At 38.2% G+C, this 461373-nt stretch carries 445 protein-coding genes, 2 tRNA genes, 1 other RNA gene, 7 riboswitches and 3 other annotated features (2 of these 458 cut by a window edge); of the genes, 76 read left to right on the top strand and 372 right to left on the bottom strand.

All coding sequences use genetic code 11. The features are described from left to right. Both ACFQ4X_RS08250 and ACFQ4X_RS08245 read right to left on the bottom strand, forming a co-directional pair. A protein-coding gene (locus ACFQ4X_RS08250) for a homocysteine synthase (RefSeq protein ID WP_379834346.1) crosses the window boundary here: on the bottom strand, window positions 1-151 show its beginning. The gene continues 1157 nt to the left of window position 1, outside the view; only the first 151 of its 1308 coding nucleotides appear in the window; it begins with the start codon at window positions 149-151; its stop codon lies beyond the left edge, outside the window. 120 nt (window positions 152-271) lie between these two features. After that, window positions 272-376: riboswitch (SAM riboswitch) on the bottom strand. Window positions 377-417: 41 nt separating this feature from the next. Next, window positions 418-1329: a sulfite exporter TauE/SafE family protein gene (locus tag ACFQ4X_RS08245; protein ID WP_379834344.1), complete on the bottom strand. Its 912-nt coding sequence runs from the start codon at window positions 1327-1329 to the stop codon at window positions 418-420. Between the two features lie 214 nt (window positions 1330-1543). After that, window positions 1544-1649, top strand: a riboswitch (SAM riboswitch). Between the two features lie 86 nt (window positions 1650-1735). Here ACFQ4X_RS08245 and ACFQ4X_RS08240 point away from each other — a divergent pair. From ACFQ4X_RS08240 to metH, 11 genes are all read left to right on the top strand, one after another. After that, on the top strand, window positions 1736-1879 hold the full coding sequence (locus ACFQ4X_RS08240; RefSeq protein ID WP_226534934.1) for a YezD family protein: 144 nt from the start codon (window positions 1736-1738) through the stop codon (window positions 1877-1879). 107 nt (window positions 1880-1986) lie between these two features. Continuing rightward, on the top strand, window positions 1987-2691 hold the full coding sequence (locus ACFQ4X_RS08235; protein WP_379834342.1) for a phosphoadenylyl-sulfate reductase: 705 nt from the start codon (window positions 1987-1989) through the stop codon (window positions 2689-2691). 24 nt (window positions 2692-2715) lie between these two features. Continuing rightward, window positions 2716-3912: a sulfate adenylyltransferase gene (sat, locus tag ACFQ4X_RS08230; RefSeq protein ID WP_379834340.1), complete on the top strand. Its 1197-nt coding sequence runs from the start codon at window positions 2716-2718 to the stop codon at window positions 3910-3912. Then, a complete protein-coding gene (gene cysC / locus ACFQ4X_RS08225; RefSeq protein ID WP_379834338.1) occupies window positions 3878-4477 on the top strand; it encodes an adenylyl-sulfate kinase in 600 nt (199 codons plus the stop codon). Before sat ends, cysC begins: the two co-directional genes overlap by 35 nt. A 14-nt stretch (window positions 4478-4491) precedes the next feature. Next, window positions 4492-6120 (top strand): nitrite/sulfite reductase, encoded by a 1629-nt coding sequence (locus ACFQ4X_RS08220; RefSeq protein WP_379834336.1) that lies wholly within the window; start codon window positions 4492-4494, stop codon window positions 6118-6120. Window positions 6121-6134: 14 nt separating this feature from the next. Further along, entirely contained in the window at window positions 6135-6356 is a 222-nt protein-coding gene (locus ACFQ4X_RS08215; RefSeq protein ID WP_379834334.1) for a DUF3906 family protein, read from the top strand. Window positions 6357-6368: 12 nt separating this feature from the next. Next, the gene (cobA, locus tag ACFQ4X_RS08210) at window positions 6369-7154 is read left to right on the top strand and encodes a uroporphyrinogen-III C-methyltransferase (protein WP_379834332.1); all 786 of its coding nucleotides are present in this window, start codon (window positions 6369-6371) and stop codon (window positions 7152-7154) included. Beyond that, window positions 7155-7907 carry a sirohydrochlorin chelatase gene (locus tag ACFQ4X_RS08205; RefSeq protein ID WP_379834330.1) on the top strand — a complete coding sequence of 251 codons (753 nt, stop codon included), beginning with the start codon at window positions 7155-7157 and terminating at the stop codon, window positions 7905-7907. Window positions 7908-7922: 15 nt separating this feature from the next. Then, complete coding sequence (locus ACFQ4X_RS08200; RefSeq protein ID WP_379834328.1) at window positions 7923-8546, top strand: precorrin-2 dehydrogenase/sirohydrochlorin ferrochelatase family protein; 624 nt, start codon at window positions 7923-7925, stop codon at window positions 8544-8546. Window positions 8547-8562: 16 nt separating this feature from the next. Further along, window positions 8563-8676: riboswitch (SAM riboswitch) on the top strand. Between the two features lie 61 nt (window positions 8677-8737). Next, window positions 8738-10588, top strand: a complete 1851-nt coding sequence (locus ACFQ4X_RS08195) for a bifunctional homocysteine S-methyltransferase/methylenetetrahydrofolate reductase (protein ID WP_379834326.1) — start codon at window positions 8738-8740, stop codon at window positions 10586-10588. After that, the gene (metH, locus tag ACFQ4X_RS08190; protein ID WP_379834324.1) at window positions 10581-14033 is read left to right on the top strand and encodes a methionine synthase; all 3453 of its coding nucleotides are present in this window, start codon (window positions 10581-10583) and stop codon (window positions 14031-14033) included. The genes ACFQ4X_RS08195 and metH overlap by 8 nt, the downstream gene beginning before the upstream one ends. A gap of 360 nt (window positions 14034-14393) precedes the next feature. Here the strand turns inward: metH and lsrB are convergent, their stop codons facing one another. The 4 genes from lsrB to ACFQ4X_RS08170 are packed head-to-tail and all read right to left on the bottom strand — an operon-like array spanning window position 14394 to window position 18979. Further along, window positions 14394-15440, bottom strand: a complete 1047-nt coding sequence (lsrB, locus tag ACFQ4X_RS08185; protein WP_379834322.1) for an autoinducer 2 ABC transporter substrate-binding protein LsrB — start codon at window positions 15438-15440, stop codon at window positions 14394-14396. A 1-nt stretch (window position 15441) separates the two neighbouring features. Continuing rightward, entirely contained in the window at window positions 15442-16440 is a 999-nt protein-coding gene (locus ACFQ4X_RS08180; RefSeq protein WP_379837088.1) for an ABC transporter permease, read from the bottom strand. Window position 16441: 1 nt separating this feature from the next. After that, complete coding sequence (locus ACFQ4X_RS08175) at window positions 16442-17452, bottom strand: ABC transporter permease subunit (RefSeq protein WP_379837086.1); 1011 nt, start codon at window positions 17450-17452, stop codon at window positions 16442-16444. Window positions 17453-17464: 12 nt separating this feature from the next. Then, window positions 17465-18979, bottom strand: a complete 1515-nt coding sequence (locus ACFQ4X_RS08170) for a sugar ABC transporter ATP-binding protein (protein ID WP_379834320.1) — start codon at window positions 18977-18979, stop codon at window positions 17465-17467. A 254-nt stretch (window positions 18980-19233) separates the two neighbouring features. Between ACFQ4X_RS08170 and ACFQ4X_RS08165 the strand changes: the two genes are divergently transcribed. Genes ACFQ4X_RS08165 through lsrF form a run of 4 tightly spaced genes read left to right on the top strand, consistent with a single transcriptional unit; the run spans window position 19234 to window position 22921 of the window. Continuing rightward, window positions 19234-20202: a sugar-binding transcriptional regulator gene (locus ACFQ4X_RS08165; RefSeq protein ID WP_379834318.1), complete on the top strand. Its 969-nt coding sequence runs from the start codon at window positions 19234-19236 to the stop codon at window positions 20200-20202. After that, a complete protein-coding gene (lsrK, locus tag ACFQ4X_RS08160) occupies window positions 20180-21742 on the top strand; it encodes an autoinducer-2 kinase (RefSeq protein ID WP_379834317.1) in 1563 nt (520 codons plus the stop codon). The genes ACFQ4X_RS08165 and lsrK overlap by 23 nt, the downstream gene beginning before the upstream one ends. Before the next feature lie 19 nt (window positions 21743-21761). After that, window positions 21762-22118, top strand: a complete 357-nt coding sequence (locus tag ACFQ4X_RS08155) for a cupin domain-containing protein (RefSeq protein WP_379834315.1) — start codon at window positions 21762-21764, stop codon at window positions 22116-22118. A 14-nt stretch (window positions 22119-22132) separates the two neighbouring features. Then, window positions 22133-22921 (top strand): 3-hydroxy-5-phosphonooxypentane-2,4-dione thiolase, encoded by a 789-nt coding sequence (gene lsrF, locus ACFQ4X_RS08150; protein ID WP_379834314.1) that lies wholly within the window; start codon window positions 22133-22135, stop codon window positions 22919-22921. Between the two features lie 120 nt (window positions 22922-23041). On the opposite strand, the gene ACFQ4X_RS08145 is transcribed toward lsrF, so the two are convergent. The 13 genes from ACFQ4X_RS08145 to ACFQ4X_RS08085 form a co-directional block, all read right to left on the bottom strand. After that, the gene (locus tag ACFQ4X_RS08145; protein WP_379834312.1) at window positions 23042-24301 is read right to left on the bottom strand and encodes a YeeE/YedE family protein; all 1260 of its coding nucleotides are present in this window, start codon (window positions 24299-24301) and stop codon (window positions 23042-23044) included. A gap of 552 nt (window positions 24302-24853) precedes the next feature. After that, window positions 24854-25603, bottom strand: a complete 750-nt coding sequence (locus ACFQ4X_RS08140) for an ABC transporter permease (RefSeq protein ID WP_379834311.1) — start codon at window positions 25601-25603, stop codon at window positions 24854-24856. Beyond that, window positions 25604-26365 (bottom strand): ABC transporter ATP-binding protein, encoded by a 762-nt coding sequence (locus ACFQ4X_RS08135; RefSeq protein WP_379834309.1) that lies wholly within the window; start codon window positions 26363-26365, stop codon window positions 25604-25606. Between the two features lie 136 nt (window positions 26366-26501). Continuing rightward, entirely contained in the window at window positions 26502-26843 is a 342-nt protein-coding gene (locus ACFQ4X_RS08130; protein WP_379834308.1) for a DUF1048 domain-containing protein, read from the bottom strand. Window positions 26844-26902: 59 nt separating this feature from the next. After that, window positions 26903-27223, bottom strand: a complete 321-nt coding sequence (locus ACFQ4X_RS08125) for a PadR family transcriptional regulator (RefSeq protein WP_379837084.1) — start codon at window positions 27221-27223, stop codon at window positions 26903-26905. 544 nt (window positions 27224-27767) lie between these two features. Next, window positions 27768-29942, bottom strand: coding sequence for a type IA DNA topoisomerase (locus ACFQ4X_RS08120; RefSeq protein ID WP_379834306.1), 2175 nt, complete (start codon window positions 29940-29942; stop codon window positions 27768-27770). 521 nt (window positions 29943-30463) lie between these two features. Then, window positions 30464-30631: a nucleotidyltransferase domain-containing protein gene (locus tag ACFQ4X_RS08115; RefSeq protein ID WP_379834305.1), complete on the bottom strand. Its 168-nt coding sequence runs from the start codon at window positions 30629-30631 to the stop codon at window positions 30464-30466. Between the two features lie 86 nt (window positions 30632-30717). After that, the gene (locus tag ACFQ4X_RS08110) at window positions 30718-31155 is read right to left on the bottom strand and encodes a VOC family protein (protein WP_379834303.1); all 438 of its coding nucleotides are present in this window, start codon (window positions 31153-31155) and stop codon (window positions 30718-30720) included. A gap of 228 nt (window positions 31156-31383) precedes the next feature. After that, complete coding sequence (locus ACFQ4X_RS08105) at window positions 31384-32070, bottom strand: ABC transporter ATP-binding protein (protein ID WP_379834301.1); 687 nt, start codon at window positions 32068-32070, stop codon at window positions 31384-31386. 1 nt (window position 32071) lies between these two features. Continuing rightward, window positions 32072-33106 (bottom strand): ABC transporter permease, encoded by a 1035-nt coding sequence (locus ACFQ4X_RS08100; protein ID WP_379834300.1) that lies wholly within the window; start codon window positions 33104-33106, stop codon window positions 32072-32074. Between the two features lie 143 nt (window positions 33107-33249). Next, on the bottom strand, window positions 33250-34629 hold the full coding sequence (locus tag ACFQ4X_RS08095) for a sensor histidine kinase (protein WP_379834298.1): 1380 nt from the start codon (window positions 34627-34629) through the stop codon (window positions 33250-33252). Further along, window positions 34626-35306, bottom strand: coding sequence for a response regulator transcription factor (locus ACFQ4X_RS08090; RefSeq protein ID WP_379834297.1), 681 nt, complete (start codon window positions 35304-35306; stop codon window positions 34626-34628). Before ACFQ4X_RS08090 ends, ACFQ4X_RS08095 begins: the two co-directional genes overlap by 4 nt. A 277-nt stretch (window positions 35307-35583) precedes the next feature. After that, window positions 35584-35931 carry a winged helix-turn-helix transcriptional regulator gene (locus tag ACFQ4X_RS08085; protein WP_379834295.1) on the bottom strand — a complete coding sequence of 116 codons (348 nt, stop codon included), beginning with the start codon at window positions 35929-35931 and terminating at the stop codon, window positions 35584-35586. Between the two features lie 130 nt (window positions 35932-36061). On the opposite strand from ACFQ4X_RS08085, the gene ACFQ4X_RS08080 reads away from it, so the two are divergent. Beyond that, window positions 36062-36604: a GNAT family N-acetyltransferase gene (locus ACFQ4X_RS08080; RefSeq protein WP_379834294.1), complete on the top strand. Its 543-nt coding sequence runs from the start codon at window positions 36062-36064 to the stop codon at window positions 36602-36604. Window positions 36605-36666: 62 nt separating this feature from the next. Here ACFQ4X_RS08080 and ACFQ4X_RS08075 read toward each other — a convergent pair whose 3' ends face one another. Continuing rightward, the gene (locus tag ACFQ4X_RS08075; RefSeq protein WP_379834292.1) at window positions 36667-37155 is read right to left on the bottom strand and encodes a DinB family protein; all 489 of its coding nucleotides are present in this window, start codon (window positions 37153-37155) and stop codon (window positions 36667-36669) included. Window positions 37156-37252: 97 nt separating this feature from the next. Here ACFQ4X_RS08075 and ACFQ4X_RS08070 point away from each other — a divergent pair, with 97 nt between their 5' ends. Together ACFQ4X_RS08070 and ACFQ4X_RS08065 are read left to right on the top strand one after the other, a co-directional pair. Beyond that, a complete protein-coding gene (locus ACFQ4X_RS08070) occupies window positions 37253-37477 on the top strand; it encodes a hypothetical protein (RefSeq protein ID WP_379834290.1) in 225 nt (74 codons plus the stop codon). Between the two features lie 154 nt (window positions 37478-37631). After that, entirely contained in the window at window positions 37632-38819 is a 1188-nt protein-coding gene (locus ACFQ4X_RS08065) for a glycosyltransferase family protein (RefSeq protein WP_379837082.1), read from the top strand. A 33-nt stretch (window positions 38820-38852) separates the two neighbouring features. On the opposite strand, the gene ACFQ4X_RS08060 is transcribed toward ACFQ4X_RS08065, so the two are convergent. The 8 genes from ACFQ4X_RS08060 to ACFQ4X_RS08025 all read right to left on the bottom strand — a co-directional run bounded on the left by ACFQ4X_RS08060 (window position 38853) and on the right by ACFQ4X_RS08025 (window position 47394). Then, window positions 38853-39929 (bottom strand): tetratricopeptide repeat-containing glycosyltransferase family 2 protein, encoded by a 1077-nt coding sequence (locus ACFQ4X_RS08060; protein ID WP_379834289.1) that lies wholly within the window; start codon window positions 39927-39929, stop codon window positions 38853-38855. A gap of 51 nt (window positions 39930-39980) precedes the next feature. Beyond that, window positions 39981-40448 (bottom strand): hypothetical protein, encoded by a 468-nt coding sequence (locus ACFQ4X_RS08055; protein ID WP_379834287.1) that lies wholly within the window; start codon window positions 40446-40448, stop codon window positions 39981-39983. Window positions 40449-40607: 159 nt separating this feature from the next. Further along, window positions 40608-41930 carry a nucleobase:cation symporter-2 family protein gene (locus tag ACFQ4X_RS08050; protein ID WP_379834286.1) on the bottom strand — a complete coding sequence of 441 codons (1323 nt, stop codon included), beginning with the start codon at window positions 41928-41930 and terminating at the stop codon, window positions 40608-40610. Beyond that, window positions 41927-42517: a xanthine phosphoribosyltransferase gene (locus ACFQ4X_RS08045; protein ID WP_379834284.1), complete on the bottom strand. Its 591-nt coding sequence runs from the start codon at window positions 42515-42517 to the stop codon at window positions 41927-41929. Before ACFQ4X_RS08045 ends, ACFQ4X_RS08050 begins: the two co-directional genes overlap by 4 nt. Window positions 42518-42650: 133 nt before the next feature. Next, window positions 42651-42753, bottom strand: a riboswitch (purine riboswitch). A gap of 30 nt (window positions 42754-42783) precedes the next feature. Beyond that, window positions 42784-44199, bottom strand: coding sequence for an amino acid permease (locus ACFQ4X_RS08040; RefSeq protein ID WP_379837080.1), 1416 nt, complete (start codon window positions 44197-44199; stop codon window positions 42784-42786). Window positions 44200-44281: 82 nt separating this feature from the next. Then, a riboswitch (Lysine riboswitch) is annotated at window positions 44282-44465 on the bottom strand. 105 nt (window positions 44466-44570) lie between these two features. Continuing rightward, window positions 44571-45287 carry a GDSL-type esterase/lipase family protein gene (locus ACFQ4X_RS08035; RefSeq protein WP_379834283.1) on the bottom strand — a complete coding sequence of 239 codons (717 nt, stop codon included), beginning with the start codon at window positions 45285-45287 and terminating at the stop codon, window positions 44571-44573. Window positions 45288-45579: 292 nt separating this feature from the next. Next, on the bottom strand, window positions 45580-46218 hold the full coding sequence (locus tag ACFQ4X_RS08030; RefSeq protein WP_379834281.1) for a class D sortase: 639 nt from the start codon (window positions 46216-46218) through the stop codon (window positions 45580-45582). Window positions 46219-46221: 3 nt separating this feature from the next. Then, window positions 46222-47394 (bottom strand): processed acidic surface protein, encoded by a 1173-nt coding sequence (locus tag ACFQ4X_RS08025; RefSeq protein ID WP_379834280.1) that lies wholly within the window; start codon window positions 47392-47394, stop codon window positions 46222-46224. A gap of 236 nt (window positions 47395-47630) precedes the next feature. Between ACFQ4X_RS08025 and ACFQ4X_RS08020 the strand changes: the two genes are divergently transcribed. Together ACFQ4X_RS08020 and ACFQ4X_RS08015 are read left to right on the top strand one after the other, a co-directional pair. Further along, on the top strand, window positions 47631-48341 hold the full coding sequence (locus ACFQ4X_RS08020; protein ID WP_379834278.1) for a DsbA family protein: 711 nt from the start codon (window positions 47631-47633) through the stop codon (window positions 48339-48341). Window positions 48342-48343: 2 nt separating this feature from the next. After that, complete coding sequence (locus ACFQ4X_RS08015) at window positions 48344-48757, top strand: disulfide oxidoreductase (RefSeq protein WP_379834277.1); 414 nt, start codon at window positions 48344-48346, stop codon at window positions 48755-48757. A gap of 308 nt (window positions 48758-49065) precedes the next feature. Here the strand turns inward: ACFQ4X_RS08015 and ACFQ4X_RS08010 are convergent, their stop codons facing one another. The 10 genes from ACFQ4X_RS08010 to ACFQ4X_RS07965 form a co-directional block, all read right to left on the bottom strand. Continuing rightward, a complete protein-coding gene (locus ACFQ4X_RS08010) occupies window positions 49066-49785 on the bottom strand; it encodes a YebC/PmpR family DNA-binding transcriptional regulator (RefSeq protein WP_379834275.1) in 720 nt (239 codons plus the stop codon). Window positions 49786-49919: 134 nt separating this feature from the next. Then, window positions 49920-50609: a response regulator gene (locus ACFQ4X_RS08005; RefSeq protein WP_379834274.1), complete on the bottom strand. Its 690-nt coding sequence runs from the start codon at window positions 50607-50609 to the stop codon at window positions 49920-49922. A gap of 15 nt (window positions 50610-50624) precedes the next feature. Continuing rightward, window positions 50625-52196 carry an ATP-binding protein gene (locus tag ACFQ4X_RS08000; protein WP_379834272.1) on the bottom strand — a complete coding sequence of 524 codons (1572 nt, stop codon included), beginning with the start codon at window positions 52194-52196 and terminating at the stop codon, window positions 50625-50627. Window positions 52197-52260: 64 nt separating this feature from the next. Then, a complete protein-coding gene (locus ACFQ4X_RS07995) occupies window positions 52261-53787 on the bottom strand; it encodes a tripartite tricarboxylate transporter permease (protein WP_379834271.1) in 1527 nt (508 codons plus the stop codon). 11 nt (window positions 53788-53798) lie between these two features. Continuing rightward, complete coding sequence (locus ACFQ4X_RS07990; RefSeq protein ID WP_379834269.1) at window positions 53799-54269, bottom strand: tripartite tricarboxylate transporter TctB family protein; 471 nt, start codon at window positions 54267-54269, stop codon at window positions 53799-53801. Between the two features lie 68 nt (window positions 54270-54337). Next, window positions 54338-55357, bottom strand: a complete 1020-nt coding sequence (locus ACFQ4X_RS07985) for a Bug family tripartite tricarboxylate transporter substrate binding protein (RefSeq protein ID WP_379834268.1) — start codon at window positions 55355-55357, stop codon at window positions 54338-54340. 164 nt (window positions 55358-55521) lie between these two features. Further along, entirely contained in the window at window positions 55522-56331 is an 810-nt protein-coding gene (gene speD / locus ACFQ4X_RS07980) for an adenosylmethionine decarboxylase (protein ID WP_379834266.1), read from the bottom strand. 378 nt (window positions 56332-56709) lie between these two features. Further along, window positions 56710-57546 carry an aminoglycoside 6-adenylyltransferase gene (locus tag ACFQ4X_RS07975; protein WP_379834265.1) on the bottom strand — a complete coding sequence of 279 codons (837 nt, stop codon included), beginning with the start codon at window positions 57544-57546 and terminating at the stop codon, window positions 56710-56712. Window positions 57547-57654: 108 nt separating this feature from the next. Then, the gene (locus tag ACFQ4X_RS07970; protein WP_379837078.1) at window positions 57655-58872 is read right to left on the bottom strand and encodes an MFS transporter; all 1218 of its coding nucleotides are present in this window, start codon (window positions 58870-58872) and stop codon (window positions 57655-57657) included. Window positions 58873-58939: 67 nt separating this feature from the next. After that, window positions 58940-62242: a hypothetical protein gene (locus tag ACFQ4X_RS07965; protein ID WP_379834263.1), complete on the bottom strand. Its 3303-nt coding sequence runs from the start codon at window positions 62240-62242 to the stop codon at window positions 58940-58942. Window positions 62243-62462: 220 nt separating this feature from the next. Between ACFQ4X_RS07965 and ACFQ4X_RS07960 the strand changes: the two genes are divergently transcribed. Both ACFQ4X_RS07960 and ACFQ4X_RS07955 read left to right on the top strand, forming a co-directional pair. Continuing rightward, window positions 62463-63485, top strand: coding sequence for an acyltransferase (locus ACFQ4X_RS07960; protein WP_379834262.1), 1023 nt, complete (start codon window positions 62463-62465; stop codon window positions 63483-63485). 99 nt (window positions 63486-63584) lie between these two features. Continuing rightward, complete coding sequence (locus ACFQ4X_RS07955) at window positions 63585-64988, top strand: hypothetical protein (protein WP_379834260.1); 1404 nt, start codon at window positions 63585-63587, stop codon at window positions 64986-64988. A 182-nt stretch (window positions 64989-65170) separates the two neighbouring features. Here the strand turns inward: ACFQ4X_RS07955 and ACFQ4X_RS07950 are convergent, their stop codons facing one another. The 10 genes from ACFQ4X_RS07950 to galT all read right to left on the bottom strand — a co-directional run bounded on the left by ACFQ4X_RS07950 (window position 65171) and on the right by galT (window position 75864). Next, window positions 65171-65698 carry an AAA family ATPase gene (locus ACFQ4X_RS07950; RefSeq protein WP_379834259.1) on the bottom strand — a complete coding sequence of 176 codons (528 nt, stop codon included), beginning with the start codon at window positions 65696-65698 and terminating at the stop codon, window positions 65171-65173. A gap of 35 nt (window positions 65699-65733) precedes the next feature. Beyond that, window positions 65734-66921, bottom strand: coding sequence for an alanyl-tRNA editing protein (locus ACFQ4X_RS07945; protein ID WP_379834257.1), 1188 nt, complete (start codon window positions 66919-66921; stop codon window positions 65734-65736). A 298-nt stretch (window positions 66922-67219) separates the two neighbouring features. Then, entirely contained in the window at window positions 67220-67984 is a 765-nt protein-coding gene (locus tag ACFQ4X_RS07940) for a MerR family transcriptional regulator (protein WP_379834256.1), read from the bottom strand. A gap of 129 nt (window positions 67985-68113) precedes the next feature. Next, window positions 68114-69049, bottom strand: coding sequence for a DUF6454 family protein (locus tag ACFQ4X_RS07935; protein WP_379834254.1), 936 nt, complete (start codon window positions 69047-69049; stop codon window positions 68114-68116). Between the two features lie 259 nt (window positions 69050-69308). After that, window positions 69309-70871, bottom strand: coding sequence for a phosphodiester glycosidase family protein (locus tag ACFQ4X_RS07930; RefSeq protein WP_379834252.1), 1563 nt, complete (start codon window positions 70869-70871; stop codon window positions 69309-69311). A gap of 166 nt (window positions 70872-71037) precedes the next feature. Continuing rightward, window positions 71038-71613: a hypothetical protein gene (locus ACFQ4X_RS07925; RefSeq protein WP_379834250.1), complete on the bottom strand. Its 576-nt coding sequence runs from the start codon at window positions 71611-71613 to the stop codon at window positions 71038-71040. Between the two features lie 12 nt (window positions 71614-71625). Continuing rightward, window positions 71626-72060, bottom strand: coding sequence for a GtrA family protein (locus ACFQ4X_RS07920; RefSeq protein ID WP_379834249.1), 435 nt, complete (start codon window positions 72058-72060; stop codon window positions 71626-71628). Then, window positions 72014-73051, bottom strand: a complete 1038-nt coding sequence (locus ACFQ4X_RS07915) for a glycosyltransferase family 2 protein (RefSeq protein WP_379834247.1) — start codon at window positions 73049-73051, stop codon at window positions 72014-72016. The genes ACFQ4X_RS07920 and ACFQ4X_RS07915 overlap by 47 nt, the downstream gene beginning before the upstream one ends. A 19-nt stretch (window positions 73052-73070) precedes the next feature. After that, window positions 73071-74750 (bottom strand): DUF6044 family protein, encoded by a 1680-nt coding sequence (locus tag ACFQ4X_RS07910; protein WP_379834246.1) that lies wholly within the window; start codon window positions 74748-74750, stop codon window positions 73071-73073. A gap of 127 nt (window positions 74751-74877) precedes the next feature. Beyond that, window positions 74878-75864: a galactose-1-phosphate uridylyltransferase gene (gene galT, locus ACFQ4X_RS07905; RefSeq protein WP_379834244.1), complete on the bottom strand. Its 987-nt coding sequence runs from the start codon at window positions 75862-75864 to the stop codon at window positions 74878-74880. 279 nt (window positions 75865-76143) lie between these two features. On the opposite strand from galT, the gene ACFQ4X_RS07900 reads away from it, so the two are divergent. Further along, window positions 76144-76416: a hypothetical protein gene (locus tag ACFQ4X_RS07900; protein WP_379834243.1), complete on the top strand. Its 273-nt coding sequence runs from the start codon at window positions 76144-76146 to the stop codon at window positions 76414-76416. Between the two features lie 223 nt (window positions 76417-76639). Here the strand turns inward: ACFQ4X_RS07900 and aac(6') are convergent, their stop codons facing one another. Then, complete coding sequence (aac(6'), locus tag ACFQ4X_RS07895) at window positions 76640-77083, bottom strand: aminoglycoside 6'-N-acetyltransferase (RefSeq protein WP_379834241.1); 444 nt, start codon at window positions 77081-77083, stop codon at window positions 76640-76642. Window positions 77084-77239: 156 nt separating this feature from the next. Here aac(6') and ACFQ4X_RS07890 point away from each other — a divergent pair, with 156 nt between their 5' ends. Together ACFQ4X_RS07890 and ACFQ4X_RS07885 are read left to right on the top strand one after the other, a co-directional pair. Beyond that, the gene (locus tag ACFQ4X_RS07890; protein ID WP_379834239.1) at window positions 77240-77878 is read left to right on the top strand and encodes a YczE/YyaS/YitT family protein; all 639 of its coding nucleotides are present in this window, start codon (window positions 77240-77242) and stop codon (window positions 77876-77878) included. Between the two features lie 85 nt (window positions 77879-77963). After that, window positions 77964-79067: an AbrB family transcriptional regulator gene (locus ACFQ4X_RS07885; protein WP_379834238.1), complete on the top strand. Its 1104-nt coding sequence runs from the start codon at window positions 77964-77966 to the stop codon at window positions 79065-79067. Window positions 79068-79129: 62 nt separating this feature from the next. Here the strand turns inward: ACFQ4X_RS07885 and ACFQ4X_RS07880 are convergent, their stop codons facing one another. Then, the gene (locus tag ACFQ4X_RS07880) at window positions 79130-79594 is read right to left on the bottom strand and encodes an aminoacyl-tRNA deacylase (protein WP_379834236.1); all 465 of its coding nucleotides are present in this window, start codon (window positions 79592-79594) and stop codon (window positions 79130-79132) included. Between the two features lie 237 nt (window positions 79595-79831). Further along, entirely contained in the window at window positions 79832-80701 is an 870-nt protein-coding gene (locus tag ACFQ4X_RS07875; protein WP_379834234.1) for a chemotaxis protein, read from the bottom strand. Between the two features lie 105 nt (window positions 80702-80806). Between ACFQ4X_RS07875 and ACFQ4X_RS07870 the strand changes: the two genes are divergently transcribed. Together ACFQ4X_RS07870 and ACFQ4X_RS07865 are read left to right on the top strand one after the other, a co-directional pair. Further along, window positions 80807-81427: a DUF2238 domain-containing protein gene (locus ACFQ4X_RS07870; RefSeq protein ID WP_379834233.1), complete on the top strand. Its 621-nt coding sequence runs from the start codon at window positions 80807-80809 to the stop codon at window positions 81425-81427. Window positions 81428-81538: 111 nt separating this feature from the next. Further along, on the top strand, window positions 81539-81835 hold the full coding sequence (locus tag ACFQ4X_RS07865) for a hypothetical protein (RefSeq protein WP_379834231.1): 297 nt from the start codon (window positions 81539-81541) through the stop codon (window positions 81833-81835). 32 nt (window positions 81836-81867) lie between these two features. Here ACFQ4X_RS07865 and ACFQ4X_RS07860 read toward each other — a convergent pair whose 3' ends face one another. From ACFQ4X_RS07860 to gltB, 7 genes are all read right to left on the bottom strand, one after another. Further along, window positions 81868-82659, bottom strand: a complete 792-nt coding sequence (locus ACFQ4X_RS07860) for an energy-coupling factor transporter transmembrane component T family protein (protein ID WP_379834230.1) — start codon at window positions 82657-82659, stop codon at window positions 81868-81870. After that, a complete protein-coding gene (locus ACFQ4X_RS07855) occupies window positions 82643-84112 on the bottom strand; it encodes an ABC transporter ATP-binding protein (RefSeq protein ID WP_379834228.1) in 1470 nt (489 codons plus the stop codon). Before ACFQ4X_RS07855 ends, ACFQ4X_RS07860 begins: the two co-directional genes overlap by 17 nt. A 15-nt stretch (window positions 84113-84127) precedes the next feature. Then, the gene (locus ACFQ4X_RS07850) at window positions 84128-84709 is read right to left on the bottom strand and encodes an ECF transporter S component (protein ID WP_379834226.1); all 582 of its coding nucleotides are present in this window, start codon (window positions 84707-84709) and stop codon (window positions 84128-84130) included. Then, a complete protein-coding gene (gene tenA / locus ACFQ4X_RS07845) occupies window positions 84702-85412 on the bottom strand; it encodes a thiaminase II (protein ID WP_379834225.1) in 711 nt (236 codons plus the stop codon). Before tenA ends, ACFQ4X_RS07850 begins: the two co-directional genes overlap by 8 nt. Before the next feature lie 91 nt (window positions 85413-85503). Beyond that, a riboswitch (TPP riboswitch) is annotated at window positions 85504-85610 on the bottom strand. A gap of 339 nt (window positions 85611-85949) precedes the next feature. Further along, entirely contained in the window at window positions 85950-86879 is a 930-nt protein-coding gene (locus ACFQ4X_RS07840; RefSeq protein ID WP_379834223.1) for a manganese-dependent inorganic pyrophosphatase, read from the bottom strand. Between the two features lie 105 nt (window positions 86880-86984). Then, the gene (locus ACFQ4X_RS07835; protein ID WP_379834221.1) at window positions 86985-88463 is read right to left on the bottom strand and encodes a glutamate synthase subunit beta; all 1479 of its coding nucleotides are present in this window, start codon (window positions 88461-88463) and stop codon (window positions 86985-86987) included. Between the two features lie 25 nt (window positions 88464-88488). Continuing rightward, a complete protein-coding gene (gene gltB / locus ACFQ4X_RS07830; protein ID WP_379834220.1) occupies window positions 88489-93045 on the bottom strand; it encodes a glutamate synthase large subunit in 4557 nt (1518 codons plus the stop codon). A gap of 138 nt (window positions 93046-93183) precedes the next feature. Here gltB and ACFQ4X_RS07825 point away from each other — a divergent pair, with 138 nt between their 5' ends. Then, window positions 93184-94086 carry a LysR family transcriptional regulator gene (locus ACFQ4X_RS07825; protein WP_379834218.1) on the top strand — a complete coding sequence of 301 codons (903 nt, stop codon included), beginning with the start codon at window positions 93184-93186 and terminating at the stop codon, window positions 94084-94086. Window positions 94087-94649: 563 nt separating this feature from the next. Here ACFQ4X_RS07825 and ACFQ4X_RS07820 read toward each other — a convergent pair. From ACFQ4X_RS07820 to ACFQ4X_RS07795, 6 genes are all read right to left on the bottom strand, one after another. Continuing rightward, window positions 94650-95909 (bottom strand): L-lactate MFS transporter, encoded by a 1260-nt coding sequence (locus tag ACFQ4X_RS07820; RefSeq protein WP_379834217.1) that lies wholly within the window; start codon window positions 95907-95909, stop codon window positions 94650-94652. Window positions 95910-95921: 12 nt separating this feature from the next. Further along, the gene (locus ACFQ4X_RS07815) at window positions 95922-96476 is read right to left on the bottom strand and encodes a DUF1641 domain-containing protein (RefSeq protein WP_379834215.1); all 555 of its coding nucleotides are present in this window, start codon (window positions 96474-96476) and stop codon (window positions 95922-95924) included. Next, the gene (gene fdhF / locus ACFQ4X_RS07810) at window positions 96469-99426 is read right to left on the bottom strand and encodes a formate dehydrogenase subunit alpha (RefSeq protein ID WP_379834213.1); all 2958 of its coding nucleotides are present in this window, start codon (window positions 99424-99426) and stop codon (window positions 96469-96471) included. Before fdhF ends, ACFQ4X_RS07815 begins: the two co-directional genes overlap by 8 nt. Window positions 99427-99583: 157 nt before the next feature. After that, window positions 99584-100324 (bottom strand): CBS domain-containing protein, encoded by a 741-nt coding sequence (locus ACFQ4X_RS07805; protein ID WP_379834211.1) that lies wholly within the window; start codon window positions 100322-100324, stop codon window positions 99584-99586. Window positions 100325-100425: 101 nt separating this feature from the next. Beyond that, window positions 100426-100923: a hypothetical protein gene (locus ACFQ4X_RS07800; protein WP_379834210.1), complete on the bottom strand. Its 498-nt coding sequence runs from the start codon at window positions 100921-100923 to the stop codon at window positions 100426-100428. A gap of 329 nt (window positions 100924-101252) precedes the next feature. After that, the gene (locus ACFQ4X_RS07795) at window positions 101253-102524 is read right to left on the bottom strand and encodes a M24 family metallopeptidase (RefSeq protein WP_379834208.1); all 1272 of its coding nucleotides are present in this window, start codon (window positions 102522-102524) and stop codon (window positions 101253-101255) included. A 133-nt stretch (window positions 102525-102657) separates the two neighbouring features. Between ACFQ4X_RS07795 and ACFQ4X_RS07790 the strand changes: the two genes are divergently transcribed. Continuing rightward, complete coding sequence (locus ACFQ4X_RS07790) at window positions 102658-103986, top strand: polysaccharide biosynthesis protein (protein WP_379834206.1); 1329 nt, start codon at window positions 102658-102660, stop codon at window positions 103984-103986. Window positions 103987-104031: 45 nt separating this feature from the next. Here ACFQ4X_RS07790 and ACFQ4X_RS07785 read toward each other — a convergent pair whose 3' ends face one another. The 6 genes from ACFQ4X_RS07785 to abc-f all read right to left on the bottom strand — a co-directional run bounded on the left by ACFQ4X_RS07785 (window position 104032) and on the right by abc-f (window position 112626). After that, window positions 104032-104469 carry a hypothetical protein gene (locus ACFQ4X_RS07785; RefSeq protein WP_379834204.1) on the bottom strand — a complete coding sequence of 146 codons (438 nt, stop codon included), beginning with the start codon at window positions 104467-104469 and terminating at the stop codon, window positions 104032-104034. A 25-nt stretch (window positions 104470-104494) separates the two neighbouring features. Then, on the bottom strand, window positions 104495-105253 hold the full coding sequence (locus tag ACFQ4X_RS07780) for a TspO/MBR family protein (protein ID WP_379834203.1): 759 nt from the start codon (window positions 105251-105253) through the stop codon (window positions 104495-104497). A gap of 101 nt (window positions 105254-105354) precedes the next feature. Beyond that, window positions 105355-107133: an ABC transporter ATP-binding protein gene (locus ACFQ4X_RS07775; protein WP_379834201.1), complete on the bottom strand. Its 1779-nt coding sequence runs from the start codon at window positions 107131-107133 to the stop codon at window positions 105355-105357. Beyond that, window positions 107130-108869: an ABC transporter ATP-binding protein gene (locus ACFQ4X_RS07770; protein WP_379834199.1), complete on the bottom strand. Its 1740-nt coding sequence runs from the start codon at window positions 108867-108869 to the stop codon at window positions 107130-107132. Before ACFQ4X_RS07770 ends, ACFQ4X_RS07775 begins: the two co-directional genes overlap by 4 nt. 489 nt (window positions 108870-109358) lie before the next feature. Further along, the gene (locus tag ACFQ4X_RS07765; protein WP_379834197.1) at window positions 109359-110900 is read right to left on the bottom strand and encodes an FAD-dependent oxidoreductase; all 1542 of its coding nucleotides are present in this window, start codon (window positions 110898-110900) and stop codon (window positions 109359-109361) included. Window positions 110901-111006: 106 nt separating this feature from the next. Then, a complete protein-coding gene (abc-f, locus tag ACFQ4X_RS07760) occupies window positions 111007-112626 on the bottom strand; it encodes a ribosomal protection-like ABC-F family protein (protein ID WP_379834195.1) in 1620 nt (539 codons plus the stop codon). A 622-nt stretch (window positions 112627-113248) separates the two neighbouring features. On the opposite strand from abc-f, the gene cbpA reads away from it, so the two are divergent. Next, entirely contained in the window at window positions 113249-113896 is a 648-nt protein-coding gene (gene cbpA, locus ACFQ4X_RS07755) for a cyclic di-AMP binding protein CbpA (RefSeq protein WP_379834194.1), read from the top strand. 59 nt (window positions 113897-113955) lie between these two features. Here cbpA and katA read toward each other — a convergent pair whose 3' ends face one another. The 5 genes from katA to aroC all read right to left on the bottom strand — a co-directional run bounded on the left by katA (window position 113956) and on the right by aroC (window position 120661). Further along, window positions 113956-115416, bottom strand: a complete 1461-nt coding sequence (gene katA / locus ACFQ4X_RS07750) for a catalase KatA (RefSeq protein ID WP_379834192.1) — start codon at window positions 115414-115416, stop codon at window positions 113956-113958. 584 nt (window positions 115417-116000) lie between these two features. Continuing rightward, entirely contained in the window at window positions 116001-117287 is a 1287-nt protein-coding gene (aroA, locus tag ACFQ4X_RS07745; RefSeq protein ID WP_379834190.1) for a 3-phosphoshikimate 1-carboxyvinyltransferase, read from the bottom strand. A gap of 14 nt (window positions 117288-117301) precedes the next feature. Then, the gene (locus ACFQ4X_RS07740) at window positions 117302-118399 is read right to left on the bottom strand and encodes a prephenate dehydrogenase (RefSeq protein ID WP_379834188.1); all 1098 of its coding nucleotides are present in this window, start codon (window positions 118397-118399) and stop codon (window positions 117302-117304) included. Between the two features lie 18 nt (window positions 118400-118417). After that, a complete protein-coding gene (gene aroB, locus ACFQ4X_RS07735; protein WP_379834187.1) occupies window positions 118418-119491 on the bottom strand; it encodes a 3-dehydroquinate synthase in 1074 nt (357 codons plus the stop codon). After that, a complete protein-coding gene (aroC, locus tag ACFQ4X_RS07730) occupies window positions 119492-120661 on the bottom strand; it encodes a chorismate synthase (protein WP_379834185.1) in 1170 nt (389 codons plus the stop codon). Window positions 120662-120720: 59 nt separating this feature from the next. Beyond that, window positions 120721-120927, bottom strand: a binding site (T-box leader). A 315-nt stretch (window positions 120928-121242) separates the two neighbouring features. On the opposite strand from aroC, the gene ACFQ4X_RS07725 reads away from it, so the two are divergent. Continuing rightward, entirely contained in the window at window positions 121243-122322 is a 1080-nt protein-coding gene (locus tag ACFQ4X_RS07725) for a bifunctional 3-deoxy-7-phosphoheptulonate synthase/chorismate mutase (protein WP_379834183.1), read from the top strand. Window positions 122323-122381: 59 nt separating this feature from the next. On the opposite strand, the gene ACFQ4X_RS07720 is transcribed toward ACFQ4X_RS07725, so the two are convergent. After that, window positions 122382-122582, bottom strand: coding sequence for a DUF6501 family protein (locus ACFQ4X_RS07720; RefSeq protein WP_066290020.1), 201 nt, complete (start codon window positions 122580-122582; stop codon window positions 122382-122384). A 175-nt stretch (window positions 122583-122757) separates the two neighbouring features. Here ACFQ4X_RS07720 and ACFQ4X_RS07715 point away from each other — a divergent pair, with 175 nt between their 5' ends. Continuing rightward, window positions 122758-123720, top strand: coding sequence for a quinone oxidoreductase family protein (locus ACFQ4X_RS07715; protein WP_379834181.1), 963 nt, complete (start codon window positions 122758-122760; stop codon window positions 123718-123720). A gap of 721 nt (window positions 123721-124441) precedes the next feature. Here the strand turns inward: ACFQ4X_RS07715 and ACFQ4X_RS07710 are convergent. From ACFQ4X_RS07710 to ACFQ4X_RS07685, 6 genes are all read right to left on the bottom strand, one after another. Then, complete coding sequence (locus ACFQ4X_RS07710; RefSeq protein ID WP_379834179.1) at window positions 124442-124876, bottom strand: nuclease-related domain-containing protein; 435 nt, start codon at window positions 124874-124876, stop codon at window positions 124442-124444. A 384-nt stretch (window positions 124877-125260) separates the two neighbouring features. Then, window positions 125261-126544, bottom strand: a complete 1284-nt coding sequence (gene odhB / locus ACFQ4X_RS07705) for a 2-oxoglutarate dehydrogenase complex dihydrolipoyllysine-residue succinyltransferase (RefSeq protein ID WP_379834177.1) — start codon at window positions 126542-126544, stop codon at window positions 125261-125263. Then, entirely contained in the window at window positions 126537-129395 is a 2859-nt protein-coding gene (locus ACFQ4X_RS07700) for a 2-oxoglutarate dehydrogenase E1 component (RefSeq protein ID WP_379834175.1), read from the bottom strand. Before ACFQ4X_RS07700 ends, odhB begins: the two co-directional genes overlap by 8 nt. Window positions 129396-129566: 171 nt before the next feature. Then, entirely contained in the window at window positions 129567-130505 is a 939-nt protein-coding gene (gene rarD / locus ACFQ4X_RS07695) for an EamA family transporter RarD (protein ID WP_379834174.1), read from the bottom strand. A 146-nt stretch (window positions 130506-130651) separates the two neighbouring features. Further along, complete coding sequence (gene argS, locus ACFQ4X_RS07690) at window positions 130652-132334, bottom strand: arginine--tRNA ligase (RefSeq protein ID WP_379834172.1); 1683 nt, start codon at window positions 132332-132334, stop codon at window positions 130652-130654. Between the two features lie 41 nt (window positions 132335-132375). Beyond that, window positions 132376-132580 (bottom strand) — a binding site (T-box leader). 56 nt (window positions 132581-132636) lie between these two features. Continuing rightward, complete coding sequence (locus tag ACFQ4X_RS07685; protein WP_379834171.1) at window positions 132637-132909, bottom strand: hypothetical protein; 273 nt, start codon at window positions 132907-132909, stop codon at window positions 132637-132639. Between the two features lie 87 nt (window positions 132910-132996). Here ACFQ4X_RS07685 and ACFQ4X_RS07680 point away from each other — a divergent pair, with 87 nt between their 5' ends. After that, a complete protein-coding gene (locus ACFQ4X_RS07680; protein WP_379834169.1) occupies window positions 132997-134358 on the top strand; it encodes an MATE family efflux transporter in 1362 nt (453 codons plus the stop codon). Between the two features lie 19 nt (window positions 134359-134377). Here ACFQ4X_RS07680 and msrA read toward each other — a convergent pair whose 3' ends face one another. Continuing rightward, complete coding sequence (gene msrA, locus ACFQ4X_RS07675; protein WP_379834167.1) at window positions 134378-135340, bottom strand: peptide-methionine (S)-S-oxide reductase MsrA; 963 nt, start codon at window positions 135338-135340, stop codon at window positions 134378-134380. A gap of 77 nt (window positions 135341-135417) precedes the next feature. Next, a complete protein-coding gene (locus tag ACFQ4X_RS07670) occupies window positions 135418-136371 on the bottom strand; it encodes a DMT family transporter (protein WP_379834166.1) in 954 nt (317 codons plus the stop codon). A gap of 77 nt (window positions 136372-136448) precedes the next feature. Between ACFQ4X_RS07670 and ACFQ4X_RS07665 the strand changes: the two genes are divergently transcribed. Then, window positions 136449-137273, top strand: a complete 825-nt coding sequence (locus ACFQ4X_RS07665) for a GDSL-type esterase/lipase family protein (protein ID WP_379834164.1) — start codon at window positions 136449-136451, stop codon at window positions 137271-137273. Here the strand turns inward: ACFQ4X_RS07665 and ACFQ4X_RS07660 are convergent. Continuing rightward, entirely contained in the window at window positions 137267-137659 is a 393-nt protein-coding gene (locus tag ACFQ4X_RS07660) for a group-specific protein (RefSeq protein ID WP_379834162.1), read from the bottom strand. The two genes, ACFQ4X_RS07665 and ACFQ4X_RS07660, sit on opposite strands and share 7 nt — an antisense overlap. 143 nt (window positions 137660-137802) lie before the next feature. Here ACFQ4X_RS07660 and proC point away from each other — a divergent pair, with 143 nt between their 5' ends. Next, a complete protein-coding gene (proC, locus tag ACFQ4X_RS07655; RefSeq protein WP_379834161.1) occupies window positions 137803-138663 on the top strand; it encodes a pyrroline-5-carboxylate reductase in 861 nt (286 codons plus the stop codon). Window positions 138664-139120: 457 nt separating this feature from the next. After that, window positions 139121-139510 (top strand): hypothetical protein, encoded by a 390-nt coding sequence (locus ACFQ4X_RS07650; protein WP_379834159.1) that lies wholly within the window; start codon window positions 139121-139123, stop codon window positions 139508-139510. 7 nt (window positions 139511-139517) lie between these two features. Here ACFQ4X_RS07650 and ACFQ4X_RS07645 read toward each other — a convergent pair whose 3' ends face one another. The 12 genes from ACFQ4X_RS07645 to ACFQ4X_RS07590 form a co-directional block, all read right to left on the bottom strand. Then, window positions 139518-140729: a DUF2515 family protein gene (locus tag ACFQ4X_RS07645; RefSeq protein WP_379834158.1), complete on the bottom strand. Its 1212-nt coding sequence runs from the start codon at window positions 140727-140729 to the stop codon at window positions 139518-139520. A gap of 90 nt (window positions 140730-140819) precedes the next feature. After that, complete coding sequence (locus tag ACFQ4X_RS07640; protein WP_379834156.1) at window positions 140820-141392, bottom strand: DUF502 domain-containing protein; 573 nt, start codon at window positions 141390-141392, stop codon at window positions 140820-140822. 18 nt (window positions 141393-141410) lie between these two features. Continuing rightward, the gene (dat, locus tag ACFQ4X_RS07635) at window positions 141411-142280 is read right to left on the bottom strand and encodes a D-amino-acid transaminase (protein ID WP_379834154.1); all 870 of its coding nucleotides are present in this window, start codon (window positions 142278-142280) and stop codon (window positions 141411-141413) included. Window positions 142281-142384: 104 nt separating this feature from the next. Continuing rightward, window positions 142385-144334 carry a phospholipase D-like domain-containing protein gene (locus tag ACFQ4X_RS07630; RefSeq protein WP_379834153.1) on the bottom strand — a complete coding sequence of 650 codons (1950 nt, stop codon included), beginning with the start codon at window positions 144332-144334 and terminating at the stop codon, window positions 142385-142387. A gap of 436 nt (window positions 144335-144770) precedes the next feature. After that, the gene (locus ACFQ4X_RS07625; protein ID WP_379834151.1) at window positions 144771-145022 is read right to left on the bottom strand and encodes a hypothetical protein; all 252 of its coding nucleotides are present in this window, start codon (window positions 145020-145022) and stop codon (window positions 144771-144773) included. A 91-nt stretch (window positions 145023-145113) separates the two neighbouring features. Then, the gene (gene nadE / locus ACFQ4X_RS07620) at window positions 145114-145929 is read right to left on the bottom strand and encodes an ammonia-dependent NAD(+) synthetase (protein WP_379837076.1); all 816 of its coding nucleotides are present in this window, start codon (window positions 145927-145929) and stop codon (window positions 145114-145116) included. Window positions 145930-145997: 68 nt separating this feature from the next. Continuing rightward, complete coding sequence (locus tag ACFQ4X_RS07615; protein WP_379834150.1) at window positions 145998-146372, bottom strand: kinase-associated lipoprotein B; 375 nt, start codon at window positions 146370-146372, stop codon at window positions 145998-146000. Beyond that, window positions 146359-146679: a hypothetical protein gene (locus ACFQ4X_RS07610; RefSeq protein ID WP_379834148.1), complete on the bottom strand. Its 321-nt coding sequence runs from the start codon at window positions 146677-146679 to the stop codon at window positions 146359-146361. The genes ACFQ4X_RS07615 and ACFQ4X_RS07610 overlap by 14 nt, the downstream gene beginning before the upstream one ends. An 82-nt stretch (window positions 146680-146761) precedes the next feature. After that, on the bottom strand, window positions 146762-147682 hold the full coding sequence (locus ACFQ4X_RS07605) for a rhodanese-related sulfurtransferase (protein WP_379834147.1): 921 nt from the start codon (window positions 147680-147682) through the stop codon (window positions 146762-146764). A gap of 122 nt (window positions 147683-147804) precedes the next feature. After that, window positions 147805-147879 (bottom strand) — tRNA-Arg (locus ACFQ4X_RS07600). 80 nt (window positions 147880-147959) lie between these two features. Then, entirely contained in the window at window positions 147960-148334 is a 375-nt protein-coding gene (locus ACFQ4X_RS07595; protein WP_379834145.1) for a DUF2203 domain-containing protein, read from the bottom strand. A 99-nt stretch (window positions 148335-148433) separates the two neighbouring features. After that, complete coding sequence (locus ACFQ4X_RS07590; RefSeq protein ID WP_066289963.1) at window positions 148434-148718, bottom strand: hypothetical protein; 285 nt, start codon at window positions 148716-148718, stop codon at window positions 148434-148436. Window positions 148719-148908: 190 nt separating this feature from the next. Between ACFQ4X_RS07590 and ACFQ4X_RS07585 the strand changes: the two genes are divergently transcribed. Both ACFQ4X_RS07585 and ACFQ4X_RS07580 read left to right on the top strand, forming a co-directional pair. Further along, on the top strand, window positions 148909-149649 hold the full coding sequence (locus ACFQ4X_RS07585; protein WP_379834143.1) for a DUF6081 family protein: 741 nt from the start codon (window positions 148909-148911) through the stop codon (window positions 149647-149649). A gap of 140 nt (window positions 149650-149789) precedes the next feature. Continuing rightward, window positions 149790-151247: an amidase family protein gene (locus ACFQ4X_RS07580; protein WP_379834142.1), complete on the top strand. Its 1458-nt coding sequence runs from the start codon at window positions 149790-149792 to the stop codon at window positions 151245-151247. A gap of 286 nt (window positions 151248-151533) precedes the next feature. Here ACFQ4X_RS07580 and ltaE read toward each other — a convergent pair whose 3' ends face one another. Both ltaE and ACFQ4X_RS07570 read right to left on the bottom strand, forming a co-directional pair. Beyond that, a complete protein-coding gene (ltaE, locus tag ACFQ4X_RS07575) occupies window positions 151534-152553 on the bottom strand; it encodes a low-specificity L-threonine aldolase (RefSeq protein ID WP_379834140.1) in 1020 nt (339 codons plus the stop codon). A gap of 15 nt (window positions 152554-152568) precedes the next feature. Continuing rightward, complete coding sequence (locus ACFQ4X_RS07570; RefSeq protein WP_379834138.1) at window positions 152569-153342, bottom strand: class I SAM-dependent methyltransferase; 774 nt, start codon at window positions 153340-153342, stop codon at window positions 152569-152571. 108 nt (window positions 153343-153450) lie between these two features. Here ACFQ4X_RS07570 and ACFQ4X_RS07565 point away from each other — a divergent pair, with 108 nt between their 5' ends. From ACFQ4X_RS07565 to ACFQ4X_RS07555, 3 genes are all read left to right on the top strand, one after another. Beyond that, complete coding sequence (locus ACFQ4X_RS07565; RefSeq protein ID WP_379834136.1) at window positions 153451-155628, top strand: MMPL family transporter; 2178 nt, start codon at window positions 153451-153453, stop codon at window positions 155626-155628. A gap of 91 nt (window positions 155629-155719) precedes the next feature. Continuing rightward, window positions 155720-156304 carry a glycerol-3-phosphate 1-O-acyltransferase PlsY gene (gene plsY, locus ACFQ4X_RS07560; RefSeq protein ID WP_379834135.1) on the top strand — a complete coding sequence of 195 codons (585 nt, stop codon included), beginning with the start codon at window positions 155720-155722 and terminating at the stop codon, window positions 156302-156304. Window positions 156305-156533: 229 nt separating this feature from the next. Beyond that, window positions 156534-156710: a YjcZ family sporulation protein gene (locus ACFQ4X_RS07555; RefSeq protein WP_379837074.1), complete on the top strand. Its 177-nt coding sequence runs from the start codon at window positions 156534-156536 to the stop codon at window positions 156708-156710. A 104-nt stretch (window positions 156711-156814) separates the two neighbouring features. Here the strand turns inward: ACFQ4X_RS07555 and ACFQ4X_RS07550 are convergent, their stop codons facing one another. Continuing rightward, window positions 156815-157243: a BrxA/BrxB family bacilliredoxin gene (locus ACFQ4X_RS07550; protein WP_379834133.1), complete on the bottom strand. Its 429-nt coding sequence runs from the start codon at window positions 157241-157243 to the stop codon at window positions 156815-156817. 66 nt (window positions 157244-157309) lie between these two features. Continuing rightward, the gene (locus ACFQ4X_RS07545; RefSeq protein ID WP_379834131.1) at window positions 157310-157972 is read right to left on the bottom strand and encodes an oxidoreductase; all 663 of its coding nucleotides are present in this window, start codon (window positions 157970-157972) and stop codon (window positions 157310-157312) included. Window positions 157973-158035: 63 nt separating this feature from the next. Between ACFQ4X_RS07545 and ACFQ4X_RS07540 the strand changes: the two genes are divergently transcribed. Beyond that, window positions 158036-159100 carry an SDR family oxidoreductase gene (locus tag ACFQ4X_RS07540; protein WP_379834129.1) on the top strand — a complete coding sequence of 355 codons (1065 nt, stop codon included), beginning with the start codon at window positions 158036-158038 and terminating at the stop codon, window positions 159098-159100. Window positions 159101-159468: 368 nt separating this feature from the next. Here the strand turns inward: ACFQ4X_RS07540 and ACFQ4X_RS07535 are convergent, their stop codons facing one another. Both ACFQ4X_RS07535 and ACFQ4X_RS07530 read right to left on the bottom strand, forming a co-directional pair. Further along, window positions 159469-160041 (bottom strand): cysteine hydrolase family protein, encoded by a 573-nt coding sequence (locus ACFQ4X_RS07535; RefSeq protein ID WP_379834127.1) that lies wholly within the window; start codon window positions 160039-160041, stop codon window positions 159469-159471. A gap of 13 nt (window positions 160042-160054) precedes the next feature. Further along, on the bottom strand, window positions 160055-160735 hold the full coding sequence (locus tag ACFQ4X_RS07530; protein WP_379834126.1) for an MgtC/SapB family protein: 681 nt from the start codon (window positions 160733-160735) through the stop codon (window positions 160055-160057). A 208-nt stretch (window positions 160736-160943) separates the two neighbouring features. Between ACFQ4X_RS07530 and ACFQ4X_RS07525 the strand changes: the two genes are divergently transcribed. Then, window positions 160944-161279, top strand: coding sequence for a DUF485 domain-containing protein (locus ACFQ4X_RS07525; RefSeq protein WP_379834124.1), 336 nt, complete (start codon window positions 160944-160946; stop codon window positions 161277-161279). Then, the gene (locus ACFQ4X_RS07520) at window positions 161276-162817 is read left to right on the top strand and encodes a solute symporter family protein (RefSeq protein ID WP_379834123.1); all 1542 of its coding nucleotides are present in this window, start codon (window positions 161276-161278) and stop codon (window positions 162815-162817) included. The genes ACFQ4X_RS07525 and ACFQ4X_RS07520 overlap by 4 nt, the downstream gene beginning before the upstream one ends. 15 nt (window positions 162818-162832) lie before the next feature. On the opposite strand, the gene ACFQ4X_RS07515 is transcribed toward ACFQ4X_RS07520, so the two are convergent. The 4 genes from ACFQ4X_RS07515 to ACFQ4X_RS07500 form a co-directional block, all read right to left on the bottom strand. After that, complete coding sequence (locus ACFQ4X_RS07515) at window positions 162833-164251, bottom strand: amino acid permease (RefSeq protein WP_379834121.1); 1419 nt, start codon at window positions 164249-164251, stop codon at window positions 162833-162835. 131 nt (window positions 164252-164382) lie between these two features. Then, window positions 164383-165243, bottom strand: a complete 861-nt coding sequence (locus tag ACFQ4X_RS07510) for a CvfB family protein (protein WP_379834119.1) — start codon at window positions 165241-165243, stop codon at window positions 164383-164385. 308 nt (window positions 165244-165551) lie between these two features. Then, the gene (locus ACFQ4X_RS07505; RefSeq protein ID WP_066289923.1) at window positions 165552-165701 is read right to left on the bottom strand and encodes a YycC family protein; all 150 of its coding nucleotides are present in this window, start codon (window positions 165699-165701) and stop codon (window positions 165552-165554) included. A 61-nt stretch (window positions 165702-165762) separates the two neighbouring features. Further along, window positions 165763-167451 carry a formate--tetrahydrofolate ligase gene (locus ACFQ4X_RS07500; protein WP_379834116.1) on the bottom strand — a complete coding sequence of 563 codons (1689 nt, stop codon included), beginning with the start codon at window positions 167449-167451 and terminating at the stop codon, window positions 165763-165765. 165 nt (window positions 167452-167616) lie between these two features. Between ACFQ4X_RS07500 and ACFQ4X_RS07495 the strand changes: the two genes are divergently transcribed. Beyond that, a complete protein-coding gene (locus ACFQ4X_RS07495; protein WP_379834114.1) occupies window positions 167617-167946 on the top strand; it encodes a 2Fe-2S iron-sulfur cluster-binding protein in 330 nt (109 codons plus the stop codon). A 175-nt stretch (window positions 167947-168121) separates the two neighbouring features. Here ACFQ4X_RS07495 and ACFQ4X_RS07490 read toward each other — a convergent pair whose 3' ends face one another. The 3 genes from ACFQ4X_RS07490 to ACFQ4X_RS07480 are packed head-to-tail and all read right to left on the bottom strand — an operon-like array spanning window position 168122 to window position 169789. After that, window positions 168122-168766 carry an HD domain-containing protein gene (locus tag ACFQ4X_RS07490; RefSeq protein ID WP_379834112.1) on the bottom strand — a complete coding sequence of 215 codons (645 nt, stop codon included), beginning with the start codon at window positions 168764-168766 and terminating at the stop codon, window positions 168122-168124. A 2-nt stretch (window positions 168767-168768) separates the two neighbouring features. Further along, window positions 168769-169068, bottom strand: coding sequence for a DUF6123 family protein (locus ACFQ4X_RS07485; protein ID WP_379834110.1), 300 nt, complete (start codon window positions 169066-169068; stop codon window positions 168769-168771). A 52-nt stretch (window positions 169069-169120) separates the two neighbouring features. Continuing rightward, window positions 169121-169789: a reverse transcriptase-like protein gene (locus ACFQ4X_RS07480; RefSeq protein ID WP_379834108.1), complete on the bottom strand. Its 669-nt coding sequence runs from the start codon at window positions 169787-169789 to the stop codon at window positions 169121-169123. 73 nt (window positions 169790-169862) lie between these two features. Between ACFQ4X_RS07480 and ACFQ4X_RS07475 the strand changes: the two genes are divergently transcribed. Next, entirely contained in the window at window positions 169863-170264 is a 402-nt protein-coding gene (locus ACFQ4X_RS07475; protein ID WP_379834106.1) for a reverse transcriptase-like protein, read from the top strand. After that, a complete protein-coding gene (locus ACFQ4X_RS07470; RefSeq protein WP_379834104.1) occupies window positions 170261-171187 on the top strand; it encodes a DMT family transporter in 927 nt (308 codons plus the stop codon). Before ACFQ4X_RS07475 ends, ACFQ4X_RS07470 begins: the two co-directional genes overlap by 4 nt. Here the strand turns inward: ACFQ4X_RS07470 and ACFQ4X_RS07465 are convergent. The 3 genes from ACFQ4X_RS07465 to ACFQ4X_RS07455 form a co-directional block, all read right to left on the bottom strand. Continuing rightward, window positions 171184-172071, bottom strand: coding sequence for a 5'-3' exonuclease (locus ACFQ4X_RS07465; RefSeq protein WP_379834102.1), 888 nt, complete (start codon window positions 172069-172071; stop codon window positions 171184-171186). The two genes, ACFQ4X_RS07470 and ACFQ4X_RS07465, sit on opposite strands and share 4 nt — an antisense overlap. Before the next feature lie 73 nt (window positions 172072-172144). Further along, window positions 172145-172329, bottom strand: a non-coding RNA gene (gene ssrS, locus ACFQ4X_RS07460) — 6S RNA. Between the two features lie 30 nt (window positions 172330-172359). After that, the gene (locus ACFQ4X_RS07455; protein ID WP_165389407.1) at window positions 172360-172500 is read right to left on the bottom strand and encodes a hypothetical protein; all 141 of its coding nucleotides are present in this window, start codon (window positions 172498-172500) and stop codon (window positions 172360-172362) included. Window positions 172501-172604: 104 nt separating this feature from the next. On the opposite strand from ACFQ4X_RS07455, the gene ACFQ4X_RS07450 reads away from it, so the two are divergent. Next, window positions 172605-172853: a DNA alkylation repair protein gene (locus ACFQ4X_RS07450; RefSeq protein WP_379834100.1), complete on the top strand. Its 249-nt coding sequence runs from the start codon at window positions 172605-172607 to the stop codon at window positions 172851-172853. 49 nt (window positions 172854-172902) lie between these two features. Here the strand turns inward: ACFQ4X_RS07450 and ACFQ4X_RS07445 are convergent, their stop codons facing one another. From ACFQ4X_RS07445 to ACFQ4X_RS07375, 15 genes are all read right to left on the bottom strand, one after another. Then, window positions 172903-174339, bottom strand: a complete 1437-nt coding sequence (locus ACFQ4X_RS07445; protein WP_379834098.1) for a hypothetical protein — start codon at window positions 174337-174339, stop codon at window positions 172903-172905. A 33-nt stretch (window positions 174340-174372) separates the two neighbouring features. Further along, window positions 174373-174777, bottom strand: a complete 405-nt coding sequence (locus tag ACFQ4X_RS07440; RefSeq protein ID WP_379834097.1) for a hypothetical protein — start codon at window positions 174775-174777, stop codon at window positions 174373-174375. A gap of 12 nt (window positions 174778-174789) precedes the next feature. Further along, complete coding sequence (locus ACFQ4X_RS07435) at window positions 174790-175812, bottom strand: hypothetical protein (RefSeq protein ID WP_379834095.1); 1023 nt, start codon at window positions 175810-175812, stop codon at window positions 174790-174792. Between the two features lie 123 nt (window positions 175813-175935). Next, a complete protein-coding gene (gene gabT / locus ACFQ4X_RS07430) occupies window positions 175936-177243 on the bottom strand; it encodes a 4-aminobutyrate--2-oxoglutarate transaminase (protein ID WP_379834093.1) in 1308 nt (435 codons plus the stop codon). Continuing rightward, window positions 177243-178502: a peptidase gene (locus ACFQ4X_RS07425; RefSeq protein ID WP_379834091.1), complete on the bottom strand. Its 1260-nt coding sequence runs from the start codon at window positions 178500-178502 to the stop codon at window positions 177243-177245. The genes gabT and ACFQ4X_RS07425 overlap by 1 nt, the downstream gene beginning before the upstream one ends. Window positions 178503-178523: 21 nt before the next feature. Beyond that, window positions 178524-179186, bottom strand: coding sequence for a 3-oxoacid CoA-transferase subunit B (locus ACFQ4X_RS07420; RefSeq protein WP_379834089.1), 663 nt, complete (start codon window positions 179184-179186; stop codon window positions 178524-178526). Continuing rightward, complete coding sequence (locus ACFQ4X_RS07415) at window positions 179129-179857, bottom strand: CoA transferase subunit A (RefSeq protein WP_379834087.1); 729 nt, start codon at window positions 179855-179857, stop codon at window positions 179129-179131. The genes ACFQ4X_RS07420 and ACFQ4X_RS07415 overlap by 58 nt, the downstream gene beginning before the upstream one ends. A gap of 14 nt (window positions 179858-179871) precedes the next feature. Beyond that, complete coding sequence (locus ACFQ4X_RS07410) at window positions 179872-181239, bottom strand: aspartate aminotransferase family protein (RefSeq protein ID WP_379834085.1); 1368 nt, start codon at window positions 181237-181239, stop codon at window positions 179872-179874. 72 nt (window positions 181240-181311) lie between these two features. Further along, a complete protein-coding gene (locus tag ACFQ4X_RS07405) occupies window positions 181312-181584 on the bottom strand; it encodes a YokU family protein (protein ID WP_379834083.1) in 273 nt (90 codons plus the stop codon). 14 nt (window positions 181585-181598) lie between these two features. After that, entirely contained in the window at window positions 181599-183026 is a 1428-nt protein-coding gene (ablA, locus tag ACFQ4X_RS07400; RefSeq protein WP_379834081.1) for a lysine 2,3-aminomutase, read from the bottom strand. Between the two features lie 171 nt (window positions 183027-183197). Next, on the bottom strand, window positions 183198-184598 hold the full coding sequence (locus ACFQ4X_RS07395) for a sigma-54 interaction domain-containing protein (RefSeq protein ID WP_379834079.1): 1401 nt from the start codon (window positions 184596-184598) through the stop codon (window positions 183198-183200). A 58-nt stretch (window positions 184599-184656) separates the two neighbouring features. Further along, entirely contained in the window at window positions 184657-185517 is an 861-nt protein-coding gene (gene ablB, locus ACFQ4X_RS07390; protein ID WP_379834077.1) for a putative beta-lysine N-acetyltransferase, read from the bottom strand. 101 nt (window positions 185518-185618) lie between these two features. Next, the gene (locus ACFQ4X_RS07385; RefSeq protein WP_379834075.1) at window positions 185619-186215 is read right to left on the bottom strand and encodes a trimeric intracellular cation channel family protein; all 597 of its coding nucleotides are present in this window, start codon (window positions 186213-186215) and stop codon (window positions 185619-185621) included. Window positions 186216-186288: 73 nt separating this feature from the next. Continuing rightward, a complete protein-coding gene (locus ACFQ4X_RS07380) occupies window positions 186289-187119 on the bottom strand; it encodes a PHP domain-containing protein (protein WP_379834073.1) in 831 nt (276 codons plus the stop codon). 48 nt (window positions 187120-187167) lie between these two features. Then, window positions 187168-188001: a sulfurtransferase gene (locus tag ACFQ4X_RS07375; RefSeq protein WP_379834071.1), complete on the bottom strand. Its 834-nt coding sequence runs from the start codon at window positions 187999-188001 to the stop codon at window positions 187168-187170. 95 nt (window positions 188002-188096) lie between these two features. Here ACFQ4X_RS07375 and zwf point away from each other — a divergent pair, with 95 nt between their 5' ends. Continuing rightward, window positions 188097-189596, top strand: coding sequence for a glucose-6-phosphate dehydrogenase (gene zwf, locus ACFQ4X_RS07370; protein WP_379834069.1), 1500 nt, complete (start codon window positions 188097-188099; stop codon window positions 189594-189596). Between the two features lie 4 nt (window positions 189597-189600). Next, window positions 189601-190212 carry a cyclase family protein gene (locus ACFQ4X_RS07365; protein ID WP_379834067.1) on the top strand — a complete coding sequence of 204 codons (612 nt, stop codon included), beginning with the start codon at window positions 189601-189603 and terminating at the stop codon, window positions 190210-190212. A 242-nt stretch (window positions 190213-190454) separates the two neighbouring features. Here ACFQ4X_RS07365 and ACFQ4X_RS07360 read toward each other — a convergent pair whose 3' ends face one another. Beyond that, window positions 190455-191714 (bottom strand): MFS transporter, encoded by a 1260-nt coding sequence (locus tag ACFQ4X_RS07360; protein WP_379834065.1) that lies wholly within the window; start codon window positions 191712-191714, stop codon window positions 190455-190457. A 175-nt stretch (window positions 191715-191889) separates the two neighbouring features. Here ACFQ4X_RS07360 and ACFQ4X_RS07355 point away from each other — a divergent pair, with 175 nt between their 5' ends. Together ACFQ4X_RS07355 and ACFQ4X_RS07350 are read left to right on the top strand one after the other, a co-directional pair. Further along, entirely contained in the window at window positions 191890-193047 is a 1158-nt protein-coding gene (locus ACFQ4X_RS07355; protein WP_379834063.1) for an aminotransferase A, read from the top strand. Window positions 193048-193174: 127 nt separating this feature from the next. Then, window positions 193175-194626, top strand: coding sequence for a UDP-N-acetylmuramoyl-L-alanyl-D-glutamate--2,6-diaminopimelate ligase (locus tag ACFQ4X_RS07350; RefSeq protein WP_379834061.1), 1452 nt, complete (start codon window positions 193175-193177; stop codon window positions 194624-194626). A gap of 274 nt (window positions 194627-194900) precedes the next feature. Here ACFQ4X_RS07350 and ACFQ4X_RS07345 read toward each other — a convergent pair whose 3' ends face one another. The 4 genes from ACFQ4X_RS07345 to ACFQ4X_RS07330 form a co-directional block, all read right to left on the bottom strand. After that, the gene (locus ACFQ4X_RS07345; RefSeq protein ID WP_379834059.1) at window positions 194901-198437 is read right to left on the bottom strand and encodes a dynamin family protein; all 3537 of its coding nucleotides are present in this window, start codon (window positions 198435-198437) and stop codon (window positions 194901-194903) included. A gap of 117 nt (window positions 198438-198554) precedes the next feature. Beyond that, window positions 198555-199097, bottom strand: a complete 543-nt coding sequence (locus ACFQ4X_RS07340) for a GNAT family N-acetyltransferase (protein ID WP_379834057.1) — start codon at window positions 199095-199097, stop codon at window positions 198555-198557. A gap of 60 nt (window positions 199098-199157) precedes the next feature. Beyond that, complete coding sequence (locus ACFQ4X_RS07335) at window positions 199158-199658, bottom strand: metallophosphoesterase family protein (protein ID WP_379834055.1); 501 nt, start codon at window positions 199656-199658, stop codon at window positions 199158-199160. 300 nt (window positions 199659-199958) lie between these two features. After that, complete coding sequence (locus ACFQ4X_RS07330; protein ID WP_379834053.1) at window positions 199959-201491, bottom strand: DEAD/DEAH box helicase; 1533 nt, start codon at window positions 201489-201491, stop codon at window positions 199959-199961. A gap of 488 nt (window positions 201492-201979) precedes the next feature. Between ACFQ4X_RS07330 and ACFQ4X_RS07325 the strand changes: the two genes are divergently transcribed. Beyond that, window positions 201980-203389: a Na+/H+ antiporter NhaC family protein gene (locus tag ACFQ4X_RS07325; RefSeq protein ID WP_379834051.1), complete on the top strand. Its 1410-nt coding sequence runs from the start codon at window positions 201980-201982 to the stop codon at window positions 203387-203389. A 10-nt stretch (window positions 203390-203399) separates the two neighbouring features. Here ACFQ4X_RS07325 and ACFQ4X_RS07320 read toward each other — a convergent pair whose 3' ends face one another. After that, complete coding sequence (locus ACFQ4X_RS07320) at window positions 203400-204026, bottom strand: uracil-DNA glycosylase family protein (protein ID WP_379834049.1); 627 nt, start codon at window positions 204024-204026, stop codon at window positions 203400-203402. A 137-nt stretch (window positions 204027-204163) separates the two neighbouring features. Beyond that, the gene (gene asd, locus ACFQ4X_RS07315; RefSeq protein ID WP_379834047.1) at window positions 204164-205015 is read right to left on the bottom strand and encodes an archaetidylserine decarboxylase; all 852 of its coding nucleotides are present in this window, start codon (window positions 205013-205015) and stop codon (window positions 204164-204166) included. Between the two features lie 157 nt (window positions 205016-205172). Between asd (ACFQ4X_RS07315) and ACFQ4X_RS07310 the strand changes: the two genes are divergently transcribed. Continuing rightward, window positions 205173-205466: a HesB/YadR/YfhF family protein gene (locus tag ACFQ4X_RS07310; RefSeq protein ID WP_379834045.1), complete on the top strand. Its 294-nt coding sequence runs from the start codon at window positions 205173-205175 to the stop codon at window positions 205464-205466. Between the two features lie 4 nt (window positions 205467-205470). Here the strand turns inward: ACFQ4X_RS07310 and ACFQ4X_RS07305 are convergent, their stop codons facing one another. From ACFQ4X_RS07305 to ACFQ4X_RS07285, 5 genes are all read right to left on the bottom strand, one after another. Then, window positions 205471-205767 carry a hypothetical protein gene (locus tag ACFQ4X_RS07305; RefSeq protein WP_379834043.1) on the bottom strand — a complete coding sequence of 99 codons (297 nt, stop codon included), beginning with the start codon at window positions 205765-205767 and terminating at the stop codon, window positions 205471-205473. Beyond that, a complete protein-coding gene (locus tag ACFQ4X_RS07300) occupies window positions 205767-206189 on the bottom strand; it encodes an acyl-CoA thioesterase (protein WP_379834041.1) in 423 nt (140 codons plus the stop codon). The genes ACFQ4X_RS07305 and ACFQ4X_RS07300 overlap by 1 nt, the downstream gene beginning before the upstream one ends. Window positions 206190-206275: 86 nt before the next feature. After that, window positions 206276-206512, bottom strand: coding sequence for a small acid-soluble spore protein Tlp (gene tlp, locus ACFQ4X_RS07295; RefSeq protein WP_066289823.1), 237 nt, complete (start codon window positions 206510-206512; stop codon window positions 206276-206278). Window positions 206513-206580: 68 nt separating this feature from the next. Next, window positions 206581-207090: a hypothetical protein gene (locus ACFQ4X_RS07290; protein WP_066289822.1), complete on the bottom strand. Its 510-nt coding sequence runs from the start codon at window positions 207088-207090 to the stop codon at window positions 206581-206583. Window positions 207091-207195: 105 nt separating this feature from the next. After that, on the bottom strand, window positions 207196-207339 hold the full coding sequence (locus ACFQ4X_RS07285; RefSeq protein ID WP_066241162.1) for an acid-soluble spore protein N: 144 nt from the start codon (window positions 207337-207339) through the stop codon (window positions 207196-207198). A 401-nt stretch (window positions 207340-207740) separates the two neighbouring features. Here ACFQ4X_RS07285 and ACFQ4X_RS07280 point away from each other — a divergent pair, with 401 nt between their 5' ends. Beyond that, the gene (locus ACFQ4X_RS07280) at window positions 207741-207869 is read left to right on the top strand and encodes an FbpB family small basic protein (protein WP_077364491.1); all 129 of its coding nucleotides are present in this window, start codon (window positions 207741-207743) and stop codon (window positions 207867-207869) included. Window positions 207870-207911: 42 nt separating this feature from the next. Here the strand turns inward: ACFQ4X_RS07280 and acnA are convergent, their stop codons facing one another. Then, window positions 207912-210638, bottom strand: a complete 2727-nt coding sequence (acnA, locus tag ACFQ4X_RS07275) for an aconitate hydratase AcnA (RefSeq protein ID WP_379834038.1) — start codon at window positions 210636-210638, stop codon at window positions 207912-207914. A 285-nt stretch (window positions 210639-210923) separates the two neighbouring features. Here acnA and ACFQ4X_RS07270 point away from each other — a divergent pair, with 285 nt between their 5' ends. Beyond that, window positions 210924-211112: a DUF378 domain-containing protein gene (locus ACFQ4X_RS07270; protein ID WP_379834036.1), complete on the top strand. Its 189-nt coding sequence runs from the start codon at window positions 210924-210926 to the stop codon at window positions 211110-211112. 81 nt (window positions 211113-211193) lie between these two features. Further along, window positions 211194-211364: a small acid-soluble spore protein O gene (gene sspO, locus ACFQ4X_RS07265; RefSeq protein WP_077364495.1), complete on the top strand. Its 171-nt coding sequence runs from the start codon at window positions 211194-211196 to the stop codon at window positions 211362-211364. Here sspO and ACFQ4X_RS07260 read toward each other — a convergent pair. Next, entirely contained in the window at window positions 211361-211618 is a 258-nt protein-coding gene (locus ACFQ4X_RS07260) for a hypothetical protein (RefSeq protein ID WP_379834034.1), read from the bottom strand. The genes sspO and ACFQ4X_RS07260 overlap by 4 nt on opposite strands. 78 nt (window positions 211619-211696) lie before the next feature. Here ACFQ4X_RS07260 and ACFQ4X_RS07255 point away from each other — a divergent pair, with 78 nt between their 5' ends. Then, entirely contained in the window at window positions 211697-211837 is a 141-nt protein-coding gene (locus ACFQ4X_RS07255; protein ID WP_066289807.1) for a small acid-soluble spore protein P, read from the top strand. Window positions 211838-212032: 195 nt separating this feature from the next. On the opposite strand, the gene selA is transcribed toward ACFQ4X_RS07255, so the two are convergent. After that, a complete protein-coding gene (selA, locus tag ACFQ4X_RS07250) occupies window positions 212033-213415 on the bottom strand; it encodes an L-seryl-tRNA(Sec) selenium transferase (protein ID WP_379834032.1) in 1383 nt (460 codons plus the stop codon). Window positions 213416-213471: 56 nt separating this feature from the next. Continuing rightward, a complete protein-coding gene (locus ACFQ4X_RS07245) occupies window positions 213472-213708 on the bottom strand; it encodes an Rdx family protein (RefSeq protein ID WP_379837072.1) in 237 nt (78 codons plus the stop codon). Window positions 213709-213801: 93 nt separating this feature from the next. Between ACFQ4X_RS07245 and selD the strand changes: the two genes are divergently transcribed. Beyond that, window positions 213802-214857, top strand: coding sequence for a selenide, water dikinase SelD (gene selD, locus ACFQ4X_RS07240; protein WP_379834030.1), 1056 nt, complete (start codon window positions 213802-213804; stop codon window positions 214855-214857). A gap of 26 nt (window positions 214858-214883) precedes the next feature. On the opposite strand, the gene phnC is transcribed toward selD, so the two are convergent. The 5 genes from phnC to selB are packed head-to-tail and all read right to left on the bottom strand — an operon-like array spanning window position 214884 to window position 220209. Further along, a complete protein-coding gene (gene phnC / locus ACFQ4X_RS07235; RefSeq protein ID WP_379834028.1) occupies window positions 214884-215621 on the bottom strand; it encodes a phosphonate ABC transporter ATP-binding protein in 738 nt (245 codons plus the stop codon). A gap of 8 nt (window positions 215622-215629) precedes the next feature. Continuing rightward, window positions 215630-216388, bottom strand: coding sequence for a phosphonate ABC transporter, permease protein PhnE (phnE, locus tag ACFQ4X_RS07230; protein ID WP_379834026.1), 759 nt, complete (start codon window positions 216386-216388; stop codon window positions 215630-215632). 9 nt (window positions 216389-216397) lie between these two features. Continuing rightward, window positions 216398-217291, bottom strand: coding sequence for a phosphate/phosphite/phosphonate ABC transporter substrate-binding protein (gene phnD, locus ACFQ4X_RS07225; protein ID WP_379834024.1), 894 nt, complete (start codon window positions 217289-217291; stop codon window positions 216398-216400). Further along, window positions 217288-218316, bottom strand: a complete 1029-nt coding sequence (locus ACFQ4X_RS07220) for a glycosyltransferase family 4 protein (protein WP_379834022.1) — start codon at window positions 218314-218316, stop codon at window positions 217288-217290. Before ACFQ4X_RS07220 ends, phnD begins: the two co-directional genes overlap by 4 nt. Before the next feature lie 3 nt (window positions 218317-218319). After that, window positions 218320-220209, bottom strand: a complete 1890-nt coding sequence (gene selB, locus ACFQ4X_RS07215; protein WP_379834020.1) for a selenocysteine-specific translation elongation factor — start codon at window positions 220207-220209, stop codon at window positions 218320-218322. 500 nt (window positions 220210-220709) lie between these two features. Between selB and ACFQ4X_RS07210 the strand changes: the two genes are divergently transcribed. Together ACFQ4X_RS07210 and ACFQ4X_RS07205 are read left to right on the top strand one after the other, a co-directional pair. After that, window positions 220710-220806: transfer RNA gene (locus ACFQ4X_RS07210), tRNA-Sec, on the top strand. Between the two features lie 26 nt (window positions 220807-220832). Next, window positions 220833-221258 (top strand): DUF2621 domain-containing protein, encoded by a 426-nt coding sequence (locus ACFQ4X_RS07205; RefSeq protein ID WP_379834018.1) that lies wholly within the window; start codon window positions 220833-220835, stop codon window positions 221256-221258. A 36-nt stretch (window positions 221259-221294) separates the two neighbouring features. Here the strand turns inward: ACFQ4X_RS07205 and ACFQ4X_RS07200 are convergent, their stop codons facing one another. From ACFQ4X_RS07200 to yneA, 14 genes are all read right to left on the bottom strand, one after another. Then, window positions 221295-221759 carry a CcdC family protein gene (locus tag ACFQ4X_RS07200; protein WP_379834017.1) on the bottom strand — a complete coding sequence of 155 codons (465 nt, stop codon included), beginning with the start codon at window positions 221757-221759 and terminating at the stop codon, window positions 221295-221297. Between the two features lie 2 nt (window positions 221760-221761). After that, window positions 221762-222217, bottom strand: coding sequence for a Na(+)/H(+) antiporter subunit B (locus ACFQ4X_RS07195; protein ID WP_379834015.1), 456 nt, complete (start codon window positions 222215-222217; stop codon window positions 221762-221764). 27 nt (window positions 222218-222244) lie between these two features. Beyond that, window positions 222245-222955 (bottom strand): cytochrome c biogenesis CcdA family protein, encoded by a 711-nt coding sequence (locus ACFQ4X_RS07190; RefSeq protein WP_379834013.1) that lies wholly within the window; start codon window positions 222953-222955, stop codon window positions 222245-222247. Between the two features lie 104 nt (window positions 222956-223059). Next, complete coding sequence (locus ACFQ4X_RS07185) at window positions 223060-223911, bottom strand: M15 family metallopeptidase (RefSeq protein WP_379834012.1); 852 nt, start codon at window positions 223909-223911, stop codon at window positions 223060-223062. A 298-nt stretch (window positions 223912-224209) separates the two neighbouring features. Beyond that, window positions 224210-226021 (bottom strand): ABC transporter ATP-binding protein, encoded by a 1812-nt coding sequence (locus ACFQ4X_RS07180; RefSeq protein ID WP_379834010.1) that lies wholly within the window; start codon window positions 226019-226021, stop codon window positions 224210-224212. After that, window positions 226018-227769: an ABC transporter transmembrane domain-containing protein gene (locus tag ACFQ4X_RS07175; RefSeq protein ID WP_379834009.1), complete on the bottom strand. Its 1752-nt coding sequence runs from the start codon at window positions 227767-227769 to the stop codon at window positions 226018-226020. The genes ACFQ4X_RS07180 and ACFQ4X_RS07175 overlap by 4 nt, the downstream gene beginning before the upstream one ends. A gap of 115 nt (window positions 227770-227884) precedes the next feature. Continuing rightward, complete coding sequence (gene mnmH / locus ACFQ4X_RS07170; protein WP_379834007.1) at window positions 227885-228928, bottom strand: tRNA 2-selenouridine(34) synthase MnmH; 1044 nt, start codon at window positions 228926-228928, stop codon at window positions 227885-227887. Between the two features lie 77 nt (window positions 228929-229005). Next, window positions 229006-229224, bottom strand: a complete 219-nt coding sequence (locus ACFQ4X_RS07165; RefSeq protein WP_066241071.1) for a YneF family protein — start codon at window positions 229222-229224, stop codon at window positions 229006-229008. Window positions 229225-229302: 78 nt separating this feature from the next. Beyond that, the gene (gene sirA / locus ACFQ4X_RS07160) at window positions 229303-229743 is read right to left on the bottom strand and encodes a sporulation inhibitor of replication protein SirA (RefSeq protein WP_379834006.1); all 441 of its coding nucleotides are present in this window, start codon (window positions 229741-229743) and stop codon (window positions 229303-229305) included. A 151-nt stretch (window positions 229744-229894) separates the two neighbouring features. After that, a complete protein-coding gene (gene tkt, locus ACFQ4X_RS07155; RefSeq protein ID WP_379834004.1) occupies window positions 229895-231898 on the bottom strand; it encodes a transketolase in 2004 nt (667 codons plus the stop codon). 176 nt (window positions 231899-232074) lie between these two features. Further along, window positions 232075-232359, bottom strand: coding sequence for a HesB/YadR/YfhF family protein (locus ACFQ4X_RS07150; RefSeq protein WP_379834002.1), 285 nt, complete (start codon window positions 232357-232359; stop codon window positions 232075-232077). A 105-nt stretch (window positions 232360-232464) separates the two neighbouring features. Next, window positions 232465-232704 carry a DUF896 domain-containing protein gene (locus ACFQ4X_RS07145; RefSeq protein ID WP_379834001.1) on the bottom strand — a complete coding sequence of 80 codons (240 nt, stop codon included), beginning with the start codon at window positions 232702-232704 and terminating at the stop codon, window positions 232465-232467. Window positions 232705-232764: 60 nt separating this feature from the next. Further along, on the bottom strand, window positions 232765-233409 hold the full coding sequence (locus ACFQ4X_RS07140) for a YneB family resolvase-like protein (RefSeq protein ID WP_379833999.1): 645 nt from the start codon (window positions 233407-233409) through the stop codon (window positions 232765-232767). A 17-nt stretch (window positions 233410-233426) separates the two neighbouring features. Further along, window positions 233427-233693 (bottom strand): cell division suppressor protein YneA, encoded by a 267-nt coding sequence (gene yneA, locus ACFQ4X_RS07135; protein ID WP_066289773.1) that lies wholly within the window; start codon window positions 233691-233693, stop codon window positions 233427-233429. A 159-nt stretch (window positions 233694-233852) separates the two neighbouring features. On the opposite strand from yneA, the gene lexA reads away from it, so the two are divergent. Continuing rightward, window positions 233853-234467 carry a transcriptional repressor LexA gene (lexA, locus tag ACFQ4X_RS07130; RefSeq protein ID WP_066289770.1) on the top strand — a complete coding sequence of 205 codons (615 nt, stop codon included), beginning with the start codon at window positions 233853-233855 and terminating at the stop codon, window positions 234465-234467. An 86-nt stretch (window positions 234468-234553) separates the two neighbouring features. On the opposite strand, the gene ACFQ4X_RS07125 is transcribed toward lexA, so the two are convergent. Together ACFQ4X_RS07125 and ACFQ4X_RS07120 are read right to left on the bottom strand one after the other, a co-directional pair. Then, the gene (locus tag ACFQ4X_RS07125) at window positions 234554-235018 is read right to left on the bottom strand and encodes a hypothetical protein (RefSeq protein WP_379833997.1); all 465 of its coding nucleotides are present in this window, start codon (window positions 235016-235018) and stop codon (window positions 234554-234556) included. A 1541-nt stretch (window positions 235019-236559) separates the two neighbouring features. Beyond that, on the bottom strand, window positions 236560-236829 hold the full coding sequence (locus tag ACFQ4X_RS07120) for a group-specific protein (RefSeq protein WP_379833996.1): 270 nt from the start codon (window positions 236827-236829) through the stop codon (window positions 236560-236562). Between the two features lie 198 nt (window positions 236830-237027). Between ACFQ4X_RS07120 and ACFQ4X_RS07115 the strand changes: the two genes are divergently transcribed. Both ACFQ4X_RS07115 and ACFQ4X_RS07110 read left to right on the top strand, forming a co-directional pair. After that, on the top strand, window positions 237028-237492 hold the full coding sequence (locus ACFQ4X_RS07115) for a helix-turn-helix domain-containing protein (RefSeq protein WP_379833994.1): 465 nt from the start codon (window positions 237028-237030) through the stop codon (window positions 237490-237492). A gap of 90 nt (window positions 237493-237582) precedes the next feature. Then, on the top strand, window positions 237583-237816 hold the full coding sequence (locus tag ACFQ4X_RS07110) for a hypothetical protein (RefSeq protein ID WP_379833993.1): 234 nt from the start codon (window positions 237583-237585) through the stop codon (window positions 237814-237816). Window positions 237817-238669: 853 nt separating this feature from the next. Here the strand turns inward: ACFQ4X_RS07110 and ACFQ4X_RS07105 are convergent. From ACFQ4X_RS07105 to ACFQ4X_RS07095, 3 genes are all read right to left on the bottom strand, one after another. Beyond that, a complete protein-coding gene (locus ACFQ4X_RS07105; RefSeq protein WP_379833991.1) occupies window positions 238670-238966 on the bottom strand; it encodes a hypothetical protein in 297 nt (98 codons plus the stop codon). Between the two features lie 176 nt (window positions 238967-239142). After that, window positions 239143-239634: a hypothetical protein gene (locus ACFQ4X_RS07100; RefSeq protein WP_379833990.1), complete on the bottom strand. Its 492-nt coding sequence runs from the start codon at window positions 239632-239634 to the stop codon at window positions 239143-239145. A gap of 293 nt (window positions 239635-239927) precedes the next feature. Further along, window positions 239928-240233, bottom strand: coding sequence for a hypothetical protein (locus tag ACFQ4X_RS07095; RefSeq protein WP_379833988.1), 306 nt, complete (start codon window positions 240231-240233; stop codon window positions 239928-239930). A 211-nt stretch (window positions 240234-240444) separates the two neighbouring features. Here ACFQ4X_RS07095 and ACFQ4X_RS07090 point away from each other — a divergent pair, with 211 nt between their 5' ends. Together ACFQ4X_RS07090 and ACFQ4X_RS07085 are read left to right on the top strand one after the other, a co-directional pair. After that, complete coding sequence (locus tag ACFQ4X_RS07090) at window positions 240445-240903, top strand: hypothetical protein (protein ID WP_379833986.1); 459 nt, start codon at window positions 240445-240447, stop codon at window positions 240901-240903. Window positions 240904-241011: 108 nt separating this feature from the next. Next, window positions 241012-241401 (top strand): hypothetical protein, encoded by a 390-nt coding sequence (locus ACFQ4X_RS07085; protein ID WP_379833985.1) that lies wholly within the window; start codon window positions 241012-241014, stop codon window positions 241399-241401. 179 nt (window positions 241402-241580) lie between these two features. Here the strand turns inward: ACFQ4X_RS07085 and ACFQ4X_RS07080 are convergent, their stop codons facing one another. Beyond that, the gene (locus ACFQ4X_RS07080; RefSeq protein WP_379833983.1) at window positions 241581-242327 is read right to left on the bottom strand and encodes a hypothetical protein; all 747 of its coding nucleotides are present in this window, start codon (window positions 242325-242327) and stop codon (window positions 241581-241583) included. Window positions 242328-242621: 294 nt separating this feature from the next. Further along, the gene (locus ACFQ4X_RS07075; RefSeq protein ID WP_379833982.1) at window positions 242622-246974 is read right to left on the bottom strand and encodes an NACHT domain-containing protein; all 4353 of its coding nucleotides are present in this window, start codon (window positions 246972-246974) and stop codon (window positions 242622-242624) included. A 483-nt stretch (window positions 246975-247457) separates the two neighbouring features. Between ACFQ4X_RS07075 and ACFQ4X_RS07070 the strand changes: the two genes are divergently transcribed. Further along, window positions 247458-248021 (top strand): recombinase family protein, encoded by a 564-nt coding sequence (locus tag ACFQ4X_RS07070; RefSeq protein WP_379833980.1) that lies wholly within the window; start codon window positions 247458-247460, stop codon window positions 248019-248021. A 405-nt stretch (window positions 248022-248426) separates the two neighbouring features. Here the strand turns inward: ACFQ4X_RS07070 and ACFQ4X_RS07065 are convergent, their stop codons facing one another. Together ACFQ4X_RS07065 and ACFQ4X_RS07060 are read right to left on the bottom strand one after the other, a co-directional pair. Continuing rightward, window positions 248427-249440 carry a DNA/RNA non-specific endonuclease gene (locus tag ACFQ4X_RS07065; RefSeq protein ID WP_379833978.1) on the bottom strand — a complete coding sequence of 338 codons (1014 nt, stop codon included), beginning with the start codon at window positions 249438-249440 and terminating at the stop codon, window positions 248427-248429. A 422-nt stretch (window positions 249441-249862) separates the two neighbouring features. Further along, complete coding sequence (locus ACFQ4X_RS07060; RefSeq protein ID WP_379833977.1) at window positions 249863-250342, bottom strand: excalibur calcium-binding domain-containing protein; 480 nt, start codon at window positions 250340-250342, stop codon at window positions 249863-249865. A gap of 711 nt (window positions 250343-251053) precedes the next feature. Between ACFQ4X_RS07060 and ACFQ4X_RS07055 the strand changes: the two genes are divergently transcribed. Further along, window positions 251054-251536, top strand: coding sequence for a hypothetical protein (locus ACFQ4X_RS07055; RefSeq protein ID WP_379833975.1), 483 nt, complete (start codon window positions 251054-251056; stop codon window positions 251534-251536). A 92-nt stretch (window positions 251537-251628) separates the two neighbouring features. Further along, window positions 251629-251853: a hypothetical protein gene (locus tag ACFQ4X_RS07050; protein ID WP_379833973.1), complete on the top strand. Its 225-nt coding sequence runs from the start codon at window positions 251629-251631 to the stop codon at window positions 251851-251853. A 170-nt stretch (window positions 251854-252023) separates the two neighbouring features. On the opposite strand, the gene ACFQ4X_RS07045 is transcribed toward ACFQ4X_RS07050, so the two are convergent. The 6 genes from ACFQ4X_RS07045 to ACFQ4X_RS07020 all read right to left on the bottom strand — a co-directional run bounded on the left by ACFQ4X_RS07045 (window position 252024) and on the right by ACFQ4X_RS07020 (window position 256222). Then, window positions 252024-252626 (bottom strand): hypothetical protein, encoded by a 603-nt coding sequence (locus ACFQ4X_RS07045; protein ID WP_379833971.1) that lies wholly within the window; start codon window positions 252624-252626, stop codon window positions 252024-252026. Window positions 252627-252643: 17 nt separating this feature from the next. After that, window positions 252644-253237, bottom strand: a complete 594-nt coding sequence (locus ACFQ4X_RS07040) for a hypothetical protein (RefSeq protein WP_379833969.1) — start codon at window positions 253235-253237, stop codon at window positions 252644-252646. A 96-nt stretch (window positions 253238-253333) separates the two neighbouring features. Beyond that, window positions 253334-253636: a hypothetical protein gene (locus ACFQ4X_RS07035; RefSeq protein WP_379833968.1), complete on the bottom strand. Its 303-nt coding sequence runs from the start codon at window positions 253634-253636 to the stop codon at window positions 253334-253336. A 167-nt stretch (window positions 253637-253803) separates the two neighbouring features. Then, window positions 253804-254628 (bottom strand): hypothetical protein, encoded by an 825-nt coding sequence (locus tag ACFQ4X_RS07030; protein WP_379833966.1) that lies wholly within the window; start codon window positions 254626-254628, stop codon window positions 253804-253806. A gap of 377 nt (window positions 254629-255005) precedes the next feature. Then, window positions 255006-255344 carry a hypothetical protein gene (locus ACFQ4X_RS07025; RefSeq protein WP_379833965.1) on the bottom strand — a complete coding sequence of 113 codons (339 nt, stop codon included), beginning with the start codon at window positions 255342-255344 and terminating at the stop codon, window positions 255006-255008. Between the two features lie 155 nt (window positions 255345-255499). Further along, a complete protein-coding gene (locus tag ACFQ4X_RS07020) occupies window positions 255500-256222 on the bottom strand; it encodes a hypothetical protein (RefSeq protein WP_379833963.1) in 723 nt (240 codons plus the stop codon). Window positions 256223-256392: 170 nt separating this feature from the next. Here ACFQ4X_RS07020 and ACFQ4X_RS07015 point away from each other — a divergent pair, with 170 nt between their 5' ends. Further along, entirely contained in the window at window positions 256393-257163 is a 771-nt protein-coding gene (locus ACFQ4X_RS07015) for a PH domain-containing protein (protein ID WP_379833962.1), read from the top strand. Between the two features lie 399 nt (window positions 257164-257562). Here the strand turns inward: ACFQ4X_RS07015 and ACFQ4X_RS07010 are convergent, their stop codons facing one another. The 17 genes from ACFQ4X_RS07010 to ACFQ4X_RS06930 form a co-directional block, all read right to left on the bottom strand. Beyond that, window positions 257563-257886, bottom strand: coding sequence for a hypothetical protein (locus ACFQ4X_RS07010; RefSeq protein ID WP_379833960.1), 324 nt, complete (start codon window positions 257884-257886; stop codon window positions 257563-257565). A gap of 39 nt (window positions 257887-257925) precedes the next feature. Further along, window positions 257926-258129 carry a hypothetical protein gene (locus ACFQ4X_RS07005; protein ID WP_379837206.1) on the bottom strand — a complete coding sequence of 68 codons (204 nt, stop codon included), beginning with the start codon at window positions 258127-258129 and terminating at the stop codon, window positions 257926-257928. A 47-nt stretch (window positions 258130-258176) separates the two neighbouring features. Then, the gene (locus ACFQ4X_RS07000) at window positions 258177-259748 is read right to left on the bottom strand and encodes a hypothetical protein (protein WP_379833958.1); all 1572 of its coding nucleotides are present in this window, start codon (window positions 259746-259748) and stop codon (window positions 258177-258179) included. Between the two features lie 26 nt (window positions 259749-259774). After that, the gene (locus ACFQ4X_RS06995) at window positions 259775-260494 is read right to left on the bottom strand and encodes a hypothetical protein (RefSeq protein ID WP_379833957.1); all 720 of its coding nucleotides are present in this window, start codon (window positions 260492-260494) and stop codon (window positions 259775-259777) included. Then, on the bottom strand, window positions 260494-261324 hold the full coding sequence (locus ACFQ4X_RS06990) for a VWA domain-containing protein (RefSeq protein WP_379833955.1): 831 nt from the start codon (window positions 261322-261324) through the stop codon (window positions 260494-260496). Before ACFQ4X_RS06990 ends, ACFQ4X_RS06995 begins: the two co-directional genes overlap by 1 nt. Window positions 261325-261573: 249 nt before the next feature. Then, on the bottom strand, window positions 261574-261882 hold the full coding sequence (locus ACFQ4X_RS06985) for a hypothetical protein (protein WP_379833953.1): 309 nt from the start codon (window positions 261880-261882) through the stop codon (window positions 261574-261576). 354 nt (window positions 261883-262236) lie between these two features. Then, window positions 262237-262653, bottom strand: a complete 417-nt coding sequence (locus ACFQ4X_RS06980; RefSeq protein ID WP_379833952.1) for a hypothetical protein — start codon at window positions 262651-262653, stop codon at window positions 262237-262239. Window positions 262654-263034: 381 nt separating this feature from the next. After that, window positions 263035-263799 carry a restriction endonuclease gene (locus ACFQ4X_RS06975; RefSeq protein WP_379833950.1) on the bottom strand — a complete coding sequence of 255 codons (765 nt, stop codon included), beginning with the start codon at window positions 263797-263799 and terminating at the stop codon, window positions 263035-263037. 25 nt (window positions 263800-263824) lie between these two features. Then, window positions 263825-264496, bottom strand: coding sequence for a DUF4145 domain-containing protein (locus ACFQ4X_RS06970; protein WP_379833949.1), 672 nt, complete (start codon window positions 264494-264496; stop codon window positions 263825-263827). 108 nt (window positions 264497-264604) lie between these two features. After that, window positions 264605-265315, bottom strand: coding sequence for an HNH endonuclease (locus ACFQ4X_RS06965; protein WP_379833947.1), 711 nt, complete (start codon window positions 265313-265315; stop codon window positions 264605-264607). Between the two features lie 2 nt (window positions 265316-265317). Then, entirely contained in the window at window positions 265318-266205 is an 888-nt protein-coding gene (locus tag ACFQ4X_RS06960) for a Dam family site-specific DNA-(adenine-N6)-methyltransferase (RefSeq protein WP_379833946.1), read from the bottom strand. A 92-nt stretch (window positions 266206-266297) separates the two neighbouring features. Then, a complete protein-coding gene (locus ACFQ4X_RS06955; RefSeq protein WP_379833944.1) occupies window positions 266298-266531 on the bottom strand; it encodes a hypothetical protein in 234 nt (77 codons plus the stop codon). Between the two features lie 551 nt (window positions 266532-267082). Continuing rightward, complete coding sequence (locus tag ACFQ4X_RS06950; protein ID WP_379833943.1) at window positions 267083-267913, bottom strand: hypothetical protein; 831 nt, start codon at window positions 267911-267913, stop codon at window positions 267083-267085. Between the two features lie 280 nt (window positions 267914-268193). Then, the gene (locus ACFQ4X_RS06945) at window positions 268194-268454 is read right to left on the bottom strand and encodes a hypothetical protein (protein ID WP_379833941.1); all 261 of its coding nucleotides are present in this window, start codon (window positions 268452-268454) and stop codon (window positions 268194-268196) included. A gap of 66 nt (window positions 268455-268520) precedes the next feature. Next, window positions 268521-268790, bottom strand: coding sequence for a hypothetical protein (locus ACFQ4X_RS06940; protein ID WP_379833940.1), 270 nt, complete (start codon window positions 268788-268790; stop codon window positions 268521-268523). A gap of 109 nt (window positions 268791-268899) precedes the next feature. Continuing rightward, on the bottom strand, window positions 268900-269538 hold the full coding sequence (locus tag ACFQ4X_RS06935; protein ID WP_379833938.1) for an ERF family protein: 639 nt from the start codon (window positions 269536-269538) through the stop codon (window positions 268900-268902). A 171-nt stretch (window positions 269539-269709) separates the two neighbouring features. Then, entirely contained in the window at window positions 269710-270072 is a 363-nt protein-coding gene (locus ACFQ4X_RS06930) for a hypothetical protein (protein WP_379833936.1), read from the bottom strand. A gap of 322 nt (window positions 270073-270394) precedes the next feature. Here ACFQ4X_RS06930 and ACFQ4X_RS06925 point away from each other — a divergent pair, with 322 nt between their 5' ends. Further along, window positions 270395-271561: a tyrosine-type recombinase/integrase gene (locus tag ACFQ4X_RS06925; RefSeq protein ID WP_379833934.1), complete on the top strand. Its 1167-nt coding sequence runs from the start codon at window positions 270395-270397 to the stop codon at window positions 271559-271561. 106 nt (window positions 271562-271667) lie between these two features. Here the strand turns inward: ACFQ4X_RS06925 and glnA are convergent, their stop codons facing one another. The 5 genes from glnA to spoVK all read right to left on the bottom strand — a co-directional run bounded on the left by glnA (window position 271668) and on the right by spoVK (window position 277119). Beyond that, window positions 271668-273002: a type I glutamate--ammonia ligase gene (gene glnA / locus ACFQ4X_RS06920; protein WP_379833933.1), complete on the bottom strand. Its 1335-nt coding sequence runs from the start codon at window positions 273000-273002 to the stop codon at window positions 271668-271670. 76 nt (window positions 273003-273078) lie between these two features. Continuing rightward, a complete protein-coding gene (locus ACFQ4X_RS06915) occupies window positions 273079-273480 on the bottom strand; it encodes a MerR family transcriptional regulator (protein WP_066289651.1) in 402 nt (133 codons plus the stop codon). A gap of 122 nt (window positions 273481-273602) precedes the next feature. Beyond that, window positions 273603-274871, bottom strand: a complete 1269-nt coding sequence (locus tag ACFQ4X_RS06910) for an aminotransferase class I/II-fold pyridoxal phosphate-dependent enzyme (RefSeq protein ID WP_379833931.1) — start codon at window positions 274869-274871, stop codon at window positions 273603-273605. A 1-nt stretch (window position 274872) separates the two neighbouring features. Next, window positions 274873-276129, bottom strand: coding sequence for a GTPase HflX (gene hflX / locus ACFQ4X_RS06905; RefSeq protein ID WP_379833929.1), 1257 nt, complete (start codon window positions 276127-276129; stop codon window positions 274873-274875). Window positions 276130-276168: 39 nt separating this feature from the next. Continuing rightward, the gene (gene spoVK / locus ACFQ4X_RS06900; protein WP_379833928.1) at window positions 276169-277119 is read right to left on the bottom strand and encodes a stage V sporulation protein K; all 951 of its coding nucleotides are present in this window, start codon (window positions 277117-277119) and stop codon (window positions 276169-276171) included. A gap of 278 nt (window positions 277120-277397) precedes the next feature. Between spoVK and ACFQ4X_RS06895 the strand changes: the two genes are divergently transcribed. Then, window positions 277398-278024, top strand: coding sequence for a YitT family protein (locus tag ACFQ4X_RS06895; protein WP_379833926.1), 627 nt, complete (start codon window positions 277398-277400; stop codon window positions 278022-278024). Between the two features lie 121 nt (window positions 278025-278145). On the opposite strand, the gene ACFQ4X_RS06890 is transcribed toward ACFQ4X_RS06895, so the two are convergent. Beyond that, window positions 278146-278724, bottom strand: coding sequence for a YhcN/YlaJ family sporulation lipoprotein (locus tag ACFQ4X_RS06890; RefSeq protein WP_379833924.1), 579 nt, complete (start codon window positions 278722-278724; stop codon window positions 278146-278148). A 101-nt stretch (window positions 278725-278825) separates the two neighbouring features. On the opposite strand from ACFQ4X_RS06890, the gene ACFQ4X_RS06885 reads away from it, so the two are divergent. Beyond that, on the top strand, window positions 278826-279800 hold the full coding sequence (locus ACFQ4X_RS06885; protein ID WP_379833923.1) for a tyrosine-type recombinase/integrase: 975 nt from the start codon (window positions 278826-278828) through the stop codon (window positions 279798-279800). A gap of 28 nt (window positions 279801-279828) precedes the next feature. On the opposite strand, the gene hfq is transcribed toward ACFQ4X_RS06885, so the two are convergent. The 118 genes from hfq to smc form a co-directional block, all read right to left on the bottom strand. Next, on the bottom strand, window positions 279829-280065 hold the full coding sequence (hfq, locus tag ACFQ4X_RS06880; RefSeq protein WP_066289634.1) for an RNA chaperone Hfq: 237 nt from the start codon (window positions 280063-280065) through the stop codon (window positions 279829-279831). Window positions 280066-280096: 31 nt separating this feature from the next. Next, window positions 280097-281047: a tRNA (adenosine(37)-N6)-dimethylallyltransferase MiaA gene (gene miaA / locus ACFQ4X_RS06875; RefSeq protein WP_379833921.1), complete on the bottom strand. Its 951-nt coding sequence runs from the start codon at window positions 281045-281047 to the stop codon at window positions 280097-280099. Window positions 281048-281056: 9 nt separating this feature from the next. Then, window positions 281057-282916, bottom strand: coding sequence for a DNA mismatch repair endonuclease MutL (gene mutL, locus ACFQ4X_RS06870; protein ID WP_379833919.1), 1860 nt, complete (start codon window positions 282914-282916; stop codon window positions 281057-281059). Between the two features lie 17 nt (window positions 282917-282933). Then, the gene (gene mutS / locus ACFQ4X_RS06865; protein WP_379833918.1) at window positions 282934-285525 is read right to left on the bottom strand and encodes a DNA mismatch repair protein MutS; all 2592 of its coding nucleotides are present in this window, start codon (window positions 285523-285525) and stop codon (window positions 282934-282936) included. A gap of 109 nt (window positions 285526-285634) precedes the next feature. Continuing rightward, window positions 285635-286207 (bottom strand): outer spore coat protein CotE, encoded by a 573-nt coding sequence (gene cotE / locus ACFQ4X_RS06860; RefSeq protein ID WP_379833916.1) that lies wholly within the window; start codon window positions 286205-286207, stop codon window positions 285635-285637. A 680-nt stretch (window positions 286208-286887) separates the two neighbouring features. Further along, entirely contained in the window at window positions 286888-287322 is a 435-nt protein-coding gene (locus ACFQ4X_RS06855; RefSeq protein ID WP_379833915.1) for a RicAFT regulatory complex protein RicA family protein, read from the bottom strand. Further along, on the bottom strand, window positions 287322-288836 hold the full coding sequence (miaB, locus tag ACFQ4X_RS06850; RefSeq protein ID WP_379833913.1) for a tRNA (N6-isopentenyl adenosine(37)-C2)-methylthiotransferase MiaB: 1515 nt from the start codon (window positions 288834-288836) through the stop codon (window positions 287322-287324). Before miaB ends, ACFQ4X_RS06855 begins: the two co-directional genes overlap by 1 nt. A 508-nt stretch (window positions 288837-289344) precedes the next feature. After that, window positions 289345-290520 (bottom strand): glycine C-acetyltransferase, encoded by a 1176-nt coding sequence (locus ACFQ4X_RS06845; protein WP_379837070.1) that lies wholly within the window; start codon window positions 290518-290520, stop codon window positions 289345-289347. Window positions 290521-290537: 17 nt separating this feature from the next. Then, window positions 290538-291578, bottom strand: coding sequence for an L-threonine 3-dehydrogenase (gene tdh, locus ACFQ4X_RS06840; protein ID WP_379833912.1), 1041 nt, complete (start codon window positions 291576-291578; stop codon window positions 290538-290540). Window positions 291579-291925: 347 nt separating this feature from the next. Next, window positions 291926-292792 carry a 2-oxoacid:ferredoxin oxidoreductase subunit beta gene (locus ACFQ4X_RS06835; RefSeq protein ID WP_066289611.1) on the bottom strand — a complete coding sequence of 289 codons (867 nt, stop codon included), beginning with the start codon at window positions 292790-292792 and terminating at the stop codon, window positions 291926-291928. Between the two features lies 1 nt (window position 292793). Then, window positions 292794-294536, bottom strand: coding sequence for a 2-oxoacid:acceptor oxidoreductase subunit alpha (locus tag ACFQ4X_RS06830; RefSeq protein WP_379833910.1), 1743 nt, complete (start codon window positions 294534-294536; stop codon window positions 292794-292796). A 356-nt stretch (window positions 294537-294892) separates the two neighbouring features. Further along, a complete protein-coding gene (gene spoVS, locus ACFQ4X_RS06825) occupies window positions 294893-295153 on the bottom strand; it encodes a stage V sporulation protein SpoVS (protein ID WP_010193268.1) in 261 nt (86 codons plus the stop codon). A 272-nt stretch (window positions 295154-295425) separates the two neighbouring features. After that, complete coding sequence (gene rny / locus ACFQ4X_RS06820) at window positions 295426-296991, bottom strand: ribonuclease Y (protein WP_379833908.1); 1566 nt, start codon at window positions 296989-296991, stop codon at window positions 295426-295428. A 515-nt stretch (window positions 296992-297506) separates the two neighbouring features. Further along, complete coding sequence (gene recA, locus ACFQ4X_RS06815; RefSeq protein ID WP_379833907.1) at window positions 297507-298550, bottom strand: recombinase RecA; 1044 nt, start codon at window positions 298548-298550, stop codon at window positions 297507-297509. 128 nt (window positions 298551-298678) lie between these two features. Further along, window positions 298679-299920 carry a competence/damage-inducible protein A gene (locus ACFQ4X_RS06810; RefSeq protein ID WP_379833905.1) on the bottom strand — a complete coding sequence of 414 codons (1242 nt, stop codon included), beginning with the start codon at window positions 299918-299920 and terminating at the stop codon, window positions 298679-298681. Window positions 299921-300068: 148 nt separating this feature from the next. Further along, window positions 300069-300647 (bottom strand): CDP-diacylglycerol--glycerol-3-phosphate 3-phosphatidyltransferase, encoded by a 579-nt coding sequence (gene pgsA, locus ACFQ4X_RS06805; RefSeq protein ID WP_379833904.1) that lies wholly within the window; start codon window positions 300645-300647, stop codon window positions 300069-300071. 38 nt (window positions 300648-300685) lie between these two features. After that, a complete protein-coding gene (locus ACFQ4X_RS06800; RefSeq protein ID WP_379833902.1) occupies window positions 300686-301552 on the bottom strand; it encodes a helix-turn-helix domain-containing protein in 867 nt (288 codons plus the stop codon). Window positions 301553-301570: 18 nt separating this feature from the next. Then, complete coding sequence (locus tag ACFQ4X_RS06795; protein WP_379833901.1) at window positions 301571-302347, bottom strand: YmfK family protein; 777 nt, start codon at window positions 302345-302347, stop codon at window positions 301571-301573. A 135-nt stretch (window positions 302348-302482) separates the two neighbouring features. After that, window positions 302483-302740: a DUF3243 domain-containing protein gene (locus ACFQ4X_RS06790; RefSeq protein WP_379833899.1), complete on the bottom strand. Its 258-nt coding sequence runs from the start codon at window positions 302738-302740 to the stop codon at window positions 302483-302485. 68 nt (window positions 302741-302808) lie between these two features. Next, window positions 302809-303534: an elongation factor P 5-aminopentanone reductase gene (gene ymfI / locus ACFQ4X_RS06785; RefSeq protein WP_379833898.1), complete on the bottom strand. Its 726-nt coding sequence runs from the start codon at window positions 303532-303534 to the stop codon at window positions 302809-302811. Window positions 303535-303593: 59 nt separating this feature from the next. Then, window positions 303594-304883, bottom strand: coding sequence for an EF-P 5-aminopentanol modification-associated protein YfmH (gene yfmH, locus ACFQ4X_RS06780; RefSeq protein WP_379833896.1), 1290 nt, complete (start codon window positions 304881-304883; stop codon window positions 303594-303596). Next, window positions 304864-306162 (bottom strand): EF-P 5-aminopentanol modification-associated protein YfmF, encoded by a 1299-nt coding sequence (gene yfmF, locus ACFQ4X_RS06775; RefSeq protein ID WP_379837068.1) that lies wholly within the window; start codon window positions 306160-306162, stop codon window positions 304864-304866. The genes yfmH and yfmF overlap by 20 nt, the downstream gene beginning before the upstream one ends. A 359-nt stretch (window positions 306163-306521) precedes the next feature. Then, on the bottom strand, window positions 306522-307484 hold the full coding sequence (locus ACFQ4X_RS06770; RefSeq protein ID WP_379833895.1) for an ABC transporter permease: 963 nt from the start codon (window positions 307482-307484) through the stop codon (window positions 306522-306524). Then, a complete protein-coding gene (locus tag ACFQ4X_RS06765) occupies window positions 307484-308536 on the bottom strand; it encodes an ABC transporter permease (protein ID WP_379833893.1) in 1053 nt (350 codons plus the stop codon). The genes ACFQ4X_RS06770 and ACFQ4X_RS06765 overlap by 1 nt, the downstream gene beginning before the upstream one ends. Then, the gene (locus tag ACFQ4X_RS06760) at window positions 308526-310052 is read right to left on the bottom strand and encodes an ABC transporter ATP-binding protein (RefSeq protein WP_379833892.1); all 1527 of its coding nucleotides are present in this window, start codon (window positions 310050-310052) and stop codon (window positions 308526-308528) included. Before ACFQ4X_RS06760 ends, ACFQ4X_RS06765 begins: the two co-directional genes overlap by 11 nt. Before the next feature lie 87 nt (window positions 310053-310139). After that, window positions 310140-311204: a BMP family lipoprotein gene (locus ACFQ4X_RS06755; RefSeq protein ID WP_379833890.1), complete on the bottom strand. Its 1065-nt coding sequence runs from the start codon at window positions 311202-311204 to the stop codon at window positions 310140-310142. Between the two features lie 90 nt (window positions 311205-311294). Continuing rightward, complete coding sequence (locus tag ACFQ4X_RS06750) at window positions 311295-312020, bottom strand: GntR family transcriptional regulator (protein ID WP_379833889.1); 726 nt, start codon at window positions 312018-312020, stop codon at window positions 311295-311297. A gap of 502 nt (window positions 312021-312522) precedes the next feature. Continuing rightward, window positions 312523-314889 carry a DNA translocase FtsK gene (locus ACFQ4X_RS06745; protein ID WP_379833887.1) on the bottom strand — a complete coding sequence of 789 codons (2367 nt, stop codon included), beginning with the start codon at window positions 314887-314889 and terminating at the stop codon, window positions 312523-312525. A gap of 120 nt (window positions 314890-315009) precedes the next feature. Further along, window positions 315010-315219, bottom strand: a complete 210-nt coding sequence (locus ACFQ4X_RS06740; protein WP_066289568.1) for a YlzJ-like family protein — start codon at window positions 315217-315219, stop codon at window positions 315010-315012. Next, complete coding sequence (locus ACFQ4X_RS06735) at window positions 315216-315959, bottom strand: ClpP family protease (protein ID WP_379833886.1); 744 nt, start codon at window positions 315957-315959, stop codon at window positions 315216-315218. Before ACFQ4X_RS06735 ends, ACFQ4X_RS06740 begins: the two co-directional genes overlap by 4 nt. A 95-nt stretch (window positions 315960-316054) precedes the next feature. Beyond that, window positions 316055-317722, bottom strand: a complete 1668-nt coding sequence (locus ACFQ4X_RS06730; protein WP_379833884.1) for a ribonuclease J — start codon at window positions 317720-317722, stop codon at window positions 316055-316057. A gap of 385 nt (window positions 317723-318107) precedes the next feature. Next, on the bottom strand, window positions 318108-318977 hold the full coding sequence (dapA, locus tag ACFQ4X_RS06725; RefSeq protein ID WP_379833883.1) for a 4-hydroxy-tetrahydrodipicolinate synthase: 870 nt from the start codon (window positions 318975-318977) through the stop codon (window positions 318108-318110). A gap of 12 nt (window positions 318978-318989) precedes the next feature. Then, entirely contained in the window at window positions 318990-320255 is a 1266-nt protein-coding gene (dapG, locus tag ACFQ4X_RS06720) for an aspartate kinase (protein WP_379833881.1), read from the bottom strand. A 21-nt stretch (window positions 320256-320276) separates the two neighbouring features. Beyond that, on the bottom strand, window positions 320277-321320 hold the full coding sequence (gene asd / locus ACFQ4X_RS06715) for an aspartate-semialdehyde dehydrogenase (protein ID WP_379833880.1): 1044 nt from the start codon (window positions 321318-321320) through the stop codon (window positions 320277-320279). 145 nt (window positions 321321-321465) lie between these two features. After that, window positions 321466-322053 carry a dipicolinate synthase subunit B gene (dpaB, locus tag ACFQ4X_RS06710; RefSeq protein WP_379833878.1) on the bottom strand — a complete coding sequence of 196 codons (588 nt, stop codon included), beginning with the start codon at window positions 322051-322053 and terminating at the stop codon, window positions 321466-321468. A gap of 5 nt (window positions 322054-322058) precedes the next feature. After that, window positions 322059-322952, bottom strand: a complete 894-nt coding sequence (gene dpaA, locus ACFQ4X_RS06705; protein ID WP_379833877.1) for a dipicolinic acid synthetase subunit A — start codon at window positions 322950-322952, stop codon at window positions 322059-322061. A gap of 609 nt (window positions 322953-323561) precedes the next feature. Further along, on the bottom strand, window positions 323562-324803 hold the full coding sequence (locus ACFQ4X_RS06700) for a M16 family metallopeptidase (RefSeq protein ID WP_379833875.1): 1242 nt from the start codon (window positions 324801-324803) through the stop codon (window positions 323562-323564). A 79-nt stretch (window positions 324804-324882) separates the two neighbouring features. Continuing rightward, window positions 324883-325857: a polysaccharide deacetylase family protein gene (locus ACFQ4X_RS06695; RefSeq protein WP_379833873.1), complete on the bottom strand. Its 975-nt coding sequence runs from the start codon at window positions 325855-325857 to the stop codon at window positions 324883-324885. 121 nt (window positions 325858-325978) lie between these two features. After that, window positions 325979-328093: a polyribonucleotide nucleotidyltransferase gene (gene pnp / locus ACFQ4X_RS06690; protein WP_379833872.1), complete on the bottom strand. Its 2115-nt coding sequence runs from the start codon at window positions 328091-328093 to the stop codon at window positions 325979-325981. A gap of 187 nt (window positions 328094-328280) precedes the next feature. Beyond that, window positions 328281-328550, bottom strand: a complete 270-nt coding sequence (gene rpsO / locus ACFQ4X_RS06685; protein ID WP_379833870.1) for a 30S ribosomal protein S15 — start codon at window positions 328548-328550, stop codon at window positions 328281-328283. A gap of 139 nt (window positions 328551-328689) precedes the next feature. Further along, the gene (ribF, locus tag ACFQ4X_RS06680) at window positions 328690-329631 is read right to left on the bottom strand and encodes a bifunctional riboflavin kinase/FAD synthetase (RefSeq protein ID WP_379833869.1); all 942 of its coding nucleotides are present in this window, start codon (window positions 329629-329631) and stop codon (window positions 328690-328692) included. A gap of 24 nt (window positions 329632-329655) precedes the next feature. Then, window positions 329656-330567: a tRNA pseudouridine(55) synthase TruB gene (gene truB, locus ACFQ4X_RS06675; RefSeq protein WP_379833867.1), complete on the bottom strand. Its 912-nt coding sequence runs from the start codon at window positions 330565-330567 to the stop codon at window positions 329656-329658. Window positions 330568-330662: 95 nt separating this feature from the next. Beyond that, a complete protein-coding gene (rbfA, locus tag ACFQ4X_RS06670; protein ID WP_379833865.1) occupies window positions 330663-331046 on the bottom strand; it encodes a 30S ribosome-binding factor RbfA in 384 nt (127 codons plus the stop codon). A 31-nt stretch (window positions 331047-331077) separates the two neighbouring features. Beyond that, entirely contained in the window at window positions 331078-331356 is a 279-nt protein-coding gene (locus ACFQ4X_RS06665) for a DUF503 domain-containing protein (RefSeq protein ID WP_077361220.1), read from the bottom strand. Further along, window positions 331353-333656, bottom strand: coding sequence for a translation initiation factor IF-2 (gene infB, locus ACFQ4X_RS06660; protein ID WP_379833863.1), 2304 nt, complete (start codon window positions 333654-333656; stop codon window positions 331353-331355). The genes ACFQ4X_RS06665 and infB overlap by 4 nt, the downstream gene beginning before the upstream one ends. Before the next feature lie 15 nt (window positions 333657-333671). Next, on the bottom strand, window positions 333672-333977 hold the full coding sequence (locus ACFQ4X_RS06655; protein ID WP_066289530.1) for a YlxQ family RNA-binding protein: 306 nt from the start codon (window positions 333975-333977) through the stop codon (window positions 333672-333674). After that, entirely contained in the window at window positions 333974-334240 is a 267-nt protein-coding gene (gene rnpM, locus ACFQ4X_RS06650; RefSeq protein ID WP_379833861.1) for an RNase P modulator RnpM, read from the bottom strand. The genes ACFQ4X_RS06655 and rnpM overlap by 4 nt, the downstream gene beginning before the upstream one ends. Before the next feature lie 20 nt (window positions 334241-334260). Next, entirely contained in the window at window positions 334261-335367 is a 1107-nt protein-coding gene (nusA, locus tag ACFQ4X_RS06645; RefSeq protein WP_379833860.1) for a transcription termination factor NusA, read from the bottom strand. A gap of 19 nt (window positions 335368-335386) precedes the next feature. After that, entirely contained in the window at window positions 335387-335857 is a 471-nt protein-coding gene (gene rimP, locus ACFQ4X_RS06640) for a ribosome maturation factor RimP (RefSeq protein WP_066289524.1), read from the bottom strand. A 155-nt stretch (window positions 335858-336012) separates the two neighbouring features. Beyond that, entirely contained in the window at window positions 336013-340314 is a 4302-nt protein-coding gene (locus ACFQ4X_RS06635) for a PolC-type DNA polymerase III (RefSeq protein ID WP_379833858.1), read from the bottom strand. Between the two features lie 301 nt (window positions 340315-340615). Beyond that, window positions 340616-342322: a proline--tRNA ligase gene (locus ACFQ4X_RS06630; RefSeq protein WP_379833857.1), complete on the bottom strand. Its 1707-nt coding sequence runs from the start codon at window positions 342320-342322 to the stop codon at window positions 340616-340618. Between the two features lie 27 nt (window positions 342323-342349). After that, on the bottom strand, window positions 342350-343612 hold the full coding sequence (gene rseP / locus ACFQ4X_RS06625) for an RIP metalloprotease RseP (RefSeq protein WP_379833855.1): 1263 nt from the start codon (window positions 343610-343612) through the stop codon (window positions 342350-342352). 5 nt (window positions 343613-343617) lie between these two features. Then, a complete protein-coding gene (gene dxr, locus ACFQ4X_RS06620; RefSeq protein WP_379833854.1) occupies window positions 343618-344775 on the bottom strand; it encodes a 1-deoxy-D-xylulose-5-phosphate reductoisomerase in 1158 nt (385 codons plus the stop codon). 16 nt (window positions 344776-344791) lie between these two features. After that, window positions 344792-345580, bottom strand: coding sequence for a phosphatidate cytidylyltransferase (locus tag ACFQ4X_RS06615; protein WP_379833852.1), 789 nt, complete (start codon window positions 345578-345580; stop codon window positions 344792-344794). 13 nt (window positions 345581-345593) lie between these two features. Then, window positions 345594-346349, bottom strand: a complete 756-nt coding sequence (locus ACFQ4X_RS06610; protein WP_379833851.1) for an isoprenyl transferase — start codon at window positions 346347-346349, stop codon at window positions 345594-345596. 188 nt (window positions 346350-346537) lie between these two features. Continuing rightward, window positions 346538-347095, bottom strand: coding sequence for a ribosome recycling factor (frr, locus tag ACFQ4X_RS06605; protein ID WP_077361240.1), 558 nt, complete (start codon window positions 347093-347095; stop codon window positions 346538-346540). Then, window positions 347096-347821 (bottom strand): UMP kinase, encoded by a 726-nt coding sequence (pyrH, locus tag ACFQ4X_RS06600; protein WP_379833849.1) that lies wholly within the window; start codon window positions 347819-347821, stop codon window positions 347096-347098. A gap of 335 nt (window positions 347822-348156) precedes the next feature. Next, a complete protein-coding gene (gene tsf, locus ACFQ4X_RS06595) occupies window positions 348157-349035 on the bottom strand; it encodes a translation elongation factor Ts (RefSeq protein ID WP_379833847.1) in 879 nt (292 codons plus the stop codon). A gap of 96 nt (window positions 349036-349131) precedes the next feature. Continuing rightward, complete coding sequence (rpsB, locus tag ACFQ4X_RS06590; protein ID WP_379833846.1) at window positions 349132-349857, bottom strand: 30S ribosomal protein S2; 726 nt, start codon at window positions 349855-349857, stop codon at window positions 349132-349134. 159 nt (window positions 349858-350016) lie between these two features. After that, window positions 350017-350451, bottom strand: coding sequence for a DUF6115 domain-containing protein (locus ACFQ4X_RS06585; protein WP_379833844.1), 435 nt, complete (start codon window positions 350449-350451; stop codon window positions 350017-350019). 10 nt (window positions 350452-350461) lie between these two features. Beyond that, window positions 350462-350734, bottom strand: coding sequence for a hypothetical protein (locus ACFQ4X_RS06580; RefSeq protein ID WP_379833843.1), 273 nt, complete (start codon window positions 350732-350734; stop codon window positions 350462-350464). 16 nt (window positions 350735-350750) lie between these two features. Continuing rightward, window positions 350751-352118: a DUF342 domain-containing protein gene (locus ACFQ4X_RS06575; RefSeq protein ID WP_379833841.1), complete on the bottom strand. Its 1368-nt coding sequence runs from the start codon at window positions 352116-352118 to the stop codon at window positions 350751-350753. A 12-nt stretch (window positions 352119-352130) separates the two neighbouring features. Continuing rightward, entirely contained in the window at window positions 352131-352895 is a 765-nt protein-coding gene (locus tag ACFQ4X_RS06570; RefSeq protein WP_379833840.1) for a FliA/WhiG family RNA polymerase sigma factor, read from the bottom strand. A gap of 35 nt (window positions 352896-352930) precedes the next feature. Beyond that, window positions 352931-353419, bottom strand: a complete 489-nt coding sequence (locus ACFQ4X_RS06565; protein WP_379833838.1) for a chemotaxis protein CheD — start codon at window positions 353417-353419, stop codon at window positions 352931-352933. Beyond that, on the bottom strand, window positions 353412-354044 hold the full coding sequence (locus ACFQ4X_RS06560; protein ID WP_379833837.1) for a chemotaxis protein CheC: 633 nt from the start codon (window positions 354042-354044) through the stop codon (window positions 353412-353414). Before ACFQ4X_RS06560 ends, ACFQ4X_RS06565 begins: the two co-directional genes overlap by 8 nt. Before the next feature lies 1 nt (window position 354045). Continuing rightward, entirely contained in the window at window positions 354046-354510 is a 465-nt protein-coding gene (locus tag ACFQ4X_RS06555) for a chemotaxis protein CheW (protein WP_066289473.1), read from the bottom strand. A 16-nt stretch (window positions 354511-354526) separates the two neighbouring features. After that, window positions 354527-356530 carry a chemotaxis protein CheW gene (locus ACFQ4X_RS06550; protein WP_379833835.1) on the bottom strand — a complete coding sequence of 668 codons (2004 nt, stop codon included), beginning with the start codon at window positions 356528-356530 and terminating at the stop codon, window positions 354527-354529. Window positions 356531-356548: 18 nt separating this feature from the next. Next, window positions 356549-357598, bottom strand: a complete 1050-nt coding sequence (locus ACFQ4X_RS06545; protein ID WP_379833834.1) for a protein-glutamate methylesterase/protein-glutamine glutaminase — start codon at window positions 357596-357598, stop codon at window positions 356549-356551. Between the two features lie 8 nt (window positions 357599-357606). Continuing rightward, window positions 357607-358464 carry a MinD/ParA family protein gene (locus ACFQ4X_RS06540; RefSeq protein WP_379833832.1) on the bottom strand — a complete coding sequence of 286 codons (858 nt, stop codon included), beginning with the start codon at window positions 358462-358464 and terminating at the stop codon, window positions 357607-357609. Further along, window positions 358457-359581, bottom strand: a complete 1125-nt coding sequence (gene flhF, locus ACFQ4X_RS06535) for a flagellar biosynthesis protein FlhF (RefSeq protein WP_379833831.1) — start codon at window positions 359579-359581, stop codon at window positions 358457-358459. The genes ACFQ4X_RS06540 and flhF overlap by 8 nt, the downstream gene beginning before the upstream one ends. After that, complete coding sequence (gene flhA / locus ACFQ4X_RS06530; protein ID WP_379833829.1) at window positions 359581-361614, bottom strand: flagellar biosynthesis protein FlhA; 2034 nt, start codon at window positions 361612-361614, stop codon at window positions 359581-359583. Before flhA ends, flhF begins: the two co-directional genes overlap by 1 nt. A gap of 23 nt (window positions 361615-361637) precedes the next feature. Next, window positions 361638-362717, bottom strand: a complete 1080-nt coding sequence (gene flhB, locus ACFQ4X_RS06525; RefSeq protein ID WP_379833828.1) for a flagellar biosynthesis protein FlhB — start codon at window positions 362715-362717, stop codon at window positions 361638-361640. Then, window positions 362718-363494, bottom strand: coding sequence for a flagellar biosynthetic protein FliR (gene fliR, locus ACFQ4X_RS06520; RefSeq protein WP_379833826.1), 777 nt, complete (start codon window positions 363492-363494; stop codon window positions 362718-362720). Window position 363495: 1 nt separating this feature from the next. Then, window positions 363496-363768 (bottom strand): flagellar biosynthesis protein FliQ, encoded by a 273-nt coding sequence (gene fliQ / locus ACFQ4X_RS06515; RefSeq protein ID WP_066289449.1) that lies wholly within the window; start codon window positions 363766-363768, stop codon window positions 363496-363498. A gap of 17 nt (window positions 363769-363785) precedes the next feature. After that, complete coding sequence (gene fliP / locus ACFQ4X_RS06510) at window positions 363786-364466, bottom strand: flagellar type III secretion system pore protein FliP (RefSeq protein WP_379833824.1); 681 nt, start codon at window positions 364464-364466, stop codon at window positions 363786-363788. Further along, window positions 364459-365112 (bottom strand): flagellar biosynthetic protein FliO, encoded by a 654-nt coding sequence (locus tag ACFQ4X_RS06505; protein WP_379833822.1) that lies wholly within the window; start codon window positions 365110-365112, stop codon window positions 364459-364461. Before ACFQ4X_RS06505 ends, fliP begins: the two co-directional genes overlap by 8 nt. A gap of 15 nt (window positions 365113-365127) precedes the next feature. Then, entirely contained in the window at window positions 365128-365490 is a 363-nt protein-coding gene (locus ACFQ4X_RS06500; RefSeq protein WP_066289440.1) for a response regulator, read from the bottom strand. Window positions 365491-365508: 18 nt separating this feature from the next. Then, entirely contained in the window at window positions 365509-366651 is a 1143-nt protein-coding gene (gene fliY, locus ACFQ4X_RS06495) for a flagellar motor switch phosphatase FliY (protein ID WP_379833820.1), read from the bottom strand. Next, window positions 366645-367637, bottom strand: coding sequence for a flagellar motor switch protein FliM (gene fliM / locus ACFQ4X_RS06490; protein WP_379833818.1), 993 nt, complete (start codon window positions 367635-367637; stop codon window positions 366645-366647). Before fliM ends, fliY begins: the two co-directional genes overlap by 7 nt. Before the next feature lie 35 nt (window positions 367638-367672). Next, the gene (gene fliL / locus ACFQ4X_RS06485; RefSeq protein WP_379833816.1) at window positions 367673-368101 is read right to left on the bottom strand and encodes a flagellar basal body-associated protein FliL; all 429 of its coding nucleotides are present in this window, start codon (window positions 368099-368101) and stop codon (window positions 367673-367675) included. After that, window positions 368102-368317, bottom strand: a complete 216-nt coding sequence (locus ACFQ4X_RS06480; protein WP_379833814.1) for a flagellar FlbD family protein — start codon at window positions 368315-368317, stop codon at window positions 368102-368104. 47 nt (window positions 368318-368364) lie between these two features. Further along, on the bottom strand, window positions 368365-369225 hold the full coding sequence (flgG, locus tag ACFQ4X_RS06475) for a flagellar basal body rod protein FlgG (protein WP_379833812.1): 861 nt from the start codon (window positions 369223-369225) through the stop codon (window positions 368365-368367). Between the two features lie 85 nt (window positions 369226-369310). After that, window positions 369311-369688 (bottom strand): TIGR02530 family flagellar biosynthesis protein, encoded by a 378-nt coding sequence (locus ACFQ4X_RS06470; protein WP_379833811.1) that lies wholly within the window; start codon window positions 369686-369688, stop codon window positions 369311-369313. A 14-nt stretch (window positions 369689-369702) separates the two neighbouring features. Then, complete coding sequence (gene flgD, locus ACFQ4X_RS06465) at window positions 369703-370155, bottom strand: flagellar hook assembly protein FlgD (RefSeq protein ID WP_379833809.1); 453 nt, start codon at window positions 370153-370155, stop codon at window positions 369703-369705. 6 nt (window positions 370156-370161) lie between these two features. After that, on the bottom strand, window positions 370162-371325 hold the full coding sequence (locus ACFQ4X_RS06460) for a flagellar hook-length control protein FliK (protein WP_379833808.1): 1164 nt from the start codon (window positions 371323-371325) through the stop codon (window positions 370162-370164). Window positions 371326-371338: 13 nt separating this feature from the next. After that, window positions 371339-371905, bottom strand: a complete 567-nt coding sequence (locus ACFQ4X_RS06455; RefSeq protein WP_379833806.1) for a MotE family protein — start codon at window positions 371903-371905, stop codon at window positions 371339-371341. Window positions 371906-371919: 14 nt separating this feature from the next. Continuing rightward, window positions 371920-372357 (bottom strand): flagellar export protein FliJ, encoded by a 438-nt coding sequence (gene fliJ, locus ACFQ4X_RS06450; protein ID WP_379833805.1) that lies wholly within the window; start codon window positions 372355-372357, stop codon window positions 371920-371922. Continuing rightward, on the bottom strand, window positions 372357-373676 hold the full coding sequence (fliI, locus tag ACFQ4X_RS06445; RefSeq protein WP_379833803.1) for a flagellar protein export ATPase FliI: 1320 nt from the start codon (window positions 373674-373676) through the stop codon (window positions 372357-372359). The genes fliJ and fliI overlap by 1 nt, the downstream gene beginning before the upstream one ends. Beyond that, a complete protein-coding gene (gene fliH / locus ACFQ4X_RS06440) occupies window positions 373666-374472 on the bottom strand; it encodes a flagellar assembly protein FliH (RefSeq protein WP_379833801.1) in 807 nt (268 codons plus the stop codon). The genes fliI and fliH overlap by 11 nt, the downstream gene beginning before the upstream one ends. Next, window positions 374465-375478, bottom strand: a complete 1014-nt coding sequence (gene fliG / locus ACFQ4X_RS06435; protein WP_066289406.1) for a flagellar motor switch protein FliG — start codon at window positions 375476-375478, stop codon at window positions 374465-374467. Before fliG ends, fliH begins: the two co-directional genes overlap by 8 nt. Window positions 375479-375491: 13 nt before the next feature. Beyond that, complete coding sequence (gene fliF / locus ACFQ4X_RS06430) at window positions 375492-377084, bottom strand: flagellar basal-body MS-ring/collar protein FliF (protein WP_379833800.1); 1593 nt, start codon at window positions 377082-377084, stop codon at window positions 375492-375494. A gap of 81 nt (window positions 377085-377165) precedes the next feature. Then, on the bottom strand, window positions 377166-377465 hold the full coding sequence (fliE, locus tag ACFQ4X_RS06425; protein WP_379833798.1) for a flagellar hook-basal body complex protein FliE: 300 nt from the start codon (window positions 377463-377465) through the stop codon (window positions 377166-377168). Between the two features lie 12 nt (window positions 377466-377477). Further along, window positions 377478-377930, bottom strand: coding sequence for a flagellar basal body rod protein FlgC (gene flgC / locus ACFQ4X_RS06420; RefSeq protein ID WP_379833797.1), 453 nt, complete (start codon window positions 377928-377930; stop codon window positions 377478-377480). Between the two features lie 2 nt (window positions 377931-377932). Then, window positions 377933-378319: a flagellar basal body rod protein FlgB gene (flgB, locus tag ACFQ4X_RS06415; RefSeq protein ID WP_379837066.1), complete on the bottom strand. Its 387-nt coding sequence runs from the start codon at window positions 378317-378319 to the stop codon at window positions 377933-377935. 711 nt (window positions 378320-379030) lie between these two features. After that, window positions 379031-379810, bottom strand: a complete 780-nt coding sequence (gene codY, locus ACFQ4X_RS06410) for a GTP-sensing pleiotropic transcriptional regulator CodY (protein ID WP_379833795.1) — start codon at window positions 379808-379810, stop codon at window positions 379031-379033. A 24-nt stretch (window positions 379811-379834) separates the two neighbouring features. Beyond that, window positions 379835-381229, bottom strand: a complete 1395-nt coding sequence (gene hslU, locus ACFQ4X_RS06405; RefSeq protein WP_379833793.1) for an HslU--HslV peptidase ATPase subunit — start codon at window positions 381227-381229, stop codon at window positions 379835-379837. A 25-nt stretch (window positions 381230-381254) separates the two neighbouring features. Then, window positions 381255-381794, bottom strand: coding sequence for an ATP-dependent protease subunit HslV (gene hslV, locus ACFQ4X_RS06400; protein WP_066289386.1), 540 nt, complete (start codon window positions 381792-381794; stop codon window positions 381255-381257). A gap of 24 nt (window positions 381795-381818) precedes the next feature. Beyond that, window positions 381819-382721 (bottom strand): tyrosine recombinase XerC, encoded by a 903-nt coding sequence (xerC, locus tag ACFQ4X_RS06395; protein WP_379833792.1) that lies wholly within the window; start codon window positions 382719-382721, stop codon window positions 381819-381821. Between the two features lie 61 nt (window positions 382722-382782). Further along, entirely contained in the window at window positions 382783-384090 is a 1308-nt protein-coding gene (trmFO, locus tag ACFQ4X_RS06390; RefSeq protein WP_379833790.1) for an FADH(2)-oxidizing methylenetetrahydrofolate--tRNA-(uracil(54)-C(5))-methyltransferase TrmFO, read from the bottom strand. 11 nt (window positions 384091-384101) lie between these two features. Continuing rightward, complete coding sequence (gene topA / locus ACFQ4X_RS06385; RefSeq protein ID WP_379833788.1) at window positions 384102-386177, bottom strand: type I DNA topoisomerase; 2076 nt, start codon at window positions 386175-386177, stop codon at window positions 384102-384104. A gap of 99 nt (window positions 386178-386276) precedes the next feature. Beyond that, the gene (dprA, locus tag ACFQ4X_RS06380; RefSeq protein WP_379833787.1) at window positions 386277-387143 is read right to left on the bottom strand and encodes a DNA-processing protein DprA; all 867 of its coding nucleotides are present in this window, start codon (window positions 387141-387143) and stop codon (window positions 386277-386279) included. A gap of 104 nt (window positions 387144-387247) precedes the next feature. Continuing rightward, window positions 387248-388171: a succinate--CoA ligase subunit alpha gene (sucD, locus tag ACFQ4X_RS06375; protein WP_066289375.1), complete on the bottom strand. Its 924-nt coding sequence runs from the start codon at window positions 388169-388171 to the stop codon at window positions 387248-387250. 37 nt (window positions 388172-388208) lie between these two features. Continuing rightward, the gene (gene sucC, locus ACFQ4X_RS06370; protein ID WP_379833785.1) at window positions 388209-389369 is read right to left on the bottom strand and encodes an ADP-forming succinate--CoA ligase subunit beta; all 1161 of its coding nucleotides are present in this window, start codon (window positions 389367-389369) and stop codon (window positions 388209-388211) included. Between the two features lie 201 nt (window positions 389370-389570). Then, entirely contained in the window at window positions 389571-389729 is a 159-nt protein-coding gene (locus ACFQ4X_RS06365) for a small, acid-soluble spore protein, alpha/beta type (RefSeq protein ID WP_139343058.1), read from the bottom strand. Between the two features lie 52 nt (window positions 389730-389781). Then, window positions 389782-390048, bottom strand: coding sequence for an EscU/YscU/HrcU family type III secretion system export apparatus switch protein (locus tag ACFQ4X_RS06360; RefSeq protein ID WP_379833783.1), 267 nt, complete (start codon window positions 390046-390048; stop codon window positions 389782-389784). Beyond that, a complete protein-coding gene (locus ACFQ4X_RS06355) occupies window positions 390045-391502 on the bottom strand; it encodes a DUF6240 domain-containing protein (protein WP_379833782.1) in 1458 nt (485 codons plus the stop codon). The genes ACFQ4X_RS06360 and ACFQ4X_RS06355 overlap by 4 nt, the downstream gene beginning before the upstream one ends. Window position 391503: 1 nt before the next feature. Further along, complete coding sequence (locus tag ACFQ4X_RS06350) at window positions 391504-392289, bottom strand: ribonuclease HII (RefSeq protein WP_379833780.1); 786 nt, start codon at window positions 392287-392289, stop codon at window positions 391504-391506. Window positions 392290-392399: 110 nt separating this feature from the next. After that, the gene (gene ylqF / locus ACFQ4X_RS06345; protein WP_379833779.1) at window positions 392400-393260 is read right to left on the bottom strand and encodes a ribosome biogenesis GTPase YlqF; all 861 of its coding nucleotides are present in this window, start codon (window positions 393258-393260) and stop codon (window positions 392400-392402) included. 11 nt (window positions 393261-393271) lie between these two features. Further along, window positions 393272-393823, bottom strand: coding sequence for a signal peptidase I (gene lepB / locus ACFQ4X_RS06340; RefSeq protein WP_379833777.1), 552 nt, complete (start codon window positions 393821-393823; stop codon window positions 393272-393274). Window positions 393824-393907: 84 nt separating this feature from the next. Further along, entirely contained in the window at window positions 393908-394252 is a 345-nt protein-coding gene (gene rplS / locus ACFQ4X_RS06335) for a 50S ribosomal protein L19 (protein WP_066289359.1), read from the bottom strand. A 113-nt stretch (window positions 394253-394365) separates the two neighbouring features. Continuing rightward, entirely contained in the window at window positions 394366-395106 is a 741-nt protein-coding gene (gene trmD, locus ACFQ4X_RS06330; RefSeq protein ID WP_379833776.1) for a tRNA (guanosine(37)-N1)-methyltransferase TrmD, read from the bottom strand. Further along, the gene (gene rimM, locus ACFQ4X_RS06325) at window positions 395107-395622 is read right to left on the bottom strand and encodes a ribosome maturation factor RimM (RefSeq protein WP_379833774.1); all 516 of its coding nucleotides are present in this window, start codon (window positions 395620-395622) and stop codon (window positions 395107-395109) included. It lies immediately after the preceding gene. 329 nt (window positions 395623-395951) lie between these two features. Then, entirely contained in the window at window positions 395952-396179 is a 228-nt protein-coding gene (locus ACFQ4X_RS06320; protein ID WP_077361335.1) for a KH domain-containing protein, read from the bottom strand. Between the two features lie 21 nt (window positions 396180-396200). After that, a complete protein-coding gene (gene rpsP, locus ACFQ4X_RS06315) occupies window positions 396201-396473 on the bottom strand; it encodes a 30S ribosomal protein S16 (RefSeq protein ID WP_066393596.1) in 273 nt (90 codons plus the stop codon). Between the two features lie 82 nt (window positions 396474-396555). Further along, the gene (gene ffh, locus ACFQ4X_RS06310) at window positions 396556-397902 is read right to left on the bottom strand and encodes a signal recognition particle protein (protein ID WP_379833772.1); all 1347 of its coding nucleotides are present in this window, start codon (window positions 397900-397902) and stop codon (window positions 396556-396558) included. Window positions 397903-397917: 15 nt separating this feature from the next. Then, window positions 397918-398241, bottom strand: a complete 324-nt coding sequence (locus tag ACFQ4X_RS06305; protein ID WP_130295710.1) for a putative DNA-binding protein — start codon at window positions 398239-398241, stop codon at window positions 397918-397920. Window positions 398242-398651: 410 nt separating this feature from the next. Further along, a complete protein-coding gene (gene ftsY, locus ACFQ4X_RS06300) occupies window positions 398652-399635 on the bottom strand; it encodes a signal recognition particle-docking protein FtsY (RefSeq protein WP_379833770.1) in 984 nt (327 codons plus the stop codon). Between the two features lie 12 nt (window positions 399636-399647). After that, complete coding sequence (gene smc, locus ACFQ4X_RS06295) at window positions 399648-403214, bottom strand: chromosome segregation protein SMC (protein ID WP_379833769.1); 3567 nt, start codon at window positions 403212-403214, stop codon at window positions 399648-399650. Window positions 403215-403815: 601 nt separating this feature from the next. On the opposite strand from smc, the gene ACFQ4X_RS06290 reads away from it, so the two are divergent. Next, window positions 403816-404040 carry a DUF1128 domain-containing protein gene (locus ACFQ4X_RS06290; protein ID WP_379833767.1) on the top strand — a complete coding sequence of 75 codons (225 nt, stop codon included), beginning with the start codon at window positions 403816-403818 and terminating at the stop codon, window positions 404038-404040. 50 nt (window positions 404041-404090) lie between these two features. On the opposite strand, the gene rnc is transcribed toward ACFQ4X_RS06290, so the two are convergent. From rnc to ACFQ4X_RS06235, 11 genes are all read right to left on the bottom strand, one after another. Beyond that, window positions 404091-404807, bottom strand: a complete 717-nt coding sequence (rnc, locus tag ACFQ4X_RS06285; protein WP_379837064.1) for a ribonuclease III — start codon at window positions 404805-404807, stop codon at window positions 404091-404093. A 175-nt stretch (window positions 404808-404982) separates the two neighbouring features. Beyond that, window positions 404983-405216, bottom strand: a complete 234-nt coding sequence (gene acpP / locus ACFQ4X_RS06280) for an acyl carrier protein (protein ID WP_066289334.1) — start codon at window positions 405214-405216, stop codon at window positions 404983-404985. A 340-nt stretch (window positions 405217-405556) separates the two neighbouring features. Then, window positions 405557-406297, bottom strand: a complete 741-nt coding sequence (fabG, locus tag ACFQ4X_RS06275; RefSeq protein WP_379833766.1) for a 3-oxoacyl-[acyl-carrier-protein] reductase — start codon at window positions 406295-406297, stop codon at window positions 405557-405559. After that, complete coding sequence (gene fabD / locus ACFQ4X_RS06270; RefSeq protein WP_379833764.1) at window positions 406290-407240, bottom strand: ACP S-malonyltransferase; 951 nt, start codon at window positions 407238-407240, stop codon at window positions 406290-406292. Before fabD ends, fabG begins: the two co-directional genes overlap by 8 nt. 3 nt (window positions 407241-407243) lie before the next feature. Beyond that, a complete protein-coding gene (plsX, locus tag ACFQ4X_RS06265) occupies window positions 407244-408242 on the bottom strand; it encodes a phosphate acyltransferase PlsX (protein ID WP_379833762.1) in 999 nt (332 codons plus the stop codon). Between the two features lie 6 nt (window positions 408243-408248). Continuing rightward, window positions 408249-408821: a transcription factor FapR gene (gene fapR / locus ACFQ4X_RS06260; protein WP_379833761.1), complete on the bottom strand. Its 573-nt coding sequence runs from the start codon at window positions 408819-408821 to the stop codon at window positions 408249-408251. A 178-nt stretch (window positions 408822-408999) separates the two neighbouring features. Continuing rightward, window positions 409000-411036, bottom strand: coding sequence for an ATP-dependent DNA helicase RecG (recG, locus tag ACFQ4X_RS06255; protein WP_379833759.1), 2037 nt, complete (start codon window positions 411034-411036; stop codon window positions 409000-409002). Window positions 411037-411038: 2 nt separating this feature from the next. Further along, window positions 411039-411926: an L-serine ammonia-lyase, iron-sulfur-dependent, subunit alpha gene (gene sdaAA, locus ACFQ4X_RS06250; RefSeq protein WP_379833758.1), complete on the bottom strand. Its 888-nt coding sequence runs from the start codon at window positions 411924-411926 to the stop codon at window positions 411039-411041. Between the two features lie 14 nt (window positions 411927-411940). Further along, on the bottom strand, window positions 411941-412603 hold the full coding sequence (gene sdaAB / locus ACFQ4X_RS06245; protein ID WP_379833756.1) for an L-serine ammonia-lyase, iron-sulfur-dependent subunit beta: 663 nt from the start codon (window positions 412601-412603) through the stop codon (window positions 411941-411943). A gap of 319 nt (window positions 412604-412922) precedes the next feature. After that, entirely contained in the window at window positions 412923-414596 is a 1674-nt protein-coding gene (locus tag ACFQ4X_RS06240) for a DAK2 domain-containing protein (RefSeq protein ID WP_379833755.1), read from the bottom strand. A 15-nt stretch (window positions 414597-414611) separates the two neighbouring features. Further along, window positions 414612-414974 carry an Asp23/Gls24 family envelope stress response protein gene (locus tag ACFQ4X_RS06235; RefSeq protein ID WP_066289314.1) on the bottom strand — a complete coding sequence of 121 codons (363 nt, stop codon included), beginning with the start codon at window positions 414972-414974 and terminating at the stop codon, window positions 414612-414614. A 234-nt stretch (window positions 414975-415208) separates the two neighbouring features. Between ACFQ4X_RS06235 and rpmB the strand changes: the two genes are divergently transcribed. Next, window positions 415209-415397 carry a 50S ribosomal protein L28 gene (gene rpmB / locus ACFQ4X_RS06230; RefSeq protein WP_066240673.1) on the top strand — a complete coding sequence of 63 codons (189 nt, stop codon included), beginning with the start codon at window positions 415209-415211 and terminating at the stop codon, window positions 415395-415397. Between the two features lie 294 nt (window positions 415398-415691). On the opposite strand, the gene spoVM is transcribed toward rpmB, so the two are convergent. From spoVM to ACFQ4X_RS06145, 17 genes are all read right to left on the bottom strand, one after another. Beyond that, entirely contained in the window at window positions 415692-415772 is an 81-nt protein-coding gene (spoVM, locus tag ACFQ4X_RS06225) for a stage V sporulation protein SpoVM (RefSeq protein ID WP_066240671.1), read from the bottom strand. Between the two features lie 107 nt (window positions 415773-415879). Then, window positions 415880-416524 (bottom strand): thiamine diphosphokinase, encoded by a 645-nt coding sequence (locus tag ACFQ4X_RS06220; RefSeq protein ID WP_379833753.1) that lies wholly within the window; start codon window positions 416522-416524, stop codon window positions 415880-415882. Continuing rightward, window positions 416521-417090: an energy-coupled thiamine transporter ThiT gene (gene thiT, locus ACFQ4X_RS06215; RefSeq protein WP_379833752.1), complete on the bottom strand. Its 570-nt coding sequence runs from the start codon at window positions 417088-417090 to the stop codon at window positions 416521-416523. Before thiT ends, ACFQ4X_RS06220 begins: the two co-directional genes overlap by 4 nt. 322 nt (window positions 417091-417412) lie before the next feature. Then, window positions 417413-417520, bottom strand: a riboswitch (TPP riboswitch). Between the two features lie 19 nt (window positions 417521-417539). Further along, the gene (rpe, locus tag ACFQ4X_RS06210) at window positions 417540-418187 is read right to left on the bottom strand and encodes a ribulose-phosphate 3-epimerase (protein WP_379833750.1); all 648 of its coding nucleotides are present in this window, start codon (window positions 418185-418187) and stop codon (window positions 417540-417542) included. Beyond that, on the bottom strand, window positions 418188-419078 hold the full coding sequence (rsgA, locus tag ACFQ4X_RS06205) for a ribosome small subunit-dependent GTPase A (protein WP_379833749.1): 891 nt from the start codon (window positions 419076-419078) through the stop codon (window positions 418188-418190). It lies immediately after the preceding gene. Window positions 419079-419080: 2 nt separating this feature from the next. After that, window positions 419081-421048 (bottom strand): Stk1 family PASTA domain-containing Ser/Thr kinase, encoded by a 1968-nt coding sequence (gene pknB / locus ACFQ4X_RS06200; RefSeq protein ID WP_379833747.1) that lies wholly within the window; start codon window positions 421046-421048, stop codon window positions 419081-419083. Next, window positions 421045-421803 carry a Stp1/IreP family PP2C-type Ser/Thr phosphatase gene (locus ACFQ4X_RS06195; RefSeq protein ID WP_379833745.1) on the bottom strand — a complete coding sequence of 253 codons (759 nt, stop codon included), beginning with the start codon at window positions 421801-421803 and terminating at the stop codon, window positions 421045-421047. Before ACFQ4X_RS06195 ends, pknB begins: the two co-directional genes overlap by 4 nt. 7 nt (window positions 421804-421810) lie before the next feature. After that, a complete protein-coding gene (gene rlmN, locus ACFQ4X_RS06190; protein ID WP_130295728.1) occupies window positions 421811-422896 on the bottom strand; it encodes a 23S rRNA (adenine(2503)-C(2))-methyltransferase RlmN in 1086 nt (361 codons plus the stop codon). Next, window positions 422889-424262 carry a 16S rRNA (cytosine(967)-C(5))-methyltransferase RsmB gene (gene rsmB, locus ACFQ4X_RS06185; RefSeq protein ID WP_379833743.1) on the bottom strand — a complete coding sequence of 458 codons (1374 nt, stop codon included), beginning with the start codon at window positions 424260-424262 and terminating at the stop codon, window positions 422889-422891. The genes rlmN and rsmB overlap by 8 nt, the downstream gene beginning before the upstream one ends. Window positions 424263-424264: 2 nt before the next feature. Beyond that, window positions 424265-425194 carry a methionyl-tRNA formyltransferase gene (fmt, locus tag ACFQ4X_RS06180; protein ID WP_379833741.1) on the bottom strand — a complete coding sequence of 310 codons (930 nt, stop codon included), beginning with the start codon at window positions 425192-425194 and terminating at the stop codon, window positions 424265-424267. Between the two features lie 6 nt (window positions 425195-425200). Next, window positions 425201-425674: a peptide deformylase gene (gene def / locus ACFQ4X_RS06175; protein WP_379833740.1), complete on the bottom strand. Its 474-nt coding sequence runs from the start codon at window positions 425672-425674 to the stop codon at window positions 425201-425203. Window positions 425675-425690: 16 nt separating this feature from the next. Beyond that, complete coding sequence (gene priA, locus ACFQ4X_RS06170) at window positions 425691-428099, bottom strand: primosomal protein N' (protein WP_379833738.1); 2409 nt, start codon at window positions 428097-428099, stop codon at window positions 425691-425693. Next, window positions 428096-429304 carry a bifunctional phosphopantothenoylcysteine decarboxylase/phosphopantothenate--cysteine ligase CoaBC gene (gene coaBC / locus ACFQ4X_RS06165; RefSeq protein WP_379837062.1) on the bottom strand — a complete coding sequence of 403 codons (1209 nt, stop codon included), beginning with the start codon at window positions 429302-429304 and terminating at the stop codon, window positions 428096-428098. Before coaBC ends, priA begins: the two co-directional genes overlap by 4 nt. Before the next feature lie 264 nt (window positions 429305-429568). Beyond that, window positions 429569-429775, bottom strand: a complete 207-nt coding sequence (rpoZ, locus tag ACFQ4X_RS06160; RefSeq protein WP_379833737.1) for a DNA-directed RNA polymerase subunit omega — start codon at window positions 429773-429775, stop codon at window positions 429569-429571. Next, window positions 429775-430392, bottom strand: coding sequence for a guanylate kinase (gmk, locus tag ACFQ4X_RS06155; RefSeq protein ID WP_066289264.1), 618 nt, complete (start codon window positions 430390-430392; stop codon window positions 429775-429777). Before gmk ends, rpoZ begins: the two co-directional genes overlap by 1 nt. 15 nt (window positions 430393-430407) lie before the next feature. Next, a complete protein-coding gene (gene remA / locus ACFQ4X_RS06150) occupies window positions 430408-430665 on the bottom strand; it encodes an extracellular matrix/biofilm regulator RemA (RefSeq protein WP_066240628.1) in 258 nt (85 codons plus the stop codon). 599 nt (window positions 430666-431264) lie between these two features. Beyond that, window positions 431265-433937, bottom strand: a complete 2673-nt coding sequence (locus ACFQ4X_RS06145) for a calcium-translocating P-type ATPase, SERCA-type (RefSeq protein WP_379833735.1) — start codon at window positions 433935-433937, stop codon at window positions 431265-431267. Between the two features lie 97 nt (window positions 433938-434034). On the opposite strand from ACFQ4X_RS06145, the gene ACFQ4X_RS06140 reads away from it, so the two are divergent. Next, window positions 434035-435744: an Rqc2 family fibronectin-binding protein gene (locus tag ACFQ4X_RS06140; protein ID WP_379833734.1), complete on the top strand. Its 1710-nt coding sequence runs from the start codon at window positions 434035-434037 to the stop codon at window positions 435742-435744. Window positions 435745-436021: 277 nt separating this feature from the next. Here the strand turns inward: ACFQ4X_RS06140 and ACFQ4X_RS06135 are convergent, their stop codons facing one another. From ACFQ4X_RS06135 to ftsZ, 25 genes are all read right to left on the bottom strand, one after another. Then, the gene (locus tag ACFQ4X_RS06135) at window positions 436022-436681 is read right to left on the bottom strand and encodes a class I SAM-dependent methyltransferase (protein WP_379837060.1); all 660 of its coding nucleotides are present in this window, start codon (window positions 436679-436681) and stop codon (window positions 436022-436024) included. A 30-nt stretch (window positions 436682-436711) separates the two neighbouring features. Then, window positions 436712-437350 carry an orotate phosphoribosyltransferase gene (gene pyrE / locus ACFQ4X_RS06130; protein ID WP_379833732.1) on the bottom strand — a complete coding sequence of 213 codons (639 nt, stop codon included), beginning with the start codon at window positions 437348-437350 and terminating at the stop codon, window positions 436712-436714. Next, window positions 437319-438053 carry an orotidine-5'-phosphate decarboxylase gene (gene pyrF, locus ACFQ4X_RS06125; protein WP_379833731.1) on the bottom strand — a complete coding sequence of 245 codons (735 nt, stop codon included), beginning with the start codon at window positions 438051-438053 and terminating at the stop codon, window positions 437319-437321. The genes pyrE and pyrF overlap by 32 nt, the downstream gene beginning before the upstream one ends. Next, a complete protein-coding gene (locus ACFQ4X_RS06120) occupies window positions 438026-438964 on the bottom strand; it encodes a dihydroorotate dehydrogenase (RefSeq protein ID WP_379833729.1) in 939 nt (312 codons plus the stop codon). The genes pyrF and ACFQ4X_RS06120 overlap by 28 nt, the downstream gene beginning before the upstream one ends. Beyond that, window positions 438961-439731: a dihydroorotate dehydrogenase electron transfer subunit gene (locus ACFQ4X_RS06115; RefSeq protein WP_379833728.1), complete on the bottom strand. Its 771-nt coding sequence runs from the start codon at window positions 439729-439731 to the stop codon at window positions 438961-438963. The genes ACFQ4X_RS06120 and ACFQ4X_RS06115 overlap by 4 nt, the downstream gene beginning before the upstream one ends. Next, a complete protein-coding gene (gene carB, locus ACFQ4X_RS06110; protein ID WP_379833726.1) occupies window positions 439728-442934 on the bottom strand; it encodes a carbamoyl-phosphate synthase large subunit in 3207 nt (1068 codons plus the stop codon). Before carB ends, ACFQ4X_RS06115 begins: the two co-directional genes overlap by 4 nt. Next, complete coding sequence (locus tag ACFQ4X_RS06105) at window positions 442927-444024, bottom strand: carbamoyl phosphate synthase small subunit (protein WP_379833724.1); 1098 nt, start codon at window positions 444022-444024, stop codon at window positions 442927-442929. Before ACFQ4X_RS06105 ends, carB begins: the two co-directional genes overlap by 8 nt. Next, window positions 444021-445313 carry a dihydroorotase gene (locus tag ACFQ4X_RS06100; protein WP_379833723.1) on the bottom strand — a complete coding sequence of 431 codons (1293 nt, stop codon included), beginning with the start codon at window positions 445311-445313 and terminating at the stop codon, window positions 444021-444023. The genes ACFQ4X_RS06105 and ACFQ4X_RS06100 overlap by 4 nt, the downstream gene beginning before the upstream one ends. Then, complete coding sequence (locus ACFQ4X_RS06095; RefSeq protein WP_379833721.1) at window positions 445288-446208, bottom strand: aspartate carbamoyltransferase catalytic subunit; 921 nt, start codon at window positions 446206-446208, stop codon at window positions 445288-445290. The genes ACFQ4X_RS06100 and ACFQ4X_RS06095 overlap by 26 nt, the downstream gene beginning before the upstream one ends. Window positions 446209-446335: 127 nt before the next feature. Continuing rightward, a complete protein-coding gene (locus tag ACFQ4X_RS06090; protein WP_379833720.1) occupies window positions 446336-447655 on the bottom strand; it encodes a solute carrier family 23 protein in 1320 nt (439 codons plus the stop codon). A gap of 163 nt (window positions 447656-447818) precedes the next feature. Next, complete coding sequence (gene pyrR / locus ACFQ4X_RS06085) at window positions 447819-448361, bottom strand: bifunctional pyr operon transcriptional regulator/uracil phosphoribosyltransferase PyrR (protein WP_066289231.1); 543 nt, start codon at window positions 448359-448361, stop codon at window positions 447819-447821. Between the two features lie 191 nt (window positions 448362-448552). After that, a complete protein-coding gene (locus ACFQ4X_RS06080) occupies window positions 448553-449467 on the bottom strand; it encodes an RluA family pseudouridine synthase (protein ID WP_379833718.1) in 915 nt (304 codons plus the stop codon). Next, entirely contained in the window at window positions 449460-449924 is a 465-nt protein-coding gene (gene lspA, locus ACFQ4X_RS06075) for a signal peptidase II (protein ID WP_379833717.1), read from the bottom strand. The genes ACFQ4X_RS06080 and lspA overlap by 8 nt, the downstream gene beginning before the upstream one ends. A 147-nt stretch (window positions 449925-450071) precedes the next feature. Then, window positions 450072-452834 (bottom strand): isoleucine--tRNA ligase, encoded by a 2763-nt coding sequence (gene ileS / locus ACFQ4X_RS06070; RefSeq protein WP_379833715.1) that lies wholly within the window; start codon window positions 452832-452834, stop codon window positions 450072-450074. Between the two features lie 300 nt (window positions 452835-453134). Then, window positions 453135-453361: a binding site (T-box leader), on the bottom strand. A gap of 39 nt (window positions 453362-453400) precedes the next feature. After that, complete coding sequence (locus tag ACFQ4X_RS06065) at window positions 453401-453910, bottom strand: DivIVA domain-containing protein (protein WP_066289220.1); 510 nt, start codon at window positions 453908-453910, stop codon at window positions 453401-453403. A gap of 76 nt (window positions 453911-453986) precedes the next feature. Then, the gene (locus tag ACFQ4X_RS06060; RefSeq protein WP_379833714.1) at window positions 453987-454760 is read right to left on the bottom strand and encodes an RNA-binding protein; all 774 of its coding nucleotides are present in this window, start codon (window positions 454758-454760) and stop codon (window positions 453987-453989) included. A gap of 9 nt (window positions 454761-454769) precedes the next feature. Then, window positions 454770-455045, bottom strand: coding sequence for a YggT family protein (locus ACFQ4X_RS06055; RefSeq protein ID WP_379833712.1), 276 nt, complete (start codon window positions 455043-455045; stop codon window positions 454770-454772). Window positions 455046-455065: 20 nt separating this feature from the next. After that, window positions 455066-455488 carry a cell division protein SepF gene (locus ACFQ4X_RS06050; protein WP_379833711.1) on the bottom strand — a complete coding sequence of 141 codons (423 nt, stop codon included), beginning with the start codon at window positions 455486-455488 and terminating at the stop codon, window positions 455066-455068. A 12-nt stretch (window positions 455489-455500) separates the two neighbouring features. Continuing rightward, a complete protein-coding gene (locus ACFQ4X_RS06045) occupies window positions 455501-456181 on the bottom strand; it encodes a YggS family pyridoxal phosphate-dependent enzyme (protein ID WP_379833709.1) in 681 nt (226 codons plus the stop codon). Window positions 456182-456185: 4 nt separating this feature from the next. Beyond that, window positions 456186-457013 carry a peptidoglycan editing factor PgeF gene (pgeF, locus tag ACFQ4X_RS06040; protein WP_379833707.1) on the bottom strand — a complete coding sequence of 276 codons (828 nt, stop codon included), beginning with the start codon at window positions 457011-457013 and terminating at the stop codon, window positions 456186-456188. A gap of 74 nt (window positions 457014-457087) precedes the next feature. Further along, the gene (locus ACFQ4X_RS06035; RefSeq protein ID WP_066289211.1) at window positions 457088-457372 is read right to left on the bottom strand and encodes a YlmC/YmxH family sporulation protein; all 285 of its coding nucleotides are present in this window, start codon (window positions 457370-457372) and stop codon (window positions 457088-457090) included. 89 nt (window positions 457373-457461) lie between these two features. Continuing rightward, window positions 457462-458244, bottom strand: coding sequence for an RNA polymerase sporulation sigma factor SigG (sigG, locus tag ACFQ4X_RS06030; protein WP_066240567.1), 783 nt, complete (start codon window positions 458242-458244; stop codon window positions 457462-457464). A gap of 121 nt (window positions 458245-458365) precedes the next feature. Continuing rightward, window positions 458366-459085, bottom strand: coding sequence for an RNA polymerase sporulation sigma factor SigE (sigE, locus tag ACFQ4X_RS06025; protein WP_077363663.1), 720 nt, complete (start codon window positions 459083-459085; stop codon window positions 458366-458368). A gap of 32 nt (window positions 459086-459117) precedes the next feature. After that, entirely contained in the window at window positions 459118-460029 is a 912-nt protein-coding gene (gene spoIIGA / locus ACFQ4X_RS06020; protein ID WP_379833706.1) for a sigma-E processing peptidase SpoIIGA, read from the bottom strand. Window positions 460030-461153: 1124 nt separating this feature from the next. Beyond that, window positions 461154-461373: the 3' end of a cell division protein FtsZ gene (gene ftsZ, locus ACFQ4X_RS06015; protein WP_379833704.1), read on the bottom strand. Its footprint extends 974 nt past the window's final position; only the last 220 of its 1194 coding nucleotides appear in the window; its start codon lies off the right edge, out of view — the gene reads right to left on this strand; the stop codon is at window positions 461154-461156.

Genomic DNA, 461373 nt, shown 5'->3' with positions numbered 1-461373 from the left:
CAAATAGATTTGCTGCATGTTCAGTGCTGTTAAACTGATACGATGTTGTCTGATAAATCGGTACCGCTCGCGCACCTGTAGCAGGATCTACTTTCTGTCCTTCATGCAATGAAATTGTTTCAAACCCGTACTCTCTTTTTTGTTCGCTCATTTTCAAATCTCTCCTCATTGTTTAGAATTTTTGTCATCCAATATGAATTTCAGATTCAACTTATCCATTAAAAAAGACCTCTTCCAAAAGAAGAGGTCCCGATGATTTCACTCGATCGAAGTCTCATCTTTCAGAACGTTAGCTGTTCTGCTGAAATTAGCACCATGCATTTCTGCTGGTTGCCGGGCTTCATAGGGTCAGTCCCTCCGCCTCTCTGGATAAGAAGATTGAATATTGAATTAAGGATTATAATACATAGCTAGCAATCAATAGTCAACTGAATTTTTTAAATATTTCGGATTTTTATTTTCGTCATTACTTTTTTTCGGAAAGCTTTTTACTGTATAGATAATGCCTACTGCCCAAAATGCCGCAAGTACAAAATAAATGGCAATCATATCATGAGATGACAAACCAATGGTTAAAAACAGTGTCCTAACATTAGTTATGATGATCAGTCCTCCAACTAAAACCCCTAAAATTTGTGAGGGAATTATTCGGACTAGCCATGCTGCAATAGGAGCTGCAACGATACCGCCTGCCATGAGGGCACCAACCCATAGCCATTCAACTTGCTCCCAGCCAAGAGAAATAAAGAAACCAGCAGATGCTGAAACAGCTACAGCAAATTCACTCGTATCAACGGAACCTATAACTTTTCTAGTTTTCAAATCTTTTGCCATAAGGACAGGTGTTGTTACAGGACCCCATCCACCTCCACCTGTTGCATCTAGAAATCCAGCAAGTAAGCCAAGGGGCATAAGCTGTTTTTTTGAAAAAGAGTTTTCAGAGGGTGTCGTCTTTGTTTCTCCAAGTTTATAGAGAAAACGAAACAAAATGTAGATTCCAAGAATAATAAGAAATAGAGAAACATATGGTTTCACAATATCTCCTGGAAGGCTGCTTAAAAAACAAGCTCCTAAAAATGCACCGATCGAACCCGGCAGAATTAAGCGGAGAACCACCTGCTTATCAACGTTTCCAAACTTAATATGGGAAACTCCGGATGCAGCTGTTGTCACAACTTCAGCAAGGTGGACAGAGGCGGATGCGGCTGCGGGCGCAATCCCCGCTACCAAGAGCAGAGAAGTCGAAGTAACCCCATATGCCATTCCAAGTGAGCCGTCGATCAGCTGTGCCATAAGTCCAATAAGCGCTAGAACTATTAACTTTTTCATCAAAATCCTCCTCAAAATAAAAAGGCCCTTAACAAGTCATGTTAAGAGCCTTCGGTTTTTCCGATCAGCGATGCGGATGAAATTTTAGTTATTACTATATGTTCCAGGAAGACAAATTGTCAACTGCAGGTTTAATTTTTTCAGAAAAAATAAAAAATAAAAAAATTAGGGCTTGATATCCGTTTTAGATGTGATATGATTTTTAAAAATTAAACTCTTATCCAGAGTGGTGAAGGGAACTGGCCCGATGAAACCCGGCAACCTGCGATTCGTAAGGTGCTAACTCCAGCAGAATGTTTTTACATTTTGGAAGATAAGGTAATACGTTTACCTCCACTATCTTTCCGAAATGGGAAGGTTTTTTTATTTTATTAGAGATATTTTGAAAAAAAGGGAGGCCAGTGGAGTGGCGAACGAAAAGAGTGAAAACGATTTTCTTCCTCAGCTTCAAAAAATGCTGAGCAACATCAAATTTGGATCCATAACTTTAATTGTGCAAGATGGAAAAGTGATTCAACTCGAAAAAAACGAGAAGGTACGAATTAAATAGCGCTGACTAGAAAACTAGAGGCGGTTTTAACGTAAAGGGCATGTCCCTTAAAACGTTAAAGCCGCTTTTTTGTTGGCCTATTTGTTTTTCATGAAGGAGGTAAAAAATTGCTCACTTATGAAACATGGGATAACAACATCCAAGAGTTTAAAAGTAACAACCTTGAGAAAGGTGCATTAGATGTCCTGAAATGGGCGTATGAAATGTATGGCGACGATCTCGTATATGCGTGCAGCTTTGGAGTCGAAGGAAGTGTATTAGTGGATCTTGTTTCTCAAATCAAACCAGATGCTCAAGTAGTCTTTTTAGATACACAGCTGCATTTTCCGGAAACATATGAGGTAATTGATGCTGCAAAGAAAAGGTATCCGTTGCTGAGAATAAAGCTTAAAACCCCTGCCTTAACACTTGAGCAACAGGCAATTAAGCATGGTGAAGAGCTTTGGAAGGTAAATTCAAATCAGTGCTGCAGCATTAGAAAAATAATTCCTTTAGAAGAAGAGCTCAACGGTGTAAAAGCCTGGCTTTCAGGATTGCGCCGTGAACAGTCGCCTACGAGGAAAAACACGCAGTTTATTAACAAAGATGAGCGTTTCCGCAGTATTAAGATTTGCCCCCTAATTCACTGGACATGGAAAGACATATGGCGATACGCCCATAAACATAATCTGCCGTATAATACACTGCACGATAATGGGTATCCAAGTATCGGCTGTAAACCTTGCACTAAAGCCACTATTGACCCAGAAGATATCCGTTCCGGCCGCTGGTCAGGAACTGGGAAACTAGAATGCGGTCTTCATGAAGGTTAAGAAAAATAGGAGGAGAGAAACAATATGGCAACTTTACATGCACACGGAGGAACATTAATTAATCGGTTTAGACCGGATACACCGTATGAGCACATACAAAAAGAAATTGAGCTTGATGCAACAGCACTTAGTGACCTTGAATTAATAGCCATCGGAGCATACAGCCCATTAACCGGGTTTTTAAATCAAGCAGACTATCAATCTGTCGTAGATCGTATCAGGCTGAGTGATGGAACGGTTTGGAGTCTCCCGATTACATTGCCAGTGACTCATGAAACCGCACAATCTCTTAGTACAGGAGAAGATGTTCGGCTCGTGTGTGATGGCGAGACATACGGAATCTTGCAAGTTGGGGATATCTATTTCCCAGATAAGCATATGGAAGCAGAGAAAGTCTATAAAACTTCTGACATAGAACATCCAGGCGTAAAGAAGCTGCTGGAGCGACCGACGGTTTATGTGGGCGGGGAAATCACGCTCGTTAAACGGCCTGAAAAAAAATCTTTTAAGAACTATCACCTGGACCCAAGTGAAACTAGAAAGAAGTTTAGCAGTTTGGGATGGAAAACAGTTGTTGGTTTTCAAACAAGAAATCCTGTGCATCGTGCACACGAATACATTCAAAAAACTGCACTTGAAAATGTTGACGGTCTATTTCTAAACCCGCTTGTCGGCGAAACAAAGTCAGATGATATTCCAGCAGATGTGCGGATGGAAAGCTATCACGTACTTCTTGAAAACTATTATCCGAGTGACCGTGTATTCCTTGCTGTATTTCCTGCAGCGATGCGCTATGCAGGACCGCGCGAAGCCATTTTTCACGCACTTGTGAGAAAGAACTATGGCTGCACACATTTTATTGTTGGCCGTGATCATGCTGGTGTAGGCAGTTATTACGGGACTTATGAAGCTCAGGAGATCTTTTCACAGTTTACCGCCGATGAGATCGGTATCACCACACTCTTCTTTGAACACAGCTTCTATTGCACAAAATGTGAGGCCATGGCTTCTTCTAAAACGTGTCCGCATTCGAGTGAACATCATGTGATTTTATCTGGAACGAAAGTAAGAGAACTTCTAAGAAATGGGGAATTGCCTCCAAGTACATTCAGCCGGAAGGAAGTCGTTGAAGTGTTGATCAATGGATTAAGACGACATGAAGAAAACCTACTTAAAGGAGATACAAATGAGCACACAGCACAATACCGTCTGGCACGATAGTTCCATTACAAAAGAAGATCGAAGAAAGCAAAACAACCATTCGAGCTTTGTCCTTTGGTTTACAGGATTGTCCGGATCAGGAAAGTCCACCATTGCTAATGCACTAGCAAAAAAGCTTTATGAACAAAACATCCGAAACTATGTGCTTGATGGTGACAACATCAGAAATGGATTGAACGGTGATCTATCGTTTTCAGATGAAGACAGGACAGAAAACATCCGCAGGATTTCTGAAGTTTCTAAGCTGTTTGTAGATAATGGAACAGTTGTGCTGACAGCATTCATCTCACCATTTATACAAGACCGTGAAAGAGCAAAAGAGATTGTTTCAGAAGAAGAATTTATCGAGATCTTTGTTTCATGCCCGATCGAAGAATGTGAAAAACGGGACCCGAAAGGACTGTATAGCAAAGCTCGCAAAGGAGAGATTTCTGATTTCACTGGAATCGATTCCCCCTACGAGGAACCAGTGTCTCCTGTTCTTACGATTCAAACAAATGAAAAGAATGTATCTGAGAGTGTAGATGCTATTTTGACTTATTTGCAAGAGAAAAAACTCATATAAAAAGGACTGATAATATGGCATATGAAAAAGCGTGGGCTGATAATCCTAAGCTCAATAAAACAGAACAAAAGAAGCTAGTAAAAGACGGATTAAAAATATTTGAAGATATCCCTCATTACTCAAAAAACGGCTTCGCCTCTATACCGAAAGAAGAGTGGGACAATTTTAAGTGGGCAGGTCTGTACTTACAGCGACCGAAAGAAGATGGATACTTCATGATGAGGGTCAATGTACCATCTGGCATTTTAAGCTACGAACAAGTAAAAGCTCTTGCTCACATATGCAAAGATTATGGAAGAGGCGTGTTTGATATCACGACACGACAGGCTATTCAGTTTCATTGGCTGACCATTGAACAAATCCCGGATATATTTAAACGTTTAGAAGAGGTTGGGCTTTCAAGTGCAGGGGCATGCGGTGATATTACGAGAAATATTATGGGGAATCCGATTGCCGGGATAGATCCTCATGAACTATTTGATACATCAGAGATTGTAAAAGAAGTGTATGAATTCTTTCAGCACAATGAAGATTTTTCTAATCTGCCGAGAAAATATAAGATGTCCATCAGTTCTAATGTGAATAACAGTGCGCATGCAGAGATTAATTGTGTAGCCTTTACTCCGGCTTATAAAGAAGTTGATGATCAAGAGATTCCTGGTTTTCATATTAAGATTGGCGGTGGTTTATCGTCGCGGCCGTTCTTAGCGCAGCCGCTTGATGTCTTTATAGAACCGCATCAGGTAAAAGAAGTAGCAATTGCGATTACAACCATTTTCCGTGATTACGGCTATAGGGAAAAACGCCACCTCGCGCGACTTAAATTTTTGATGGCAGACTGGGGACCAGAAAAATTCAAAGAGAAACTCTTAGAATATACAGGACAGCTTCCTTCAAAAGGCAGAGATGCACTCCAAGTCTGGAACGGCGGATATTTCTATGGTGTTCATCTTCAAAAGCAAGAAGGATTAAGCTATATTGGCTTTAATGTGCCAGTCGGACGATTAGATGCGGATGAAGTACTGAAGCTTGCAGAAATAGCAAAGTTATATGGAAACGGTGAGATCCGAACTGTAAATTCTCAAAACTTAATTATTCCTAACGTGAAACACGAAAACGTTGAATCGCTGCTGCAAGAAGATATCTTTAAACGAATCACGACACAGCCTCTTTCTTTTATCGGGCATTCTGTTTCCTGCACGGGTATTGAATATTGCAATTTAGCACTGGTTGAAACGAAAGAAAGAATGCGCCGAATCGCTGAAACCCTGGATCAGAGAATCACACTTGATGTACCCGTAAGGATTCATATGGTCGGCTGTCCTAACTCTTGCGGACAGCGTCAAATCGCAGATATCGGTCTGCAAGGCGTACTGTTAAAAACAAAAGAGAAAAAGATGGTGCAAGCCTTTGAGATTTACGTTGGCGGAACACTTGATGATGGTGGAAAGTTTAATGAAAAGCTGAAAGGAAAGTTTCATGCTGATCTTCTTGATGAAGTTCTAGTTCGTTTTCTGGACCACTTTAAAGAAACGAAGCTTCCTCTAGAAACTTTTTTCGATTATATCAACAGGGTGGGTCTTGAACCTCTTCAAATAAAGCTAGATCAAATCTCAGAGCAATTAGAAGAAAGAGTTTCGTAAAAGGAGGTTTTCCTATGTATTTATATCGGTTTGAAGTGAGCTTAAAATCAGAAGTTATTCCTGTTGTAATTGCCGCTTCAACAGATGAACAAGCATTTCAGCTAGTAGATGTTGAACTTGAAAAGTATTTTTTAAAACAGCCAGATATTGAAGAGATTTCACTCTACGAAAAGAAAAAAGTCCGAAGCGGCAATGGGTTTGTACTATATGAAAGGGACACCATACTAAATCCTTAAGGAGTGATGATGATGGGAAAAGTTTATCTTGTCGGAGCCGGCCCTGGTGATCCAGGGTTAATTACTGTAAAAGGCTTGCGCTGCATACAGAAAGCAGACGTGATTTTGTATGACCGATTGGTGAATAAGGAGCTTTTAGCTCATGCAAAACCAGAGTGCGATCTTATCTATTGCGGCAAACTGCCAAACTACCATTCAATGAAACAAGAAACAATCAACAGCTTTTTAGTAAAGCACGCTCAAAAAGGCAAAACAGTAACCCGTCTTAAAGGCGGCGACCCATTCGTCTTCGGTAGAGGTGGAGAGGAAGCAGAAACACTTTCAAAAAGCCGTATAGAATTTGAAGTAGTACCAGGTATCACATCAGGAATTGCAGCTCCTGCTTACGCAGGTATACCGGTTACACATCGGAACATCGCTTCAAGTTACGCGATTGTTACTGGTCACAGGAAAAAGGGTGAAGAAGAAGAGTTGAAATGGGACAGTTTAGCAAAAGGGATTGATACGTTAGCAATCTACATGGGCGTCGGCAACCTTCCTTATATATGTGAACAGCTGACAAAACACGGAAAAAACAAAGGCACTCCTGTGGCTCTTATCCAATGGGGATCCTTAGAAAACCAGCGTACCGTAACGGGTACATTAGAAACCATTGAAGATATTGTATTGCGGGAAAGAATTGAAAATCCAAGTATGATCGTTGTTGGAGAAGTGGTGCGACTCCGAGAAGAACTTAAGTGGTTTGAACAGCTTAATGAAGAACCAGTTGAGATGACTGCTATTAGCGGAGCAATTTAGATGAAAGCGTTACTTTTTATCTGTCATGGCACAAGGCTGCAAAAAGGCCGTAATGAAGCAGAAGAATTTGTAAAGCAATGCATGGCTTCAGTTGATGTTCCAATAAAAGAAATTTGCTTTTTAGAGCTAGCTGAACCTTCCATTTCACAAGGATTTAATGCATGTATACAAAAAGGAGCGACGAGTATCTCTGTTGTTCCTGTGTTTTTATTGTCAGCTAACCATGTAAAGATAGACATTCCAAAAGCACTTAAATTTTTACAGAGTCAGTATCCAGAAACTGAAGTCATATTTGGCCGCGAATTCGGCGTACATGATGCCATTTCCCACCTGTTGTGGGAAATGATTACGAAACGAGTTGCTAGTTTAAGTAAGAACTCACACATTTTATTGGTTGGAAGAGGAAGTACTGATCCAGATGTAAAGCGGGATTTAGAGGAGATCGCATCTAATCTTCAGCAACATTATGGCATACCAAGTATTCAAGCTTGTTTTCTAACCGGTTCAGCTCCAAACTTTGAAGAAGTACTATGGAACAGCCAAGAATTATACGATCAACTAATTGTTGTTCCTTATCTATTGTTTTCAGGTCTATTAATAAATGGAATGAAGCTTACCACAAAACGATTTCTGGAACTTTCACAACAAGAAGTGATCCTGTGCGAGACGCTAGGCTTTCATCCCATTTTAAAAGAGGTATTACTTACTCGGATAAAAGAGACTCTTCAAACAAAAGAATTTGCAATATTTTAAAAAGTGAGGTATATTATGTACCCTATACACGTAGACCTATCCGGTAAAAAAGTTGTTGTAGCAGGAGGCGGTCCTGTTGCTTACCGAAAAATAAGAGATTTGCTGAAAGAAAAAGCCATAATAACTGTCATTAGTATTGAGGCAGTTAGAGAGATTCAGGAATTACATGAACAAAAAAGTCTCACTTGGATTTCTAGAGAGGTTAAGAGTAAAGATTTCGAGAAAGCCTTTCTTATCGTCGCAGCGACTAATTCAAACGAAGTGAATGCTGAGATTGCTATTAATGTGAATGAGGACCAGCTGATAAATGTAGCTGACCAGCCGCAATTAGGCAATTTTATTATTCCAAGCGTTGTGAAAAGAGGCAAGCTTGTACTCTCAGTTTCAACCTCTGGGGCTAGTCCGAGCTTGTCCATCTCAATTAAAAAAGAACTTCAGCAAAAGTACAGTAAAGACTATGAATCTTACTTGGAGTTTTTATTTGAATGTAGAAACATCATTAAGAATGAATTTCCAAAAGTAAAAAGGAAAGATTTATTGGCGGAACTCACAGATCCCGTTTTTTTACATGATGTGAACAAACGTTACGGATATAAAAAGACATTAACGAACGAAAAAGTTCGTAACCTAGTAAAGTAACCATAATCGAATAAAACCCTTATCAAGAGAGGTTGAGGGAGCGGCCCTATGAAACCTCAGCAACCAGCAGCGTAAAGCTGAAAAGGTGCTAATTCCTGCGAGTCCACATATGGACTTGTAAAGATAAGAAGACCAAACGCTGAAAAAGTCTTCTTTCTAGAAGGCTTTTTATTTTATTTAAGGAGGCTTACATGAGCTTAGTAACTGATTTAAAACAAAACAAGATACTAATCGGCGATGGTGCTATGGGTACTCTTCTGTATTCGTACGGCTCGGACTTTTGTTACGAAGAATTAAATCTTTCGCAATCGGAACAAATCTATAATATTCACCGGGCTTATCTAAATGCCGGCGCTGACATCATTCAAACAAATACGTATGCAGCCAACTATTCAAAGCTAGAACGGTATGGCCTCCAAGATCAAGTAAAAGAAATCAACAAGGCAGCTGTTCAAATTGCGAGAAGAGCTGCCAAAAACGAATATGTCGTAGGAACCATTGGCGGAATCCGCGGCATTAAACCAAACAGTATTTCGCTTGATGAAATTAAACGCAGTTTTCGTGAACAGCTCTATTGTTTACTCATGGAAAACGTAGACGGTATACAGCTGGAAACGTATTACGATCTGCAAGAACTCGAAACCGTATTAGAGATTGTTAGAAAAGAAACGTCTCTTCCAATCATTGCTCAAGTTTCCCTTCAGGAAATAGGCTTTCTGCAAGACCGAACTCCAATTTCAGAAGCTCTGTTGCGTCTTGAGGAAATCGGTGCGGATGTAGTGGGATTAAATTGCCGGTTAGGTCCTTATCACATGCTGAAGACACTTGAGGAAGTACCGATTCCTAAACAAGCATTTTTATCTGCGTTTCCGAATGCCTCACTGCCTTCATATTCAGATGGGAAGTTCCAATATGAGAGTGATGCTGAGTATTTTAAAGAATGTGCTCATTTGTTCAGAAAGCAAGGCGTCAGTGTTCTAGGTGGCTGCTGCGGTACAACACCTGAACACATACGTGCTTTCTCGACCGAGCTTAAGAACCTGCAGCCTGTAAAAGAGAAAGAAGTAAAACAAAGAAAAAGGGATATTGTAATTAAGTCAGCTTCAAAGTCTAAATATGTTCCGCTTTGTGAAGAAGTAAAGAAGAAACAATCCATCATTGTTGAACTGGACCCGCCTCGCAAACTTGATACGTCTCGATTTATGGAGGGTGCGAAGGCTTTAAAAGAAGCGGGAATCGATGCTCTTACAATGGCTGATAATTCTCTTGCGTCCCCACGAATATGCAATTCTGCATTAGGGTCGGTTGTTCAGTCAGAATTAAACATTCGGCCGCTCGTTCATATTACGTGCCGTGACCGGAACTTAATCGGACTTCAATCACACTTAATGGGGCTTCATACACACGGAATCCGTGAAGTATTAGCTGTAACTGGAGATCCAGCAAGTGTCGGTGATTTTCCTGGTGCATCATCTGTATATGATGTTACTTCATTCGAACTGATCAAACTCATTAAGCAGTTTAATCAAGGATTATCATTATCAGGAAAAGAACTTGGAGAAAAAACTTCCTTTAGTGTAGGAGCAGCTTTTAATCCAAACATCAGGTTAATTGATAAAGCTGTTGAACGTTTAGAAAAGAAGATTGAATATGGTGCGGACTATTTTATAAGTCAGCCTGTGTTTTCAGAGGAAAAGCTAATTGAAACCTATGAAGCCACCAAACACATTGATAAACCAATCTATATAGGAATAATGCCATTAACGAGTTCACAAAATGCTGAATTTCTTCATCATGAAGTGCCGGGGATAAAATTATCTGACTCTGTACGTGAACAAATGGGGAAATTTAAAGAAAATCCTAAACAAGCAAGTGTTGAAGGTTTAAATATAGCAAAGTCTCTTTTGGATACAGCTATGGATCTTTTTAATGGTATTTATCTCATCACTCCATTTATGCGTTATGAACTAACTGTTGAATTAGCCAAATATGCACGAACGAATCATCCATCCCTGTTAGCTAGGAGGTCGCAGAATGCCTAAGACATCAATAGAAGATCAGCTGAAAAAGAGAATATTAATTATGGATGGCGCAATGGGGACGATGCTTCAAGAAGCAAAGCTCACAGCAGAGGATTTTGGCGGCGAGGAATATGACGGGTGTAATGAATATTTAAATGTTACAGCACCAGATGTTATTGAATCCATACACATAACGTATCTGCAAGCTGGCGCAGATATCATTGAAACGAATACCTTTGGGGGAACTAATCTTGTTTTAGACGAGTATGATCTTGGCGTACGAGCTTATGAGATTAATAAGTTAGGTGCGGAAATTGCGAGAAGAGCAGCTGATGCAGTATCTTCCGAAAAATGGCCGCGTTTTGTTGCCGGTTCAATGGGGCCAACTACTAAAACATTAAGCGTTACTGGCGGTACGACATTTGATGCGTTAAGGGAAGCTTATGCCGAGCAAGCAAGAGGACTGATCGACGGCGGTGCAGATCTGCTGCTTTTGGAAACAAGCCAGGATATGCTGAATGTAAAAGCAGGTTTTTTAGGAATCGAACAAGCGATTGAGCAAACAGGAAAACGAATTCCTCTTATGGTATCAGGAACCATTGAACCGATGGGAACAACATTAGCTGGTCAATCGATTGAAGCGTTCTATATTTCATTAAAACACATGAATCCGTTAGCAGTTGGCTTAAACTGTGCGACTGGACCTGAATTCATGCAAGACCATATCCGCTCGCTTTCTAATTTATCAACAACTGCAGTCAGCTGCTACCCGAATGCAGGACTGCCGGATGAAGAAGGAAATTATCATGAGACTCCTGAAACATTAGCAGCAAAATTATCAGGATTCGCAGAAAAAGGCTGGCTTAATATTGTTGGAGGCTGCTGCGGAACAACGCCTAAACATATAGAAGCATTGTCACAAGTAATGAAGAAATATTCACCACGATCGATTCAAACGAATGAAACGCATATGGTCTCAGGAATTGAACCTTTCATTTATGATGACCCAACTTTACGGCCGATCATGGTCGGTGAGCGCACGAATGTAATTGGCTCAAGAAAGTTTAAGAGGCTTATTGCAGAGAAAAAGTTTGAGGAAGCTGCTGAAATCGCAAGAGCTCAAGTAAAAGGCGGCGCACATGTACTGGATGTCTGCTTAGCAGATCCAGACAGAGATGAAAAAAGTGACATGGAAGAATTCATGAAGGAGGCAGTTAAGAAGGTAAAAATTCCTTTTGTAATCGACTCAACTGATGAAAACGTTTTAGAGCTTGCTTTAAAATATTCACAGGGTAAAGCGATCATCAATTCTATTAACCTTGAAGACGGAGAAGAACGTTTTGAAAAAGTGATTCCGCTTCTGCATAAATATGGAGCGGCAGTAGTAGTCGGAACCATTGATGAAAAAGGAATGGGTGTTTCGGCAGAACGAAAGCTTGAAATTGCAAAAGAATCGTATGAGCTTTTAGTAGAGAAGTATAAAGTCTCACCTTCAGATATCATCTTTGACCCGCTCGTTTTTCCTGTAGGTACTGGTGACGAACAGTATATCGGTTCAGCAAATGCAACGGTTGAAGGAATCCGGCTGATTAAAGAGAGTTTTCCTCAATGTCTCACGATTCTCGGAGTGAGCAACGTGTCATTTGGACTTCCGCCTGTAGGACGTGAAGTACTAAATGCCGTATATCTGTACCACTGCACACAAGCAGGACTGGATTATGCGATCGTGAACACAGAGAAACTAGAACGTTTCGCTTCTATTTCTAAAGACGAAATCGATATGGCGGAAAATCTGTTATTTAAAACAACCGATGAGGCATTGGCAATCTTTACTGAATTTTATCGAGGGAAAAAGAAAGAAACGAAATCCAATCTTCCTGACATGACGTTAGAAGAGCGGCTGCAATACTACATTTTAGAAGGTACTAAGGAAGGGTTAATTCCTGATTTAGAATTGGCATTAAAGCAATACTCTGCACCATTAAAAATTATAAACGGACCGCTCATGGATGGCATGAAAGAAGTCGGAAGATTATTTAACGAAAACCAGCTTATCGTTGCTGAAGTTCTTCAAAGTGCAGAAGTAATGAAAGCATCCGTAGCATTTTTAGAACCATACATGGAGAGTAATGATACTTCATCATCTAAAGGAAAAGTATTGCTAGCAACCGTTAAAGGCGATGTTCATGATATCGGGAAAAACCTTGTAGACATAATATTAAGCAACAACGGATTCCAAGTTATAGATTTAGGTATTAAAGTCACACCGCTTGAATTGATTGAGGCTGTAAAGAAGAACAAACCTGATATTATCGGGTTGTCAGGATTGTTGGTAAAATCAGCTCAACAAATGGTTTTAACTGCAAATGACATGCGTGAAGCGAGTATTTCCACACCGATTTTAGTTGGAGGCGCCGCTTTATCCAGAAAATTTACCGATACGAAAATCTCTAAGGAATATAATGGGATGGTTCTGTACGCGAAAGATGCGATGGAAGGCTTATCACTTGCAAATCAACTTCAAACTCCTGAGGATCATGAAAAGCTCGCCGCTGATTTCAGTGAAAGAAAGAGAACGGTTGTATTAGACTCTGGACGATCCGATGGAGGTACAGCAACTGCAACAGCTGTTAAAGTAAGATCAAACGTATCACAAAAAGCACCGGTTTTTATACCAAGTGATACAAAAAGGCATATTTTAAGAAACTATTCCTTGTCTCACATACAGCCATATATTAATTTACAGATGCTTTTAGGTCATCACCTTGGCGTAAAAGGAAAGATATCAAGATTGCTTGAGGAAAAAGACGAGAAGACTCTTCATATCAAGTCAATCGTTGATACGTTGTTAACTGAGGCAAAAGAAAAAGACTTAATAAATCCTTCTGCAATGTATCAGTTCTTTCCGGCACAATCAGATGGAGACAGTGTTTTGATTTACGATCCTGTAGATCATCAAACAATTATTGAGAAATTTGATTTTCCGAGACAGACAAAAGAGCCATATCTCTGTATAGCAGATTACCTTAAGTCAAAAGATAGCGGGGAAATGGATTATGTTGGCTTCTTTTCTGTAACTGCGGGTACAGGTGTAAGAGAGCTTGCAGCTGACATGAAAGAGCAAGGACGTTTCTTAGAGAGTCACGCACTTCAAGCATTGGCACTTGAAACTGCTGAAGGTTTCGCAGAGCTTGTTCATCAGCAAATGCGTGACCGCTGGGGATTTCCTGATTCTGTTGATTTTACAATGAGAGAGCGGTTTTCAGCACGATATCAGGGGCAGCGGTTTTCATTTGGCTATCCTGCATGCCCAGAACTTGAAGATCAGCAAAAGTTATTCAAGCTGATTCAACCGGAAGATATCGGCATACAGTTAACAGATGGCTGTATGATGGAACCCGAAGCCTCCGTGTCTGCGATTGTATTTGCACACCCTGAAGCCAGATATTTCAATGTGTTAAGTTAAGTCTGACCATAGCAAAATGCACCTTCACAGGGTGCTTTTTTGTTTTATTACTTTATGCTCATAATTAGGATTTTTCAAGCAGTAACTATAACTGAACGAAGCTCATTGCTCATTGGGGTTCGAATAGAAGGTGTATAAATTTATAATAGAGGGATTGCATGCGGCAGACACTGCATAAGTGCTCTCTTTTAGGAAACAGGACTGGGCAAGGAAATAAAGAAAATTGCAAAACATAACAGTAAAATTGTTATCTAGTATGGTGAAACCAAAGAATAAATAGTAAGAAGAAATGTTCGGATGAAGTAAAAAGGTTTAATAGATTCTGCCAGAAGGCAACCTATTAAACCTTAAGCCTTTTAATTAAAAATCATATTCATCAATATTTTCCTTCGTAAATACTACACGTTCTGGCAGCAGTATAATGCCGCTTCCCTCAGCCTCATAATCATATCCTTGAATGCTATTCGGTTCAATTTTCACTTTACCGATATTTGGTACATCAAACTCATCGCCAACTTTAAGTTCCTTGCCTTCAACAGTCATGAGGTAGGCTACATAGGCTGCTAATGCCCCTTGTTTCTTAACATCCCATAAACCGAATTGTTTAACCGTATCACGTTTTACATAGTCGCGCATAACGTTTGGAGTAGAGAAGCCCGTGATGACGACGTCTCCTGCTTTATTCAGGTTTTCTGCAGCCTGGGCCATTGCTGGGAGGGCAGTTGCATCCGGACAAATGACAGCATCAATATCAGAATACGTCTTTAGGATACTCTCTCCGACAGTCAGAGATTTTTGAGCGTCGTTTTCACCATATTGAGTTGTTACGATTTCCCAATTAGGATATTTTTCTGCGATAATCTCTTTTGCTTTTGTTACCCATTGGTTCTGGTCGGTAACAGTCGGGCTTGAATAAAAGAAGGCTACTTTGCCAGAATCACCGATTTGGTCAGATGTCATTTTAATGAGCAGTTCTGCCAGTTGTTCAGGAGTTCCTTGATTAATATAGAAAGAGCGATCTTCAGGTTTAACATCCGAATCCCATGTTAAGATCTTAACTCCTTTCTTTTTTGCACGATTAAGTGCCTGGCTTAATCCATCTACTGAGACAGAGGAGATCATCAATGCATCATAACCCTGGTTCACAAAGTTGTTGATGTATTTGACCTGGCCAGATACCGATGCTTCAGAAGGACCGTCATATTTTAACTCTACCCCTAAAGTATCGGCCATTTCTTTTGCACCATTCCCGCCGGAAGTGAAGAAGCCGACTCCGGTCAGTTTAGGGATAAAAGCGAGTTTGGCATCTTTTTTACCGTCTTTTTCTTCAGAGTTACTGCATCCAAATAATGTCCCGGTAATTAAAATCAAACATAGTAAAAATGCAATTGGTTTTAAACGATTCATTTTAAATTCCTCCCTTTTTATCTCTTAGACTAGTGACATAGTGAATCATTTCTTTTAAGCGTTGCCATCTAGTGTTTCTAAGTAAAACAGAGAAAATTAACATTAATCCAATAACGACACTGGTTTGCTGGCTGGTCATACTCGCCATTTGTAACCCGTATTGCATGATGCCAATAATTAGGCTTGCTATTGCCGTTCCTATAATGCTTCCCTTTCCACCGTATATACTGGTGCCTCCTAATACGACTGCCGTGATGATAGGTAGAACGGCATCAGCGCCTAAGTCCGATCTTGCTGAACTAAAGTAAGAAGTAAGGATGATACCGCTTATACCACCTCCAAGACCTGAGAGCATATAGGTGCTCAAAAGGGTCCATTTTGTAGAAATACCGCTGAATCGTGCTGCTTTTATATTAATTCCAACTAAGTAGACGTTACGGCCGTAACGAGTTAGATGGAGAACGGCACCAAAGAGGAGTATACTTGCTAACAAAATCCATATTGAATTTGGGATTCCAAGCAGCTGACCGTTCGCCAATTCAACAAAGGAAGAAGGAAAACCGCTTATTCCTTCGTAACCTGAAGCACTGGAACCGCCGGATAAAACGAGGGCGATACCTGAGAATAAGAACATTCCCCCTAAAGTGACAACTAGTGGCTGAACGGTCGTATTAGCGACAATAAAACCATTAATGAAACCCGCTGCTATTGATATAAGCAATGTTATGATTAGAGCGATCCAAATGTTTATTCCATTCATCCACAATACTCCAAGCGTTATAGATGATAGACCCATAATTGATCCAACAGATACATCAATGCCGCCTGTGATGATCACAAAGGTCATCGGAATTGCTGCCAGCGCGATATATGCAAAATCGTTCATACTGTAGAGCAGGTTATTTACATCCAGAAACCCGGGTGTGATGAGACCGAATATGAGTACGATGAAGAGCAGGAAAAATGTTAGAAATGTTTCCCATACTAGAAAGAGCTTGATATTATGGAGCACTTTCAACACCTCCTCGTGGAGACTGAAGCCTCATCAATTCTATCTCCCGCTGTTTAAACGTTTTTTCTTTCAAGTATTTTTGAAGTTTAGAATCACCGACTACTATTATCAGCAAGAGCATCCCAGAGATAGCCGAATTATAATAAGATGGGATTTTTAAGAAAATCAATGAGCTATTGATGATCGTGAAGAAGAGTGCACCAATACCTGCGCCTAAAATACTTCCAAGGCCACCAGACAGACTGACTCCTCCAAGTACAGCTGCAGCAATGACTTGCAATTCCATACCGCTCCCTGTTTGATTCGGAACAAACCCGATATTCATAACGAAGAACATTCCCGCAATTGCTGCGGATGCCCCAGAGAGAATAAAGGATAACACTGTTAATTTCTGAACAGGAATTCCTACAAGCTTTGCTCCTTCTACATTGTCACCTACTGCATAGAAATAGTGGCCAATCCTTGTTTTCTTTAACAAAATGTGGGTCAGGATCAAAAGAAACAGGGTGATCCAAACCGGTAAAGTGATTCCAATAAACTTAAGGGAAGAGAGCTTTTTATAGTAATTGGGTATGTCTTCGATCCACATTCCTTTTGTATAAAGCAGCATACAGCCTCTTACCACTCCGAGCATTCCAAGCGTCATGATGATAGAAGGGATGCGGAAAAAAGAGACGCCAATTCCATTGATTAATCCGATGCCAGTACCAATTAGAATCACAACCGGAACAACAACCCAAAGGGAGTTGCCATTCGTTAAGAAACCCCCGCATACTGCTGCAGAAAGCCCCATTATGGATCCCACGGAAACATCAATATTTGATGTTAAGAGAACAAACGACTGACCAATTGCCATCACAATTAATATGACACTGGCTTTCACTAGCAAAGAGATTGAGTCCCCTGAAATGAAATCAGGATTAATAGCTCCCACCAATAAAATATAGGCAATCATTAAAATAACAATTGACAACTCTCGTGCTTTAAGGAGTCGAACCATAAAGTCCACCATCTATCCGACCACCCCATTCTTCGCACCAAATGCAAACGACGTAATGGCGTCTTTCGTTATTTCTTCCTTAGATAAAATATTCACTGTTTTTCCCTGATGCATAATAAGAACTCGGTCACTCAGTTTTTCAATTTCTTCTATGTCAGAGGTAATCAAGATGACAGCTAGACCGGCTGCTTTTAAATCTTTAATGATGCGATAGATATCATTTCTGGCATTTACATCAATTCCTCTGGTTGGTTCATCGAGAATTATTACCATTGGTTCAGAGGCTAAATATTTTGAAAGGACTACTTTCTGTTGATTTCCACCTGATAAATTACTCAGTTTTTGTTTTACAGTCGTTGCAATTATTTTTAAGTTTTTCATATAGAGACTTGCGGTAGTCTTTTCCTTCTGAAAGGGAATGAAGGTGCCATTCCAACGATGTAGCAAAGTAGAAGAGATATTGCTTTGAATTGAGGTAATAGAAAAAACCCCATGCTGCTGACGGTCTTCCGGTACATAGACCAATCCTTTATGAATTCGGCGCCGCACTGATAGTTGATCAATCACTTCATCGCATAATGAAATTGTGCCGTTTGTTACTTTAGTTAACCCGAAGATTGCCTCCGCTAATTCTGTTCTGCCTGCTCCGACGACTCCTGCTATCCCTAATATTTCGCCTTTTGTTAATTCAAAAGAAATGTCATGAAAGCGGCTCCCGCAGAGATTCTTAACTGAAAGAACAGGAGATGAGTCAGCAGCTGTTTTAGTGAATTCATTTTCTTTATACATTTCCTCCGAATAGAGTCTATGTGAATTAACAGGAGCCAATCCTTGAAGTAACGTTTCATAGGTAAATTCGGTAGTAGGTCCTTGGGAAGAAACAAATCCATCCCGCAGAATAGATACAGTATGCGAAAGTGTGAAAATCTCAGGAAAGCGATGAGTAATATAGAAAACCCCAAGCCCGTCTTCCATTAGACGCTTAATTGTTTTAAACAACGAATCGATCTCACTGAAGGTCAAGGTAGAAGTAGGCTCATCCAATATTAATATTTTTGCCTCACGTGTTAAACCCCGCAAGATTTCTACTAACTGTTGTTCTGCAATAGAAAGGGTTGACGCACTTCTCTGCAGATCCACCTTCCAATCCAATTGTTCAAGAATTAAATTAATTCTTGGTATTAGCTTTTGTTTTTTGCCGGGCAGGCCAATTAATATGTTTTCCTGTACATTCATGTTTGGAAAAATAAGCGGCTCCTGTGGAACCAGATATATACCCTTTGAGTGGGCATCTGCAGGTGAGGAAAAGGTAACTACTTCTCCTGAAACTTCTAAGTCTCCAGAATCCGCCTTGTATAATCCAGTAATGATCTTCATCAGTGTAGATTTGCCTGCCCCGTTACCACCTACAATAGCATGGACTTCACCTTTGTTCAGTTCGAGCGATACACCTTTTAATACTGAATTTCCCGAAAATGACTTATGGATATTAACGGCACGGAAGAGAGGAGTGGATGTATCTTTCATGTACTAACACCACCTAAGTCTTTTAGAAAGCGCTTCCAAAATGAACAAAATGAAATGACTTGAAATTATGTTCAATTCATTTATGGAGCTTTTTACTTATTTACACAGCAGATCCCAAAATTATTACAAGTAGTTTTATCTATTTCACACTTTTTGTTTTTTATGTTCTAAATAACTGTGCGTTCTCCATATACTCTGCGTAAGACTGAACAAAAAAACTGAGATTGAACAAATGTACAGAAGGTGATGAGTCAATGAATCAGGATACTTATATAGAAAACATGATGATCAGAGTTGCTTGGTATTACTATAAGGACAATTTGACTCAGAATGACATTGCTAAACTATTAGGAATTTCCAGAGCAAGGGTTGTTCGTCTCCTTGAAAAAGCAAGAGGGGAAGGAATCGTACAGTTTCATATAAAAGGTCATGACAGAAATTGCCTTGGAATAGAAGAGGAATTTAAGCGGTTTTTTTCCGTTAAGGATGCTTTTGTCATACCTGCCCCTTATAAAGAGACGGAATTGAGTGACTCCCTTTCTCGGGCAGCTTCACAATATTTGCAAAATAAACTGCAAGAGAACGACATAATTGGGCTCGGATGGGGGAGAGCGATTAGTAAAACAGTTGATTTTCTTTCTATGGAACCAAGTAGAAATATTTCTGTCGTCACCCTTACCGGCGGAGTGAATTATTATTTGCAAAGTCGCAGGTCACAAGATGGAGGGATGGAAAACTTTCAGGAAATCCACGTCATTCCTGCTCCATTCCTTGCCTCTTCAGAAGAAATGGCTGACAGCTTCCTGCATGAACCTTCCATAAAAGAGATTCTTGAACTTGCGAATCTTTCCAAATACAACGTAGTGGGAATTGGCGGTATTTATCCGGATGCGACGATTATTCAGGAAGAGAAAATGACAGTAAATGAGCTAGCTTATATCAAGCAACAGCAGGCAGTAGGGGATATTCTTGGCCAATATTATGACAAGGATGGAAGAGTATTAGATTTACCTCACCATAAGAGATTGATAGGCACCTCTTTATCTAAGTTAAAGCAATTAAAAAATGTCATTGCTGTGGCCGGTGGTAAGAAAAAGATAGAAGCCATATATGGTGCGTTAAAAGGAGATTATATCCACACAATGATTACCGATGAAGAGACAGCAAAATCATTATTAGAAATGGAGGTGAAGTTAAAAAATGGATTACATTCTGGCATTTGATGCAGGTACAGGGAGTATCCGTTCTGTTTTATTTGATCTAGATGGGAATCAAATCGGATGCTCACAGGAAGAATGGATTCACCTGTCGGATGAGCGTTATCCGGGTTCGATGGGATTTGATTATGAAGCGAATTGGCAATTACTTATAAGCTGTATCAAGGATGTTTTAAGCCGAACAGGAGTTGAACCTCATAATATCAAAGCAATTAGTGCTACGAGTATGAGAGAAGGAATCGTACTTTATAACTCCAGCGGGAAAGAAATTTGGGCTTGTGCGAACGTGGATTCGAGGGCATCAGAGGAAGTTTCTCAACTAAAGAAGACCTGCAAGGAACTAGAACAAAAGCTTTATCAATTATCTGGCCAAACATTTGCCTTAGGTGCCGTACCACGATTACTTTGGTTGAAAAACAATTTGCCAGATCTATATGAAAAAACAGCAGCGATGACCATGATTAACGATTGGATTCTCTACAAATTGTCCGGTACGCTGCAAGTGGATCCTTCAAATGGCTGTACTACTGGCATATTTGATTTGACAAAAAGGGATTGGGCATCCGGCTATTTGCAGGAATGTGGACTTAAAGATTCTATTTTAACACCGGTAAACGAAGCGGGAACGTTAATCGGTGAGATAAGCAGAGAGGCAGCGTCAAGTACCGGACTCGCCCATGGAACTAAAGTCGTTTCCGGCGGAGGAGATGCCCAAATGGGAACTGTTGGGGCCGGAGCAATTGAAGACCAGCAAACTGTTGTGTCAGGGGGATCTTTTTGGCAACAGGAAGTGAATACGAAACAGCCGTTCTCAGATGAAAATGGTAGAGTCCGTATTAATTGCCACGCAGTTCCAGATTTGTGGCAAATTGAAACGATTGCCTTCTTTCCAGGTCTTGTCATGAGATGGTTCAGGGATGCTTTTTGCCAAGAAGAAGTTGTTGCAGCAAAAGCAAACGGCTGTGATCCTTATTATCTGTTAGAGGAACTGGCAAAGGATGTGCCTGTTGGTTCGAACGGAATCATTCCGGTTTTTTCAGATATTATGAACTATTACTCTTGGAGACATGCAGCTCCTTCTTTCATAAATCTCACTCTCGATCCCAACAAAACAGGAAAAAAAGAGATGTTTAAATCTCTTCAGGAAAATGCAGCTCTTATCACTTTAGGAAACTTGAAACTCATTGAAGATGTTACATCATTTTACCCAGAAGAGGTCATTTTTATAGGCGGAGCTTCAAAGGGGCGTCTATGGAGCCAGACGCTTGCAGACGTGTTAGGTGTAAGAGTGAAGGTGCCAGTGGTTAAGGAATCAGCTGCGCTCGGCACAGCTTTATATGCCGGAGTGGGGGCAGGCTTGTACAGTTGCATTCAAGAAGCGGTTGAGAAAGTCGTAACGTGGGACCGAGTACATGAACCAGTTGAGGCGAATCATCAAAAGTACCTTGAAATCTATGAAAAGTGGAGAGTTGTTTATGAGAGGCAGCTTCAGCTCGCAGATGAAGGTGTGACCGCGCATATGTGGAAGGCGCCAGGATTCCAATAATATGAAAGGAGGTGAAACGATGAAGAAAGTAAATGAGTCAGACTTTGAATATCGATTTGGGGACAATGGTCCAAAGTATTTAACCAAAGGTCCCAACGTAGATATTGGCGTTGTTGTACTTAAACCAGGTCAAGACTTTCCTAATCACTACCATACTATTTGTGAGGAGATTTTTTACATCTTAGAAGGTGAGATTGATTTTTATATAAATAACGACCGTGTCCCTGCAAAACCGGGTGACATGATTCAATGCAGACCTCACGATTCTCACTATCTTATTAATTCATCCAATCAAACCTTCAAGGCCGTCTTCGTCAAATCACCCCATATCGGGGAGAACGATTCTATTGTGATTGACAAACCAAAGGTTAATTAAAGGAGTGTTTACGAATGAGTTGGGGATTTCAAAACCGATTAAATAAAATCTTACCGAATAAAAGAGCAGTTATGCTTGCCATCGATCATGGTTATTTTCTTGGACCTGTACATGGTCTTGAAAAGCCGGGAGAAACTGTAAAAGATCTGCTGCCATATACAGATTCATTATACTTAACCAGAGGAACACTTTCTGCCTGCATACCTGAAGATACTGAAAAACCAATGGTGTTAAGGGTATCGGGAGGAGCAACAGTCCTTAATGACCTTGCCAATGAAACAATCGTCACTTCCATTAAGGAAGCTGTCCGCCATAATGTCATCGGGGTAGGAGTGTCTGTATTTATCGGTTCAGATTATGAAACTCAAACTGTTACGAATCTTGCTCACACAGTAACCGCCGCACATGATTACGGCCTGCCTGTGCTTGGAATTACAGCAGTAGGGAAAGAACTCGAAAAAAGAGATGGCAGATACCTAGCCTTGGCCTCAAGGGTAGTAGCTGAAATGGGTGCAGATATTGTTAAAACCTATTATTGCGAAAACTTCGAGCAAGTTACTAGCAAGTGTCCGGTACCAATTGTCATTGCCGGCGGACCGAAGTTTGATACTATTAAAGAAGCTCTGGATATCACTTATAATGCCATGGATCAGGGAGCAGCTGGCGTAGACATGGGAAGGAACATCTGGCAATCTGAATATCCTTTAGCTATGATGAAAGCAATCCATTCTATTGTGCATGAGAAATATTCAGTCAAGGAAGCTTTAGAGCTTTACGAGAATTTTACTAAGATTAAATCTTAAGAATTAACTACAAGAAATGAACCCGAATTCGTAAGCAGGTAAAACGAGCGACAGAAAACAAATATAAATTATAAAGCTAGTGGCATGGACTATGTATCCCAACCACTAGCTTTTTCTTTTCTAACAAACAGAATCATTTGATTTTGGGTTTTTCAACCCGAATATCGGACGGATGAATAAAGCTAAGAATGTTCCTGCCATCGCCATAATTGCCCAAACCCAGCCGTGAAGGCTGAAGGATGCAATTCCGCTGAAGTAAGCACCGATGTTGCAGCCAAATGCTAAACGCGCACCGTAGCCCATCAATAAACCACCAATAATAGAAGCTCCTGCAATTCCTGGTTTGATTTTTCCAGGTTTAAATGTTCCTTGAAAAGCAGCAGATATAAAAGCTCCTAATATAATTCCAAAGTTCATTACGCTCGTTGCATCTGTAAGAACACTTTTTGATAAAGCATCACCTTTGCTTCCAGTGAAATAACCCCAGCTTGATACATCAACTCCAGTTGCCATCAACGCTTTTGAACCCCATAGTGCAAATGCTGAAGTGATACCCCAAGGACTTCCTTTAACCGCTAAAGTTACTGCATTCAATACTGCTAAAACAATTGCTGCCGTAAACAGCGGCCAAGATCCGCGCAATACCTTTTTCCATCCAACTGTTGTCGGCAGTGGTTTCATCATAGGAGGATTCTTCTTTTTAGCAATTTGAACAGTGATCCAATAGATTAGGCCAAACAATGCTAACTGAAATACCAATGCACCAAGATAGCCAAATCCAGGTATCTGGTTGAATGCGATTGGAGGGAGGGAAGGTAATCCCATCCAGAACGTGAAATGATATGCGCCTATAACAGAACCTGCAATAAAAGAAATCAGGGTTAGAATCATTGAAGAAGATCCGCCACCTAACGAATAAAGTGTACCTGAAGCACAGCCATTTCCTAGCTGCATGCCGATTCCAAACAGGAAAGCACCAAATAGTATGCTGATTCCCACTGGTGATACATTTCCTTCAGGTGCTGATCCCGTAAAGCTAAATCCTGTACTTAAAATTACAGCAAATAATATAGATGCAACTGCCAGCATCACCATATGTGCTTGCAGTCCTTGAACATTACCAACGGATACTAGTCGTCTAAATGCAGAAGTAAAGCCAAATCGAGCATATAGCAATGCATTTCCTAGCAAAATACCTATAATGAACAGAATTCCCTGAGTCCAATTAGCTGTATTAACAATAAAGTATAACAATATTAGCGCTGAGAGAATTCCTAGTGCAGCCCATGGTTTTTGTAAAGGACTTAATTCTGTTACAACCGTAGTATAATGCCGTTTACTTGATTGAGATATCTGTGTGTTAACTGATGAATGTGCCAAAATAACCCTCCTAATCCTATTAAACTTATCGGAATTAAAGTATTATACAACGAATCCTATTCAGAATAAAGGTCTTTGGTGCATGTTTTTATGAGATTAGGTCTAATGAACGTGTTGAAAGATATTAATCAAAGAAATGTGGTTAAAATCAACTGGAGAGTTACGAGATCATTGAAAGGAATTAAAGAAAAATTTTTTCAAAAAAAAATAAGATAAAAAAACTCTAATCAATTAAATAAAAGACAAAACTGGATAAAAAAATGCACTTTTGTAGAATTTTGAATAATACTTGAATTTTTTCATTTTGTCTCACTATCTTAAGTAATCTTAAGTTTTGAGATGAACTTCTGTACATAATATATAGCTACCTATAATAAATATTATGTTAACTAATTTTTAAATAATGTACTGACTAATAGTAATCATTATTCCTCTCCTCCTTGTCTGTCCATTGAAGAATCAATGTTCAGATGATCTCCCCTTTAAAAACTGATCACAAAAAGAGACAAAGCGCTTCTGGCTTTGTCTCCTTTTATAGTTGTCTGCAGATTCTTAATCCAACTGGCTTTTGAACTGTTTACTTGCAAAGAAGTAAGCAACCACCATGATTCCTATGCACCAGGCAAGCGAAATCCAGATATCGTTTCCAACTGACCCATCATACAATAAGGCACGAATCGCATTCACAATGGAAGTCACAGGTTGGTTTTCAGCAAAGACACGAACCATTTTAGGCATGGTTTCGGTTGGGACAAAAGCTGAGCTAATAAAGGGTAAGAATACTAGTGGATACGAGTAAGCTGTTGCCCCTTCCATAGACACCGCAGTTAAACCAGGTATGACCGCGAGCCAGGTCAGAGCGAGAGTAAACAGTGCAAGTATACCTATAACAGAAAGCCAATCCATAATATCTGCGTTGGAACGAAAGCCCATCAACAGTGCGACAAGGATAACTATTAAGATTGTAAGGGCATTAGAAACAAGAGAGGTTAACACGTGAGCCCACAATACAGACGATCGCTTGATTGGCATAGTTATAAAACGTGCCATTAACCCACTCTTCACATCTGTAAAAAGCCGAACGGAGGTATATGCGACACCCGTTGCAATTGCCATAAGCAATATACCCGGTAATAAATAATTGACATAGTTGTCTGTTCCTGCTTCAATCGCACCACCGAACACATAGACAAACAGGAGCATCATCATAATTGGTGTAATAGCCACCGTGATAATCGTATCTGGACTTCGCATGATGTTACGCATTAAGCGTCCTAGTAAAATTCCTGTTATGCTTCTCATTTAAATACCCTCCTTTTTACCGATGATGGCGAGGAAAATATCCTCTAGTGATGGTTGCTTCTCAACGTACTCCACTTTCGCTGGCGGGAACATCTCTTTAAGTTCTAAAAGTGTTCCGGTCTTGATGATTTTTCCACCATGCAGAATAGCGATTCGGTCTGCGAGTTGCTCGGCTTCCTCCAAGTATTGAGTGGTAAGCAAAATAGTCGTGCCACCATTAGCAAGTTCCTTAATAGTATTCCAAACCTCAATACGTGCTTCAGGATCAAGTCCTGTTGTTGGTTCATCAAGAAATATGATTTCCGGTGTTCCGATTAGACTCATCGCAATATCAAGCCTTCGTTTCATCCCACCAGAATATTGATCTGCGCGTTTGTTCGCTGCTTCGGTCAGGCTGAATCTTGCAAGTAATTGATCGGCGACTTGAGCTGGTCTGGAAACACCCCTTAACTTGGCAATCATCGTCAGGTTTTCCCGCCCGGTAAGCATTCCGTCCAAAGCAGCAAACTGCCCTGTCAAACTAATACTCTTTCGAACTTGATCTGGTTGACGTTGAACATCAAACCCTGCGATAAAGGCTTCTCCATCATCCGCTTTCATCAGTGTGGAGAGAATGTTGACTGTCGTCGTCTTTCCCGCTCCATTTGATCCTAACAACGCGAAGATCTCTCCCCGTCGCACCTCAAGATCTACTCCTTTTAAAATTTCCTTGTCTTTAAAGGACTTCTTTAACCTATTTATAGAAATCGCTGTTTGATTCATGCTTTTCCTCCTAATAAAATTCTTAATGTAAAAAATTAAATCATCACTATTAAGTCTTACTGATAATAAGTGTTACTTAGTACCGTTCAAAAATATAACTGAATAGTCCCCATTACAAGCTATTCAGCCATTTATCTTATTCTTTTCCTAACTCCTTCTTAATACTTTGGTTCAAATCTTCACGATATTTAGCAAAATAGGTTTTAGCATTTGCCACGAGTTCGTCTGCGAAGGACGCCACGTCTTCCCCAGTAATTTCTAGCACTGATCTGCCTTCAGCTGCACCTGCTTCAAACAAATCAATTAACTCATACTGAATGTGCAGCATATCCATCCCGTTGCCTGATGAAAAGTTCCACATATAGGTTTGAATCTTTTTAAATACAAATTGATATTCCTCCGGAAGTGCTTCAACACGTGCCATCATCATTTTGTATTCTTTCTTATCACCTATCATTTTTTTAATCCATTCCAACATATTATTTTCCTCCTTGTTCTCGCTACAATTAAAAATTACGGACGAAATATCTTATGAGCCTATTGTGACTTCAAGACGTTAATCTTTGATGATACAAAATCCCATTTTCTCCAAAATAATTCAAGTTCCTGTCTACCAGCCTCATTAAGTGTATAAAACTTTCGAGGTGGTCCCATATCTGACGGCTTTTTGACTATGTCTACCAATTTCTTTTTTTCCAATCTCACGAGGATTGTGTATACCGTACCTTCCACAACTTCTGTAAACCCTAGATCGTTTAAGCGGCGTGTAATCTCATAGCCGTAGGTTTCATGACGGCTGATAATTTCCAACACGCAGCCTTCAAGCGAACCCTTCAGCATCTCTGTTAAATTTTCGATGTCAAAAGCCTCCTTTATTTCATCTGACTTATAATAAGTATGACTTAGTACTGTAATAAAAAAATATACTTAATAGCTTATGTGAGTTCACGCTATTAAGTATTACTCATTACCTCTACATTGTATGACCGAGTAGCTATAATGTCAACTGTTTTCCAAATAAATATTTTGCTTTTTATAAAAACATGAAAGACTCGTCTATGACGAGCCTTCTAATCAGGATTAACATCATTATTTTCGGCGAAGTCTAAAGGATTTAATGAAGGCGACCAAAAATACAACTAATGTAATCCCCAAAGTAAGAAAAAAAGCAAGGCAGAGTCTTATGTTTGCGTTAACATAGTTGTTTTTGAAATCATCATTAAGAGCATAGGTAATAAAATAAGCAAGCCGATAAAGAGAAACACATTCTTTTTTGTATACTTCCAAAAGAGACGACAAGTAAAACATAAGTCAAAATGATTGTCATTGTGACCATCGTTCGCTTCCATTTCACCTAAAACTACATTATGAAATTTTGAAACAAAATCAATCATATCTTTTTTCATTTCTTTGCAAATTGCTTTTTAGGAAATTCAAATCCTATCGAAAAATCATCTTTTAATATGAGCATAGCATCGAACTTCCTCTTTTCTTTGGCTTTTGGCTTGAATCCTTTAATGACACTTGTTTTGCCTTTCGTACACAAATCCTTCACTTGTTTCTCAGTAATATTTTTACTAAGCAATTTCCCTGGGAAGGTTTGCTTACAACCATTCGAATATTCTGAGCAACCATAGAAAGAACGATTCATGCTGATGCTTCCTTTTTTGCACCGAGGACATACAGCGATTGGGTTTTGATTCACTTTCTTAACAACATCAATACTCTGCTGAATAGATTCTGCATTCAATTGTCCAGGCACTTCTTCAATCAATTTATTTAAGAACTTTGCGATACTTCCCAAAAAAGCTTGAGGTGTACCGTTTCCGTTTCCTATTTTCTTTAGATATGTTTCCCATTTGGCCGTCATGGAAGGACTAGAAAGCAGGTTGCCTTCTATTGATTGGCATAAAACCTTCCCCTTCTCAGTAATGTGAACAATGTTCTTTTTCACTTCGATGTATTGGTGTTTTTTAATGGTTTCGATGATTCCGCTCCGAGTCGCTTCAGTACCTAAGCCTTCCACTTCTTTTAATATTTCCATTTCTTCTTCGTTCTCGACCGACTTCCCACATGTTTTCATCATCGAAATGAGTTGACCTTCCGTGTAGGGTTTAGGAGGGGTTGTCATACCTTCTTTCATTTTGACGTTACTCTCTACTTTCTCCCCTTTTTCAAGTTTAGGAAGAGCTTGAGTAGAGTTTTCATCTTTCATAGCTGTGTTGTCTTTAGAACTGTAGTTAAACAGTTCCTTCCATCCTTTGCTGATTTCTGTTTTTCCTACTGTCTCAAAATCTAAACCATTTACATTCGTTGTTACTTTTGTTTCTTCGTACACGTAATCATGATGAAACATGGCAAGGGTCGTGTTCAACACTTCAAAGTAAATATTTCTCTCTTCTATCGATAACCCTTGAATTCTTGCGCGCGTTGGAACCTTTTTTGTAGGAATAATCGCATAGTGTTCTTGAACCTTTGATCCATCTACATATCTTTTACTAGGTCTTTTAGAAGCTACAGAAAAACGATTCTCTATGAGATCTTGATAGGACTCAAGATTAGCAGTTAGATAGGCAAACTCATTCTCCGTAATGTATTGTGTATCTGTTCTTGGGTAGGATAGGATTTTCTTATCGTACAATTTCTGAACCGTATCCAGAACCTTCTTCGGACTGTATTTCCATCGTTTATTTGCTGTTGATTGTAGGGTGGAGAGAGCGTGCAATTTAGGTGATTTGATACGCATTTCCTTTTTTGAGACGGATTTTATGATGCCGGTATCGTTTCCTGTTATGTTGTGCTGATTTAACAGCTGTTGAACTTCTTCTTGTTTTTCACTTTTTATTTTTGCTTTTCCTTTGTATTTTCCGTTTGCTGCTGTAAAGTTCCCTTCAATTTCATAAAAAAGTTTTGGAACAAAATTCTCGATCTCGAGGTGCCTTTGATAGATCAAGTACGTTGTTGGCGACTGCACTCTACCAATGCTCAAGCTATCTTTTAGACCTTTTTGTTGTAAAAGTAACGTATAAAGGCGACTTCCGTTCATTCCAACAAGCCAATCAGAGATCTGACGTGTTTTGGCTTCTGAATAAAGTAATAGATCTTTCTCGTTATCGTGAAGATTAGAAAACCCTTTTCGAACCTCGTCCACTTCTAAAGAGTTAATCCAAAGTCGTTTAATGGGCTTGCCTCTCACACCTGTCATATGGTAGATCGAATAAAAGATGTTCGAACCCTCACGATCAACATCACAACCGTTAATGATGATGTCTGCTTCTTTAAATAACCGTTTTACCGCATTAAATTGTTCATATTTCCCTGATGCGACCTTAAATTCATAACGTTCAGGCAAAATAGGCAAGGAAGATAAACGCCACGTTCCCCACTCAGACTTATATTCTTTTGGTTGCTTCAGCTCGACCAAATGACCGATTCCCCATGTTATCACGGCGCCATTCGGAAAGATGCTGCATGGGTTTAACTCAATAAACGTTTTATCTTTCTTTTTTATCGAAAAGGCGTCGGAATAAGCCTTAGCTTGCGATGGTTTTTCTGCTAAAATGACAATATTACTCATAGGACTTCACCTTTTAACTTGAATTATTTACACTAAAAGAAAAAATAAGGGAAGCGATACACCACCCTTACTCCAGTTTTCTATTTGACGAGTTATATGCGTTCATTTGGAATAGGAATTTATTCGTTCGATCCATTGATGTCCATTAGGGTACTGGATGGTTAAAGATTCTCTTAACCATTCTCGGTTTGTATGATCTAACGTTGGCAGTCGTTCTCTAAATCAACAACATCTTTCTCTCTAATTAACGCCTTCCACCCTTATATAGAAGCTGAATTTCTGGTCTTAAGGAAGGAACTCCCGCAGAAGTTTTCAATCCGATATCAGTTAGTTTCCTTCTTATTGTACCATTTCGTTTGTAAATCCAATAATCTTCCTCTGAATCTATGATCATAACCTGGAAGGTCCAGGTTATCTCGTCTTTTTTCTTTACCCATATATTATCAAATTGAGAACCTAGCTTTTCTTCTATTTCCCAAGGTATCAATTTCCCTTTGAATGCTTTATACCCTTCCCAATCATCATACAAATACTTTTGAAAGTAGAAGGTGTTCGGATCTCAGGATGACAATATCGATGTCTTCATGTTCTCTGGTAATTCTATCTAAATGCAAATCTAATGCCCATCCTACAGCAATCCACCAATATACAGGAATATCGCTAAATATATTATTACACTGAATATACATCTCCTTATTCCACAATCCTGCTACGATAGTTTAAGAAGAAATCTTTAAAGTTGGAGTTTTAAATCATTTAAAGTCCCATTCAATATTTATCTGATTTTTTCCGCCAATTCTAAAATAATTCCCTCTGGACCACGAACGTAGCATAACTTATAACTTTCTTCATATTGCTGTATCTCACTAAAGATTTCCGTGCCCTTCTTTTTCAATTTTGCAACAATAGCTTCAATATCTTCAACAGTAAAGCAAATATGTCGGATACCCAGCGTATTTGCAAAAGGTTGCTGAAAATCTATTTCATCTGACGGTGTATAAAATTTGACTAGCTCTATCCATGCTTGACCATCTGGCATCCCCAATCCTACACATGCCGTTTTAACATCATTAAGCCCAACTATTCTGTCCAACTGTTCTCCTTCCAATTCCCATTCCGCTTGCACTTCAAGTCCTAAATCAAGAAAAAACGCTTTAGCCACTGAAAGATCGTTTACGTTTATACTCACATGATCTATTCTATTAATCTTCATATCTCATACCTCCTCGTTCCTGTTATTTTCAATACCTGTATTCCTGTAAGGTTTGTTTGAAATTCGCTTAAAACAGGAAAATATCCTTCTTCAACAATCCTGCCCTTTTATTCCATAAAAAGAAAAACAATACAATTCTGTAGTAAATTAAATAAATAACAAAAATGTATTGTCTTTAGGTTCAGATTAGGTTTTTTTCTAGAAAAAATCAGTGGTGATTAATAATAATTACTCTTTGCTATCCATAATTTTTCCATCGCTAATTTTAATAATATGATCAGCAAAAGGAAGCATTTCTTCGTCATGCGTAACCATTAGAGTAGTAATATTAATCGTTTTAGTTAAATCCTGGATTAACCCCATTACATCTTTAGACCTTTTCGAATCTAAACTTGCAGTTGGTTCATCTGCGAAGAGTACTTTAGGTCTATGGATGATTGCACGTGCAATTGCAACCCGTTGTTTTTCCCCACCTGATAATGAAGACGGATAAGCATTTTCCCGATGTTTCATACCAACTAAGTTTAGAATTTTGTCAATTTCTTTTTGTTGTTCAGATTTCGTTAACTTCGATTCAGAAACATCCAGCATTAGCTTCAGTTGTTCTTCTACAGTTAGAAAAGGAACAAGATGTGCAAATTGAAAGATGAATCCAAATTTACTTCCACGGATCCTCCGAACTTCCTCTGAACCCATGCTATTCATATTTTTACCTTCAAATATCACTTGTCCATCAGATGCAGGTTGAAGTCCTGCCGCTATTGTAAGCAGTGTACTTTTACCAGATCCGGATGCACCTACTAATGCTGTTATCTCTCCTTCTTTAAGTGAAAGGTTAATCCCTTTTAGAATTTCTTCCTTCACATCACCATTCATAAATGTTTTTTTAACTTCACCAATTGTAAAAATCGCCATATTAAACCTCTCCTTGTTGAATCGCTTGTAATGGTTCTACTTTTTTAATTTGCAAACCTGATAGCGTAGCACCCATAAATCCAATGGTTAGGAAAACGAACGACAATTGCACTGTTGTTTCAGAGGTTAAACTATATGGCATTCCTTTAGGAGCAACTATATTAAATAATTGGCTTAATGTAGCAGATAGGACGAGTGCAATTATAGTAATAAAAAACATTTGGGTCCAAATCAATTTAAACAACGCACTTGTCTTTACACCGATTGCCTTTAAAATACCGTATAAACCGATTTTTTGAACATTCATCATGTAGAAAAAAATAGAAAACAACATTCCGCTAATTACAACTAAAAACAAGACAATCATATTTAAAGACGTCTGTTCTGCGCTATAACTCGGAATCGTGTTAAGAAAATCTTTCTTTGTGAAAGACTGTAATCCAGCGAATTCTTGTGATGAATCTCCCCCTGGTATGAAAACTAACTGCATTTCTTCCACTCGGTAAATTTCTTTATAATCCTCCATACTGATATAAGCTACAGGAGCGTGGCTGTATTTCTTTTGGTCCACAAACCCTTTTACAACAAATTCGTCACTATATTGGGTATTTGTTAAGGTATCTCCAACCTTTATGCCTTCTTCCTCCAAAGAACGATCAAGTACGATTTCTCCAGTTTTAACATTCCTAAAGAGATCTGATTCAGTGGATGTAACAAAGGCTACGCTTCTTTGCTTACCATTCTTATCATTTAAAAAGCCCATTTGCAGTGATAGAGCCATAGCATCGTTTTTTTTATTCAATATTTTTTCTTGAATGTTACTGTCTATTCGCGATAGATTATAGGTTTTTTCTGCATCTTTACTCATATAAAATTGTCCGTTTGGTAAATCTTTAATTAATGCAGCATTGTCTTGAGATAATCCATTAGCCAAACCAGAAATAGTAAAAGTTAATAAACTAATTAGAAAAACAATTAAACCTAATATCAAAAACCTCACTTTATTTTTCTTAATTTCTTTCCATGCAATGTTCATATAATCTCCTCCCATCTCTTTTGACACCCTTAGTCTATAAACCTTATATGAACGGAGGATGAATAAACGTTTACAAAAAAAGTGTCAGACATTGTAATGGATTATTTTCCGTGACAATGTCTGACACAAATAAAGAAATAATGTTACATAACAGGCAATTCAACAACAAAAGCAGTTCCTTCTTTTTCCTTGCTATTCACTCTAATTGTACCGCCATGGAGTTTAACAATGGTTGAAGCTATTGATAGACCAAGTCCTGTCCCCTCAACAGTACGAGAACGTGCAATGTCAGCCCGATAAAAGCGATCGAATATCCTTTCCATTTCCTCATTATTCATTCCTATTCCTGTATCTTCAAAGGTTACCAAAATCGATTCAGCACTTTCTTTAATCGATATATCAATACTACCCTTTGGTTTATTATACTTAATGGCATTCGTTAACAAATTATCCCATACCGTAAACAGTAAAGATGGATCACCGATAATTTCTTTATCCGCTAAAGTGTAACTAATCATGATACCTTTTTCATTTACTGCCCACTGATAATTTCGAACCAAATCCTTAATTTGCTTTGCAACATTGAATGTTTTTTTCTTTAGAATATCATCGTTGCGATCTAATGAGGCAAGAAGCAATAATTGTTTTGTTAAAGTAGAAAGCCTTTCAATTTCTCCATTTATTACAGAAATATACTGTGTTTTTTCTATATCGCCTAATGGTTCTTTTTCCAATAGATTTGTATACCCTTTTATATTAGATAGGGGAGATTGTATATCATGAGATATATTTGATATGAATTCCTTTCTCATCTCATCTAATTGTTCTAATTTACGCGACATTTGTAAAAAACTATGAGATAGTTCTCCTAATTCATCACCGCGATCAATATCAATTTCAACATTAAAGTTTCCTTTTGCTAATGATGTTGTGGCAGCTGTTAATTTGGATATCGGCTTTACTAAATATTTTGTACTGACAATAACCATTGTGATGCTTAAAACAATCATTAAAGCAAGTAGCCAGCCAAACAAATAATGCATCTCATTAAAAAGAAGTTTTATATCAGGTCTGATAAAAAGAGCATAATTTATTCCATTATGAGTCAATGGAACACCAATTGTATTTTTTAATTCATTTGCAAAAAAGCCTGTTACAAATGTTTCTTGAGGAAAATGAAGGATACCATGATAAATTTGTCCTTGAAATACTTGCTTTTTAGTGGAAGCAGAGAGAGTCCTATCCCTGAAAGGTGCACCAAAAAAAGAATCCTTTCCAGAATTCCCTACTAAGTATATTTGATAGCCTATTGTAGAAATGTTTCCTAAGTATTCGTTCAGATTGATATTAGGATGTACTTCAGCAAACCTAACAATATCTAGTGCGATTTTTGTATTTTTTTGATCATTAATCGGCTTTAATTTTTGCTGATAATAAGTATTGGAGATTAAAAAAGCTAAGACTCCACTTAATACCATGATTCCAATCGTAATCACAACAAATTTCACATAAAGAGACTTCATCTGCGTTTTTCCTCCAATAAATAACCAACCCCACGTACTGTCTTAATTTGAAAATCGTCCGTTAATATTGAAAAACGTTCCCTTAATCTTTTTATATGAACATCAACAGTTCGTTCATCCCTTTCATATTCCAATCCCCAAATATGTTCTATCAGGTGATCTCGGGAAAACACTTTCATAGGATTTGAAACTAAAAAATACAATAGTTCAAATTCTTTCAATGGTAATAATATTGTTCGGTCCCCAACTTGAACTTCGTAACTTTTTTTGTTTACCGACATATTTCCTATACGAACAATTGATTCATCTAGCTGTTTATTATATCGGCGCAATAAAGCTTTAATTCGGAAGAGTAATTCCTTAGGTTCAAAAGGTTTAACAAGATAATCATCTGTTCCAGATTGGTAACCTTGTTCCTTATCCTCAATTTGATGTTTAGCTGTTAAAAGAATAACTGGAATATCATATTTATTTCGAATCTCTTTCGTCAAGGCATAACCATCCAGATAAGGCATCATTATATCTACAACCGCTAAGTCACACTTTTTATTACTTAAAATGCTTAAAGCCTTTATACCATCCCGAGCTTGGAATACGTTGTATCCTGCTTCAGATAGATGAACATCTACAAGCTCTAAAATATTGATATCATCATCGACAATTATAATGTTCGTCATTTTATATTGCTCCCATATCATAATTAAAAATCATAATATCTTTATATTACATCTTCAACTTTTTAAATCAAACAGTTCAACAATATGGCCCGTTTGTTTCTGCTTCCACTTTCGTACATTTTAATGATTTCAGGAATACTCATGGTGCATTTCTTTATACGCATCCCAATCAACTCCTTTGTTCTTATAATCACAATATGCCAAACGTATGTTCGCAACACGAATTTTAAGCATAATAAAAACAAAAAAGTCCCCGGTTCAGGGACTTTATTAAATTCTAACCTTCTATTCTTTTATTTTGCATAGCCTTACCCCATTTTGCCAGGGATTCTAAGGATGGAATCAAGTCCTCTCCCGCTTTCGTTAATGAATACTCAACTCGTGGCGGAATCTCCATATACTGCTTGCGAACAACAAGTCCCTGATTCTCCATTTCTTTTAATGACTGAGATAGTACCATGTTTGTAATTCCATCTACTCTACGCTTTAGTTCGTTGTAACGAAGAGTTTTGCCTTGGTATAATGCCCAAATAATCGGAAGCCGCCACTTGCTGCCTATTAAGGTCAGAGCAAAGGTTAATGGGCAATCTTCTTTTCTTCCGTATTTTGTTGCTTCACTGTTCATGGATCTTCCCCCTTTACTCAGTTTTTACTGACTTACTCACAATTTACTGCATACTTGTTTTCAATTTATATTGTAATAAAATTATATCGTAACCAGTTAAAGTGCAAGAGAATTTTTAACAATAGAAGGAGTGAAAGCTTTGAATCTGAAATATGAATTTTTAACTGATGAAAAAATAGAATACTGCAGAGATCTTTGCAATGAACTCATGGTTTTTCAAAAATCGAAAGCATACATAAAACCGGAATTATTCGATAACATGAACTTTGAAACACGGCTTGTTCCTTCAGTAAATAAAGCTATTCATAACTATACTGTAGTAGTTAAAGATGATGAAAAGATAGTAGCTTATGTATATTCCAATATCTCTCCCAAAGAAACGTATGACAATGAGTTTGCCACTTTCTTTGATATGTCTACAGTAGGTAGGGATAATGTAGGATGCCTATCCCAATTTTATATTAAAGAAAATTACAGACAATATGGCATTGGTTCTAAGCTTTTTAATATGTCTATGGAATGGATCAAGCAATTTGACGATGTGGAAGATTACTTCATCTATGTATCCAATGGCAACTATGATGCGTTGGAATTCTATAAACGTAAAGGATTTTCTGTCAGTCATGATATTTTAGATGGATTTATAACGGTTATGCGGAACAAGAAACAATAAATCAAAAAAATACAAAAGGCGTACCCTGGTATAAGTGGAGTACGCCTTTGAAATACCTTGCTTCAATTTTTAGTACTTAAAACATCAGTATTTGGAGGTTCATATCCCATTTGCTTTATCATTGCCATAATCTGACCTTTGTGATGATACTCATGTGTGATTGTATGCATCAATAGTTTTTCAGGTGTTAGTGTAATAGGATCTGATCCATTCCTCCATGGTATAGGTCTATGAATTCCTTTATCCATTTTGTTTCCGAAATCATGCAGTACATCATGAACGTAAGAGTCAGCGATCTTAAATCGTTTTTTAATATCATCAATATTCATGTGTGATACGTTTTCTTTTGGTGTAATAGGAGTTTTTGTTTGCAGTAAAACAAATGAGCCCAGCCAACCAATATAACAATCTGCAATATGCACGAGTGTATATTGCACACTTTGCCAGCCATAACCTATTTCACGAGTAAAGTCTTCTCTGCTAACCTTACAGCAGAAATTAAGCAGAACATTTCTATTCTCTTTCACCCATTCGTATTCTTTTAGATTCATATGAAACACCCCTTCGATCATCACATATCATAATGTGGTATATTATTCCTTAAAGCGTCATGAATTTTTTAAGTCAATTAAATTAGGAGGATTTTCGATGGCAAAGTCAAAAGCAAAGAAAATGAGAGAAAAGATGATCCGTGAAGGTAAACGTAATCCACATGCGGATCGAAGTTCTTTCGCTCATTTGGAAATGTACAAAATGATGGCTACAAAGAAAACCAAAACAAAGCAAGATAAATTGAATCGAATCAAACATAAAGAGCGGATATCAGCAGCTGGATACAGCGATGATAGTAACCGTTCTTTTTTATTTGTCTAAATTACTCCTTTCGTTTTTCTCCTTCTGCCCCCCTATTTCCTTGTTAACCCAAAACGATAAACTCTTTAAATCTTTTATTTATAGGTTTTTGCCGCGACAAGCCTTCCTTTTTATACATATGGATAACTACTTGATAAAACAGAAAGGCGATTCTATGAAAATTCTTTTCCTCGAAAGTCATCCTATGTGGATTTACGGTTTACCTAATGGTTTAAAGGAGCTTGGTCACACGGTTATTGTTTCAGGACCAGTCAGCAGAGAGAATATTTTAGATATGATATCTAAATATGAACCTCATTTGATTCTCTCTATGGGTTGGACACCAGAGCATTCAAAAGAGAAACAACCTTGGATACGTGATGCTGCTAGATCAGCTCATATACCGTTAGTGTATTGGTCAACGGAGGACCCGCTTCACACAAAAAATTTCACTTTACCTTTAATATGTACGATGCAGCCGGATTTTGTTTTTACGGTCACTCCAACTTTGTGTGAAACGTATGAGAAATTAGGGATAAAAGCGTCACACCTCGATTTTGGTTACCATCCAATTGTTCATTACCATACTGAACCGTACAGCAAATACAGTGCAAATATTGCAGTGGTTGCAAATGCTTACCCTGATTTTTTAGAACAAAATCCTGATGTTTTTCGTTCTGAGTCATTTGAAAATCTAATATTGCCGTTATTAAAAAATAATATTCGTGTTGATTTTTGGGGAAATCATTGGGAAAGGCTAGGAGATCAATTAGGTGTTCCTATTCCTTCTGATTGGATTCATGGATATCTGAACTATAAAAAAGCTCGTAAAGTATATAGTTCATCCAAAATTGTGATTGGACTGCAAAATTGTACAGACCAATTATCCCAGAGAACATATGAAGTGCTTGGTTCAGGAGGCTGTCTGCTGACTTCGGACACAGAAGCCGTACGAGAAAAGTTTGTACCTGGCAGGGATTTAATCGTATCTTCCTCACCTGAAGAAACAATTGAAAAAATAAAATATTATTTAAAAAATACTAAACAAAGAGAAATTATCAAAAAAAATGGAATGGATGCTATAAAACCACACTCCTATTATTATAGAGCGAAAGAAATGATTAAAGTGTTAGTGAAAAGAGGAATCATTAGCTCTGAAATAGCCACCGGGGACAAAGGAAAGCTGATTAATTACAAAGAAGTACTTGAGAAGAAATACAACCTTCACCATGTGAATTTAGGAGATACTCTAGGACAGATTTCTGTGCGTTATGAAATTCCTTTGAAAAAAATAATGAAGATCAACAAGTTTACATCAGATAAAATTTATGCCGGACAAATTATTAAAATTAGTAAAAAGTAAAAACAGACTGTTTATACGGTCTGTTTTTTTACGTTAAGTTCTTATTTTGTTTTTGATCAACTTTTGATTATTAATTAATCCTGGATCATAAGGTAAATAATCTAAAGCAATTGTATTATGTTTATAAGCTTTTTTAAAATCGCCTTTTTTGTAATAACAAATAGAGAGTTTTAGATGTGGGAGCCAAGTCCATGAAGGAACATGATAAAATCCCATACAATTTTTATCCCAAGTAAGCTTAGACGCATATTCGTACCAATAGATTGCTTCATTCACCTGATTTTTTTCTAAGAATAGATTTCCCAGTCTGCAGCAAAAGTCTGCACGAGGACAATCATACTCAAAAGATTTATAGAGAATTTCTCTCTCTTTTTCTTGGTCATCTAAAAAGTGATAACAATCAGCCAGTCTTCCACAAGAGGCAATTTTATCTTCTTTCCATGCTTCTTTGTGATTTAAAAATAAGGTATAGTATGTGATTGCCTTATGAAGTTCATTATGACGCATGAGTTCATTTGCGTAATAAAAGAGATCTCTCGGTGAAAATGCTGCTCCTTTATCTAACTGTTTCTCATAAATCCGTAAATTACGTTTGGAGTTGTCAGTTTTGTTTTTTAAATGATGAATACTTATATCACTGTGGAATATTGGACCGCTTACTTCTAAATATTCATGAACAGCACCATTCCATTTAAATTGACAACTAGATTTAACTAATCTATTTCTCTTAATTATGAATGAAGGATTACCAAACTTGTCTCTATTAACAAGGTACTTCATTGTAACCGAATTAACTGCTGGATTTAAATGATCTTTCAGTTGTTTTAGTAACTTCCTGTTTGGTTTATTTATAACATCATCAGCATCCAGCCACATTATATATTGTTTTGTAGCTAATTTAAAAGAATAATTGCGGGCAGAACTAAAGTTATCCACCCATTTAAAATCATAAATTTTATCTGTATATTGCCTTGCTATGTTCTTAGTTTGATCAATAGAACCTGTATCAACTATTATTATTTCATCCACTAAATCGTGAATTGAATCTAGGCATCTAGCAATGGAATTCTCTTCATCTTTTACAATCATACACAAACTAATGGTAATCAAGGATTATAGTCCTTTCAATGGGATATATAATCAATTCTTGTAAGAGCAATTTTAAACTAGAATTATTGGAGGAATAATATAACCTTTTGGTGAGCTCAGTTTATTAGGGTTATTCTTTAAAAGGAATATAGGATTTATATGACTTTCGTCAAATAAGTTTTCTGCTGAAAACCTTTTAGGAATATCAGAAGATTCTTCTCCTTCATCCAGCATAAAATCTCCAGAAGACACATAAGAGTCAAATTGATAATCTCCAGTTGGTACATATATGCCATATAGTTCATTGTCACCGGTAGGTACATATCCGCTAGTTGGAATATAATCTCCTGTAGGCACATATAAGCCGTATTGCTCATAATCTCCGGTAGGCATATACCCGCCAGTTGGAATATAATCTCCCGTAGGCACATAAAAACCTCCAGTTAGCTCGTTCACGGCAGAAGGAACATAATCACCAGCTGGATCAATAAATCTTTTGTTTGCTGCTTTCTTCTCTCTTTTATTTTTCTTGCTAACCACTTTTCCACTTCCTATATTAATAGCTTGTTTTACTTTATTAACATATGTATTCAATGTAAAAAATGTGCCGTACAATATCTCGTCTGTATAGAGTCATCTTTTAACAATAAAAAACGTTCCCGGTAAATAGGAACGTTTAATAGTCTGTAAAATTATTCATTATATAGTTTGTTGTGAATTCACTGTGTCTCTATGGCTTTTATTATACTTTGGCACTGTAATTTTTTTCGTTCTTGCGTTGAACAACAGATTTAACACAATCGCCATTAAGCTTCCTGATACAATGCCGTTCGCTGTTAAGATTTGAATGCTTTCTGGAAGCTTGCTGAATAGTTCTGGTTCAACTGTTACTCCTAAGCCCATTCCTACTGAACATGCGATAATTAGAAGATTTTCTTGTTTAGCCAGGTTCACTTCACTCAGCATTTTGATCCCTGAAGCAAAAACCATTCCAAACATAGCTACCATTGCACCGCCCATTACGGGAGTTGGAATAAGGGTTGTTAGTGCAGCAACTTTTGGTATGAATCCTAAAAATACTAACATGCCTCCAGCAACATAAATGACTTGTTTTGTTTTAACACCTGATAACTGAACAAGACCTACATTTTGGGAATACGTTGTATAAGGGAAAGCGTTGAATATTCCGCCAAGGATAATAGCAAGTCCCTCACCGCGATATCCTTTTGTTAAATCTTTTGGAGTCAGATTTCGATTGCAAATTTTACCGAGTGCCATAAATACACCTGTAGATTCTATTAGACTTACAATGGCAACAAGGATCATCGTGATAATTGCACTGATTTCAAAGGTTGGCACTCCGAAAAAGAAAGGTTTTGGCATATGAACCCATGAAGCTTCCATTACTGGAGCAAAATTTACTAAACTCATAGCAGCCGCTGCAATCGTTCCTGCAATTAAGCCGACTAGAATGGAAATAGAACGAACAAATCCTTTTGAGAAACGGTAAAGCAGCAGAATGAACCCTAGCACACCAAATGAAAGAAGAAGATTTTGCGGCGAGCCAAAGTTCTCGCTGCCCGCACCGCCTGCCATATCTTTAATTGCTACAGGAATGAGTGTGATTCCGATAATGGTAACAACTGAACCTGTTACGATTGGAGGAAAAAGCTTAAGTATTTTACCGAATGCACCAGCAAATAGTACAACAAAAAGTCCAGCTGCAATAATAGCTCCATAGATCGCGCTCATCCCATATTGTCCGCCAATTGCGATCATTGGTCCGACAGCTGTAAACGTACAACCTAATACAACAGGCAACCCAACACCAAAGAAGCGGTTATTCCAAACTTGCAGCAGGGTTGCCAAACCACAAGTTAAGAGATCGATGGCTACTAAATATGCGAGCTGCTCTGGTGATAGCTTTAGAGCCCCGCCTACAATGAGTGGAACTATAATCGCTCCAGCATACATGGCAAGAACATGCTGTATTCCAAGTGAAAACACTTTACCTTTTTTCATGTTGACAATACCTCACTTTTTAAGAATGTGATACCATCTGCACTCATTTCACTGATTCTTGCAATGGATTCAACACGGTACCCTTTGTCGAGAAGCTTTTGCCGGCCGTTTTGAAATGATTTTTCGATCACAATACCGAACCCGCAAATGTGTGCATCGGCTTTTTTTACAAGCTCAGCTAGTCCGAGAGCCGCTTCACCATGAGCTAAGAAATCATCGATGATTAATACTCGTTCACCTGCATTAAGGAACTTGCTAGCAACTGAAATCTCATTTTCTTCTTGTTTCGTAAAAGAGTAGACTCTTGAAGTAAGCAGTCCATCTGTTAAAGTTAATGATTTCTTTTTTCGGGCAAATACAACAGGAACATCCAATTCCAATCCTGCAAAAACAGCTGGAGCTATACCAGAAGATTCTATTGTTAAAATTTTATTTATTTTCTCATCCTTATATCGTTTAACAATTTCACATCCAATTTGTTTCATGAATAATGGATCTATCTGGTGGTTTAAGAAAGAATCTACCTTCAAAACAGTTGGTGATAAAACAACTCCCTCTTCACATATTTTCTTTTCTAAAAAATTCATGGTTTCACCTCGTTATTTATTTTGAGTAACAAAAAACCGGAGAATCGCTTCTCTCAAAATGAGTGAAGCAATCCTCCGGTATAATAAACGGAACAAAAATAATCCAATACACCCTTATATGAAAAGGATGTTTGGTGATGTTTGCGTCACTCGTAGTCAAACCCATTTATGGGGGTTTGGTAGAAACTTGCAGGCCATATCCCTGCGATTATACGAGCTTATTAAGTTAATTCACATTATACGTTAAAGTTTTAAAAAAGAAAACATCAATCAGAGGTTTTACTTTTCTTAACAGTATACTTGTTAAATAGAGGGTATACAAGAAATCCTATAAGGAAAAGACCTATTCCCAAAGTAAATGTTTTCGCGTCTGCTGTTCCAGAAATGATCACCCAGCTGGAATAAATCAATGCAAATAAAGCAATTGCTCCATCTTTTACTCGAGATCCCTTGATTTGATCATACGTCTCGCCCTTATAAACGAGTTTTAAGAAGTATAGTGCTGATACCAAATAAGGAATCAAATAAGCTAATGTTGCAGAAGTTGTTAAGAACAAGTAAGCTTCACCAATAGTGCCTGAAATTGTAGAAAAGATAAAAATCTGAGACATTATATTCGTTACAGATAAAGCTTTGACAGGGCTTCCGTTCTTATTTACCTTTCCGAAGTAAGCTGGGAATACACCAGATTTTGCAGCTTGATAGGGAACTTCTGAACTTAGCAGTATCCACCCAATGGTAGATCCAAAAAGTGAGATAACCGCTAGAAGACCCATTAGTGATGCTCCAGTATCACCGATCAGAACAGATAAGACATCTACAAATGGCTTATCAGAAGTCATAAGAACTTCTCTTGGAAGTACATTCATTGTTAATATCGTAGTAATCATATAAATACTTAAGGCTATTAATAAACCGATTATGGTAGCTTTTTTTACGTCTCTTTGGGAAGTAGCTCTGCCAGATAAAACAACTGCAGATTCAATTCCGACAAAAGCCCAAAGCGTTGCAATAGCTGCCATATTGATTTGACTGCCGAGTCCATGTGAAACTCCAGATTCATCAACCACAGGGAAATATGCGTCAGCAAATATAGAAGATTCAACGGCGAATAATGCAGCAACAATAAATAACATAAAACCGATTACTTTAGAAGCAGTAGCAACAAAGTTAAGCTTTCCTGCCCCATTGATGCTTGTAACTAAAATAAAGTGTGTAAACCAAAGTAATACCGTACAAACTATAAATGTAATCATCTTACCAAGTTCAATGTTTTGATTAAGTACGGTACCTACAACCTTTGAGCTTTGCATCATAGGGAAAAAGGTTGATAAATATCCTGCAAAACTGGTGATGATTGCAACGTTGCTTATCCAGTTCGCAACCCAGTATCCCCACACCATACTGAATCCAGCTACGTTTCCTTTTTTCGGATTTGAGAACATTGCTTTTGCATAACTTTGAGGACCTGCTGTTAATTCCGGTTTTCTAATAGACAATGAACCGAATACTAAGGCAATCATTAGTACCCCAAAGCCTGTAACTGCCCATGCTGCTGTAACTCCTAAAGGACTGGCTGTTTGAGCTAACGTATTCGGGAGCATGAAAATTCCCGACCCTACCATATTTCCAACGACAAATGCTGTCAAAAGCCAAACGCTCCAATTGCTGTTTTTCATGATGAAATAAACCTCCTAAGGATTTAGCCAATAAAAAAACACGTATGGAACAGCCCATACGTGTCATAACCAGCTTCCCCAAATAATCCCTGATAGCTCAACGCAAGAAATAACTCCTGCGACAGTTCTGCACCTATTAAATGCAGCCCCAATGCGCCATTGAAGTGGACAATGGAACATTTCGGCACTAATTCCTTTCAAACTATCTTCAATGGCACCACTTGCCTCTGATAGTTTTACTAATAATTAATGCGACCTCTACCTCACTGAGATTAATGTGAGGAATTTATATTTAATTTAACCACGAATAGTAGGTTAACAAATTCCTGCAACTACGTCAAATGGATTTTTTTGGACCATTGTTTGGTGCTGGTTTACCTGTAATCAGAATTTTGTTTTACAGAATCAAATACTCTTTTTCCAATAAGCGCATAGCCTTTTTCATTCGGGTGGAGATTATCTGCGAAATAGTCTTTCTTATTTTTATTAATAAAGAGGTCATCAGTCCTTATAAAAGCAGCATTTTTATGATCTTTCGTAACTTGGATAGTTGACCGGTTCCAATTTAATATAGCTTCATTTACTGTTGACATATCTGCATATTTTACTTTTGGATTATATATGCCTAAAATATAAATGGTTTTGGATGAATCCTTTTCTTGCACCTTCTTAATAATTTGGTTTAAATTATTTTTATAAATTTCTTGATTGGTTTGAAGTTCTTTCTTATCAAACTTAGTAAATCGATCTGTACTTTTTATAAAATCATTTGTACCTATATTAATAAAAATAAAGTCTGAGTTCTTTGCCGTCTCAGCGATTTCTTTATTTTTTAATCTTTTAAGCAAGTCGGTGCTTGTATCGTTCGGAACACCATAATCGTTTACTACTAGCCTTTTATTAGTTTCTTCCTCATACCTCTCTTGTACATCCCCTATATAGCCATTATCCTCAGTATCACCTAACCCATAGGCTAAGGAGTCACCAAGAGCAGTTGCTTCCATTTCATCTTTACTAAAAGATTTAACTAGCAATGCACCTGCTAATAAAACTACTAAACAAATTACAATAATTACGGAGCTTTTTTTCATTGCTCAACCACCGGCTTTCATGTTGATATTCTAAGTATGTAACAGACGGGTATACTTTTAGACCATTCATACATTATTTTGTAAACATTCCTTTTTTATTGGGATGTTAAACAACAATTTGAAGAATTGCATAAAGAAAACTTGGCTGACACCAAGCCTTTTGCGTCAGCTTTAGTTGCGCTTATACTATCGACCTAAACTTGTTGCCACGTCGAAAATCACAGTGCTAACAAGTTATACATTCTGATAGTGCAAAAAAACAGCTGAATGTAATCTTCAGCTGTTTAAAATTTTACTTATTCAATTGCTTTGAAATTAAATTAGCGACCAATATATACCGCTCAGGTGAATCTCCAATATAGTCAAACGGATAACATGTTGAAACTGTTAATGTTGCTCGTGGTTTAGGAACGATTACGGTACGGTCGTCTTTGTCGACGATTCTTACGTTCTTCACTTTGTAAGTAAATTTTCCCGCTTCCGTTTCGACTACTAATATGTCACCATTTCCAACTTCACCAAGTTTTCGAAACACTGTATCCCTGTGACCAGATAATACAGAATTGTCGTTTTCGCCAGGCAAAACGCTTTTTGAAAAGTGTCCTACCCCTTTTTCTAGTTCTTCTTCGTCTGTTCCGTGAACAATAGGAAGTGATGCTCCTAACTTAGGTATGATCAGTTCTCCTATATTTTCACCCTTTTTTGGACGTACAGGATACAACACATCATTTGTTTCCTGTCTCATTTCTTTATGAGCAGGATTCGATTGATAATCATCTGCTGTTTCCTGATCTGTTTTAAAAATCATATAGCCTTTCACGAACTTAAAAGCATTCGTGGTGCTGAACCATAGTCCGAACAAGATAAATGCAACAGAGAATGTAAGAAGAATGAACCGAAGTTTGCTTCTTTTCAGTTCTGTATCTTTCATTGATTAGATTCCTTTAACACGAAAACGTCTGAAGAAAAGAATACCAGCGGCAGCAATTGCTATTCCAGCAAGGGTGTTCCCACCATGATTTGTAGCAGTTTTCGGCAGTTCTCCGCCCTTTATCGTTTTAACTGGTGGTTTAGCAGCCATTGGAGCTTCAGTAACAATTTTCTCAGCTTCCTGGATGTCTTTTCCTGTTTCCTGGATAAGTTCAGAGCCAAACATATCAGCTGTTAATACTAGATCTAGAAGTAACTCGCCGTTCGTGTTATAGATCTCCATAACTAGGTCATTACCATTTGTTGAATCCATTGTCATTAATGTATCTATAGATACTGGCTGCTTTTCACCATCTACAACAAGATAATATTTTGTCTCAATCTGCAAAAGCTGCTTCATTTCTGTAAAGATGGCGAACATCTCCGCAATCTGTTCAGCTGAGAGTTCATCCGCTGTTTCAAACTCTTCAAAAGCCATCATTCTTTCCCCAAGTAGCATCATGCTGTCAAGAAAAGCTGGGTCTTCCCAGTTTAATGTTTCAAGGTGAGCGAATAACTTTTCCATCTCTTCATCTGTTAAATCAATTTCAGTAAAAAGATCCGCAAATTCATCTTCCATATATTCATCACCATTGATGTAAAAATCAACAGCCCACTGAAGATCTTCAATGTATTCATAGTTTTCAAGAGAGTCATCATTTTCTTTTAATAGTTCTTCAAGTGCTTCTACTGATTCAAGATTGTACTCTTCAAGAAGCTGCTGAAGATTTTCATCTTCAATTGGTGTTCCTTCCCATCCGTTTAAATAAAAATCTACAGATGTTTCAAGATCTTCATTGAATAAAAAGTAAGGACTGTCTAGAACATCTTGTCCTTCTTCAATGTCACCCCATTCAACGAGTAAATCATTTAGCTCTTCCCGGCTTAAATCAAAATCCTTTAAAACCGATTGTACTCCGTCTTCAGTTAGAGGCATTCCTAGCTCATCAACGGATTCAAAATCTTCTAAGTACCATTCTTTGCTTTCAATGAAATCGATAAAGTCTTGTTTTTCCCAGCCGATCTCGTTTAAGTACGCTTCAAATTCTTGATCATTTTGCTCAATAGCAAAAGCTGATACCGGTAAAATTCCAAAGCTCAAACTAAGTGCTAAAAGCAGTGTTACTAAGTGTTTCATCCCTGTTCCCCCAAAGGTATAATAGTATAATTTCTAGAAAATTATACTGCCGAATTTTCTCTTTGGATACAGGTTTTATTTACCAATATTTTTATGTGATAGAATAAAGTTCCTTTCCGATATTAATGGGGCAAAAACTATATATATTTACGTTTTAATTGTATAAATGTGCTATATTGTTTACGATAAAAGTAACTTCTTTTAATTTAGTGAAACTACATACTTTGAGGTGAACAATGGGTAAACAAAAAAAGAAAAATACAAATGTTAAAGTATCAAAGAAGAGTAATTCTCATGTCTGGCTTTTTATAATTATAGGAATTGTTACAGTCGGGCTAGCTGTTTTTATGTTAACAGGCAGCTTCAACAAAAATACTGAGGAATCCGCTATCACTTATGAAAACCAGCCTTACTTAGGAGAAGAAAATGCACCAGTTAATATCATAGAGTTTGGAGACTACAAATGTCCGATTTGCAAAAACTTCAATGAATCCTTCTTCCCTTTAATTGATAAAGAACTTATACAGACGGGGAAAGTTAAATTCTTTTTCTTAAACTATCCCTTTATTAATGTTGATTCAGAAAGATCAGCCCTTTTTGGTGAAACGGTTTATAAAGAGTTAGGAAACGAGACTTTTTGGAAGTTTCATAAACTGCTTTATGAAAAGCAGCCTGATGATCAAAGTCTTGAGCGGAAAGACGTATTCACAGAGAAGTTCTTAAATGATACTTTGAGTGAAGTTACGGCAGATGAGAATGTAAAAAAGGTCAGTGGAAATTTCGAAAATGATGCGAGTGAAAATGCAGTGGAAACCGATGAGGCTCTTGTAAATGACCTTGGAGTAACAGGTACACCTACCCTTTTCGTAAATGGTAAAAAATTCGAAGGAAATTCATTTGGGGATCTTCAGAAAATGGTTGAAGAAGCGGCGAAGGAGAGTAAATAAAGGTGACGAATAAACCCTTGTTGATCGCCTGGCTGGCATCTGTAATTGCATCTCTGGGAAGTTTGTATTTTAGCGAGGTACTCCAATTTATACCATGCACTTTTTGCTGGTATCAGCGTATTCTTATGTACCCGATGGTAATTCTGTTAGGAATCGCATTTTATCATCAAGATCTTAGAATAACCCTATACATCTTGCCATTATCAATCCTTGGGGTATTTGTTTCTGGCTATCATTATGCACTTCAAAAAATACCTGCACTAAAAGCTTTTGAGACGTGTTCTTCAGGGGTGCCTTGTTCGGGACAATATATTAACTGGCTTGGTTTTATTACAATCCCGCTGCTAGCATTAATAGGTTTTGTTATCATTACAATTTGTATGATAATGATAAAACAGGGGCTGTCCCAAAAGTAAGGTTAACTTACTTTTGGCAGCCCCGAATTTTTTATTTTTTACAAATAAAAAATATCCTTTATTTACGGTACGTGTTCTTTTATTTGTTACACGTTCGCTAAAAAAATTTTATCTACGCTCAGAACACATGCCTCTACGCTCAGAATACATCCCTCACCGCTCAACATTCATTAGATACGCTCAATATTCAATTTCTCCGCTCAGAACAGCGTATTTATACAGGATCATCCGTTTGCATTAAACCACAAAAAAGAAAAACTGACTCTGAAAGGACATAACTCTTTCCTTTCAAGTCAGTTTCAGTCTTATTATTCTCCTAAATCAACGTTGTGATAAACTTGCTGAACATCTTCAAGATCTTCTAAAGCGTCAATCAGCTTTTCAAACTGGACTTGTGCGTCTTCAGGAAGTGTCAGATCGTTCTGTGCAAGCATTGTAAGCTCTGCAACTGAAAATTCAGTTATGCCAGCATTCTTAAATACCTCTTGGACAGCATGAAATTGATCAGGTTCTGCATAAACGATAACAGCTTCATCTTCTTCAATGACATCACGTACATCTAAATCAGCTTCCATCAATAATTCAAGCACTTCATCAGCTGTTTTACCTTCAAGTCCGATTACAGCTGTTGCATCAAACATATAAGCCACGGCACCGGAAACTCCCATGTTTCCGCCGTTTTTATTGAAAGCTGAACGTACTTCTGCTACCGTGCGATTAACATTATTAGTGAGTGTATCCACAATCACCATTGAACCATTCGGACCGAAGCCTTCATAACGGAGCTCATCATAGTTTTCATCTGAGCCGCCTTTTGCTTTTTCAATAGCACGGTCAATAATTGTTTTAGGAACACTGTATGTTTTTGCTCGTTCAAGGACGACTTTTAATGACTGATTCGATTCAGGATCAGGCTCACCTTGTCTTGCTGCAACGTAAATTTCACGGCCAAATTTAGCATAAATTCTACTCGTATTTGCGTCTTTTGATGCTTTTTTCTCTTTAATGTTATTCCACTTACGACCCATTCTTTTCACTCTCTTTCAACTTTGAATCTATAACAGTTATTATACATGAAATGCACAAGTTGTTACGAGTTTTATAACATAATGAAAACAATCCCTCTAATGAGAAATTGCCAATGTAAGTACATATCACTTGGCTATTTACTATATTTATAGATTCTTTCTGGCCTGCCTATGCCACCATAGGAAATGTCAGCAGATACTTTTTGTTCTGAAACTAAGTATTCTAAATATCTTCTAGCAGTTGTACGGCTTGCTCCAATCAGCTGACCGAGGTCCTCTGCTGTGTAGCCAATTTTATTGCACGTAAGTATAGATATGACCTTATCTAATGTAATTCGGTCAATCCCTTTAGGTAAGTAAGAAGTCTCACTCTCAGTCTTTTCTCTTTTTAAGATAGAATCTATTATACTTTGGTTTAATTCATTTAATGCCGTTATTTGCTGAATGGACAATTTATATTCATTAAAATTTAATAAGGTTTCTTTGAATCTTTGGAAAATAACAGGTTTAACAATATAGTCAAAGATACCATCTTCTAGTGCATTTTTTAATGTTTCAGCCTCTGTAGCTGCAGTTATCATCATTACTTCAATTCCGCGGAATTCGCTCCGAATCCAGCGTAATAAGTCTAATCCATTCATATCTGGAAAATAGATGTCTAAAATAACGAGATCAGGTTTAAGGATTGATATTTGTTCTTTAGCTTCTTCTTCATTAAGTGCAATGCCGCATACGGAAAAACCATCAATCTTTTCTACAAATCTGCGGTTAATCTCAGCGATTCGGATGTCGTCTTCTACAATAAATACTTCCCATGAACGCATGTTAATTGTTAACCTCTATTCTTTCGGGATAATAACAGTAAAAAGGGTTGTGTTCACTTTTGTTCTTTCATAAAAAAGCTCACCATTTAATTGTTCTACAGATTGATTTACCAAATATAAACCATAACCTCGGTCTGTCCCTTTTGTCGAAAATCCCTTTTGGTATAACTTATTAGCGATAGAAGGCGGAATTCCTTCTCCATCATCTTCAACCTCAATTAATAATTGATTTCCCATATCCGAAAGACATATCTTAACTTCACTTTCATATTCTCTGTTTTTAACAGCAGCATCCATTGCATTATCCACCAAATTTCCAATAATCGTAACAAGCAATTGTCTATCTAATGTTTCAGGAATATCTTTAAACGTACTAGATGGGTCGATTGAAAAAGGAACTTTAAGTTCGATTGAGCGATTAAACTTTCCAATCAGCAAACCTCCTATGTAAGGATCAGAAATTCGTTTCATGATGAACTTAGCAAAGCTCTGATGTACATCTGATTCCTTTGATATTACATCGAGAGCCTCCTGGTAGGACTCCAATTGTATTAATCCAGAGATTAAATACAATTTATTTGAAAATTCGTGTGTTTGTGCTCGCAAGCCCTCGCTATACCCTTTAACTTGTGCCAGTTCTTCATTAAGTCTATAAAGTTCGTTTTTGTTCCGAAAAGTAGCTACTGCACCTATTACATCTCCTTTATCATCCGTAATAGGAACCCGATTTGCTACAACATTGCTGTTACCAAGTTTCATTTGTTCATCAAACTCACTGCTGCCATTTGAAATGACATCCAAAAGTCTAGAGTTTGGAATGGTTTTTAATATATTGCTGCCTATCAAATCGTCCGTATCTCTTTCAAGCATTTGTAATGCAGTTTGATTAACCATCGTAATATCACCATCACGGTTGATTGCGATTACTCCTTCTCTGATGGCTTCGAGAATAGCACTTTTTTCTTTGTACAATAAACCTATTTCTTTTGGTTCCAAACCGTGCGTCGCTTTTTTAACTCCTTTTGCTATCAATATGGACCCTAAAATTCCTAAAGAAAGAGTGAACACCCCGATAAGTAAAATTTTTAATTTATAAGGCCAGATAATTTCATTTATACTAGTAGTCAAAAAACCGACTGAAACGAGTCCAATGATTTTACCCTCATCATTTATTATTGGAGATTTGCCTCTCACTGCTGGTCCAAGAGATCCGGTTGCTTCTGTAATACTTGGTTCTCCTGACAAGGCGAATTCATTATCGCCTCCAACCATCTTTTTCCCAATGCGTTCTGGAAGCGGATGAGAATACCGGATTCCTTCCTTATTTCCAACAACGATATACTGTGCGCCTGTTTTCTTCCTTATTTCTTCAGCATAAGGCTGTATTCTTTGAGAAGGATCTTCTTCTTCAAATGCTTCTATAACTAATGGATTGCTGCTTACCGTATTTGATACACTTAGTGCTCTTTGACCGATCTGATCTTTTATCGTATTTACAAACATCACCTGAAAAAGAACAGCTAAGATAACGACCACTATAAAGATGAGGGAGCAGCTGATGATCATTAACTTTGTTTGCAGTTTCATTTGTTTCCCCCTGAAAATAGAAAAGACTTTCCTGATTTAGAAAGTCTTCTCTTTCACTCTTGTTTTATCCTTCTACATTAACAACTACATTTTTTCCTTTTAACCTAAGAAAGAAAGGTACTATAATCCATAATACAGCACAGACAAGAAAAATAGCTGAGATAGGATTCTCGATAAAAACATTAAAGTCTCCGTTTGATGTAGTTAATGCACGTCTCATATTATTCTCAATCATCGGCCCTAAAACAAGGCCAAGTACAAGAGGTGCGAGCGGGTAATCGTTCTTCGCTAATAAATAACCCGCTAATCCAAATCCAATAAGTAAATAAAGATCAAAGGTTGTTACTTGAACCGCATAAACTCCGAAAACAGATATAGCAATAATAATTGGCAGCAGATATTTTGGAGGTGTCTCAATAATTTTTGCAAATACCTTTACGAGAGGCATGTTTAAAATTAAAAGCATCAAATTTCCTATAAACATACTTGCAATGAGTCCCCAAGCTACATCAGGATGGTCACTGAATAATAACGGACCTGGCTGCACATTGTACATGATAAGGGCACCCATTAAGATAGCAGTTGTTCCGGAACCTGGAATACCAAGTGTCAATAGCGGTATCATTGCTCCGCCTGAAGCTGCGTTGTTCGCGGACTCTGGCGCTGCAACTCCAGCAATTGCACCTTTCCCAAATTTTTCGGGAGTTTTACTTAATTTTTTTTCAGCAATGTAAGAAAAGAAGGAAGCTAATGTTGCACCTGCACCAGGAAGGACACCAATAAAAAAACCAAGAATAGATCCGCGTGCAATAGGTCCTGCACTCTCTTTAAGATCTGTTTTAGAGGGAATAACTCTCCCGACTTTCGCAACTCTTTCTTGGTCATCTTCTTTATGAAGAATGGTTTTGAAGACTTCGCCTAGAGCAAACAATCCCACAGCTACTGTTAAAAATTCAAGTCCGCCAAAAAGTACCGGAATTTCATAGGTGAAGCGTGCTACACCCGAAACAGCATCAATACCAATTGTAGCGAGAAGCAGTCCAGTTAAAGTCATCATCCACGCTTTTGTGATTGACCCCCCTGCTAGACCGCTTACAGCTGCCAGTCCTAACAGCATAAGTGAAAAATACTCTGCAGGTCCGAATTTTAATGCCATTTCAGAAAGTGGATTTGCAAGTAATGCTAACCCAATGATTGAGACAATACCTGCTGCGAAGGAGCCGATGGCTGCAATCGACAATGCTGATCCTGCGCGTCCTTGTTTTGCCATTTGATACCCGTCCAGCGTAGTTACAACCGAAGATGACTCACCAGGTGTATTAAGTAAGATGGATGTAGTTGAACCGCCATACATCGCTCCATAATAAACCCCTGCCAATAGAATAATAGAACTTGTAGCGGCAGCTGATGGTTCCATCCCGCCAGTTAGAGTTGCAGTTACAGGTATGAGCAGAGCAACTCCGCTCATTGGACCGATACCCGGAAGTACTCCCACTGCTGTTCCAATCAAAACACCTATAAAGGCAAAGAATAAGTTTTCAGGTTGTGTTGCTGTATGAAACCCTTGCATTAGAAAATCCATTACGCCCATACTTTTTCCTCCTAACTAAACCATACCGGCAGTCCTGGCAAAGAGCCTTTTAAAACAACCACATATAAATAATAGACACAGAATGAAAAAGCACCTGCAATTAGCGCATTTTTAATCCATCCGCCTTTTTCCACTTTTTCCATCGTCTGAAAAGAAACAAAAAGAAAAATGAATGTACTGATCAAATAACCGATTGTTTCAAGTAAAGAAGCATATAAAATACTTGCTATCAGTATGATTAGAAATCTTTTTATCATTAATTTTTCACGATCATTATTTTTATTCTGAACCGATTTAAATGACTCCAGAAACAGCTTTACACTTAATAAAATTAGGATGAGTCCAAGCAAAAATGGAAAGACATTTGGTCCTACTTCACTTCCATAGGCACTCTTTGCTATATTCCTGCTTTCAAATAGAAAAGCAGCGCCAATTAAAGCAAAAACCACACTTGCATAACGGTCAAAACTCCCTTTCCTCATGTACATAACTCCTTTAGCACACTAATATTAATAAAAATGGAGAAGTATCTTACTCCTCCATTTGTAGTCTATTTGTTCATCCCTAATGACTTTAATAGATCTTCAACTTGTTTTTCCTGTTCTTCTAAAAATGAAGCAAATTCTTCAGCATCTTTAAATTCAGCTTCCCAGCCGTTACGTTCAAGCTCTGCTTGCCACTCTTTGCTATCATTTAAGTCTTTAAGAGTTTTAGCCCAGTAATCTTTTGCACTGTCCGACATTTCTTTCGGACCGAAGATACCTCTCCATATCGTAAAATCTGCGTCAATGCCTTCTTCTTTAAAAGTTGGAACTTCTGCCAATTCTCCTTTTAATCTCTCAGTAGAAGATACACCAAGAACTTTAACTTTTCCCGCCTTTAAAAACTCACCTACTGCTGAAGCATCTGTAGCTATGTAGTCTGCATTTCCGCCTAATAAAGCCGCAATAGCTTCTCCGCCTCCATCATAGGAAACGTATTTTACTGTTTTAGGATCAACTCCTGATTTATAAGCTGGCAGTACAGCTACTAAGTGATCCATTGATCCAGGTGCTGATCCGCCTGCTGCAGTAACTGATTTAGGATCTTTTTTTACTGCATCCATAAGCTCTTTTAAACTGTTATATTTTGAGTCTTCTTTTACTACAATTGCTCCAAAATCTTTAGTTAATTGAGCTAGTGGAGTAGTGTTTTTATAGCCATATGGGCTGTTTCCTTCTTTCTTAAGATTATTAATCAAGATAGGAGGAGAATTTACGTAAAGTTTATAATCATCTTTTTTATGCTGAGTGGCGTATTCGGCTAAATAAACCGCTCCACCACCACCTGGCTTGTTTTCAACTGTCATGGTTTGGTCAACTAATTTAGTTTCCCCAAGTACCTTAGTAAGGGAGCGTGCAGTTAAATCCCAGCCGCCTCCTGCACCAGATGGAGCAACAACTGTAATAGATTTTTTAGGATAATCTGAATTTCCGGCACTATTGCCGCTGGAACCCGATGTACTGCATGCTGCTAGTGAAGGAATAAGGAATCCTGCTAAGAGCCAATTTTTCCAATTTACTTTTTTCATAGGTATCCTCCTTTTTGGTAGCGCTTTCATTTATTCTTTTTATAATCCTAACACGCTATATTGAAAAAAGAAGTTTAACTGCATAATGAGCTTTTTGTTCATAAAGTTCATAGATACAAAAAAGACCCCTGAATAAAATCAGGAGCCTTACCTATACAATCAGATTATTTTTTTATATTTCTTCCGTAAAAAATTTCATCCATTTCTGATTTAATGCGATCTGTTATTTCATCGACACTTCTTGAATCCAATGTGTCTTTGGTGTAGCCAAACAGATAATTGTTTAAATCAAATTCCTTTAACCGGCATTTTGTATGAAAGATGTTCTCTTGATAGATATTGGTGTCTATCATGTCGTACATGTTTTTTATATCTTCAGAAAGATAATTTTGTATAGAGTTAATGTCGTGGTCAATAAATAATTTGTGACCCTTTATGTCTCTCGTAAAGCCACGTACCCGGTAATCCATCGTAACAATATCGGTATCAAAAGAATTGATAAGATGATTTAATGCTTTCAAAGGTGATATTTCACCACAAGTTGATACATCAATATCTGCACGGAATGTACTAATCCCTTCTTCTGGATGGAATTCAGGATACGTATGGACAGTAAGGTGGCTTTTGTCCAGCTGCATAACTACTGATTCGGGCATCGCAGTTGCAGAATCATCAAATGAATCTGTAGGTACCTCAACGACCGGACCTTCAGAGACAAGGAGAGTAACACTTGCCCCTTGAGGAACATAATCTTGCTTTGCCACGTTCAGCACGTGAGCACCTATGGTGTCAGAAACAGTCTGAAGTATATTTGTTAGTCTTTCCGCGTTATATTGTTCATCAATATATTCTATATAAGCTTCCCGCTCTTCCCGTGTTTTTGTAAAACAAACATCGTACATATTAAAACTTAATGACTTTGTCAGGTTGTTAAATCCGTGTAAAGTGATACGTTGATCTGGTGAAATTGTCATATGATCGATTCCCCTTATGTATTAAGAATTTGAGAAGTAAATATTTTTATAATACCCATAACCTTCACTTGAAAAACGGTTGATGCTAATACTCTTAATAAAAAGGCTGTTTTCGTAAGCTCTGTTGCTATTAGAAGAGGTTGATATCCGCGCCAGGATGCTCGCTTTCCGCGTGGTGTGCGGTGAGCCCCCTAGGCTAATCAAGCCTGTCGGGGTCTCACCTGTCACGCTGCCCCCGCAGGATCTCGCACCTTGCGTTCCAATCAACTTGTCCACGAAGTGGCTAAACAATAAATGAATCAAAAGCAACATTCTTTTAGAAAAGAGCCAATAAAAGAGGATAACGCTGTTCGTTATCCTCTTTTGATACGTATATTGTCAGATGACCTTTTGGATAATTTCATCCACCCATGCGGCATCTTCTTCTATAGTTAGTTTGTTACAAAGACATGAATGCAACCTCTTAAATTCTGGAATGATTGATGTTATTACAGCCATTATTTGAGCGGGATTCCGGTCACTATGCCAGCTTTCCAAAAGGGATAATTGTGGGCTGTCAAAATCGCTTCTTTTCCCTTCATAATTAGACCAGACTCCCATTTGGTTAGGATTTCTGTCTGCTTCCATATCCCATCCTGCAGCAATCGACCACCGCAGCATATCAAGAGAGCTCAAGGCGTAATATAATTCTTCTCTCTTTACTCTTCTGTACACTTCATGCATATGGGCAAAGAATTTACCCCGCCATATTTCAAAATCCTCTTCTGTTAATTGATAAGATAATGTTTGGGACTCGTATACGGCTTTTTCCACAATTTTATGAGGATCATAAATAATTTTGGTTTCCTGCTTTAAATACAGAGACGGCTTCAAGTCATCTTTCTTATAATAAAAGGAATCTACTTTAACAAAATCAATGTAATGAGCAACTGAATGGGCAGCCCAAGGGAAATCTTCGTAAAAAAGAACCTCTCCCCACCTTTTTGCTCTTTCCTTTTTGTTTCGTCTATACTCTTCGAAGTGTTCATTTTTCACTACAATACGGAGATCTAAATCGGAATATAGATCCGCATTCCCTTTTGCAACAGACCCTCCATAAAAGAAGGCTAGTACATTTGGATCTTCCGTCAGGTCACATGAGATCGCTTGATTAATTTTCTCTAATACCATTGGAAGCTTTAAGTCTCTTTCATTAAATTTAGCACCAAATCCCACACATGAAAAAACATCTCCTTTGTTTTGCTAATCTATGTGTATTTCTTGTTTTGATATGAATTTCCTTCAAAAAAAAAAAGAAAGCTGGAATTCACTCCAGCTTTCTTTTTATGAATTTTGTACCTCATTTTGAACAATAGGACTTCTTTTCATAAGAGGAACCATTGTTAAGATTCCGAACGCAAACAAAATAGCTGCTCCTTCAAACATCACTATTAATGAGAAGGTTTCTTTCAGCCAACCCGTGATTGACATTGTCAGTACCATTGCACCCATGAATAATGGATTTAAGATGCCATTTACTCTTCCGATAAACTTTTGTTCAGTACCCTGTAAAATAAGTGTATTTATCCCTATATGGATACAAGGCATGAATAGACCGCTTAAAAACTCGGCAGTTAGAGTCAGCCAGAATTCTGTAGAGATCCCCATAATGAAAAATCCTAAAGCACTTGCCCCTAATCCAAATGACAACAAAACTTGAGGCTTTATTTTACTTGCTATTCCAATTGTTAAGCCTCCGCCAAGAATCATTCCAGTTCCGAATGCTGCCATCAGCCATTGAAGCTGTTCTTTAGGGAGTCCTAACTGCTCGGTAACTAAAAATACTGTTAACGGCTGTGTTAATCCTAATGCCAGACCTGCTAAAGCAAAACAGGCTCCAAGGAGGGTTAAGGTACGCTTGCTTAATACATAACTAAAGCCCTCCTTCATTTCATGCCAGATGGACGATTTCTCTTCTTGCTCTTCCACCTCTTGATCAGGAGGCAATAAAGTTAGGATTACAGCAGATAAAACAAAAGCTATTCCCATAATACCTATTGCTGCATTAATACCGAACTGCTGATATACATACGTTCCAAGGATTGGTCCAAGAATCATAAATACCGCAAATAGAGTCTGATACATGGACATACCAATTTGAACCATCTCTTCTGGTACATGTATCTTAAACAATTTCATTCCTGATGGCTGTGAGAACTGTGACAATATAGATGAAACAAGAGTCGCAAAAAAGATGATCTTCCAGCTTCCAAATAACAGAGTAAGCAACACGGCGAAAATGGAAACTGCACTTAGCAGGTCACACCATATCATTGTCTTTTTCGGTTTCCATCGATCTGCAAATGTTCCGCCTATAAAAGAGAATAAAAAGATCGGTGCGAATTCTGCAACAGAAATTAATGACACCGCGATTGGATTCTCATTTGTTTTTTCAATGACATACAAAAGAATAGAGTAGTTACGAACCCAAATGCCGATTTGAAGAAAAAACACTGAAAATAATATTGTACGTATAACTTTGTTCCTAAAAAGCATACCCATTGTAATTTTGGGAATTGACTGATCCCCGCTCAAAATAATACCCCCCTAATATCAGATGAACTATCCATTATTTCCATTCTCCAAACCATTGATTCCATTTCTTTATGAGAACTTCTTTTAACGGAGGTGACTCGATTCCTTTCTGCTTTTTGAACTCATTGAAACTAGCAAAACCTATAAGTAATATTCCGGTTAACAGCAAATACACCCACCATGGCATAGTGCCCCAATATGGACGCGTCTGAATTAATACATTCAATAGCAGAACAATCATCCCTGTAAAGAAATAGCTTTTTTGTCTGGATATAAAACCATAAATAATACTCACAAATGACAGTGTACCAAGAATGATTGCATCCATTACTTTATAGCTTTGCATGGCATCAATCATTAGTAATGCAGCAATTATGCCGAGCAAAGAGTATTGAACTGAAGTTGCCATTTTATCAGACACGTTCCAAGTCTTTCTCGTTATCACATAACTTAAGAGAATCCAAGGCAATACATTTAGCTCAGTGTTTACAAGTGCAGGAACTTCGAATTGGTTGATGAAAGAATAATAAGCAAACATTACGAACAAACTTGAAATGGTTTGCAGTATATTTTTACCTGTTTCGAATTCTCCTAATCGCCTTGCGTGAAGATAAAATAGAATCGCGAGCAATGAAAGTCCTGTCGTTGACAGGAATCCTTGTGAATAAGTAAATCCAGCAGATACATAAATGACTCCAAATACCGCGAAAACATCAATAGAAAAATTAGGCGTTTTTGAAAAAAACTTTTTATTGTAATACAGTCCAGCCAAGGAAGTAAGGAATCCTGCTGTAAACCAAATCAATGCTTTGTAATCTGGTTGAACCGCATAAACGATAAACAGTTCCTCGATGTCGATCATTAAATAAACGAGAATGATAGTAGTGGCATATTTCCAATAGCCTTTTAAAGATTGATAGAAAAGAATAAATGCAATAAGCAATCCTGCATGTATAAATAAGTATGTTGGGTTTAATCCCCGGCTTATAATATATTCGCCAAGAAAAAAAAGAGAAAACGGGACTGTATAAATAATAATTCTGTCTTTCCAAAGCGGTTTCAAAATGAAATATAATCCTGCAAGCAGCACGCTAAAGATAACTGGTCCCTCCTGCGGAAGCCATTCGGATATAAAATGATGAAAAGCTACAGCAAGCATTGTTAAACCTGAGTAAAAGTAAAATCTAAGTTCATATTCTTTTAACGTACGGATCATATACATCCCATAAAGAATGGCTAAAAGAGTAAACGGCAATGCATCTTGTGATACCAATATGGTAAATCCAATTGTTAACACTAAGAAAAAGTGAGAAACAGTTTTAATGGGATATTCACTGCTTGCATCTACGCGTTTAAAGTACTCCCCGCTTACAAATAGCAGATAAGCTATTCCTATATACAAATAAGCTGAGTTTCTATCTGTTAACGAGAATCCGGCTAATTCTGCCGTATAAAACAATGCAAAGAATAAACCAAACTGTATACCTGCATAACCGGCTTTTACTTTAAAGTGCTGTGTAGCAAACCATAATGCTGCCATTAATAGCAGTGAAGAGGAAAGTTTAACCCAAGTAAAGCTTCCATCAAAAGATGCCACAATGAAATTAACAATTGCTGTAATAGTTGCAATTGAAATAAAAACTGAAGAAAGCATCGCATGATTTTTTTTCCAAATATACAAACCAAGCAAAACAATGCTACCTAATCCTATCGATAAAGAAAGCTTAGGGTCCTGCAAAAATTTCATCCCTGTATAAAACACTGAACTAAAAAGAAACACGGAAGTTAGCCAAGCTGAGACTCTTTTCTTCTCTCCATTTTCCATAAAATAATGGCGCAGTGCCAAACTTGTCAAAAGCAAGGATATAATAGCTGTCTGTAAATAAAGTCCGGTTAATGAAGTTAATAAAAAACTTAAAAGTAAACATCCGCCTCCAACGATCAGACTGGATCTGTGCAGCGGTTTGATGAATTGCCCGACTCCATATGCTAAAGCGGCAGATATACCGATTGCTAATGCCCAGTATTCTCTATAAGGGCTTCCCATCAAATGATACAATTCCATAAATGTGCATATTACATAAATCGGTGCCAAATATTTAAAGAATAAAAATGAAGTTTGATAGCTTAAATAAATAAAATTCCCAGCAAGAACTAAATACCCTAATAAGAGCCAGATGCTTCCCTCTCCTGCTGATAACAAGACTCCGTTAACTGTAATAAAACAGAATGCCAGTACCGAAATTGCACCATTTGCCAGTTGATAATAAGTTGCTAGCTGTTTATCTGAAACCTTGCCAATCATTAATAAAACTAAAGGGATCAGGACGACCAGCAATAAACTGTAATCAATTAAGAATGAATTCTGTATGAGCTGAAACAGTCCATACGTAATGAATCCAATAAATAAAAGTTCGTACTCTTTTCTCTGATTAACCATTCTCATTGCTAAATAAAGCACGGCAGTCAAGATAATATTAAAGCTTTGATAAAGCTGATTATCAAATAAAATAAGGATCAAAACAGTTGATAGAATTAAATTTGCCTGAATAAAGACTGGTAAAGTTTTAACAAATACATCTTGTCTTTTTGATCGATTCACATGGTGTAAAGCGATATATCCGATATTCCCTAGTGCGTAAGCAAAATAAAAGACATGCTTTGTGAATCCTAGAGCTAATAACAAATAAGCATACCCTACCGAACTAGCAATAAAAGTAATCCAGCTAAACAGTTTTGACTGAAAATAGCGGCCAAACCCAAAATAGACCGGAAAACATAATACGGTTGTGAGTACTCCTAGAACATATCTTCCTTCTCCATAAAAACTAAGCCAGCTGCCGAATAACTCAAAATATCCAGCAGACAAAATTGTAATCGGAATAAATAACGCAAACAAAACAAAAAATGTAAAAGCTGTTTTTCTGATCTTCAGCACTTTTTCAGACAGTGCTCCCAATCCTCCAAACAAAACAGCAATTCCGCCGACAAGCATCGTTTTTGTAAGTGAACTGAATACTTCCCAATTGCTTGTTGCAAGTGTTAATCCGCCTAATAAAAGGAGAATAACACCAGCTGCCATCAATGAAGTGATATTCTTTTCCCTCTTCTGTTCAGGTGTTAATTCAATTTTAGGCTTTGGCTGAACGATTGGTTTTACTGGTTTTGACTGAACCGTTTCTTGTTTTATTGGTTCAGCTTTTATCAATGTTTCCTTTATTTTAAGATCATCTGCGTATCTATGATATCCGTCCACTACTGTCAGGTAGTCTTTTTCTTTAATATATCCCCCTTTTTTCAGCTCGTTTAAATCCCTGATAAATCTGAGCTCATCCATTATGTATCCCCCTTGATTACTCCTTTGTTGAATGTATGTGTGAAAAAGAAAAGAGATAACAGTGGTTATCTCTTCTGAATTATAAATTTATGATAGTCATAATTTTACAGTAACTGCTAATTTGTGTCACTACTTACTATTTTATTTTACTGTAAGGATTTTGAATATATGATATTTGGTGAATAATGGTAAAGTTCAGCGTGAGTAATGGAGGTACAAAATGGAGCGGATTTATTCAATAGACTTTATTAAGTTTTTTGCCATATTTGCAGTGGTAGTAATACATATTTTCCCGTTAGATGGTTTTACAGGATATTTCATTATTGATAATATCGCCAGGTTCGCTGTACCCTTTTTCTTTGCTGCTTCAGGTTATTTCTTTGCACAGAAAATGATACAAAAGGATACATCATTTTTCCATTTGAAAAGCTATGTAATCAAGCTGATGAAGATTTATTTCGTCTGGTTGATCTTTTATGCCATATATGATGTTCTGCTCATACTTCTTAAGGGCAATGATATAGAGGAAAAACTTAATAAATACTTTGATAAATTTACGCTATTAAACTTATTTTATTATGGTAAAGGAACAAGCGGGTATCAGCTGTGGTTCCTAACGGCGTTAATTTGGAGCACCGTCATTGTTTATATTTTTATTAGAATTAAAAAAATAAATGTTTTGTTTGTCATAAGTTTGATTTTAAACCTAATCGGTCTTTTAGGACAGGCATATACGATGTTCTTAGACCTTCCTGTAAGTACGACAAGAGATGCCCTCTTCTTTGGTTTGTTTTATACGGCGTTAGGAGTGGTTTTCGCAGTTAACATACATTTAAAAAAACTAAGGAAAATAAGCGGAATAACCTATCTCGGTTTAGCGATGATCTGTTCATTAATTCAAGTGATGGAAGGATATTTGTTAGACAAAGTATTGGATGGCAGCCATGGTGAATACTTTTTCTCAACGATTCTTGTTACAGCTTTTCTATTCTTCTTTGCTCTGAATAATAAAAAAATTGGCAAAGGATTGTGGATTACAAAAGTTGGCGGTAACGCGCTTGGTATCTATATTATCCATGTGTTTTTCTTGGACCTGATTAATAACGTTTTAAAATATTTAGGCGTTAACCAGCTGCTATCAGAGAATTTAATCTGGAACGTATTTTATACCCTTTTTATTTTTATTATTTCGTATTACACCTATCATTCTCTTCAGCTAGTTAAATCGGAATTAAAAGAATAAATTATAAGCTTTTTTAACGCTTCACCACTTCCCCTTCCTTACATATTCTGTATTACATTACGAAAGGGCTAATTAGCCGTTCACAGGGGAGGTATTTAAATGGGCGTTGAACTAACAGCGCTTCATTGGATTTATGTTGTGTTTATAGGCTTAATCATTGGTTTTATGGTAAAAAGACGTGATACGACTCTAATTTGTATCGTCGGTATTTTCTTAATTGCGATAGCAGCAACTGGTTCATTAAGCGGTTCGATCAGCAGTATATTTAATAGTTTCATTTATGCTATTACGGAGCTTCTTCCAACAATACTTGTTATATCTATTATTGTTGCAATGAGCAGAACATTAACTACGACGGGTATTAACGATGTTATGATCTCGCCATTTTCCAAGCTGATCCGTACACCCGCACTTGCGTATTGGACAATTGGAATATTAATGATGGTGATCTCATGGTTTTTCTGGCCGTCACCAGCGGTTGCACTAATGGGTGCAGTCCTTCTTCCTGTAGCCATTCGAGTAGGTTTGCCTGCACTTGGAGTAGCGATGGCTATGAACCTATTTGGGCATGGTATAGCTTTATCGGGTGATTTCATTATTCAAGCTGCTCCTAAATTAACAGCTGATGCAGCGGGGCTTCCAGTAAACGAGGTAATCAGTGCCAGCATTCCGCTTGTTTTTGTAATGGGGTTAGTAACAACACTCGCTGCCTTTTATTTTTTAAGACGGGACATGAAAACGGGAAAACTAACCGCTTCGACTGGAGTGACAGATGAATCAGTAAAAGAACTGCCGAGTGAACAAAAAATAAATCTTTTATCAAATGGACAAAAGAAGTTCTTCGCTCTATTTATCCCGATCATGTTCGCACTTGATGTTGCAGCAATGTCCATCCTAAAGCTTCAGGGCGGTGATGCGACCGCATTAATTGGCGGTACATCTGTTTTTATCCTTTTACTGATCACAATGGTCAGCCATAAAAATAAGGGACTTGAGAAAACGACTTCCTACATGATTGACGGTTTTCAATTTGGTTTCAAAGTCTTCGGCCCGGTAATACCCATCGCTGCTTTCTTTTATTTAGGTGACTCTGGTTTCACAAAAATTATAGGTGAATTCTTACCGAAAACTTCACAAGGAATTGTTAACGATCTTGGCTTAGCGCTTGCTTCAGTCGTTCCATTAAGTAAAGAGATTGGAGCTGTTACGTTAACGGCAGTCGGTGCAATTACTGGACTTGATGGTTCAGGGTTCTCTGGTATTTCTTTAGCTGGCTCTGTTGCCAATATCTTTGGGACGGCAATCGGAGCTGGTGCTGCAACTTTAACAGCCTTAGGTCAGATAGCAGCGATATGGGTAGGCGGAGGTACTTTGGTGCCATGGGCATTAATTCCGGCCGCTGCAATTTGCGGTGTAGATCCATTTGAGCTTGCAAGAAGAAATCTGAAGCCTGTTACAATCGGGTTAGCAGTTACAACAATTGTTGCGATATTTTTAATTTGATAAATAAAGGGGTACGGCAATCAACTTAACGGGTTCTCTTGTGGAAGAGAAAATCGTAATTCGCTAAATAACGACCAGATTTTGTCTGGTCGTTTTCTCATCCTCGTATTCCTTTAAAGCATTCATTTTGTTGAATTATTAAAATACTTGAAGTAAGTCTTAATGGTTTTTATTTGATAGGCCTAATTTTCAATTACAATTTCTCCTTCACCTTTTGGTATTTCGAAACCATTTAGGTAGGAAGTTAAAAGTTCTTCTGTAATAGGGAACGCATTTGCATCAAAACGTTTGTTTCGTATCTTCAGCCGTTCTCGCAAATCATCAGGATGAACTTTTAAATAAATAAGTTTCCATTTACCGCCTGACTTTTCAATAAGTTGTTTATATTGCTCCCTTCTTACGCGATCCCAAAAACTGAAATCAATTACCACCTGTTGTTTATCGTGAATTAACTTTACTAAATGATTGCACAATTTTCTTTCTGCATCTTTCTTATATTCCTCAATCTTTTCTATTGGGAAATCAATCCCATAACGACCATTAGTAGCCCATATTTCTTCATCAATAGAAAGACGTACAAAACCTTCTTTTTCTAATTTTTGTGCGAATGTAGTTTTCCCTGAACCAGCCACACCACACATCATTACCACTAAAGGGGTGAAATCATCTCGTTCACGATAAATTAAGTCAAAATTAAACTTTTCAAACATCTGAATACCACCCTCCAACTGTACTCCTTCTTTGTTTAATCCTTTATATTTTTTAATAATTCCCGGCGGCTAAAATCAATAAAATTCAATGTATCTTCTAGAGTTGGAAAACCGGCTTGCGCAGTTTTATCGTTTCCTCCTCCTTTTCCGTTAAAAGATCCCATGTGTTCTCTTAGAAACTTTCCGCATGAAACATTTTTAGTTCCGTTATGAACTACAACTGCCTTATTTTCCAATGTTGAAGCAAATAGTATAAACAAATTATGGTCATGTGCCATCATTATGGCGAGGTCTTTTACTTCATCAAACGGCTTGTCATCAAAAACATGAAAAAGAAAATCTTCTTCTTTCTTTAATAGGAGTTCTTTTGCAACGCAAGCATTATTTTCTTCCTTTACTTTTGCAAGTTCTGATTCCAATCTCTTCTTTTCTTCTTCCCACTTTTCAATCCGGCCAATTATTTCATTCCGTCCTGTATTAAATTTTGCCGCTATCTTCGCTAATATTTGCTGGCCGTCATTGAGATCTTGAAGTGCCCGTAAACCACACTTAAAAGAGAGTCTTATGAGCCCTTTTTGTTTTTCTGCTTTAAATAACTTGATAATTCCGATCTCGCCAGTACTTAAAACGTGAGTTCCGCCACATGCATTGTACTCTATGCCTTCAATCTCTGCTATTCGAATATTCTCTGTTACTTTTGGCATTTTTAGGAGAGGCAGTTTAGCTAATTCCTCACTCGTTACATAATAAGTATGTATAGATCTATTCCGATAAATTTCCTCATTCGCGGTTTGTTCTATCTTCTCCATTTGTGATTGGTTAAGTTCAGATACATCAAGATCAATCGTTACATAATCTTGACCAAGGTGAAAACTCACAGTCATCGCGTTATAAAGTGTGTAGCATACTGCTGACAATAGATGTTGTCCGCTGTGATGCTGCATGTGTTCGAACCTTCTTCTCCAGTTCAATGAACAGAAAGCTTGTGGTGTTTCTGGCAGCCTCTTTGTCACATGAACGATTTCACCAGTTTCATCAGTGAAAACATCTAAAACCTCAATGCCGTTTATCGTTCCCGTGTCGTGAGGCTGTCCGCCACCTGTTGGATAAAAAGCTGTTTCTTCTAAGACCACAAAACATTGATCCTCTTTTGTGAATGATTTCTTTATGATTGTTTCCCATTCTGTTGTATATGGTGAAGAATAGTATATTTTTTTCGTCATGATTAGGTCATCCCCTTCTAAGTCTCTATAATTAGTGTAAACGATCTCGATAATAAAATAAAAAATAGAGATGACTTAAAATCATAAAAAATTTTGAGATCATGATATTCTGATTAACACCTTTTTCGATAATGTCATTATTCTAAGATGGTAAGTTATCTAAAAATCCTGATATGTTAGCTGAAGTTCAAGATCTATTTATTTTTTATTTTGTAAAAATAAAAAATTGGGGCTGCCAAAAGTAAGTTTACCTTACTTTTGGAACAGCCCCTTTTAACTAATAACTTCCCAATTACAATTACTGCTTCATGCCCGTGTAAATGTAGATAGCATCTCTTAGAAATTCTGCTGTTCCTGGCTGTTCTTTATCATAAAAGGCAGTAAATCTTTCGTCATCCACGTACATTTGTGCAAGCCCTGCATGTGCTTCCTTGCTGTATTCATTCCAATAATAGATCAGCCATTGCTTGTGCAGATCAGCAGCTTTTTGAGCCAGCTCACCAGCAGGGTCTCCGGTTTTAAATGCTTCCGCTAATGTAGTATGCAGATCTTCACTAAGTTTAGTTACTTCATCATGCTCACTTTGAGTCATATTTAAAACTTTTTGGTTAGATTTGTTTACTGCATCGTCTCCATATTTCTCACGGATTTCTTTACCGTATTTGTTTTCATTATCTTCTACCATTTTTTGTTTGAAACCTTCGAACTTTTCTTTATCTGTCATCATAATTCTCCCTTCGTTAAAATTAATCGTTTTTTCTACATTGGCGATTAATTTATCTAACTGGACTCTTTTGTCGAGGAGCTGTTCACGGTGTTCGCTTAGAGCTTTTGCAGCATTAAAAGAAGGAGAGATTACTATTTCTTTTATTTTGTCTAAATGCAGCCCTAGTTCCTTGTAAAATAAGATTTGCTGAAGCTTATCGACCTCTGTCTGCCCATAGATGCGATATCCAGAAGAGTTGATTCTTGCCGGCTTAAGAATTCCAATCTCATCATAATATCGCAATGTACGGGTGCTGACTCCAGCCAGCAAGCCCAGCTTTTGTACGGTATATTCCATGTGCTCACCTCCCGACAATCTTACTTTAAACCTTTACGCTGCGTAAAGGTCAATGGGTTTTTGTTTACTTATTATAAAAAACACTTTGAAGGTCTCAAAGTGTTTTTGTTCTAATACTTTAACGTGTATTTATTTTGCTTCATAAACAAGCATTGAAGACTTGTCATCATCCGGTACAGCATATAATTGAGATGCTTGATCACTGTTTTCTACATAAACAGGATTACGTGTAGCGGTGTGCCCTTGAGCTGAAAATAGCGAAATTGGAAGTTCGTGTTCAATTTTCATTGTTTTCTTATTTAATAAAGCTAATCCGCCTAATTCATATTTTGCAGAATTAGTTCCACTCTGCGGAAGTTCTGTGATTCCGCTGCAAATCATATTTTCTTTCCCGGCATCCTCACAATCCTGATAATCAATAAAGTGACTTGGATTCTTGGATTTGCTTACTACTTTTCCATTTTGTTCAAACTCGTAAAAAGTTCTTGAACCCCAGCTTACAGCCTTGAGGTTTCCTTTCTTTCCGTCGCGTAAGATTCCCCCGATGTGATCATTCGTTCTAAACATTTCCTTTGATTTCATCGTTTTAGGATCCACTTTATAAATAATGGACTCACTGTCTGGTCGATATTCGGCAACAGATACCCAAATTGACTCTCCATCGAAAGCAATGCCTCCAGGATGGTACATATTCCCTTCACCCAGCTCAATATCTTTTAAAAGCTTCCCTTCATTATTGAAAACAAAAAGGTGGCCGATTCCTTTCCCTGGAGTGCGGTCATAACCATTACGAGGCTGCTCGTATTTCACAGGTTTTTCAATGATTTCAACAGAAGACATGTAGAATAAGTTCCCAATCTTGGTCATTCCTTGTGGATGATAGGTGTTAAACTGCAAATCAACCTTACCTTTCTGTTCCCAAGTCGTATCACGAGAAAGTTGCTTAAAGTTTTCTTCAAATTGTGCTCCGTTTGAAATTGGTTTAAGAACATCAGGATTTGCATATGCCGTGGTAACTGAGCCAATCGTGGCAGCAGCTGCTAGTGTAAGCATGATTTTTTTCATATTCTTTCCTCTCCTTCTTTCATTAACGCTCTTTTCTAAAAGATTGTTGCTTTTTGGATGTTTTCTTTTTTTCTTCCTATGCAAGTTGATTGAAGCGTAAGGTGCGAGACTCTATGGGACGAGCGGTCAGGTGGAGACTCCTAATGGCGCAAAGCGGCAGGAGGCTCACCGCACGCCTCATGGAAAGCGAGCAACCTGAAGCGGAAATCAACTACAGTCAAGAGCAACAATGTATACGAAAACAGCCTTCATTAAACATTTATCGTGGTAATAACAATATACCGTCACCGATAGGACGTTCACCCGTTGGATCAGACGGAGAGCTTACCATTTTTTGATTCACTGTCATTGTTGTAGAACCGCCCCCGTCAAGATTTACTGCATCAACTGCACCTAAAGATTTAAGAAGCTGGGCACTTTCTTTAAAGTTTGCTCCTACGCTATAACCTGGTTTTCTGCCATCAATCGTTACCAAAAGAATTGTGCCATCACCTTTTATTCCAGCAACTGTTCGAGGATGACGTCTTTGACCGAACTGATAAAAGAATTCTGGATTGTCAGGCTGGTGAAATCCTTCTGCAGTTGAAGGAATATCAATTTGGCCGTTTTGTAATAGCCGTGGTCCGCCATTTATAATTCCTGTTCCTTCATCAATTGAAAATTTGGAATCTTTTGCAATTGTCTTTTTCTTAACTTTGACTTTTTCATCAGTTTTCAAATGCTCTTTTATCCAGTCAGCGGCTTCTCCTGTACCAGCTACAACTGTACTGCCAAAAGGGATTGTTCCTCCTCTGGTCTCTCTTATATCAGTGACCATTCCTTTGTTATTAATTACAGCTTCAGCACCGTCTCCTGAAGGAGTTTTTATTCCAAAACGTGAGGAATACTCAATCAGTTCACTTGGATCTGTACAAGTGAAATCATGTTTTGGCTGATTTGTTTCATTATCTCCGATCCCACCGCATCCTCTAATCAATCCGGGTGTTCGGTTTAGTCCGTCAATTTCTTTTTTGTCGCCATCAGATGATGCTAAATGAATCTTTGTATTAACAGTGGATATGGATGCGTTGTTTTCCTCATTAATAATAAGGCTTGAACGTTCATTCACAGCTTCACTAGCAAGCTGGCCTTCCACCATTGATACGCCTGCAAGATCACCTTCTGTTCCATCTTTAGACCCCATTACAAAATATCCGCCATTAATACCGCCAATTGCATTTATTCTCTTAGACATACTAGTCAGTGTTTCTTTTTCAGGGATTCTATTATTTGCAATTACGGGAGAGATTTGTCCTTTAAACGTATTAGGATCAATTTCGAGCACATTAACTGTCCAAGGGCCCGTGGTAGGTTCTCCGTCTTCATCAGTAAAAATAACCTTAGAGTCGTTATAGCCTTTAGATACGAGTTCTTCCTTTATGACTTTAGCTTCTGACTCTTCTTGGTAAGGACCGATTCTTACTAAATATCCGAGTGGCATTTGTTCTGGATCATCTTGGGCTCTTTCGTTAATGGTTTTTATGAACGAAGAATAGCCTAAAGATGCTAGTTCTTCTCTCAATTTGTTGGCTTCTTCTTTTTCAGTGAGAAAATCTATGTTTACCATGTAGTCCGCTTCCTGACTTGCTTTTCCGTAAACAATACGAGAATATTTTATACCTTTTTGTAATTTTTGAGTGTTTTGATATTCAATCTCTTCAAATGGTGATTGTGTATCAGCTTCTACAGTTTTTATTATTGAGGCGTTTTCTGCAAAAGATGTGAAAGTAAGCATCATTAGTGCTGCGAGAGTTATATTTGAAGCGTTTTTTAACTTCTTCATTGAATCCTCCTTAGTAAAGTGTCTTCTTCACCTTACTAGATCGTTATTAAGATTAAGTAAATGGAACGTTTTTTGTTTGTTAAAAAACAATGACATAGCAAGCATTTAAATTTAAACACAAAAAAACCACTGTTTCCCAACAGTGGTTTGGATACTGATTTGGTTTTTAAGTCATTTTAAACCTTCTTTTTGTTCTTACAGAAGCAATTATGGCGATTAGCAAGCCTCCTGCGGTATCGGCAAGAAGATCAATCATCGTATCAAAATTTCCTCCGCCCTGTAAGGTCATCGAAAAGAACTGATCCATACTGAACTCATAGATTTCCCATACTACTCCGCCAAAAACTGAAAAGGACAGTACAAAAAGAAATACAAGCCAATATGAAATATTACTTCTTGCATGCTGGTGTGTCATACGCTCATAAAGTGCTATTCCGACAAATGCCAATAGTGCTCCGCTTAAAAGATGTAAAAATGTATCCCACCAGCCAAGATGATAAAAGCCTAAGATGGATCCTAAATATTGTGAGGCGAAAAGAAAAGCAAAATAAGAAAGCATGATTGGCATATTAAATTTTATCTTTGTAAAAAGAATTAAACTTAATGGCACAAGTCCACAGAAGATACCGCCAAACGCTACCTGATAGCTATGGGTTTCACCTTTTGTGAAATAGTAAAAACAAAGGTAAGCCATAAAAACGGTATATGCAATACTTAAAATTAAAAGGAATTTTCGTTTCATAGTATGGTCACCTCAACGGGTAAAAACAAAATATTTTTGCCCCAAATAATTAGCGAAAGTATATAAACAAGAACCCAATAAAACAGATGCTTCTTTATTAGTAAGAATTTGAAGATCTGCATACTGAAATGCAGTGTTTATAATTTGATCACTCAGGCTATATGCCCCAAAATAAGAAATCAGAATGACTGCCAAAAACCTGAGACTGCTGCCGCCTACCGATGTTTTACTTTGAAATGTGAATTTCCGATTCAACATATAACTTATAGCAGCACCTGCCGCATTGCCTATAAAAGTTGCTGGCCAATAACCAATATGAAATACGTTCATTAATATAAAAATAACGGAAAGCCCAATACACGTATTTATGACTCCAACAATGATGAACTTAAAAAAAGAATTAGTTGGTTTCAGGAAGTTTTCGAAGGTTGATATTATATGATTCATCTTTAGCTCTCTGTGTATTTTTTAGTTGAAGCGGCTTTGAAAGGTGATTTGAGTCAGTTTCAACTATATATTTGGGTCGCCTCTTTGATTCTTTGTAGATTTTTCCGATATATTCGCCAATTATTCCGATGCCAATAAGCTGAAGCCCTCCGATCAGCCAAATGGATGTAATAAGGGATGTCCACCCGGTTTCGGTATTTCCGATGAACTTTAAGCCTAAGAAATAAACACCAAACAACAAGCTTACAAAAAAAGAAATCATTCCTGTCAGGAGGACAAAACGAATAGGAGTTACAGAAAATGAAGTAATGCCGTCAAAGGCAAAATAAAGCATCTTTTTAAGCGGGTACTTTGTTTCTCCAGCCAGTCTTTCCTTACGATCATAATAAACGGAAGAAGACTTATATCCGATAAGTGGTACAATACCTCTTAAGAACATATTCACTTCCTCGAACTTTTCCAATTCAATTAAAGCTCTTTTACTCATCAATCGAAAATCCGCATGATTATAAACGAGATTTACACCCATTTTGTTCATGAACTTATAAAAGAATTCAGCTGTATTACGTTTAAAAAATGTATCGCAGTCTCGCTTTTTTCTAACGCCATAGACAATATCACAGCCTTTATTAAATTGCTCAATAAATTGAGGAATTACCGTAATATCATCTTGGAGATCAGCATCAATCGATAAAACACAGTCTGAAGTTTCTTTTGCTGAAAAAAGTCCAGCAAGTAAGGCGTTTTGATGACCTACATTTCCTGCTAGCTTTAAACCCCTGACATTTTCATTTCTTAAACTTTCTTTATGAATAATGGCCCATGTTTGATCCTTGCTGCCATCATCTACAAATAATAGCTTGCTTTCATCAGAAATAAGTTCCTCAGATATCATTCTTTTAAGCAGAACATGAAGGATATCTATCGTAATAGGTAATACTTCTTCTTCGTTGTAGCAAGGAACAACAATTGTTAAAGCGGGCTGTTTCATGAAAGTACCTCCTGGCTGTTTACATTGCTTTATATAAATAGATTTTCCATGCGGCCGTATCGGATTCAAAGACGTTTTCTAACTCCAGTTTTATTTCAGCGGCATTTTCTATAGGAAGCGCCGAAAAAATATATTCTCCGCCAAGCTGTTTAAAAGGTTCCATATTTAGCTGTACGTTCTTTAACGTTTCACTGGAGTCCTTTTTGAACATATAATGCTTACCTAACTGGTCTGTAAATATGTAACAGCGTCCTCCCCACTCATCATAGTAGGTGCGCAGCCGTTTATTTTTTGCTAATTCTTTATCCATTATTTCCCGAAAGGCGTATTTGTATGTTAATGGATAGAAATTGTTATAGGTATCCAGGGTGTAAAATCCGTTGTATTGTGCGATGGATGGATGTATTCCTATACTTGCGATCCTGTAGCTATTCAAAGGACGGTCAATATATTTTTCTATGTCCTGAAAGAGTTCTTCAGCAAAAAATTCTTTTACTGTAGGCTTTTTTCTGTAGATAATCTCGTCGTTAAACAAACATAGCAATACAATCTGCCCTAAAATAAAATATGGAATCGTATTTTTAAGTGTTTTATTATAAACCCAAATGATTTTCAAACCGAAAGCAAAGCCCATATAAATCACTAAGGGACGTAAAAAGTGAAACCTCGCAAAATTAAAAGTATCCATAAAATGAAATCTTTCGGTTAATGGAAGCCAGCCTTTATAAAACCAAAATGCATACCATGCTGATAGAACAAAATTTAGTGCTAATAGGAATACAAAAACTTTTTCCTCCTGCCAAAGCCTTTTCCAAATGACTACAATCAAAGCGAGTATGGTAACCAGCAAAATAAACAAACCATGAACAGTCATGACATGAGTATGACCAAGTACAAAGTTCTTAAATGTAAGCCTGGTCACCCACCAAAATGGCAATCTTGCATGAAAATACTCGTCTCTTGTATTCGGTTCATCGTCATAAATAAACGAGTACACTAATCGATATTCAACTAACATAAATACGGAAGTCATAAACAAGATTGAAAAAAAGAACGGCCAATTCCAGCTCTTTTTACGTAGTACATCTGTAAGCCAAAAAATACCCATTGCAAATAAAAAGAAGAAAAAGCCCAAAACAAAACTCGAATAAAGGGGCAAAAGAGCAAGAACCAAATAGTTCTTCCACCCTTTTTCACCATTACGAATATTTAAGAATGCCCATAATGCTAATGGCATACCAAGTGTGCTGAGCATCCCGGATGGCCAGAATGGAGTGAGAGCAAAAGCCAGGGCAGTACCAATCGTGATCACTGCATACTTTTTCTCGTGTAAGAAATGTTTTTTTAATAATAAATACATGCCTACAAAAGCAAAAAACCTTGTTATGCTTTGACTTATCGCATAAGCAATCATTGTCGGGAAAATTGCGTGAAGCCAGACAATACCGCTAAATTCTGTTCCAAGTGCATTCCGGGGAAGGCCGTTAATAATCTGAGGAATTGTTGAATTTACCCCGCCAAACATCTGTCCGCTTTCCTTTAATACTTTATACCAGGCGAGATTTGAATCAAGGTTATCATGAACACGAATATGTGCATTTTCTCCTAAAATAAATAAAGGTGATAAATAGAGAAGAATAATTGATAGTGCAATGTACAGCAATTTCTGTTCATTTGAAGCAATCTTTTTAAATGACATAAGAACACCCCATCACTAAAATAGAGTCGTATTCAGGTTTAACATAAAAAAAATATTGTATACCCTATATTGGCCAATAAAAAAAGACACTTAAATAAGTGCCCGGAATTGAATGATTGCTGTACATTTATTTATTTTTTATTCCGCCATTATCCCAAAATACCTGAATGGCTTTCCTTAGTAAAACAGCATTGTCTTCTGCTCTTGTCGGAATAGCTACTGCCCAGCCCGCAGTCTCAGAAGCTGCATTTAGTTTTAATTTTTCCTTTGTTTGCATGGGTGAATAAAACTCTATGTGAAAACGATAATAGCTTTCAACATTTTCTGAATTGCTAGGTCTTCCATGGATACCCATCATAAATGGAAACGTACGGTTAAATAAGCGGTCCATGCCGCCAATCACTTCTTGAAGAATATCGCCCAAAGCGTTCTTTTCCTCTTCAGAAAAATCCGTCAATGCCGTTTTATTTTCTTTACTTACAATAAAAAGACCAAAAGGAGTGTCAGTAAAAAAAGGAATAAATGCAATAAAATAATCATTCTCTAAAACTACTCTTTGACCAAACCTTTTCTCCTCTTTAATCATGTCATCAAACATATTTCGTCCAGTTTTTTGTAAGTACTTTTTACAATTATCTAATTCAACCTTCACTTTTTGAGGAATAAAAGGATAGGCATAAACTTGACCGTGAGGATGAGTAATCGTTACACCTACTTCTTCTCCTCTGTTCTCAAAAATCATTACATATTGGTGCTTTTCATCCTTATCTAATTCGTCAAAAGTTTTTGTCCAAAGATCGATTACCCGCTTCATTTGTGATCTTGTAAGATCGGGGAGCGTAGCATGATGATCAGAAGAATAAAGAATAACCTCGCATCTGCCTGCAGCTTCTCTCGTTTGATACAAGCCTCCTCCTACATCTTCAGGTTCTGGAGGTTCAGCTCTAAGTACAGGAAAATCATTGTGAAATACATGAACATCATAATCTTCAGGTACTTTACCTGACCCTGGGCAAAAAGGGCAATGATCTTTTGGTAAATAAGGTCTGAATTGTCTTTTTGCGGATACCATTACCCAGCTGTCCAAAAGCGGATTGTAACGAAGTTCAGCCATTCAACTCACCCCCAGAAGTAATACTTATGATGTAATACACGAATGGTATCCATTATCAAATTAATGGGTTTTTAAATATTAGTCTTTAATTGATTTTATTAAAGATGGTTAAAGAACATGAATAATTTAAATAATTGAAGAGTTTAGCCTCTATCCAGATTCAATAGGTACTTGTACACTTCTTTTCCGAATATTACGGAAGTAGAATGGTAGTGAAAAATTCTTTAGGTATAAAAAAACATGAGAGCTATGGTCTCATGTCTTTTTGGAGGAACTAATATGAAGGTGAAAAGTAAAGTTAATCCAAAGATAATCATTCTGATATTTGTTGCGGCTGCGATAGTAGTCGGTAACCAAATATTAAAAGCAAGCGGGATTATTTCTTTATTTATCTTTCTAACCGGAATCATGCTTATCTTTCTGGGAACCTGGAAACTGCTTTATTCACATAAAACGAATAAGTTTTGGCTGAACGGTTTACTTTTTATTCTTGCGGGGCTGTTTATTGTGTTCCTTTCCATGTGGCTGCCCTCTCTATTATTCGTTCTTTAATTAAGGCTCTTCTTTAAAAAATTATTGATTTTTGGTTCTTATTTTTTATTCTCTTCATTGGTAAGTTAATTGGAGTGCAAGGTGCGAGACTCCTGCGGGATTAGCGGGACAGGTGAGACTCCTAAGGGTGCAAAGCGCCGAGGAGGCTCACCGCACGCCCCGCGGAAAGCGAGCATCCTGGAACGGAAATTAACCACTTTCAAGAGCAACAAAGAAAACATCCTTAATTAATATCCTTAATAAATGCAATCAGCCGGTTAGCTTCCTTAAATCCAACTTGTGTATGAAACAAATAGCTTGTTTCGTTATTAAGTTCAATATCTGAACCGATTTGAGTACACCCTTTGCTCTTAAGCCATGTTTCCCCTTTAACTAATAGTTTTTTTGATATTCCCCTTCTTCTTAAATTAGGCGATACGTAAATACCTTCAACAAAACCTGTTGGACTTGAAACTGCTCCTTCTACATAATCACTTCTGATTGAGACATGAATAAATGCTGAAGGTTTTTCATTTATTATGTACAGGAACACCTTATCTTTCGATGAATAAATAAGATCTGAAAACTCCTTTTTTAACTCGTCAAAATTATTATTAGGCCAAAGATCTACACCCATTTCTGTTACGCGGTCTAGATATTCTTCACTTGCTTCAACTATAGATTCCATGTGTACCCCTCTTATGTATTATTTATCTCTTACTATTCGACAACTTCGGTTGAATCCTCCTTCATAATTTATAAATCTTTTAAGTTTCTTTTTATATTTCTTTCCTTTATAGTCTAATTAATTTATAGACTTAATTATGGAAAAGAGGGATAGCAGATGAGATATGGAATTAAGATTTTCTTTTTTGTAATTGGGTTATGCATCTTCAGCTATGGAATTGCATTAGCCATTCAAGTGAAATATTTAGGGGTAAGCCCATGGGATGTTTTAAATATCGCTTTATTTGATAAATTCGGATTAACGATTGGCACATGGAACATTATTGTGGGACTTGTTCTGATCTCAATAACATTAAAGGTTAATAGAAAATACATAAACGTGGGTACTTTTTTAAATGCTGTTTTAGTTGGTGTATTGGTAGATACTTTTTTATATTTTGAACTGCTCCCTAGCTCATCCAGACTTCCCTTTGATGTACTTATATTATTTATGGGCATTGTTTTGATGGGGATAGGCGGTGGTATGTATTCTGCTGCTGGAATAGGAGCGGGACCCAGGGATGGTTTCATGCTGTCAATATCGGAGAAAACGGGCATTTCTATCAGCAGAGTTAGAATTATGATGGAATGTCTTGTACTATTAATTGGATTATTAATCGGTGGACCTGTCTTCATTTTCACATTCATCTATACCTTTATTCAGAGCCCTATCTTTCAGCGTTCCTTTCATTTTTGTTCGAGATGGATTGAAAATTTGCTAGAAACCATAGAGGATAAAAAGAAAGCAGCCAGTTGAGTTTATCCCTTACAGTTCATGGAGTTACTGTGCTACACTATAGTAAGCAAGCATAAAAACAATAGTAACAAAAGAAGGTTTTGTGATGAAGAGTATACCAGATTATAAAACTAATCAACTTCTCCAAATATCTATAGCTCTATTGTCGGCTTTAATCGGTGGATTCTTTTTTTCCTTTTTTAAATTGCCTATCCCTTGGCTTTTGGGACCGATGACAGCAGTATTAATAGTTTCTAATCTAGGAAAAATCAAGCTGCACTGGCCAATATATATCCGAAATACAGGGTTAATTATTGTCGGTTATTCAATCGGACTTACTTTTACACGGGATACGCTCTTTACGATGATATTAAAGCTTCCATCGATGGCATTTATGACGTTCCTCCTTATATTGATATGTACTGGAATGGCTTTTTTTATTTCACGTATTACCGACATTAATTTCCCTACAGCTCTAACTAGCAGTATTCCAGGAGGTTTATCGCAAATCATAACATTTGCGGAAGAAACAAAAGGAATTGATATTACCACTGTTACTTTCTTTCAAGTGATCAGAGTTATTATGATTATCTTTTTTGTTCCCTTTCTTATTTTCAGCCCCTTGTTTTCTAAAGAAGGATTGGAAACTGTTCCACAAGTTATCAGCACTAATGTGCAGCAGGAGTTTTTTCCGCAAATCATTTCATTTGCGATATTTTCTGTATTAATTGCTCTTATAGGAAAAAAGATAAATCTGCCCACAGCCTTTTTATTAGGACCAATTCTAGGAATCGCTTTTTTGAATGTATCAGGTGTTCAAGGACCGCCTCTTCCATCTGCAGTTTTGGATATCTCTCAATTTATGATTGGGGGTTATATAGGTTTATTACTAAAACCTGATAAATTAAAACATAAAGCAAAAATTATTCCTGCTGCCCTATTCAGCAGTTTAATTTTAGTGGGTATGTCATTAGGAATGAGCTTTTTGCTTGTATGGCAGTATCAATTTTCAGCTATTACAAGTTTCTTAAGCCTTGCCCCTGGCGGCGCGGATCAAATGGGAATTATTGGACATGAATTAGAAGCTGATGTATCAATGATTACAGGTTATCAATTATTTAGAATTCTGTTCATATTCTTTGCAGTACCTCCCCTATTAAAATTAATCTTAGGGTTCAGTTTGAAGAAAAAGGAATACGATGGTGAGTAATATTTCACCTTATTAAACATTAATAGACCCCAATGTCTTAAGAACATTGGGGTCTTCATAAATTACTTTCTAACTCTTACTACTCTTCCCTCGTTAACTTTTAGCATCTCTTCCACACTTATTTTTATAAGGGAATGTGGAGACCCTCCTCCCGTATATATATGAGACTGTTCTGTTACTTTAGGATCTACTAAAAAGATAGCTTTATATCCAAAAGAAGGCACCCCTCCAACAGGAAAACCAGTTTGCTCAAAAATCTCTATTTCATTAGCTAACCTTGGTTTAGAGATATTTAATTCTTTACCAACACGGGTTGTGCTGGCACGATCTTCACCTTTTACAATTGCGACAATTAAACTTTTATTTTCGTCGATTAGACAAATGTTTTTTACAAACTTATCTGAAGAAGTATCCATTGCTTGTGCGGCTTCTTCTACTGAATGACAAGACTCTAATAAAATATAATGCTCTGCTGATAGATTGTTTTCTTCTATGTATTTTTTCATTATATTTTCATACTTTTCCATTTTTAATTTCCTTTCTATTATTCGCTCAGTCAGCTCAGTTATTATAATGCGGATAATAAACTGCTTGAATCCAGCTTCCTGCTAATATTAAAGACTGACTGTATTCGTGGTCACCATAGGTTCATCCAGCTCATATTTCTCTCCAAGAGCCTGTAAGGCGTTTCTTGCTGCCTGCAATAATTTTGAAATCACATTGATTGCTTTATTTAATAAAGGACTTGAATGGTTGTTATTGTATTAGCTGCTTTTTAAATTAATTTGTTTCCATGTATTAGCGAGGTCATCACCTATTTGATTGATTAAATCATTAGTTGTGAAATAGTGAATATGAGATAACGGTGACCAGCTGCTGATCAGATTCCCGCTATTTATTTCAACATCACTTGCAACAGCATTATCATATGCATCATTTAGCGGTTTAAGCGGGTACCCAAAGACATCATCTTTGTCGTACATATTTATCCATTTCCCGCTCAGGCTGGGATAATATTTTTTCAGATAAGGTGAGGGTACATTTATTGGCACATCAAAGTCAGCATATCTTAAACTCCATAAAGCCAGCGGGCTTCCTAAAGAATAGAATCCTGTCAGTGTGTCTCCTTGTTCCAAAGGTGTATCAGCCATACTTTCTTGCACCATCTCAGGAACTCTATCAGGTATGTATTGCAAATCATAAAAATAATTGCTTGTAATTACCGTTCCTAAACTGTGAGCTATAACAAATAAAGGTGCGTCTTGACCTGCTTTTTCGCTCAGCTTTTTTAGTCCCTTCGCGTAGACTTCATGAACCTTTATGTAATTCGGATTGTGATTTGCAGACGGCTGATAAGCGATTGCATCGCCGAAAAAGTGAATTACAAAATGTCTCAGCTTTGCAAAATCTAATTCTGCAGCTTTTGAGAGCTTTTCCCACATCTCATTTTCTCGTCCATTGAACACACTGCCCCAATAGATAGGCTGAATAACTAACTCTGCTTCGGGGGCAGGTAAATAAGGTTTTAGATTTTGTGAAAATCTTTTTGTCAGCTCTTCTGAAAATATATCTGAAAAATCTTCTTTTTGTTCCCCGATACCATGCAGGACAGCTAGAGCTATCTTTTTTGTCATGATGCTTCACATCCCTTTGTTAGATTTAATCTTAATATGCAGCTAAACGTATACTTCCTTAAAAGAAAATCAATACTAATAGTAGATTGCGAGGGATTATTTAATATGAAAAGAAATTACTTTCATATATTTCTACTTACGACGGTTATCGCTTTTTTTATTTGGTCATTCATTAAGCCTGCACATTATCCTATATGGATACTAGAAGTTGGCCCTTCTGTAATTACCATTTTGGCTGTGCTTTATTTTTATAACAAAGTAAGGCTGACTAGTCTTTCTTATAGCATCATTGCATTATTAACGATAATGACTTTTATTGGCGGCCATTTTACGTATGATGATGTTCCTCTTTTTGATTGGATTCAAAAAAATTATGAGCTTGAAAGAAACCACTATGATCGATTTGGCCATTTTCTTAAAGGGCTAACCTTTATTGTTATTCGCGAAATATTAATCTTGAAAACTGCTTTGCCCATAGGAAAGTGGGTTGAATTTATAGCGATTAATATGACTCTTTCATTGGCTGGGTTTTACGAAATTGTTGAATGGATCGCTAGCAGAATTTCAAATAGAAAAACGAAAGACTTTGTTGGTGCTCAAGGAGATATGTGGGACGCTCAATGGGACATGTCCCTTACTTTAGCAGGTTCAATCATTACCTTGCTCCTATTAACGAGATTGCATAATCGATTTATAAAATCCTTGAATGATAAAAGCTGGTCATGAATTTATTATTGTTTTTTATATTAGTTAAATAAAAGGCAAATCCTTTTAAATACTTCTTCCCTCTTTCTATAATTTTTAGGCTTTTGTTTAATACTAGAATGAGGTGGAATTATGAAACGTTTTCTGATTGTAATTAGTACTTTCTTAGCAGGTTTTCTCCTGTATTTTGCATGGGCAGGTTATGTAGAGGAAGAATTAAAGATTACTGAATACAGGGGTCACATCATTTATAAAATTGAATCTGAACAAGTTATAGATATGGGGACTGCAATGACTATAAAGCCAAATTACAAAATTGTTCTTTCTACCGGGGAAGCATTAACAGTTCCATATCCCATATATCAAAAATTAAATAAAGGTGAATATACCATTTTGTTAAAACAAAATGATCGTATTATCATTCCATAGTAAAAAGCACACTCGGTTGGCTTGAGTGTGCTTTAATGTCTTACATCTGTAACAGGAAACAGCGGGAATTCCAATGAAAATAAATAAGCTAAACTTATCGTTAAAACAAAGTAACCGATAAAAAACAGGTCATATATTGAAAAACCTATATGATAATAAAATGTTCTTTCGTTTGACGAATTAAACCTCTTTGCTTCCATCGCAACTGCAATACGAAAAGCTCTTCGTATACTCTGTGAAAGCAGAGGAATCGGCAGTGATTTAATTTTCTTCAGCACACTCCTTATTCCTTTTTGACTTAGAACTCCTCTTACTTTCTGTGCATCCCGAATGGTCTGTAATTCTTCAAACATAATAGGAATCAGCCGAATTGCCGCCATAAAACTATACGCATATTTGGGCTGCAGTTTAAACTGCTGCATCAGTGAATAAAAAAGCTGGACTGGCTTTGTCGTCAAAACGAATGTTATACCCATCATCGCGAATACTAGTGCTCTAAAACCTAAGTGCAAACCCCTATATAAACTTTCCTCTGTAACGTGTACAATCTCCCATTTAAATAGTGTTGTTTCCCCTTTTCCAAATAAAATCATTGAAACTGCCGTTGAGAAAAATACAAGTAAAAAAGGAAGGAGAAAAAGTAAAGTATGTTTATAGGGTTGACCTGTACAAAAGAAGAACAATATAGAGACGGTCAATGTAAAAGTAATCATAAAATTCAAATGATGGATCGTTACAGCAAATACAAATAAAAAAGTGAGTGTTAATAGTTTAAGAGCAGGGTTAATCTTATGCAGCCATCTTTCTTTAATTGCTGTTTTCATATACTTTATCCTCTGATCCTCTTTTTATTTCATCCTTCTTCCAGTCGTTGATTACTTTTCCATTCTTTACTTCCCATACTCTTGTGGCAAAATGATGTATGATATTTAAATCATGTGTAACCATGATGATGATTGTTCCTTTTTGGCTCTCTTCTTGCAACAATTCAAGCAGTTTAAATGTATTTTTAGAATCCTGTCCAAAAGTAGGCTCATCCAATAATAACAATCCAGGATTTTGTATAAAAGCAGTGGACACACTTAAACGCCGCTTTTGACCAAGAGAAAGATGATAAGGATGTTGTTTCTGTTTATCATTCAATCCGAATATTGTTAAGAGATCATTTGCCTTTTTAATAACATCTACATTATTCTCTTCGTTTCTTTGCATTAATTCATAGGTAATCTCTTCTATAACACTATTCGTTAAAAATTGATATTCAGGATTTTGAAAAACATAATATGCTTTGTTCTGCAAGTCAGCAAACTTCTTTATTGGTCGTCCATCGATTCTGTAATCACCGGAAGTTTTAAGTAATTGCATCATCGATAATAACAGCGTGCTTTTCCCAGCACCATTAGCTCCTGTAACAGCAATCCATTCACCTGAGTAAACGGCAGCTTTTTCTAAAGTAATCACAATTTCTTTTTTTCTGTATCCTTGAAAGTTTTCTAAACGCAGCATATTATCACTTTGTTTCGTAAAAGTGTTTTGGACTTTCTCTTTTATGTATTCCTCCCATGCACCGGGATACCAAATTCCAAATCTTTTAAGCTCTTCTTTGAAATTGGAAAAAACATATGTTGAATTTCCATCCGCCATGATTTTTCCGTCATGTGTAAACACAATAACTCGATCGAAAAAATCTATGATCTGATCAATTTTATGTTCAACAATGATTATCGTCTTATCTTTTGAAATAGCTTTAACAGTATCCCATACTTGTGCAGTACCCTCTTCATCAATTAATGCAGTTGGTTCATCTAAAAATATCACCTCAGGATCTAAAGCTAAAACTGATGCTAGTGCTAAACGCTGTTTCATCCCCCCAGAAAGCGTTCGAATCTCCGTATGAATGTCATCAAGGTGGAGACCGACAGTATTTAGAAGCTCTTTAATTCTGCCGGGCATTTCTTTTCTGGGTATTCGAAGATTTTCTAAAACAAACGCAATTTCTTCATCAACAAATGGCATACAGAACTGTGAATCAGGATCCTGAAATACAAATCCCCATGAATCGGGGATTTGTATGCTCTCACTTTTGATGGGTATATCAATTGATTGAGGTATTAGGCCAGATAAGACCTGTAGAAATGTAGATTTTCCGCATCCCGATGGACCAAGTAATAATACTTTTTCTCCTTTTTGAAATGAAACAGATAAATCTTTAAATAATAATCCTTCCTCTTCTGGAAACTTTAATCTCAACTTGTTAACGGATGTAATACATTCCATAAACAAACACCTCTTTTATTGATTCAATGATTCGAAATCTTTTTGTGATGAAGATCTGACGAGATTGGTAACACCAGTAGCTTCAAGTGCCTTCACGATGGCAATAGCAAAGACTCCTGTAAAAAGGATCGTTCCGATAAATCTAAATGCAATATAGAGAAAAAGATTCCAAGTTGATAAATCTCCAATATATCCTTTATAAAAGTCCAAAATTAAAGATCCTAGGCAAGAACTTATCCCTGTCATTGAAACAGCTAATAAATCATAACGTTTATACCTAAATGCCATGAGTAATAGTTCAGCAAATAAACCTTGGACTATACCATATAACAATACCTCTAGCCCGAATTCTGATCCCATTAAAAATTCTCCTGAAGAAGCAGCAACTTCTGCAAGGAGAGCTACTCCTGGTTTGCGAATGATCAAAAATGCTGCTGTTGCAGCCATAAACCACATCCCATAGATTAATTGATCAATGTGAAGTCCTAATGGTTTAACTGCATAATAGAGAGGTCCCCATATTTTATAAAGAATTCCAAATCCGGTCGAAATCACAATCGTGACTAATATATCAGTCAACTTTAATCTCTTAGACATTTTCAGTTCTCCTCTCACTGGTTATAATGCGCGTATTGGGAATCGGCCATTTTTCTAATGTAAAAGCCATCTCCCAAAACAGATATTCATACTGGCAGCTGAGTAAAAAGTGCTGTGTCATTTTTTTTCTTTCAGCGTGACTCGCATTCTCTGCTAAGTTATCTAATCGGCTTATTTGTTCTTGAACAAGCTGACCAAACCACTCTCCTCCATATGCAGCGATCCATTCTTGGTATATAGGTTCTTTTGGCTCAGCCCCTTCAAATCTTTCTCCTATTTCATGATAAATCCAATAGCATGGAAGAATGGCCGCAATTATTTCACCTAAACTCCCAGTGTCAGCAACTCGATACAAGTGTGAAGTGTAATTATAAGCGGTTGGTGCAGGTTCAAATTCGGCTAGTTCTTCTTCTGTGATATGAAGTTGTTTAATAAACTTTTCATGCAGTGCTAACTCTGCTTCATTCGTCCCTTGAGCATGTGCAGCCATTCTAGAGGTTGTGTATAAATCATCAGCTCTTGCAGCTCCTAATGCTTGAATTCTTGCAAAATGTGATAAGTAATAAGAATCTTGCAGCACATAATATTTAAATTTTTCTAAAGGCAGATTCCCCTCGGCAATTCCTCTTACGAATGGGTGATTGAGATTGGCTTCCCAGATTTGGTCAGCTTGTTTACGCAGTTCTTCAGTAAATGCAGGCATATAAGTCCTCCTCAAGATAGTTTTTAACCAACAAAAAAACCACTCTCAGCAATAGAAAGTGGTTGTAGAGAAAACATAATAAGTAATAAAGTTTCCGTAACAGCCACTTCCCTACGCTGGTATAATCCAGATCAGGTTCTAAGAGTCTCGAAGTCAAACTTCGATCTCAGCCTTTAAAAGGCACCCCTAGTGGTTTCGTAAAATTATTAAGTTGGTATTATGTTTTAAATCATAACAGGCTAGTTTTAATTGTCAACTAACAAACAAAATAATGTTCTTTTCTAAAGGCTCTTTTCTAAAAGATTGTTGTTTTTGGTTCATTTTTTCATTCTCTTCATTGGCAAGTTGGTTGGAGAGGAAGGTGCGAGACTCCTGCGGGAGCAGCGGGACAGGTGAGACTTCTAAGGGTGCGAAGCGCCGAGGAGGCTCACCGCACGCCCCGCGGAAAGCGAGCATCCTGGAGCGGAAATCAACCACTTTCAAATACAATAAAACAGCATAAAAAAAGATGGATCTCTCCATCTTTTAGAATCGATATTATTTGCTCATTGCTTCTGTTAGTACAGGTACAATTTGTTTTTTACGTGATACTACACCTTTTAATACAGCTGTATTGTTTTCAAGCTTCACGTTATATGCGTCTTCAACAGATTGAGCTCTTTTTCCAAGTGCAAGTGTTGTTGAATCATTTGTTAGAATGTCTGTTACTACGAACATGAATAAGTCTAATTCTTTTTCACCAATTACTTTCGAAATTGCGGTTTCAAGTTCGTCTTGATGTTTTAATACATCACTAGCATCTACTGTATTCACTTGAGCTACTTCTATTTTACTTGCGCCAATGTTAAATTCTTTTGCATCGAGTGAGATTAGCTCTTCTACGGACTTATCGCTTAAGTCTGCTCCAGCTTTTAGCATTTCAAGGCCATAAGCTTCTGCATCTACGCCAGCGATTTCAGCCAGCTCTCGAGCTGCTTCAACATCTTCTTCTGTACAAGTTGGTGACTTGAATAAAAGAGAATCAGAAATGATCGCAGAAAGCATTAATCCAGCAATGTTCTTTTCTACTTTTATTCCTTTTTCTTTATAAATCTTATTTAAGATCGTAGCTGTACAACCAACAGGCTCAGCACGGTAATATAATGGATCACTTGTTTCAAAGTTTGCGATGCGGTGATGATCGATAACTTCTAAAACACGTACTTTATCAATGTCATTAGCACTTTGCTGACGTTCGTTATGGTCTACTAAAATGACAGCGTTTGTTTCGTCAGAAACAGTTTCCACTAAGCGAGGAAGATCTGCTTTAAAATAATCAAGTGCATACGTTGTTTCACCATTAATTTCGCCTAAACGAACCGGCTCAACATTTAGTCCAAGTTTTGTTTTTAGATCTGCATACACAATTGCAGATGTTATTGTGTCAGTATCGGGATTTTTATGACCAAAAATAAGTACTTTTTCCATGCTTTTACTCCTTATTTATAAATAGAATTTTCATAGCCAGCCCTTATTTTATCATAGAATAAACGCTTTTGGCTTTTAGAGTTTATTGTAGCATGGAAAAAACACTTAAGGCAAAATTGTACTGCCCATTAGATGTTTATCAACTTCTTTAGCACAGTCACGTCCTTCTTGGATTGCCCAAACGATTAAACTTTGCCCGCGTCTGGAATCGCCAGCGGCAAAAACACGATCTACGTTTGTCTTATAATCCCCATGTTTCGCATCTACTTTATTATTCTTTGTTTCTACACCGAATTGCTTCAAAACTGGCTGTTCTGTTCCTTCAAAACCGATTGCAATAAAAACAAGATCTGCAGGCCATACTTTTTCAGTACCTGGAATTTCTTCAAATGAAAGATTACCATTTTCATCTGAGGTTCTCTTCATTTGAATCGTATGAAGTTCTTTTAAATTTCCGTTTTCATCAGCAACCAATTTCTTTGTTTGAACCGAATATTCTCTTGGATCTGATCCGAATTGTGCAGTTGCTTCTTCATATGCATAATCCATCGTGAAGATATAAGGCTGTTCAGGCCACATGTTTGCTTTGCTTCTTACATCCGGTAATTTAGGATGCTTTCCGAATTGAACAACACTTTTACATTTTTGGCGCAAAGCAGTTGCGACACAGTCTGCACCAGTATCACCGCCGCCGATTACAATAACATTTTTGCCTTTTGCGTCTATTAACGGTTCGCTGATTTTATCATTTAATAACCGCTTAGTGGATTGAGTTAAATATTTCATTGCAAAGTGTACGCCTTTTGCTTCTCTTCCCTCAAGATTCAATTCTCTTTGTTTTTGGGCACCTGTGCAAAGGATTACTGAATCAAAGTCAGCTTTGAGATCTTCAGGCATAACATCTTTTCCGATTTCAGTATTAAGAACAAAATCAATTCCTTCTTGTCTTAAAAGCGTGATTCTTCGCTTTACAATATCTTTATCCAGCTTCATGTTTGGAATACCGTATGTGAGAAGTCCTCCAGCACGGTTATCTCTTTCGAAAACAGTTACAGAGTGTCCTGCCTGATTCAATTGATCCGCAGCTGCAAGACCAGCTGGTCCAGAACCGACAATAGCAATTCTTTTTCCTGTACGCTTTTTCGGAATTCTAGGTTTAATCCATCCATTTTCAAAGCCTTTATCGATAATTGCACGTTCAATATTCTTGATGGTAACAGCTGGCCCGGCCAATTCGACCGTACAAGATCCTTCACAAGGAGCAGGACAAACTCGACCAGTAAATTCAGGGAAGTTATTTGTTTTTAATAGACGGTCAAGCGCTTCTTTCCATTTTCCGCGGTATACAAGATCATTCCATTCAGGAATCAGATTATTGATGGGACAGCCTGATGCTGCCCCATTGATCTCTATACCGATATGGCAAAATGGTGTACCGCAATCCATACATCTCGCACTTTGTCTTTTAAGCATATCTTCCGGCTGTTTTTCCGTATATTCTTTCCAATCCTTCAGACGGTGGAGAGGTTTTCTCTCTATTGTATCTTCTCGCGGGAACTCCAAAAATCCAGTTGGTTTACCCATGATCATCTCTCCTTTCATCTTATGACTACTTAAGAATCAATTTAGTTGGTCCAAGATTTCCTGCTGGTTTTTTAGCAGCAGATCTTGCTTCAAATGCGTTCATGACAGCTTCTTGATCTGATAGACCAGCTTGTTTTTCATTATCAATTCTCTTAATCATTTCTTTATAATCTTTCGGTATAACTTTTACAAAGTGTGATTGAGCTGATTTCCAGTTCTCTAGAATTGCTGCAGCCTTACCACTTTGTGTATATGCAAAGTGATTTAAAATTAATTGTTTAACTGATTCAGTCTCATCATGGTCAACCAGTCTTTCAAACTCGATACCTTCTTTATTGCAAAGTCTCTTAAACAGAAGTGGCTGATGTGTGTAGATATAAGCAATACCTCCGCTCATTCCAGCTGCAAAGTTTTTGCCGACATCTCCTAAAACAACGACATTTCCGCCTGTCATATACTCACAGCCATGGTCGCCAATACCTTCAACAACAATGTTTGCGCCGCTGTTTCTGACAGCAAATCTTTCACCAGCCAGACCATTAATATATGCTTCGCCGCTCGTTGCGCCATAGAACGCAACGTTCCCTACAATCACATTATCATCTGCCAGGTATTCTGCTGTTTTTGGAGGAGCAACAATCATCTTTCCGCCTGAGAGACCCTTACCGAAATAGTCATTGCTATCTCCATTCAGGTATAGAGTCATACCGCGCGGAATAAATGCACCAAAGCTTTGTCCCGCAGACCCAGTAAAGTTAAGGGTGACTGTATCTTCAGGTAACCCTTCTTCTCCAAAACGTTTAGTAATTTCACTGCCTGCAATCGTACCGGCAACACGGTTTGTATTTTTTATTGGAAGGTTTATAGATACCGCTTTTTGCTGTTCAAGTGCAGGGTTTAGCTTAGGAAGTATTTCTTGTATATCTAACGATTGATCAATCTTGTGATTTTGAGCAGTCTTGCAAGTTCGTACACCTTCAGGCTGATATAAAAGTCTTGAAAGATCCAAGTGTTTTGCCTTCCAGTGAGTCTTTGCACGTTCACCAACAGTTAATACGTCAGTACGGCCAACCATTTCATCCATTGTTCTAAACCCAAGCTGTGCCATGATTTCACGGATCTCTTCTGCAACAAACATCATGTAGTTTACAACATGTTCAGGATCACCCATAAATTTCTTTCTAAGCTCCGGATTTTGTGTTGCAACTCCCACTGGGCAAGTATCCAGATGACATGCACGCATCATCACACATCCTAAGACAACTAACGGAGCAGTTGCGAATCCATATTCCTCAGCACCTAATAGAGCCGCTAGTACTACATCTTTACCAGTCATTAGTTTACCGTCTGTTTCTAACGTTACACGGTCACGAAGTCCATTCAGCATCAATGTTTGGTGAGTCTCAGCAAGACCAAGCTCCCATGGAAGTCCAGTATGCTTGATACTCGTTTTTGGAGATGCTCCTGTTCCTCCGTCATAACCGCTGATTACGATAACATCAGCAGCCCCTTTCGCTACACCTGCAGCAATCGTACCTACACCTGATTTTGCTACAAGTTTTACACTGATTCTTGCCGCACGGTTTGCATTTTTTAAATCGTGTATAAGCTGAGCCATATCTTCAATCGAATAGATATCATGATGCGGCGGTGGTGAGATCAGGCCGACACCAGGAGTTGATCCGCGAACATCAGCAACCCAAGGATAAACTTTATTTCCCGGTAGCTGACCTCCTTCACCAGGCTTAGCTCCTTGAGCCATCTTGATTTGCAGCTCATCAGCATTAACTAAATAATGACTTTTAACACCGAATCTTCCTGACGCAACTTGTTTGATGCTGCTTCTTCTGTTGTTTCCATTCGCATCTGGAATAAATCGGACCGGATTTTCTCCGCCTTCACCACTGTTGCTTTTCCCGCCTAAACGGTTCATTGCAATCGCAAGTGATTCATGTGCTTCTGCACTCAATGATCCGAATGACATCGCTCCGGTCTTAAACCGTTTAACAATGGATTCTGCAGGCTCAACTTCTTCAAGAGGTATACTTTTCACCTCAGGTTTGAACGAAAATAAGTTTCTTAAGAACGTTGTGCGCTCATCGTCCGCTAGTTTTGAAAAAGTTTTAAATAACGAATAGTCATTCTTACGGCAAGCCCATTGTAAGGTATGAATCGTTTTTGGATTAAAGGCATGATGTTCACCTGAGTTTCTCCATTGGAAATCACTGCCTGAATCTAACGTGTCCTCAATAGTCTCCATAAACCCTTCTTGATGTCTTAAATGTGCCTCTTTTTGAATTTCAGCCAGTGTAATCCCATCAATTTGAGAGGCAGTTGCAGGAAAATAACGATCAATAACTTCTTTTCCAATACCTACTGCTTCAAAAATTTGAGCACCACGATAACTTTGAACCGTGGAAATACCCATTTTCGACATCACTTTAACAATTCCATCTGTTACACCTTTTTTATACTTCTTTACTGTCTCATGAAGTGAGAGCTTGATATGACCTTCCTCTATTGCTTCTTCAAACGTTTTGTATGTTAGATACGGATAGATTGCATCTGAACCATATCCGATTAAAGCAGCAAAGTGATGTACCTCTCTAACTTCACCAGCTTCAACAATCAAACTTACTTTTGTGCGTAAGCCCTTCTGAACAAGATAGTGGTGCAAAGAACTCACCGCAAGCAAAACTGGCATTGGAGTTTGAGATGAATTCATTTCTCGGTCCGATAAGATAAGGATGCTTGCACCATCGGAAATAGCTTTTTTTGCTTTATTATGAAAAGAAATCAATTCACTTTCCAAATCTTCTGAAAAAAGGGTGTGCAAAATCGCGGGTTTAAAGTCAGTGATGTCATTATCTTTTATTTGATTAAATTCATTTGTTGTTAGAACAGGAGAATCCAATTGAATTCTGCGGGCGTTCTGCGGTCCGGGATGCAGCAGATTACCCTCACCGCCCAGCAATGTCATCGTTGAAGTCACGACTTTTTCTCGAATCGCATCGATTGGCGGGTTAGTAACTTGTGCAAATAATTGTTTGAAATAGTTAAATAATGATTGCGGTCTGTCTGATAACACGGCAAGAGGTGTATCATTTCCCATAGATCCTATTGGGTCTTTCCCTTCGGTAATTACAGGAATTAGATATTTATGAATATCTTCATACGTATACCCAAAAGCTTTTTGTTTTCTTCTAATATCTTTTAATCTTACAGCAGGCTCTTCTCCATTATCATCTAATTGAAGCAATCCATTTGTCAGCCATTCTTCATAAGGCTGCTCATTTGCCATTTCTGCTTTTATTTCATTATCAGTAATGATGCGTCCCTCTTCAATGTCGATAAGAAGCATTCTTCCAGGACTTAAACGCTCTTTGTAAAGAATGTTCTCTTCTTCAACGTCAATAACACCTACTTCTGAAGAGAAGATAATATAATCATCTTTGGTTACGTAATACCTTGCTGGACGCAATCCGTTTCTGTCGAGGATCGCTCCTATCTGTTTACCGTTTGTAAATGAAATTGCTGTAGGTCCATCCCACGGTTCCATTAAACAGCTGTGGTATTCATAAAATGCACGTCTTTCTTGTTCTAAATGCGGATTCTCACTCCATGGTTCTGGAATCAGCATCATAGCTGTATGTGAAGGCTTCCTTCCTGCAAGAACAAAAAATTCAAACGCCTGGTCTAAGATTGAAGAATCACTTCCATCAGCATCTAAAATTGGAAGGAGCTTGTGAATATCGTCGCCAAACGCTTCAGATACAAACTGTTTTTCTCGTGCTTTCATCCAATTCATGTTCCCCTGAAGAGTGTTGATCTCTCCGTTATGAATTAAATAACGGTTTGGATGAGCGCGTTCCCAAGTTGGAAATGTATTTGTGCTAAAACGGGAATGCACTAAAGCGAATGGGGACACGAAATCCTCATCCTGCAAGTCAATATAAAAAGTATCAACTTGCTCTGGTGTTAAAAGTCCTTTATAGACGATGGTTTGTGTAGACAGACTCGCAAAATATGTTTGCAGTCCGTTTTGTATTGCCCAATGTTCTGCTTGCTTTCGGATTACAAAAAGTTTTCGTTCAAAAACAAGCTCGTCAGTAATGGAGTCATCACAAGCAATAAACACCTGCTTGACAACCGGACATGTTTTTTGGGCTTTCTCTCCGATAGAAGAACTATCAATCGGTACAGTTCTCCAGCCTAAAAGTTTCTGTCCTTCTTGTTCAATAAAAAAATTAATTTGATTTTCAAGTTTCAATTGAGCTTCTTTATCGTTCGGGAAAAAAATCATTCCTGCCCCGTATCTGCCTTTTTCCGGCAACTCAAAATTCGTTACCTTTTTAAAGAAACGATGAGGCAGTTTAGTCATCAAGCCTGCGCCATCACCTGTTAACGGGTCACTTCCTTGCCCTCCGCGATGATCAAGCTGGCATAGCATATGAAGTCCTTGTTTCACTATTTGATGGGTAGCATGCCCTTTTAGATGAGCGTATAGACCAATTCCACAAGCATCATGTTCAAAGTTCGGACTATATAACCCTTGTGGTTCTGGAAATTGACTGTAGGTCATCGGTTACTCCCCCTTCACGTTTTCAACTTAATGTTCAAAACTTTCTTTCAATTAGTTTAAGGTTTATAATTAATCGAAACAATATATAATTTAGATTAAAACAATCTCAAATTGAGAATGATTGGTTGTGGGAAAGTTATGGAGATTCGTCAATTAGCATATTTTATTGAAGTTGCAGAACGAGAACACGTATCAGAAGCTGCACTTGCATTGCATGTTGCTCAGTCTGCCGTAAGCCGCCAAATAGCAAATTTAGAATCGGAATTAGGTGTAGAGCTGTTCGAGCGAGAAGGCAGAAACATCAAATTGTCCCCTGTCGGCCGGTTGTTTTTAACTCATGCAAAAACTGCTATGAAAGCAATCGAACATGCCAAAAAGCAGATAGATGAATACTTAGACCCTGAGAGAGGTACGATTAAGATTGGGTTTCCGACTAGTCTTGCCGGTCACCTGCTTCCTACCGTGGTTTCTGCATTCAAAAGAGAACATCCGAATATTGCCTTTCATTTACGCCAAGGATCTTATCGTTTTTTAACTGAGAGTGTAAAGAACGGTGACATTGACTTAGCTTTTCTTGGCCCTGTACCAACGAATGATCCTGATTTGGAAGGCTTTATATTGTTCACTGAAAAAATCTCTGCATTATTGCCCGAACAACATCCTTTAGCTGAAAAAAGAACTCTTTTATTAAGTGATTTAAGAAATGACGATTTTGTCCTATTTCCTGATGGGTACATTTTACGAGAAGTTGTTGTGAATGCTTGCAAAGAATCAGGCTTCATACCCAAAATTGCTTGTGAAGGTGAAGATCTTGATGCTATAAAAGGCTTAGTCACAGCTGGTATGGGTGTAACACTTTTACCCGATAGTTCTTTCTATGAAACTAAACCTCGTTTTACGGTGAAAATCCCAATAGAAATTCCAGATGTGAAACGAACGGTTGGGATCATCACTCCCCGTGGCCGTGAACTTGCACCTGCTGAACAGGTGTTTTATGAGTTTGTTATTAAGTTCTTCTCTGTGCTGGAGCAGTATCAATAATAGTAATCATATTGTTGTTTGATTTAGATTGGGATGAGGGAAATAGAGAGCAGTTGGAAACGAAATTTGTCGAGGATTGCAGACTCGTCGATAAAGAGTTAAAACTTTTGGATTCATGGCTGTAATTTTTGGATTCGGGACCTAAACTCGTGGATTCATGGCTATTTTTTGTGGAATTACGGTTAACTAGGCTTCTTACCATAGTTTTTCCTCTCTTCAAGGCGCCGCTAAACCAAATAAATCGGAATGGCGCAAGCTCGCTCAACCTAATTATGCTCTTCTTAAAAGGTGCATGTCTAAAAATATTGCTACTGAGAGATTTTCAAAACTTCTTCATTGAATAGTTAATTGGAGCGGAAGGACGAGACTCCTGCAGGACGAGCGGGGCAGGTGAGACAACTCAATGTACGCAGCACAGAGGGGGCTCACCGCAAGCCCTGCGGAAAGCGAAGCCACTGCAGCGGAAATTAACCTCTTTCAAAAACAACAATGTTTACGGAAACATCTTTTTAAAAAAAGAGTGACCCAAAAATGAATGTTTTGGGTCACTCTTTCTTATTATTTCAACCTGCAGCTTGTGTGTTATTATTCGCTTTTCTAATGTTGCGGATATTAATACGGATTAAAAGTGATATAGCAAGTGCTGCTACAAAAGCACCTGTAAAGATGTAGAGTGTCAGAGAGTAGCTGTTCGTTGTTTCACGAATCCACGAGACTACGAGTGGACCCACGAGACCAGCAGCCGCCCAAGCTGTTAATATATAACCGTGTATTGCGCCAAGCTGCTTTGTTCCAAATAGATCTCCAATGTACGCCGGTATGGAAGCGAACCCGCCTCCATAACACGTAAGGATTACATATACTAAGAGCTGAAATAAAAACGCATTAGTAACGTTTGGCAGCAGTAAAAACGCAACGGTTTGCAATGCAAAGAAAGTGGTATATACATTTGGACGTCCAATATAGTCTGAAACAGAAGCCCATCCAATTCTTCCAAATCCATTAAACAAACCCATAATACCTACCATGGTAGCTGCTGCTCCAGCACTCAGACCGGCAATGTCCTGGGCCATCGGTGAGGCTACGGAGATAACGGCTATTCCGCAAGTTACATTTATAAAGAGCATTGACCAAAGTGCCCAGAAGCGAACCGTTTTTACTGCTTCATTGGCAGTTAGCTGTGCAAGGTCTTTTGTTTTCTTTTCTTCTTTTTGATCTTTATCTTTCATTCCTTCAGGCTGCCAATCCTTTGGAGGCGGGGCAAGGTAGAGTGAAGATAAAAACATAAGGCCAAAATAAATTGCGCCTAATAGATAAAAAGTATTTGAAATGCCTATTCCATTTATCAGTTTGGCAATTACAGGACTCGCGATAAGCGAGGCGAAACCGAACCCCATAATAGCTAATCCCGTAGCAAGTCCTCTTCTGTCAGGAAACCATTTAACAAGAGATGAAACGGGTGTAATATATCCGATTCCAAGTCCTATTCCCCCAAGGGCTCCGTAAAAAAAATAAAGCATATACAAAGAGCCGATACTGTCAGCAAATCCTGCTCCTATAAGACCTGCTCCAAAACAAGCAGAAGCGATCATACCTGATATTCGAGGACCATAACGTTCTACAAAATGTCCCATAAAAGCGGCAGATAAACCTAAAAATAAGATTGCAATACTAAAAGTTAACGAGATTTCGCTGAGTCCCCAATTATGCTTTTCCCGGAGTGGATTAGTAAATACACTCCAGGAATAGACTGAACCAATTGATATATGAATACCAACAGCCGCAGCAGCAATCAACCAGCGGTTCTTCACTTTGTTCGCCATTGTTTAGCTCCTTTACCCGTTTTTCTCTAACGTTTTATCTTTAGTTTGATTTGTCCGTTTTTCAGGCGTATCTTGAGTAGTTTTTTCGTAAGGCTCAGTATCTTGTCCCATCCCTTTTAGAAATTGCATAAGGATAGTTACCGCTCTATTGATTTCTGGATCTTTTAGTGATTTTACAAGATCAAAATACCCGGTCTTCTCTTCTGTGTCTTTATATTCCGCTACCCGGGCAATTCCAGCATCAATCTTCAGCAAAAAGGGTTCGAGCTGTCTCACGTTGATCATCCCAAGCGTACCCAAGAGCAACAGGAGATTTTTCATCGTGTTTGTGTTTTCAGGTTTGTCCATTGCTTTAACGGCAATATCCAGCACTTTATCACCTTGGCCAAACAACCCATTTAAAAGCGAAAGGATTCCCTTGTCTTGCATATGATTCATTATCTCGAGTGTTTGCATGATTGCTTCCTTATTTTTAACTAAAGCATCTTCCACTTCCCGTAAATCTTTTGTTCGCTGTTCTTCTTCTGATACGGTTAATCTATGAACTTTCTTAATCGCCTTAGCCATGTTGGTTTCGCTCCTTTTTCACAACATCTCCAGGGAAAATATAATCTTTTCTTGCCCATTTCTTTTCAACTGCTACTCCGATCTGCGGCTGCGGGTTCCCGTATCTGAAGTTTGTTTTTGGAAGAGGATTCACTCCTTCTTCTTGAAGAATCTCTAGCTTCGCACTCGTTTCTTTATAAGCTGGAGTATCCGTATCTTTATCGGAATAGCTGCTGGTTAATAGATTTATCGCTGCATCTCCACTGTCATTCATCGGTAAATAGACTTCTTTTCCTTTGACTCTTTCGGTTATTAAACAATGAACCTTTACACTTCCATATGGAGAAGATAAGCGTACGAGAGTCCCGTCTTTAATCCCTCTTTCATTTGCAAGTTCATGTGAGATTTCAAGGAACGTGTTGGGTGTCTTTGATGTGATCCCTTCTGATTTATATGTCATATTTCCTTCATGGAAATGTTCTAAAAGTCTTCCATTATTAACATGGATATCGTATTCTTCACCAAATTCCTTTGGTTCTGTCCAATCGACAGGGTATAATTTTGCTTTTCTGTCATCGAACGGGAACCCTTCAGTAAATAGAATCGGAGTATCTGTTCCATCTGGAGCTACTGGCCATTGAAGACTTTTGTATCCTTCAAGTCTTTCATAAGAAACACCTGCAAACAGCGGTGCTAACTGTGCAGCTTCATCCATAATGTCACTCGGATGGGTGTAATTCCAGCTCGCCCCCAAACGGTTAGCGATGTCCTGTATGATTTGCCAATCAGGCTTTGAATCGCCTAATGGCTCCAAAACTTGATACAGCCGCTGAATTCTCCGTTCAGTATTTGTAAAGGTACCTTCTTTTTCTAAGCTTGGACTTGCTGGCAGCACGACATCTGCAAACTGAGCAGTTCTAGTTAAAAAGATGTCCTGAACGACGAAGAAATCGAGCTTTTCATATGCAGCATGAACGTGGTTGATGTTAGAATCCACGATCCCCATGTCTTCTCCTTTTAAATACATAGCTTTAACATGTCCATCATGAATCCCAGTGACCATTTCATGATTATTCAGTCCAGGCTCCTCAGGAATCTTTACACCCCAGGCTTGCTCGTATTTCGCACGAACTTTTTCATCAGCTACTTTCTCGTAAGATGGAAGACGGTCAGGCATACTTCCGAAATCACTGGCGCCTTGAACGTTATTATGACCGCGAAGAGGATAAGATCCTACACCGGGACGTCCATAATTTCCAGTAACAAGCAGCATGTTTGAAATAGCAGTACTCGTATCACTGCCGCCCATATGCTGCGTAACACCCATTGCCCAGAGGACACAGACACTTTTTGATTGATGGATTGTTTCTGCAATATTAATTAACGTTTCTTGGGAAAGTCCAGTTGCTTTTTCGGCATATTCAAGCGTATATTTTTCTAGGTTTTGTTTAAATTCTTCTAAACCGTTTACACGATTCTTTAAAAATTCTTTGTCAGCCCAGCCTTGATCCAGAATATATTTCGTGACTGCTGAAAGCCATACAAGATCTGAACCTGCCCTCGGCTGAATAAACAGATCAGCACGATCTGCCATTTCATGTTTGCGGAGGTCGGCTACAATCAGTTTCTGGCCATTTAATTTGTGAGAACGTTTAACTCTTGTAGCGAGTACAGGGTGGGATTCGGATGTATTGGATCCGATAACGATTACGAGTTCTGACTTTTCAATATCTTTAATGGAACCTGAATCTCCTCCATGACCTACGGTACGGAATAATCCCATTGTCGCGGGTGTTTGGCAGTATCGTGAACAGTTATCGATGTTGTTCGTTCCAATAACTCCCCGCGCCAATTTTTGCATTAAATAGGACTCTTCATTCGTACATTTAGAGGAACTGATAAATGTTAAAGCTTGTGAGCCGTATGTTTCTTTGATTTCAGTAAACTTGGACGCTATCAAGTTTAAAGCTTCATCCCAAGAAGCCTCTCTAAATGAATTCCCTTCCCGGATAAGCGGTTTTGTTAATCGTTCTTCGCTGTTTACAAAATCCCAGCCGAACTTACCTTTTACACATGTAGATATACCATTAGCCGGTGCTTCAATCTGAGGATCTACTTTTAAAATTTCTCTTCCTTTTGTCCACACATCGAAACTGCAGCCAACTCCGCAGTATGTACAAACGGTTTTTGTTTTTTTAATGCGCTGTTCACGCATAGCGGCTTCCATATCTGAAATAGCTAGTATAGAGCCATAACCGGTTTCAACATTTTTAGTTATTTCAATCATGGGGCGCAAGGTTTCCCGGTTAATGCCAGTCATGTAGCCAGCTTCGCCTTCCATTCCTTTTTCCATCATGGCATTACAAGGACATACCGTAGAGCAATGTCCGCAAGAAACACATGAAGATTCGTTAATCGGCACATCTTTATCCCAGATTACACGAGGTCTTTCACGGTCCCAGTCAATAGAAAGGGTTTCAGTTACTTGAACATCCTGACATGCTTCAACACATCGTCCGCACAAAATGCATTGATCCGGGTCATATCTGTAGAAAGGATTAGAACTATCTACTTCATAGGGCTTGTGATCGAAAGGAATGCTTTGATGGTTAATCTTCATCTCTTTAACGGTATTATGTATTTCGCACCCGCCATTGTTATAATCACAAACGGTACAATACAATTCATGGTTAAATAGGATCCGGTCCATTCCAATGACTTGAGCTTCTTTCACTTCATCTGAGTTCGTATCAACCTCGTCACCTTCTTTGAGGGTGGTGGAACACGCTCTAACAAATTCGCCATTTACTTTTACAATACATGTGTCGCAGGTCTCAATCGGTCCTAAACTGGGGTGATAGCATACATGAGGAACTTGGTCAGGACTGTCAGTAAGAAGGTTTAAAATTGTTTGATCTTTGTTGGCTTTTACTTCAGAACCATTAATTCTAATAGAATAAAAATCGGACAAAATGGTTTCACCCTTTCAATGAAAGTTACTTACAAAAAATTCAGTCATCTAAAAATGCCGATTCCCTAATCGTTATATCCTTAAACAAATTCGGTTATTCAAATCTTGTGTCGTGATATAAACACAAAAAAAGACACCTATGAAGTGTCTAAGTAAATCAGCTATCTAAATCAATTTCGATTAAGTCATAAGAAGTAACAATCCCAAGTGGTTTTTCATTTTCACTTCCATTTAGTGTGATGATGATTGCTTCAAGTTTTTTGTCTTCTTTATGGAACGTTTCGAATATTTCTTCCGCTTTAAAGATGCTTGATGTTTTTGAAATAAATGCTACTAATTGCTTTCCTTTTTTTCTTGTGATATCAGATATTTTTGCATTGCTTAAATCAATAACCTGATCTGCCAGCCGGTCGCTGAGCCAATTTAATAAATAGGTTGCAGTTAACAGCCAAAGATATTCCCCTTTTTCATTATATACAGGAAACCGTGAATAAGATGTTTCTCTAATACAGCTTAATACATCAGCTAATCTGTCACTTTCTTTAAAATGGTGAACATTTTTTGTAGCAATACTTAATGCTGTTTCCGGCTTTTGAAAATAACCTGATATTTTTTCTATGCGCTCCACAATATCAAGGTGCGGCTCTGCAATATAATAATCATGATCAACTTTTTCATGAACGATCGCATTTCGAAGCTTCGCGAACTGGCAAAGCTCATTATAAAACGACCTGATTAAAGAATGCTTTTTCATTCCAACTTCAACTAAGTTCTTAAACCGATCATCTGTTGTATCCTTTACTTTGTCCATTAGACACTTATGAATTTGATTAAATGCGATCTCAAAACGTTCTGACAAAGCATTTTCTTTATTGGTTTTTAAATGAGTCACGGTCATGTTCTATCTCTCCTTATATGTTCCACTACAATCTTTCTACCCTCAAATAGACCTTTAATAAACAAAAAAAAGAAGCGCATCATTTGATACACATCTTTAGTCTAATAATCTTTCCATTCAATTTTTCCGCATTTATTTTCTACGTCAAGTTCAACTTCAAAATTATGCTTTTCATAAAAGTGAATTAAACGGTCAACGTGATCCCAGTCTCTTTTAGCAATGTCACCTTTGATTAAGGGAATGTTATTGTCCGATGCAGTTTCTTTTAAATACTCCATACAGATTGATCCATACCCTTTATTAGCGGGTCCTTTAATATCACCTATGTGCAGAGTATTATCATCTTCATAAACCGCATCAATGGTAAAATCCCAGCCATCATATCTTGATTCACAATCGTTTAGCATGATTTTGCATTGATCCATTTCTTCTGTTTTATATACGATAACAAGATTATCGTCTTTTGTTTGGTCAACACCAATTACATTATAGTCTTTTGCAATTTGTTTCATATCGTTCTGTAATCGGAGAAGTTGAAATTCCAAATCACCCCGGTCAAGTTTGTTTTCTGTTTCTTTTTCAAGCCCAAGCAGCAACATGTACATCCCCTCCTGTTGATTACCTTTACAGAAGGCTCTTTTCTAAAAAATTGTAGCTTTTAAGATAATTTTGTTTATTCCCTTCACTGTCAAGTTGATTGGAGTGGAAGGTGCGAGACTCCTGCGGGACAAGCGGTCAGGTGAGACCACTCAAAGGCGCAAAGCGGCGAGGGGCTCACCGCACGCCCCGCGGAAAGCGAAGCAACCTGGAGCGGAAATCAACTACTTACAAAAGCAACAAAGATTACGAAAACAGCCTTACAGAAACACACAGTTTCCCATTTTACTAAAGGTAGGGAGATATATCAAATGTGAATTGTTTCCTGCTATTAAAGTCTAGAAGAAATTACATAGAATTCAGTTTGCCTATTTGTTAAGTAATGCAATTTATTGTCTTTGAAGCACACTGATTCCTCAAGGTATATAGGAATATCCTTATTCCATTCGGGTATAAATTGTCTAATGTTAAACTCTAACGCATAGCACGTATTATTCAGAATCTGCAATTCCCCCCGGACAGGAATTGGTTCCTGCTTATCAAATAACCCTATTAAAGGACCTGCTGCGTGACAATGGTAACCAATAGGGTGGGAATATAACATGGGTGAAATGCCGCAGGCAAAAGCTTTCTCCATTACTTCTTCAAAGACTTCATTACCGGTCATTCCTGATTTAACTGATTCAAAAACGATATCTTCAAATTTGTTAGCTGTAATCAAGGCATTTCGGAGTCCTTCTGGAACTCCATCTTCTTCTGGATGTAGGACATAGGCTAACTGCTGTGTATCTGAACAAAGTCCTAAATATTCAATGCCGAAATCAAGGTGTACAATGTCACCAGGCCGAATAATATCTTCAATCCTGTCAGCAGATGATCCTTTTCTTTGAATGTCAACAGTAGGATAGAAAGAAGTTTTTAATCCAAGATCAAAGGTTTTTTGCCTGATCCATTCAACTACTTCACGAGTTGTGGTTTGATTTGGAAAAATTACTTGTTCAGATAAAGCCTCTTTAGCTATCAAACGGGTAATAGAGGCCAGTTCTTTATATGCTGCTAGTTCCGAATCTGTTCGAAATTGAAGCCAATCAATAGCCAAAGGAGCTGAAGATACTAATTTAGATGAGTAATCTTTTCCGATCGTATCTGTCATCGTCTGATAATAAGAATGGCTTAACCCATCACAAAAAGAAAAATGGGTAGAATGGTTAACCGCGATTTGATCTGGCTGATATGTATCCATTAGTTTTCTTAGTAAATCAAATGGTCCTTCACCTTTCTTCCCCATGCAGCACGTATAATAGGGTTCAAATTGTTTATTCGAAGAAATTACTAGCCTTTTTACTTTTCCTGTCTCCTTTTCCCTAACAAAAACGAATATCGTTAAACGCCGCGAGCTGTCTATTGAGGAAGGAAAAAGAGTAATGGCTACAGGATCTTCATGATATTCCCTTCCAAGTGTAATCCACATATCGAAATTATGTTTATTCATCAAAATTGGCAGTAAAACCTCTAGTCTCGTGAGCAGCCATTCATCTGTTATTTTGTCTCTTTCAATAAGTGATTTTATTTTATATGGTTTTTGATCTATTTGAATTGCCACGATTTCTCAGTCCTCTCTATCAATGTCTAATTAAACTTTTCTCCTTTGTATATGAAAAGTCCTTCGTGGTCTTGTTTTATAAATTGATGCATATGAATATGAGGACAAAGTGTACAAGGAGATGCACCATGATATGAATATATTTTTTCGGGGAGTTCTGCTGCTTGCAGCTGCTTCGTTAGTAGGAGAAAGCTTAGAATTTATTGTGAATATGATACTTGCACGTCAATTAGGAGAATTGGGATTAGGTCATTATATGTCTATTTTCCCAACAGTTATTTTAATAATTATCATTGCAAGTCTAGAGCTGCCAATCTCAATATCTAAATTTGTAGCAGAAAAAGAAGAAAAACAGCACTACAGCATGCTGAAACATGCGACAAAGCTAACGTTGATTCTAACGGCAGCTATGATTATTATTGCTGTATTTGTACTTCCTTTTATTCCGGTCTTTAACAGCTATCATCCTCTTGTAAGATGGTTAATGGTGCTATTAATTCCGCTAATCTCGCTTACCTCTATAGCCAGAGGTTTTTTCATGGGGAAGCAGCAGATAGGAAAACTCGCTTTTTCTAATCTATTCCGTAAATTTGCACAGCTCATATTACTGGCAGGTATTTATCAATTATTTTCCTTTGATCGAGAAACAGCAATCTTAATTGCATTAGCTACTTTTGTTGGCAGTGAACTTGTTGTTTTCGTTTATTTGTTTACAGCTTATTTGCTGCAATTCCGGAAAATGAAATCCCAATCAAATTATGATTTAAGTGCCGGAGAAGTTACAAAAAGCTTAATGGCTGTGACCATACCAACAACAGGGCTGCGTCTTTTTCATGCATTTACAAATGCAGTTCAGCCTTTTTTGATTAAATACTCACTTACTTTGACTGGACTATCTGATGTGGCGGCAACTGAACAGTTTGGGCTGCTTGCAGGTGTTGCTATAACTATTGGGTTCTTCCCTGCATTTATTGCGCACTCTTTGTTAGTTGTACTAATTCCGACAGTTTCTGAAGCGACTGCAAAAAAAGATGTGGATACATTAAAAATACTTCTTATGCGGGTTATGAAAATAACAGCAGCTTATGGTTTTCCTGCAGTAGTTATTTTCCTTTTGTTTTCTGAGAAATTAACGGTGTTGTTCTTTCACTCTTCTTCAGCTGCAATCTATCTGGAACTTTTATGGCCAAGCTTTTTATTTACTTTCTTCTTAATTCCGCTTCAGGCATATTTAATTGGTTTAGGATTGATCACTACAGCTTTTATCCAGTCTGTATGGTCAACAATCATTTCTTTTTTTCTTATGTATATCCTAGGCTCACAGCCATCATTTGGAATGCACGGTGTTATAATTGGTATGAATGCAGGTTCCGTTCTTCTTATGCTCCTTCATTATTTTTCAGTCTGCAAAGCGATCGGCATTACCTTTTGGCTGAGTGCAAGAAACAATTATCAAGAATAAAAAGGGCATCTCTATAAGGATAATTCCTTAAGGGATGCCTTTTTATCAGACGATTGTCTGAGTATGCGCGACGACTGCACGAAAGTTATATCTGCTATTTTCTTGTTTTACAAACGCCCATTGATTAGGAATGCGGCATTGTAAAAATTTAAGCTGTGATTCATTTAGACTTAGCTCAAGCCATGAGTCTCCGATTTTAAAATGTTCCTCTTCTTTGAAAGAAAATCTTGTCTGCAGCAAATTTTGTAATCCTCTAATCGTAATAAACTTAAACATATAACCATTATTAACAGCGAGAACGATATCCTCCCAATTCTCTTCTGCGTAACGAAAGAAGTTTAGCCAGCTATTTTCTTCTTTACCTATATGATTTAAAGCACTAATATTCTTATTCCTAATAACATCAATCAAATGATCTCCGTCAATCCCTCCAGCGATTGCAGCTTCAAGTAGTAATCCAGCTGGCATTGATAATTTCACCATGATAATCCCCCAATTATTAGAAAAATTAAGTACGCATTGATCTTAAAATATTCGTTCGTTTTGATGCTATCCAAACAATGAATAACAAAAGCAATACAGCTAGAGAGAAGCTTGTGTTAGCGATAACGTCTATCTCACCCATGTGTCTTATGCCAATTCCGATAAATGCCCAAACGAAAACGAGCGGATAAATGAAATCGTCATTTTTAAAAGTAAAAACAAAGGCTAATATCGTTCCAACGATAAGCATTGTAATAGTCCAAGTTTCAGAAGATAGCCCGAGACCATTCCATCCAGAATATTTAAGTACAACTGAGGTATTAACAATTGTAGCTACACTAACCCATCCTAAATAGATTGAAAAAGGAGACAGAACATATCTTGGCCGGTTCTCATCGCTTTGAATCCTTGAATAAATGATGATTAAAGACAGCAGTAATCCTATCATTACAATAAGTGAAAGGATCAGCTTTTCATAATGCCAGACAAAAATCCAAAGACAGTTGAATATACAGCTAATAACAAACCAATAACCTATTTTTTTGAAAACCGTATGATTCATATGTTTAGGCATGACTTGATAAATTACCCATATAGCCAGGAATGTATAGATCAGTCCCCAAATCGAGAATACATACCCCGCTGGAGTAATAAGGACATTATACTTTGCTGATAGTGCCCCTGTTGTATTCCCGTTTAACGGTAAAGCGTTTGCCAGATAATTAACTAAAATAACTGCTGCAAGGGCTAATATATTAAAATACGCTCTAAACTTTTCGGACATTTGTTGTACCTCCTATTAGGATATCTTGTATCATATATACCCCATTCAGAGATTATTTATGAGAAAAGGCAATCCTTTTTTGGACTGCCCTTTGTAAATGGTTAATTGCTAAATGCCTGAGTGCCAATTTCTGCTTCACGTTTGAATAAGCGGCTGTATACACCGTGTTCTGATTCCAGAAGTGATTCGTGTTTCCCTGTTTCAATCATTCTGCCGTTTTCTATAACGATAATACGATTTGCAGCAAGCACCGTTGATAATCGATGAGAGATGATAAAAACGGTTTGCTTAGATTTTCTTTTGTTGATTGCCTCATTAACTTGAACCTCTGTAATCGGATCAAGTGCAGAACTTGCTTCATCTAATATAAGAATAGCTGCATCCTTAACAAGAGCCCTGGCAAGAGACAATCTTTGTTTTTGACCGCCAGATAATAAACTTCCCCGCTCTCCTACCATTGTGTTTAAGCCTTCAGGCAGTGTTAGGATGAAATCCCCCAAACCGCTGTCATTAATAGCACTTAACAACTCTTCATCTGTAGCATCAGGCTTTGCTATGCGCAGATTATCCGCAAGTGAACCATTTCGCAGCTGAACATCCTGTGAAACTATAGCTATCTGTGAACGGAGCCATCCAGCATCAATAGATGAAATATCCTTGCCGTCTAAAAGAATAGAACCGCTGTTTGGTTCATATAGACGAAGTAATAAATCGACGATCGTTGATTTTCCGGAACCGCTTGGACCGACAAGAGCGATAGCTTCACCTGGCTGAACAATAAATGATAATCCTTTTAGAACCAGTTCATCTTTTTCGGGATAGCCAAATGCTACGTCCCTTAATTCAATTGATCCTTGTACTTCTGGTAATATAATACCTTTTTCTGTTTCAGCGTTTGAAGTCTTTTCGCTTAATAAAATTTCAGAACGGTCAAGAGCAGGACCAGTTCGTCTTACAGAAAGCCAGTTTCTGAGCATTTTCTGCATTTCATTAGCAGCGATTGCAACAAGGCCAGCGGCTGTCAGCATTTCACCGGTAGTTAACCTATTGTTCCAGATTAAATACGCGCTTAGCCCATAAACAACTGCTAAACCAAGGCCATTATAACTCCCAATAACGACGATTGATTGCATACGTGCTTTTAATTCATAACGAGATTCTTTTATGAACGATTTGCGAATTTCTGCAACACTTTGCACTTCTCCGTCAGATACACCGAGAACCCTTGAAAGGTGGATGCCTGTAACAGATTCACGAAGTCTTTCAAGATAACGCGAAGCTTCTTTTCTGGCGTTTGCCGATGCTTGGCGTGTTCTTTGCCCAACTGCATTTGATGTTAAATAGAAGATAACCCCTAACACAACGCTTGTAATCATAAGATATGGATGGATCCAAAGCAAAACGATGCTATAGAGAATTACTCCCTGAACGGAAGCCATAAAAGTAGAGCCTTCCCATGCAAGGAAATTGTGCAGAGTATCAGGGTCATCAGAAACCCTCGCCATCATCTCACCAGATTGATTGTTTTGGTAAAAAGAAAATGGCAGCACTTGCAAATGCTTAAACAAACGAAGTTTTTGCCAGTTTGTTACTGTTTTTGCAACCTGGTGACAAAAGTATTCATCAATTACCATCAGGATTAAGTCAGCAACAGCTGCAAATATAAGAAGCCACATTAATCCCCATAAAAGCTTATTAGACTCTCCTGGAAGTATAGTATCAACAAGCCATCCGAGAGCAAGTGTCGGAATAAGCGCAGAGAAAACCTGGCTGACCGCAATAACGAAAGCGTCTGCGAATACCCAGTTTTTATGTGGTTTTAAAAAGGCTAGAACGCGCCTGCCATCACGGTTCTTTGGCTTGGCGGCTAATTGGCTCATATCGCTCTCTCCTTTTCTAATTCACTGTATTGGGCCATATAAAGTTCATAGTATTGACCTCTTTGAGCAAGAAGTTCCTCATGAGTACCTTCTTCTGCGACGATCCCCTTATCCAAGAGCAAAATTTTATCCGTATCTCTCACTGTAACGAGACGGTGAGCAATTGTGATGGTTGTTCGTCCAGGAATAAGGTTTTCTAATGCAGCTTGTACGCGCTCTTCCGTTTCACCATCAAGGGAAGAAGTTGCTTCATCAAAGATTAATAGAGCAGGATGTCTTAAAATTGCCCTCGCTAACGCGACACGCTGCCTTTGACCGCCTGACAATTTAAGGCCGCGTTCCCCTACAATGGTTTCATATCCGTCTGGCAGTGCTGCAATAAATTCCGTAAGTCCTGATGCTGCACATGCTGCATCAAGTTCTTCCTGAGATGCATTTTTTCTTCCATATAATAGATTCATACGAAGCGTATTGTTTAATAAGAAAGTTTCTTGAGACACAACTCCGACTTGCTGACGGAAAGAATTACGGTTGTAATCAAATAGATTTTGCTGATCTACTTCAATGGTTCCTGCTTCAGGTTCATATAGACCGAGCAGTAATTGTATAAGAGTTGATTTTCCTCCGCCGCTCGTTCCTACTATTCCTATGTGCTGCCCTGATTTCATGCTAAGAGATACACCTTTAAGAACATATTCATCATTTCCAGGATAGCGGAACCATAGATTATTAATGTCTATATCCCCGCTTATTGCGTTCATTTTTGGCAAGTTCTCTTCATGTTCAACTGGAAGGTCGAAATATTCATAGATTCGTTGAAGGGCAGGTATTGCCTGCTGGATAATTAATGCATTCTCTGCAAGTGACCGAATAGGAAAAAACATCGTAGGAATAAAGCCGAGACATGCTACAAGCGTCCCCACTGATATGGTATTGTTCCAGACAGCCATACCTCCTACTAACATAACAACTCCAGGTGTTGCGATATTGAATAAGTTTCCTAGTCGCCAGTTTACTTTACCAATTAAAGCAGCACGAATCGAATAATTTTTCCAGTCCGTAAGTTTTTTGTCTTGTGTATGTATTTCTCGTTCTTGTGTTTGGAATGTACGAACAAGTCTTGTTGATTCGATGCTCTCTTGTAGATGATGATAGATGTCAGCACGCATATCACGCTGCACTGCACTCATTTTTCGCATTGTATTTCCAAGTTTGAATGATGGATATAAATAGATAGCAAATACACAGAACATAACGATCGCCACAGGCCAATATAGAGCGAATACTGCGATAAATGCAGCTACAGCACTAACCACTTGCTGGACAAATCGAGGTACAACAGTATTATTCAAGTTTTGTACAGCTTCTACATCATGCGTTAGGCGATAAAGCATATCCCCGCGAGGCGTAGTCGTAAAGAATGACATAGGTGTACGGTGCAAACGTCCAAAAGCTCTCATCTGCATATCAGTAATTACATCCAGTCCAATCTGAACCTGAATATATTCCTGAAGCGATTCGAAAATCACTTTAAATAAAAATGCAAAGAGTACTCCTGCAACGAGCCAGCCGATCATATCTGTCATCTGATTTGGAAGCACTTCATCCACTAGCTTTCCGGCTAATATAGGAGGTATTACTGTAAAGGCACCTCCAATTAATGAACATGCAAAAGCAAGCAGAAGCCCCCTCCAATAAGGCTTAAAATGCTTAAGTGTCTCTCTTAAAAGCTTCATATTTAGTTCCCCCTCTCGCTCCTAAGCACTTTATTTTAAACCATTTTCTAAAAATTATCATTATTTTTACTGTTATTTTTTTCAATATAAGAAAAATATATGAAGACTTAATTAATCTATTATAAGAAAAAGTGAGGATGTAAACTTTGTTGCTCTTTGAAAGTGGTTGATTTCCTCTCCAGGTTGCTCGCTTTCCGTGGGGTGTGCGGTGAGCCTCCTAGCGCTCTGCGCTGTTAGGAGTCTCACCTGTCCCACTCATCCCACAGGAGTCTCGCACCTTGCGCTCCATTCAACTTATCTAAGAAGAGAATCAAACAAAGTACCTGCAAGAAACAACTTTTTAGAGAAGAGCCTTTAGAAAAGAGCTAACAAATAAAAGAACATTTCCTTAATAAGCTGGTTTCGAACAAAAACGAATAAAAAAAGACCAACACCAAAAGTCGCGGTTAAGCAACTGTTTGGTATCAGTCTCTTAGAGTAATTTAAGGGTTAAGGATTTACCCGTTTAAGAGGTTTAGTGGCTGGTCCTTCTACAACTGCTCCTTCGTAAGTGAAGCGGGATCCATGACAAGGACAGTCCCACGTTCTTTCACCGCTGTTCCATTCCACTTCACAGCCTAAATGTGTACAAGTGGTATCAACAACATGCAATTCACCATTAGAATCTCGATAAGCTCCGCATCGTTTTCCGTCAACAGTTACTGCCCCGCCTTCATCTTTATTAAGGCTACGAGGATTTTTAGATGGCTTGTCTAACTTTCCAGACACAAAATGCTTTGCCACATCGGAATTTTCTTTAACAAACTGCTTTATATCTGAAGGGTCAGCTTGAAAACGCTGAGGTTTATACAGATCGGCAAAATCGTTTTCTCTATCCATTATATGATCACGAATGATATGGGCAGCTAGTGTTCCAGTTGTCATCCCCCATTTTCTAAATCCAGTTGCTACAAAAATATTGTCATGCTTATGTGTTAACTTTCCTATGAAAGGAACTTTATCTAGTGTGATAAGATCTTGTGCTGACCAGCGATACAATACTCTTTCAAGGTTAAGCGATTTTTTTGCTTCTTTTAATAACGCTTCATAATGCTGATGTGTCGGAATTCCCTGCCCGGTCTGATGGCTTTCACCGCCAACAAGAACTATATGCTCTCCATCTTGAAGAATGGATCTGTATGATCTAACAGTTTCATCTACACTTAAATACATACCATGAGGGAATTTATCTTTAGTTTTAACCGCTAAGACATAAGAACGTTCTGCCATCATCCTTGTAAAATAAAAACCCATCCCATCGAAAAATGGAAAATGTGTGCAGCAAGCTACAAAATTCCCTTTTACTTCATGTCCATTTTCTGTTTTTACTATTGCTTTTTTATCTTCCTTATCTTCCTGAATATCAGAAGCTGTTGTATTTTCGTATACCTTAACACCAAGTGACTCCATTTCTTTTAATAGAGCAATCAAGTATTTAACAGGATGAAAATGTGCTTGGTTTTTCATAACAAGTGCTTTTTTATGAGGTATATCAAAGGGCATCTTTTCGGTTAAATCGCCGTCGATCTCGAGCTGTTCATATGCATGAGCTTCTTTTTCGAGTTTTTTAATTCCTTGTTCTGTATTTGCATAAAGAAAAGCATCGTGAATTTCGTAGTTACAATGGATACCATTTTCCTTAATAAAATTATGAATGAATTGACCTGCAGCTTCATTAGATTGATAATACATTTTTGCACGTTCTAATCCTAGATGGGAGATCAGACGATCATATATGACACCATGCTGGGAAGTGATTTTTGCCGTTGTATGGCCAGTTGTTCCATTCAAGACTTTTCCAGCTTCAAGCAAGGTTACTTGAAGTCCTTCTTTAGCAAGTAAATAAGCTGTCGTTATACCTGTAATCCCCCCACCTACGATAACAACATCTGTATGTTCATTTCCTGTCAATGAAGGGTATTTGGGCAAATCGACATTATCCCTCCAAAGTGGTTCAGGGTATTGCGGCAAATTTTGTTCGAAACTATTCACGGAGTACCTCCTATATTTAAACAATATTCATATCCATTATTCCCCATATGTGAGGGTCGCAATCCAAAAAACAAAAAACAGGCTAAAATTTAGCCTGTTCCGAGATTTACTTGCTAATTCGTTTTTCAAGAGCATAATCGTAATTCCCTTTATAGCTATCAATCTTGCCATTATCCAGCCAAATCGTTCTCTCGAATAACTTATTCATAAAATAACGGTCATGTGTTACAGCCATTATTGTACCGTCAAATTCTTCTAAAGCTATTTCTAAAGCTTCACGTGAATCTATGTCTAAATGGTTGGTAGGTTCATCAAGTATTAGAAAATTGAACCCTTCATAAACAAGCTGTGCGAGCCTTAACCGCGTTCTCTCTCCTCCGCTTAGATCACTAGCTTTTTTATATACAGAAGGACCATAGAATAAGAACTTTGCCAAGTGATGTCTCGCCTCTCCTTCTTCCATGGGTACTTTATCTCTAAAAATGTCGAGAACGGTCAGATTAGCTTCTGCTTCCAGTCCTTTTTGTGATAGATATCCAATTGAAACGGAGGGACCAAGCTTAATAGCTCCATAATCAAAATCGTTATTTTGCAGACAGTTTATTAATGTGGTTTTTCCCGAACCGTTTTTGCCGATTAGAGCAATCTTTTCTCCGTATCTTACCTGCAGGTCAATATTTTCAAGAATCAAACGGTCTTCAATTAACTTGCTTGCTTGTTCAACAACAACAACATCCTGACCGCTTCTCTTATTCACATTAAATTCAAAAGCTGCCTTTTTGCGTTCAAGCTGCGGTCTTTTCATATTTTGAATACGAGCAAGTGCCTTTTCCATACTTCTGGCTCGTTTGAAGAACTTTTCATTTCCAGAACGTGCTCCCCAATCCCGCAATTGTTTAATAGATTCTTTTATTTTCCTTACTTTCTTTTGCTGCTCTTGGTATTTTTCAAATTCTAGCAAGAGATTGTTTTCTTTTTCTTTTACAAACCCAGAGTAAGAATGGTGATATACAGTGCATTCCCCTTCTTCGAAATCAATCGTCTTCATAGTAACCTTATCCAAAAAATATCTGTCATGACTGATAATTACTACTGCACCTTTATATTTTAGTAAATAATTTTCCAGCCAGTTTATGGTATCAATGTCTAAATGGTTAGTAGGTTCATCCAGCAAAAGAAGTTCTGGTTCTTGGAGAAGCAGACAAGCTAAACCTACTTTCGTTTGTTCCCCTCCGCTAATTTGCTTAAATAGTTGATTTGAAAGATGAGATATACCTAGGCCCGTTAAAACACCGTTAATTTTTGATTCTATTGCATAGCCGCCTAAATTCTCATATTGTTCTTGAAGCTTATATAGTTTGTTTAAATTCTTTTCAAGCCGTTCTCCTTGTGAAGGATCACTTAATTGAAGATTTACCTCTTCTATCTTCTTTTCAATTTCTTTAATCTCTTGAAATGTTGCCGAGATAACCTCGTAAACTGTGGAATGAACATCATGATCAGGCAGCTGGGCAAGATATCCGATAGCTGCATCTTTTTTTATAAAAATTGAACCTGAGTCACTATGCTCCAAATTGCTCAAAAGCTTAAATAAAGTCGTTTTCCCCGAACCATTTTGACCGACAATGCCAATTCGATCTTGTTCGTGTATTTCAAACGAAATATTTTTAAGAATCTCATTTCCGCCGTACATTTTTTTTAGATTTTGAACAGTGCATATAATCATTTTATTTTTCTCCTTTAATAATGTTATGCCACTGTCCTTTTTCAAAAAGGCACTTTCTAATAGATTGTTGCTTCATTGATAAGTTGATTGGAGTGCAAGGTGTGAGACTCCTGCGGGACGAGTGGGACAGGTGAGACTCCTAAAGGCGCAAAGCGCGAGGAGGCTCACCGCCCGCCCCGCGGAAAGCGAGCGACCTGGAACGGAAATCAACTACTTTCAAAAACAACAAAGTTTACGAAAACAGCCTCCAATAAAAAAACCATGAGCAAATAGTACCTGCCCATGGTTTTATCTTTTACTTAGAAAAAGGAAAGGGTAAGGTTACTTATCGGTGTACAATATTTGAATAGCTGAATTTGGACAGACTCCACCAATTACGAAAAAATACATAAGTAATTGAACGGAAAACGACCAGCCAGCTAAACAGTTGTACATCTCTAAGCATTCCTTACACCTCCTTACGATTCCAATTAATAAATAATTTCCATTTTATTATATGACAGAATTTTCAAATGTGCAAACAGGAAAAAAGTTGCAGTATATCTATGAAAAAAGCAGGTATATTGCAATTTATAGCGAATTAGTTTTAAATATTTATATAATTCTGAAAAGGGTGTGTCTTATGAAAGTAAAATCTAATTATCTTTCCAAATCCAAAGTAACGTATGTCACAGAAAATATGTCAATTAGTGAAGCCCGTTATACCATCATTCAATCTGGGTACCGCTGTATTCCAGTATTAGATGAAAAAGAAGAAAAGTTTGTGGGCTTGCTTTTTAAGGAGACAACATCCGATTATATAATCGATAATGTAGGTTCTGTAAAAGAAAATGTAAGCAGAGTTGTAGAAGAAAGAGATGCCTTCATTCATGAAAATACAGCTTATTTTAAAGTGCTGTTCTCGATCCGCCGTCTTCCTTTCATGGCAGTTGTTGATGATGAACATAATTTCTTAGGGATTATTACTCACTCTAAAGTAATGGACATTCTGCAAGATTCATATGGAATTAAAAATGGCGGCTATTCTTTAACCGTCTCTACTACTGAAGGTAAAGGATCGCTTAGAAAACTTTTCACGGCCATCCATGAAGAATACAATATTGAAGGTGTCTTTACACAAGATGCTGGAAAACAATTTTTGCGCAGAGTTGTAATCACGTTTAACAAAAGTGTTACGCGGAAAGAAATTGATGAATTGATTCACCGTGTGGAGGCTAATGGATTTAAAGTAGCCGACGTTGAAGATCTAAGAACTTTTGCGAAAGTTTAATTACGCTAAAATTAAAATACGTTCCCGCAAATATTGGGGAACGTATTTTTTATGCTTAATTATTTTACTTCTTGCGGCACAGATAACCCAAGTCCTCTGGCTATACGCGTACCGTAATCTGGATCTGCTTTATAGAAATGCTGAATTTGGCGCAGTTTTATTTCATCATGTTCGACTGGTTTCATTGCGCCAACAATGGTTTCTATTAGACGTGAACGTTCTTCCTCACTTAACAGGCGATATAAATCTCCAGGCTGTGTATAGTGATCATGATGATCATAGCCAACACTGTCCGCCACCCCTGTGACTGGAAATGCAGCCTGTTTATTTTCGAGAGATTCTTTAGGGCCACCGAAACTATTAGGCTCGTAATAAACGGACCCTCCGCCATTATTATCAAAACGCATTTGGCCATCACGCTGATAATTATTTACTTCATGGCGCGGACGATTAATCGGGAGTGCTTGATGGTTTGCTCCTACACGATAACGATGTGCATCATGGTATGCAAAAAGGCGGCCCTGAAGCATCTTATCAGGAGATACATCAATTCCTGGTACTAATGTTCCAGGTGAAAATGTAGCTTGTTCAACTTCTGCAAAATAATTATCTGGATTCTTATTTAAAACCATACGGCCTACTTCAATTAATGGATAGTCTTTTTGTGACCAGACTTTTGTAACATCAAACGGATCGAACCGGTAAGTATTCGCATCCTCTAGAGGCATAATTTGCACATAGAGTTTCCAGGCAGGAAAATTACCATTTTCGATCGCATTGAAAAGGTCTTCTGTATGATAATCAGGATTTTCTCCAGCAATCTTAGCAGCTACTTCATTTGATAGATTCTTTACACCCTGTTCTGTCTTAAAGTGGTATTTTATCCAAACTCCATCGCCTTCTGCATTTACCCATTTAAAGGTATGGCTTCCAAAGCCGTGCATATGGCGGAACGTTGCAGGAATACCCCGGTCAGACATAAGTATCGTAACCTGATGAAGAGATTCAGGCGATAATGACCAAAAATCCCAGATTGCGTTCGGATTTTTCAAGTGTGTTTGAGGATGACGTTTTTGAGTATGAATAAAATCAGGAAACTTAATGGCATCACGGATAAAGAAGACTGGTGTATTGTTCCCTACAAGATCATAGTTTCCTTCTTCTGTATAAAACTTAACAGCAAATCCTCGGGGATCTCTAACTGTATCAGCAGAACCATTCTCACCAGCAACAGTAGAAAAGCGGACAAATAAAGGTGTTCGTTTTCCTGCTTCAGATAAGAAGTTTGCTTTTGTATATTTTCTCACGTCATTCGTTACTTCAAAATACCCGTGAGCTCCCGCGCCTTTAGCATGTACAACACGCTCTGGTACACGCTCTCGGTTAAAATGCGCTAACTTTTCTAAAAGATGTACGTCCTGAATTAATGTTGGACCTCTTGATCCTGCTGTCATTGAATTCTGGTTGTCCCCTACAGGTGCTCCCCAACTGGTAGTAAGATGTTTGTTTCCATTACCCAAACTAAATCACCTCATTATTTTAATAGTTTCATTGTACATCTTTAATGATATCACTTCTCAATGGATAATCAATACTTTTTTATAATGATTCTAATATGAAAAATGTTATAATCTGTCGAATGATAGAATATCTCATAAAGTTTTTGAAAGTAAGTAATATAATGAATACTTTACCTGTAGTAAAGTTTGCAGATGAGGGATATGCATTCTTGGTATTCTTTCAAGCTTGTTAGGTGTGTTGAATGATAGAAGCAAAAAATTTTAAGTTTTCTCTGTTTGAGGTCGTCTGCCTATGCTTTTTATTAGAAATTCTAATTGTTCCGCTGCCAAATCGCATACAGATAGGTAGCTTGGAGTCCTTCAATCGTCTCTTATGGCGTTCAAACACTTTTATCCCTGAAAATTTGGCTATTATCCCGCGAGTTTTAGCCATATATCCGCGAGTTCACAATTCTTAACAAATTCTACTCTCCGCTCCATAAATAAAAACAACGAACCGCTTGTCGAGTCTAATTTATAATTTCCTACACAACAAAAAAGCCAGAATCCTTGGTGGATACTGGCTCAAATGCTATCTATTTTTATTAATGATTTGATAGACGTTTCAACTGATCGAAAAATGATGGATATGAAACAGCTATCGCTTCACTTTCTGCCAGAGTTGTTTCACCTTCTGCAATACATGAGGCTATGCTTAACATCATTCCGATTCGATGATCACCATGACTTTGAACGGAAGCTCCTTTTAAAGGTGTTTTCCCGTTAATAATCATTCCGTCATCTGTAGCTTCGATTTCCGCTCCCATTTTTTTAAGCTCATTTACGACAGTTTCAATCCGGTCAGTTTCTTTGACTCGCAATTCATGTGCATCTTGAATGATTGTTTGCCCTTCAGCCTGTGTTGCTGCCAATGCAATAATCGGGATCTCATCAATTAATCGAGGAATGACATCTCCTTTAATAACGGTCCCCTTTAGTGACGAAGTTTTAATGAGGAGATCGCCATGCGGTTCAGAAGCTTCCTCATTTACATTTTGATACGAAATCTGAGCTCCCATATCAATCAGAACATCTAAAATTCCAGTACGGGTTGGATTCATTCCTACTTTTTGCAGGGTAATTGTGCTGTCTGGAACAATAGCTCCAGCAACTAAGAAAAAGGCTGCAGAAGAAATGTCACCAGGAACTTCAATATGTGTACCTTTAAGCTGCTGTCCTCCTTCAATGGAAACTGTTAATGCATCTGACTTCACCTCAGCTCCAAAGGCTTCTAGCATCCGTTCTGTATGATCTCTTGATTTTAGAGACTCGGTAACAGAAGTTGTTCCTTCACCTTCAAGTCCTGCAAGGATAATAGCTGATTTTACTTGAGCACTTGCTATTGGAGAATGGTAGTGTATTCCTTTAACGTTTCCTCCTTTTATTTGAAGAGGAACCTTATTTCCTGATTCGTTGCCTTTGATTTCTGCACCCATCTGTTTCAATGGCTTTGTAACACGATTCATCGGTCTTTTTGCAATTGAATCATCACCTGTAAGCACAGAAGTAAAAGGAGTATTGGCAAGGATTCCAAGCATCAAACGGATGGTAGTCCCAGAGTTTCCGACATACAGATCTTCAGTAGGTGGCCGCAATCCTGATATCCCATTGCCTTCAACAGTTACTTGTTCATTTTCCTGGACAATGTTTACACCTAGCTTTTTAAAACAAGATATAGTACTTAGGCAATCTTCACCAGTTAAAAAACCATTTATAGTTGTCTTTCCTTCTGCAATGGAACCAAACATAACTGCTCTATGAGAAATGGATTTATCACCTGGCACTTTAATTGTTCCATTTAAGCTTTGAATAGGCATTAATCGTTTTTCCATAAAAAGTGCCTCCTTTAATCCGTGATATGAGTTAAATAGTTTTTTTGATGTAATAACTGTTGTGCATTATCACGATCATTATCATTTTGAAAACTTAACCTCAGTACCCCATTGAGATCTTCTCTTACTTCGAGAATGGTAATATTGATGATGCTGATTTGGGATTCTGCTAAGAGTGTTGTAACTTTAGACAAAGCACCTGCTGTATCTAAAATGTCTACATATAAATCAGAAAACGGCTGTATAGCTCCTTTGGAACGAACTGGAAGTCCATCTCTAAACAATTTTGCTCCATTAAAGTAATCGAATAATTGATTTTGATCACCTTTTTCCACAAAGTTTATAACTTGGTCCATCTCTTCTTTCCACTCATGTAAAAGGGATAATAGATGTTCTTTGTTTTGGCTGACAATATCACTCCACATTTTAGGAGAGCTTGATGCAATCCGTGTGATATCACGAAAACCACCCGCTGCGAGCTGCTGAACCAGCGGATTATCATTGGCATGTTTTTGTGCAAGTCTTACGAGGCTCGATGCAATTAGATGAGGAAAATGGCTTACGATACCTGTTAAAAAATCGTGTTCATCCGGCTCAGCCACTATAAACTTTGCGTTAGTTCCTTTTAGCCAGTCCTTAGCTTCTTCAATTTTCGCTGCAGATGTAATAGAACTTGGCGTTAGAATATAAAAAGCATTTTCTAATAAATGTGGTTTAGCACTTTCTACTCCAGTTTTATGTGACCCTGCCATAGGATGGCCGCCGATAAAAACAATACCGTTTTCAGCCAGCTTTTCAGCTTTTTTCATTATGGTATTCTTCGTGCTTCCAACATCCATGATAAGTGCTTTAATTGCTGGTTTTATGGAACACAGTACATCCATGACTTTTAATGTTGCTTCAACTGGTGTTGCGATTATGATAAGGTCAGCGTTAGCTGCATCGCGTTGCAAATCAGCTGTGACTCTGTCTATGACTCCTAATTTTACTGCAGTCTCGCAATTAGCAGCCTGGACGTCATACCCTGAGATAACCGCTTCATGTTCATTTTTTATAGTTAAAGCGATTGATCCGCCTATCAATCCGACTCCTATCAGCAAGACGTTTTTCATGTGCAGGCTCCTTTGGGGTTAATTCTCTTTTAAGAATGCAGTTAATTTTTCTTCTAAATCGATTGCTTGATAAGAAGCTAGATACGGATGTCCTAATTCTTCTAAAAGCACCATGTGAATGGTCCCTCCTGCAGCTTTCTTATCTTTCTTCATACGATTGATAAGAGATTGTACGGAAAGATTTTTTGGTATCGGTGAATAGCCCAGATCATTTAACCATTTTTTTAAATCTTTCCTTAGCTGTCTATTTTCATCTTTAAGGGATAAAGCAAACAGCATACCATGTGCAACTGCCTCACCATGTGTTATACCTCTGTATTGAAACTCTCCTTCAATGGCGTGTCCAAGCGTGTGTCCAAAATTTAAAAAAGCTCTAATGCCCTTTTCTCTTTCATCCTGTGATACTACTTCGTTCTTAATCTCAATTCCTCTTGTAAGGCAGTTTAACAGGTGTTCGTTTTTTAAATCATCCAATGTTTTTATATTTCCGTGAAGGTATTCATAGAAGGTTGGATCTGCTATTAACGCATGCTTGATCACTTCCGCAAATCCAGATCTTATTTCATTTTCAGGTAAAGTTGATAGAAAATCCGTTGAATAGATTACGGCTTCTGGCTGGTGAAAAACGCCTATCATGTTTTTGCCTTCAGGATGATTGATTCCTGTTTTCCCTCCTACTGCACTATCATGAGCAAGAATAGTGGTTGGAAGTTGAATAAAACGAATCCCTCTCATATAAGTCCCGGCAACAAATCCAGCGATATCACCAATCATTCCGCCGCCAAGTGCAAGAATTACAGATGTTCTGTCAAGTCCTTTCTCTAACGCAAAACTTTGGCAGGCGTAATAGTTTTCAAAAGATTTCTGACTATCACCTGGTTTGATTTGAAAGATCTCATATGAAAATGCTTGATGCAGTTCTGCTTGAACATCTTTAAGATATAACTCTCCTACATTATGATCCGTAATGATCAGCACATTTTTTGGTACAGGCGTCAATGATTGCAAAACCGAACCTAGTTTAGTAATCGCTTGTTCACCTATATAAACTGGATAGTTTTTTGAAGGTGTCGTGATATTGATTTGCTTCATTTAAAACACCCGTGCACGTTCTTGATGCTGAACGATATTCTTCTTGATTACTTCCATGTTATCCTGACCGAATTGCTGAACAAGTGCGCTTGCAAGTTCCCATGCTACTACAGATTCTGCAACAACACTTGCTGCTGGAACAGCGCAGCTGTCTGAGCGTTCGACGCTGGCTGCAAATGCTTCTTTCGTTTCAATATCAACACTTTGAAGCGGCTTATATAACGTCGGGATCGGCTTCATTACTCCCCGGACAACAACTGGCATTCCTGTTGTCATTCCGCCTTCAAAACCACCGGCATTATTCGTTTTGCGAGTGTATCCATTTTCGATGTCCCATTGAATTTCGTCATGTACTTCACTGCCTGGTTTTCTTGCTGCTTCGAAACCGATGCCGATCTCAGCACCTTTAAAAGCATTAATACTCATGATTGCTGCAGCAAGTTTAGCATCGAGTTTGTTGTCGTAGTGCGTGTAGCTCCCTACAGCAACAGGCATCCCTTCAGCAATAACTTCTACAATGCCGCCGATTGAATCACCGTTTTCTTTTGCGTGATCAATGGCTTTCATCATCATTTTTTCTGCCGTTTCGTCTAAACATCTAACTGGAGATGCCTCTGTTTTTTCACGAAGTTCTTTAAGAGTTTCATACGTTGTTTGTTCTGCCTTAACCCCGCCGATTTCAAGCACATGGCCGCCGACTTCTACGCCTAGCTCTTTTAAAAGTTTTTTCGCCACAGCTCCTGCTGCTACACGTACAGTTGTTTCCCGTGCTGAAGATCGTTCCAGCACGTTTCTCATATCTCGATGGTTATACTTAATGGCTCCGTTTAAATCAGCGTGTCCAGGACGTGGTCTTGAAATGACACGTTTAACTTCAGTATTTTCGTCTTCAAGCGGATCAGCACCCATGATTTTTGTCCAATGGGTAAAATCCTTGTTCTCAACGACTAATGTGATTGGTGAACCAAGTGTTATACCGTGTCTTACACCGCTAAGAATCTGTACCTGATCCTTTTCGATCTGCATGCGGCGTCCTCTGCCATGTCCTTTTTGTCTTCTTGCTAGCTCTTCGTTTATGTCTTCAGCTAAAAGAGGAAGACCAGCTGGTACACCCTCTATTATCGTTGTAAGCTGCGGTCCGTGTGATTCACCGGCTGTTAAATATCTCATTTTCATTCCTCCAATGTGCTGTTTGCCAATTTTTTTGTACAAAAAAATCCCTGCTAAAAAGCAGGGACGAATTAATCGCGATACCACCCTGACAGCAAAGATCAATCTCTGCCACCTTCATTGTCATAACGGAAAAGTCCGGCTTTTATTAAAAAAAGCATGCTCAAGAATTGTAATTCGCAAAAGGCTTTGTACTGATTCGCACCACCATCAGCTCTCTAAAACAGGGAACCTTTTCACTACTCGTGTTCTTTCATAGCGATTTATTTTATAAAGTTATAGACAGTTTTAACACGTTGAAGCGCTGTTGTAAAGGGAATTCATTCATTTTTCTTAAAATTTACATTACCTTCATCTAATAGTCAAATTGTGAAAAATGAACATTCAGAAATTTAATAAAACTTTTTTTGGAAAAGCACTTGACTTTCTTGTCAAATCCCTTTAAAGTTACAAACAATACTTTATGAGACACACGCTTTAAAGCGCGAAAGTGTCCGGTGTAATAATAATTGACAAATAGCCTATTAGCGGCCGCGATATAGGAAATGTGGAGAAGTAAAACAAATGGGGAGGAACCGCCGATGTCAAACGAATTAGAAGTTTTACGCAAACAAGTTGATGAGATTTCATTAAAAATTTTAGAACTGTTAAATGAACGCGGCAATGTCGCGCAAAAGATTGGAAAGTTAAAAGAAACGCAAGGTGTGAAGCGTTTTGATCCAGTCAGAGAGAGAAACCTTTTAGATTTGATTGCTTCTCATAACGATGGACCGTTCGAAACCTCTACTGTGCAGCATATCTTCAAACAAATTTTTAAGGCAAGTTTAGAGCTGCAAAAAGATGATAATAGAAAAGCATTGCTAGTATCCCGTAAAAAGAAGCCGGAAGATACAATTGTAAATGTAAAAGGTGAAAAAATTGGTGATGGAAATCCTCATTTCATTATGGGACCTTGTGCGGTTGAAAGCTATGAACAAGTGAAACAAGTTGCCGAGGTAATCGCTGAAAAAGGATTAACATTAATTCGAGGCGGTGCATTTAAGCCGCGTACATCCCCTTACGATTTCCAAGGGCTAGGTCTTGAAGGTCTAAAGATTCTGCGTAAAGCTGCAGATGAACATCAGCTTGCTGTCGTAAGTGAAATTTTAAATCCAAATGACATTGAAATTGCGCTGGATTACGTTGATGTAATCCAAATCGGTGCACGTAACATGCAAAACTTCGACTTATTAAAAGCTGCAGGTTCCGTCAACAAACCGGTTCTCTTAAAACGAGGATTAGCAGCGACGATTGAAGAATTCATGTACGCTGCTGAATACATCCTAGCTCAAGGCAACAGCCAGGTTATCTTATGTGAGCGAGGCATCCGCACGTACGAACGTGCAACTCGTAACACTCTGGATATCTCTGCTGTACCGATCTTGAAAAAAGAAACGCATTTACCGGTTGTTGTGGACGTGACACATTCTACAGGGCGAAAGGATCTCCTCTTGCCTGCTGCTAAAGCAGCTATGGCGATCGGTGCAGATGCTGTTATGGCTGAAGTACACCCAGATCCAGCAGTCGCATTATCCGACTCAGCCCAGCAAATGAACATTCCTGAATTCCATGAATTCATGGATGCCCTTTTAAATAAGGAAAAAGTCAAAATTCATTCATAATATATTAATAAAAGCCTGGCTCGATGAGTCAGGCTTTCTTTTTGCTGTTTTTATACGACTTAACCTTCAAAGTACTCTTTGTAGTACCCTCCAATTTTACCTGTGTTATCAATAACAAAATAAAATTCTTCCGTTTCATTTTTCAGTTCATACATCTTCCCGCCTGTTAAAGCTCTGTCTACCATATATTTTTCGGCGTTAGTGTGGACACATTTAATTTCTCGAATTGTTGGCCTTGTAGCCCAGTCTAAGTGAATCATTCAGTTTCTCTCCTTTAAATATGGATGCGGCAATTATCTTTTCTTCTTTAAATGATAAAGGTGCAGTATGAATAATGTCAAATTCATCTTTTCTCAAGCTCCTTCCCTAGTCTTTCGTTATTTTTATCGTTAAAATAATCATGAACATTAACATATATGAATGGTGGAGAAAATCATGAAAGCATTAGTATTTGAAAAGTTTGGCGGTCCAGACGTCTTAGATTATCGTGAAATAAGTGATCCTGTTATCGGTCCAGATGATATCTTGCTCGAAATGAAAGCAATCGGCTTGAATTTTGCAGATGTATATAGAAGAAAAGGAAATTATCATCTGGAAGGACAGCCTCCATACATACTAGGGTATGAAGGTGCCGGAATTGTGAAAAGTGTCGGAGATAATGTGCAAGATGTTAGGGTTGGCGACCGGATTGCATTTGCTGACGTTCCTGCTGCAAACGCAGAATTAGTCGCTGTTCCTAAAGATAAAGCTATACCCATTCCTGATGGTATTTCGTTTGAATCAGCTGCTTCCCTATTATTGCAAGGACTTACAGCTCATTATTTAACGAAAGACAGCTATTCTATTAAAAAAGGTGACGTTTCGCTGGTTCATGCTGCTGCAGGCGGTGTTGGACAGTTATTGATTCAAATCATTCAGCTGCTCGGCGGAACAGCAATAGGCTTAACCTCTTCTGAAGAAAAGCGGCAAGTTGCCTTATCTGCTGGTGCGGAATCGGTATTTTTATATAGTGACAACTGGAAGGAATCAGTTATGCAAATGACATCAGGTAAAGGTGTGGATGTTGTCTATGAATCTGTAGGATCCACAATAATGGATAGTTTTGACGTAACACGTGTTGGCGGAACGGTAGTGTTTTTTGGAATGGCAGGCGGTGATCCTGTAAAAGTTGATCCTCGTATGCTGATGGATACCTCCAAAACATTAACTGGCGGAGATTTGTGGAACGTGCTTACTTCCCACGAAGAACGAGTTACCCGTTCTAGTGAATTGTTTAAATGGATTGCTGAAGGTAAAGTGACAATTTCAAAAACCGTCTTTCCCTTAAGTGAAGGTGGAAAAGCACATGAGTTTATTGAAAGCAGGAAAAGTACCGGTAAGATTGTGTTGATTCCTTAAATAGGTGAAAACCATTGATGACGGCTGATTTGGCCGTCTTTTTTGTGTTTTAGTTGCGTAATGCAAGTTATTTTTCGGGTTGTAGTTGCATGTTGCAACTCATTATATTTGCATTATGCAATTATTAAGTATTTTCTAAAATAAGTACTTTTCATCCGATTTTTTTCTGCGCTTTAAGATCTTTTTACCTTGGTAGTGGAAGTGTGTATATGGCAGCTTTGCGTCAACCTGTTGGTTTTAGGTTCATTGAATGAAGTAGCTTTTTTACGGAAGAACGAGATTCTATGTTTAGAAAATCTCTTATATCTTTATTTTTCACTTGAGGATTAAATAATAGAGCATAATCTTGTAACGCCTTCCCATGTGCATCGTTAGATTCCCCTGAACAATTTAAACAAACCCAGGTTCTCTTTATTCTAATCATAGGTGGTTTGTTGCATTTGGGACAAAAAACACAAGTCAAAATTTCTTCTCTTTTAATATTTCTTAATATATAAGGGTTATATGGAGTATCTTCTCTATTTAGGTACTTAGTTAATCTTTTAAGATCTTTCTTTAGAAATTTCTTCTCTTGCTGAAAAGAAACATATCCATTTATCTTATTTACTAAGGTATTTCCACGAATAATTTTTTGTGTCTTTTTTCCATACTTAGGAGAAATTCTAATGTATGATTTTGGGTTGGTAATTGCCACGAGGGTGTGAAGGGGAATTTCCGGGAATTAATTTAATCTTAACCATTTTGCAAATTGTACTTTTTGCAATTCCACCTGATTTATAGGGTCTGAAAAAGTTTCATCTACTCCATCTCTAGTTCTTATCATTTGATCAAATTGATGGTCAAAATATAAATTACCTATCAGGTTTTTAACCTCAATAAGTACACAAAATTGAGAGTGTACAATCAAAGTGTCAATTTGAAAGTAAAATTGTTCATTGCTCGATTGAGGTAGTCTTAAATCATGAAAAATAAGAAAGTCCTCTTCATTTAGATCCTTCAAATAAAAATCTAGTGACATCTCACCTTTAAAACCAGCATTATATTTTGCATAATCGCTTTCTATATACTGGATTTTTGAGTGGTTTTGTACGATTCGTTCATTTAATGCTTCTAGTTTCATTAGTTTTAACGGTTTTGTTCTTTTCTTTTCAATCAAATAATCACCTCTTCCTTTTATATCAACAAAATACAGTTCTAGATTAGTACTCAAATCACCTTCAAAATAATGAATATACTTTTATGGTCCTTTAATCAAATTTATGATCCTTCAATTTTTTTTATGGTCCTCCAAAAAGATTTATGGTCCTTCAAAATTATTTATGATCCCTCAATTTATTTTATAGGCTTTTCGACAAATTAACCTAAATTCCGACACTGAACTATAATAAAAAATGAAACTTCGCACATTCGCAGTTTTCTCTCTAATCACATCAAATATGACCTTGGCAATCGCCAAGTTCCCTTATAACTCTCCAATCACAACCCACCACATCAAAAAAACCACCCCCAGCAAATGCGGGAGGTGGCCTCACTCATCGTATTAACCTTCTAAAAGCAATGATTCTGGATCTTCTAGAAGTGATTTAATTGTTGTTAAGAAGCTTACTGCTTCTTTTCCATCTACGATACGGTGGTCGTAAGAAAGCGCGATGTACATCATCGGACGGTTTTCCATACGCTCTTTATCTATTGCAACTGGTCTCCATTGGATAGTGTGCATTCCAAGGATACCTACTTGAGGAGCATTTAAAATCGGTGTTGAAAGCATTGATCCGAAGATACCGCCGTTCGTAATTGTGAATGAACCGCCTTGGAGATCTTCTAATGACAACTTCTTGTTGCGTGCCTTCTCAGCCAAGTTACCGATTTCTTTCTCGATGCCAGCAAAGCTTAAACGATCAGCGTTGCGTACAACTGGTACAACTAATCCTTCTTCAGCGCCTACTGCGATACCGATATCGTAGAACTTCTTAAGTACCATTTCGTCGCCTTGGATTTCTGCGTTGATCGCAGGGAACTTCTTCAAAGCGCCAACAACAGCTTTCGTAAAGAATGACATGTAGCCCAGTTTTACGCCATTTTGCTCATAGAACTTGTCCTTGCGGCGAGCGCGGACTTCGTTGATCGCAGTCATGTCTACTTCGTTAAAAGTAGTAAGCATTGCAGCTGTTTGCTGTGCTTCAACTAGACGTTTTGCGATCGTTTGACGTCTGCGTGACATCTTAACACGTTCTACTGGCTTTTCAGGATTTACAGGTTCAGCTGTTTTTTGCTGCTGCGATGTGCTTGCAGCTGGCTTAGACGAGCTTGCTGCCTTTTCGCTGCTTCCGCCTTCAGCATGACGCTTAACGTCTTCTGTACGTACACGTCCAAGTGGATCACGTGAACTTACTTCAGAAAGGTCTATTCCTTTTTCGCGTGCCAGTTTGCGTGCTGCTGGTGATGCGATTGGGCGATCTGAAGCCTTAGTATCTTCTTCTTCCGCTACAGCTTTTTCAGAAGACTGCTCTTGTTTTTGAGCTGGATCTGCTTTCTCTTCTGCAGCTGGCTTCTCTTCAGGTTTAGACTCAGTTTCAGCTGCTGAACCATCACCATCAACGATTGAAGCAATTACATCTCCAACTGCAACTGTATCGCCAGGCTCAACTTTAATATTTTTTAAAATACCGTCACGCTCAGCACTGATTTCGATGTTAACTTTATCAGTTTCCAACTCAACGATGTCTTCACCTTTTACAACTTTGTCGCCTTCTTTTTTAAGCCATTGTGCAACTGTACCTTCTGAAATTGATTCGGCTAATTCCGGAACTTTAACGTCAAACATGTTCACGGCCTCCCTCTCGCGATTGAATGTCTAGTGCTAATGATGTTTGGATAATTTGTTCTTGTTCTTTTTTATAGATGTCTGGTTCCCCGCCAGCTGTACTTGAGCGCTCTTGTCTTCCGATGTAAGAAACATGTGCTCCATTAGGTGCTACGGCACGGAGTTTTGGTTCAATGTATAGCCATGAACCCATGTTCTTAGGTTCTTCTTGAACCCAGATCAAGTCTTCTACATTTGGATATTCATTTAAGAGAGCTGTCATCTCTTCCTCTGGGAACGGATAAATCTGTTCTACCCGAACAATGTGCATTTCCGTTCTAGCCACTTGGTCTTGCTCAAGAGCTTTTTCAAGGTCAATCGCAATTTTACCAGAGCATAGCAAGATTTTCTTAACTTTGTCTTTTTCTTTGCCAAGACCTGGCTGTTCAAGCAACGGCATAAAGTGATCACTTTCGAAAGCTTCCGGTAATGAAGCAACTTTTGCATCACGAAGCAGGCTCTTAGGAGTCATTACAACTAATGGACGAACTTCATCCATAGAAAGAAGCTTCGCTTGGCGTCTTAACAAATGGAAGTATTGAGAAGCAGTAGTAACGTTCGCTACTGTCCAGTTGTTTTCAGCACCTAGCTGCAAGAAACGCTCTAAACGTGCACTGGAGTGCTCTGGTCCTTGACCTTCATAGCCATGTGGAAGAAGCATAACCATTCCGGATTTTTGTCCCCACTTCGCACGGCCTGCAGAAAGGAACTGATCGAACAGAACTTGTGCTACGTTTGCGAAATCTCCGTATTGAGCTTCCCAGATAACGAGTGTTTCTGGAGCAAATACGTTATAACCATATTCAAATCCTACTACTGAAGATTCAGACAGCGGACTGTTATGAATTGCGAATGAAACATCGATATCATCCATTCCATGCAGCGGTGAAAATTTCTTTCCGCTTTCACTGTCATTAAGAACAAGATGTCTTTGAGCGAATGTTCCGCGCTCAGAGTCCTGCCCTGTAATACGGATTGGTGTTCCGTCTTTTAAGATAGAAGCAAATGCAAGAGATTCAGCCATACCCCAGTCTATCTTTTCTCCTTGGAACGCTTTGCGTCTGCGCTCTAAGATACGCTTGATTTTAGGATATACATTAAAATCTCCTGGCCACTTCAGCATGTTTTCCGTTAGCTCCTGCAGTTCTGTTACTGAAATTGTGGTATCGATATCAGGAAGTGCTTTCGATAACGGATCCGGAAGTCTAGTGTCTTCCAGTTTGAATTTTTCTTTACGGCCTTGTACTTTTTCGTATTCTGTTTGATGTTTTGTTAAAACTTCATCTTCAATCGCTTTAACATCATCCTCTGAAAGAACGCCTTCTTTCACTAGCTGCTTCGCATAAACATCACGAACAGTTGGATGGCTGTTGACTTTTTTGTACAATTTAGGCTGTGTTGCAGAAGGATCATCCATCTCGTTGTGTCCAAAACGGCGATACCCGATCAAATCGATCAGAACATCTTTCTGGAACTTTTTACGATATTCATAAGCTAAGTGAACAGCTGCGATACAAGCTTCCGGATCATCTGCGTTTACGTGAATAATCGGAATCTCAAATCCTTTAGCAAGGTCACTCGCATATTTAGTTGAACGGGAATCTCCGCTATCGGTTGTAAACCCAACAAGGTTATTCGCAATAATATGGAGTGTTCCGCCTGTATGATAGCCTCTTAAACGGCTTAAGTTCAATGTTTCTGCAACGATTCCCTCACCTGGGAATGCAGCGTCACCATGGATTAAAATAGCAAATGCTTTTGAAGTGTCTTGAACAGGATACCCTTTACTGTCACGCGTTTCCTGTGCAGCTCTTGTGTAACCTTCAACAACTGGATCAACATATTCCAAGTGACTTGGGTTATTAGCCAAAGAAATCTTGATCTTGTGTGCTTGATCCGTTTCAACTGTCCGGCTTGCACCTAAATGGTACTTTACGTCACCTGTCCAGCCAAAGTTAATGCCTCTAGAACCTTCAGAAGGAATTAGCTCTTTGTTTGGCGAATGATGAAATTCAGAGAAGATTAATTCGTACGGTTTACCAAGTACGTGTGCAAGAACATTTAGACGTCCTCTATGCGCCATTCCGATTAATGCATGCTCTGCTCCATCGCGGCAGCCTTCTTTTGCAGCTTCATCCAGCATTGGTACAAGCATATCTACACCTTCTATAGAAAAACGCTTCTGACCTACAAAAGTTTTGTGAAGGAATTTTTCGAATCCTTCTACCTCAGATAGACGGTATAAAAGATTTTTCTTATCTTCGGCTGAAAAATCAGGGTAATGCTGGCTTGTTTCTACCATAGTGTTCAGCCATTGACGTTCTTCTGTTTCATGAACATGACTGAATTCATAGGCGATGTTCTTCGTATACACTTCCTGGAGCATTTGGATCGCTTGCCAGCCGTCTTTTACGGATGCTGGAGCTTCTTTCCAAATAAAGGAAGGTGGTATCGCTTTCAAATCTTCAATTGATAAATTAAATTCTTTTGGGTCAATATGGTGGTTGTCTTTAGGAAATTCGCCAACTGGATATAAGTTAGCTGCTAAGTGACCGTATGTGCGAATGTTTTCCGCAAGTTTAAGTGCAGCTGCTAATTTCTCTAAATTCATTCCATCAAAACTCTGTCCAGTACGTTCACTTGGTGCAGAATCCTCGCTTGGAGGCCCCCAAGTTTCAAATTTTTCTTTGAAAGAACTGTCAACAGATTCCGGATCCACACTATATTGATCATATAGTTCAAGGACATAAGCCATATTTGGCCCGTTTAGTCCCTGCCAAGGATTTTCTGATTTGGAACGTTGATGACTCATCTTTTGTTCCCTCCTGCTTCCCTTTGTAAGTATTGTGCTGTTGCTGTTAACAGGTGATTCCATCATTTCTCGCCATTAATTTTTCCCTATATAAAGCGCTCTCAAACAATGAATGAAAAGAACCTTATCATTGATAAGGTTTCAACTGTAACAATGGTCATTGCCATTATACTATATTTTCGCAGAAAGTGAATTTTTGTTTTTGCGATTTATAAGATAATTTGCCCATTTCGTTTTACTTATAGTAAATATAAGGAGTGCTAGCCAGATCAAGGTAAAAGAAACGAGATGAATATCAGTAAACGTTTCGTGATATAAGAAGACTCCCAGCAAAAGCATAATGGTTGGCGCAATATATTGCAGGAATCCTGTCATCGTCATTGTAATCCGCTTTACTCCTTGAGCGAACAGTACGAGCGGCAATGCGGTTACGATACCTGCTCCCCATAGAAGGACAGTTGTTGAAATTCCGCCAGTAATAAAAGAACCTGTTCCGTTCCACTGAAGATATGCTATATAAGCAAAAGCAGCAGGAACGACAAACATCGTTTCTAATGTTAATCCAGTTAAGGAATCAAAGCTCCCAAGTTTTTTTGCAAGTCCATAAAGCCCAAAAGAGAGTGCCAGGAATATTGCTACCCAAGGGAATTTTCCGTACTGCCAAGTTAAAAGAAAAACACCGCATGCCGCAATTACAAATGATACTATCTGCCAGCTATTTAATCTTTCTTTTAAGACTGCCATACCTAAAATGACATTTACAAGCGGATTAATGTAATACCCTAGGCTTGCTTCAACTACATGATCGTTATTAACAGCCCAGATATACATTAGCCAGTTACCGCTGATTAATAGAGAAGCTATAAAAACAGAAAAGAATTGTTTTTTGCTTGAAAAAAGGATCTTAATATCTCTGTTAAGGTCCTTTTTTCTTTTTAAAAAAAACATTACTGCAAGCATTAGTACAAATGACCAAAAGATACGATGAGCTAATATTTCTCCTGAACCTGATTGATCTAAAGGTTTCCAGTATAAAGGAAGGAACCCCCAGATCAAGTAAGCGAAAGCCGCGTACCAGACACCTTTAGTTTGTTCGCTGTAAGTTTTCATCTATTTTTTCCTCGATTCCGGAAGATTTAAGGTTATAAGATTATATAACGGAATCGTAAGAATTTGCCAGTAAGTAAACTCAAAACTAAAAAAGATTTATTTCTTCTATATAATATTATAAATATAATTCAAAAGTTACTCACCCGTTACATTTGTTTAGGTGTCTGAATGCCTAATAATCTTAAGCCCTCTTGTAAAACGATCTGTATGCTGGCGCATAACGCAAGTCTTTCTGCCGTCTCATTGCAATTAAGGATTTTGACACTTCCATAATAGTGGTTGAACTTGTGAGATAACTTTAAAACATATTTCGATATAATAGAAGGTTCTTTTCGGAAAAATGCATTTTGTACGATTAACGGAAACTCATTTAAAACAGAAATAAGCTCCCAGCTCTCTTCTGCAATTGAGAAATTTTCTGGCAATTGACCATTAAAATTGCCTTTATTTAATAACGTTTGAATTCTAGCTGCTGTATATTGCACGTAAGGTCCTGTATCTCCTTCAAACTTAAGCATTTGCTCAAGAGAGAATTCAACATCATTGCCTTTCTCATTTTTTAAGTCGTGAAAGATTACTGCTCCTACCCCAACTTGACGAGCTACTTCATCAACCTCGAGTAACGCTGGGTTTTTCTCTCGAATATTATTTTCAGCAAGCTGAATGGCATCCAAAAGAACCGTTTCAAGCAAAACAGTTCTTCCTTTTCGCGTACTCATCTTCTTCCCGTTCTGCAAAATAAGCCCGAATGGAACATGATGCATATTTTTTGCCCATTCATATCCCATTTTATTAAGTACTCGTTTAACTTGTTCAAAATGAAGAGATTGTTCATGGCCTACAACATAAAAAGCTTGATCAAAATCGTAAGTTTCCTTTCTATAAATTGCTGCAGTTAGATCACGTGTTGCATAAAGTGTCGCTCCATCCGTTTTTTTAATCAGACACGGCGGTATGTCTTCACCAACATTTACGATTTGAGCACCGTCGGAAAGTTCGAGAAGGTTTTTCTCAGTAAGTTCTTTTATGGTAGCTTCCATTTTATCGTTGAAAAAAGCTTCTCCATTATACGAATCGAATTGGACTCCAAGGAGTTCATAAATCTTCTGAAATGCGTTTAATGATACTTCTTTAAACCACACCCACAATTGTATTGCTTCTGGATCACCATCTTCCAGCTGCTTGAACCATTTTCTACCCTCATCGTTTAATGCAGGATCTTTATCTGCTTCTTCATGAAAGCGAACATATAGTTTTGTCAGTTCTGGGATTGGATTGGCTTTAACTTTTTCTTCTTTCCCCCATCGTAAATAGGCTGAGATTAATTTTCCAAACTGAGTACCCCAGTCTCCAATATAATTGATTTTTACCGTTTCATAACCGCATTTTTCACTGATTGAGGCTAAAGAGGATCCGATCACTGTTGAACGAAGGTGTCCCATTGAAAAAGGTTTCGCAATATTAGGAGATGACAGGTCAAACACAATTGTTTTACCTTTTCCGATCAAATGACTGCCATAATTCTTTCGTTCTTTTAATATGTTAGTTATCAGGTTAGCTGCCGCCGATTTTTTATTTAAGAACACATTTACATATCCTCCGGCAGTTTCAATCTTACTAAAGAGACTTGGGAGGCTGCCTGCAGATAATCTATTAGCGATCTCAGCAGGTGAAGTTTTATAGATTTTTGCTAGCTGAAAACAAGGAAAAGCTAAATCGCCTTGATACAGCTGTTTCGGTTTTTCAATTAAAGATACGATTTGTTCAAAAGTGAGATCTTCACCAATTTGACTTTGAAGATAAGCTGCAAACTCTCTTTTTTCATTCATATTTTTCCCTCCCAAAATAAAAAACCGTCTCTTCTAATAATAGAAGAGACGGATTATACCGCGGTACCACTCTTGTTGCCTTTAAAAGGCCGCTCGATCTGTTAACGGGATGTCCCGGTTTGCCCTACGGAATTTTCAAGCAAACATTTCCAAAGTGCGCTTCTTCTGTTAGTTGTGCCAGGCTCCCACCGATCCCGGCTCTCTATAACAAACTAGACAGAGTACTCTCTTTTTCATAAATGTTCGGTTCTTTAGTTTTCCATATTATATGAGGGAAAATCTAAAAAGTCAACATATTCCATTTAGTCTAAATCTAAGTAATCTCTCATTCTCTTAATGTATCGTTTCAGCCTGAACAATGTTTCTGTTCGCAAGTACTTGGATGTAAATGCAGAAGAAATAGCTTGTATAGAAACGAAAACCCCGTGTTCATTAACTCTAACAGGTATGATTCCGTTAAAGATCGTTTCTCCGCTGCTTTTATATAAAAGTTCTGTAGATACTAAAACTAGTTTTTCATCCGATTGCTCACCTGGCTGAACCGATTCAACTTCAAATAAAAATTGAACGCTCATTGCTGCTCCTTTACGTATGTGTCTATAATTATATGATATAATGCATTAGCTCTGTTTGTCAGTTAAAACAACAAAGGAAGTATGCAAATGTTCCAAACACACACATTAAAAGATAAATATAAGCAATTTTTCATCTTGGTAGTCCCTGTACTGATTACGCAGCTTGGACTATATGCCATGAACTTTTTTGACACAGTTATGAGCGGACATGCCGGAGCAAAACAGCTTGCAGGTGTTGCCATAGGCACAAGCCTTTGGGTACCGGTTTTTACAGGTTTAAACGGGATCTTAATGGCTTTGACTCCTATTGTATCTCAGCTGACAGGTGCAAAAGACACTAAAAATGTTCCTAGAGCTGTCATGCAGGCAGTTTACCTTTCCGTTGTGATTTCAATAATCGTTATTGTTCTTGGTTCATTTATATTGGATCCGATTTTGAATGCAATGTCGTTAGAAGTTGAGGTCGAACGTGTTGCTAGAGGATATTTGATCGCATTGTCTTTTGGGATATTGCCTTTATTTTTATACGGTGCATTAAGATCCTTTATAGATGCATTGGGCCAAACTAGAATTTCAATGTTTGTTACACTGTTTGCGTTACCCGTAAATGCCTTTTTCAATTATTTGTTTATCTTTGGTAAAGCTGGATTTCCTGAACTAGGAGGAATCGGCGCTGGAATTGCTTCTTCTATAACATATTGGATTACAGCTATTATAACGATTGTCATTGTGATGAGGTTGAACGAATTTAGAAGTTATCATCTGTTCAAGAATTTCTATAAGCCTTCCCTTTCAGCATGGAAGGAACAATTGAAAATAGGAATACCAATTGGGCTGGCTATCTTTTTTGAAGTTAGTATTTTTGCTGCAGTTACATTATTGATGAGTGACTTTAATACAGTCACAATTGCTGCTCATCAGGCTGCTTTAAATTTTGCTTCTTTTCTTTATATGCTCCCATTGAGCATTTCCTTTGCTCTAACGATAGCAGTCGGATTTGAAGTAGGAGCATCACGATATAAAGATGCTGCACAGTACGGTTATATTGGAATTTTTACAGCTCTTGGCTTTGCATTGATTTTATCAGGTTTTCTTATAGCTTTTGATGAACAAGTTGCTCGCATTTACTCGAATGAACCTGATGTAATACAGCTTACTACCTCTTTTTTATGGTACGCTGTGTTTTTCCAGCTTGCTGATGCGATAGGAGCTCCCATACAGGGTGCGTTAAGAGGATATAAAGATGTAAATGTTACATTTATACTGTCATTTATCTCCTATTGGGTACTTGGATTGCCAGTTGGGTATTATTTAGCCAATTTCACTTCCTTTGAAGCATATGGCTACTGGATCGGGTTGATTTCAGGTTTATCAGCTGGGGCTATCATGTTATTTATCCGTCTTAAATCTATACAATCTAACTCCTATTCAACTCTAAAAAACAAATAAAACCAGCCAACGGCTGGTTTTATTTGTTTTCAAAAAGTGTCAAGTATTCTCCATAACCCGTTTCCCTTAATTGGTCTTTCGAAATAAAACGGAGAGCAGCAGAATTTATGCAATAACGAAGACCACCTTTATCTCTAGGGCCATCTGTGAAAACATGGCCGAGATGAGAATCAGCTTCTTTGCTTCTGACTTCTGTTCGAATCATCCCATGAGAAAGGTCTTCTTTTTCATCAACTGTCGAAGAACGAACAGGTTTAGTAAAGCTTGGCCATCCGCAGCTGCTGTCAAACTTATCAAGAGAACTGAAAAGCGGTTCTCCAGAAACAATATCGACATAAAGACCTTCTTCAGTGTGATCCCAAAATTCATTCTGGAATGGCGGTTCTGTTGCATCGTTTTGTGTAACGTTATATTGCATTGGGTTTAGTGTTTTCAGTATTTCTTCTTTTTTCTCTTTATCCTCCCAATGTGATTTAATAAAGAGGTCACGTCCAGAACCCTGTCTGTATCTTTTATAATGAAACGGATTTTTCTTATGATAATCCTGATGATATTCTTCAGCTTTATAAAAAGTCTGAGCAGGCAGTATTAAGGTTGCAATTGGCTTATCGAATCGTCCACTCTCCTGTAATTCAGCTTTGGATTGTTCAGCTATTTTTTTTTGATCTTCATTGTGATAGAAGATGGCTGTGCGATAAGAGTCTCCCCGATCGTAGAATTGTCCTCCGGCATCTGTAGGGTCAATTTGCTTCCAGAAAACAGATACTATTTTTTCATAAGAAATGATTGATGGGTCAAAAGTGATTTGGACAGCTTCAAAATGTCCAGTCGTTTCACTGCACACTTCTTTATACGTAGGGTTTTCTTTTTGTCCTCCTGTATAGCCTGATTCAACTTTAATAATCCCTGGCCACTCTTCAAAAGGTGTTACCATGCACCAAAAGCAGCCTCCTGCAAAAGCAGCAATCTCATAATCCTTCATGAAATCAAACTCCTTATTATATATTTGTTCCATCATATAAGAATGTCCTACAAAAGCATAGAAAAAGGCTTTATCGATTAAGTGTCATTACCCTTTTTTACGATGGGTCCTGCAGTTACAGGACTTTTTATCGGAGCTGGTGGTTTATCTTTCTTCAGTTTTCGGGTATTTTTTAAAAAGTAATAAAGTCCTAATAACACGATTGCTCCACCAGCCCATTGTGAGAAAGATAATGTTTCATTTAATAATACATACGCAAGCAATGTAGCTCCTACAGGCTCGCCTAATATTGCCATAGAGATAGTTGCAGCAGTTACGTATTTAAGAAGCCAATTAAAAAGAACATGTCCAAAAACTGTTGGCACAATGGCTAGCAATAAAAATATACCCCAATCTTTATCGGAATATCCTGTCATTGGGATGTGTAAAAGTGTATTGTAAACAGCAAAAACGATAACTGCAGATAAAAATACAGAAAAACTATAAATTACAGCGGGTATCGTTTTAAGGAGCTTTTGACCGATCAGCATATGAACAGCAACAACGATTGTTCCTAATATGGATAGTATATCTCCTTGTATGTGCTCTTTCGAGATACCAATGTCTCCCCAGCCAATCATGACAGCACCTGTAATGGCAACAAGCATTCCTATAACGGCTGGTTTTGATGTTTTTTCACGAAAAGCAATGTATGCTCCTGCCATAACAAAAACAGGCTGCAGTGAAAGCAAGATTGTTGAGCTTGCCACAGTTGTTAACTTTAAAGAACCCATCCAAAACAAGAAGTGAAGAGCTAAGAATGTTCCTGATAAAAGCAACAGCATCCATTCTCTTAAAGAAATGCTTTTAAGAGCTTTTATGTGCTTCAATGTAAATGGCAGCATTAGAAATAAAGTAAACAAAAGCCGGTACATCCCTTGCACAGATACAGGAGCGTCTGACCATTTCACAAAAATAGATGAAAATGATATAGCGATAATTCCGATAATCAATGGAATGAAAACGGGTATTTTAAGCGTATCGTTCGTCAAATTGTCACCTTGCACTTTCTAGGCATATTTATGTTAATATCTTTTAATATAAAAATATTTAAGGAGGAGGGATAAAAATGAAGAAAAGATATATCGTATCCTTGCTTCTTCTATTCATCATAATTGGTACAGCTGGGTGGTATTACTATCCACAGTATAAAATAAACCAAATTAAAGAAGCATCGGTTATAGTTAAAAGTGAAAATAAGGATAAGGGTCAAATCACTTATCTTGATTACTTCAAAGACAGTCCAAAATCCACATTCAGTCATTTAGTACTTGGTGATTCAGTTGCTCAAGGGAGAGGTTCTGAAGAAGGCGGATTTGCTCAAAAGGTAAATACAAATCTCCAAAGCTTAACTGACAAAACCTTTGTTCTTGAAAACCAAGGAATTTCTGGTGCAACCAGCCAAGGTTTGTTGAATCAGCTGCGAATAGCTGCCGTGCAAGAATCGGTAAAAAAAGCAGATATTATTTCGATTAATATTGGCGGCAATGATCTGGTTCAAATCGCAAAAGAAGAAGGTCCTCTGAAAGCTATTCAAAGCTATGATGAAGTTAAAACCGGCTACGAACAGAATTTAGAAGATATATTTGAGCTTATCCGTAAACATAACCCGGATGCTGTATTGGTGCTTAATGAATTATATAATGTTGTGAAGTCTGAGAAAAACTATTATCCAGCAACAGAAAAATTATTGAATGACTGGAATTTAATTGCATATGAAACAGCACTTTCCCATCAGCCGTCTGTAGTGGTTCCTGTAAGTGACGCACTTCAAACTGAAGATATTGATAAATGGCTTTATGACTCCATTCATCCTAATGATGAAGGATATGACAGAATTGCCGAAAAAACGATTACAACTTTTCAAAATCATTCTTATAAAAAAGCTCAATAATTCATTGAAATACAAGTATCATTCAATACTTTAATATCTCCGTTCCAATGTTTAATCTCCGGTAAAAAATAGAAGGCTGTTGCATCACTTAGGTTATTTAGAATCCTGTCCGGATCATATAGAAATAGGAGCTTTTTACTGCCAAGCGCAATTCCCATTTCTGTATGACATCCTTTTCCGCCGGGCAGAATCACGATAACCACCTCTGATTCTAATACTCCTTCATATTCTTTTACTCCTATGTCTGTCAGTGTTACAATCGTTTCCGCTCTTTCATTCAAAGTCCAATCATATGTATGTTCCCATCCTAGTTGTGTCTGAATATCTTTTGCCATCTTTTGAACAAGCCCTTTATTTTTAAAACTGGATGCGATATAAAATTTCATTGTCTCTCCCCTACCTGTAAACGTTTTAATGTAAAAATCATATTACAATCCTGTAATAATGAACAGATAAACTTGCATCTAATTGTGAACCTGTTAACATAGTACTTTATAAATAACAGTTAAAATTTTGAAAGAGGGGTTGCATGTTAAAACACAGAAACATTTCTTTTATTGGTGCAGGATCTATGGCAGAAGCAATGATATCAGGGCTTATTAACAAAGCTGGTATCTCGCCTGAAAGGATTACTGCAGCAAATCATTCTAATGTTGAAAGAAGATCTGAACTAATTAACAAATACGACATTCAAGCAGTTTCTTTTAATGAGCTTTCATTAAAGAATACAGATGTGATTATTCTTGCGGTAAAACCAAAACAAGCAGAAGAGGTTCTGCAGCAACTAAAGACGAATCTGCAAGACCACCATGTGATTTTATCAGTTCTTGCTGGAATATCAACACCATTCATTGAAGAGATAATCGGCAAACACCTCCCAGTAATCCGTGTTATGCCAAATACATCCAGTATGATTGGAGAATCCATAACGGGAATCAGTGCTGGTAAGTATGTAAAAAATGAAGATTTGGATTTAGCTCAAGAATTATCGAAAGCAATTGGCAAAGTAAAAATTATCTCTGAGAAACAAATGGATGTTTTCACAGGAATCGCAGGAAGCGGTCCGGCATATTTCTACTATCTGCTTGAACATATGGAAGATGTAGCAGTTGAGAACGGACTTGATCGAGAGATGGCTCGAGATATTGCAGCACAGACTTTATACGGAGCAAGTAAAATGGTTATGGAATCAGATGATTCACCTGCTGAGCTGCGCAAAAAGGTTACTTCACCGAACGGAACGACTGCAGCCGGCCTTGATGCTCTTGACGAAAACGGCGGCGGGAAAGCAATCGAAGCAGCTGTAGAAAATGCTGCTGAGCGCTCGAAAACATTGCGTAAAGAATTTGAAAAAGTACCTGTACTCTATGTAGTTTTTGGAAGTTGTTGATTTCCGGTCCAGGTACTCGCTTTCCGCGGGGCAGACGGTGAGCCACATTCGTACGTTTCACTTTTAAGTGTCTCACCTGCCCGCCAGTCCCGCAGGAGTCTCGCACCTTCCCCTTCAATCAACTTTTCAATGAAGATTTTCAAAACCTCTCTATAGCTACAATTTTCTAGAAAAGAGCCTTTTTGAAAGAAGAAAAAAAATCTATTGCTTTTGAAAGTTTTGATTTCCTGTCCAGGTACTCGCTTTCCGCGGGGCAGGCGGTGAGCCACATTTGTACGTTTCACTTTTAAGTGTCTCACCTGCCCGCCAGTCCCGCAGGAGTCTCGCACCTTTCACTACATTCAGGATGTAAATATAAAATTTGGACAGGGCGTTTTAATCAGTTCCTTCTAAGGGTTATGTCGCTTTTTGTATAGTTGAATATATATATATAGAAACTATTTTGAGGTGATTTTTTTTGAAAGAGAATTCCGTGAGAATGTTCCCTTATGGCGGATATGATCCTTTTTCCACTCCTTCTTCAAAAGTATTCTCCCAAAGCCATAACATCCCTGACAGACCACCTTATGCGCCAGCTGCTCCTGCTCCAACAATGCCGCAGCAATATATACAAGGATTCGCACAGCCATACATGCCATATATGCCGCCAATGATGCCGCCTGGATTAGCCCCCCATCCAATGATGCAGGGTATGCCATTTAATTCTCAGCAAGGCAGTCAGCAGAATGCATCTATGTATCCAAACACACAAGGCTCAGGATTTAATTTTGGCAAGATGATGGGTGGAGCTAACCAAGTTATGGGTCTAGCTCAGCAAATGGGAAACATACTTTCTTTATTTAAATAGAGCCCTTTTAAAGGCCTCTATTTTTTTTGATTAGCCGATAAAACTGTTTCAAAAGATATACAGTTTCTATTTGATGAAGTCCTGCCCAATAAGCCAACCGGATTTGAGGAGAAGGTTTTGAGACTAATCTGATCTGAGAAAATATATTTTTAGGATTAGAGAACCAATCAGAAGAATGAAAAGGTCCATGATAGTTTTTGTCCCACACTGCCTCAAGTTTAGGACTGTATAGTCTTTGATTTTTTTTTGTTTTAAAAAGAGATAACTTTTCTTTTGGCGATCCGCTGTTCTGATTTTTAGATACTGCAAAAACATCAGAATCATAATCAGAACGAGAGCCAGTATGGGGATTATTATCTGCGAAATTATAGACAGGATCAAAGTTGTTATACTGAAAGAGCATCACGTATAAGTTTTGCCCTAACTCTATCCGTTTTTCTATTGTTTCAAACCCTTGCATGATATCCCCTATTGAATTGTTGATAGGCAGTATAGGAAAGAGAATTTGTGAAAGGTGAAGCCAATCCTGGAGCTTGAAAGATAATTGGTTTTGCAATTTTTGAAACTGTTCTGTTCTAATCAAATGCTTCTCGATATGGCTTTGTTCATTAATTATTTGAGCCGATGGCAATAAAGGAGTACGGTCGCCATCGAAAAACATCTCCCATACACCTTCCATAAAAGAAGAAACATTAAAGAATTTACATAAGTTAAATAGTGAGATCTTCCTCTTTTTACTTTCTTCGTACAGAAGTAATTGAGGATAGGCATCCTGAAAAATAATACTGTTGCCTTTTTCGAGCATGAAATATAACTCTTCAATTACAGAACGATCTATTAAATCAGGCAAAAATTCACCTTTTAAATCTGTCATAAAATAACCCGCGTTCCTGGAGACCATATGCGCTAAAAAAGACCAGTGAACCTCAGGGTGTCTTTTATAAAAAGAAAGGTAGGCAGCAGTTCTTGTTATATTGTTTTTGTTATTAAGTGAGGTTTCCCTTTTAATTCGTTCTATTAATTCCTTGTCTTTTTGAAAAGTTATAGAGAGCCCGTCAGCACACTCCAATATTTTATTCCATTTACGCTTTAATTGCTGTTCTTGAATGGTATTGATTCTCCAGATTACCTTTTTCTTTTTTAAAATATAAAGAGGACGCATGATTATATGCAGCGGAATAAGTGTTAATTTTGTATAAATTCTCTTTGAGCTTGTCAATATTAACACCTTCCTTTACTCACAATGTATGAAAAGAAAAGGTTTATAACACAAAAAAGCACCCTTAAAATGTTAAGGATGCTTCTTCATTTATTTTGTTGCAACGCCACCTGAAAGCAAAAATTTCATTGCTTCTTCAGGTTTTACATCCAGGATTTTAATTCTTTCCTTAGGTACTAAAAATGTAAAACCTGCAATCTGGAAGGTTTGTGGAATGTAGACTGCTACGTGATCTGCTAGTTCTTCCCCTAGACTGCTTACGTCCTCTGTTGTGACAAACCCTACACTTTTCATATTGAGCTCTGGATATTCGATAAGTACAACTGTTGAGAATGACCGCTTTTCACCAAAGATTGAATGAACGGTATCCTTAATCACTGTATATACCGTTTTTACAAAAGGTGTTTTTTCAAGTACTCGATCAATAAGTCTAAATATCTTGCCTGATATATACTGTGTAGACATCCATCCTAAAACGGTTATTAAGACAATGGTTGTAATAAGGCCAATTCCCGGAATATAGTCTTCTTTTAATACATCCTTTAGTAAATTGCCCAAGATGCTGTCTAAGAAACCAAAGATCTTATAAATAATATATACCGCTAACACGATCGGAAGGATTGTTAATAACCCATTAATAAAATATTTGAGTAAATTCTTCATGTTTTCCTCTAACGTTTTTTAAGATTTCATTGCAGAAGTATTTAGTTCGATTTGAGTTTTAAATTGCTTTTGTAATTCAGCAGTAACAGGTCCAATTTTATATGCTTGTTCTTTGTTTCCTCTAAGTTGGACAACAGGCGTTACTTCCATTGTTGTACTTGTAATAAATACTTCATCTGCTTCAATAAGTTCTTCCACTGTAAACGATTCTTCTAATACTGGAACTTGAAGCTTTTCAGCAAGTTTAATAACGATTTGCCGAGTGATGCCATTTAAAATGAGGTTTGTAGCAGGATGTGTCTTAAGCGTACCATTTTTCACTATAAAAACATTGGATGATGAACCTTCAGTAACTGTCCCATCCCTATGCTGAATAGCTTCCTGACAGTCAAAATCTGCAGCTTTTCTTTTTGCCATTACATTACCAAGTAAATTTAAACTTTTGATATCACAGCGCAGCCATCGAATATCTTCTGTCAGATATGTTTGAATTCCATTGGACTGAGACTTTTCAATGGAATCTAAAGAAACTGACTTAGCAAACCCTGTAACCACACTCTGCATATTACGTTCATACAAATGATTACGAGGTGCAACCCCTCTTGTCATTTGAATATAAACCATTCCGTTAACAATATTATTTTTAGTTATTAATTCTTCTGTTAGGTGTTTGAAAGTTGCGATATCATAAGGCATTGCAAGTTCTAATTTTTTTGCGCTTTGCTCAAACCGATCAAAATGCTCATTAAATGCAAATGGTTTGCTGTCATATACAAAAACAACTTCATAAATACCATCACCGAATAAGTACCCTCTATCTTCAGGATCTACAGGTATTGAACCACTTTTAATTATCTGATCGTGATATAAAACGTATGAATTTTCCATTGATTAACCACCTCATCTATATAATATGTATGCGATTGAGCTTTCATCTACTGTAAATGAAAAAGTGACTCCCTTCAAGAGTCACTTTATTACAAATTTATATTTTATTGAATAGCACCGCCGGCTTGTTCATATCTTGCCATAAATTCTTGTTTGAATTGATTCGTAATAGATAAGTCATGAATCCACAATGCATTTTCGTCATTTACATCGTTTCCGTTTGTACTCCAGTTTGTAGAACCTGTAATAACTAACGGGTCACTGGAAGTATCAGCATCAATGATAAAGTATTTATGATGAAGTTTTCTTGATTCCTTATCCATATAAACCGGAGCAGGATTTTTCCAGCGTGTATTTGGGTTGTTTGTACTCGTTTGCGAAGCAGTTCTTCCTGTCATATCCACAGATGCTGACCACCACATATTCCAGAATGAATCATCAAAAACCCCTTTGATATCAAAGCCAGTAAGTGTACCTTCCATGTCATTAAGAGATCCTTCCCATTTCACTTTCAGCGTATCAACAAGTGATTGATCGGACCATGCAAATATACTAAAATACGTATTTTGATCAGCTGATGATTCTATAGTCTCATTCATTTTAGGAACTGCATTATCACCAGGAGAGAAATATACTTCTATTACTTTGCCTCCTACTGTAACTTGGTGCGGGGTATTATCTGTTTTGCGAGATCCATAGTTAGAAACTGCAGGATTTGGCTTCACATCTGCACTTCCCCACATTTCATCAAATTCAGTCTTATATATTGATGATAGTTCAGTTGAATGCAATTCAATTGAATGATTGGAGTTTCCATCTAAGATCCCTGACTCTCTGTTCTCATCTGTACCGTAAAGACCTGTAGTGGTAAAGTTCCAGCTCCCTGTAAATACCCATTTCCCATCAATAATAAGATATTTATTATGCATTTGATCATCTGGTGAATAATAAGCATTTGAATCTTTGGACTCCCCATCGACAAGCATGTGTCCTGTTTGACTGCCGCTACCGACATTTACAGTACGCTGTGTGAAATCCTGATAACCGGTTTGAGAGAGGTTATACTGAGATCGTTTCGCGGAATCCTCTACGGCAAAGATTATTGAATCTGAAAAAATATGAACATCATCAGCAGTGTTAACTGCTCCGTCTTTTCCTCTAGTTAATTTCTCTAAATAAAGTTTCATAAGTTCGTATCTTGCATCATGCTCAGCATCACTTAATGGCTTTGCATCAGCGATCATACGAACTGTAACACCTGCCGCAGCCTTATCAATTAAAGCATTAACTACGTTAGGAAGATTAATCTCATATGTAGCTATATCAATAGATTCTGTTGCTTCGTTAATCCGATTAATTAAACGGTTTTCTAAGTTCACATTATAGTTAGCCGTATTACCAGGTGTTGCAAACTGAGTTAATGCACTTTTATTAAAATAAACATTTATGGCTCCAACTTCATTGCTTATATTATTTAATTGTTCTGGCTGACCGTTTGAAGTACCACTCACTGTTCCAGGTGTACCAAATCCTGCGTCATAGTTTACAGTTGCAGTTTGCCAATTCTGAGGGTCATCACCGGATGCAGACGGGCTTTTTCTTTCCATCGTCGCTCTTGACGCAGAATCGCCCGCATACCAGCTCGAAATAGTGTCAATTGATTGATTAGCTCCATCAACTAGTTCTAGAAATTCTCCGGTATTTGAGAGAGCTCCTGTATAGATCTGGTCGGCTGTCATTCCAGGAACTGTTGAATCGTCTGTTCTTTCGAGTAAAAAAGTATCTCCGGGGCTGATTGAGCCTGTGAGTTGCACAGATGGAGTTCCGTCGGAAGCTTTAAGTGTCCAACCATCTAGCTGTATGATCTCGTTTGTCGGATTAAAGAGTTCAACCCATTCATCGTTTGCATCAATGGTTGTCCCCATCCATGCTACTTCAGATATGACTGGCCCTTCACTTGTTCCTGCAGCACCAACGGATGAATTATACGGTGACTGTACAGAAATTACGGATGTTATTATGACAAAAGCAGATAAACATTTTTTCCATTTCATAAAACAAACCCCTTTTTTGCAATGATTTTGTAAAGCCAAAAAAATCATAGCATAGGAAAGCTAAGGAGTTAGCATGCATTTTCAATTGTAAAGAAAATTGCTCCTAAAGAACTTTTTATATAAAAGATTTGTGAAGATTTTAAGTATAATGTCCTACTAACTTAGTTATAGAACATATTTTCAAATGGTTGTTTTCAAAAGATTGTGGCATCAGGGCATTTTGTTACCGCTCTTCATCGACAAATTGATTGAAGCGCAAGGTGCGAGACTCCTGCGGGAGAAGCGGGACAGGTGAGACACAGCAGGTGCAAAGCGCCAAGGTGGCTCACCGCACGCCCCGCGGAAAGCGAGCACCTGGAGCGGAAATCAACCGCTTCCAAGAGCAACGAAGACAACAGCCTCAAATAAAAAAACCGCTCTTTTCAGCGGTCTTTAATTACTGTTTAACTGTCTTAACAACTTTATTGTCTTTAACAGTTACCATATAGAATTCATTGTCCATTTCGATTAAAAAATCTTCATCATATTGCTCTTTAAGTTCTTCCTCAATTTTAAAAGGTTTTTTAAAATGATCGTCGATCACATTAAGACGTTCTTTTCTGGTATTTTCACGATTAATCGAATCAAATACAAAATAAGCCAGAAATATAACACCTGCAACAATAATGATTTTTGCTGTTTTACTCAAATTAAGAATCCCCTTCCCCTTTTCTCCAAAAACAAGTATAACCTAAAATCCTTAAAACAAAAACACCTGGTATAAGACCAGGTGTTTCAGGTTATTTCCACCATGTATCATGAACTGAGGCAGGTGGATTACGTTTATGCATGGTTTGTACAAATCGTTTTTCAATTTTTTCTTTCGAAGATGCTGAGATTTCTTTTCCTTCTAAATAATTATCGATCTCTTCATATGTTACCCCTAATGCTGTTTCATCTGGAATAAGCGGTTTGTCATCTTCTAAATCAGCTGTCGGCACTTTTAAATAAAGGCGTTCGTCAGCTCCTAATTGTTTCAGTAAAGCTCTGCCTTGTCTCTTATTTAACCCAAATAAAGGAACGAGGTCACATGCACCGTCACCGTGTTTTGTGAAAAAACCAGTAATCGCTTCTGCTGCGTGGTCTGTTCCGATCACAAGACATTGATAGGCACCAGCTATATCGTATTGCACCTTCATTCTTTCTCGGGCTTTCGTATTTCCTTTAAGAAAGTTATTCAATTCTTTATCAGTTGCATCTTTGAAATTTTTCACCGAGGCATCTACTGCTGATTTAATATTGACCGTAAGAGAAATATCAGGATTAATAAATTTTAAAGCCAATTGTGCATCTTCTTCATCTTTTTGTACACCATATGGAAGTCTTACAGCAATAAATGAATATTCTTCACCTGTTTCCTCTCTCAGCTGTTCCAATGCAGTTTGAGCTAGTTTACCTGCTAATGTCGAATCCTGTCCTCCGCTAATTCCCAGGACATAACCCTTTGCACCTGTTCTTTTTACATAATCCTTCAAAAACTGTATTCTTTGATTTATTTCATCTTCAATATCTATTTCGGGTTTTACTAGTAATTCTTCGATTATTTTCTGCTGCAAATCCAATTATATCGCCACCTTATTATGTGTGTATTATCATTTCATTTCCACAATTTAAAGTTTCTTAATCAAATTTTATAATCTTTTTCTAATTGATAAAGACATTCCAGTGAACGTTTAGCCCAGTCACTATTATCTTCTTTAAGTTTATTTATGTAATTGCTTAAAGCTGTTCGTAACGATTCTTTGTATTCAGGAGGATTCCCATCATATTCTTTAATAGTATGTATTGGCACCCATGTTCTTTCTCCATTGCTTAAAGCTCTTCTTTCCTGAAAAAATGGAACGTCAGCTTTCTTTGGATTATGAAGATCTCCTTGCCAAGGATGAGATACAACTGCCAGAACTTTTAAGAGTACCATCTGATTTCTTTCATCTTCTGCCTCGCCTATATATTGCCCTGTTTTATAACTGGCAAGCACTAGTTTTTTATGTCCTGTCATTCTTTTTCGCCTCCAATGCACCTATTTCTTTTGATACAATGAAAGCTAGATCCTCGTTCCCAAATAAAGATAAAACCTGCATAAGCGTTTCATTAGCAATATCCTCTGCCTCTTCTTTAGTTACAGTCTGCTCAAGCATATGCATTACATATTCATTGTTTCCCTGGTCAGGATAGGCTTTTAAATAAACAGCTTTTGGATCAAGTCCGTTATTTACGCACCACTGGGCATAAATAATGATCATCATTCCTTCATCTTTTTGATAATTACTTATTACTTTTTCAGAAATTTCATTTGCACGGTTCACATTTGTTCCCCCTAGTACTAGTTGTTAAAGTTAACTTTAAAACAGGCAAAAAGAAAAAGCCAGTATATTTACTGGCTCTTGTTTAAACGCTTTGTTGTTCTTTACTTTCAGTTTCGTATCGGTTTCGAGGATGCTCCAAACATTCCTTTGTACATGAGCGTTTATGCTTAACTTCACAATCCGTACAGCAAACATGCTGTTTATTGCACTCTGGATTTGCGCAGTTTACGTATCGATCTTCTGTTTTGCCGCAATAATAACATTTAGAGATAACTACATCTTCTTCAGTACGATTAATTGGCACTGAGATCCGCTCGTCAAAAACATAACATTTACCGTTCCAGTATCGTCCTTGTACTTCAGGATCTTTTCCATAAGTTACGATACCGCCTTCAAGCTGTGAAACATCCTTAAAGCCTTCTTGCAATAAGAATCCTGAGAACTTTTCGCACCGGATTCCTCCCGTGCAATATGTTAATACTTTCTTATCTTTAAATTCACTTAAGTTTTCACGGACCCATTTTGGGAAATCGCGTGAAGCTTTTACATCAGGTTTAATCGCACCTTTGAAATGGCCGATTTCATATTCATAGTCATTACGACCATCAATAACGATAACATCTTCATCTTGAAGAGCTTCATAAAACTCTTTTGGCGACAATCGTTTACCCGAAAGCTGATTCGGATTCACATCTTCTTCGAAACGCCAAGTTACAAGTTCCTTTTTATGACGCACAAACATTTTTTTAAATGTATGCTCTTCAACTTCATCTATCTTAAAGACCATATCTTCAAAGCGAGGATCTGCTTTTAGATGATCCATATAGATTTGTGTTTGTTCAAATGTACCTGAAACTGTTCCGTTGATCCCTTCTGGCGCAACAATAATACGTCCTAGAAGTCCTAAATCCTTGCAAAACTTTAAATGTTCGTCTTTAAAGCTTTCCGGATCATCAATCGGTACATACTTATAATACAAAAGTACTCTCATTTTTTCTGACATTAATAATCACCAACCTGCAACGTTAGTTTATTTATGACGCCAAATAAAAAACCACCGGTCCCAATTACCATTCCCCGTGGTGAGTACCGGATTTACCGATATTCAGATATTCAATTGGAAAGTGGCGCGCCCACCAGGATTCGAACCCAGAATACGAGAGCCGAAATCTCGTGTGATATCCATTTCACTATAGGCGCTAATTACCGTCACGATTAATATCATAAACAATAAACAGAAATAAAACAAGAGTTTTTTACAACAATTTAATAGGGTTACCTTAATTTACTAAGTTCAATGGAGTAATTTTTTCTTCAGCACTTTGATATACGGTTATTAACGGTTCCTCTGGATGCCATTTGAAAATACCTTTGTCTTCATTTAAAATTGCGGGAAAATGAAGTGTAGATGAAAATGCATCTTCAAACCATACACCATGAGAAAGAATATTTGAGATGAAAATTTCAGCTTCCAATTCCATATATTGAATTCTTTTTTCCCATTCTGCTTTTTCAGCAGCATTTAAATGGGGCTCCACCTGCTGAAACGATTCGTACCAAAGGTCGAATTCTCTTTGCAGGTTATGCAGAGAATCAAATTCCTTTGAGAGTATTGGCAGCAGCTGATTCGCTTCTTCTAATGTATAACGTTTCATAAATCATGCTCCTTCATATTCTTGTCAGTATTATAACAAATGAAGGTATCCATGCACACTAAAAATGGCAAGAAGAAAACCTTTTGGTTTCCCAAAAGGCTAAATGGTAAGGCACATTTCTTTTTTTGGATTCTTTAAGTCCAAGTAAAAATCTCTGACAGTTTCATCTTCAAGCAGTTCAGGGAAATCTCTTCTGTATTCTGAACTGATTAAAATTTGTTCTACGAGATCTGCTGAACCTTTTCTAAGAAGCAGCCTCAATGTTAACCATTTGTCCCTTTTGGCTTTTAAATGAAATTTCGTAATAAACAACATGATTCTATCATCACAAGTAAACGTTTTTTCCTTTTCTTTTCGTAAATTAATATGAGATACAGTTTTCATAGAGAAACACCCTCCTTTAATTTGCGAGCTCTTAATACCATTATTATTCAGTTTTTTCTGAAATATACTTGTCCATGTAATAAATCTAGCTTTTTTATGGACGGGTATTAATAGAACAGCCAGCATTTGCCTCAATACTTTTTATTTGATTAAATAACTTTATAAAGCAAATAACTAGGAGCTGTGTTTAATGAAAAAACTTCAAAGTGAAATTGTACTGGGTAATTTTCATTCCATACTATCGGAATCTGACACATGGAAAATGGGAGGTTTCCCTCTTCCAGATGGATCATTCCATGAGTTTAGAGAGCCGGAAGCAGTTGTAATCGTAAGAAATGATGAACTATATGTCAGAGTTAATCCATTTACTAAAACCCACCCTTCTGTCCAATTTTTAGATAATGCAAAGCACATGTATTACTCTAAAGAACCAGTGAAAGTCCCTGAAGAAGGCAGCATCACATTTAAGTGGAATATGCGTTCCCGGCCTATCGGTACGAATCCTGGTGATTTATATGATGGATTTGTTTCTGTAAACTTATTAGATTTCACAACGGGTGCAGCGCTTGATTTCTTTGCTGGCAATGACCAGTATGCCAGTGTTTATGCTGTCCTCCCTTTTCCGGGTGTACAAGTTCCTGAAACGAATAAAACAAGATATTTTTGTATCTTTAAAGAAGAATCAGCTTTTAAGCAAAGAGAAAGGAATGAGTATCAGATCTCTTATAACCGTGTAGCCGATGAAGTTATTTTTTCGGTAAATGGTGAAGTAGTGAGAATTGAGAAAAATGTTCCGATTAAATTTAATGAATTTACAGTTGCACTTGGTTTAATGACAGAAAAAGACTTATCATCTGAAGGAAGTACTTCCCTTCATGGACAAGGTATCATTGGTGAATGGACACCAATGAAAATCTCAATAGAAGACTGATACAGCAATTCAGCTAATTCTCTTAAAGGTCTGCATGATGCGGGCCTTTTTTTATGTATTCTAGCAATAATATGAAAATTCCTTTTTTTGCGACAGTTTTATATAATAAGTAATGAGTAAATAAGAGAGGAAGCGGCAAAATGTCCCAAATAAACCTGTTGCAAATTGAAGAAATGACGCTGGACCAGTTACATACTTATTTTGAAAATGAGGAATTGACGTCATACGAACTGGTTAAACACTATTTGAAACGAATAGCCATGTACGACAAAGCTGGTCCTTCTATTAATTCTGTTCTTGAGGTAAATCCAGAAGCTCTTTTCATTGCCCGCAATATGGATGCAGAGCGAAAAAACGGTAAAGTTCGCGGTCCTTTACATGGCGTCCCTGTGATTATTAAGGATAATATTGATACTGCTGATCAAATGCATACAAGCGCCGGGTCATTAGCCCTTCAAAATCACTACGCAAAGAAGGATGCGTTTATTGTACATAAACTTAGAGATGCTGGTGCTATCATTCTTGGTAAAGCAAATATGACAGAATGGGCAAACTTCATGGCTTATAATATGCCGAATGGCTTCAGTTCTAGGGGCGGACAAGTGTTAAACCCTTATGGTCCCGGTGTCCTTGATGTAAGTGGTTCGAGTTCTGGATCAGGAGCAGCAGTAGCTTGCAATTTTACAATGCTTGCAGTTGGAACTGAAACTTCAGGCTCCATACTCTGCCCTGCAGGAAATAACAATATTGTTGGGATAAAACCTACAGTAGGTCTGGTTTCAAGAACAGGAATCATCCCTATTTCTATTAGTCAGGATACAGCTGGGCCAATGGCGAGAAATGTTAAAGATGCGGCTGTTTTGCTCGAAATATTATCAGGCTGTGACTCTGAAGATTCTGCCACACATTGTGCACCCTCTTCGATCTCTTATACGGATGGACTTGCAAATGCATCACTAAAAGGAAAACGATTAGGAATAACATATGATTTTTGCATAAGAAACTTAAATGAAAATCAAAAATTGGTGTTTGACCAAGCTCTTTTTGACCTAAAAAAAGAAGGAGCAGAGATTGTTTATTTGGATCAAATTTCTCCATTAGAAAACGGCGGGTTTGATTATAACGTTTTATTGTACGAATTTAAATCAGGCATCAATAATTATCTGAAGACAGTATCCCCAGCACTAGGTTTACAGACGTTATCAGATATCATTGCCTATAACGAAAAACATAAAAAAGATTGTCTAAAACATAATCAAGAATTATTGATTGAGAGTGACCAGACGGAAGGAACATTAACAAGCTCTGCTTACTTAGAGTCTAGATTGAATGATTTAGAGAATACACAAAATAACGGAATTGATTTAGTTATGCATGAAAATCAGCTTGATGCACTTATCAGTCCTAATGATGTTTGGTATGGAATTCCTGCAAAAGCTGGCTACCCTTCTATCTCAGTACCTTCAGGATTTGATGAAGATGGATTGCCGCTAAGCATCATTTTGACTGCAGGAGCATTCTCAGAGAAAAAATTGATAGAGATTTCATATGTATATGAACAAGCAACCCATAATCGTAAACCGATTGAATTCAAATAAAAAAACCGGGGAATTTCCCCGGTTTTTATTTTGGCTGCTCCTATTTGTTTTCGCAAACCTTTGTTGCGCTTGAAAGAGGTTGATTTCCGCTCCAGGATGCTCGCTTTCCGCGGGGCGTGCGGTGAGCCTCCTCGGCGCTTTGCGCCCTTAGGAGTCTCATCTGTCCCGCTGCTCCCGCAGGAGTCTCGCACCTTGCTCTCCAATCAACTTGTCAATGCAGAGAATGAAAAAATGACCCAAAAGCAACAATCTTTTAGAGAAGAGCCTTTAGAAAAGAACTTTATGTTTATACGATTTTCTTCAATGCAGATATTGCTTTGTCGATATCTTCTAAACTCACATCATAATGAGTTGTTAATCGTATTTGACCTTCTCCAAAAGATACAGCAAGAACTCCTTCTCTTTTTAGATCATCTAAAAATTCTTCATTAGATTTATTAGTCTTTTCAATATTTACAATGACTATGTTGGTTTCTGGTCTATTTTTTAAGGAAAGTCCGCTAATATCTTCAATAGCATCAGCTAGTCTCATTGCCTTTTCATGATCTTCAGCTAATCGGTCTACCATTTCGGTTAATGAGATTATACCGCTGGCTGCTAAAAAGCCTGCCTGTCTCAAACCTCCGCCTAATCGTTTTCTCCATTTTCTAGCTTTTTGAATCATCTCTTTTTTTCCTGCCAAGAGGGATCCAACCGGAGAACCTAAACCTTTTGATAAACAAATCTGAACTGAATCACAATATTGTGTATAGTCGGTCACCTTTTTATTAGATGCTACTGCAGCATTAAATAACCTTGCACCATCTATATGTACAGGTATAGATGCCTTTTGGGCAACCTGAAAGATTTCTTTCATATTCTCTGTAGAAACTATAGAACCTCCAGACCGGTTATGTGTATTTTCAAGGCAAATTAATGATGTATCAGGAAAATGAATATCTTCTGACCGGATTGCGCTCTTAACTTCTTTTGGATCCATTGCCCCTTTTATCCCTTTTATTACACGCGGTTGTACCCCAGCTAAAGCTGAAATAGCCCCTCCCTCATAAAAGAAGATGTGAGACTCCGATTCTACGATAATTTCATCGCCTGGTGAACAAAAGCCAAGAACAGCTAATTGATTTCCCTGTGTTCCGCTTGTAACAAATAGTGCGTCTTCCTTACAAAGCATTTCTGCTGCCAGTTCTTCTAACCTGTTTATTGTAGGGTCCTCACCGTAAACATCATCCCCTACCGTTGCTTCAAAAATAGCTTGTCTCATTCTTTTAGTCGGCTGTGTCAGTGTATCGCTTCTTAAATCAATCATTCTATCACCTCTGATTTATTTATTCTTCTCAATTATTCCATATATAAAGCTGGCGTTTCGCTGAATTACTTTGAATCCAAGCTCTTCAAATTTACTGCTATTTCTGCTGTCTTTCATCACTACTCGCTGTGACGCCACTCGTAATGCTTCTTCTATAACTTCAGGTGTGATTACACGATAATCAGCACTTCCTTTTAAACCTTGAATTCCTGGTGATTGGATACTCGATTCAAACATGGGATCAAAATATACAATATCAAAACGATTATCTGCTGCCTTTTTTAAGAATTCATAATGTTCACTATGAATGACTTCAATGCGGCGCATGGCATTATTCATATCTTTTATACTGCTATCCCATACTTTCAAGCCGCTCTGTACAACAAATGAAATAGCCTTGCTACTCTCAATCCCAGTCACTTTTCCATTTTCACCTGCTACTAAACTAGCAACGATAGAATCAGACCCGAGTCCAAGGGTACAGTCCAGTAATGACATACCAGGTTTTAATTTTGCTGCTTCAATAAAAGGATCTTTATCTCCTCTAAGTAATTGCTTTACTCTAAACATAGAGGAGTTTGGATGAAAAAAGAAAGGAGAGCTTCCGTCTTTTGGATGATAAGAAATTTTATCTACTCCAATCATTAGAACATTATCGTTATATTTTTCAATAATTGAAGAAATAGAATGGCGGTCTCTATCTACAAAAGAGCTATTTAATAAATGTGCAGTTTCTTTAGCTTTTTCATAAATTCTTTCTGCATTTTTCCCTGCAGTTGTCACTATCATAAAGATCATCCTGTCTAAAAAATAATTGCTTTAACATATTACGTATTATTTGCATATCTCTTGGAACAAACCTAAAATATGGGAAGATATATACAAGGAGGCACCATAATGAAAAAAAGCTCCCCCTTCCTGAGATTAGGAAGAATTACATATCGTTTCCGTATTGCTATTATAGCATTTTGGATCTTGACTACCATTCTATTAGGCTTCTTTGCAATAAAATTGCCTTCCATATTGAGCGGCAGCGGTTTTGAGATGGATGGATCATTTTCTAAGGTTGAAAATATTCTCCAAGATAAGTTTAACCAGCCAAAGTCTTCTGTAATGTTAGTCTTTGATTCGAAAAAATACGAAACACAGGATGATGCTTATAAACAATTTGTAAATAAGACGCTTGCATCAGTGAAGGATGTTGAAGATGCAGTAGGTGTTCAAAGCCCATATGATGCTCCTGACAAAATGATAAAAGAAAATGTTTCTTTTGCCTCAATCCGATTTGATAAAAGTTTTAATGATTTAAAGAAATCCATTGATCAAATTAGAGACAGGTTACCGAAAGATGGTGATATTTCTGTTTCTTTAACTGGCGGTCCTGTTATTGCTGAGGATATGAATACAGCCAGCCAGCAGGATTTAGCGAGAGCAGAAGCTATTGGTATTCCCGCAGCTCTTATTATTCTATTGCTTGCGTTTGGAGGTCTGGTAGCAGCAGGACTGCCTATAATTGTTGGATTAATAAGTGTAGCAAGTTCCCTTGGATTATTATACTTTTACGGATTAGAAGCGAACGTAAGTATATTTCTGTTAAATGTTGTTCCTATGATCGGACTGGCATTAGGAATTGATTTTGCACTTCTTCTCGTTAACCGGTTTAGAGAAGAACTTCATCAAGGTATTGAAAAAGCTACAATCATATCTGTGCAAACTGCGGGAAGATCAATTGCTTTTTCTGGTTTATGTGTCTTTTTAGGACTATCAGGAATGCTCCTTATTGATATCGATATTTTTAAAACGGTAGCTATTGGCGGAATGGTTGTTGTTGTGTTATCTGTCTTGAATGCTATAACATTCCTGCCAGCTATGCTTGCGGTTCTTGGTAAACGAGTTAACGCTCTAAAAATACTCAAAACAAAAGAAAAAGAACAATCTATCTGGCATTCATTTGCATCGTTTGTGATGAAACGGCCAGTAATAATGGCATTATTTGCAGCTGTTTTGCTCATCTTCTCAGTAACACCTGTTAAGGATATGAAACTTTCAATCCCAGAAGCAGAGGCGTTACCTCCTGATTATGAATCAAGAAACGCATTTGAAAAGTTTGAAAAAACTTTTGGCGAAGATGAGTTGTACCCTGTTCTCATTGTTGCAGAGTCAGAGAAATCATACTTACAGGATAAAAAGGCATTGCAGTCTTTAGAACGGTTAGTAAAAGACCTGCAAGAAGAAAAAGAAATCTCAAAAACAGAATCAATTTTCGATTATACAAATCAGTTAAACAGCACTGAACTATTCCAATTACTTCAGACAGAACAAGGTAAACAGCAGCTATCCTCTGCACTGGAACCTTTCGTAAATAACCGTACAGCCGTTATTCGCGCATATCTATCTGTAGATGTTACAGGAAGTGATGCGAAACAGTTTGTGAAAGAATGGGAAAAGAAACATGAAGGTCTTTCTTTAACGATTGGCGGGGCAACTAAGTTTAATCAAGAAATCTTCGACGAGATTATTGAAAAAGCACCATATGGACTCGCTGTTGTACTTGCAGCAACTCTGTTTATCCTGATGGTTGCCTTTAGGTCAATCTTTATTCCGCTCAAGGCAATCCTCATGAACATGCTGAGTTTAGCTGCTACTTTCGGTATACTCGTTTGGATCTTTCAAAGCGGAACAATTATGGAGCCGGTGGAAATTGGATTGATGATTCCCGTCTTTACTTTTGGTATTGTGTTTGGACTAAGTATGGACTACGAAGTGTTCTTGATCTCTAGAATTCAAGAGATGTATGAAGAAACGGGTGACAATGATCAAGCAACGCTGCTTGGTCTAACTTCAACTTCAAAGATTATTACATCTGCAGCAGCGATCATGATCGTTATTACTGGCTCTTTCGCATTTACAGATGTAATGCCAGTTAAACAGATAGGAATTGCCATTGCATTAGCTATCTTTATCGATGCAACCATTGTAAGAATGATTTTTGTTCCTTCCCTTATGAAGCTTCTTGGACACTGGAACTGGTGGATGCCTTTCTCAAAACGAAATAAACAGCGAAGCACTCTTTAATAAGGGTGCTTTTTTCATTAAACAATAGTGGGAAATTAAAACATTATGTCCTATAATAAGAATTAGCTAGTTTTATATTAGGGGTGTTTATATGATCGACACAGTTATTATTATACTTCTTTCTTATTTGCTAGGCTCTATCCCCTTTGCGCTTTTAGTAGGAAAACTTGGTTATGGAATTGATATTCGGCAGCATGGGAGCGGTAATTTAGGTGGTACTAATACATTTCGGATTTTAGGCAAAAAAGCAGGATTTATCGTATCTGCTGCAGATGTATTAAAAGGAACACTCGCTGCCAGCTTGCCCGTAATACTAGATGCAGACCTTCATCCATTGATTGCAGGAATCCCCGCCGTTATTGGACATTGTTATCCAGTATTCGCAAAATTCAAGGGTGGAAAAGCTGTAGCAACATCTGGCGGAGTTCTATTGTTTGCAGAGCCATTATTATTTCTATTGGTCTTGATTACTTTCTTTTTATCCTTATACATAAGTAAATATGTATCTCTTTCATCGATTATGGCTGGTGTGGGTTCAGTAATCTTAAGTCTTTTCCTTGCTGATAACATTACTACTTATATCCTCATTGGGTTTACCCTCTTTTTATTGTACAGACATAGACAGAATATTGTTCGGATCGCCAAGAAAACTGAACCAAAAGTAAAGTGGATTTAATGACCGTTCTTAAAAATAAGAACGGTTTTTTCTTATATTTATTAAAAATAGGCTCTTCTCCTAAAAAAGTACAGGCGATTTCACTAAAAACTCCGCATTTGTCCGTGTCCGTTTAGGTGTTTCGGTCATATGGTGTAATGTGACGTTGACCTATACTTAAATATTTGGAGGGACTGAAATGGAAAATAAGAAAATGAATATGCCTTATGGTGACAATATGAATATTGGTATGAAGCCAGTAGCTAACATGCCTCTTCACGGTGGATACGGCGGTGGCTATGGTCATGGTTATGGATGTGGATTCTTAATTATTGTTGTTCTATTCATTCTATTGATCATTATTGGTGCTACAGCTTTCCATGGTAAAGACGACTGCGACAAAGATGAGTCATCATCATCTCATTAATGTAATTATTTTATGAAAAAAAAGAGAGAAGCGGATCCGCTTCTCTCTTTTAATGTCCTGTGATAAAATTAGATTACATACGATTACCAAAATTAACCATAAGATTAACAGTGCTGGTCATAAGCTCCTAACAGGTTCTCCAAGATTTCCTCTGGTGAATGATTTTCTATGTTATGTCTGTGGATATAATGTACGACTTTTCCATCTTTTAAAAGAGCCATAGAAGGAGAAGAAGGCGGGATATCACCAAAGAATTCTCTGATCTGTGCAGTTGCTTCTTTATCCTGGCCGGCAAATACCGTAACAATCTGGTCAGGTTTTACTTCGTGGTTTAATGATGCTACTGCTACTGGACGAGCAAGACCTGCTGCGCATCCACATACGGAGTTTATTACTACAAGTGCAGTTCCTTCCGTTTCTTGCATAAAATAATTTACTTCTTCTGGTGTCTTTAATTCTTCAAAACCAGCACGAGTCAATTCATCTCTCATGGGCTGAGCCATTTGTTTCATATATTCTTCATAGGCATTCATAAAGTATTCCTCCTGAAAACGAATCATTTACATACAATGTTATTATAGCGTAAATTAGCTATTTTTTTAACTGTTTCGGCTTAACTCATGAATGGCCGAGTTTTCTATTATATTCACTTCCTTATCTGAAAAAGAAAAGCTAGCTTTAATCATTGCTCTGGCAACACTGCCCGCATCGATTGGTTTATATTTATTCGGAAAAATAAAAGGAAGTGCTGTATAAACCTTTTCTGCAAATCTTTCCCCGAAACGGAATTCGTTACGATCACCAATTAATAAGGAAGGTCGTACTATAGTAAGGTTTTTAATATTTAAGGAAATCAATTGTGTTTCCATCTCCCCTTTTACTCGATTGTAAAAGAACAAAGATTTGGAATCTGCTCCCATTGCAGAAATGATTGCGACATTTTGAACGTTTAACTTAATCGCTAACCTTGCCAGTTTGACAGGAATATGAAGGTCAACCTCTTCAAATCTTTCTTTTGTTTGTGCTTTTTTCATGGTGGTACCAATACAAATAAGCATACTATCTGCATTTATGTTTTCAATCTTATATTCTAAACTTGTAAAGTCAAATAAAACCTCTTTAATTTTTGGATGCTTAATTTCTGAGTTATTTCTAACGAGCAGGATAATTTCACTACAAGTCGGATCAGAGATTAGATGTTTTACAACTTCTTTGCCAACAAGACCGCTTGCTCCTGCTACAATAACTGTTTTTTCCTTCATAATTATAGTCCCTTCTGCTTTTTAAAAATGTTTGAAAAATATTAAGACAGGCTGGTGCTAATTTTGGAACATACTTATTTTATCACTGGATTTCCAGGTTTTATAGCTACAAAACTATTAGAAGCACTTCGTCACAAATATCCTTCGTCACAATTTTATTTACTTACTTTAAAACAAGAAAGAAAAATTGCTGAACAAAAACTTAAAGACGGCGATAAAAACACCATTCTTTTAGAGGGTGATATAACAAAAGATGGACTTGGTCTGCCTGATTATTTGAGGAGAGAAATAGCTGAAAAAATAACACATTGTATACATCTTGCTGCTCTTTACGATTTAACCGCAGCTTATTCTCCTTCTTATTCTTGTAATGTCCTTGGTACTGAAAATGTAATAAAATTTGTAAAAGGCTGTAAGGATATTAAACGTTTTTGTTATTTCAGTACTGCATATGTATCAGGAAATGAAAAAGGAAAAATAGTAGAATCCAGCTTGTCAGAACCTGCTGGCTTTCGGAACTATTATGAACAAACCAAGTATGAGGCAGAACGAATGGTAAGGATGTATATGAATGAACTGCCAATCACCATAATAAGACCTGGAATCATAGTAGGTGATTCAAGAACTGGCGAAACAATAAAATTTGATGGTCCTTATTTTATGATGCAATTTTTAAGAAGACTATCTGCTCTGCCAATCCCTTATATCGGCCGTACTGCTTCTAAAATTCACCTTGTTCCGGTGGACTTTATTATTAATGCTTCTATATTTCTGATGCACGATAAACGGGGTGAATCAAAAACTTATCATTTATTAAGTCCATCATCGCCCAAGATCCATGATGCTTATACTTTAATATGCAAAGAGCTTAATGATAAGAAACCTAGCTGGCATTTGCCTCGATCAATTGCGGATCGAATGTTATCCATTTCTTTTATTTCAAAATGGCTTGGTGTACCCCGAGAAACACTTTCATACTTTTCACATGAAGCAGATTATGATACTTCTCAACTAGTTCAGGATCTAGAAGGTACTGGTATTACATGCCCGCCTTTTGAAGAATATGTGCCGGTACTTGTCCGGTACTACAAAGATAATGCTGCTGATGTTTCATTAAAGCGTTATTAATAAAAAATATGGGGGCTGTCCAAAAAGTGAGGTAAATTTGCTTTTGGCAGCCCCAATTATTTTTACAAAATAAAAAAATAAATAAGATCCTCTTTCGCAATCATTGTTGCTCTTGGAAGTAGTTGATTTCCTTTCCAGGATGCTCGCTTTCCGCGGGGTCGTGCGGTGAGCCTTCTCGGCTCTTTGCGCCATTAGAAGTCTCACCTGTCCCGCTGCTCCAGCAGGAGTCTCGCACCTTGCAATCCAACCAACTTTTCAAAGAAGAGAATGAAAAAATGAGCCAAAAGCAACAAACTTTTAGAGAACAGCCTAATAAAAAAGAGGCATGACTTCAAAAGTTTTTTAACTTTTGAGTCATCCCCCTATTTTTAAACGAGACTGCTGTTCTTGCTGACAACTTCTGCTCCAAGTGTATTCTTAAAATGGGAAAGCGCCCATTCATGCCCTGGCTGGCTAAAACTTTGTACAGCATCCTCATGTATCACAATTGAAAAACCTTTATTGTATGCATCTACAGCAGTATGTAATACACAAATGTCAGTACATACTCCTGTCAGATGTACTTCTTGAATATTTCTCTCCCTTAATTTAATCTCCAGATCTGTACCCGCAAAAGCACTATAGCGTGTTTTATCGAGCCATAAAATATTCTTTTCTGGCCTAGCCATGTTCTCAACAAATACATCCTTAAGCTTTCCGAACAGTTCCCTGCCTTCTGTATTCCTGATATTGTGTGGAGGAAACAGTTTGCTCTCTGGATGATAGGGATCATTTTCGTCATGAACATCCACAGCAAAAACAACATAATCGTCATTTTTAATAAATTCGTCAATAATAGCTGCAATTCTCTCTTCTATTGCCTGACCTGGTTTTCCGCAAGTCAGCCTCCCTTCATCAGCGACAAAATCATTTGTGTAATCAATAACTACCAAAGCTTTCATTTTTTCCTCCTAATTAATCAAGTGTCTCAATTTCAACACTTCTTATTCCTTGAATTTTTTTTACATCATCATATAGATCAGTGGTGTACCTTTTTTCATAAATGGAAGCAGCCATCTCCATTTTCCGATTATCATTCTCGAGATCTTTAATTCTTACGTTTACAATACGGACGTTAAGCTCGTTAATTTGTTTCATTACATCACTCATGTTTGTTTCGGGTTTTACGATTAATTTTAACTTTACATCAATCTGCCTTAATGCCTTTGGTCCTATCCACTTCATAATCAAAGGTATCAATTCTACGCTGATTAAAATTAACAAAGCTCCAGCTGCAGCTTCTTTATAAAAACCTGCCCCAGCGGCAATTCCTAAACCAGAAGCCCCCCAAATCATTGCAGCTGTTGTAAGCCCTGAAATAACATCATTGCTTCTTCTTAGTATTACTCCTGCTCCAAGAAAACCTATTCCGCTCACTATTTGAGCAGCAAGACGCATGGGGTCCATAACGGTTTGTCCTGATACGGTAGAGAATTGTTCAGCTGATTCAATGCTTACAATGGTGAGCAAACAACTGCTGATCGAGATGACAAGGCTTGTTTTAAGCCCTACTGGTTTGTTTTTTAATTCGCGTTCGATACCAATCATTAATCCAAAAAAAGCGGATATCCCTAGTTTAACTAAGACAACACTCATGATGTTTGCACCTCTTCTCTGTTTTGGCCCTTACTTAATAATACGCAAACTACCGCATATATTCCTTCTAAACATTAAGCTGATTAATTTGAATTGGTAAAGGTTTTCCGTTTATAATAAGAAAAGCATTATTATCTGAAAATAAAAATAATTCTGTAAAGGAGGGTTTAGTTAAAAATCCTACAACATAATTAAAGGAGGAAGTTCATTGTTACCTAAAAAACAGAAAAACTTTGAAGAACCAAGGTATAGCGAAATTGTTCGTTCCAGTTACTTTAAGCAGCTAATGGAAGAAAAAAAGCGTTTTATTTTACCGATGACTTTATTTTTTTTACTGTTTTATTTCAGTCTTCCCGTTCTGACAGCTTATTCGGATGTCTTAAATAACAAGGCAATCGGTGATATTTCTTGGGCATGGATATTTGCTTTTGCACAATTTATTATGACATGGGCACTGTGCATGATCTATACAAAAAAAGCAAAACGATTTGATGAACTTGCAGAAAAAGTTGTATCTGAAATGGACAAGGAGGTCTCTTCATGAATGGTACAGCATTCACTTTATTCTTAGCAATTGTAGCCCTTACTTTAGTCATTACATATTTTGCTTCCAAAAGGACGAAAACAACGAGTGATTTCTATACAGCTGATGGCGGTCTAACAGGAATGCAGAATGGACTTGCCATTGCAGGGGATTATATGTCGGCTGCGTCTTTTTTAGGAATTGCAGGTTCAATCGCTCTAGCTGGATTTGATGGTTTCTTCTATAGCATCGGTTTTTTAGTTGCTTATCTAGTTGTTTTATATCTAGTAGCGGAACCTCTACGAAATTTAGGGAAATATACGATGGCAGATATGATTGCTGCACGGTTCAATGATAAAAAAGTGCGCGGTGTCGCAGCATTGAATACTATGGCAATCTCAACATTCTACATGGTCGCTCAGCTTGTTGGCGCAGGGGCCCTTATAAAACTTCTACTCGGAATCGATTATGTATATTCTGTACTGATCGTTGGCGTCCTGATGACTGTCTATGTTGTATTTGGCGGAATGACAGCTACGTCCTGGGTTCAGATTGTAAAAGCAGTTCTTTTAATGATTGGGACTTTTATTATTTCAGTTATGGTTTTTGCAAAGTTTGGATTTAGTTTTACAGAAATGTTTGCACAAGTTAAGGAAGCTACTCCATTAGGAGAATCTTTCTTGAATCCGGGCAATAAGTTTAAGGATCCGCTTGATACGATTTCCTTGAATTTAGCTCTTGTGTTAGGAACAGCTGGACTTCCGCACATATTAATTAGGTTTTTCACTGTTAAAGATGCACCAACCGCGAGACAGTCTGTAGTTTATGCAACATGGCTTATAGGTGCTTTTTATATCATGACGATCTTCTTAGGATTCGGTGCTGCTGCATTTGTTGGTCAAGATAACATCGTAGCAGCAAACGCGGCAGGAAACATGGCTGCTCCCCTTCTAGCACAAGTATTAGGCGGAGAATTCTTATTCGCATTCGTTTCAGCTGTTGCGTTCGCGACAATTTTAGCTGTAGTTGCCGGTCTAGTTTTATCAGCAGCTTCAGCATTTGCTCATGACTTTTATACACACATTGTTCGAAAAGGAAAAGCTACTGAAAAGGAACAGATGAAAGCAGCAAAATGGGCATCTGTCGGTGTTGCAATTTTATCTATTATTTTGGCTTTATTCGCACAAAAATTGAATGTAGCATTTTTAGTATCACTTGCATTTGCAGTTGCAGCAAGTGCAAACCTTCCAATTATTTTATTAACGATTTTTTGGAAACGCTTTAACACTGCTGGTGCTGTTACTGGTATGCTTGTGGGATTATTAAGCTCTCTTATCCTTGTAGCCCTGTCTCCAAGTGTCTGGTCTCCAGTTGAGGGAGCAGCCATTCTAACGGGAGAAGCTATTTTCCCTCTTGCTAACCCTGGAATTGTTTCTATCCCTCTAGGCTTCTTAGGTGCATTCATAGGAACAATGCTCTCTAAGCCGTCTGATGCTGACAAGTTTAATGAAATTCTTGTAAAAGCTAACACAGGTTCAGGTCTGCGTAAAGGTGCATAAAGGAAAAACCGGCTGTCAGTCAGCCGGTTTTTCACTTGTATCCGCATTTTTTGGAACAAACGGATAAAATAATATTCCAGATGCAAGCAGAGCCATTCCAAAGAGGAATGTTTTGATATCAGCTGTTCCAGCGTATATAACCCAAATCGAATAGATAGCTGCTAATGATGCTATAATACCATCTGTCGTTCTTTTATAGCGGGCATCTTCATATGTCTCCCCTTTTATTACGAGTTTTAATTGATAAAGGGATGCGACAATATAAGGAACTAAAAACGCAAGTGTAGCTATAAATATCATAAAGTCAAATGCCTGCGCCATGGATTGTGAAACGACTGAAAATAAAAAGAGCTGAGTACATAAGTTAGTGACCCATAAAGAAAAAACGGGAGCTCCTTTTTTATTTTCTTTAAGAAATGCAGGTATAAACATCCTTTGCTGTGCTGCCTGAAAAGGTACTTCGGCTGAAAGAAGAACCCAGCCAATCGTTGCTCCTAATAATGAAATAACTCCGAGCAGTGCCATAATTATACTTCCTGATGGACCAATTGCAACCATCAGCGCATCGACCAGCGGCTTTTGAGAAGAGACCAATTCATTTTGAGGAAGAGTCCCCATAACTAAGAGAGTGATACTTAAATAAAGTGCCAGAGCTATTAAAAGCCCCAAAATAGTTGCTTTTTTAACATCGCTCCTTTTCTTGGCTCGTGTCGAGAATACAACTGCTGATTCTACACCAACAAATGCCCAAAGAGTTGCGATCGCTGCATTATTAATCTGGCTTAGAAATCCATTAGCTACTCCGCCCTCTCCTTCAACTGGCTCGTAGAAAGGAACAATGTTACTGCTCTGAAACGCATACATACAAGCAAAAATGAATAATAAGAATCCTAATACTTTTGCAGCAGTAGCTATAAAGTTAACTTTCCCAGCGCCTTCAATTCCATTTAAAATTAAGAAGTGCACGCCCCACAGAAGAATCGTACATACGATAAATGTTATGACTCCCCCAGTGGTTATAGTTGTTCCCATAACCTTAAATAAAGCATTTGAACTGGTCATTACAGGAAAGAATGTTGATAAATAACTAGCAAAAGTTGTTATGATAGCAACGTTTCCTGACCAGTTAGCAACCCAGTAACCCCAGCTGACAAGGTATCCGCTCAATAAAGAAGATTTTTTGTTTTCTTCAAATAGTGCCTTTGCATAGTTTTGAGGACCGCCATTTAATTCTGGTTTTCTAAGAGACAAATTCCCAAAAACCAGAGCCGTCATTAAAACACCAAAACCTGTTATTACCCATGCTGAAATCACTCCTGCAGGACTAGCCACTTCTGCTAGCGATCTTGGCAGCATGAAGATTCCAGACCCTACCATATTTCCGACTACAAGGGCGGTTAATACCCAAAAACCTAGATTTCTTTTCAATGACATCCCACCTTTCAATCACATTTATTTTACCCAATAGGATAGTATTCAAATCCTCATCCTTTAAAAGGCAACTTCGGATAAAAATTTCAGAGACAAAAATTTAAAAAGGAACCTATGTGCAGGTTCCTTTTTTATTATATTTGAAGATATGTTTTACCGTTTTCCTGAATAATTTTCTCTTCCTTCATGAGTTTGCCAAGTGCACGTTTGAAAGCTGCTTTGCTCATTTGGAACGTTTCTTTTATTTCATCAGGTGATGATTTATCAGTTAGAGGCATCTGTCCTTTATGTTCGCGGAGGTATTGATAAATCAACTCTGCATCTTCACTGTAAGCTACTTCTTTTCTAGCTTTCATGGACAAATTGATTCTTCCATCTTCTCGGACAAATGCAACCCTTGCACCCAACTTTTGCCCCAGACGCGGCTTTACCTTTAATTCATCATTATGAATAAATCCAATATACTGTTCTTCAGTAAACAACAATACACCAGATTCATTGATTTTATAAACATATCCTGATGTTTGCTGATTAAAAGCTTCTTCAGTTGCTGCTTCTGCTTGTTCAACCATCTCTTCTTCAGTAGCTAAGTCAGCAAATAAACGTCCCTTTTTATCAAGCTTCATACCAGAATACACTTTATCTCCAATATGCGGCCACTCATCCCATGATTCTGGCAGATCATCTTTTGACAGGAGAAGATCTTTTTTGATGCCAATATGCAAAAATACACCCAGCTTATGATTTACCCCAGCTACTTCCAGCCAAGCCAAAGAATCAAGTCTTACTTTAGGTATGGTTTCGGTAGCTGCTAGTCTTCCTTCATGGTCCTGATAGAGAAAAACTTCTACACTTCCACCTTCTTCATATTTTCCTTTTGATTCTGCTTTATGCAAAAGCACTTCTTTTCCGTCTTCTAAATCTAAAACATACCCTAAATCTGAATCTCTCAGTACTTTCAGCGTATATACTAATCCAGGTTTTTTTGTTTCCATCGTTTCATTCCTTTTCTGTTGATCAATTAAGAAGGCTGTTTTCGTAAACTTTGTTGCTTTTGCAAGAGGTTAATTTCCGCTTCAGGACTCGCTTTCCGCAGGGTGTGCGGTGAGCCCCCTCGTCGCCTCGCGACATTGAGTGGTCTCACCTGTCCCACTCATCCTGCAGGAGTCTCGTCCTTTCGCTCCAATTAACTATTCAATGAAGAATTTCTACAAAATCTCTCAGGTGCAACAATTTTTTAGAAATGAGCGCTAAAGAAAAAAAGAAAAACCTACATAGTAGGTTTTCGCCTTCTTGATCTTATTTATTCATCTTTATTATCTTTTGCTGCCTCAAGCTCCATTAGTTTTTTTACTAGTATGTGCTGAGGCATATGCATTAGTTGCTCTAGCGGTACATTTAACTCTTTTGCTAATTTAACCGCAGTTTCAGCAGATAATTGTAATGGTTTCATATGCTTCCCTCCAGCAAAAAGTATAGCAGTTTAGAATTATTATCTGTATACACAATATTTTTTAGAATAGACCTACTGCCTTACCGTCTTCAGTAACATCCATATTATTAGCAGCAGGAACTTTTGGGAGTCCAGGCATTGTCATTACATCCCCAGTTAATGCCACAATAAAACCAGCGCCGATTGATGGCTTTAGTTCTCTGATCGTTATAGTAAAGTTTTCGGGACGACCGAGTTTTTTAGGGTCATCTGAGAATGAATACTGTGTTTTGGCCATACAGATAGGAAGATTGTCCCAGCCGAACTCACTATATTGTTTCATTTGTTTTAATGCTTTAGGTGAAAACTGAACCTCACCTGCGCCATAAACTTTTTTACATATCGTTTCGATTTTTTCCGAAATAGATAAATCAAGGTCATATAATGGTCTGTATTCATTTTTTTCATTTTCGATTGTCTCTAAAACTCTTTTTGCTAGTTCTTCTCCGCCTTCTCCGCCTTTAGCCCAAACATCAGCTTCTTCTGAAGCGACACCTTTTTTACTGCACCAATCTTTAATAAAAGCAATCTCTTCTTCTGTGTCTGTAACAAACTTATTGATGGCTACAACAACTGGAACCCCAAATTGTTTTAATGTCTCAAGATGTTTTTCAAGATTCGGCATTCCCTTTTCAAGCGCAGCAACATCTGGAGTTTTCAAATATTCCTTCGCTAGTCCGCCATGCATCTTTAATGCTCTAACCGTTGCGACTATTACAACCGCACTAGGATTAATGCCAGCATATCTTGCTTTTATATCTAAGAACTTTTCAGCACCTAAATCAGCTCCGAATCCTGCTTCAGTAACAACCATATCACCTAGCTTGGATGCCAGTTTAGTTGCAATAACACTGTTGCATCCATGCGCGATATTTGCAAAAGGACCGCCATGAACAAGAGCAGGTGTATTCTCGAGTGTTTGAACAATATTAGGGCGGATCGCATCTTTTAACAGAAGCGTAAGTGCACCGTGTGCATTTAAGTCACCAGCTGTTACAGGCTCATTATCATAATCGAAAGCTACTACCATTCTTGATAGTCTGAGCTTTAAATCTTCAAGGTTATTAGCCAAACAAAAAATGGCCATGATTTCTGAAGCTACTGTAATGTCAAACCCGTCTTCACGCGGTACACCTTGAACAGGTCCGCCTAATCCGATAACAATCTTTCTTAAAGCACGATCGTTCATATCCAAAGCGCGTTTCCATACAATACGGCGAGGATCTATATTTAAAGCGTTGCCTTGATGGATATGATTATCAATAAGTGCTGCTAGTGCATTATTAGCAGTAGTGATTGCATGAAGGTCTCCAGTGAAATGGAGGTTGATATCTTCCATAGGCATTACTTGAGAATAGCCGCCCCCTGCCGCTCCACCTTTAATCCCCATGCTAGGGCCAAGTGAAGGTTCTCGTAAAGCGATTATCGTTTTCTTGCCAACACGATTAAGTGCTTGTCCGAGTCCGACCGTTACGGTAGATTTGCCTTCTCCTGCTGGTGTTGGACTAATAGCTGTAACTAAAACGACATTGCCTTCATCTACATTTTGCAGCTTTTGAAATAGATCTAGTGAAAGTTTTCCTTTGTATCTCCCGTAAGGTTCCCAATCATCCTCATCAATTCCTAGTTGTCCTACAATTTCTTCAATGCGCAGCATCTTAGCTGATTGGGCAATCTCGATATCACTTTTATACGTAACCTTTTCTAGCATGTTGATTTAACCCTCCATATGTAAAATTGTCTCCACTCTCTATTGTATATGAAACCAGTATGTGATGCGATTAGTTTTTATATGATAACTTTTATTCGTTTAGTTTACATGAATTCAGGATATCGTATAATAAGAATGGAAAGATATTCTTGAGGAGGCAGTTTAATGGCAAAAATTGACGTACAAGGCTATGGAACTTTTAACATTGAAGATGGCAAAAAACTTGTTTTGGCTTTAGAAGATAATGGTATTGATATTCTTCACCGCTGTGGAGGAAAAGCCAAATGTACTTCTTGCCGTGTAGAAGTGTTATCCGGAGATTTAGGCCCAATTGGAGAAAAAGAAGCTAGCATCATTGAAACAAAAGGCTTATCAGGCAACGTTAGACTTTCATGTCAGATTTGCGTGAGTTCAGACGCGTCAATCAAACCAGTTCTTACTGTAAGCTCAGAAGGTTTAGATGCTGGACCTCGCCCAGCTGAAGAATGCGAATAAATAAAAAAAGGGCCATGCGGGCCCTTTTTTTGTTGAAAAATGTAAACAGGTCAATAAATCTAAGATATTGGTGAAATTAAGTTCATCATTGGTGAATATATGTATGCTTTTGGTGAAATTAATTATGAAATTGGTGAAATTACTCCTCCGAAACAGAGCTATAATTTATGATTTCTTATTTCTTCCCTTCCCATTCTCCAAAAAACTGCTCTAAAAAGCTCTCCAAGTATGCATGCCGTTCATCTGCAAGCTTTTTTGCGTAAGTTGTATTCATTGTATTCTTTAATTTTAATAATTTTTCATAAAAATGGTTAACAGCTGTACTCTTTTCATTCCTGTATTGATCTTTCGTCATCTTCTCCCGGACTGGAATCTCTGGGTCATACATCAATTGTCCTTTTGCTCCTGAATAAGCAAAAGTCCTTCCGATACCTATTGCTCCAATAGCATCCAGCCTGTCAGAATCTTGTACGACCTGCCCTTCAAGAGTTTGCATAGCAGACTGATTTCCGCCTTTAAACGACATCGTGCTTATAATAGATATGATTTGTTCTATGTAATGACTTTCTAAGGCTATGGACACTAGCCATAATTTTACCTCTTCCAGCCCTTTTTCTTCAGTGCCTGCTATTTTTTCATCAGCTATATCATGAAGCAATGCTGCCATTACACATATAAAATGATCAGCACCTTCTTGCTCGGCAATGTTTTCTGCCAGCTTTTTCACACGGTAAATATGGTACCAGTCATGCCCGCTGCTTTCATCTTTTAATTTCTCTTTAACAAATTCCTCAGTTTTTTCTATTATTAATTGGCTCATCTTTACCCCACTGTACAAGAATGGTTAATTTCTCTGTTCGATTGTAACAGGTCAAGTAATTCATATGCACGTTTCTTAGAACGAACATCTTCTTTAACAAATGATTCAAGCAGTGCAATAAAGTAACTCCCATCAAAAGATAATTGTTTGATGAGTGTAACTTCTAAAGCTATTTTCACTTGAGATTCAGTTGCTTCTGTATAAAGTCTGCCAAAGTCAATAAAGTGAAGATCCCCATCTGAAAGACGAAAACCTTTTGAAGCTAGCAATGCTACATAATCTTCTAAAATGTTTGCTACCATGTTTTACTCAACCCCAAAATCAAAAGATTCTAGTAAATTGTACCAGTAAGAATTAGGAATTATCAATGACTTCTTTTTTTGCTTTGATTATCTTGCCTTTTAAAGCCTGATTTACTAATTGATCAGCATCTTTATTTTCATTTCTTGCAATCCATTCGTAAACAGGTTCAATCTGAAGCTTCTTAAACAGTGTTTCGATTTTATCTGCCCAGTTTTGGAGGTTCACTTCATAACAAGGCCATTCACCTTTCATCTGTTCGATTACTACCTTGGAGTCCCCTTGAATTAACACCTGCTCATATTGAACACCCAGTTCTTCAAGTTCCCTTGCCGCAGCCCATAACGCTGCATATTCAGCCTCATTGTTAGATTCAATATTGGTAAAACTGGCATTTTTCTTTAGTCTGTATTTTATTCCGTTCTGCGAGAAGTAAATAATGATTCCCTGACCGCTCATCCTGGATTCCGCCAAGAAACCTCCATCAAAAAATACACGGATTTCTTTAGGCTCTTCTTTTTTAACTTCAGTAAGTTTTAACAGTTCTTTTTTTGTCCATGTAACACCTTTAGTGTCAATGAATATCAATTCAGAAATTCGTCCCGTTTTTTCCAGATCATTCGCCGTAAAAATTGCTTCTTGCAATGAAACTGGATCAGAAACAAAACGAATTTTCAATTGTGATTTTGGTTGTTTGTACATATATTCTATGGAGAACTTCATAGCAATCTCCTTTTTGTTTTATTTAAAGTGCATTATAATACGTATATAAATTTACACAGAGGAGAGTCATCCATTGATCGAAGTATATATAGATGGTGCAAGTGCTGGTGATCCCGGATTGTCAGGTGCAGGAGTTTATGTGAAAGTTGGAGACGGCACAACCCAATCTTATCGTTTCCCATTAGGCAATATGTCTAACCATGAAGCGGAATTTCAAGCTCTATTACGAGGTTTGGAGTTATGTGTTGAAAATAACTGGCGGATTGTCTCTTTCCGTACAGATTCTCAAGCTGTTGAAAGTGCAATAGATAAGAGATATGCCAAAGACAAAAGATATACTGTACTTCTTGAAAAAGCTCTATCTTTAGCAGATCAGCTAGATTTATTTTTTATCAAATGGATACCATCAAAACAAAATAAAGCAGCAGATGAACTGGCTCGGAAAGCTATCCAGTTAAACAGGAGTTCCAAATGATAAAGAAACCATGGTTCGCTGATTTTAACCTGCTGTTAGTTGCGCTTATCTGGGGAACGACATTTGTCATTGTTCAAAAAGCGATCGCTTTTCTAGAACCATATTCATTTAATACTGTCCGTTTTTTTATAGCAGCAATACTATTATTATTCATTATATACTTTTTTAAGCGTACATCATTTAAGAATTTCAAAAATAAAAATCTATTAAAAAGTGGAACCTTATTGGGTTTTTGGCTTTTCTTAGGGTACGGATTTCAAACTGTGGGACTTCTGTATACGACTTCCTCAAAAGCTGGATTTATAACAGGATTAAGTGTAGTACTTGTCCCTCTTTTTAGCTATGCATTGCTAAAACAAAAACTGAACTGGCAGATTGGCTTTAGTTCATTGCTTGCAGTAGCTGGACTTTATTTACTTACAATCCATAATAGTTTTTCCTTAAATATAGGTGATGGGTATGTACTTCTATGTGCTTTATCGTTTGCGCTGCACATTGTTTTTACAGGTAAATTTGCCAAATCCTTTGATGCTTTATGCCTGACAGTTGTTCAGCTTTTTACGGTGTCCTTATTAAGCTTTATCACAGCATTATTTACAGAACATTGGCAGGGGATCTTTGCTGCGAATATGCTGCTTAAATCTGAAGTAATTACTGCCCTTCTAATCACTTCATTGTTTGCGACTGCTCTCGCGTTTTTAGCCCAAACCTATTTTCAATCCTTTACTACTCCTGCAAGAGTGGCATTGATATTCGCGATGGAACCTGTTTTTGCAGCAATCACGGCTTTTATCGTACTCAATGAACGCTTAGGTTCAAAAGCACTGATTGGATGTATTCTCATTTTGTTCGGAATGATTCTTTCTGAGTTGAAGTACAGTGACTTAACATTTAAAAAGAAAACAAAAAGAGTGGGATATTAACCCACTCTTATTTGTATTTCCAAAGCTTGCAAAGCTTCTCGAACCGCTTCTTTATTTAAAAGATATCTGCATTCTTCAAGATCTCTGTCGATTATATCTGGAACATCAGTGAAGATGGTACACAAATCTTTACTTAAAACAGCCATATCCCTTCCTGCTTCAAGCTTTTTCAGATAACGTTTGAATTTAGGATCTAGATTTTCAAAATTTTCATAAATGAGTTCAACTGCACCATATTGCTGAATGAGAGGTAATGCCGCTTTATCTCCTACACCAGCTACTCCAGGAATGTTATCACTCTTATCACCCAATAATGCTTTTACATCAATCCATTGTGCAGGAGTGATTCCATACTCCTCCTGAAAATGGTTTAGTGTATATTTCAACTCTTCACGTTTTATTGCAATAAGCTGAGATGTTCTATCGCATAGCAGCTGTAATAGATCACGATCATTGCTGTAAATGATACACTCTCCGTCTCTTTCATTGCGCCATCGGTTAACCATGGTCCCTATGATATCGTCTGCTTCATATCTAGGTATTGTAAGCTGAGTAATTCCGATTGTATCAAACAATTCAACCAGCGTTTCATATTGTTGTATGAGAGGCTCTGGCAATTCGTTTCGTGTTCCTTTATAATCCGCAAATTTTTCCCGTCTAAGCGTTTCTTCTCGTTTCACATCCCAAGCAACTGCAATATGCGTAGGCTCGTGTTCCCTTACAAGCATGAGTAATTTCTGTATGGTTACACGGATTGCATTCGTGAACTGTCCTTTCGAATTTCGAGGAAGGTCATGCATCTCTTTGCCATAAGCTGTAGCAAAATAACATCTGCTTAGCAGGTTAAATCCATCGATCAATAGTAATACTTCTTTCTTCTCCATTATAATATCCCCCGGTTATGTTATGAAAAAAGCGCATTTTACAGTGAAGTAAAATACGCTTGTTAATTGTTAAGTAAAATCCGCTCTGCCGTGACTTTATATGCCTTTGGAACCTGATCTCTCAGGTGGGTATCCGCAGCTGCCGTTACAGCCTTCCAAGTCGAGTGCAAGGCATGACTGTCTGACAGATCATGTTGGATTCCCGTCTTTAGCACATAGGTTAAAGACATTGGAAAGCCACTAACATCGCAGATTTTTATTATACTCTGTCTTGGATCAGAAGTAAAATTATTTTGTTTTCTTGCCGTGATGCATTTTTTGAACTTCCATCTCAGCATATGAAGCAAATTCAGTTTGGTTTTCTGCTCCATTTTCTTTTACATTGTTGTTTCTCTGCGCATTCGCATTGCCTTTTTTCTGTCTGCCCATCAGTTATCCCTCCTTATTCTTACTATGGCTAAATATTATTATATTAAAACTTACATAATTTTTCCTTAAATGGTTAGCCTAATATTAAAAAGGAGGTCTTTACATTGGCAAATCCTTATTTGTGCCCTAATTGCAAAACAAATCGAACACGTTTTAATGTTATCGAACAAAATCCGGTTTCTGTAAAACTTGATCCTTCTACAGGTGATGTTGTACAGCAGTATGAAGAAGGTCAGCTCGATATGTTCCACCTGCCTTACAATGGTTCTGAAAGATTAATTCAATGCGGAGCTTGCGGTATTGTAGGCGAAGAAGAAATGTACATTAAACGTGCTCAAAACAATCCAAGGTAATTAAGCAAAAAAAGACTGCCTAAAAGTTTAGGCAGTCTTACTGTTTTATTCATTTTTTTGCAGGCGGAAGTTTTAAAGGAACCACTACTTTATTTTTTAAAGGCTCAATGTGAGTGAGATTTGAAAGAGAAACAGACAGGTCCTCGGCAGGCAAACCGTTGTAAAAATATATCAAAAATGAGGATTTTCCGTCATTAAAAATCTTTGCAATATCATAATCCTCCAATTGTTTACCGGCCGAATTTTTAACCGCAACAATATTCCTCACATAACGGTCCATATTTCCCTCACCGAAATGATAGCTGGGTCGAGGATACAAAAACTCCTCTTCTAAAGAATCTTGTTTAGGCAGAGTTTCTAATGAGAATTTTATACCGCCTTGATTATTTGCATTATCCCAGTACAACCCTTCATAAACCACTTTTACATCATTTTCGTTTACAACTAATTCGTTTTTTCTTACCCCTTCTGCTTGATTAGCGTTATATTTCTCTAAGTCAATTTTAGGCACAGAGAATGAATAATCATTTTTGCTACGGTGAACAGAATGTGTTATTGAAAAAGTTCCTTTATCAGATTGATCTGAATTTAATAGCTCACTCATTAGTGAGTAGGCTTGAATATAATCCTCTGCTTCATTTATTGATTCAATCTCATATTCAATTGTATGTTTTCTGTCATTAACATTAACCTCTCCAAGCAGCGAAACCAAATCTTTATCAACTTTTTTATCTAGCATAATTCTAGAACCTATCTGATAAAATTCCATATTCTTCAATCTTATTTCATCGCCATTGTTTACAAGCAATGTTTGATTAACAGGGATTGATTCAATAGCTTTTGGAAGCCCCACTATCTGAGCTGGTTCAACCTGGAAAGCAATCGGCTTTAAATTTGTTACTCCTTTCTTCGAATTCATAGTGATGTCATTTAGTTCGAACCGGTTACTTTTCATCACTTCTTCCCAATCTTCCTGTGAATTTACAGCATTATTAAATTCGGGATGAATCATCATTGAGCGGTATAAGCGATGTTTAAAAACATATCCTTCTGATGAAGTTTCTCCAGGATATAATTCTGCAATCCCTAAAAAATCTTTACTTTGCTTTGATGTTAACTTGATTTTTTCTACATTCAAACTTGGTACATCACCTTCATCTTTATCTCTCTCCTTTAGATCCACACTGTAAAGCACGTAAAGCTGAAACCCATTATTCCAAGTCTTTTCTATTCTTAGAGTTCTGTGTTCATTTGAAAGCGGAACAGAAATATCACTATTTTTAAAAAGGTTAAAATGATCGACAAATTTTAAATCATTATATTTCATTTTTTCAAAATTCATTAACTCTTCCCAGCTATCTAGAACAGTAAAGTTTTCCGTGTTTACTTTCCAAGCTGGCTCAGCGTTTTTTTCATATTGTGTAAAGATCACAAAGCCGATTAATAACACAGCTCCTATAATAATTTTTCCCCATTTGGTGTTCAAAGCTGATTCCCCTTTATAAGTTTTGAAAAATGCTTATTTCTTTAATTTAGGTACTTTGTACTTTATCGTAACCTCTGTGGGCAAAGGTTTTGAGTACACTAAATCTGATAAAGTAATGGTTAAACGCTCTTCTGGAATAGGTACGTAATTTCTAGTACTTCCGTTTCTATCTTCTTTAAAAAAATTGATATAATATGTTGTTTTTGTTTCAGTTTCATCCATGTGCATTTCATAGTTACTGAACTGTTCATTTGATTCATTTGTTATCGTTAAGAGATTTTGGTGAAAAAGGCGATTATATTCTTCAGGAATCTCATTTCTGCCATAAATACTCTCAGGATTTAATCTTAATCGGTTACTAATACTTTCAGAAAGAACACTAAACTGAATGGCTGGCTCACCATTAAATTTTGAAAATCCTTCGTATATGACTTTCATTTTGTTTTGATTTTAGATCTCCTCATTCTTTATAAACGTTTGCTCCATATTTTTGTTAAAACGGTTAATATCTTTTTTATGAATTGCCCAAGAGTAAGATTTAGCATTTTTATGCATGGATGAATGAAAAGTAATCGTCTTCTCACGATCGTCATTTTCTAAAAAATCTTCTACGGAAGGAAGGTAATAGCCTTTTTCTTCAGTACCAATAATGTCCCATGTAAATCGGTCCTTTTGATTATTGGTATACCCTGAAAATGCAACAAGGTCTTTATCTTCATTCGATATATCTAATGATAAGCGTCGGTCATAAAGCAGAACGTCATACGATTTAATTTCAGCGATTTTGTTATTCCCGTATGTAAAAGTTTTATTTATTGGGGAAGATACAAGAACTTTTGTATATAAATTTTCTGAAGAAACTTTGAATGGAATATTTTTTATCGATTTAGAGCCTTTTAAAGTAGAAATTTCTACATCTTGTAATTCAAATCTGTTAGCCTGAATCAATAAATTCCAATCTATTTGGTCATGGTTGACAATCATGGGTATCACCATCATCGATCTGTATAGCCTGTGTTTATAAACAAAACCTTCGTCTCTTTTTCCAGGAAAACCTGTATTTTCACTTGCAGAAAATACGGCATCTTTTCCATCCTTGGTAGAAAGCTTTATTTTCTTTACTGTAAGGCGCGGAATATCTCTTTCATCCTTATCGCGTTCCTTCAGATCAACACTGTACAACATGTATAATCGTCCTTCGATATTCCAGATCTTTTCGAATTTCAATGTTCGTAACTCATCACGTAATTGAATGGATTTGTTAGCTTCTTGCAGAAATCCATACTTATTTACAACTTCTAATTCTTCAAACTTAAGGTATTCTCTTTCTATCCCTTCATTAAAAGTCTTTACGACTGTAAACTCTTTTTCATTAACTTTCCAGGCAGGCTCTGCATTTTTCTCATACTGCGTAAAAATAACAAACCCTGCAAAAAGAAAAGTTCCGATGATTACTTTTTTCCATTTATTCAAAACCACAATCCCTCATCTCTATCTCTCCTTATTAAAATAATACCATAATATTTTGAATATTTATGAATAAATCCTAGTTTTTGGAATTTAAAAAACCTTGCCAGTTCAGCAAGGTTTGATTAATTACATAGATACTGTCTCACTAATATGATTTAATTGCGCCTCAATGATGTTAAGTCCATTTAGAAGCTGTTCTTCTGAAATAACAAGCGGCGAGAGAATCCGGATCACATTGCTATATAATCCTGCACCCATAATCGCAACTCCGTTTAGATTACATAGAGCTATGATTTTCTTTGCTTTGTCTGCATCAGGTGCTTTCGTTTTTTTATCTTTGACGATTTCGAGTGCACACATCGCTCCAATACCTCGAACGTCACCGATAAATTCGTATTGATCTTTCCATTTGCTAAAAGTATCTAATATGATTTCACCTATTTTGTTCGCTTTTGATAATAGCTGTTCTTCTTCAATCATAGCAATTACTTCTAATGCTGCAACACAGCCAAGCGGACTTCCGCCGTATGTTCCGCCGATTTCTCCTGGGGCAGGTGCATCCATGATTTCCGCTCTTCCTGTTACAGCAGAAATAGGAAGGCCGGCAGCAATTGATTTAGACATCGTCATCAAGTCAGGAACCACATCAAAGTGCTCCATTGCAAACATTTTACCTGTACGCCCGAAACCGGTTTGTATTTCATCTGCAATTAACAAAATATTATACTTATCACAGATTTGCCGAAGACCTTTTACGAAAGTTTTAGATGGAACAACAAAACCGCCTTCGCCTTGAACCGGTTCAAAAATGATAGCTGCAATTTCTTCCGGAGGAACTTCACCTAAAAAGAAATCCTCAAACTTGCTTAAAATCGCTGCATCGGTTTCTTCCGTATTTCGCTCATCTCTATAATAGTAAGGATATGGCATCTTGTATGTCTCAGGAGCAAAAGGACCAAATTCAAACTTATATGGTTTTACTTTGCTAGTTAATGACATGGCAAGGAGTGTCCTTCCATGAAAACCGCGTTCAAAGGAAATGATTGCTTTTCTTCCAGTATATTTCCGAGCTATTTTAACTGCATTCTCTACTGCTTCTGCTCCGCTGTTCAGGAAGAATGTTTTTTTATGATGAGTTCCTGGAGTGATCTCATTTAATTTTTCAGCCAGCTGTATATATGGTTCATACATCATGACATGAAAACAAGGATGAATGTATTTATCAATTTGATTTTTTAAAGCTTCAACGACTCTTGGCGGACAATGGCCGACATTAAGCGTGCCGATAGCACCGGCAAAATCAATGTATTCCTTTCCGTCCACATCTGTCATCGTACTGCCTTTTGCATGATCCAGAAAGCTCAATACAGTATTAAAGGGTCCTCTTGGTACATTCAGCTCTTTTCGCTTTAATAATTCTTCTGATTTCTTCATTAGTTACTCCCCCCGCACCAGTCATAAATCGTTAATGCAATAATTTCTGCTGCCTCAATAATCTTAGAAATTTCAATGTATTCATTTGGATAATGAGCTACGGCAGTAACACCTGGACCGAAGACAATTGAGGGTGTATTTCCTGCTTGTGAAAGCAGACCGCCGTCAGTTCCCCATGGAGAAGCTTCAATGATCGGTCTTTCTTTTTTAACATGTTCATAGTTTTTGATAAGAGTATTCATGAGTGGATGATCTGTATCAATAGAACCAGGCAGCCACTGAGCTCCAAACCATTCTACAGAAACAGGATGCTCCAATAGCCATTCATCCTGAATGCTAGAAAGATAGTTTTCTAACTCCCGTTTTACTTCTTCTAATGTTTCATGAGGTGCTACACCTATCCTGCCTTCTAATTGAACTGTATCAGGAACGGAAGATGGCCAATTTCCTCCTGAGATTTTCCCTACATTGATGGGAACGGGGATGGGTATATCACTATATAATGGATCCGTTATCCTTTTGTTGCGTTTTGTTTCAAGAGCTTTGACTGCTTCTAAGACTATAGCAGTTTTTTCAATGGCACTGACTCCTTCATAGCGGGTGCCTCCGTGTGCTGCCTTTCCTTTGATGGTTAGCTTAAACCACATGGATCCTTGTTGAGCAGGGAATATTTTCATGTTAGTTGGTTCTGGGATGATAGCAGCATCAGCTGTATAACCCCTAAGCACGGCAGCCAGTGTACCTGCACCGCCGCTCTCTTCTTCTATAACACTATGAAAGAACAGGTTTCCATCTAAGGTTGTTCCTGTTTCTTTTAACGCCTGAATTGCAAGAAGAAGTGACAGGTTACCTCCCTTCATATCAGTAGAACCACGTCCATATAGCTTTCCATCTATAATCTTTCCGCTGTATGGATGATCATCCCATTGATTCAAATCGCCTTCAGGCACAACATCAATATGGCCGTTTAGCACAAGCGAGCGTCCATTTCCTTTTCCTCGCCAAATACCCACTACATTAGGACTGCTGCTAAAGTTAGTTCGGCTCGCACAAAAGTAAGGATGTTTTGCCAGCTCTTCCCCATCAGGGTGCCACATATCTACTTCTAGTCCCATTTCATTTAGTTTTTTCGCAATCATATTTTGAACCCCTGATTCATTGCCGGTTGTACTTGCTTCTTGCACAGTTTCCTGCAAAAAACGTATCGCATTATCTTGTTCTTTTAAAAGCCAATTCGAGAGTTTTTCTTTTAGAAGCATAACTGTCCTCCCTCAGCACTTTTATTGAAATACAGAAACTTTTTCATCAACGATAACGGCAGCACCTGTCGTATTGATGACCTCTTCAATGGTATATGGATTCATTACTTCTCTTAGGAATAATTGGCCGTCCTCACAATGAAAGACTGCTTTTTCAGTAATGATCATATGTGCTCCTTCCCTTACCGTAAGCGGGAGAGAACAATTTTTAACAATTTTAGGATTTCCGAATTTGTCTGTATGGTTCATTAGAATGATTACTTTTTTCGCTTTTTGAGCAAGATCAATAGCACCGCCCATGCCAGGAACACGCTTTCCGGGAACGATCCAATTTGCGATATCACCTTTCTCACTGACTTCAAGTGCACCTAATATCGTTACATCAAGCAAGCCTTTGCGGATAATCCCGAAGGCTGTTGCACTGTCAAAGTAAGAAGCACCTGGCTGAATCGTAACGGGATATCCTCCTGCATTTGATAAATTCCCATCTTCCTCACCTGCTGCAGGTGAACCACCCATCCCTAAAATGCCATTTTCAGTGTGGAGCATAATATGTAATTCCTTTGGGATATAATCTGCAACAAGTGTCGGAATGCCAATCCCAAGATTAACTGTCATGCCATCTTTTATTTCGAGTGCTGCCCTTCTTGCGATCCTGTGCCTTGTTTCAATTCCCAAACCCATTTCCAGTCCACTCCTTTACTTTGAATAATGTAATCAACAAATACGCCAGGAGTAACGATTTCTTCGGGATTTAATGAACCGGTCGGCACAATTTCTTCAACCTCAGCGATCGTGATTTGTCCTGCTGTCGCTACTAGAGGATTTGTATTTCGCGCACTTTTGTCATATACAAGATTTCCATACAAATCAGCTTTTTTCGCATAGATAATGGATACGTCTGCAGTTAAAGCGGTCTCTATCATATACTCTTTGCTGTTCACATAAACTTTTTCTTTGTTTGCTTCAACCACAGTACCTAAACCTACATCTACTAAAATTCCGCCGAGTCCCATACCTCCTGCTCTGATTTTTTCTGCGAGCGTTCCTTGAGGGACAAACTCCACGTCCAAAGATCCATCCTGCATCTGCTTTCCGGCTTCTGGATTTGAACCGATATGAGATGCGATCAGCTTTTTAACTCGTTTTTCAGTAATAAGCTTGCCAGGTCCAATCCATGGAAATCCAGTGTCATTGCTTATAAGAAAAATATCTTGAATATTCTTTTCGAGAATGAGATTCACTAAAGAAGGAGGAGCACCTACCCCTCCAAATCCGCCTACCATAAGTGACATTCCGTTAAAAAAATATTGAGATGCACTTTCTAATGATATTTGTTTATTTACTTGTGCCATCTCCCACACCTCTTTCAACTTGTGGCTTCCGTAATATATAAACCTTCAGAGATTAATTGATTGGTAAGTTCGCTTATTGATTGGTCAAGGATATCTATAATGTCATTAATCTGTTCTTTTGTTACCGTCAGTGGCGGAGATATAAGGATAGAATCACCTGAAAATCCTGTTACACCGCCAACTGCCGGATAAACAAGCAGCCCTTTTTCAAAACAAATTGATAATAGCCGGTCTGTAATCTTGTTTGATAGTTCAAAAGGTTCTCTAGTCATAGGATCTTTTACTAGTTCAAGTCCGCATAACAGTCCTTTTCCTCGAACATCACCAATCAATGGATATTTCCATTGCAAACGCTGTAAATGGTTTTGAAGATAGTCACCCATTAGTGCTGCATTTTCTTGGAGATTATTTCTTTCCATATAATTAAGTACTGCAAGACAAGCTGCTGCTGACTGAGGATTGGCACTAAACGTATGGCCACTCATCACAACTTTGCTCCCTGATTCAATTGCATTCATGATTTTGTCTGAAACGATTGTTGCTGCCATAGGTGTATAACCTGCACTCATGCCTTTTCCGAGCGCAATGATATCTGGTATGACTCCCCAGTGTTCCATCGCAAACATTTTTCCTGTCCTGCCCATTCCAGTCATTACTTCATCAGCGATCATTAAAATGTCATACTTATCACAAATCGCTCTGATTTTTGAATAATACTCATCTGGCGGAACAATAGCTCCACCTGAAGCACCAATCACTGGTTCAACTATAAAAGCAGCTATTTGTTCTGCTCCTATCGCTTGAACGATGTTTTCCAGTTCATCAGCACATCTGACACCGCATCCCGGATATGAATCCTTTAATGGACATTGATAGCAATATGGTGCTGGCGCTACCGGGAAATCTTCTAAAAGCGAATTAAAACGCTGTCTTCTTAGCTGATGTCCGGACATAGATAGAGCTCCTAATGTAATACCATGGTAGCTGGTCCATCTCGATAGAACTTTTGTTTTCGTAAAAACCCCTTGCTCTTGAAAATATTGAATAGCGATCTTTAATGCTGTTTCAGTTGCCTCAGAACCACTATTAACAAAGAAAACTGAATTCAAGTCTCCAGGTGCACATTCAGCTAGTTTTTCCGCCAGCATTTCAGCAACATCACTTGTAAACTGTGAGCGGTATACAAAGGATACGTGTTTAGCCTGATTCCACATCGCTTCAGCAATTTCTTGTACACCATGCCCTATATTGGCAGTAATAGCTCCTGATGATCCGTCGATGTACTGTTTTCCTTCTTTGTCATATAGGTAGATTCCTTTACCATGACTGATTACAGGATAATCATTTCCTAGAACCGGTTTAATGAGATGAGATTTTCTCATAAAAAAGGCTCCTTCCTCGTGAGGTTGAAAAGGAAATGCCATATTAAAGACATTCCCTTCCTCTATGTGTTGTTATAGCTTAAAATAATTTTTCTTTAAAAACCTTGGAATGCTCATCAGGTCAGTATAGGAAATAGAAGCATCTATATTTTTCGTGTCAATGAGCATAAGCTGATCTTCAATTTCATCTACAATATGGTCTTCTTGATATTCCATGCCGCAAGAGGGGCAGGAAACAGAAGGTATTACAGTTATTTCGACTGCTCTTGTGCCATCCGGCAGTTCCCAATAACCTGTGCGGTCAGTCTGTTCTGCCTTTTCATTTTCACACCATAAACACTTCATGTTATCCTCCATTCTTATGCATTCTTTTGTTCTTCAGGTGATACAGAAACTCCTGCGCTTTTTTCTTGTTCAAATTTAAATTTTTTCTCTTTTAATTCATCACGTTTATCCCGTTTATCTTTTAATGAACTATGTTCAGGGTTTGTGCCATAATCCTCTCTTCGTTCTAAACGTTTTAAGCCTTGTGGAACCAAGTTGAAAGCTTCATCACGCATTAATGCAGATACACCGATTGCCGGTTTGATGTGATCCGTCCCCATGATTTCATTAAAATAAGCATCCGCTCTCCCAGACTGATAGTTTTGCGGTTCAGGATAAGAAGTTATCACACCTTCAAAGTTTCGGAGTACAACTTTTTCAGGAGATTGCGAGATTAAATAATTTGGCTGAACAGCGATTTTACCTCCGCCTCCTGGAGCGTCAACAACGAATGTTGGAACAGCATAGCCTGAAGTATGGCCTCTTAATCCTTCAATAATTTCAAGACCTTTTGATACTGGGGCCCTGAAATGACCGATTCCTTCTGATAGATCACACTGATAGATGTAATATGGTCTAACTCGTATTTTTACAAGATCATGCATTAATTTCTTCATGATCGGTACACTGTCATTAATTCCAGCTAGAATGACTGATTGATTCCCAACAGGAACCCCTGCATTCGCAAGCATTTCACAAGCTCTCTTTGATTCCTCTGTTATCTCTAAAGAAGTATTGAAGTGAGTGTTAAGCCACACTGGGTGATATTTCTTCAGGATATTACACAGGTTTTCTGTAATTCTTTGCGGAAATACTACAGGCGCTCTCGTCCCGATACGGATAATTTCCAGATGTGGTATTTCTCTAAGGTTCTTTAAAATATATTCAAGAATATTGTCGTTGATTAATAGTCCGTCACCACCGGAGATTAAGCAGTCTCTCACTTGTGGATTATTTCTTATATAATTAATGGCCGCATCGAGCTGCTTTTTAGGAACACCCATACCAATCTGTCCAGAGAATCTTCTTCTCGTACAATAACGGCAATACATGGAACATTGGTTTGTTACCAAGAAAAGAACTCTGTCCGGATAACGATGAGTAAGTCCAGGTACAGGAGCATCTTCATCCTCATGCAGCGGATCTTCTAAATCGTATTTCGTCTTTAAAATTTCTTTTCCAATAGGTACTGACTGCATTCGAATAGGACATCTAGCATCGTCTTGATCCATCAGCCATGCATAATAAGGTGTGATGTTCAAAGGTATTGTCATAGTAGAAATCTTTACGCCTTCTTCTTCTTCAGGTGTTAAGTTAACTACTTTCCTTAAATCGTTTAAATTTCTGATTGTATTAGTAAGCTGCCATAACCAATCATTCCATTGATCCTCAGTTACATCCTTCCAAAGCTCATACTCTTTCCAATGTTTCTTAGGTTTGAACAATCCATTAACTACCGGCATATAAGTGACCTCCTTTATTTATTTCTACATCAAATAAAACATGCAAGATTCGTGCCAATTAATCTGAAATTTCTAAATAATGAAATCACGTTATAGTTTATGCACGTTAGGCTGTTTTCGGGTCTAAATCCAAGATTACTGAAATAGAAAAACCGCCGAAAAATCGGCGGTTTATTTTTGTCTAATTTTATATTGAAGTGTTTGTCTAGGAACTTGTAAAATTTTTGCTGCCTGCTGAATATTGCCCGAGGTTTGTTTCAAAGCCATTTGGATAATCTGTTTTTCATATTCACCAAGAGCTTCCCTCAATGGCGGTATTGATGAAGGAAGAGGTATATGATTTTCTGCTCTGAAACTTTTTGTGCTTTTTATATGTTTAGGCAGTAAAGCTATACCAATTGTTGTGTTGTTATCAGCAAAATTCATACAATGCTCGACGGCGTGTTTCAGCTCTCGAATGTTCCCCGGCCAGCTATATTCATTAAGTAATTGCTCTGCTTCCTGTGTTAATCCCAATACATTCTTTTTAAAAGCAGTATTTAATTCATTTAAGAAATGAATTAATAAATAGGAAATATCTTTTTGCCGTTCCCGCAATGGCGGAAGCTCAATGTAAACGACATTTAACCTGAAAAACAAATCCTGTCTTAATAGACCTTTTGATAAACATTGTTCAGTGGGTTCATTAAGGGCAGATATTATTCTTACATTTACTTTTCGTAAATTTGTACTTCCAATACGCTGTACTACACCTTCTTGGATAACACGAAGAAGCTTTGCCTGCAGTTCAATAGGCATTGAGTTTATTTCATCTAAAAATAATGTTCCTCCGTCAGCCAGTTCAAAAACCCCAGGCCTGTCAACTGCACCTGTAAAACTTCCCTTTTTCGTACCAAACAATATCCCTTCAAGTAAAGGTCCAGGAATAGCCGCACAGTTTTGAACAACAAATGGTTTATTGGCCCTCGGTGACTCATTATGAATAGCTTGTACAAACATTTCTTTACCTGTCCCAGTTTCACCATAAATCATTATGGGAGAACTTGTTTTAGATGCTTTTCTGCATTGTTCCTTAATATCGTTAAGTAAAGGATCTAAGCTTAAAATGTTTTGAAAATGATAGGTGGCAAAGGTTTGTTTATCGGTTTTATTTTTTGTTGTTTTCATTTTTGCCTGCAAGTCGAGCAATTGATCTGAAAGCTGTTTAACTTTTGATATATCTTTTGCAACCTCTACTGCTCCAATTAACTCACCATCCAGCCAAAGCGGCAGAGTTGAATTAACTGTATCAATTTGTTTTCCTTTTCGATTCGTATAAGCTTGATGCTGATTATATATAGGAGTACCTGTCTGTATAACTTTTAATAACGTACTCGTTTCTTTTGTAAGTGAAGGAAAGGCATCTAAAACATGGTAGTTATGCACTTCTTCTAAAGTTAAACCGTCTAAAGAGGCAGCTACCGAATTGTAGAAAATAGTCATTCCATTTGCATCTACAACATGAATGCCTTCATCAATTGTCTTTAAAATCGCATTTAATGTTTCAGCTGTTTCCATTGATCCAGAAATCATGAAACAACACCGCCCTTTGATGCCGATTATTTGTCAGCATGTGCCGAATTTCAGGCACTCATATGCTTTCGGATAAATCTTTAACCCAAATATTCATATCTTCATATTTATCGAAAATTTTACAGTTGTTAGCCAGTCTCCCTTTATAAACGTACCCTTTTTGATGAAATACGGCATTCATGCCATATGAAAGAGCTCTCGCTATTGAATAGGAACAATAGATTTTTCTTTTAAAAAGTTCTTGTTCCAAGTGATCAATCAAATGTTTCATAAGACCAAATTTTCTATGTTCCGTGAGAGTTGCACAATCAGTGATTTCAGCATTATGATAAACAGCATTTACATCAGCTGACGCAGCACTTACAATTCTTTTTTGATAAGTTACCACACAGAACAATGTTCCTGATTTGATCATTTTAAGAACATATTCCGGGTCATCCATTGGAGTTGGATACACCTCAAATACTTGACTATATAAATCTGCAAGTTCTTTTGCGTCTTGTTCATCTGCCATCCGCAATGTATATTCTTTCGGCATAGAATTTGATATTGAAGTTGGGGACAGCTTTAATACGTCTTTTATAATTTTGTCTTCTTCTATCCAATAACTGCTGTTTCTTCTTTCGTTATTTAAATACTTGCACATAGAAACTGCAGACGCACCATTAAAGTAACCCGTAAACTCCCCTTCATATATAAAACCTAACTCAAGCCATTTGGAAAGATCATCGTGACGGGATTTGATTATTATTTTATGGAAATTATTTTGAGCTGCGATCTCGTCGAGCCACTTCGATAATAAACTTACATTTCCGCGATAGTCATCAATTCGGATCCGTTCGTTATAATAATCAAAACAAACTTCGGCTGTAAAATTCGGCTGCTGAATTTTTTCGTTTTTATAAAAAGTAGTATACATTTGTCAGCCCTCCTGTCTCTTTTACATAAATTCCATAAATAACGAATAAATTCCTGCACAAAAAAACCACCCGTAAAGGGTGGATAATGTGCTGAATGCCATCACAATGCTCTATGCGGCAGCTTCCAATTAAATTTAAGGGACAGCATCCTAAAGACAACGAGGCAGATAAATAAAATCATATATTCAATTGTACCGTTCACTATATTTAAACCTACAATCAGTCCGCCTAGCAGAGCCCAAACAGCATAAATTTCTTCTCTCAACACTACTGGCTTTCTGCCAGCTAGAATATCACGAATGATCCCCCCGCCTATTCCTGTTAAAATCGCGGCAACAATAATCGCGCTCATAGGATGCCCCATGCTTGAAGCAGCGATTGCTCCTTGAATAGCGAAAGCTGAAAGGCCGATTGCATCAAAGAAATGCAAACTCCTTTTTGAGTATTGAATTAAATTTTCCGGCATAAAAAAGACAATACCCATAGCAGCTAGGGCTGATTTAAGTAATAGACCCTGTTCCCAAATCGTATCCACAGGGAGTCCTATTAATACGTTGCGTATGATTCCTCCACCGAACGCAGTAACCAATCCTAAAATAAATACACCCAGTATGTCATAATCTTCTTCCATTGCAACGAGCGCACCGGAAATTGCAAATGCGATCGTTCCAATGATATTTAATAAATCCCAAGTCACACTCGTACTTCCTCTCTATATTCAATAACTCTCCGTATAGAATCTTATAAGGTTACGAGCCTGCTGGCAAGGATTATTTACAAAAATTCTTTAATGATTCCAGTGTACTTAAAGGAACCGTACAGCTTCCTATATCTCCGTGAAAAACCTCACCGTTCCTAAAGCCGTGAAAATCACTGCCCGCAGTCTTAATTAAGGAATATTTATCTGCTAGTTTCTCATAATGATGAACCTGTTCTATCGTATGGTCAGGATGACAGCATTCGATACCTGCCAGGCCGATTTCACTTAATAATGCAATCAGTTCATCAGCATCATAGATTCCAGGATGAGCTAACACAGGGACGCCATTTGCATCCTGAATAATTTTTACGGCTTCCATTGGTGAAATGCGATCAGGTATGGCGTATGCTGCTTTACCTTTACCTAGGTATTTTTCAAATGCATCAGGAAGTGAATTCACGATACCCTTTTCCATTAAAATCTCAGCTATATGTCCTCTGCCTACGTTCCCTTCGCCGCATCTTTTTGCTTCCAGTTCTGATTCATCTATTTGTATACCCAGCTCATTTAGTTTTTGCAAAATCATCTTATTCCGCTGGTCTCTTACTGAGGTCAGCTTTTCTAGTGTCAGCAGAAAATTTTTGTCTTTATAATCAATGTAATAGCCTAGAACATGAATATCTTGTCCTTTATACAATGTACTGATCTCAATGCCCGGTATACATTCAAAATCATCATACTTAGTTGCCTCTTCAATTGCAGCCTCGACACCTTTTATTGTGTCATGATCTGTGATTGCGATGGCTTTTAATCCTTTCTCAACTGCGCGCTGGATGTTTTGTGATGGCGAAAATGTACCATCAGAAGCAGTAGTATGGGTATGCAGATCGCCTTGTTTCATATCTTTTCATTCCTTTTTTATTTAAATTACGGTACGTGAAATTTTATTTTAGTGTGTTTCTTTTTCATGGTCATTGTAACTAATCCAGTCACTCCAGCTGCCTGCATATAAAATCGGAAGTTCTAATCCAGCTTCATTCATAGCAAGGATATTAACACATGCTGTAACACCTGATCCGCAATAGACAACTGGTGATTTGTTATCCACTAAGTGATCTTTGTATAAGTTCTTTAGATCCTTTTTATCTTTCCAACAGCCTGGTTCATTAAAATGAATCTCCCATGGTACATTTATGGCTGTTGGTATATGTCCTGCGACAGGATCAATCGGTTCGGTAATCCCTTTAAAGCGGTTAGGTTCTCTTGCGTCTAAAAGCAGCTTATCTTTTTGCTGAAGAGCTTTAACCAGTTCTTCACGTGTAATTATCATATTGTCATTAAAATCAAGTTTAATTTCTGATGACTGTTTATTAGGCACTTTACTTGAGACAGCGTAGCCTTTTTCTTTATAGTGTGTATATCCGCCTTGCATGACATATACATTGTTCAGTCCAGCGTACTTCATAAGCCACCAGAATCTTGCTGCCATTGTACCGGATTGATCGTCATATGCTACTATTATTTTTTCTGAGTCTACTCCACAACTGCTTAAAAATTGTGATAGTATGTTTACGGAAGGTAACGGATGACGGCCGCCATGGGTTGAAATTGTTCCAGATAGATGTTTATCTAAGTCAGCATAATATGCTCCTTCGATATGATCTTTTTTGTACATCTCAAAACCCATTTCCGGGTCAGCCAATGAAAAACGGCAATCGAAAAAAACAGTGTTTTCATCCTTTATTTTACTGTCCACCCATTCAGGGCTTACTAAATTGGACATAAGATAACCTCCTATTTGTGAAGTATTACGTTAATTTATCTTCATCTAGGGAAAACTGTAACCATTAGAACTGATAGAAAGAAGTGACTTGCAAAATGATACATAGTATACCAAATGCTTCTATTGTAATCTTTGGAGCAACAGGTGACCTTGCTCACCGAAAACTTTTTCCTGCTCTTTATCAATTGTACCAAAAGGGCCATATGAAAGAGAACTTTTCTGTTGTGGGTGTATCCAGAAAAGAATATTCACATGAGCAATTCCAGCAGGAAGTGTATGAAGCTGTTAACGAACACACGCCAGGCACCGAAAGTGATAAGGTAAAGAAATTCGCTTCTCACTTTTATTACTTAAAGATGGATGTTACAAGTGAACCTAGCTATCATGAGCTTGAAGAACTGCTGAATGTTCTGGACAGAGATTATCAGACAAATGGCAACCGTTTATATTATTTAGCGATGGCACCTAGTTTCTTTGGCACCATACCTACCTTCTTAAAATCAGAAGGCATCACAAATACCGAGGGCTGGCAGAGAATCGTAATTGAAAAACCGTTCGGCCATGATCTTCCTTCTGCTACAAAATTGAATGAAGAAATACAGCAAAGTTTTAATGAAGATGATATCTATCGTATTGACCACTACCTCGGAAAAGAAATGGTACAAAACATACAAGTTATCCGATTTGGAAATGCGATCTTTGAATCGATCTGGAACAATAAATATATTGATTCCGTTCAGATTACATCAAGTGAGACTTTAGGCGTTGAGGACAGAGCTGCTTATTATGAAAAATCAGGAGCTCTATTAGATATGGTCCAAAACCATATGCTCCAGATGGTTATGATGGTAGCTATGGAACCGCCTGGCGAACTAAAACCTGAACATATCCGTGATGAAAAAGTAAAAGTTCTTCGTTCATTGCGTTTCTTTAACGAAGAAGAAGTAAGAAAGAACGTTATCCGCGGCCAATATACAGATGGAACAATTAAAGGTGAATCAGTTCCCGCCTACTTAAAAGAAGAAAATGTAGATCCGGAATCAAAAACTGAAACTTTTGTTGCTGCTAAACTGTTCATAGATAATTTTAGATGGACAGGCGTTCCATTTTATATCCGTACAGGAAAACGCATGGCTGTTAAATCAACCGAGATTGTTATTCAGTTTAAACAAGGTCCAATGGCTCTCTATCACGCTAATACTGAAAAATATCAGCCAAACCTGTTAAGAATTCATATTCAGCCTGATGAAGGTGTCAGTCTCACACTAAATGCTAAACCAAAAGGAGACACATCAGATCTATTGCCGATCGATATGACTTATAACAATAAATCAGCTACTGACATGAACTCTCCTGAAGCATATGAAAAGCTTCTGCATGATTGTTTGTTGGGGAATTCCACATACTTTACACGCTGGGATGAAGTTGCGTTAAGCTGGGAGTTTATTGACCGTATAACTAAAACTTGGAATGGCGCCGGTGCTCCGATTACGTATTACCACTCAGGCAGCATGGGTCCTCAGGAAGCAGAACAATTATTAAACGCAGATGGCCATTCCTGGTGGGAACCGACTAAAGTAAGAGAGGAATGTTAATCAAATGAAAATTTACGACGTTTCATTACCAATTTACGAAGGTATGCCTGTATATAAAAACAAACCTGAAAAACAGCCTTCTTTTGACACTTCACAAAACGGCCATGTTACCGAAACTCGAATCGCAATGGATGTTCATACAGGAACACATGTTGATGCTCCTCTTCACATGGTCCCTGGCGGTGATACGATTGAAACTCTGCCGCTGGAAAAACTAGTACGAAAAGCAAAAGTAATCGATCTTACAAATGCTGAAGATTCAATTAAAGCGGATGACCTCGCCGGCAAAGATATTCAAAAAGGTGATTTTGTACTTTTTAAAACGAAAAACTCGTGGGATACGGAATTTAACTTTGAGTTCATTTATGTAAATCATGAAGCTGCCAAAACACTTGCTGAAATCGGAGTATCAGGTGTAGGGATCGACGCTCTCGGAGTCGAACGTGCTCAAGAAAATCATCCGACTCACAAGCAATTGTTTCAAAATGATGTAATTATTATTGAAGGTCTGCAGTTAAAAGATGTGCCCGAAGGCGAATACTTGATGGTAGCCGCTCCGTTGAAAATCAGGGGTCTAGATGCCTCCCCTGCACGTATCGTATTAATTGAAGAATAAACAAGAAAAACAGCGGTTGAGTCCGCTGTTTTTTTAAAATTCCTAAAAGATTGTTGCTTTTTTAACATTTCTTGGAAATACGCTTCTTCGATTAGTTGATTGGAGTGTAAGGTGCGAGACTCCTAAAGGCGCAAAGCGCAAGGAGGCTCACCGCACGCCCCGCGGAAAGCGAGCATCCTGAAGCGGAAATCGACCACTTTCAAGAGCAACAAAGTTTGCGAAAACAGCCTTTTTTAATTACGCTATTCTACTGCTGGCTTTAGATTCTTTGCAGACTGTGCTTCCTTGCTGCCTTCATCTCCCCCGCCCTTTTCCTTTTCAGGTTTTATCGCAAAGAACGCAGCTATTGCAGCAAGTATACTTACACCTGCAGATGTATAGAAAACTATTTCGTGTGAGGATTTCATCAGTATGGCATAGATTGGCGGACCTAAAGCTACTCCTACAAATCGCATTGAACTGTAAATAGAGGTTATCGTTCCTCTTGCTTCCTTATCTATTCCCTCTGTAATTAAAGCGTCCAAACAAGGCAATGCTGCCCCAATACCAATTCCGGCAATGAATAATGCCCCTAATAAAAAATAAACATTTTCAAAAAATGTAATCAGGAATGCTGATCCTCCGAGAAGCACCATGGATATGAACGTGCACCATTTCATAACTATTTTATTTTGTTTAATTTTTTTCCCTGCTATATAAGAGCAAATTGATAAAGCCAATAAAGGGACCGCCAGTACTAAACCTTTCATAACACCTTTGATGAAGTATTTTTCTTCTAAGATGGTCGATAGGTAAAATAAAATACCAAAAAGCACAAACATAATAACTCCGCCGATAAAAAAAATAGCCATAAGCCATTTACCTTCATTATGAAAGATTTCTTTAACATTCTTTAAAAACTCTTTAAACGGCTGCTTCTCTTGGTCTTTCTTTGGAACTTTAACTAAAAACAGCACCAATAAAATAGAAATTACACAGAACACGGGAATGAGCCAGAAAGGTAAAAACCAAATAATAGTGGCTAAAAAAGCCCCAAGGATCGGGCTTAGAACTTTCCCTATCGTATTAGATGTTTCAATCAGGCCTAAACCAGAGCTAACTTCTTCCTCCTCTTTGAACATATCTCCAACTAGAGGCATTACAACAGGTGCAGCACCAGAAGAACCCACCCCCTGAAGAAACCTTCCTACAAGAATAAGCATAAATGCATTATCCGCTTGCCAGGCCGCCCATCCTGAGATTAATCCCCCGATCCCTGCAATAAAAAGACTCGGGATAATTACTTTTTTACGTCCATATCGATCTGAAAGGTAACCCGCGATAGGTATTAAAAGAATGGCAACAATTGAATAAACTGTAATGATCATTGAGACTTGAAATGAGGAAATCTTTAATTCCTTTCCGATCTCAGGCAGAACAGGTATAAGCATCGAATTTCCCAGCGTCATTACAAGAGGAATTGATGCGAGTGCAAGCAGATCCCATTTTTTCTTTGCTTCCATAATATCCTCCACAACCGTACTATTACCTCTTTAGTATTGTAAAAAGTGCTGAAACCATACAAGAAAATCCACCCATTGACTGCAGAAACAAATTAAAGCTACACTTATTGCAAAGTGAATTTTCAACAAAATACTCAGAAAACCGCATGTGGAAGACGAAAGGAAGTTATTATTAATGGAACATTTGTTAAACAGCCGCGCTAGATCCATTCAAATATCAGGTATACGCAAGTTCTTTAATGAGGTAGCGAAATATCCAGACGCGATATCCCTCACTCTTGGTCAGCCTGATTTTCCTACTCCACTGCATGTAAAGGAAGCAGCTATAAAAGCTATACATAATAATCAAACCGTATATTCACATAACGCTGGATATGAAGAATTAAGGAAAGCTGCCGCTTCATTTCTTTATGAAAAGTATGATCTTAACTATAACCATCAAAATGAAGTTATTGTTACAACGGGAGCGAGTGAAGCAATTGATATCTCTTTGAGAGCCATTTTGTCTGAAGGTGATGAAGTTTTATTGCCTGCACCAGTTTATCCAGGATATGAACCCGTAATTACATTGTGCGGAGCGAAAGCTATATATATCGATACTACACGAACAGGTTTTAAAGTAACGGTGGATCTTATAAAGGAAGTTATTACACCTAAAACCAAAGCCATTATTCTTCCGTTTCCATCCAACCCTACTGGGGTAATTCTTGAAGATAACGAACTTGAAGAACTGGCTAATTACTTATGTAACCAAAATATCTTTGTCATTTCTGATGAAATCTACAGTGAACTTAGATATAACGGAAAACACCGGTCTATAGCATCTTATAACGGGATGCGCGATAAGACCTTTGTTATTAATGGTCTTTCAAAATCACATAGCATGACTGGCTGGAGAATCGGCCTTTTATTTGCCCCTGTTGAAATCCTTCAGCATGTTTTAAAGGTTCATCAGTACAATGTTACTTGTGCATCAACGATTTCACAGGCAGCTGCTATAGAAGCGCTGACTAAGGGCAAAGATGACGCAGCTCCCATGAGAAATGAATATAAAAAACGTTTGGATTACTGTTCTGGCCGTTTGGAGCAGATGGGATTGGCGTTCGAAAAACCTAATGGCGCCTTTTACCTTTTCATTCCTGTTAAGCATTTTGGTTTAAGTTCTTATCAATTTGCTTTAAATCTTCTTCAAAAAGAACGTATAGCAGTCGTACCGGGTAATGCCTTTTCTTCTCTTGGAGAAGGTTATATAAGAATCTCTTATGCTGCATCTTTAGAGCAGCTTGAAAAGGGTATGGACGGTCTAGAAAATTTTATAAAAACTATTTCTTAAACTGCCCTAAAATGGGCGGTTTTTTCGAATAGTTTACATAACCATATTACGGTTAAATTTATGTTCGTGTATAAGAACTCAAATTAGAAAAACAATACAAATACTTTATTAAAAGGATGACGTTTCCGTGAATTTACAAGCATTATTAAGCCACTTGCACATTGACGCCAATACAAATAAAGATCCTATAATCACCGGCATTACTTCTCATTCAAAAAAAGTAGAGCCGGGTTATTTGTTCTTTGCTATTTCAGGTGTGCAGGCGGACGGACATCAATACATACAAGAAGCATTTGAGAATGGTGCTGCAGCTGTAGTTGGTGAATATCGTGAAACATCAGCCTCTGGCCTTTACTTTTACGCAAAAGATACGAAGCGATTGTTAAGCCTTGCTGCTTCTTACTTTTATGACGAACCGTACAAAAAGCATAAGATGACCGGAATTACTGGAACCAATGGAAAAACCACGACTTCCTTTCTATTGCAGCACATCCTCATATCACATGGAATCTCAACTGCATTGTTCGGTACTGTTCACCACTATATCAATTCTAAAATTGTAAAAAGCTCGCATACAACTCCTGACCCTGTTACATTACAGAAAATGTTGAGCGAAAGTAATGACGAAGCAGTTGTGATGGAAGTAAGTTCCCATGGCCTTGAACAAAATAGAATTGAAGGGATCACATATAATCAGGCCATCTTCTTAAATTTAACTCACGATCATCTGGACTATCACGGTACAATGGAGTCCTATTATCAATGCAAGGCAAAACTTTTTTCATATTTAAAACCAAAAGGTACAGCTATTATTTGCAGTGAAGGAAGCTATGGAAAACGTTTAATTCAGGAATTGTCTTCAAAGAATACATTGCAGGTTTGGACTTATGGGAAAAGAAAAACTGATCATTTTTATATTGAAGATGTAGGGAAAAATCATTTTAATCTTGTTCATGAAACGCTGCATGTAACAGTCCCTCTTCCCTTGCCCGGTGATTATAATGCCTTAAATACCACTGCTGCTATCGCTGCTGCACTTGATTACGGAGTACCTATTAAGGATTCCATTAACTATCTCAAGACCTTCCAGGGCATACCTGGAAGGTTTGAAGAACTTACTCTTTATAATGGGACTGAAGTCATCATTGATTACGCACATACTCCTGACGGGGTATCACAAGTATTAGAAGCAGCCAGAAAAAAAGCGGGCAGCCGTCCGTTCTATCATGTTTTTGGATTTAGAGGAAATCGGGACGTGACGAAAAGATCGGAAATGATCAGCATCTCTTTAGAATATAGCGATGAAACCGTGTTAACGGTAGATGATTTAGATGGAGTGACAACAGAGCAGCTTATTCAAGAAACAAAAGAAGCGATACCAGTTGGTCCGCACTCCCCTACGGTTATTTCTGACAGAACAGAAGCAATCTTTTATGCTTTAAGGGAAGCACCTCCAAAAAGTGTCGTCATTATAACTGGAAAAGGACCTGAGAACTACAAAGAAAAGTATCAATACCCTTCAGATTCCGATTTATCTACAGTTAAACTTTTTCAATCTTTAAATAAAGCAGCTTTATAACACGAAAAAACAGCACATGCTCAAGCAGCAGTGCTGTTTTTATGGCTGTTTTCGTATACATTGTTGAGATTAGAAGATGTTGATTTCCGCTACAGGATGCTCGCTTTCCGCGGGGTGTGCGGTGAGCCCCCTAGGCTAATCAAGCCTGCAGGGGTCTCACCTGTCCCGCTTATCCCACAGGAGTCTCGCACCTTCCGCTCCAATCAACTTGTCAACGAAGCTTACTCTATAAAAATGTCCAAAAGCAACAATCTATAAAAATGAGCCTTTTTTATTAATGTGACATTTTATTTAGGCAATTTTTCAAATTAGTTATCCGAGCTTCAAGATCTCCTGGTTTTTTTAATTCGTTAAAATAACCGGTGATCTGATTCAAGAAATCTTCTCTTGAATGAAGTTCTGCTTTCGCGATAACAGACATGTAATGTTGTTCAAGTGCTTTCTCTGCTGTTGCAATCCATTGTTCCACTTCTGTCTCTACACGTTTTGCCAAATCATTCTTTAGGTCGTTAGAACCGCCTTGTTCAAAGAATTGTTTTGCATTTTTGAAATAAGATATCCATTCTTTATTATCTCTTCCTGCGCTATCATTGAATTTAGAAGAAAGTGAAGGTGTATCATACAAACTTGAATTCTCTGCGGGAAGCTTTAAACTAACCTGGAATTCCTCGCCTTTTTCTATCGTATTCTTTTCTTTATCATTAAGATTCCTTTGTATCCATTTATCTAAGCGTAGTGAACAGGCTCTGAATTCCTGGTGAAGATCATGTGCTAACTTAGCATATAATTCTGAGATACATGCATTAAGCTCGGCTTTAGAAGATTTGACAGCAGCTGGATGAATGGTCTCTTTATAAAAATCATGATAGCGAATCAAGACCCTTTGTTTAACGTAGAATAAGAGCTCTTTCTGCTCCTGTTCAAATTGTTTCTTTGCTAAGAAAATATTCTTCGTGCAATATTCCAGCAATGAATTTTCTCTTTGTTGAATAGCATTCAAATATTCATCTTCTTGCTGCAGTCTTAGCTCTGTTTCAGAGACCATATTGTGAACGACATTTTTGGCATGATTTTGAGAAGCTTCTGCACTTTTGATCATCGCCTGTTCAAGATCATTCTCTACATAATGAAACAAGCTTTTAGTAAATAAGTCAAAACCGCTCTCAGGATGCCCTTGTTCGGATAATTCATTTTTACTGGAAACCGAAAATAATCTTGGATTTCGAATCCCAAACGTCTGGAGGTTACCTTTCACATGGTTTACGACATCCTTTTTATCTTCTTCGCTGTTCGCCAGATCAGAAGCATTTATGGCAAAGAACATTTTATCGGAAGTAAATGTGTCTTTAATCCTTCCTAACTGTATTAAAAATTCCCTGTCTGCATAAGAGAAGGCATGATTAAAGTAAGTCAGATAAATAATAATATCTGCCTGTTTCATATATTCAAATGCTACTTCTGTATGACGTGAATGAATGGAGTTCGCTCCAGGTGTATCAACGAGAACAAGACCTTTTTCAGTTAATGGACAGCTGTAATATATCGTTATTTTTTTAACAAAACAGGCTTTCGATTCAACAGCTGCAAAGTTTCTGATTTCGGACATATCAGCTTTAATGTGTGTGCCCAGCTGTCTCTTAGAACCTTGATACCCTTGTATAAAGGCTCCTACATGCTTATTACCCTCATATTCTTCTTTTGAAGTATCTTGTAAAATACTTAAATCATTGTGATTAGATTGAAGAATCATATTGATTTCATTAAGAACTTCCTGCTCCGATTTCATTTCAATCATTACAGTACCATGCTCATTTTCTTCATCTGGTTTTCGGATTTCATTAATGGCAGCTGTTGTCGGATTTGGTGATGAAGGAAGGATCGCTTCTCCAAACAAGGCATTGGCAAAGGAAGATTTCCCTGCCGAAAATGCTCCAAATAATACAGTTGAAAAAGAGCGCTTCTTTAGCCTGTCAGCAAGCTGATTCATCTCATCTGCTATGTTTGAAAATCCGGATAATGGCTTAAGAAGGGCTGCTGTTTTATATAGCTTTTCAGTCTCATCTAATAGCGTGCCGGATCTTTCATTTTCCTTCTTTTGTACTTCAGAAATAACCTGTTCAGCGTTTAACGTTTTGTTTTCTGTTATCTCACCAAATTTGCTTTTAAACTCTTCAACCGATATCTCATTGTATTGTGATTTAAATTTTTGTTCATACTCTTTCACAGCAAAAACCAGTGGTTCTTCAGCGGTTGCAGCACTTAACAATTCTTTCTTTTTTTCTGCCCAAATAACAGCATCTTCTTTTTCCTTTTTAAGAGCTGCTATTTCCTTATTAATCTTTTCTTCTTTATCTTGATGTGCCGCAGAAACTCTATCATTCTCACCTTTTACTATGGAAATAGCAAAAGAGATACATTCACTCATCTGCTGCCGGGCTTTCTTTTTTACTTCCCCAGCAATGCTATCACAATAATTTATCAGACCTTGTCCTTGTGAAGATAAACCTGATTGGACATAGGAATATAACGTTTCATCATTAAGACTTATGTTTTCCCATTGAGGAAAATCAATCTGAAACTCTTTCTGCAAGCTGTTTATATAATTTTGTGCATGCCAGTTTATATGAGCGTCAACTGACTCTTGCAGTTTTTCTTGAAATGCATTTTTTCTATGGGTTCGTTCTTGTTCTGTTTTTTGTTTTGAGAAGAACAAACCTACCTTAAAGTCATTTTTTGCAGCCTCAATGAACAGTCCTGCTTTTTCTCTAGTTTCATATGGCATTAATTGAGCAGACTCAATTATTTTCACAAACTGATCACGAATGGTTTTTTCTTTTTCCTTATTATTTTGTTCAATATCGCTTATTAAAGATTGCTGGTTTTTCTTTTCGTTATACAAAAGTGCCAGTTTTTCTTCTATTGCCTCTAAGTTAAGTTTGTTTTTTTCATTTTGCTCAACAAACTCTGTCACAAAATAACGAAGCTGGCGGTTTGTTTCCTGAAGTAGCAAATGGTCTTTATTTAATTCGATTTTTTTTATATAAGCTACTAAAGCCGAGAGATCGTTAAAAGGAATTTCCGGGGATCTTACACTTGTGAAAAAGATTTGCTCCTTACTGATTCCAAAAGCTTTAAACGCCTCAAACACGTTCTCTTTAAAGGAATTAAAAGAAAGCTCTTTTTCCTGATGTTTGTCGATTTGATTAATAATTAATCGGATTGATTTGCCCTTTTCATTCAACGATTTGATAAATTCAATATTTGTCTCTGAAAGGATGTGGTTATAATCCATAACATAAAAAATAACATCCGCTAAATGTATGACGTTCTCAGTCGCTTTCTTATGAGCTGGATCTGTAGAATCAATTCCAGGGGTATCATAAAATGCAATGTTTGCCGCAGTATTTTCCTTTTTCTCGTAAAAAAGTTCGATAGCATCTACAAGTTCTGCGTCTTTACATAAAGTCTTGATTTCTTCTACGTTATAAGGATGTTTGAACGTAACTACTTCTTTATTTTTCAGATGAACAACAGCCTTAGGTTCACCTTGTTTCATTTTTACGATATTCGCGCTTGTTGGAATAGGACTTGCCGGTAAAATCCCCGTATTTGATAAAGCATTGATCAAACTGGATTTTCCTGCCGAGAAGTGACCGCAGAATGCAATAGCATACTCTTCTTCCGCAACTTTAAGAAACAGTTCACTAATCTGTCCTGCTTTTTCAAATTCTTTTAGTTCATCAAACTTTTCATATAAAGCAATCAAACGCTGTTTTTCTGTATATAATAATTCTTTTTCAGTTGATTTCATCGTATCCACCTGTCTTCGGGTCATGTATCACTATTCACTTTACCATATATATGATAACGATTTCACCATTGTTTATCATTATGAATATCCGAAAACAGATTTCTTCCACTAATTCTCTTACTTCGATTCAAAAAAATATGCCATAAAAATCTCATCTTCAAATTTCCCATCAATAATCACCTGATTCTTTTGTCTGCCTTCTGTAATAAATCCAACTTTTTCATATACCAATACTGCTTTCTCATTTCCTGAAAAAACAGTCAGCCATAACTTATGTAAGTTGTTTGTACGTCCCCATCTTAAAGTATAATTCATGACTTGTTTGCCAATCCCGAGACCTTGGGAATCTGGGTGAATCCACGTCCTGAATATACCGGTATGTTTTTTCATCTCGAGTTCGCCTTTTAAAACTCTTGCGATCCCAACGACTTTTCCTTTGCGTTCAACGGCTGTGTACATGTTACCTTTTAACTTTGTTTCAAGTATAAATTTAATTTCCTCTTCTAAAGAGCGCGGTTCTTCTTTTTGAAGATATCTTCCTGCTTTAACAATGGTCTCAACATGCTTTATTATATCTTTGGCATCACTTTCAGCTACTGGACGCAATATAATCGTTTCTCCGTTTTTAGCTTCAAAAGAAAAAGTTTCCCCGCTTTGCATACACCATTTCCTCCCTTGTCAATATTTTCTTATTATGTCTTTTTCATATCTTGTCATTCATTATGCAAAATAGTGGTGCTGTAATTCATTCTCATTAGAATTTATCGTTAATAAGCCATAAGAGAACTTTTTCTGCCTCCGTTTATCGGTGGGTGAACCCGGGTTAAATAAGATGATCTCATCCCGCTTCTCCATAAAAGGGATATGTGAATGACCAAAAACGATCAGGTCTGGTTTATCATCAATACATGATTGATAAGCTCTATCTGGTGTAGTTCTTCCTTTTCCCAGATGGCCATGTACGATTGCGATTTTTATATGTTCTGCCTGCAGCACCTTTTTATCAGGGAGCTGTTTAGCCCATTCATCTTTTTCTGCGTTCCCTCTTACGCCATAAACGGGAGCATAGAGACTTAACTCCTCATACACAGATTTTTCCGACCAGTCTCCTGCATGAATGATTAAATCCACATCTTTCTTTAATACGCTTATGAGTTGTTCAGGAAGTGCAATAGCTTTTTTTGGCATATGAGTATCAGCTAAAATCAATATCTTCTTCATTGCAGCTATCCTCCTTAATTATAAAAGCTGTTTTTGTAAACTTTGTTGCTATAGGAAGTGGTTGATTTCCGCTTCAGGTGCTCGCTTTCCGCGGGGCGTGCGGTGAGCCTCCCTATCGCTTCGCACTGTCGGGGTCTCACCTGTCCCTCGGGTCCCGCAGGAGTCTCGCACCTTCCCCTACAATCAACTTATCAAAGAAGGATTTTCTTAAAAATGATTCAAAAACAAGTATCTTTTAGAAAAAAGCCTATAAAAAAAGCAAAGGGACACTTGAAAGTCCCCTTGCTTTTGTCGATTCATTTATCCTCTATTTTTAAAATCTTCACGCACGCGTTTTTGTGAACGGTATGACTGGTCACGTCCTCCGCTTCGGCTTCCGCCTTCACGAGATCCGCTTCTTTCACCTTTTGAGAAGCCAGAACGACGGTCTCTTCCGCCTCCACCTTCTCTTTTGCCTCCAGAACCAGAACGTCTGCGGTCAGAGAAACGATTGTTTGGACGGCGCTTTTTAACTGATAAAGGCGGCTCGTCTGTTAAGTTGATCGGAGTTGTATCAGGCTCTTTTGTAAGAAGTTTTAAAGCAGCTGCTAAAAGCGTAACAGAATCATTCTCTTCCAATAATTCAACTGCTGTTTGCTTATAACCGCTAAAGTTATCTTCTTCAACAACTTCCATCAACTTTTCAAGTGTAATCTGCTGTTGTCCTTCCATTGCTTCAGAAACTGAAGGAATCACTCGTTTAACCATTTTACGCTTAGTGATTTTTTCAATCGTATATAAGTGATCGATCTCACGTGGAGTAATAAACGTTAATGCATAACCTGTTTTCCCTGCACGTCCAGTTCGTCCAATACGGTGAACGTAGCTTTCAGGATCTTGAGGGATATCAAAGTTATATACATGAGATACACCAGAGATATCAAGACCGCGTGCTGCTACGTCTGTAGCAACAAGCACTTCGATTGTATTGTTTTTAAATGCACGCAATACTTTATCACGTTTTGCTTGCGGAAGATCACCATGGATACCTTCAGCTGAATATCCACGTTTACTCAATGCTTCAGATAATTCATCTACACGGCGCTTCGTACGTCCGAAAACGATCGCAAGCTCTGGAGAGTGAATGTCCATGAAGCGGCAAAGCGCATCAAACTTTTGACGTTCTTTCACTTCAACATATTCTTGTTCAATGTTCTTAACTGTCATTTCAGAAGCTTTTACTTTAATAAGTAAAACATCTTTCATGAATTTTGCAGCAAGGTTTTGAATTTGTTTTGGCATTGTTGCAGAGAAAAGCATCGTGTGGCGTTCTGTTGGAACGTTTTCTAAGATCTTTTCGATATCTTCAACAAACCCCATGTTTAACATTTCATCAGCTTCGTCCAATACCACTGTATGAACGCTATCAAGCTTTAATGTCTTTCTGTTGATATGATCTTGAACTCGACCTGGTGTTCCTACAATGATATGCGGTCCGTTTTTCAATGCTTTAATTTGTCGAACAATCGATTGTCCACCATAGATCGGAAGAGTTTTAATACCTTTAAATTGTCCGATTTTATTAAGTTCTTCAGCAACTTGAACAGCTAATTCTCTTGTCGGTGCTAAAACGATACCTTGCACGAGTCGTGATTTTGTATCCATTTTTTCAATTAGCGGAATTCCAAAGGCAGCTGTTTTCCCAGTACCTGTTTGAGCCTGACCAATTAAGTCAGTACCTTTAAATGCTGTAGGAATTGTATCACGCTGAATTGGTGTTGCTTCCTCAAACCCCATATTGTTGATTGATTGAAGCAACTCGGGACTAAGTCCCAATTCTTGAAATGTTGTCAATGTTCTATCTCCTTTTCTTGACGAAAAAGGTTTATACGATAACCTCGTGGACCTGACATGTGATTAATTATTTAAGGTGTCAGCCAAATTGTTTTCAAAATACATCATGATTTGCACATAAAATAGCATTTCCGCTGGTTTAATTGACTGGAAATGCTTAGCCATGTGAATATGCGTAAAAATTAAAAGTTAATAGTTACAAGGCTATCCGTAATTCAAACTTGTTCCGTCCATATATATTCCGTTGTTAAACTTATCACGTAACCATAATAAATGCAACTCTTTACATCACAAGAACCATTTAATTATTTTAGTGAAAAGTATTTAAATTACTTGTGTTTAAATGATAACGGTACTATTTTAACCAATGCAGCACTTATTGAAACATGAAAAAGCCCTTTAAAAATATTTGTTTATAGTTTAAGCAGAATATTTTTTTGAAACCATCACACGCTAATCTTATGACTTCGTGCGAAAGAAGGGCTTTTATGAGCAGTAGCTGGGTTTCAGTCATACCGTTTTTAGTTGTAATACCAATCGCCATAAAAACAAAACAAGTGCTGCCAGGCTTGATTGCAGGACTTTTAACAGGTTCTTATCTCCTTAAACCTACTTTTGTAGGAGGACTTGAGAAAATGGTCCAGTTTCTTGTAAAAGGATTGATTGACCCTAAGAACATTAAAATTTTAGTTTTTTTGTATGCTTTTTCAGGATTGATCTCGATGATAAAGCTTTCCGGCGGCATCAGGGGGTTTGTTGAAGAAGCATCTAGCAGAATTCAAACTAAAAAAGGTGCTCTTTTTTTAACTTATGCTTCAACCATCGGAACTTTTGCGGCACCGAGTTTCCGTTTTGTAACCATCGCTCCTATAATGAGAGCATTGTTAAAAAAGGTGAAAATGTCAACACAAGAACTCGGCTTTGTTATTGAAACAACAGCCACGCCTATCATAGTTTTAATACCAATCGCTACAGCTTTCGTCGGCTATATGACATCTATCGTAGATATCTCACTTAAAAATGAGAATCTAAGCGGAGATCCATATACGTTATTTATTCAAAGCATTCCATATAACTTCTTTTCGTTCGTAATGATTATAGTTGGTGTTTATTTAAGTTTCTTTCACCATTCAAAATCGACGGAAGAAAGCGATCCAGATCACGTTGGAGATAAAGAAGATGATGATTGGCATAATTGTGATCCTGCCGTCGGAAAAGAGCTGCCTAACAAACCTTGGAATTTAATAATCCCTTTAATCTTAGTCGTTTCTCTCACTCTTCTCCTGACATGGTGGGATGGCTATAAAAAATCTGGAGGATTCATAAAAGCATTCATTTCAGCAGATGTTATGGATGCTATGCTGATCGCTCTTTTGTTCACCTCGATCTTTACGTTCCTCTTTTTAAGAATACAGCGTATGAAAACAGGAGATCTATTGAATGGTTTTATATTCGGAGGCAATGAGCTTATGAGCGTAATTGTTTTGCTGGCTGTAGTCTGGGGGCTTTCCTCTGTGACGGAAGAGCTCGGTTTTTCTGCCTTTGTTACAAAATACGCAGGATGGATCCCGGCTTCAGTAATTGTACCTTTATTGTTCTTATTCGGCTGTACAGTGTCCTATTTCATTGGTTCTGCTTGGGGGACTTGGGGGATTTTAATGCCTCTTGGGGTTTCAATGGCAGGAGTTGCTGGCGTATCACTGCCACTCGTGATTGGAGCAGTTTTTGCGAGTGGTACCTTTGGAGCTTTTGCTTCCCCGCTAAGCGACGATACGAACACGATCGCGCGGATATTAAATTTATCAGTAATTAAATATGCACGTTACAAACTGAAACCCGCACTTATTGCTGCTGGTATTACAGCAGTACTATATGGTGTTACGGTCTTTTTCTTTTGAACCTCCTGATTTAGGAGGTTCGTTTTATTTCTTGATCCCTGACAATTTGAATAACGTTTCTATACCGTTCTCTTGACCAAGAATTATAAGAAGGATGCGGCACTCCTTTAATTATATTCAGCTTGTCCCTAATTGCTAATTGATTCACATACTTTTCAGCAAATTTTCCGCAAGGCACGATAATCGAATCATCTTCAATCGTTCTTATCAATCGATCTTGGAAATCATGGATAAGCAATTCATTGAACAGCGCTTTATTTTCATCTCTAAATTGATTTGCTGTGCTTTTACGGATAGTTTCTGCAATTTCCAATTCGTTTTTATATTTTTGAATAAATTCTGTTTCAGGATAAGCTGATTGCTGCAGAGGAAAAGGACAAACGTTGACAATTCCGTAAAAAGTCTGTTTTTCATCTTGCATAAGCTGTTTTAAATATTTTCCCATAGGAAGTATATCTTCCTGCAAAAAAAGTGCCTTTGCCATTGATCTTCCTGAAAGCCCGGCAAGAGGCACTCCTGCCTTTAGTTCTTCTTTATGAGGGGATTCCAATATAAAGATCAATTTGGAATCAAGGGCAATATCAGGCACACTGTAACTGGCTTTTGCATTTTCAAAAAATTCTTTTATTCTAAGCATGGTAAACTCCTTTCTTACTCAAAGTAAAAATCCGGCAAACGAATGTCTGCCGGATATATTTTTGGATGTTTTGATAAAATTTGCTGCTTGATTTCCGCCCCAGGATGCTTACTTTCCGCGGGGCAAAAACAATTTAATTAGAAGCTGAACTCTTTCTGTTTTGAAGAAGCTGGATGTTTTCCAATAATTTCGCCCATGCGCACAGACTTTCCGACAGCAAGGGATTTATCAAATGAAAAATCCTTATCTTCAAACAATAAGATGACCGTAGATCCAAACTCAAAGTGACCTACTTCATCTCCTTTTTCATATGTTACAGGAGCAACGTTCGTTTTCATGATTTTCTTCCATTTACGAACTTTGTCATCATATTTAACCTTTACACTTCCAACAATAAATGCTCCCACCTTTACGATTGCGAGCTTGCCATAATCTGTTTCAGCAAATGTAACTACACGTTCATTTTTGGTAAATAGTCCTTTAACATGATTAACACCAATATCATTAACTGGGAAAAGACGTCCCGGAATGTACGTAGAACTATAAACTTCCCCTTTAACTGGCATGTGGATACGATGATAATCTTTCGGACTTAAATAAATGGTTATAAAGTGACCGCTCTCGAAGTCTGCGTTACCTTCATCTGCAAGGAGTTTTTGTACAGGGTATGATATTCCTTTCGCCTGGATGATCGTACCCTTTTCAATACGTCCCATTTGAGTAACAAGTCCATCAACAGGTGAAATGGCCTCTGAATCTTCACCGCGAATCGGCCGTGCGTCCTGTTTAAGTTTTCTTGAGAAGAACTCAGTAAGATGGGCATATTCATGAATAGGCTTCTCTATTTCAGATAGGTTAATTTTATAATGTTTAGCATAACGTTTCACATATCGTTTGCTTAGTTTCGAACGTCCAGCTTTACCGACGATTGATGAAATTTTATTTTGCGGCAATAAGGTTAAGACTAACCTTGCAACTCGTTGTTTCATTTAATTTCCCCTTTATATGTTAGATCCTGTCAAATGATCGCTATAACTTATTATAACCATTTTAACATAGATGAAAAGGCATTTTTATTGTTAATTAAATAAGCATATGTCACAATAGCACCAATTAAATCTGAGCAGACATAAGGAGTGTTCTCATTTGAAAATTCACATGAGCGAAGAAACAGCAGGATATATCATTAAAGATCTTCAAGCAGTAGAAGGTAAAAAAATTCGTTTTTTTGTCCGCTTAGGAGGCTGCAGCACAGTTCAAGATGGATTTTCTCTTGGAATTAATAAAGATACACCAAAGCACCCAGCAGTTGTATTAGGCATACAAAATCATGAGTTTTTTATCGAAGAAGAAGATGAATGGTTCTTTGACCAAAATGATTTAACTGTTTCAGTTAAAAACGATGAAATTCAATTTGAATTTCATAACGAAATGAAATAGGAAGTTATAAAAACTTTTGAAGCTCATTCATACGTCCTTCCTGTTCCATTATAATTCTTTGCTTATCCCCGATCAGATCAAAATGGGGATAAGCATCTCTTTCATGAATCCACTCTGCTTTTAACCCATATTTACTTCCCCACGTTATTAATTTCTGTAGATCCTTGCAGCCAACCTTTGTTACACTCTTTTCATGCGGAAAACGCGGATCAAGCCAAAAGTGTGTAATAAAAGCAATTTGACCTGCTTCCACTTCCGATTTCCATTTCTTAAGCTGAGATCTGTTTATTCCAAATGCCATTATGATCCACTGCTCGCATTTACATATGCTTCATGCCATTCAGGAAAGTATTTCTTTATAGAGATCGGACGGAAGTTTTCCTTTTTTACACAAACATGCGTAGAAACTCCCGTTACACACAACTCATGATTTTCGTTATAAATCTCATAAGCATATACTACTTTAATACCTGAATATTCTTTTATCGCAGTTTTGATAATCGCCTGCTGACCATATGTTAACGGTTTTTTATATGATGCTTGAATGCCAGTTACAGGAGAAAGGATACCTTGTGCTTCCATATCAGCATATTTAAATCCGAGAGACTCGATGAGTTTTGTTCTTCCGATTTCAAACCATACTAAATAATTTGCATGGTATACGACACCCATCTGATCTGTTTCTGCATATCTTACATCAACAATTGTTTCAATAAACTTCATTTGTATTATATCCACCCTTTTTGCTCTTTTTCTTTCCACTTTAGTAGAAAAAGCAAAAAAAGACCAGCATTATGCCGGTCTTCCATTTATTGAAGATCATTGCCTTCTCTGTAGGCTTTTTCTTCCTGGATTTCAATCTGAAACTGTTCGATCGATTCTTGTCTATGCTGATTCTTTTCTTTAATCTGCTCTTTTTGGCTAGCAGTTAAATTCGTGTTATCAGCTGTTTCATTAGCTTCTTGAATGTTTTGCTGTGTATTTTCGACCATTTGCTCTAAGCGCTCAACGTTATTGCTGCGGTCATCTTTGTTTGGTTTTTGCATGATGTATTCTCCTTTTTATTTGAAGTGAATTCACCATAGTGTTTGCAATAAACCAAATAACTTATTCTCTAATTTTTTTGCAGCAATATTGGACTCATGTTCTCAATACTGCTTTTACAAAGATCCGTAAGATACTTCCAATACTCAACAACGCTTTCATCTTCGGAATTTTTCATCGTAATTTCAAGCCAGGCAAGCTCTTCGGCAAGTCTTATAGAAGAACCAATCCAATATTTTTTGTTTTTTACAGTAATTTGAAAAGGTTCTTCAAATCGAAAAGGCAAATAAAATCCTTCCGTATTTGGATGTAGGATGATGTGCTGATAGACCGTTCCTTTTGTAAGCTTTGCGTAAAATAAAAATACCCCATCATTTTTCGCAGCAGCTTTTTTTAGCTTTTCTAACGTTTCAACATTTCCAAGTTCCATCGTAGTAACTTCTTTATCCCAGTTCAATTCTTCACGAAATGGAACTAGATGTCCTAACCTTTGCATTTCAATTTCAAGCTGACGGTATAAATAATCCTGATCATCTTTATTATGTGATACAGGTAATGGTTTGACAGATGCCGTAATCAAACGTACCCCTCCTAATTCTTTCACTACATACATTTTTTCGACAAAATCTTTAATATATGGGAGTCCATGTGAAAATTAGGAGGAGGGAATATTTACATTTTTATTTTATTTGCCTTTTGGAGGAACATAGTCAGCATGATCATGTGACTTATTCGCCATCTTTTTTCCGTTGTTGCTATTGCTTTCTCTTGGCTGTGTGCCAATATGGTTTGGAACAAAATCTTCTGGAAAGCGTTTTGGATTACTCAAAGGTCTTACCCCCTTTCGTCTTCTTTTTACTTTTCCTTTAAATAATTGGCTCTATGCATGATGGAACAATTCCTAATTTGCGGATGATGATAAAAAGTGATCGAGATTTTTTGTCGCGATGGGTGTCGACTCGTGGTTAAATTTAAATTAACATGGGATTATTAAGCTTTACCGTGGGTTTATTTCGTTTAACTGAGAAAAAAATTTTTCATTTTCACTCTGTTGTTCTGAAATGAACAAAACAATATTTGTACATATTGAATAAACAACTTTCTATAATTATTACATTTCTTAATTTCCAAAATAAAAATCAAAAAATCAAAGTTTTATTTTTGCACAATTTGATTATTTTGAATTTAATTAGGCAATATTGGTAATATCTTATATTTAGAGGTGCCATTATGAGAAAGAACCGAAAGATGAGTTTTCGTGAACTTGTAAATGAAAACAAACGCCAGCTGTTAAAAGATGAATCTTATCTCGAACAGCTTGAAAAAAAGCTGGATGAAAAGCATACAAGAAATGGCTGAAAAAAAAATCCCTTGCCGATCATGGCAAAGGATTTTTTTATGTTAATTTTGTTTTTGTGAAGAATGTGCAAGCTTATTACGAAGTACCATTGGAAGGATACCGCCATGACGGTAGTATTCAATCTCAACTTCACTATCGAAACGTGCAACAACTTCAAACGATTTTTCCGTTCCGTCTTCAAAAACAGCTGTAACTTTTACAAGGTCACGTGGTTTAACTGTCTCATCAACTTGTACAGTGAATGTCTCTTTACCTGTTAAGCCAAATGTTTCAGCGTTCTCTCCATCTTTAAATTGAAGAGGAAGAACTCCCATAAGCACTAAGTTACTGCGGTGAATACGCTCAAAGCTTTCAGCTAGAACAGTTTGAATACCTAGCAGCGTTGTACCTTTTGCAGCCCAGTCACGGGATGATCCCATACCGTAATCTTTTCCTGCGATAACCATAAGGCCAGTACCGTTTTCTTTATATTTCATTGCTGCATCATAAATGCTCATAACTTCATTTGTAGGCCAGTAAGTTGTCCAGCCTCCTTCAGTTCCAGGAGCAACACCATTGCGGATACGAATGTTAGCAAACGTTCCGCGCATCATTACTTCATGGTTTCCTCTTCGAGAACCATATGAGTTAAAGTCGCGAGGCTCTACTCCATTTTTAATTAAATATCTTCCTGCTGGTGTATCTTTGCCAATTGCCCCTGCTGGAGAAATGTGGTCTGTTGTTACCGAATCACCAAACTTAGCAATCAGTTTTAGATCTTTAAGAGGCTGAATCTCTTTAAGCTCTGCTGAAAGTTCTTCGAAGAATGGCGGGTTTTGAATATATGTTGAAGAAGTATCAAATGAGTATAACTGATCTGCTGAAGTCTTCAACTCATTCCAGCGTTCGTTCTCATCAAATACACGTTCGTATTCTTTTTTGAACAATTCAGGTGTAACAGCCTGCTTCATTGCTTCATTAATTTCTTCAGAAGTTGGCCAGATATCTTTAAAATAAACTTCGTTGCCGTCCTTATCTGTTCCGAAAGAATCAGATTGCAAGTTGAAGTTGACAGTTCCTGCAAGTGCATAAGCAACAACCAATGGTGGTGAAGCCAAATAGTTTGCTTTTACAAGCGGGTGAATACGTCCTTCAAAGTTTCTGTTTCCAGAAAGAACTGAAGCAACTGTTAAGTCATTTTTAGAAATTGCATTTTCCACTTCAATTGCTAATGGACCGGAGTTACCGATACATGTAGTACAGCCGTAGCCAACAAGGTTAAACCCTAATTGGTCCATGTAGCTCATCAAGCCAGCTTCTTCAAGATAACGAGTTACAACTTTAGAACCTGGAGCTAAAGATGTTTTTACATAGCCAGGTACCTTCAATCCTTTTTCAACTGCTTTTTTAGCAACTAGACCTGCTCCAAGCATTACGTACGGGTTAGATGTGTTCGTGCAGCTTGTAATAGCAGCAATCGCTACAGCACCAGTTTTCATTGTAGAAGTTTCATTTCCTGGATGCTTAACTTTAACTTCCCTATTGATCTCATCAGCTGTTAATCCAAAGCCAGCATTCCCTTGTGGAGCAACTAGAGCTTTATTAAAACTGTCTTTCATTTGAGATAAAGGAATTAAATCTTGAGGACGTTTTGGTCCAGAAAGGTTTGGTTCGATCTCTGAAAGATTGATTTCAACAACATCTGTAAATTCAGGATCAGCATCGCCTGCAGTGTAGAATAATCCGTTTTCTTTGCAGTATGCTTCTACTAGCTGAATTTGTTCTTCTGTTCTGCCAGTCAGTCTCAAGTAGTTTAGCGCTTCTTCATCTACAGGGAAGAATCCGCAAGTAGCACCATATTCAGGTGCCATGTTCGATACTGTTGCACGGTCAGCAAGCGGCATTTCCGCAAGACCAGGTCCGAAGAATTCTACGAACTTTCCTACAACCTTCTTTTCACGCAAAACTTGCGTTACTTTTAATGCAAGGTCAGTTGCAGTTGTTCCGTTTGGAAGTGAACCAGTAAGTTTAACACCGATAACTTCAGGCACAGGGAAATAAGAAGGCTGTCCTAACATTCCAGCTTCTGCTTCAATTCCTCCTACACCCCAACCGAGAACACCTAAACCATTGATCATTGTAGTATGTGAATCAGTACCAACTAATGAATCAGGGAACGCAATTGTATCGCCTTCTGATTCACTTGTAAGAACAACTGGTGCCAAGTACTCTAAGTTAACTTGGTGAACGATACCTGTTGCCGGAGGAACTGCACGGTAGTTATCAAATGCTGATTGAGCCCAGCTTAATAGCTTATAACGCTCTTCGTTACGAGCAAATTCAAGGTTCATGTTATATGCCAAAGAATCTTCAGTTCCTGCTTTATCAACCTGAACAGAGTGGTCTACAACAAGATCAACCGGAATTTCAGGATTGATCTGTGAAGGATCTCCACCCATATCTTTCATTGCTTTACGAAGTGAAGCTAAATCAACTACAGCTGGCACTCCTGTAAAGTCTTGGAGGATAACACGAGATGGCTTAAAAGGAACATCGATATCTTTGAGTTCACTTGTCCCCCATTTAGCAAGGTTTTCAACATGCTCTTTGTTAATTACTTTTCCATCATACTGCCTAAGTACAGATTCCAATAAAACTTTTACAGAGTAAGGCAACTTTGATACGTTACCAATTCCCGCTTCTTCTAACGCTCCTAAACGGTAGTAGCTATATTGCTTACCGTTGACATCAAAAGTAGAACGGGCATTAAATACATCATTCATTTTCATGCTCCACTCTCTCCCTTCAGTAACAATCATACACGATTATGAGAAAAATTGTCGAAAAAATGTGCTCAATTCCCTAGTAAATCACATAAAAACTTTTTTCCCCTTATAATCATATGTAAAACCCTTTCATAAGTAAAATAGTTAATCGTTATCAAACGACATAAGTTTTACTTATGAGTGATTGAGCACCGTTTAATTTTAATAAACATATATTGAAGTATGCAATACAATTTGTTTTATTTTTTTCCTTCATCAAAATGCCGCAATAAGATCGGAGGGAATAGGATGGATTGGTTAAAAAAATTAGCAGCATTACTTGTTTTAATCGGAGCATTAAACTGGGGATTAGTCGGTCTTTTTGAAATTAATGTAGTTACAGAAATTTTTGGAAGCGCTGCCACAGTTACAAAGGTTATCTATAGTTTAATCGGGCTTTCAGGGTTATGGATGCTTTTATCAAAATATAAATCGTGAAGCAGATGAAGCACTCCTTTTTTTGGAGTGCTTCTTCTTTTTTTATTTTGTACACACTAAGAAAACGGAGGTGAAATAATCATGGGAAGAAATAAAGCAAATCATGTACGTCCTGGCATGAACGCTGCTAAAGCTCAAGGCAAAGGCGCAGGGTACGAAACAGAATTCGGAAACGAAGCTCTAACTCTGCCTAACGAAAAACTAAGTGAAGCTGAACGTCAAAACAATAAAAAAACGAAAAAACGTCATTAAGGTTTTGGAAATTGATTTTGAAGCTGTTCTAATTCATTCAAATAATTTTTCAGCTGTGAATGCTGGTGTTCTGATGCTGTTTCAAGGGCATTTTCAATCTGCTGTCGTGCCTTTTCATTCTCTGTCAAAAAATGAGAATAAAAAACACCGTATTCACTGTTAGAAGCATTTAACTGCTTAGATACCTCAAGTGCATGATGATATCCTTGTTCTGCTGCTTGGTATGCTTGCTGCTTATCTTTGTGATATGGCATAATAACCTTCCTTTTTTGGTTTGATATACCTTTAAGCTTCCATTTTAAATAATTATTATTCAAGAGGAGGGCAATTTTATGGGAGAACACAATACATTTAAAGATATTAGAAAAAATGCCCCTAAAGGTGAAAATCCTGGACAGCCCGCACCAATGAGCGGGTCTAAAAAGGTAAAACAGAGAAACCATACAAGACAAAATCATGGTCAAGGCAGTTAAGAATTAATAAAAAGAAGGGCTAGCCCCATTGGGATAGCCCGTTCTGTTTTTTTAACGCTAAAAGCCACAATCACATAAAAAATGCTTATCATCACATAATTATCACATTTAATCATTTAAAAAAACTAATGAATTACATAAAAGTTGCTCTTCATCGCATGATTTTACATTTTTTACCAAACTAGAAATTAGTCTTCAAGCAGTAACTGAATTTATTGCTTCTATTAGAATTGATTCTTCTTCCTCTGTAACTGTTCTTAGATCCAGCAGAACTTCGTCATCTTTAATTCTAACAATTACCGGCACTCGGTTTTCTCGTAACAGGTTTGTCAAATAAGATGCACCCTTATCATGTTTTAAAACGAGGCAATATGTTGGCAATTTCACTTCAGGCATTGTGCCTCCGCCAACTCTTGAAAAGTCTTCAATGATATTCATCTGTAAATTGTCCCGATTATCAATCTGCCCCATTAATTTAAGTGCTCTTATTTTAATCTCATCTGGCGTTTTTAAAATATCCCGCACGGTCGGAATCGATAAAAAATCTTCATTAAGATACGTATTCAATGTTTCATTCAATGCTGCGATTGTAAATTTATCTACACGAAGCACACGTGCGAGCTGATGTTTCTTTAAGATATCTATATATTTCTTTTTACCTGCAATGATCCCGGCCTGCGGACCGCCTAACAACTTATCACCACTAAAAGAAACTAAATCAATTCCCTGATTAATTATAGAAGAAACTAAAGGTTCTTCACCGATTCCATGAGCTTGAAATGGATAAAGTGCCCCGCTCCCCAGATCTTCATAGATGATAACTTCTGGTGAATCTGCTTTTAGTTCCATCAACTCAGCTGAAGAAACATTTTTTGTGAATCCAATAACTTTAAAATTGCTCGTATGTACTTTCATCACCATGCCTGTATTTTCATTTATGGCTGTTTCATAGTCGGCGTAATGAGTTTTATTCGTGGTACCCACTTCTTTTAAAAGCGCACCGCTTTCTTCCATGATCGATGACACACGGAAGGACCCGCCTATCTCAACAAGCTCGCCTCTGGAAACAATAACTTCCTTATTTTTCGCAAGAGCTTTTAAAATAAGATAAACTGCAGCAGCATTATTATTTACTACAAGGGCTGCTTCTGCACCAGTCGATTTCTTTATTAAATCCTCAGTCAGATCGTGTCTTGAACCTCTTTTTCCTTGTTCTAGGTTATACTCCAGATTCGAGTACATACAGGCTGTTTCTGTCATCCTTTTAACTGCGTTTTCACTTAGCCTTGATCTTCCCAGATTAGTGTGAATCACAACGCCACTCGCATTTATAACTGTGCGAATCTGATTTTTAGGACTGGCTAATTTATTTCGAATTGTATCTTTGATGAGTCCTTGAATATCAGCGTTCAAGTCAATGGAATTCCAATCAGTTTGTATACGATTGCGCCAGAATGCTATTGCATCCTGAACAGCACGTGTTATTTCCTTTTCATTTATACCGTTCACTTCAAGACTGATTTCTTTAGTGACTTCATGAACCGCAGGCAACTGCCTTAAAAGGTCTGATTTAATCAAAATGAAACTCCTCCTAAAAGGCTTAAACAGATATCCTTAAAGGAGGATTTTTCCATTTAAGCATTCAATTTTTCAAGTTCTTGAATGATCCATTCGTGATCCGGAAATTCTCCAGTTTCTTTTTTCGAATAGATTTTACTGCCATTAACAGATACTTCAAACACCCCGCCTGAACTAGGTATAAGCTCAAGTGATGGAATTTGTGAACGGAAATGGCTAAAAAGGTCCTCCGCGAGACTCGCGGCTTTTGGTGCAAAGTTTCACATCATGCAGAATTCGATACTTACCTTCATCATTCATCCTCCTTTTTTAAGACTATTTTAGTATATCCTTAGCCAATAAACAAAAAAATTGTTTATACTACCTATAGGAGGTGCGTTATACATATGACGAGCAAAGACAAAGTAAAGCTTACCCATCTGTCATCAAAAGGTGGCTGAGGATGCAAGATTGGTCCTGAAGACCTGGCGCAAGTTTTGCGTCATTTACCAGAAAGAGAATATGACCCTAACCTTTTAGTAGGTCTTGATACATCCGACGATGCCGGAGTTTATAAATTAACAGACGAACTTGCAATGATACAGACTGTTGATTTCTTCACGCCGATCGTTGACGACCCGTATATGTTTGGTCAGATTGCTGCCGCAAATTCTTTAAGCGATGTCTACGCGATGGGCGGACGTCCCACTACCGTAATGAATATCGTAGGTTTCCCGATAGCGGTATTAGGTCACGATGTATTAGCAGAAATTCTTAAAGGTGCCGCAGACAAAGTAAAAGAGTCTGGCGCAGTCCTTGTAGGCGGACATTCCATAGACGATGCTGAGCCTAAATTTGGTCTATCTGTAACCGGCCTCGTACATCCTTCTAAGGTTTTCAAAAATGTTGGTGCAAGACCCGGTGATGCACTCGTTTTAACGAAGCCAATTGGGGTAGGCATACAGACAACCGCTATTAAAAAAGACAAGCTTTCATCTGAACAGCTTCAGCTTGTGACTGAAACAATGGCAGAACTTAATAGAACAGCTGCCGAATGTTTAGAAGGTCTTTCACCTCATGCTGTAACAGATGTTACTGGATTCGGCCTGCTCGGTCATGCCGCAGAAATGGCTAAAGGCACCGGTGGCATTTCAATTCACATCAATTTTGAAGACGTACCTTTACTTCCTGGCACAATAGAACTCGCTCAAGAAGGAGTCGTCCCTGGCGGATCAAAAGCAAATCATCGCTGGATTAAAGAAGACGTGTCGTATGGTGATCACCTCGAGGTATGGCAGCAGCATATACTATGCGATGCCGTAACTTCCGGGGGACTATTAGTGAGTATGCCTAAAGATGAAGCGGATGAATATATCAAACGTCTTCATTCAAAAGGCAGAAAGAATGCAAGTATTGTTGGAAAAGTTACAAAACTAACTGAAAAGCCGATTATTGCTAACTAAAAAAACTCCGGGTTTCCGGAGTTTTTTTACTGGTTATATGTTGCAGCATAAACTTTTTCGTCAAATTTTTCTGGGGCACCATCAAAAATGAGTCTTCCTTTTTTCAAAGCAATAATTCTTGTCGCGAATTTTTTTGCAAGAACGACATCATGAACATTGATAATGGATACTAAGTTTCGCTTTATATGAGTTTCTTTTAAAAGATGAAAAATCCTCTCAGCCGTACCAGGATCTAAACTTGCAACAGGTTCGTCTCCTAGAAATACTTTAGGATTTTGAATAAGTGCCCTTGCTATTGCTACCCTTTGCTTTTGTCCCCCGCTAAGATTCTCTACTCTTCTGGTTGGCTCCACTGTTAATTCAACTTGATCAATAGCTTCTAAAGCAGACATTCTTTCATTTGAATTAAATAATCCCAGCAGATTTTCATAGGATTTTTTATAGCCAAACAACCCTGTTAATATGTTTTGAACAACACTCATTCTTGGAATCAAGTTAAAATGCTGAAAAATCATTCCCGTTTTGCGGCGAATCTCTAAATTCTCTTTAGGAGTCATTTCTGACAGCGATTTATCATTCCATTTTACTGTTCCTTCTGATACTGGCTGAAGTCCGTTAATGCAGCGAATAAACGTAGATTTCCCTGCGCCGCTCTTCCCTAATACACATACGAACTCCCCTTGGTTAAAATGGATACTCAAATTTTTCAAGGCTGGTTCTGCTGCACCAGGATATAAAACTGAAACATTTTCGAATTTGATCATCTTACCACCTAAATAACCTTTTCCCGTATTTTTCCGCCAATGTAATCTACTAAAATCACCATGATCATTATTAACAGAACATCTACAGACACTAGCTGATATTGAAATGTCTTAAAATGAATAAAAAGCTGCTGCCCGATTCCGCCTCCGCCAATCAGACCTAATATGAGGGAAGTCCTAATAGCAACTTCGAATCGGTAAAAAAATTGAGACAGAACATTTGGCCAGATTTGAGGCAGAATTGCAAATAAATTGCCGATCCAGCGTTTAGCCCCTACTGCTGACATCGCTTCCATCGGACCTTTATCAGCCGCTTCAATCAGCTCTGAGATGAGCTTTCCTAGCACTCCAATGTTATGCAGTACAATCGCGATTACTGCTGGAAATGGTCCGAGTCCTAATGTGGTTAATAATATCAAGCCAAATACAAATTCTGGAACAGATCGTAAAAAACTAAGATAGAACCGAGTTGCCGCAAAAATAATGCGATGCCCGCTCGTATTTCGTGCTGCAAGAAAGCTTAATGGAAGTGCAATGATCAATCCGAACAAACTCCCCAAAAATGCGATTGATATCGTCAAAACACTTTCTGTAAATAAGTAAGGAAGACTTTCTGTGTTCATTGGAAACCATTTTGAAAGAAAGTCTCCCATATTTTCAAAGTCCTGAAACTTAGAAAGGTCAAACTCTGTCAATCTCATACTATAAGCTGCGAGAACCGCAATGATGAGAAAGACAAAGAACTGTCTCTTTTTAAACCAAACCATTGTTCCCCTCTATTCTTGGATCATACCTTCTTTTATAGCAGCCTTGCGGATACTTTCATAATCTTTGTTCTCCGCTTTCGTAAAACCGGTGGCTCCGAATGCATCAAGGATCTCTTTGTCTTTAATACTTAAGAAAATATCTTGCAGCTGTTTCATTGTTTCCTTGTCTGTATTTTTTGCAACTGCCCAAGGATATTGAAACAACTTTTCAGACTTCCAAATTACCTTAAACTGTTTGCCATCAACTGTACCTTCTTCCACCAGCTTGTCATAGATGGCACTATCGATCGCTCCGACATCAACTTGTTTGTTTTGAACGGCAAGTGCAGTAGCATCATGTGATCCAGTGAATCTTACATTTTTAAAATCATTCTCAGCTTCACTCTTATAAACACCTTCATCTTTAAGCTTGATACCCGGAATTAAGGAACCAGATGTTGAAGAAGGGTCACCAAAAGCAAATTTTACTTTATTGACATCTTTAATCATATCGTCAATGCTCTCATATTTACTGTCTTTATGAGTAATTAAGTAAGAATAATAAAATGGTTCTCCTTTTATCAGCTGTGTTACGATTGCTTTTGCTCCGCTTTCCTCTTGAGCAACCACATATGTAAGAGGTCCGAAATATGCCATATCAATCTTCTCATAATTCATTGCTTCCACTACTCCATTGTAGTCAGGGTAAGAAGTAATCTTTACTTCACGATCCATTTTTTCGCTTAAAATATTCTGAAGCTTATCAAGCGCTCCTTTCATTTCACCTTCTGTTTGAGCAGGAATAACTCCTATTGTGAACACTCCATCTTTATTGCCTGCACCTTTATCTTTATTTTCTTCCTTTGTACCGCACGCAGAAATTAAGAGTGCTAGAATTACAAACAACAAACCTAATTTTTTCATTTATTTCTCTCCTTTATTGTTTCATACAAAGTGATGTATGATTTGATTTCCTTATCCATAGTGTGGTTCTCTATTACAGTCTGATACCCGTTTTGGATCACTTTTTGTGCAAAAGCTTTATCTGATACTAGTTGTTTCAAAGAATCATACAGTCCGTTTACGTCACGAAATATCATGCCGTTTACTTTGTGCTTGATAATACTTGTATTTCCTGTGTTATCTCTAGCAATAACAGGTTTATGTTCGATCATTGCCTCCAGCAAAGAAGTTGGCTGTCCTTCTGAAATAGATGTATTTATGACAATGTCAGCCCACTGGTAAACTTCTTTCATCTTTGACAAATCTATTTCAGGCAGATAATGAAGCCATTCATATTCTCTACAAGCATTTCTAACTTCTTCATATACCGATTCATCCAGGTTTGCTCCTAATATCAAAAACACAATTTGCGGATATTCAGCGTTTAATTTTACTAAAGCAGGAATTGCATAGAGCACATCTTTTATACTCCGCAAGCCGGCAGGCAATAAAATTCTTGGATGGCCTTTAGGCAGCATTAGCTTAGTATCATCCGCTTTTTCAGGTAAATAAACACTTTGCGGTATCACATGTATGACCTCATTTGAAAATCCATGATCATTTACGAGTGATTCTTTTGCCTTCTTAGTAAATACTGTAACTGCCTTTGCTTTATGTAAAAGAGGCGCATAAATTTTTTCATCCTCTTTTAACGAATGGTTAATATCTGTTCCGCCTGAAGTGACCATGTATGGTTTATTCAATTCAATTTGATGTTTTTGTGACCATTTTAAAAAACGGGCAAATTGCAATATATGAAAAACATCTGCATTTTCCATTTGCTCACGAATCTCTTGTGTGAGCTCTTCTTCTTCATACGCATACACGAAAACAGAAACATTCTCTTTTTTTAAACCGTGCTGAATTCTTCTCGCTGTCGTTGAATTCCCGCGATTTTGATGAAAATACGGGGTGAAAAACATTACTTTTAATGCACTATCTTTCAATCCTTACACCCATTTCCTTAAGTTAGCATCTCTCACAGTATACCCTTTTGAATCCATACATTCCAAAATCGGAATCAAAAACTTTCTAGAAGTATTGAGAACATTTTTTGCTTCTTGAACAGTAAAACTTTGCTCTGTCTGGCTTTTTAATAGATCGACTGCAGAATCGAATGTATCCTTCCCAATTAGAACATCGTCAAACAAAACAAGTGCTTTATCATGATTAATTAAAAAATATTTAAAATCCGAGTAGAGATTTTCTGGTAATTGATGTGCTTGATAGATTGCCAGTAAATCATCAGGTTCAAGCTGCTTTTCTTCTAGGATACTTGCAACTTGGGACATGCGTTTTTCCCATTTATTCGGATAGTGGGGTTTAAATGCCGGCAAATGAACAAATTGGTCAGTTATTCTAATAGTAGATAACTGTATCAATTTCTCAATAAAACCGCTGCTTACTTTCTGGTGAAGCTTGCCTTTTAACGATTGTACAACCTCTGCCTTTGGAATACCTTGCCTTAAAGGATAATCATCGTGAAACAGGGTTAATTTTTGAATAAGATCAGTTTCCGATAGTTTAATTGTTACTTCATCATTATAATAGCCACTAATATAAAAAATTGCCTTCAACTCTATAAGTTCTTGTAAAATCCTATCTAATACAGCTTCTTCAATACCAGTAAGTTTCACTAATTCTCCTGTTGTCAAAGATCCTTTTTTCTGAAGTGTTTGTATAACTCTTTCACTAGGTGTTCCCTCGAATTTCTCCTGAAGCATTCGAATCGTATCAATCCCAAATTTATAAGCAGCTCCGTTTGGATCAATTACTTCACCGCCTCCAATAGTTTCTTCAGGAGAAGGCCGGCGAATAATAAAACGGTCGCCTCGCTTCGTTACGATTGGTTCGTCTAAACGCACTTGGCAAAAAACATGATCTGCAGAGTTTTCAAGTTCGTTTCTATCAAAGAATACGAGCTTCCCCATTACTTCAGCTGTTCCTGTATAAAACTTAATTTGTGTTCGCTGCTTTAATTTGCCTGCCCATTCTTTACCCGTTGTTAAAACAAGATCAACTGTATCTGTCACTGAAAAAACACCTGGAGTCAGTAAGACATGACCTCTTTTCCAATCCAGCTTCGAGCCCCCAGAAAGATTGATAGCAGCCCTTTGACCTGCTCTTGCATTCTGTACATTCTCTTTGTGAACCTGCAGTTTTCTTACTTTAACTTTTTCGCCTCCTGGCTGAATCTCCAGCTCATCTCCTTCATGGACCTCACCTTCGTACACTGTACCTCTTACAACAGTCCCTTGTCCTTTCACCGAAAAAATATGGTCAATAGGCAAGCGGAATGGTCCGGACGCAGATCTCGTTTCTGTTTCCTCCAAATGACTAGCGATTGATTTTTTCAAATCATCAATACCGTTCATAGAAAGACTATCAACGAAATGAACGGGAAACGATTGAAAAACAGAATCATTAGTAAGCTCAGAGATTTCATCTTCAATAAGGAGTTTCATTTCATCATCAATCAAATCGGACTTTGTAACAACAATCATTCCCTTTTGTATATCAAGAAATGAAAGAATCTCAAAATGTTCTCTCGTTTGGGGCATGACGCCCTCATCAGAAGCTATGACCAACAATACCAAGTCGATTCCAGCAACTCCCGCAATCATCTGGCGAATTAATTTTTCATGACCAGGCACATCTACGATTGATGTATGAATGCTGTCCGTTAAAGGAAATGGCGCAAAACCTGGTTCTATAGTGATTTTACGCGCTTTCTCTTCTTTCAAAGTATCTGTATCAACACCGCTCAATGCTTTTGTAAGAGTTGTTTTTCCATGGTCGATATGTCCTGCCATGCCGATTGTATAATAGTTTATTGTCATCGTTTAAACCACCTATATGTAATACTCTTTTACCACTTTATGAAAACAGATGTGAAAAAACAAGATATATTACTTCTTCTATGTTTATAGTATCATTTTGCATTGGTCAAATAAAATTATTTCCCAAATCCTTTATGCATACATGTATAAATATTCACCACTGGATACTCACAGGTTATCCACAATTAAAGTTATTCACAGTTGTCCACAGGTGGAACTGTTATAGCGCTAATCAGCATCTGTTATACAAGGAAAACTGTTATAGTCGAGGTTGCCGAACTGTATCAGTGGCTGGTAATTAAAATCCAAAATAAAAAGAAGATCATCTTGACCTTCTATCTATTTTCCAATTTGGAGTTGTCTCAACAAACAAAAAATCCCCTCCCCCACCTTCGTTTCTTTTAGAAAGTGAATACAATGTACTTGGATTTTAAATTTTAATAGTCTATACTAGTCTTTGTGAATAAATGAAATCTGTCGTTTATTCTAAGGCATAACTTGGGGCCAGATGTGTAGCTGGTGCTTGCCTGGGTCTTCAAAACCTTTTGGGAGGCGCGTGCCGTCTCCGGTGGGTTCGATTCCCACATGGTCCCGCCAAATAAAATACATATGAGGTGGACGCATTGTCTGGATGGTTCATCACCTTTATCGTTCTATGGTCCGTTTTTTTATTTACGATGTTTGCCATTGGCGGTTATTTCATGTTCCGGAAGTTTTTAAAGCGCCTTCCGAAAGAAGATGGTAAATCCATCTTGGATTGGCAAGAACATTATATTAACGAAACGATTCACTTATGGACCGAGGATCAAAAGAAACTGTTAAATGAATTAGTAGCTCCAGTTCCTGAACTTTTCCGTGATGTCGCAAAAGAGAAGATCGCAGGAAAGATCGGCGAACTCGCATTAGCAGAAAACGCTAGTTCTATGACAGAGGATTTAATCATACGAGGCTATATCATCGCTACGCCAAAACGTGATCATAAATGGCTGATTAAAACACTAAAGAAGAAAAATATTGATATTAAACCCTATCAATCACTGCTCGCATAAAAACCCCTGAATCCAAAAAAGATTCAGGGGTTTTTTCTATAAAGCGATCTCGTTCTTCTTTTTCATAAATAAAACTAGCATAGCTAAACGCCAAGGCAATATCATACCAAAGGCTACAATAAAAAATAATGAGCTCGTTTCAAAGATTGATATGGAAGAACCAATATACCATTTTAGTCCTAACCTTATGGCAAACAGTCCGATAATAATGAAGATAAAAGCTTTAGACCTGACGAGATATACGTGGTCTCCTTTTATTTCAAACTTGCTTGTCATGATCAGGAAGATGGAAAACATAATTCCTACTAAAAAGGCCTCCCCTGCTTCGATCCAAGTGATGCGAAAAGCAGGAAATACAAATTGAAGAAAGCCTGTGCTCATAGCTAAAGGAGGAATTATTATTTTTCTAGATGTTACAGGTTCTCTCGTTTCCCTCATTCTGAAATTAAAAATAATAACTGCCATTATGATGGCAAAACAAGTACTTGCTATAAAAAACACGGTCAGTTACCTTCCTCTTCCACTTTTTCAATTTTGTCTTCTGCAATGGAAAGGATGATCGTCATGGTTACTCCGATTACCGTTAGATAAACACCAAGATCAAACAGCATTGCAGTAGCAAGTTCTGTTTTCCCTAACAGCGGAAAATAAAAATAACCAAAGGAATGACTCAAAAACGGTACTCCTAAAACAAAAGATCCGGCACCTGTTAAAATTGCCGTCAGCAATCCTGCAGCAATCATATAGTTAAAATTGATCGGTAAGATTCTATGTACCGGCTGAAGTCCATATGAGATGTAAAGAAGCAAAAACGCTCCCGCTCCCATCAGACCACCGATAAAACCTCCCCCAGGTGCATTATGGCCTGAAAATAACATATTTACAGAGAAGGCTAAAATAACAAAAACTATTATATTTGTTGTTGTTTTTAAGATAAGATCATTTGAGCGTGATGACATGTTGCAATTCCCCTTCCTATGTTGCTCTTAAAAACCTTGAAAACCTCCAAAAACACGGTTGATTAAAAACGAAGTCAATTGGGTCATCCAGTTAAAATAAAGCAGGACCCCCATTATAACCATAAGGCTTCCGCCGATTTTCATAAATTGACGATTAAATTTTTTAATTGATTTTAGTTTGTCCAAAAAGAAACTTAAAACAAAAAATGGAACAGCAAATCCTAAAACATAAGCAATCATATAAGTTAATGAAGCAGCAGGATTTGATACACCGAGTGCTATAACACCTGCAAGGATCGGCCCCATACACGGTGTCCAGCCTGCAGCAAAACCGATTCCTATCAAAACCGAACCTAAATAACCCGTTGGTCTTGACTGGAACTTCATCTTTTTATCCTTCATCAAAAATTCAGGTGAGATAAAGCCCATAACTACCAAACCGAAAAAGACAATTATGATGGCTCCGATCTGCCTTAATAAAGATTGATACTCAACAAAGATTTCTCCGATTATCGTTGTAGACAAACCAAGCACGATAAATATAACGGAAAACCCTAATAAAAAAAATGCTGTATGTAATAGCGCTCTCTTTCTGAGCATCGCTTGTTCTTCTTTTAGTTCCTGAACTGATATTCCGGTGATATAAGATAAAAATGCTGGATATAACGGCAAGCAGCATGGTGAAATAAAAGACAGCAGCCCGGCTCCGAAAGCAAGCCAAATATTTAGATCGGTCATAAGCAGAAGCTCCTTTATACATTCTCTCTCTATCTTAATGAAAATAGCCGTTTTGTTCAATCATTAAGAAAGACAGCCCTCAAACAGGCTGTCTTATAATATACTTATGGCTTTTCTAAATATTCTTCTAACGTTATTCCGCGTTCATGAATTTCTTTTGCATGTTCTTTTCCAACATATCTTAGGTGCCATGGTTCATACTGATATCCTGTTATATCTTCTTTGCCTTTAAGGTATCTAATAATGAATCCATATTTATAAGCATTTTCCGCAAGCCACTTTCCTTCTTTCGTTTCACCAAACTTCTCTACTAGTTCATAATTTACTTGTGGTGAAGTCACATCGAGCGAAAGGCCAGTCTGGTGCTCGCTTTGTCCAGGCTGCGCACTTGTTTGATTGGCTTTCTCTTCGCCAAATTGATCTGCATTGTAAGCGAAAATCGAAACCTGAGTATCGTAAGAGCGGTATCCTGACTGAGCAAGGAGTTCTAACCCTTGTTCTTCAGCAGCTTTAAATAACATCTCTACAGAGGATGCAGCTTCTTTTCTTAATTTCTTTTTAGGCAGATCCTCTTTAAAAGGAAAAGGAACATTAGGAATTACCAGATCGGCTGGTTCATAGTCTTCTGGAAGATTTCTTTCTTTATTCGCGACAATAAGCATGTCATCTAAGTTTTGAACAATTGCTTTCCCATCACCTGAAACAGTAACGGTTTCATTTAGCCAAGGAAGATCTGCTTGCTGATCCTGTTCTCCAGTTCCATCTGTTTCAGATGGCGTTTCATCTTTCGGCTCGTCTTGCTGTTGTTTATTATCGTTTTGTTTTTCAGCTTTTTCATCTTTCGAATCGTTGTTAAATGCCGAGTTCCATTGTTGTTCAGCCCAATCTACTGGTTTACAAGCAGAGAGGACTAACACGCTTCCGATAAGCACTGATGTTATTACATATTTCTTCAAAGCACTCTCATCCTTTAGTTCAGTTTGTATGTATGCTATCTTATCATAGGATAATTTGCAAATAAGTCAATGACATAATAAATATATTCATATATTCGAAAAATTTCAGACAAAAAAAGGGTGGCTCAAAATAAAAATTTTTAAGTCCCCCTCTTTTTATTTGGCTGTTTTCGTAAACATTGTTGCTATTAGAAGATGTTGATTTCTGCTCCAGGAAATTCGCTATTTATTTTTTATTTGTAAAATAAAAAATTAGGGCTGCCAAAAGTAAAGTATATTTTACTTTTGGTACAGCCCCTTAACTGACTTCCTCTATTGAATCTGTACCATGCTGGAGCAAAAACATCTTATGATATAAACCACGCTGCTTTAATAGCTCTTGATGTGTTCCTCTTTCAACAATTTCTCCTTTATGAAGAACTAAGATTAACTCAGCATCCTGAATCGTTGATAATCTGTGCGCGATTGCGATCGTTGTTCTTCCGCTTCTCATTTTATGAAGAGCCAGCTGTATCTCTTCTTCAGTCTCAGTATCTATGTTAGCTGTTGCTTCATCTAAAATCAGTATTCTAGGAGAAAAAGCCATGGTTCTAGCAAATGAAATAAGCTGTCTTTGTCCGCTCGAAAATGCAGCTCCTCTTTCACCCAGCATCGTATTATATTCTTGAGGCAATTTTTCAATAAAGCTTGAAGCTTGAACAAATTGGGATGCTTCTTTAATATCTTCATCTGTGATTTCTTTATTATATAATCGAATATTTTGAGCGATATCTCCCACAAACAAAAATGGATCCTGAAGGACAAGACCTACTTTTTTCCGGAGTTCATCATTGCCGAAATATGATAAAGGAATATCATCGATTAATATTTCACCTTTTTCCACATCATAAAAACGCATAAGCAAGTTAATAATGGAGCTTTTACCGCTGCCGGTATGGCCAACTAATGCAACTGTTTCTCCTGGGTTGGCAGTGAATGAAATATTTTTTAGCACTTCTTGCTCACCATCATATGAAAACGTAACATTTTTAAATTCAATTTTTCCATTGCCTATAACAGGGTCTAATAGTCCTCTGTCTCTTTTTACAGGAGCGAGTTCAGTTTCGTCCATCACTGTAAACACTCTTCCCGCTGAAACAACTGCTTGCTGAAAGATCGAAAGACGCATCATCATCATGTTTACGGGTTCAAAGAAACGATCCAAATAGTTAATAAAAGCATAGATCACACCGATTTCAACTGCTGAATTAAACGACTTAATTCCAAAAAAGGATAAGATCATCAGTAAAGCCAGCATATAGATAAGGTCTACTGCAGGTCTTAAAAGCAAGCCGTTATATTTTATGTTTTTCATCTGAGCATCGTTATGTTCATTGTTAACTTTGGCAAATTCTTCTCTCAGCCTTTTTTGCTGATTAAAGACTTGAACGATAGACATCCCTTGCAGCGACTCATTCAATTTAGCATTTAACTGGCTGAGTTTTTCTCTCATTTTATAAAAAGATTTCGAACTATACTTTCTGTACAGCCACATGATACAAATAATAAATGGCAAAATTCCTAAACAAAAGAGCGCAAGTTTAACATTTAAATAAAACATAAACCCAAAAATACCAAATAGAAAAACGATATTCTGAACAAACGTGGACAGAACACTTACATATAGATCCTTAACCGCCTCAGTGTCATTTGTAATTCTGGAAACAAGACTTCCAACTGGAGTGCGGTCAAAGAATTTCAAACCCAATGAATGTACTTTCGAGAATACCTGAATCCTTAAAGTTTGAATGATATCTAAAGCTACTGATTGAAACAATACAAATTGAATGTAATTTACGATTGCAGACAGCACAATTAGACCGATATAGCTGCAACCAAGGATAATGAGTGCTTTTTGATCGAAAATTCGAGGTGTTAAATAATCATCAATAAACGTTTTGACTAATATCGGTGCTGTAAGTTCTGATGCAGTTGCAGCCAATAGGAGAAGAAAAGCAACCCCAAGACGTTTCTTATGCATTTTTGTATATGACATGAGCCGTTTAAAAACGGTCCATTGATTCATATGATTCAGTTCTTCATTTGGTTGTACATTACCGTCTCCTCTCATCTGTTTCCACCTCCTTGTGCGATCAGAGTTTCAAGAGCTTGCCTTTCGTAAGTTTCCTTATACCAGCCATCTTCACATAATAAGGACTGGTGTGTACCCCTTTGAATAATGGTGCCGTTATCCATAACGATGATCAAGTCACAATGAGCAATAGAAGACAACCTGTGAGCTGTAATAATTGTTGTTTTGTTTTTTCTTTTTTCCTTTAAGTTCTGGAGGATTTCTTCCTCTGTTTTTGCATCAACAGCAGATAAAGAATCATCCAGAATTAAAATTTCAGGGTTAGTTACGAGAGACCTTGCTATAGATATCCTTTGCTTTTGCCCTCCTGATAACGTTACACCTCTTTCACCAACAACTGTTTCGTAACCATATTTAAATTGTGCAATATCTTTGTGAATGGAAGCGGTATTTGCAGCTTCTTTTATTTTCGCAAAAGGAGAATCTATATTTCCGAAAGCAATGTTTTCTGCGATGGTAGCAGAAAATAGAAAATGGTCTTGAGGTACATAACCAATCGCTGATCGTAAGGTATGCAGCCGGAAATCACAGATATCCTCTCCATCAAGGGAAATATAACCTCTCTTGACGTGATATTCACGAAGCAGCAACCTGCACAGTGTTGTTTTACCGCTTCCTGTTTTGCCGACGATGCCCATTGACTGTCCGCTTTCTAAAGTAAAACTGACGTCTTTTAAGACAGGAGCTTTATTCAGATAACTAAATTCCTTAAGGTGAAATTCAATATTACCTTTTGGCAGAATATATAGTGTCCCATCATCATTAATCTCCTCTTTAACTGCCAGTAACGTTTCTATCCGATCATATGATGCTCTTCCTCTTTCCACGATATTAAACAGCCATCCAAATGCAAGCATTGGCCAGATTAATAGTCCTAGGTAACTGGTGAACGAGACAAGTTCCCCTATTGACAGTTCACCCTGAATGACCAAAGATGACCCATAGCTCACTGCTAGAAAGAATGAAAAACCGATAATAAGTGAAATTGTAGGATCAAACAATGAATCTATTCGAGCGACCGCCATATTCTTTCTAACAGCATCCTTCGATAGTTCTGTAAAGCTGTTAATATCATCTTTTTCCTGTCCGAATGCTTTTATAACACGTGTTCCCGATATACTTTCCTGCACTTTATCGTTAAGTGATGAAAATGCTTCCTGTGCGCTGTGAAATCGTTTGTGAAGCATGGTTCCGTATTTATTCGTCGCCCATGCCATTACAGGCAAAGGAAGCAGACTTACTAGCGTAAGCTTCCAGCTAATCGTCGAGGCCATCGCAATCAGTGTAAATCCACCCATCATCAATGAATCTACTAAGGTCAGAACACCATCTCCTGCCGTTTGCTGAATCGCTTGAAGATCATTTGTGGAGTGAGCCATAAGATCTCCCACACGGCGCTTTTGATAAAATTCCTGAGATTTTTTTGTAAAATGCTCATAAAGCCTGTTTCTTAGCAGCATAGCAAGTTTAACAGCAGCCCCAAAAATTAATATTCTCCAAATATACCTTAGAACATAGATGCCCACAGCAATTGCAATAAGCAATGCTCCATATTGCCATAACAATTCATCCGTTAAAGTACCTTCCTTAATGTGATCTACGGTTAGACCCACAATTTTAGGCGGCACTAGCAGCCCCAGTGAAACAAACGCAAGCATAATGATACCACCTAGATATCGAAGCTTCTCTTGTTTGAAATACCACATTAATTGCATAAAAACTTTCATATCTGTCCCCCCATATATGCAACTAAAACAAGTATAGTTTACCAATATATGAAAATTCCGAAAAGGAAAAAATTAAAAAAAATAAGACCACCTTTAAAGCGGTCTTTAAAATGAGTTAAAGAATTTTGTTAATTTCATTCTTAATTTCGTTGTAAAGGTAATCAAAGGAATCTCCACACACCTTGATACATTGACTTTCATACTTTTGTTCGGCAAACTCATACTTTGGGTCATAATAATTTTCAAGCAAGAAAGAAACGACTTTTTCATAATCTTGTTGTGTGAGTGCTTCTTCGATCTCCGTCATGATAGGAAACGGAATTCTTTTAAAGAGTTTCAGAACTGCTTCTTCGATTTCTTCTCTATGAAACAGCGGATCATATACATCACAAATATATTTTACTCGCATTCCAAAAGGCATATCAATATGGATGCGGGTGCCCGAATACTTTCCTTCTAGCAAAAAGTCGGGAACAACGACCCTTCCGATTCTTTTGCTTTCAGATTCAATAATTAAAACAGAAGAGTCTTTTAGTTCCTTTAAACGCTCAAACAATCTTGATTCAAACTTTTTCTGTGAAGCTGGTTCTTCTCCAATTCTTCCAAAAATAGAACCTTTATGACTAGCCATTCCCTCTAAATTTATTACCGGATAACCTTCATCCTGCAGCTTTTCCAAAAATTTAGTTTTCATAGTCCCTGTATAGCCTTCAATAACTATAATTTTATGCGGGTATTGAGTATACTCATCAAGCATTCTTTCGATCTGCTTTCGGTAAGAACGTATCCCGCCATCTAACTGCAAACAATTTATCCCCATCATCGACATCGTTTGAGCTATACTTTTTGAACGCATTCCGCCTCTCGCACAATAAATCACAACTTGCTTTTCTGGATTTTCTGCCATCTTGGTCTTAATTTTCTTGAAAAAGTCCGGCAATTTGGGAGCTACAATCTCCAGTCCGCGTTCCATCGCTTGTTCCTTGCTATTTTGCTTATAAATCGTTCCAATTTCCGCTCTTTCATCATTCGAAAAAATACTTAAGCATTTTGCACCAGGGATATGATATTCTTCATATTCTTTAGGAGACCTGACATCAAAAAGCAGATGTGAATCAGAATCTATTTCATTTATTTGGATTGTTTTTATATCGTTCATAATCATCATCCTTTTTTGACGCTTTAAGCAATTAGAACGAAAACAAGCACCCGATTTTACTCAGGGTGCTTGTACACTTACTTCATCTGCTTGTTCATAGCCTGCATCATTTGATTAATTTTCTTTTGCGAAGGCTTTTGACCCATCTGCATCATCATCACACGCAACATATTTTCATTAATCGGTGGATTTTTTTGTAAATAACTCATCATATACTTGCGGGCAATAAAAAATCCGATCGCAACGCCTGCAATCAGCGAAAGTGCACACACAAGGATTATCATACCAGTACCCATTGTTAAAACTTCCTCCTTCATGTTGTCTAGAACTAGTTTACTACAAGTTATAGGTTACATACAACATTTGAAAGTTAATTAAGTAGCATACACCATGTTCAATTTAAATGGTGACAGCCATCCATATTTTCTTTCTCCATAATCCATCGCTAAAAAGTATGACTCAAATTGCCTTAACGCTTCAAAGACAATCGTTTCCGCTTCAAAATTTCCAATACTGTATAAATGAAGATAACGATCGTTCAATTCTATTCTAACTTTGCTGTTCTTACACGGAAGTGTATATGATTGACCATCACACCGCCAATCATATTTATCGCTTAATTGCTGCCAAAAATGTTCCTCTAGCTGCGAAACGGAGATAGATGATGTTATGTAACCGATCTGTTTATTTAATATTTGTTTAGAAATCCCTGTTGAACGCTGTTCTTCAAAAAATAATTGAAAAAGCTTATTTTCTTTTCCATAGTAGGAATGAGCAACTTCTTTTGTTATTAAATAAATAAAAAATTCTCTCATAAAAAAGCTCCTCTTCAACTTCTTTGCTGAAAGTATATACAAAAAATGGAGAAAAGCTTGTCTAAAAAACAGAGTGAAAAACAACTTCTTTTGTCGAAAAACAAAGAAAAGAAGGTTTTCGATTGAAAACCTTCTATCTTATAAATCATTTTTATTTATTTAGCATTTCTTTAACACGTTTCACTACATTTTCTGGTGTAAAGCCATATTCCTTTTGAATAACTTCTCCAGGTGCAGAAGCTCCAAAAGTATCAATGGCTAATGTGTCTCCTTCAAGTCCAACATATTTATGCCAGCCTAATGAAGCACCCATTTCGATTGCTAAGCGTTTCGTAATATGCTTCGGAAGCACTGATTCTTTATAATCTGAATCCTGCTTATCAAAACTTTCCCATGAAGGCATGGAAACAACAGAAGCTGAGATGCCTTCATTTTTCAGAAGTTCTTGAGCTTCTACTGCCAAACTTACCTCTGAACCAGCAGAGAGAAGAAGTACTTCCGCCTCTGATTCTGATGGCGACACTACATAAGCACCGCGTTTTACACCTTCATAAGCCTTTTCTTTTGTGTTTTTCAAAATAGGCAAGTCTTGACGGCTTAAAACAAGTGCTGTCGGCTGATCTTTACTTTCAACTGCAATCTTCCATGCTGCATTTGATTCATATCCGTCAGCAGGACGAATCAAGTTAAGGTTAGGAAGTGCACGCAATGAAGCAAGCTGTTCAACAGGCTCATGTGTAGGTCCGTCCTCCCCAACCATTACACTGTCATGTGTTAATACATAAGTCACAGGAAGCCCCATTAATGCAGACAGGCGGATTGCTGGACGAACGTAATCAGAGAAAACAAAAAATGTTCCACCGTATACTTTAAGACCGCCATGGAGTGCCATTCCGTTTAATGCTGCTCCCATTGCGAACTCACGAACACCAAACCAGATGTTGCGGCCGCTATAATCGTTTCGGCTAAAGTTTACTTCGCCTTCTAGAAGTGTTTTGTTTGAACCAGCTAAATCCGCAGAGCCTCCAAAAATTGATGGAACGTTTTTAGCAAGTACATTTAACGCTTTTCCAGCAGAAGAACGAGTAGCAATCGCTTTATCAAATTCAGGCATATTTTGATCCCAGTTATCTGGCAGATTTCCTTTAATAGCTTCTTTAAGTTCTTTAGCTAATTCAGGATAAGTTTCTTCATATGCCTTGAATTGCTTGTTCCATTCATCTTCTTTTGACTGACCTTCAGACTTTAACTGTTCAAAATGTGATTTAACTTCTTCAGGAACGTGGAAATCATTTTCAAATGTCCATTTATATGCTTCTTTTGTTAACAGGATTTCGTCTTTCCCAAGCGGTGCACCATGTGAAGCAGATTTACCAGACTTATTCGGTGACCCGTGCCCGATTACTGTTTTAACTTCGATAAGTGTCGGTTTGTTTAACTCTTCACGCGCTTCTGCTATAGCCTTTTCGATTTCTTCCAAGTTAGTTCCATCTTCTACAAATAAAACTTGCCAGCCATATGCTTCAAATCTTTGCTGTACATTTTCTGAGAATGAATGATGCAGATCACCATCTAAAGAAATGTCATTCGAATCATAAAGCACAATCATTCTTCCTAATCCAAGGTGCCCAGCTAAAGAAGCAGCTTCTGCAGATACACCTTCCATCAAGTCCCCATCACCACAAATGGAATACGTATAATGATTTATCACTTCGTGTCCATCACGGTTATATTTCGCAGCCAGGTGACGTTCTGCCATAGCCATTCCAACAGCCATCGCAATTCCTTGTCCAAGCGGTCCAGTGGTTGCTTCTACACCTACTGTATGACCGTATTCAGGATGTCCAGGAGTTTTGCTTCCCCATTGTCTGAATTGCTGCAAGTCTTCAATCGTTAACCCATAACCGCTTAAATGCAGCAAGCTATACAATAGCATTGACCCATGGCCCGCTGATAAAACAAAGCGGTCACGGTTAAACCATTCTGGATTAGATGGATTATGGTTCATATATTTCACCCAAAGGCTATATGCCATTGGCGCTGAACCCATAGGCATTCCTGGATGGCCGGAATTCGCCTTTTCTATGCTGTCAATTGATAGTGTTCTGATCGTATTAATTGCTAATTCATCAATATTACGTGACAAAAAAATCATCCCTTCATATGTACTAAACAGTTTTGAATTACATAATAAACCTTCATGTCCATTTAGACAAGATAAACACATTATAAACTACTGTTATTTTACCATTACCCTCTTCAGTTCATACAAAAACCGCCTGAAACTATTGCAACGTATACGTTGTTATAGTACAGGCGGTTTAATTTATATTAAGCTAAACCGGGAATTTGACAAGAGAAATAATCCGTTTTTTCGTCATAATCAAGCTTCATATTTTCTGCAAACCAGCTTTCTTCTGCTTTAACAAAAAATCTTAATCCTTCAACTTCCTGAATATGGTCATTTTCTTCTGGCACCGCAGGAGTTACACCAAGAGAAAAGCCGCCCGAATCACCGCTTCCCGCATACTTCACAAATAAACGCAAACCCTCTTTTGCTCCTAATTCGATATCTTTATAAAGATTAGCAGCTGCACTCGTGATTGAAAAAGTCAAAATATTCTCCCCTTTCAAAGTTGTTATATAACAGTATATACTAATTAATATTTAATGCAACAGAAAAAAATGCCTATTTGCATTCTTGCAAATAGGCATTAAGTATTAGTGTTTAAGGTTATTTTTATTGTCTTTGCTTCTTTTTAGTTTTTCAGGTGTTACATCATTTCCGTTTGGATCTACAAATGTAACGCCATGCAAGTCTTGAACAAAGGATTTTCTAAACACTTGGAGATATTCTTCTCTCAGTTTCTTTTGTTCAATTTTTTCTTCTTTTGATAATTCTGTTTGCTTGGATTTTCTGGATAGTTCATTTATTCTTTGCATTTTATCTTTAGATAACATCTATAAAAACTCCTTTTCCGATCTCTTTCTCTCAATCTTACATGAGTAGAAAAGGAATTTCTAGTTATCCGTATTTTCCATATATTCTCTGTATCTTCGATGAACAGTGGCTTTTGAAATGTTATAGCCTAGCCCCCTGAGTGTGGCAGCAATATCATGAAAAGTAAGCTTCATTTCTTTTAGCCGGACTATTTCGTGTATAGGTACTTCTTTCTTTTCACGGCCTCCATAAGTTTTGTTCTTCAGATTTTTCTGAGGTTTATAGCCATCTTTTACCGCTTTTTTCATACCTCTTTTGATCTTCATATTATGGAGCTTTCGCTGATATTCCTCAACTGTTGAGACAATATCCAGAACCATTTCATCTGCTTCAGTTAAAGTGTATTCTCCGTTATGTGTTAATGTAAATACTTTTATATTGTATTTAATTAATTGATGGAGAATTGCCATCTTAGCCTTGCCTCTTCCTAAACGAGTATCATCCTGAACAAGCAGATACTGAAACTCACCATCCCTTGCCATATCCAAAACACTCAATAGCTCGTTACGTTCCAGTGAATAGCCGCTAGCCTTTTCTGATATACAATTAATTACTTCCAGATTAAATTGATCTGCCAGTTTCAACAGCTCTGCTTTTTGTCTTTCGATTGATGTGGTTTGTTCATCTTTTTCTGTACTGACTCTGCAATAAATGATAGCTTTCATAGATTAAGACCTGCTTTTTATTTATTAACCGGAATTATTACTTTCTGGCCTGGAAATACAGCCGCCGCGTTTACACTGTTCTTTTGTTCTACCCATTTGATAAATTCCCAGTTGGAATAATGATGTTTAGCATTATATTCTTCAGAAAGACTCCATAATGACTCCCCTTCTTCAATTGTAACTTCTATATATTGTTTATCCTGTGATGCAAGATTTGATAATGTAAAAAAGATTCCCCCTACTAAACCTAAAAATACAATAACATGCAACGTCCCTTGTTTCATTATTATTCCCCTTTCAACAAACGTTTGTTCGTATTTATTATCTTTATAATAACTGGAACGTTTGTTCGGTGTCAACACATTTTTCGAACTTATGTTTGTATCTGCAAGAATGCCATGCTATACTTTTTATAGATAAAAAATCTGGTGAGGTGCTTAAAAATGACTAAGTTATCCAGACGGCAATTGGATATTCTGGCTTTTATAAAAGAAGAAGTATCGCAAAAAGGCTATCCGCCTTCTGTTAGAGAAATTGGTGAAGCCGTTGGACTTGCTTCGAGTTCTACTGTCCATGGACATTTAGCAAGACTTGAGAAAAAGGGGCTAATACGCAGGGATCCAACTAAGCCAAGAGCAATCGAGGTATTAGGTTTAGAAGATAATATTCCTTCTGTCAGATCTGTTTCGATTCCGGTAATCGGTAAAGTAACTGCAGGGCTTCCTATCAGTGCTGTTGAAAATGTAGAAGAATATTTCCCTCTTCCCGAACATGTTGTTGGAGATGAAAATGTTTTTATGCTTTCTGTTGTTGGAGACAGTATGATCGAAGCAGGAATTTTTAATAAAGACTTAGTTGTTGTAAAGCAGCAGCCAACAGCAAATAATGGAGATATTATCGTTGCAATGACCGACGAAGATGAAGCAACTGTAAAACGATTCTTTAAAGAAAAGAATCATATCAGGCTTCAGCCAGAGAACTCTTCAATGGAGCCTATTATTCTGCAGAGCTGTACAATCTTAGGTAAAGTAATAGGGGTTTATAGAAGTATTCACTAAATTCATATAAGTATTTAAGCAAGCTATTTTTAAAAAATGGCTTGCTTTTTTGCATCCTCATACACATTTGAATTAACACACTATAATTAACCAAGGTGATTACTAATTTCTTTGATTTCTTCAGCTTTCCATTTACGAAAAAGATAAAATACATAACCATTGATTGAAAATATTACGGGATACATAGCAAAAGACCATTCTATTCGCCACCCATGGTAATAGAACAAACTTGTGTAAAGAGATCCGTATTCATAGAGAGTTGAAAAAACTGTCCAAAATAATATATATTTTACCTTTGAGTAAACGCTTAAACCAAAAGGAAAAAAATTTATAAATACAAGTTTAAAAGCAGGAAATAAAAATAATAAGACCTCAACACCAACACTGAAATATCCATAAAGGTCATATTTAAAATCCAAATAACAGTCTACCAGTTGCTGAAAACCCATTGAAAAAAACACAGAAAAAAAAGCCTCTGATTTCGTTATGTTTTTTGGCATGATATATATGATTATTAAAAGAATGGTAATAGTAGAGATTAGCAGCCACAAAAAAAATCTCCTTTCATAAACAGGTTACCTTCGTCAAACTAAATTATTCATTAGATATTAAACAAAAATTTGTTAATGCAAAAAAGACGAGACATTTTATCAATATCTCGTCTTTTCATGTATTTACATAGTGCGAATACGTGATAAGAAAGTTACTTATTAATAATTGCCCTTTTTTTGTACAAGATAATTGTAATGTAGTGATTTAGTATCTTGATAGAGGGGCTTCTTTAATGACTTTACTTTTTTATATTGGATTGAATATAATTTTTCTAGTTTTTTTTATTAAGATAAAGAAAAATTTGCATATCCTTGAAATTATACTTTACTGGCTCGCTGCATCATATCTTTTTCAAAATTATTCAGCTCTTTGCTATATGAATTTTAAAACCTTAATTATTCCCGATAAACTATCATACGAGTTATCTCATTTTATTAATCGCATTATTCTTTATCCTTTAGTTATGGTAAGTTTTCTTCAATTCCATCTAAATTTGAGCACAAAAATCAAAAAAATTTTTTTGTTTTTAAGCTTTGTTCTGCTTTTAACAGGGTTTGAATGGCTTGAAGATTTATTTGGTATTCTAAATCATGTTAATTGGGAGATATGGTGGTCATTTTCTTTTTGGGTGTCATCACTTTGTGTTTTATTAGGATTCAAATATACCTTTCGCAAAGTATTATTTAAAGGAAGATTAAAATTATGAATGTTAACTTTGATTGGAATGAATGGTTTTTTATTATCACTACTTCCATAATCTTTTCGTTATTTTTACTCATTCGAAATTATTTCCCTGCTGTTATTGTGATCACCATTTGGGTATACAATATCGTATATGTATCAACAATAGATTATTTCCTACTGGCAACTCCTTTCAAACTTTACTATTTTTCAGATAATCGAACTTATGAACTTTCTGGTGCACTCTTCCATTTGCTTATGTATCCATGTGCATCATTACTTTTTTTATATGGTTATGACAAGTGGAGATTGAATGGAAAAAAAACGGTATTGTATATTCTGTTTTGGACTGGTTTTTCAATATTTTTTGAATGGTTCTGTGTTATAAATAATGCATTAACTTATACTGGATGGAAGTTATATTACTCTATCCCCACCTATCCATTATCGGCAATATTATTAATTCTGCTTTTTCATTTTACTAAAAGTAAACTACATGAAATTTCGAATAACAAAATAATGGAATGATATTATTTAACAATATCAAAAGAACAAAAACCCCTGATACCTATAGCATCAGGGGTTTGAATTTTAATACATGCTCATATATTGTTCGCGTTCCCAAGGGTGAACTTGTGTGCGGAACATATCCTCGTCTTTCATAGCGTTTCATAGCGTATCAAAAATCCCATGAAACCGGCATTTGTCAGATTTTACTTGTCCTCATTTTTCGTCCTTTTTCAAAAACTGCGGGGCAATCATGGGGCAAACTCGGGGGCAATCCTAAAAACATACGAACACAAAAAAAGCCCTCCCTATTTATATAGGAAGGAACTCGGAATTATGTATGTAATTTTGATCAGCTTGCTTCTTGTTCATCGAACCATTCTCTTAGAAATGCGCGAGTCTTTTCAGCGTGGAAAATCCACTTTCCTCCGAGCTTAACCTTTGGAAACCGTTCATCGAAGAAAAACTTGGCTTGAATCGTGTTCCAGCTCAGTCCGGTAAATCGTTTCAGATCGTTCGTGTCCCAGAACACTTTTTCCTTTTCGATTTTTTCGATATGCTTTTTGATTTCTTCGATATACAGCTCTTTTAGTTCCCCTTCGTCTAATGTGATGCTCAACATCCTTCATTCTCCCCTTTTAATTGTTGTTTAGTATCGTTTATAATAAACACTTTATTGTTTAGTTTTAGTTGAAAAAAATTTAAAAGTGGTGTTTTTGATTTAAATTTAGTGTTTATAATGTTATTATATAAAGTGAAAAAAACAAACACAATAGGTAATTATAAAAAATTTCAAAAAAAAAATTGAGGATGAAATCACATGGAGAACATTGGCATTTTTATTCGAAACGAACGATTGAAACAAAACGTAAGTTTGCGTAATTTAGCGCGTGAGACAAACATTACGCCGAGTTATATCTCTCATGTTGAAAACGGTAATATTAAAACCCCTAGTCTAGAACACGTTATGAAAATATTCTCTGCATTAAAAGTGAGTCCGAATTATCTTGTTCATTTTGGTTACATGAAAGGTGATTTGGATCAACACTTTATTGAAAACGAACTGAACAGAAGAAGTCAGAAAGGTGAAATTCAGGGGTTGATTAAACGAGAAATCAATAATTTTGATCGCGAAACGTTAGAAGCTACATATATGATGATCACAAAATATCGAGAAATTATGATGAACATGTATCGTGTCAATCAGCAGAACGAGAGAATGCCGATGACATTCGTGAATGATCTGTTGCGCTTTTATCAAAGTGAATATGCATCAAAATCCTAAGTAAAATTTTATCCATCCACGACGCTTTTTTATTCTTTTTTCTCTATTTATCGGAAAACCTGCTACATTGTAGGTATGGAGGTGAGGGAAATGCTCAAACACAAGAGATGGACGCTGCCGAATGATCAGTTTCCCTACCCTGTCTTCATTACCGATAAAAGTGCGCGTGACTTTATTCAACACGGATACGACAACTTGATCTGTAAGCGTGACGACGTTGTTCAGTTTTTTTGGAACACGGATCGAACGATCATGGTGATGATCAATTATACACAGATGAAAGGGTTATATATTTATCGAGATAGGGTTGGGGTAAAAACGTGACCAGAGAACCGGTTGCGTTTTTCATTCCAGTCACGTTAAAATATATCAAAAGTAACTCTCTAGCTTTGGTCGGCAGGGTGGGTTACTTTTTTTATACGTTTCTATCAAACTTGTCCCGGCTCTATAAACTCGCTCAGCCTTCCTCACTCTCGTTCAGAAGGACGCTTTCTGCTCTTCGCGAGATATTCCGCCGTTCGTTTTTTGAGATGCGATTATTCCGGAAAATTTTCGATTAGTTTCGTTTTACCTGAATTTCGTTCGATTAAAAATTGATATGCTATCTTTTTTGTACATTATTGAATGTGTAAAAAAACACCCTTTATTAATTCCTTCACTATTATCAATAGATTGAACCATTTCCTTACCACGACCCAGTTTCGCCAAATTAAAATTTGCCTTACTGGTGAATTATGAAAATGAGATCATTCCAGACTCTCATTTTCATATAATTAATAACCATTCTCAATTGCGAGAGAAGGTTTTTTCCTCTTTTTTCCCCTATTTTTGTGTCAGCTGGTACAATTTAAGTGTAGAGGAAAGGTAGTTAAATTTTCTTGAAAATCTTCTGCGTATCGCAACTTCTGGAATCCGTAACGGTCACTTTGAACGAACGATGAAACAGATGACGTGTACTTGTGAGATCGTTAAGGTGGTTGGCAGCGCTTAGGAGTCATTCGCATAGCAATTAGATGCGATCATACTTGAAACCGTATTAAGCTTGATACACTTTCAATGCATTGAAAAATTTTTAAAAAATGGGTGAACAATCCCGACATGTTTTTTGACCCATAAAAATATGCTGCTTTTTCAATGCTCTTCATCGTGGATGGATAAAATGGTGGCTGCGCCGAAATTACTCGACCTGTTCTAAAAATGACGAGAATTGATCTGATGAAAAAGTAGAAAAACTCTCGAGGAATACATACATGTTCTGGAGGGTTGAAAAAGTTTGTTGTAACAACTTATTCTCAATATGATAGCTTTCATTTTGAAGCATAATTTTAAAGATATGTAAGGTGAAAGAATCATCTTTACTGCTTAAAACAAGCATTCCAAGATCTTGATTATGCGGATGAATCAACATGCCTTCAAAGTCAAATTCCTCAAGCAACTCGTTATCAACTTCTAGTGTAAACGTACCAACATTCATATACATTCCTCCTCTGTTTTGAAATACATCATTATTTTACACTATTTGACAGATTATAACATTCTATTTTACAGACTATTCTAAACTATTTTAAAATTAACCAATTTATTTCAACCCAAACGGAACTTTTTTATATAAAAACCCTCCACTAAAATGGAGGGAATCGGCAGTTCTTTTTAATTAAGAATTTGTTTCCCATCTTGGTCATCGTTAAATATATACGAACGACTTATAAGGTCTAATTTAGGTATATCAATTTCAATCCCCGCTTGTTGCCTGTATAGATTATAACCAATATTCCAATCAACTATAGCTTCGGCATGATTGAATGCCATCTCATTAGTCCATCTAACAGTAATGTGACCTTTAAATGCAACGAATTTATCAAATTGAATATCTTTCTGCTTTTGTTCTGAAGAAGAATGATATGACCCATCGATTTCATTTAATAAATAAGGAATTTCGACGGTACTGACATCCACTCTTCGTTTACTATAATGAACTTCAAGGACAGGAGTTAAACCTGCTCTGACAAAAGCTCCTGCTACAATCATGGCAGGATCGGTGGGGATTTTATCTATACTCATTTGCGCTCTTACATTGATTGGGAATCTTACAACTGGACCAAATCTTTGACTCGAACCTTGATTATTTTCTTGTGTATCCATCGGTTGTTCTTCCTTTCGTGTGATTAGAGTATCAATAGGTATCTCATCCCCGACTTCTACTAACCTTTAAAACTTGTTCTCCCCCAACGCGCCCTAATAATCTTATAATCTCTCCTTTTTCTTCTCACCCATTAAACTACTATATGTTCCTAAAAATTAAATATGACTAAAAAAACTAATGTTTAGATAGATAAACAGCAAGAGATAATATATGGGTTTTTCTCGTCTATATTCCTATTTTTTAATGTCTCTTCGGAATAGAAAATGCTACCGAAGAGAATTGGGATAACGAATTAATTAGATTCATCTCCATCGTAACCTGTTCGATAATCTTCATAATTTCTTTCGACTGTGGAACGACCTAGCTCGTTATCAATTTCTTTTACTTTCCAACTCGGCGCGTTATTACGTCGAAGAGCATCTGCTTGATATTCTAAATCTTGACGAATTAGTTCTTCGTCAATATTATCATATCTTGATCTACTACTATCATCGCTGTCATAATCATGATTTTTCTTTGGAATTATTTTTGCTATGAAAATAAATAATCCTACAAAGATTGCTATTGTAAAAATAGTTGAAATAGCTTCAAAATCCATTTTCTAATTCCTCCCTTAAAAAACAGTTACTCTTTATGAAAATATTAATGAAATGCATTTTTTAGACTTATTTCAAACAAAATCTCTTATGTGCAAATAACGATTAATTATATTTAGAATTTAAATAGGATTCATTTAGAATTCTAAATTGACAAATGCATTATTCATTTATATAATTAGAAGTAATAAAAAATGGATGGAGGTCCAATTAATGAACGCTACTTTTGAAATTGATTTTAATAACGTTAATGAGGTAAAAGAGTTAAAGGAATTACTCGAGAGAAGGCTTTTACAGCTGCAAAATGAAACGTCTATAACTGAAGTTCCAAGTAAAAGTATTCAAGAAGTAGACAGTGAAACACTGTTAATTCAAGACAACATTGAAATCCTCAAGAGATTTGCAACTCAGGCTTCTAAAAATCAACTTGAAGTCCTAAAATGGATGAAAGCGCATCCTGGAAAGGTTTCGGCTCACATACTTAAAAAGGAACTTCCCTTCCTGGCGCCGCATGGTGCTCTTTCAGGAGTATTTCGTCCTGGTCGTTGGCAGCGTCTCTCAGGAGGGACAAAGGACGGTTTTCCGTTTTTTCAAATTGAATGGAATCATGAAAAAGGTTGTGGTATTTACAGAGGACTAACTCAAGAAGAAGGAAACGCATTAACATTCTGATTAATTTCTCCTATTTTAGACAGTCGCAGAGACTTGATTATATTTAAGGAGAAAGCTTTTCAGGAGATGATGGTCGGTCTCCTCAATATTAATTTGGAGGATATGATTATGAAGCCTAGTTATCACGGAATAAAATTTGTCTGGGACCGCTGGAGGCAGGATGAAAATAGGAATAGTCGAATTACATTTAATTCCAATAACAACATTTATTATGAGTATATTATACCTGAGGGTTCGAAAATGCTGGTTTATGTTTTAGGGAGAGTTCAAGAGTTACAAGGGATGTACGAAGTAACAGGACCATATTGTCACTCTGGTGATCACCGTTTTAATGTAGAGATGCCCGTTAATCTTATTTGTGATAAAGAAAAAGGTTTGTCAACGAGCGAAATAAGAAAATATTTACGTTCTTTTAACCCGAGTAAGCAAGGGATAAGCTACCTGCCAATAAAAGAAAGTACCTTTAACATTTTATATCAAGCTCTACAAAATAAATAATAGTCCAAAAAGTCTCACTCCCTTTACTTGCTAAAATCTAGGAGTGAGACTTTTCATGTATGTGAAAATAAGTTCCCTAATAAATCTTGTAAATAATACCAATGACCTCTAAATATATCCTAAAATATACAACTCTATAGAAGAGTTTAGTGATTGTATCTAAATAGAATACCTTAAAATTAGGTTTTAATTTTTTCAAGTTTTTTTGGATAAATCCAAGTAGAACCTGAGGTATTGTTTAATTCATATAACGGTGTTTCAGTATTATCTTCATTCACAATGTAATAAAATTCATTGCATTGAAGATGATCAATAATGTACTTGAATTTTTCATTCATTAAAGTTTTATAGTTAACTGTTATAACGTCCACTAATAAATGTTCTTCTTGTTTAATATTTGGAACAATTAATGGCACAAAGACTTCTATGTTTTTTTCCATAATTCCAATGTGAACTTGAACTTCATGTATTGTTGCGGCTTCATGAAGTCTATATTGTATTGTTATTTCAGTATCTAATATTACATCACTATTTCCAAAATGGGATAATTTAATAAATGAGATATTGATAGTATCTTTATCATGTTTATGTATTTCTGAGAATTCACTATAATTTTCTGTTTCAATAAGTCGACTATTCTCATGTGTATTTATATTGTGTAAAGTCATTGGAGCAAAGAAATCATTAACAACAACTAATGATCTTTTACCTTCCTTATCTATTTGCTCATTTCTTAATTGCTGATTATTTGTATTTAAGAGAGCTATTGAGATTGCTCCTATAAAGCCTAAGTAACTACCCAAAAAAGCTAACCATGGATTTGTATTGGTTGAAACTCCAGGTGCAGTCCAAGACAGTAATCCATAATTAATGATTATTGGAATTAATAATATAATTAGATATAACCATTTTAATTTTAACTTCATAGTAGTTTCACCTTCTCTCTTCTATAATGTAAAAAAAATTCACCGCAACCAATCCTGTTGCGGTTTAAAAGTTTAATTGAATTGAAAAGTTTATGATTTAATTCAGCTGATCAGTAGAATTATTGGCATTTAATAATTGATAAATATGTCCACCCATATATTCTTCAAGATGGGCTTTAATTAAATCATCTTCAAGGATTTTGCCGAAGTAACCTTCGTAATCCTCTCTTCTTCTAATGAATGCGCAATCCTTTCAACCGCCCTGTAAAATCCGGAATATCTCATTCACTCACTTTAACCATCATATATAACAATGTCTTGAAATTCTTTTCTAATTTCACCGTATCTTGAATCAAAAAAATCTCTAAATGCCTTATCCTTATATGAGACTTCTTTTTCTCCCCATAATCCCCAAATAAGGCGATATCCTTCTTGTTCAAGAAATTTATCTAATAAATCCTTTCTTAAGTAAGTGAAATTCTGTCTATTCCTGTATGAAACTCCATATTCACATATTATTGAAGCCTTTTGTCCATTTTTTTCATATAAATCAAAAGTTTGTGGTTGACCAATTAAGTCTAAGGTAGTGGTGATTTCTCTACATGGTGTAGTTACATTTCGGCTTGGGATAACGGAACTCTTATTTTCTTCCCAGCTATTATCTCGAACAGGTAATAGAACATGAAATATGTCAATCACTTTTTTCTCCTGTTCTTCTTCAATTATTTCTTTTTCAATCCTTATACCAAACTCTTCTAGACTTGTTTCATCAAACCAGTCAGAGTGATTTAAAGTAATTAGTGAAGAAAAGACATCTATTTTCCCATCTTCTAAAAGCATTTGTTTAAGTTCCGACACTTGAGTATGTGTCAATCTTTCTCCGTCCTTAACCAGAACTCTATGCTCTACCGGCACAAGTTCCTTTTCTTTTTGGGTTATAAATTTTAATTCTGTTTTGTTATTTGTCTTGAACATATTAGACCATGGTATTTCACCTGCAAATACATAATAATCAGTTGAAGCATCAGGTATCCATCTGCCTCCAAGCGTTTGCCTTCTTAGTAAAAAAGTGACTTTTTCAAAATCGACATTTTTTACAAGCAGCCCTCTTGGAAAGAAAAAGCAACTTCTCGTTTGTCTTTGATTTTCGTCTGAAAAGTACCCATCAAGTAAAACCCACGGACCTTTTTCGCCGTTTATTTCTTCCATTTGTAAGTATTCATCAAAATCAGGTACACAGTCACCAAATAACCATTCATCTATGGGCAGGTACTCTGCAAAATAGTCCTTTGTAACAATTTGTGTGTTAGGTATTTCGATTGGAAAACTTGGATCAATATCTGTTTCCGAAATGCGCTGTTCTTCTAAATACCAATCATCAACAAGCAGTCCTTGATCATCTCTATAACCAGCCAATTCAAAATAAGCAATCCATGAATATTTTTTACCATAACGATCTGTTTTTCTACCATCTCCCGAACGATCATGCCTAAAATTTCTTCTCTCAAGCTCATTATCTATATCACTAAATAATTCAGATGAAAAGCCTAGGTTATAAATACGCCAATAAATTTGACTCCTGACTTTCTTGTAATCCTCATGCTCATAGTCGTAGTTTGAACGATTTTCCACAAGTCTACCAATGGTATAATTTTCAAAGTCCATCTTAATTGGTTGGTACTTTAGCTTTGAAATATCCTCTTCATCTAAAGTACCCCACTTTAATACTTTATCTTCATTATAAGGAGGGTAAAGATTTTCTTTTTCATCTTCTTTAAGAAAATTCGGATGGTGAATTAAAGTCATTTCTATGAATTTTCTAGCATAGTCCCTTGAAAGTATATGTGTGGTAAAGTTTTCGGCTCCTTCAGCAAACATCATAGAATAAAGTTCACGAGCCTTTTCAGGTAGTATATATTTTCTAAAATTATCATCATTAAAATCAAACTGTTTAGCCATTCCAATTCCATATAATGCTGCCAACATACGTTCAGAAACATAAGGATCATTAATGTTAAATGAGTATTTGAGTAAATCAAAAAATTCCTCTGGGAAAAGCCTTCCGAAATAATAAAGTGCACGTGTAGCTCTATCTCTTAAAGTCCGAATAGTGCTTGTCAAAGTCCACATTACATATTCGGCTAATAATTGTAAGTAATCATTTGTATATGAATCTATTTCTATTTGTCTATTTTGCGTCAGTTTCTCTAGTGCTTCGATTGATTCATTGATACCTTCTACATTTCCCCTTATATGCTCACTCCAAGAAACATCTCGTTCAGCCATACTTAAACTAGATATTAATTCTGACCAAAAATGTATATTTAATGGATGTCCAACTTGTCTAAAAGTCTTTTCAGTAATATGAAAAAAAGGATTTCGGTTACCTGGTTTAGAAAACAAAGACTTGATTAAATCCTTGGCATTTTCACTAACATACTCAGGTGACATCTCAAAGAAAGAGTTCACAGTCAAATTAAGAGTTGTCTTATTCTCAATATAATCAATAAGATAATTTCCCTCATATAGAGGTAACATCGCAGCAATACATCGACTTATATCTTCATGTAAAGGATGTCTTAATTGATATTCTTCTCCAAATAGCTTTTGTACAGTATAAGTATTATTTAAAAATTCATGTAAATTAAGCTTATGCTCTTCTAGTAAGTATTTGGCAATAATAAAACCACCTAACAAATCATATGTAAATGTAATGACTTCATCTTCTTCTTCTTGATACCAATCCCTATAGATTAATAAATTTTCATCCGTTAAATTTTTCTCGACAGAATCATTCCAATTAGTAGCTGGATTATATTCAAGAATATCTCCTGCATGCGTTATCGAAATAAATCTAGAGCTTCTTTCCCATAAAGATTTGCCTAACTCAAGGAGTTTATTTATAATAATTTTCCTTCTGGGATTTAGATTCAATTTTTCACTAAGCTTTTGGTTACAATTATGAAGATAAGTTTCAAAAATATCGAAAATGGAATGTTCATTGATATATACTTTTTGTTCATCCACTCTTTCTGGATTTTTAGTTTCGCAGAAAATCTGTAGATAAAGCGGGTGTTCGAATGCTTCAAGTGAAACAGCAGATATGTCAGATTTTATTTTGTAGTAATTAAAATAAGATTTGATCGCTTCGACTAAGTTTTCTTCTGAAAATCCTTTTAAAAATACACTATCACAAGGCTTTTCTTCAAAAATCTCTTTAATATAAGTTATCCTGCAGGTGGTGATTAAGCAAATATTATTAAAAGAAGTTATTTCCTTTATTATTCCATGCAATCCATTCTTAATTACACTTATATCCCTAATTTCATTTAACCCATCAATGAATATTGGTATTTTTGTCCTAAATGCTTTGCCCGCAACATCCAATGCTTTCAAGAATTCTGTCCAACTATAATTTCGAGGAATATCCAAATTGGATAAAAGTTGTTCTGTTAATATACGAGTGTCCGCAATATTTTTGCCTGAGATAAATATTGCCGGCAAACCTTTATCAATCGTTTCTTTAGCAATATGAGCTGTGACATGAGTCTTACCATACCCTGCATTTCCAAAGATATTTAAGTTACTTGATCTACTTCTGTTCACTTTAGTTACTGTCAGTTTCAATACATAGTAAATTTCTTCAAAAATCTCAATCGGTTTCCACAACGTGCTTCTAGTATCTGTGATTTGATTCTTATTCTCTTGATCCATATCTTTAGTAACAATAAGGAATGTCTCGTCTATTGAAGTATCTTTTTCCCGTAGATTTGTTATACACGATAATAGGTCGTCAAGCACTTCATTAAAAGGGATAGCATTTTGATTTGGGTAATATCCTAGCTCATGCAATGAAATTTCTTCCTTAAAAAGAGATAGCAATACTTCACATTTATCAATAGCTTTTTGAATGTATAGCAGATATTCTTTTTTAATTCTTAGTGGGAGAAGTGAGGTTTTTATATTTTGTATTTTTGAAAGTACAGGTTCAATGTTCTTGATTAATTCTAAAAGAGACTTTCGCTGTCCCATTAGATACTGTCTATAACCTTCATTTAATAAAATTGAATCGATCTCAAGATCCACTTCTGTCTGAGTATGTACAGCTGGATTATACTTTCCTTTTATCGATGACAGTTGGTTTGCAACCTGAGTGTTAAACCAGTCAAAAGTTAATTCAAGATCTCCAAAGAAATAGTTTTTTCTCCCTGCATATTCTGGTGACCCTAAGTAATAATTAAATTCACTCTCACCCCAGAAATACAATTCAACATCTTTTTCGCCAACGATACCTTTTAATGTTGTATTGAACCATTCCTTTTCACCAACAGTTAGGTCCATAGGAATACAGAGGTACCATTTTTTAAGATTAGGATGCACCTCTAATGATTTTTTTAATGATCCTATAATGCTACTTTTTCTCCCCTGAACTAGTCTACCCTCTAAATAAAATTTTGCCTGCCATCCCCATTCTTCTCCATTAGCTAGGGTAAGAAAAAATTCTACTCCATCTCCTCCCCCACTATCATCTACAGAGGTGAAGATACCAATATCATCAAATTGAACTCTTGCAATCTGATAACACAATTCCTCAAAACTTCTTTTTTGATCAGTATCATATGGTTTTAATTTTGACCAGTCAATCATTACTTTCACTCCTGATCCTTTTTATTATATTTATACAATTATATCATTTTTTACCTTTATATTAATGAAAACCAAGCAATTGATCGCATACTTTACAAGACCAACTCTACTTTTCTGCACAGTGTCACTGGTTAAACATATGTATTTTTTTACATTACTAATTGAACCTAAATCATTTCTTTTATGTGATTTATAGAATGAAAGAAAATTATTCCAATTACAACTTAACATTATTCATTGTATTTATTCATTAATTATCTATCAGTAAGTTAGTTTTTAATGTTAAGAGGATTATAAAATAAACTTTGGAACGTAATAGAGTATTCGGAAAACGACCGTTTAATTGACAAATAGAAAAAAATTAAAGAGGGTGGTTTTTTCTTTCTAAAAATCAAGAAAAAATGTCCGAAAAAGGGTTCGGTAAATAAAATGTTCGTAAATACATTCTATACCCTTTTTTCGGACGCAAATAGGAGGAATGAAATGAAAATTGGATATGCGCGTGTGTCTACCGATGATCAGGACATGCTTATGCAAATAGAAGCATTAAAAGCGGCAGGTGTAAAAGAAGAAAATATCTACAAAGAAAAGACTTCAGGAATGAAAAAAGAGCGTCCAGAATTGAAAAGAATGATTGATTACGCTCGTGAAGCCGATGAGATTATCGTATTCAAACTTGATCGTATAAGCCGCAGTTTAAAGCATTTGGAAGAACTTGTAGAAGGTTTTGAGAAGAAAGGCATAGAGTTTATATCACTCCAAGAAAAGATCGATACTACGAGTGCTATGGGCAAATTCTTTTTCAGAATGATGGGCGCAATTGCTGAACTTGAAAGAGATATTATCTCTGAGCGAACAAAAGAGCAATTGGCAGCGAAAAAGAAACACGGCATAAAGCTTGGTCGTCCTTCTGTTAATGAAGATAAATTAGAAATGGCATTTGCTCTATACGATACCAAAAGATACTCGGTAAACGAAATCACTAAGAAGACAGGGATAAGCAGGACTACTTTTTATGAGTATTTAAAATCTGAAAAGCTTAAATAATACATAAAGTTAAAGAGTTGTTTAATTTACTGTTAACGGGTTCTCTTTTGGAGTACAAAAGGTCGAAAAATATAGTGAATCGCATATGAAAAAGCACTGCAAATCGCAGTGCTTTTGACATTTTTTGAATCAGGAGAAGCTTTATTCAACAACATCCTTTTGTCCCTTGTTCGAACTCAATAAAAATGAACATTTCTCCTTCTTAGAGAAATGCATCTTATCTCTTCTGTTTATCTAAAAGCTTTGATGATATCCATTATTTGTTCAATTATTTGTTCAATATGCCTTTTTTCATGTAATGCTAGTTACTCAATTACTTGGTCAAGGTTTAAGACACCAAGTGCACCTATTTTTGCCGATTTTGTTTCATTTTTGTGTTACATGTGTATAAATATCCATTTTTTTTTACTCACCTACTAGTCCATCACCATCTCGATCGTCCATATATTTATAGAGCCATGAATCGCGCGTAATTGGCATTTTAAAGCCAGCAGCTTTGGCTTCAGCGATCGTAACACTTCCATTATGATTGGTATCCACCTTACTAACATCCTCATTACTACTTACCGTTTCGTTTGCTGGTACATTTTCTGTTTTCGGTGGCGTACTGCTCGTACCTGTCGTTTCCCCTAAATTTTTATTCACTTCATCTGGGTTTACATTGTCAAATTCATCTGTAATGGATCTGCCCTGAATTTTGTATGTGAATTTATAATGGTTAGGAATTTGCGTCTGAGTATTTGAATATTGAATCACAGCTACGAAATCTGTACAACCTCCTGCATCTAGAATCACTTTTTCCATATAAGCTTGATCGCCGTGCCTATTGAGAATGCTGTCTTGAGGTGTAATATTATATGCGTTAGATACTCCCCCAAGAGAGTCAGCAATCACATGCCCTTCATCTAATTCTTGACTCTCTGTACCTGGAACTTTTGCTTCATCAGAATAGTATCTACCTGACGATAAAACATGTTCAGTATTCTGATTTTGGAGCATTATATTTTTTGCCTCAACACGAATTAGCTGTCCGTATTCATTTGTAAAAGCCCAATATTCCCTGTCGCCAAACCCGACATCAACTCTTACATTCGGCTTTCTATAACCTGAAATATCTCCACCATCTACTACAATTAGTGTATATTTACTGTAGTCAAAGTCACCATTAACACTTGTTATCGGTGGTGTACTAGTGGCAGGAACGTTTGGACTGACTTCGCTTTGACTAGTCGATTTTTCCGCTTCATCGGCAGGTGAACTTTTTTTGCTTTCAACAGTGGCTGCATTCTTTTTGATTACTTCTTGAGTTTTATTTTTTTTAATTTCTGTATTATTTTGTTGTGAACAACTAGTAAATAAAAGTAGTGAAAGGAGTAATAAAATATTCCCCCAAGATTTTTGATACCATTTTTGTTGCATATTGCACCTCTTTTTTTTAATTGAATTAGAATTATTTTAATATTTATATGGATTAAAAATCTTAGAAGAATTTTTGAGTTATAACAAAGAAAAAAATTTGTCACTATTGTTAAATAAGAGTATATGACCATTCTCCAACTATTTTGCTTCTTAGTTGAATAAGTAAAAGACCGCCGCAGTGATCAATCCCGGTATACGTCTTCACTCAAGCCCCTGTTTGTTTAACAAACTTTAACTCTTGCACTCGTTAGTTAAGTACGATTTTTCAAAATCTTACTTATCTTTAATTCTCTCTGACGTTTCTTCTCTCGATAGGATTTTGCGCATCAAGACAGCCTCACTATAAACCATTTACAGAAAATAAGCCCTTCTCATTTATTTGAGAGGGACCGATAAAAACAAATAAATTACCTCATAGTCTACTAATTCTCACAAGCATAATTATCATTATCTCTGTCCATTTTAGATTGATATGCTGGATGATCAGCTGGAACGCCTTTTGGATATACCTTTCTTAATTCAGTACAGTTGGCAAAGACCTCTGACTCTCCACTAGAAGTAGTCGAACTAGCGTCAGCTTCCGCTTTTGCTTTAGCTTCAGCCTCCGCTTTTGCTTTAGCTTCAGCCTCCGCCTTTGCTTTAGCCTCAGCTTCTTCTTTCGCTTTGGCTTCAGCCTCCGCTTTTGCTTTAGCTTCAGCCTTCGCCTTTGCTTTAGCCTCAGCTTCTTCTTTTGCTTTGGCTTCAGCTTCTGCCTTTGCTTTAGCCTCAGCTACACCCTGTTCCTTTTTCTTCTCTTCTTTTTTTGTTTCAGCAGTTTCCTCTTTGCTAGTTGTTTCATTTGATGAACATGCTGAAAGGAAAACTAATACAAAAGCCATAAATAAGTAAGTTAATTTCTTCATAAAATGTCCCCTTTTTGTAAATATTTATATAAATACCAATACTATTATACTGCTAAAATACTTCAAAAAACGAATAAATTTATATAATTTAAAAAGATTTCCAAGCTAAAGCTGAAATCCTTTTTATCTTAACTCCAACAAATCCCCATATGATAATCCTTAATATTATTAACCTAGTTATGGTAAAACTTCTTAGGGTTATTTTCCTGCAGATGTTAAACGATTATGATATTTCAGCGTATGAATTTGAAAACAGTGACTTTATTATTTACAGCAAATTCCGAGAATTTCACGAGCTTGATGAAAAAGATACGTTACGTTTATTAAAAACCTACAAAAACTTCTAACCGACGGTGAAGTCGTAGCCATACTAGAAATGAATGCTACTCTTTTTGAAAAGGACAGAGATTTTAAAGAAATCCATGGTGACTACATGCTTCATGCTTCTGTTAGACTCATCTCTAATGTAAAGATTAAAGAAGTAAGTTATCAAGATTTGATCAAAACTCGAATGCGTAGCATGTTCTAGAGCGGCTGCCATTCTCTCTCTCTTTTTTTTATTACTCTATCAAAACATTTTGATAGAGTTCTCGGAAATTCTTATACTTCGTCATTGATTAATCCTCACTCCGAAAAAATATTTCGCAAAAACATTGAAAATACCCATATACTGTTAATGTAGACTACTTTATGAAAACAGGGGGAGCTAGGATGAGTGACTTTCGTATAGAAGTAGCCGAGCACTTTATCGGGAAAAAGTACGAAGAAGAAGAAATCATCGCCTACTTAAAAATAAAAGGATTCACCAATATCGTTCCAGGTGCATACCCGGGTGTAAAAAGAATGAACATGAAACAAAAACAAGCGGACCTCACTCTCTTTTTCACAGTGGATCCGTCCGATAAAATTGAAAATACACGGGTAGAGTTCAAAAAGTTGGAGACCATCCCGAACGATGCTGCTGTATTTTTTGGATGTCTCTCGCTTGTCATCGTAGCCATCTGCTTGGTGGTTTGGTTCTTTGTATGGGCATTTAACGACCCTGTTTACGATTCGGGGGATGATGAAGAAACGCCCTCTTATGAAGTGAATCCTGATGATTATGATGGAGATGGAGACGTGGATATTGACGACGGCGTACAATATCTTGAAGACAGTTTAGAAGAAGATAAAAACGACGGTGATGATTGGTAATGGAAAACTGTATCCGCAGCATGTTTTAAAACATTTTAGATAACGCACTGGTAAAATGACAACACTAAATCTCATAAGGAGGTTTTAAAAAAGTGGATAATACAAACAATAATCCGATAGAAGAAAAGCTTGCACTTTTAAGAATTTTGCTGCAGTTTAGTGAACCTGTTTACAATTATGAGGACGATGCCTATGAAGAGGTTCCTGATAATTATGTCGCTGATGACATACAATCCCTTATAAATAGCTTAGAAGAAGATGGGATAAAAGTGATGATTGATAATAATGGAAAGTTGTATTCGCAGTTTCTTCATTAAGGTGCGAAATATATAAGACATTTCAAGTGAAAAAGACATTCCGATTTGTGATGTCTTTTTTTGTTGTTGCGGCAGGTCATAATGGGGCATTTATCAAGCTTTATCAGAGCAAAGAAAAAGCCATGTTCACAAAAAAACTCTCGAAAACTTCGAGAGTTTTTTTGACTTTACTACTCCTGGTACAACAATCTCTTATTCGCTATGGTTTTCGTAAGTTCTTCAGCAAAAGGAACGTCAGGACTGATTGTAAAACTTACTGGTTTATCAGCTAAATCCCTCAGTTCATCCCAACTCATTTCACCCCGTGATTGAAGATTACTATCTTGCTGTAAAGATTGAGATATAATCCATTCAAAATCTTCTATAATCGCAGGCGAGCAATCATTCACTTTTATGAAATGCTGCATAAGATCTTCCCATTGTTCTTTTGTCGATACTGCCTTTGTTCGTACAATATGATGAAACGAGTGGCATTTTAAGCAGATGAGTTCTATCCCACGTAAATGACACACTTTGTTCTTAAAGTCATATTCTTCGATTTCATGTAGATGTAGACGTTTGATTTCCGTCTCATTTTCAGGAACCCACCCACAAACGGAGCAGGTTCGTGCATACTGGTCTAAAACCGCTGGACGTATTTTCTTGGTCCAAAGATACTGCGCTGTTTTTCTAATGGTGCTGCCATGAAACAGAGGGGGTTTTGCTGACGGTAACAATTTAAATTGTGATAGGTCTAGTTTATCTAACTTTTTTTGTTGAGTACGAGTTTTCATTTGCTGCCTCCGTTTCTTTACTGAAGTAAATCGCTTGCAAGCTCTAAGATTCTTTCTTTCGCCTTTCCCATAAAAAACGAACTATTACTTAACGCATCGGTAGATTGATTCATCAGCTCCATGTCCCCTGTTTCAACAGCGACAGGAAAGTTTTGCGCAACAAACTCAAGATCACCTAATGCGTTTTCAAGCGTAATCATTAGTGATTTTAAATCTTCATTGTCTCCTACAGAAATCGCTCTCATTCCCTCTACGTTTCTTTGGATGTCGTCACAGATTAATTGGACGGTCTCATGGTAATCGCTCGTTGATACGATGGCAGGGTCATCTGCTCCAATTTGTGACACCTTACCAATGTCTTGAACGTTCTTCGTTAATTTTTCGATATAAGGTGTGGCGGCGTTCACATAATCTAAAATCATCTGTTTTTCTTCTGTCATGTTCGGGATAACGGGTTCTTCAATTTCAGCAACCGGTTTCTCCGCTTTCGGTTCTTCTTTTGGGGTTTCCACGACTTCCTTCTTCGGTTCTGCCTCTACCTTCTTCTCAGGTGTTTCACTACAACCCGCAAATATTAGCAACAAAGAGAGAAACGTTAATAACTTTTTCATCATTACCTCCTCCTAGTGGCAGCCACAAAGCACAAGAAAAGCAATACTCCTTTTTAATACATGCATAGGTTTCTCGCTCAATCGTTCATATTTGATTTAAGGAATGACGACCAGCTTATTTTGTTCGATGATCGTACAAGGGTTAGCCGTTCGGTACTTGATTTTCCGTCCTTTTAAATGACTCGTTTTCTCCTCCAGTTCAAACGCGACTCGGTTGTGTTCCATTTGATCTTTTTCATAACTTAAAATCTTGTATACTTCTAATATCTCACCTTTGTAGACAGCGATTAGTTCTTCTTGGTTGTATAAGCGGTCTGCAGAAATGCGCCAAGCTCGTTTTACGCGAGCCTTTAAAGCCTCTCTCGACGTGGGTACTTCATTGACTTTGATCACAATCATGTCATCTACCCGCTTTCAATTGTTATTCTTTACCTATTCTAATCCTATTCTTTTTAGCCATAATTATCCATTAAAAACATTCGACAATAATCCGCTTCATATTCATCTAAGGATATAAAAAAAGACGCCTATTTTAGCGTCTTTTCGAGGTTTACTTTACTTTTCGATTAAACCAATCCTCTAATCTTCTGCAGCTCTTCAAACTTGATATAGAAATTGCGTTCATATTTTGAACGGTCTAGGATGCTGAAATTCACTGAAGGGTCGTATAACTTAAAGTCCGTATACATGATATGCCCTTTTGTCCAATTTTCAAAATGAACATCCTGGTACGTATCATTGATGGTCACAGGGAACGTCGTGAGTTCGTATAATCGCTTCTCATAATCTGTTTTCGGAGGTCTCTCGAACCAGTGATAACTGATCACAGTGAATTCACCTACTAAACGGTTATGCTCTCTTAATACGATTACGGAACCTTTTGGGAGTTCGTTGTTCGAAAACTTAACGTTCGTCCGGAACATCGAGACTCTCTCAAATTCTTCAAATGACCTCCCGCCCGCTTCTTGAGAGACATAGCTGATCACGCGGTACAGGGGTTCTTGAGTAACGCCGCTTTCTTCGATTTTTAAGTCTAAATACGGGTCTCGTATCTCGAAGCCATATTTTTTATCAGATAAGAAGATCACTTCGATATGGCTCGGAATAAATTGTATCCCTTTCCCGCTCCAGCAGATGACAATGCACGTTTCTCCTTCTTCGAGCTGGTTTAAGTGACCATGACTAATGAAATTGCCGGCATGGTATTCCAACTCGATGTTCACGATTCGGTTTTTCCCGTCTCTTAAATCAACAGCTGTGCAGTCAGGGAATTTCTTCTGTATGTTGATGATTTCAAATCCTAAGTCATTGGCATAAATGCTGAATAAATGCCGGGTGAATTCTTCTTGTCCAAGTTCTGGTCTAGCATAGAGCACTTTTTTTTTATTCATAAGGAACCCCCTTTACTCTATAGGAATCATCCATTCTTTATCATATTCAAAAGACTCTTCGACCTGTCGTTTAAGTTCGCTCTCCCTTCTCGAACACATTAAAAGAATAGCGCTGGATGAAATCTTATTGCCGAGAGCACACCAGACATCTATCCAGAAATCTATTCTTACGTTTTCTATGTAGCTGAAAACTCATCAGGAATCTCAAATATTCACAGCTTCATAAAAACACCTGTCGGGGGCGAAGCTGAAGAACCTCTACTTAAACTAAATGTTTATCCAAAACCTAAGAAATAATAATTTAACGTTGTGCCTAAAGTGGCATGACGTTTTCATTTACATGAGAAAAGACCAGATTTATGTCTGGTCGTTCTTTGTTATCCTATTGCCAGGCATGAGCGCCCGAAGTCTTCTGGAAGTTCGATTCGTTCATATGTGAGACCTTCCATGTTATACACTTCTTTCTCGTCCACGTTCTTCGTGATATCTTTTACACGATATAACTCTACATCCGGAAAATGAGGGTATAGCCCTTCTTCGATCTTTTCGATAAGGGCATAGTGATAGACGGTCTCACAGATATCACCTTGATTGTGAATGACGATGTCTCTCGCATCTTCTAATGAAGTGAAATAACCGATCGTACGCTGGGAACCCAATTCCCGCCAACCTAAATCCGATTTTTCAAGTTTCGTAAATGTGGTGATAAAGTACATAAAAAGCACCCTTTCATCTAGAATTTGCGACCAGCCTGATCCGTATGGAACACTAGCCGCCTTGTTTAGGGTCAGAATAAGACTAGATGACGCTTTTTTAAGTATAGGCTAATGGGTCGTGGCAACTTTAATTTGTGATTAAAGTTTCTTGTAAACTATTGAACTTTCAGTGTGTCTCCGCCGTAATCCGACCATCCCTCTACTACACCTTCAGCGTTAAACGTAACGGTCGCGAAATCATAAGACCACATTTCTCTTCCTGTAGGATAGGAACTAATTCCGGTGGGTGCGCCCATCACAGCTCTTACATGTTCTTTTGATGACCCTTGTGTAAAAGCGCCCTCAGGGTTTACAAACTCCGTGTCTTCTTCCGGTGCAATTTCTTCTTGTTCAGCAGCAACCACTTCGGCATCTTCCGAGACATTCTCTGCTAATAAAGCGTTGTATTCTTCTTCTAGAGAAACATATTGGTCACTCACGCTTTCATGTTGCTCTTCCAAATACTCCATTTCCTCCGTTACATCTTCCATTTCAGTATTAACTTCTAAGTATTTATCTTTTGTATTTTTGTATTGGGTGAAAACACTTGCAATCATGAGCAGTAAGATAACATTTAAGACAGTGGATACTATTAAATATGATTTTCGCTTGAACGGGTTTTCATCTATGGTTCCTGCAGCTTTATTGCTTTTCGCTTTATTGATTTTTCGGGTCTCGTACTGGGTATAGAATAAGAAGATAAACGTAAATATCAATGTTAATACAGCGGTAAAAATGCCATTATCGACAGCTGGAAATAACATTTGAATACCGATCGAAACAAACGTTGCAGCGATAAAACATAGAAAAAATAATCCAATCCCTTTTAATAGTTTCATAAATTCTCCCCCATACGCGTTTCTTAATTAAATTGTATGCTTCCAAAATAAACTATTCAAGGATTACTTTGACATGTTAACCATGAAGTATTGTATAATTTTACTTATGGAATATCTGACATATATTGAAAAATCATTAGTTCAATGAGGATTTAATAGGAGGTTTTTTGATGGGATTCTTTTCATTAAAAGTGACGTGTGGTGCTTGTGATGGTGACGTGGGTTTAAATCGGTTTAAAATTAAAAAATCTGATGCTTGGGTGTGTCCGGATTGTCTAAAAAAAGCAGGCGGGATAACCGCGGTAAATGTGAATAAAGTAACCATTGAAGAAATAAGAGACATTATTGAAGCGAAAGCTCACAAACACACTACTAATCCCATGTCAACAGCACAAGGAATGTATCAATACTGTTTAGAGAATAAATTTGGTTCTGGATTTAATAAGAGCTGGGGTCTTAAGCATTTTGGTGTACTTGAAAATAATCTGATGAATAATGAAGAGGTCTTGATGACATTTATCGGATTGCATAATTTTGTGTCCACGACGAAACATGACAACAACTACGCATATGCTATTACAAATAAACGCATTATATTTGGTCAAAAAGCAATGACCGGAGAAAAATTTAAAGCGGTTGCTCACGAAAAAATCAATGATATCACGTTTAATAAAGGTTTAGTATTTGGCGTTTTAACCATCGACACTCCTCAAGAAAAGTTTAATGTTGGCTTAGATCGTGATTCGGCAACATCTATAAACAGCAACATTCATCAAGTTCTAGATGATTTAAAGCATGCAATAAATCCAATGGATTCTTCTAGAAGTGCTGCTCCTGCTTCGGCAGCAGACGAACTTAAAAAGTTCAAAGAGTTGCTGGACATGGATGCGATCACACAAGAGGAATATGATTCTAAAAAGAAACAAATTTTAGGTCTATAACAGGACCTTAAAGTGAAAAAAGAGCCACATGGGCTCTTTTTTTCTTTTTGGATGCTTCTCTCTTTTGATTAGTAACAACTCAAGTTTTGTCTGTTCCTCGTTCAGTTGAATGTTAGGCTTATTTTCATTTACCCAGTGAATCTTAGAGAATAACAGTCCCGAAAACATTTCACTTTCCGACATCCTTTTCGGGGGCTACCCCTTCCCTAGTTTCTTTCCAATAGAATTCGCCTTATGAGGGGTGTTGATGGGGATAAAGATTGTCGTAACAATTTTTGAATATAAAATAGCACCATTGAAAATGGCTCATTCCTTTCATTTACTGCAGCAGCTTGGTTTTCGATGTTATACAAATTTCTTATATATAGTCAACTAGCGAAAATTGTATGGTAATTTTTCTTACTTAAAAGAGGTGGTCAAAATTTCAGGCTTGCATCGCCCGCAAGGTTTATACGGTAAATTCTTATCCAACATCTCATTAATAAGGTCCTTAGCATCTGTTGAGCAGAGTTTTGGATGTTCTGCAGTAACTGGTCGGTCACGATTAACTATTGGGGGACTGTCTAACGACGCGCACCTACTAGCTCTATGTATAATGTTTATACATTTAGACTCACCCTGGTTCTTAATATTGATATTCAAAACGTAACCATGAGGATTTTTTTTTCTCCATTCTGCATATTCCTTTACTGCTGACTCATCTTCAAAACGCTCTATAGCCATGAAAATCCCCCTTAAAGATAAATAATTGAAAGAATCCCATTATCTAAAACTTCGTCTATAGCCTTCTTCTTCTGCTTCTTCCTCTGAACAGAACCATTGTTCTGCATTCGTAACATCATAAAACTGATCACCCGGCATATGATAGATTTTCTCGCCATTATGAGTTGTTAAATTCCCTTTGATCCCACATGCCGTTAATAAAAGGACCAATCCTACCAAACTTAATACTCGCATTTCCCCCAATTTCACTTCTTCTTTATATTCCCGATTGGAATAATGTAATAATTATATTAATTAAATAACGAAACTAATTTTTTTAAGAGCTTAAATAAAATATTTTCATTTTGATGATTTGGTGGATTATTTGTTGTACTTCTAAAATTTTTAACTGTATTAATTTGAGTGTTATTCTTTAAATTATTTAAGATTGCTTGGTTATTACTAGTTATTATTTTAGATTGCCTATTATTAGGTATTACTGATTTGCTTTGTTTCAACACCTTTAGTATCGATGAGTTTCTACTTTCACTACTATGCTTATTATTACTAGAAATTTGCATTGAGCTGTTCAGAATGCTCATTGCTTCTTGTTCGCTTTTCAATATATTGATTTTGGTATTGGGATCAATAATAAATTGTGGAGTTTTTCTATATTCACTTACCAAACTAACTACAGATATCCATTTATTTTTAAATGAAGAAATGTTAATTCCCTTATTCTCTAAAGCTTTTAACCCATTGTTCCAAATAACCAAATTAAATTTTTTAGTTCTAGGATTATATTCTTCAAAATTAATACGAGCATATGGCTGACCATATCTGGTCTTAAGAATTTTTATTTCTTTAACAAAACCTATAACTTCAATTACTTGACCGACATGTTCCATTAATTCATTTTTATCTTTAGCATTTAACACTTTATACTGTCTTACCCGTATAGTTGATTTATTTACTTTAGTAATAGTGCGCTGAGTGGTAAGTATATTCCCATTAATAAAATCTTTTAATGTTGGAATATTTTCATATGAGGAATTACATAAAAGGGTAAAATTTTTAACTAGCGCATTCATGTTGGGCAATTTGGACATTTCAAAAAGAAGTTTTGATGATTCTGGATTAACAAAATCATCTGTCCTGAAAAGCAAGTTTTGTCCATTATCAAACGAACTCCATAATGAGGGAGAATGTTGAAGTGCTTCTAAAGCCAAATAAATAACAATTGAAGGAAACCTATCTGAAATTGATACATCACTCAACGGGTTTCTATCTGGATGCGCATAATTAACATGCCCTAATTCATTGCTACTTCCATATTTCATTCCTGGAACATATAATCCGTCATAGTCGATAAGTTTTAACTTATTGCCGCTTACAAAAATATTATCATGTTGCAAATCACCATGAGCAATACCAATACTAATCAATTGATTAACACAATCAATTAATTGATTTTGTATGTCTTTAAGAACTTTTGCATTTCTTAAATTTTCTTCAATAAAGAAATAGAGAGGTTTTCCTTCAAGCCAATCCATCTTAATGATTGGATATGTATTATTATTTACAATAATCCCTTTATGTTGATATTCAAAATCTACAAAAAACGTATTTCTTTGATGACGTAAAAATTGACTTATTTTCATATAACGATCTTGTAAATCTAATGCCTCTTTATGAAAACATCTGACTGCAAAACTTTTATTGTTATTTTTTAACCGATAGGTTAAAGCAAATCCACCTCCGACAACTTTTGGTAAACCCATAGGATTTAGATCAGGTTTAGAAAGCCTTAAATCCGGATCCAATAGATTAAGACCCGGATTCTGGATTGCCTCTGAATATTGTGACATTAATGGTAAAGCCATTTAGATCATCCTTAAAATTTATTTCCCTATGGAAAGGAAACTTTAATGTGGATTAATGTTACATCATCATTTTTCAAAGTATTATTTTTTCTATTGTCACTTACAAAATCTATAAAATCATTGTTACTTTCAAGAAATTCCAATTCTCCTAAACATCCTAACGAACTGTAATACCAAGAACCTAATGCATCGGACATACAAAAAATGTCGAGTTCTTCATCAATTTCTAGTTTTGCAGTAAATTGATTATTAATGAGTAATTCGTTTCTGTTCTCTAAGCTACTGATCAGATAAGGATTGTTGCTAAATTTGGTTTCATCATCGAATGGAATCAATAATTTATCAGTAACATATTCAAATAATGCACATGAGTCACCAACCGCAACTATAGAAAGTTGATTTTCTTGTTTATTAAAAGATAATCCAATTAGAGTGGCATAAGATCCTTGCTCGATAAATTTATTTTTTGCGTACCAAGGCAACGAATCAATCTTTATTATATTGTACAATTCTTTAATTGCAGGTCGTAACCATTTCATATTAATTAATGTTGTAGGAGATTTCACATAATGATTTACTAGAATTTGCGCCCATTCTTTCGAAAATGATGCTTCTGTAGAGCCATCCGAAATAGCTATATGCAAAAAGTTTTCATCATCTTTATAAGCAAAAGCATCTTCGTACTCCGTTATTTCATTTCCATATTTCTGAATAAAAAATTCATTAATTAACTTAACATTCATCACTATCTAAGGTTCGCAGCCCTTGTTCCTATTTCGAACAATTCAATTAGAGAAAAAGCACTTCCGTTATATATATATCCTCTTGAAGTATCCGTAACATTTGAATTTTCATTGATTAACTGACTTCGCATAGCTGGAGTTAATACACTCGACATTCTAAATAATTTTTTTTCACGTGGACCAAAAAGTGGATATGAATCATCAATAAATTTAATTTCTTTTTCACTATTAGTTGATAAGTGAACATTAAAAACTAAAACATTGCCATCAGCTGTACTAATTTCTTTAATTTGTTCTACGATAGGCTCAGGATCTCCATCAGTTGGTTCTCCATCAGTGATATTAATAACTATTGGCGGAAAGCTTTCCTGGTGATCATCACACCATTGAACCAATAGTTCTGCAACTTTATGGAAAGCTTCACACATAGGTGTGCCGCCATTTGCTACGGGTTCAAACCAAATAGGAAAATTAATGTTTTGCTCAATTACTCCGCCAGCACCGTCTGGGATTTTCTTTTTCCGCTCCTCTATTTTCAATGGAAAATCTGCAATAGAACTTATTGGATGAACAAAATCTTGACCCAAGGGACCATCTAATCCGTTATAACAGCCCTTATGACCATAAGCTAGAACTGCAACTTCAAAATAATTTCTTACACCCTCAGATTTAGAACATTTAATTACAAGTTCTTGTAGAAAACGATTAATGATATCAGCAACTTCATTCGATAATGTATTGCCATTTTCAGTCCAATCTGCCATCGATCCTGATTGATCAATTAAAATAAAAAAAGCACCTGGATTAATACGACTAATTTCAGCATTGTACATCAAGAAACCCCCAATATAGTATAATTTTTACTAATTATACTATATTTTTTAAATATTATATATTTTAACTTGAATAATTCATGGAATATTTCGTGTTTTTAACGATTTATTGTCTTTAAATCCCTTTTCACCAGAATCGGTAAGTCAAATAGATAGCAAACGAATTCGCACATTAAAACTATTTTAACCTGCGCACAGCAGCGTGTGGGGTAACCTTTCCCACCTCATCCGCATATAAAAAAGCGAATCTTATTCATAGATTCGCTTTAATCGGTGTGCTTTTAATTTTGATATAATTTCTTTTGGAATTTTCGGATGCTGGATCGCTTCTTCTATGACGGAATCAACTAATTCTTTCATTCGATGTTCATATTGTTCTTCAAACGCTCTTTGCTCGTACTTTAAGTCGTCATCTGCTCCTATTGTTAGTTCGATAGAATCTACATAAACAAACAATTCAAAGGTACCATCCACTTCGAAGTAAACTTCATACCCAATAATATCGTCCGTATCAGTAAAAGTTACTTCTTTTCGATATCCCGTAATGGAAACTTTCATGGTACTCCCCCTTTTATCCATCCACGACTATTATAACCTAAACTTTCAGTTGGGAAATTTAGGTGAGATTGCCTTGGTCTGGATCTAGGACCACTTGCAGACTTTGTAGAAGATATTCCAATGGTCTTCAATATTGAAAATAAAAATGTTACTGCCCTTGAAAAGGAAAAAATCAAGAAAAGACCGCTTTAGGCAGGGTCTAACTTGGCTTAATCATCTCAATATTTGCTTTGTTGAAATAAAATTTCAGGATGATGCAGTTGTCGCTGCATTGTCTCCCTTTATATGTTTATTCCCTTGACCGTCAAACTTCCAAAAACACTAGTGAAACATCAAAAAAATAAACTACACAACTTACAGTTTCGATTTTCTATATCCTGCACTTCTTGCCTCTGCTTCAGTACAAAACGTTGCTTCAGGTTCTGTCTTATCGTAAAAGCGCCCCGATGGCACATGATAAATCTTTTCTCCCGAACTAGATATGTTTCCTCTAATATCCAAACAAGCAGCTTTAGGCTTTTCCGCAGGCTTTGGCTTTTCTTGAACTGGTTGAGCTTTTGGCTTTTCCGCTTGTGTCTTTGGCTTTTCAGAATCTTTAGTTGCAACGACAGATGATGCTGTACTTGTTAGTTTCTTGTCCTTTGAATCGTCGTCATCCCCTAAAAATGCTCCAATAGCTGCTATGATAAGAAAAATTACTAAATAGGTTTGACAACCACATCCCAAACAACCAAACTTCTTCTTCTTCTTCTCTTTATCATAATAAGACATTGCCTTTCCCCCTATTGTAACCGCTTAATGATCTCCACCGTAAAAAATTTAAAAAAGTATAAAACAGTAACCCAAAAAGATGCTCATTAGGGCTTTTTCTGCCTGTTCTCGGACTGTTAAAAGCTTTCTACTTTTCCGAGAAAAAGTAGTTGACTTGCTCTAAAGTTTCACCCATGGGAGAGGTTCTAAGTGTTCTTACCATTAGCAAATCAGACACGGGGTATTTTATCCATCCACGCCAAGAATATTTAATTCAGTTTAATAGAATCAATATAAACGTGATACGCATGAAAAATGTCGATACGTGTTAAACATCTATTCTTCCATACGCTATCGTTTCCTTCATATGACATGCAAAGACAAACTCTTTTCTTCTTTGAACTAGTAACTATATTTTTGTACGTGGAGTTTTGCGTCAGTATCCTTGAAAAGCTCTTCAAAAAGCCGAATCCCCTCTACACATTTTTGTTCGATGTGTTCAAAAAAATCATTGTAACAATTAATAGAAATTCCATCGAAATGTTTCTGAGCGGTTTGTATAATATTTTCAATTTGTTCTTTATGTGACAGATGAAGACTTTTGATTTTTTCATAAGTCATTTTATGAGAATAAATACTGTACCCCATATAATCTTTGCATAACGTTTGGTAATACATCATTTCAACTTCTGAGAGGTGAGCAATATAGTCAGAAACATCTAAAGGATCATTATAAATCCGCAGTGGTTCAGATATACGATGCAAGTTTCTTAATCTGTTATGTAACCAACGGTTTTCAAAAAATGATAAGAATTCATTCCAAGAAAGCAAATGAATATTCGTGTTTTTAGTTGCCTCGTAAGCTCCTGATTGAAATCCTTTTTTAGCAATAATTAAACCGTGTTGTGCTCCATAGTCACCAACAACGGTTCTAAATGAATGGATAATTGTTTTAGGAATATCAGTGTTCCAATATTTACATTCGATGAGGTAAACAGATGATGGTGTGCTATTGTGGTCCTTCGCGTACACATCTATATCAACCGTACCTCTTACGGTAGTTATATCTTTTCCACGCTCCGTATCAAATCCACATTCCTTTAATATTTTTGCAACTATTAGTTCTAAATCTTGCCAACTATTGGGTGGTTCGTGAACAATTCTCATTACAAAACCTCCAAAAGAGAACAGCTTATTTGCTGTCCTCTTTCACTTTATCTCGATTCAAGATGCCTTTTATTTTGTCTATCGGTAGTTTGTCATAAATAGACTTAATCTTTTTCTTTCTTGTAATGAGTTCATCGACCATGAGATTGATTAATTCAAATAAAAATTGAACAGTTTCCTGATCATCATTTATTACAATCTCACCAGGATGGATACCTTCATTCCCATAAATACGAATCGCATCAAGACCTTGTTGAACATGTTGAGGAATGTCTTGTTTTACAAGTTCTCCGATCATTGTATTAATCTTTGCTTTTTTGATGTTGTACTCTTCAAGTTGTGGGATCATAATCTCGATTGCGAGTCTCAGTAAGGCAGCTGCCGCTCTTGGAGAGTGCTTGTATACTTGAGTCGCTTCTGTATAAATTCCTTTAACATCTTCCGGCATATCACCATGTGCTTCCGGCAATTCTGACTCAAACGGGTAGATTATCTTTTTATTTTCCCAGATGGTGTAGTTAGTGCAATCGTGACATATACTTATATCTAGCTTCCAAGCCCAGTTAGTAGACAGTAATTTGGGTGGAACATAGCCACGAGGACCATTAAAATCATACGTATCTGAGACAAATTGAATCCTTGCATCCGGTAAGTTGGGTGATTGTCTTTCGATTGAGTACCAGTTTTGAGGACACAAAACCCCGCATCTTGGGCAATTAAAAGATTTCATTTGATATGAGGGTTGAATCGTTTTAGCCAAATTTACTCATCCTTCCAGAAAAAAGAGATAAAGCGAATTGCTTTATCACAGCAGGTTTTCTAAATATTTTTTTATGTATGATTGAACAGATACGCCTTCTTTATCTGCTCTCGTTTTAACCTCTGCGTATATACCCACTTCATCATCTTCAAACATGATATCTGCTCTTTTCACCCTGCGTAGCGCAATATGTTCATGCTCTTTTGGATTTCCCCAATAACACGATTTACAAATTTCTGGATTTTTTGTACGTAACCAATTATCGCAATGCTCACAGCTCCACGACTTCGATCGGTTACATGGAGAACAAACAAGCATGTAATGTTCGACTTCTAAAGGACTATCCCCACCTACCTGAAAAGGAACACGGTGATCAATTTGGAGATACCTTTTTTCAAAAGCGGTGTTACACACTTCACATTTGTTCCCATAATGAAGCAATAATGCTTGTTTGAAAGCTTTAGGAAAATTCTTTCTTCCGTTTAATATGTTGTTTCGAAGATTTGATATATCTTCAAACACATATGCGCCGATCATTCTTCCCGTTGAATCTTTTACCCGTATGGTTCTTAGCGGTATGCCGAGATCCTTTACATCACCAGCTGCGCGTGGTGGATGATTATATCCTGCAGCTTTAATTTCTTCGGTGCTAACTTGCCCATGCTTTAGGATTTGTTCTATTACAAATTTTGCCCGTTTGTTACTGACCTGCTGCACGAGTTCCAGGAATTCTTTTGGGTACTTTTCGCTTGCCATTTTTAGCCTCCAAATAGCGCCAGCTGTTCCTCTACTTTTTTGTTAAGAAGTCGATTGACCAAAGGTCTTGAAAGGTAGATCGACTCTATCGTTTTTTCATTTTTGCCTAAAAGCGTAGATTGTGAACTTACACCCGCTTCTATTTCAATATGAGTTAGTTCGAGGAAGTCTGGTAACTTTTCTCCGTAAGTTTTTTCGCCCGTTTTCCCATCGAAACTAATGATGTAGGATATCCCTCTCTCATTCATATCATGTAAACAATTGATAAATTTCGTTAAATCAAGTCCTTGGATATACCTTTTACTGCTATCTCTTGTACCTTGATATGGCGGATCCAAATATACTAAATCTTGTTTAGATGCTCTTCGGACGTTTTCCACGTAATCTTCGACATAAAAACTGGTTTTTCCTGCCAAAATATTTGATGCACCTAAAATTTCTTTTTGCATCGTACTCGGCTGTCTGCCTTTTCTACGATTATCAGGTCCTTGATTGAACTCACCTTTATCATTGTACCGGACAGCATTTTTCACACATCTTGCTAAAAGATAAAGCAGTTGATGTGCTTTTGGATCTTGATTAAACTCATTTCGGACTTTTTTGTAAAACTCTTTTTCATTACCCAGTTGTTCTTCCCAAAGCATACGATAATCATTACTCAACTTTAACGGATTGGTTAGTATCTGTTCCCATATATCCATTAAGGGTTTATTGATATCATTTAAAACAAATGAATTAGCTTTATTATATTTTGCAGCTGCAATCGTCATAGCAGCGGATCCTACAAATGATTCATATAAAGTATCTATATCATCAGGAAAATACGTTAATATTTTACCTGCAATATTGCGTTTGCTTCCTTGGTATGGGATTGGATGAGGTAATTTCATAAACATCCTCCTTCTGTTGTTGTATCTGTTATGATGACTTGTCTCATTATACCATTATTAGACACAAAAAAGAGCAGTCGATTGACGGCTTTTTAGCATAATAACAATGGCAATCTCACTCTTGGATGGTCCAAGACTTGATGAATCATGTTTTCTTTTTCATGATCTTTAAAAAATCGGTCGACACATCTTACTGGTCGTTCGTTATATGTATATAACCCATCTATTTGCCATTTTCCATTTCGTTTTACTATTTGCGCCCAATACATCATTTCATTCATTTTGAAAAGGACCGAAGTTAAATGGGATAGTTCACCAACATCCATTTTCAAAATATCCTGGTATTAGATCATGTCATAGTATCAGGTCTTTTTTATGTAGATACTGAATTTGATGTGAGTCAGACTAATTATTATTTCGAACCTTTTGATGAACAATTTATCAAAATCGGAACCGACGAAGCAAAATTATGTATTAAATTTAGCCTTACAGTTAATAAGGAAAAAGATACCGAATGGTTAGATATTGATAATATTGAAGTGGTATAAAAAAGCAGACTTCGCGCTGCTTTTTTGTTTTTCAACTCATATTAAAGCAATAACAAATGCAATTTCATTCGCATAATTAGTTCATGACTATGTCTACTTCATCTTTTGAAAGAAATTACATATTCATTTTCACTCGCTGTCATACAACTAAGAATAAAGAAGGAGCGTGGATGGATAAAATGCGTTTACTCTTAGAGAGAGTAAGAAAATACCCCTAAAAAAAAGGTACTCATTTTTGCATTTGAAACGAAGTAAAAGGTACTCATTTTTGCATCTGAAACTAAATAAAGGGATGGGTAAAATCTTTTAAAAGATACTCATTTTTGCACTTATTTTTTACAAGTGCGGTTTCTTGCATATTTACGTTTGGCTTCGTTGAGTTGAAAGAAGGTGAGAAGTGCTTCCCGATGCGACCATTTCATCCGCATGACGAAGTCTGGATGGATAATAAAGTTGTCTGTTTTACCGGCTTTAATAACGAGCGCTGCACTAGCTTGGTCGAGTGCCTTCATACTTTTAGAAATTGTTCTTTCATCTTCAACAACCAATTCAGCCAGTTCGTCTTGAGATAGAAAGTGGATCTTACCCATCTCTTCTTCTTCCGGATTGGAACAGATGACTCCATATTTTCTGTTTACATATGGTAAAAGCTTATAAATCATACCCACTTCTCGATGCTTTAGTTTTTTAAATAATTGCCGTGTACTTTCTAGATGAAGTTTGGCAAACTTCTTTTTTGTTGTTTCTCCCATAGCGTGATATTTTTCCGATATTTTAATCTTTTGTCCTTCTTTGACAATGAGACCGCAGGTGATGAGGGTCTTAAACAACTCACTCTGACGTGCTCTCCCCTTGATTCCAAGTTGCTCGCATATTTTTTTTTGCGTGAGAAATTGTTCTTCTGCAATCAAATATCCTTCTTTATCTAGGTTCATAAACGTCAATATATGTAGAAGATACCCGCACTGTGTAAGCGTTAGATGAGTGAGCTTTTTGATTTCATTCGTGAAGCATTTTATAAAGTTAGGTGTGTTCCGATCTTCTATTTTCTGCTTGAAGCCTTCCAGCGATTTTTTGTGGATAATGACATAGTTTTTATCAACAGGTACCATCTTGCCAATTAAAGCTCCATTTTCGTCAACTACATTTTTCAAAGCCATAAAGTTCTCCCCTTTTGATTGAATAAAAAAACGATATACGTATTTCGTATATCGCGTTCAGTATAGAAAATTATTTTTTCAAACTCAATACCTTTTAAAACAAAAATTGTAAGCGCTGAGAATTTAAGTTTTTGATATAATGCATCACTTTCTCTTTCGTTGATTCGGTTTGTCGAACGGTTAGATATTTCCCTTGTGTCATCTTCAGATCCCATAAATCGAGTTGACGCTTATAAGCGATCGTCATAATCAACGTTAATCAGTTTCATGTGCTTCATAATTATCCCCCCTCTATTTTCAATTGATAATCCAAATCAAGCTCCATCGTTTCCGGATGAAACCATAAAAAATCCATCACATAGTTGCCGTATAACACCTCGATCATGATGCTATTATCTTGAAGTTTCGCGCGGTACGAAAATTGACCGTATGAAAAGACATATTTATTGAATTCGTGCTTCGTGTATTTCGTGACCAGCGTTTTATTGTGGTGCGTCTTGATCATAAAAAGATGAATCGCTTTTCTTTTTGTGAATGTCATTTGTAACCCTTCACTCATAAATGGCGTGACCGATAAAAAGTAAACTCGTTGATATCAAGAATATGCTCATACTTTTTCACTCCTTTCGATAAACAAATACTCCAGTCTCCATTTAGAATGATTTTCGATATAGTCGACAGCCATTTCTAAAAGCTCCTTCTCTTTTTCCTCTGTTATTTCTTCAAAGGAAAGACATGGTCCTAAGCTCCAGGTTTTATTGTCAAAAGATGAAGTGGTATGGACGAATTCGTCATGATCTGTGAGTGCTTTTACTAAATAATAATGCCTTTCTGTTGATGTGCTATAAGATCTTCGCTCGATTGACTCTATTTTCATACTAATCACTCCTCTCAAATGTGGATGGATAAAATTGGTGTAAATGATAAGGGAGAACCATCACTTTCTCCCTCGCTTTAATCTCTGTATAGTCTGATTTTCTTAATTGTCAACTCTTTGTTTTTATCTTTTCAGCTAAATAGTCAATTAAGTCTGAAGCAGTGGACTTATCAAGTTCCGTAATGTCCTTGATTTTGTATTTTGTATATAATTCGGTTTCTAACTTTTCAACTGAAGTGCCGTACATTTGCGCTGCATTTTTCATATCCCACTTGATTTTACTTACCTGGTTGTCTGTTGCTTTATTGTACGATGGTTTATGATAAACGGTTGTATACGTCTGACTCTGAGTTACACTTGCTGCATTTCCTTCATCGTCCATTTCACCAGTAGATATGCCTAACACACTTGCTAAAGAGTATCTCTTCGCGTATGTGAGCGCACTACCTAAACTTTGCGGATCTGTCTTGGTCGGTCTCATCGTCATGACCGGACTTTCGATATATTCCCCGCTTGTATGTAGAATCATGGTGCGTATTTCGATCGTCTGTCCATCACCCGATGGCATTTGTAAGATGCTTAGACCATGCTTTGCGAGTATCGGTCTGACTGTGTCCAGCATCGTATCAAGTGTAGTATATTGATTTTTAAAATGTGGGTTGATGCCATCTTTTCCGATGCGTGTCATCTCTTTATTAAATTCAACGAGAGCTTTTGCTACTTCTACGATTGATTCACTTTTGATCAACTTGATCTCCCCTTTATTTCTTTAACTTCTTCTTCTAACTTTTTAATTTTTTCATTTAAATGCTTATTGACTAAAAGCTGCGAGACACCATTTAAAATTAAACAAATTGCAATAATGAAGACTGTAATTTGGAATATCATTTTCTTCTCCTATTAATTATTGAGGGCTTTCCTAAGCCCTTGCTGCTTCAAACTCGATTTCGGACCATTGCGCGAGTATTTTATGTGCTTTTCGCACAACTAGTCTTTTTAATCTGTCTTCATCAGTATCAAGGTTGTACTTTTTGATTTTCTCCATGACTATTTTTGTAATGAATTGTTCTTTTTCAATTTGATTCTTCATTTTTTTTAATTCATTATTTAATTTTTCTACATTTCCGATACACATCATTTTTGACTTAGAGAACACTTCGCTCATTCGATATCCGGCAGAACTCATTTCCAATCGGTGTAGATGAGTCGCGCTCTGGTCATATACCCAGACATACAAATATTTTTTGTTTTTTACGGTCCATCCCTTTCCTTTATCGATCATCGTGAATCCCCCCTTTATGTTTGATTTAATGTAACTGTTTATTGTTCAATTCCAATTCATTATAACAGGAAAAACTGCGGACAGATAAATAAAATAAAAACATTTTATAATTTTGGTAATTACCTATTGTTTTTGTTTAATGTATATTTTAAGATGAGTGCAAGGTGATTAGATAATCATCTGTCTACAAAACATTTTCTTTTCTTTAGAATTCTCCTTTATAAATTGTTTAGAGAAAACTCGCTGATTGCTACGTCAGCGTTTTTTTTCAAAAGTTTTATCTATCCACGTGGCAAATAAGAAACGAAGGGGCTAAAAAATAATGGCGAAGCTTGACCAGATTACAAAAGGAAACTGGTATTACCGGATTCGGTATAAAGATCCAGTGTCAAACAAATGGCGGGAAAAAAAGAAGACAGGCTTTAAAACGAAAGCAGAAGCAAACGTGGCGGCGATTAAGATGGAGAACAAACTAAAATCAGGAATTGATGTTGACCATAGCGGAAAAACATTGTTAAAAGATCATCTCGCCAGCTGGCTTAAATATAAGAAGCCGGGAATCCAAAAGAATACATTCGAACAGCATGAATATAACATTAACAAGAAAATCATCCCTTATTTTCAAAACATCGCGATCAAAAACATCACACGAAAACGCTATGATGATTTTATTTTGTCGTTAGTGAACCAAGGATATAAAAAACGTACGATCGAGATTATTCATACCACGATGCGAGCCGCGATGGGTCAAGCATGTGAATATAAGATGATCGAAGAAAATCCGAGCAGTCGGACTAAGATTCCGTTGCGATCACAAAGTAACGAAGAAAAACTGGAATATATCGAAAAAGATGATATTCCTGATTTATTGAATTCCGCACGAAAAGAACCACCTCACTATTACAGGTTCTTTCTAACACTTCTAGATTGTGGTCTTCGAAAAGGAGAAGCTGCTGCTCTTCAGCGAAAAGACATCGATTTTAAAAACAATGAAATCACGATCAACAAATCACTTGATTTTAAAATTACGAATTTAGAAGATGAACGTATTTTCGGAGATACGAAAACGTATGAGTCGAGAAGAAAAGTGCAGATGACGAAACGAGTGGCACAAGAATTACATGAGCATATGAAATATTTGAACGCTCAGCGTATCCGGTTCAACGATGAATACATTCATCACCTGGATCTTGTGTTCTGCCGAGAAGATGGTCGACCTCTTCCGAAATCTACCCTTCAGCGCGTATTCAAGCGTGTCCAAGAAAAAGCAGGGTTAAAACCCATCTCGATACATGGATTGCGACATACTCATGCGGTGATGTTGTTAGAATCTAAAAATGACATCAATTTGGTATCCAAACGACTTGGTCATCGAGACATCACCGTAACTTCAAACACTTACGGACATATCTCGGACAAGCTTATGATTTCTTCGGTTGATCAGTATGAAAAATACATGGACAGTTTGTCGGATGTCAAAGAAAAATAAAAATTGCGGGGCAATCATGGGGCAAATCCTCTTTTAAGAGAATCACCTCACGAGTTACCCCGCAATTATTTTTGTCAAAACGCTGCTATATCAACGTTTTTAAGGCTTAATACATGCTCATATATTGTTCGCGTTCCCAAGGGTGAACTTGTGTGCGGAACATATCCCACTCGATTTCTTTTGCTTCAATGAAGTGTTCTGTAGCGTGCTCACCAAGAGCTTTTGTCAGAACTTCATTTTTACTGAAAAGAACTAGAGCCTCTTTTAATGTTGCTGGAAGATCTTGAATTCCTTCTGCTTCGCGCTCATCTTTATCCATTACATAGATGTTGCGGTCTACAGGCTTCGGAGCAGCTAATTTGTTCTTGATCCCATCAAGACCTGATGCAAGCAATACTGCCATTGCAAGATACGGGTTAGCAGTCGGGTCAACACTTCGAACTTCGATACGTGTGCTGATACCGCGTGAAGCTGGAATACGGATTAAAGGACTTCTGTTTTGCATAGACCAAGCTACATAACATGGAGCTTCATAGCCAGGCACTAGACGCTTATAAGAGTTTACAGTAGGGTTTGTGATCGCTGTAAAACCTTGAGCGTGCTTTAGGATACCAGCTAAGAAATGCATTGCTGTTTCACTTAAGCCTGTTTCAGACTTTTCATCATAGAATACATTTTCGCCGTCTTTAAATAAAGACATGTTAGCATGCATACCAGAACCGTTTACTCCGAATAATGGTTTTGCCATAAATGTAGCGTGAAGCCCGTGCTTACGTGCAATTGTTTTAACAGCAAGCTTAAAAGTTTGGATGTTATCACAAGTGTTCACGGCATCCGCATATTTAAAATCAATTTCATGCTGACCAGGTGCTACCTCATGGTGAGATGCTTCGATCTCAAAGCCCATATCTTCAAGCTCTAGTACAATATCTCTTCGGCAGTTTTCACCAAGATCTGTTGGAGCAAGGTCAAAGTAACCGCCTTTATCATTTAATTCAAGTGTAGGTTCACCTTTTTCATCATTTTTGAACAAGAAAAATTCTGGCTCAGGTCCAATGTTGAAGTCTGAGAATCCTAGGTCTTCCATCTCTTTTAATACTCGCTTTAAAATACCGCGCGGGTCTCCATCGAATGGATTTCCATCGGGCATGTAGATATCACAGATCAAACGTGCAACTTTACCTTTTTCAGATGTCCAAGGGAAGATTATAAATGTATCTAAATCCGGGTATAGATTCATATCAGATTCTTCAATTCGTACAAAACCTTCAATAGAAGATCCGTCAAACATCATTTTATTATCTAAAGCTTTTTCAAGCTGTCCGATTGGAATCTCAACGTTTTTAATTACACCCAATAAATCTGTGAATTGTAAACGAATGAACCTTACATTTTCTTCTTTTACCATTCTTAAAATATCATCTTTAGTATACTTAGCCAAATCTTTCTCCTCCTTTAAATATAAAAACGCCTGTTTAAGGCGATTGTTCACCTATTAAGTATTATTCAGTTTTTATTTAATGAAAAAACCTGGAAAGTTCTCCTTGGATTAAAGATGTCTTTCCGTGTCTGCCTGCATGAATCAATTCCCGTTTTAAGCGGCGATGAAGCGCAGATTCCGAAATTTCTTTAACTCCTTGAACATTTTGCTGATTTTTAATTAACTCAGCTGCCTGTTCGTTAAGTTCAAACACCCTTTTGATACCCGCTAAATTCACGCCTTGTTCGAGCAGTGCTTTAATCTCAAGAAGCTTATCTACATCATTGAAAGAAAACAAACGACGATTACCTTCTGTCCTTGCAGGATGAATCAATTCATGTTCTTCATAATAGCGAATCTGTCTTGCAGATAACTCAGTCAGCTGCATAACAATGCTAATTGGGAACAAAGGCAAGTTCCTGCGGTTCATATCGTTCATTTTGCCTACCTCCTTTCAACTTCTTTTTATATCTTATGTCAGAAAAGCTAACATGTCAAACATAATGTTAGAAAAAGTAACATCAAATTAAAAAAAGGCCCTTATCGGCCTTTTTAAGATGCTTATTTTTTAATTAAACCATGTGTTAAAAGTTCATCCACAGCAGATATAACAGCAATCATAACATGTTCGAAAGTAAGTCCGCCCTGTACAAATGCAATATACGGCGGTCGTATCGGCCCATCAGCAGTAAGTTCTATACTCGCTCCTTGGATAAATGTTCCTGCTGCCATAATTACATCATCTTCATAACCTGGCATGTAATCAGGATAAGGAACTGCATATGAATTAATTGGTGATGATTTTTGGATAGCCTGACAAAATGTAATCATTCTCTCTTTGTCTCCAAAAATAACGGATTGGATAAGATCTGTTCTCTTCTCATGCCATGTTGGCCGGGTTTCCATGCCTAGCTCTTCCAAAAATGCAGCTGTAAAAACAGCACCTTTTAAAGCCTGTGCAGTAACGTGCGGAGCTAAGAAAAAGCCTTGGTACATTTCTTGCAAACTGTAAAGTGATGCACCTGCTTCCCTTCCGATTCCAGGAGAGGTAAGACGATAAGAAATCCTGTTAATCAGTGATTCTGTTCCCGCGATGTATCCCCCTGTTTTCGCAAGACCGCCCCCAGGGTTTTTAATTAAGGATCCTGCAATGATATCTGCACCTGCTTCAATCGGCTCCACTTGTTCAACGAATTCACCATAACAGTTATCTACAAATACGATTACGTCTTCTTTAATACTTTTTACAAATTCAATCATTTCTTTAATATCATTCACTGTAAATGAAGGACGATCAGCATACCCTTTGGAACGCTGAATACCGATCATTTTTGTCTTTTCTGTAATGGATTCTTTTACTGCTTCGTAATCAATTTCTCCTTGTTCAGTTAAGTCAATATGCTTATAGGAGATGTTATAATCTTTTAATGATCCCTCACCAGTTCCTCTTATCCCTACAATTTCTTCTAAAGTATCATACGGTTTTCCAGTTATATATACGAGTTCATCACCTGGACGAAGCACACCAAAAAGGGATAATGTGATAGCATGTGTTCCTGAAATAATTTGCGGTCTGACAATAGCTGCCTCTGCTTGAAAGACATCAGCATAGACTTTTTCGAGGGTATCGCGTCCAGAATCATCATATCCATAACCTGTAGTTGGATTGAAATGATGATCTCCTACATTATTTTTCTGAAATGCTTTTAAAACTTTAAGCTGATTAAACTGTGCAACAGAATCAATCGATTCATGTATATCCTTTATTCGATCGGATACTATTTTTGCCGTTTTCTCTAAGATTTCTCCATTTTGGAACTGCGAATACATGCTATTCTCCTTTATTGCTGATTGACTCGATAGAAGTTGATGAGAGGGCATATCCCCTGCAATCATAAACCAGCTTTTCTTTATCGAACTCCTGTTTAATTAAGATCGTTTCGGACCGAAGTCTCGCAAGCTGTTTGCCATCGTGTGCAGGCACACTGATTTGATAATATGTAAGCTGTTTAGTTACTTCTTTTTCAATCGTTTCTTTTAACATTGTAATATCTTGTTCGGCTAAAGCTGAAATAGAAATAGACGGACTTTCTGGTAAAAAGTCTGCTGCAAACTGATCTTTCTTATTGTATACCGTTAACATTGGGATGTGGCTAGCTTTCAGATCACTCAATATCCGTTTAACTGTTTTTTCATGCTGATTGCGGTCTTCACTTGATCCGTCGATTACGTGAATAAGCAGATCTGCCTCAGCAGCTTCTTCTAACGTAGATCGAAAGGCGGCTATTAATGAAGTAGGAAGATCCTGAATAAAGCCTACTGTATCTGTCAGCAGCATTTGAAAACCGCTTGTCAGTTTCACTTTTCTTGTTAAAGGATCTAACGTCGCAAAAAGCTGATCTTCTTCATAACTGTCAGCCTCAGTTAGCTTATTGAATATCGTAGATTTTCCCGCATTTGTGTAGCCGACTAGTGCTGCTTGAAAAGCTCCTTGGTGTTTGCGCCGTTCTCTATATCTTTCTCTATGGCTTACCACTTGGTTTAGCTGCTGTTTTAATTCATGAATACGAAGTCTTATATGACGCCGGTCTTTTTCAAGTTTTGTTTCACCAGGACCTCTTGTCCCAATTCCACCGCCAAGTCTTGAGAGGCTTGCACCTATGCCAGAGAGCCTCGGCAAAAGATATTCCAGCTGCGCAAGTTCAACCTGAAGCTTTCCTTCTCGTGTTTTGGCACGCTGAGCAAATATATCAAGAATCAGCTGTGTCCTGTCTATAATTCTTGCTTGAAAATGTTTTGAAAGGTTACGTACTTGTGACGGTGACAGTTCACTGTTAAATATAATAAGTTCCGCTTCAAGTTCTTCTTCAAGGGTAATCAATTCTTCAACTTTTCCTTTACCTATAAAAGTAGCAGAATCATACCTGTCCCTTTTTTGAGAAACCACTGCGCAAACTGTTCCATTCGCTGTTTTAGTCAGCGACTTTAATTCTTCCATTGAATAAAAAAAACGCTCGTCGTTCTGCCGCGGAAGCTGACAGCCGACGAGAATCGCTTTTTCCTGAACTGAATCTTTTTGTCTGTTCAAATTCGCCATCCCTGCTTTCCATAGTCTCCTTCCATCATATCAAATCAAATCACGTTCTTCTAGCACAAGGTCATCACTTTGAATTGTCATCAATGCTTTTTTATCTTGCCTTGCATCATTTAGAAGCCTAACTGATTGTCTTCTTACAGCTTTTTCAATCATATTTCGAATGTATCTTCCGTTTGAGAAAGAGCCATTTCCTGAGTTTCTGACTCGTTCAATATGTGTTTTCAGTTTCCACTCACAGTCTCTTGTTAATACGTATTCTCTTTCGGTAAGCATCCTTTTGGATATTTCCATTAGTTCATCCACCGAATAATCAGGAAAAGAAATAACAACCGGAAACCTTGAAGGAAGACCTGGATTTAGTTTTAGAAACCGATCCATTTCTTTCGGATAACCAGCTAAAATTAATATAAATTCATGCTGCTGGTCTTCCATCGCTTTTACCAGTGTATCAATTGCTTCTTTTCCAAAGTCCTTTTCTCCACCCCTGCCCAAAGAATAGGCCTCATCAATGAATAAAATTCCTCCATTTGCTTTTTTCAGTAATTCTCTTGTTTTTTGAGCGGTATGACCGATGTATTCACCTACGAGATCCGCTCTTTCGGCTTCAATTAGATGGCCTTTTGATAATACTTTCATCTCATGAAAAAGTGTACCCAGTTTTCTTGCTACTGTAGTTTTTCCAGTACCTGGATTTCCTTTGAATAACATATGAAGGGCCTGCTTTTCTGCCTTCATCCCCATTTCCTGCCGGCATTTATTAATATGAAGCCAGGCGTAAATTTCCTTGACATGATGTTTTAAATCTTCCATACCAACAAGCCTGTTAAGATCTTGTTCAATTTTTAATAATGGAAGATGCTGCTCTTTCGCTTTATCTTTTCCTGCCAAAGTTATGGCATCATCTGCTTTGATTTTCTCATTTCCCTGGTTTAATACAATGTTGATCTGCCGCTGTTTTTTTATCGCGATAGGTTCGTTCAAGCGGTACCACCTCTCTTTACCAGTCAAATCATTATATGCTTGTTAGATAATACCTGTGACAAATGCCTATATCGTTTATTTATCCACTGTTATCAATTTATGACAAAGCGACATTGTCTACCACAATGACAAGCCTTGTTTTTTAATGATGAATAAATATTAATAAATTGTAAACGTTTTCTATTTTCAGACGAATAAAAATACTCAAGTATGCAAGATTTCCGTGATATGTTAAATAATGAAATATCAAGCTAATTGTTAAATCGGAAGTAGGAATCATGTTGGAATCTAAATTTTATAAAAGTATATTGATTATTTTAGGATTATTTTTAACTGCTGCAGGGATTAAGCTGTTAACTGTACATTCACTGACATTCGGAGGAACAGCTGGTGTTGCAACACTTGGCACTTTTATGACTGAATGGTCGTGGGGAATTCTTTTTTTAATTGTAAATCTCCCTTTTTTTATTCTCTCTATAAAAAAGCTTGGATGGACTTTTTCACTATCAACTTTTTTATGTATTTTACTCATATCTGTTATATCAGATCTAATGGATTTTGTTCATTTTCCAACGATTTCTCCAGTAATTGCTGCTGTGATAGCTGGAATTCTGATTGGTATAGGGGTAAGTTTTGTTCTAAATTCAGGTGCTTCTCTCGGAGGAATACACATACTCGCTTTATACCTTGAACAAAAGTCGGATATCAACCGAGGTGTATCACTTTTTGTAACTGATTTTATTATTGTTTCATCTGCTGTGGTCATGTTTGGCTTTAAGAATGCTCTTATCTCGATCATTGCCATTACAATCGCTTCTTTTCTAACCGGAAAATTAAAAGGCACAACAAAAACTTCAACTTCTGTTTATGTCCCTCGTAAAACAGAAGCTGTCAGAAATAATTAAAGCATTCTCCTCATATGGAGAATGCTTTTTTTTGCCCTTTAAGCAACATAATGTATCTTATGTTAATTAACTCTGTCTAAAAATATCTGTTTATGCGCTTCCTTAGGAAATAATGAATTTCTTACTCATATAAATCATCCCGGCTATGGTCTATTTCTTCATGCATTTCCTGCCTTCTAGTCGATTTCATATGTCCTTTAAGCGGTTTAATCTTTCCGATTAATATGCCAAGCTCGTTATATACACCGCTTTGACTTTCTTTTTTACTTAGGTTTGCTTTATTACCTAATTCTTTTATTTTTTCAATTTTATCTGGATCAGTCGTAATCGCTGCATTCCTGCCATGTGCGTTTCCTTTTAACACACTATAGACTTCCTTGCGCAAAGCATCGTTTTCTTCACCTTTCGCAACTGGTTCCGAAGAAACAATTCCTACCAGCGTATAAGTGCCACTGACGATCACATATGCTTTTTCAACCCCGTTTACTTTTTCAGCAAGCTGTACTAAATCTTTTGATTGATGTACTTCTTCGCTATGTTCTGCCACACGCGGTGAATCAATTTGAGAATTCGGCTTACGCTCTGAAGTATCGTATTTCACCTGTTTCGTATCCAGTGTCTCATCCCCTGACCCGCTCTTTCCAGAACACGCACTAAGAGTAAAGAGTAAACACATAAAAACTACTGACAATTTTCGCATATTCATCATCCTTTTTTAAATAGTTTTGTTAGGACGCATGTTAAATATGCAAAAAATATTGCCTTTGATATAATGGGAAAAAGAGGTTATAGGAGGCAATTATGGAAGAGTACCCACACTTACCCGAATATGCCAATTCATTTATCTCACATCTGCAAAATAAAGGCAGGAAAAAAAGTACGATCAAACGGTATTGTTATGATCTGCAGGACTTTTTCGCCTGGCTTAGAGTGATCAAAAACAGTGATCATACACCTGTGATTCAAAATTTGACTTCTGATCAATTAAAAGAATATTTTTTATTTCTCTCTGAACAGAGAGAATATAGCACTGCAACCAGTAAACGAGTATTTACCGTAATAAAAAGTCTCTTTCAATTTCTTCAATCACAAAGACTTATCCAGGAAAACCCCTTTTCAGACATTGAAAAAGATTTAAAAGAAGATAATCAATTTCAAGAAGAAGATTTTATAACGGAGGAAGAATTTCAGCAGCTGTTTGAAACCCTCTCATCTTTTGATGGTCTCACAGAAAAACAGCAAAAATACAGACACTTACTCATCAAAAGAAATGAAGCAATTCTATCACTGCTTTACCATTACGGATTAACTTTACAAGAATTGACGAATATTGAAATGAAACACGTTAATTTTACTAGGCAGCAGTTAACGGTTATAAATACTGCAGAAATCAGACACTTGCCTCTTACTGATTTCACCCAACACCTATTATATACATACAAAGAAGACATACCTGCCGCAATCAGACCAAATAATTATTCTTCTGACCGTTTTTTTATCGCATTTGATTATCAAAGAGGTACTTTTCGTTTTGATTATTCAATTTATGAACCAAAACCCTTAACTGTAATCGCCATTCAGAAAATGTTAAGACAGGAAATCAGACGATCTGGTATCAGACAAGGTATAAGCTCACAACACTTGCGAAGGACTGCAATATTAAATTATTTAGCTTCAGGTAAAACAGACGACGAAGTTCAGTCTTGGTTCGGTTTAAAATCACATCTCACTTTACAAAGATATGATAACTTCATTAAACAAATAAAAACTCCCTAGAACCTCACAGGTTCTTAGGGAGTATTTTTTATTCATTCATATTTGCAGAAGATAAATCGACATTTCGATGCGGGGTAAACGTTGAAATGGCATGCTTATATATGAGGTGCTGTTTCCCTTCTGCCTCAAGTACAACCGTAAAGTTGTCAAACCCCTTTACTAAACCTTTGAGCTGAAAGCCATTCAGCAAATATACGGTCACATAAATGTTTTCGCGCCGTAATTGGTTTAAGTAATGATCCTGTAAATTGATAGATTGCTTCATGTGAACAGATCCTCCTCTTTGGGCATTACCTTTATACATTCTCGGAAATATCTAATTTCCCTTCCACAAAGTGACGAATTTCTTTAAATTTTTTCTCAAATGAAGACTCATCCATGGAAAACCACTTAACATCCATCTGATTATTGAACCATGTGAACTGTCTTTTAGCATACCTTCTTGAATTTCGCTTTAAAAGATCTATAGCTTCATCTAATGTGTTTTCACCCAGTAAATAAGGAAAAAGCTCTTTGTAACCGATCGCTTTAGCTGCAAGACTATTGGAGATATCCTGCTGTAATAACCACTTCGCTTCTTCAATAACACCCGACTTAACCATCAAATCTACACGTTCATTTATGCGCTGATATAACTTTTCCCGATCCATTGTTAAACCTACTAATGCTAGGTTATAAGATGATTCATCTTTGCCTTGCATATTTTTTTGTTCCTTTGAGGGTATGCTGCCGGTTTCATAATATATTTCTAGAGCCCTAATAACTCGGTGCACATTATTAGGGTGGATTTCAGCTCCCCTTACAGGATCTATTGACATTAGTTCTAAATGAAGTGCCTCTGCACCTTCAACATCAGCTTTTTTTTGAAGTTTATCCCTGATCTCACTGTTTTTGTTCGCTTCTGAAAACTCATAATGATGTGTCACCGAACGGATATAGAGGCCAGTACCTCCAACAATGATGGGAATCTTCCCCCTACTATTAATATCACTGATATATTCTTTTGCTTTTTCTTGAAATTCAGCAACAGAAAATGGCTCAGAAGGATCTTTGATATCAATCATGTAATGAGGGATGCCTTCTTTTTCATCATCTGTAATTTTCGCCGTTCCAATATCTAATCCGCGGTAAACCTGCATAGAATCACCGCTGATAATTTCACCATTGATTGCCTTAGCGAGTTCGATGCTTGTTTTCGTTTTTCCAACAGCAGTTGGACCTACTATAACTACTAATTTTTCTTTCATGGTTAGCTCCTACATGACCCGCTTGAACATTTTCTCGAGTTCATAAGTTGATAGATGAATTGTTATCGGTCTCCCATGAGGGCATGTATAGGGATCTTCAGATTTTCGCAAAGTCTCCAGCAACGCAAATATTTCATCGTTTCTTAAATGATGGTTTGCTTTTATCGACCCTTTACATGACATCATGATGGCAGCTTCTTCTCTTAATTTTTCTATATCAATCTTTCTATGATCTAATACCTGCTGAATAATATCCATGATGGTTTCTTTTTCATACCCTTTTGGAAACCATTGCGGATGTTCTCTAACAATAAAGGTATTTTGTCCAAATGGCTCAAGAAAGAGCCCCACTAGGCTTAAAAAATCCAGATGATCGCTAATAAATGCAGCTTCATGTGTTGTGTATTCAAATGTGTAAGGAACCGTTAACAGCTGTAATTCGCGTTCAACCATCCCTACTTTTTTCCTGAAATATTCGTACTTAATTCTTTCTTGCGCAGCATGCTGATCAATTAAATATAATCCATTTTCATTTTGTGCAAGTATATATGTCCCGTGCATCTGACCGATCGGATAAAGAACAGGTATCTTCTCTTGGTTTGATTCTGTGTCTTCGGTGCTTTCTTCTTTCTTTTCGAAAACTGTTTCAGTGTAATTTTTCTTTCTATCTAAAAATGAATCCATCATTTCATTTACTGGAACTGTTTCTTGAATGCTTACTGTTGATTTTAAATGATTGGAAGTTTCAAGTTCCACAGGTTCAGGTACTCGATAAGGCTCTTTTCCTTGTTTCTTTTGAGAGTATTCAAACGAAATAGAAGATTGTATATCTGTTTCCTTCTGTCTCTGTTCTTTCTTCTGAAAATTAACTTCGGGAATGAGCTGCTGAGCTTTTATTACTTTTCTTAATTCATTTTCGACTAATTGGACTAGTTCTGTTTCTTTACTTAGCCTTGCTTCATGTTTTGAAGGATGGACGTTTACATCTATAATTGTTGGGTCCATCTTAACGGAAAGAACTGCAATCGGAAATCGCCCAATCGGCAAGAAAGTATGATATGCATTTTGGATAGCTTTTGAAAGAGCATAGTTCTTAATATATCTGCCGTTCATAAACAGGGAGATATATTGTCTGGATGCTCTGTTCATCTCCGGTTTGGCTATATAACCTGTTACTTCATAATCAAGAGATGTGCAGGAGACCGGCAGCATATTCTTTGCTGTCTGAATACCATAAACGGCTGCAATAATCTGCAGCAAGTTCCCATTGCCGGATGTATGCAGCAATTCTTTTCCGTTATGCTTTAACCGAAATGAAACATCTGGGTTTGCCAATGCAAGCCTGTTAACTAAATCGGTAATCGTTCCTAGTTCCGTTTGAATCGTTTTTACATGTTTAAGACGAGCAGGTGTGTTATAAAACAGGTTACGCACTGTCAGATCTGTACCTTTTCTGCTATTTGTTTGCTGCTGTTTTTTAATTTTACCGTTTTCGATAAACAAATAAGTACCAGGTCCATCACCTGTAGAAGATTTCAACTCAACTTGAGAGACGGAAGAAATACTGGGCAGCGCTTCTCCGCGAAAACCCATCGTACGAATCTGAATAAGGTCTTGTTCACTCTTAATCTTGCTTGTAGCATGACGATTAAAGGCAAGGACACAGTCGTCAGCCTCAATACCATCCCCATTGTCCAGCACACGAATGAGTGACAAGCCACCTTCTTCTACTTCAATCTCGATTCTAGAAGCATTAGCATCAATTGAATTTTCAACAAGTTCTTTAACAACAGAGGCTGGGCGTTCTACTACTTCTCCAGCTGCAATCTTGTTCGATAAATGCTCATCTAGCTGTATGATTTTGCCCACCTTTTATAGCCTCCTTTTTATTTCAGTTTGGTTTGCAGTTTATATAAAGCATTCATCGCCTCAAGCGGTGTCATTTCAAGGACATTCAATGCTTTCAAATCTTTTAAAACGTCAGTTTCTTTTGAATCTCTTTTTCGGGAAACAGTGCTTTTTTCAGCAAACAAACTTAGCTGGCTTTCCTGCACTTCTTCTTTTGCCGCAGAGACTTCCTGGATAGGGAGCGCTTCATTCTTTTCTTGTTTTTCATAAGTCTTCAGGATTGTTTTTGCTCTTTGTATAACATCCTGTGGGAGATCTGCCAGTTCTGCTACTTGAATCCCGAAACTTTTATCAGCTTGTCCATCAATTACTTTATGCAAAAATACAAGACTTCCATTTTCCTCTACAGCACTTACAAAAACATTCTTTAAGGATGGAAGCGAATTCTCAAGAACAGTCAGCTCATGATAATGGGTAGAAAAAAGCGTCTTCGCTTGAATTCTTTCGTGGATAAATTCAATTATAGACTGGGCAAGTGCCATTCCGTCATAAGTTGAAGTTCCACGTCCGATTTCATCGAGCAGGATCAAACTATTTTCTGTAGCACTCGTAAGAGCAAAGTTTGTTTCAAGCATTTCTACCATAAAAGTACTTTGTCCGCCGACTAAATCATCAGCTGCACCAATCCGTGTAAAGATCTGATCAAACATCGGCAGTTCAGCTTGTTCTGCAGGTACAAAACAGCCAATCTGCATCATAATGGCCGTTAAAGCAAGCTGGCGCATATACGTACTCTTACCTGCCATGTTAGGTCCGGTGATCAAAAGCATATTTCTTTCATTATTTAAGAAAATATCATTTGGAACATATTCTTGCGCATCCATTACTTTTTCTACAACTGGATGACGGCCTCCGACAATATTTACTTTTCCATCCTCCGAAACGGTAGGTCTTACATAACGATACTGTTCACTGATTGCGGCAAATGATTGAATGACGTCCAGTTCTGAAATAGCAGAAGCCAGCTGCTGAAGTCCAGGTATATATTGTTTTACATATTCTCTAACTTCTAAGAATAATGTGTGCTCAAGACCTGATATTTTTTCTTCAGCTTCTAAAATAATACGCTCTTTTTCTTTAAGTTCGGGAGTTACATACCTTTCTGCGTTTGCCAGAGTCTGTTTTCGTTCATATCGTTCAGCTGGTACCATCGATAAGTTAGATTTCGTAACTTCGATATAATAACCGAATATTTTATTAAATCCTATTTTTAAAGATTTGATTCCGGTTTCTGTTTTTTCTTGCAGTTCTAGTGCAGCGATCCAAGCTTTCCCGTTCATACTCGCATCTTTATATTCATCAAGCTTTGCATTATAGCCTTTTTTAATGATTCCCCCTTCTTTAATTTGAACTGGGGCTTCATCATGTATAGCTGAATCCAAATATTGAGCCAGCTCTTTATGATCCTTCATCTTTTCATAAATTTCTGAAGCATACTCACCCGGAATTTGACTTATTTTTTCTTTAAGAACAGGAACGCTTAACAGTGATCTTTTTAACTGGACCAAATCTCTTGGACTAGCATTTCCATAAGAAATTTTAGCGATCAGCCGTTCCATGTCATATACTGACTTCAGCTGTTCTTTCATTTCTTCACGGATAAAAAACTCATTAATGAGCTCTTGTACAAGCTGTAAACGTTTCTCGATGGTCTTCTTCACAAAAAGCGGTTCTTCTACCCATTGTTTAAGTTTTCTGGCTCCCATTGCAGTCATAGTAGAATCTAACAGCCATAACAGTGAACCTTTTTTGCCTTTTGCACGAATTGACTCAGTAAGCTCTAGATTTCTTTTTGAAAAAGCGTCCAGCTTCATTCTTAGGTCATTTTGCTGAAATTCAACCGGCTTTAGATGCTGAAAGGAACGCTTCTGCGTATAGTTTAAGTAATGAAACAGTCTGCCAGCTGCTTTCAATAAAGAAAGATGCGAGATATCTTTTGTGAGATGCTGAAATCTTTCATCGACGGTATTCTCTTGTTGAATGGAAACCGAAGCCTGTCCATTGAGAGACATTTTTTCATTCCAATCAGTATGTAACTCCTCATCTCCAACGATTTCTTTAACGCCGTGACTTAAGAGCAGTTGAATGAATGATAGCTGATTACCGCTATACGTATATCCTTTTAATTCTCCAGTAGATAAGTCACAAAGAATATAAGCAAATAAATCATTTTCTCTTTCAATTGAAACTAGATAATTATTTTCTCTATCTTGCAATAAGTGATCATCAATAACCGTTCCTGGCGTTATGATCTGAATAACTTCCCGCTTCACAACCCCTACTGCTTGCTTAGGATCTTCTACTTGTTCACAAATGGCTACTTTATAGCCGTTTTCTACCAGTGTTTTTATATAACCTGCAGAAGAATGATAAGGCACTCCGCACATTGGTATGCGATCCTGGCTGCCCCCATCTCTGCTCGTTAATGTAATCTCTAAAATTTGAGCTGCCTGAACAGCATCATCAAAAAACATTTCATAAAAATCGCCTAAACGAAAAAATAAAAAGGCATCTTGATGAGCTGCCTTAATAGATAAGTATTGTTGCATCATTGGAGTATATTGCGACATGGTTTCACCTTTTTTCATAACATTTCGATGTTGCTATTATATCATAACTCCTCATTTCATTTCGTTTACTCTGCATGAAAAAAACGGGAAGAATTCTCCCCGCTCCTTGTTATTCTTCTAAATCGCCAATCAGAAAGTTAGGATCAAGATCTTCGAAGTTTTCATCCTCTACATCATACTCCCAATCTCTTGTGTTCTCATCGTCAAATCCATCTGGATTCACGTAAACGCAAACCTTTGTCTCACCAATGATCTCACATACAAACTCTCTTTCTACCTGAACGATAACTTTATTGCCGTTTGGAGAAATAGTTGCTTCAAGCGTATTAGGTTCCTGCAGTGCACGGCAAGTTACTTCATACTGGTTCCCAAGCGCGTTTTTGTCTCTTACACTCAAATCCACTTTATCTTTAAAATGGATGGTTTCAGTTACTACTTCGGTTCTAGTATTATCATTGTATGAGTACCAAACGTTAATATCATAGCTTCCTTCAACTTCCACACATTCACCGTTTCTCTTCGGCTTATAAGCATGATTAATGATCCAGCATCCTAAAATACTGCTGGGTCGATGAGCTGGTGCAATCGTATGAGTCGCCTGAGAAAACTTTCTGCCTTTACCACACACCGCTTTTGTAATGATTTCTCTGTAAGTCAGCTCTTGTTGAATGTGTCTAGCCATACATGAATCCCTCCTATTTCCGCTCTCTATACATTTTATGCAGGGCAAATGCCTATTGTGCTTATTAATATGAAAATCAGCAATTAGTTTATGTATATGGGCTTTCTTAGAACAATGTTCAAAAAATATTTTTTATGTACGGTACGTGAAATTAATATATTCTTTTTGTTTCAATGAAGAATAGTCTGATGCTAGGGATTGACGAAAAGCCCATAAAACTTTTTTAAGGACCATAAATAAATTTGAAGGATCATAAATAATTTTCAAGGATCATAAATAATTTTGAAGGACCATAAATGTTGTTGAAGGCTCATAAAATATTTTAAAGGCTTATAATACCTGATTGAGGGTCGATCACGTATTTCTTGCCCCCTTTAATTAGCTAGAAAATGTGCTAAACAACAAAAAACACGATGCTCTATAGAACATCGTGTCTTAAAAAGGCTGTTTCCGTTAACTTTGTTGCTATTTGAAAGGGTTGATTTCCGCTCCAGGTGCTCGCTTTCCGCGGGGCGTACGGTGAGCCTCCTCAGCGCTTTGCGCCCTTAGGAGTCTCACCTGTCCCGCTGCTCCCGCAGGAGTCTCACACCTTACGCTCCAATCAACTTTTCAACGAAGGGTCTTCAAAAAACATTCAAAAACAACAAACTATTAGAAAAGAGCTTGAAAAATAAAATATATTAGTGGCAGCCGCAACCGCCAGGTGAACATCCTTCTTGAGAACCTGTAGTTCCTTTAAGAAGATCTCCGCCTGTAGATTCAATAATCTCATCTGTAACTTTGTTTGAGATTGTATGTGAAACCATTTGCAGAATATCATTCACATCATTTTGTGACTGTTTAAATTCCTGAACGACAGGGATGCTGTCAAGTTCAGCCATAAGTGCGTCAATCTTTTCTTCTACTTCTCTAGAAGCTTCATGTTTTTGATAATGCTGAAGATTAACAGCTTGTTTTTGCAAGTTTTTAATTTGCCCCATTAATTTAGCAACGTTGACATTCGTGTTGATTTGAGCCTCAGCTTTCTTGAAAAATTCCACTTCTTCCGTTGTCGCGATCATTTTAGCAAGTTCTTTCGCTTTTCCTAAAATTTCTTCTTTAGTATAAGTTGTCATTAGCTTACCACCTCTGATTTTTCTACGATCAATTCTCCGCCAAGGTTCCATGTTTTAGCGTCAGTAATCTTAACTTTTACAATTTCACCGATCAAGTGTTTAGGAGCTTTAAAGTTTACTACTTTATTTGAACCAGTGTGACCGGTCAGCACATCAGGATTCTTTTTGCTTTCTCCTTCAACGAGCACTTCTACAACTTTTCCAATGTAAGCCTGGTTTTTGCGAAGTGAAATATCATTTAAAACGCTGTTCAAACGCTGAAGACGCTCACGTTTATCCTCCATTGGCACATTGTCTTTCATCTTTGCAGCCGGAGTACCTTCTCGAGGCGAATAAATAAACGTATACGCAGCATCGTACTCGACTTCTTTTACAAGGGTAATCGTTTCTTCAAACTGTTCGTCTGTTTCATTTGGGAATCCGACAATAATATCTGTCGTTAATGCTGCATTTGGAACAGCAGCCTTTATCTTATCGACAAGCTCAAGGTAGTGCTCACGTGTATATTTACGAGCCATTAATTTTAAGATATCACTATTGCCGTGCTGAACAGGAAGATGGATGTGATCGACGATATTTCCGCCTTTAGCAAGCACTTCGATCAAACGGTCATCAAAATCACGTGGATGACTAGTCGTAAATCGCAGTCTTGGGATATCAATCTTACGGATCTCATCCATTAAATCTCCAAGACCAAAGTTTAAGTCTTCGAAATCTTTACCGTAAGCATTTACATTTTGACCTAACAATGTAACTTCCTTGTAGCCTTCTCTCGCCAGCTGTCTAACTTCCTCGATAATATCCTGGGGATGTCTGCTGCGTTCCTTGCCGCGTGTATATGGAACGATACAATACGTACAGAACTTGTCACAGCCGTACATAATGTTAACCCAGCCTTTTACATTTCCTTTGCGTTTTCTTGGAAGGTTTTCAACAATGTCACCCTCTTTTGACCAAACCTCAACGACCATTTCTTTTGAAAATAACGCATTTTCAATGATTTGAGGAAGACGATGAATATTGTGAGTACCAAAGATCATGTCTACTTGAGGATAAGTTGATAGTATTCGGTTTACAACAGATTCTTCCTGAGACATACATCCGCAGACACCTAAAAGCAAGTTTGGATTGTTCGCTTTTGTATGTTTTAGATGTCCGAGTTCACCGAAAACTTTATTTTCAGCATTTTCACGAATCGCACATGTATTTAATAAAATTACATCTGCATCTTCTGTAGAATCTGTGACTTCATAACCCATCTCATTGAGTATGCCAGCCATAACCTCAGTATCATGTTCGTTCATCTGGCATCCGTAAGTACGAATATAGAACTTCTTCCCAACACCTATATTTTTTAAATTCTCAGGAATCGTGAAATCTTTTAAAATTTGAGTCTGCTCTTTACCGCGCTTTTTTGCGTCTTTTAAAGAAGGCGGAGTATAAGTAGTTTGAAAATATTGTGAGTAGTCTCTATTTTTATCTTTATTTATTGTTTTATTGTCTTTCGTATCCAAGACATTTTCACTCCTAACTGCCTTTACTGCATATTGCTAACTTATATCTTTCAATAAAACATGTATCTAACTGTAACATTATATCAAATAATTGGTTTTATTTAAACGTGAAATCCTTTTAGTTTACATAATGTTATTACGGTTAGCTTACAAAGTTGTTACAAACAAAAAAGAAGGATTTCTCCTTCTTTTTTGCATTGGCTTTTTTTTAAAAAAATTGTTGCTTAAAGTTCTTTTCAATTGCCTTCATTGACAAGTTGATTGGAGTGTAAGGTGCGAGACTCCAGCGTGCCAGCCACTTGAAAGTACTTCTCGAAAGGCATGCGACGAGGAAGCCTGCTCGGCACAGTTCCTTGTAGACGCAGGAGCACACAGCTTTCTTAAGGTGAGACTACTAATGGTGTAAAGCGCCAAGGAGGCTCACCGCACGCCCCGCGGAAAGCGAGCATTCTGGAACGGAAATCAACTACTTTCATGAGCAACAAAGTATAAGAAAACAGCTTTTACATTAAATAATCTCTAGTTCTTTTCCAGCCTTTTCAAATGCATCTAAGGCTGTTTGCAATTCTTCTCTAGTATGCTGTGCGGTTACGATTGTTCTTACGCGTGCTTTCCCTTTTGCAACTGTTGGGAATGCGATGCCTTGCGCGAATACACCATACTTTAACAATGTATCTGAAAGCTTATGCGCTAGAGCATCATCACCTACAAGCACAGGAGTGATAGGTGTTTCACTTACACCAGTATTGAATCCAAGTTCTTTAAGACCCGCTTTAAAGAATTTCGTATTTTCCCATAAACGTTCCATGTGTTCTGGTTCTTCTTCTAAAACATCAATAGCAGCAGAACTTGCAGCGATAACTGCAGGCGGATGAGAGGTACTGAAAAGGAAAGGACGTCCCTTATGGATCAAGTAGTCTCTTAAAGTTTGTGTACTTGCAATATACCCCCCAAGAACACCAATAGCTTTACTTAATGTACCGACTTGGATATGTACGCGGCCGTTTAAATTGAAGTGATCAATCGTCCCGCGTCCATTAGTTCCTAAAACTCCGCTTGCATGTGCGTCGTCAACCATCACTAGTGCATCGTACTTTTCAGCAAGTTCTACGATTCCAGGGAGTGGTGCGATATTGCCGTCCATTGAGAATACGCCATCTGTTACAACGATTCTTTTTCTATAATCCTGTGTTTCTTTTAACGCAGCTTCCAAATCTTCTAAATCTACATGCTTATAGATTCTTCTTTTTGCTTTTGTTAAACGGATTCCATCTATTATTGATGCATGGTTCAGTTCATCTGAAATAACGACATCCTGATCGGTCAGGATTGCTGAAAGGATTCCTTGGTTTGTTGAAAAGCCAGATTGGAATACAAGGCATGCTTCTGTATGTTTAAATTCAGCAAGCTTTTTTTCAAACTCTTCGTGCATAGAAAGTGTTCCTGCAATAGTACGAACAGAACCTGTTCCAACACCAAATTTTTCTACCGATTCTAACGCTGCTTGCTTCATTTTTGGATGACTTGTTAATCCTAAATAGTTGTTTGAAGAAAGCTGAATTACTTCCTTGCCGTTGATAACAACTTTAGAACCTTGTTCTGATTCAAGAGGTACGAGCTTCCTAAACGTCCCCTCTTCTTTCATATGGTCTAATTCTTCTTGTAAATATTCAAAACCTTTCATCACGATCAAGCCCCTTTCTAAGGAATTAGAACTACTTTTCCGCAATTGCCTTTTATCATTAAATCAAAACCTTCCTCAAATTGCTCCATTGGAAGAGTGTGGGTGATGATTGTTTCAGGATGCATGTTTCCAGACTGTAAAAGTCCAGAAACCTGCTGCCACGTTTCATACATCTTTCTGCCAGTGATCCCTTGTACTGTAACGCCTTTAAAGACAACATCATTTGTAAGGTCAATTTCAACAGGCTTAACAGGCAAACTTAGAATAGATACCCGGCCGCCGTTCGTAATCATTTTAAACCCTTGGTCGATAGCTACTGGATGCCCGCTCATCTCGCAGACAACATCTACACCATTCCCGTCTGTAAGCTCCATCACTTTTTTCACTGGATCTTCATCCTTTGGATTAATAACAGCTGTAGCTCCAATTTTTTTTGCTAAATCAAGACGGTATTCATTAAGGTCTAGTGCAATTACCTGGCTTGCTCCTGCAGCTTTAGCTACGTTAACCGCCATGATGCCTATCGGACCGCAGCCGATGACTGCAACTGTTTTCCCTGCTACATCACCAGCTAAAACAGTATGAACTGCATTTCCCATCGGTTCTTGAATAGAACCATGTTCAAATGGCATATCAGGATCATTCTTCCAGATGTTTTCTGCAGGCATCGCAACATATTCAGCAAAACAGCCATGAGTATCAACACCGATAATTTTAGTGTTTTTACAGATATGGAACTGTCCTTTTAAACATTGTGGACAAGAATGGCAAACAATATGAGTTTCTGCTGAAACATGATCACCAGCTTTAACATTTTTTACTGAACTTCCTACTTTTTCAACGACACCTGAAAACTCATGTCCGAAAACATAAGGTGTTTTCACACGGCTTTGAGACCATTCATCCCATGTGTATATATGGACATCCGTTCCGCAGATCGAAGTTGCTTTTACTTTAATTAATACTTCATCTTCCTTTATTTGTGGTATATCTACTGTTTCTAATCTAGCACCGTATCCCGCATGATGCTTAACAATTGCTTTCATTTTTCCTTCCAAACTGAACACTCCTCACTAAACATCAAATATCATATCCAACATCATTGTACATTTTAAAAATAGTGAGGTAAAGAGCAGTGTTCATGTCAGATGGACATACGCAGATACCCAAAAAAATTTAGAAAAAAATTTTAAATAAGGGCTGTTTTCGTACACATTGTTGCTATTTGAAGTTGTTGATTTCCGTTCCAAGATGCGCGCTTTCCGCGGGGCGTGCGTTGAGCCCCTAGGCTAATCAAGCCTGCAGGGGTGTCATCCTGTAAAAAATACTTAAAATCAACAATCTTTTAAAAATGTGCCTAAATTTATAAAAAAACCTCCTCCTAAAAATAGGAGGAGGCGATAAATTACATAAATTCTGTCATTAGCTGATTGAATTTTTCCTCTGACAGGTTCAAATCCATTTTTGCAAGAGCTTCTTTGCTGTAACCATGGGCAAGATCCTGATAAGAAGGCTTCACTTTATCCTGATAGATAATTCCTTTTACAAGACCTTTATTCTCCATCAATGTTTGCATAGCCATCATGCGATTTGAAGAGTCATAGTTTTCAATTGAGCTTAACGGAACCAAGTGCTCTTTGAACCAGTCATATGTGTTTACCTTATTGTATGTAACGCAAGGCGAAAACACGTTGATTAAAGAGAACCCTTTGTGATTAATACCAGCTTCAATAATAGAAGTAAGTTCCTTCAAGTCTGTCGAGAAACTTTGAGCAACAAATGTCGCACCAGCAGTTAAAGCAAGTTCCATAATGCCTATAGCAGATTCTACAGAACCTTCTGGCGTACTTTTTGTCTTAAAACCAACATCTGAACGCGGAGATGTCTGTCCTTTTGTCAGGCCGTAAATCTGGTTATCCATTACGATATATGTGATATCAATATTTCTTCTGATCGCATGTACCGTGTGACCCATACCAATCGCAAATCCGTCACCGTCACCGCCAGAAGCAATTACAGTTAAATCGCGGTTGGCCATCTTTACACCTTGTGCAATCGGCAGTGAACGTCCATGTATGCCATGGAAACCATAAGACTTAATATATCCGGAGATTCGTCCTGAACAACCAATTCCTGATACAACTGCAAGATTATCTGGTTCTAAACCGACATTTGCTGCTGCTCTTTGAATAGCTGCCTGTACAGAAAAATCTCCACAACCCGGACACCAGTTAGGTTTGATACTGTTACGAAAATCTTTGAATGTAGCCATATTAAACCAGCTCCTTGCATTTCATGACAACTTCAGATGGCAAGAAAGGATTTCCATCATATTTTAATAAACTCTTAATTTTTTCATGATGCCCAACATTCATTTTCAAGATGTTAGCTAATTGTCCCGTTGCGTTATTTTCAACAACGATTACTGTTTTCGCAGCGTCGATTAACGGTTTCATCTCATCAGCCGGGAATGGATGAATCAAGCGAATGTGCGCATGATTTACTTTAAACCCGTCAGCTTCCAGACGCGGCATCGCTTCTTCAATAACACCTCTAGTAGAATTAAAACCTACAAGAAGAATATCTGCTTCCGCGTGTTGTCCCTGCTTTACTACAGGAACATTGAAATTAAGGTTCTTTAATTTGCGCAGACGCTTATCCATCTGCTTTTGACGGTTAGCTGCTACTTCTGACGGTTTTCCAGTTTCATCATGTTCTACACCTGTAACATGGTGAATACCGTTTTTCATACCAGGAATTACACGAGGCGAGATACCATCTTCAGTAACTTCATATCGTTTAAAGTATCCGTCTTTATCATCCGTTTCAGGCAGTTCCTGATTTGTGTCAAGTTTACCGCGGCGAATTTCCACACGGCTGAAATCTAATGGTTCAACAGATTGTTTTCCAAGTGAAAGCTGAAGATCCGTCAGTAAAATTACTGGGCATTGGTATTCTTCTGCAATATTTAATGCTTCTACAGCATCATAAAATGCCTCTTCAACAGTACTTGGCGCGATAACTACCTTTGGAATTTCACCATGTGTACCGTAAATCATTGCCATTAAATCAGATTGTTCTTGTTTTGTCGGAAGTCCTGTAGATGGTCCTCCGCGCTGTGTATCAACTACTACTAACGGTACTTCAGTCATTCCAGACAGACCAAGTGCTTCCATCATTAATGAAAGTCCAGGACCTGCAGATGAAGTGATCGTTCTAACTCCAGCATAGTTTGCACCAATTGCCATCGTACATGCAGCGATCTCATCTTCTGTCTGAATAACTGTTCCGCCAAATTCAGGCAGTTTTTTGATTAAGTACTCCATAATCTCTGAAGCAGGCGTGATAGGATACGCTGCCATAAAACGAACCCCGCCCGCAACAAAACCTAATGCGATTGCATCGTTTCCGATCATGAACATTCTCTTTTTGCCGTCTGCTTTATTTAATTGGAAACCATCAATCTGGCCGCCTGATAATTCATTAAAATGATCTGCACCTTTTTGAATGGCTTCCATGTTCTTTTCTACTACTTTTGCACCTTTACGGGAGAAAATCTCCTCAACTACTTCCAAGTAGCTTTCAACAGGGAGACCTAATACAGCACTCGTTGCGCCGATCGCCACCATGTTCTTCATGAGAGAAGTTCCAAGTTCACTTGCAATCTCAGTAAATGGAACCGCATACAATCTGACATTCAGATCTTCTGGTACAGTAGGATTAAATTTAGAATCTCCTATTACAACTCCGCCATCGCGAAGTTCATGTACATTCACATCAATAGTCTCTTGATCAAATGCTATTAAAATATCAAGATCATCAGAAATAGAACGGGTTTCACTTGTGCTTACACGAATTTTATTGTTGGTATGACCGCCTTTAATTCTTGAAGAAAAGTGTCGATAGCTATAGAGATAATAGCCAAGGCGATTAAGAGCCATCGCAAAAATCTCACCTGTACTATCAATACCTTCACCCTGCTGTCCGCCAACTTTCCAGGAAAGTTGATCAATCATGTACTCCACCCTTTCAGTAACCCAAACGTTAATTTTGAGAAATTACTTAGTTTTGTTTATTGCATTCATGGTGATTTCAACGTTTTGATTCGTTAAATAAATTATGTACTAAACGTCTACAATTCTAGACTTAACTCAATAAAAATGCAAGTATTCGGCTGAAATTATTCAAACTATTTCAAAAACAGGTAAAACATGTAAGATCTGCAGTATTATTGTGGCCAATACAGTTCTTGTACTAATCAATTCTATTATATTTCTTTAAATTCCTCCATAAACAGCCCCTGTAAAAGTATTAAAACCACAAAAAAACCTGCTTACTTATTTTTAAGTAAACAGGTTTTTTCATTTCTTCATTATCGCGGTTCCACTATTAATTTAATTGCCGTTCTTTCTTCCCCATCAATTAAGATATCTGTAAATGCTGGTATACAAATGAGGTCTACTCCGCTCGGTGCTACAAATCCTCTTGCAATCGCTACGGCTTTTACAGCTTGATTTAATGCACCTGCACCGATCGCCTGTATTTCAGCGCCTCCTCTTTCACGGAGAACACCAGCAAGTGCACCAGCTACAGAATTGGGGTTGGATTTTGCTGAAACTTTTAATATTTCCATTGTTTTGAACCTCCTTCAGGATAGATACCTGTTCTACTATATTCATTGATCAAGGCTTGTATTCCTGCAGTAACAAATTTCCCGGCATCTTTATATAATATTTGTTCTGCTGAGTTGACCTTCTGAATAAACCCCGGTTATCTGTTTCCCTTAACATTGGCAGTTCAAACCTCATTGCAATTTAGAAATTTCTGAATATTACCCATAAAAATAAAAACTGGAATAGAAAAAAACAGGCTCAAAAGGTTTTTAAAAGCTTTTGAGCCTGTTCATTATTTCGCGTATTCTACTGCTCGTGTCTCACGAATAACCGTTACTTTGATATGTCCTGGATAATCCAGTTCACTCTCGATCTTTTTCGTTATATCACGGGCAAGTCTATAAGAAGCCACATCATCAATCATGTCCGGTTTGACCATGATACGAATTTCGCGTCCCGCTTGAATCGCAAAAGATTTTTCAACTCCATCAAATGACTCTGAAATCTCTTCAAGCTTTTCAAGTCTGCGAATATACGTTTCTAAAGTTTCTCGGCGGGCTCCTGGTCTCGCAGCTGATAATGCATCTGCTGCTGCCACAAGAGTTGCAATAATTGATGTTGGTTCTGTATCACCATGATGTGACGCAATACTATTGATAACTACAGGGTGTTCCTTATACTTTGTAGCAAGTTCAACCCCGATATCAACGTGACTGCCTTCAACTTCATGATCAATCGCTTTACCGATATCATGAAGTAACCCAGCGCGTCTAGCAAGATGTACATCTTCGCCTACTTCAGCTGCCATTAAGCCAGCTAAGTAAGCCACTTCTGTTGAATGTTTCAGAACATTTTGACCGTAGCTTGTACGATACTTCAAACGGCCAAGTATTTTTATTAAATCTGGGTGAAGTCCGTGAACACCTACTTCAAAAGTAGTTTGTTCCCCAACTTCTCGAATGTACTCATCCACTTCTCTGCGTGATTTTTCAACCATTTCCTCAATTCGCGCAGGGTGGATTCTTCCATCCTGAACAAGCTTATCCAATGCCATTCGCGCAATCTCACGGCGAATCGGATCAAAACCAGACAAGATAACAGCTTCCGGAGTATCATCGATAATTAAATCAATACCGGTTAATGTTTCAAGTGTTCTGATGTTTCGCCCTTCACGTCCAATAATTCTTCCTTTCATTTCATCGTTAGGAAGATTTACTACAGATACTGTTGTTTCTGCTACGTGATCGGCTGCGCAGCGTTGGATAGCCAGTGAAAGAATTTCTTTCGCTTTCTTGTCCGCTTCTTCTTTTGCACGGTTTTCCATTTCTTTTACCATCATCGCCAGTTCATGTGTCATCTCGTTCTCGGTTTCAGTCATAATGATTTGGCGGGCTTCATCCCTGGTAATACTGGAAATGCGCTCAAGCTCTCGTTGCTGTTCCTCCAGCAATTCCTCCACTTTGCTTTCAATCTCTTCAATTTGTCGCTGTTTTTTGGTGAGAGATTCCTCACGTCTTTCTAAAGATTCCTCTTTCTTGTCAAGAGTTTCACCTTTTCTGTCCAGGATCTCTTCTTTCTGAACCAATCGATGTTCTTGTTTTTGAAGCTCGTTTCGACGTTCGCGAATTTCGCGTTCTGCTTCGGTACGTAGCTTATGGATTTCATCTTTTGCTTCTAACAGCGCTTCCTTCTTGCTGGCGTCAGCATCGCGCTTTGCATCTTCAACAATTTGCGCAGCTGCACGCTCTGCGCTTGAAATCTTCGCTTCAGCAATTGATTTCCTAACAAGATATCCGACAATTGCACCGACACCTAATGAGACAAGCAAACTGGAGATGAATACTAAAAGACTCGGCATATTTCCACCTCCTCTTGCTTATTCTGCTTTTCTGCTTTTCATACTGCATTTCTTGGCGTCATACGTGTTACATGTGCTTTGCACCATTCATGTCGTACAAATTCTATACATATCTTTTAATTTCATAAGAAATCAAAATATATCTCCATTTTATAGGTGTGCTTATAGCTTGTCAAGAGAGTCAATCTTCTATAATAATAGGTTGACTTAAAAATAGCAAGGAGCATTATTTGCCTGTATTTGACGAAATTTCGCATCAAAAAAAAGGTTGTTTTCGCATGCTTTGTTGCTCTTGGAAGTAGTTGATCTCCGTTACAGATGCTCGCTTTCCGGGGGGCGTGCGGTGAGTCACCTTGGCACTTTGGGCCCTTAGGTGTCTCACCTGTCACACTGATCCCCCAGGAGTCTCGCGTCTTACACTCCAATCAACTAGTCAGTGATGTTTTTTAAGCAACTATTTATTAGAAAAGAACCAAATAAAAAAAGGCCAGTCGTTTGACTGGCCTTTTTTCTTACTATTCTGTCAACTCAAATTCTTCTTTTAAAGCCGGAGCTTCTGCTTCAGCTGCTTTTCCTTCTAACTGATAGTAGTTACGGATTTCAGCAACAATCGCTGCCGAAATTTCAGGATTTTCTTTTAAGAATTGCTTAGAGTTTTCACGGCCTTGGCCTAAACGCTCACCTTCATATGAATACCAGGCTCCGCTCTTTTGGACAATATCAATCTCTGAACCGATATCTAAAATCTCACCTTGATAAGAGATTCCTTCTCCGTACATGATATCAACTTCAGCCGTTCTGAACGGAGGAGCAACCTTGTTTTTCACAACTTTAATCTTCGTTTTGTTTCCGACAACGTCTTGACCCTGCTTAAGCTGTTCTGCTCTTCTCACCTCTAGGCGTACTGAAGAATAGAACTTTAGTGCTCTTCCGCCTGGAGTTGTTTCAGGATTACCGAACATAACTCCGACTTTTTCACGGATCTGGTTAATAAATACTGCGATCGTTTTGGACTTGTTAATTGCTCCTGATAGTTTACGCAAAGCTTGAGACATCAATCGAGCTTGAAGACCTACGTGAGAGTCTCCCATTTCCCCTTCAATTTCAGCTTTTGGTACTAGAGCAGCAACAGAGTCAATGATTAAAATATCAACCGCTCCACTTCGAACAAGTGCTTCAGCGATTTCAAGCGCTTGCTCCCCAGTATCAGGCTGTGACAATAACAATTCATCTATGTTGACACCAAGTTTTTGTGCATATACAGGATCCAGCGCGTGCTCAGCATCAATAAATGCAGCTTGTCCGCCGTTTCTTTGTACTTCAGCAATGGCGTGAAGTGCAACAGTTGTTTTACCTGAAGATTCCGGACCATAAACTTCGATTATTCTGCCGCGAGGATAACCGCCGATTCCAAGTGCAATATCCAAAGCAATGGAACCACTGGAAACAGTTGAAACTCTCTGATCTGTCTGTTCACCCAGTTTCATAATTGAACCTTTACCAAATTGCTTTTCAATTTGACGCAGAGCCATATCTAAAGCCGCTTTTCTATCGCTCATCAAAATTCACTCCTCTAATTTGTATCTTCATTTATTTTTAATTCATTAATTCCTTTGTTAACTACTTTTCTATCATATATCTTTTTTCTCATTTTGCCAATCATTTTACGAACATTTATTCGATTTTTTTATTGATCTTCTTTGACCAATTGATTTAATAAGTATAATCCATGTTTAACTGTCTTTTCACGAATACTCTTCCTTGTTCCTGCAAGTTTTATAGGGAAGACCCTTGTCACCTGCGGTCCTGCAACGCCAATAAATACTGTTCCAACAGGCTTTTTTTCTTGTTGTTCTGGTCCTGCTACACCTGTAAAGCTGATCCCATAATCTGTTTTTGCGGTGTTTTTTATATGTTCCGCCATCCATTCAGCACATTCTTCACTGACGGCACCGTGTTCTTTAATTAAAGAATCGGGTACGCTTAGCAAGTTTTTCTTTAATTCATTTGAATATGCAATTATACCGCCTTTAAATACAGCTGAGGAACCTGGCTGATCTGTCATAATACTTCCGAACAGACCGCCTGTTAAACTTTCAGCTGAGGCAACAGTAGCATTTCTTTTAAGCAATGAATCCATTGTTTGTTTTTCCAGCGTATCATTCTCATACCCATAAAAGAAAGCAGATGTTCTTCTCACAATCTCAGACTCTGTTTCATCCAGCAGTTTTTTTGCTTCTTCTTGATTGGTATGTGCAGCTGTCAGACGGATTGTCACTTCATGTTCAGAGGCTAATGGAGCAATTGTAGGATTCGTTTGTTTTTCAATCAAATCAGAAAGCTTTGTTTCTAGAATCGATTCACCAATGCCAAAAAACTTCAAAACACGTGAATATAATCTAGTTTGCACATCCATCTTTGAATGCAGAAAGGGAATGGCATATTTTATGAACATTGGCTTCATCTCACTCGGAGGTCCAGGAAGCAATAAACAGGTAATCTCATCTTGTGTAAATGCCATGCCAGGAGCCATTCCATTTTCATTAGGTAAAACTATGGCATCCTTAATAATAAGGGCTTGTTTCTTGTTGTTTTCAGTCATTTCCCTATTTGTTTGTGCAAAGTAATTTGTTATATAACGCAAAGAAGTCTCATCATGAACCAATTCTTTATTGAAAAGTTTAGCAATCGTCTCTTTTGTAAGATCATCCTTTGTCGGTCCCAGACCTCCAGTGAAAATAAGAAGGTTTGAACGTGAACACGCCGTTTTAACAGCAGAAGACAGCCTTCTTTCATTATCTCCGGCAACCGTGTGATAAAAAACATTCACCCCTATATCAGCTAGATTTTTGGAAATAAATTGAGCATTGGAATTTACGATTTGGCCTAAAAGCAGTTCACTGCCTACTGCAATAATTTCTGCGTTCATCTCAACCACTCTCCCTGATTATATCTTCAATGAATTTTAGTTCAACTTTGTAAAAGAAAAGATTACATAATAATTATAGCTTGGTTTTTAATTTTTTCTCTTAGGAAGAATAAAAAAACAGGAGTGTTCCTCTCCTGTTTTTCATGATTTACTTTGATTTTAGTAAAATGTGTTTGCTGTTCACAAAATATTCCCATCCGGAATAAAGCGTAATTAAAGTAGCAAGCCATAAGCTTATTGTTGCAAATGGAAAACCGATCCATGCAAAAGGAAGATTATGAAGCAACAGAGCGGATATTGCAATGATTTGTATCCACATTTTTAATTTCCCCATCTGACCTGCTGCAATAACCTCTCCCTCAGCAGAAGCGACAGCTCGTATACCAGTTACTGCGAATTCCCGGCTAAGGATAACGATAACCATCCAAGCTGGAGCTGCACCTAGTTCAACTAAACCAATCAGAGCAGCAGAGACCAGGAGTTTATCTGCAAGAGGATCTAAAAACTTTCCTAAGTTTGTTACTAAGTTGTATTTACGTGCATAATAACCATCTACCCAGTCTGTACTGGATGCAAATATAAAGATTAGCGCTGCAACAAAATGGGTCACTGGTAACTTTTCTCCTGCAATTGTCCATGTGCCCCAATCGAATCCGCCTAAAAGTACGATCATAAATAGCGGGATTAAAAAAATTCGAGATATTGTTATCTTGTTAGGTAAATTCAAAGCAAATTCCTCCAAAATACGGTCAACGTCTTAGTTAATTATTGTGCCTTTTTAATAACAATCTTTTGGTGAACTAAATCAGAAGCCGGTACAGGATAAGTGAATGGTTCACCGTTTATTTTTATAGATGTTACATGGGATGCACCAATATTTAAAGTAACCTCTTTTGCAGAAGTTAAATCAAAAGTTTTTGTTTCACCTTTTTTAATCTGACTATCAAAATGACTTTTGCCGGTTTCATCTTTAATACCTACATAACTAGGCCCAGACGCTGTCAGATCAATAACGAGCTCGTTTCCATCAGACATCTCATATGTTGTTACTTTGCCGGTTGTCTGAAGCTTTGTCAATTTTGGTGCTGTAGATTCTTCTTTTTCAGCCGGTTCTTCATTTTTTGGTTCTTCTTTTTCAGCTTCTTTTTTGGGTTCTTCTTTCTTTTCCGGTTTGTTTGCATCCGCATCTAATTCTACGGATTTTACATCTTCACCGCTTTTGGCCTGATCATTTCCATCCGGCAGCAAAAATTTCCACACAAAGAAAAGAATCGCAATAATTAACAATCCGATAAGTAAAATCGGGATTAACCGCTTTAAAAAAGAATTCTCTTCGTTAACAGATGAGCGTTCTCTTTTGGACCGGGGTTCAAATTCTGTTGTTGTTTCTTTAACTGCCTGCGGGATTTCATGAGCATATTCATCAAAAATCGTTTCGTAGTTTAATCCAACTGCTTCACAATAATTTTTAATAAAGGCCCTAGCATAAAAAGTGCCTGGCAGCACATCATAGTTCCCCACTTCAATCGCAGCTAAATAACGCTTTTGTATCTTTGTCGCTGTTTGAAGTTCTTCAAGTGACATGCCTTTTTCTTCACGCTTTTCTTTCAATAGTTTTCCTAGTTCTGTCAACCTTCCCACCCACTTACGTCATTCTAGATTTCCAAATCCTGTTGGATCTTCTTTAAGAGCTTCATATGTAATTTCCTCATCGCGATGACTTTTCAGCTCGATAATATAATCAAAATCATCTAACGTATATTCCGTTTGCTGTACAAAAAGATCAGGGTGTTCTACAACTTTAGCCGCAGGAAGCCTCATTATTTCACGAATCAGCTGCCAATGCTTATCGTTCATATTTCTTGCAGAAACTGCTCCATCGATAATAAAAACATGATCAGAATCATATTCATCATCCGCGAGCATATTTCTGACGGTTTGACGAAGCAAAGTTGATGAAATAAAGACCCATCTTTTATTCGCACATACACTCGAAGCTACAATGCTTTCCGTTTTCCCTACACGGGGCATTCCTCTGACGCCGATTAATTTATGTCCTTCAACCTTATATAATTCAGCCAAAAAGTCAACCAATATACCAAGCTCATCCCGAATAAACCGAAACGTTTTTTTGTCATCCGCATCACGTTCAATATATCGTCCGTGTCTGACAGCCAGTCTGTCACGCAGCTTTGGTTTGCGAAATTTGGTTACTGTAATGTTATCCATAGATTCCAGTATTGATTTTAACCGGTTTGTCTTCTCATCATTATCAATAATCAGCAGCATACCGCGCCGCTCGTTATCAACACCATTGATCGTTATGATGTTAATGCCCAGCATACCTAACAAGGATGATATATCCCCTAGGAGACCCGGCCGGTTTTTATGTATTTCATACTCTAAATACCATTCCTGCTCTCCCATGCTTCAGCTCCTTATTCTTCAAAATGAAACAAATTTCTACATTTATTCTTTGTAATTAATAATAAATGATTTCAATTTATTATGAAAGAAAAATAAAAGGATGTTAAGAAAAAAATCTTAACATCCTCTCTAACTTTAGCGGCTTCCGTCGTTTTGTACAAGCTTGACCATCATGTTAGCAATGGCGTGTTTTTCATTTTCATCTGCCACTTTCCATAGATCGGCAAGAACTTTTTCTTCCTCGTTCTTTGGTTCAACGTGGTTAGCTAAATATCCGCCGATTTCTGTAGCTAAATTTGAGATCGTCTCGTGGTTCATGCCTTCATGCTCAGCATGATTCAAGCGCTCTGCCAGGAAATCTTTCCATTGGCCGAAGTTGTCTAATACAGACATGCTGTCTCCTCCTTCAAGGTTGATACAGCATTAATATCCCTTAGTTCAATCTTTTTTATACATCAATTTTAAGTAAACCAAGATCCATTTACTGATAAGATGTGCCCTGAAATATAATCTGCTTTATTGCTTATTAAAAATTCTACCGCATGAGCTACTTCATCGGGCTCTCCAAACCTTCCTGCAGGAATATCTGATGCAAGTTCAAGCTTTTCTGATTCAGAAAACTGATCAAGCATAGGTGTTGCAATAACTCCTGGTGATACGCTGTTTACTTGAATGCAGCTCGGGGCAAGTTCTTTTGATAATGCTTTTACAAAAGCATTTAATCCCCCCTTAGCAGCAGAATAGACTGTCTCACACGCAGCTCCCACCTCTCCCCATACCGAGGAAATCATAATAATTTTTCCTGCTTTATTTTGAACCATTGCCGGAATAATTGCTTTTGTAATAGAAATTGCACTAACAAGATGAAGCTGCATAGTTTCATTTATAGATTTATCCGTAAAATCTGTTAAAAGTCCATAATGCTGTGCTCCGCAGTTATAAATTAATGCATCTATGGAGCCAGGAATTTGCTTCATCAAATTTTCAGAACCTTCTGGAAGTGACAAATCTGCAGAAATAATAACACTTTTAACTTTATATCGTGTTTCAAGTTCTTCTTGAAGCTTTATTGCCGCATCAGTATTACTATTGTAATGCAAATATAAAAAGTAGCCACGGCTTGCAAGCATCTGGCATATTTTAGAGCCAATAGCTCCCGTAGCCCCAGTAACGAGCGCAGTTTTCAATTTATTAACCCTCTTTGCAACCAAAAAACATCCTAAAATCAGGATGTTTTTTGATTATATTATGACTTTTTTTTACGGACTTGGCAAACAGTCATCGCTTCTTTCTTAAAGTGATTTTGAAGAACTTCTTCGACGTCACTTCCTTGCAATGATTCAAACACAGGGATCACATCAAACAGATCCATTTCATTAAAAGCATATCTCGTGAATTGGTTAGCAATAAACTCTGGAGAATTCAATGATCTCAGAAAGGCACCAATTTTCTTTTTTCGAGCTCTTTCAAATGAATCAGCTGAAACACTTTCTTGTTTAAAGTCCTCAACCATATTTGATACACGCTTAACTAATTCGTCAGGAGACTGGGTATCCCCGCCAAGCATGCTAAAGCCGAATCCGTTCTCTTCTGTATAATCAAAAGAAAAAGTTTGATCAATCAATCCTTCTTCGTAAAGCGCTTCATAATTTGGAGAACTCTTTCCAAACATCATTTCAAGTGCCAAGTTTACACAAAGTTCATGACGCATCAATTCTTTTCCTTTACGCTTAGGAGCTGCCTCTTTAAAACCTATATAGCATTTTGGTGTTTGCACCGTCATCTCGATTATTTTTTCTGTTTTGGCTACTGACGGCGGCTCATCTTCAAAAAACCGTTCGATCGGTGCTTTTTCTTTAAAAGATTTTTGTGATTGATTCTCTTTTACAAAATCAAGGATATCTTGAGCATTTACTGGACCTACGATAAACAAAATCATGTTGCTCGGATGATAAAATGTTTCGTAGCATTCATAGAGAGTATCTTTCGTAATTTTAGCAATTGATTTTTCCGTTCCTGCAATATCAATTTTTACAGGATGATGATGATACATGTTTTCGATTAGCCCGAAGTATACTCTCCAGTCTGGATTATCATCATACATTCTGATTTCCTGGCCGATGATCCCTTTTTCTTTTTCCACCGTTTTCTCTGTAAAATAAGGCTCTTGAACAAAATCGATCAGTGTTGTCAGATTCTTTTTCACATCACTCGTTGTTGAAAAAAGGTATGCGGTACGGTTGAATGTCGTAAATGCATTTGCCGATGCTCCCTGCTTGCTGAAATCCTGAAAGACATCACCATGTTCTTTTTCAAACAATTTATGCTCTAAAAAGTGAGCGATCCCGTCTGGAACTTTTACTTCTTCGTTTTTTCCGAGCGGCTTAAAATGGTTGTCAACAGATCCATAGTGAGTGGTGAAAGTAGCATATGTTTTGTTAAAGCCTTTCTTTTCAAGCACATACACTTTCAAGCCATTTTCAAGCTCCTCAAAATGCAAAGTTTCATCTAGTTGTTCAAATGTTTTCATTCCCATTTGTGCCTGCTCCTTTCAGAAAGAAAATGGTATCCAATGTAACCTTTTTAGCTACTTTTACAACATCCTCTTTAGTTACTCTATCAATGCCATCCATCCACTCTTCAATCGTCCTGTTCGTTCCAGCAACTACATTGTGATAGAGCACTTCTGACAATCCGATCGGATGGTCAATCGTTTCAAGCACCTGGTTGTTGATCATTGCTTTTGTTTGTTCAAATTCCGAATCTGTGATGTTTCCGTTCTTCATTTCTTCATGCTGCTCTTTTATAATTTTTACCGCTTTTTCATAATTTGCAGTTTCGATTCCGCTCATTACAAACACTGCTCCTTTATGACTCTCGAACCTAGAAGCTGCATAATAAGCGAGGCTCTCTTTTTCTCTCACGTTGATAAAAAGTTTAGAATGAGAAAAACCTCCAAAAACACCATTGAATACTTGAAGTGCAAAATAATCATCATCACTGTATGTGGTATATGTACGATACCCCATATGCAATTTTCCTTGCTGTACATCCTGCTCTTCAAAGATTTCTTTAACCTCTGTGATTTTCTTTTCTTCCCGATTTTGTTCATCGGTTACAGGAGATTCACTTCGATTTTCCGAAAAGCGGAAGTGCTTCTTAACTTTTTCAATCATTTCATTTGTAGAGATATCTCCAATTACATATAGATCCAGCTTGTCGTTTGTGATAACTTCCTGATAATAATCGAATAATTCTTTTGAAGTAACCGCGTCCACTTCATTTTCATTGCCGTATACGTTTAAATGGTAAGGTTCTGATTCATACATTTCTTCAAGCAGTCTCTTATTTGCATAACGCATCTTATCGTCATAAATGGATTCAATCTGTTGTTTTAAGCTGCGTTTCTCTTTTTTAACGATATTTTCTTTAAAAACACCATTTTCAAGAGCCGGTGCTAGCAGAACTTGAGAGAGCAAGTGAAACGCTTTGTCCAGGACAGGTTCTGAGTTGGATAAGAACTTTTCATTTGCTACTTCCATACGAATGCTGATCACTTGATTTTCACCTTTTTTTGAAAGATCAGCATTTAACGTAGCACCATATAGATCATCTAGAGCACTTCTTAACTCTTTGCTGGAAGGAAAATCTTTTGTTCCACTTTGGAGAACATAGGAAAGCAATGCTCTTTTTGTAACGTTCTTTTCATTAATAGCTTCTTTAATCTGAAGAATAAATGATGTGGTCTTGTACTTTTTTGTTTCTATCGTATGTACAGTTATACCATGGAGATCTGTTTTTTCATGGTTTACAATTCCCATCGAATAAATGCCCCTTTCATTATAGCCTACATCCTAGTTTACCCATTTTCTATACTCAGCATGACAATCCTTCTTTCAAAAGAAAAAAAGTCCGCCAGACGGCGAACTTTTTGTGATTGGTTCAATTCTCATTGTTGCTATTAGAAGATGTTGATTTCCGCTCCAGGATGCTCGCTTTCCGCGGGGCGGGCGGTGAGCCCACTAGGCTAATATAGCCTGCCGTGGTCTCACCTGTCCCCCTGATCCCGCAGGAGTCTCGCACCTTGCGCTCCAATCAACTAGTCAAAGAAGCGTATACTACAAAAAAGTCCAAATGCAACAATCTTTTAGAATTACGAAAACATCCCAATGATCTATCTTTTTCCTTTTTCGTATGGAGTTCCTAGAGCTTTCGGTGCATCTGCACGTCCTACAAGTCCTGCTAAAGCTAAGATTGTAAGAACGTAAGGTGCGATTAATAAGAATACTTTCGGAATATCCTGTAAAAATGGAATATGGGATCCAGAAATACTGATTGCTTGAGCTAACCCAAAGAATAAAGCTGCACCCAATGCGCCAAGCGGATGCCACTTACCAAAAATCATTGCAGCAAGTGCCATAAAGCCCTGCCCTGTTATCGTAGAGTGAGTGAAGTTTCCAGAGATAGAAGCTACATATACCGCTCCGCCAAGACCTGCAAGAGCTCCACTTAATAAAACTCCGATATAGCGTACTTTTGTTACGTTAATACCCATCGTATCAGCAGCCATTGGATGCTCACCTACAGAACGTAAACGCAGCCCGAATGGTGTTTTGTATAATACATACCAAACGATCAATGCCACACCAACAGCCACATAGGATGTTAAATACGCGTTAGAGAAGAAAAGCTTTCCGATTAAAGGAATATCCGATAAGAACGGAATATCGCTCTTTGAAATTCTTTCAGATATTACTGGTGTTTGTCCTGCATTAAAGATTTTCTTCGTTAAAAAGATTGCAAGTCCTGCAGCCAAGAAGTTCAATGCAACACCGGATACAACTTGATCCGCTTTTAGTGTAATACTCGCAAGTGCATGAATAGAAGCAAGCATAGCTCCTACGATCATGGCTACGATAAAACTTACCCAAGGGGATGCGCCACCTAATCCAAACTGTTCTCCATAATAAATGGTAACAGCTCCTGTAAAAGCACCAAACAGCATTAATCCTTCTAAACCGATATTTACAACACCGGAACGTTCACTGAAAACACCGCCTAAAGCTGTGAAAATCAATGGAGCTGCTGAAACGATAGCAGCAGGGACAATCAGTGCAAGAATATCCATGAAACTCATTAGATTTTACCCCCTTTGCTTACACGGTTCATCAGCCAATGAACGATATAGCTGCATGCAACAAAGAAGATGATGAGTGCAATCACGACTCCAACAAGTTCAGTTGGAACACCTGCGATAGACTGCATATTAAGTGCACCGATCTTCAATCCGCCAAATAGTGCTGCACCAAGTACTACACCAATGGCGCTGTTTGCCCCTAAAAGAGCTACCGCGATCCCATCAAAACCAACACCTGTAAATGCGGCATTAATCGTCATGTACTGATACGTTCCAAGACCTTCCATACTTCCTGCAATACCTGCAAAAGCACCGGAAATAGCCATTGAAAGCACGATATTTTTTGATACATTTATACCCGCATACTGAGAAGCGTGCTGGTTAAAACCTACTGCACGTAGTTCATATCCCATAGTAGTTCTCCAAAGCAAGAACCACATGATTACAGCAGCAATCAAGGCAACAATGATTCCGTAGTGCAATGTTGAATATTCCGTGATGCTTTGTAAGAATGGTGAAGCAAGAGATGCTGATTCTTTAACATTCTCTGTTCGTTCACCAGGAGCAAGCAAAAAGTTACGGATGATTTCATTTGTACTGTAAAGCGCAATATAGTTCATCATGATTGTTGTAATTACTTCATGAACCTTAAATCTCGCCTTTAAAATACCTGGAACTGCTCCCCATAATGCTCCAGCTACAGCTGCAGCAAGAATAGCAAGCGGAATGTGAATGACAGCCGGGGCATCAATAGATACACCAACATATACTGCCGCAAGCCAGCCTACTAAAAGCTGACCCTCAACTCCGATATTGAATAATCCTGTGCGGAATGCAAACGCAACTGCAAGTCCTGATAGGATTAGAGGTGACATCTGTCTGATCGTTTCACCGATGTAATACGGACCTCCAACCATCCCTTGAAATAACGCAACATAAGCTTCAATCGGCTTGTATCCGCTAACTAGCATGATAATACCGCCGATTAACAATCCAAGGAAGACAGAAACAAGAGGCACAAGGAGCTTCATCTTATTATTTTTATTCTGCATTTACAGTACCTCTCTTTCCGCCAGCCATCAATAATCCAAGTTCTTGCTCAGTCGTTTCCTTCGGATCAACAATCGCTACGATTTTACCTTCATACATAACGGCTATACGATCACTCACATTAATAATCTCATCGAGTTCAAAAGATACAAGCAGCACTGCTTTGCCTTTATCACGCTGTTCAATAAGTTTAGAGTGAATAAATTCAATCGCACCAACATCCAGTCCGCGTGTAGGCTGGGCAGCAATCAAAAAGTCTGGATCACGGTCTACTTCTCTTGCTATGATCGCTTTCTGCTGATTCCCTCCTGATAATGCGCGGGCAGGTGTATAAGCATCAGGTGTACGAACGTCATATTCTTCGATTAGTTTATTAGCTTTTTCAAATATTGGCGAAAATTTCAGAATTCCGTTTTTAGAAAATGGCTTTTGGTAATAGGTTTGAAGCACCATGTTCTCACCAACTGAAAAATCTAAAACAAGTCCATGCTTATGACGGTCTTGAGGAATATGAGCGAGTCCGCTGGCTGTAACACTTCTAGGTGTTTTGTTTGTAATATCTTTATCTCTTAAATGAATGGAACCTTCATTTGCTTTTCGAAGTCCAGTTATTGCCTCTAATAGCTCTGATTGACCATTTCCATCAACACCTGCTATTCCTACAATCTCTCCAGCTTTTACTGTCAGGTTCAAACCATTTACAGCAGGAACTTTACGGCTGTCTAAAACAACAAGATCTTTTATCGTCAAAACAGATTCTTTTGGTTCTGAGATTCCTTTGATAACTGTAAAATTCACTTCACGGCCTACCATCATTGCAGCAAGAGAGTCCGGATTGGAATCCTTAACGTCAACAGTGCCAACGCCTCTTCCTCTTCTAATGACTGTACAGCGGTCACACACTTCCATAATTTCTTTCAGCTTATGAGTGATTAATATGATGGATTTACCTTCACTTACTAGTTTTCTCATAATCTGAATAAGTTCTAGAATCTCTTGAGGAGTTAAAACTGCAGTAGGTTCATCAAATATCAGAATATCTGCACCGCGATAAAGCGTCTTTAAGATTTCTACTCTCTGCTGCATTCCAACTGAGATGTCCTCGATCTTTGCGTATGGATCCACTCTGAGTCCATATTGATCAGAAAGTGCCTGAACTTCCTTAGCGGCTGTTTGCAAATCTACTTTTCCGCCTTTTGTAGGCTCTTTTCCTAGAATGATATTTTCTGTAACGGTAAATTTATCAACGAGCATAAAGTGCTGATGAACCATCCCAATACCAAGCGAGTTTGCAATATTCGGATCATTGTTCACCACTTTATTGCCTTTAACGTATATTTCACCTTGTTCAGGCTCATAAAGTCCGAACAAGACATTCATCAACGTCGATTTCCCGGCACCATTCTCTCCAAGAAGTGCATGAATCTCACCTTTTTTAACCTGAAGGGTAATATTGTCATTTGCTACGATTCCCGGAAATTCTTTACGGATATTCCGCATGTCAATTACGTATTCCATTCTATTGATGTCCCCCCTTTTAAGTACATAAGGAAGGACTTGGCATATGCCAAGTCCTGGCCTGTTATTCAAATAGTTTCATAGAGTTTACTTTAAGTTTTTTACGAACTCTTCGAACTCAGCATCTGTCTTAGGAACTTTCACTTCACCATCGATGATTTTCTTCTTGTAATCTTCAACTGACTTAAGTGCGTCTTTTTCAACGTTGTCTTGAGTTGGAGCAATACCTACTCCATCTTGCTTAAGACCGAATTCTACAACTTTTCCACCTGGGAATTTGCCTGCAGCTGTTTGCTCAGAAACTTCATATACTGCTTGGTCTACACGTTTTACCATAGAAGTAAGTGTTACGTTCTCAGGCATACCTTCTTCATGCTGATCACGGTCAACACCGATTACCCAAACATCTTCACCGTTCTTCTTACGGTTCTTCGCTTCTGTGAATACACCCATTCCAGTTCCGCCAGCAGCATGATAGATGATGTCAGCGCCTTGCTCATAGAATGTGTTAGCAATCTGCTGTCCTTTTTCTGCTTTGTTAAAGTCTTCTGCATATTGAACTAAAATTTCAGCATCAGGATTTGCAGTTTTTACACCAGCTTTAAATCCGTTTTCGAACTTTTTGATAAGCTCAGAGTTAACTCCTCCAACAAATCCTACTTTGTTAGATGTAGTTTGCATACCTGCAATTAATCCAACTAAGAAAGATCCTTCGTGCTCAGAGAAAGTGATATTGGCTACGTTGTCACCTTTAACAACCATATCTACGATTGCAAGCTTTGCATCAGGCTGCTGTTTAGCAACTGTTTCTACATCAGTACCCATCAAGAAACCGATTCCGAATACAAGATCATATTTTTGACGGATTAATGAGTTTAAGTTTGGCTTGTAATCACTTTGAGCAGTTGACTGCAAGTACTTATAGCCTTTGTTTTCTTCCAGGCTGTTATCTTTTCCAAACTTCGTTAAACCTTCCCAAGCAGATTGGTTGAATGACTTATCATCAACACCGCCAGTATCCGTTACCATTGCTACTTTAAAATCTTTTTTAGCGTCTCCGCCTGACTTTCCTTCTTCAGAATTTCCGCAACCTGCAAGAATAGTACCAGCAGTTAGCATTGCAGTTACCATTAAACCTAATTTCTTTTTCAAGTTAATTTCCCCCTAAAAATGTTTTCATTTTTTTGTGACTAACCCTAGGTGCAATTAAGTACCCCCATCACCCCCTAAAAAAGACTTTTTCTAAAAGCGCTTTCTTAAAACAGAAAATAGAAACTTATCAGATCTAAAGTAATTACAAGAATAGAGCACTGGTTCATCATACTGATCGTAATGCATTTGTTTTAATACTAATAAAGGGACACCTTCATCACTTTCCAGAATTTCAGAGATTCTGTCGTGATAGCCGATGGGCTCTATGTTTGTAACCGCATACATTACACGTCTTCCGGTTTCTTTTTCAAGCATTTCTAAAAAGGATTCATAATCATGAAGCCCCTTGGCTGAAAACAAGTGTGCCGGCATATGGTCTTTACAAAATACTACTGGTTCGCCGTCAGCCGTCCGGACACGCTCCATCATCATTAGCCCGTCTGGAAGTGAGTCATTAAACTTTGCAAGAAGTTCATCAGTAACATCTGTCGTTTGCGAAGAAAGAAAAATCGTACCTGCTTTCTTTCCGCCTCTTTCAATCATATCGGTAACACTGTACAGTTCTTCAATACCTGAAGAAAAAAGTGCTCTTGTTCTAACGAAAGTTCCAACTCCATGTTTACGTATGAGGACGTTTTCATCTTCTAAAATACGAAGTGCTTCTCGCAATGTCGCACGGCTAATACCTAGCTGTTTGGAAAGTTCAAATTCTGAAGGAAGCTTTTCTCCTTCTTTATAAATACCTTCTTCAATATCTTTTTTTAACTTTTCTATCACTTTAATATATAACAAGCGATGGTCCGCTTTTATCGACATTACAAAACCACCTTAACTAGTTGTTCGACGTATGACAAATTAATTGAATAATCGACATTAATATACCATTTTTAATTCTATAAATAAATACTATTTTTACAAATTTTTAATAGGTGTTATTTTCATTTACCATCTTTTCAATAAAACGGTAAATTTAAAAGGGCTGTTTTCGTAAACTTTGTTGCCCTTGGAAGTGGTTGATTTCCGCTCCAGGGGCTCGCTTTCCGCGGGGCGTGCGGTGAGTCTCTTAGGCTATACAAGTCTGCCGGGATCTCATAAGTAAGCATCTGTGCTCCTACGTCTACAAGCAATTCCTAACGCAGCGTGTTCCTCGTTGCATGCCTTGCAAAAAGTATATTCAGGTGGTTGGCACGCAGGAGTCTCGCACCTCCACTCCAATCAACTAGTCAAGGAAGCGTACTCCCCAAAACATTTTCAACAGCAACAATCTTTTAGAAATAAGCCATTAAAAAGAAAAAAAACGGGCAGTTTAAGCCCGTTTTTATGAACTTGAAGCTTCTTTTTCTTCAGGCATTGCTGATATCAGAACTTCACGAGGTTTCGATCCTTCGTATGGCCCAACTATTCCTTTGGATTCCATCGTGTCGATTAATCTTGCCGCTCTGGAATAACCGATGCGGAATCTTCTTTGAAGCATTGAAACTGAAGCAGTCTGCATATCCACAACAAGCTTTACCGCATCTGTAAAGAGGTCATCTTCTGATTCCATTACAGCAGGCTCAGCTTCCTCAGTAGGAATCATTTCCTTTTGATATTGAGCTTTTTGCTGGCTGACACAATGGTCAACAATTGTTTCAACTTCTTCATCCGACAGAAAAGCTCCTTGTACCCGTACAGGCTTTGAAGCTCCTGATGGGAAGAATAGCATATCTCCTCTTCCAAGAAGTTTTTCGGCTCCCCCCATATCCAAGATTGTTCTTGAATCTGTTTGAGAGGAAACACTAAATGCGATCCTTGAAGGTATATTCGCTTTGATAACCCCTGTGATGACGTCAACCGATGGTCTTTGTGTAGCTATAATTAAATGGATTCCGGCTGCACGTGCCATTTGAGCAAGGCGTGTGATGGCGTCTTCCACATCGCCAGAAGCAACCATCATTAGATCAGCAAGTTCATCGACGATCACAACAATGTAAGGCAAAAACGGCTGTTTGGCGTCACTTCTGCCATTCTGTTTTCTAATGGATTCATTATACCCTTCAATGTTTCTCGTACCGCTGTGAGAAAACAATTCATATCTTCTTTCCATCTCTGACACAACTCTTTTAAGTGCTTGAGCTGCTTTCTTTGGCTCCGTAACAACCGGTGCTAAGAGATGCGGGATGCCATTATACATATTAAGCTCGACCATTTTTGGATCGATCATCATCATTTTAACTTCATGCGGTTTAGCTCGCATGAGAATACTTGTTATTATTCCGTTTACACAAACACTTTTTCCGCTTCCGGTAGCGCCTGCTACGAGCAGATGGGGCATCTTGGAAAGATCTGCGATTATCGGTTCTCCAGAAATATCTCTGCCAAGACCGATTGCAAGCGGTGATTTTTGGCCAGAGAACTGAGGAGCTTCTAACACTTCTCTCAACGTAACCATTGAGATCTCGCCATTTGGTACTTCGATTCCTACAGCAGATTTCCCAGGAATCGGTGCTTCAATTCTTATATCTTTTGCCGCAAGCGCCAAAGCAAGGTCATCAGTAAGATTAACGATTTTGCTTACTTTAACACCCACATCTGGATACACTTCATATTTTGTTACAGCAGGACCTAAATGAACTTTGAGTACCTTTGCTTTTACCCCAAAACTTTCGAAGGTTTTTTCTAATTTTTTTGCATTGCTTTTACTGGCTGCATACTGCTTATCCTTATGCTGTCCGCTGTTTTGAGGGGTACGCAGATGTTTCATAGAAGGAAGCTGATAATGTTCGTTCTGAATGACTTCATCGCCAAAGTTTGCTGGAAGCGGTGAGGCTGAAGGTTCATTCTCAGCTTTTTCTGTTTCGTTTTTCTTGATTGCTTCATCAGAGTCATTGAAGTTTTGAGAACCAAATTTCAGTTGTACGCCGCTCTCAGTATGATGAACCCTTTTCGTGAAATCTTCTATTACAGGTTCTTCAGAAATGATGATTTCCTCTGTCTCAGCTTCATCATCTGCATCAGGTGAAGCAGGCTTTAATTTCTTCTTTTCATTTACCTTCTTAGACCGTTCTTCAGCAATTGAATTTTTCTTTTCTAATAGGAATCCTTTTAGCTTTGCACTCGTTTCATTTAAACTCGTTACAATCTTCTGCATAATAACAGAGAGTGATTTGCCTGTTATCAAGAGGAGACTTCCAATAATTAAGAAAAAGATAACTAGCTTTGTACCGCCCGCTCCAAATAAAAAATAAAATAGCGCAAAGCCTATAGATCCTATAATACCTCCCCCAAGATCATCTGTAGCTGTCGTTCCTTGAATCTGGAGCCAGTACAGTTCCCATGTGTTTCGTATTACGGAAGCATCTTTCCAATCTCCGCCATTCGTTAAATGTTCAAACAATGTTAAATGACTAAGAACGAGGAAGGAGAAAAATAAAATATAAATACCTGTTAATCTTTTTGAAATCATAGCTGGCCAGCTTCGTTTCCAAATGAGATAAAAAGATAATAAAATACAGGCTAACAGCAAAATGCCATACCATTCTCCGCTAAAAAAACGTAAAAGATGCACGAATGCCATACCGACATTCCCCATTTTAGCTAGACCTAATGATGCAAGAGCCAATAATGATAACCCTGCAATCTCATATGTCAGCTGCTCTTTCCATCTTGCTTTATTTTTAGCTTTCTTTTTCTTATTTTTTGCCACCAATTTCACCTCACAACCATGCTGTTTTCTTTATGTATGTATTCAAGAAAAGGAAAGAAAAGCAGCCCTGCATATAGAAAGGCTGCCCACATTAGTATAGCATATTTCTTAGGTGTCTAATTAAAAGTTTCGCAGCGTCATTCCGGGCTGACAGTCTTCTAATAAATAATGAGAAGGGTCTGTGCTCATGATCTGAACGATTCTTGTCTCATCACCGACCCGTTCAACAAGAACAGGAACATCATTATAAAGTATTACATTCTGCATAGCTGCATTGTTTCCTTCTTCCGGAAACATCAATTCATATGGCTGCATGGTATACCAAGTCATTGTTTTATACCGTCGTTCTCAGTATTTCTATGTTCATCGATCAAATCGTTTAATTTTTTTATCGCTTGACCGAGCCCTCCAACCTCATTAATAAGCCCATCTTTAACGGCATCAGTCCCAATCACATTTGTTCCGATATCTCTTGTTAAATTTCCTTTTGAAAACATAAGCTCTTTAAAACGCTCTTCACTGATCTTGGAGTGGCTTGTCACAAATGAAATCACTCTTTCTTGCATCTTATCCAGATATTCAAATGTTTGCGGCACACCTATTACTAATCCCGTAAGTCTTACAGGATGGATCGTCATCGTAGCTGTGGGAACGATGAAAGAATATTTCGCGCTAACAGCGATAGGTACTCCAATAGAATGTCCACCGCCCAGCACTAGTGAAACACTAGGTTTTGACAAAGAAGCAATCATTTCTGATATCGCAAGACCTGCTTCAACGTCACCGCCAACAGTATTTAATATTACAAGCAATCCTTCTATCTTATGATTTTGCTCGATGGCAACGAGCTGCGGAATCAAATGTTCATATTTTGTAGCTTTATTATTTGGAGGCAGCTGCATATGGCCTTCTATCTGTCCTACTATCGTTAAACAATGAATACTCGAACCTTCCAGCTGAGGTACATTTGTTTGTCCTAGTGATTGAATTTTTTGGATCAGTCCTGAGCTTTCGTCTTTTTTAGGAGGCACGTCCGGCTGCGGTGTTTCTGTTTCAGGTGTTTGGTCCATAATCTCCACCCCTTCTCATTTAGTTCTTATTAGTATGGGCGTTAATTCCAAACGTATGATAAGAAAATAAAAAAAACCTGCTTAAAAACAGCAGGTTAAATTTCCATAATGATCGGCATGATCATTGGTCTTCTTTTTGTTTTTTCAAATAAATACTGACTTAATGTATCTCTTACATTTGATTTTAGGCTTGACCATTCTTTCATGTTCTCACTCATGCATTTTTCAAGAACTTCACGGACTTTTGTATTAGCTTCTTGAAGCAGCGCTTCACTTTCACGCACATATACAAAGCCGCGGGAAATGATTTCTGGTCCGGAAATAAGCTGATGAGAATCTTTGCTTATAGTTACTACAACAACAAGGATACCGTCCTGTGATAAAAGTTTACGGTCACGGAGTACTATATTGCCAATATCGCCGACACCTAATCCATCTACAAGGACATTTCCTGAAGGAACTTTTCCAGTCTTTTGAGCCTGTCCGTTTGCAAATTCTACGACTTCACCTTTATCAATGATAAAGATATTATCTTTTTCTACGCCAACTTCAATCGCAAGTTTTTGATGGGCCTTTTGCATTTTATATTCACCATGAACGGGAATAAAATATTTTGGCTTCATCATACTGAGCATGAATTTCAGCTCTTCTGCACTTCCATGTCCTGAAACGTGAACCTTTTTCTGGCCGAAAATTACATCTGCACCAGTCCGCATTAATTTATCCACCATTTTAGCAACAGAAGTTTCATTACCAGGTATCGGGGTAGCGGCAATAACAACTGTGTCTGAAGGACGCAGTGCAATTTGCTTATGCGATTTTTGAGCCATTCTTGACAAGGCAGCCATAGACTCTCCCTGGCTTCCAGTTGTTAGAATAACAACTTTCTCATCACTGTAATCGTTTGCTTGATCAATTGTGATAAGGAGGTCTTTTTCGATATTTAAATAACCAAGCTGTGAAGCGATGTCTACTACCTTCACCATGCTTCGGCCATTAACAGCGACTTTGCGATTCGTTTTGGCAGCTGCATTCATCACTTGCTGAACACGATGTACATTTGATGCAAAGGAAGCAATAATGATACGTCCTTTTGCAGCTTGAAATACATCTAGAATTTCATGTCCAACTTGAGCTTCCGGTCCAGTTGAGCCTGGACGTTCCGCATTCGTACTGTCTGAAAGAAGACAAAGAACACCTTCTTCTGCAAGAGCTGATATTTTTCCGAATTCCGTATGCTGTCCATCAATCGGTGTGTGATCAATCTTAAAATCACCAGTATTTGCAATAACTCCCTGTGACGTGTGAATTGCAATACCGACTGCGTCTGGAATACTATGATTTACATGGAAAAAACTCACTTTTGCACTGTTAAACGATAATTTCTGATTTGTTTCAATTAAGTTCAGTTCTGTAGAACGCAACAGTCCTGCTTCTTTTAATTTAGCTTCTACAAGGCCTAATGTAAGGCGAGTTCCATAAACAGGTACAGGAACTTGTCTTAGAACATAAGGAAGTCCTCCAATATGATCTTCATGGGCATGAGTCAAGAAGATTCCTGTTACACGTTCAATGTTTTCCTTTAAGTAAGTCACATCCGGTATTACGATATCAATTCCGAGCATTTCCTCCTGCGGAAACATTAGACCGGAGTCCATAACAAAAATTTCTTCACCCGTATCCACTACATACATGTTTTTGCCGATCTCACCTACTCCGCCCAAGGCAAAAACTTTAATTTTCTCTCTATTTTGTTTTGACAATGTGTATATTCCTCCTAGGTTGTATGTAAAAAATTAATCCCGATCACGTCACTTAAAAACATTATAACTTATCAGAGGATTACAAAACAAGACTGAGCCAACATCAAATGAAATAAAAGGATGAGTTCATAAACACTGTTGCTATTGTAAGTAGTTGATATCCGCTCCAGGATGCTCGCTTTCCGCGGGGCGTGCGGTGAGCCCCCTAGGCTAATCAAGCCTGCCGGTGTCTCACCTGTCCCGCTAATCCCGCAGGAGTCTCGCACCTTGCGCTCCAATCAACTAGTCGAAGAAGCTCAATATAAAAAATGCTCAAAAGCAACAATCTTTTAGAGTTAGAAAAAACAACCAACAAAAAAACAAACCGGATTACCGGTTTGTTTTTTTACAGTTCATTTAGACGTGCAGCGAGTGAAGCTCTCTCAGCTTGATTTAAAGGCAATAATGGAAGTCTTACTCCTCCTACATCCAGTCCTTTTAACTGCAATGCTGTTTTTACAGGAGCAGGGCTCGGAGCTTTAAACAGCTCATTCATTACCGGAAGCAATTTACGGTGAATGCGTGCTGCTTCAAGGTTTTCACCATTCTTAAAGTTACTAATCATGGTCTGCATTTCATTTCCGATTACATGCGATGCTACAGACACGATACCTGCACTGCCGATTGCTAATGATGGAAGTGTCAAGCCATCATCTCCGCTGTACAATAAAAAGTCATCCGGCGTTTTTTCAATGATTTCAGCCATAAAATCCAAGTTGCCGCCTGCATCCTTTAATGCAGTAATGTTTGGGATCTCAGCCAATCTAAGAACGGTATCTGCCGCAAACGAAATGACAGATCTTCCTGGAATGTTATATGCCATGATCGGCAGGCTTACTGAGCTCGCGATAGCTTGGTAATGTGCAACAATACCGTCTTGGCTAGGTTTATTGTAATATGGAGCAACAATCATGATGGCATCAACACCGGCATCTTCTGCCTTCTTAGAAAGATCAATAGAAGCTTTTGTATTGTTGCTTCCTGTACCTGCAATTACAGGTACTCTTCCGTTTACTGCTTTTATAACATGTTTAAACAGCGCAACCTTTTCTTCTGTTGTAAGTGTTGGTGATTCCCCTGTTGTACCTGCAACTACCAAACTGTCACTGCCGTTATCTATCAAGTGATTAACTAGCTTTGTTGTTCTTGCAAAGTCAACATTCCCTTTACTGTCAAAAGGTGTAACCATTGCGGTGCTAATACTTCCAAAATTCATTACTTTCACTCCTCAATACTCATTAAACTGCTGCTGTACAATTTCTTGCAAGTTTGTGGTAATCCCTTCTTCATTTAAGCGGAAAGTTGTATGAAGAGCATTTACGGATTCAATTAAATCTTCTTTTTTAACTAATACCCAGATCGTAGTATGGGAGTCAGCAGATTGGAGAATCTGGATATTTCTGCTCGAAAGAGATTCCACGATTGCAGCTGTTACACCTGGCGTACCTGCAATGCCAGCACCTACCGCTGATACTTTTGCACAGTTTCTTGTCACATCAGGTTCATAGCCGATCTCTTTTAGTTTAAGCAGCGCCTGCTCAGTTTTATCTTCCATGATCGTGTAGACAACACCTTTTGGAGAGATGTTAATAAAATCGACTGAAATCTGTTCTTGCGCCATTGCTTTAAATACCTTTGTCTGAAGATCATACTGGCCGTCATTTGCATAGACTTTTATCTGTGTAATATTGGAAACATGGGCGATCCCAGTAATGATTGATTCCTGCACGTCTTTTCCTGCCGGACCTTTTAATGAAGAGGTTACAAGAGTTCCAGGAAGGTCTGAATAGGTAGAACGGATCCGCAGCGGAATTTTCGCCTGCATAGCAATCTCCACCGCTCTTGGATGGATTACCTTTGCTCCCTGATATGCCATGTTGCAGATTTCAGCATATGTGACAACAGAAAGAGGTCTTGCATCTTTAACAAGCCTTGGATCGGCTGTCATAACTCCTTCTACATCAGTAAAAATATCAATGAACTCCGCTTGGAGAGCCGCTCCAAGTGCAGAAGCACTCGTATCGCTCCCCCCTCTTCCAAGTGTTGCTATATCTCCGCTCTTCGATTGACCTTGAAAGCCAGCTACGACCACTACGGAATGATTTTCAAGTTCTGCTCTAATCCGCTCGCATTTCATATCAATGATTCTGGCATTAGAAAAATCGTCATTCGTACGAAAACCTGCCTGCGGTCCTGTTAATGCAGCAGCAGATAAGCCTAAAGCATTAAGCAGACCAGAAAATACCACTGAAGATATAATTTCTCCGCAAGATAAAAGCAGATCCTGTTCACGGTTGGATATTTTGTTGTTTTCACCTAATAGGCTTAACAAAGTATCTGTTGCATATGGATCGCCGAATCTTCCCATTGCAGAAACCACACATACAACTTTATAGCCTTCATCAACTGCTTTTTTAATATGACGGACTGCTTCTAAACGGCCCGTATCTTCTTTTAAAGATGTTCCTCCAAATTTTTGAACGATAATCTTCATGAATGCACCTTCTTTATGAAATTAAAGCAAGTTTAACTTGATCAAACTTTCTGCGATCTGTACAGAGTTATATGCTGCACCTTTTAAAAGATTGTCTGACACTACCCACATGTGGTAGGCGTTATCACGATCTAAATCTTTACGGATTCTGCCGACAAATACATCTGGCAATCCTGCTGCTAGAGCCGGCATCGGATAGATCTGCTCTTCTGGCTGGTCTTGCAATGTTACACCTGGTGCTGACTTTAATACTTCTCTTAATTCCTGAACGGATGGGTTACCATTTTCAAACTCAGCATATAAAGATTCAGAGTGACCCGTTTCAACTGGCAGTCTTACGCAAGTGGCAGCGATCTCCAGATTTTCTAAGTGCATGATTTTCTTTGTTTCATTCATCATTTTTAATTCTTCAAATGTATAGCCGTTCTCTTCAAATTTATCAATCTGAGGAACTGCATTAAAAGCGATTTGATAATGTTTTTTATCTGAAGCACATGGCATGATCGATGCTTCAAAAGGCTCGTCGTTTAAAACGGCTTTAGATTGCTCTTTTAATTCCTCGACTGCTTTAGCTCCCGCTCCTGAAACAGCCTGGTAAGTGGAAACGATCACTTTTTTAAGGCCATACTTTTCATGAAGCGGCTGAAGCGCCACTACCATTTGAATAGTAGAACAGTTTGGATTTGCGATGATTCCATTATGCTTCAAAAGATCTTGTTCGTTAACTTCAGGTACAACCAGCGGTACATTTGGATCCATTCGGAATGCGCTCGTATTATCTACAACGATTGCACCTCTCTTCACTGCCTCATGAGCAAGCTGCTTAGAAACAGATCCACCGGCAGAAAATAAAGCAAGATCAACCCCTTCGAATGCTTCTGGCGTTGCTTCCTGTATCGTATGAGATTCCCCGTTAAATGTGATGACCTGTCCTGCAGACCTTTTACTAGCAAGAAGCGATAACTTGCCGATCGGAAAATTCTTTTCACTTAAACTATTTAACATTTGTTGGCCGACTGCGCCAGTCGCACCTACTACGGCTACATGAAATGATTTTTGGCTCATCTTTTATTGACTCCTTTATTGTTTAAGGTAAGCAAGCTACAACAGAAGGAGAAACGCAATTTTATGGTTTCTCCTTGTTAATCCATATAATTTATCATATTTTATCATAAACTGGGCTGTTATGAACGGATTTTCTTCTGCTGTATTAATCTATCACCCTGAGTACGGGCTGAAGCTGCTTACCTTGTAAAGCGAGATCAATTGTTTCTATTAATGTATCCATATGTGCAACCAATGAATTTTGCTTTTTAACGGGATCATCCTGGCTGAATGGAATGAAATATATATTTTTTGTTGCCATAAGCCTCATTATGTTAACACCGTTTAAACCTAAACCATCATTTGTTGAGATGCCAAGAACTACAGGTTTCTGATTTCTAAGTGTTGCTTTTGCTCCCATAAGTACCGGGGAATCTGTCATTGCGTTGGCAAATTTACTGATTGAATTTCCTGTTAGTGGAGCGATAACCATACAATCCAATGGAGTCTTTGGTCCAAACGGTTCAGCTTTTACAATAGAATCCACAGGTTCATTGCCCGTAATATCCTTAATTTTTTCTACCCATTCTCCTTCAGCACCAAAACGCGTAGTCGTTTGCATCACAGTATGCGTGAAAAAAGGCGTCACTTTTGCACCAAGGTCCACAAGCTTTTGGATTTGAGGAAAAACCGCGTCATAGGTGCAATGTGAACCGGTTAATCCAAAGCCGATATGCTTCCCATTAAAATCCATAAAAACTACCCCTTCCGCTTATAAAATTCATTGATTAACAGCTGCGAAAGTACATTAGCGACAATTTTCCCTGCTGTTTTAGGAGCTACTATTCCAGGTAATCCCGGAGCTAACAGAGCTTTGATACCCCGCTTTTCTGCATACCGGAAATCTGTACCCCCTGGTTTTGAAGCCAAATCAACAATTAACGCATGTGACGGAAATTTCGATATGACATCAGCATTTACAATCTGTGTAGGAATCGTATTGATGCATACATCCGTCTCATAAACTTCATTTTTCAAATCATCTAAATGAAAAGGAATCATTCCCATTTCTGAAATTCTTGCCATATGCTCCGATTTTCTGGCTCCTACCTTTACATTTGCTCCTAGTGCTTGAAAAGTTCTTGCCACACTCATACCAACCCGGCCGAATCCAAGGACAACTGTGTTTGATTGATGAATAGTTATATCCGTATGCTGGATTACCATCATGATCGTTCCTTCAACAGTAGGTATGCTATTATATATAGCTACATCGTCTCTTTCGAACAATTTTGTAAGCTTCCGATTGCTGTTTGCTGTGATCGTATCAAGATAAGAATTGCTGATGCCTGAAAAAACCTGGCAGTGACTCTTTGTTTTTTTCAACATCTCTTCTGTTAAAATGATTTTCCTGTTTGAGAAAATAGTATCAATCTCTCCCTGCAGCCCCGTTCCACTTACAGGCAAAATAATGCTGTCTAACTTTGAAAAATCAACTTCATCTATATCCATTTTTGATGCGCCAGTAAAACCATGATCGAGCTGGTCATAGCCAATAAGTGTAAGTATCGCGTCTAATTCTGTTAACTTCCTGATTACTTCTAGCTGCCTCGCATCGCCGCCAAAAACAGCGATATGCAAATCCGTTAACATTCTTTCTCCCCTTTCTCCGTTGTTTCTTTACTGAGGGGAATTGCTATCCACGTTCATCATGATATGAACGCTCCGCCTATCTGGTTACTCAAATCCCCATTTTACAACGGCATTACTTTTTATCATTACGGTCACAAATTATTGTTTTTACGAACTATTGGTATCAATCAACATCATTATATTCAGGAGCACCTGCCTTGTTTGGGGCATTAGTTAAACGGAACGCCCATTTTTGTTTTGTTAAAAAACTCGCCTGATGCTGCCTCACTAATGCATCGAAACCCAACAGTACAAAAAAGAATCATACGCAACAATCTTTAAGAAAGGCTCGTTTCAAAATGATTGTGCTTCCAAACATTTTTTTGAGTACGCTTCATTGAATAGTTGATTGGAGCGCAAGGTGCGAGACTCCGGCGGGATCAGGGGGACAGGTGAGACCCCGGCAGGCTGATTAGCCTAGGGGGCTCACCGTACGCCCCGCGGAAAGCGAGCATCCTGGAGCGGATATCAACATCTTCAAATAACAACATTGTTACTAAAACAACCTTACGAAAAAAGCAAAATAAAAAATCCGGGAAAGATCCCCGGATTCTAAAATGTATCGTTATTTTATTGTAATCCCTTAGGCAGTTCTCCTTGAGGACTGACAAGTGATGCTGAGCAGCCTTCATTGAAAATAGATTGAATCAGCTGGTCAACATCTTCCTTTGAAACTTTATCGATAGATTCTACCATATCATCCAATGTACGATGATAGCCTAAGATAAGTTCGTGCTTGCCATTTCGGCTCATGCGGCTGTTCGTGCTCTCTAGGCTAAGCATTAAGTTTCCTTTTATCTGTTCTTTGGAATTTTTCAATTCTTTGTCCGTAATTCCATTTTCGTTTAAGTCATCAACAATATTTGTGATTGTTTCATACAACTCATCGAGCTGATGTGGTGCGGTACCGCCATAAATAGTGAAAATTCCATTATCCTGAAACGCAGAATGATACGAAAAGACAGAGTATGCAAGACCTTTCTGCTCTCGCACTTCCTGAAACAGGCGGCTAGACATACTCGAGCCAAAAATATTGTTGAGTATGATCAAGCTGTAGCTTCGTTTATCTTTTAAAGAAAGACCAGGAAAACCTAGACATAAATGAGCCTGTTCCGTTTCTTTCTTGCGAGCCAATTTTTCAGGATGGAATATCGGAGAATTCATTTCAGCTTTAGCTAAAGAGCTCGTTTTGTAGCTGCCGAAAAATCCCTCAACGTCTTTGATAAAAGATTCATCTATATTCCCAGCTATTGAAATAACAACTTCTTCGGGAACATAATGTGTATTCATATAATCACGCAATGTATTCCCTGTAAAAGTATGCAGAGTTTCTTCAGTACCTAAGATTGGAAAACCGAGTTCATGATTTTGAAAGCTTGCCCGGCTAAGCATGTCATGAACGATATCATCAGGTGTATCTTCATACATTTTTATCTCTTCTAATACAACATTCTTTTCTTTTAACAATTCACCTTCGTCAAATGTTGAATTAAAGAACATATCAGCTAGCACTTCAAGTGCGTATGGAGCATGAGTATCAAGAACTTTTGCATAATAACATGTATATTCTTTTGAAGTAAAAGCATTCACTTGACCGCCGATGCTGTCAAAAGACTCAGCAATTTCTCTGGCTGTTCTTGTTTTTGTTCCTTTGAAAAACATGTGCTCCAAAAAGTGTGAAATACCGTTGTTCTTCGTATTTTCAAACCTGGATCCTGTTCCAATCCATACCCCTATCGCTACCGATCGTACGGTTGGAATATTCTCCAAAACGACGCGGACGCCGTTTGAACATGTATGTCTTTTTATCAAACTTGTTTCCCCCTAGCTGTCAAATCTGCCACTACTAATCATAGGAACAATATACCATTATCATAACTCCTATACAACTTTACTTGATTGATTTTGGAAGCAGTCTTTTTTCATCCATGAGATCTGAGACAGTTCCGATACTGAGTCCCTTATCTTTAATACCTTTAATAAGCTTCTCTAACCCGGCTGCAGAAGAGGCTGTTGGATGCATTAGAATCATAGCTCCAGGATGTACCTTATTCAGAACTCTTTCAACCATCTCATCAGGATTTGGATTCCTCCAGTCTACAGTGTCGACAGACCAAAGAATTGTTTTCATATCAAGTTCAGCAGCTATTTGAACAACATCGTTACGGTAGCTTCCGCTTGGCGGCGCAAACCATTTAGGTGACTTATCCAAAGTGGCATTTATGACTTCATTCGTTTGTTTGAGTTCTTCGGTAATTCTCGTATTAGTCATTTTTTTCAAATCTGGATGTGAGTATGCATGGTTGCCAATTTCATGGTTTTCCTCAGCAATCATTTTTGCCAGAGAAGGATTTTTCTTAACCCATGAACCATCCAGGAAAAAAGTTGAATGTACATTATTCTTCTTCATTGTTTGCAGCATACCCGGCAAATGCTCATTGCCCCAAGCTACATTTACAAGAAGGGTTACCATAGGTTTCTCAGGATTCCCTCGATAAATGGGAGAAGCAGGCAAGTTCTCTAAATGGATAGTTGGTTCTATTTGCTTTACAACTAATTTTTTTTCATCGAATTTATTTATTTTTTTCATTGCCTTAAATGATTCTTCCATATCTACAACTAGTCCATTGTAGCCGGGAGTGGCTTTCCAAACAGGATCGATTTCAGCATTCTGAGGCGGCTTATTTAATTCCTTAGCTTTTTCTTTAATCTGTGCATAGATTGAATTTGATTTCATTTGTGAAACAGCTGTACTCTGTGCTTTAATGCTTTCGATGTAAGTGCTCGTAAATGGGTTATGCACTGAAATAGCTGTTGCAGTTATGATTAAAACGATGATGGACCAGTGAAGAATTGATTTTTTCACATAACTCCCCTCCCTGTAATCAAGTTATGTACAACCTGTACAAGTTAGAACGTTATTGGAACATTAATACAGCAATGAAAAAGCCAGCCCTTGTGCAAGGCTGGCCTTTATTTTTATGGAATTAAACATTCTGCTGCTGTTCATTTTTCGCTTTTTCTTCTTTTAAGACTACTTTGCGTGATAAGTTTACACGGCCCTGGTTATCGATCTCCGTAACTTTCACAAGGATTTCATCACCAAGCTTAACGACATCTTCTACTTTACCTACACGCTCTTCAGCTAGTTCTGAGATATGGACTAATCCATCTTTACCGCTGAACAGCTCTACGAAAGCACCGAATTTTTCAATTCGCTTTACTTTGCCCATGTAATATTCGCCAACTTGAACTTCTCTTACGATATCTTCAATAATTTTCTTCGCCTTATTGTTCATCGGCTCATCAGTTGAAGCAATAAAGATCGTTCCGTCTTGTTCGATGTCGATCTTAACCCCAGTTTCTTCAATGATCTTATTGATGATTTTCCCGCTTGGCCCAATAACATCACGGATTTTGTCAGGATTAATCTTCATTGTTAAAATCTTAGGAGCATACTGAGATAATTGCGTACGAGACTCAGAAAGTGTAGAAAGCATAGACTTCAAGATAATCATACGGCCTTCTTTTGCTTGTGTTAGTGCTTCTTGAAGGATTTCACGGTTGATACCTGAAATTTTAATATCCATTTGCAGAGCAGTGATACCGTTTGGTGTACCTGCTACCTTAAAATCCATGTCTCCAAGGTGGTCTTCCATACCTTGAATATCTGTAAGAACTGTAACATCCTCACCATCTGAGATCAGACCCATCGCAATTCCTGCAACCGGTGCCTTGATCGGCACACCAGCATCCATTAGTGCCAATGTACTTGCACAAATACTTGCTTGAGAAGTAGATCCGTTTGATTCAAGTACTTCAGAAACTAAGCGAATTGTGTAAGGGAATTCCTCTTCATTCGGAATCACTTGTTCTAAAGCGCGTTCTCCCAATGCACCATGACCGATTTCACGTCTGCCTGGTCCGCGCATAAATCCTGTTTCACCAACACTGAATGGAGGGAAATTATATTGATGCATAAATCGCTTCGACTCTTCAACACCAAGTCCGTCAAGAACCTGTACATCACCTAATGCTCCCAATGTACAGATACTTAATGCTTGTGTCTGTCCTCGTGTGAACAGACCAGAACCATGTGTTCTAGCTAAAATCCCTACAGTAGAAGAAAGTTTGCGGATTTCATCCGTTTTTCTTCCATCTGGACGAATTTTTTCTTTTAAGATTAAGCGTCTAACTTCTTCTTTGATAAGTTTATGTAGAATCTCTTTTGCTTCATTAGCTTTTTCTTCATCTTCTTCATAACGAGAAGCGAGATTTGCACCAACTGCATCAAGGGCTTCTTGGCGTGCGTGTTTCTCAATTACTTTTACTGCTTCTTTTACATCGCTGCCGACAAATTCACGGACTTCCTGCTCAAGATCCTTATCAAGTTCATGAAGAACAACTTCCATTTTTTCTTTGCCGATTTCTGAAACGATTTCTTCTTGGAATGCAATTAACTTCTTAATCTCTTCATGACCGAACATGATTGCTTCAAGCATTGTTTCCTCAGAAACTTCTTCTGCGCCAGCTTCAACCATGTTAATCGCATGTTTTGTTCCTGCAACGATTAATTGAATATCACTTTTCTCGTTTTGTTCAACAGTCGGGTTGATAACAAACTCGCCATTAATACGCCCGACAGTAACACCAGCGATTGGTCCTTCAAAAGGAATATCGGAAATAGATAATGCAAGGGATGATCCGATCATTGCTGCCATTTCAGAAGAACAGTTTTGATCAACACTCATTACAGTGCTGACAACTTGTACTTCGTTACGGAAACCATCAGCAAATAAAGGACGGATCGGACGATCAATCAAGCGGCTTGCCAATACAGCTTTTTCACTTGGACGGCCTTCACGTTTAATAAATCCTCCAGGGATTTTACCAACTGCGTATAAACGTTCCTCGTAGTTTACTGTCAGTGGGAAAAAACTTAAATTTTTGGGCTGTTTTGAAGCTACAGCAGTAGAAAGTACTGCAGTATCACCATATCTGACCATAACAGCACCGTTTGCTTGTTTTGCTAATTCTCCAATTTCGAACGTAAGCGTTCTGCCCGCCCAGTCCATGGTAAAAGTTCGTTTTTGTTGATCCATTTTACTTGGTACTCCTCTCAACACTTAAAAAATCCTAGTATTTTATGGTTCTATTATATCCTAACGTAGTCCTTCCTAAAAAGAAAAACTGTAAAGAATTTAGTAATATGTATAAAACATTTCTGATATGTCCGATATCGTATTACTTGCAATAAAAAAAGCGGGATTAAATCCCGCTTTTGTTGGATTAACGACGTAATCCTAGTCTTCCGATCAATTCGCGGTAACGCGTGATTTCCTTGTTACGTAGGTACGTTAACAAGTTACGGCGCTTACCAACCATTTTTAATAGACCACGACGTGAGTGGTGATCTTTCTTGTGTGTACGCAAGTGATCATTCAACTCATTAATTTGTTCAGTAAGGATAGCGATTTGAACTTCTGGAGATCCAGTGTCCGTATCATGTACCTTATACTCGCTGATTAGTTCGTTTTTACGCTCTTGAGTAATAGCCATCCTTTTCACCTCCTTAATATTAGAAACACCTATTACCGAGCAAGCGTCGGTGACTCGACTTGCCAAGCAATGGTTATTTTGCACATTAAAAATGTACATGTATTAGCATAGCCTGTTTAAGAAATAAATGCAAGTTTTTTTAACACATTGACTGTATGATCGATAATGTCTCGTTTTTATCTGCTTTTAGCTGTTCGATCAATTCATCAATAGAATTGAATTTCTTTTCATCCCTGATCCTTTTAAGCCAAGTAACACTAATCGTTCTCCCATAAATCTCGTTTTGAAAATTAAAAATATGAACTTCTAAAGAAGGCATTTTTTGATCATCTTTAAAAGTTGGCTTATAGCCCACATTTGCCATAGCATAGTACTTTTCTCCGTCAACATTAACTTCTACGGCGTAAACCCCTACTTTTGGAAGGGTATAGACATCCGTGTCAAGATTAGCTGTAGGAAAACCTATTGTACGTCCGCGTTTGTCTCCATGTATGACAGTACCATTGAGTTTATATCTTCTGCCGAGATAATGAACTATGCTCTCGACCAGTCCTTCTCTTAGGCATTGGCGAATAAGGGTAGAACTTATTTTCTGACCCTTTTCTTCAATCTTCTCAATTACAGTTTGACCGAATTTGCCGTCAGCTTCATGAACCAGTGTTTCCACATTTCCTTTTCCATACTTGCCGTATGTAAAATCAAAACCTGTTACAACATGCTTTACATTTAAACCGATAATATACTGGTCAACAAAATCCTTTGTAGAGAGTGAAGCGAAATCAAGATCGAATTTCACAAGATAAAAACGTTTAACTCCCATACTTTCTAAAATCTTTTTCTTTTCTTCAAGCGGTGTGATATATGTCCAAGTTTCATCCGCTTTCCCTAAAACTACAGAAGGATGTGGATGAAAACTCATAACAGCTGGAATTGCTCCATTTCTTTCTGCAAGTTCAACAGCTGTATTTATCACACGCTGATGTCCGATGTGAATTCCATCGAAATAGCCTAATGCCAAGATTAATGGCGGGAGACTTTCTTTTTCATAATGATGAGGATGATTAATGACGATTGTTTCCAAAAACTCACCTACTAACCTGTTTCGTTATTCAATGGCTAACACTTTCGCTGGTTTTATCAAACCAGGTTTAGAAGGATACAGCTGATAGATGGCTAGACATTTTCCTTCTTCATTATAAACACCAAACGGACTTTGTTCCAACTCTTTTGGTTTTGGGAGCACTGATCCATTTCTAACTTGACCCTCAGTCTCCTCATCAACTGTCCATTTTGGAAAATGCGAGATTCCTCTCTCTAGTGGAAATAAGTAATTTTCCAAAGGTGACTCTGTGTTTTCCAGCTCTTCAAATGTGACACAATCGTTTAAAGTAAATGGACCTGAGGCTGTTCTTATCAGAGATGACATATGAGCGGGATAACCTAGTTTTTCACCAATAGCAACAGCGAGAGTACGGACATAAGTCCCTTTCGAACATTTTACTCTAAATGAAAAAACAGGATTTTCTTTACTTAAAGTATCCTCTGTATTCAGCAGTTCAAGCTCATATATAGTCACTTTCCGTTTTTGCCTTTCGATTTGAATTCCCTGTCTTGCATATTCATAAAGTTTCTTCCCGTTAACTTTAACAGCCGAATACATTGGAGGAACTTGTTCAATTTCACCTGTAAGAGACTGCAAAATCTCTTTTATTTTTCCAAAGTCTATATCTTCCTCAACTTGTTTTTCCATTACTTTTTCGCCATGTGCATCTTCTGTCTCTGTCGAAAAACCGAGCGTAACTTCACCGATATATTCCTTGCCATAGTCAGACATATACTCAGCAATTTTTGTTGCTCTGCCAATACAGATAGGCAGCACTCCTGTAACTTCCGGGTCCAGGGTTCCCGTGTGTCCCACTTTTTTAGTTGAAAAGATTCTGCGTATTTTTCCTACACAGTCATGTGATGTCATTCCGGCAGGTTTTTTCAGTGCTAAAATTCCTTGCCTAACAGTCATATCAATTTCTCCTTTTACATTCCTGCATAAGTTGAATAATTTAGTTCAAGCAAAAAATGGATAGACAATTTATTTAATTGCCTATCCATTTCCTATTATGGTTTCGGATAATCTTCGTTTTCTTCGCTGTCTTCGTCATCTCGTTTAATCTCAGACAAAAGACTTTCGATCTTGCTTCCATAATTTAAGGATTCATCAAATTTAAAGAAGATGTCCGGTGTTTTACGCATGCGAATACGTTTTCCAATTTCAGTCCTGATAAAACCAGTAGCTTTAGCAAGACTGCGCAAAGTCTGTTCTTTTTGTTCACTGTCGCCAAAAACAGAAACGTATACAGTCGCTTGCTGCAGGTCACCAGTTACATCAACCGCCGTAACAGTTACAAAACCAACGCGGGGGTCTTTTAGTTTCCGGCCAATAATATCAGTAAGCTCTTTTTTCATCTGTTCCCCAACACGGTTGGAACGGATTGTGCCCATAATTTATACACCCCGTTTCTTGCCACTTGCCTTATAGCCACTCCACTTTAGAATCGGTTACTTCCAATTCGGTAATAGATGTAATCATTGCAAGTGCTCTTTGCAATTCTTTTTCTGCTATTATTTTGTCCGAAGAAACGGTTACCATACTTATCTCTGCCCGCTGCCATAAATCCTGGAATCCAGTTTCAGATACAGCAAGATTAAAGCGCTGCCGAAGTCTGTTAACCGCTTTTTGAACAACTGAACGCTTATCTTTTAACGACTGTGCTTCATATATGAAAAACTCAACCGTTAATAATCCGATCATTTTACTTTAATTTCTTCCATAATATAAGCTTCAATGATATCGCCTTCTTTAATATCATTGAACTTTTCAAGAGTAATACCACATTCATATCCAGCTGAAACTTCTTTGGCATCATCTTTAAAACGTTTAAGTGCATCAATTTTGCCTTCGTAAGAAACAACACCATCACGGATCAAACGTACTGTGGAATCTCTCGTAATTTTACCTTCAGTAACATAACAGCCAGCAATTGTTCCAACTTTAGATACTTTAAAGGTTGTTCTGACTTCAACCTGGCCGATAACTTTTTCTTCGAATTCAGGGTCAAGCATACCTTTCATCGCTGATTCGATTTCTTCAATAACGTTATAGATGATACGGTGAAGACGAACATCAACCTTCTCAGCGTCAGCAGTACGTTTAGCACCTGCATCCGGACGAACGTTAAAACCGATTACGATTGCATTTGAAGCAGATGCAAGCATGATATCATACTCGTTGATCGCTCCAACACCTGAGTGAATAATTTTAACCTTAACACCTTCAACATCGATCTTTTGAAGAGAACCAGCAAGTGCTTCTACAGAACCTTGAACATCACCTTTAATGATGACATTGATATCTTTAATCTCACCTTCTTTAATCTGATTAAAGAGGTCATCAAGGTTAAGTTTAGAAGATTCTTTACGCTGAGCATCCTGTTGTTTCTTGAAACGGGATTCTCCGACTTGGCGAGCTTTTTTCTCATCAGCAAATACCATGAATGGGTCTCCAGCTTGTGGAACATCATTCAATCCCGTAATTTCAACAGGAGTAGAAGGTCCAACAGATTTAACACGGCGACCTAGATCATTTACCATCGCACGAACACGTCCGAACGTATGTCCAACTACGATAGCATCTCCAACATTTAATGTACCTGACTGCACTAGAAGCGTTGCAACAGAACCACGGCCTTTGTCAAGCTGTGCTTCAATTACAGTTCCAGCAGCAGTTCGGTTAGGATTTGCTTTTAATTCTTCTACTTCTGAAACAAGGTTGATCATTTCAAGAAGATCATCAATTCCGTCACCTTTAATAGCTGAAACGTTAACGAAGATTGTATCTCCGCCCCATGCTTCAGAAACTAGTCCATGTTCAGTAAGTTCCTGCATAACTCGGTCTGGGTTAGCAGCTTCTTTATCCATTTTGTTGACTGCTACGATAATTGGTACTTCAGCGGCTTTTGCATGGTTGATCGCTTCAACTGTCTGCGGCATTACACCATCGTCAGCAGCTACAACAAGAATTGTAATATCCGTTACTTGAGCACCGCGTGCACGCATAGTTGTAAACGCAGCATGTCCTGGTGTATCAAGGAAAGTAATTTGTTTTCCGTTGTTTGTGATTTGGTATGCACCGATGTGCTGAGTGATACCACCGGCTTCTCCTGCAGTTACTTTCGTGTTTCGAATAGCATCAAGAAGCGTTGTTTTACCATGGTCAACGTGCCCCATGATTGTTACAACCGGCGGACGTACTTGCATATCTTTTTCATCGTCAACGACTTCATAATTTTCGAATTCCGTTTCATCAACGATAATTTCTTCTTCCACTTCAACATCATAATCAGCGGCGATTAGTTCAATCGCTTCTTTATCAAGCTCTTGATTGATCGTTGCCATAATACCAAGACCCATTAGCTTTTTGATGATTTCAGAAGTATCTTTGTTTAATTTTTTCGCAAGTTCACCTACCTGAAGAGTATCAGTAAAGGTGATTTTGCTCGGAGTCTCAAGAACCTTCTTTTGAGGTGCTTGCTGCTGGCTGCCTCCGCCTCTGTTTTGTTTATTTCTGTTCTGGTTCTTGTTGTTATTGTTTCGGTTATTGTTATTTCTATTGTTGTTATTCTGGTTTCTGTTGTTGCTGTTGTTGCTGTTTTTAGAATTGTTATTCTTTGCAGCATTTTGGCTATTTGAATTGCCTGGCTTCGCCCCTTGAGTTTGCGGGCTTTTTGTTTGTGATGAGTTACGGTTATCGGTCTCTTTTTTAATTTTCATATTACTCTCTTTTTGAACTTCCTTTTTATTAGATTTGGTGTCGTTACCAGAGTTGTTTCTGTTCTTATCTGTTTTAGGGAGTTGATTCTGATTTTTTGGTTTTGCAGGCTGATCTTTTTGTGCTTTTGAATTATAAGCTTCATCGAGCTTTGTTAAAGCAGCCTGATCGATCATAGACATATGATTCGCCACATGGACATCCATTGTTTTAAGCTTTTCGATTATGTCTTTACTTTGAACATTTTTCTGTTTCGCATATTCGTATACGCGTATTTTACTCATATGTTCACCCCCGTGTTAGTGATCAAGAAGTTCCTTTAAACGCTTTGAAAATCCTTGATCATTTACAGCAACTACAACTCGCTGTTCTTTTCCAATTGCTTTTCCTAAAACATTTCGATCTTCTATCCAAAAATAGTCGACTTTATAGAAAAGACACTTATCTGTTACCTTTTTCTTTGTGTTTTCAGAAGCATCTTTTGATAATAGAACAATTTTTGCGTTCTGTTTTTGTATGCTTTTTACTACGAGCTCTTCACCAGATATTACTTTTCCAGCCCGAGCTGCTATTCCAAGAAAGTTTTCCCACCGGCTTGTTTTCAAGATGTATGACTTCCTTTTTCAAGCTGTTCGTATACATCAGCCGGAATTTTCGACTTCAAGTGTGTCTCTAGGATCTTTTTCTTTTTTGCTTGTTCAATACAAACAAGTTCATGACAAAGATAAGCTCCTCTTCCGGATTTTTTTCCGGTTGAATCGACAGAGACTTCCCCTTCAGGTGAGCGGACAATACGTGTTAATTCTTTTTTCGCCTTCATTTCTTGGCAGGCTACGCATTTTCTCATTGGAATTTTACGGGTTTTCATTGTCTCCACCTCGTCTTCTCTTACTCTTCATCCTCGACAGAATCGTTATAGAAAGAATCATTCGTTGAATTCGAAGGGTCATAGACACCTGATTCTACAGCTTCTGATTCACTTTTAATATCAATCTTCCAACCTGTTAACTTGGCAGCAAGGCGTGCATTCTGACCACGTTTGCCAATCGCCAGTGACAACTGATAATCAGGTACGATTACCGTAGTCATCTTATCTTCTTCGTTCACTTGTACTTCAAGAACTTTTGCAGGACTTAAAGAGTTTGCCACGTAAACGACAGGATCTTCACTCCAGCGAACAATATCAATCTTCTCGCCGTTAAGTTCATTAACGATCGTTTGCACACGTGCACCTTTTTGCCCTACACAAGAACCTACAGGATCAACTTCAGAATCTGCTGCATGAACAGCAATTTTAGAACGGTCTCCCGCTTCACGTGCAATAGATTTAATCTCAACTGTACCATCATAAATTTCAGGCACTTCTAGTTCGAACAATCGTTTTAAAAGTCCAGGGTGAGTACGTGAAACTAAAATTTGAGGTCCTTTAGTCGTCTTCTCAACTTTGGTGATATATACTTTAATGCGGTCATTCGTAGTGTGTGATTCACCAGGCATCTGCTCAGCTGCAGGCAATAATGCTTCAACACGGCCAAGACTGACATACATATAACGATGGTCCTGACGCTGGACGATACCTGTGATAATATCTTCTTCACGATCGATAAACTCAGAGAAGATGATTCCGCGTTCTGCTTCCCGTACACGCTGTGTAACAACTTGTTTAGCAGTTTGAGCGGCAATACGTCCAAAATCCTTTGGTGTTACTTCCTCTTCTACAATATCATCTATCTCATAACCAGGGTTGATCGCTTGTGCTTCAGTAACTGAAATCTCTTGACGATCGTCTTCAACCTCAGCAACCACGTTTTTTCTAGAAAATACACGGATACTGCCTGTATCTCTGTTAAAATCCACACGTACATTTTGCGCTTGATGAAAATTGCGTTTATACGCTGAAATAAGGGCTGCTTCAATCGCTTCAATAATTACATCTTTGCTGATCCCTTTTTCTTTTTCCAATAATGTAAGTGCATCCAAAAGCTCGGTACTCATTTTTTTACTCCCCTCTTCATTAAAAAACAACCGCAAGACGGGCGTTTGCCACTTTTTTATATGGCAGCTCTACCTTCTTGACTTGGGTTTTTACTTTAATCTCCATAAACAGCGTTTCACCGTCAAAGTCTTTTAAAAGTCCTTCATATACTTTTTCACCATTAATAGGCTCATAAAGTTTTATGTTTACATTTTTGCCAATTGCATTTTTAACATCTTCTGGCTTCTTAAGCGGTCTTTCCACTCCTGGAGAAGATACTTCTAAAAAGTAGGGCTGTTCAATCGGATCAAGTTCATCTAACTTTTCACTTAACTGTTCACTGACAGTTCCGCATTCTTCGATATCAACACCGCCGGTTGAGTCGATATAAACACGGAGAAACCAGTTTTTACCCTCTTTAACAAATTCAACGTCAACAAGTTCAAGTCCTAGTTTTTCAACGATTGGGGTTACAAGCTCAGTCGTGAGCTCTGTAATCTTCTGACTCATTGCTGCCCTCCTTCTGGCTGAATGACCTTAAAACGTAACGAAAGAGTGGGGAGCCCCACTCTTTCGCCGACAGTTATTCATTCAACAGTATTTCCAAAAATACTATACCATAACCAATAAAATACTGCAACTTTCTTCCTGCTTAAACCCTTGTGTTAGAAGAGAGAAAGCTGATTTGCATCGGGCAGTCCTTCCAGACATCCCTGATCATCTAAATACTCAATAATGGTCTTAGATAATTTTGCACGCTGCTGAAGATCCTCTTTTGAAAGGAACTGCCCATCTTCCCTTGCTTTTACAATATTTAGAGCAGCGTTTGTTCCAAGTCCAGCGATGGAATTGAAAGGCGGAATCAGTGTATCCCCTTCTACTAGAAAATCAGTAGCACTTGAACGATATAAGTCTATCTTTTGGAACGAAAGACCTCTTTCGCACATCTCAAGTGCGAGTTCAAGGACAGTTTGCAGGTTCTTTTCTTTTGTTGAAGCATCAAGACCTTTAGCCGATATCTCTTCAATTTTGGCACGAAGAGCTTTTGAACCGCGAATCATGGATTCAACGTCAAAGTCGTCAGCTCTTACAGTAAAGTATGCTGCATAGAACCAGATTGGATAATGCACTTTAAAATATGCGATCCGGACAGCCATTAATACATAAGCTGCAGCATGGGCTTTCGGGAACATGTATTTGATCTTTAGACATGAACCGATATACCAGTCAGGCACATCGTTGTTTTTCATTTCTTCGATCCATTCATCAGGAAGACCTTTACCTTTACGGACGCTCTCCATAATTTTAAAAGCTAGTGAGGGCTCAAGTCCCTTATAGATAAGGTAGACCATGATGTCATCACGGCAGCCGATAACATCTTTTAAGACACATGTCCCATTTGCGATAAGTTCATTTGCATTATTCAGCCAAACGTCTGTACCATGTGACAATCCGGAGATCTGTACGAGTTCTGAGAAAGTGCTTGGTTTTGTTTCCTCTAACATCTGTCTTACAAACTTAGTACCGAATTCTGGTATTCCCAGTGTTCCTGTTTTGCACATGATCTGTTCGTCGGTTACCCCCAGCACTTCAGGGCCTGAGAAGATTTTCATAACTTCCGGGTCGGAAGCAGGAATTGTTTTAGGATCAATTCCGCTCAAATCTTGAAGCATGCGGATTACCGTTGGATCATCGTGTCCTAATATATCAAGCTTAAGCAAGTTATCATGGATAGAATGGAAATCAAAATGTGTTGTTTTCCATTCAGATGAACTGTCATCCGCAGGGAACTGAATTGGACAAAAATCGTAAATATCCATATAGTCAGGTACTACAATAATTCCGCCCGGATGCTGTCCAGTGGTTCTTTTTACGCCAGTGCATCCTGACACTAAACGATCAACTTCTGCCGATCGGATTGTGAGGTTATTGTCACTTGCAAAACCTTTTACATAGCCATATGCTGTCTTTTCCGCAACAGTACCTATTGTACCTGCACGATACACATAATCTACACCGAAAAGCTCTTTCGTATAATTATGTGCTCTTGGCTGATATTCTCCTGAGAAGTTCAAGTCGATATCGGGTACTTTATCCCCCTTAAAGCCAAGGAATGTTTCAAAGGGAATGTCCTGGCCGTCTTTAATATATAGAACATTACATTTCGGACATTCTTTATCAGGCAGGTCGTACCCTGAACCGACTGATCCATCGTTAAAGAAATGCGACTCTTTGCAGCTTGGGCAAACATAGTGCGGCGGCAGAGGATTAACTTCTGTAATTTCTGTCATAGTAGCAACAAATGAAGATCCTACTGATCCACGTGATCCTACAAGATATCCGTCAATCAGTGACTTTTTAACAAGCTTATGCGAGATCAAGTAAATAACCGCAAAACCATGACCGATGATGCTTGTAAGTTCTTTTTCGAGCCTCTTCTCTACTAGTTCAGGGAGGTTTTCTCCGTAGATGCTTCTCGCGCGGTTGTAACTCATTGACCGGACTTCTTCATCTGCTCCCTCGATCTTCGGAGTATAGAGGTCATCTGGAATCGGTTTGATTTCAGCTATTGAATCCGCTATATGCCTAGTGTTGTGACACACTACTTTTTCTGCAGTCTCCTCACCCAAAAAAGAAAACAAATTCAGCATTTCATCTGTCGTTCTAAAGTGAACTTCAGGAAGTGTCTGTCTGTTCAACGGGTTGGCTCCGCCTTGAGATGATATTAAGATTTTCCTGTATATCGCATCTTCCGGATTTAAGTAATGTACATTACCTGTGGCAACCACCGGCTTATCCAGTTTCTCACCCAGCTTTACGATTTTTGAGAGGATCTCTCTCAGGTTCATCTCATCTGATACAAGCTCTCTTTCGATCAGATGATAATAATTGCTTGGCGGCTGTATTTCTAAGTAATCATAAAAAGAAGCAATCTTTTCTACTTCCTCTATCGGTTTTTGCATCATGCCCTCAAAAACTTCGCCTTTATCACATGCGGAACCTACTAAGATTCCTTCCCGAAGCTTACTTAAACGGGACCGGGGTATACGCGGTGTTCTGTAGAAATAAGATAAATGAGACTCTGAAACTAGTTTATATAAGTTCTTCAATCCCTCTTGGGTAGCAGCAAGAAGTGTGCAATGAAAAGGACGTGAACGTTGAAAACCGCCTTGCCCCATATTATCGTTCAGCCTGTCATGATAAAAGATCTCTTTTTCAAAGGTTTCTTTTAGAAGCTTCCATAAAAGATAGCCAGTTGCTTCAGCATCATAGATGGCACGGTGATGCTGTGTAAGTTCAATATCAAACCGTTTACAGAGTGTGTTCAATCTATGATTCTTTAACTGAGGCAGCAAGAATCTGGCAAGTTCCAGTGTATCAATAACAGGGTTCTTTGCTTCTCCTAAACCCATCTTACGCAAACCTTCATTCAGGAACCCCATATCGAAGCTCGCATTATGCGCAACAAGGATGTCATCACCCATAAATGCATAAAAATCTCGAAGGACTTCTTCGATCTCAGGAGCATTCTCCACCATATCATCGGTAATACCAGTTAATTCGATAGTAGTCTGTGACAAAGATTCATGCGGATTAGCGAAAGCTTCAAATCTATCAACGATCTCTCCGCCTCTAATCTTAACAGCTGCAAGTTCTATGATCTTATTATAAACGGCTGAAAGACCCGTTGTTTCCACGTCAAAAACAACATAAGTTTCTTCAGAAAGCTTTCTAGGGGCTTCATTATAAGCAATAGGCACACCATCATCTACTAGATTCGCTTCGAGTCCGTACAAAATTTTGATATCGTTTTTCTTTCCTGCACTATATGCTTCAGGGAAGGACTGTACACCTGCATGATCAGTAATGGCGATCGCCGGATGTCCCCATTTCTTTGCTTGTCCAACCAGTGCAGATACTGAGGAGACTGCATCCATTTGACTCATCGGTGTATGCAAATGAAGTTCTACACGCTTTTTATCTTCTTCAGCAAGATCTTTTCTTGTTTCAGGTTTTATCTCATTAATATCGTTTGCGATCATTACCAGATCTCTGACAAACGTATCATTTTGAATGCCTCCGCGAACCTTTAGCCACATTCCCTTTTGAATGCCCTGCAGAATCGGAATATCTTCTTTATCACGTGAGAAAATCTTAATAAGAAGTGAATCTGTATAATCTGTGATCTTAAAAGTTAATAGTGTTCTGCCGCTGCGAAGTTCTCTTGTTTCAGAATGAAACACATATCCCTGGATAGTGATCCTTCGTTCTTCATCTTGTATAGTCTGAATCGGAACTGGTTCATCCTTGATCGAATAGCCGATCATAATGTCAGTTCTGGCAGCTGGCGCATCAGCTCTTTTAGCTGCTTTTTCTTTTTCTACAAGAGCTTCCATAATTTTATGATTGTCTTCTTGTTTCTTTTGCTCTATAAACCTCTGATAATCTTCTTCAGAGTGATTAATTTCAGTTTTTAAAAGTACAGAATGAAATCCAAACTTTTGGTACATATCTTTTATGATTGGAGATAACTTTCGATGTACAAGTGCCTCTTCTGCGTCATTTCTTACTGTTAGACATAAAAAATTACCTTCCGCTGAAGGCTCTTGTGTTGAAAGCATACTTCCGAGACTGGGACCTGCTGTATTTACGAGCTGTTCTTTGCACAAAGGCCAATAAGTAAGCAATTCTTCAGACTGAAAGCTTTCAGCACATTGTATGGAAAAAGTAACTTTTGCTATATGCTCAAATGTTTGCCGTAAACTTGAACTGAACCATGCATAGCTATTAGAAGATAAAGGACGTTTTATTCCAATTAAAAAATGCCAGCTTCTATTCACCTTATCAATTGTCAGTTTTTCAATCGTTCCACCTGAAAAGCCAGGTTTCATCTCATCAGGAATTCCAAGTTGTTCTAAAAGAAGCGACAGTCGTTCTTGCCTGATTTGCTGATCATTACCGCTCATAAGAACCTCCTTTTTAAGGGGTTAATTTCATTTAACTATTACATACCATTGTAGCTATTGGAAGTGTTGATTTCCGCTCCAGGATGCTCTTTCCGCGGGGTGTGCGGTGAGCCTCCCCGGCGCTTTGCGCCCTTAGGAGTCTCACCTGTCCCACTGATCCCGCAGGAGTCTCGCACCTTCCGCTCCAATCAACTCGTCAATGAAGGGTTTTCAAAACCTATTCAAAAGCAAAATTCTTTAAGAAGAGTATATTTGGTGTAAATAGGAAAGGTACCCCATAAAAAGAGGCACCTAGTTTTTATCAAACAAGTTTATCCCATTCACGTTTTAAGACAATCTTAAGTTCTGAAACTGGGACTTCATAGGATTCACCGCTCTTGCGGATTTTCACTTCAACGATACCCTCGCCGGCCTTCTTGCCTACCATAACACGAATAGGTAAACCAATTAAATCACTGTCGGCAAATTTAACACCGGCACGTTCAGGACGATCATCATATAAACAATCGTACCCTTCACTTTTAAGCTGTTCATACAATTCGTCCGAAAGGGCAGACTGTTCAGCATTTTTGCTGTTAACTGCAATTAAGTGAACATCGAATGGTGTTAAAGATAACGGCCAAATTAAGCCATTTTCATCGTTATTTTCTTCCGCCACTGCTGCTAACGTTCTAGATACTCCGATACCATAGCAGCCCATTGACATAATCTGATTCTTTCCGTTTTCATCTAAGTATGATGCTTTCATAGGTTCACTATAAACTTTTCCGAGTTTGAATACATGACCTACTTCAATACCTTTTGCAAAAACAATCGTACCTTTTCCATCTGGAGAAAGGTCTCCTTCAACTACAAAACGAAGGTCTGCTGTTTGATCGATCTTAAAATCTCTTTCTGCATTGGCATTCACAAAATGATAGCCTTCTTCATTAGCACCGCATACAGCATTAGCCATCAGAGGTACAGCTTGATCGGCAATTACTTTCACGTTTGAAACTAATACTGGACCGATTGAACCTGGTTTAGTATTAAGCCACTTGACCGCGTCTGCTTCACTTGCCATAACTACTTCAGAAGCTGATAATTCTTTTTTCAATTTGATCTCATTTACTTCATGATCACCGCGTACCAATACAAGTACAGGCTCTCCGTCTGCCATATAGAGCAGGGATTTAATGATTTTTGAAGCAGGGACATTTAAGAATGCTGAAACATCTTCTATATTCTTGGCAGTCTGTGTTTCTACTTTTTCAAGTTCTAACAGACTTTCAGATGAAGCTTCTTCCTTTAATACTACAGGAGCCATTTCAATGTTGGCAGCAAAATCTGATTCAGTAGAATAGGCAATTAAATCTTCACCAATTTCAGATAAAACCATGAACTCATGATTATCTTTGCCGCCGATGGCACCTGAGTCCGCCAAAACGGCACGGAAGTTTAAGCCGCAGCGGCTGAAAATAGCAGAATAAGCGTCTTTCATTGTTTCATAAGTTTCATCCAGACTCTCTTGTTTATCATGGAAAGAATAAGCATCTTTCATGATAAACTCACGGCCGCGCAGCAGTCCAAAACGAGGACGTTTTTCGTCTCTGAATTTAGTTTGAATCTGATAAAGATTCAATGGAAGCTTTTTATATGATTTAACCTCGTCACGAATGATGCTTGTAATTACTTCTTCATGAGTAGCTCCAAGAGCAAAATCCCGATCGTGGCGATCTTTTAATCTCATCAGTTCTGGTCCATAGCTGTACCATCTGCCGCTTTCCTGCCATAGCTCTGCTAGCTGAAGCGCCGGCATCATCATTTCCTGAGAACCCGCACGGTTCATTTCCTCACGTACAATGTTTTCTACTTTATGAAGTACTTTTTTCCCCAAAGGCAAGAATGAATAGATTCCCGCTGCATTTTGTCTGATAAAACCTGCTCTCAAAAGCAGCTGATGACTCTTTACATCTGCATCTGCTGGCACTTCTCTTAGTGTCGGCATAAACAACTGGCTTTGTCTCATTTTCTCTACTCCTCAAAAAATCCCAAATTAACTTAGAAATATTTTTTGTATATCATTCCATGTTACTACAAGCATCAACAGCATTAAGAAAGCAAATCCGATAAAGTGGACCAATCCTTCTTTTTGAGGATCGATTGGCTTTCCTCTAAGTGCTTCAACACCTAAGAACAGTAGTCTTCCTCCGTCCAATGCAGGCAAAGGCAGAAGGTTAAAAATACCCAAGTTGATACTTAATATAGCAGCCCATTGCAGAAGCATATACACACCGGCTTTTGCTGCTTGATCCGTATACTCATAAATACCAAGCGGTCCAGAAAGCTGATCAATACCATGCTGACCGGTAACAAGCTGTCCGATCCCTGTAAAGATCGCCGTAGTCATAAACCATGTTTGTTTAGCACCATATTCAAGTGATCCCACAAATGAAGATTCAGTAAATGGGTGTGCCCCAATAAATCCTTCATTCTTGTTTTCAGGTCCTTTTCTAGAACCTAAAGTTACCGGAACAACTTTTTCTTCTCCTCCACGATTAATCGTGAACAGCAATTTTTCTCCAGGATTTTGCTGAATAACTGAAACTAATTCTTTCCAGTCATCCATTTTTTCACCTTGGATAGCTACAATTTTGTCTCCCTCAACTAAACCTGCTTTATCTGCAGCAGCACCCTCCTGAAGTGTTCCAAGTCTTGATTCATTCGTAGGAATACCCTGCATTAGAGAAAATGCAACAAGTATAATGAATGCAAGCAAGAAGTTCATCGCAGGACCCGCAAAGATCGCAAGCGTTCTTTGCATAATTGTCTTAGATCCAAATTGACGGTTATAAGGAGCAATCTGCATTTCTTGATGATCTGCTACAAATAGAGCATCTTCTTTAACGTTATAAGTAGCAGGTCCGGACTCTTCGTTCTCAAATCCAGTTAAGTATAATTCTCGTTCTAGATCTGCTTTTTCAATTGTAATAGTTTTTTGTACAGGATATTTTTCACGGTGATTAACAATTATCTTTTCTACTTCATTTGCATCGTTAAATATCAAACCAACTCTGTGACCTGCCTTCAATTCGATGCCTTCAGGGTCTTCACCAGCCATTCGTACAAATCCTCCAAGAGGCAATAGACGAATCGTATAGACTGTTTCCCCTTTTTTAAAGGCAAACACTTTCGGGCCAAATCCTATTGCAAATTCCCGGCACAAAATACCAGCTCTTTTTGCCAGCAAAAGATGTCCTAGTTCATGAAAGAATATTAAAGCCCCTAAAATGATGATAATGGCTATCACAGTGTTCATTTCCATTACCTGCCTTTGTTTAGTAGTGACTCCACAAAATACCGAGTCCTTTTATCCGTTTCTTGTATAGCATCCAATTCAGGCTGTTTCATATTTTCAGCCTGCATCATAGCACGTTCAATCATTTCCTCAATTTCGAGGAATGATATTTTTCCATCTAAAAATAATTCTACTGCTTTTTCATTTGCAGCATTTAATACAGTTGGCATTAAGCCGCCCATGTTTCCTGCTTCAAATGCTAATTTCAAACATCTAAAACGGTCATAATCCATCTTCTGAAAATGGAGTTTGCCGGCTTCCCATAAGTTTAACCTTTTCCCATTTACTAATTCAAGTCTTTCAGGGTGTGTGAGGGCATACTGTATCGGTACACGCATATCAGGTTGTCCAAGATGGGCAATTACGCTTGTATCAACAAACTCTACCATAGAGTGTATGATGCTCTCCTTATGTAAAATGACGTCTATTTTCGAATAATCAAATGAAAATAGCCAATGAGCTTCAATTACTTCTAGCCCTTTGTTCATCATTGTCGCTGAATCAATGGTAATTTTAGCTCCCATTGACCAGTTTGGATGATTCAAAGCTTCTTTAACGGTAACGTTTTTCAGCTCATCACGCGTTTTATCTCTAAAACTCCCGCCAGATGCCGTTAGAATCAATTTCTCCACGCGATTTATATCTTCACCGTTCAGACACTGGTAAATAGCTGAATGTTCTGAGTCAACAGGCAAAATGGCAACATTGTGCTTCTTAGCTTTTTCCATTACAAGATGCCCAGCAGTAACGAGCGTCTCCTTATTCGCTAAAGCTATCGTCTTATTAGCCTCAATGGCTTTTAATGTGGGCAGTAATCCGACACTTCCTATAACAGAGTTAACGACTACGGATGATTCAGTAGAAACCGCAGCTTCTATAAGTCCTTCCATCCCAGAAACAATCTTTGTAGAGTTTTCTACTCGCACCTTTAGTGCCTGTGCATCAGATTCGTTCTGTACGGCACAGATTTCAGGTTTGAATTTCCGGATGATCTCTTCAGCCGCCTCAATATTTTTCCCGACTGACATCGAACTTAATCGAAATTGTTCTGGATGCGATGCAATAACATCAAGAGTCTGTTTACCGATTGATCCTGTTGCACCTAATAAACTTACAAACTTCATATGATCCCCCTTAGTTTTATCCTAACAAGTGGAGTACGTGCAGCAAAGGGAATACAAACAATGCACTGTCCAGTCTGTCCAAGATTCCCCCATGACCTGGCAGAAGGCTGCCTGAATCTTTCACATCATAAATTCTTTTAAACGCAGATTCAGCCAAGTCTCCAATCTGACCAAAGACTCCGACTAACACAGAAATAATAAGTATCGGTAAAAGTGACAGATCAACAAAACTTGCAGCATAGTAGATTACTGCTACTAAAATACTGAAGAATATGCCGCCAACTGCCCCTTCTATCGTTTTGTTTGGTGAGATAATCGGCCACAGCTTTCGTTTCCCCATAGATTTCCCTACGAAGTAAGCACCAGAATCCGTTGCCCAAATCATAAATAAAACAAAGAATAACAGCTGGACACCATTCTCTGATATTCTAGTTTCAACTAAATAGAAAAAACCAAACCCTACATAAAGGGAACTAAACAAAACGAACGAAATATCATTATATTCCGTTTTATTTTTATGGATGACCGTTACAACTAATAGTAATAGCACTGCAAGTATAATTGCATCTGTTTTAGTAAAGGGGTCAATCGCTTTCATCCATTGTTCGGGCAAAGCAATTACGATAGTCAATAAGTAGCCGATCAACCCGATAAATGTTCGTTCCATTCTCTTCATCCGCAGCAGTTCGTACATGCCGATTCCTGCAAGTAAAAGGATTAATAATGAAAATGGCCAGCTGCCGTAAAGGGTAATCCCAATAAATAAAACGGCTGCGATTACACCTGTAATAATCCGTTGTTTCATAAGTCCTCCTTAATCAAACCCCGCCAAATCTTCTGCCTCGCTGGGCAAACTGTGACACAGCTTCTCGTAAATGATCCTCTGAAAAATCCGGCCAATAAACTTCAGTAAACCAGAATTCTGAATAAGCCAGCTGCCAAAGCATAAAATTGCTCAAGCGTACTTCACCGCTCGTACGGATTAGAAGATCCGGGTCACTAAGTCCTTGGGTCATTAGATGATTTTCAATAGTAGATTCATTAATTTGAGAGGGATCAAGCGTTCCATTTTTAATTTCCGTCCCAATCGCTTTGACGGCAGCGGTGATTTCATCTCTGCTTCCATAATTTAAAGCAAAGTTCAAAATCAGCCCTGTATTATTTTCGGTTTGGCTGATTGCTTGATCTACTGCCTTTACAGTATGTATTGGCAGCAATTCTTTTTTACCCATTATTCTCACTTGTACATTCTCTTTAATCAAATCTGGCAAAAACGTGTTCAAAAATTCTCCAGGAAGCTTCATAAGGAAGTCAACTTCCTCACGGGGTCTTTTCCAGTTCTCAGTTGAAAAAGCATATAGTGTAAGAACTTTAATTCCGATTCTATTCGCTTCTTTTACGATTTTCCTGACGGTTTTCATGCCTTCATGATGACCTGCGATTCGCGGCAATGCTCTTTTTCTAGCCCACCGGCCATTTCCATCCATAATTATTGCTACATGTGATGGAATATTATCGTCAAGATCCCATTTCTGTTCATGACTTTTTTTTCTAAAGAAAAGCTTGTCAAGCATGTATAAGCCTCCATCTTTCCAGACTTCATAAAGAAACCAGCGGCTATATTCAGCCGGTCAGGATCTCTTTAATGCTGAAATCAACAATTAGCCAGAAATCCTTTTTTCCTGCCCCAGCGTTGATATTGTCTAATAAAAAAGCCCCCTTTATAGAGGGCTTTTTTTATTTAATTGTACATGGAAAAGCTTTATACTTCCATGATTTCTTTTTCTTTATTTGAACTTACAGAGTCTACCTCAGCCGTATACTTGTCAGTAAGCTTTTGAACGTCATCGTTGTAACGGCGAAGTTCATCTTCTGTGATCTCTGCTTCTTTTTCAAGCTTCTTCAAATCATCGTTCGCATCACGGCGAATATTGCGAAGTGCTACTTTTGCTTCTTCTGCAAACTTCTTAACTAATTTAACTAATTCTTTTCTTCTTTCTTCTGTAAGCGCCGGAATAGCAATACGAATCACTTGACCGTCGTTTGAAGGAGTAAGACCAAGATCAGACTTTAAAATCGCCTTTTCGATATCACCCATAGCCGTTTTATCATAAGGCTGGATAACTAAAAGTCTTGCTTCTGGAGTAGTTACACCCGCTAATTGATTGATTGGAGTTGGTGTTCCATAATAATCAACCTGCACTCTGTCTAATAATGAAGGATTTGCTCTTCCTGCACGAAGAGTAGAGTATTCACGTCTTAATGCTCCGATTGCTTTTTGCATCTTTTCTTCAGCTTGAGTTAAAACTTCTTTAGCCATTTAGTTTTTCCCCCTTATAACCGTTCCAATTTTTTCACCTTCGACAGCACGCTTAATATTTCCTTCTTCCATGATTGAGAAGACAACTAAAGGAATATCATTGTCCATACATAAAGAAGAAGCTGTTGTGTCCATTACGGCTAATCCGTCCTTTAACAGGTCAAGATATGATAGCGTTGTATATTTAACCGCATTTTCATCCAGTTTTGGATCAGCTGAATAAACACCATCAACATTATTTTTAGCCATCAAAATAACTTCCGCTTCGATCTCAGCCGCTCTAAGTGCTGCTGTAGTATCTGTAGAGAAATATGGATTACCCGTTCCTGCAGCAAAAATAACTACTCGCTTTTTTTCAAGGTGACGAATGGCTTTTCTTCTGATATAAGGTTCTGCAACCTGTCGCATTTCAATAGATGTTTGTACTCTTGTTTGAACCCCGATATTTTCAAGACTGTCTTGAAGAGCCAATGAATTCATCACAGTAGCTAGCATGCCCATGTAATCTGCAGACGCACGATCCATACCCATCTCGCTGCCTGTTTTACCGCGCCATAGGTTTCCGCCACCTACAACTACAGCAACTTCTACATCTAATTCTACAATTTCTTTCACTTGCTCAGCTATAGATTGAACAATTTTCGGATCGATTCCAGATGTTTGTTCACCAGCTAGCGCTTCCCCGCTAAGTTTCAAGACAACTCGTTTATATTTTGAAGTAGTCATTTGTCCCTCCATCACCTAAAAAAATGTATTTAATTAAGGCTGTAATTTTCGTACTCTATGTCGCTTTTGAAAGTGGTTGATTTCCGTTTCAGGCGCTCGCTTTCCGCGGGGCGTGCGGTGAGCCACTTGCCGCTTTGCGCCTTAAAGTGTCTCACCTGACCGCTCGTCCCGCAGGAGTCTCGCACCTTACACTTCAATCAACCAATCAATGAAGTCTTTTAAAGTAATGATTAAAAGCAACCATCTTTTCAGAATAGATAAAACCTTAATTATCCAAGGTTATTTCTGTAAAAAAAGAGGAACACAACGTGCTCCCCTCTTTTTAATAATTGTGCTTACTTTTTCACTTGAGACATTACTTCTTCAGCGAAGTTGTCTTCACGCTTTTCAAGACCTTCTCCAACTTCAAAACGAACGAAGGCTTTAACAGTAGCACCTTTGGAAGCTACATATTTACCTACTTTTTGGTCTGGATCTTTAATGAAAGACTGGTCATTTAAGCAAATATCTTCGAAATATTTCCCAAGACGTCCTTCAACCATCTTAGCAACGATGTTTTCAGGCTTGCCTTCGTTAAGAGCTTGCTCACTCAACACTTTGCGCTCGCGAGCAACTTCTTCTTCGCTAACTTCGTCACGAGAGATATACTTAGGATTTACAGCTGCTACGTGCATCGCTACATCCTTAGCAACTTCTTCATCAGTTGTTCCTTCCACTACAGAAAGAACACCGATTCTTCCGCCCATGTGCAAGTATGCACCAAATGCTGCGTTTTCACCTTTTTTCAAGATTTCAAAACGGCGAAGAGTGATCTTCTCACCAATTTTAGCGATTGCACTGTTAATGTAGTCATTAACTGTAGTGCCATTGTAATCAGAAGCTAATGCATCCTCAACAGAAGCAGGCTCTGAAGCTAATAAGTGGTTGCCTAATTCAGAGATAAGGTTCTTGAAGTTTTCGTTTTTAGCAACGAAATCCGTTTCAGAGTTTACTTCTAGAATAACCGCTTTGTCACCGTCAACGATAACAGAAGTTAAACCTTCTGCTGCAATACGGTCAGCTTTTTTAGCTGCTTTAGCGATTCCTTTTTCACGAAGGTAGTCAACCGCTGCCTCCATGTTTCCGTCTGTTTCAGTTAATGCTTTTTTACAATCCATCATACCTGCGCCAGTTTTTTCACGCAATTCTTTAACCATTTGAGCTGTAATAGCCATGTGTTTTGCCTCCTTGTGTAATATGTAATAACTTTACATAAAAAAGGTGATAAAGGGTCATCCCCTCTACCACCCTTGAGCATTCCATTTAGTTAATTAAGCAGTTGTTTCTTCTTCAGCTGCTTCTGCTACTTCTTCTCCGCCTTGGTTAGCTTCGATGATAGCATCAGCCATTTTTCCAGTTAGAAGTTTAACTGCACGGATAGCATCGTCGTTACCAGGGATAACGTGATCTACTTCATCCGGGTCACAGTTAGTATCAACAATAGCGATGATCGGAATGTTTAATTTACGAGCTTCAGCAATCGCAATACGCTCTTTACGAGGGTCAACTACGAATAATGCATCAGGAAGCTTGTTCATTTCTTTAATTCCGCCTAGGAACTTTTCAAGACGTTCCATTTCTTTTTTAAGAAGGATTACTTCTTTCTTAGGAAGAACATCGAAAGTTCCGTCTTCCTGCATTTTTTCAAGATCCTTCAAACGATTGATACGCTTGCGGATCGTACCGAAGTTTGTTAATGTTCCACCCAACCAGCGCTGGTTGATGTAGTACATGTCAGAACGTTCAGCTTCTTCTTTTACTGAATCTTGAGCTTGCTTTTTAGTACCAACGAAAAGAATCTTTCCGCCGTCTGCTGCGATGTTACGCATAACATTGTAGCATTCTTCTACTTTCTTTACCGTCTTTTGAAGATCGATAATGTAGATACCGTTTCTTTCTGTGAAAATGTAACGAGACATTTTCGGATTCCAACGGCGAGTCTGATGACCAAAGTGTACACCAGCTTCTAACAATTGTTTCATTGAAATTACTGCCATAATGGCACCTCCTAGGTTTTTTTCCTCCGTTTGTTTCACCTTTGAACAATAACTGCATTTCTAGCAGCACCACATTGTTCAAATCCGCAAACGTGTGTGATTAACACCGAGAAATAATATAACATATTTCGCGTAATTTCCGCAAGTCATTTTGGCATGTTAAGCATAAAATTTTAAAAGCAGCTCAATTTCACCTTTTCCTCTATTCAGCATTTTAGCTATTTGTTCTGCATTATACCCTTGCTTTGCTAAAATAATCACCTTATGTGTATCAGGTTTTGTTTCTGATTCAATATGTACTTCATCATTTTCTTCATTTAATGTAATACTGTTTATTGTTTCAATTCCTGTTTCAATTGTTTTTTCATGAATTTTATGTCTATCTTGCTCATTTTTGCTGCTGAAATCAGAGATTAGTTTGTGCAGCCGCTCATTTTCGTATCTCATCTCCTGTGAAAAAAGCTCAAGCAGCTCTTCGATATGATCTGTTGATTCAGCATTTTTATTATTCTCATCAATTTTTTTCCAAAGTGAATATATAAAATAAATACAGACAACATTTAATACAAGACTAATAAAAATAATACCGTTCACAGCTTTTCACCTATCCTGAATAATCAATTTCCTGCCCTTTAAACGGATGCTTTGCATGCAGTTGGGTTGATTTACTTGTTTGCTTTTCTCCCGTATGCAACACACTATTCTCTGTTCGATCTTTTGAAGAGACCTTTTTGGATTCAGTCAATTGTTTTTTACGATCTTGTTCTGAAAGTTGCGCTTGGTGAATCATGCCTCTTTGTGATAAATCAGTCGCGGTTTTTCCAGCATCCATTGTTCGCGGGATTGCCACTTGAAGTTCTATTAATTTCAAGCTCATGTTCTACACCCGTTCTTTATAAGGAATTTATTTTTATTTCTTTCTCTTCCATATAAACTTTTGCTGACTGGAATGGAGACTGAACTCTTCGTTTATATTTTCCAATACTGATTTCTACATTTGGATGCAATGTTCCTTTAATAATGACATGAGACGAGTTACTTTGATCATTTATAGCAAAATTATTTTTCTCTGTGTAAAGTTCTGATAATTTTGCAGAAGTTTGATTGATCGTATTGTCTATTTTGCTGACCGTTCCCTGATCTAACCTATTGCTATTTCCTGCTTGTCTGACCAAAGCATCTTTTAGCTGCTGCAGTTTTTCAAGATTTAACTGCAATTCTTTTATTTTTTCATCACCAATAAATGTTTTATTGGGTTGGGGTTCCTGCAGTTTCATATATATCAACGTTTTTGAATACGTCTCATTTCCAATTTCATTAGCAGTTATCATGTTTTCAGCAATACATGTACCTCCTGCTATATTTCCTTTTCCGCTTATACAAATGATGTTTTTTCCTGCCTCACAGTAACTGTGCAATATAGATTGAGCTGCTTCAATATTTTCGCCAGCCATTATGTTACCTTGATTAATATACAGACTAGTGAAGTTTCCTCCGCAGCGTATTGATCCTTTGCCTTGACCGAGAACCCCGCCGCCCACTACAATATTGCCGGCAGCTACAATTTCTGCTGCTTCAACTAATCCTTCTATCCTCACATCACCTTGTGCATTAATTTTAAAACCAGACGGAACATCACCAGTAACATGAACATTTCCAACAAAATCGATGTGTCCCGTTTTTAAAGACAGATCGCCGTCTACCTTATAAACCGGATAAACATTCACACAGTTTGATCTATAACTTACTTCACCGCTCGCCGCTGCAAAAACACCTAAATTCTCTTCATTAAAAACGGTATTCTCTCCATTTTTAACTTTCACGTCTTTTCCTCTTTTGGCTGGAATAGGTTCGCCAAAAACAGTAATACCAGGTGTTCCATGAGAAGCTTCCCGTTTCCGGGCAATGAGCTGTCCGAATGAAACAGTCGGAATTGTGAAAAGACGTTTAAAATCAACCTTATCATTTTCCGGATTATTTATTAATGTATGTGCCTCTGCAGCAGGTATTAATTGTGCAGGTTCACCATGAACAGGCAGTATCCCTTTAGCGATTTCCAACGGAGAGTGAATGCTCTCGATATTTCCTGCAATTTTACGAATTACTTCACTCTGAATTCCTTGCTTAATTCCTTTTGAATTAATCCAGGCAGCTAGACGATCATAGGTTACTTCTTCAGGATTAATTTCAATTCCGCTCTTTTTAACAAGAATAGCTATTGTTTCTTTTTCTAATAATTTTATACTGAACCACTGATCCATCCCTCTAACCCCTTACATGTATCGTTGAAGAACCTGCCTGATTCTAAATAGTGCTTTAGAATGAATTTGAGAAATTCTTGATGTTGATAAACCGAGTACTTGTCCAATCTCAGTCAGAGTTAACTCCTCAAAGTAAAACAAACTTACAACAAGCTGCTCTTTTTCGGATAATTCTTTTATAACGAGTGCAAGTTCACCGTGAAGTTCTTCCTGAAGCAAACTGTTTTCAGGAGTTATTGCTTTTTTATCTTCTATCGTATAGCTTACTTTTTCCCGGCTTTCAGTTTCTTTGTTATCTTCATCAATGGATAACACATTAGCCATGAAGCTTTCGGACATTACGGTTGTAACATCATTCTCTGAAAGACCGAGTTCTTCGGCAACTTCTTTCGCACTTACAGAACGAAGATTCTCTTGTTCAAGTCTTTCTATAGCAGCTTCTACTTTTTTTGTTTTTTCCCGAAGACTGCGGGGCAGCCAATCTTCTCTTCGAAGACCATCTAAGATTGCTCCGCGGATTCGAAAGGAAGCGTAAGTATCAAATTTCAAGTCACGTTCTGGCTCGAATTTCTTTAAAGCATCATACAAGCCGAGCATCCCGAGGGACCGGAGTTCATCTTTGTTGACGCTTTTTGGCAGTCCAACCGATATTCTTTGAACATGATAGTTAACAAGAGGCAAATAGGCACGAAGCAATTCGTCACCTGCTTCTCGATCACGGCTAGTATTCCACTTTTCCCAGCAAGATTGTTCTTCTACTAAAGATGGCTCCGTCATGGTAATCCTCCTCGTTTTATTACCGATTTCTCGGCTTAGATAATTTTTGTGCCTTTATTTACTGTTTTAATTGTCAATTGAGAATTTTCGGGATTGAATTCAATTGTTCTCCCTCTGTTTCCCCCGACATCACTCGCAATAAGCGGAATACCAAGATGGTTAAGATGAAGCTTTACACTCTCAACATTTCTTGGACCGATCCTCATCATTTCGCTTCCAGAAGAAAATTGAAACATTTGGGCTCCTCCGGCTATTTTCGCTTTAATGCTTTTTGCAGCAGCACCTTTTTTTATAAGCATGTCATATAAAGCGTTTACAGCGGTATCCGCGAATTTTCCTATATTAGTAAAAGTTGACTTGATCAAAGCAGATTCAGGCAGCATCACATGTGCCATTCCGGCTATTTTTTTGCCTTCATCATATAAAATAACTCCTACGCAAGAACCAAGACCTGTTGTTCTTATAGTGTCAGGAGGGGATACGAGGTTGATATCCGCTATCCCAACTTTTATAATTTCACTCATCCATCGGAACTCCCAGTGCATTAAAAATTTTTGCGAATGACGCAGGATCAGGCAATAAGAAAAAGTGTCCTTTTACTTCATCCAATCTTTTCATATCTGTAAAAGCAGTATCTATTACAATTGCAAAGTCGCTGACTGCAGATATTTCTAAAAGCCCAAAACTAAGGATTGCTCCTGCCATATCTATACTCGTTGCCGGAACAGATGGCTGCAGACTGAGCCCTGTAAAATCCGAAAATGATGTAAGGTACGACCCTGAAAGGATATTCCCTACTTCCTGAAGAGCAGAAATTGTCATCTCTGAATGTACGCCTTCAGTAAGCTGGACAACTTCTCCCCCTAATAAGTCCCCTAGAAGCTTTTCCGCTTGTTCGATTGGCAGCATAAAGAACATACATCCTGGTGCATCTCCAACAATCCTTAAAAAAACAGATGCTACAATATTTTCTGAACCACCAACCATCTCCGTGATTTCCTCGAATGAGATAACTTTTACAGATGGCACTTTCATATCAACCGCTTTATTCAGCATGGTGGACAAAGCAGTTGCTGCATGACCTGCTCCAATGTTGCCGATCTCCCGCAGAATATCTAGGTGAATATGATTGATTTTAGTAAAATCCATATTACTTTCCGCTTTCTAAAGGTTGAAGCACAGCGAGCTTTTCCGGATTTAACACTTTAGTAAGGTTCAATAAGATAAGAAGACGTTTCTCTATCTTTGCAACTCCTTGAATATATTCAGCATCCACCCCTCCTACAACTTCGGGAGGAGGTTCAATTGAATCTGCTTCCAGGTCAATAACATCGTTTGCAGAGTCTACAATTAGTCCAGCTTCAATAGTTCCTACTGATACGATGATGATACGTGTGCTGTCTGTATAATCCGTTTCTTCTATGTCAAAGCGTGAACGCAGATCAATGATAGGAGTTACTACACCTCTTAAATTAATGACTCCTTTGACAAAAGGTACTGTCCTTGGAATCCTCGTAATATGCTGCATTCTTTCAATGGACTTTACCTCTTGAACAGGTACAGCATATTCTTCATCTTTTAATTGAAATATGATTACTTTTTGTTCGTTTAACATTTGGACACCCACCTATTTATTTGATTAGTGCATTGCAATCTAGAATTAATGCTACTTGTCCATCGCCTAATATGGTTGCACCAGAGATAGCGAAAACAGATGACAGATATTGACCAAGTGATTTAAGAACGATCTCTTGCTGTCCAATGAACGAATCAACAACAAGGGCTGCCATTTTGTCCCCTTTTCTCACAACAACTACCGGAACATATTCACTTGCTTCCATAGCAGATGGTACTTCGAATATTTCTTTCATAAATACTAAAGGTACAACTCTTCCGCGGAAATCCATCACCTTTTGATTATGTGCAGACAATATCTCTTCCTTTTTAATAATTGCTGTCTCAATGATAGAAGAAAGCGGAATCGCATATTTTTCTTTTTGAACTTCAACCAGCATGACTGACATGATTGATAGTGTTAAAGGAAGCTGAATGGAAAAGATTGTTCCATATCCTGCTGTTGAATCTACTGAAATCGAACCGCCTAATGACTCGATCTTGTTCTTTACAACATCCAGTCCTACTCCGCGTCCTGAGATGTCAGAGATAACTTCTGCTGTTGAAAAGCCAGAAGCGAACAATAATTCAAAACACTGTTTATCGGTCAAATTTTCAGACATTTCTTTCGTGATGATTCCATTTTCTAACGCCTTTTCTAATACTTTTTGACGGTTAATACCTGCTCCGTCATCTTCAATCTCAATAAAAACGTGGTTGCCGCTATGATAAGCTCTTAAGTAGATCGTTCCTGTTTCATCTTTTCCTGAAGCGCTTCGGACCGATGGTTTCTCTATACCATGGTCTATAGAATTACGCAGTAAATGTACGAGAGGATCACCGATCTCATCTATTACAGTACGGTCCAATTCGGTTTCTGCACCAACAATCTCAAGGTTCACGTTTTTGCCCAAGTCTTTTGCAAGACCGCGAACCATGCGAGGAAAACGATTAAATACTTGTTCAACTGGCACCATGCGCATTGTAAGAATAATATTTTGCAAGTCTCCTGAAACACGGGACATTCGTTCTACTGTTTCATTAAGTTCTGCACTTTTAAGCATTTTAGAAATCTCTTCAAGGCGTCCACGGTCGATAACTAGTTCCTCAAAAAGGTTCATCAATTGATCAAGTCTTTCAATATTAACCCTTATTGTTTTCCCAGCTGCTGAACCGCCGGCACTGCTAGATGAAGAGTCGTCCTTTTTTGTTTCATTTGCTGCATTTATTTTTTCTGCGGAATGTCCGCTTTCCGTATGCACTGAGTCGTTAAGCCTTTCCGTATTAATCTCTGAAACAACCACTTCGTCAACCTCGGAAACTTTCATAATCCGCTGCTTTAATTCTTCACCAGTTTCTTTTGTAAGAATCGAGAGTTTGAAATCTGATTCAAACTGTTCTGCTTCAAGCATGTCCACAGATGGGATGGATTTTATAATTTCACCGATCTGCTCTATCACTTCAAATACCATATAAACTCTTGCTGCTTTCAAGATACAGTCTTTGCGAAGACTGATAGAAAGTTCGTAAGCGTGAAAACCTTGTTCTTTTGATTGCAAGATGACCTGTTTTTCGTACTGATCAAATGATTGAGACAATTCAGCACGATTATCGGCTTTATGAGCTACAGACTTTGTCATTTCACCTTTTTCAAGTGCTTCCAAGTCCCGCACAGTTTCCGAGACATCACGCTTACCGCTGCCGCCCTCTGAAATCTCAACTACCATTGCTTCCAAATGATCAAGTGAAGTGAACAGTACATCGAGTACTTGTGTAGTCACAGTAATCTTTTTATTGCGGATGGCATCAAGCACATTTTCCATGCAATGTGTTAAGTTTGCCAGGTCCTCATAACCCATCGTTGCTGACATTCCTTTTAACGTATGAGCAGAACGGAAAATTTCATTAACGATTGATAATTCTTCAGGTGATTTTTCAAGCAAAAGCACCTGCTGATTAATAGCTTGAAGGTGTTCTTTGCTTTCCTCTATAAATATATCTAGATATTGAGTCATTTCCATTTTTAAAACCCTCCCATTTTACAAATTGTTCTGAATAGCACGTGCAATTGAACCTAGTTGTACGACTTCATCTACTTTTTTCGTCAGCACAGCCGCTTTAGGCATTCCATAGACGATGCACGATTCCTCCGCTTCAGCTATGACCGTGGTCTGGCCTGAATTCTTTAACTCTAGGATACCAAGCGTGCCGTCAGATCCCATGCCTGTCATAATGACTGCCACTTTAAGATAGTTTTTTAGTTTTGCAGCGCTTTCAAACAGAACGTTAACAGCTGGTCTGTGGCCACCCACTGGGGGTTCTTTATCAATGGTGAGAAACGCTTGTCCCAGCTTTTCCTGCAGGCGTACATGGTACCCTCCAGGTGCGATATAAACGGTTCCTTTTTTAATAGATTCATTTTGTTCAGCTTCTTTCACCTTAACTTCAGAAAGTGAATCAAGCCTGTTAGCTAACGACTGTGTAAAGCCAGGCGGCATATGCTGGACAACAATTATTGGTGCATCAATATCTGCCGGAAGACTCGAAATTACTTCTTGCAATGCGCGTGGTCCGCCAGTGGAAGTTCCTATTAAAACAAGTTTAGAAAGATTGTTTTTCTCTTTCTTTTCTATGAACTGTTCGGTTCGATTCACATTTGGTATACGCGCTGTAATTAATGGTTTCAGCTTTGCTTTAGACGATGTAATGACTTTTTCAATCAAGGCAGCCTTTACCTTGTGCAAATCCAGTGAGATTGCTCCAGAAGGTTTTGCAATAAAATCTATCGCACCAGCTTCCATTGCTAGAATCGTATTTTCAGCCCCCGCTTTCGTTGTGCTTGAAAGCATAATGATCGGTACAGGATGCTGCTTCATAATTATTTTCACGGCTTCTATTCCATTTAAGACAGGCATTTCCACATCCATCGTCACAACATCAGGCTCTAGTTTTTTGATTTTATCAATGGCCTCTTGACCATTTCTCGCTGTATCCAAAACGTTTATCCTAGGATCTTCGGATAAAAATTCTTTGATCAGCTTTCTCATAAACGCAGAATCGTCTACTACGAGAACCGAAATTTGTTTCACTTTAGCATCTACCTCTCACTAAATAATGACTTTAACCTGCTGATAAATGATTTATAGGATGCTTTTTGCTGCAGTGCAGCTCCTGTATAAGTTCTGGCTAGATCAGCAATTGCACGTGATGCTTCAGACGCCGGCTTATTTAAGGTAAATGGAACTTGTTTTTTTACCGATTCCAACACGGTTTGGTCTAACGGAATCATTCCTAAATGAATAAGATCTTTATTTAAGAATTGCTTGCATACATTCGTTAATTTATGAGAAGTTTCGCGCCCTTCACGCTCATTTTCACATCGGTTAACCGCTAGATAGAATGGAAGAGTGCTATCCTTCGCATGAATGAACTTCATCATCGAGTAAGCATCTGTAATAGATGTGATTTCAGGCGTCGCAATCACTAAAATTTCATGGCTTGACAGAATAAACTTCAATGCCGTTTCAGTAGCCCCGGCTCCCATATCGAGAAAGATAAAGTCGTAGAATGTTTCAAGTTCTTCAAGTTGCTTAAGAAAATAATCCAGCATATCATCTGTTATAAGGGCAAGAGAACCAAAATTTCTGCCGCCGGCAATCGTATGCAAACCTTCTTTGCCTTCTTCAATGATCTCCCAAACTGACAATTGGTTTTGAAGCAGATCCATAATATGCTTTGGAGCTCTTCTCCCCAAGATTAGATCCACATTTCCCATTCCAACATCCAGATCCATAACGAGTACTCTTTTTCCCATTTTGATAAGCGAAAGAGCCAGGTTCACCGTTATATTCGTTTTTCCTACTCCTCCTTTTCCGCTTACAACAGATATAACCCTTGCGCTTTGGGCGGATGATAACATTAATTGCTTTCTAAGACTCTCAGCTTGATCAATCATGTTTCCGCTTTTCCTTTAATAGCATCTGAATCAGTTCTTCCGCGTCTGCTTCAAACATATCATCTGGCACATTTTGTCCGTTTGTTATGTAGCCGATAGGAACTCCATGATTAATGGGAAGATTTAACATCGCGCCAAATGTTGTTGTTTCATCTTTTTTTGTGAAAATCACTTTATGAACAGGAAGACTCTTAAACTGACTATATATCGTTTCCATGTCCTTATATTTTGAAGTAAGCGACAATACGAGATAATTTTTCATATCTTTATCAAAATGAACGATTCGCTGAAGCTCTTCAATATAAAACCGGTTTAAAAAATTTCTTCCTGCTGAATCAACGAGTACTAAATCATAATCTTTAAATTTTTCTTTCGCTTTTTTGAAGTCCTCAGCCGTATACGCCACTTCACAAGGAATGTTTAAGATTTCAGCATACGTTTTCAGCTGTTCAATCGCTGCAATTCTATATGTATCAGTTGTTATAAAAGCAACTTTTTTACCGTCCTTCAGAACTGCTTTTGCCCCAATTTTAGCGATTGTAGTTGTTTTTCCAACCCCTGTAGGGCCAATCAAATTTAAGAATTTTGTTTCATAATGAAACCCGCCAAAATCACTCTTTTTCATTCGCGCACTCAGAAAGTCTGTTATCCATTTATTCCAGTCATAACCTTCTGCTTCATCTTTTTCAAACGAACGATATTTGCTGTTTAATTGGGCAAAAAGCTCTTCTGAAATACTCGGTTCAAGTTCTTGAAGCTGCAAAAATGTTCGCCATTCTTCTGCGAATTCAGGCATAGGTTCACTATCTTTATTCTGTACACTCAAGTTGTGCACCATTTTTTTTAGCTGGCGTATTTCCTGAGTAAGCTCTTCACCTTGGACTGACTTATGAACAGGTTCGTTATTTATTGCTGCAACAAGCTTCTTTGGAGCATGGTAATCTATATCCTGATCTAAGCCTGCAAAAATCTCGATATTCTTTTTTGTGAAAAATCCAAGGAATCCTCCTGCCTGGACTTCCCTCGTATTTAAAATTACTGCGCCGCTTCCAAGATCTGCTCTTACAAGCTTCATAGCTTCTGGCAAGCTGTTTGCTGTATACTTTTTAACCTTCATTAAATATTCACCACCCCAACACTTTTGACCTCAAGTTCAGGCTCTAACTCGTTATATGACAATACTGCTACATCCGGGAGGTAGCGTTCGATCAGCTGCCGGACATACATCCTTACAGCTGGAGAACACAATATGACGATTGACTGATCAAAGCTTCTTCCTGATTCTAATTCCCTTGTGATGCTGTCAAATATTGATTGTGAATCATGCGGGTCCAGTGACAAATAATTGCCGTGTTCGGTTTGCTGAACAGAATCTGCAATCTTTTTCTCAACTGATCCCCCAAGCGTAATAACATGCAAAGGTTCGTTTTCTGCTACATAGCTTTTAGAAATTTGTCTGGATAATCCTTGTCTGACATATTCGGTTAGAAGATCTGTGTCCTTCGTCATTTTGGCGAAATCTGCTAATGTCTCAAAGATTATGGCTAGGTTGCGTATTGAGATGCGTTCTTTAAGCAATTTGGACAAAACTTTTTGGATTTCTCCGATCGTCAGTGCATCTGGAGTAACTTCTTCCACGATTGCCGGATATGATTCTTTCAGATGTTCTACCAGCTGTTTAGTTTCCTGTCGTCCAATTAGTTCATGTGCATGTTTCTTAATGATTTCAGTTAAATGAGTCGACACGACAGATGGGGGATCAACTACTGTATAGCCTGAGAATTCCGCCCTTTCTTTCATTTCCTCACCAATCCAGATAGCTGGGAGGCCGAATGCCGGTTCTACAGTTTCAATTCCCGTAATTTCTTCATCATCTATACCTGGGCTCATCGCAAGATAATGATCCAGCAGCAGCTCACCTTTTGCGACTTGGCTGCCTTTTATTTTGATTCTGTATTCATTCGGCTGAAGCTGTATGTTGTCTCTGATCCTGACAACCGGAACGATCATTCCGAGTTCTAGTGCCAGCTGTCTTCTGATCATTACGATTCTGTCTAACAAGTCACCGCCCTGAGAAGTGTCAGCGAGTGGTATTAAGCTGTACCCGAATTCAAACTCAATCGGATCGATCTGCAGAAGATTAACTACCGACTCTGGACTCTTAAGCTGTTCTGTCTGAATATCTTCTTCCACGACTTCTTCTTTTTCTTTTTGTTCACGCTCTGCTTTTAAGAGTAAATATCCTCCACCCGCTAGCAATCCTCCGACTGTAATGGTGAAAAAATCATTTATCGGTGTGAAAAGTCCAAGCATAATGATCGTTCCGCCAGCTACAAAAAGCATAATTGGATAAGCCAGTAGCTGTTTGCTGATATCGAAACCAAGATTTCCTTCTGATGCTGCCCGTGTAACGATAATACCTGTAGCAGTTGATATGATAAGTGCAGGTATTTGCGAAACTAATCCGTCACCCACAGTCATTCGGGTAAACATCTCCGCACTCTCACCAAAGCCTAGACCCATTTGAACCATTCCAATAATAATTCCAAAGAGCATGTTAATTAGAACGATGATGATACCAGCGATTGCATCTCCTTTTACAAACTTGCTGGCACCGTCCATAGCTCCATAAAAATCCGCTTCGCGCTCTATCGTTTCACGCCTTTCTTTCGCTTCCCGATCGGATATCATACCGGCATTTAAATCAGCATCGATACTCATTTGTTTACCAGGCATCGCATCAAGTGTAAATCTTGCTGCAACTTCTGAAACCCGTTCAGATCCTTTTGTAATAACGATAAATTGAATGATTATAAGTATGAAAAACACGACAATACCTACGAGAATGTTTCCACCGACTACAAATTCCCCAAATGTATGAACAACATTTCCGGCATCTCCTTTAGATAAGATGCTTCTGGTTGTTGAAACATTTAGCCCTAGCCTGAAAAGTGTCACCAATAAAAGTAATGACGGGAATATAGAGAACTGGAGAGGCTGCGTTGTATTCATGGCAATTAATATAATTAAAAGTGCCAGAGAAATATTTACTATGATAAAGAAGTCCAACATAAAAGTTGGCATTGGTATGACCAGCATGGCGATAATCAAGATAACACCCGCTAATACACTTACGTCTCTAGCTTTCATCTGTATACTCTCCTATTCATTCCTTACACTTTTTTCTTGATGCGATAAACAAAGGCTAATATTTCAGCTACGGCTTTAAACAGATCCTCTGGTATTACTTGCCCGATGTCGACCCTGGCATAAAGTGTTCTAGCTAATGGTTTGTTCTCAACTGTCACGACATTATGTTCTTTGCCGATTTCTTTAATTCTTTGTGCGATCAAGTCAACACCTTTTGCTACAACAACAGGTGCATCCATTCCAGTATCATCATATTTTAAGCAAATTGCATAATGGGTAGGGTTCGTGATGATCACATCTGCTTTTGGCACTTCCTGCATCATCCGCCTCATGGCCATCTGCCTTTGTTTTTCCTTGATCTTTCCTTTGATTTTCGGGTCACCTTCGGACTTTTTGTATTCATCCTTTATATCTTGTTTAGACATTCGGATGTTTTTCTCAAAGTCGTACTTTTGATACATATAATCGAGAAACGCAAGAAACAGCAAAACGAGCGAAGCGGCAAATCCCATCTTGACGGCCAATCCGCCAAAAACAGGAAGTGAAGCTTCAATACTTACAAGTGACATCCTTAAGTAAACATCCCGCTCCATCCATAAGATGAAAAAGGTAACACCGCCGATCAGCAAAATTTTCAATAATGATTTTGACAGTTCAACAAGAGCCCTTACCGAATAAATACGTTTAAAACCTGATAAAGGGTTGATGCGTTCAAGTTTCATCTGAATCGCTTCGGTCGAAAGTAAGAATCCAACCTGCAGATAGTTTCCAATTACACCTGCCGCCATTGCCGCGATCATAACCGGAGCAAGAATGATTGCAACCTCTATCGACAATTCCCAAAACAGCTTTGGGATACTTGTTTCTGTCACATCATATAACAGCTTTTTGTCTAGGCTATGTGTGAAGAGGTGCATTAATCTCTCACCCATCCAGCCGCCCATAAATGAAAGAAACATCACAGACACAAACAATACGAATGCTGCGTTTATGTCAGCACTTTTTGCCACTTGTCCTTTTTTTCGGCTTTCCTGGCGCTTTTTCGGGGTCGCTTTTTCTGTTTTTTCTTGTGAAAAATACTGTAAATTCATTTGGTGTTTCATCTAGCTAGCAGCCCCTAACAATTCCATTAAATTGACCATGGTGTCTCGCATCTGCTCAATCAGCATTTGAATTGACACAAAAAAGGCGGGCATAACAACTAAAAATAATACAAGAGCTATCAAAATTTTTACCGGAAGGCCGATAACAAAGATGTTCATCTGCGGAACCGTTCTTGCCACGATTCCCAGTGCCAAATCCGCTAAAAACAACGTTCCGACAATCGGAATCGCCATCTGTAATGCGACTAGAAACATTCCCGAAAATACACTGACCACAAATTTAGTTATGCTTCCGTTCCCAAAATTAGCAATTGGAGATTCCAGCGGAAGGAAGTTATAGCTGTAAAAGATTCCGTCCAAAAGCATGTGATGCCCATCTACCGCCAGCAGAAAGAGCATGGCAAATGTATAAAGGTATCTCCCCATCAAGGGCGTTTGAATCCCTGTCTGCGGATCAAAAACGTTTGCAATCGCAAAACCCATCTGCAAATCTATGAATCCTCCTGCTACTTGAAGTGCATAAAAGACGATAGCTGCAATAAAACCGATCACTAGCCCAATCATGGCTTCTTTAATGACAAGAAGAAGAAAGAATCCATTTATAGGTACAGGATCTGGACTAATAGCGTACAGCATGATCCATGATAAAAATAGAGAAAGACCGATTTTGTGCATCACCGGTAAATTTTTATTCGAAAACACAGGAATCGTTAAAAAAAATGCCGATACTCTAATTAGTATTAATAAAAATGCCGGGAAAGAAAGTAAATCTATCATGTTATAAACCTATGTATGTGTGCAGATTTTGAAAAATATTCGCTGTAAATGCAAGGATCTGTGATAACATCCAAGGACCGAAAAATACGAGACCTACCAAAACTGCTACAATCTTAGGAATAAATGCAAGAGTCTGTTCTTGTATTTGTGTAGTTGCTTGAAAGATACTGACGATCAGACCGACGACTAATGCTAAAGCAAGCAAAGGCCCACATAAGAGAAGTGTTATGTATACACCTTTTTCCGCTAAAGATATAACAAATTGAGAATCCATGTTTCCACCTGCCCGTTTTAATAGCTTAATAACAATGACTTAACGATTAAATGCCAGCCATCCACCAGCACAAATAATAATATTTTGAATGGCAGTGAAATCATAACGGGCGGCAGCATCATCATCCCCATCGCCATTAATACAGAAGCTACGACCATATCAATGATCAGAAACGGTACAAAGATCATAAAGCCCATCTGAAAAGCCGTTTTCAATTCACTGATCGCAAACGCAGGTACGAGTGTTGTTAAAGGAATATCCTGAATACTCTCTGGCTTCTTGGCTCCTGAATATTCCAGAAAAAGCATCAAATCCTTCTGCCTTGTATGTTTTGCCATAAATTCTTTAATTGGAAGACTTCCTTTATCAAAAGCCTCCTTTTGTGTAATTTCACCTTTCACAAGAGGCTGTATGGCTTCTTTATTCACATCATGCATCACAGGTGCCATGATAAAAAATGTAAGAAAAAGTGCAATGCCGATTAACACCTGATTCGGCGGCATTTGCTGTGTTGCGAGTGAAGTTCTTACAAATGAAAGAACAATAATGATTCTTGTAAATGAAGTCATAAGTATAAGAATACTTGGCGCAAGTGAAAGAACCGTTAAGAGCAGCAATAACTGAATCGTTGTTTCCATGTTTGCCGGATCGCTATTGTTGATAAAATCCAAATCTAGACCTGGAATAAATTCATTCATGATGTTTACCTTCCTCAAACGCCTTCTGCATTTCTTTACGCTGTTCTTTTCTTTCGTTCGTTAGCGAAGCCAGCAAATTCTTAAAGTTCGCCGTATGATCTTTAGAAACCTCATCTGTCTTTTGTGTTGATTCCTGGCGATTTAACCATTTTGATTTCAGCTGATTTGCCATTGTGCTAACTTGTTGGGCAGGACGCTGTTCAAGCATCATCTTTACTTCATCTTCATTCGTTATTTCTTTTAATAGGGTAACGGTATCTCCAACTCCTACTACCAGCACCGAATTCCCTGTCTTTATAAGCTGGACTGACCGGTTTTGGCCGACCCCTATACCCCCGAGTGATTGAAGGTTCTTACCATCTTGAAAGCTGACTGATTTCTTTTGAATAAATCGTAAGACGAAAAACAAAATTGCAAGGACGATCCCAAGCATGAAGATAAGTTTAACTAGCATAAAAAATGTACTTTCTTTCTCAGCTGGCTCTTTAATTTCAGAACTTTTGTTTTCGCCTTTGTTATCGTTTTTATTAGAATCATTTACTGTATCCCATACGCTTTTCCCTTGACTGCTGCCTTCCGCTTGTACGCTATGAGGTACAAACGAAAGGCAAACTGCTGCAAATAAACATATAATCCATTTCGACATCGGAATGGTTCCTGCTTATCCCAAGGTTTTCTTTATAGCTTCGATTACGCGGTCTGCTGCAAAAGGCTTAACGATAAAATCTTTTGCTCCAGCCTGGATCGCATCAATTACCATTGCTTGCTGTCCCATTGCAGAACACATAATGATCTTTGCATCAGGATGTGATTTTTTAATTTCTTTCAACGCAGTAATACCGTCCATTTCAGGCATTGTAATGTCCATAGTTACTAGATCAGGTTTCAGATCTTCAAATTTTTCAATAGCCTGAGCTCCATCAGCAGCTTCCCCTACTACATCAAAACCATTTTTAACTAAGATATCTTTAATCATCATTCTCATAAATGCTGCATCATCAACAACTAAAATACGCTCTCCCATTTCAATTACCTCCGTTGTTTATTTCAGTTTTTCTAAACGGTCACGCTGACTTAAAATCTCAGTTACACGAACACCAAAATTCTCATCTATTACAACTACTTCACCTTTTGCTATCATCTTATGATTAACAAAGATATCTACTGGTTCTCCTGCTAACTTATCAAGTTCTACAATCGATCCTGCTGACATTTCTAAAATATCCTTAATCGTTTTCTTTGTACGTCCTAGTTCCACCGTTACTTGAAGCGGAATATCTAATAGCATATCCAGGTTCTTCGATTCAGTCTGGCTGGATCCAAAATCACTGAAATCTGAAAAACTTGCAGGCTTTACAGAAACATCTCTCATCTGCGGCTGATAAGATGATGAAGGTTCTGGTCTAGTCTCTCTTTGTACATAAGACTCTTCATGATCCTGTAAAGAAGGCTGCGTAACAGGCTGCTTCTCCTCTTGAGGCTTATAATCTGCAACAGGTGCCTGCTCAGCTGCAGGTTCAGGGTTCATTAATTTTTTTACAAGATCCTTAGAAAACTCTGCATCAATCAATTGCATAATATTTGAATCTATTAATTCTCCTACCTTTAGGCGGAACGATACTTTTACTAGAATTTCTTCATCTGGTATCAAGCTCGTGTTCGATTCAACATCCAGAAAATCAATCTTAGGCGGAGAAATATCTACCTTTTTATTAAAGATCGTTGACATAGAAGTAGATGCAGAACCCATCATCTGGTTCATTGCTTCACCAACAGCACTTAACTGCAGTTCTCCAAAATCTGGCGAAGGGTTAGTCCCTTCACCGCCAAGCATCAGGTCTGCGATTATCTGTGCATCCGACTTACGGATAACTAATAAATTTGCGCCTTCAATACCTTCTGTATATGTAACCTGAACGGCAACATGCGGAATCGGGAATTCGTCTTTTAGCTCCGTTCTTTTCACAACGCTAACAGTAGGTGTCGTAATCTCTACTTTTTGATTTAAAAGTGTTGATAGCGCGGTAGCTGCACTTCCAAAAGAGATGTTTCCGATTTCACCTAATGCATCTTGTTCAATAGTAGATAAATAGTCTTCGGTTTCTGTCGTTCCGGACGAGGAAGGACTTCCACCATTCAGCAAAGCATCAATTTCATCTTGTGAAAGCATATCTCCACTTACCATTGATCCTCATCCTCCTTAATGGTTTCTAATATTTGTACAGCTAGCTTTTTCTTCACCTTACCAGGCTGACCATAGAACTTAGGATTGTTTTCCACTTTGATAACAAGCGGCTGTCCAATTCTCTGGTCCAGTTCAATGCAGTCTCCTGGAGTAAGATGAAGAAATTCCTCAATTGACATTTCAGAAGAACCCAATTCAACTTTAAAAGGAAGAAATGCGTTTTTTAATTTTTGTTCAATAAATTCTGATTCACCCGGAGTCCGCAATTTCTTCTTGTTCTGCATCCAATGGCTTACAGAGAGCTTTGGAATGATCGGTTCAATCACAACATGCGGCAAACAAATATTGATCATTCCGCTCGTTTCTCCGATCGTAGTATTTAGTGAAATAACTACGACTGTTTCGTTTGGTGAAACCATCTGTAAAAATTGCGGGTTAACCTCCAGATCAAGCATGAAAGGATCTAATTCAATAACGCTTGTCCACGCTTCCTTAAAACTATCAAGCGTATTTTCGAAGAGCTGACTCATAATTCTCGTTTCGATTTCCGTCAAATTCTCGATCTTATTCATACCAGTACCGCTGCCGCCCATTACTCTGTCAAGCATTGCATATGCAATATTCGGATTCACTTCCATCAAAATTCTGCCTTCAAATGGGTGAGCTTCAAACACATTTAAAAGAGTCATCTTCGGAACCGACCGGATAAATTCTTCATATGGCAGCTGATCAACTGAAGCCACTCCGATTTGTACATATGTTCTTAACTGTGCTGAAAAATACGTTGTTAACAATCTTGCGAAATTTTCATGCAATCGGGTTAAGCTGCGGATCTGCTCTTTAGAAAACCGAAGCGCTCTCTTAAAATCGTAAACTTTTACTTTTTTCTCTGACTCTTCCTTTTTCAGCTCTTCTGCATCCATTTCTCCTGTTGAAAGGGCGGAGAGAAGAGCATCAATTTCGTTTTGCGACAAAACATCTACCAAGAGTCTCACCTCTTTTCATGCTCGTATTTAATGAATTATTGAATGATTTTTTGAGTAGTGTAGACTCTGACTACTTTCCCATCCTGCATAACTTTATTAATCTCTGTCTTTAAGGTGTTTTCTAAAGAGATCAACCCTTTTTGTCCTGAAAGTTCTTCTGTTTGCTTGTTTGAGATTTCATAGATGATCAAGTTGTTCACCTGGAACAATCTTTTTTCAAGTTCCTTTTTAGCATCCTTATTATCTGCTTGAATCTTAAACTTGATTTTGACAAAAGACTTATCAGCCAAATTAGTCGTGATCTCATCTGTTTCAACCATCAACTTATCAAGCTCTTCCGCTGTTGGTTCAGAAGCTTCTGTTTTAGGCGAGAAGTATTGAAAACCAAAGTACCCAGCTGCACCTACAAGGCCAATAGCTACTATCATGGAAAGCATGATAGTAACAGCTTTATTTTTCCCCATCTACTGACCCTCCCCTTTATTGCCATTCAGTGGCAGCAATGTGATGCCTCTGTAAAATGAAGCAACCTTTTGAGCAACCATTTCTTCGCTTTCCTTCACAACAAATTTTTTCCCTGTTGTTAAGGTAATCGTTGTATCAGGAAACGATTGAACTTGTTCAATATAGATTGCATTTAGAGTAAACGTATTACCATTTAACTGAGTTAAGGAAATCATATGAATTCAGGGCTAAGCAGCTGAATGCTTAACCCTTCCTCCCTTCATTAGCGTTTTAAATTCACCAGTTCTTGAAGGATCTCATCAGATGTTGTAATAATTCTTGTATTCGCTTGGAAACCACGCTGAGCCACGATCATTTCAGTGAATTCCTCTGACAGGTCGACGTTGGACATTTCAAGTGCGCCGGCTACCAGAGTTCCTGCTCCTCCTGCATCACCAGGAAAAGAGCCTGTCGGCACTCCAGAGTTTGCACTTTGACGATATTCATTGTTCCCGCCTTTTTCTAAACCTTCATTATTTGAAAATTTAGCAAGTTGAATTTTCCCCGCAGATTGCAAAGTACCTGCGCTGTTAATATAATTTACTGTCCCATCAGCACCAACACTAAAACTTTTAGCATTTGTTGGAATTTGAATAACAATATTTTGATTTTGCGGCGTTCCGTCTGGCCCAGTATTTCCAAGTAGATATTTCCCATCTCCATTAACAACATATCCTTTAGCATCTAGATAAAAATTACCTGCTCTTGAATATGTGGTATCTGTAATAGCGATTGGTGTATCTGTAGGATCGGTAACACTTGCTAATCTAAAAAAACCATCACCAGAAATTCCTAAGTCCAATGGGCGACCTGTTGTTTGTAAGCTACCTTGTGTATGAACTGTATCGATTGTAGCTAGTTGTGACCCTAAACCAACTTGTTTAGGATTCACACCACCTTTTCCTCCTGCGTCAACAGTAGGAGCACTAGCCCCGGCAATCTGCTGGCTCACTAGATCTTTGAACGTTGTACGGCCTTTTTTGAAGCCATACGTATTAACGTTTGCGATGTTGTTTCCGATTACATCAAGCTTTACCTGAAAATTTTTCATACCGCTGATTCCTGAGTACATAGAACGTAACATTTGTTTTTATCTCCCTTACTTGGTTTAATAAACTGCTTCAATCAATCGGCAGTTTTTATGAGCCTCCTGTAAAGGTCCAGCTCGCTTAATCGTCTATTACGATGGCACCATTAATATTTGTGAAGATCTGGGATGCGGATTCATTTCTTCCTAAAGCTGTGATCACGGTCTGGTTTGGCGCATTTACTACAAGGGTTACATCTCTCAATATTACAAGAGAGTCTTTTACGCCTTTTCTGCCAGCTTCTTTTACCTTTTCGCCTATTTTGTTCCAGCTAGCGTCAGTTATTTCAATATTTCTGTCTTCAAGCCGCTTCTTTGCGTGCTTGCTGATTGTGAGTGATGATTCTAACTCTTTATCAAGTAGTGACTTGAACGAATTCTGATTAACTTGCTCTTGTTGAGCTCGTGCTGGGTAAAGGGTTGGCTGGTACAATTGATGAGCGGTTATACGTTCGCTCATAGCATCAACTCCTCTTATTTTGCTGGGTCTGTAATCTTAATCACTTGGAAACTGGTTATCTTTGATCCATCGCTCATTTCGAGCATGACCGAGCCTTTTTCAAACAATACCGCTTTAACAGTACCTTCTTTTTCTTCTACTAGTTTTTCGCCTTCTGCATCTACAGTTTCCGATTCATACGTAACTTGCTTACCAATCATCTGGCTTTGCTGAAGAAGTGATGCTTCTGTCTGGAATGTCAGAAACTGCTGCATCGTCTGGTTCATGTTCGTCATCTGCTCAAGAGATGAGAAGCTCGCCATCTGTGCAATAAATTCACGATCCTGCATGGGACTTGTCGGATCTTGGTTTTGCAGCTGGGTGATAAGAATCTTAAGAAAATCATCTTTCCCTAAAATGTTTGATCCAGTTTGTTTTGTCTTAGCCTGATAGTTGGATAACATGAGATTTTCTGATATTTTCGACACTATTCATCACACCTTTTCATTTAAAACCATTTGTGAAAGCTGTTCTTCAAATGAAAGATTGTTGTTATCGGAGTCATCCGTTTCTTTATCATTTGACTGATGCTGCTCTTCATGGTTTTGTCTTTCCTGATCATAAAATTGAAATGATTGCTCTTCTTTTTGAAAAATAACTTCAAGCTTCTCAAAATCAATATTTTGCCCAGCAAAAGCTTGTTTAAGCTGAGTAAGCTGGCCATCAAGTGCATCTTTTGCTGCCTGAGAGGAAGCAATAATCTTTGCTGCGATCTCACCATGTTTTTGAATCAGCTGAATTTCTATCGTGCCAAGATTATCTGGTGTAAGCTTAATCTGCATTTTCGTAAAACCAGCTTCATTAACCATCAACTTTCCTTTTGTGATGATCTGCTGTATTTCTCGAACAAATTGCTGCTTTTGTCCTTCTTCCTGTGAAGCAGGTACTTTTAACGTCCACTGTTCTAATGGAGATAAAGGACTTTGGACGGTTTGAAACTCTTTCGATACAAGTTCTGTCTGTTTTACAGGTACATATCGCTGAAATGCTTGTTCAGCAAAAGTCTGCACTTTTTTCACAGTGGAAAGCTGTTCCAAGATTTTGTAGAAGCTGTTTTTATCTGTTGAACCATTCTCATTCATCAGCTTTTTTATGTGGCTAAAAATTTGCTCAACTTGTTTCTCCAGAGAATCTTTGCTTTCCAGCTTTAATCCTGGAAACCATTTTTCAATCAACTGAGTGAGTTCTTTTTTCTGCGGCTGTGATAACATGTGCTGTTGATCATTAAACATTGCTTGTAAAAGAAAAGCTAACTTCATTTCAGGTGCAGGGGTATGAATATTCTCTGTACCTCTAATCTGTTCATTAATCAATGTCTCGATCATTTCTTTTATTTCAGCAGGCAATTCGTTCAGCAATGCTTGCACATCTTGATCCTCAACTGCTTCCGGATTCCAGAATTGCTCTATTTCTTCCGTACTTGATAACAAGTTCGCAATGATTTCAGCTAAGTTTCCGCCTGCCGCGTCACTGCTTTCAGATGGCAATTGTTCTGCAGGTAACAGAAGCTGTGAAAAAAGAGATTGTGTATTGCTAGTTTGTTTGCTGCCCGGTGTCATTTGAACCGTCGCTGAAACTTGTGCCATCATTACTTGCATTTTTTCACCTCCTTTAAAGAGAATTGCTTGCCATTAATACCGTTAACTCTGCAGCTCTTTTCGCATCAAGCTTTGAAAGAATGGCAGCTTGTGTTTCAGCTTCTAATATTGTGAGGATCCCTAGTACTTCATTATTGTTCATCTCAGTCATTACTGCCGCTGCATCTTTTGCTGACATAGCTTCATACAATTTTTTTAATTGTTCATTCTCATCTGCTTTAACAGACGTTTCAGCATCTTCCACTTGTTTTTCCAGCAATGCGATATCGCTCTTTAAGGCAGTAACTTCTTTTTCTTTCTTTTGAAGGTCAGCCGAAAGAATTTTTATGTAATCTTCTTGATCATCGAATTTAGCTTTCCATTGCTTTTCTGTATTTTGACTTACAGCAACTGCTGGTGCTTCATCATTAAGAACATTTTTCACAATCGGAATCTTCTTCCCTGTGTTTTTTGCCTCTTCAATCACGTTAACTCCCATAAAGGAAAGAACGATCCCAAATACTGTTACAGCAAATACTGCCGGAACAGCAATTACTAGGAGAAACCACACAAACTTGCTTGATTTTTCATTTTGTTTCATAAGCTCACCTGTTTTCACGACTTCGCATAACGCAATACGGAGAATTCATCATTCTGTTTGTTTTCATACAAAGTTAGTTCCATTTCATAGGCATGAAATTGTCTTTCTTTTAACTTTTCATACTTTTTTACTTCGATTGTCTGCTGAAGCAGTTTTTGCTGGATGACCTGCATTCTTTCTCTGGCCCTTTGCAGAACAGGCTGCAATTCTTTGATCTTATTTGACATGGATAGAAGAAAACGCTGCGTATTTTGAAGATCATTGACGACGATTCTTTGCTGAAACTGATGATTTGATAGATTTTCAATATCTTCTTTGCGTTTTAATAGACTGTAAATTTCTTCTGCAATACTCTCGAATGCCTGAACAGCTTCACCAAGCTCAAGTTCAATGGATTCTTTTTCTTTTTGTTTAACTGAAAGAACCTTTTCCATTGAAAATTGAAACGACATTACAGATCATCCTTTCCAAATTCCATAAGCAGCCGTCCAACGGCTTCGTCAAAACTTACATCTTCATCGACCTGCTGTTTTAAAAAAGCTAAAATGCTTGGGTAGATTTGAATGGCTTCATCTACTGATTTAGAAGAACCCCTCTTGTACGCTCCAATACTGATCAGATCTTCTGCATCAACATAAGATGAGAGCAATTCTCTAAAGCGGTCTGCAGCCTGCCGATGTTCTTTTGAGACGATATCATTCATAACACGGCTGATGCTTTTTAAAATATTTACTGCCGGAAATTGACCTTTATTTGCAAGGTTCCGGTCTAAGATGAAGTGTCCATCCAATATCCCCCGGACCGTATCAGAAATCGGTTCGTTAAAGTCATCTCCATCTACAAGCACCGTATAAAAAGCTGTAATCGTTCCTTTTCTATTCGTGCCAGAACGCTCTAACAATTTGGGAAGTACTGCGAAAACACTTGGTGTGTAGCCTTTTGTTGTCGGAGGCTCACCTACTGCCAGCCCGATTTCCCGCTGCGCCATAGCTACACGTGTTACCGAATCCATCATGAGCATGACATTCTTCCCTTGGTCTCTGAAGTATTCAGCAATAGCAGTAGCTGTCTGCGCACCCTTTATACGCATTAACGCCGGCTGATCAGAAGTAGCAACGATTACAACGGATCGTTTTAACCCTTCTTCTCCGAGATCTCTTTCAATAAAATCCAGGACTTCCCGGCCTCGTTCACCTATAAGAGCAATAACGTTCAGATCAGCTGTCGAATTTTGCGCTACCATACCAAGCAAAGTACTTTTTCCTACACCGCTTCCAGCAAAAATTCCTACACGCTGTCCTTTACCTACTGTCAAAAGACTGTCGATGGACCGTATACCCAACTGAATGCTCTCATGGATTCTTGGACGTTCCATCGGATTAGGAGGCTCATTTTCCGTGGGATACCGGAATAATCCTTTTGGCAGAGATGCTCCATCGAGCGGAGCACCCATCCCGTCTAAAACTTTGCCGATTAAAGACTGTCCCACTTTAATTTCAAGCGGCCTGTCTGTTGCCTCAACAAGAGAGCCGACGGCAATATCCTTCACGTATGTAAAAGGCATTAACAGCACATTCTCTTCTTGAAATCCGACTACTTCTGCTTTTATTTTTTGTTTTCTGCCATTAGCTGTATGAATATAACAAACATCACCAATGGAAGTTTTCGGTCCTTTAGATTCAATCATCAGACCGATGACACGGATCACTTTTCCGTATCTTTTAAAAGAATCTATCGATTGCAATGATTCCAGCAGGTGATCAACGTTCATTTTCTGTCACCTCAATTTGTTCCAGCAGCTTATCTCTTATTTCTTTCAGCTGAACATCGAGAGTGGCATCAATTTTTCCAAATGGAAATTCAATAATAGCTCCATTTTCTTTTAAAGATTCATCAGGATAGATGAAAAGAGAAGCAGTGGATTGAAGCATATTTTTCAATTCTTCACGATGCTGGACGGTCAAATCGAACCATTCGGTTGGAACATATAATTTCACCTCTTCAAACTCACGCGCTTCTTTAACCAGCTGCTTCACGATCGATACCCACGTTTCAGGTGATTCCTCAAGCTTCTTTCCGATAATTTTCTCGGCTGCTTTCATGGCTAATAAAATCATTTGTGGTTCTGCTTCACTTAAAACTTGATAATAGTCTTGCTTCGTCTTTTCAATAAAATGCTTTACTTCGTCCAGTTGATTTCTCCAATTTTCAAGCCCTTGATTTAAACCATTCTGAAAACCAGTTTCATAGCCTTCTTGTTTCGTCATCTCAAGTTCTTGTTCCATCTTTAAGCGCCACTCTTGTTCTTCTGCAGCAAGTCTTTCTTGCTTTTCCTGAAGAAACATTTCAGCTTCTGCTTTTATTCTGACTGCTTCGTTCTCTGCTTCTTCAAGGAGATCAGCTGCTTCTTTCTTTAATCGTTGAATCTTAGCTCCATCATCTTCTTCAATAAGACCGCTGGATGAAGCAGTAAATATGGAAACAGGCTGAATTCCGATTACGACATCAGTTTCGTTCTCTTTATTTTCAACCGTGCGATTGTTAAAAGATTTTATTACCTTAGACAATCACATCATCTCCTCCGCCTCTAGCGATGACCAGTTCTCCAGCTTCTTCAAGTCTGCGGATCGTTCCAACAATTCTCGATTGAGCTTCCTCAACGTCACGCAGACGTACAGGACCCATGAATTCCATTTCTTCTTTAAAGTTCTCAGCCATACGCTGTGACATGTTTTTAAACATAACTTCTTTCACTTCTTCACTGGATGCACGCAGAGCGAGAAGCAAGTCTTCGTTCTGAACTTCTCGAATAACACGCTGAATCGCACGATTATCAAGGGTAACAATGTCTTCAAATACAAACATTCTCTTCTTAATTTCTTCTGCAAGTTCAGGATCTTGTATCTCCAAAGCATCAAGTATCGTTCTTTCTGTACTGCGGTCAACACCATTAAGCACTTCAACGACAGCTTCTACACCGCCGGCCTGAGTAAAGTCTTGAGTTACTGTAGCTGACAGTTTCCTCTCCAAAATCTGTTCAACTTCATTGATCACTTCAGGTGAAGTCCTGTCCATCAACGCAATTCTTTTTGCAACATCAGCCTGCATTTCCTGCGGCAATTCAGATAAGATCTGACCTGCCTGGGATGAATCTAAGTAAGCTAATATAAGTGCAATCGTCTGCGGATGCTCATTTTGTATAAAATTAAGAATCTGACCAGGATCAGCCTTTCGTGCAAAATCGAACGGTCTAACTTGCAGCGTGGAAGTAAGCCTGTTAATAATCTGCATGGCTTCATCCTTGCCGACGGCTTTTTCCAGAACCGTTTTGGCGTACCCTATACCGCCTTGAGTAATATAGTCTTGAGCAAGCGCCAATTGGTGAAACTGAGTGATAATCTCTTCTTTTAAGGTTGAATCTACTTTTCTCACTTGAGAGATTTGCAGAGTCAATCTTTCAATTTCTTCTTCGCTCAAATGCTTGTACACTTGAGCTGCTACATCAGGACCTAAAGAGATAACGAGGATCGCTGCTTTCTCTTTTCCTGACAGCTCTTTTACACCTTTTGCCATCGTTCGTTACCTCCTATTCCTCTGACAACCACGTTCGTACTAGTTTTGCAAACTCTTCTGGTTTTTCTTTAGCCATTCTTTCCAGCTGTTCCTTGCGCACTGTGCCTTCTGAGCCCTGTTCTTTATTCACATCAGGCACAAAATATGTCTGCTGTTCTTCCATCTCGTATTCTTCTATCGTTCCTTTATCTTCTTCCGCTCTTCTTTTTCGTGTCAGCAAGAAGAGTAATAGAATAATAACGATCAGCAGGATACCACCTGTAATATAGATCCATAGAGGAATGCCAGTTTTTGCAGTCTCCATGTCTGGCTTGCCATTAAATGGCTGTGCAGAAACAAAGATTTTCTCCTGAATCTGCTCTTCTGTAAGCTCGTTGTTAATATCTTTTGAAATACTCGTTCTAACGATCGCACTCAAAATCTGTTCAATATCATCTAATCTTTCTTGCGGCAATGAATCGGGTTCTTTCGGATTAGGAGGTTCAACCATTACTTGGATTCCTAAATCGCGAATCTGGTAAGGACTCTCCACAATTTCTTTACGGATCTTATTTACTTCATTATTGATACGTTCTTCTACTTTTTCGTAATCTCCGTTAGATCCAGCAGCTGACCCAGGGTATGTTGGCACTTCTTGATCACCTGTTCCGGATACACCTCCTGCAGCCGCACCTTCGCCGGTGAATGTTTCGCGAATGCGTTCAACACTTATTTCAATGCCTTTCATGTTTTCTTTATCTACAGGCTCTATTAAGGTTTCTTCACGTTTCTCTTCAGTGAAATCAATATCCGTCGTTACAGTCGCTACAACTTTCCCCTGGCCCATGATCGTAGCCAGCATTTGCTGCACTCTGCGCTGAAGGTCTCTTTCTACATCCTGTTTAATTTTTCTTTGCTCTTCATATTTTGAAGCTGAAGAAGTAGAGTTCACTGAGTTTAAATCATAATAATTAAAGTATTGGTCCGTGATGACGATATTTTCCATAGGAAGGTCTGCGACACTTTTAGATACAAGGTGATACAGCGCTTTCACTTGTTCTTCATCCAGCCGAGCGCCAGCACCTAATGAAAGAACTACAGATGCAGATGCTTTCTCTTCTTCCTGATTGACCCAGACACTGCTCTCTGGAAGTGTAATCATTACACTAGCGTCATCCACTCCATTTATACTTTTAATCAAGTTAGCAATTTCCGTTTGCGTGGCTTCTCGTTCAAGCACTCCAAATTCTTTATCTGTAATTCCAAAACCCGATTTTTCTCCAAAGTATGAAAAATCTATATTTCCGCTCTTAGGAAGCCCTTCAGCAGCAAGCTGTACCTGAAGATTATTTACCTCCTCCTGTGGTACCAGTATCGTTTTTCCGCCATCCTGAACCTCGTTGGCAATCCCTTTACTATTTAAGTTTTCTTGGATCTGCCCAGCTTCTTGCGGAGAAAGATTCGTATATAAAGGTACAAGATTCGGACTGGACATCATCATGGTCAGGAAAATAAAACCTGCAATAAAAATGAATATCCCGCCAAGAATAAGTCCTTTTTGTGTATTAGAACGCGATTTGAAACGTTCAGTGATTTGCTTGGTGACTTGTTTCCATTTTTCTTTCATTTTTTCCCCCGATAAACACAATAAAAATTTTTTGAAGCTACCCCCAAAATAGAATGCACACTTCGAATTATGTATTAGCTATTAAACTTGCATCCTCATGATTTCTTGGTATGCTTCAACCACTTTATTGCGAATTTCAAGAGTGGTCTGCAATGTTACACTCGCTTTTTCTGCCGTAATCATGACTTGATGAAGATTATCCATATTTCCATTCATCAACCCTTGTGTAGCTGCGTTAGACTGTGCTTGTGTCTCGTTCACATTCTCCAATGCGCCCTGCAGATAATTTTTAAAGCTTTCTTGAGCTTCAGAAGGTGTCGTTTTTGCAGATGGAGATATGCTGTTCATGCTTTGAATCGTTCCTAAAGAAATTTTATCCATGTGCTATCTCTCCTAACGGCCGATTTCAAGGGCTTTTAAATACATTCCCTTTGCTGCATTCAATGCTGTAACATTTGCTTCGTATGAACGTGTCGCACTCATTAAATCAACCATCTCTTTTAGAGGATCCACATTTGGAAGCTGGACAAACCCATCTTCTCCTGCATCAGGATGATCTGGCTGATAGACAGATTTAAAAGGTGTCTCATCATTTTTAATTTCATTTACTTTAACACCATTAAGATTTCCATTCTGATTCACTGCTTTATTAAACATGCTTTTAAAACTGGACTCTCCTGAACCCAGTACCACCATTTTTCGTCTATATGGTTCCCACTCGCCATTTTCTAATAATCTGCCTCTTGTCGAATCAACATTTGCCATGTTGGAAGACGCTACATCCATTCTCAATCGCTGTGCTGTTAATCCAGATGCAGAAAAATTTAGTGCATCAAACATTCCCATATTTATCTCCCGCCTTTAACAACCATCTTAATTGAATTGAATTTTCCGTTTATTCGCTGTACAAGTGTCTGATAATACAATTGATTCTTTGCCAATTCGGCCATCTCTTTGTCAACATCCACATTATTTCCGTTGTGGTTCATAGTTGTACCACCTTGCTCTTTTACATAAAAAGAAGATGGTCTATCCGTACTGAAAGCAAAATGGCGCTGATTTGTACGGTTTGCATTTAAGCTTCTTTCAAATTCCTGTTTAAAAACGGTTTCTTTCGCTTTATATCCAGGAGTGTCCACATTAGCCAAATTATTTGAAATGGTTTTCTGTTTTAACGCTGATCCATCTAATGCCATTTCCAAGTTTTTCATGACAGGGCTAGAGAACAAGTTGATCACTTCCCTCTTTTTTACTATAGATGTTTCAATTAATGTTAAATCTTACCGCTATATCATATTTTAAGTGATATATCCAAAAAGTGTCTATGTATTTTTTCCCAAAATGACTTTTTTTCGATAGAAAGAACTATGTTTCGACCGTGACTTTATACCTAATTCTACATATAGTAATAAAATCCCTGTCGGATTTAGCCGAACATTACAACTTTACTAATCTTTTTAAATCGACATATTTTTTACAAATACATAAAAATGTCCATATAATAGATCCCTCGTAAGGCATGCGACGAGAATGCTAGCCTCGAAAGGATTTTCTTGTAGTTGCAGGAGTACAAATGCTTAAAATCATGCACCAAGGGTGGATCGATTACCTTTTCCCTCTCAGAAAGCGAGCAGTCTGGAGCGGAAATTAACCACTTTCAAGAAAAAGCAAGATTACGGAAGACTTTTCTCAAAAGATAGTTACTTTTGATCTTTTTTCCATTCTCTTCATTGACAGGTTGATTGGAGAGCAAGGTGCGAGACTCCTGCGGGACGAGCGGGACAGGTGAGACTCCTGAACGCGCAAAGCGCGAGGAGGCTCACCGCACGCCCCGCGGAAAGCGAGCACCTGGAACGGAAATCAACCACTTTCAAGAACCACTAGAATTGCAAAAAAGTCCATTAAAAAAAACCAACCCTTTCCGGATTGGCTTTTGATCTTTATGATTAAGAAGTTTTTAATTTTTCAAGTTCAAGCAAGAATTTATCATTTAATACTTTAATGTACGTTCCCTTCATTCCAAGTGAACGAGATTCGATAACTCCTGCACTCTCCAGCTTGCGAAGTGCGTTTACGATTACTGATCTTGTAATTCCGACACGGTCAGCAATTTTACTAGCTACAAGCAGGCCTTCATTGCCTTCTAATTCTTCAAAGATGTGTTCAATTGCTTCAAGCTCACTATATGATAATGAACTGATCGCCATTTGAACAACAGCTTTATTTCTAGCTTCTTCTTCAATCTCTTCCGCTTTCTCGCGAAGGATCTCCATACCAACTACTGTCGCACCATACTCTGCTAGTACTAGATCATCTTCTTCAAACGCCGTTGACAGTCTGGATAAGATAAGAGTTCCTAGTCTTTCACCGCCACCGACGATAGGTACGACCGTCGTTAAGCCTGTCGAGAATAAATCTTTGTTCTCAACAGGAAAAGCTGTGTAATCACTTTCAACATCAATGTTAGCCATTGATTCTGTAATGTTGAAAAGATTCTTCGTGTAATCAGTAGGAAATTGACGATCTTGAATCATCTTTTTCATACGCTCGTTTTCAATATCCTGTTTTAGAGCAGTTCCTAATAATTTTCCTCTGCGGCTGACTACGAAAATATTAGCACCGATTACTGAGCTCAGTGTTTCAGCCATTTCTTTAAAGTTTACTTGTTTTCCACCTGTTTGCTGCAGCATTGAGTTAATGCTTCTTGCTTTGTTTAATAAATTCATTGTATTTCTTCCTCCTAGTGCATCCTATAAAATATATTGGCTTAAATCCTTATTCTTTGCGATATTAGCCAGTTTTTCTTCTACATACTCGGGTGTAATGGTAATTTGATCTAAACTGATATCAGGCGCTTCAAAAGACAAGTCTTCGAGTAAGCGCTCCAATATGGTATGAAGTCTTCTTGCACCTATATTGTCGGTGTCTTGATTGACTTCAAATGCGATACTTGCAATCTTAGCAATAGCATCGTCAGAAAATTCAACATTTATACCTTCTGTACTTAATAGAGCTTTGTACTGTTTTACAATCGCATTATCAGGCTCTATTAATATACGTGTAAAATCTTCAACAGACAAGCTATTTAATTCTACCCGGATTGGGAATCTTCCTTGAAGCTCGGGAATGAGATCTGAAGGTTTTGCCATGTGAAAAGCTCCTGCTGCAATAAAAAGAATATGATCAGTCTTAATTGAACCATATTTCGTCATTACAGTGGATCCTTCTACTATCGGAAGTATATCCCTTTGAACACCTTCTCTGCTGACATCTGCAGAATTTTGATTCTTGCCGGCAATCTTATCAATCTCATCTATAAATATAATACCTGTTTGTTCTGTCTTATAAACAGCCTCACTCGTTACATCATCCATATCGATCAATTTTGCTGCTTCGTCCTGTGTCAGAACTTTTCTCGCTTCACGAACAGTAAGCTTTCTTTTTTTCTTTTTCTTAGGCATAATCCCGCCGAGCATGTCTTGCATATTCATCCCTACCTGTTCAAGGCCAGAGCCTTGAAACATATCAAGCATTGAAGGGTTTTGCTCATCTACTTCCACTGTTACAAGATGATCTTCCATTTCTCCAAGAGCTAATTTTTGAGCCATTTGATTTCGTTTTTGCTTTAAGTTCCCTTCGTCATCCTGCTGTGCTGACTGTTCCTGGTTTTGATTCCCTCCGCCAAAAAACATTTCAAGAGGGTTTTTATAGTTTGTTTCTGTTTTTTTACCAGGTACGAGAAGTTCTACTAAACGCTTATTAGCATTCTGCTCCGCCTTGTCTTTGACTTCATTCATTTTCAGCTCTTTCACAAGCCTCACTGATGTTTCAACCAGGTCACGAACCATGGAATCGACATCACGTCCGACATAGCCGACTTCAGTAAATTTCGTTGCTTCTATTTTAATAAAAGGGGCTTGAGCAAGTTTGGCAAGCCTTCTTGCAATTTCTGTTTTACCGACACCAGTCGGACCAATCATTAAAATATTTTTTGGAGAAACCTCATCGCGAAGTTTATCATCCAGGAGGCTTCTTCTGTAACGGTTTCTAAGGGCCACCGCCACTGCTTTTTTAGCATCTTTTTGTCCAATAATGTATTGATCGAGTTTTTCAACGATCTGCCTTGGAGTTAGTTGACTGTTCAAACAAAATCACTCCTTATATAGGATTTTACAGTTCTTCTAATACGATCTCCGTATTTGTGTAGACACAAATCTCGCCGGCTGTTTGCAATGAAGCGAGCGCTATTTCTTTAGCAGAAAGCTGAGGAGCATTATTTTTCAATGCTCTTCCTGCTGCAAGAGCATAATTTCCGCCTGAGCCAATAGCAAGAATGCCGTCATCAGGTTCAATGACTTCACCTGTTCCTGAAATAAGCAGCATATGTTCAGTGTTCATTACGATCAGCAATGCTTCGAGTTTTCTTAAAACTTGATCAGTACGCCATTCTTTTGCCATTTCAACAGATGCTCGCTGTAAGTTGCCGCTGTATTCTTCAAGTTTGCTTTCAAATTTCTCATAAAGAGTAAATGCATCTGCTACAGAACCAGCAAAACCAGCAAGTACTTTCCCGCCATACAGCTTTCTCACTTTTTTGGCAGTATGTTTCATAACGACTGCATTGCCGAAAGTTACCTGGCCATCTCCAGTCATTGCAGCTTCCCCATTGTGCTGAATAGCAAAGATTGTGGTTGCATGAAAAGTTGACATCGAAAAATCCCTCCCTTTTGTTTTTTATGCTCGAGGATGCGCATTATTATAGATTTTTTTCAAATGGTCTTTCGTTACGTGTGTGTAGACTTGTGTAGATGATAGCTGTGAGTGTCCCAGCAATTCTTGTACTGCTCTTAAGTCTGCACCTTCGTTGAGCATGTGGGTCGCGAAAGTATGCCTTAAAACGTGTGGACTGATATGTATATTGAGCGACGATTCTTCAATGATTTTATTCAATATGTTTCTTACGCTTCTCGGACTTAAAGGTTCCCCTTTATAATTTAAAAACAGGGAATCTGTTTTATTTTCTGTTTTTTCAAGTAAAAGTTTGCGTCCATCGCTGATATATTTTTCTAACGCTTCCTTGGCAAAAGAACCGATAGGAACATATCTTTCCTTTTTTCCTTTCCCCTTAACTAATGCAGCCTCTACAAAAAGGTCAAGATCCTTCAATTGCAGTTTGCAGCATTCGCTTACACGTATACCCGTACCATACAGCAATTCAAGAATGGCCTGGTTTCTTTGTCCGATTGGGGTGCTGATGTCAGACACGTTAAAAAGCTTCTCCAACTCTTTTTCATAAAGAAATTGAGGAAGCATTTTTGCTTTTTTAGGAAGAGAGGCCATTGCAAAAGGATTTAGTTCCACGATTTTTTCCCGATTTAAGAAACGGTAAAAACTTCTCATGGAAGAAATCTTTCTAGCAACAGTATTTCTCGCATACTTCTTTTCATGAAGGGTCACGAGATAATGTCTAACTAAAACATAAGAAACAGCAGCGAATCCTTCGATTGCTTGCTGTTTCAAAAAAGAAGTAAAATCATTAATATCTTTTTCATAGTGTTCAATCGTATATGATGAACTGTTCTTCTCAATCATCAAGTAATTAAGAAAATCCACCACGAGCTGGCGTTCTGATTCCATTCCATACACCTCACAAAGCCCCTAAATCGTATCACAACTTAGGGGCTAAAGCAATAGATGTTCACAAATTTGTTATAAAATTCTGAATTGTTTCCAATGCGCGTTCTGCAATTGCCGTGTTTCTTTCCTGCTTGTTTTTAATCCTTTTTTCAAGCGGAGGCATCAATCCGAAGTTTGCATTCATCGGCTGGAAATTATCAGGATTTGCAGTCGTAATATAATAAGCCATACTTCCAATTGCAGTTTCTCTAGGAAAAACAGCTAACTCCTCGCCTTTTACGAGTTTTGCTGCATTTATGCCAGCGATCAGTCCAGATGCAGCACTTTCCACATATCCTTCAACACCTGTCATCTGCCCTGCAAAGAAAAGATCATCTCTTTCTTTTAGCTGATATGTGTCTTTTAAGAGTTTAGGTGAATTTAAGAATGTGTTGCGGTGCATAACACCGTAACGTACAACCTCTGCATTTTCTAAACCGGGAATAAGCTGAATAAGCTCTTTTTGCGGTCCCCATTTCAAGTGTGTTTGAAACCCAACAATATTATATAGCGTCCCTGCACTATTGTCTTGTCTTAACTGAACAACAGCATATGGGATCTTTCCTGTTTTCGGGTCTTCAAGGCCCACGGGTTTCATAGGTCCGAAAAGAAGAGTCTTCTTCCCTCGCTTAGCCATTACTTCAACAGGCATACAACCCTCAAAAAAGATTTCTTTTTCAAACTCTTTTAAAGGAACAGTTTCTGAAGTGATAAGAGCTTCGTAAAAACGGTCGAATTCCTCTTCTGTCATCGGACAGTTTAAATAAGCTGCTTCACCTTTATCATAGCGAGATTTCAAATAGACCTTATCCATATTGATACTATCCACTTCAATGATAGGAGCTGCAGCATCGTAAAAATATAAATATTCTTCACCAGTTAAAGAGTTTAAAGCTTTTGATAAATTATCAGAAGTTAAAGGGCCGGTAGCGATAATTGTCGGACCATCAGGAATTTCTGTTACTTCTTCTGTTATCACTTCTACATTAGGGTGATTCTTAACGCGTTCTGTTACAAGCCCTGCAAACTCATGACGGTCAACAGCTAATGCTCCGCCTGCAGGAACTGCACAATCATCTGCAGATGAAATGATAACAGAATTCAATTTTCTCATTTCTTCTTTTAATACACCAACAGCATTTGTTAATGTATTTGCCCGCAATGAGTTTGAACATACAAGCTCTGCAAATTTTTCAGTGTGATGAGCCGGTGTCTGTCTAACCGGTCTCATCTCATATAATTTAACTTTTATTCCTCGGCTTGCGATCTGCCAAGCAGCTTCACTGCCGGCAAGACCCGCTCCGATTACGTTAACATGTTGGTGGCTCATGGAAAAACTCCTTACTTTGCTTCCTCTTCGGAATAGTCGCAAGACACACATTGAACGACTTTTCCTTTTTTCGTTTTCTTTTCTACTAGCATACTATTACATTTTGGACATGCTCTCGCAATGGGTTTGTCCCATGAAACGAACTCACAGTCAGGATATCGGTTGCAGCCATAGAAAACTCGTTTCTTTTTGCTTTTTCTTTCGACAATTGATCCTTTATGACAAGAAGGACATTCAACGCCTATATCCTTAACGATTGGCTTGGTGTTTCTGCAATCCGGAAAATTGGAGCATGCCATGAATTTACCGAAGCGGCCCATCTTATAGACCATCTCGTGTCCGCATTTCTCGCAGTTTTCCCCTGCTGGCTCATCTTTAATTTCTACTTTTTGCATTTCAGCTTCTGCAATTTTAAGTTTCTTCTCAAAGTTTTTATAGAATTCATCAATGATCTTGATCCAATCTATATTTCCCTCTTCAACTTCATCGAGATCACTTTCCATCTTGGCAGTAAATTCAACGTTGAATACTTCAGGGAAAAACTCAAGAGTCATCTCTAAGACAAGTTCTCCTAGTTCAGTTGGAACGAATTTCTTGTCGTCTAAAGCAACATAGCCTCTTTTCTGAATCGTATCGAGAGTAGGAGCATAAGTAGAAGGTCTCCCTATACCCAATTCTTCCATCGTCCGTACTAGTCTTGCTTCAGTATAACGAGGCGGCGGCTGAGTAAAGTGCTGTGTTGGCTCCAAGTCTTTCTTATCAACCTTCATTCCTTCTTGTACATCAGGAAGGATGCGGTCTTCTTCTTTCTTGCCGTCATCATTGCCCTCTACATATACCTTCATGAATCCAGGGAACTTCACTTTTGACCCTGTTGCACGGAATGTTACACCATTGTTTTGAAGATCTACAGTCATAGTGTCCAGTATTGCAGAAGACATCTGACTTGCCAGAAAACGTTCCCAAATTAGTTTGTAAAGACGGAGCTGATCTCTGGATAAATAGGCTTTCACATCTTTTGGATGATACATAACTGAAGTAGGACGAATGGCTTCATGTGCATCCTGAGCATTCTTTCCTGCTTTCTTTTCAGCTCTCGAGCTGTTCACGTATTGTTTTCCGAATTCGTTAGCGATAAACTCTGAAGCTTCATTTTTTGCAGTATCAGAGATGCGGGTAGAGTCAGTACGCATATAAGTGATCAAACCGACTGTACCTTCTTTTCCAAGGTCAATCCCTTCATATAACTGCTGTGCGAGCATCATCGTTTTCTTAGCTCTGTAATTAAGCTTTCTAGCAGCTTCCTGCTGCAGGGAAGAAGTGATGAATGGCGGTGAAGGGTTTCTTTTTCGTTCTTTCTTCTGTACAGAATCAATCGTAAAGGATTTTCCTTTAATTTTACTCAGGATATCTTTTACTTCATTTTCATTAGAAAGCTCTTGTTTCTTGCCATTAAGCCCATAGTACTGAGCTTCAAAGTCTTCGCCCGAAGCACTGAATATCCCTTTGATCTTCCAATATTCTTCTGGCTGAAAAGCTTCAATTTCTTTTTCGCGTTCAACAATCAATCGGACTGCTACAGTCTGTACACGTCCTGCACTTAAACCCTTTTTAATTTTCTTCCATAATAGTGGACTGACTTTGTACCCTACAAGTCTGTCAAGAACTCTTCTGGCTTGCTGGGCATCTACTAAGTCCATATTGATTTTTCTCGGTCTCTTAAATGAATCTTTTATCGCAGTTTTAGTAATCTCATTAAATACAACTCGGCAATCAGAATCTAAATCCATCTCTAAACTGTGAGCAAGATGCCATGCGATTGCTTCACCTTCACGATCCGGGTCAGCTGCGAGAAAGATTTGTTTCGCTTTTTTGGCTGCTGTTTTCAAGTCCTTCAATATTGGACCTTTTCCTCGGATAGTAATGTATTTAGGTTCATAGTTTGCTTCTACATCCACGCCGGTCTGGCTTCTGGGCAAATCACGAACATGTCCCATAGATGCTTTTACGTCATATTTGCTCCCTAAATATTTTTTTATCGTCTTTGCTTTTGCGGGAGACTCAACAATGACTAAGTATTTTTCCATTTACAGTTTATCCCCCTTTAAGGGTTTAGTGAAATCTTCCCTATTATTAAATAATGTATCTGCTTTTGTCAAACTGTTTCCTAATTTAAATGAAAACGGTTAAGTCCATTCATTCACTATATCCTCTGCACACATTACAAGTTTTGCGCCGTTCTGAATCAAGAAATTTGTGCCAGCTGCACAATCTTCTAGGATAGATCCTGGAATGGCAAAGACGTCCCTTCCTTGTTCCAGTGCTTGATCGGCTGTTATAAGCGAACCGCTTTTAGTTCTTGCTTCAGCAACTAGAGTTGCTTTGCCGAGACCGCTAATTATACGGTTACGCAATGGGAAATGCCAGCGCTTTGGCTGAACAAAAGGCGGAAACTCTGAAATAAGTATGCCTTGACTGCTAATTTCTTCTGCCAGTTTGTTATTTTCGGTGGGATATACGCATTTTATTCCAGAACCTAATACTGCTGCCGTTCGCGTTCCATTTACTAGACTTAACCTGTGCGCATATGTATCTATTCCCCTTGCAAGCCCGCTGACGACCACCCATCTATCCTTCAGCAGAGGCGAAAGAACCTTGCTTAACGCACCCAATCCATCAGAACTGGGGTTTCTCGTCCCTACCACACTTATTATTTTATCCTGTTTAAGCGTACTCCAATCTCCTCTTCCATAAAGTACCCATGGGGGATCAAATATTGTTTTCAGGCTAGGCGGATAATCTTCATGAAAATAAGGTATTGCAGATATCGAATTTTTCTTTAAAACATTCATTATGTATGTACTATTCTTTTGATTCATAAAGGTATATAAACGCACTGCCATCTTCTCGCTTAATTCAAAAGACTTCATCAGGCTCTTAACATCCATTTTAAATATATCAGCTAATTCCGGATCGGCTGTTAAAATATTCTTGAAATGATTCCATGTAAGTCCTTCACAATGATGAAGAAAGATTAAGCGTTCATAATCCAAATCCTTTTCCTCCTCATGAATCAATGTTTATTAAAGTGAAAAAGCCCCCTATTTCTGGGAGCTTCTCACGATGTTAGAGATGCAGTACACACCTCTTGTGGTATTTATGCTTTTGATGCTTTTTCTTTGTTTGTAACGCAAACGTCGTAAAGATCGTTTTCTTTAAGTGCTTCAACTAAAGTTTCACCCATTACTGAAGGTGTTGCTGCAACTTTAATTCCGCATGCCTTCATTGTTTTGATCTTTTCGTCAGCAGTACCTTTACCGCCAGAAATAATCGCACCGGCATGGCCCATACGTTTTCCTGGTGGTGCTGTTTGTCCGCCGATGAAGCCGACAACAGGTTTAGTCATATTAGCTTTTACCCATTCTGCAGCTTCTTCTTCAGCAGTTCCGCCAATTTCACCAATCATGATTACTGCATACGTATCTTCATCTTCATTAAACGCCTTTAGAACGTCAATAAAGTCAGTCCCGTTAACTGGGTCTCCACCGATACCAACAGCTGTAGATTGTCCAATTCCGCGCTCTGAGAGCTGATGTACAGCTTCATATGTTAAAGTTCCAGAACGAGAGACAACACCTACGTGTCCTTTAGTGTGGATATAGCCCGGCATGATACCAATCTTACATTCTTCAGGAGTGATTACACCTGGGCAGTTTGGTCCAACTAAGCGAGTCTTCTTGCCTTCCATATAGCGCTTAACTTTTACCATATCCATTACAGGAATACCTTCTGTAATACAAATAGCAAGATCAAGTTCTGCATCAACAGCTTCGATGATTGCTTCCGCAGCAAATGCTGGAGGAACATAAATAACAGAAGCGTTTGCTCCAGTTTCTTTAACTGCATCAGCAACTGTGTTGAATACAGGAAGTCCTTCAACTTCAGTTCCGCCTTTACCAGGTGTAACTCCGCCCACAATTTTCGTACCATATTCAAGCATTTGTTTCGTATGGAAAAGACCTACGGAACCTGTAATACCCTGAACGATGACTTTTGTGTCTTTATTTATAAAAATGCTCATGCTTTAAATTCCCATCCTTCCTGCAATGTTTTCTTTATTACTTAACTAATGCGACGATTTTTTCTGCACCGTCAGCCATTGAATCAGCAGCTGTAATATTAAGTCCGGATTCTTTTAAGATCTTTTTGCCAAGATCAACGTTTGTACCTTCTAGACGAACTACTAGAGGCAACTCAAGACCAACTTGTTTAGTTGCTTCCACAACACCATTTGCAATGATGTCACATTTCATGATACCGCCAAAGATGTTAACGAAAATCCCTTTAACATTTTTGTCAGAAAGAATAATCTTGAATGCTTCAGTTACTTTCTCAGTTGTAGCGCCGCCCCCAACGTCAAGGAAGTTAGCAGGGTCTCCGCCATAATGCTTAATGATGTCCATTGTAGCCATTGCTAGTCCAGCACCATTAACCATACACCCGATATTTCCATCAAGTGAGATATAGCTTAGATCATATTTAGATGCTTCAATTTCTTTTGGATCTTCTTCTTCTAAATCTCTGTATTCTAAGATGTCTTTGTGACGGTATAAAGCATTTGAATCGAAGTTCATTTTCGCATCAAGTGCCATTACGCTGCCGTCTCCAGTAACAACTAATGGGTTAATTTCAGCGATAGAGCAGTCTTTTTCTACGAATGCAGTATATAATCCCATCATGAACTTCACTGCTTTGCCTACAAGTTCAGTTGGAATGTTAATGTTATAAGCTAAACGTCTTGCCTGGAATGCTTGAAGACCGATTGCAGGGTCAATTACTTCTTTGAAGATTTTTTCAGGCGTTTTTTCTGCCACTTCTTCAATCTCAGTACCGCCTTCTTCAGATCCCATCATAACTACACTGGAAGTTGCACGATCAAGCACCAGACCAATGTAATATTCCTTTTTAATGTCACAGCCTTCCTCGATAAGTAAGCGCTTAACTTCCTTACCTTCTGGGCCAGTTTGGTGAGTTACTAGAACTTTACCTAAAATTTCATTTGCGTATGTACGCACTTCATCAATATTCTTGGCAACTTTTACGCCACCCGCTTTACCGCGGCCGCCTGCATGAATCTGTGCTTTTACAACAGATACAGCGCTCCCCAGTTCTTTAGCAGCTTCTACAGCTTCTTCAACTGAAAATGCTACTTTTCCGTTTGGAACAGCCACACCATATTTTCTAAGTATCTCTTTACCTTGGTATTCGTGGATATTCATTTACTCTCCATCCTCCTATCATGGTGAAAACTTAAAGTACCGTTATCATTGTATAAGACCAAGCGTCTTATGTCTACTATTCTTCAGAAAATTGCAAGCGCATACAGGTTTTATGTCCAAATAAAAAACCAAAACCTTCGTGATACGGTTTTGGTTTTACTGCTTTTTGTCTTTGGAAAATAGGAGCTTCCAAAGCTTATTTCATTTGTTTTTCTCGTTTTCCTGTTTTTTTATTAGCTTAGGTGTAATTGCTTCTTTTTCCGCAGCAGGACGGTACAGTCCAAATTCTTCAGCCATCTCTTCTCTAAATTGATTAACTAATTGCTCAGATTGTTGTACTACAAGTTTGTTTTTTGGCATTGTGCACACTCCTTTATGTTAGCAATGCCCGTTTAAGCAAGAATTATGTTTATCATTTTGCTTCTTGATCGATTTGATAGATAAAAGCAAAAAGTTCAGCAACTACTTCATACAGCTCCTCTGGTATGCTTTCATCGATTTCTAATTTTGATAATAAGTGCACAAGTGAAGGGTCTTCCTGAATCGGGATATTGTGCTCTGATGCAGTTTGAACGATCCGCTCAGCCGTTTCACCTTTTCCTTTGGCCGTAACTATGGGAGAACTTGATTCTTCGGGATTATATTTAAGTGCTACAGCTTCTTTTATGTTTTTCTTCATATACGCATATCCATCCCTTTATATCCTGTGTTTGACTCAGGGCTTTTTATTTCATTTTTTGGCTTTTGCGCAAAAGTAATCGAAGATAGCGTATAGTTCATTTCACTTAAGCTTTTCTTTAAAGATGGAAGAAAAGCTTTTGAAAGATTCTCGATTAGAGGGTGACCGTTAAAAACTTTTAACGATAAAATTCTGTTTTGAATCTGAACATCAACTGCAATGTCTTTTAAATTTTTCATCTCCAGCCAAAACAGCATTCTGCAATGGTCGGGATCTAACGATTGACTGTTTTGTTTTTTCCCTTCCCACCGGATAGAAATTTCTCTTGGGTTTTCATTCTGGCCAAGTGGAATCTGCAAAACAAACTGCTGCAGATGTTCGTTAGATGGGATGTTTTGTAGCTGCTGACTCGTAAGCTTGTTAAGCGCTTGTTCAGCTTTTACTGAAATACTTTCAGGAAGTCCAAGAGATTCTGTATTTTGCTTTAAAGAAATAATGTGTGATTTTAAGTTTTCTGTTTGCGTTAATTGAACTGGATCTTTTAATAAATTCTTTTCATGCAGCAGCCCGGACTTTTGAAACCATTTTTGAACAGCTTGTAATAACTCATTTGAAGCCTGGCGTTTTATATCATTAACTGAAGCTTCCGCTCTTTGTCCTGCAGGCTGATTTATTTGGATTGTTTTTGCTTCATCCTTTGTTTCACTACTAAACCCTTTTATTTCTATACCAGAATTTCCAGGGTGAACTGAAGGTTCTTTTGATACATGTATAATGTTTGTCGAGCTAGCAGACACTTGTGAACTTTCTTTTGGTTTTGAATGATTGGTTTTAAAGCCATATAAGCTTTGAAGCAGATCCAAAGTTTTTGCTATGCTTTTATCTTTATGTATATAAGGTGTAAGAGACTCGAACAATTGACGCATCTCAGCTTGATCTGTTTTTTTTTGAATACTTGCTATGACTGCATTAACCGAAACAGGCTTAGCTGGGAGCTGAAGTTCTTGCATTCGATGAATGACTTCTTTCTTATTTTTAAAAGGTATGTTTGCTGTAAGCTGAAGGATTTCAGCAACCTGTTTAATATTTTCTTTTGTTACTGGCATTTTTTCAGAGACAACAAATTCTGCAGCTTTTTTGTTATTTTCGGTTTGTGGAAGATTTAACTTTTGCAGAATTTGTTCAGTTGTTGATTTTAAAGGATCTACATCTATTTTTTTTAAGATTACTGTCCCGTTTTTGTCCCCAACTTCAAACAAGTAGTGATTCCCTTTTGTTAAAGGAGCCTCTAATTTGGCATGCAAAGCTGCACCATTATATAAAATTTTTGCCGTTTGATCGGGAAAAATCTCCAAAATTTTAGCAGTTAACAATTGGTTTAGTTTCAGGCTTATGCCTGTTACTGAATTTTGTGCAAGCGGCTGTGGATTGATGATGTTGTTAATGGATAACACCTTATTCACTCCCGGTAAACTGAATAATTTCTCCTACTGGACTAAACGTTTTGCGATGTATTTCAGTTGCCCCGAATGTTCTCAGCGCTTCTAGATGCTCTTTTGTGCCATAGCCCATATTTGATTTAAAACCATAATGAGGATACATTTGGTCAAGCTTCTTCATGTATCGGTCCCGTGTAACTTTTGCAACAATAGAAGCTGCTGCAATAGAGATGCTTTTTTCATCTCCTTTTATAATTTTCATCTGATCAAACGGCAGAGGGATTTCCATAGCATCGATCAAAAGCTGATCTGGCTGAACCTTTAGCTGGCAAACTGCCTCAGTCATGGCCAGTTTAGATGCCTGATAGATGTTGATCTCGTCGATCTTGTCAGGCTGGACTAAATAAATACTATAGCAAACAGCATCTTCTACGATTCTTTCATATAAATCTTCTCGTTTTTTTTCTGATAGTTTTTTGGAGTCATTAATACCATTTAGAATATAGCCTTCTGGTAAAATAACGGCTGCAGCTACTACAGGTCCTGCTAACGGGCCTCGGCCAACTTCATCGACACCAGCGATAAAATTTTTGCCATTTGCAGTGCATTGTTTTTCAAAACTGCACATGATTTCAAGCCTTCTTAACTCCGCTTCCGCTTCCATCAAACGGCTTGTATATGTTTTAAATAATTTTTTAGCACCTTGTCTATCATCAGAAGCAAGAAGCTTAAGAAGGTCCCTGATTTCTTCGGTAGAACTGTCCCTTAATTTCTGATCCCATTGTTTTATAGATAGCTTCATTTTTATTCACACTCTTTATGTATTATTTATCGGCTCGCTAATCTGTCTTTTAAGACTTTATCGATTCAAAGAAAACAGGCACATAAAATATACGCGCCTGTTATACCAACTTATTCAGTTATTGCTGATGGCAGTTCATAAGACAAGCGGCCCAATTTTTCTGAACGAAGGTCGCGAAGCACAATCTCTGCTGTTTTTTCGAGATCAACTTCACCACCGCTCATGATGCATCCTCTTTTTTTGCCGATCTCTTCAAATAAACGAAGAGGGTCATCGGGTATGTCTGATAATTTATATCGCTCAACAAGACGTTCTTGATAATGTTCGTTTAAATATTTTACAGCAAATAATACAACTTCTGTAAAATCAAATAACGTTTCTTTAATCGCTCCTGTTACAGCAAGCTTGAGACCTATTGACTGATCCTCAAACTTTGGCCATAGAATACCTGGTGTATCCAGGAGTTCAAGAGTCTTACCTGCTTTGATCCACTGTTGTTTTTTTGTTACGCCTGGCTTATCGCCAGTTACAGCAATGTTCTTACCTGCCATCCTGTTAATAATTGTAGATTTCCCGACATTAGGGATCCCAACGATTAAAGCACGAACAGCTCGCGGTTTAACAATTCCTTTTGCTCTCATCTTATCGAACTTTTCTTTTACAAGTTCGTGTGCAATAGGTTCTATTTTTTTTATCCCTTTTCCGTCTTGTGAGTTTATTGCCAGAGATGGAATTCCTTTATCTGAAAAATAGCTTTGCCACATTGACGTTACTTTCGGATCAGCCAGATCTGCTTTGTTCAATAGAACAATACGCGGCTTTTCTCCAAGTATCTCATCTATCATCGGGTTTCGTGAAGCTAATGGAATTCTGGCGTCTACAAGTTCGAAAACGACATCGATCATTTTAAGTTTTTCAGTTATTTCCCGGCGCGCTTTTGCCATATGGCCCGGAAACCATTGAATGGTCATGTTATTTCACCCTACTTTACAAATCCTATATCCGATAACGGCCAGAAACGGAATGATGCTTTTCCTAAGATTTCATCTTCATTAACAGTACCTATGTTCCGGCTGTCACTGGAGTTCCGGCGATTATCACCTAGAACAAACAATTGTCCTTCTGGAACCTTCTGTTTAGCTGTCACTTCCAGTAAAGTGAAATCATAAGTGAAATTTCCGTCTTTTGTTTTTTTCTTATATGCTTCTAAGTATTCTTCTTTCACCTTTTTGCCATTCACATAAAGAGTATCATCTTTATACTCGATTGTATCTCCTGGCAAACCAATTACTCTTTTTATGTAATCTTTTTCTTCTGTAGCGTGAAAGACTACAATGTCAAATCTGTTTGGTTCTCCAATCATATAGCTGAACTTATTAACAATTAATCGATCTCCATCATGAAGAGTCGGCATCATTGACTGTCCATCTACTACCACAGGGGCAAAAAGAAAGAACCGGATGATACCTGCCAATAACAATGCTGCAGCTAATGCTTTAATCCATTCCCACGTTTCGTTTTTTGTACGAGCCATTCTTAATCCTCACCATCTGTAGAAATTCCTTACTTATAATATGGAAAAAGGAGCTTGAGTAAGTCAAGCTCCTTTCGAGAATTATTAGCGAATTTCTTTAATACGAGCTGCTTTACCACGAAGTGCACGCAAGTAGTATAGCTTAGCACGGCGTACTTTACCGCGACGTACAACTTCAAGGTTCGCAATCTTAGGTGAATGTACAGGGAACGCACGCTCCACACCTACACCGTAAGAAATTTTACGAACAGTAAACGTTTCAGAAATCCCAGACCCACGCTTTTTGATAACAACACCTTCAAAAAGCTGGATACGCTCACGAGTACCCTCGATTACTTTCACGTGTACACGTACAGTGTCACCTGAACGGAATTTTGGTAAATCTGATTTTAATTGATCTTTTGCAAGATCTGCAATAAGCTGTTGCATAGTTTATTGCCTCCCTTCCCATAGATGTTCTTGCGTGATAATCAAGCAGCGGAACACCGGATTAAACGGGCATAAGCCACAAACAATATAATACCATATAAATCAGACGAGTATCAAGTTGTTTTATTATCTTTTATTTCTTTCAGCCAATTTTCTTCTTCCTTGGATAACTCTATGTTCTCTAAAAGATCAGGACGTCTTTCGTATGTCCGTTTTAAAGACTCTTTTTTTCGCCATTCTTCAATATTTTTATGGTTTCCAGACATAAGAACATCAGGAACCTTCATACCCCTGAAGTCTGCCGGCCTCGTATATTGAGGATGTTCTAATAGACCTGTACTGAATGAATCCTGAAGATGTGATTCTTCTTTTCCAAGTACACCAGGAAGCAATCTTGATACGGCGTCAATCACTACCATCGCACCAAGTTCTCCGCCTGTTAAGACATAGTCGCCGATTGAAATCTCATCTGTTACTAAATGTTCTCTGATTCGCTCGTCATACCCTTCGTAATGGCCGCATAAAAAGATAAGGTGTTTTTCTTTAGAGAGTTCTTCCGCTTTCTTTTGAGAAAACCTCTCTCCTTGTGGACAAAGCAGTATGATCCTTGGTTTCTCAGATGTTTCTTTCTTTAGGGTTTCAACTGCATCGAATAACGGCTGGGGAGTCAACACCATCCCAGCTCCTCCGCCATAAGGGTAATCATCTACATTTCTATGCTTGTTTGTTGAGAATTCGCGGAAATCGAGTACCTGAAACTGAACCGCACTTTTTTCTTGTGCTTTTTTTAAAATAGACTGGCCGAAAACACCTGAAAACATATCTGGAAACAGGCTTAATACATCTATTTTCATTTAGAAAAGTCCTTCTAAAGGTTCGATTGAAATCTTCTTAGCTTCTAAATCAACCGTTTTAACAACGGATGGGATATAAGGTATCAAAATGTCCGAGCCGAACCCTTTGCGTTTTACTACCCACACATCATTTGCACCTGGCGATAAAATTTCTTTCACTTTCCCCAGTTCTTCGCCATCAACCGTAAAAACAGCACACCCAATGATGTCATGATAAAAGAACTCGCCTTCTTCTAAGGACACTTGCTGTTCTTTTGGAACTTTTAACAAATACCCTTTAAAGGGTTCAACATCATTAATGTTGCCTAAACCTTCAAACGTTAGGAGATCAAACTGTTTATGTTTCCGATGAGCTTCAATGGTTACAGGAATAAGGTTTCCTGGTTCTTTTTCTACATATAAAGTGTTGCCTATCTTATATCGTTCTTCCGGAAAATCTGTTCTTGAAATAACACGTACTTCTCCTTTAATGCCGTGTGTGTTGACGATCTTTCCGACGTTCAGCCATTTTTCCATAATTTTAAAACCTTCTCTCGTACGACTTATTCTTATTATTATCTAGTCTAAAGTTTATCATAAATGCAATTATGTATACTCTTTTAGCTTTAGCTATTAGAAGTAGTTGATTTCCGTTCCAGGTGCTCGCTTTCCGCGGGGCGTGCGGTGAGCCTCCTTAGCGCTTTGCGCTTACTGAGTCTCACCTGTCCCGCTGGTCCCGCAGGAGTCTCGCACCTTCCACTCCAATCAACTTATCAAGGAAGAGTAATCATAAAAGCAATGCCAAAACAACAAGAATTTTTAACCCACCCAATATAAAAAAAGGAAGAGGGAGTCCCTCATCCTTTTTAAACGATTTCGATTGAAATCCTTTTATTTTGATTCGTGCCTGCTGCATTTACAACAGTACGAATCGCTTTGGCCACTCTTCCTTGTTTGCCGATTACTTTCCCCATATCAGTCTGGTTCACGGATAACTGATAAACAAGGCGGTGTCCTTCTTTTACCTCTTTGACGCTAACTTCCTCTGGGTGATCAACTAGAGCTTTCACAATCGCTTCGATCAACTCTGTCATATCAGTTCCCCTTCGTCAAAATTATTTTTGGTTTTTAGCGTTATGGAATTTCTCCATAAGACCAGCTTTTGAGAATAGGTTACGAACTGTGTCAGATGGCTTCGCACCATTTGTCATCCACTCAAGAGCTTTTTCTTCGTTAATTTTAACTTCAGCTGGGTTAGCAACTGGGTTGTAAGTTCCGATCTCTTCGATGAAACGTCCATCACGAGGAGAACGAGAATCTGCTACTACTACACGATAAAAAGGAGCTTTCTTAGCGCCCATACGTTTTAAACGAATTTTTACTGCCATTATAACTTGCACCTCCGAAAATAGTTCACACAAAATAATATGATAGTATAAATTGACAGGTTTGTAAACCTGAAAATTCAGTTTACATAAAAGGGAATTTAAATCCACCTTTTTTCTTCTTGCCATTCATCATTCCGGACATTTGTTTCATCATTTTCTTCATGTCCTCGAATTGTTTGATAAGGCGGTTTACTTCTTGTACTGATCGTCCGCTGCCTTTAGCGATACGTCTTTTACGGCTGGCATTGATAATCTCTGGCTGTTCTCTTTCATGAAGAGTCATCGAACGAATGATAGCTTCAACGTGACCGATTTGTTTTTCATCGATCTGTACGTTCTTAAGACCTTTCATTTTGTTCGCGCCAGGAAGCATGCCAAGCACTTCATCTAATGGTCCAAGATTCCTTACTTGTCCCATCTGATCAAGAAAATCATCAAATGTGAACGACATATCACGCATCTTCTTCTGAAGGTCACGTGCTTTCTCTTCATCTACTGAGGACTGCGCCTTTTCAATAAGTGTCAGCATGTCGCCCATTCCTAAAATTCTAGAAGCCATTCGATCCGGATGGAACGGTTCAAGAGCATCCATCTTTTCACCAAGACCTACAAATTTAATAGGAAGTCCTGTAACAGCTTTGATTGAAAGCGCGGCACCACCGCGTGTGTCACCATCAAGCTTTGTTAGAATGACACCTGTAATTCCAAGTGCTTCATTAAAACTTTCTGCAACATTCACTGCGTCCTGACCTGTCATCGCATCCACAACAAGGAAGATCTCATCAGGTTTTGCTGTTTCTTTAACCTGTTTCAATTCATCCATAAGCATTTCATCAATGTGCAAACGCCCGGCTGTATCAATGAGTACATAGTCATGATGCTCTTCTTTAGCTTTCGCAATCGCTGATTCAGCAATTTTTACGGGACTCACTTGGTCTCCCATTTGAAATACTGGAAAATCAAGCTGTTTTCCGAGTGTTTCTAACTGCTTTATCGCAGCGGGACGGTATATGTCAGCTGCAGCAAGAAGCGGTTTGCGATTTTGTTTTTTACGCAAATGATTCGCAAGCTTTCCTGTAGTAGTTGTTTTACCTGCACCTTGAAGACCAACCATCATAATAACCGTCGGGGGCTTGTTGGAAACAGCAATTTTGCTCTGTTCTCCGCCCATCAATGCTGTAAGTTCATCATTAACCACTTTTACAACTTGCTGTCCAGGTGTCAGGCTTTTTAGTACTTCCTGACCAACTGCACGTTCAGATACCTTTTTCACAAAATCTTTTACCACTTTAAAGTTAACATCCGCCTCAAGAAGAGCAAGGCGTACTTCCCTCATCATTTCCTTTACATCCGCTTCATTTACTTTCCCTTTTCCGCGAATTTTTTGTAAAGTGTTCTGAAGACGGTCGGCTAAACCTTCAAATGCCATCTCACTGAACGCCTCCTATTCCATATTTTCAAGGCGATCGATAATTGCAATTACGTTATCAGGTTCAGTTTTCAGCAGCTCTCTTAAAGATGACAGCAACTGATCACGTTCCTGAAACTTTGCAAAAAGCCCTAACTTCTCTTCGTATTCTTCCAGCATCGCCTCTGTCCGTTTAATATTATCATAAACGGCCTGGCGGCTGACATTATATTGTTCAGCAATTTCACCGAGAGAATAATCGTCTAAATAATATAAGCCCATATAATTCTTTTGCTTAGGGGTTAACAGTGATTGGTAAAAATCAAAAAGATAATTAATTCTCATCGTTTTATCAAGCATACTTTCACAACCCTTGTTAAGTGAAATGCCTTTACGTGAATACTATACAACCATAAAAAATAGATGTCAAGTTTTTTTCTTAACAGAATAACTTGTTAGTACCAGCATTCATTACACTACACATGCCGTAGTGCTCCTCTTTTAAGTTAAGATGGATGCAAAGGCTGTAGCTACATAAATTCGCTGAAGTTTACATGAGATAAACAGACTCTGTATATTAATTTCCGTGAAATGTTAAATCATGTGATGGCCGCTCGTTTTTATTTGATTGTGTCCATTTTTCATGTGATTATTGCGCTTTTTTATATGATTTATGACTCTTTTTATGTGATCAAAAATTTCGCTTTTAAAATGTGTCTTCCTCAAACGGAATTTGACTTTTTTATCATTCCAAAAAAAAGAAGCAGATATCACTCTGCTTCTTCTGTTCCAGCGAATAATCCGTATACAAACTGTTCCGGATCAAATTCCTGAAGGTCATCAATTTTTTCGCCAAGTCCTACAAATTTCACTGGGATATCCAGTTCGTGGCGGATTGCAAGGACGATACCGCCTTTTGCTGTTCCATCAAGTTTTGTTAAAACAAGTCCTGTAACATCTGTTGATTGCCCAAATGTTTTAGCCTGGTTCATCGCGTTTTGTCCGGTCGTTGCATCTACAACCAGCAGCACTTCGTGTGGCGCGCCGGGTATTTCGCGTTCGATCACTCGTTTTACTTTTGAAAGTTCGTTCATTAAGTTTACTTTATTTTGGAGTCGGCCGGCTGTATCACATAGAAGCACATCAGCTTTTCTTGATTTGGCTGCCTGTATGCTGTCATAGATTACGGCAGCCGGATCTGCACCTTCATGATGTTTGATAACGTCAACTCCTGCACGCTCTCCCCATACTTCCAGCTGATCGATCGCACCTGCACGGAACGTATCTCCAGCAGCTAGAATAACTTTTTTGCCATCATTTTTGAGCTGGTGGGCCAGTTTCCCAATCGTAGTTGTCTTCCCCACTCCGTTAACACCAACGAATAATATGACTGTCATGCCATCTGCTTGTAAATTCAGCTTGTTGTCACTATCATCTTTTTGAAGCATTTCAGCAAGCTTTTCTGTGATCGATGAACGAAGCTCTTGAGGATTCTTAATATTCCTTGTACGAGCAACATCTTTTAGTTCATCAATGATATCAAGTACTGTATGCACTCCCACATCTGCACCGATTAAGATCTCTTCAAGTTCTTCAAAAAACTCTTCATCTACTTTACGATACCTTTTTAACAAGTCATTTACTTTAAATGAAAAAGAACTCCTTGTTTTTTCTAATCCATCTTTAAATTTTTCAGAAGAGGATTCTGATGGTTGATTCGAAAATTTTTCTTTTAGCTTCTTTAAAAAACTCACTTTTTTTCCTCCCTACGATGTTACCAGTTCTTTAGTTTCTTCTAAGCGTACTGAAACTAGTTTGGAAACTCCAGATTCCTGCATGGTCACCCCATACAACACATCGGCTTCCTCCATTGTACCCTTTCGATGGGTTACAACGATAAACTGTGTTTCTTTGCTAAATGCCCGCAAGTACTTTGCAAAACGGTTAACGTTTGCATCATCCAATGCGGCTTCTACTTCATCCAAAATACAAAACGGAACAGGACGTACCTTAAGGATAGCAAACAATAGTGCTATTGCAGTTAATGCACGCTCTCCTCCAGATAACAACCCTAATTGCTGAAGCTTTTTACCAGGAGGCTGCGCCATTATATCAACACCTGTTGCAAGCATGTCGTCCGGCTGAGTCAGCACAAGGTCTGCGCGGCCGCCGCCGAATAACTCTTTGAAGATGACTCCAAAATGCGATCGGATGGATGTAAAGGTTTCTTCAAAACGATTCTTCATTTCTTCATCCATCTCAGAGATTACGCCATACAGTGTATTTTTAGCTTCCGTCAGGTCATCCCGTTGTTCTGTAAGGAAATTAAAACGCTGACTGACTCTGTCATATTCCTCAATGGCACCGATGTTTACAACACCAAGCTCTTCAATCGCCATTTTGATCAGCTTTACTTTTCTTTTAGCATCTTCTAACGGCATCTCAAGTTTATGTTTTTGTTTAGCACCTTCATATGACAGTTCATATTCTTCTCGGAGATGGGTCAATCGGGTTTCAAGTTCCACATCAAGTCTGTTTATGCTCACTTCTTCCGTTCTTAATCCATCACTCAATTGTTTGTATTGGCGCTTCGCTTCCTTAAGCTCAACTTCCATTTCTTCGATAGAGCGGAATGACTCTGTTCTTTCTTGTCTGCGTTCAGCTATCAGTTTTAATGCAGTATTTTTTTCATGTCTCTTTTGCTTAATCTGTTCATCGAGGGAATCTTCACCAGACGAGCTTGAATTCATTTCTTCTTCAAGAAGCCAGTAATCTTCCTCTGTTTCCTTGCTTTTTGCACGAACACCTGCAAACTCTTCTTCAATACGCAGACTTTTTTCTTTTTGATTTGCCACTTGCTGTTCAAGTTCGGCAGCTTTAATTTTTAATTGTGTCAAAGTTTCTCTAAGCTCTTCTTTAGAAGACTGATGCATCTTCTTCTTTTCTGTTAAGTCTGCGATTGTTTTCTCCAGTTCATTTCCTGATTTCACAGCTTTCTCAAGCCTCTTCTTAAGATTCGTTAATCTCGTGTCAGCAGCCGATCGCTCAGACTCAAACGTATGTTTTTCACGATCATACAATTGCAGCCTGTCGTTTAAACCCTTTTCTTGAATCTCAATCTCACGCAGATTACTTTTGAGTTCTTGTTCAAGTTCTCGTAGTTGCTCACCTTCAGTTTGAAGACTGTCTAATGCTTCTTTGTTTTTTGTAACTTTTGCTTTTAGATTAGTAACTTTTTCTTCTAAGCTAAGAGTTTGTTTCTCCATTGCAGCTAATTTTTCAGTCAGTACTTCAACTTCTCTTTGTCTGCTTAAAAGAGATGAACTCTTCTGTTTGAGGCTTCCCCCAGACATTGAACCGCCTGGGCTGACAACATCCCCTTCAAGGGTAACTATTCGATAGCGATAGTTCACTTGCTTTGCAATCGCATTTGCTCCAGCTAGGTCCTTGGAAATTATAATGTTGCCTAATAAGTTCCCAACTATGTTCTTATACTTTTGATCAAATTGCACGAGGTCAGCTGCGACTCCAACAAAAGAATCAACTGTGCGTGCATTATGAACATCCGCACTTGAAACATTGCGGCTTTTAATTACGTTTAACGGTAAGAATGTTGCTCTGCCAGCTCTTGTTTGTTTTAAGAATTGGATGGCTTTCATTGCGTTCTGTTCGTGATCGACAACAACATGCTGCATAGAAGCCCCTAAAGCTGTCTCAATAGCAGTTTCAATCTCAGGCGGAACAGAAAGAAGTTCGGCTACGGCACCTTCAATTCCTGATAACCTCGTCTCCTTTGCCTTTAAAACTTCTTTTACTCCTTGCATAAACCCGGCATATTCATCCTGCATCGATTCTAGCATTTCTTTCTTTGATTTGAATTGCTGGATATACTGATAAGCCTGATACAATTTCTCCTGACTTAAACGGCTTTCTTGTTCTTCTAAAGAAACTACGGATTTTAAGTTCTGGTACTCTTCCTGTTTCTTCTTCAGTTGAGTTTCAGCTTCTTTATAGCTCTTCTCCGCCTGTTCTTTCGTCTCCTTTAATTCTTCCCTTTGCTGAAGATATCTATTGTTTTCTTCATCCAGCCTGTTGCTTTTGAAGTTTTGCTGTTTAGACTGATCCTCAATATAACGCATTTCATTTTTGATAGTCGTTTGTTCATTTAGGCGTTCAAAATAATCACTTTTTAGTTTTTCAAGCTCTGCTTCCACATCCATTTCAAGGACAGTCAGGCGGCTTTCTTCCTCAGCAACTTGTTTTCGAACAGTTTTCAATTGCTTTTCTTTATCTGCTAAAATACTTTTCTCTGAGAGCAATTGTGTTTCTAGTTGTTCTTTTTTTACTTTCAGTTTTTGAATCTGATCTAAAAGTGAAGTTTTATTCTGATCATAGTTCTTCTTTCTCTCTTTTAAAACTTCTTTTTTTCCTTCAAGTTTTTCCAGCGTTTCACTTGCTGAGAGAAGAGCTCCCTGAAGTTCATCAATAGATTCATCCATCGCCTGCATATCAAGTCTGGCTCTTTCAATCGCAGATTCACCCTGCTTAACTTTTACGGAAAGTTCAGATTCTTGTTTCTGTAATTCTGCTACCCATGTTTTTTGTTTTTCCCAGCGTTCGTGAAGGTCTTCTATCTCCTGAACTAGAACAGCAGTCTCAACGATTTCTAATTCCTGCTTCTTCTCAAGATAATCTTTTGCAATAGATGCTTGTATTTTTAGAGGTTCAACCTGCCCTTCAAGTTCATGAAGGATGTCTTCAACCCTGTTTAAGTTTTCCTGAGTTTCAAATAGTTTTTGTTCAGCCTTTTGTTTTCTTGTTTTATATTTTAAAACTCCTGCGGCTTCTTCAAAAATCTTTCTTCTCTCTTCAGATTTACTGCTTAAGATTTCTTCTACCCGGCCTTGTCCAATAATAGAAAAAGCTTCTCTTCCAAGTCCGGAGTCCATGAATAATTCAACAATGTCTTTTAAGCGGCATTGCTGCTTATTGATCAAGTATTCACTATCCCCTGAGCGATAAACTCTTCTTGTAATAGAAATCTCATTATAATCAAGCGGAAGATGCTGGTCTTCGTTATCTAAAGTGAGAGTTACTTCAGCGACATTCAACGGTTTGCGGTTATCGCTGCCGGCAAAAATGATATCCTCCATCTTAGATCCGCGTAGCGACTTGGCAGACTGCTCGCCAAGCACCCATCTTACAGCATCTGATATATTGCTTTTTCCGCTTCCGTTCGGCCCAACTACAGCAGTTACTCCCTGAACAAATTCTACTTGTATCCGCTCTGCAAATGATTTAAATCCTGCTACATCAATTCGTTTGAGGAACATCTTTAAATCCCCCTTTTTTCCTGCTTTATATAAGCGTTCGTGTTCAAACGGTTATTTCAGTATTTTTAGATTTAGCTGTTTTCGTAAACTTTGTTGTTATTTGAAAGGGTTGATTTCCGCTTCAGGATGCTCGCTTTCCGCGGGGCGTGCGGTGAGCCCACTCGTCGCTTTGCGACATTGAATGGTCTCACCTTTCCCGCTGATCCCGCAGGAGTCTCGCACCTTGTGCTCCAATCAACTTGTCGACGAAGGGACTTCAAAAAAACAATCTATTTGAAAAGAGCCTTAGATTAAATTCTGTTAGATACTCTAGCTAGAAGAACCTGCTCCCGAGACCCCTCTGTGAAGAACGAGTAACAAGGCTTAGTAGTCCATCCCCAGGAAGGTAAAAGATTTCATGTCATCTTATGAAATTCATCCCTAGCAGTTAACAGAGCCTTAAATTATGTAAAAAAAATTCTTTAACTGTTTTATTTTATCATAGATTTACTCTCTCATAGTCACAAAGATTACAGTATGCTAAAATAGAGAAAGTTAATTGAACGGCCCTCATACAGACAGATATTAGGTTTCACTTATTAAATGCTAAAGGAGCTTCACAATGGACTTAACAAATGAAAATCATGAGAATCTAGCTTTTATGATTGAAAGCTTAAAAAAGAAACTGCAGCTGGTTAACAGCGGACTGATCCAGCCTGAAGATTACGAGCTGAACAAATACGATGATATTAAAGAACTATATGACATGGTAATGAAAATGCCTTCATTCAGCATCAGAGATATGGAAGGAATCGTCGAAGAACTTGCATCCCTTAAAAAGAAATAACAGAAACCCCCTTAAAACTTGGCATTCGCCAAGTTTTAAGGGGGTTTTAATTATTGGTTCGCTTTTTTTGCAACCTTTTCAATCGCTTCTTGTGCAGCGTGCTGTTCTGCTTCTTTTTTGGACCTTCCATATCCGATGCCAAAAGCAGCATCATTTAGCCTAACCTCAGAAACAAATTCCCTGTTATGTGCAGGTCCTTTTTCCTGTACGATCTTGTAATCAATATGACCTAATCCTTCACGCTGAACATACTCTTGCAGCTGGCTCTTAAAATCCATCACATGAGAAAAAGCACCTTCGTTTATCCGTGGTACAACGTACTGATTTAAAAACTCTTTTACTTTATCGAGTCCCTGATCAAGATACAGCGCTCCTATAAATGCCTCGAAGACATCCGCTAGAAGAGCAGGCCGTGATCGTCCACCAGTGTTTTCTTCTCCTTTTCCCAATAGTACAAAGTCACCAAAGTGCAGGTCGTTAGCAAACAGCACCAAAGATGGTTCACAAACGATAGCCGCTCTAAGTTTTGTGAGTTCACCTTCACTCATGTTTGTAAACTTACTGTACAAGTATTGAGAAATTGTCAGTTCCAGAACAGCATCTCCCAGAAATTCCAGTCTTTCATTATCCTCGAATGTTCTTCCTCGATGCTCATTCACATATGATGAATGCGTAAAAGCTTGAGCTAATAGTTTTACATTTTCAAATTGAATGTTTAAACGTTCCTGAAGAGGGGCTACTTTCTGAATGCGCACTTTGTCATCCATGCCCTTTTTGGAAGCCGATTTAAACCGGTTTTTAACTGTTTTCTTTTGAATTGATTGATGTTTTGAACCTTTCATAAACTTCCTCCAAAAATCTCGTAAAAGGGCTATTTGATGTTTCCTCCCTAAAAAGGGAAGAAAGCCCCGCATTTATACACGGGACTTTATCCGTAAAACCTTATTGTTTGCTGTTTATGTAATCTACAACGTCACCAACAGTTGCAATTTTCTCAGCATCTTCATCAGAAATTTCTAATTCGAACTCATCCTCAAGTTCCATAACTAGTTCCACTACATCAAGAGAGTCTGCACCTAGATCCTCTTTAAAGGAAGCTTCAGGCTTAACCTCAGACGCGTCAACACCTAGACGGTCAACAACAATCTTTGAAACTCTTTCTAAAACGTCTGCCATTTTGTGTGTCACCTCCTTTCAATAGTATATGCTTTTTCCTCTAAAAAAACTAGAGGGTTTCCGTTCTAAAAATCAGGCTGTTTTGGGTAGACTTTGCTGCTCTTGAAAGTAGTTGATTTCCGTTTCAGGATGCTCGCTTTCCGTGTGGGTGTGCGGTGAGCCTCCTTGCCGCCATGCGCCCTTAGAAGTATCACCTGTCACACTGATCCCGCTGGAGTCTCGCACCTTACACTCCAATCAACTGACAATGGAGACAAATACAAAAATACTCCCATAAGCAACAATCTTTTAGAAACTAACCTTTTGTAAAGACCTATTTAATATCAGCTAAACAGCAGGATTACATAACCATTCCGCCGTCAACATGAAGTGTCTGACCAGTAATATACGAACTAGAATCACCTGCTAAAAATGCTGCAGCCGCTGCTATGTCATCAGGCTGACCGAAGCGCGCCAGTGGAATATTTCGTAGCATATCTTCTTTAATGCCTTCTTCTAGCTTGCCTGTCATATCTGTTTCAATGAAACCAGGAGCAATTGCGTTAACCGTAATTCCTCTTGAAGAGAGCTCCTTCGCAGTCGTTTTTGTAAGTCCGATTACTCCCGCTTTTGCGGCAACATAGTTTGCTTGACCTGCGTTTCCTGAAACACCGACGATCGAAGCAATATTTATAATACGGCCATTTCTTTGTTTCATCATCTGTCTTGTAACAGCTTTTGTTGTTAAGAATACACCTTTTAAGTTAGTGTTTATGACTGCGTCCCAGTCTTCTTCCTTCATTCGCATTAAAAGGTTATCTCTCGTGATTCCCGCGTTGTTTACAAGAACATCAAGGCTGCCAAATTCATCTATGACAGACTTAACCATGTTCGTTACTTCTTCTGAATTTGAAATATCAGCCTTAATCGAGAAGGCTGTACCTCCGTTTGCTTTAATTTCTTCAACTACCTCATTGGCTTTTGCTTCGCTTCCAGAATAGTTGACCGCTACTTTCGCGCCATTTTTCGCAAAATAAAGGGCAATTGCACGTCCAATACCTCGTGAAGCACCTGTTATTAACACAGATTTATTATTAAGCATCAACAGATTCTCCTTTCAGTTTTTCCAAAGCTTGCATCATTGAATCCATATCTCCGACCGCAAACACGTTAGCTCGGCGATTTACTTTTTTCACAAGACCGCATAAAACTTTCCCAGGTCCGATCTCAATGAATGTATCAACACCCGAATCCATTAATTCTCTAATCGTTTCCTCCCAGCGTACAGGAGAATATAGCTGTTCAATCAGCTTGGACTTAATTTCTTCTTTCGATGTAACAGGTTTCGCCGTAACGTTTGCAATTACAGGCGTTTTCGCATCATGTATTGTAATATTTGATAAAACTTCTGCAAATTTCTCTGCAGCTGGTTTCATTAAAGCAGAATGAAAAGGACCGCTTACCTGTAAAGGAATTACTTTTGCACCTTCTTCTTTTGCTTTGCTGCCCGCTTCTTCAACACCTTTTACCGTGCCAGAAATAACAATTTGACCCGGACAGTTCAAATTAGCCACTTGTACACTGTCTCCGGACACTGAAACTTCAGCAGTAATTGCCTCAAGGCGTTCTTGATCGAATCCGATAACCGCAGCCATTGTTCCTACACCAGCAGGAACAGCTTCTTCCATTAGGAGCCCGCGGTGTCTAACAGCATAAACCGCATCTTCAAACGAAATACTTCCAGCTGCAACAAGGGCTGAATATTCCCCAAGACTATGACCTGCAGTGTAATCAGCAGAGATACCATGCTTTTTAAAAACTTCAAGTACAGCAGATGATACAGTCAGCAAAGCTGGCTGAGTATTCTCTGTTTTCTTGAGCAGGTCTTCAGGACCTTCAAAAATGATCTTTGAAAGATTGAATTTCAAAACTTCGTCTGCTTTATCAAAAATATCTTTTGCAAGAGTTTCTTGATCTGCTAATTGTTTTCCCATTCCCGCGAATTGAGAACCTTGTCCAGGAAAAAGAAAGGCGATTTTACCCATAAGTTATTCCTCCTTTTGGATGTCAGGCTGTATATGGCTCAAAATAGTATTCACAACATTTTTGTCTACCATATCTTTAGTTTGTCTTATTGCGTTTAAGACTGCATTTGCATTGGATGAACCGTGCGCTTTAATAACAGGTGCGGCTAATCCGAACAATCCTGCACCGCCATATTCTGTATAGTCAAGTTTATCTTTAATTCCTTTAAGCTTCGGTTTTAATACACCTGCTGCAATTTTGCTCGTAAAGCTTGATGTGAGCGTTTCTTTAATCATTGAGAACATGCTCATTGCAGTACCTTCAATAGACTTTAATACAAGATTGCCCGCAAAACCGTCACATACCACAACGTCTGCTGCGCCCATTAAAAGATCTCTGGATTCAACGTTGCCCACAAAATTAATGTTTGCGTCCTGCAGCAAAGGAAACGCTGCTTTTGTTAAAGCATTGCCTTTTTCACTTTCTGTACCAACGTTAAGAAGTCCAACACGAGGATTATCGATCCCTCTGACTTCTTGGCAATAGACTGATCCCATAAGCGCATATTGTAATAGATGCTCCGGTTTTGCATCCATGTTCGCGCCAACGTCTAGAAATAAAAAACCTTTTCCATCGAGTGTAGGGAGTGTAGGTGCCAACGCTGGCCGTTCGATCCCTTTAATTCTGCCAACGTAAAAGAGACCGCTCGCCATCAGTGCTCCCGTATTACCTGCAGAAATATAAGCATCTGCACTTCCTGTCTTCACTTCATTTGCCGCCAATACCATCGAAGCATCTTTTTTTCGGCGAACAGCGCGAACAGGTTCCTCAGCTGTTTCAATTACTTCAGTTGTATGGATAATTTTAAAAGAATGATCGCTTGGTAAATGTTCATTGATTTTATCTTGGTCACCAACCAAGGTAATCTTTAGTTCAGGATATTGTTCAACAGCCAGCAATGCGCCTTTTACGATTTCCTTCGGGGCATTGTCACCACCCATTGCATCTATTGCGATAATCATGCTGATTTAACTTCCTTCCTTTGAATCTTGTTTTGATCTGAACATCGTAAACTCACCGTTAAAAACAAGCTCTTTTTCTACATAGCTATTAACTTCAACAGTTGTCCGTTCTGAGCCTTTTTCTGTAACTTTGGCTTTTGCCACAATTCTTTCGCCAACTCTTACAGGTCGGGAAAAACGAATGCTGGCCCGGGCAGTTAAAGCGAGTTCATCATTAATAATAGCAACTGCAAGGGAGTTCGCCTGTGCAAATACATGATGTCCTCTCGCTATCTTGTTGCGTGAAAACACATGTTCTTCTTTTATATCAAGAATCGAGATAGCTGACTCATCTAACTGAAGATCAATGATTTCACCGATTACTTCCTCTATAGGCAATGCTTTAACATCGTCCAGCTTCGTTTCGGCTACTGACTTAATCCTCTCCCTAAGCTCTGGTATTGAAAGTTCCAGCCGGTCAAGACGTATTGTCTGCACACTTACACTGAATTTCTCCGCAAGTTCCTCATCAGTAATAAAAGGTGTTTGTTTTATCGTTTCCTTTAGCAGCTCTTGCCGCTCCCGTTTTGTTTTTTTCATAAATACTTTCCTTCTTCCGTTAAAAAGGTCCCATTTATGAGAAAGATATTCTCTCTGCAAATGAAGGGCGTTAGAAAAGCAGGCGCCGTTTGTAATGGCGTACCTGCTGTATGTTCTTTCTGCTATTAAGAGCTGGTACTAATAGTAGTATATAGTATCAGTATCCATCTTTCAAGAATTAATCGAGCCTTTCCTTATCTAGTACACCTTCATTGGTGAGTATCTCTCTAATTAATGCGTACGTATCGTCAGTCCAAAATTCATCTGAATTTACAAGTGTAGCAGCATCATTTCTTGCTGTCTCTAAAATGCGATAATCATGCACAAGATCAGCAACTTTAAATGCTGGCAGACCGCTTTGTTTATTGCCAAAGAAGTCACCAGGCCCGCGAAGCTCTAAGTCTTTTTCTGAAAGCTCAAAACCGTTCGTCGTTTCGGTCATGATCCTCATGCGTTCTTGACCTTCTTCAGTTTTCGGATCAGCAATAAGCACACAATACGATTGTTCACTGCCGCGGCCTACCCTTCCTCGCAACTGGTGCAGCTGTGATAATCCAAACCTTTCAGCATCATAAATGACCATGATGGTAGCATTAGGTACATTCACACCAACTTCAACGACCGTTGTTGAAACGAGGATCTGGCATTGGTTTGCAGCGAACTGCCGCATCACTTCATCTTTCTCCGAAGAATGAAGTCTGCCATGCATTAACCCAACTTCGTATTCATGAAAATATTGGCTTAATTGTGCATGTACATCTATCGCGTTTTGGACATCAACTTTTTCTGATTCCTCAATAAGAGGACAAATAACGTATGCTTGTCTGCCATTAACAATCTCTTTTCTGATGAAATCAAGAACACGTTCTAACATTCCATGCTTTGCCCAATGCGTAATGATAGGTTTTCTTCCTGCTGGCATTACATCAATTGTAGAAACATCCATATCGCCGAAAGCAGAAATGGCGAGTGTACGAGGTATAGGAGTAGCCGTCATAAAGAGGACATCCGGCTTTTCTCCTTTTTCCCTGAGAACTCTGCGCTGATTTACACCAAATCTATGCTGCTCATCTGTTATGACTAATCCAAGATTTTTAAAATCTACTTCTTCTTGGATCAAGGCATGCGTCCCTACCATGATCTGGATTTCACCCTCACTTAACAAGCTAAGTGTTTCTTTTCGAAGTTTCCCTTTAACTGAACTTGTTAACAAAGCGACGGTTATGCCAAATGGCTTAAAAAGCTCTTTTAAAGATTGAAAATGCTGTTCAGCAAGTATTTCAGTAGGGACCATCAGTGCACCCTGTCTGTTTGCTGTGACAGCAGCATATAGGGCAATCGCAGCAACTACGGTTTTTCCGGAGCCGACGTCACCTTGCAGAAGCCTGTTCATTCTGCTTGTATCAGAAAGATCCTTTAAAATCTCTTCTACCACCCGCTGCTGAGCTTCTGTAAGCTGAAAAGGGAGCGATTGAATAAACAGATCAACTTTAGACCTGTCGTAAAAAAGAGAAGCACCTTCAGATTGCTGCCTGTTCCACTTTCTAAAAATCTGCATCTTAAACTGAAAAAATAAAAGCTCCTCGTAAGCGAGTCTTCTTCTCCCAGCCTTTAACACTTGGAAACTCTCAGGAAAATGCATCATTTTTAATGCCGCTTCTTTTTCAGGCAAACGATATGCTTCACGCAGTTTTTCTGGCAATGGGTCTGGAATCTGGCCGGAAAATTGTTTGAACGCTTGGTAAATGAATTTTCGCATCGTTTTTCCATGCAATGTACCTTTAACAGAGTATACAGGTTCAATTTTTCTGTCATCGGAAAATGTTCCAAAATGAACATCACTCACTGTTAATGTCATTTTATTACGGTCCCATTTACCTGTAATCGTTAAGGATTGCCCTAGGGTTATTTGACTTTTTAAAAATGGACGATTAAAGATTACAGCAGTAATTAAATACTTGCCGATCAGCATACGAAATGAGAGTCTTGATTTTTTCTTCGGAAAATAACGCAAAGAAGGCTCAGAATGAACCTTCCCTTCAATGGTTGCTTTTTCGTCATGTGCGATCTCTGATAAATCTTTTTTCTGATAATCTTCGTATCGATAAGGCAAATACTCAATTAAGTCCTGGACATTAAAAATACCCATACTTGCTAATTCTTCTGCTTTTTTGTCACCGATTCCTTGAACGGCAGTTATTGATTCCGTAATCATAATTACTTCTCATTTAGCGGAATGCCGAATATTTTTGCCTCAAGCTCTCTTCCAGTTGGAGTAGCAGCAAGACCGCCTTGAGCGGTTTCACGAAGTGCAGAAGGCATTGACTGACCGATCTTATACATAGCATCTATTACTTCATCACAAGGAATTCTGCTTACGATACCAGCTAAAGCCATGTCTGCTGCAACAATTGCATTGCTTGCTCCCATCGCGTTTCTTTTTACACACGGAACCTCTACGAGACCTGCTACAGGATCACAAACTAAACCAAGCATGTTCTTTAATGCGATAGCCATTGCCTCAGCTGCCTGTGAAGGTGTTCCACCAGCTAATTCTACAATCGCCGCTGCTGCCATACCAGTAGCGGAACCAACCTCTGCTTGACAGCCTCCTGCAGCTCCTGAAATTGAAGCATTGTTAGCTACCACAAATCCAAATGCTCCTGCTGTAAACAGATATTCAATCATCTGTTCCCTTGTAGGATTAAGCTTTCCTTTTAATGCAAATAAAGTTCCGGGGACAACTCCTGCAGAGCCTGCAGTTGGCGTCGCACAGATTGTACCCATTGCAGCATTTACTTCATTAGTTGCCATAGCTTTACTGACAGCATCAAGCATCAGATCTCCAGAAAGGGATTTGCCGGACTTAATATAGGCCTGCAAAAGCTTTCCATCTCCTCCAGTTAAACCAGAATGAGATTTAACGTCCTCTGTTATCCCTCGTAATACTGCTTCTTCCATAACGGTTAAATTCCGGTCCATGAATGAAGTAACTTCTTCTCTTGAACGGCCTGTTACTTCCATCTCTTGTTCAATCATTATATCTGCAATTTTGCATTTATTTGATTCAGCTAATTCTATTAATTCAGCTACATTACGAAACATTAGTTCCTCACCTCTTAATCATGTATCTTTACGACTTGCTGGACAATAGGAAGAGAATTCAATTCATTGATGATAACTTCATCCGCATTCTGATCAATTTCAATCACCATTAATGCTTCTTTACCTTTTTCCTTACGTGAAACTTCCATATGCCCAATGTTAATCTCATGCTTCGCTAAAATGTTCGCAACACCTGCAATAGCCCCGTACTTGTCATTATGGACAATAAGAAGTGCCGGATGGTTGCCTGACAGCCTCAGACTGAAACCGTTCAATTCTGTAATTTCGATCTTTCCGCCGCCAATTGAAATTCCTACAACTTCAATCTGCCCATTCTCATCACCAATAATTACTCGTGCTGTATTAGGATGGTCAGTGACTGCATCTTCCTCAGTCATCGATACTTCAATACCTTCCTGTTTCGCTATTGTAAGCGCATCCACAATCCGGGTATCAAATGTGTCATAGTCTAATATTCCACCGACTATAGCAACATCAGTTCCATGACCGCGATACGTTTTCGCAAAAGAACCGTAAAAAGAAATCTTTGCAAACTCCGGCTTTCTGCCAAATAAATGTCTTGCTACTCTTCCAATTCTTGCAGCACCGGCTGTATGTGAACTTGATGGTCCAATCATTATGGGACCGATAATATCAAAAACACTTTTATATTTCATGACGATCTCCTTCGATTGCGTTTTTTCCAAATAAAATAAGTATTCCCTCTTAACTTTATCACACTTTAAGTTTAAGAGAGAATACTTTTAATTTTTGGCTCTTTTCTAAAGGATTGTTGCTTTTGGCTTTTCAATTCTCATCATTTGCAAGTTGATTGGAGCGCAAGGTGCGAGACTCCTAGGGGACGAGCGGTCAGGTGAGACTCCTAATGGTGCAAAGCGGCAGGAGGCTCACCGCACGCCCCGTGGAAAGCGAGCATCCTGGAGCGGAAATCAACCACTTCCAAAATCAACAATGTATGCGAAAACAGCCTAATTTTTACTCAACTGAGAGAATAAATGAGTAGATCGGCTGTTTTCCGTCATGGATCTCAGCTTCAGCATCTGGGAATTTTTCTTCGATGAAATCAGCAAGTTCTTGCGCTTCATCTTCAGAAGAATCTTCACCATAAATGATGGTTACGATTTCTGAATCTTCATCCATCATTTTTCCTAAAAGCTCTTTCGTCACTTCTAACTTATTTGTCTTTGAAGTGATGATTTTACCCTCTGAAATCCCCATAAAGTCACCTTTAGCAATCTCAACACCATCGATTGATGTGTCTCTGACAGCGTAAGTTACTTGCCCGGATTTTACAGAAGTAATGGCTTCGTTCATCTTCTTTTCGTTTTCCTTCATATCTGCCGAAGGGTTGAACGCTAAGATTGAAGCGATGCCTTGAGGAACAGTCTTAGTACGGATGATGACAACTTCTTCATCAACAACGCTTGCAGCCTGTTCAGATGCCATAATGATATTGCTATTGTTAGGAAGAATGAATACTTTTTCTGCATTTACTTCAGAAATAGCACGTACAATGTCTTCCGTACTAGGGTTCATAGTCTGTCCGCCTTGGATAACTGATGCTCCCATTGAAGAAAACATTTCTTCGATTCCTTCGCCCATAGCAACTGTAACAATCCCGTATTCTTTCTTTTTCTCAGCAGGCTGAGAGTAAGAAGGAATAATTTCATTTTCACTTTCTAAGATCGCCGAATGCTGTTCACGCATATTTTCAATCTTAATGTTGATCAAACTCCCATAACGGTGAGCAAGAGTCAGCATGTTACCTGGCTGCTCTGTATGAATGTGCACTTTTACCACATCATCATCCGCAACAACGAGAAGAGAGTCACCATGTTCTGCAAGCTCGTTTCGGAAGTTCATTTCATCAAATGGATTGTTTTTAACTTTGTTTTCTTCAAATTTCACCATGAACTCTGTGCAGTATCCAAAGTGGATATCTTCAGTTTTCATGTGGATTTGAGCTTTGTGATGTTCCGCGTTGACAAGTTCACCCATGGAAGGAGCATTTACTGAAACTTTAGGCAGCTCTCTTCCTTCTAATACAGCTAAAAAGCCTTCATATACAGTGACTAGACCTTGTCCGCCCGAATCTACTACCCCTACTTCTTTTAAAACAGGAAGAAGATCTGGTGTGCGGTTTAAGGAAGCTTTAGATTCTTTAACGAGTTCCTTCATAATATAAAGGACATCATCTGATTTTTTTGCTTCTTTTACTGCTTTTTTAGCAGCATCTTTTGCAACTGTTAAAATTGTACCTTCGACAGGCTTCATTACAGCTTTGTATGCAGTTTCTACACCCTTGTCAAACGCATTAGCAAACTCTGCAGCTGTAATGGTTTCTTTGCCTTCAATAGCTTTAGAAAACCCTCTGAATAACTGAGATAGAATAACGCCAGAGTTCCCTCTTGCTCCCATTAAAAGCCCTTTAGCGAACGCGTTTGCTACAGCGCCTATTTGACTTGAAGTGTTTTTCTCAACCTCTTTTGCACCAGATGTAATCGTTAAGTTCATGTTTGTTCCTGTATCACCATCTGGGACAGGAAATACATTAAGTGCATCGACCATTGCTGCATTTCTTGATAAGTTTGAAGCACCCTCGAGCACCATTTTTGCAAACTTTTTTCCGTCTAATACTTTTAAAGACACAAAACTTCCTCCTAACTAAGGGGTTGTCACCCTGACACCCTGAACATAGATATTGACTGAGTCAACCGCCAATCCAAGCATTTGATCCAGGGTATATTTCACTTTGTTCTGAACATTATGAGCCACTTCAGAAATCTTTGTTCCGTAGCTTACAATGATATACATATCAATATGTACTTCATCTTCCTCTTGTCGGACAACGATCCCTCGGGAGAAATTTTCACGTCCTAAAAGTTCAGTTAATCCATCCTTTAATTGCTTTCTTGATGCCATGCCAACAATTCCGTAACAATCAATTGCTGCACCGCCAGCGATAGTAGCAATCACTTCATTAGAAATATCAATTTGACCATAGGTTGTTTTCATTTCAATGGACATGCTTACATCCCCCTTTAAATTGTTAAATGGCTAACAAATATTTTACTATACATTAGGTTTTTTTGAAAGGACTACTACATTTCACACTATGTAAAAAGTATTGTCAAGGAAATTTACTTGAAAACCATAATGAATATGTTGCAATGCTCAGAGAGTCATGCTAATATTATTTAGTATTTAACATACGATTGAATTGATGCAAAGCTTTTTTGCTGTAAAGGAGGTTCACCTACTATGGCTCGTAAATGTTTTATTACTGGAAAAGGACCTAAAACTGGTAACAAGCGTTCTCACGCAATGAACAAATCAAAGAAAAGCTGGGGAGCTAATGTCCAAAAGGTTCGCATTCTTGTGGACGGAAAGCCTAAGCGCGTATACGTATCTGCTCGTGCACTTAAATCAGGTAAAGTAGAACGCGTTTAATAAAAAAACGGCAGCAGAGGCTGCTGTTTTTTTTTATTTTCAATAAATATGTGGAGGCTGTACACTTTTTAGTGCATTTTTTTGATATTAATTACACATTGAGCGTGATTTCTGCGTGGTCAGAAAGAGATCCTGCGTGATTATATTAGTTTCTGCGTGGAACAAAGAACTTTTTGCGTGAAAACGGTGTTTGTGCGGGAACGGTGTAATAGATTTAAGAACACGTACTGTAAATATAAACTTTAGATATCTTAATAAACACAAAAAAAGCGCACAAGGCGCTTTTTTTGTTTGTTATCCTTTTTTAAAAGAACCTAAGATGGCACGTACGAATCCCCCTAAGAATCTAGGAAGTTTAATGGTATAAAATTTCATCTTACCCCTCCTCCAGGCCCATAAAAAATGATAAGAGCAAAAACCTAACATACAATATTCCCCGTCTTATAAAAAGGTGTCTCGGGGCCTGTTTTCCCATGATTTAATTAATCATGGCTCTTTACCATCAATATTATGCCAGAGTCGAAAGAATAAGTACCACTTTTATTTACAAGCTCATTTGATATACAGAGCGAAGACCCCATCTTCAAGGAAGCCTTTACTAAAGGATATTTAAATCCCTTTAGTGTGATGCCTTTTACTTCTTCCTGAAAAGCTAAGAAAGAGATATAAGAGTAATGTCCCTCTCTTTCAATCGTATATTTTCCAGGCAGCTTTAGAGAGATTTCATTTTTTATATCTATTACCTTCACATCAGCATTGCTAGAAATAGTTCTATAGAGCAGCTGGATGTTCATTATCTCGTGATCCAGTCTTCCTCCAGTTGCGCCGAATAAAAGTATTTCTTCCGGTTTCTGATCCATTGCCCATTGAAGGGCTAATTCCATATCAGTGAAATCTTTTTCTGACTGATATTGATTCAGAATAATATCTGACTTTAGGATATTATCCTTTTCTGCTGCAGAAACTGAATCAAAATCACCGAAAGCATATGCAGGCTTAATCCCTTTTTGCAAAAGGATGAATGTACCTCTGTCAACACCAACCCACAGATCTCCTGATGAGGTATCATAGTTTTTAAGTTCTGGGATCAGATGATCTGGACCACCGGCAACAATCCTTATTTTCATGCTGCCTGATGATATCCCTTTCTTGCTGCATGCAATAATCTTGGAGCAGTGTTAGTTATAAAAATCACGATTAGAGATGTAATTCCAAAAATGACGACCATAAACGAACCGTTGTACATAATCGAATAAAGCCATACATTCATCTCTTCGGCAAAATCACTAAAGAAAATAACTCCGGATAATACATGTGAAGCAAGTCTCAACGCACATCCAATAAAGATTCCTGTAACCATCAGTAAAGTTCTCTTTGCTTTATTTTGAGTAATTGACGGCGCAAATGCCCCCGCAACACCTGCTAAGGCAAAAGCAAGCGGGTAATCTAAAATGAGCTGAGCAGGGTGAACGATATATGGGTTCACTAGCAACTGAAGCAAACCTACTGCTAATCCTGTAAAAACACCTGCTTTTAATCCCCTTCTGAACGCTATTAGAAAAATCGGCACCATTTCTAGAGAGACAGAACCCCCTTGCGGCCAAACGCCATTGAATTTTATAAGTCCTAATATCAATGAAAGTGCAGCCATAATAGCTATTTCTGTTAATAGTAAAACGTTGTTGTTTTTCATCTTTTATCCTCCTCGATCGATGATTTGAAAAGGCTGTTTTCTAAAAGCTGCTGCTTTTGAATGTTTTTTTTAATGTGCATCGTTGAATAGTTGATTGGAGCGCAAGGTGCGAGACTCCTGCGGGAGCAGCGGGACAGGTGAGACCCCGGCAGGCTTATTAGCCTAGGGGGCTCGCCGCACGCCCCGCGGAAAGCGAGCATCCTGGAGCGGATATCAACGTCTTCTAATAGCAACAAAGATTACGAAAACAGCCTTTAATAAAATAAAAAAAGCAACCGGCATGTGAGTGCGGTTGCTTTAAGATTCATATCATCTGAATGCAAAAAGTACGACTCCACATCCCTACGCAGGCATTATCCAGCTTCAGGTTCAAAGGGTCGGGAGTACACTCCCCTCTCAGCCCATTAATAGGACTCCCCCTGTGGTTACTTATTTTATTAACACCTTAATTATACACCACGAATGGAGTTTATTGCATCTTTTAAATCTTTTTTCCCATATATGGCAGAACCGGCTACTAAAACGTTCGCACCTGCTTCAATGCATAAAGGGGCTGTTTCAGAATTAACACCGCCATCTACCTCAATTTCTACATTCAGCCCATGAGTCTGTACTAGCTCAGAGACTTCTCTGATCTTTGGTACAACATTTTGAATAAATGACTGTCCGCCAAATCCAGGGTTAACAGTCATAAGCAAAACCATATCGATATCATGAATGATATGCTTTATTGCATCAACTGGAGTAGCTGGGTTTAATACAACGCCTGCTTTAACACCTTTAGCTTTAATCAATTGTATCGTTCTGTGAAGATGAGTTGCCGCTTCAACATGAACAGTAATAATATCTGCACCTGCTTCGGCAAATTCCTCAATATACGAATCCGGATTTTCTATCATTAAATGTACGTCCAGCGGTAGTTCAGTCAATGGACGTATTGCTTTAAGAACAAGAGGACCCATCGTAATATTCGGTACGAAATGTCCGTCCATCACATCTACATGAATGTAATCGGCACCGGCCATCTCAACCGCTTTTATTTCTTCGCCTAACTTTGAAAAGTCAGCCGATAAAATGGAAGGAGCTATTTTAACCATTTAGTACCTCCGTTTTTGATCTTTTATTTCCTGTAAAAAACTCACGTAATGATCATATCGAAACTGTGGAATTGCACCTTCTTCGACACCTTGTTTGACAGCACATTTAGGTTCAGAAGTATGTGAACACCCGCGGAACTTACAATTACCTCGTCTCTCATTCATTTCAGGAAAATACATAGACAAGTCTTCAGCTTCAATGTTCATGAAATCCAAGGAACTGAATCCAGGTGTATCGGCTACAAGTCCGTTTCCAAACAAGATGAGTTCAACATGGCGTGTTGTATGTTTACCCCGTCCTAAATGGCTTGATATCTCGTTCGTTTCAAGCATGAGTTCTGGATTAATGGCATTTAACAGCGAGGATTTCCCGACGCCGGACTGCCCGGCAAATACCGTCACTTTATCTTTAAAAAGCGGGTAGAACATCTCCAGGCTGTCGTCTGTTTTTGTTGAAGTCGGATACACATCGTAGCCTAATCTTTTATAAGTTTCAATATATTTTTGAATCTCATCAAGTTCTTCAGTACCCTGGACAAGGTCCATTTTCGAAATACAGATTACAGGCAAAATATCATTTGCCTCTATATGAACTAGAAACCTGTCTAAGAGAAGCGTGCTAAAATCAGGTTCGGTTGCCGAAAAAACGAGAATGGCCTGGTCTACGTTTGCGATGGGAGGGCGGACTAATTCATTTTTTCTTTCTTTCACATCAAGAATATAGCCATCCGTAACATTGCTGGATTCATATTCTACCCAGTCACCAACAAGCGGGTTCACTTTCTTTTTTCGAAAGTTTCCCCTTCCCCTGCATTGGAAAACTTCAGTCTTGCCTGTTTCTTTTACGTAATAAAAACCAGCCAGCGCTTTAACGATTCTTCCTTCAGGCATGCTTAATCACCATCGTCCCCTTCCTGAATATCATCATAATTTATTGTTTCTTTCTTTGCTTCTTTATCATTGATATAAACAACGTAAGAAGCGCTGCCGCCTTCAGCAATAGTCAAAGGCAGAGAATACTCCTTTGATTCTGTTATTTCTTCTTCCACGAAAACTTCATTTGCTGCATTTTTGTCCGAATAAACAATTTTTACACGGGCAGGCTCATTCTTATCTTTTTTGTTTAGCTTTACATTTATTTTTTCAGTCGTGGTGCGGTCTCCCGCAGTTTCTTCGGATTCATCTGGTTCTTCTTTATTTGGATCTGGGCCATCCGACAGAACGACTGTAATGGTTGCTCCCTTTTCAACTTGTGTAAAAGGAGCAGGGTCTTGGGAAATGACTTTTCCTTTTTCAACAGTATCAGAATACTCAGACGTAAATTCAGCTAACAGTCCCTCATTATCTGCAAACGTTTCAGCATCTTGCTGAGTTAATCCGATTAAATTTGATATTTGGACCGTTGGAGTACCCGAGCTGACTGTTAAAGTAACTGTAGTCTCAGCAGGAGTTACCTTCTCATCTCTGTCAGGACTTTGAGTAAGTACTGTCCCTTCTGGCTCAGAATCGGATTCCTCATAATTGATATCAATATCCGTAAATCCTTTATCTTTTAAAAGTGCCTGTGCTGATTCGATGTTGTAGCCTTCTACATCAGGCATATCTTCCTTTTCCGGACCTTTTGAAACATGAAGTATAATAACTGCATGCTCTTTTACAACCGTTCCACCAGAAGGATTCTGTCGGATTACATGGCCGTCTTCAACTTCCGGATCAAAAACTTCTTCTCGTTTTACATCTAGACTTTTTGCTTTTAATTTATCAAAAGCATCCTCATAATCGTCTCCAACTACATCTGGAACATTGACTTCTTGTACAGAAAATACAGATGACCATATGGTAAAGGCAGCAACTGCAGCTCCGCCTAATAGAAGAATGGTTATCAGGAGGATGAGCCACCATTTCTTTTTCTTCTTTTGCGGCGTTTTCACTTCTTCATTGATAACGGGTTTTTCTTCAACAGGAGGTGGAACAACCGGTGGGATGAATTTAGTTTTCTCATCCTCATCGCTGTCCTCATTCCATTTTTGCTCATACATACGTTCCGGCAAAAGTGCAGAGTTCATGTCAGTTAACAGCTCTTGTGCACTGTCATACCTTTTAAGAGGATTTTTTGCCAGTGCTTTTAAAATGATGTTCTCAACACTTTGAGGAATCTCAGGATTAAGCCTGCGAGGCTCTATCACATTTTCCTGCAGGTGTTTTAATGCAACAGAAACCGGTGATTCACCAACAAACGGTACTCTGCCTGTAACCATTTCATATAAAACTGCTCCGAACGAATAAATGTCCGACTTTGCATTGGCAATTCCACCCCGAGCTTGTTCAGGAGAAAAATAATGAACAGATCCCAATATTGAATTAGTATGTGTAATGGTTGCAGAAGTAATAGCCAGCGCAATCCCGAAATCAGTAAGTTTTGCTGTTCCATTTTCAGTAATTAAGATATTGTGCGGTTTAATATCACGATGAATAATTCCATGATCATGGGCAACTGCCATACCTGAAACAATTTGCTTCATAATGTGCAAGGATTCTTCTACAGATATTTTCCCATGTTCTTTTATGTATTGTTTAAGTGTCTTCCCTTGCACGTACTCCATAACAATAAAATAGATTTCTTCGTCTTCTCCGACATCATAAATACTTACAATGTTAGGATGATCAAGACTTGTAGCTGATTCTGCTTCCCTTTTAAAACGTCTAATAAAATCTTCATCCTTATTAAACTCTGAACGAAGAACTTTTACAGCAACATCCCGATCGAGAATTAAATCTTTCGCTCGATAAACGATGGCCATTCCGCCGTCACCAATTACTTCCAAAAGTTTGTAGCGGCCACTGACTCTTTTTCCAATCATGCTTTTGCTTCCCCTTTTGTTTCTGTGTCAGAACTATTTTGAATAAGGATAGCAGTTATGTTATCTTCTCCACCCGCATCTTTTGCCCAGGCAATTAATTTTTCAACCTTATCGGCAACAGTTTCCATTGAGTTATCCAATGCTTCTTTAATTTTTTTAAATGACACTTTGTCCGATAATCCATCTGAACAAAGCAATAGGTAATCACCAGAATGCCAAGTGATCACATTTAATTCTGCCTCAACGGTTTCATCGGTTCCAACAGCTTTCATAATCAAGTTTCGTCTTGGGTGAATTTCGGCTTCATCTTCTGTGATCTGACCTGATTTCACAAGTTCCTGAACGAGAGAATGGTCATCGGTTACCCTTTTCAATTCACCTTTTGAATATAAATAACATCTGCTGTCACCAATATGAGCAACAGTGATCTCGCGATTCGTTCCCAAGGCAACTACAATCGTTGTACCCATCCCTCTAGTCTCAGGGTTCCCTTGCGAAAATTGGAATATATGTTTATTGGTATCGTTCAGTACATTTTGAATCCAGTCTTTAATATTTTCCATGTTTTCTTCAAAATGAACCCATGCTTCCTTAATTATTTTAAGGGCTTCCTGACTTGCGATATCCCCCGCTTTATGACCACCCATACCATCAGCAATAACTGCAAGAAAGTGTTCACCCTTTGTGAACACTTCCCCGCTGTCTTCATTATGCTTCCTTACCATTCCAACATCCGTTTGAAAGGCAATTTGCATATCCCCGTCACCTCGTCTCTTCTTTACGTTCCTTCGCACGCAGCTGACCGCATGCTGCGTCAATGTCATGTCCTTGTTCTCTTCTGATGGTGGCATTTATGCCTCTTGAGGTTAACGTCTCTAAGAACTTAAATATTTGTGTTTTCGGTGTTCTTACATAATCTCTTTCTGGTACATAGTTTACGGGTATCAAGTTAACATGGCACTTGATATCTTTAATAAGATCTGCAAGTTCATTTGCATGTTCTACTGTATCGTTAACTTTTCCGAATAAACCATATTCAAATGTTACACGTCTGCCGGTCTTCTTAATGTAATAACGAATGGAATCCATCAGTTCGTTTAATGGATACATTCTGTTAACTGGCATTAAGCGGCTTCTTGTTTCTGTATTTGGTGCATGAAGAGAAATCGCAAAATTAATCTGCATTCCTTCATCAGCAAATTTATAAATATAAGGTACCACACCGCTTGTTGAAATCGTGATATGGCGGGCACCGATATTTAGCCCTAAATCATGGTTGATAATCTTAAGGAATGACATAAGTCCTTCATAATTATCAAACGGTTCACCAATCCCCATGACAACAACAGAACTTACTCTTTCTTCTGTTTCATCTAAAGCTCTCTGAACCTGAAGAACCTGGGCAACAATTTCACCAGCTTGCAGATTCCGCTTTAATCCTCCCAAAGTAGAAGCACAGAAGGTACAGCCAAGTCGGCACCCAACTTGTGTCGTTACACAAATACTGTTTCCATACTCATGCCTCATAAGTACAGTCTCAATTGAATAGCCATCTTGCAGTTCAAATAAGAATTTGATCGTGCCATCGGCTGATTCCTGGCGCACCACTTCTTTTAATGGTTTGATATAAAAATCTTTTTCCAGCTTCTCTCGTAAACCTATTGGAAGATTTGTCATTTCCTCAAAAGAAGACACACGTTTTTTATACAGCCATTCAAAGATTTGTTTGCCTCTGAATTTAGGTTCTCTAATATCCGTCAGCCAAGCTTCAAGTTCGTGAAGCTCCAATGAGAATATTGAAGGTTTAATATTAGGCTTTGTCTGTTTATCTGTTAATGGTTTAAGCATGTTTCTCACCACCTGTTGTCTTTTTTCTGTAAGCCGCAATGTAAAAGCCGTCACTATTAAAATAATGAGGCATAATTTGCAGATCTGATCGTTCTTCTATTATAAAGGTTTTCACGTTTTCTGGCATCTTTTCGGAAAAGTCTGGATCCCATTCAAATTCAGGATGATTTTGAAGGAACCATTCTGCTACTTCGCTGTTTTCTTCCTGATCTACAGTACAAGTGCTATAGACTAGCAGTCCTCCAGCTTTCACCATTTTAGAAGCGGACTCCAATATATCCTTTTGAATGGATGCAAGCTTTAGAACATCTTCTTCTGTTTTTGACCATTTAAGATCAGGTTTTTTGCGGATTACACCAAACCCGCTGCAGGGGGCATCAACTAGAACTCTGTTAAAAGATGCAGAATCGTATTTTTCTCCTGCTTTTCTAGCATCTAAAACGGAGGCTTCGATATTTTCAAGACCCAGTCTTTCCGCTTGTTTATTAATCAATTCAATCTTATGGGCATGAAGGTCCAAAGAAACAACTTTCCCTTTTCCTTTCATCATTTCAGCCATATGGGTTGATTTGCCGCCTGGGGCAGCACATGCATCGAGAATGGTTTCTCCTGGTAATGGAGCTACAGCTCTTGCAACAAGCATAGAGCTTTCATCCTGAATCGTAACTAAGCCTTTATTATATACTTCTGTTCCTGGAAGATAGCCTTCTTTTATTATGATACCCTCAGGAGACAATTCTCCTTCTTCTGCAGAAACTCCTTCTTGCTCCAGTTGCTGAAGAACTTCGTCTCTTGTCGTTAGCATCGTATTTACCCTCGCTGTAACTGGAGAAGGCAAAAGATTTGATTGGGCCATTTTTTCAGCATCTTCATTTCCGAATTGAGAGCTCCAGCGTTCAAAAAGCCACTGCGGCATGCTGTAAGTTAAAGCCGCTTTTTCGGAACCGGCACCTGCTTTTTTGTCCATCTCAGCTGTTCCCTCACGCTGCATTTTGCGCAGAATACCGTTTACAAGACCAGCTAGACCTTGATGTCCTCTTTGTTTAGCGATTTCTACAGCTTCATGTATGATTGCATGATCAGGAACACGGTCCATGTAAAGCATCTGAAAAATGGACAGTCTAAGCAATGATAGAACCCAGCGGTCCTTTTTCTTTATTGGTTTATTCAGCAGTTGATCCAAATAAAAATCTATCGTGTTTTTACGCTGGATCGTACCATAAACAATGCTTGTTAAAAGACCTTTATCAATCTCTTTAACATTTGCTTTTTGGAGTGTTTGATTCAGCTGTAAATTTGAGTATGCCTGATTTTGTTCTATTTTAATTAAAACGTCCAGGGCGATTGCCCGTATGTTGTTTTCCAACTTTATTCACCTAATTTCAAGCCTTGTGGTACGCTTGCTCCTTTAAGATAATCACTAGCGAGCATTCTCTTTTTCCCAGAAAGCTGCAAGTCTGTAATAATGATGCTCGTCTGATCCCCGGAGGCCACCTGAAGTCCATTTTCATGTAATCCGATTACAGTACCAGGTTCTGCAGAGGCATTCGTTTCTTGTTTTTCCGCCCACCAAACTTTAAGAGGCTGGCCGTTTAATAACGTATAAGCAACTGGCCACGGATGAAGACCGCGAATATGGTTATAGATCTCTTTTCCTGATCGGGTCCAATCGATTTTTTCCTGTTCTCGTGTTATGTTCCAGGCAAAAGTGACTTCATCTTCCTTTTGAGGGACAGGAGTAATTTTCCCTTCAACAAGCAATGGGATTGTTTCTGATAACAATTTAGCACCGGCCGCACTTAATTTTTCATGCATAGAGCCTACATGGTCATTTTCCTCGATCGGTACTTCAACTTGGGTAAGTATATCACCTGCGTCTAATTTTTCAACCATATACATAATCGTGATACCGGTTTTATCATTTCCGTCGATTATGCTTTTATGGATCGGCGCTCCGCCTCTGTATTTTGGAAGCAATGAGGCGTGAACATTGATACAGCCATATTGAGGTGTTTCCAAAATTGCATTAGGCAGGATTTGTCCGTAAGCGGCCGTAACAATCAGATCAGGTTTAATAGCCAGAATCTCTTCATAGTTTTCACGCAGCTTTACGGGTTGATACACTGTAATACCGTGTTTGATCGCTTCTTCTTTAACAGGTGTCTGCTTAATTTCTTTTTTTCTTCCTACTGGCTTGTCCGGCTGTGTAACAACCCCAATAACATCATAGCCATCTTCTACTAGCTGACGAAGTACGGGCACAGAAAAGTCAGGTGTTCCCATAAATAATATCTTCATGTTATCCTATCTCTCCATTTCCTCGTTTTCGTAATAAGCGATTACTTTAGATGTAAACAAAATGCCATGCAGATGATCGATCTCGTGCAGAAGTGCCCTGGCAAGAAAATCGTTTGCTTTTATAGTAAATTCTTTTCCATTCTCATCTTGTGCTTTTACAGTTACTTCAAAAGGGCGTTCAACCTCACCGAAGAGCCCTGGGAAGCTTAAGCAGCCTTCTGGCCCGGTCTGGCTTCCGGAAGCTGATGTAACAACTGGATTGATCAACACGATTTGTCCTTCTTCATCACCAACATCTACAACTGCAATCTGTTTAGCAATCCCGATCTGAGGAGCTGCAAGACCTACTCCTTCTGCTTCGTACATCGTATCAAACATATCGTTTATTAGTTTTTTTAATTTTTTATCGAACGTTTTTACCGGTTCACATTCCGTTTCTAAAACTGGATCTGGGTGTTCTACAATCTTAAGAATTGTCATCGTATTCTCCTAACTGCTACATTAGTGTCTGGGCATTTAACTCTCCAGTAATTTGCAGATCTTTTATACTTTTATCTTTTTGAAAATGGGCTATTATTTCTTCAAACCAATTTCTCAGCTCTGGTTCATTTTTGTATTTTATCATTACCTGGTACCGATATCTATCCTTCACACGCGCTATTGGTGACGTTACTGGTCCAAGAAGGAGACTGTCAGGTGACAGCCTTTTTGACAAAAAGCTTGCTGCCTTTTCACTTGCTTCAACAACCTGCATCAATTCGAGGTGACTGAAGGTTAGAAGGCCCAAATAATAAAATGGCGGGTATTGATGAAGTTTCCTTGTTTTCATTTCATGATTATAAAAACTGAGATAGTCATGCTGTGAAGCTAGCTGGATGCTGTAATGTTCAACGTCATAACCTTGAACAATGACTTTCCCTTCCAGCTCATGCCTCCCTGCCCGGCCGCTCACTTGTGTCAGAAGCTGAAATGTTTTTTCTGACGCTCTGAAATCTGGCAAATGCAGCATCGTATCAGCAGCTAAAACACCTACTAATGTTACCTTTGGGAAATCCAGTCCTTTTGCGATCATCTGTGTGCCAAGCAATATATCTGCTTCACCGTCCCCAAAAGCTGTCAGCAGCCGTTCATGGCTTCCTTTTTTAGAAGTTGTATCAACGTCCATCCTAATCACTCTAGCTTCAGGCAGAACTTTAGCAAGCTCTTCTTCTACCTTTTGTGTACCTGTTCCAAAAAAACGAATATGTTCTGAGGAACACGAAGGACATGCTGACGGTGTAATCTCTTTATAACCGCAATAGTGGCATTTTAATTCACCATATCTTTTGTGATAGGTTAAAGAAATATCGCAATGCGGACATTGTGCTACATAACCGCAATCTCTGCACAATATGAATGAGGCATAGCCGCGCCGGTTAAGAAAAAGAACAGATTGCTCTCCTTTTTCAATTCCAGCCTTTAGTTTTTCCATTAATTCATTAGAAAACATCGAGCGGTTTCCGTTTTTCAACTCATCCCTCATATCCACAATGGTCACTTCTGGCATCGGATTTGAGTGAACACGGGAACTTAGTTCAGCAAGCTGATAGCGTCCTTTTTGTGCTCTTGCATAAGTTTCCAAAGCCGGTGTTGCACTTCCAAGTACAATAGGGCAAGAATGATACTTGCCTCTCCAGATTGCTACATCTCTTGCATGATAGCGTGGATGATCTTCTTGCTTATAGCTTGATTCATGTTCCTCGTCTATGATGACGATTCCTAAATTTTCAAAAGGTGCAAAAACGGCAGAGCGAGCGCCAACAACTACGGAAACTTCTTTTCGAAGGATCTTTCTCCATTCATCATATTTCTCTCCAATAGACAAAGCACTGTGCAATACTGCAACAGAGCTTCCAAAGCGGCCTTTAAATCTGTTGACCATTTGAGGTGTGAGCGAGATCTCAGGAACTAAAACGATAGCTTCCTTCCCTCTATCTAAGACGGATTGGATAGATTGAAGGTAGATCTCGGTCTTTCCGCTTCCGGTAACACCATGAACAAGTATGGTTTGATGTTCATTGTTTTCAATAGAATCTAAAATCGGAGTTATGGCATTTTGCTGGTTTTCCGTTAAAGGAAGCGGTTCTGTCTGCTTTATGTTTCTTCCTTGGAAAGGGTCTCTGTATACTTCCTTTTCTTCCATATAAATGACACCTTTTTTAAAAAGCGACTGAACGGAAGATAGAGAAGCACCTGTCTCATGAAGAATTTCCTGCAGAGAATATTCACCTGGCGGTCTGCTTAAAAGCTCTGAAATTACAGCTTTTTGTTTTTCAGCTCTTTTACCATTTTGTTTCAGGAGTTCTTCGGCTTCAGTTTTGTCTGCTAAAGAAACAAATTTGACCTTCTTTTTGTTAGCTTTGTCTTTTACTTTATAGACAACATCCAAGACTCCTGTTTTAGTCAGTTCCTGAAGCTCCTTAAGCAGATGAACATGGTTATTTGTTACTTCGTTTAAGCTTAGTTCTCCACTAGCCGAGAAAAGAACAGACACTTCACTCGATAACATTTCCGCCCTGAGTACTGTGAAAAACTTTTCATAAGTCGCTTTCATTGCTGCAGGAAGCATTGCCTGATAAGCAGTGATATAAAAGCTTAGCGTGTTCTCTGCCAGCCATTGGCCTAGATCTATTAGTTCCGGCGTAAGAACAGGAAGAGGATCGAGTATTTCTGTGATGTTTTTTATACCTTTTACAGAAGACGATTGCTTTACTGCTAATATAAATCCTTGCAGTTTTCTTGGTCCGAAAGGGATGATCACACGCATTCCTGGTTCTGCCCAATTCTCCAACTCTGGAGGAACCTTATAATCAAACGTCTTATTTACACTGCCTGAAGGGACATCAACAACGACTGCCGCAATCATCGTTCCATCATTTCCATCACTTCTTCTAGTATTTCATTCGCTGCTTGTTCTTTTGTAAGAATAGGCAGCGGCCGTATAGAACCATCTTTTTTAATCATGATAATCTCGTTAGTATCACTTCCAAAACCGGATCCTTCTTTTGATACATCGTTTCCAACTACCATATCCAAATTCTTTCTTAATAACTTATCTTTTGCATAGTCTTCAAGATTTTCAGTTTCCGCAGCAAACCCTACGAGAATTTGATGTTCCTTTCTCTCACCGAGCACTTTTAAAATATCATCTGTTTTCTTAAGTTCAATCGTCCACGTATCATTCTTTTTCTTGAACTTATTTGAATGAACTGTAACAGGTGTATAATCTGCTACGGCTGCACATTTAATGACAATATCTTGTTCCCCGTAAAGACTGATTGCTTTATCAAACATTTCTTTTGCAGAAATGACTCTTTCAACTTGTACTCCTGATGGTATATCAAGTGATGTAGGACCCGTTATCAGGGTTACGTCTGCTCCAAGTTTTTTTGCTGCAAAAGCGATCGCATATCCCATCTTTCCTGAGGAATGGTTTGTAAAATAACGAACTGGGTCCAGTTCCTCTCTTGTCGGACCAGCTGTTACCATGACTTTCTTTCCTGAAAGAGGCAATGAATGTTCTTTTTTCTCCTTAAAGTACATATGAACAGCATTTATGAGTTCCTCTGGTTCTGCGAGCCTTCCTTTTCCAATCCATCCGCATGCAAGGAGCCCTTCATTCGGCTCTATAAACCGCCACCCGAACGCAGCAAGAGTTTCCATATTCTTTTTTACAGCTGGATGATTAAACATATTTACATTCATAGCAGGCGCGATCAGCACATCTGCTTTTGTTGCTAGTAATGTCGTTGACAACATATCGTCCGCGATGCCGTTTGCAAGTTTCCCAATAACATTTGCGGTAGCAGGAGCTATCAGTACAAGGTCTGCCCAATCTGCAATATCGATATGACTCACCACTGAAGGTTCTTTTTCCTCAAACGTATCTGTATATACGGCTTGCCTTGTCAGCGTTTGAAAGGTTAACGGTGTAATGAATTTCTGGGCAGACGCAGTGAGTATAACTTTCACTTCATATCCGCTTTGATATAATTTACTTGCTACGGGAGCTGCTTTATAGGCAGCGATTCCGCCTGAAACAGCAAGCAATATTTTTTTCTTTTCCATAATAAACCCCTTCCGCCGCTCATTTGCTTAACAATTCACATCTATTTTACAGCATTTATATGTATTAAAAAACTTTATGAATTTTTTATAAAGAAAACTTGGCTGACGCCAAGCCTTTCGCGTCAGCTTTAGTTGCGCTTATACTTTCGACCTAAACTTGTTTTGCTACGTCGAAAATCATCTTGCTAACAAGTTATACTTTTCGAAAGTAGAACAAAAAAATAACAACCTTTAGACAAGGTTGTATATTTTTTCAGGTTCTATATATTAATCAGCAGGTGTTTCCCCAACTTTTTTTAAGATACCAGATTGAATTTCTTCAAGTGCTTTACCAACAAACTTATGTGATACAGGTTTAGCAATCTGCTGGTTGCCATGCTTTTGAATTTCTCTTGCACGTTTTGAACTAAGTGTTACAAGAGAGTATTTTGAGTCTATCTTTTCCATAAGAGAATCGATGGATGGATATAGCATTATTGGTCATCTCCTAAAATTTTTTGGTATTTCGGACGAACTCTGTCTACACGGCAATGTTCTGTTGTAATGATTGCTTTAATACGGTTACAAGCTGAGTCAATCTCATCATTAACTACAGAATAGTCATAGTGCTTCATAAGCTCGATCTCTTCTTTGGCAACTGACATACGATTGTTTATCAAATCTTCTGTTTCAGTGCCCCGCCCGACAATACGGCTTCTTAATTCATCAAGACTTGGCGGTGTTAAGAAGATAAATACACCTTCTGGAAAAATATTTTTCACTTGAAGTGCACCTTGAACTTCAATCTCTAAAATAACGTCTTTGCCTTCATCAAGTGTGCGGTTCACATATTCGATCGGAGTTCCATAATAGTTGCCGACATATTCTGCCCACTCTAGCAGCTCTTTATTTTCAATCATGCTCAGAAATTCTTCTTTTGTTTTAAAGAAGTATTCTACCCCATGTCGTTCACCTTCACGCGGCTGCCTTGTAGTGGCTGAGACTGAGTATTGAATGTCCAGCTTTTGTTCTCGAAGCGCTTTACAAACAGTACCCTTTCCTACACCTGAAGGACCGGATAGCACAAACAGAATGCCTCTTTCTTTTTCCATATAAACCTCCACAACCTAACTTTCTTCTGAGCCCTCATCAACCGACATCAGTCTATGAGCTACAGTTTCTGGCTGTACAGCCGACAGAATGACATGATCACTGTCGGTCACAACGACCGCTCTCGTTCTGCGGCCATATGTAGCATCAATCAGCATATTCTTTTCTCTTGCGACCGTGATTAATCGTTTTATCGGTGCAGATTCTGGACTGACTACCGCAATAATCCGGTGAGCAGCAACAATATTTCCGTAACCAATATTAATTAATTTCATTTTTAACCGCCCCTAACCTGCTACTATTCTAGCCAAATGGAATAACGGGTCATACGCTAATTGCACGATATTGTGAAAAACTGTACACATGTTCCTATATTTTAGCACACAAAATCGAGAATCTAAACTATTTTCCCTCAATTTGAGGAAATATCGCGATTTATTACAAGGGACTCTTTGCAGGGACCGGGTTTTTAACTTCCTCCGAAGCCAAATATCTCGCTGAACACCCTAAAGTTTATGATTCGCTCGTTATTTTTGGGAATCGATCGTAAATTCTGAGAACCGCTCGTAAATCCTGAGAACCGCTCGTAAATTCTGAGAACCGCTCGTAAATCCTGAGAACCGCTCGTAAATTCTGAGAACCGCTCGTAAATCCTGAGAACCGCTCATAAATCCTGAGAACCGCTCGTAAATCCTGAGAACCGCTCATAAATCCTGAGAACCGCTCGTAAATCCTGAGAACCGCTCGTAAATTCTGAGAACCGCTCATAAATCTTCCATGGCGCTCATAAATCGAGCAAATTCTTATCAGAATTTGCTTGATTTTAGAAAAAACAAACAAAGCTGGCTCCTGAAAAATTGAGCCAGCTTTCCTTTTATCTTATTTCTCTTTTAAACAGCTGAAAACCTGCTAATGCAAATGTTGGTATAGATGCCATGCCTAGTACAAGCAGCCATTGTCTCAGTGAAAGCGGTACAGTGTGGAAAATCTCTTGTAACGGCTGAACATACATTACGACAAGCAGCAATAAAACCGATGAGATTACTGCTAGAACAAGATATCCGTTTTGAAACGGATTTCTGTGGAAAACCGAACGTTCACTTCTGCAGTCAAACACATGAATTAATTGCGCCATAACGAGTGTAGCAAACGCGACTGACTGTGCTACAATCAGCTGATCTGGATTTTCTTTTAAAGTTACCCAGAATGCGAGAATCGTTGCTGCACCTATTAAAAAGCCGCGGGAAACGATCTTCCATCCCAGTCCTCTTGAGAAAACCCCTTCTTTTGCCTGCCGCGGTTTTCGTCTCATTACGTCTTCTTCCGCTTGGTCCACACCCAACGCCATTGCAGGCAGTCCGTCTGTTACGAGGTTCACCCACAAAATTTGAATCGGTACGAGAGGCAAAGGCAGTCCCATGATCATCGCAAATAGCATGACAAGAATTTCTCCGACGTTTGAAGCTAATAGATATCGAATAAACTTACGGATATTTTCATAGATGTTTCTTCCTTCTTCAATGGCTGAGCGAATAGTTGCGAAGTTATCATCCCCCAGTACAAGAGAAGAAGCTTCTTTCGCCACATCTGTTCCCGTGATCCCCATAGCAATTCCTATATTAGCCGACTTAATGGCAGGAGCGTCATTCACCCCGTCACCCGTCATCGCAACTACATGGCCTTTTCTCTGCAAAGACTTTACAATTTTTAATTTATGTTCCGGTGATACTCGCGCATACACATAAACATTCTCTGAAACTTTGTCCAGTTCTTCGTCATTAAGCTGTGCTAACTCTGCACCTTCCATCACTCGGCCACCCTCAGGGAGCATGTTCAGCTTTTTGGCGATACTCGCTGCAGTTACTACATGGTCACCTGTGATCATAATCGTTTTAATACCTGCAGTCTGGCAGTCTCTTATACTTTCTTCTACTTCTGGACGGGGCGGATCCATCATTCCTTGAAGTCCCACAAAAGTCAGGCTTCTTTCTGCAAAGGAGGCTTGGGCGTAATATTCCCCCTCTTTTAGAGGCCGGACAGCGACAGCAATCGTTCTGAGCGCTTGGCTTCCTAATGCATAGATCGCTTCTTTAATCCGCTCTTTATGAGCTTGCTTGATTAACTGTTTCTTATCATCCCACACAATATAATCGCTTTTTTCCATTAAGACATCAGGAGCTCCTTTTACAACGAGCATCTGATTCCCTTCTGTATCCTGAACAATTACACTCATCATTTTTCTTGTTGAATCAAAAGGAAACTCATGCTGAATCGTAAACTGTTCACTTAATGATTCTTTAGTAATTCCAGCTTTATAGGCGCTGACTAATAAAGCTGTTTCTGTCGGATCTCCAACCTCTATAAAAGAACCATTCTTGCCTTCCTCAAGAACAGCGTTGTTACAAAGAGCGGCATAAGCTAAAACTTCAGTAAGCTTATCCCCTCGTTTACCATCTTCATTAATTCCTGATCCCGCAACTTCGAAACCATCATCATTGACGATCCACTGTCTGCCTTGAGACCAGATTCGAGTCACCGTCATTTTATTTTGTGTAAGCGTTCCTGTTTTGTCCGAACAGATTACAGTAGCACACCCGAGCGTTTCGACCGAAGGAAGCTTGCGTACAATCGCTCTTTTACGGATCATCTTTTGTACACCAAGCGCGAGCGCAATGGTAACAATAGCAGGCAGCCCTTCAGGTATTGCAGCAACAGCCAAAGAAACCCCTGCTAAAATCATGCTGTAAAGATCGTGCCCTTGCAAAACCCCAGCTAGTACAACAAGAACAGTTAACAGCAATGCCAGAGCGATCAAAATTTTTCCGAGCTGTTCAAGTTTCATCTGAAGAGGAGTTGCCAAGTTCTCAGCCGATTGTATTAAATGAGCAATCTTCCCCATCTCAGTCTTCATACCAGTTGCAACTACGATTCCTTGTCCCGTCCCCCGAGTTACCATCGTTCCCATAAACGCCATGTTATCCTGGTCACCAAGTGTAAGCTCGTCTGCAGTTAAAATATTGTTATGCTTTTGGGCAGGAACGGATTCACCCGTTAAAGCAGACTCTTCAATTTGAAGGCCTGATGTTTTGAGCAATCGTATGTCTGCACCAACTCTGTCACCACTCTTAATCTTAACTACATCACCTGTAACAACATCTTTCGCTGCGATCGAAACCCATTTACCTTCTCTTAAAACCTGTGCGGTCGGAGCAGATAATTCTTTTAGAGAAGCTAGGGATTTCTCTGCTTTTCTTTCTTGAATAAACCCTAGAATTCCGTTCATCACAACGATTAAGATAATAGCAATCGCATCCAGATACTCCCCTAAAAAACCAGACAGCAATGTTGCTGCCAAAAGCACGAGCACCATAAAGTCTTTAAACTGTGCAAGGAACATCAGAATAGCTGATTGCTTTTTACCTTCTTCTAGCTGATTGGGTCCATCAAGCTTCAATCGCTTTTCTTGCTCATTCTTCGTTAGACCTTCATCTAACCTGCTGTTGAGTATTGATTCAATTTCGTCTTGCGGCAGCTGGTACCAATTCATAGCTTCCACCTCTAATAAGATTAGTTAAAGCCATTTATATGCAGGCATGTCCGCAAAAATGCTATACTATGAATCAGAAATAAGAGGTGAACCTATCATGAGTTTTGATGGAATAATGACACGTGCTGTAACTGCTGAACTTCAGGAGACTTTAACATCCGGACGGATTTCAAAAGTTTATCAGCCGCATAAAACAGATCTTGTATTTACCATTCGTTCAAACGGAAAAAATCATAAGCTATTGATATCCGCAAATCCATCATTTGCACGGATACATCTGACAGAACACCAATACGAAAATCCTGACACTCCCCCTATGTTTTGCATGCTGCTCAGAAAACATCTAGAAGGCGCTTTTATTGAAAAAATTGAACAGCTGGACGTAGAACGGATTATTAAAATTACCGTTAAAAACAGAGATGAAATTGGAGACGAGACCACTAAAGTACTTTTCGTGGAAATCATGGGAAGACACTCAAATATTATTTTGACTGATGAAAAGTCTGAGAAAATAATAGACAGCATCAAACATATTCCTAGTTTTCAAAACAGGCATAGGACCATCCTGCCAGGATTTAAGTATGTACTTCCTCCTGCACAAGAAAAAATAGACCCATTTTCTATTTCTGAGAAAGAAGAATTTATTTCTAAGATTTCTTGGAATGAAGGTAAATTGGACAAACAGCTTGTTGCGAGATTCAGCGGTTTTTCTCCTTTAATCGCAAAAGAAATACTAGAACGAGCAGGCTTAACCATAAAAGATCAAGTAGCTGATGCCTTTTTATCAGTTATGAATCAGTTGGCTGAAAAGCGATATGAACCGCAGATGATTACAAATGAGAAGAAAGAATACTTTTCAGTCATTTCTTTAACTCATATTGATGGTGAAATTCGCCAGTTTGAAACCGTCAGCAAGCTGCTGGACCGCTTCTTTTATGGAAAAGCTGATCGCGACCGTATTAAACAACAGGCGAACGACCTTGAGAAATATCTCTCTAATGAGTATGACAAAATTATCAAAAAGATCGGAAAACTAGAGCGAGAACTCGAACAAACCGTCAATGCTGAAGAATATCAGCGTAAAGGAGAACTTCTTACTGCATATATGTACATGGCTAAAAAAGGCGATAAAGCAGTAGAAGTTGAGGATTACTTTAGTGAAGACCAGCCTTTAGTTAAAATCGAACTTGATCCTTTAAAAACACCTGCTGAAAATGCTCAAAGCTATTTTAAAAAATATGGAAAACTCAAAAAGTCGGTTTCTATCATAAAAGATCAGATAGAAAAATCCAAGAACGAACTTCTCTATTTTGAGCGTCTCATCGTTCAGATGGATTCTGCCTCGATGAAAGATGTTGAGGAAATACGAGAGGAACTTGGTGAAGGCGGATATCTGAAGCATCGCCAAAGCAAACAAAAGAAAAAACAAAACAGTACACCTCAGCCTGAAAAATTCGTCTCTAGTGATGGAACAGAGATATTAGTCGGAAAGAACAATAAACAAAACGACTACTTAACATTTAAACTATCTCGCGCAAACGAAACATGGCTTCATACGAAAGACATTCCTGGCTCACATGTTCTAATTCGTTCAGCTGAACCTAGTGAAACAGATATAAAAGAGGCTGCTGTCTTAGCTGGATTTTACAGCAAAGCAAAAAACTCCAGTTCTGTACCTGTTGATTTCACACTTGTGAAGCATGTTAAGAAACCTAGTGGAGCAAAACCAGGATTTGTTATCTATGACAATCAGCAGACATTGTATGTAACACCTGACGAAGATATCGTCTTCAAGTTAAAAAAGTAAGTTTTCGTAAACTATGTGGTTATTTGAAAGAGTTGGTTTCCGCTCCAGGCACTCGCTTTCCGCGGGGCGGGCGGTGAGCCTCCTGGCGCTTTGCGCCTTTAGGAGTCTCACCTGTCCCACTCGTCCCGCAGGACAAGGAAGGTTTCTGCAGCGTTACATCGCACGAAGAAAATGTGATTTTCATTTTCGAGGAGTCTCGCACCTTGCACTCCAATCAACTTGTCAATGAAGAGTTTTCACAACAATCATTTAGCCAAAAAAGCAGGACAGCTATTGATTAGCTGTCCTGGTCTTTTTTTGCCATGCTGATAATGGCAAGTCCACCGAGTACTTCTTTATGTGTTACCTCTGAAAAATGAAGTTCTTCCAGCATTGCAGTCATTTCATCTACCGTATAACGGTGTCTTCTTGTACTGACATTCGACCATTTCAATAATGCCGTTCTCTCAAAACCAGAAATATCATTTTCTTTTGCGTACTGAGCAGCAGTTTCTTGACTCATCTTTTCGCTTGGATTAAGCATGGCGATCTGTCCATCTTTTTTCAATACACGATTTATCTCTTTTATACCCTTTGATGGATCTGGCAATAAAAACATCACGCAAGTAGATAATGCCAGATGAAAAGATTCATCTTCAAAAGGCAGTTTTTCTGCATCGGCTACCAAAAACTCGCTCTTCCCGCTTAGTTCATGATAGAAAAATTGCTGAATACTCGCTTTCACCATTTCTGATGAAAGATCAACCCCTACAAGTTTGTTTGCTTCTTCTGCTCCCCGGAGCAATAACCTGCCAGTTCCGCATCCAACATCTAAAATGTCCTTATCTTTCCAAGATCCTGTCGTTTCTTTCAAAGTATCATGAACACTTTTTAGCCATGTTGTCCGTGCCATGCTGTCAAAAAAAGATACTAGCTCATCGAATTCTTCACCGTTCATTTTTCTCAAAATCGTATTCTCCTTAGAAAACTATTTGGAAAAAGAGGCAGCTCCCCAATTTTCAGGGTCTTGTTGCCATTCTTTTAATAAAGTAAGCCCTTGTTCGCTAATTGTACCGCTTTCTTGTGCTTCCTTTATTAATGTACTAAAATTCGTGACTGTTTGGAAGGAAACTCCTTCCTTTTCGAAAGCTTTTGTCCCTTTTTCAAGTCCATAGCTGAATATTGCTGCCACACCTAATACTTCAACTCCAGCTTCTTGAAGTGCCTGACAAGCTTGAATCGAGCTTTTACCTGTAGATATTAAGTCTTCAACAACAACTGCTTTTTTCGTTCTTTCCGTTAGACCTTCAATTTGTTTTCCTTTACCATGCGCTTTAGCACTCGATCTTACATAGCACATCGGTAAATTCATTTGGTCTGCAATGAATGCAGCATGCGGGATACCAGCAGTAGCTGTACCAGCGATCAAATCGGCCTCAGGATAATGCATCTTAATCAGTGAGACTAATTCTTCAGCAACTTGTTTACGAAGTTCAGGATAAGCCAGAATCAACCTGTTATCACAATAGATTGGAGATTTCATTCCTGAAGACCATGTGTATGGTTCCTCTGGTGAAAGTGTAACAGCTTTGATATTAAGCAAATGTTTTGCGATTGTTGTTTTCATAGCTTTCTCTCCATTCGTTTAAAATTTCTTCATATGTGTTAACTGGCTGATCCGACTGTGTAATGCTCCTTCCGATAACCATAAAATCCGAGCCCATCCTAGCTGCTTCTGCAGGTGTCGCAATCCGCGCTTGATCGTGAGTATCTGCTCCTTGAGGTCTGATGCCTGGCGTTACTGTTAAAAAATCGTCTCCGCAAATTTTTTTAATAGAATTTGATTCTTGAACAGAACAAACTACTCCGTCTAATCCTGAATCTTTTGCCAGCTTTGCATAATGAGCAACACAATCGTTTAAGCTTGTATCTTTTATTAGAAGTTCATCGCTCAGCACTTTTTCAGTTGTACTTGTCAGTTGTGTAACTGCGATCAATTTCGTGTGATGAGCACCCGCTGCCAATAGACCTTCCTTAGCAGCTTTCAGCATCGCAGTTCCCCCTGCAGCATGTACGTTGACAATATCAACATTCAGCCCGCCAAGCACTTTCATTGCTTTATGAACGGTAGTCGGGATATCGTGAAGCTTTAAATCCAGGAAAATACGAAAGTTTCTTTCTTTCAGCCATTTGATAAACGATGGTCCTTCTGCATAATAAAGTTCCATTCCTACTTTTACATAAGGTGATTGTCCATTAAAACTTAAAAGAAACTCCTTCGCTTTATCTGCATTCTCAAAGTCTAACGCGATGATAACGGGGTTTTCCATTGCCTCCAACTCCCTCCAGTCATTTCACTGATTTGCTCGACGCCTATCTCATCTAACAGTTCGGGAAGCTTCTCAATAATTTCCGGACACACATATGGGTTTACGAAGTTTGCCGTTCCGACTGCAACAGCCGAAGCACCCGCCGACATCATTTCTAAAACATCCTCAGCCGTACTCACTCCGCCCATCCCTATAATTGGAAGCGAAACTTTTTGGCTCACTTCATAGATCATACGGATGGCTACCGGTTTGATCGCTGGACCAGAAAGGCCGCCTGTTTTGTTAGCTAGAATGGGGTTTCCTGTTCTCCAATCAAGCTTCATGCCCACAAGCGTGTTGACCATAGATAAACCGTCAGCACCCGCATCTTCAACGGCTTCAGCCATTTCTGTGATGTTTGATACGTTCGGAGAAAGCTTAACGTAAACAGGTTTTTCAGAAACACTTTTCACTTTTTTTGTTAAATCAGCAGCCGATTTATAATGAGTTCCGAACTGGATTCCACCTTCTTTAACATTGGGACAAGAAATGTTTAGTTCTACAGCACTTACTAGAGGTGAAGCTGAGATTTGTCTTGTTACTTCTATATACTCTTCTTCAGTCGATCCCGCAATGTTCGCAAGAATGGGAATGTTATAAGGCTCTAATGCAGGAAGTTCATTTTCTATGATTCCTTTGACCCCTGGATTCTGAAGACCTATTGCATTCAGCATGCCGCTTTCTGTTTCCGCTACACGGGGTGTAGGGTTTCCGAATCGCCCTTCAAGTGTAGCTGCCTTAATTGTGATTCCGCCTAATAGGCTTAAGTCATACCATTTTGCGTATTCTTTTCCGAATCCAAAACATCCTGATGCTGGCAGAATGGGATTCTTCATATTCAGTCCAGGCAATGAAACACTTAATCGGCTCATAAAACAACCTCCCCCATTTTAAAGACAGGACCATCGCTGCAAATTTTCACATAGCCAGATTGTCTGGTTTCAGTCGGGCAGACGCATGCGAAGCAGGCACCTATCCCACAGCCCATTCTTTCCTCTAAAGAGATGAATCCATTTAATCCAGCAGCTTTTTGTTCAACTGCTTTGAGCATTACAGCAGGTCCAACCGAATAAATAACAGGTTCATCTGAAGTAAGCTGATCCATCGCATCTGTTACAAATCCTTTAATCCCTAAAGAGCCATCAACGGTCGTTACGATTGTTTCTCCTATTTCATTAAACTTTTCAATATAAAAGCTGTCATCAAGTGATTGATAACCTAAAATGAATTCAACTTTTATCCCTTTTTCCCTCAGTTTCTTACCAAGATAATAGAGTGGAGGCACGCCTATGCCGCCTCCGATCAGTAATGCAGTATTACTACCTTCAATTGTTTCAAGAGAAAAGCCGTTTCCTAAAGGTCCTAATACATCAACAATCTCACCAGTTTGTTTTTGGCTTAATTGCTTTGTTCCCTCTCCTTGTGCTCTATACAAAAGTGTGACTTCTTCTTTCTCCAAATCAACATCACAGATTGAAAGCGGGCGGCGCAGCAGTTTTGATGTATGTTTTCCGACACTGACATGGAGAAACTGACCAGGTACAGTCATTGTTGCTGTACCAGGGCCAGTCAGTTTCATCTCAAAGATGTTGCGTGCAATTTCCGTATTAGAAGTTATGCTTAACAAATGTTTCTTCATACGAGCACCTTTTCATTTTTTGTGAAGGATGAAAGAGCATGAGCTGAGAATGAGATGGATTCAAGAACTTCTAACAAAGCTACAGAAGTATCCAGGTTTGTCAGACAAACTACACCGTTTTCAGCACACTCTCTTCGGATTCGGAAACCGTCTCTTGCCGGGATCTTTCCTTTAGTCAGCGTGTTTACAACAAACTGTGCTTCACCTTTTCGAATTACATCAAGCAGGTTTCTTCCTTCAGAACCGATTTTGCCGACTACATCTACCGGAATACCTTCTTTTTCGATAATGCTTGCTGTTCCTTCTGTTGCCATAATGGTGTAGCCGATCTCGTAAAATCTTTTTACCATTTCAAGTGCTTCAGCTTTATCTTTATCTGCAACCGTAAAGAGCACAGTTCCGTATGCCGGAATCTTCATTCCAGAAGCGATAAGACCTTTGTAAAGCGCTTTTTGAAGATTCTTATCTCTTCCCATTACTTCCCCTGTTGATTTCATTTCAGGTCCTAAATACGTATCGACCCTGCGCAGTTTTGCGAATGAGAACACAGGAACTTTTACGGAAACTTCATCCGCTTCCTTTTGGTAGCCCGTTTCATATCCTTGTTTTTTCAGGTTTTCACCTAAGATCACTTTTGTTGCTACGTTCGCCATCGGGACACCTGTAATCTTACTCAAGAATGGAACTGTCCGGCTGGAGCGCGGGTTCACTTCAAGTACGTAAACTTCATCTTTATGCCACACAAATTGGATGTTCAAGAGTCCTACTATATTTAAACCTTTGGCAATAGAAATCGTTCTTTCGATTATTTTTTGTTTAATCTCCTCAGGAAGTGTTTGTGGAGGATAAACTGCAATCGAGTCACCTGAGTGAACACCTGCGCGTTCGATATGCTCCATCATTCCTGGGATAAAGACGTCCGTTCCGTCAGAAATTGCGTCAACTTCTATCTCTTTTCCTTCAAGGTATCTGTCTACTAATACGGGATGATCCGGATTAACCCGGGCTGCATTCTCCATATATTGCAGAAGTTCGCTTTCCTGATAAACAATCTCCATCGCACGTCCCCCAAGTACATAAGAAGGACGAACGAGCACCGGATATCCGATTGATGATGCTATAGCTACCGCGTCTGTTACTGAAAAAGCAGTTTTACCAGCAGGCTGAGGTATGCTAAGCTTCTGCATCACTTTTTCGAAACGTTCTCTGTCTTCTGCTAAGTCCATACTGTCGAGCGAAGTTCCAAGAATTTTGATTCCTCTTCTTTCAAGCTCTTCAGAAAGATTGATCGCTGTTTGTCCTCCAAACTGCACAATAACTCCTTCTGGCTTTTCATGCTGAATTACGTGCATAACATCTTCTACAGTCAGCGGCTCAAAATAAAGCTTGTCAGACATACTAAAGTCTGTAGAAACGGTTTCAGGATTATTGTTAATGATAATGGCTTCATAACCCGCTTCCTGAATCGCCCATACTGTATGAACAGTTGCATAGTCGAATTCAATTCCTTGGCCAATTCTTATTGGACCTGAACCTAATACAACAACGCTCTTTTTATCTGTGATGACAGACTCATCTTCATCACCATATGTTCCATAATAATATGGTGTAGCTGATTCGAATTCTGCTGCACAAGTATCTACCATTTTAAAGACTGGCATGATTTTTTCGTTTTGTCTGAATTTAAAGAGGTCGTATTCATCCATTCCCCAAGCTTCTGCAATCCATTTATCGCTGAATCCTTTTTCCTTTGCTTTTTGCAAGATTCCAGCATCATTCTTACGTTCATTCACTCTATCTTCCAGCAAAATAATACCGTGCAGTTTTTCTAGGAAGAACAGATCAATCTTTGTCCATTCGTGAATTTGTTCAACTGTGATCCCCATTCTGAATGCTTCTGCGATATAGAATAATCTTTCATCATCTGCTCTCAGTATTTTTTCTTCTGCTTCTGATTTTGAAAGATGTTTTTCTTTTACTTCCAGATGGAAAGCTGAAATTTCAAGCGAACGAACCGCTTTTAAAAGTGATTCTTCAAAGTTGCGGCCGATTGCCATAACCTCTCCTGTTGCCTTCATTTGAGTTCCAAGCTTTCTATTCGCACCTTCGAATTTATCAAACGGCCATCTTGGAATCTTAGTTACGATGTAATCAAGTGCTGGTTCAAAACAAGCGTAAGTTGTGCCTGTTACTGGGTTTTTAATTTCATCTAATGTATAACCGACCGCGATTTTAGCTGCAAGCTTTGCGATCGGATAACCTGTCGCTTTTGATGCTAAAGCAGATGAACGGCTTACACGCGGATTTACTTCGATTACAAAATATTGTGAGCTATCTGGATCAAGTGCCAGCTGAACGTTGCAGCCGCCTTCGATTTTTAATGCTCTGATTATTTTTAATGAAGCGTTGCGCAGCAGCTGATAGTCTCTGTCTGTTAAAGTTTGACTCGGTGCAACTACGATTGAATCTCCTGTATGGATACCCACTGGATCAATGTTTTCCATGTTGCATACAACGATTGCAGTGTCATTCTTATCTCTCATCACTTCATATTCAATTTCTTTAAATCCTGCGATACTCTTTTCAATCAAAACTTGTCCAACCGGGCTTGCATGCAGCCCTGCCGGTGTGATTTCTAAAAACTCTTCTTCATCGTTTACGATACCGCCTCCAGTTCCACCGAGCGTGAAGGCAGGACGAATGATTACCGGGTAACCATGTTCTTCAACAAACTCTCTTGCCTCATCCATGTTATGGACAATCGCACTCTCAGGAACTGGTTCATTCAGCTCTCTCATCAATTCTCTGAATAAATCTCGGTCTTCTGCTTGCTGAATAGAAGGCAGCTTAGTACCTAAAAGTTCCACGTTGTATTCTTCTAAAATACCGGAATTGAAGAGTTCAACGGCCAGGTTAAGACCAGTTTGTCCCCCAAGTGTTGCAAGAAGACCATCTGGGCGTTCCTGACGGATGATTCTTGATACAAACTCAAGTGTTAAAGGTTCAATGTATACTTTATCTGCCATGTTTGGATCTGTCATGATTGTTGCCGGATTTGAGTTTACAAGAACAACCTCGTATCCTTCTTCTTTTAATGCTTGGCAAGCCTGTGTTCCTGCATAATCAAACTCTGCTGCTTGTCCAATTACAATCGGTCCTGATCCAATTACTAAAATCTTTCGGATGTCATGTCGTTTAGGCATTCTGCATCAAACCTTCTTTCTTTGTTGTTTTAATCATATTCATGAAGTCATCAAAGATCGGATTAGAATCTTGTGGTCCAGGTGACGCTTCAGGGTGATATTGGATTGAAAATGCTGGTTTCACTTTATGTTTTAATCCTTCTACTGTTCCATCGTTTACTGCTTGATGTGTAAGTTCTAAAGAAGTGTTCATCAACGAATTCTCAGTAACTGCGTAACCATGGTTTTGTGAAGTCAGCGCAATCTTACCTGTCTCAAGGTCTCTTACAGGATGATTCGATCCCCGATGTCCGAATTTCAGCTTTTCAGTATCACCGCCGCAAGCTAGCGCAAGAAGCTGATGCCCTAAGCAGATTCCTAAAATCGGAATGTTATAGTTTAAAAGCTCCTGTATCATCGTTATGCCTGCAGGGACATCTTTTGGATCTCCTGGTCCGTTGCTCAAGAGTACACCATCTGGCTGAAGGCGGATAATATCAGCGGCTGGCGTGTTATAAGGGACTACAATTACATCGCATAATCTTCTTGATAATTCTCTCAGCATACCTGTTTTCACCCCAAAATCTACAACAACCACTCTGTTTCCGCTGTTTGGAAGGTGATAAGGTGATTTAGTCGAAACTTTTGATACTTGATCTGTTGTTAAAGGTGCTGCGTTCATTTCATCGATGATTTCTTGAGCATTTTCAATCGTATTGGACAATCTTCCCTTTAATGTCCCGTGCTGCCTGATTTTTCTTGTTAATTTTCTTGTATCAATTCCATAAAGTCCTGGAATATCTTTAGCCGTCAGCCAGCTGCTTAAAGACTGAATTCCTTCATGATGGTTAGGGAATTCCGCATGTTCATTTACAATTATTCCGCTCGCCGCCGGCCGTATGGATTCATAATCTGAACGATTGATGCCATAATTGCCTACTAGCGGATAAGTGAAAGTTATGATTTGGTCGCAGTATGAAGGATCTGTAAGAACTTCCTGATAGCCTGTCATACTCGTTGTAAAAACAACCTCTCCGTTTGCTTCACGATTTGATCCAAAAGCTAAACCATTAAAAATTGTGCCATCTTCTAAGATTAAGTAACGTTTCATACGAAGCTCTCCTCCTTGTTGTAAACAAGCTTTCCTTCAAAAATTGTTGCGATAGGCCACCCTTTGCATACTCTTCCATCAAATGGTGTATTTTTACCTTTAGAGACAAATGTTTTTGTGTCGATTGCTTCTTCTTTATTCAAATCAACGATTGTTAAATCCGCTTTTGCACCTTCTAAAAGTGTTCCGTATGGAAGATTAAAGCTCACAGCAGGTTTGCTGGTCATCATGTCAACTAACTCTTGCAGTGTAAAAATTTCTTGGTTTAAAACAAGCTCAGTGTAGAGAAGCGGAAAAGCTGTCTCCAGTCCTACGATTCCGAACGGTGCGAGTTCAACATCCTGGTTTTTCTCTTCAGCACTATGCGGAGCATGGTCAGTTGCGATAAAATCAATCGTTCCTTCTTTTAATCCTTGTATTAATGCCTCACGGTCACTTTCGCTTCTTAAAGGCGGGTTCATCTTATAATGAGTGTTATTATTCTTTATGTCCTTATCACTTAAGATCAGGTGATGAGGTGTAACTTCTGCCGTTACTTTAATCCCTGCACGTTTTGCGTCTTTTATTACTCTTACGGATTCTTTTGTACTTACATGGCAGACATGATATCTTGCGTTTGCTGCTTCAGCGAGTAAAACATCACGTGCGATATGCACAGATTCACTTACAGATGGTATGCCAGGCAACCCTTCCTTTTCAGTGAATTGTCCTTCATGAAATGCCCCTCCTTTTGGAAGGAGTGTATTGTCTTCACAATGAGCAACAATTACTGCATCGTTTTTACTTGCTTCTTTCATGGCCTTTAGCATCAAACCGGCTGATTGAACGCCTACTCCATCATCTGTAAATGCAAAAGCTCCTTTTTCTAATAGACCGCTAAAATCGGTTAATTCTTTTCCAATCTGACGAGTTGTTATCGAAGCGTATGGCAAAACTCTGCAGCTTGCCGTTTCTTTAATTCTTTGCTGAACAAATTCCATCGTTTCGATCGTATCTGGAACAGGCCGTGTATTCGGCATGGCAGCCAGCGTTGTATAGCCGCCTTTCACAGCCGCTTTTGTTCCCGTTTCAATTGTTTCTTTATGTTCACCGCCAGGCTCTCTTAAATGAACATGCAGATCAACAAAACCAGGTGTAACAAGTCTTCCTTCTGCTTCTAAAACTTCATGCTGATCAAAGGGAATGTTTTCTTCAATCTTCTTAATCATATCTTTTTCAATCAGGATATCTGTTTTAATCAAATTGTTATTCCCGTCTAAAATGCTAGCGTTTTTCAATAAATAACCCATTGTTTACCGCCTCCTGGTTTGTTTTTAGTGTCCAATTAAGCACAGCCATCCGGATGTAGACTCCATTTTGAACTTGTTTAAATATTCTGGAGCGTTCACATTCCACCAGCTCATCCGCTATTTCGACCCCGCGATTTACTGGAGCCGGATGCATGATAATGCTATGTTCCTTCATTCTTCTTTCACGTTCGATCGTTAAACCATATTGCTGGTGATAATCTTCCTTTGTCAGCAGCATGCTTGCGCTGTGCCTTTCATGCTGAATTCTCAGCATCATTACTACATCAGCCGCTTCTACTGCTTCATCCATCGGAATAAAATCTTCTTTCCATTCATCTACAAACCACTCCTCAGGACCAGAAAACAGCACTCTTGCACCCATTTTACGAAGAACTTCCGCATTCGACCGGGCAACCCGGCTGTGAAGAATATCTCCAACAATGACTACAGTTAAGCCCTGTATGACGATGAATTCTTGTTGAATCGTTAATAGATCTAAAAGTGATTGTGTCGGATGATTGCCGCATCCATCACCTGCATTGATGATTGGCACGTTTATTTTTTCAGCTAAGCCATCAAAGTAGCGGTCTTCGGGATGCCTGATTACGAAGCCGGAAACTCCGATTTCCTCAAGTGTTCTTAATGTGTCATAAAGCGTTTCTCCTTTTTGAACACTTGACCCGCTTACTTCAACATTCATAGGTTTCATACCAAGCTTGTGTTCAGCAGCTTCAAAACTAAACCTTGTTCTAGTACTTGGCTCAAAAAATAAATTTGCGATCAGCTTCTGGTCAAAGGCTTTCTCTTGTTTACCGCCTTTAAATTCCTCAGCAAGATTTAAAATGTACTGGATGTCTTCAATAGACAATTCATTCATTGATAGCAGATGATTCATCCAAAACTCTCCCTTTACATAAAAATAGCACCCTGAAAGTTTTTTCAGGGTGCCCTTAACAAAAGAATCAAAGTTCTCTTATTAATGTTCACCCTTTTAAGTCTCTCGTACTTAATTAAAAGGTGTATTATGCAGCTGTATCGTTACCGTTCTTTTTAAACATCTTATTCATTAAGTCATTATCATCTTCTTTGCCTGGCAGTACCAAGTTAAGGAAGATACCGATTAATGTTGCGAGTGCCATTCCAGCAATCTCAAAGTTTGCATTAATCTTAAGTGCCGCTCCTCCAATTCCTGTTACAAGAATAACAGATGAGATAATCAGGTTTCTTTTATTACCAAAGTCGATGTTGTTATCTACAAGCATTCTTAACCCAGATGAAGCGATGATACCAAACAGCAGGATTGATACTCCTCCCATTACAGCAGTTGGAATCGTGCTGATTAAGGCTGTTACTTTTCCGGAGAATCCGAACAGGATAGCTGTCACTGCAGCGCCTCCTATTACGAATACCGAGTAAACTCGAGTGATTGCTAATACTCCAATGTTCTCACCGTAAGTCGTTACTGGAGGTCCACCGATCATTGAGCCGATCATGACTCCAAGTCCGTCTCCTAAAATGGAACGATGTAAGCCGGGCTTTTCAATAAAGTTCCGTCCTACTACCTTTGATAGTACAAGCTGATGTCCGATATGTTCAGCAATCGTTACTGCTGCGACAGGCATCATAATCATTGCGATACTCCAAGAAAAATCTGGTGTGTACGTTACAAACGGTACAATGAAATCAGGAGCCTGAATCCAGTTAGCTTGTGCTACTTTTGTAAAATCCACAAGTCCTCTAAAGTAGGCAAATGTATATCCAGCGAAGATTCCTATTAAAATAGGGATGATTCCTAAGATTCCTCTAAAAAAGATGGAGCAAATTATTGTCACTGCCAGTGTAAATAGTGCAACTGTAAAGTGAGTTAAGCTGTAGTTTTCAGTTCCCGGTACATTCATTGCCATTCCTACAGCAACATTTGCAAGTCCAAGTCCGATTACGATAATTACTGGTCCGACTACTACTGGAGGCAGAATGCGCATCAGCCATTTAAAACCGAAGCCTTTAATGAGCAGTGCGACTACTCCGTATACAAGACCTGCAAGGAAGCTTCCGAGCATTGCTGCTTCAGGACCGCCAAAAGCTTTTACAGTTAAGATCGGCGTTATAAAAGCGAAGCTCGATCCGAGGTAAGCGGGAATCTGACCTCTTGTTACTAAAAGATACGCAAGCGTTGCAAGTCCGCTTGAAACTAGCGCAACTCCAGGATGAAGGCCTACTAAGAACGGTACAAGCACTGTAGCACCAAACATAGCGAATAAGTGCTGCAGGCTTAATGTAAGCCATTGAACCGGTGATGGTTTTTCATGTACATCTAAAATTGCTTTTGTATTGTTATCCATTTTGAATTACCTCCCATTTTAAAAAAGCATTCTTTCCATTAAAAAACCTCTCTTGCTTTAGCAAAAGAGGCCGTGGAGGCACACGCGTACACAGGTCTTTCCGTGCTGCACGTGATTTATTACCTCCCTTGCCAGCCTCTCTGGACTGAATTTAAAGGGACAATTATTTATTTGTTGAGATTGCTACTTCATCCAGTCCGTCCACTTCGATCAGTGACGCTGAAATAACTTCTTCACTTGAAGTCGGAACGTTTTTTCCAACATAGTCAGCTCTGATCGGCAGTTCCCGGTGTCCTCTGTCAATCAGTACTGCCAGTTGTATACTGGAAGCTCGTCCAAGATCCATAATCGCATCCATTGCAGCTCTTACGGTTCTTCCTGTATAAAGAACATCATCTACTAAGATAATTTTTTTGTCTGATACTTCTACTGGAATGTCAGTTCCTTTTAGCTCAGGCTCCTGATTTTCCGTCTTGATTCTTAGATCATCTCTGTAAAGCGTAATATCAATCACACCAACTGAAACTGCATTACCTTCGATTTGTTCAATTCTTTCAGCAAGTCTTTTTGCAAGAAACTCACCTCGGGTTTTTATGCCGGCTAATACAATGTTCTTGACTCCTTTGTTTCGCTCGATAATTTCATGAGCAATTCGAGTCAACGCTCTTCTAATTGCCTGGTCATCCATTAATACTGTCTTTGACATAATGCACCCTCCTTTTTCCAAGATCCCTTTAACCGTCATCATTCAAAAAAAAATCCTCCCGTCACGCATGACGAGAGGATAGAGTAATCCCTGTTGGATTCTCTTTAACAACGTTTCCTTCTCAGCCTCACGGGACTAAAGTTAAAGGACTATTTAAGTTACATTGATTATGACAAACTGTGTTCCCTTTGTCAACTTCTTTTCTCTAATAAATCCAATAGCTCGCTCATTTCAGAAGGAATCTCTCTTTCAAATTCCATGTACTCACCTGTTCTTGGGTGATTGAAGCCTAAAGTTTGAGCATGAAGTGCCTGTCCTTCAATTGGAAGTGTTTTAGATGGACCGTATTTTGGATCTCCAGCCAATGGGAAACCAATATATTTCATATGAACACGAATTTGGTGGGTTCTTCCAGTTTCAAGCTGGCATTCAACAAATGTATAGTTCGTAAATCTTTTTATAACGTTAAAATGAGTAACAGCATTTCGGCTATTGTCATCTGTTACGGTCATTTTTTGGCGGTCATTTTTATCACGGCCGATCGGAGCATCAATTGTTCCTTGGTCATGAGGCATAACGCCGTGAACGATCGCTTTGTAAATTCTAGTTGTTGTTTTGTCCTTAAGCTGGCTTACTAGTGATTCGTGGGCCATATCATTTTTTGCAACCATTAATAATCCCGATGTATCCTTATCGATACGATGTACGATACCAGGTCGCAAAACACCGTTAATTCCAGATAAATCTGTGCAATGTGCCATCAGACCATTTACAAGGGTACCGTTATAATGTCCTGGCGCCGGGTGGACTACCATCCCTCTTGGCTTATTTACCACAAGAACATCTGAGTCTTCATAAACAATATCAAGATTCATTTCTTCTGGAACAACATCCAGTTCCTGAGGTTCAGGAATTTCGATTTCAACGGTATCACCAGATACACATTTATAATTTGACTTAACCGGTTTATCGTTCAGTAATACAATTTTATCTTTAATCCAATTTTGAATCTGTGACCGGGACCATTCATTCTGGACATCTGATAAAACTTTATCAATACGGTTCCCTTCTTGTTCAGTGGTTACCGTATATTCAAATTTACTCATTTTCTGTCTCCTTCTGTTTGCTTTCCATAAAACTTTGAATAAAAATCAAACCTACACCGATTACTAAAGCACTGTCAGCAACATTAAAAATAGGGAAATCATAGCTTCCGATATATACATCAACAAAATCAACTACTTCTCCTCGAAGAAGACGATCGATAAAGTTTCCTAATGCGCCTCCAAGAACAAGTGCCAGTGCTGTTTTCAGCAATCTGTCCGTGGCATGCTTCTGTAAATAATAGATGACAGCTCCGACTACAATAATTGTTATGATAATAAAGAAGTAGCGCTGATCTTGCAGAATACCGAATGCAGCCCCTCTGTTTCGGTGTGAGGTTATGTATAGTACTTGATCAATGACAGGTATAGACTGGCCGAGGTCCATTTTTTTAACAATCACCCATTTTGTCGCTTGATCAGCTGCGAACATTAACAAGGCCAATAGATAATAAAACAATAGAACTCCTCCGATATATTAAATATGTCTTTATGAATTGTAGCACAGCCATCGGATGTTCTACAATTTAATTTACCCATTCAGCGGATTATTTCTGCACTGTCTGAAAAAGAAAAATCCCGCGATAGCGCGGGATTCCTTCAGCAATTATGCATAATTCTTTTCAACGATTTCTGCACAGCTCGCACAAAGTGTTGGATGATTGTCATTTTTGCCAACTTCTTCTGAAACAACCCAGCAGCGTTCACATGTTTCACCTTCAGCAGATGTAACTGATACAGCAACATGATCAAAGGCAGACGCATTTTCAGGTGCTTCTGATTTCACGCCGCCAACTTCCGCTTTTGAAACGATAAAGAGTTTATTTAAATCTTCAACGCTCTCAAGCCAAGGCTTAAGCGACTCAGTTGGATACAGAGTAATAGATGCAGTAAGTGATTTACCGATCGTTTTCTGGCTTCTCGCTTCTTCAAGAGCTTTTAGTACTTCATCGCGAACATCCATAAATAGATCCCAGTCTTTTTCAAGCTGCTCTGTACCTTTATTATTTTTCTCTTCTGGCATAGAAGTCAATTGAACACTTACTTCTTCAACTCCAGGAATGTACTCCCAAACTTCATCTGCTGTGTGAGATAAAACAGGTGCAGACAGTTTTGTTAAAGCCATGAGTGACTCATATAGCACAGTCTGAATGCTTCTTCGTTTATGATCATCTTCAGCTTGGATATAAAGCGTGTCTTTTGCCATATCCAGATAGAAAGAACTTAACTCGATCGTACAGAAGTTGTGGATCGTATTATAAACGGTAATAAACTGATACTCTTCGTAAGCTTTTTTAACTTTTGAAACGACTTGATCCAGCTTAACCATCATATATTTTTCAAGGTCCGGCATATCTTCAAATGCAACTGCATGCTGTTTTGGATCAAAACCGTGCAGGTTTCCTAATAAGAAGCGAAGTGTATTTCTGATTTTACGGTAAACTTCAGCTACCTGCTTTAAAATATCATCTGATACACGTACATCTGACTGATAATCTACAGAAGAAACCCATAGTCTGATGATATCAGCACCTAGCTGCTTCATCACCTTGATCGGATCCAATGTATTACCGATTGATTTACTCATCTTCCGTCCTTCTCCATCGAGAACAAATCCATGGCTGAGCACTGCTTTATAAGGAGCTTTGCCAGTGATTGCAACAGATGTAGAAAGTGACGAGTTAAACCAGCCGCGATATTGGTCAGATCCTTCAAGATAGAGATCTGCTGGACGAACTAAGTTTTCTCTTTCTTCTAACACACCCCAGTGCGATGTTCCAGAATCAAACCAAACATCCATGATATCTGTTTCTTTTGAAAAACGTCCGTTTGGACTGTGCGGAGAAGTGAATCCTTCAGGAAGAAGGTCCTTCGCTTCTCTTTCAAACCATACGTTAGAACCATGCTCTCGGAACAGTTCTACAACGTGAGAGATCGTTTCTTCTGTAAGGATCGCTTCGCCATCTTCACCATAGAATACCGGAATCGGCACACCCCATGCACGCTGACGGGAAATACACCAGTCTTCACGGTCTTTGATCATGTTGTGAAGTCGAGTCTCACCCCATGTAGGAACCCAGTTAACTTCTTCAATCGCACGAAGCATATCATCACGAATTCCTTTAATGGAAGCAAACCATTGAGCTGTCGCTCGGAAAATAACAGGTTTCTTTGTTCTCCAGTCATGAGGATAGGAGTGAGTGATAAACGAAAGCTTTAATAATGCACCTTTTTCCTGAAGCTGTTCTGTGATCGGCTTATTTGCTTCATCATAGAACAGACCTTCAAAACCAGGAGCTTCTTTTGTCATTACACCGCGGTCGTCTACAGGGCATAAAACGTCTAATCCGTAGCGCTTACCTACAAGGAAGTCATCTTCCCCGTGTCCAGGAGCTGTATGAACACATCCTGTACCTGCATCAGTTGTTACGTGGTCACCAAGCATAACAAGTGAATCACGTCCGTAAAGCGGATGACTTGCAACAGCATGTTCGATTTCTGCCCCTTTAAATCGTTTAACAATTTCAGCTTGTTCCCACTCAAACTCTTTCTTAAGTGATTCTACTAAAGCTTCAGCTACAACATATTTACCGTTCTCTGTTTGAACAGAAACATAGTCTAGTTCAGGGTGAACTGAAATACCAAGGTTTGCAGGAATCGTCCATGGAGTTGTTGTCCAGATAACGAGTTTTTCGTCTGCATCCAAAACTCCCTTTCCATCTTTCACATCAAATGCTACATAGATGGAAGCAGAACGCTTATCTTGATACTCGATCTCAGCCTCAGCTAATGCAGATTCTGATGAAGGCGACCAGTATACAGGCTTTAATCCTTTGTAGATAAGGTCTCTTTTTGCCATCTCGCCAAACACTTCGATCTGTCTAGCTTCATATCCTTTATCAAGTGTGATATAAGGATTCTCCCAATCACCGCGAACACCTAGACGTTTAAATTGTTCACGCTGATGATCAACTTGCTTTAATGCATACTCTTCACAAAGTTTACGAAACTCAGCAACTGTGAGCTCTTTTCTTTTTACTTTTCCGCTCTTTGTCAAAGCAGTTTCAATCGGCAGTCCATGTGTATCCCAGCCAGGAACATATGGAGCATAGTGACCTGTCATCGATTTAAAACGGACAATGATATCTTTTAGAATCTTATTCTCAGCGTGGCCGATATGAATATCACCATTTGCATAAGGAGGACCGTCATGAAGGATAAAAGGCGGCAGATCCTTCGTTTTTTCCATAACTTTTTCATAGATATTTAATTCATTCCATTTTTCCTGAACAACAGGTTCACGCTGTGGAAGGTTTCCACGCATCGGGAACTCCGTTTTAGGCATCAAAAGAGTGTCTTTATAATTCATTGCTTTTCCTCCTTAATATCATTCAACCCGTAAAACTGGGTACCGTAAAAATAAAAGCTGTTTTTCGCATTTCTTGTTGCTCTTGTAAGTGGTTGATTTCCGCTCCAGGATGCTCGCTTTCCGCGGGGCGGGCGGTGAGACTCCTGACGCTTTGCGCCTTCAGGAGTCTCACCTGTCCCACTCGTCCCGCAGGAGTCTCGCACCTTGCGCTCCAATCAACTTTTCGATGAAGAGAGTGACAAAATACTCAACTTTAAGAAAAAGAGCCAAATAAAAAACCTTCTCGCCCACTACTGTTACAGTAGGGACGAGAAGGTTAACCCGCGGTACCACCCTAATAGGTTCTGATTTTCATCTAAAACCCGCTTAGTCATCCGTAGCGTGGATGAAGCGCCTGAACTTACTAAAGATTTTCAGTCCAGGAACTCAGGGGTGATCTTCGAATACCGCTCTATACCAGGCTTGCACCATTTCCTGGTTCGCTATAATAGAGAAAAGCATCTTACTGTCCCCGTCTTCGTCACATATTAATCTTACAAAAGTATATGCGATTTTTTAAATGAATGTCAAGCTTCCGTCTTTACTTCCTGAAGTTCATAGCCTTCAAGATTTTCAGGGGCGTTTAGAGAATCCCAGTCATCATTCTTTAGCATCTCTAACTGTGCTTCAATTAACATTCTAAATCTTGTGCGATATACAGATGATTGCTTTTTCAATTCGTCGATCTCCATCGAAATCTTTCTGGACTTCGATAACGATTCATTGATAATTCTGTCTGCGTTCTTTTCAGCTTCTTTAACGATCAAGCGTGCTTCTTTTGAAGCTGTGCGCTTAACTTCTTCACCTGTTTCTTGTGCAATAAGAATGGATTTATTCAACGTTTCTTCAATGTTCTTAAAGTATGAAATCTTTTCTTCAAGCTTGGAAACTGTTTCCTCTAAATCTTTCTTTTCACGAATAACCGCTTCGTAATCTTTAATGACTTGATCTAAAAAGTCATTTACTTCATCTTCACTATAACCTCTGAAACCTCTTGTAAATTCCTTATTGTGAATATCCAACGGCGTTAAAGGCAAAACAGCCACCTCCATAGATGCATTATTTTTTACCTAATTTCGACAAAATGTCGGTCATTCCTTCTATTCCTGGAAATTATTTTAAAAGTCCGTAACGGATACGCCATTTTTCTTTCTTAGTCATGCCTTCAATAGCGAATAACTTGCTTCTCCCAAAACCTCTAACTGAGAGTTCATCACCTTCCATTACTTCTGCCGCAACCTGGTCTGTTATTTTATGATTTAATTTAACACGGCCCTGCTGTATTAAAGGTGAAGCTTTAGAACGTGAAAGGTTATAGACCTCAGCAACAATAACATCCAAACGGAGAGAAGAAACGGTTCCATTTCTTTCATCGTAATCAGTTTTAATTTCCATCAAATCATTATTTTCTATATGGTGCAGCTTTACTCCTGATTTACCTATTTTCGTAAGGTTCAGTTCTATAAAACCTGATATTTCAGCTGCACAAACAAATTGTACTTTATCTCCGGATATAAGTATATCGCCATACTTGCCTCTTTTAACTCCTATATTCATCAAAGCTCCAAGTACGTCCCGATGCTCGATTGTTGTGAACTTTGATGGATAGGCAATATCATAAAAGACGAGCTGAAAATCATCTTGTGCTGCTTCATAATACTCCGGGAATAGCAGTGCCCTTTTTCGTTCAGAAAAAGAAGAGCCTCCCCATAAAGAGAGGCGTACATCTGTATCGTTTCCTACGATTTTTTTAACAATTTCCTGTTCACGCGGATCAAGAAAATCAGTCAGCTTCGGACTATATCGTTCCACCGTCTCTGATTTCCATCTCATTACGCGATCAACAAACTCATGTTCCTCTGGCCGGTAGTGCTGATAAATACTCATAAAGAAACCTTAAAATGAGCCGGCAAGCATATTAGCTACAGCTCTTACACCATATTGTGCAAAGTGAAGTGACATTAACGCTACAATTGGCGAAAGGTCAATCATTCCAAGCGGCGGAATGATCTTGCGGAAAGGAGAGAGATAAGGTTCTACAAGCCTTCCGATTACCTGTCCGATGGATGATTCCCTAGCGTTTGGAAACCATGATAAAAGTATGTACCCTATAATCATGTAATAGTAGATTTGTATTAGTGTTTGTACCACATTTGCAATTTCATATACCAATAAATTTCACCTGCCAATTTTTAGTCTTCGTCCATCATTTCTGAGATCGTACCGGAAACATCTACGTTTTCAGGAGTGCACAAAAATGTATTTGGTCCGAGCTTTTGGATATCTCCGCCTATCGCATAAACAGTCCCTGATAAGAAGTCTACGATTCGTTTAGCCTGATCATGCGGAATTCTTTGCAAATTCATAACTACCGCTCTTCGATTTTTCAGCTGATCCGCAATATCTTGAGCTTCAGCATAAACGCGCGGCTCAACAAGAACAACCTTAACCTGCTGCTGGATACTTTGCAAGCTCACAACATTCGGCTTGCTCTTTTTCGTATGAGATGGTGTAATCTCTTCCTCTTCAGCCAAAGACTCTTCTTCATATTCATTTTCATACTCATAATCATCTTCTAAATCAAAAAAACGCTTAAACTTTGTTTTGATTCCCATTTATTCCACCTCCTAAAATTCTTTTCCGACTAAATCTGTTCCGATTCGAACAAAGGTTGCTCCTTCTTCAACTGCTATCACATAGTCATTCGACATTCCCATAGAAAGTTCCTCACATGGTGCATGCGGTAGATCTTTATTTTGAATGTCTATTTGCAACTGTTTTAACGTTGAAAATACATTTCTTACGATCGATTCATCTTCTGTAAAAGGCGCCATTGTCATAAGACCTACAACTTTAATTTTGTCGTAGTCTTTTAGTTTATCGACAAAACTAATCACTTCTTTTACTGCCAGTCCATGTTTTGAATCTTCTTCTGCTACATTGACTTGTACAAAACAAGAAATTATCTTGTCTGCTCTTTTTTGTATCTCCTTTGCTAAGCTTAGCCGGTCTAAGGAATGGATATAATCAACTTGATTGATAATATCTTTTACTTTTCGAGATTGAAGGGTGCCAATATAATGCCATTTCACATTCATGTCTGCTAGGTATTCCTTCTTTTCAAGCAATCCTTCAATGCGGTTTTCACCGATATGTTCAACACCTGCCAAAACTGCATTCTTCGTCGTTTCGTTACTTACATATTTCGTTACAGCAACTAGATTAACGCCCTTTGGAGACCTGTTTTTTTTCAAGCATGCAGCTTGAATTTCATTTAATATCTTTTCTTTATTTTCTAATATGTTCAAACGTTTACTTAACTCCTTTCCTGCCTATAAAACTCATCATTCTGCCCGTCTTGCCATTATCTTTCCGGTGTGAAAAGAACAAAGAATTTTCACAGCTTGTACATTGCTGGGAGACCATGATGTTTTCTGGAAGTACTCCAGCTTGCAAGAGTAGAATCTCATTTAATTTTTGTAAGTTTAATTGAAATCTGCCATTATTGTTTGTTGTGAATACATCAGGATCTTCATCCTTCTTCAATGCTTCTTTTACTTCACGAATAACCTTTTCATCCACTTCATAACAGCATTCACCTATTGCAGGTCCGATTGCTGCCTTAATATCATGAATGTCTGCATTCTCTTTTTCACACCAAAGCTCGACCATTTTTGGACCGATTTTACCTACTGTTCCACGCCATCCAGCATGTGCAAGACCTATCAAGTTATTTTTTTGTGAATAAAAGTACAGCGGAACACAATCAGCATATAGAGAAGTTAATAGAACGTCCTCATCCTTTGTGTACAAACCGTCCGCATCTGGGATAGCAGTTTCAAAATCCATTGAGCCTCTGCCACGGTCTTCTTCTCCTGTGACTTTTACAATATGTGTACCGTGAACCTGCTTTGAACCTACCCAATATTGAATCGGGAAATTAATTTCATCGGCAAAAGTTTTGCGGTTATCTTGTACAAAGCGGGGATCATCATTAACATGAAATCCCATATTTAATGATTTGAAAGGCATTGGACTATACCCTCCATCACGCATCGTGAAACCAGCAGTAATAACGGAATTCTCTTTTTGCCATTCTTCTATAATAAGGTGCTTTCCAGTTTGTATAAATGTCTTCATTTCTATGTATTCCTCCTGGAAAGTTTTATCTTTATTTTACCACATTTTTGAGGAATAAAGAAAAAAAGAACCGTTTATTTCAATTGATCAAACGGCTCTTTTACGTATTCGTTTAATTCACTGGCTTCCATATGCCTGACGAGTATAACGTCTGCACCTATTTTCACGATGTTGCGCCATGGAATTACAATATCATTTTCTCTTGCAAAAAACCCAAGCATTTTTCCTGCACCAGGAATGATGATTGCGTCAATCTTTCCGGTATTTAAATTAATTTCAAGATCAGCAATATGGCCTAGTTTTTTTCCGTTTGCTACGTTAACAACGTCTTTAACTTGAAAGTCTGATATTTTGTTCATGTCACAACCCGCCTTTCTGATTTCATTATATGAAGGAACAAGCTGTTTCATGTTCATAGTAATAAAAAAAACCCGTAGTTTTACGGGTTTTAGCTGCTTTGTATATTTTTGTTCATCTGAGATATAGCTGCTTTCTCAAGTCTTGACACTTGGGCCTGGGAGATTCCAATTTCATCTGCCACTTCCATCTGTGTCTTGCCTTGAAAGAACCTCATGGTTAATATCATTTTTTCTCTGTCGTTTAGACGTCTCATACCTTCTTTTAATGCGATTTCTTCGATCCATTGCATGTCTTTCGCTTTATCATCACTGATCTGATCCATTACAAAAATAGGATCTCCTCCATCATTATAGATGGGTTCAAACAATGACACAGGATCTTGGATGGCATCAAGTGCAAAAACGACTTCTTCTTTTGGTACATCCAGCGCTTCTGCAATTTGCTGTGCTGTTGGCTCCCGGGATAATTTATTCATGAGCTGGTCACGAACTTGCAATGCTTTATAAGCAATATCTCTTAGGCTTCTGGAAACACGTATCGGATTATTGTCCCGTAGATAACGGCGGATTTCACCAATAATCATCGGTACAGCATAGGTAGAAAACTTAACATTTTGACCAAGATCAAAATTGTCAATAGACTTCATGAGTCCGATACACCCTACTTGAAATAAATCATCAACATGCTCACCGCGGTTGTTGAATCGCTGAATCACACTCAGTACGAGCCTGAGGTTTCCATTCACCAGAGTTTCTCTCGCATCGGGATCACCCTTATGCATTTTATCAAACAAGATACGCATCTCTGGATTTTTTAAAACAGGAAGCTTTGATGTGTCAACTCCGCAAATCTCAACTTTATTTCTTGTCAAGTCTTTTCCCTCCTGCCGGGAGCTAATTTCAAATTAAGTATCACCGAACGGAGGGAAATTTATGCAATTGTAAATTTTGATTAAAGCAGTTAATGATTCAATATCCTATATAGAATAATGTCTAAACCATTTTATTAAATTCTTTTTGAAGCCTTTTAATAATTCTCTTCTCTAGCCTCGAGATATACGATTGAGATATACCCAGCATATCCGCTACATCTTTTTGTGTTTTTTCTTCTCCGCCTGAGAGTCCGAAGCGGAGTTCCATAATCTGTTTCTCTCTGTCATTGAGTGTAAAAAGAGCTTTTAATAAAAGTTTCCGGTCAACATTTGCTTCAATTCTTCTTGTAATAATATCATCTTCAGTCCCAAGAACATCTGAAAGCAACAGTTCATTGCCATCCCAATCCACATTTAAAGGTTCGTCAAAGGATACTTCAGAACGTGTTTTATTATTTCGCCGCAGGTACATCAATATTTCATTCTCTATACATCTGGAGGCATATGTGGCAAGTTTAATCTTTTTTTCTGGATTAAACGTATTTACAGCTTTAATTAAACCTATCGTACCTATACTTATTAAGTCCTCGATATTGATTCCTGTATTTTCAAACTTCCTGGCAATGTAAACAACAAGACGCAAGTTTCGTTCGATCAAAAGGGACTTGGCAGCTTGATCACCTGAAGGCAGTTTTTCGAGCAAAACCGCTTCTTCTTCTTTGCTTAATGGAGGAGGCAGCGCTTCATTGCCGCCGATGTAATAAATTTCATCTGATTTTAAGCCTAGCTTGAATAATAGCTTATACCAAAACATCGTTACCCTTAGTCGCAATTTGCTGATCATTTTTACTCCCCTTTCACATCTAGTGCTTACTATGACGCTTGTACATGTTGAAAATACATTTTCGGGTGCACAATGGCATCAAACTGGCCTTCGCTTGATAATGAAGTCCAGCTTAATCCAACAAGTCCTGGCGGTGAACAAACTGCAATTCCATCCTTCTCAATCTCAATTTGATCTGGCTTTAAGCAGGCAAGAAATTGCTGATGTCCTACAGAACGATACGGTACGATTCGCAATCTGCTGATCCATGGATGATCGTTTTCCTCAGAACCAATCGACATCACATCTCTTGCAGCCGATTGAATGGTCTCTGGAAATTCAGAACTGTGGATGTTCATGTCTAAAACCATAACGGGCATTTTTGAAATGGGATCGTATAATTTATTACCTGTATCAATAAGTCCATTTGCATAAATAATGACTTCCCCGATAGAGATTTTAACTTTGACAAGACTGTTGGAATCCATTTTTTCCACAGTAATGTCATCTACTCTTTTCTTTGAAAAATACCATAGAGCTGGTACACCTGCCGCTACAAATAACCAGCTTACCGGATCACCCATTCCTGTACTCTTGGTTGAAATCACACCATTCATAATCACAGCATCACTCTGCATAAAATAATGAAGAGCAAAAATCCCGCCACCCGTTACAAAAGAAACAAAATAAAACATCGCTACATTTTTTACTACAAATCGAATACGTTTAAAGCCAAAAGCAGTAATCATGATTGCAATAGACAAAAGAAACTTTACTAAAGGCTGAGAGAAAACCATCAGTTCTGGATAGACAACTAAAATGACATAACTGGATGCGAGAAGAGAGGCAAGAAGGATTCTCTTTTTCGATGCATTGCGCTTTAAAACATAGGCTGTTAATGAGATCAATACATAATCAATGCAGAAATTAAGAAACCAAATGACATCCAAATAAAGGGTCATTGGTTTTCTCCTTTCTTAATTTTGAAATTAGTATAACGTATAGGTTGTTTGAAAGTCTGTCAGTTTATGAGAGAAGTATTGTTCTTATTTTCTCTTTTTTTGTCAAAAAAGCTTATATGCTAGATATACGCTTTTGGGACAAGAATATGACAAAATCTAAAGACTTTTTTCGTAATCCTTGAAGGAGGTTAATTTCCGCAGCAGGGCTCCCTTTCCGCAGGGTGTGCGGTGAGCCCATTCGCCGCTCTGCGCGTCATTGAACGGTCTCACCTGTCCCGCTCATCCTGCTGGAATCTCGCCCTTCCGCTCCAATTAACTATTCAATGAAGAATTTCTTACATATCTCTTTGTTGCAACAATCTTTAGAAACCGTCAAATCTAAAGAGCGTTTACGTAATCCTTGTTGCTCTTGAAAGTGGTTAATTTCCGCTACAGGGCTCCCTTTCCGCAGGGTGTGCGGTGAGCCCATTCGCCGCTCTGCGTGATTGAATGGTCTCACCTGTCCCACTCATCCTGCTGGAGTCTCGCCCTTCCGCTCCAATTAATTATTCAATGAAGAATTTCTTACTTATCTCTTTGTTGCAACAATCTTTAGAAACATTTAAATATAAAGAGCGGTTACGTAATCCTTGCTGCTCTTGAAGGATGTTAATTTCCGCTCCAGGGCTCCCTTTCCGCAGGGTGTACGGTGAGCCCATTCGCCGCTCTGCGTCATTGAAAAGTCTCACCTGTCCCGCTCATCCTGCTGGAGTCTCGCCCTTCCACTCCAATAACTATTCAATGAAGAATTACTTACTTATCTCTTTGTTGCAACAATCTTTTATAACTGCTGTTTTCTAGAAGATTGTTGCTTCTGTTTATTTTTATTCTCTTCATTTGCATGTTGATTGAAGCGCAAGGTGCGAGACTCCTACGGGACGAGCGGTCAGGTGGAGACTCCTAATGGCGCAAAGCGGCAGGAGGCTCACCGCACGCAGCGTGGAAAGCGAGCAACCTGGAGCGGAAATCATCTACTAACAAAAGCAACCTTGAATACAAGACTTCTTTTAGAAAAGACCCTTTAAAAACTAACAAAATAAAAAAGCATGCTCTCTATCGAAGAGAACATGCTTTTATTTTTGTATTTATCTTCTTCTGTTACGGCTGCGGTTACGAAGGAATGTTGGAATATCCAACGTATCTGAATCAGCATTGGAATAAGAATTGTTGCTTCTTGATTCAGACTGGTTTTCCTCGCGTGACTGTGATTGAGACTGTCCCTGTGATTGCGGCTGACTTTGATTTGAGTGAGATTGATTAGAAGATGCAGGAGATTGCTGCATTCTCGGACGCTCAGCTCTTTGC

The organism is Fictibacillus halophilus (assembly GCF_042680145.1).
Taxonomy (GTDB): domain Bacteria; phylum Bacillota; class Bacilli; order Bacillales; family Fictibacillaceae; genus Fictibacillus; species Fictibacillus halophilus_A.
This window is presented reverse-complemented; position numbering and strand designations above follow the sequence as displayed.

Excerpts from the sequence above, each read along its gene's own strand:
- ACFQ4X_RS07335 (WP_379834055.1), bottom strand. The coding sequence starts at position 199,658 with ATGAAGAAGATATTGATTTTAGCTGATACTCATATGCCAAAAAAAGCT.
- nusA (WP_379833860.1), bottom strand. The coding sequence starts at position 335,367 with ATGAGTACCGAGCTTTTGGATGCACTTACATTATTGGAAAAAGAAAAA.
- fliL (WP_379833816.1), bottom strand. The coding sequence starts at position 368,101 with ATGGGGAAAAATAAAGCTGTTACTATCATGCTTTCCATGATAGTAGCT.
- pyrE (WP_379833732.1), bottom strand. The coding sequence starts at position 437,350 with ATGAAAACAACAATCGCAAAACATTTGCTTAATATCAAAGCTGTTACA.
- ACFQ4X_RS07680 (WP_379834169.1), top strand. The coding sequence starts at position 132,997 with ATGTTCCAAACACACACATTAAAAGATAAATATAAGCAATTTTTCATC.
- ACFQ4X_RS06790 (WP_379833899.1), bottom strand. The coding sequence starts at position 302,740 with ATGTCTGTATTAGACAACTTCGGCCAATGGAAAGATTTCCTGGCAGAG.
- miaA (WP_379833921.1), bottom strand. The coding sequence starts at position 281,047 with ATGAAAGAAAAATTAGTAGTTATAGTAGGTCCAACTGCTGTTGGAAAA.
- ACFQ4X_RS06945 (WP_379833941.1), bottom strand. The coding sequence starts at position 268,454 with ATGACATTCACAAAAAGAAAAGCGATTCATCTTTTTATGATCAAGACG.
- ACFQ4X_RS08045 (WP_379834284.1), bottom strand. The coding sequence starts at position 42,517 with ATGAATTTTTTAGAAAAGAAAATATGTGAAGAGGGAGTTGTTTTATCA.
- ACFQ4X_RS06990 (WP_379833955.1), bottom strand. The coding sequence starts at position 261,324 with ATGTACAATGCTGAAATTAGTCGTATTAATCCAGGTGCTTTTTTTATT.
- spoVS (WP_010193268.1), bottom strand. The coding sequence starts at position 295,153 with ATGGAAATATTAAAAGTTTCAGCAAAATCCAACCCCAATTCTGTAGCT.
- ACFQ4X_RS06965 (WP_379833947.1), bottom strand. The coding sequence starts at position 265,315 with ATGGCAAGCGAAAAGTACCCAAAAGAATTCCTGGAACTCGTGCAGCAG.
- ACFQ4X_RS07925 (WP_379834250.1), bottom strand. The coding sequence starts at position 71,613 with ATGAAACGAAAATTCCTTTTAATTTTAAGTATTGCATATACCGTTTTT.
- flgC (WP_379833797.1), bottom strand. The coding sequence starts at position 377,930 with ATGGGAATGTTTGATGCACTAAATTTTTCTGCATCTGGATTAACAGCA.
- pknB (WP_379833747.1), bottom strand. The coding sequence starts at position 421,048 with ATGATTGGAAAAAGAGTCAGTGGCCGCTACAAACTTTTGGAAGTAATT.
- ACFQ4X_RS08000 (WP_379834272.1), bottom strand. The coding sequence starts at position 52,196 with ATGAAACTGCAAACAAAGTTAATGATCATCAGCTGCTCCCTCATCTTT.
- recG (WP_379833759.1), bottom strand. The coding sequence starts at position 411,036 with ATGATTACGGAATCAATAACTGCCGTTCAAGGAATCGGTGACAAAAAA.
- ablB (WP_379834077.1), bottom strand. The coding sequence starts at position 185,517 with ATGTATACTACTTTTTATAAAAACGAAAAAATTCAGCAGCCGAATTTT.
- pyrH (WP_379833849.1), bottom strand. The coding sequence starts at position 347,821 with ATGACTACTTCAAAATATAAACGAGTTGTCTTGAAACTTAGCGGGGAA.
- ACFQ4X_RS07255 (WP_066289807.1), top strand. The coding sequence starts at position 211,697 with ATGGGAGAACACAATACATTTAAAGATATTAGAAAAAATGCCCCTAAA.
- ACFQ4X_RS06290 (WP_379833767.1), top strand. The coding sequence starts at position 403,816 with ATGGACTTAACAAATGAAAATCATGAGAATCTAGCTTTTATGATTGAA.
- ACFQ4X_RS08130 (WP_379834308.1), bottom strand. The coding sequence starts at position 26,843 with ATGTTGGAATGGATTAAAAAAATGATAGGTGATAAGAAAGAATACAAA.
- ACFQ4X_RS07040 (WP_379833969.1), bottom strand. The coding sequence starts at position 253,237 with ATGAAAAAGTTATTAACGTTTCTCTCTTTGTTGCTAATATTTGCGGGT.
- sat (WP_379834340.1), top strand. The coding sequence starts at position 2,716 with ATGGCAACTTTACATGCACACGGAGGAACATTAATTAATCGGTTTAGA.
- priA (WP_379833738.1), bottom strand. The coding sequence starts at position 428,099 with ATGATTGCGGCAGTCGTTGTTGATGTCCCTTCAGGCAGTGTAAATAAG.
- ACFQ4X_RS08140 (WP_379834311.1), bottom strand. The coding sequence starts at position 25,603 with ATGAGAAGCATAACAGGAATTTTACTAGGACGCTTAATGCGTAACATC.
- ACFQ4X_RS07270 (WP_379834036.1), top strand. The coding sequence starts at position 210,924 with ATGGATTGGTTAAAAAAATTAGCAGCATTACTTGTTTTAATCGGAGCA.
- fabG (WP_379833766.1), bottom strand. The coding sequence starts at position 406,297 with ATGCTTAATAATAAATCTGTGTTAATAACAGGTGCTTCACGAGGTATT.
- rimM (WP_379833774.1), bottom strand. The coding sequence starts at position 395,622 with ATGGAAAAATGGCTGAACGTCGGAAAGATCGTCAACACACACGGCATT.
- ACFQ4X_RS06095 (WP_379833721.1), bottom strand. The coding sequence starts at position 446,208 with ATGAATCATCTGCTATCAATGAATGAATTGTCTATTGAAGACATCCAG.
- ACFQ4X_RS07550 (WP_379834133.1), bottom strand. The coding sequence starts at position 157,243 with ATGAATGCCTATGAAGAATATATGAAACAAATGGCTCAGCCCATGAGA.
- fliI (WP_379833803.1), bottom strand. The coding sequence starts at position 373,676 with ATGAACGTTGATCACCTGCTGGAATCATTGCAATCGATAGATTCTTTT.
- cysC (WP_379834338.1), top strand. The coding sequence starts at position 3,878 with ATGAGCACACAGCACAATACCGTCTGGCACGATAGTTCCATTACAAAA.
- ylqF (WP_379833779.1), bottom strand. The coding sequence starts at position 393,260 with ATGACCATTCAATGGTTTCCGGGCCATATGGCAAAAGCGCGCCGGGAA.
- ACFQ4X_RS07865 (WP_379834231.1), top strand. The coding sequence starts at position 81,539 with ATGAAACGTTTTCTGATTGTAATTAGTACTTTCTTAGCAGGTTTTCTC.
- ACFQ4X_RS07945 (WP_379834257.1), bottom strand. The coding sequence starts at position 66,921 with ATGACGAAAAAAATATACTATTCTTCACCATATACAACAGAATGGGAA.
- ACFQ4X_RS07615 (WP_379834150.1), bottom strand. The coding sequence starts at position 146,372 with ATGACAGGACATAAAAAACTAGTGCTTGCCAGTTATAAAACAGGGCAA.
- sdaAB (WP_379833756.1), bottom strand. The coding sequence starts at position 412,603 with ATGAAATATAAAAGTGTTTTTGATATTATCGGTCCCATAATGATTGGA.
- fliY (WP_379833820.1), bottom strand. The coding sequence starts at position 366,651 with ATGGTAAGTGGAGATATGCTTTCACAAGATGAAATTGATGCTTTGCTG.
- ACFQ4X_RS07685 (WP_379834171.1), bottom strand. The coding sequence starts at position 132,909 with ATGAGCGTTCAATTTTTATTTGAAGTTGAATCGGTTCAGCCAGGTGAG.
- asd (WP_379833880.1), bottom strand. The coding sequence starts at position 321,320 with ATGAGCCAAAAATCATTTCATGTAGCCGTAGTAGGTGCGACTGGCGCA.
- fliP (WP_379833824.1), bottom strand. The coding sequence starts at position 364,466 with ATGAATGAATTTATTCCAGGTCTAGATTTGGATTTTATCAACAATAGC.
- ACFQ4X_RS07545 (WP_379834131.1), bottom strand. The coding sequence starts at position 157,972 with ATGAAGGAAAAAACAGTTATTGTAGCAGGAGCAAGCGGTCTTGTTGGC.
- ACFQ4X_RS07000 (WP_379833958.1), bottom strand. The coding sequence starts at position 259,748 with ATGGCTTTACCATTAATGTCACAATATTCAGAGGCAATCCAGAATCCG.
- proC (WP_379834161.1), top strand. The coding sequence starts at position 137,803 with ATGTTAAAACACAGAAACATTTCTTTTATTGGTGCAGGATCTATGGCA.
- frr (WP_077361240.1), bottom strand. The coding sequence starts at position 347,095 with ATGGCTAAAGAAGTTTTAACTCAAGCTGAAGAAAAGATGCAAAAAGCA.
- ACFQ4X_RS07965 (WP_379834263.1), bottom strand. The coding sequence starts at position 62,242 with ATGGATGAGCTCAGATTTATCAGGGATTTAAACGAGCTGAAAAAAGGG.
- ACFQ4X_RS06915 (WP_066289651.1), bottom strand. The coding sequence starts at position 273,480 with ATGAACGATATGAACCGCAGGAACTTGCCTTTGTTCCCAATTAGCATT.
- tlp (WP_066289823.1), bottom strand. The coding sequence starts at position 206,512 with ATGCAAAAACCAAACAAAGATGACCGCAGCAATAACGTTGAGCGCTTA.
- ACFQ4X_RS06555 (WP_066289473.1), bottom strand. The coding sequence starts at position 354,510 with ATGTTAAACGAACAAAAAGTAATCATATTTCAATTAAAAGATGAAGAA.
- ACFQ4X_RS07075 (WP_379833982.1), bottom strand. The coding sequence starts at position 246,974 with ATGATTGACTGGTCAAAATTAAAACCATATGATACTGATCAAAAAAGA.
- ACFQ4X_RS07140 (WP_379833999.1), bottom strand. The coding sequence starts at position 233,409 with ATGAAAGCTATCATTTATTGCAGAGTCAGTACAGAAAAAGATGAACAA.
- ACFQ4X_RS07115 (WP_379833994.1), top strand. The coding sequence starts at position 237,028 with ATGGAGAACATTGGCATTTTTATTCGAAACGAACGATTGAAACAAAAC.
- ACFQ4X_RS06890 (WP_379833924.1), bottom strand. The coding sequence starts at position 278,724 with ATGCGAAAATTGTCAGTAGTTTTTATGTGTTTACTCTTTACTCTTAGT.
- ACFQ4X_RS08110 (WP_379834303.1), bottom strand. The coding sequence starts at position 31,155 with ATGAAGATTAATAGAATAGATCATGTGAGTATAAACGTAAACGATCTT.
- yfmH (WP_379833896.1), bottom strand. The coding sequence starts at position 304,883 with ATGGGAATGAAAACATTTGAACAACTAGATGAAACTTTGCATTTTGAG.
- ACFQ4X_RS08245 (WP_379834344.1), bottom strand. The coding sequence starts at position 1,329 with ATGAAAAAGTTAATAGTTCTAGCGCTTATTGGACTTATGGCACAGCTG.
- pyrF (WP_379833731.1), bottom strand. The coding sequence starts at position 438,053 with ATGGAAAACCCCGTTATCATCGCGTTAGACTTTGAGAATGCAGATAAA.
- ACFQ4X_RS06460 (WP_379833808.1), bottom strand. The coding sequence starts at position 371,325 with ATGCAAGTAATGATGGCACAAGTTTCAGCGACGGTTCAAATGACACCG.
- ACFQ4X_RS07790 (WP_379834206.1), top strand. The coding sequence starts at position 102,658 with ATGAATATATTTTTTCGGGGAGTTCTGCTGCTTGCAGCTGCTTCGTTA.
- ACFQ4X_RS07870 (WP_379834233.1), top strand. The coding sequence starts at position 80,807 with ATGAAAAGAAATTACTTTCATATATTTCTACTTACGACGGTTATCGCT.
- dxr (WP_379833854.1), bottom strand. The coding sequence starts at position 344,775 with ATGAAGTTTGTAAGTTTATTAGGTGCAACAGGATCAATCGGTAAACAG.
- infB (WP_379833863.1), bottom strand. The coding sequence starts at position 333,656 with ATGAGTAAAATACGCGTATACGAATATGCGAAACAGAAAAATGTTCAA.
- ACFQ4X_RS06140 (WP_379833734.1), top strand. The coding sequence starts at position 434,035 with ATGAGTTTTGATGGAATAATGACACGTGCTGTAACTGCTGAACTTCAG.
- sucC (WP_379833785.1), bottom strand. The coding sequence starts at position 389,369 with ATGAATATCCACGAATACCAAGGTAAAGAGATACTTAGAAAATATGGT.
- rnpM (WP_379833861.1), bottom strand. The coding sequence starts at position 334,240 with ATGAAAACCCGTAAAATTCCAATGAGAAAATGCGTAGCCTGCCAAGAA.
- ACFQ4X_RS07935 (WP_379834254.1), bottom strand. The coding sequence starts at position 69,049 with ATGAAAAAAATCATGCTTACACTAGCAGCTGCTGCCACGATTGGCTCA.
- ACFQ4X_RS07380 (WP_379834073.1), bottom strand. The coding sequence starts at position 187,119 with ATGAAACAAGGCGATCTGCATACCCATACTACTGCTTCTGATGGTACA.
- ACFQ4X_RS07725 (WP_379834183.1), top strand. The coding sequence starts at position 121,243 with ATGTCAAACGAATTAGAAGTTTTACGCAAACAAGTTGATGAGATTTCA.
- ltaE (WP_379834140.1), bottom strand. The coding sequence starts at position 152,553 with ATGATTGATTTAAGAAGCGATACACTGACACAGCCGACTAAAAGAATG.
- ACFQ4X_RS08200 (WP_379834328.1), top strand. The coding sequence starts at position 7,923 with ATGTACCCTATACACGTAGACCTATCCGGTAAAAAAGTTGTTGTAGCA.
- rpe (WP_379833750.1), bottom strand. The coding sequence starts at position 418,187 with ATGGTTAAAATAGCTCCTTCCATTTTATCGGCTGACTTTTCAAAGTTA.
- thiT (WP_379833752.1), bottom strand. The coding sequence starts at position 417,090 with ATGAAAAACAACAACGTTTTACTATTAACAGAAATAGCTATTATGGCT.
- ACFQ4X_RS06100 (WP_379833723.1), bottom strand. The coding sequence starts at position 445,313 with ATGGGTTATTTATTGAAAAACGCTAGCATTTTAGACGGGAATAACAAT.
- ACFQ4X_RS07930 (WP_379834252.1), bottom strand. The coding sequence starts at position 70,871 with ATGAAGAAGTTAAAAAACGCTTCAAATATAACTCTCGCAGCACTAATG.
- ACFQ4X_RS07510 (WP_379834119.1), bottom strand. The coding sequence starts at position 165,243 with ATGGAAACAAAAAAACCTGGATTAGTATATACGCTGAAAGTACTGAGA.
- ACFQ4X_RS06960 (WP_379833946.1), bottom strand. The coding sequence starts at position 266,205 with ATGAAATTACCTCATCCAATCCCATACCAAGGAAGCAAACGCAATATT.
- lsrB (WP_379834322.1), bottom strand. The coding sequence starts at position 15,440 with ATGAATCGTTTAAAACCAATTGCATTTTTACTATGTTTGATTTTAATT.
- fliE (WP_379833798.1), bottom strand. The coding sequence starts at position 377,465 with ATGGATAAAATTTCTTTAGGAACGATTCAAAGCATGAACAGCATATCT.
- lepB (WP_379833777.1), bottom strand. The coding sequence starts at position 393,823 with ATGGCTCGTACAAAAAACGAAACGTGGGAATGGATTAAAGCATTAGCT.
- fabD (WP_379833764.1), bottom strand. The coding sequence starts at position 407,240 with ATGGGTAAAATCGCCTTTCTTTTTCCTGGACAAGGTTCTCAATTCGCG.
- ACFQ4X_RS07045 (WP_379833971.1), bottom strand. The coding sequence starts at position 252,626 with ATGAAAACTCGTACTCAACAAAAAAAGTTAGATAAACTAGACCTATCA.
- cobA (WP_379834332.1), top strand. The coding sequence starts at position 6,369 with ATGGGAAAAGTTTATCTTGTCGGAGCCGGCCCTGGTGATCCAGGGTTA.
- ACFQ4X_RS07120 (WP_379833996.1), bottom strand. The coding sequence starts at position 236,829 with ATGTTGAGCATCACATTAGACGAAGGGGAACTAAAAGAGCTGTATATC.
- ACFQ4X_RS06910 (WP_379833931.1), bottom strand. The coding sequence starts at position 274,871 with ATGTATTCGCAGTTCCAAAATGGAGAAATCTTAGAGAAAACGGCAAAA.
- ACFQ4X_RS08005 (WP_379834274.1), bottom strand. The coding sequence starts at position 50,609 with ATGCGTTCATGGGAAGTATTTATTGTAGAAGACGACATCCGAATCGCT.
- ACFQ4X_RS06665 (WP_077361220.1), bottom strand. The coding sequence starts at position 331,356 with ATGATCGGATTATTAACGGTTGAGTTTTTCATATATGAAGCACAGTCG.
- ACFQ4X_RS07320 (WP_379834049.1), bottom strand. The coding sequence starts at position 204,026 with ATGCTTAGAATAAAAGAATTTTTTGAAAATGCAAAAGCCAGTTACAGT.
- ACFQ4X_RS07640 (WP_379834156.1), bottom strand. The coding sequence starts at position 141,392 with ATGAAGAATTTACTCAAATATTTTATTAATGGGTTATTAACAATCCTT.
- ACFQ4X_RS06550 (WP_379833835.1), bottom strand. The coding sequence starts at position 356,530 with ATGGAAATGACTCAATATCTAGATATATTTATAGAGGAAAGCAAAGAA.
- gltB (WP_379834220.1), bottom strand. The coding sequence starts at position 93,045 with ATGACCTACAGTCAATTTCCAGAACCACAAGGGTTATATAGTCCGAAC.
- ACFQ4X_RS07010 (WP_379833960.1), bottom strand. The coding sequence starts at position 257,886 with ATGGCTATAGAGCGTTTTGAAGATGAGTCAGCAGTAAAGGAATATGCA.
- ACFQ4X_RS07355 (WP_379834063.1), top strand. The coding sequence starts at position 191,890 with ATGGAACATTTGTTAAACAGCCGCGCTAGATCCATTCAAATATCAGGT.
- ACFQ4X_RS07940 (WP_379834256.1), bottom strand. The coding sequence starts at position 67,984 with ATGGAATATACCGTACAAAAGCTGGGCTTGCTGGCTGGAGTCAGCACC.
- ACFQ4X_RS07885 (WP_379834238.1), top strand. The coding sequence starts at position 77,964 with ATGAAGAGTATACCAGATTATAAAACTAATCAACTTCTCCAAATATCT.
- ACFQ4X_RS06930 (WP_379833936.1), bottom strand. The coding sequence starts at position 270,072 with ATGATCGATAAAGGAAAGGGATGGACCGTAAAAAACAAAAAATATTTG.
- fliQ (WP_066289449.1), bottom strand. The coding sequence starts at position 363,768 with ATGGATTCTCAATTTGTTATATCTTTAGCGGAAAAAGGTGTATACATA.
- ACFQ4X_RS06455 (WP_379833806.1), bottom strand. The coding sequence starts at position 371,905 with ATGAAACAAAATGAAAAATCAAGCAAGTTTGTGTGGTTTCTCCTAGTA.
- ACFQ4X_RS07485 (WP_379834110.1), bottom strand. The coding sequence starts at position 169,068 with ATGGTAGCAAACATTTTAGAAGATTATGTAGCATTGCTAGCTTCAAAA.
- ACFQ4X_RS07605 (WP_379834147.1), bottom strand. The coding sequence starts at position 147,682 with ATGTCAGAAAAAATGAGAGTACTTTTGTATTATAAGTATGTACCGATT.
- ACFQ4X_RS07455 (WP_165389407.1), bottom strand. The coding sequence starts at position 172,500 with ATGGGCAGACAGAAAAAAGGCAATGCGAATGCGCAGAGAAACAACAAT.
- ACFQ4X_RS06360 (WP_379833783.1), bottom strand. The coding sequence starts at position 390,048 with ATGAAGAAAAACATAAAAGAAGCTGTAGCACTTAAATATAATCCCGAA.
- ACFQ4X_RS07110 (WP_379833993.1), top strand. The coding sequence starts at position 237,583 with ATGCTCAAACACAAGAGATGGACGCTGCCGAATGATCAGTTTCCCTAC.
- rny (WP_379833908.1), bottom strand. The coding sequence starts at position 296,991 with ATGCCGAGTCTTTTAGTATTCATCTCCAGTTTGCTTGTCTCATTAGGT.
- ACFQ4X_RS06735 (WP_379833886.1), bottom strand. The coding sequence starts at position 315,959 with ATGGACCAAACACCTGAAACAGAAACACCGCAGCCGGACGTGCCTCCT.
- ACFQ4X_RS07805 (WP_379834211.1), bottom strand. The coding sequence starts at position 100,324 with ATGACCGTGACTCATTTAAAAACCAATAAAGAAAATGCTTTGTCAGAA.
- rpsB (WP_379833846.1), bottom strand. The coding sequence starts at position 349,857 with ATGGCAGTAATTTCAATGAAACAATTGTTAGAAGCTGGTGTACACTTT.
- ACFQ4X_RS07085 (WP_379833985.1), top strand. The coding sequence starts at position 241,012 with ATGAAGCCTAGTTATCACGGAATAAAATTTGTCTGGGACCGCTGGAGG.
- ACFQ4X_RS07900 (WP_379834243.1), top strand. The coding sequence starts at position 76,144 with ATGAAGGTGAAAAGTAAAGTTAATCCAAAGATAATCATTCTGATATTT.
- ACFQ4X_RS08035 (WP_379834283.1), bottom strand. The coding sequence starts at position 45,287 with ATGAAAAAAAGCTCCGTAATTATTGTAATTTGTTTAGTAGTTTTATTA.
- ACFQ4X_RS06320 (WP_077361335.1), bottom strand. The coding sequence starts at position 396,179 with ATGACAGAGTTGATCGAAGCGATTGTGAAAGCTCTAGTTGATCACCCA.
- ACFQ4X_RS07500 (WP_379834116.1), bottom strand. The coding sequence starts at position 167,451 with ATGCTAGAAAAGGTTACGTATAAAAGTGATATCGAGATTGCCCAATCA.
- ACFQ4X_RS07960 (WP_379834262.1), top strand. The coding sequence starts at position 62,463 with ATGGAGCGGATTTATTCAATAGACTTTATTAAGTTTTTTGCCATATTT.
- ACFQ4X_RS06570 (WP_379833840.1), bottom strand. The coding sequence starts at position 352,895 with ATGACGGAGCCATCTTTAGTAGAAGAACAATCTTGCTGGGAAAAGTGG.
- dpaB (WP_379833878.1), bottom strand. The coding sequence starts at position 322,053 with ATGGATTTTAATGGGAAGCATATCGGCTTTGGATTAACCGGTTCACAT.
- ACFQ4X_RS06565 (WP_379833838.1), bottom strand. The coding sequence starts at position 353,419 with ATGAGTGAAATTATAAAAGTTGGGATAGCGGATATCAACCTCGTATCC.
- ACFQ4X_RS07190 (WP_379834013.1), bottom strand. The coding sequence starts at position 222,955 with ATGACCGATCTAAATATTTGGCTTGCTTTCGGAGCCGGGCTGCTGTCT.
- ACFQ4X_RS07910 (WP_379834246.1), bottom strand. The coding sequence starts at position 74,750 with ATGTCATTTAAAAAGATTGCTTCAAATGAACAGAAATTGCTGTACATT.
- trmD (WP_379833776.1), bottom strand. The coding sequence starts at position 395,106 with ATGAAAATAGATGTATTAAGCCTGTTTCCAGATATGTTTTCAGGTGTT.
- ACFQ4X_RS07585 (WP_379834143.1), top strand. The coding sequence starts at position 148,909 with ATGAAAAAACTTCAAAGTGAAATTGTACTGGGTAATTTTCATTCCATA.
- ACFQ4X_RS08195 (WP_379834326.1), top strand. The coding sequence starts at position 8,738 with ATGAGCTTAGTAACTGATTTAAAACAAAACAAGATACTAATCGGCGAT.
- ACFQ4X_RS06135 (WP_379837060.1), bottom strand. The coding sequence starts at position 436,681 with ATGAACGGTGAAGAATTCGATGAGCTAGTATCTTTTTTTGACAGCATG.
- ACFQ4X_RS08085 (WP_379834295.1), bottom strand. The coding sequence starts at position 35,931 with ATGAACAGTGAAGCAACAAAATACGGAAGAAAAGAAGATTGCCCATTA.
- ACFQ4X_RS06235 (WP_066289314.1), bottom strand. The coding sequence starts at position 414,974 with ATGTCCATTGAAATGAAAACAACCTATGGTCAAATTGATATTTCTAAT.
- ACFQ4X_RS07780 (WP_379834203.1), bottom strand. The coding sequence starts at position 105,253 with ATGTCCGAAAAGTTTAGAGCGTATTTTAATATATTAGCCCTTGCAGCA.
- ACFQ4X_RS07280 (WP_077364491.1), top strand. The coding sequence starts at position 207,741 with ATGAGAAAGAACCGAAAGATGAGTTTTCGTGAACTTGTAAATGAAAAC.
- ACFQ4X_RS07505 (WP_066289923.1), bottom strand. The coding sequence starts at position 165,701 with ATGAAACCATTACAATTATCTGCTGAAACTGCGGTTAAATTAGCAAAA.
- mutS (WP_379833918.1), bottom strand. The coding sequence starts at position 285,525 with ATGTCGCAATATACTCCAATGATGCAACAATACTTATCTATTAAGGCA.
- ACFQ4X_RS07665 (WP_379834164.1), top strand. The coding sequence starts at position 136,449 with ATGAAGAAAAGATATATCGTATCCTTGCTTCTTCTATTCATCATAATT.
- odhB (WP_379834177.1), bottom strand. The coding sequence starts at position 126,544 with ATGTTTGACGTTAAAGTTCCGGAATTAGCCGAATCAATTTCAGAAGGT.
- ACFQ4X_RS06765 (WP_379833893.1), bottom strand. The coding sequence starts at position 308,536 with ATGCAGAATAAAAATAATAAGATGAAGCTCCTTGTGCCTCTTGTTTCT.
- ACFQ4X_RS07340 (WP_379834057.1), bottom strand. The coding sequence starts at position 199,097 with ATGCAAAGCGGGGAAACTTTTTCTTTTGAAGCTAAAAACGGAGAAACG.
- ACFQ4X_RS06060 (WP_379833714.1), bottom strand. The coding sequence starts at position 454,760 with ATGAGTATTTATCAGCACTACCGGCCAGAGGAACATGAGTTTGTTGAT.
- phnC (WP_379834028.1), bottom strand. The coding sequence starts at position 215,621 with ATGATCAAATTCGAAAATGTTTCAGTTTTATATCCTGGTGCAGCAGAA.
- asd (WP_379834047.1), bottom strand. The coding sequence starts at position 205,015 with ATGAAACAACGAGTTGCAAGGTTAGTCTTAACCTTATTGCCGCAAAAT.
- ACFQ4X_RS06560 (WP_379833837.1), bottom strand. The coding sequence starts at position 354,044 with ATGGATTTTACTAAAATCAATCATATTCACCTAGATATTCTGCGGGAG.
- ACFQ4X_RS08020 (WP_379834278.1), top strand. The coding sequence starts at position 47,631 with ATGGGTAAACAAAAAAAGAAAAATACAAATGTTAAAGTATCAAAGAAG.
- ACFQ4X_RS07595 (WP_379834145.1), bottom strand. The coding sequence starts at position 148,334 with ATGAAACGTTATACATTAGAAGAAGCGAATCAGCTGCTGCCAATACTC.
- rarD (WP_379834174.1), bottom strand. The coding sequence starts at position 130,505 with ATGAAAACTTACAGCGAACAAACTAAAGGTGTCTGGTACGCGGCTTTC.
- ACFQ4X_RS07020 (WP_379833963.1), bottom strand. The coding sequence starts at position 256,222 with ATGAAACTATTAAAAGGGATTGGATTATTTTTTCTATGTTTTATCGCT.
- ACFQ4X_RS06540 (WP_379833832.1), bottom strand. The coding sequence starts at position 358,464 with ATGATTGATCAAGCTGAGAGTCTTAGAAAGCAATTAATGTTATCATCC.
- ACFQ4X_RS07420 (WP_379834089.1), bottom strand. The coding sequence starts at position 179,186 with ATGGGTTTGGGAATTGAAACAAGGCACAGGATCGCAAGAAGGGCAGCA.
- ACFQ4X_RS07175 (WP_379834009.1), bottom strand. The coding sequence starts at position 227,769 with ATGAAAGTTTTTATGCAATTAATGTGGTATTTCAAACAAGAGAAGCTT.
- ACFQ4X_RS07480 (WP_379834108.1), bottom strand. The coding sequence starts at position 169,789 with ATGAAGTTCTCCATAGAATATATGTACAAACAACCAAAATCACAATTG.
- ACFQ4X_RS07260 (WP_379834034.1), bottom strand. The coding sequence starts at position 211,618 with ATGCCATATCACAAAGATAAGCAGCAAGCATACCAAGCAGCAGAACAA.
- ACFQ4X_RS07060 (WP_379833977.1), bottom strand. The coding sequence starts at position 250,342 with ATGAAGAAATTAACTTACTTATTTATGGCTTTTGTATTAGTTTTCCTT.
- ACFQ4X_RS06940 (WP_379833940.1), bottom strand. The coding sequence starts at position 268,790 with ATGAAAATAGAGTCAATCGAGCGAAGATCTTATAGCACATCAACAGAA.
- pgeF (WP_379833707.1), bottom strand. The coding sequence starts at position 457,013 with ATGAAGACATTTATACAAACTGGAAAGCACCTTATTATAGAAGAATGG.
- ACFQ4X_RS07405 (WP_379834083.1), bottom strand. The coding sequence starts at position 181,584 with ATGAAGTGTTTATGGTGTGAAAATGAAAAGGCAGAACAGACTGACCGC.
- ACFQ4X_RS06635 (WP_379833858.1), bottom strand. The coding sequence starts at position 340,314 with ATGAGCGGTAATGATCAGCAAATCAGGCAAGAACGACTGTCGCTTCTT.
- ACFQ4X_RS08205 (WP_379834330.1), top strand. The coding sequence starts at position 7,155 with ATGAAAGCGTTACTTTTTATCTGTCATGGCACAAGGCTGCAAAAAGGC.
- ACFQ4X_RS06985 (WP_379833953.1), bottom strand. The coding sequence starts at position 261,882 with ATGAAAGTTTCCATTACGGGATATCGAAAAGAAGTAACTTTTACTGAT.
- ACFQ4X_RS08220 (WP_379834336.1), top strand. The coding sequence starts at position 4,492 with ATGGCATATGAAAAAGCGTGGGCTGATAATCCTAAGCTCAATAAAACA.
- trmFO (WP_379833790.1), bottom strand. The coding sequence starts at position 384,090 with ATGAGCCACCAACATGTTAACGTAATCGGAGCGGGTCTTGCCGGCAGT.
- ACFQ4X_RS07720 (WP_066290020.1), bottom strand. The coding sequence starts at position 122,582 with ATGATTCACTTAGACTGGGCTACAAGGCCAACAATTCGAGAAATTAAA.
- fliJ (WP_379833805.1), bottom strand. The coding sequence starts at position 372,357 with ATGTCGTTTCAATTTTCAATGGAAAAGGTTCTTTCAGTTAAACAAAAA.
- ACFQ4X_RS06770 (WP_379833895.1), bottom strand. The coding sequence starts at position 307,484 with ATGAGTTTCATGGATATTCTTGCACTGATTGTCCCTGCTGCTATCGTT.
- ACFQ4X_RS07590 (WP_066289963.1), bottom strand. The coding sequence starts at position 148,718 with ATGAAAACTGTATCTCATATTAATTTACGAAAAGAAAAGGAAAAAACG.
- truB (WP_379833867.1), bottom strand. The coding sequence starts at position 330,567 with ATGACTGTTAGGCAAGGAATTTTAGCACTGAAAAAACCTGCCGGAATG.
- ACFQ4X_RS06035 (WP_066289211.1), bottom strand. The coding sequence starts at position 457,372 with ATGAACAAAATATCAGACTTTCAAGTTAAAGACGTTGTTAACGTAGCA.
- dapG (WP_379833881.1), bottom strand. The coding sequence starts at position 320,255 with ATGAAGATTATCGTTCAAAAATTTGGAGGAACATCTTTAAAAGAAGAT.
- acnA (WP_379834038.1), bottom strand. The coding sequence starts at position 210,638 with ATGAAAATGAATGATGTATTTAATGCCCGTTCTACTTTTGATGTCAAC.
- rimP (WP_066289524.1), bottom strand. The coding sequence starts at position 335,857 with ATGAGTCAGAAGATTACAGAGCTCACGACTGAGCTTGTAACCCCAATC.
- pnp (WP_379833872.1), bottom strand. The coding sequence starts at position 328,093 with ATGGATCAACAAAAACGAACTTTTACCATGGACTGGGCGGGCAGAACG.
- ACFQ4X_RS07875 (WP_379834234.1), bottom strand. The coding sequence starts at position 80,701 with ATGACAAAAAAGATAGCTCTAGCTGTCCTGCATGGTATCGGGGAACAA.
- ACFQ4X_RS07915 (WP_379834247.1), bottom strand. The coding sequence starts at position 73,051 with ATGAAACAGCCCGCTTTAACAATTGTTGTTCCTTGCTACAACGAAGAA.
- ACFQ4X_RS07495 (WP_379834114.1), top strand. The coding sequence starts at position 167,617 with ATGGCAAAAATTGACGTACAAGGCTATGGAACTTTTAACATTGAAGAT.
- ACFQ4X_RS07985 (WP_379834268.1), bottom strand. The coding sequence starts at position 55,357 with ATGAAAAAAGTAAATTGGAAAAATTGGCTCTTAGCAGGATTCCTTATT.
- gabT (WP_379834093.1), bottom strand. The coding sequence starts at position 177,243 with ATGAAGAAATCAGAAGAATTATTAAAGCGAAAAGAGCTGAATGTACCA.
- ACFQ4X_RS06220 (WP_379833753.1), bottom strand. The coding sequence starts at position 416,524 with ATGAAAATAAGGATTGTTGCCGGTGGTCCAGATCATCTGATCCCAGAA.
- ACFQ4X_RS07535 (WP_379834127.1), bottom strand. The coding sequence starts at position 160,041 with ATGAAAGCTTTGGTAGTTATTGATTACACAAATGATTTTGTCGCTGAT.
- ACFQ4X_RS06955 (WP_379833944.1), bottom strand. The coding sequence starts at position 266,531 with ATGGATGTTGGTGAACTATCCCATTTAACTTCGGTCCTTTTCAAAATG.
- ACFQ4X_RS08070 (WP_379834290.1), top strand. The coding sequence starts at position 37,253 with ATGGCAAAGTCAAAAGCAAAGAAAATGAGAGAAAAGATGATCCGTGAA.
- lexA (WP_066289770.1), top strand. The coding sequence starts at position 233,853 with ATGACTAAGTTATCCAGACGGCAATTGGATATTCTGGCTTTTATAAAA.
- ACFQ4X_RS06115 (WP_379833728.1), bottom strand. The coding sequence starts at position 439,731 with ATGAAGAAACATTTGTTAAGCATAACTTCTAATACGGAAATTGCACGC.
- sdaAA (WP_379833758.1), bottom strand. The coding sequence starts at position 411,926 with ATGTTTCGTAATGTAGCTGAATTAATAGAATTAGCTGAATCAAATAAA.
- rpoZ (WP_379833737.1), bottom strand. The coding sequence starts at position 429,775 with ATGCTATATCCATCCATCGATTCTCTTATGGAAAAGATAGACTCAAAA.
- ACFQ4X_RS06145 (WP_379833735.1), bottom strand. The coding sequence starts at position 433,937 with ATGAATTGGTACCAGCTGCCGCAAGACGAAATTGAATCAATACTCAAC.
- ACFQ4X_RS08120 (WP_379834306.1), bottom strand. The coding sequence starts at position 29,942 with ATGAGTAATATTGTCATTTTAGCAGAAAAACCATCGCAAGCTAAGGCT.
- ACFQ4X_RS07565 (WP_379834136.1), top strand. The coding sequence starts at position 153,451 with ATGAAAAAAAGCTCCCCCTTCCTGAGATTAGGAAGAATTACATATCGT.
- aroB (WP_379834187.1), bottom strand. The coding sequence starts at position 119,491 with ATGAAGCAAATCAATATCACGACACCTTCAAAAAACTATCCAGTTTAT.
- fliG (WP_066289406.1), bottom strand. The coding sequence starts at position 375,478 with ATGGCAAAAGGTGTAAAAGAGCTGTCAGGAAAAGAGAAAGCAGCGATC.
- ffh (WP_379833772.1), bottom strand. The coding sequence starts at position 397,902 with ATGGCATTTGAAGGTTTAGCCGACCGTCTTCAGAACACTTTACAAAAA.
- ACFQ4X_RS07440 (WP_379834097.1), bottom strand. The coding sequence starts at position 174,777 with ATGAAAGTCATATACGAAGGATTTTCAAAATTTAATGGTGAGCCAGCC.
- ACFQ4X_RS07490 (WP_379834112.1), bottom strand. The coding sequence starts at position 168,766 with ATGAGCCAATTAATAATAGAAAAAACTGAGGAATTTGTTAAAGAGAAA.
- ACFQ4X_RS06925 (WP_379833934.1), top strand. The coding sequence starts at position 270,395 with ATGGCGAAGCTTGACCAGATTACAAAAGGAAACTGGTATTACCGGATT.
- cbpA (WP_379834194.1), top strand. The coding sequence starts at position 113,249 with ATGAAAGTAAAATCTAATTATCTTTCCAAATCCAAAGTAACGTATGTC.
- flhB (WP_379833828.1), bottom strand. The coding sequence starts at position 362,717 with ATGAAACACCAAATGAATTTACAGTATTTTTCACAAGAAAAAACAGAA.
- codY (WP_379833795.1), bottom strand. The coding sequence starts at position 379,810 with ATGAATTTATTAAACAAAGCAAGAAGCATTAACTCAATGCTGCAGCAA.
- ACFQ4X_RS07630 (WP_379834153.1), bottom strand. The coding sequence starts at position 144,334 with ATGAAATGGAAAAAATGTTTATCTGCTTTTGTCATAATAACATCCGTA.
- ACFQ4X_RS07520 (WP_379834123.1), top strand. The coding sequence starts at position 161,276 with ATGAATGGTACAGCATTCACTTTATTCTTAGCAATTGTAGCCCTTACT.
- ACFQ4X_RS08030 (WP_379834281.1), bottom strand. The coding sequence starts at position 46,218 with ATGAAAGATACAGAACTGAAAAGAAGCAAACTTCGGTTCATTCTTCTT.
- ACFQ4X_RS08165 (WP_379834318.1), top strand. The coding sequence starts at position 19,234 with ATGAATCAGGATACTTATATAGAAAACATGATGATCAGAGTTGCTTGG.
- rbfA (WP_379833865.1), bottom strand. The coding sequence starts at position 331,046 with ATGGGCACAATCCGTTCCAACCGTGTTGGGGAACAGATGAAAAAAGAG.
- ACFQ4X_RS07425 (WP_379834091.1), bottom strand. The coding sequence starts at position 178,502 with ATGCTTCTAAAAGAAAAACTCTCGAATTGGCTTTTAAAAGAACAAGAT.
- zwf (WP_379834069.1), top strand. The coding sequence starts at position 188,097 with ATGATACATAGTATACCAAATGCTTCTATTGTAATCTTTGGAGCAACA.
- ACFQ4X_RS07015 (WP_379833962.1), top strand. The coding sequence starts at position 256,393 with ATGGGATTCTTTTCATTAAAAGTGACGTGTGGTGCTTGTGATGGTGAC.
- ACFQ4X_RS07990 (WP_379834269.1), bottom strand. The coding sequence starts at position 54,269 with ATGAGGAAAGGGAGTTTTGACCGTTATGCAAGTGTGGTTTTTGCTTTA.
- tsf (WP_379833847.1), bottom strand. The coding sequence starts at position 349,035 with ATGGCTATTACAGCTCAAATGGTTAAAGAATTGCGTGAAAAAACTGGC.
- ACFQ4X_RS07145 (WP_379834001.1), bottom strand. The coding sequence starts at position 232,704 with ATGTTATCTAAAGATAAAATGCAAAGAATAAATGAACTATCCAGAAAA.
- ACFQ4X_RS07470 (WP_379834104.1), top strand. The coding sequence starts at position 170,261 with ATGATAAAGAAACCATGGTTCGCTGATTTTAACCTGCTGTTAGTTGCG.
- ACFQ4X_RS07365 (WP_379834067.1), top strand. The coding sequence starts at position 189,601 with ATGAAAATTTACGACGTTTCATTACCAATTTACGAAGGTATGCCTGTA.
- ACFQ4X_RS07785 (WP_379834204.1), bottom strand. The coding sequence starts at position 104,469 with ATGGTGAAATTATCAATGCCAGCTGGATTACTACTTGAAGCTGCAATC.
- ACFQ4X_RS07770 (WP_379834199.1), bottom strand. The coding sequence starts at position 108,869 with ATGAAGCTTTTAAGAGAGACACTTAAGCATTTTAAGCCTTATTGGAGG.
- ACFQ4X_RS08090 (WP_379834297.1), bottom strand. The coding sequence starts at position 35,306 with ATGACGAACATTATAATTGTCGATGATGATATCAATATTTTAGAGCTT.
- ACFQ4X_RS06630 (WP_379833857.1), bottom strand. The coding sequence starts at position 342,322 with ATGAGACAAAGCCAGTTGTTTATGCCGACACTAAGAGAAGTGCCAGCA.
- xerC (WP_379833792.1), bottom strand. The coding sequence starts at position 382,721 with ATGGAATCAGAACGCCAGCTCGTGGTGGATTTTCTTAATTACTTGATG.
- ACFQ4X_RS06980 (WP_379833952.1), bottom strand. The coding sequence starts at position 262,653 with ATGTCTTATTATGATAAAGAGAAGAAGAAGAAGAAGTTTGGTTGTTTG.
- ACFQ4X_RS07860 (WP_379834230.1), bottom strand. The coding sequence starts at position 82,659 with ATGAAAACAGCAATTAAAGAAAGATGGCTGCATAAGATTAACCCTGCT.
- ACFQ4X_RS07840 (WP_379834223.1), bottom strand. The coding sequence starts at position 86,879 with ATGGAAAAAGTACTTATTTTTGGTCATAAAAATCCCGATACTGACACA.
- ACFQ4X_RS07740 (WP_379834188.1), bottom strand. The coding sequence starts at position 118,399 with ATGAAAAACGTCTTGCTGATAGGAGTCGGATTGATAGGCGGATCAATC.
- topA (WP_379833788.1), bottom strand. The coding sequence starts at position 386,177 with ATGGAAAAATACTTAGTCATTGTTGAGTCTCCCGCAAAAGCAAAGACG.
- spoVM (WP_066240671.1), bottom strand. The coding sequence starts at position 415,772 with ATGAAATTTTATACCATTAAACTTCCTAGATTCTTAGGGGGATTCGTA.
- ACFQ4X_RS06470 (WP_379833811.1), bottom strand. The coding sequence starts at position 369,688 with ATGAGCGAACGTATAACCGCTCATCAATTGTACCAGCCAACCCTTTAC.
- ACFQ4X_RS06500 (WP_066289440.1), bottom strand. The coding sequence starts at position 365,490 with ATGGGAGAGCGTATTTTAGTTGTTGATGATGCAGCATTTATGAGAATG.
- ACFQ4X_RS07950 (WP_379834259.1), bottom strand. The coding sequence starts at position 65,698 with ATGTTTGAAAAGTTTAATTTTGACTTAATTTATCGTGAACGAGATGAT.
- ACFQ4X_RS07100 (WP_379833990.1), bottom strand. The coding sequence starts at position 239,634 with ATGGATACACAAGAAAATAATCAAGGTTCGAGTCAAAGATTTGGTCCA.
- ACFQ4X_RS08105 (WP_379834301.1), bottom strand. The coding sequence starts at position 32,070 with ATGGCGATTTTTACAATTGGTGAAGTTAAAAAAACATTTATGAATGGT.
- ACFQ4X_RS06580 (WP_379833843.1), bottom strand. The coding sequence starts at position 350,734 with ATGAGCTTGAAATTAATAGAACTTCAAGTGGCAATCCCGCGAACAATG.
- ACFQ4X_RS08115 (WP_379834305.1), bottom strand. The coding sequence starts at position 30,631 with ATGTATATTCAGTGTAATAATATATTTAGCGATATTCCTGTATATTGG.
- ACFQ4X_RS07360 (WP_379834065.1), bottom strand. The coding sequence starts at position 191,714 with ATGGAAGCAAAGAAAAAATGGGATCTGCTTGCACTCGCATCAATTCCT.
- hfq (WP_066289634.1), bottom strand. The coding sequence starts at position 280,065 with ATGAAGCAATCTATCAATTTACAGGATCATTACTTAAACCAATTACGG.
- ACFQ4X_RS06305 (WP_130295710.1), bottom strand. The coding sequence starts at position 398,241 with ATGCTTGATAAAACGATGAGAATTAATTATCTTTTTGATTTTTACCAA.
- rplS (WP_066289359.1), bottom strand. The coding sequence starts at position 394,252 with ATGCAACAGCTTATTGCAGATCTTGCAAAAGATCAATTAAAATCAGAT.
- ACFQ4X_RS06350 (WP_379833780.1), bottom strand. The coding sequence starts at position 392,289 with ATGAAGCTATCTATAAAACAATGGGATCAGAAATTAAGGGACAGTTCT.
- ACFQ4X_RS08215 (WP_379834334.1), top strand. The coding sequence starts at position 6,135 with ATGTATTTATATCGGTTTGAAGTGAGCTTAAAATCAGAAGTTATTCCT.
- ACFQ4X_RS06950 (WP_379833943.1), bottom strand. The coding sequence starts at position 267,913 with ATGGCTTTGAAAAATGTAGTTGACGAAAATGGAGCTTTAATTGGCAAG.
- ACFQ4X_RS07555 (WP_379837074.1), top strand. The coding sequence starts at position 156,534 with ATGAAGCCAGTAGCTAACATGCCTCTTCACGGTGGATACGGCGGTGGC.
- ACFQ4X_RS06610 (WP_379833851.1), bottom strand. The coding sequence starts at position 346,349 with ATGCTTGACAAGCTTTTCTTTAGAAAAAAAAGTCATGAACAGAAATGG.
- gmk (WP_066289264.1), bottom strand. The coding sequence starts at position 430,392 with ATGGAAAAAGAAAGAGGCATTCTGTTTGTGCTATCCGGTCCTTCAGGT.
- dapA (WP_379833883.1), bottom strand. The coding sequence starts at position 318,977 with ATGAATTTTGGAAGTATTAGCACCGCAATGGTTACACCTTTTGACAGT.
- ACFQ4X_RS06480 (WP_379833814.1), bottom strand. The coding sequence starts at position 368,317 with ATGATTTCCTTAACTCAGTTAAATGGTAATACGTTTACTCTAAATGCA.
- ACFQ4X_RS07305 (WP_379834043.1), bottom strand. The coding sequence starts at position 205,767 with ATGGCATTTGGAATAAACAGATCTCAGCTTAAGAAATGGAAATCGGAA.
- ACFQ4X_RS07395 (WP_379834079.1), bottom strand. The coding sequence starts at position 184,598 with ATGATTTCTGGATCAATGGAAACAGCTGAAACATTAAATGCGATTTTA.
- ACFQ4X_RS06830 (WP_379833910.1), bottom strand. The coding sequence starts at position 294,536 with ATGATTGATCAACTTTCCTGGAAAGTTGGCGGACAGCAGGGTGAAGGT.
- rpsO (WP_379833870.1), bottom strand. The coding sequence starts at position 328,550 with ATGGCTATTACTCAAGAGCGTAAAAACGAACTAATCAGCGAGTATAAG.
- dat (WP_379834154.1), bottom strand. The coding sequence starts at position 142,280 with ATGGAAAATTCATACGTTTTATATCACGATCAGATAATTAAAAGTGGT.
- ACFQ4X_RS06080 (WP_379833718.1), bottom strand. The coding sequence starts at position 449,467 with ATGAGTAAATTTGAATATACGGTAACCACTGAACAAGAAGGGAACCGT.
- ACFQ4X_RS06885 (WP_379833923.1), top strand. The coding sequence starts at position 278,826 with ATGGAAGAGTACCCACACTTACCCGAATATGCCAATTCATTTATCTCA.
- selB (WP_379834020.1), bottom strand. The coding sequence starts at position 220,209 with ATGACAATAAACTATTATACAATCGGCATGGCAGGACATATCGACCAT.
- ACFQ4X_RS07345 (WP_379834059.1), bottom strand. The coding sequence starts at position 198,437 with ATGAAATCAACTGAAAAAGAATTATTATATACAGAAAAACAGCGTTTG.
- flhA (WP_379833829.1), bottom strand. The coding sequence starts at position 361,614 with ATGAAAGCTAGAGACGTAAGTGTATTAGCGGGTGTTATCTTGATTATC.
- ACFQ4X_RS07880 (WP_379834236.1), bottom strand. The coding sequence starts at position 79,594 with ATGGAAAAGTATGAAAATATAATGAAAAAATACATAGAAGAAAACAAT.
- argS (WP_379834172.1), bottom strand. The coding sequence starts at position 132,334 with ATGAATGAAAAAAGAGAGTTTGCAGCTTATCTTCAAAGTCAAATTGGT.
- plsY (WP_379834135.1), top strand. The coding sequence starts at position 155,720 with ATGATCGACACAGTTATTATTATACTTCTTTCTTATTTGCTAGGCTCT.
- galT (WP_379834244.1), bottom strand. The coding sequence starts at position 75,864 with ATGGCTGAACTTCGTTACAATCCGCTTTTGGACAGCTGGGTAATGGTA.
- rnc (WP_379837064.1), bottom strand. The coding sequence starts at position 404,807 with ATGGATGACAAAGTGCGCATTCAGAAAGTAGCCCCTCTTCAGGAACGT.
- ACFQ4X_RS08100 (WP_379834300.1), bottom strand. The coding sequence starts at position 33,106 with ATGAACATTGCATGGAAAGAAATTAAGAAAAATAAAGTGAGGTTTTTG.
- ACFQ4X_RS07410 (WP_379834085.1), bottom strand. The coding sequence starts at position 181,239 with ATGAGAAAATCTCATCTCATTAAACCGGTTCTAGGAAATGATTATCCT.
- hslV (WP_066289386.1), bottom strand. The coding sequence starts at position 381,794 with ATGTCAACTTTTCATGCAACCACAATCTTTGCTATTCAGCACAATGGG.
- ACFQ4X_RS07775 (WP_379834201.1), bottom strand. The coding sequence starts at position 107,133 with ATGAGCCAATTAGCCGCCAAGCCAAAGAACCGTGATGGCAGGCGCGTT.
- ACFQ4X_RS08170 (WP_379834320.1), bottom strand. The coding sequence starts at position 18,979 with ATGAAAGATACATCCACTCCTCTCTTCCGTGCCGTTAATATCCATAAG.
- aroC (WP_379834185.1), bottom strand. The coding sequence starts at position 120,661 with ATGAGATATTTAACAGCCGGTGAATCACACGGACCGCAGCTTACAACG.
- ACFQ4X_RS06050 (WP_379833711.1), bottom strand. The coding sequence starts at position 455,488 with ATGGGAATCAAAACAAAGTTTAAGCGTTTTTTTGATTTAGAAGATGAT.
- ACFQ4X_RS08135 (WP_379834309.1), bottom strand. The coding sequence starts at position 26,365 with ATGAATCAAACAGCGATTTCTATAAATAGGTTAAAGAAGTCCTTTAAA.
- ACFQ4X_RS07515 (WP_379834121.1), bottom strand. The coding sequence starts at position 164,251 with ATGTCATTGAAAAGAAATCTAGGTTTTTGGGTATTAACCGCCCTTGTA.
- rpsP (WP_066393596.1), bottom strand. The coding sequence starts at position 396,473 with ATGGCAGTAAAAATTCGTTTAAAACGTATGGGCGCTAAGAAAGCTCCT.
- ACFQ4X_RS07580 (WP_379834142.1), top strand. The coding sequence starts at position 149,790 with ATGTCCCAAATAAACCTGTTGCAAATTGAAGAAATGACGCTGGACCAG.
- lsrK (WP_379834317.1), top strand. The coding sequence starts at position 20,180 with ATGGATTACATTCTGGCATTTGATGCAGGTACAGGGAGTATCCGTTCT.
- ACFQ4X_RS07030 (WP_379833966.1), bottom strand. The coding sequence starts at position 254,628 with ATGAATAAAAAAAAAGTGCTCTATGCTAGACCAGAACTTGGACAAGAA.
- ACFQ4X_RS06810 (WP_379833905.1), bottom strand. The coding sequence starts at position 299,920 with ATGAACGCAGAAATTATTGCAGTAGGCAGTGAACTGCTTTTAGGCCAA.
- ACFQ4X_RS08065 (WP_379837082.1), top strand. The coding sequence starts at position 37,632 with ATGAAAATTCTTTTCCTCGAAAGTCATCCTATGTGGATTTACGGTTTA.
- ACFQ4X_RS06505 (WP_379833822.1), bottom strand. The coding sequence starts at position 365,112 with ATGTCGAAATGGATTATATGTTTATTTGCAGCAGTTTGCCTTTCGTTT.
- ACFQ4X_RS08010 (WP_379834275.1), bottom strand. The coding sequence starts at position 49,785 with ATGGGTCGTAAGTGGAATAACATTAAAGAGAAAAAAGCATCAAAAGAC.
- ACFQ4X_RS08050 (WP_379834286.1), bottom strand. The coding sequence starts at position 41,930 with ATGAAAAAAGGTAAAGTGTTTTCACTTGGAATACAGCATGTTCTTGCC.
- ACFQ4X_RS08155 (WP_379834315.1), top strand. The coding sequence starts at position 21,762 with ATGAAGAAAGTAAATGAGTCAGACTTTGAATATCGATTTGGGGACAAT.
- ACFQ4X_RS07835 (WP_379834221.1), bottom strand. The coding sequence starts at position 88,463 with ATGGGTAAACCAACTGGATTTTTGGAGTTCCCGCGAGAAGATACAATA.
- ACFQ4X_RS06615 (WP_379833852.1), bottom strand. The coding sequence starts at position 345,580 with ATGAAACAACGGATTATTACAGGTGTAATCGCAGCCGTTTTATTTATT.
- phnE (WP_379834026.1), bottom strand. The coding sequence starts at position 216,388 with ATGGTTTGGTTTAAAAAGAGACAGTTCTTTGTCTTTCTCATCATTGCG.
- tenA (WP_379834225.1), bottom strand. The coding sequence starts at position 85,412 with ATGCCTGCATTTACTGAAGAACTGCGTAAACAAGCTGACCAAATCTGG.
- msrA (WP_379834167.1), bottom strand. The coding sequence starts at position 135,340 with ATGAAGGATTATGAGATTGCTGCTTTTGCAGGAGGCTGCTTTTGGTGC.
- flgG (WP_379833812.1), bottom strand. The coding sequence starts at position 369,225 with ATGTTACGTTCTATGTACTCAGGAATCAGCGGTATGAAAAATTTTCAG.
- ACFQ4X_RS08095 (WP_379834298.1), bottom strand. The coding sequence starts at position 34,629 with ATGAAGTCTCTTTATGTGAAATTTGTTGTGATTACGATTGGAATCATG.
- ACFQ4X_RS06105 (WP_379833724.1), bottom strand. The coding sequence starts at position 444,024 with ATGAAACGTTACTTAATCTTAGAAGATGGCACAATTTTTAATGGTTTA.
- fliR (WP_379833826.1), bottom strand. The coding sequence starts at position 363,494 with ATGATAGATTTACTTTCTTTCCCGGCATTTTTATTAATACTAATTAGA.
- ACFQ4X_RS07530 (WP_379834126.1), bottom strand. The coding sequence starts at position 160,735 with ATGAGTGTTGTCTTAGTTAAACTAGGGATATCCGCTTTTTTTGGATTA.
- ACFQ4X_RS07850 (WP_379834226.1), bottom strand. The coding sequence starts at position 84,709 with ATGTCTAAGAGATTAAAGTTGACTGATATATTAGTCACGATTGTGATT.
- ACFQ4X_RS07025 (WP_379833965.1), bottom strand. The coding sequence starts at position 255,344 with ATGTACTTTATCACCACATTTACGAAACTTGAAAAATCGGATTTAGGT.
- ACFQ4X_RS06895 (WP_379833926.1), top strand. The coding sequence starts at position 277,398 with ATGTTGGAATCTAAATTTTATAAAAGTATATTGATTATTTTAGGATTA.
- rsgA (WP_379833749.1), bottom strand. The coding sequence starts at position 419,078 with ATGCCTGAAGGAAGAATCGTTAAAGCGCTGGCTGGTTTTTATTACGTA.
- ACFQ4X_RS07095 (WP_379833988.1), bottom strand. The coding sequence starts at position 240,233 with ATGGATTTTGAAGCTATTTCAACTATTTTTACAATAGCAATCTTTGTA.
- ACFQ4X_RS07055 (WP_379833975.1), top strand. The coding sequence starts at position 251,054 with ATGAGTGACTTTCGTATAGAAGTAGCCGAGCACTTTATCGGGAAAAAG.
- acpP (WP_066289334.1), bottom strand. The coding sequence starts at position 405,216 with ATGGCAGACGTTTTAGAAAGAGTTTCAAAGATTGTTGTTGACCGTCTA.
- ACFQ4X_RS06795 (WP_379833901.1), bottom strand. The coding sequence starts at position 302,347 with ATGGGAGAGCAGGAATGGTATTTAGAGTATGAAATACATAAAAACCGG.
- ACFQ4X_RS06760 (WP_379833892.1), bottom strand. The coding sequence starts at position 310,052 with ATGGAATACGTAATTGACATGCGGAATATCCGTAAAGAATTTCCGGGA.
- ACFQ4X_RS08175 (WP_379837086.1), bottom strand. The coding sequence starts at position 17,452 with ATGGTTCGACTCCTTAAAGCACGAGAGTTGTCAATTGTTATTTTAATG.
- ACFQ4X_RS07070 (WP_379833980.1), top strand. The coding sequence starts at position 247,458 with ATGAAAATTGGATATGCGCGTGTGTCTACCGATGATCAGGACATGCTT.
- def (WP_379833740.1), bottom strand. The coding sequence starts at position 425,674 with ATGACAATTCTTAAGATTGTAGAACACCCAGATCCAGTTTTAGAAACG.
- phnD (WP_379834024.1), bottom strand. The coding sequence starts at position 217,291 with ATGAAAAAATTAGGTTTGTTGTTTGTAATTCTAGCACTCTTAATTTCT.
- ACFQ4X_RS07855 (WP_379834228.1), bottom strand. The coding sequence starts at position 84,112 with ATGGAATGTATTACATCCGTTAACAAGTTGAGATTAAAGTTTCCAGAA.
- ACFQ4X_RS06855 (WP_379833915.1), bottom strand. The coding sequence starts at position 287,322 with ATGACAACTTATACTAAAGAAGAAATTTTAGGAAAAGCGAAAGAACTT.
- ACFQ4X_RS06750 (WP_379833889.1), bottom strand. The coding sequence starts at position 312,020 with ATGTCGATAAAAGCGGACCATCGCTTGTTATATATTAAAGTGATAGAA.
- ACFQ4X_RS07570 (WP_379834138.1), bottom strand. The coding sequence starts at position 153,342 with ATGATAGTGACAACTGCAGGGAAAAATGCAGAAAGAATTTATGAAAAA.
- pyrR (WP_066289231.1), bottom strand. The coding sequence starts at position 448,361 with ATGTCAAAGACAGTATTAATGGATGACCAGGCAATTAGAAGAGCGTTG.
- plsX (WP_379833762.1), bottom strand. The coding sequence starts at position 408,242 with ATGATTATCGCAATAGATGCAATGGGTGGTGACAATGCCCCGAAGGAA.
- rlmN (WP_130295728.1), bottom strand. The coding sequence starts at position 422,896 with ATGCTTAAACCATTAACAGATAAACAGACAAAGCCTAATATTAAACCT.
- smc (WP_379833769.1), bottom strand. The coding sequence starts at position 403,214 with ATGTTCCTCAAACGAATTGATGTAGCAGGATTTAAATCATTTGCAGAG.
- ACFQ4X_RS07090 (WP_379833986.1), top strand. The coding sequence starts at position 240,445 with ATGAACGCTACTTTTGAAATTGATTTTAATAACGTTAATGAGGTAAAA.
- abc-f (WP_379834195.1), bottom strand. The coding sequence starts at position 112,626 with ATGATTATATGCACTGTTCAAAATCTAAAAAAAATGTACGGCGGAAAT.
- recA (WP_379833907.1), bottom strand. The coding sequence starts at position 298,550 with ATGAGCGATAGAAAAGCGGCTTTAGATATGGCTCTGCGTCAAATTGAA.
- ACFQ4X_RS07105 (WP_379833991.1), bottom strand. The coding sequence starts at position 238,966 with ATGAATGTTGGTACGTTTACACTAGAAGTTGATAACGAGTTGCTTGAG.
- ACFQ4X_RS07165 (WP_066241071.1), bottom strand. The coding sequence starts at position 229,224 with ATGGGTACTGGTATGATAATCCTTGTGTGTGCACTTTCGCTGATTGCA.
- metH (WP_379834324.1), top strand. The coding sequence starts at position 10,581 with ATGCCTAAGACATCAATAGAAGATCAGCTGAAAAAGAGAATATTAATT.
- ileS (WP_379833715.1), bottom strand. The coding sequence starts at position 452,834 with ATGAATTATAAAGACACTCTTTTGATGCCTAAAACGGAGTTCCCGATG.
- ACFQ4X_RS06975 (WP_379833950.1), bottom strand. The coding sequence starts at position 263,799 with ATGAGAATTGTTCACGAACCACCCAATAGTTGGCAAGATTTAGAACTA.
- ACFQ4X_RS07800 (WP_379834210.1), bottom strand. The coding sequence starts at position 100,923 with ATGTTGCTGCTTGGGCTTGAAAAAGAAACAGAAAACAAACTTGACCGG.
- ACFQ4X_RS07465 (WP_379834102.1), bottom strand. The coding sequence starts at position 172,071 with ATGGAGAAGAAAGAAGTATTACTATTGATCGATGGATTTAACCTGCTA.
- ACFQ4X_RS07035 (WP_379833968.1), bottom strand. The coding sequence starts at position 253,636 with ATGATTGTGATCAAAGTCAATGAAGTACCCACGTCGAGAGAGGCTTTA.
- ACFQ4X_RS06090 (WP_379833720.1), bottom strand. The coding sequence starts at position 447,655 with ATGGATAACAATACAAAAGCAATTTTAGATGTACATGAAAAACCATCA.
- ACFQ4X_RS06575 (WP_379833841.1), bottom strand. The coding sequence starts at position 352,118 with ATGGATCAGTGGTTCAGTATAAAATTATTAGAAAAAGAAACAATAGCT.
- ACFQ4X_RS07660 (WP_379834162.1), bottom strand. The coding sequence starts at position 137,659 with ATGAAATTTTATATCGCATCCAGTTTTAAAAATAAAGGGCTTGTTCAA.
- ACFQ4X_RS07375 (WP_379834071.1), bottom strand. The coding sequence starts at position 188,001 with ATGTCCAATTTAGTAAGCCCTGAATGGGTGGACAGTAAAATAAAGGAT.
- lsrF (WP_379834314.1), top strand. The coding sequence starts at position 22,133 with ATGAGTTGGGGATTTCAAAACCGATTAAATAAAATCTTACCGAATAAA.
- ACFQ4X_RS07715 (WP_379834181.1), top strand. The coding sequence starts at position 122,758 with ATGAAAGCATTAGTATTTGAAAAGTTTGGCGGTCCAGACGTCTTAGAT.
- ACFQ4X_RS07920 (WP_379834249.1), bottom strand. The coding sequence starts at position 72,060 with ATGAATCATATAATATCAACCTTCGAAAACTTCCTGAAACCAACTAAT.
- ACFQ4X_RS07415 (WP_379834087.1), bottom strand. The coding sequence starts at position 179,857 with ATGGCACAAGTAAATAAACAAATATCATTAGAAAGTGCATCTCAATAT.
- ACFQ4X_RS07300 (WP_379834041.1), bottom strand. The coding sequence starts at position 206,189 with ATGAAGTTTATTGAAACAATTGTTGATGTAAGATATGCAGAAACAGAT.
- cotE (WP_379833916.1), bottom strand. The coding sequence starts at position 286,207 with ATGGCTAGACACATTCAACAAGAGCTGACTTACAGAGAAATCATTACA.
- ACFQ4X_RS07065 (WP_379833978.1), bottom strand. The coding sequence starts at position 249,440 with ATGCAACAAAAATGGTATCAAAAATCTTGGGGGAATATTTTATTACTC.
- ACFQ4X_RS07970 (WP_379837078.1), bottom strand. The coding sequence starts at position 58,872 with ATGGGTATGCTTTTTAGGAACAAAGTTATACGTACAATATTATTTTCA.
- ACFQ4X_RS07080 (WP_379833983.1), bottom strand. The coding sequence starts at position 242,327 with ATGAAGTTAAAATTAAAATGGTTATATCTAATTATATTATTAATTCCA.
- dpaA (WP_379833877.1), bottom strand. The coding sequence starts at position 322,952 with ATGTTAACGGATTTGCATATCGCTGTTTTTGGCGGCGATGCGAGGCAG.
- fmt (WP_379833741.1), bottom strand. The coding sequence starts at position 425,194 with ATGAAGATATTATTTATGGGAACACCTGACTTTTCTGTGCCCGTACTT.
- ACFQ4X_RS07195 (WP_379834015.1), bottom strand. The coding sequence starts at position 222,217 with ATGTCATCACGCTCAAATGATCTTATCTTAAAAACAACAACAAATATA.
- rpmB (WP_066240673.1), top strand. The coding sequence starts at position 415,209 with ATGGCTCGTAAATGTTTTATTACTGGAAAAGGACCTAAAACTGGTAAC.
- carB (WP_379833726.1), bottom strand. The coding sequence starts at position 442,934 with ATGCCTAAACGACATGACATCCGAAAGATTTTAGTAATTGGATCAGGA.
- ACFQ4X_RS07825 (WP_379834218.1), top strand. The coding sequence starts at position 93,184 with ATGGAGATTCGTCAATTAGCATATTTTATTGAAGTTGCAGAACGAGAA.
- ACFQ4X_RS07995 (WP_379834271.1), bottom strand. The coding sequence starts at position 53,787 with ATGGGCGTAATGGATTTTCTAATGCAAGGGTTTCATACAGCAACACAA.
- sirA (WP_379834006.1), bottom strand. The coding sequence starts at position 229,743 with ATGAGAGAATTTTTTATTTATTTAATAACAAAAGAAGTTGCTCATTCC.
- mnmH (WP_379834007.1), bottom strand. The coding sequence starts at position 228,928 with ATGAACGATATAAAAACAATCCAAATAAATGAAATAGATTCTGATTCA.
- ACFQ4X_RS07955 (WP_379834260.1), top strand. The coding sequence starts at position 63,585 with ATGGGCGTTGAACTAACAGCGCTTCATTGGATTTATGTTGTGTTTATA.
- rseP (WP_379833855.1), bottom strand. The coding sequence starts at position 343,612 with ATGAACACTGTGATAGCCATTATCATCATTTTAGGGGCTTTAATATTC.
- ACFQ4X_RS08025 (WP_379834280.1), bottom strand. The coding sequence starts at position 47,394 with ATGAAACACTTAGTAACACTGCTTTTAGCACTTAGTTTGAGCTTTGGA.
- remA (WP_066240628.1), bottom strand. The coding sequence starts at position 430,665 with ATGAAATTAATTAATATTGGTTACGGAAATATTGTTGCTGCTCACCGG.
- aroA (WP_379834190.1), bottom strand. The coding sequence starts at position 117,287 with ATGGAAAAACGATTAATGCCTATTCAAAGCTTAAATGGAACAATTAAA.
- speD (WP_379834266.1), bottom strand. The coding sequence starts at position 56,331 with ATGACAATTTCACCAGATCAACGTATCACTTTACACGGATTTAACAAC.
- ACFQ4X_RS07820 (WP_379834217.1), bottom strand. The coding sequence starts at position 95,909 with ATGGCGAACAAAGTGAAGAACCGCTGGTTGATTGCTGCTGCGGCTGTT.
- spoIIGA (WP_379833706.1), bottom strand. The coding sequence starts at position 460,029 with ATGACCCTTTATTTGGATGTCATTTGGTTTCTTAATTTCTGCATTGAT.
- ACFQ4X_RS06195 (WP_379833745.1), bottom strand. The coding sequence starts at position 421,803 with ATGCAAATTGCCTTTCAAACGGATGTTGGAATGGTAAGGAAGCATAAT.
- ACFQ4X_RS07700 (WP_379834175.1), bottom strand. The coding sequence starts at position 129,395 with ATGAGTCATCAACGTTCCAAATCAGAAAATCCTTGGCAGGGACTAAAC.
- ACFQ4X_RS06120 (WP_379833729.1), bottom strand. The coding sequence starts at position 438,964 with ATGAGCCGATTAAGTGTTTCATTGCCTGGACTGAATATGAAGAATCCC.
- ACFQ4X_RS07890 (WP_379834239.1), top strand. The coding sequence starts at position 77,240 with ATGAGATATGGAATTAAGATTTTCTTTTTTGTAATTGGGTTATGCATC.
- ACFQ4X_RS07180 (WP_379834010.1), bottom strand. The coding sequence starts at position 226,021 with ATGAGAGGAGACGGTAATGTACAACCAAATGAAGAACTGAATCATATG.
- tkt (WP_379834004.1), bottom strand. The coding sequence starts at position 231,898 with ATGATTTTTTTGTCACGTAATATTGATGAATTAGCAATTAATACGATC.
- ACFQ4X_RS06845 (WP_379837070.1), bottom strand. The coding sequence starts at position 290,520 with ATGAAAGGTTTTGAATATTTACAAGAAGAATTAGACCATATGAAAGAA.
- ablA (WP_379834081.1), bottom strand. The coding sequence starts at position 183,026 with ATGCCGGTAGTTAATGGATTGTTCAAACCTAAGAAACATTGGAAAGAG.
- ACFQ4X_RS07815 (WP_379834215.1), bottom strand. The coding sequence starts at position 96,476 with ATGGCTAAGGCGATTAAGAAAGTTCATAGATTAACCGTATCAGAAGAA.
- sucD (WP_066289375.1), bottom strand. The coding sequence starts at position 388,171 with ATGAGCATTTTTATAAATAAAGACACAAAAGTCATCGTTCAGGGTATT.
- ACFQ4X_RS06835 (WP_066289611.1), bottom strand. The coding sequence starts at position 292,792 with ATGGCTACATTCAAAGATTTTCGTAACAGTATCAAACCTAACTGGTGT.
- ACFQ4X_RS06365 (WP_139343058.1), bottom strand. The coding sequence starts at position 389,729 with ATGCCAAAAAACAAACTTGTAGTACAACAATCTGAGCAATTAGTTAAT.
- fliF (WP_379833800.1), bottom strand. The coding sequence starts at position 377,084 with ATGAAAGAAAAATGGAAACAAGTCACCAAGCAAATCACTGAACGTTTC.
- sspO (WP_077364495.1), top strand. The coding sequence starts at position 211,194 with ATGGGAAGAAATAAAGCAAATCATGTACGTCCTGGCATGAACGCTGCT.
- ACFQ4X_RS08075 (WP_379834292.1), bottom strand. The coding sequence starts at position 37,155 with ATGAATCTAAAAGAATACGAATGGGTGAAAGAGAATAGAAATGTTCTG.
- yneA (WP_066289773.1), bottom strand. The coding sequence starts at position 233,693 with ATGAAACAAGGGACGTTGCATGTTATTGTATTTTTAGGTTTAGTAGGG.
- ACFQ4X_RS07325 (WP_379834051.1), top strand. The coding sequence starts at position 201,980 with ATGAGCAGTAGCTGGGTTTCAGTCATACCGTTTTTAGTTGTAATACCA.
- flhF (WP_379833831.1), bottom strand. The coding sequence starts at position 359,581 with ATGAAGGTTAAAAAGTATACAGCAAACAGCTTGCCAGAAGCTATGAAG.
- fapR (WP_379833761.1), bottom strand. The coding sequence starts at position 408,821 with ATGAAAAAAACAAAACGGGAGCGGCAAGAGCTGCTAAAGGAAACGATA.
- ACFQ4X_RS06740 (WP_066289568.1), bottom strand. The coding sequence starts at position 315,219 with ATGACTTGGTATACCATGCAGCCATATGAATTGATGTTTCCGGAAGAA.